The sequence below is a fragment of the Streptomyces sp. NBC_00878 genome, assembly GCF_026341515.1.
Lineage (GTDB): Bacteria > Actinomycetota > Actinomycetes > Streptomycetales > Streptomycetaceae > Streptomyces.
In genome coordinates, this window is sequence record NZ_JAPEOK010000001.1 from 2,007,593 (window position 1) to 2,468,965 (window position 461,373).

Consider the following 461,373-nt stretch of genomic DNA (forward strand, 5'->3'; position numbering starts at 1 on the left):
ATGTCCAGCAGGGCGCCGCCGCCGATGTCCGGGTGGTAGCGCATGTTCTCGTCGGGCAGCGGCGGAATCGTGAACACACTCGTGAAGTCCCTCAGCTCGCCGACCGCTCCGTCGGCGAGCAGGTGCCGGACACGGAGGTGCTGCGAGTGATGCGGGAACACAACGTTCTCCAGTAGCACCAGGCCCCGTGATTCGGCGAGCGCCAACAGCCCGTCCGCGCTCTTCGCATCCGCGGCCAGCGGCTTCTCGGCGAGCACATGCTTGCCCGCCCGCAGTGCCTTCGCGACCCAGTCGGCATGCATCATTACCGGCAGCGGTATGTAGACCGCGTCGATGTCGCGGGAGGCGAGAAGCTCCTCGTAGCCCAGTACCCGGGGATCGCCGAAGGCCGCCGCGAACCGCCTCGCCTTTGCCTCGTCGCGGCTGGCGACGGCGGCGACCTCGATGTCGGGGCAGGCGGCCATCGCCGGCAGAGTGCGGCGCCAGGCGATGTCGGCGCAGCCGAGAACGCCAACGCGTAAGGGACCTTGTGCTGCGGCCATACCAGTCCTCATCAGGCGGGGGTGGTCAGTCCGGGCGTCGCCGACCCGTCCACGGACCGCCGCTCCAGGATGGAATCCGCGATCTCGCCGCCGCGCACGGCGATATTCGACAGGAGGGACGACGTCAGTCCGTGGGTATGTTCGGTGCCGCCCTGGAGGTAGATGCCGCACGACACATCCGGTGTGGTGACAAGCCGGTAGTCACGGTCGACCCGGTGCCTTCCCGCACCGTCGCGCAGGCAGTAGCCGTCGAGGTCGCCGAGTATGCCGCTCGGGTCCATGGAGTCGTAGCCGGTGGCGAAGACGAGCGCATCCACATCGAGTTCCTGCGAACCGCCGTCGAGCAGCAACTCCATCGAGACGCGCGACTCGTTCCCGATCCGCTTGACATTCGTGACCCGGGCCATGTTGAGGATGTGCAGGCGCTTGGCCCCGCGCACTTCCTCCATGTACACACGCTGATACAGGTCCCGGATGACTTCGTCGTCGACCACCGAATAGTTCGTGTTCCTGTGGTAGCGCCAGAAGGCTTCCCGAGTGCGCTCCGTACCGAAATAGTAGTCATCGACCGCAGCGGAATCGAACACCTGGTTGGCGAACGGCGTATCGTCCGCAATTGAATATCCATAGGACGGGACAATCGCGTAGATCTGAGCATCCGGAAGGCTTTCGTGCAGAAACCTGGCGATCTCTGCCCCGCTCTGTCCGGCCCCTACGACCGCAACCTTCTTCAGGGTGTCGGGGCAGGTCTGCTGGAACCTCTCCAGGAATTCTGAGCTGTGCCAGATCCGTTCGTCGGATGCCATGCCATCCGGCAGCTGGGGGACGAGGCCTGTGGAGATCACGACATTGCGGGCGGCGACGAACCTGGTGTCGCCCGTTTCGTTGTCACGCACCCTGAGCTGAAGGTACTGGACAGTTGCGGAAGATGCTTCCAGGGGCAGTCGGATTCCCGTGACTTCCGATCCGTACGAGACCCGGTCGGCAAATGGCTCCTGAGCCCAGTCAAGGTATTGATGGTACTCCTCTCGGGTCGGGAAGAAAGTCTGGGTGTTGATGAACTTTTCAAGCCGGCCGGAGGCGTGAAGATAGGAGAGGAAACCGAACCGCGAGACTGGATTGCGCAGGGTGGCCAGATCCTTCAGGAACGACACCTGCATCGTCGCCAACGGCAGCAGCATGTTGCGATGCCAGCCGAACGAGGACTGCCGCTCGAAGAAAGCGGAGGCGACCGGGCCCGCGGAGGAGCCGGCTCCATTCTCTTCCAGAGCGATGGCGAACGCCAGGTTGGACGGCCCGAAACCAACGCCCACGACGTCGTATATCTCAGCTGAATTGACACCCATTGGCAACACTTCTTCCGCTAGCGTGGCTGCGAGGTGGCTGCTCAGGTCTCTGTGTGACCTGGGCGTGGCTCGTTCATTGATCTGTCCGTGGACCTCACCAGGCGTCGTCCGCCGTACGACGATCTTGCGCGCCTGATTCCCCGCCGATGCGGCCGCCTCGGTGCGGGCCCCGTTCGCCGAGCACGCCAAGGCCCTGCCGCGGATGGTGAAGGCACGGATAAAGATCTCCGACGGCCGGCGCACCGAAAACGGCATCAACCGCTGTCTGCTGATGCGCTCGTAACTCTCCACCGCCCGCAAACACAACCTCAACCCCCTCGGCGATCTCTTCGGCAAAAGCCTCCGGCACCCACCCGCTCACACGCAATCAATCTCCTGAGTGGTTACGCTGCGACGGGCTGTTCCACGTACGTCTTTCGTGTTTGACTGCGGCCCCGCATGCTTGCCTAATCACGTTGCATTGAAGACCTGCGGCGCGTCAAGGTTGATAGCGTTGAGGGCGTACGCAAGAAGCCCGGTCTGCCCATGTGTTGTCCTGTCGACGGGACAGGAATCCAACCATTCCGATGCCATGGCTACTCGACTTCGAGGGGTGACATTTCCGCATGTTCGTTCCCCGCCAATACCGCGAACCCGATGGTTCTTGGATGACCGATCTGATCCACGACAATCCGCTGGCACTGGCCGTGACCAACGGTGGCGACGACGGGCCGTTTGCCACCCACCTCCCGATTATCCCGGATCCCCACACGGTGATCGATTGGTCGGACAGCCCGAATGGGGCCATCCTGCTCGGGCACTTGAACCGGGCCAATCCCCACTGGCGCGCACTCCGCACCGGCGAGGCCATCCTCCTGGTGTTCACCGGTCCGCATGGGTACGTATCGCCTGCGGTGTACGAGATGACGCCGGCCTCGCCGACATGGAACTTCACTTCGGTGCATGTGCACGGTGTGATAGAGAAGGTTGACTCGATCGAGGAGACACTCGACGTCGTTCGAGCCACGGCACTGGCCTTCGAAACCCGCTTCGGTTTCGGATGGGATCAGTCAGAATCGGTCGACTACTTCCGCAGTATCGTTTCCGGTGTCGGGGCTTTCCGCGTCACCGTGACAAGCGCCGAGGGAATGTTCAAACTCAGCCAGGAGCAACCCCCTGAGATCCGCGAGCGCGTCAAGAAGTCATTCAGTCAACGCGCCTGCAGCCGACACCAGGCAACCGCGGAGTTCATGGAGCGGCTTCCCCAGAATGGGCTTCGGGCCACCGAGCGTTAGACGGTCCATCCGACGTTCGTGGCCCGTTCACGAAAGGCAACAAGGGCAGGTGGAGGAGCGAAATGACGCGTCCCACAAACCATAGTCCGCGGATATCAACGAGGGTTGCGGCGCTGCGGGGCAATAGCTTGGGGGAAATCTTCCTCATGGCACGCGAGCGCCGCGGAATCGATATGGCGCTCGGCACTCCCGGATACCCCGAGACCGCTGTCGACATCATCGAGGCAGCCAATGACGCGATACGTACGGGGAAGAATCAGTACGTCTTCCCCCCGGGTGATCTGCGGCTGCGGGAGCACATCGCCACCACCCTCCCGGTGCCGACCGACCCGGAGACCGAGCTGACCGTCACCGTCGGAGCCACCGAGGCCCTCTTCCTGGCCCTGCACGCGCTCATCGATCCCGGCGACGAGGTCGTCCTCCTCGATCCCGGCTACGAGCAGTTCAAGTCGGCGATCACCTTCGCGGGCGGCGTGCCCCGGTATGTCCCGCTGTACGCGCCCGATTGGCGGTTCGACCCCGCCGAACTGGCATCCGCCTTCAACTCCCGTACCCGCGTCGTCCTCCTGAACTCGCCCGGCAACCCCACGGGCCGAGTCCTGACCCGCCAGGAGCTCGACCTGATCGCCGAGTCGGCCGAGCGATGGGACGCGACGGTCATCTGCGACGAGGTGTACAGCGGCTTCCTCTTCGACGGCCGGGGCCAGACCTCGATCGCCGAGGTACCCGGCCTCGCGGAGCGCAGCGTGCTGGTCGGTTCGTTCTCCAAGAGCCACGCGATCAGCGGGTGGCGGCTCGGCTTCCTGCGTGCGGATGCCACGCGCACCACGGCGATGCGGCGCGTGCAGGAACTCACCACCAACGGCGCTCCGGGCCCGCTTCAGGCGGCCGTCGGCCTCGCGGCCGGCTCCGCCGACCTGCGGACGGCATCCGAGGAGATGGGCCGCCGCCGCGATTTCGCCCTGGAGATCTTTACGGGCATGGGCATGAAGATCTCACCCCCGGAAGGGGGGTGCTTCCTGCTGGCGGACATCGGCCCGCTCACCGGGGGACGCGCGGACGGCCGCGCCTTCACCCTCGAACTCCTCGACGCGACCGGGGTCGTGGTCGTTCCTGCGGCCCCCTCGTTCGCCGACCCCGACCGCGGTGCACAGTACGTGCGCATCGCTTTCAACCGGCCGTTCGAGCTGCTGCACGAGGTGGAGCGCCGAGTCCGCGGCTTCCGGCCGTCCGGCCAGTGACGAGGTGTCCTCGATGACCGAATCCACGATCGACCAGTTAGGTCCGCTGCCCGGCATCCTGCGTCCTGGTCCCGAGGATGTCGTGCGTGTCGTCACCGCCACAGGCGACCCGTTGTGGCTCGTGCGCGGCTACACGCTGGGACGGTCGGTCCTTGCGGACAAGAGGTTCAGCCGGGCCGCCGCGCTCCGGCCCGGCGCCCCGGCGTTCAATGACGCCCAGCCGGCGGCGGATTCCATGATGAGCATGGACGGCAGTCGGCACGCCCGGCTGCGGCGCCTGGTCAGCGGCGCGTTCTCCACCGGTCGGATGGCCAGGATGAGCGCCTTCGTGACAGACCTGACCGACCGTCGACTGGACGCGATCGCCGAGATCGGCAACGGTGCGGACCTGATCGAGAACCTGGCCCGGCCGCTGCCGCTGTCCGTACTCAGTTCCATGCTCGGCATTCCCGAGGAGGACACCCCCCGCTTCCGCGGGTGGGTGGACGTCCTCTTCGACCTGGAGGTCAGCAGCCCTCGCGAGAAGGCCCGGCGCCGCTTCGAACTCATCGAGTACATCACGGAGTTGCTGGACCGCAAGCGCCGCGATCCGAGCGATGACCTGCTCAGTGACCTGACCATCGCGCAGCACCAGGGCGAGCTGTCCATGAACGAGCTGCTCACCCTGGGGCTCACCCTGCTGATGGCGGGCTATGAGACCACCACCGGCCAGATCGGCCTCGCGCTGTTGTCGCTGCTGGCCGACCGCAGCGCCTACGACGAGCTCCTCGCACACCCCGAAAACGTCGGGAACGCGACGGAGGAGCTGATCCGGTTGACCCCTGCCACGCCGCTGACCTTTGTCCGTATCGCCACCGAACCGGTGCGGCTGGGCGAGGTCACCGTACAGGCGGGCGAGGGCGTCGTGGTGGCCCTGATCCACGGCAACCGCGACGCGAAGATGTTCGCCGAGCCGACGGCCATGTCCCTCGACTCCCGCCGCGATTCCCCACCTCTCACCTTTGGGCACGGCGTGCACCGCTGTCTGGGCGCACCACTCGCGAGACTCCAGCTGCGCATCGTCCTCGAACGGCTCCCGCGGCGCTTCCCGGCGCTGCGGCTCGCAGAGGTCCCGGAACCGGTTGTCTGGAAGGACGGCCTGGGCATACGCGGCCTGTCACGGCTACTGGTCGACTCCGAATGAGGGAAGGCATGTCAGTCACGGACACCAGCGGCGTCCCCGGACCGAACCCGATGAGCGACAAGCGGCGCGAACCGGTCGCGATCGTCGGGATGGCCTGCCGCTTTCCCGGAGGCGTGGCCTCTCCCGAGGACCTGTGGCAACTGGTCGCCGATGGCGTCGACGCCATCGGCCCGTTTCCGCGCGACCGCGGTTGGGATCTCGACAACCTCTTCCACCCCGACCCCGACCACCCTGGCACCTCCAGTACACGCGAGGGCGGATTCCTTTACGACGCCGCCGAGTTCGACCCCTCACTCTTCGGGATCAGCCCCCGTGAAGCCATCAGGATGGACCCCCAGCAGCGCCTGGTCCTCGAAACCTGCTGGGAGGCCATCGAGCGCGCCGGCATCGACCCCACCGTGCTGCGCGATACCCGAACCGGCACCTACTGCGGGCTGATGTACGCCGAGTACGGGACGCACAAGAAGGAGGCGTTCGCCATCACCGGCAGGCTGCCGAGCGTGCTGTCCGGCCGCGTCGCCCACGCCCTGGGTCTCGTGGGTCCTGCCATCACCATCGACACGGCCTGCTCCTCCTCGCTGGTCGCCGTCCACCTGGCCGCCCAGGCACTGCGCAACGGCGACTGCGACCTGGCCCTGTCCGGCGGTGCCACCGTCATGGCCAACGCCGCGCCCTTCGTGGAGTTCAGCCGTCAGCACGGCCTGGCCCCCGACGGCCGCTGCAAACCCTTCTCCGCCACCGCCGACGGCACCGCCTGGTCCGAAGGCGTCGGAATGCTCCTCCTCGAACGCCTCACCGACGCCCACCACCACAACCACCCCGTCCTCGCCGTCATCAAAGGAACAGCCCTCAACCACGACGGCGCCACCAGCAGCCTCACCGCACCCAACGGCCCCTCCCAACAAAACGTCATCCACGCCGCACTCACCGACGCCAACCTCACCCCCCACGACATCGACACCATCGAAGCCCACGGCACCGGCACCCCCCTCGGCGACCCCATCGAAGCCCACGCCCTCCTCAACACCTACGGCACCAACCGCAACCCCCAACACCCCCTCCACCTCGGAACCATCAAATCCAACATCGGCCACACCCAAGCAGCAGCCGGAGTCGCCGGCATCATCAAAATGACCATGGCCATCCACCACGCCCAACTCCCCAAAACCCTCCACACCCACCAACCCACACCCCGCATCAACTGGACCCAAGGAGGACTCACACTCCTCACCCACACCCAACCCTGGCCCAACCACCACCGCCCCCGCCGAGCCGCCATCTCCTCCTTCGGCCTCAGCGGCACCAACGCCCACCTCATCCTCGAACAACCACCCACACCACCCACCACCACCAACACCACCGACAACACCCACACCACCGACAAGGTCCCCGCCTTCCCCTGGCTGCTGTCCGGTCAGACCGAACAGGCGCTGCGCTCCCGAGCCGCTCAGCTGCACGCCCACCTCACCGCCCACCAGGACCTGGCCATCGCCGACATCGGCCACTCCTTGGCCACCACCCGCACCACCACACACACCCACCGCGCCGCCATCCTCGTCACCGGGCGCACCGAGGCCCTGCGCGACCTGGAAGCCCTGGCCCAGGGGGAAGCAGCACCACAGGTCATCACCCGTACGAGCACCGCGGCACCCGGCACGACCGCCTATCTCTTCCCCGGCCAGGGCAGCCAGCACCCGGGGTCCGGCCGCGGCCTCCACGACCGCTTCCCCGCCTTCGCCCACGCCCTCGATGCGGCCTGCGCCCATCTCGACCCCCACCTCGACCACGCCCTCAAGGACATCCTGTTCGCCGAGCCCGGCACCCCCGAAGCCGCTCTGCTCGACCAGACCGCCTACACCCAACCCGCCCTCTTCGCCCTCGAAGTCGCGCTCTTCCGGCTCCTGGAACACCACGGGGCCGCCCCCGACCTGCTGCTCGGCCACTCCATCGGCGAGATAGCGGCCGCCCATGTGGCGGGTGTCCTCGATCTGGCGGACGCCTGCACCCTCGTCGCCCACCGGGGCCGCCTGATGCAGAGCGCCCCGGCGGGCGGCCGCATGGTGGCCGTCGAAGCGACCGAGGAGGAGATCCGCCAGGCTCTCGCCCCCTACTCCGGCCGGCTGGATCTCGCCGCCGTCAACGGGCCGAGGGACGTGGTCGTCACGGGCGACGCCGAAGCCGCCGCGGAACTCTCGCAGGCATGGCGCTCCAGTGGCCGCAGAACCACCGAGCTGAAGGTCAGTCATGCCTTCCACTCCCCCCACATGGACGGCGTGCTGGCGGACTTCCGGGACGTCGCCGCCCGGTTGACCTACTCCGAACCCCGCATACAGGTCGTCTCCAATCTCACCGGTCGCCCCGCCACCGGGGCGATGCTGGCGGACCCGGACTACTGGGTGCGCCAACTGCGCGGCACCGTCCGCTTCCACGACGGCGTGCGCTTCCTCGAATCCCGAGGTGTCACCGAGTACCTCGAGATGGGCCAAGGTGTCCTGGCCATCCTGGCGCGCCGCGGCCAGGAGCCCGACTCCCCGGGCATCGTGACCCCCTTGCTGCGCCGCGGCCATGACCCCGTCGGCACCGTCACCACCGCCCTCGCGCGACTCGCCCTGAACGGCGCCCGCCTGGATCCGGGACAGTCCTTCCCGGGCGGCCGCCGGGTCCCGCTGCCCACCTATCCCTTCCAGCGTCAGCACTACTGGCTGAGCACACCGGCCGCGGGCGATGCCACCGGCCGGTCCCATCCCGTACTCGACGAGGGTGTGGAACCGGCCGACGGACGAGGGCTGGTGCTCACGGGCCGTCTCGACGCGGAGGACATGCCGTGGCTGGCCGACCACGCCGTCGCCGGGACCGCGGTGCTGCCCGCCGCGGGCATCGCGGAGCTCGCGCTGAGTGCCGCGCACCGGGCCGGTGCGGAGCGGGTGGCCGAACTCACCCTGGAACAGGTCCTGCCGGTCGCCCGGCCCACCGACATACAGCTGATCGTCGGCGCTCCCGACGAGGACGGCAACCGTTCGCTCGCGGTCTACTCCCGTCCGGCGGACACCCGCGGTGCCGCGTGGACCCGGCACGCCACCGGGACGCTGTCGGCCGCGGGCCCCGCGGAGGTGGCCGGACTCCCGTCATGGCCGCCGCGCGGAGCCTCACCGGTACCGATCGACGACCTGTACGACCACCTTGCGGAGCGCGGGTACGCCTACGGCTACACCTTCCGGGGATTGCGCGAACTCTGGCGCGACGGTACCGATCTCTATGCGGTGGTGGCGCCGCGTGCGAAGGCGAGCCGTGACGGCTTCCGGCTGCATCCCGCCGCCCTGGACTCGGCCCTGCACGCGCTGGCCGCCGCCGACAGGGACGAGTCCCGGCTCCTCGTACCCTTCGCATGGCGCGGCTTGACTCTCCACAGGCCCAGCAATGGCCCGCTCCGCGTCCGTCTACGGCGTCATGCGGACGACACCTGCTCCCTGCTCGTCGCCGACGACACGGGTGCCCCGGTACTCAGTGCGGACACACTCGTCCTGCGCGAGCTGAAGCCACCCGCCCGTTCACCGGAGAACGGCTCCGCGCTGCTCGCCCTGGACTGGACCGAACTCGCTCCCGGCACACCGGCCCTGAGTGGCACGTGGGCCGCGGTGGGCCCGGGCGCCAAGGAGATGGCCGACCTTGTGGGGGCGGCCGGAACAGCGTCACGCGTCCACACCGACCTCGACGGGCTGCTCCGCTCCGTCGACGACGGCGCCGCGGTTCCCGAGGTCGTCCTCGTGTTCGCTCCGACAGCCCCGCCCGGCGGTCCCGAGCCGGCCGAGACCACCGGGGCCGCCGCCCGGGAAGTCCTCGGTCTCCTCCAGCGGTGGCTGTCCGACAGTCGGTCGGCCGCCGGCAGGATCGCCCTGATCACCCGGGACGCGGTGGCCGCGCCCGGCGACACCCGTGCGGACCCGGCACACGCCGCGGTGTGGGGCCTGGTCCGCGCCGCGCAGTCGGAACACCCCGGGCGATTCACGCTGATCGACAGCGACGGCGCCCCGCAATCCGTCCGCGGCCTTCTCCGGGCCGCCGCCTCGGAGGAACCCCAACTCGCGGTCCGCGCCGGCCGGTTGCTCGCACCCCGCTTGCGCCCCCACCGGCCGAGCCCCTCCGGCCGCGCTCCGTTCGACAGACACAGCCGTGTCCTGGTCACCGGCGGCCTGGGCGCCTTGGGACGACTCGTCGCCCGTCATCTGGCGGACCGGCACGGAGTCCGGCGGCTGGTGCTCGTCGGGCGACGCGGCCTGCACACGCCCGGCGCGGCGGAGTTCGCCGCCGACCTCGAGACCGCCGGCGTCCGAGTGACGGTCGCGGCAGGTGATGCCGGGGACCGCGCCGCCCTGGCCGCCATCCTGGACGACCTCGACCAGCCGCCGACCGCGGTGGTGCACGCGGCCGGCGTCCTCGACGACACCGTCGTGCAGCGGCTCACCCCCGAACGCCTGGATGCCGTCCTGCGGCCGAAGGCCGACGCAGCCGTCCATCTTCACGAACTGACCCGGCACATGGACCTGTCCGCCTTCATCCTGTTCTCCTCCTTGTCCGGCACGCTCGGCCCGCCGGGTCAGGGCAACTACGCGGCGGCCAACGCCTACCTCGACGCACTGGCACTGAAGCGCCGTGCCGAAGGGCTGACGGCCACGTCACTCGCCTGGGGGCTGTGGGACTCCGGAGACGGTATCGGCGGCGGGCTGGGCACGACGGAGCTGCGGCGTCTGGCCCGCCAGGGAGGTGCCGCGCTGTCGGTCGAGGACGGCCTCGCCCTCTTCGACACCGCCGTCGCGGACACCGCGCCCGTCCTGCTGCCCGCCCGTATCGACACGCGTGGGCTGACGACGGAGTCGGCCCCGCCCCTCCTGCGCGCTCTCGTTCCCTCCACCGCGGAGACCGGCCGCTCGTCGCCCGCCCCGTCGGCCGGGGGCACGGCCACCGCGCTGCGCCGCCGACTGGCGGACGCACCCCGTACGGCGCGGCCGCACCTCGTCCTGGAGGCGGTACGCGCCGAAGTGGCCGCCGTCCTCGAGCTCTCCGCGCCGGATCAGGTCCCGGCCGCCGCACGCTTCCAGGACCTGGGCGTCGACTCGCTGACCGCGCTCGAACTGCACCACCGGATCACCTCGGTGACGGGTGTTCGACTGGCCTCCACAGCCGTCTTCGACCACAGCAGCCCCGCCGCCTTCACGGACCGCCTGATCGCGGAACTCGCCGCCGAGCACGGCGAGGCACACGGTCCGGCGGAGCCCGACGGCCTTGAACCGCCGTCCGGGGACACCGCACTGGACACGATGAGCGCCGAGGAGCTGGTCCGCCTGGCCTTGGGGACGGACCGCAGTGAACGCACCCCGACAGAGATCGACGGAGAGTCCCGATGACGGCATCCCATGACGAGCTGGTCGACGCACTGAGGGCGGCCCTGAAGGACAACGAGCGCCTTCGTGCCACAGCCGCGAGCGCGAAGCCCGATTCCGGCCCGATCGCCATCGTCGGGATGGCCTGCCGCTACCCCGGCGGGGTCAGGTCCCCGCAGGACCTGTGGCAGCTGGTGACGGATGAGCGCGACGCGATCGGGCCGTTCCCCGAGGACCGCGGCTGGGACCTGTCCTCGCTGTACGACCCGGACTCGGAACGGCCGGGGACGTCGTACGTCAAGGAGGGCGGATTCCTCGACGACGCCGCGGACTTCGATGCCGAGTTCTTCCATATCTCGCCGCGCGAGGCGCATGCGATGGACCCGCAGCATCGACTGCTGCTGGAAACCTCGTGGGAGGCGTTCGAGAACGCGGGACTCGCCCCGGCGGCACTGCACGGCAGCCGCACGGGCGTTTTCGTCGGCACCATGTACGACGACTACGGCTACCGTGTCCTGCCGTCACCGGTCGAGTACGAGGGCTATATGGCCCTCGGCAGCGCGAGTGGCTTCGCCTCCGGGCGCATCTCCCACAGCTTCGGGTTCGAAGGTCCTGCCATGACCGTGGACACGGCCTGCTCCTCCTCGCTGGTCGCCGTCCACCTGGCCGCCCAGGCACTGCGCCGGGGTGAATGCTCCCTGGCCCTGGCGGGAGGTGCCACGACCATGGCGACACCAGTGGCGTTCGTGGAGTTCAGCCGTCAGCACGGCCTGGCCCCCGACGGCCGCTGCAAACCCTTCTCCGCCACCGCCGACGGCACCGCCTGGTCCGAAGGCGTCGGAATGCTCCTCCTCGAACGCCTCACCGACGCCCACCACCACAACCACCCCGTCCTCGCCGTCATCCGAGGAACAGCCCTCAACCACGACGGCGCCACCAGCAGCCTCACCGCACCCAACGGCCCCTCCCAACAAAACGTCATCCACGCCGCACTCACCGACGCCAACCTCACCCCCCACGACATCGACACCATCGAAGCCCACGGCACCGGCACCCCCCTCGGCGACCCCATCGAAGCCCACGCCCTCCTCAACACCTACGGCACCAACCGCAACCCCCAACACCCCCTCCACCTCGGAACCATCAAATCCAACATCGGCCACACCCAAGCAGCAGCCGGAGTCGCCGGCATCATCAAAATGACCATGGCCATCCACCACGCCCAACTCCCCAAAACCCTCCACACCCACCAACCCACACCCCGCATCAACTGGACCCAAGGAGGACTCACACTCCTCACCCACACCCAACCCTGGCCCAACCACCACCGCCCCCGCCGAGCCGCCATCTCCTCCTTCGGCCTCAGCGGCACCAACGCCCACCTCATCCTCGAACAACCACCCACACCACCCACCACCAACACCACCACCACCACCACCGACAGGGACGCGGCACCGCTGCCCGTCGTCCCCGTCCTCCTGTCCGGGCACAGTCCGGCCGCGCTGCGGGCACAGGCCCGACGGGTCCTCGACTCGCTGACCACGGCGCCGACTGCCCCCGCGGACCTTCTCGACCTCGGCTTCTCCCTTGCCACCACCCGCAGCCACCTCGCGCACCGCGCGGTCCTGCTTCCCGGCGAGCGAGGCGGCCTGCTCGACGGCCTGCACGCCCTGGCTCAGGACCCGGACGCGGCCGCGGCGGTGCGCGGCCGGGCCGCCGAGGGGCGCACCGCCCTCCTGTTCGCCGGGCACGGCCTGCAGCGGCCCGACACGGGCCGGGAGCTGTACCGGACCTTCCCGGCCTTCGCCTCCGCTTTCGACGCCGTGTGCCGCGAGCTCGACGCCCACCTGGACCGGCCCCTGCGCGCGCTTCTCTTCGGGTCCGAGACCGCGCTGCTCGACCGCTCGGAATACTCCCAGCCCGCGCTCTTCGCCTACGAAGTCGCCCTGTTCCGCCTGCTCGAGTCCTGCGGAGTCGTGCCCGAGGCCGTCATCGGCCACTCCGTCGGCGCGGTCGCCGCCGTTCATGCCGCCGGTGTGCTTTCCCTCGCCGACGCGGCCGAACTGGCAGTGGCTCACGGCCGGTTGACAGAGGAACTTCCCGAGGGCTGGGACACGGCCGTCAAGAACCTGAGCTTCCGTGAGCCGGAACTCACCGTGGTTTCGGGCCTCACCGGACAGGCGATGAGGGAGAGCGAGTTCGCCGACCCCGACCACTGGGCCCGCCAGGCGGTGGAGACGTTCCGCTTCGAGGACGGCGTGCGCTCCCTGAGTGACCTGGGTTGCAACCGGCTGGTGGAGGTCGGCCCGTCGGGTGAACTCACCGATAGGGCCGCCGACTGCTTCGTCGGCCGGGCCGCACCGACGGCGATCGCCTCGCAGCGCCGCCGGCAGCCGGAGGCCACCACGCTGGTGACCGCGCTCGCCCGGCTGCACTCGGTCGGCGCCGACGTCGACTGGGCCGCCGTATTCGCAGATCGCGGCGCCCGTCGGATCCCGCTGCCGACCTATGCCTTCCAGCGGAGCCGCTACTGGATCGACGCGCCGCAACGCACCGCTGCCCGATCGGCCGGGATCACCGGCCTCGACCACCCGATCCTGGCCGCCGCCACGGAGGTACCGGCGCCGGACGGGGTCATGTTCAGCGGACGGATCTCGCACGCCACGCTCCCCTGGCTGGCCGACTACCGGGTCGCCGGCAGGACGCTGCTGCCCGGCACCGCCCTGCTCGACGCGGTGGTGGGCGCCGCCCGCGTGACGGGCTGCGACACAATCGAGGAACTCGTCCACGAGGAGCCCCTGGCCGTGCCGGACGGCGCGGAGTTCGACCTGCGGATCTTCCTCGCGGCTGCCGACTCCGACGGCAGGAGCGCCGTCACCGTGCACGCCCGCCGGGCGGGCAGCGCCGAGGAACCGGCCTGGACCCGGTACGCCCACGGCACCGTCGCCCGGCGCGGCCCGGAGCCCGGCACCGCGCCGCGGCGGAGCCTCCCCGAGGAGGCCGCGCCGCTCGACATGCCGCCACACGAGCTCTACCGTGCCCTTGCGGAACGGGAGTTGGCCTACGGACCGGCGTTCCGCGGCGTCAACGCGGTGTGGAGCTCCGGCCCGCAGACCGTCGCCGATGTGGCCCTCCCCGACGGAGTCCGGCCCGGCACACACGCCCTGCACCCCGCGCTCCTCGACGCCGCCCTGCACCCGCTCGCCGCCGAAGGTGCCGCGGGTCCCGGCATGCTCCCGCACATCTGGCGGGACGTGCGGATCGGGGCCACCGCCGCGGACCGGGTACGGGTCCACCTCACACCCGTGGGCCCCGACGCGGTCTCGGCCGATCTCACCGACCTCGACGGCACGCCGCTGGCCTCGATCGGCTCCCTCGTCCTGCGGCCGATCCCGGCCGCGGGCGCCGGTCCCTCCGGCGCTCAGGAAGCCGACGGCCTCTTGGTGCCGGAGTGGACACCGGTTTCCGAGCCTGCCGGCGCCGCGGCGGACGAGCCGTGGGACAAGCCGTGGGCAGACCTCGCCGAGGCGCTCACCGGAGGTGGAGCAGTCCCGCGAACGACCGTGCTGCCGTGCCGGATCGACACGGCCAGGACCCCGACGGCCGTCCGGGAGACCCTGCTGGAGGCGCTGAACGCGGCCCAAGGCTTCCTGGGCGACGAGCGGTTGGCGGACACCCGGCTGGTGCTGGTCACCCGGGGCGCCGTTGCCGTGGAGGACGGGCGGGACCCCGACACCAGGCCCGCCCACCGCGCCGTGTGGGGACTGATCCGGTCCGCGCAGGCCGAGCACCCGGGCCGGTTCGTCCTGCTCGACGAGGACGGCACCGCCGCCTCCCGCGAGGCGTTCACCGCCGCGCTGGCCACCGGCGAGACCCAGCTCGCGCTGCGCGGCGGGACCGCGTATCGGCCGACCCTCGGCAGCGGCGCCGACGCTCCGGTCCCCGGGGGTTCCTGGGACCCCGCGAGAGCGGTGCTGATCACCGGCGGTCTCGGGTGGCTCGGCCGGATCACTGCCCGGCATCTGGTGGAGCACCACGGTGTGCGGCAGCTGATCCTGATGGGGCGTGGTGCCCCCGGCGCCGACGCGGAGCGCGTCATCGCGGACCTGCGGGATCTCGGTGCCCGGGTCCGCACGGTGGCCTGCGACGCCGCCGACCGCGCGGCACTGGCCGGCGTGCTCGACGAGCTTGCGGGCGACGGCGTCCGCATCGGCGGTGTCGTCCATGCCGCGGGTTTCCTCGAAGGCGGTCTGCTGACCGAACTGACGGCCGACGACCTCGAACGGTCGCTGCGCCCCAAGGTCGACGCGGCGGTCCATCTGCACGAACTGACCGCCTGCCTGGGCCTGTCCGCGTTCGTCGTCTACTCCTCGGTCGCCAGCACGCTCAACTCGGCGGGGCAGGGTGCCTATGCCGCCGCGAACGCGTTCCTGGAGGGCCTGATGGAGCAGCGGCACGCCGCCGGCGAGCCCGGGGTGGCCATCGTGTGGGGCCAGTGGGACGTGTCGGGCGGCATGGGCAGCACCCTCACAGACGCCCAGATCAACCGCATGGCCCGAGCCGGCGTCCTGCTGATACCCGTCGAACAGGGCCTGCGCTTCCTCGACGCGGCGGTTCACGGGGATCGGCCGGTGGCCGTGGCGGGACGCTGGGATCGCGACGCCCTGGCCGCGCAGCACCGCGGCGGCGCCCTCCCGCGGCTCCTGGAGTCCCTCCTGCCCGCCGACGCCGGGAAGCCGGGGGGAGGGGAGTATCCGCCTTCGCCCACGCTGCCGCGCGACCACCAGGACACCCCGCCCGAGGAAAGCGGCGACACGGTGCTGGAGCGGCTCCTCACCGAGGTCGCCGCGGTGCTCGGCCACGCCTCCGCCGACGCGATCGACCCGGATGTCGCATTCGACCACGCCGGTATGGACTCGCTGGGAGCGGTGGAGCTCCGCAACCGGCTGATGGCCACCATAGGGCTCCGCCTTCCGGCCACCTTCGCCTTCGACTGGCCGACCCCGCGGCTCCTGGCCGACCTCATCGGCCAGGAGCCGCCGTCCGAGGGACAGACCACCACCGAGAACGGGAACGGAACCCCGACACCATGACCCAGCACACCCGAAGCGCCGCCCCGGCCGGACCGCAGAGCCCGTCCGACCTGGTCCGAGAGATATATCTGGCGGGCCCCGACGGCCGCGAAGGCCAACTCACCACCGATCTCACGGCGTTGGAGGACGCGGCCCGCGCGGTCCTCCCGCCCTCGGTGTTCGGCTTTGTGGCCGGCGGCTCCGGAACCGGAGCCACGGGACGCGCCAACCGGGACGCGTTCGACCGGTGGCGCCTCCTGCCTCGGGCCCTCCGCGGCTTCACGCGACGCGACCTGACGCTGGACCTCCTCGGCCAAACCCTCCCCGCACCGGTCCTGTTGGCACCGATCTCCGCGCAGACCGCCGTGCACCGCGAGGGTGAGATCGCCACCGTCCGGGGCGCGGCCGACGCCGGGCTGCCGTTCACCCTCTCCAGCTACTCCTCGCACAGCCTCGAAGAGGTCGCCGCGGCCGCCGGGCCGGGGCCCCGCTGGTTCCAGCTGTACTGGCCCTCGGACGACGAACTGGCCGTGTCCATGGTCCGGCGGGCCGAGGCGAGCGGATACACGGCACTGGTCCTCACCGTCGACAATCCCGCCGTCGGCTATCGGCCCGCGGACCTCGATCACGGCTACCTTCCGCTCGTACGCGGCACCGGGCTCGCCAACTACACGAGTGATCCCGTGTTCCGGGCGGCGCTGCCGCCGGATGCCGGCCCCGAGACGATCGTCAGGCACTGGGCACAGGTCAGCGGCAACCCGTCGCTGACCTGGGACCGGCTGAACCGGCTGCGCGAGTGGACCGGGCTTCCCCTTCTCGTCAAGGGGGTCCTGCACCCCGACGACGCACTCCTCGCAGTGGCCAACGGGGCGGACGGTGTGATCGTCTCCAATCACGGAGGACGCCAGCTGGACGGCTCGGTGGCTGCCCTCGACTGCCTGCCCGCGGTGCGCGCCGCGGTCGGCAGCACCATCCCTGTGCTGATGGACTCCGGTGTCCGCACCGGCACTGACGTCGCCAAGGCACTGGCCCTCGGCGCGGATGCCGTCCTTCTCGGCAGGCCCTATCTGTACGGACTGGCGCTCGGTGGACGTCTCGGCGTGCGGCACGTCCTGCGGTGCCTGCTCGCCGAACTCGACCTGGCGCTGACACAGATCGGCTGCGGCAGTGCCCAGGCCCTCGGCCCGGAGCTGCTCGCTCCGGCGGGACCCCTGGGCGTGCCGCAGCCGACAGCGGGTCAGGATCGGTAGCGGTCCACGATCCGCTCCAGTTCCCAGGCCATCTCCGCGGGCGACGGCTGCGCGGCCAGCTCCTCACCGAGCCGCCCGGCAGCCTCCCGGAACGACGGCTCCTCCAGCAGCCGCACCAGCTGTTCCCGCACCCGCGCCCCGTCCAGGTCCTCCGGCGTGTCGCCCGGGATCCACAGACCGGCCCCGGACCGCTCCAACCGCGGTCCGCGCTCCCCGATGTCCGTCATGGCGCGGCCGATCACCAGCTGTGGCACCCCATGGGCGATCGCCTCAAGGAACCCGGGCACGCCACCGTGGTGGATCACGGCCGCGCACGACGGAACGACCGCGTGCAGCGGAACGAACTCCACCAGCCTGGTATTGCCGGGAACCCTCTCCAGCTCCCGCTGGAACCGCTCGGGCAGCGTCAGCACCAGCTCGATATCCAGATCGGCCAGCGCGTCCAGCATCCCCTGCAACTGCTCCAGGGAGGAGGCGGCCGTCGCCGGATCCGTTGCCAGACTCAGTCCGAAGGTGGCCAGGACGCGCCGCTTGACCGGCTCGCGCCGGGCCCAATGCGGCACGACGGACGGCCCGTTGTACGGAACGTACCGCAGCGGAAGAGGTGACGACTCCGACTCCAGCCGCATCGAACCGACCATCTGCTCGATCACGAACTGACCGGTCACCATCTCCTCGGAGAACACGCCACCGAACTTCTCCGCCCACTCCCCCAGCCAGTCCCCCAGCGGATCCTCACGATCCTCGGGCACCTGCTCCTCCCGCACCCGCAGAAAATGCCGCCGGGCCCGGTCCTCAACGGCCAACTCGGTGCGCATGCGCCCGTGCGGCACTCCGGCCGCCGTGGCCGCGATGGCACCCGCGTGGCTCAGCCAGTCCCAGAGCACCAGGTCCGGCTTCCACCAGCGGCAGTACTCCACCAGCTCCTCGACCATCGCCTCGTTGGAGGCCCGGGAGGTGGCGGCCAGGAACCGGCTCCCCCACCGCAGGCGCTCCCAGGTGAGCATCTCCTCGCGGTCCTCGCACACGTCGACGAGGATGTCGTTCTGCTCGCCGTGGGCTTCGACGAGCTTCTGGTACACCTCCCCCTGCTCACGTGCGACCCTCTCGAAAACGGGCTCGTCGGAGCCGACGGGTACGGCCGGCAGACCCGAGGCGGTGATGGCGTCCGTCAGTTCCGGGCCGCTCGCGACGCGGACGTCGTGCCCCGCCGCCTGCAGTGCCCAGCCCAGGGGCACCATGTGCTGCAAGTGGGTTCGCCAGGGAAAAACTACGAACAGGACGCGCATGGCGCTTTCCTCCTTCGGAGCACACTCATCCATGGTTCGCACGCTGCTCCAGCGGCGGTCAGTCGGTGAGCATCTCGAGTTTCGACACTGCCAGCAGGTCGTCCAGCCCCAGGAATTCCGGCCGCTCGTCCGGGGCCGCCCGCAACTTGGGATACCGGTCCAGGAGCATCCGCACGCAGACGCTGCTTTCGAGGCGGGCGAGTGGCGCGCCGATGCAGAAGTGGATTCCGCGGCCGAACCCCAGGTGCGGGTTGGGGTCGCGGCCTGGATCGAACTCGTCGGGACGGTCGAATACCCGCTCGTCCCGGCTGCCGGCGCCCAGCCAGAGCCGTACGAGGCTCTTCTTCGGTATCTTGACGCCGGCCAGCTCGGTGTCCGCGACCGTCCCGCGGGCGGAGGCCGCGAGCGGACCGAGGAACCGCAGGGTTTCCTCAGCGGCCCCCGGGATGAGGCCCGGGTTCGCCCGGACCCGGGCGAACTGCTCCGGGTAAGCATCCAGGCACAGCAGCATGTTGGCGATCGTCGCGCTGGTGGTGAGGTGTCCCGCGACAAGGAGTTCCCTGGAGAAGTTCACCACCGCGGTATCACTCAGACGCTCGCCGTCGACCTCCGCCTCGACCAGCTTGGTGAGCAGATCCTCGCGCGGCTTGGTGCGCCGTTCGGCGGCGTGCGCGCGCAGATACTCCATCAGCTCGGGCACTTGCCCCATGGCTGCCGCGACATCCTCGTCCTCGCGCTGTCTGCCCGCGCTGTCCTTGCCCGCGTCCTCCAGGCTCACTTCGCCCGCGGCGGAGAGGATGGTGTCCACCCACTGCTTGAAGAGGTCACGGTCACTGCGCGGCACGCCGAGCATGTCGGCTATCACCATCACCGGCATCGGATACGCCAGGTCCCCGACCAGTTCAAGGCGTTCCTTCCCCGCCGCCTCGTCCAGGAGCTCATTGGTGACCTCGGCGATCCGCGGTTCGAGATCCGCCACCAGCTTCGGTGTGAACGCACGGCTGACGATCTTGCGTAGTTTCGTGTGCTTGGGCGGGTCGGCCGCGCTCAACGCCCCCTCGCTGAGGGCCTCGCCCTCGGCCGCCTCACCGAACAGCAGGGCCTCCATATTGGACGAGTACACCTGGTGGTCGCCGTACACCTCCAGGATCTCGGCGTGACCGTAGACATGGAACACCCCGTTCTCATCCACCGTGACGGGCTGCTCCGGTTGACGACCCCACATCCAGAAGAACGCCGGGTTCACTCCCCAGCGGTCGGCAAGCTGTGCCATTTCCACCCCTCCTGTTTTCTCGTTCCGCACGGGCGCAGGCCCCTACTCGCCCATGGCGTGGCGCAGGCTCTTGGGCCGTAGATCGGTCCAGTTCTCCTCGATGTGGGCAAGGCACTTCGGCCGGTCCTCCGGGCCCAGGTCGATCCGCCAGCCGTCCGGGACGTTCGCGAATGACGGCCAGAGGGAGTACTGCTCCTCGTCGTTCACCAGGACGTAGAACGTGCCGTTCTCGTCGTCGAAGGGATTTGTGGTCACGCGGTCTCCTCAGTCACGGAGGTAGCGGTTGACAATGGTGCAGATCTCGGCCGCGGGCTTGGGCTCGGTCAGGCCGAAATGCGTGGAATCGATATCGAAGGTGTGCAACTCGCCCTCGACATACGGCTCCCAGGGTTCGGGCCGCGCTTCGGGGCTCTGCGTCGCGCTGAAGAACAGCACGGTGCCGCGGTAGATGGGCTGAGTGAACTCCGCGACCATCCGCGAGTGCTCGACGATCACGGTGGCGCCGTTCTCGACGATGCTCCGGCGGTCCTCGTCACCGGCGTTGCCCGGCAAGTAGTCGTCCAGGAAGTCGCGCGCCTCCGACCGGGTGAGGTGGGCCTCCGACAGCTGCGCGAAGCCGCTGCTCGGAACGGCGTCGAGGAGCACCACCAGGGACACCTCGTAGCCACGCCGCTGAAGTTCGGCACCGACGGCGTGGGCCAGGGAGCCGCCCAGCGAGTGGCCGGCCAACTGGAACGGACCGTGCGGCTGCACGGCGAGAATCTGCTCCGCGTAGTCGGCGACCATGGCCGCGAAGCCGGTCGGCAGGGGCGCGCCGTCGAAGCCGCGCGCCTGGATGCCGTACACCGGGCGGTCCCCCACCTGGGTGGCCATGCCGAGGTAGGACCAGCACAGGCCGAATCCCGGGTGGAGGAGCCACAAGGGCGCTCCGCTCCCGCCGGTCCGCAACGGCAGCAGGGTGTCGAAGGGGCCGCCGTCGCCGGGATCCCGGAGGCCCCCGGTCAGGTTCGCCACCAGTTTCGCGACGGTCGGCGCCTGGAACACCGAGCGGATCGGGACCTCCGCGTTCAGCACCGTGCGGATGCGGCTGATGAGCCTGGTGGCGAGGAGCGAGTGGCCGCCGAGAGCGAAGAAGTCGTCGTCGATGCCGACCCGCTCCACGCCGAGAATCTGCGCGAACACGCTTGCCAGCAGCTCCTCCTGGGCGTTGCGGGGAGCCCGGTAGGCGGTGTGGCTGAGGAACTCGGGCGCGGGCAGCAGCCTGCGGTCGACCTTCCCGGTGACCGCCAGCGGCAGACTCGCCATGACCAGGACCGCCGAGGGCACCATGTGCTCCGGCAGCCGCTGCCCGGCGAAGGACCGCAAGGTGTCCGGGTCGGGCCGCTCCCCCTCGGTCGGCGTGACGTAGGCGACGAGGTGCCTGCCGATGCCCGGCTGATCCCGGGTGATCACGACGGCCTGCGCGACCTGCGGATGGTCGGCGAGCACCGCCTCCACCTCGCCGAGTTCGATCCGGAAACCCCGGACCTTGACCTGGTTGTCGACGCGGCCCCTGAACAGGAGACGGCCCTCCGGCGTCCATGCCGCCAGGTCGCCGGTCCGGTACATCCGCTCGCCCGGCCCGCCGAAGGGGCAGGCCACGAAGCGCTCCGCGGTGGTGCCGTACCGGTCCAGATAGCCGCGGGCCAGCCGTTCGCCGGCGACGTACAGCTCCCCCACCACCCCCACCGGCGCCGGTCGCAGCGCCGCGTCCAGCACATACAGGCGGGTGTTGTCCATCGGGCGCCCGATCGGTACGGCCCCGCCGAGGCCGTCCGTGCCGGTGATGACGTGCATGGTGGTGGCCGCGGTGGTCTCGGTCGGGCCGTACCCGTTCACGATGGTCAGGTCGGCGCAGGCGCGCAGCACCCGTTCCAGGGCGGCCGGGGTCACCACATCGCCGACCGTCCACACCTCGCGGGCGCCGCGGAACGCTTCGGGTGCCTCATCGGCGAAGGCCATGAACTGGCCCGCCGGCATGATGAGGCCGGTGACCCCCTGTTCGGCGATCATCCGCGTGAGCCCGGACGGATCCAGGCGGCCGGACGGAAGGATGACGACCGCGCCGCCGCGGAGCAGGGCGGCCCACAGCTCGTAGGTGAAGGTGTCGAACGCCTGTGTGTGGTGCATGAGAACGCGCTCCAGGCGGCTCTCGTCGTAGCCACGGTCCGCCGACAGGACCGCCAGCGACCGGTGGGAGATGCCCACCGCCTTGGGCCGGCCCGTGGAGCCGGAGGTGTACACCACATAGCAGAGCTGGTCCGGATGCCCGGCCGAGCCCGCACCGAGCGGCTCCACCGGTGCCGCCGCGATCTCCCGGGCGGCCCGGGGCCCGTCGACGACCAGGAGCGGGCAGTCGGTCTCGGGCAGCGCGCCCGAGGTCCGCGTATCGGTCACCAGGAGAACGGGGTTCGCATCGCTCAGCATGAAGGCGATCCGCTCGGCCGGGTAGGCCGGGTCGAGGGGCAGATACACGCCGCCCGCCTTCGCGATGGCCAGCACGGCGACGATGTACTCCGGCGAGCGCGGGAGGGCGAGCCCGACCGGCGACTCCTGACCCACACCGTGCGCCGCCAGAACCCGCGCGAGCCGGTTGGCCCGCTCGCCGAGTTCCCGGTAGGTGAGGGTGGTGTCACCGCACAGCACGGCGTCCGCGTCGGGACGGCGGGCGGCCCGCCGCTCGAACAGTTCGGCCACGGTGGCCGCGGGGACCTCGGAGGCGGTGTCGTTGAAACCGGTCAGCACGAGCTCGCGCTCGGCCGGTGCCACGGGATCGATCCCGCTCACCGGGGTGCCGGGGTCCGCCGCGATGTCGCCGAGGATCCGTGTCAGGCGGTGCGCGAGGCGCTGTACGGTCCCGGCGTCGAAGGCATGGTCACGGTAGCCCAGCATCAGCTGGAGATCCGGGTCGGCGGTGGCGAACAGGGCGAGCGGGTAGTGCACCGCCGCTTCCCAGTCCATGCCGGTGATCGCGATGCCCGCCGCGCCCAGCGTCGCGTCGAGGCTGTCCCCGCCGGCCGGGTAGGACTCGAAGACCACCACCGAGTCGAAGAGCGCGGACAGATCGACGGCCCGGTGGATCTCGGCGAGGCCGAGGTGGTGGTGGTCCGTCAGCGCGGCCTGCCGCTCCTGAAGGTCTACCAGCAGCTCGGCCACGCTCTGTCCGGCCGTCGTCCGCACCCGGACCGGGAGGGTGTTGATGAACAGGCCCACCATCTCGTCCATGCCCGCCACCTGCGGCGGCCGCCCCGAGACCGTGGCGCCGAACACCACGTCCTGGCGGCCCGTCTGGCTCGCGATGAGCAGTGCCCAGGCGCCCTGCACCAGGCTGTTGAGGGTGACGCCGAGTTCGGCGGCGCGCCGCGACAGCCGGCGCGCCGTGTCGCGGTCCAGCTCGACCGGCGTCCTGCGGTGGCCGCCTCCCGCCTGCTGCTGACTCCGTGGAGCCACCAGCGTCGGCTCGTCCAACCCGTCCAGCTCGGTCCGCCACGCCTGTGCCGCACCCTCCGTGTCCTGCTGCGACAGCCAGTCGAGGAAGTCGCGGTACGGGCGTACCCGGTTCAGTCGTCCGGCGTCCCCGGAGGTGGCGTACAGGCGTAGCAGGCTGTCCAGCACGAGTGGCGACGACCAGCCGTCGTACACGATGTGATGGACGGTCATCACCAGCTCGTGGTGTTCGGCCGCCCGCCGTACGAGGGTCAGGCGCAGCAGGGGCGGGGCAGCCGGGTCGAAGGGCGTGGCCCGGTCCCGGTCCCGCAGATCCCGCAGCTTCTCCTCCTGCTCCCGCTCGGACAGGCCGCTCCAGTCCATGGCCCGCCAGGGGAGCTCGACACGCTTGAGGAGTACCTGCACGGGTTCGCCGGCGGCTGTGGCCACGAATGCGGTGCGCAGGCTGTCGTAGCGGTCGAGCAGGGCCTGGCCGGCCGCCCTCATCCGCTCCGGGTCCACCCGTCCGGTCAGATGGAAGACCAACTGCACCTGGTAGGCGTCGAATTCGGCGCCGTCCAGCTGACTCTGGAACAGCAGACCGGACTGCAGCGAGGTCAACGGCCATACGTCGGCCACGTCCGGGTACCGCTCCTCCCAGACCTCCAGGTCCCGCTGGCGCACTCGGACCAGCGGCACGTCCGACGGCGTCAGGCCGCCCGCCCCCGGAGCGGTGGCATGCCGGGCCAGGCCCTCCAGGGCCGCGCGCCACAAGTCCGCGAGCTCCTGCACCTCTTCCCGGGTGAGCAGCCCCGTGGGGAAGGCGAAGTCGGCGGTCAGCCGCGGGCCCCGGGCGGTCTCGGCGGAGAAGGCGGTGATGTCCACCGCCGCCAGGGCCGGTGCGCTCGGTTCGGGCGCGAGGTCGTCCAGGTCGCCGGACATCGTCCAGCCCGCTCCACCGTCCTCCTGTGCCGAAGCGACCGAGCCGAGCCGGCCGAGGTAGTTGAAGGCGACCTGTCCGTCGCCGTATTCCTTGAGGATCTCGGCGGTCTTCGCATTGATGTGGCGCAGCAGGCCGTAGCCGATGCCCTTGTCCGGGATCGCGTGGAGCTGCTCCTTGATCGCCTTCACGGCGTATCCGGCGGTGCGGCCACCCGCGACGGCGTCCGCCAGATCGATGCCGCCGACGTCGAGCCGGACGGGATAGATGCTGGTGAACCAGCCCACTGTGCGGGTGAGGTCGGCGCCGGGTACCGCGCCCTCCTCGCGGCCGTGTCCTTCGAGGCGGATCAGCGCCGAGGGTTCATCGATGCCCCGTGCCTTGCGCCACCCGGCCAGGGCCAGTGCGAGTGCGGTGAGCAGGCCGTCGTCGACACCGCTGTGGAAGGCGGCGGGCAATGCGGTCAGGAGGGCTTCGGTGGTCCGGTGGTCCAGCGTGACCCGCACCGTTTCCACGGTCGCGCGCACGTCGACGGCCGGGTCGAGTGCCCGGGCGCCGAGCGGTGTCCCCGGCCGGTCCAGCACGTCCCGCCAGTGGACGAGTTCGGCGACCCGTTCGGGTGCCCCGGCCGCCTCCACCAGGCCGTACGACCAGCTGCGCATCGTGGTGGGCACGGCGGCCAACTGCGGCGAGCGGCCCTGTCGGACGGCGTCCCAGGCCTGAGCGAGGTCGGACAGCAGGATGTGCCAGGAGACACCATCGGTCACCAGGTGGTGCAGGACGACGATCAGCTGCCCCGCGGTGTCCGGGCCCGCGTCGCACCAGATGAAGCGGGCCATCCGGCCTGCTTCCGCGTCCAGTTCACGGGCGGCGGCAGCGACCTCGGCCCTTGTCTCCTGCCGCCAGGCGGGATCGCTCCAGTCGCCGGCGCAGGGCCTGCGGCGGATGAGGGACGCCACATCGACGGTGCCGGACGCGGCCGCGTCCAGGCCCGGCTCCCCGGCGTGGACGCGCAGGCGGGAGCGCAGCATGTCGTGCTGGTCGACGATCGCGGCAAGAGTGGCGACCAATCCGGTCTCGTCGATGCCCGTCGGCAGTTCCACGGCCGTCGACATCGTGAATCCGTCGTGGTTTCCGACGTATTCGCCGATCTGCCGCATCACGGGAAGCAGCGGCATCCAGCCGAGTCCGCTCCCGGCGGGCTCCCGGCGGTCCGCGCCCCGCTGCCCGCCGGCCGGGGCGGCCACGGCGAGGGCGGCCACGGTCCGGTGCTTGAACATCAGCCGCGGTGTGATCGCCACGCCCTGCTCGCGGGCTCGGGAGACGACCTGGATGGAGCGGATGCTGTCGCCGCCGATCACGAAGAAGTCGTCGTCGACGCCGACCCGGTCCCGCCCCAGGATCTCGGCGAAGATCGTGGCGAGCGTCGTCTCCGCATCGGTCTCGGGAGCCCGGTAGCTGCCCGCCGCCGCGGTCCCCGGTACGGGCAGGGCGGACTTGTCGAGCTTTCCGTTGGCCGTCAACGGCAGACTGTCGAGCAGCAGGAACACCGAAGGCACCATGAACTCCGGCAGCCGCTCGGACAGGAAGGCGCGCAGGTCGTCGGCGTCGGGGCTGCGGCTCTCCGCCGAGGCGGGGGTCCCGGCCGGTGCGGGCACCGCGTAGCCCACCAAGCGCTGTCGGCCGTCCTTGCCCCCATGGACGGTCACCACGGCCTGACCGACGCCCGGGTGCTGTTCCATGGCCGCGGAGATCTCGCGGGGTTCGATGCGCAGCCCGTTGATCTTGACCTGGTCGTCGCTGCGGCCGAGGTAGTCGAGCTGCCCGTCCGAGCCCTGGCGCACGATGTCCCCGGTCCGGTACATGCGGGTTCCGGCGGGTCCGAACGGGTCGGTGACGAAGCGCTCGGCGGTGAGCCCCGGGCGGTTCAGGTAGCCCCGGGCCAGGCTGGGCCCCGCGATGTACAGCTCGCCGGGGACGCCTGGTTCGACCGGGACGAGCCGATCGTCGAGCACCCGCAGCCGGTTTCCGTCCACCGCGGTGCCGATGGGTGTGCGGCCGGTGCCGAGTGGGGCGCTGACCGCGCCGCACACGGTGGTCTCGGTGGGACCGTAGGCGTTGACGAAACGGCGTCCCGGCGCCCAGGCGGCGGCCAGCGCCGGCGGGCACGCCTCGCCGCCGACGGTGACGGTGCGCAGCCCGGTCAGGGTGCGGGACGCGCCGGCCGGGAGCGCGCCGAGCACGCTGGGCGGAAGCATGACGTGGGTGATGTCGAGTTCGGCCAGGTTGCGAGCCAAGTCCTCACCGACGAGACGCTGTTCACGCGGGACGACGAGGGTGGCGCCGGTCGTGAGGGTCTGCACGTACTCCCAGAAGGCGGCGTCGAAGCTGGGCGCCGCGACCTGGATGACACGGGAGTCCGGGCTCAGCGCGAGGCGGTCCCGTGTGGTGCGGCTGAGGGCGGCGATACCGGCGTGGGTGACGACGACGCCCTTGGGCAGCCCGGTCGAGCCGGAGGTGAAGATGACGTACGCGGGATGCCCGGGGTCCAGGGCGACGTCCGGGTCCGTCGTCGGGCCGTCCCGCCAGGCCTTCGCCACGTCGGGTGCGTCGACGGCCACGGTATCGGTGCCCGGGCACACCGGCAGCTCCGCCGCGATGCCCGCCGTGGCCAGCAGGACGGCCGGGGCGGCGTCATCGAGCATGAACCGGATGCGGTCGGGCGGATAGTCGGGATCGACCGGCAGATAGGCCGCACCCGCCTTGAGGACACCCAGCACCACGGCGACCTGGTCGGCGCCGCGCGGCATGGCGACGCCGACCGACTGCTCGGGGCCGATACCCCGCGCGACCAGCCAATGCGCGACTCGGTTCGCCCGCGTATTCAGTTCCCGGTACGACCACACCTGGCCGCCGGAATCCACCGCCGGTGCCTGCGGTGCCGTCAGCAGCCGTTCCCGGAACAGGTCCGGGAAGGTGGCCGCCGCTGTCTCCCGCCCGGTCCGCGGCTCGGCCGCGAGCGGTGTGCCGCGCTCCTCGGCGGTGGGCTCGCCTGCCCTGCCGATGTGCTGTGCGGGGTCCAGGACAGCGGCGGCGAGGAGCCGTTCCCAGCGGGCGATCAGCGTCTCGATCGTCGAGGCGTCGAAGAGCGCCGTGGAGTACTCGACAGCGATGTGTATCCCGTTCGGTGCGGTTCGGTCGCGAAAGCTCTCGGTCAGGCTCAGCGTCGCGTCGTAGCGGGACGTCCCGGTGCCCGCGCCCTCGCTCGCGACCCGCACACCGGGCAGCTCGAAGTCCGCGTCCTCGGTGTTCTGCAGGATCAGGGCGACCTGGAAGAGCGGGTTGGCCGATACCGAGCGTTCCGGGTTGAGCTTCTCCACCAGGGCCTCGAAGGGAATGTCCTGATGGGTGTATGCGGCCAGGCTCGTCCGGCGCGTCCGGTCGAGCAGTTCGGCGAAGGTCGGGTCGCCCGCGGTGTCGATGCGCATGACCTGCACATTGACGAAGAGGCCGATCAAGTCGTCCAGGTTCTGGTCGATCCGGCCCGCGATGCCGCTGCCGAGCGCGATGTCGGTGCCTGCGCCGAGCCGGGTGAACAGCGCGGCCATGGTCGCCTGGAGCACCATGAAGGGGGTGGTGCCGGTGGCCCGGGCGAGCGACACGATGCCCTGGTGGAGCGTCGCGTCCAGGGTGAACTCGAGCAGATCGCCGCTGCGGTCGAGCTCCGCGGGGCGCGGTCGGTCCGTCGGGAAGGTGACCGTCTCGGGCAGCCCCTCCAACTGCCGGGACCAGTAGTGGCACTGCCTGCTGAACAGGCTGTCCGGGTCGTCGCCGCCCAGGAGCTCCCGCTGCCACAGGGTGTAGTGCGCGTACTGCAGCGGCAGCGGTGCCCACCGGGGAGCCTCGCCCCGGGTGCGGGCCGCGTAGGCGGTGGCCAGGTCCTTGGCCAGTGGTGTCGTGGACCACCCGTCGGCCGCGATGTGGTGGATCACGAGGACCAGGGCGAACTCGTCCGGGCCGGTGCCGAACAGCGCGGCCTTGATCGGAATCTCGGTGGCGATGTCGAAGGGGTGGCGGGCGACCGCGGCGATGGCCCCGGCCGGACCGTCCGCGTCCGCGACCGGGCGTACGGGAAGGGCGATGCGGGCCTCCTCCGGCCCGAGGATGTGCTGGTACGGCCGCCCGTCGACCTCGCGGTAGACGGTGCGCAGGATCTCGTGCCTGGTGACGATGTCATTGACCGTCTCCTCCAGGGCCCGCACGTTCAGCTCCCCGCTGAGCCTCAGGACGATCGGCATGTTGTAGGTCGCCGCGCGGCCCTCGAACTTGTGCAGGAACCACAGCCGTTGCTGGGAGAAGGACAGCGGGAGCCGCTCGGGCAGCTTCGCGGGAGGCGCCAGCGGTGCGCGGGCCGCCCCGGCCCGGTCCAGGCGCGGGGCGAGCTCGGCCACGGTCGGAGCGGCGAAGAGGGTACGCAGTTCCACTTCGGTGCGCAGCGCGGACCGGATGCGGTTGACGAGCTTGATGGCCATGATCGAGTGGCCGCCGAGGGCGAAGAAGTCATCGTCGACACCCACCCGGTCGACGTGCAGGACCTCGGCGAACAGCCCGCACAGCAGCTGCTCCTGAGGGGTGCGCGGGTCACCGCCCGCGGTCGCCGCGGCGAAGTGCGGTGCGGGCAGCGCCGCCCGGTCCAGCTTGCCGTTGACGGTCAGCGGAACCGAGTCGAGGGTGACGACGGCGGCGGGCACCAGGTGTGCGGGCAGCCGCTCGCGCAGATAGCCGCGCACGGCGCCGGCCAGGTCCGTGCCGTCGGCGCGCGGGGCGGCGGGCACGACGTAGGCGACGAGCTGCTGGTCCCCCGCCTCGGCAGTGCTCCGGGTGACCACCACAGACTGCGCGACATCCGGATGGGTGCCCAACGCGCGCTCGATCTCGGCGGGTTCCACGCGGACACCGCGGATCTTGACCTGGTTGTCGTCGCGGCCGACGTACTCGAGTTGTCCGTCGGCCGTCCAGCGGGCCAGGTCGCCGGTGCGGTACATCCGCGCACCCGCGGGGCCGTGGAGGTCGGCGACGAAGCGCTCGGCGGTCAGGGCCGCTCGGCCGATGTAGCCGCGCGCGATGTTCCCGGCGACATACAACTCACCCGTCACACCGGGCGGGACGGGCGCGAGACCGGGCCCGAGGACATAGGTGCGGAGGTTGCCGATCGGCGTTCCGATCGGGACGCTGCCGGTGTCCCACCGGGTCTGCTCCGCCGGGACGCTGAACGTCGTGGCATAGAACGACTCGGTCTGCCCGTAGGCGTTGACGATGCGCACCTCGGGCAGTTCCTGCCGGATGCGGTTCACCAGTCCGCTCGGCAGCTTCTCACCTGCGAAAACCAGGGTCGCCCGGTCCGGAAGGGCGGGTATCCGGCCGCCCAGCGCGGCGAAGACCGACGGCACCGTGCTGATCACGTTCGCCGTCACCGTCTCGCGCTCGGCGAGCACGAGGGCGTCCCCGGCGACCTCGACACGGCCACCGCGAGCCAGCGTGGTGACGGTCTCGAAGACGGACACGTCGAAGTTGATCGAGGCGCCCGCGAGCATGCGGGTGTCCGCGTCCAGCCCCACCCGCTCGGCGAGCCGTGTCACCCCGTTGACGACGTTGGCGTGGCTGACCACCACACCCTTGGGGACGCCCGTGGAGCCGGAGGTGAACATCACATAGGCGGCGTGCTGCGGTCGCAGTCCCTTCGTCCGCCCCATGACCGGGTCGGCGGTGGCGGAACCCACGTCGTCGAACAGCAAGGTCGGGACATCGGTGTCCGGAAGCCCGTCGGCGGTGCCGGACTCGGCGAGCAGCAGCTGGGGCCGGGCGACGCGCAGCATGTGGTCCACCCGGGAACCGGGGTTCTCCGGGTCGATGGGCAGATACGCGCCGCCGGCCTTCCAGATGCCGAGCATGGCGGTGATGAGGTCGGCCGAGCGGGACATCGCCAGGCCGACGACGGTCTCCGGTCCGACACCCCGTAGGGCCAGCACGCTCGCGAGGCGATCGGCGCGGGCGTTCAGCTCCGCATAGCTCAGCGTGACGTCGCCGCAGGTCACCGCGGGCCGGTCCGGTGTCTTCGCGGCCTGTCGCTCGAACAGGTCCGCAATGGTCGCTTCGGGAGTCTCGGCGGCGGTCCGGTTGACGTCGACGAGGACGCGGTCGCGCTCGGCGGGCTCCAGCAGGTCCACGCCGCTGAACGGCAGTTCCGGGTCCTCGGCCAGCAGGGCGAGGACGCGTCCCAGGCGCCGGGCGAGGGCGGCGGCCCGGTCCGGAGCCACCAGGTGGTGCTGGTACTGGAGGGCGACGGTCAGGTGCGGCTCGGCGGACGCCATCACCACCAGCGGGTAGTGGGTACTGCTGAGAGGGCTCAGCCCGGTCACCCGGATGCCGGCAGCCTCGTAGGCGTCGCTCAGTGCCGCGCTGTCGACGGGGTACGACTCGAAGACCACCAGGGTGTCGAAGAGCGAGCGCACGCCGGTGAGCTGGTGCATCTCCAGGAGGCCGAAGTGGTGGTGGTCCAGGAGCGCGCTCTGCCGCTCCTGGAGTCCGGTGAGGAGGGTGCGCAGGGAGTCGCCGGGGGCGCAGTCCATCCGGACCGCCAGGGTGTTGATGAACGTGCCGACCATGTCGGACACGTCCTCGACCTGCGGCGGACGCCCCGAGACCGTGGCGCCGAAGGTCACCTCCCGTTGTCCGGTCAGGCCGGACAGGAGCATGCCCCACGCGCCTTGGACCAGCGTGTTGAGGGTCAGGCCCAGCTCGCCGGCGCGGCGGGAGAGCCGATCGGCCCGCTCCGGAGTGAGCGGCACGTCCAGCTGGCCGACTCCGATGGATTCGCTCTCCCCGGCGGGAGCGTCGGGTACCAGCAGCGTGGGCCCGTCGACGCCTTCGAGCTCCCGCTGCCAGGCTCGGGCCGTCGCCGTACGGTCCCGGCGGGCGAGCCACGTCAAGAAGTCGCGGTAGGCGGGCGCCCTGCCCAGCTCGGAGCCGTCGCCGTGAGAACGGTACAGACGCAGGAGGTCCTGCATGAGCAGGGGAACCGACCAGCCGTCGAAGAGGACATGGTGTGCGGTGAGGACCAGGTCCCAGCTGTCGGCTCCCAACTTGACGAGCGAGAACCGCACCAGTGGCGCCCTGGCCGGGTCGAAGTGGGTGCCGTGCTCCGCGGCGAGGAAGCGCCTGCGGTGCTCCTCCCGTTGTGCTTCCGGCAGGGAGGCCAGGTCCAACTCCTGCCAGGGCAGTTCGATTCCTTCCTGGACGATCTGGACCCGGTCGCCCGCGCTGTCGGTGACGAACGCGGTCCGCAGGTTGGGATAGCGGTCGAGCAGCGCCTGTCCGGCCGCCCTCATCCTCCGCGGTTCGACCGCGCCCTCCAGATGGAAGGCGAACTCCATCTGGTAGACGTCGACGGCCGCGCCGACCAGTTCCGCGTGGAAGAGCAGCCCGTCCTGCATCGCGGTCACGGGCCATACGTCGACCATGCCCCAGTGCTGCTCCTGCCAGCGGTCCAGCTCGCCCTGGCCCACCCTGACCAGGGGGACGTCCGAAGGCGTGAGGCCACCCGCGTCCGACCGCTCGGCATGCCGGGCCAAGCCTGCCAGGGCGGTCCGCCACAGGTCGGCGAGCTCCCGGACCTCCGCCTCGGCCAGCAGCCCGGCCGGGTAGTCCAGACTCGCCTCCAGCCGCGGGCCCTGCTCGGTGTCGACGACATGCGCGTTGACGGAGAGGGAGGCGAGCGCGGACATGTCCCCGTCCAGCGGGGGCGTCAGCGTGACGGTGTCCTCGACCTGGGTGAAGCCCAGACCGTGCAGGTCCTGGGGCATATTGGCCGAACCCGCGTAACGGCCCAGGTAGTTGAAGACGATCTGCCCGGATCCGTACCGCTCCAGGACCGCCCCGGTCTCGGCGTTCAGGTAGCGCAGCATGCCGTAGCCGATGCCCTTGTCCGGGATGGCGAGCAGCTGCTCCTTGACGGCCTTGACCGCGGCTCCCGTCGCCGCACCGCCCGCGAGCGCCTCGTCCAGGTCGACCCCGGACACATCGAGGCGGACGGGATACATGCTGGTGAACCACCCCATCGTGCGCGAGAGGTCGGCACCGGGGACGACGTCCTCCTCGCGCCCGTGGCCCTCCAGGCGGATCAGCGTCGAGAGTTCGTCGACACCGTGCCGCCTGCGCCAGACGGCGACGGCGACGGCCAGCCCCGTCAGCAGGCCGTCGTTGACGCCGCCGCGGTAGGCGGCGGGCAGGGTGGTCAGCAGGATCCGGGTGGTCTCGATCGGCAGGTCCAGCCGGACCCGCTCGACCGTGGCGATGGTGTCGACGGCCGGGTCGAACGGCCTGGCGCCAAGACTCGGATCGGGCCCGGACACCAGTCGGCGCCACAGTCCGAGTTCCGCCGCCCGCTCCCCGGTCGCGTTCTCGGCGAGCGCATGCGCCCAGCGGCGGAACGAGGTGGCGGTCTCGGGCAGCCGCGGGGTGCCGCCATCGCGGACCTGCCGCCAGGCCGAGGCGAGGTCGGGCAGCAGGATGCGCCAGGACACGCCGTCCACGACCAGGTGGTGCAGCAGGATGGTGAGGCGTCCCGGGGTCCCGGTGCCCGCGTCGAACCACACGAACTGGGCCATCACTCCGCTCGCGGAGTCCAACCGGCTTGCTGCGGAACGGAGTTCGCTCTCCGCCCGTTGCCTCCAGGCGTCATCCCACGTGCCGTCGCCGGCCACCCTGTGGATGAGCGGGTGCACGTCGGTGGTTCCGGGCGCGGCCACCTCCAGCCCCGCCGCCCGGCCGGCGGCCCGCCGGGAGCGCAGGATGTCGTGCCGGTCGAAGGCCGCTGAGAGCGTCCTCGCCAAGCCGTCCCGGTCCATCCCGGTCGGGAGGTCCACCGTCATCGCCATGGTGAACCGGTCGGCGTTCCCGCCCAGCTCCTCCAGATAGTGGCCGACGGGCGCCAGCGGCACGAAGCCTGTGCCACCGCCCGGCAGCTCCGCCAGTTCCGGTTGCGTCCGGCCCCCGCTCGCGGCGACGCGGGCGAGTTCTGCCACGGTGCGGCACTCGAAGATCTGCCGGGGAGTGACCTCGACGCCCTGGGCCCTGGCCCGCGCGACGACTTGGATGGAACGGATACTGTCGCCGCCGAGCGCGAAGAAGTCGTCATCCACCCCGACCCGGTCCACGCCGATCACATCGGCGTAGACACCGGCGAGTATCTCTTCGCCCGACGTGCCGGGGGCGCGATAGGCGGAGCCGGTGAACTCCGGTTCCGGCAGCGCCTTGCGGTCCAGCTTGCCGTTGGGGGCCAGCGGCAGCCGGTCCAGCATGACGAAGACCGACGGCACCATGAACTCGGGGAGCCTGGCGGACACGAACCTGCGCAGGTCGCGAGGTGAGACGGTGGCCGTGAGGTCGATATCGAGGTCGCCCAGGCTCTCCACCGCCGAATGCCCCGAGTCCCTCCCGGCGGTCGGCACCACATAGCCCACCAGCTGGCCGCGGCCTTCGTGCTGACATGTGGTCACCAGGGCCTGCGCCACCGCGGGGTGGGCGGTCAGCGCCGACTCCACCTCACCCGGCTCGATGCGGAAGCCGCGCACCTTCACCTGCTCGTCGGCACGGCCGACGCACTCCAGTTGGCCGTCGGCCGCCCAGCGGGCGAGATCACCGGTGCGGTACATGCGCGCACCGGCCGGGCCGAAGGGATCGGCCATGAACCGTTCGGCGGTCAGCCGGGCCCTGCCGAGGTACCCGCGCGCCACGTTTCCCGCCACGTACAGCTCACCGACGACGCCGGGGGCGAGTGGCTGGAGGCCGGGGCCGAGAACATAGGCGCCCATATTGGCCAGTGGGGCGCCGATGGGTACCGCGGCCGCCGTTCCCGCCCACGCCTCGCCGGCGGTGAAGGCGGTGGCGTAGAACGACTCCGTCTGGCCGTAGGCGTTGACCACCCGCACGCCCGGAATGGCGTCCTGGACCCGCTTCACCAGCGAGGCGGGGAGGGCCTCGCCGGCGAATACCACCGTCTCGGCGCGGATCATCCCTCCTGCCTGGTCGAGGAGTTCGGTGAAGACCGAGGGAACGGTGCTGATGACGCCGCCGGACCAGCCGCCCCGCTCGCCGATGACAAGGACGTCGCGGACCACTTCGAGGATGCCGCCCCCCGCCAGGGTGGTCACGACTTCGAAGACGGACACGTCGAAGTTGACCGACGTACCGGCGAGGACGCGTGTGCCCGCACCGATACCGACGATGTCGGCGAGCCGCAGCACGCCGTTGACGATCTCCCGATGGGTGATCACCACACCCTTCGGCGTGCCGGTCGACCCCGAGGTGTACATCACGTACGCGGCATGCGCGGCCAGGACGGCGGCCGGTTCCGCTGCCGGGCCGGCCGCGTCGAAGTCCACCTCGTCGACACACAGGCGGGGGATGTCCGGTGCCGGGAGCGACTTCGCGTTGGCGGTGTCGGTCAGCACCAGGTCCGGGCCCGCGTCGGACAGGATGTGGCCCAGGCGTGCACCGGGGTATCGGGGGTCGATGGGCAGGTAGGCGGCACCGGCCTTCCAGATCGCGAGCATGCCCACGATCAGGGAGGCGGAGCGGGGCAGCGCCAGGCCCACCAGGTGCTCCGGTCCGACCCCGCGGCCGGTCAGCTCCCGGGCCAGCCGCTCGGCCCGCGCATCCAGTTCGGCGAAGGTCAGCTCCTCCGCGCCGTCGACCACGGCCGTCGCGTCCGGAGTCGCCGCAACCTGACGCTCGATCAGTTCAGCGGCGGTCAGCTCAGGGGTCCTGGCGGCCGTGCTCTCGAAGGCACGCAGAGCCAGCTCCCGTTCGCCCGCCGTCAGCACGTCCGTCAGCGCGACGGCGCGGGACGGCGAGTCGAGCAGATCGCCGGCCAGGCGCACCAGGCGATCCACGAAAGCCTGTGCCGTGGCCCGGTCGAAATGGTCTGTCGCGTACTCGAGACAGATGGACAGGCCCGGTGTGCCGGGCTCGTTGAAGAAGCTGAACTCCAGGTCGAACTTGGCCATCGACGTCCACAGCGGAGCGATGCGTGCCCGCACGCCACCCGGCAGGTCGAACTCCAGGCGGGCCCCGGTCGACCAGGTGAACATCACCTGGAACAGCGGGTGGTAGGCGCTGGAGCGCTCCGGGTTGAGGGCCTCCACCACGCGCTCGAACGGCGCGTCCTGGTTGTCGTACGCCGTCAGCGCCTTGTGCCGCACCTGCGCGAGGAGTTGCTCGAAGGTCGGCCGGCCCGACAGATCGGTGCGCAGGACCCAGGTGTTGGCGAAGAAGCCCACCAGGTCGGCCAGGTCCGGGTCCTGACGGCCGGCGACGGTGGAGCCGAGCGCGATGTCCTCACCCGCGCCCAGTTGGTGCAGAAGTACGGCGAGGGCGGCCTGGAACACCATCGGGACCGACGAACCGGTGCGCTTGGCCGCCGCCTCCGCCCTGGCCAGCAGCTCCTCGTCGACGGCGCCTTCGACGACATCGCCGCGGCGGCTCGGCACGGGGCCGCGCGGCCGGTCCATGGGCAGCCGCATCGGCTGCGGCAGACCCGACAACGCACCGCGCCAGTAGTCGAGTTGAGTGGCGAGGAGGCTGTCCGGGTCGCTCTCGTCACCGAGCAGTTCGTGCTGCCAGATCGTGTAGTCGGCGTACTGGACCGCCAGTTCGGGCCAGTGCGGGGCGCGGCCGTCGACGTGTGCGGTGTAGGCGGCGCTCAGGTCCCGGACAAGCGGGGCGACGGACTCGCCGTCGCAGGCCATGTGATGGATCAGCAGCAGCAGGTGGTGTTCCCGGGCGTCCGTGCGGAAGAGGACGGCGCGCACCGGGATCTCCTCGGACAGCGTGATCGGGACCGCGGAGGCCTCCCGCACCGCTCCGTCCAACTCGTCCGGAGCGACCTCGACCAGCCTGATGTCCAGTCGCACCTCCTCGGCCGGCACCACCTGCTGGGCGGGGACACCTTCGGCGCTCTCCACGATCAGGGTCCGCAGACTCTCGTGGCGGGCCACCACATCGCGCACCGCGCCGGTGAGCGCCGCGGCATCGACCTCCCCCGTGAGCCGGATGAGGAAGGGCACGTTGTATATCGCCGACGGCCCCTCGACCCTGTCGGTGAACCACAGGCGCCGCTGTGCGAAAGACAAGGGGATCATCACTCAGCACTCCTGTTTGTCTGCCCATGGGCAAGGTCGGTTCATCGCCGGTTGCGCATGCGAACATTCCCTGTGGCTGCTCAGGTCTCCGTGTGACCTGGGCGTGGCTCGTTCATCGGTTCGTCCGTGGACGTCACCGAGCGTCGTCCGCCGTACGACGATCTTGCGCGCCTGGTTGCCGAGCAGGCCCGACCCGGCGGCGCCGTTCACCACCGACCGGACCGAACAAGTCCTGCGGATGGTGAAGGCACGGATAAAGACCTCCGACGGCCGGCGCACCAAATGCCGGCGCCAACTGTTGTCTGCTGATGCGTTCGTACCTCTCCATCGCCCGCAAACACAACCTCAACCCCCTCACTGCCTTCCGCGGCCTCTTCGACAAAAGCTTCCGGCACCCACCCGCTCACACGCAATCAAGCTCCTGAGTGGTGAGCATTTCCGCAGGCCGGTTCCGCCAGGCGCTCGTTTGCGGGCCCATCGAACACGCATTAGGTAACCATGTCGACCTAATATCGTGTCAACCATGGCGGAGCCGACCGCCGGACGGCGAGGTGTCCCGCCAACAGGACACCGAAGAACGGTTTCCGGTGGCTCACCGCCCGGGGATGTGAGGTATGTTCGGGCAAATCCCACAGTGCATTCCGCCGCACTGCCCTCCATCAAACTTCATACTCCTTTCACCGTTCCAAAAAATAGGAGTTCACAGCATGCGGCTTGAGATTTTAGGACCGGTCCGCGTCACTGACGGAAATGACATCAAGGCTATAGGGGCGCAGAAGGTCGAGATTCTGCTGGCGACTCTCGCCATCCGCTCCGGTCAGGTTGTCGGCGTCGACCAGCTAATCGCCGAGATCTGGGGCGACGAACCCCCGCGCAGCGCCATGGGGGGCCTGTATGTGTATGTCTCCCAGGTCCGCAAACTTCTCCGCCGGCCCGGAGCCGCGGCAAGCCCCGTACTCACCAAACCCTCCGGGTACATGCTGACGCTGGGGTCGGACGAACTCGACCTCCACGACCTCACCCGCCTGGTGAAAGAGGGCCGGGTCCAGCTCAGGAACGGCGAGCACGAGGACGCGGTCCGCAGTTTCGAGGAGGCGCTCGCACTGTGCCGGGGGCCGCTTCCCACCACCGCGGTGCGCGGCCCGATCCTGCAGGGGTTCCAGGCCTGGTTCGGGGAGATCCAACTGGAGTGCCGGGAAGGCCAGATGGAGGCGCACATGGCCCTCGGGCACCACCGCGAGCTCGTCAGTGACCTCTATCTCCTCAGTACCGAGCACCCCCTGCGGGAGGTGTTCCACCGGCAACTCATGCTGGCGCTTCATCGAAGCGACTGCCGGGGCGACGCCCTGCTCGCCTACCACCGGGCCTGCCGGACCCTCCGGGACCAGCTGGGCGTCGAACCCGGACCGGCGCTGAAGGACATCCAGCGTGAGATCCTGATGGACAACGGCCGCTGACCGCCCCGGACGGCCATGCCGACTAGCACGAACCGAAGCGGTCCACGATCCGCTCCAGTTCCCGGGCCACCTCCGCGGGCGACGGCTGCGCGGCCAGCTCCTCACCGAGCCGCCCGGCAGCCTCCCGGAACGACGGCTCCTCCAGCAGCCGCACCAGCTGTTCCCGCACCCGCGCCCCGTCCAGGTCCTCCGGCGCGTCGCCCGGGATCCACAGACCGGCCCCAGACCGCTCCAACCGCGGTCCGCGCTCCCCGATATCGGGCACGGCGCGGCCGATCACCAGCTGTGGCACCCCATGGGCGATCGCCTCAAGGAACCCGGGCACGCCACCGTGGTGGATCACGGCCGCGCACGACGGAACGACCGCGTGCAGCGGAACGAACTCCACCAGCCTGGTATTGCCGGGAACCCGCTCCAGCTCCCGCTGGAACCGCTCGGGCAGCGTCAGCACCAGCTCGATATCCAGATCGGCCAGCGCGTCCAGCATCCCCTGCAACTGCTCCAGGGAGATGGCTTGATGCCTCGATGCCTTCTCCAGACTGAGTCCGAAGGTGGCCAGGACGCGCCGCTTGACCGGGTCACGCCGGGCCCAATGCGGCACGACGGACGGCCCGTTGTACGGAACGTACCGCAGCGGAAGAGGTGACGACTCCGACTCCAGCCGCATCGAACCGACCATCTGCTCGATCACGAACTGACCGGTCACCATCTCCTCGGAGAACACGCCACCGAACTTCTCCGCCCACTCCCCCAGCCAGTCCCCCAGCGGATCCTCACGATCCTCGGGCACCTGCTCCTCCCGCACCCGCAGAAAATGCCGCCGCATCCGGCCCACCACGTCGAGTTCGGTCAGCATGCGCCCGTGCGGGACTCCGGCCGCCGTGGCCGCGATGGCGCCCGCGTGGCTCAGCCAGTCCCAGAGCACCAGGTCCGGCTTCCACCAGCGGCAGTACTCCACCAGCTCCTCGACCATCGCGTCGTTCATGGCCGCCTGGGTCCGGCGTGTCATCTGGTATCCCCACCGCAGGCGCTCCCAGGTGAGTTCCTCCTCGCGGTTCTCCGACAGGTCGGTCAGAAGGTCGCCCCGCTCCGCGAGTTCCTGGACCTTCGCCATCACCTCCGGAACCAGCAGCGCATCGAGTTTCTCCATGACCGGCTCGTCGGAACCGACGGGGACGGCCGGCAGACCCGAGGCGGTGATGGCGTCCGTCAGCTCCGGGCCGCTCGCGACGCGGACCTCGTGCCCCGCCGACTGCAAGGCCCAGGCCAGCGGGACAAGAGCCTGGAAGTGGGACTGCCACGGAATACAGGTGAACAGGATTCTCAAGCCGATCAGCCCCTTCATGGACGCCGCACCCATCTGGACACGGGAAACCCTCACCCGGCCACCTTGGGCCGGTCTTGGCCCGCTCTTGATGTCCCGGATCCGGGCGGCACACGTCGGATTCACTACCTGCCGGCTGCCGGCTCTCGCGAGAAGGAGTGACGAACCCGGCCGCCAAGACGCGCATTAGACCGGCTTTGGACGGGGCCCCGAAGATACGAGCACACCAGCCAAGAGGGGGCGAAAGAACGAATGAAAGGCATCATTCTCGCGGGCGGCAACGGCACCCGCCTGCAACCCCTCACCTTCGCGGGTTCCAAACAACTGGCTCCGGTCTACGACAAGCCAATGATCTACTATCCGCTCTCCGTGCTCATGCTGGCGGGCGTCCGGGACATCCTCATCGTCACGCGTCCGAACGACCTCCCCGCCTTCCAAACCCTTTTGAGCGACGGTCGGCAACTGGGGCTGAACATCGACTACGCCACGCAGGACGAGCCGCGCGGTATCGCCGACGCCTTCCTCGTGGGGGCGGACCATATCCGCGGCGAGCAGTGCGCGCTGATCCTCGGCGACAATCTCTTCCACGGCGCCAACCTGCCCACTTTGCTGCGGCGCAGCGCGCTCAAGATGGGTGGCTGTGTGCTGTTCGGCCAAGAGGTGGCCGACCCGGAGCGGTACGGCGTCGCCGAGATCGATCCGCGGGGCGAACTCGTCTCCATCGAGGAGAAGCCTCGGCACCCGCGCTCGAACCTCGCCATCCCGGGGATCTACTTCTTCGACGCCCAGGTCTCGGACATCGCCAGAGACCTGGAGCCGTCCGCCCGGGGCGAACTGGAAATCACCGACGTGCTGCGCGTCTATCTGAAGATGGGCACCGCCGAGCTGGTGTGGCTGGGCAGGGGTGTCACCTGGCTGGACACCGGCACCCATGAGTCCCTGCTCGAAGCAGGGGCATTCGTGAGGGACACGCAGCGCCGACAGGGCATCCGGCTGGGCTGCATCGAGGAGATCGCCATGCACATGGGATACATCGAACCGGACGACTGCCGAGCGCTGGGTGCGGGCATGGGCAACTCGCCCTACGGCGAGTACGTCATGGAGCGGGCCCGCCTCTGCAGCGCGGGCGTGCTGCCCCCGCTTCCTTCGGAGGGCCTGTGAATCTGCTGGTCACCGGCGCCGCCGGATTCATTGGTTCCGCTTATGTCCGGATGCTGCTCGCGGACGGCGCGGCGCAGGGCTCCGGAGTCTCCCGGGTCACGGTGCTGGACAGCCTCACCTACGCCGGCAGCCTGGACAACCTCGATCTCAGTGATCCCCGGCTCACGTTCGTCCGGGGCGACATCTGCGATGCCCACGTCGTCGACAGGCTGATGGAACAAGCCGACCAGGTGGTGCACTTCGCTGCCGAGTCCCACGTGGACCGCTCGATCGCCTCCGCCGACGCTTTCGTCCGAACCAACGTCACGGGCACCCAGACCCTGTTGGACGCCGCGCTGCGGCACAGAGTCGGCCGCTTCGTGCACGTGTCCACGGACGAGGTCTACGGCTCGGTGGAAAGCGGCTCCCGCACCGAGCAGGACCCCCTGGACCCCAATTCGCCCTATGCCGCCTCCAAGGCGGCCTCGGACCTTCTGGCCCTGTCGTACCACCGCACCCACGGCCTGGACGTGCGGGTCACCCGGTGCAGCAACAACTACGGGCCGCGGCAGTTCCCCGAGAAGATCATCCCGCTGTTCCTCACGAGTCTGCTCGACGGTGATGACGTCCCGCTCTACGGCGACGGGCTGAACCGGCGCGACTGGCTGCACGTCGAGGACCACTGCGCGGCCGTCGAGCTGGTCCGCGCCGGCGGTGCTCCGGGCCGCGTCTACAACATCGGTGGCGGCACCGAACTGAGCAACCGTGAACTGACCGGTCGGCTGCTCGCGGCCTGCGGCGCGGACTGGACACGGGTGCGCCATGTTCCGGACCGCAAGGGTCACGACAGGCGCTACTCGATCGACGGCACCCGGATGCTGACCGAGCTGGGCTATCGCCCCCGCCACGACTTCGATTCCGGGCTGGCCGAAACCTTCGCCTGGTACCGCGACAACCGGAGCTGGTGGGAACCGCTCAAGCGTCGGCAGACCGCGTGAGAGCACGGGCAGGGGCAGACCGCGTGAGAGCACGGGAAAGGTAGGAGGGGGCGGCGGGCACGGGGCCTCTTGGCGATCGGCCCGCGTAGTCATCGACGATGACCACGAGCCCCGTGCCCGCTCGGGTGCGGCTTCAGTTCCTGTGCGGCCGGGAACGGTCCACCCGATCCCGGCCAGGAACGTGAAGCCGCACCGGCGTCTACCCCGCCAGGATCTCTTCGGCTGCGCTGTCGAGTGTGACGAGCACCCACTGTTCGAGGTCGATCCCCGCGTGCGACGCGGCACTGTGCCACCGCCGGATGCGGCCGATCGGAACGGCGAGCCGCTGGGTCGGCTCGATGTCCTGGTCCTCGCCCGCCGCCTCGTTCTCCTGCGCAAGACGCACGGCCTTGCGCAGTTGCTTGGTGCTCCACCCGTGTGCCTCGCACTGGTCGAGCCAGTGCTCCTGCTCCGCTATCGACAGCGAGGCCACCTCGGCATGGTGCTGAAAGCTGAGTGAGGCCCGTCGCCGGTCTATGGCGAAACGCCGGGATACCCAGGAGTAGTTGCGCAGTGTCTGATACCGGAGGCCAACAGCGCGAACTCCTCGCTCGTAGCGATCGCTGTAATGGTCCTTCCCATATATCAGCCAGTCGCCGAGCCACCAGGAAGAGGAATTAATAATTCCTGAAAGCCTTCGCCCGGCGTTCTCCCAGTTCTCGAAGGTGAGTCCGGCGGGGATCTGGAGGCCTACATTCGTCGTCAGCACCTCGCTGCGCTGCGGACCATCACCGGGTCTCCGCTGCTGCCCGACGGCCGTCTCGACATCATTCTGTCGACGTAACTGGGTTCGTGTATCGGATCGCGGTGTCGCCATGTTCTTCCCCCATCGACCATATCGGATTGTTACACAACCGCTTGTCAGCTCGTCGACATGCTCCATTCACATGAGGGGCCCGGCTCGCACGTGGCTTGCAAACTTTCGGCAAGCAATTGGCAGCCTGAACCAGGGTGCGGAGTTAGGCATCCAGGTGCTCGCTCAGTCTGCGCCGGAACGAGCTACTCAAGAGCGCGCCGACCCGGCGGGACGCCTTATAGACCGGACAAGTAGATCCCATAAGATGCGCACCGACAAGGGGGGTCGGGCTACGAGCTCACGTGCAGTGCGGAGTACAGGATCAATTGTAGAGCGACGTACGAAGTTGGCCCGGGCGAGGGCGTCAACCCTCGCCCCTGCCGCGTGGGGCAGAGATCAACTGGAGGCCCGCGACTGCGAGGTCGACGGCGATATGGGCCCTGCCGAGAGCGGGCGGGCGACGACCAGTTCACTCACGCGGTGTCCTCCGAGTCCTTCGAGTCCTGCGAGACCGGAACGATGCGGGGACGGGGTTCGGGACGGTGCCGACGATGTCGTCGTGGAACGACAAAGGCCGCTTGCCGATCGGGATTTGGGCCACCGAGGAGCGGGTGATCAGATCCTGCGGGGGACCGTCCGAGCCGTGTCCGGCCGACAACAAACGGCTGGTTCGGGGACTTGGCCGGTCGTGCGGCGGCCGGTAGCGTCAGGCAGGCCTTTGGCCACGTTCGGCCCGCAGCCCGATGACTTCGAAGTGGGCGCGAGCGACAGCCCCGGAGGCGGAACGACCGGTGGCGACGCCTTGAGGTACGTCTGCACGGTCCACCAGTTCAGCCCGGCCTCCAGGTCGATGGCGGAAATACCCCTTCCTGCCTCTGCACATCAATGTGTACGCGGACAAGGGGCACGACAGGAGACCCACCCGCACGATCAGTACCACCCGTCCCGGCCCGGACTGAGCGAAGGACGCGCCTCCACCGCCAATGGCGTGACTGTGCGTGTGGCTGTGTGTATGGCTGTCCAGTTGACAGGACAGTGGCTCATATTCGACCGATGCGGATCACGGAACTGACCCACGTGCCGACCTGGTCCCGCTGGGTGTACGCGGTGTTCGTCCTGGACGTGCAGTCACCGGATGACCGCCGGCCGGCGGGGCACCGGCCACATGCGCACCGACCTCCCGCTGGGTCGCGTGGTACAACGAGGAACGGCTCCGCTCCACCCTCGGCCACGTCCCACCCGCCGAGCACGAGGACAGCTACTGGCGAAGCCAGGAAGCCAAGCGCCTTGTGTCACCGGGTGGTTGACGCTCCCTTCAACGGCAAGGGACTTGGCCGCGTCCCGGGGCCGCCCATCTCTAGATCGGGCGACGATGAGAAGTACTCAATGGCCCGAATCCATCAACCGAAGAAGGAGGATGGAGTGACGAACACGCACCGCCGAGGCGCCGCCCGCGGCTGGATACGGCAGTACCACAACCCGAGGGGCGATGCCCCCACCCTCGTCTGCTTCCCGCACGCCGGGGGTTCCGCAACGTCGTTCTTCTCCCTGTCGGCCGCCCTTTCCGAAGGAGCCGAGGTGCTGATCGTGCAGTACCCCGGAAGGCAGGATCGCCTGGACGAGGCCGCTCTGAAGGATCTGGGCGAGTTGGCGGACGGGGCCGCCGCGGCTCTGGCGCCCTGGACGGACCGGCCATTGACGCTGTTCGGGCACAGCATGGGGTCCGTCGTGGCCTACGAGGTCGCACGACGACTGGAGCGGGGACCGGGCCCCGGTCCGGCCGGGCTCATCGTCTCGGGCAACACGGCACCGTCGGTCCAGCGAGACCAAGGTGTCCACCTGATGGACGACGAGGAGCTCATGACCTGGATGTCAGCGCTCGCAGGCACACCGCCGGCCGTGCTGGCGGACAAAGAGATCCTGGCCACCGTTGTCCCCGCCCTGCGTGGCGACTTCACAGCACTGGAGACATATCGCGACCCGGGGGGCAGCTCGGTCGAGTGCCCCATCAGCGGCTATGTGGGGGACCGCGATCCGCACGTGCCGCACGACGACTTCCTCAAGTGGGCGGAGCACACGACGGCGGAGTTCACGGTCCAGGTCTTCGAGGGTGACCACTTCTATCTCGAAAGCCAGGCGCAGGAAGTGGCCCGGAGCGTTCTGCGGGACCTGTCCGCCTTCGCCTCCCGGCGCCCGGCGCGACACCCCCTCGCCTGACGCGCGCCGGCCGTCGAAGGCCCGGAGGGTTTCGGCCAACCAAGATATATCTCGATGTTTGACACGCGCTATATCGCGTGCCACAGTCTGGGATCAGAGGCTCGGCGGCAGGTTCATGTCCAGCCTGTCCTGCCGAGTGGCCGCACATGTCCGCAATCCTTTGACCACGGGAGAGCTCTATGCCAGAGGCCATCCATGCCGAAGGCCTGGTGAAACACTTCGGCGACGTACGGGCGGTGGACGGCGTCGACCTGGATGTCACCCAAGGAACCGTGCTCGGCCTGCTCGGCCCCAACGGCGCCGGCAAAAGCACCATCGTGCGGATTCTGACCACCCTGCTCATGCCTGACGCCGGGCATGCGACCGTACTCGGAGCGGATGTCGTCAAGGACCCGGACACGGTGCGCCGCTCGCTCGGCATGGCGGGGCAGTTCGCCGCAGTCGACGAGCTCCTCACCGGGCGCGAGAACCTGCAGATAATGGGCCGGCTCTATCAGTTGAGGAAACGCGACGCGATAGCCCGCGCCGAGGAGCTGTTAGAGGCGTTCGACCTCACCGAAGCCGCCGACCGACCTGCCAAGAACTACTCCGGCGGCATGCGGCGCCGGCTCGACCTCGCGGCGGCAGTGCTCATGAGCCCGGCGGTGATGGTCCTCGACGAGCCGACCTCGGGCCTGGACCCCACCAGTCGCCGGGCGCTGTGGGACATCATCCGCGCGCTGGTCGCCGAAGGCACCACGCTGCTGCTGACCACGCAGTACCTGGAAGAGGCCGACCAACTCGCCGACTCGATCTGCGTCATCGACCACGGCCGCGTGCTCGCCTACGGCACTGGCGACGAACTCAAGGCACGCGTCGGCAACGAGCGGGTCGAGCTGGTCCTTCCCGAGGGCGAGGACCTCACCGGCGCCGGCCTGGTGATGGCGGCGGAGGGGCGGGGCGAGGTGTCCATCGAGGAGCACACCCGCAAGCTGATCGTGCCGGTTTCGTCCGGTTCCCGCTCACTCGGCGACATCATTCGCAGGCTGGACGAGCTTGGCATCCCCTTCGATGACATCGCCCTGCGCCGTCCGACCCTGGACGACGTATTCATCACCCTCACCGGTCGCGCCGCCGAGACCGGTGACACGAGTGAGGACCTCCGAGTGAAGGAGACGGCCAAGTGACCGTATTGCCACCGCCGCCCGCCGTCCGGCCGCCCACCGGGGGCGCCATCGGCCAATCCGTCCGCGACTCGTTCATCATCGCCAAGAGCGGGCTGATCAGGGTCCAGCGCGCCCCGGGCATGATCGTGTTCATGCTGATCCAACCGACCATCTTCATCGTGATGTTCACGTTCGTGTTCGCCGGCTCGGTCAACATCGGCGGCAGCACCGACCGCTCGGCATTTCGCGAGTTCAACGTGGTCGGCATCATGGCCCAGACCGTCATCTTCTCGGTCATCGCGACCGCCGCGGGCATCGCCGACGATATGCGCAAGGGACTTGTCGACCGGTTCCGCTCGCTGCCGATGGCACGCGGCGCGGTGCTCACCGGCCGCACTCTGTCCGACGCGGTGACGATTGCTCTCGTCCTGGTGGTGCTGGGCGGCGTCGGAGCCGCAGTCGGCTGGCGCTTCCACGAGGGCATTCCCAAGATGCTGGCCGGCTTCGCGCTGCTGTTCCTGCTGGGATACGCCTTCACCTGGGTCGGCGCTCTGACCGGACTGGCTTCACGCTCCCCGGAGGCGGCCTCGTCGGCTCCCATGCTGTGGATCTTCCCGGTGTCGTTCATCTCCAACGCCTTCGTGGACCCCACTCGGATGTCGACCCCGCTGCGGTACATGGCCGAATGGAACCCGTTCAGCGCCACCGTGCAGGCCGCCCGCACGTTGTTCGGCAACCCGGGTACCGGAGCGAGGGACACCTGGCCGATGCAGCACCCGATTGAGGCGTCGCTGATCTACTCGGTCGTCATCATCATCGTCTTTCGCACCTTGGCTGTACGGAAGTACCGGCGTACCGCCACATCCTGACGGGCGTTGCCCCGGAGGCGAGTGTCGACAAGACCAAGGCAAGGGGCGGGTCGCCGGACCCGCCCCTTGCCTCGCGTCGTTCGCGCGAAGCGATCCGGACGTCCAGGGCCGAGCCGGAGGAACGGCTCGGTCATTCGTCGTCGGCCGGCCCCTGCGTGTAGTACGGCAGATAGGTGTCCAGGATGCTGTCCAGATAGCTCGCCGCGCTCAGCAGCCCAGGGCGGAAGTCCGGAACGTACGCCTGGAGCCGGCGGATCGAGGCGCGGGTGACTACCACGTCGCCAGGAATGTACGTGCGAACCGCGCTCGTGCCCAGCCGCTTCTCGATGCCGTCCAGGATCGTCTCGACGTGCTGCGGCGCCCCGGATGCCACGTTGAAGACCTCGCCCCGCACACCTTGGCCGAGCAGTCGCCCGATGGCGTCGACGAGGTCGTTCACGTCCAGCAGGTCCCGGTGGGCGCCCTGCTGCACCCGCACGGCACCGGCCCGCACCTGTCGCGTCAGTCCGGGCAGCAGCTGGTGAGCACGTTGATGGCGGCCCACCAGATGACTCGGTCGCAGGATCAGGTAAGGGACTCCCGAACCGCGGATCGTCGACTCGAGCGCCAACTTGTGTCTGCCGTACACCGTTTGCGGAACCAGCGGGCCCCCTTCGGCGCACAGGGCGCCGGTGGACCCGTACACCGCGAACGAGGCCGAGGAGAAGAACAGCACCGTCCGATGCCGGTCCCTGCACTCGCGCAGCACCTCATGCACCAGCTCGGCTTCCCGGCCGAACTCCGCGGGCGCGGTGACCGAGTGACTGGAGACGCCGGCTGCGATCGCGGTGACCTCGGGAAACCGCTCCGTGAAGGCCTCCGAGAGATACCGGGCGAGAAAGCCGTGGCCGATGATCTGCACGTTGCTCCTCCTCTGCGGCTCCAGAACCCAGGAAGCGGATCAGCGCAGAAGCGCATGGCGGACGGTCAGTTTCCGCATACCGACGGTCCCGTGGATCCTGATCCGCAACCCGCCGGAACCGGAGGACCGCCGGGGCTTGTACGAGATGCCCTTCATCCCGGTGTTCATGTCCTCCAGGTCGACGACCGAGTCGCGCGGCACAATGATCCTGACGCGTCCGAGGCCGGCCAGGACCTCGAGATCGACGACCGGATGCTCGATGACCGCCCGGGACAAGTCCAGGTACACCGTCGCGAGTGCCGATGCGACCGTGAGGTTCGCGGGCACCTGCCATCGACCGCGCCGGTAGATCAAACCCTTCACCGCGGTGATCGTTGCCCGGTCGTCCGAGCTCTGTGTCTGGAGCCCGGCCACAGCCACATCGAGCTGGCCTCGCGTCTTGGCGTTCAGCACCTGTTCGAGGCACCGGTCCAACTCCTGGTGCGTGAGCTCTCCTTTTGCGTACACATCCTGCAACAGCTGTGTGGCCCGGTCTCGTTCATCCTCGCCGATGAGTGCATTGGGGTCCTTCGGCCGGAGGGCCATGTCCTCAACTCCCGTGTCATGTCAGTGAATTCCCCGCAACTTGCCCAGTGGCAGGCTCTCACTGCAGGAGAGTACCCAGACCGGCCCGGGCCCGGGTCGCGCGATCGGACGAATCAGGAATCGTCACCCCTGTCCCTCCTGCGCAACCGTGGCGAGCGGGCCTTCGGAGCGTTGTCGACGATGAGCGCCAGTGCCGCGACGTCGGGGGCGCCGTACACCTCGTTGATGAGCACCCGAACCCCCAGTTTCCTGCTGATCCGGCCGGTGAGAGCGGACGCCAGCAGTGAGTCGCCACCCAGGTCGAAGAAGTTGTCGCCGATACCTACTCGGTCGATGTGCAGGACATCCGCCATCAAGGCACACAGCTGCCGCTCCGCCCAGGTGCGCGGCGGCGTGGAGTCCCTGCGCGGGCGACCGGGTTCGGGCAGCGCCTCCCGGTCCAGCTTGCCGTTCTGATTGAGCGGCAGCGCTTCGAGCAGGGTGTAGGCGGACGGCTGCATGTACTCCGGGAGAACGTCCCGCAGACTGGTCCGCACGTCGTCGAGCAGGGCAGCCCGGCCGGACCACCGTGGCCGGGCCGGCGCCGCCGCGGTCCTGGGACCCCGGTCCGCACCGCGGCCGTCGTCGCGCCGGGCGTAGACGTTGTAGAGGGCCGTGTTGTGCAGCAGGCCGCTGTCCTGTTCGTACACGACCTCGAAGCCGTGGTCCTTGAGGAGCGCCTCGACCTCCGCCAACCTGCCGTCGACATCGTGGAGTTCGATGGCGAGCTGTCGGATCCTCGGCCAGTGCTCCGGGCGGATGCCCTTGAGCACCTCGTGTTCGGCGCCCTCCACGTCGATCTTCATCAGGTCGATCCGGTCGATGGCTTCCTGCTCGATGATCTCCGAGAAGGTGCGCACGCGGCAGGTGAACGTCCGGCTGTCGAGGCGGGACTCGACGACCTCGTCGATCAGTTCCTCCTCAGCGGCGCCGGGCCGCACGCCGTCGGCCGGCTTCGCCTTGTTGCGCAGGTAGGCACGTACCAGATCGTGAGCCTCGGGCGCGGTCGTGGCCCGGGAGGAGACGACGGTGTTGTGCGGGTAGAAGGTGAAGGTCTCCTCCTGCGACTTCGCCCCCAGACCGCAGTCGAACAGCGTGGCGTTGAGGCCGTGCAGCTCGACGTTGCGGCGCAGCGAGTCGTGCAGTGGAGGCATCGGTTCGAAGGCGTAGAGACGGCCGTCCGGGTTGCGGTTCGACGCGAACAGCGTGAACAGGCCGATGTTGGCACCCACGTCGACGACCGTGTCGCCGTTGTCGATGGTGATGCCGCCTCGCAGGTACTCCTCGCGTGTGAAGATCTCGTCGTAGACGAAGTCCGTCTCGCCCTTGTTGTGGTGGAACACCGCCATGCCGTTGGGCAGTTCGCGGATCGACTGATGAGCGCTCCGGTCGGCGCGTTCCAGGCGGAGCAGTTCGAGCACCGCCGGTGCACGGTCCGCCGCGGGGACGACGTAGGCCACCAGGCGCTTGTCCCCGTCGCCGTAGTCGCGCGCCACGACCCGTGCGTCCTGGACCGCCGGATGTTCGGTGAGCCGGGCCTCGATCTCCCCCGGCTCGATCCGGAACCCCCGGACCTTCACCTGATCGTCGTTGCGCCCCAGGTACTCGAGGGTTCGGTCGGACAGCCACCGGACCAGGTCCCCTGACCGGTACATCCGTGTGCCCGGCTCCCCGCCGAACGGGTCCGGAAGGAAGCGCTGGGCGGACATGCCCGGCCGGTTCAGGTAGCCGCGCGCCACGCCCGCGCCGCCGACGTACAGCTCGCCGGCGACGCCGACCGGCGTGGGCCGCAGGTATCGGTCGAGCACATAGGTGCGCAGGTCCGGCAGGCGCCGGCCGATCGGGCTGACGACCCGGTCCGTGTCGGCCCCGGTCAGGAGGTGGTAAGTGGTGTGCACCGAGGTCTCCGTGATGCCGTACATGTTCACCAGCCGGGTGCCCCGGTTGACCGCACGCCGCACCCATGGCTTGAGCAGCGTCGGATTCAGTGCCTCGCCACCGAACACCACCACCCGCAGGGCATGGGCCGCACCGTCCTCGCCCTGGGCCGCGATCAGCTGCCGGAAGGCTGTCGGCGTCTGGTTCAGCACCGTCACACGCGAGGAGCACAGCAGCCGGTACAGGTCCTTCGGGCTGCGGGCGACCTCCTGCGGCACCACGACCAGACTGCCGCCGTGCAGCAGCGCACCCCACATCTCCCATACCGAGAAGTCGAAGGCGAACGAGTGGAGCAGCGCCCACACGTCCCGCTCGTCGAAACCGAAGTGCTCCCGCGTGGACGTGAACAGCCGCACGACGTTTCGGTGTTCGACCTTGACGCCCTTCGGGGCACCCGTCGAACCCGAGGTGTAGATGGCGTAGGCCGCGTGGGCGGGCCGGACACCGGTGCCCGACAGGTTCTCGGCCGAGAGCCCACTCCACCGGTCGGCGTCCGCGCACACATCGACGACCGGGATCGGCGGTACGTCGGGACCCGGGTCCGGATCCGAAGGGGCGTCGGTGAGCAACAGGCGCGGCGCGCTGTCGCGCAGCACCAGGGCCACCCGGTCGGCGGGCGAGGCGGGGTCGATCGGCACATACGCGCCACCGGCCTTGAGCACGGCGAGTACGGCGACAACCAGGTGCTCGGTCCGGTCCAGGCGCAGCGCGACCAGGACTTCCGGCCCGACGCCCAGGGCCCGCAGATGGCGAGCCATACGGTTGGCGCGTGCGTTCAACTCCCGGTACGACAGGCAGCGGCCCCCGGCGGTGACAGCGACCGCGTCCGGGGTGGCGGCCGCCACTTCCTCGAACCATTCGTGGACGCACCGGTCCGGCGGTTCCGCTGCCGGCACCTCGTTCCACCCCGCCAGGACCTGGCGGCGTACCTCGTCGCTCAGGACGGGCAGTTCGAGAGCGGGGCGCTGCGCGGCCCGGTCGGAGTCGAGGGCATCGGCGAGTCGCGCCACCGAGGTCTCGAGGTGGTCGATGACGGACTCCGGGGCGAAGGGCAGGCCGGCCCGCGCCTCGACGGTGAAGCGCCCCCGGAGTTCGCTGATCGCCACCTCCACGGGTTCGGCGCGCGCGTCGTCCGCGGCACTCCCGTTCGTGTGCGGGCCCTGAAAATCGAGGATCGCGTGGAACCTCGGGGGCTGAGCGGGGTGGTCGGACCCGCGCAGCGCCCGGTCCATGGTGTGCACCAGGTCTCGCACGCTCATCCCGGTCAGCTCGACCCGAACGGGCCGGGCCTCGCCGGCCACCGTGCTGTGGAAGGACACGTCGGCACGCCCGCTGCACATCGACGCCACCAGGGCCCAGCCCGCGTGGAAAAGCGCGGCCGGGTCGACCCGGAACTCCTGCGCACACCTGCGGACCCGCTCGCCGAGGAGGGGGTCCAGCACTCGGCTCCGGACGGAGAGCCCGGTACCCCCGTCGGTCTTCAGCTCTCCTGCGGGCTCCTCGACGACCAGGTCACCCAGCGGCGCCCGCACATCTGCGGCGATCCTTTCGAGGACCCGCCCGTACAGTTCGGCGACCTCCTGCGCGTACTCCCGGTCGAGCAGCTGCCGCTGGTACTGCATGTTCAGGCGCAGCCGGTCACCGTCGGGATAGGCGAACACGGTCACCGGGAAATGGCTGAGGGAATGCAGGCCGATGTCGGTGACGGCGATGCCCGCCGCCTCGGCCGCCTCGGCAGCGGCCTCCCTGTCCAGAGGGAAGGACTCGAAGCCGATGACGGTGTCGAACAGTGTCGGCAGCCCCGCGGCACTCTGGATCTCGCCGAGTGAGCAGGGAGCGCGGCCCAACAGGGTCCCCTGCCGTTGCTGCAGATACTCCAGCAGCTGTGCCGCGGTCTCCTCCGGGTCGCAGTGCACCCATACCGGCACGGTGTTGATGAAGGTTCCGACCATGCGGTCCGCATCGGGCAGCTCGGCGGGCCGACCCGCCACCGCGGCGCCGAACACCACATCCCGGCGGCCGGTCAGATGGCTGAGGACAACGGCCCAGGCCCCCTGCACCAGGGTGTTGAGGGTGATCCCGATGTCGGCGGCACGGTGCGGCAGTGCCAGGGCGGCGGCGGTCGACAGCGGGACGTCGACACGGTCGATGCCCCCCGTCGAACCGGTGGTGGCGGTGCCGGCCGCGAGCAGCGACGGCTCCGTCAGGCCCGCCAGCTCCCCCGCCCATGCGCGGGCCGCCTCCTGCGTGTCCTGTCGGCCCAGCCAGGCTAGGTACTCGCGGTAGCTGGGGGCCGGTGGCAGCGCGGCGGCGCCCTGACCGGCGTAGAGCCACAGCAGGTCCTGTGCCAGCAGGGGCAGGCACCAGCCGTCCAGGGTGGCATGGTGGGCCGTCAGGATCAGCACATGACGGTCCTCGGCCAGGGTCAGCAGCGACATGCGCAGCACCGGGGGCGCCGCGAGGTCGAAGTGGATCGTCAGGTCGCTCGACAGGAACTGCCGGTACGCGCTGTCGCGCATGGCTTCGTCGAGGCTGCTGAGATCGAGATACTGCCAGGGCAACTCGACGCCGTCCACGACGAACTGGACGAGGGTGCCATCGGGTCCCGGCGCATAGGCGGCCCGCAGACCGGGGTGCCGGTCGACCAGGGCCTGTGCGGCGGTGCGCAGGCGAGCGGGGTCGACCGGCCCGGACAGGCGCAAGGTGTACTGGACCTGGTAGGTGTCGACCTCGGCGGATGTCTCGTGCTCCATCATCGAGTGCACCAACAGCCCCTGCGGGAGCGGCGCGACGGGCCAGACATCGGACAGGCCCGGGCAGCGCCGCTGCCAGTCGTCGAGTTCCTCCTGGGTGACGCCGGACAGGAGCACGTCCGACGGTGTCAGGCCGCCCGCGCCGGTCCGGACGGCATGCCGGGAGATCGCGTCGAGCGCCCGGCGCCACAGATCCAGCAGATCCTGCACCTCGGCGGTGGTGAGGACTGTCCCGGAGCCGGTGAACACGGCTTCGAGGCACCGGCCTTCGGAGGTGTCGACCAAGGCGGTCCGGACGGCGAGGTCGACATCCGCGGCAGCGTCCGGTGCCGCGGGCACGGTCCATCCCTCGACCGGAGTGAATCCCGCGCCGAGCAGGTCGGCAGCGGGCCCCGGGGCCGGGAATCCGCCCAGGTGGGCAAAGGAGATCCGGCCGCATCCGGACCGCTCCAGGACGGCAGCGGTCCCGGAGTTGAGGTGGCGCAGGAGGCCGTAGCCGATCCCCTGGTCGGGCAGGGCGCCCAGCTGCTCCTTGACGGCCTTGACAGCGGTGCCCGCGGCGGGTCCGCCCGCGAACGCCTCCGCCAGGTCGACTCCGGTCACATCCAGGCGTACCGGGGTGGCACCGGTCAACCGGCCGACGGTCCGGGACGGGTCGACCCCGGCCAGCTCGGCCGCCGCCCGGCCGTACTCGTCCAGGCGGATCAGCACTGACGACGCGTCGGCACCGCACGCCGCACGCCGACTCGCCAGGGCCAGCGCGAGCGCCGCCAGCAGACCGTCCTCGACCCCGCAGCGGAAGGCGGACGGGAGAGCGGTCAGGAGGGTCTCGGTGACGGGGGCCGGGAGCAGGAGCCGGGCGCCGACCGGTGCGGGGTCCGCGCCCTCGGCCGGGTTCCGGCGGCCCGCACCGACAGCCGGGTCGGGCCCGTCGACGCCGGCGAGCCACGTGTCCAGCTCGACCAGGCGTGCGGGCCGGTGCGCCTCCTCGGCCAGGGCGCGGGCGACGGACCGCAGCGGTGCGGTGACCGGGGGCAGTTCGAGGTCCCGGCTGTCCCGGAGCTGTTCCCCGGCCGTGGCCAGGTCGGAGAGGAGGATTCGCCAGGAGTGGGCGTCCACCAGGAGGTGGTGCAGGACCATCAGGAGCCGCCCCGGCCCGCGGCGGCCCGCGTCGAACCAGGTGAACCGCGCCACCGAGCCGGCCTCCGGGTCCAACCGGGCCGCGGCGGCCTCGAGTTCGGTCCGCAGCAGGTGGTCCCATGCGTCGGCCCGATCGGTGCCCGCTCCGGCCTCCCACGGAGCGTCCGCGGCGACCCGGCGGATCAGGGAGTCCGCGGCCACCGAGCCCGGCGGGGCCACGACGAGCCCGCCTCCGCCGGATTCCGTCACGCGGACACGGAGCATGTCGTGATGGTCGATCAGCGCGGCCAGGGTGGCGGCCAGCCCGGCCCGGTCCAGGCCTTGGGGAAGGTTCAGGAGTGTCGCCTGGCAGTATCGCGCGGAGCCGGGACCGAGATCGTGCAGGAGGCGAGTCGCCGGAAGGTGCGGCAGCCGCCCCGCGTCCCCACCGGTGAGTTCCGTGGCGGGGGCCGGTCCCGCCTCGCCGATCGCGTCGGCGAGGGCGGCCACCGTGCGGAGGTCGAAGATCTGCCGGAAGGAGACCTCCACTCCTCGTGCGCGTGCCCGTGAGGCGACCCGCATGGCCTGGATACTGTCTCCGCCCAGCGACACGAAGTCGTCGTCGATGCCGACCCGGCCGAGGCAGAGCACCTCGGCGAAGGAGTCGGAGAGCACCTCCTCGACCGGGGAGCCGGGCGGGCGGTAGTCGGCCCCGCGGAACTGCGGCCGGGGCAGCGCCGTCCTGTCCACCTTGCCGTTCGGCGTCAGTGGCATCTCGTCGACGACCACAATCGTTGCGGGCACCATGCCCTCCGGCAGCCGCCGGGCCAGGAACGCACGGAGTTCGGCCGCGCCGAGTCCCGGCCCCAGGGTGAGCTGCCCGGCCCCGCCGACAAGCTCGGCCCGGTGGGGCCCCTGGTCGGGCGCCGGCACCACGAAGCCGACCAGCTGCTTTCCCCGGGTGCCGCGCTCATGGACCACGACGGCGGCCTGACGCACCCTCGGATGCGTCGCGAGGACCGCCTCCACCTCGCCGAGTTCGATCCGCTGACCCCGCAGTTTCACCTGGTCGTCGCTGCGGCCCAGATACTCCAACTGCCCATCGGCGCCGACTCGGGCCACGTCGCCGGTGCGGTACATCCGCCCGCCCGCGGGGCCCAGCGGATCGGCCAGGAACCGCGTCGCGGTCAGGGACGGGCGCCCCAGGTATCCGCGGGCCAGCCCCGGACCGGCCAGGTACAGGTCGCCGGCCTGCCCCTCGGCGACCGGCGTGAGGTGCTCGTCGAGCAGGTACGCACGAGCGTCCGTCATCGCGGTGCCGATCGGCACCGCACCGTCGCGGAGCGGACCGCCGAACGTGGCCCACACGGTGGCCTCGGTCGGACCGTACGCATTGAACAGCCGTCGCCCGGCGCCCCATTCGGCCACCAGTGCGGGGGTGCTCGCCTCCCCTCCGACGACCAGGACCCGCAGCTGATCCAGGGATGCCGTGGCGCCTGCGGGCAGCGTGGCCAGTACGCTCGGCGGCAGCGTCGCATGCGTCACCTCGCGCTCCGCCAGGACCTCGGCGAGTTCCTCACCCGCCAGTTGCTCCTGTGCCGGGAGGACGAGCAGGGCACCCGTGGTCAGAGCCGTCACCAGGTCCCACACCGACATGTCGAAGCTGAGCGCCGCGTACTGAAGCACTCGGGCACCCGCACCGACACCGAGTTCGCCGGTACCGGCACCGAGTTCACCGGTACCGAGTTCGCCGACTCGCACGGCCTCGGCCCGCAGTGCGGCGAGCCCGACGTGCGTCACCGTCACGCCCTTGGGCCGGCCGGTGGAACCCGAGGTGTAGATGACATATGCGGCGTTGGCCACGCTCAGCGGCGCGACCCGGTCCGAGTCGACCGGGTCCGACTCGGACACATCACGCCGAGCCGCCGCGGTCTGCGGCGCATCCACGACCAGTACGTCCGCCGCGAGCCCCGCGGGCAGCCCCGCGGCGGCGGCCCGGGTGGTGAGCACGGCCGCCGGAGCGGCATCGGCCGCCATGTACGCGATGCGCTTCTCCGGATGGCCCAGGTCCCAGGGCAGGTAGGCCGCGCCGGCCTTCATGATGCCGAGCACCGCTGCGATCTGCTCGACCGAACGCGGCATCGCCACAGCCACCGTCTGCTCCGGGCCGACACCGCGGCCGATCAGCCAGTGCGCGAACCTGTTCGCCGACGCGTTCAACTCCCGGTACGTCCAGACCGTGCCGGCACACTCGACAGCCGGATTCAGCGGCACCTCCCGAACCCGTGCCTCGAACAGCTCGGTGAAGGTGGCCGGAGGAACGCCCTTCCCGGCGAACGGCACGTCAGCGGACGATCCTCGTGGGTCGTTCACGGATTCTCCAGAGTCTCGGGACGATAAAGGGGATCGAGGGCTATCCGGCTGAACTCAGGGAGACCGGCAGACTGCTGTATCCGTGCAGGAAGTTGGAGTGGATGGGCTTGGCCGGGCCATTCGGCACGGCCTGGGCGACGTGGGCGCGCAGGGCGGAGAGCATGGCGGCGATCTCTGCCCGGCCCAGGTAGGCGCCGGGGCAGAAATGGGGTCCGTAGCCGAATGACACATGCTTGTTGGGAGTCCGGCCCAGGTCGAAGGAACCGGGGTCGGCGAAGAGGTCCTCGTCGTGGTTGGCCGAACTGTTCCAGAGCGTGACGACGTCGCCGGCCCGAAGGAGCCGGCCCCCGATCTCGGTGTCGGCGAGGACCCGCCGGCCGAAGTGCATGGCGGGGCTGGCCCAGCGCAGCACCTCTTCCACGGCGGTCTCCACGGTGACTTCCCCGGACTTGAGCCGCCGCCACTGCTCCGGGTGCTCCATCAGCCCGCGCATGCCACTGATCATCGAAAGCCTGCTGGTCTCGTCGCCGCCGATGATGATGCTGTAGCAGTTGAAAATGATCTCCTGCTCAGTGAGCGGCTCGCCGTTGATCGTGCTGGTCGTGAGGACGCTCAGCACGTCGTCGCGCGGATCCTTGCGCCGCACCGCGGCCAACTCCGCGAAGTAGAAGAGCAGTTCGTTGCGGGCGACGAGCGCCTCGTCTGCGGGGCTGCCCTCCTCCTCGGTGCTGAGCGCCTCCTTCGTCAGGACCAGCAGATCGTCGCGGTCGGCGGCGGGCACCCCCAACAGGTCGGCGATGGTGGCCATCGGAATATGCTCCGCGACGTCCTTGGCGAAATCGCAGTCCCCGGCCTCGACAGCGCGCCGCACCAGCCGGTCCGTGCGCTCCCGCACTCCGGCGACGACCGGTTCGAGCACCCGGGGTGCGAACGCCTTCAGCATCAAGTTGCGTAGTTCACGGTGGCGTTGGCCGTCCGTGACGGCGAGCATCTTGCCTGCGGCCGAGTCGCCGCCCTTCAGCAGAGTCGCCAGCACATTGCCGTACTCGGAGGTGAAGCGCTTGTTGTCCCGATAGACCTCCATCACATCGGGGTAGCGCGAGAGCACCCAGAAGCCGGGCACGGCACCGCCGTTCACCTCGTGCCAGTGGACCGGACTCTCCGACCGGAAGCGGCTCCACATCTCCACGAGTTCGGCACGGGGCGCGAGGAAGGTATGCGGATCGGTAAGGTCGGCGCACTCGACAGTCAGGGTGGTCACGTTTGATCTCCCGCCTTTTCCGGGCACTGGGAACTCGTCATGGATTCCGAGGCTCGCCTACGATGCGCGACATCTACGCGGACTGTAAAGCAGTCGGAACGCGGACCCGGACCCCTCGGCCAAAATTCGCCCGACTCCCACGATGTCCGGTCGCCAGGACAGCCCTGTGTATCGATGAATTCCTCCGGGGCGTGCACAGCGGGCGGTAGCCTCAGCCTTGTTCGACAAGACCCTCAGTGGGATCATTGCCGAACGGTTCACCGCCCGATCAATGGGCAAGTAGTTTTCTCCGAACCGCCATTCCGAACCCCATGGAGCCTACGTGACCGAGAATCTGTCAACCCCTGTCGGGCAGGACAATGAAGTCGAATCCGGAAAGCTCGACGGCTATTACTGCGTCGCCGTGTTGCCCGAGCCGGGCGTCACGGCGACGAGTGAAGAAGCGTTCGACCGAGCCGAATCCCAGGGCCTCATGATTCCGCTTGCACAGGTGTACCAAGCGAAGTCCTGGGTTTCAACAGGCGCCAACACGCCGCTCCTGCGGCAGGATGTGGTCAACGGCATAGGCCGGGACAATCTGGAAGCCCTCGCCGAGGTTTCGGGAATTTCGGTAGACGAGGTCGTTGCCGAGGCGATCGAGAAGCTGCCGGCACTCGTGGACGGCGCTTCTCCCGAAGGAACACTGATCGTCGACTCCGAGAACCCGCCGACGGTCGATCTGGGAATCGGGAAGATCGTCCTCGCGAAGATCTCCGAGTAGCGCCGGACCACTTGCCCGCTACGCCTTGAGCGTGTTGCCCACTACGGCTTGAGCGTGTTCAGGCACATCAGCAGGGTACGGGCCTGTGCGCTGACGTAGTGGCTGTACCGGGTGAACGCGGCGAGCTGGTCACGGGAGACCCAGCGGAACCCGGGTGGTTCCCGCAACGGCGCCTCGCTCTCGGTGGCCTCGACGACGAGGTACCGGCTCACCGAGTTGAGGAAGCGGCCTCCCTCCTCCGAGTGCAGCGCCGAGTAGCGGACCCGCGACGGGGCAGCCGACCTCGCCAGGTCGAGAAAGCGCGGCTGCTCCGCTGCGGGCAGGTGCTCGTGGTTGCGCGGCACGCACTGCACGGTGGGACCCAGTTCGGCGTCGGAGAAGCCGGCCTCCGCGCGAGCGCTGACCAGGACGTGCGGCACGCCGTTGAAGGTGCGGGTCAGGAACGCGACGACGCCCTGGTCGTTCGGTTCGAAGAGTGGTTGGGTCCACTGGCCCACCTCGCGGTTGCCTGCCCGCACCGACACGGCCACGACGCTGAAGTACCGTTCCTCGTCATGGTGGATGGAGTACCTGTCGCGCGTCCAGCCCGGGAGGTCGCCGAGCGAGACCGGCACCCCGGTGATCGGGGTCGCCGACCGCCGCGCCGCGAGCCAGGACAGCAGTTCCGTGTCGGAGTGCAGTGCGGAGGAGGCGCCGGCCCCGTACAGGCCGGCCAGCGCCGAGCGGGCGTCGAAGTTCATCGTGTTGTCGCAGCCCAGCAGTTCATGGATCTGTCCCAGAGTGAGCCAGCGGAAGTCCTCATGGTCCGGGACCGGGTCCGTCACCTCCACGACCATGTTGCGGTTGCGCTTGCGACGGAACCACGAGCCGTGCTCACTCTGCAGCACGTCCGACAGGATGCGGCCGCGGGACCGGTCGGTGAAGTACTCCAGGTAGCGGACGTCCGCACCCTTGTGGATCTTGGTGTAGTTGCTGTAGGTGGCCTGCACGGTGGGCGAGATCTGCACCAGTCCGGGATTGCCCGGCTCCATCTTGGCCTGCATGAGAAAGTGCAGGACCCCGTCGAACTCCCGCGCGAGAACACCCAGGATGCCGACCTCGGGCTGGGCGATGATGGGCTGGTGCCAGTTCACGCGGTCGGGCTGCTCACCCACGCTGACGCGTAGCCCCTGAATAGTGAAGAACCTCCCGCTGCGGTGCACGAGGTTGCCCGTCTCGGGTGAGAAGGACCAGCCGTCGAGGTCCTCGAACGGGATGCGCTGAACCGTGAAGCCGACTTCCTTACGGCGCCGGTGTACCCAGGCGGTGATGTCCTCCACGGATTCGCCCCGCAGTGCGGCCGCGGACCGCGCGATGCGCTCGGGCAGCACGGGATCCTCGCGATCCGTGAGCCGCGGCCGAGCCTGATAGTCCTTCGCACCCTGCAACGCCGGCTCCTCACACGATCGATGGTGGCATCGGCATCGGTCTGCCCTGTGTCGAATGTGGTCGGCACGGCTTGGGTCGATCTAGGCCCGGCCTTGCGGAGCCGATCATCGACAGACCGTGGCGGCGGGGCCCCGGCGGGGGCAAGGGCGGGCCAAGACCGGCTTTAGACGGTCCACCGAGGGTTCTCGGCATCCCGCTGTCGATGGAGGAGTTGGTGCTGTGCGCGTCCTCATCGTGTCCTGGCCCTGGAGGACTCACTTCCAACCGATGGTCCCGTTGGGCTGGGCACTTCAGGCCGCGGGGCACGAGGTGCGTGTCTCCAGCAGCCCGGACCTGCTCGACTCCCTGACCGCGTCGGGCCTGATGACGGTTCCGGTCGGCCCCCCCGGCATCCTGCAGAAGATGTCCGAGCAATTCACCGAGGAACAGGTGGAGCTCGTACGGACCCTGGAGCAGCTCGGATCGCGGGACGACTTCTTCTTTGACTTCGCCCTGCGCACCGAAGAGGCGCTCACCTGGGACCGGCTGCGCCTGAGAACCCGGTACTTCACGGAGATCCTCAAGGGCGTGAACGACGCGATGGTCGAGGAGTTGGTCGACTACTGCCGCTGGTGGAAGCCGGACCTGGTCGTGTGGGAGTGGCTGAGCCACGCGGGCCAGATCGCGGCCCGCGCGACAGGCGTGGCCGGCGCGCGCATTCGCTCCGAGATCGATGTCGACGCCTGGTCCCGGCGCGCCTTCCTCCAGGTGCGCGAACAGCAGGCACCCGAGGAGCGAGAGGACGCGCTGGCGGATTGGCTGGGGCGCTGGGCGGAGAAGTTCGGGAAGTCGTACTCCGAGGAGATGGTGACCGGAAACTTCACCATCGAGCACATGCTGGGTTCCATGCGGCTGGATTCGGATGTGCCGCACATACCCCTGCGCTATGTCTCATACCACGGGCCCGCCGTCGTGCCCCAGTGGGCCCGCCGCGACCCGGCGAAGCGGCGCGTTCTGGCCACCTTCGGGGTCAGCCAGAAAGAGGGAAGGGTTTACCAAGCCGTTTCCGTCAAGCAGTTGCAGCAGATACTCGACTCTCTGGCCGATCTGGATATCGAACTGGTGGTAACGGCGCCGGAGAAAATTCGGAGAAACCTGAAACGGGTTCCCTCCAATACGATGCTGGCGGAGTTCGTCCCCTTGCACGCGGTTGTCCCCACGTGCTCAGCTGTGATCCATCACGGCGGGATTCCCGCATTCATGGAGTCGGTCGCCAACGGCGTTCCGCAGTTGATGGTCGGCCGGGTTGTCGGTGACATCGACTTGCGTGCCCCGCTGCTGGAGAAGGCCCAGGGAGGCCTGTACATATCGAGGCCGCAATTGTCCGGGGACCGGGTTCGGGAGTGCCTGGTGCGGCTGCTGGAGGAGCCCGCGTTCCGGGAGGGCGCCAGCAGGCTGCGTGCGGAGCAGGCCGCGCAGCCGACGCCCAGCGAACTGGTCCCCGAACTGGAAAAGCTCGCGGCCCGCTATCGCTCTCGCTGAACGGATCTCGTCCTGCTCTCGGAACCAAGGAGGAACATCACCATGCTGGCAGATCGAATGGCGGAGCTGCGGGACATGGCAGCGGACATATTCACCGTGGAACCCGAAGAAGTGGAACGGGCCACCACCTTCTCCGACGATCTGGGCGTCGACTCGCTGCTGGCCGTCGAGCTGCTGAGTCGGATCGAGCAGCGGTACAACATCATGATCGACGCAGACGACTTGCAGAAGATGACCGACCTCCGTTCCACGTACAAGGTCGTGGCCGACGCGGCGGGATGGTAGTCGCGGTGCACCGCGTGGTCATCACCGGTCTCGGGCCGGTGTCGAACATCGGCATCGGAGTGGACGGTTTCTGCACTGCCGTGCGGGCGGGGAAGAGCGGAATCTCGCGGATCTCCTCGTTCGACGCGTCGAGGTTCGAACACCAGATGGCAGGTGAGGTGGCGGACTTCGATTCCGCGGAACTGGTCACCCGGCTGGACGTCGCCGACTGGGGACGAGCCTCGCTCTTCGCCGCGGCCGCCGCTCGGCTGGCGGCGGACGACGCCGGTATCCAGGACTTCGGCGATGACGCCGCCGTTCTCATGGGAACGACGTCGGGCGAGATTCCGAACGTCGTGGCGATGACCGAGTCCTGGTACCGAGACGGTCCGGCGGCCCCTGACCGGACGCTGGCCGCACAACTGCCCACCGGCCGCCTGGCCCTGGCGGCCGCTCAGGAGATCGGTGCCACCGGCGAGACGATGACCTTCTCGGCCGCGTGCGCGGCGGCCAACTGCGCCATCGGCTACGCGTACGACCTTGTCAGCTCCGGAGAGACCACCGTCGCCATGGCCGGGGGCGCCGACGCGGTGAGCCGGTTCACCCATGCCGCGTTCCACCGGCTCGGCGCCCTAGCGAAGGACACCTGCCGGCCCTTCGACCGGGAACGGGACGGCATGCTGACGGCGGAGGGCGGTGCGGCGCTGGTTCTGGAGGCCCTGGACAGCGCGATCGAACGGGGCGCCCGCATCTACGCGGAGGTTCTGGGATACGCGGTCAGCTGCGATGCCTACCATCCCTCGGCGCCGGAGCCGGAGAGCATCGCGCGGACCATGGGCACCGCACTGCGGCGCTCCGGTGTGACGCCGGACGAGGTCGACTACATCTGCGCGCACGGTACGGGCACTCGACTCAACGACCGGGTGGAGGCCCAGGCCATCCGCGGTGTGTACGGCGAGACGGCACCCCCGGTCAGCTCCCTCAAGTCCATGCTCGGGCACACCATGGGGGCGGCCAGCGGCTTCGGCAGCATCGCCTGCGCACTGGCACTGAGCAGGGGCTTCATCCCGCCCACCATCAACCACCGGCACCCGGATCCGGAACTGGGCGGCATCGATCCCGTTGCGGGAACCGCGCGGGAGACGACCGTTCGAGTGGCCCAGAACAACGCCTTCGGTTTCGGCGGCAACAATGCCATCGTCCTCTTTGGGAGTGCTCCATGCACATCGTGATCTCGGGCCGGGGAACCGTCTGGCCGGATCCCGTCCCCCGGGCGCACACCCCGCCGTCCGGACCGGCCTTCACCGTCGGCGACTTCGACGGTGAGGCGCTGCTCGGCCGCAGAACCGCTCAGTACAACCACCGGAGTGCCCAACTGGCCATGGTGGCATGCGGCAGGGCGCTCGATGACGCGGGCCTGCGGGTGACCGATGAGAACCGTGATCGCATCGGCGTCACGCTGGGCACGGCAGCGGGCAGCGTCACCGGCATGGCCGAGTTCGGCATGGACACCTTCTCCCAACCGCGTCCGCACATGGTGGCCGCCGCCAAGTCCTCCCACTGCGTTCTCAGTTCGCCCGCGGGGGCAGCGGCCATCGCCTACGGCCTCCGGGGTGCCAACGCGACAGTGGCCTCCGGGCCGGCGACCGGTCTTGCCGTACTGCGCCATGCCATGGTCATGCTGAGAGCCGGGCACGCCGACGCGGTGCTCGCGGGCGCCTCGGAGGAGTTCGGCGGACCGACTTCATGGCTCGCCCGGGCGGCCCGCGGCCCCCAGGTCCAGGGCGAGGGCGCGGCCGTTTTCGTGCTGGAGGGCAGTGCCTCTGCCCGGGCCGCCGGCCGGAGGCCACTGGCGGCGGTCGCCGCCGTGGACGTGCGGGCGGTGCCCGACTTCTCCGCCGGCCGGTTCGCCGACACGATCGCCCGAACGCTGGAAAGAGCTGGCGTCGCCGCGCCGGATGTGTCGGCCGCGGCCACCCGTCACACGGGTGTCGACGAGGTGGACGAAGCTCAGCGCGGCGGAATCGCCCACGTGTTGCCCGAGGCAGCACACGTCACCGACGAGAAGCGAATCGGGGACTGCTACAGCGCCCACGCGCTGCTTCAGCTCGCACGGCTCCTCGATGAGGCGACGCTGCCCGCTGTCGTCGTCGCGGCGGATCCGGACGGCCTGTTGTCGGTCGCCGTACTGAAGGGTGTCCCGGAGTGAGCCGCACATCGCACGCATGGCACTCGGCGGGGAGTCACTGTGGACGATCGTGACCCCACGGCGGACAACCTCTGCCAGTTCCTGCTGGCTCCCGCCGCTCGCACGCCGGACAAGGCCGCCGTGGTGGAATCCGACGAGACCGGGCTGCTCACCGAGGTCTCGTACCGGCAACTCACCGTGCTCGTACAGGAGTTCACCCGCGCCCTGGAACCACTCGGCCTCGATGTCGGCGACCGGGTCGTTGTGGAAGCACACAGTTCCGCGGCGACGGTAGCGCTGCTGCTCGCCTGTTCCAAGCTGGGTCTGCCGTTCGTCCCGATCAGTCCGCAGACCCCCGACAACCGCCTCCTCACCATTCTGAGGTCGGTCGAACCGGCGCTCCACGCCCGGGCGGACGGCCTTGACCGGCGTGACCTGCCGTGGGCCGGTGGCACCGCGCGCTTCGGACGAAGCGGGCTGGCAGTGGAACACCGTCCGGCGCGCCGGACGCGGCGACGCCGACGCGTACTCGCCGTCGACACGGCCTACATCATCTTCACCTCCGGGTCGACCGGGCGCCCCAAGGGCGTGGTGATGAGCCATCGGGCGATCGTCACGTTCCTGCGCGCGGTGATCGGAGACGGACTGGTCGGCGACACCGACCGGGTCGCCAGCACCTCTCCGCTCCAGTTCGACTTCGCGCTCTTCGGGATCGGCGTCGCTCTGGGGAGCGGTGCGACCCTGGTGCCGGTCGGACGCGAGTGCATCGACTCGCCCCGGCGCATGGTCAACTTCCTTCGTGACACCGACGTCACCCAGGTCCATGGAGTGCCCTCGCTGTGGCGTCCGGTCCTGCGCCACGATCCGGAACTGCTGAAGCGGCTGGACAAGGTGCGCTCGGTGGTCTTCGCAGGCGAGGGCTTCCCCCTGTCCGAACTGCGTCGACTCCAGGAGATGCTGGTCGGCACCCGCCTGGTCAACGGCTACGGCGCCACCGAGTCGATGGCCGCCTCGTTCACCGATGTTCCCGACCCACTGCCCGCGGAGCAGCGGTCGCTGTCGATCGGGCGCGCCCACTCCGGGGCCGAGATGACTCTGGTGGACACAGCCGGGCGAGTGGTGACGCGGCCGGGGGTGGTCGGAGAGATCCACCTGCGGAGCCCCGCGCTGTTCAGCGGCTACTGGGACGATCCTCGGGCCACCGCCCAGGTGCTGGTTCCCGACCCGCTGGACCCGCGGCACGGGCAGGCGGTGCTCCGCACAGGCGATCTGGCCTACCTGGACGAGCGGAACGAGCTGTACTTCGTCGGCCGATCCGACTCCCAGGTGCAGATCCGGGGCAACAGGGTCGAACTGGGCGAGGTGGAGAGCGTGCTGGCCCGGCTGCCCGCCGTGACGGCGGCCGCGGCCGCCATCGTGCCGCACGGCGGCGACCACGTACTGATGGCGGGCGTCGTTCTGGACGACACAGCGGCGCCGTTCGACGAGGAGGCGGCGCTCGCCTTCTGCGCCGAGGAGTTGTCCGCCTATATGACGCCGCGCCGGATTCAGCCCTTGGCCGACCTTCCCCTGACCGAGAACGGCAAGGTCGACCGGCTGATGCTCGCGCGCCTTGTGACGACCGCTGTTCACGACAGGCGCACGACATCGAACCGACACTGAGGAGCCCTGTATGACGTACACCCTGTCCCTGGACCGCCGCGTACGGCTGGCGGACATCGAGTCGATCGCCGCCCCGGAGGGCCCTGAGGTGGCTCTGGACGGTGCGGCGCGAGAGCGGGTCGACGCCTCCCGGCGCACGCTGGAGAAGTTCGTGGCGGACGGCCGAATCATCTACGGCGTCACCACCAGCATGGGCGGGTTCGTCGACTGGCTCGTGCCCGTTTCCATGGCACGCCAGTTGCAGGAGAACCTGCTCAACGCGGTGGCGACCAACGTGGGGGAGCGCCTGGACGACGTCACCGTCCGCGCGATCATGGTGTCCCGCATCGCGTCGCTCTCCCGCGGCAACTCGGCCATTTCCCTGGCCAACTTGGACAAGCTCATCGCGGTGGTGAACTCGGGAGTCGTGCCCTGTGTCCCGGAGAAGGGGTCACTCGGTACCAGTGGCGACCTCGGCCCGCTCGCCGCCATCGCGCTGGTCTGCATAGGCCAGTGGAAGGCTCGGCTGGGCGGCGAGGTCCTGCCGGGCGCCGAGGCGCTGCGACGAGTCGGCATCGCTCCGATGGAGCTCAGCTACAAGGAAGGCCTCGCCCTGATCAACGGCACGTCGGGGATGGTCGGCCTGGGCTCACTCAATGTGCAGCGGGCCCGTCGGCTACTGCGGTCGTACCTGCTCATCTCGGCACTGTCCGTGGAGGCACTGGCGGGCAAGACCAAGCCGTTCGACCCACGGGTCCACCGGCTCAAGCCGCATCTCGGACAGCTGGAGGTCGCGGACTACCTGTGGCGGACGCTGGGCGACTCCCGACTCGCGGTCGACGAACTCGATACCGAGCACCTGCTCGCGGACGAGATCGGAGAAACCGCGAAGGCTGGGTCGCAGTCGATCGAGGACGCCTACTCCGTCCGGTGCACACCCCAGATCCTCGGACCGGTTCTGGACAGCTTGGGCACGATCGAGCGAACCGTCGAGGACGAGCTGAATTCCTCCAACGACAATCCGCTTGTCAACCCCGATGAGACGGAGGTCTTCCACAACGGGCACTTCCACGGACAGTACGTGTCCATGGCGATGGACCACCTGGTGATCGCCATGACGACCCTGATGAACCTCTCCAACCGCCGGATCGACCGATTCCTGGACAACAGCAACAGCAATGGGCTGCCTGCCTTCCTGTGCCGGGAGGATCCGGGCCTGCGGCTGGGTCTGATGGGTGGGCAGTTCATGACCGCATCGCTGACTGCGGAGACCCGGGCGATGGCGATGCCCATGTCCATCCAGTCCTTGAGCACCACCGCGGACTTCCAGGACATCGTCTCGTTCGGCTTCGTCGCGGCACGCCGTGCCCGGGAGGTGCTGGACAACGTGGCCCACGTGGTGGCGTTCGAGCTCCTGTGCGCCTGCCAGGCGGTGGACATCCGCGGTACCGACGGCCTGTCCTCGGCCACCCGCGTCCTGTACGAACAGACCCGGGAAGTGATCCCGTACCTCGACCACGACATCACGATCACCGAGTACGTGGAAGAGCTCGCCCAACGGCTGCTGACTCACCCGAGCCTGGGCTGAGGACTGCCGTGCCCTCCTCACCGCCGAAAGCGACCATGTCCGCCCTGCCCGTACCCCGGGCATGGAGCGAGCGGACAGCCGACGGCACACACGCCGTCCTGCGGCTTCCGGTGGATCTCGGCGCCGACTACATGGCCGGCCACTATCCGGGCTACCCGATTCTGCCCGGAGTGGTCGTCATGGACTGGGTACAGCAGGCGGTCGACAGCCTCCACGGCAGCGACCTGCGACTGTGCCGCATCGACAGAGCACGCTTCGTCCGGCCCCTCTTCCCGGGAGACGTACTGGAACTCGCCATCCAGGTGCGCCGCCGCGAATCGAACGGTGAGGCGATCTCCGCCAACGCCCGGATAGTGCGCTCGGACCGCCAACTGGCCGTCGAGCTCGACGCCACGTTCGGACCGGTGGGGCCCCATGCTTGACCATGCGCAGGTGCGCAGCCTGCTACGACAGCGTCCTCCGATGGTTCTGCTCGACACCGTCGGGGAGTACTCGCCGACCTCGCTCGTCGCCACGAAGGCGATCACCGGCTCCGAAAGCTGCTACCGGGACCTCGCGGACAGCACGCCCCTCGCGGGCTTCGCGTACCCGCAGGCGCTCATGGTGGAGTCGTTCGGTCAGGCGTGTTCTCTTCTCTGGACATTGGCCGGTCTCGGTCCGCCGGACCGCATCCCTTTGCTGGTCGGAGTGAGCGACCTGGTTTTCCACTCGCCGTCCCTCCCGGGGGACGTCCTGGAACATCAGGTCCGACTCGTGCACAGCTCCGAAACCGCTTGCGAGTTCACGGGCCGGTCCCACGTGAACGGCGACACCGTTCTCAGCGTCCGCTCCCTGCTGGTTGCTTCGCTGCCCGGCCCCTCCCCCACGTAAGACCGCACGCCACGCCCCGTGACCAACCCCGACCGAAGGACGGATCATGCAGGACATCGACCACCCGGCCGTACGAATCCGATCGATCGTCGCCGGCATTCTGGACCTGAGGCCGGACCACATCGACGACGACGAGGACTTCATCGACTCCTACCGGGCGGATTCCCTCAACCTGATCGAGATCGTCGCCCAGCTGGAGAAGCACTACCAGGTGGAGCTGCCCCCGGACGAGCTGCAACGCGCACGCTCCGTCAACGCCCTTCGAGACCTGCTCGTCCGGCTCCTGGACGAAACCCGGATCCCGGATTCGGCGGGTTAGCGTCCGGCAGGCCCCCGTGCGGCCTCTCCAGGGTGCCTCCCCCCGTCGCACCGGTGGAGGCACCCGCTCACAGTGCCACGCCGCCGTCGATGCGGAACACCTGGCCCGTGACATATGCGGCCTCGGGCGAGAGCAGATAGGAGACCAGCCCGGCCACCTCTTCGGGTGTGCCGAAACGGCCCAGCGGTATGCGGTCGAGGACAGCGCTCTTGGACACGGAGGCGACCATCTCGGTATCGATGAAGCCGGGGGCCACGGCATTGGCGCGCACGCCGAACCGCGCGAACTCCTTCGCCATTACCTGGGTGAGCGCGATGATCCCAGCCTTGGACGCGGAGTAGTTGGCCTGCCCGACGTTGCCGACGACTCCCGCGACCGACGACAGGGTGACAATCGCCCCCGCACTGCGCCGGGCCATCGAGCGGGCCACCGCGCGCAGCAGGTTGTAGGTGCCGTCGAGGTTGGTCCGCAGCACGGTGTCCCACTCGTCGTCGGACATCAGCGCGAGCGGTCGGTCCCGGGTGATCCCGGCGGATGCCACGACCGCTGCGACGGGCCCGAGCCCGGCCTCGACATCGGCGACGAAGCCGCGAACCCCGTCGCGGTCGGCGACGTCGACGCGCCGGACCAGCACCCGCCTCCCGGCATCGCGAACCTCCTTGCCGACCAATTCGGCTGCATCGGCGTCAGAGCGATAACACAACGCCACATCGAACCCGTCGCGCGCCAGCCGTACGGCGACCGCCCGTCCTATCCCCCGCGACCCGCCGGTCACCAGAGCCACCGGCCTGGCCTCCGCCACCGCACCGGCCTCGCTCGAATCGATGGACATACCCGCTCCTCTCCGGGAAAGACGGAACGAGCGTCGCCTCCCTGCCTATACGGCACCTAGCGGAGGACTTAAGAGGACGTTGAGTCCGTTTCTCGTACTGACCGCGTCCGCCGCTCGGCGGCGCGACCACGGCTGCCACGGGCGCGGCGTCTAACAGTGCATGGAAGCACACGTACAGGTCACACTGACAAAGGAATTGTGCACCCACCCCTGCTGCGAAGTGCCCACCCGCTGGACGTGCCACCATTGCGAACTCCCATTGCCGAAGTCACCAGTGGTCCAACAATGGTGAGCGATGGGAACGTTGTGCCACTGCCCGAACGACCCGCAGCCCAGATGAGGCCCATTGCGGTAGTTGACGTTGGTTCCAGAGATTGTTCCGGTGAACGTACTCCTGTCACTCCACGACTGGGGGCAACTCAATATCCCCGCGTCCGAGGCGGTGGCCGTCGCGGTGGCCGTGGTCAGGCCGCCTGCCCTCAGCATCGCCGTCACCAGAATCCTGACGGCCCGTGAACGGATGTACATGATTCCCCCTGTCTTCATCCTCACGGAGTCTTCATCCTCACGGATCTTCCTGAACCGTGCAGGTGCGCAAGCCGGCCCAGTAGTTCTCAGAACCCCCGAAATGGACCGCCGGCACCCAGCCCCAATTGCCGTTGCCGGCCAGGGTGATCGCCCAGTCGTTCGAGGTGTAGCCGTGGGCCGAATACGTGTCCTTGAAGGAGTTGCTGCGGCAGACGAACAGAAAGGAGTTCAGGCAACGTCGGGAGTGTGTTCCGGACAGCTCGATGACTATCCGGCCTGGTCACAATCGCATCCGGATTCCTGTCCGGATTCCTGTCCGGATTCTCGTACGGAATCCCGTACGGATCCTGTGCCGCGCAACCTGGCCCGGAGGCCGGCGCCGGTCACCCGTGGGTCCCACGTCCGGTCGTAACCCCGCCCACTGGCGGATCGCCAGGGCGTTCTGCCAGTGGGTGCGAGCGTGATCGTGATCGCCGAGTGCCTGGTAGGCGTGGGCCAGGCCGTCGTGGGCGCGGGCCAAAAGTCGGGGGGCGAGCCGGTGGGCGGCGTGCACCGCTAGTGCGTTGGCCACGAACGTTCGCCGGGTTTGATCAGGCGGCTTTGGGTCGTGGTCGGCCCCAGCGTTGCTGGCGTTCGCTGCGGACCTTGGCGCGTTCGCGGCGCTGGGCGGCCAGGACGTCGGGGTGACGGGCGTTGGCGTTGCGCCAGCGCAGGTAGTCCTGAAGCTTCCAGGACAGGACGGTGTGGTTGGGGTGGTTGGAGTTGCCCATGACGAAGTTGCGCAGGGGCCCGAACTGAGCCTCGATCGGGTTGGCCCACGACGCGCTCGTCGGCGTCAGGCACAACTCGACCTTGTTCTTCCTGGCCCAGGTCCGGATGGCCGGGGTCTTGTTCGCCGACAAATTGTCCATGATCACGTAGACGGGGGCGCCGTCGGGGCGGGCGGCCCGGATCGACTTCAGCGCCGAGAGGCTGTGGTCACCGCCTTTGCGGCGGCGGGTCACGCCCCACAACTGGTCATCGCCGAGGGAATAGCAGCCGTGGAAGTACCGGATACCGTGAGTGCGGTGATAGGTGGCCGGCAGCCGGTCCGGTTTCTTCTCCCCGGCCCAGCCGGAGCCGTGGCAGGGCCGGATCGACAGCGGACCGAACTGGTCGAACGCGAAGCACCGGTCCAGGAAACGGCTGGTCACGTGCTCGATGCGGTCGAGTTTGGCGTCCTTGTCGGGATCCCTGGACTCCTTCCAGGTGCGGGTCCGCTGAAACGAGATCCCGTGCTCGCGCAGGATCTGCCGCAGTCGTTCCCGGCCGACCTTCACCGTCCGGACCCGGTTGCGGGCCAGGTACTCGGTGAGCTTGCGAAGGCTCCAGTGCGTGAACGGGCGTCCCAGCGTGACTGGGCGGGTCCTGGCCGTCGCGATGATGAACTCGCGTTCGTCATCGCTGATCAGGCGGGGACGGCCTCCCGCCCACCGAGGGTCCAGCGCGGCCAGGCCCTTCTCGTTGAACGCATGGATCACGTCCCGGACGGTGTCCTCGTGCGCGGCGGCCAGCCGTGCGATCGCCGCCACGGGAGTGCCCGACGCCGACGCCATGATGATCAGTGCCCGACGGACCCGTACGGACTCATGGCGGCCCCGCCGGACGATCTGCTGCAGTCTCTGGCCCTCTTGATCAGTCAACCGCCGTGCTCTGACCGGCTCTGCCATGCATGACCTCACTCCCCACGACAACCACGTCGCTATCGAGAGTGAGACTGACAGACCCAGGCACCCCGGACATCGACCGGCGTATCACCAGACCCGGCGAACGTTCGTGGCCAACGCACTAGTAGGGCTTGGTCAGATTCGTATCGGTGTGGGCATGTTGCGGTGGCAGGTGGGGCAGGCACCGGTCCAGAGGGCGAGGAGTGTCTGTAGCTCGCGGACGACTTGGTAGAGGCTCAGGCCGGTGCTGGGTCTTTTGGGGCCCGGGCCAGTCGTTGCAGGGTGCAGAAGGCGTGCGCGACGGAGACGAGGGTGACGTGGTGGTGCCAGCCGCCCCAGGTCCGGCCCTCGAAGTGGGCAAGTCCCAGGGCCTGCTTCATCTCCCGGTAGTCGTGCTCGATGCGCCAGCGGAGTTTGGCGAGGCGGACCAGCGTGGTCAGAGGCATGCCGGAGGGCAGGTCGGACAGCCAGAACTGCACCGGCTCGTTCTCACCGGCGGGCCATTCGGCCAGCAGCCAGCACACGGGCAGTTCCGGGCCGTCGGTGGCCTGGCGGACCTCGCGTCCGGCAGGCCGGATGCGCAAGGCCACGAAGCGGGAGTACATCCGCTTACGGCCAAAGCGGCCGGTGCCGGGCCGGGAGCCCTCTCGCCACTGCACCGGCCGGGCAGCCTTCCGGCCCGCCGCGATGACCAGCTCCTTCACCGACCGCGGCTTGTCGGGATACTTGGCCAGCGGCGGGCGTCCCGTCCCGCAGTACGGCCCGGCCACCGGCACCGCGTCGGCGGGCTGGGCCGACAGTGTGGTGGAGATCCCCACCACGTAGTTCAGGCCGCGGGCCTGCAGTCCGTGCCGGAACGCGGCAGCGTCGCCGTATCCGGCGTCCGCGACGGCCAGCGGCACCTCGATCCCCCACGAGCGGGTCTCGTCGAGCATGTCCAGGGCCAGCTGCCACTTCTCCACATGCCCGACATCGTCCGGGATGCCGCAGGCGGTGCGGCGGGCGACCTTGTCCGCATCGGCCTCCGGTGAGGCGGGATCCCATGTCCGGGGCAGGAACAGCCGCCAGTTGACCGCCGCCGAGGCGTGGTCGGACGCGAGGTGGAGTGAGACGCCGACCTGGCAGTTGGTGACCTTGCCCGCGGTGCCGGTGTACTGCCGCGACACGCATGCCGAGGCCATCCCGTCCTTGAGGAACCCGGTGTCGTCGAAGATGAGGGCCTTGGGCCCGATCGTCTCCTCCATCCGCCAGGCGAGCTGGGCCCGGATGTGCGCCGGGTCCCAGGGGCTGGTGGTGATGAAGTTGGCCAGTGCCTGACGATTGCCGTCCTCCCCGAGCCGGGCGGCCATCGGCTCGACCGACTTACGCTGCCCGTCGGTCAGCAGCCCCCGCACATAAACCTGCCCCCACCGGCGCTGATCCTTGCGCGCGAACGGCTCGAACACCTCCGCCGCGAACGTCTCCAACTCACCACGCACCACAGCAATCTCGTCCGGAGTCACACACTCTCAACGCCACACCGGGCCCGCAGGACACGCACCACAACAACCGACCTGACCAAGCCCTACTAGGCCGGTCTTGCCGACTCCCGCCATCCCGTCGATCGCGGCGATCACCAGCGCCCCCGAGTCGTGGCCGGGGCTGAGGGAGAAAAGCATGTCGAGCACCGCCTGGCGGCCCGTGAACGCCGAGGGGCCTGCGGGAAGTTGAGCGGGGGTGGCAGGGAGGTCCGGAGGGTCGTACGGGTGCTGGTCATGCGGGTACGGGTCGAGGCGGGTGGTGCGGTGCGCGGCGCGGGCGTATCGGCCCGAGCCCGGACCGGGGAAGCTTCACGGCCCGCGCTGACCTGCCGACGCGCGGCCAGCCAGGCACCGCGTTCCTCCGCTGAGCAGCCGCAGGCGCGTACGAAGGCCGACACAAGCTCAGCACGCGACAACGACACACGGTTCAGCGCACCGGCCAAGGTGCTGTGCGACTGCACTTCCCCGCGCTCGGCCGCCCGCGCCTCCAGCTGCCGGTAGGTCAGTCCCGACGCTTCCTTCAACCGCCGCAACGAGGCGACGAATGCGGCAGCATCCCCTGCCTCGTGAGGCCCCAGTACCCCGTGGTCCCCCCGTGGTCCCCCATGGGGGTCATCGTGGCCAGGGTCAAGCCCTTTGGCAACACGCAGTTTCAGCACGGTCGGCCAGTCACCGGGCAGGTCCGGACACGAATCCAGACACGTCCGTGACCGGGCCGGACCAGCACCGCCGCGCTCGGACTTCTCAACCGCCGGCTTCCTCACGCACATCACGAAGTGGAGGGCGGCAACCAGCGGTGGCCCCGTTGAGGTCGGGGCCACCGCCGTGTGTCAGTCGGTGTCAGTTCACCGTCGGGTTGTCGTAGAAGCCGCTGCGGGAGCAGGAATCGGAGCCCGCGTCATCGACACACGCGTACACGCGAATGCCGGTGATGTGGTTGGAGGCCTCGAACTTGAGGTTCGAGTACGTCACGGTCGTGCCGCAGCCGCTGGAGTTGTGTGGCCAACCGCCTCTTCATCTTCATGGATCGCCCTTCCCTCCAGGGTCCACATGGCCGGTCTGCCATGCACGGCCAGTCTGGGAGCCGCGCACCGGACGGCGTACCTATAACTCTTCAGGGCAACCGTCAGACGCCCCCCACCAGCACGTCCACCGTCTTGGCACCCTTCTCGCTGAGCACCATTCGATGGCCGCGCACCGGCCATCGTCGGGTGCCATGGCTGGGGCCGCTGGGATGCCCGGAGGGCGTGCCGGAGTCTAGTTGGCCACTCGCGACCCCTGACAGATGTCAGGACCGGTAGGCACGCCCACTCCTTCACCCTGAAGCAGCTTCGGAATTGCTGGCTGACGGTGCGTCCGGACCCTAGCTCACCTCGCCCCGGACACCCTGCTCAAGACGGCATATCCAACTCTCATTTGACCAGGGGGAACTCATGCGCGTCTTCTTCCGTGCACTGGCGGTGCCGACCATCGCCGCAGCGTTGATCACCGGATCGCTCACCTCGGCGACGGCGGCGCCGGCCCGCTCCGACACAACCGATTCGGCTTTGATGGCCGACGTCTTCCGACTTGTCAATCGCGGCACCGGGCGCTGTCTCGACGCTTTCTGGTCCGGCGGCGGTGTCAACGGCAACGCCGTCGGGCTGTGGGACTGCAACGACGGCGTCTCCGAGCAGTGGCGGCTCGTCGCCTCGGGCAACCCCGGCTATCCCTACGCTCTCGTGAACCAGCGGTCGGGCAATCGCTGTCTGGACTACCCGGCCGAGTCGGGAGGCGCCATCGGCTGGCAGTTCAAGCTGTGGGACTGCAACGGTTCGGCGTCGCAGGATCTCAAACTCGTGCCTTTCGGCAACTTCTACAAGATCTACGTGGAGCGCAACGGGAACGCGCCGATGGACGCCTATTCCAGCAGCGGCGGCCTCAATGGCAACCCGGTCGGCATCTGGAACGACACGGGCAGCCCCCTGCAGCACTGGACGCTGGAGCCTTACTAGAAAGGGTCAGACACTGGCGCGGTGGCTGCCTCTCCCCTCTCGGTTCCCGTGACATTTCAGCGTGGCGTGACGTGTCAGCGCATGTTGAGGGGCGGTCTTCCGTAAGTACGGGTCAGCCGGTCTCGTCGGCTCTCGCGGGCGGCCTGGGGCGCCGGTTCCTGCGTGCCGGAGGAAGTGAACACGATCAGGTACGCCTCCAGGGCGGAGGCGCCCTCGGTATCCGCGCCCGGCGCGGCATCGTCGAACCGCTCGCGGGAGTCGGAGCGACCTTGGGCCCACACCTGCACGTCATACGTGTGAGACGGATCCAGATCGATGGTCGGCTCGCCTGGGTCGGCCAGCTGTCCGAACACTCTGACGGCTTCGTCGGCACTCCGTGCCGGTCCGTTCGTCGTGTCGAACGCAGCCATACGGCCCGCATAGACAGGCCGGTACGCCACGGAAGCAAGCAGTTCCCACCCGGCCCCCGGCGCCTCGCCACGCTGACCGCTGAGGGCCAGGACAACGGGCGCGGTGTGCTGCTGCACTCGTGATCTCACGACGATGTTGCCAGGGACGACGACGACCGCTTCGCTCGTCTTGAAGTCCGGTCTGCCGTCCCTTCGTTCGAAGCCTGGTTCCCACTGCTCCCCGACGGGAAAGTGGCTGTACTCGATGTTGACGGCCCCGGCGTGACTGATGTGCAGCATGCCCAGAGGCTTGCAGGAAATCGGTTCAGTGCACATCGGTTCAGTGCACGCGGCTCTGATGAAATCGTCGATCCAGTCACGGAACGTAGGAATCTCCGACCCGCTGGTCTTCGGTACAACCACGCTGCGATCGGCGAGATTTCTGTGGTTCCCCAAGGGGCGGTATGCGATGTGACAGAACTGGGTTACGGGTCGGGCAAGCGAGGTGAACGCGGTTTGCCGCCGCCCGGCTGTCTGCCGGACGGCGGCCATGTGTCCCGGCCCCGCGCACGTGGTACCGGGGACCGGCGTTCGGGGGTGCGGGGGTGCGGGGGTGCGGGGCACCGTCACACGTGGTGACAGTGCCCCGCGATACCGACGGGACGGTGCCGTCAGCAGCCGTCGCCGTCGAGGTAGGCCTCGTGGATCCAGACTCCGGTGGGCCCGCCCACCAGGTCTCCCATGACCCAGACGCCGTCTCGGTCACGGAAGATGAGCTCCTGCCCCCAGTTCACCTGGCCCAGGACCGGGTACTGGGTGCCGGGGCCGCCTCGGAAGTTGACCCCGTCGTCGTTGACGACGCAGACGTTGTCCTGCCGCACGACAGCGGACGGGGCGGCGGCCTCCGCCGCCTGCCCGGCCTGTGCGAGCGGCCCGGCGGTCAGCGCGAGCCCGCTGATCAGGAGGTACGCGGCCAGCATTCGCTTCTTCATGGGATTCCTCTTTTCCGTTCGTTGTCCGGTCCTCGGTGCGGGACCTGATGCACCGTTTGTAGCCGCTAATCTGTTGTTCAAGGCCGGTCGGCCGAGGCTGAACAAACGGATACCGAACAATCCGTGTGACCCATGGGGAAGGGTGCGCGCATGCCACGGGGAGAGCGTCCGCTGGACCCGGACGGCGGTCCGCTGTCCGAATTCGCGGCGCGTTTACGGAAACTGCGGGAACAGGCCGGCCGTCCCACCTACCGGGACCTCGCACGGAACGCGCATTACTCGATCGCGACGCTGTCCTCGGCCGCGGCGGGACGTCAACTGCCCAGCCTGGCCGTCACCCTGGCCTACGTCCGAGCCTGCGGCGGTGACGAGCGCGAATGGAAGCTGATCTGGCGACGGGCGGCTGACGCGTGTACCGCAGCGGGCACGTCGGTGGACGGTGACTCGGAGGACCGGGAGAAGAAAGGCGCCAGGCCGCCCTATGTCGGTCTGGCCGCGTTCGGGGAAGCCGACGCCGGTGTTTTCTTCGGCCGCGAGAAACTCACCGGCACACTCGTCGAACATTTGAAGGAAAAGCGGCTTCTTGTTTTGTTCGGGGCGTCGGGATCCGGTAAATCATCGGTGCTGCGCGCAGGCGTACTTCCCGCCTTTCCCGGTGTTTCCTCGCTGGCCTTCACGCCCGGCCCGCATCCGCTGGAGGAATGCGCCGTCCGACTGGCGGCCCGCGCCGACGCCGATCCCGGCCGGGTGCGCGCCGAACTCACGGCCGAGCCGCACACCTTCCACCGGATGGTGCGGCAGATCCTCGCCCGGCAGCAGGAGGCAGGCTCCGCGGCGGACGAACTGCTCGTCGTCGTGGACCAGTTCGAGGAGGTGTTCACCGTCTGCCGCGACGCACGGGAACGGGAGCGGTTCGTCGCCTCGCTCGTACACGCGGCGCAGGTCCCCGACAGCCGCACGCGGGTCGTCATCGCCGTGCGGTCCGACTTCTACACGCACTGCACGCGGCTGCCCGGCCTCGTCGACGCCCTGCCCCATGCCCACCATCCCGTCGGCCCGATGACCGCCGAGGAACTGAGGGCGGCGATCGTCCAGCCCGCCGCCCGCTCCCGGCTCACCGTCGAGAGCGCCCTGCTGACGACCCTCACGGCCGACGCCCACGGCCGGCCGGGGGCGCTGCCGCTGCTGTCGCACGCCCTGCTGGAGACGTGGAGCAGGCGGCGCGGCAACGCCCTCACGCTGGCCGGATACCGTGCGGCGGGCGGCTTCGAGGGCGCGCTCACCCAGACCGCCGAGGAGTTCCACCGCGCCCTGAGCGACAGCCGGCAGAGGGCAGCTCGGCGGCTGTTCCTGCGGCTCGTCGCGCTGGGCGAGGGCACCGAGGACACCAAACGCCGTGTGCCCCGTCAGGAACTCGATGGCGGTCCTGACACCGAGTTCGTCCTCGAACAGGCCACCCGGGCCAGGCTGCTGACCGCCGACGGCGACCACGTGGAGATCGCCCACGAGGCGTTGATCCGCTGCTGGTCCCGGCTCGGCGGCTGGCTGGACGAGGACCGCGGCCAGGAACGCCTGCAACGCGCACTCACCGAGGCCACCACCCTCTGGGAGTCCTTGGACCACGACCCCGACATCCTGTACCGCGGAGTACGCCTCGCCGCCGCGCAGGACCTTCCGCGGCAGGCGCTGACCGCACGGGAACGCGCCTTCCTCGACGCCGGTGTGTCGGCGGCGCGGGAGGAGGAGCGGCGCGACCGCCGCCGCCTGCGCCGGCTGCGCCGCATGGTCGGGGCCCTGGCCGTACTCCTCGTGTGTGCCGTGGCCGCCGTCGGCTTCGCCGTACAGGCACAGGACACCATCACCCGGCAGCGCAACGAGGCAGTGATCCTGCGGGCCGCCGACGAATCCGTGCGCCTGAGCCCGCAATATCCGTCACTGGCCGCCCAGATCGCGCTGGCCGCCTACCGCCAGGCCCCGCAGGAGCGCACGCGGGACACCCTGCTCAGTACCCTGTCCGTCGCGTCGGCCGGCCCGAGGCTGACCGGGCGTACACCGGCCGGGCACACACCGGCCGTGACCGCCGACGGCCGCATGCTGGCCATGGCCGACAGCGCGTACACCGTCCTGTGGGACATGGCGGATCCACGTCGGCCCCGTCGGCTCGCCACCATCGACGGCGACGGGGCCGGCCTGAACTTCGTCGAGTTCACCCCGGACGGCGGCACGCTGATCGGAGCCGGCGGCGACCACACGCTCCGGCTGTGGGACGTGTCCGATCCCATGCACCCGACGCTGCTGTCGAAGCGGCCCACAGGGCACTCGGACGCCGTCTACGCCGTCGCCGTGAGCCGGGACGGCCGCATGGCCGCCACCAGCAGCTACGACGACACCGTCCGTCTCTGGGACATGACGGACCCGGCACGCCCGCGCACCCTCGACACGTTGACCGGGCACCGGGGCAACGTCAAACCCGTGGCCTTCAGCGCCGACGGAACGACCCTGGCCTCGGGCTCCGACGACCGCACCATCCGCATCTGGGACATGACACACCCACAGCACGCCACCCTCGCCGTCCTCAAGGGGCACCGGCACTTCGTCGACGCCCTCGCCTACAGTCCGGACGGCCGGACCCTGCTGAGCGGGAGCGACGACCACACGGCGAAACTGTGGGACATCAGCGCCCTTCCCCGCCACCGCGAGCTGGGCGAACTGGCGAGGCACGCCGACATCGTCGCCGGTGTGGCCTTCGCTCCGCACGGCCGTACGGCAGTGACGGTCGGCGTGGACGGCACGGTGAACGCCTGGGACGTGACCGACCGCACGCGCCCCGCCCCGCTGGCCGTCCTCACCAACCCCGGCGGGTCGGTCAAGGAGGTGCGCTACCTCGCGGCGGACGGCACGATCCTCACCGTGACGGCCCACCGCAGCGTCCAGGTCTGGTACACCGACCTCGACCGGGTACTCGCCGACGCCTGCGACCGCGTCCGCGACCCCATCAGCCGCGCCCAGTGGTCCCGCCATTTCCCGCGCCTCGACTACGCCCCGCCCTGCCCACGCCACACGTGACCCGGCCCGGAGGAATCGGACCGGAGGAATCGGACCGGCGGGCCTGGATCAAGGCGCTGGGCATATCTGCCGATCCTGCTGACGGGCGTCGCAAGGACAAGGACGCCGACCGCAGGACGGGATGGAGACCGATGCACCGGGCGAGGCGGCTGCCGACGAGTACGAATCCGGGTGCCGTCGCAGCGATGAGTCCGCCGGTACCCATGGGTCTACCTCCCGACCGAGCCGACCACCGCACCGGGAGCAGGACATGGGTCTCATTCACATCGAGCTGTTCGCAAGCCTCGACCTCGTCGGGCAGTCGCCCGGTGGCCCCGACGAGGACCCGGTGGGGTTCCCGTTCGGCGGCTGGCAGGCGCCCCTGCTGGACGAGGTCGCCGGGGCGCAGATCGGTGCGGCGTACGAGGGCACGGACGCCCTCCTGCTCGGCCGACGGACGTACGACATCTTCGCCGCCTACTGGCCGCACCAGGAGAGCGGCGAGGACAACGAGATCGCCACGCTCTTCAACAGGGTCCCGAAGTACGTAGCCTCCCGCGGCGAACCCGATCTCTCGTGGGCCGGGTCCACGCAGCTCGGCCCGGATCTGGCCGGCGCCGTGCGCGAGATCCGTGACCGGCACGAGCACGTGAAGGTCGTCGGGAGTCTGAACCTGGTGCAGACCCTGCTGCGCGAGAAGCTCTTCGACCGTCTCGACCTCTGGGTGCACCCGATCGTGCTCGGCGTCGGGAAGAAGGTGTTCGACGGTGGCGCGGTGCCCACGAACGTCACGCTCCTCGAACCACCGGTAGCCAGCCCGAAGGGCACCGTGTATCTGCGCTACGGGCTGGCCGACGGCACGCCCAGGACGGGGGACATGACCGCACCCGATCGCGGTGTCGGGCACGACGACTGAATCCGCCCCGCGCCAGGTGGGTCCGTGTCGGCGCCGGAGAAGGGCGGCATCCCGGATCCCCTTCTTGGAGACGCTTCTTCAGGACACTCCTTGAAGACCTTCGTGTCCTCACCCGCCACAGCCACCGCCACCGCCACACTCGTGGAACCGGAGCTGGCGCCCTAGTACTCCAGCAGTACTTCGTGGCTTGACCTGGGGGAACGTCGAGCGGTGGGAGTGTAGCGGGCGGAATGCCGTCACGGATGGGTTCTGCCCGCCCGCCCCTCGAAGGAGTGCCCACGACGGCGGTAGTGGCAGCGGCGCGCCACCGCTTGACGTCGTCGGCGCCAGTGCGACCAGCTCAACGCGTGGGTGCGGGCACGGGGATCTAGGGGTGCGTGAGCTGCCAGGAGTCGCCGCACTTCTGCCACAGTGAGCGCGATAGCCTCGGCATCCTCACTGATGGATCCCCTTTTTCGACTGCTTGCGCGCTCATCGCGGCGAGGAAGGCGTGGGCGAGCATGGCGAGGGTGATGTGCCGGTACCAGCCGACGTAGCGGCGGACCTCGTACTGGTCCAGGCCGCACTCGTTCTTCGCCGCCTGGAAACACTCCTCGATCGCCCACCGGGTGCCGGCCACGCGCACGAGCTCGTCCACGCCGACATCCAGCGGCGCGTAGCCGAGGTAATAGGCGATCTCGTCCGGGCGGCTCAGGCTGCGCCGTGCCAGTGCCCACCGTCGCCGGATCAGCACACCGTCCTGGTGGTCGTACTCGGTAACCGGTCGCAACTGCACGGCCGCCCAGTCGTACGCGCGCTGCCCCTTCGCGCCCGCGCCGCAGGAACGGCGTTCCCACGCCTGGTCGGGGGCCTGCTCAAAGACCATGTCGATGCGCGGGCCGGCCAGGGAGAACTGGGACTTCGGGACGGCGAGGACGTAGCCGACGCCGGACGTTTCCAGCATCCGGCGGAAGCGGTTGTCCTGTCCGTAGGCGGCGTCCGCCGTCACCCAGGCGATCGGCAGCGGCGAGGCCAGAGCTCTGCGGACGATCGTTGCCGCGAGGGTGTTCTTGGTGGCGAACTCCCGCTCGTCGGGGATCTTGGCGGCGCGGCATCGGTCACGGTCATCCGTCCAGGACTTGGGCAGGTAGAGCTCCCGGTCCACCAGGGCGCGGCCGGCCGTGCTGGCGTAGGCGGCGAAGACGCCGATCTGGCAGTTCTCGGTGCGGCCAGCGGTGCCGGAGTACTGCCGTTGGACTCCGGCGGAGGTGGTGCCCTTCTTCAGGAAGCCGCTGTCGTCGACGATCAGTACCCCGTCGGGGCGCCCGAGTTGTTCGGCGATGTAGGTCTGCAGGTCATCGCGGATGTCGTCGGGGTTCCAGCGGGCGCGGGAGAGCAGGTGCTGCAGGCCGTCGGGGGTGGCGTGGCCGGCGTGTTCGGCGAGCTGCCAGCTGTTTTTGCGGGCTACCGGGGCGAGTAGTGCGCGCACGTAGTCCCGCATCCGGCGGCGGGGTTCGACGCGGCTGAAGTGGTGCCCGATGGCGGTGAAGAGGTGGTCCAGGTCGCGGTCCCAGGTCTCGGCTGCCTGTTCGGTGATCACGGCCTGAGGCTTTCCCGAACACGGGCGATATCTCCGTCGTGGGCACTCCTTCGAGGGGCGGGCGGGCAGAACCCATCCGTGACGGCATTCCGCCCGCTACACTCCCACCGCTCGACGTTCCCCCAGGTCAAGCCACGAAGTACTGCTGGAGTACTAGGACGTGGCCGTCGCCGGAAGGTCGGCCCGGACCGGCTGGACGCCGGACGCTGCCGGGACCGTGAGGACCATGGTGAGGCCGCCGCCGGGAGTGTCCTCCGCGGTGAGGGTGCCGCGCATCGCCTCGGCGAAGCCGCGGGCGACCGCGAGGCCGAGGCCCACGCCCGCACCGCGCGGAGCGTCCCCGTACCGCTGGAACGGCTCGAAGATGCGGTCCTTGGCCTCGTCCGGGACGCCCGGGCCACGGTCCACCACCCGGACCTCCACGCGGTCGGCCATGGCGCTCGCCGACACGACGACCCGCTCCTCGGCGGGGCTGTACTTCACCGCGTTCTCGACCAGGTTGGCGACCGACCGCTCCAGCAGGCCGGGGTCGACGGCGACCATCGGCAGGGTTTCCGGGATGTCCAGTTCCACGCTGTCCTCGGGTACGCCGCCGAGGGCCATCGGGACCACCTCGTCGAGGTCGATCTCGCGGATCAGCGGAGTGACCGTGCCGGTCTGGAGCCTGGACATGTCCAGCAGGTTGCCCACGAGGTTGTCGAGGCGGTCCGCGCCCTCTTCGATGCCTTCGAGCAGTTCCGCCCGGTCCTCCTCGGACCAGGCCACGTCCTCCGAACGGAGCGAGGAGACCGCGGCCTTGATGCCCGCGAGCGGGGTGCGCAGATCATGGCTGACAGCGGCGAGGAGAGCGGTACGGATACGGTTGCCCTCGGCCAGCGCACGTGACTGGTCGGCCTGGGACTGGAGCCGCTGGCGGTCCAGGACCACCGCGGCCTGCGCGGCGAACGCGGCGAGCACCCGCCGGTCCTCCGCCGGCAGCATCCGCCCCGACAGTGCGAGGGCCAAGTGGTCGCTGACCGGCATGTCGACGTCCGCGCCCTCGGGGCTCTGACAGGGCCGCGGGCCCACGCTGCCCGCGCACGTCCACGGCTCGACGTCGCTGACCCGCTCCAGCAGGGCGACCGACTCCATGCCGAAGGTCTCCCGGACCCGCTCCAACAGCGCCTCCAGGCTGGTCTCCCCGCGCAGCACGCTGCCCGCCAGGACCGAGAGGATCTCCGACTCGGCCCGCAGGCGCGCCGCCTGATGCGTACGCCGGGCCGCGAGGTCCACCACGGAGGCGACCGACACGGCGACGCCTACGAAGATGGCGATGGCGACGATGTTCTCGGGGTCGGCGATCGTCAGGGTGTGCACGGGCGGGGTGAAGAACCAGTTCAGCAACAGGGAGCCCACCACGGCCGAGGCCAGCGCCGGGTGGAGGCCGCCGAGCAGGGCCGCGGCCACCGTCATCGCCAGGAACAGCAGCATGTCGTTGGCCAGGCCGACCGACGGCGTGACGCCGGTGAGCAGCAGCGTCAGGAGGGCGGGGCCGGCCACACCCACCAGCCAGCCCCAGATGACCCGGGACCGGCCGAGCCGTGCACCCCGGGCGACGGGCAGACCCCGCCCCTTGCCCGCCTCGCCGTGGGTGATCAGGTGGACGTCCAGGTCGGGCCCCGACTCCCGGGCGACCGTGGCTCCGACGCCGAGGCCGAACAGCGTCCACGTCCATCTCGGTGAAGACCGTGCGCCGGTACTCCAGTTCCCTGCGAGGTATCTGCTCCAGACCGTGCCGCATCACCTCCGTACGCGGCCGGTTGTGGTGCTCCACGAAGGCGACCACGCAGTCCGTGCCCCGCTCTACACGGCGGTGCGCCTCGGACAGCATCGCGTACGTCTTCCCGACGCCCGGCGCCGCACCGAGGTAGATCCGAAGCTTGCCGCGTGCCATCTTCTCGTCTCTTCGTCTGGAAGTCGGTCGGTAAGCCTGTGTCGTTTCAGCCTTCGAAGCGGTAGCCCATGCCGGGTTCCGTGATGAGGCAGCGGGGGTGGGAGGGGTCCGTCTCCAGTTTTCGGCGCAGTTGCGCCATGTAGACCCGGAGGTAGTTGGTCTTGTTGCTGTGCGAGACGCCCCACACCTCCTGGAGCAGGTGCTTCTGCGTGATGAGGCGCCCGGGGCTGGTGACCAGGATCTCCAGCAGATGCCATTCGGTCGGCGTGAGGCGTATGTCGTGTCCGGCTCGGGTGGCCTTCTTGGCCAGCAGGTCGATGCTGAAGTCGTCCGTGACGACCAGCACCGTCTCCGGTGCGAGCGGGGCGGTCTCCGTACGGCGGACGGCGGCCCGCAGCCGGGCCATCAACTCGTCCATGCTGAACGGCTTGGTGATGTAGTCGTCGGCACCCGCGTCGAGGGCGGCGACCTTCTCGTCGGAGGCCCGTCGGGCGGACAGGACGAGGATCGGTAAGCGGGTCCAGCCGCGCAGTTCCTTGATGACGTCCACGCCGTCCATGTCGGGCAGGCCCAGGTCGAGGACGACCATGTCCGGCCGGCGTGCGGCGGCGAGACGGAGCGCGGTGGCGCCGTCGGGTGCGGCGTCGACTCCGTACTTCCGTGCCTGAAGGTTGAGGACGAGGGCCCGGACGAGCTGGGGATCGTCCTCCACCACCAGTACGCGCGTCACCGGCGTGCACCTTTCATGTCGTACGTGGGGTCATGAGGGCCGGAAGTGCGGTGACCGGCTTCATGGCTGCGGGAGTCGGCGGAACCGGGGGTTGTCCCCGGGCACCGACTCCCGCGCGCCGCGCGTAAGGCCATCAGCTCTTCGCCACGAGTTCCTTGAGCGCGATGTTGAGTTGGAGGACGTTGACGGTGGGCTCGCCGATGAAGCCGAGGGTGCGGCCGTCGGTGTGCTCGTCGACCAGCTTCTGCACCTGGTCGACGGACAGCCCGTTCTTCGCCGCGATCCGGTGGACCTGGATGTCCGCGTACTGCGGGGAGATGTCCGGGTCCAGGCCGGAGCCGGAGGAGGTGACCGCGTCGGGTGGCACGCTCGTGACGGTGTAGCCGTTCACGGAGTTGTCCTTGATGACGGCCTGCTTGGCGGCGACGACCCACTGGCAGAGGGTGGCTTCCTCCGCCTTGGCCGGGTCCGTCGGGCAGACGCCGTCGACCGCGCCGTTGTCGCCGGAGCGGTTGGTGGCGCCGGACAGGATCAGCTTGTACTGGGTGTTGACGCTGTTGGCGCCCAGCCCGTTCTGCGGACGTCCCTGGAACCACTTCAGGTCGGGCTCCGGGGTCTCCTGGCCCTTCTTCAGCGGCAGGTTGTACGCCTGGCCGATGAGTGAGGAGCCGACGACCTTGCCGTTCGACGTGATCTCCGAGCCGTTCGCCTTGTCGTCGAAGAGGCCCTGGGCGACGCCGGTGATGGCCAGCGGGTAGAGGACGCCCGTCACCACCGTGAGTACGAGGAGGGCACGCAGGCCGGCCCAGAGCAACCGGGCAGTGTTCGTAACCGAGTTGTTCATGGCGATCAGCACGCTTTCAAGAAATTACAGCCCGGGGATGAAGGAGATGAGCAGGTCGATGATCTTGATGCCGATGAACGGGGCGATCAGCCCGCCCAGCCCGTAGATGCCGAGGTTGCGCCGCAGCATCTTGTCGGCGCTGACCGGCCGGTACTGCACACCGCGCAGGGCGAGCGGCACCAGCGCGATGATGATCAGCGCGTTGAAGACGACCGCGGACAGGATCGCGGAGTCCGGCGAGGACAGGGCCATGATGTTGAGCTTGTCCAGGCCCGGGTAGACCGCCGCGAACAGCGCCGGGATGATCGCGAAGTATTTCGCGACGTCGTTGGCGATCGAGAACGTCGTCAACGCGCCCCGGGTGATGAGGAGTTGCTTGCCGATCTCGACGATCTCGATGAGCTTGGTCGGGTTGGAGTCCAGGTCCACCATGTTCCCGGCCTCCTTGGCGGCCGAGGTACCGGTGTTCATGGCCACGCCGACGTCGGCCTGGGCCAGCGCGGGGGCGTCGTTCGTACCGTCGCCGGTCATCGCGACGAGCTTGCCGCCCGCCTGCTCCCGCTTGATGAGCACCATCTTGTCCTCGGGAGTGGCCTCCGCGAGGAAGTCGTCGACACCGGCCTCGTCCGCGATCGCCTTGGCGGTCAGCGGGTTGTCACCGGTGATCATGACGGTCTTGATGCCCATGCGGCGCAGCTCGTCGAACCGCTCGCGCATGCCGTCCTTGACGACGTCCTTGAGGTGGATGACGCCCAACACCCGGGCGCCTTCCGTGTCTTCGACGGCCACCAGCAGCGGTGTGCCGCCCGCCTCGGAGATCCCGTTGGCCAGGGTGTCGGCGTCGTCGGAGACCGCACCGCCCCGCTCGCGGACCCAGGCGAGGACCGAACCGGCCGCTCCCTTGCGGATCTTCCTGCCGTCGACGTCCACACCCGACATCCGGGTCTGGGCGGTGAAGGCGATCCACTCGGCGCCGGACAGCTCGCCCTGGCTGCGCTCGCGCAGCGCGTACTTCTCCTTCGCCAGGACGACGATGGAACGGCCTTCGGGCGTCTCGTCGGCCAGCGAGGACAGCTGCGCCGCGTCGGCCAGCTCGGCCGCGGCCGTCCCGGTCACCGGTACGAACTCGGATGCCTGGCGGTTGCCGAGCGTGATGGTGCCGGTCTTGTCGAGGAGCAGGGTCGAGACGTCACCCGCCGCCTCGACCGCCCTGCCGGACATGGCCAGGACGTTGCGCTGCACGAGGCGGTCCATGCCCGCGATGCCGATCGCGGAGAGCAGCGCGCCGATCGTGGTCGGGATCAGACAGACCAGCAGGGCCACCAGCACGACCATGCTGAGGTGCGTGCCCGCGTAGTCCGCGAACGGCGGCAGGGTCGCGACGGCCAGCAGAAAGACGATCGTCAGCGAGGCCAGCAGGATGTTCAGCGCGATCTCGTTGGGCGTCTTCTGCCGGGCCGCGCCCTCGACCAGGGCGATCATGCGGTCGATGAAGGTCTCGCCCGGCTTCGTCGTGATCTTGATGACGATGCGGTCGGAGAGGACCTTCGTACCGCCGGTGACCGCGGACCGGTCGCCGCCGGACTCACGTATGACCGGCGCCGACTCACCGGTGATCGCCGACTCGTCGACGGACGCGACGCCCTCGACGACGTCACCGTCGCCGGGGATGATGTCGCCCGCCTCGCAGACAACCAGGTCACCGACGCGCAGGTCGTTGCCGGGCACCTGCTCCTCCACGGAGCCGTTGAGCCGCCGGGCCACCGTGTCGGTCTTGGCCTTGCGCAGCGTGTCCGCCTGCGCCTTGCCGCGGCCCTCGGCGACCGCCTCCGCCAGGTTGGCGAAGATCACGGTGAGCCAGAGCCAGGCGCTGATCGCCCAGCCGAACCAGTCGCCCGGATCCTTGAACGAGAACGCGGTCGTCAGGACCGAGCCGACCAGCACCACGAACATCACGGGGGACTTGACCATCACCCGCGGATCGAGCTTGCGGCAGGCGTCCGGCAGCGACCTGACCAGCTGCTTCGGGTCGAACAGACCCGCGCCGACACGTGCTTCGGCCTTGTGGCCGGTCGGCACATCGCTGTGCGGCGCCCGGGTCGGAGTAGTCGTGGACATCGAGTTCTCTTGCTTCTCTGAATCTGAATGGGACTTCTCTGTACGGGACTTCTTTGTACGGGACTTCTTTGTACGGGTGGTCATGACGCCAGCCCCTCGGCCAGCGGCCCCAGCGCGAGTGCCGGGAAGTAGGTCAGACCGGTGATGATCAGAATCGCGCCCACCAACAGCCCGGTGAACAGCGGCTTTTCGGTGCGCAGGGTGCCCGCGGTGGCCGGCACCGGCTTCTGCTCGGCGAGCGATCCGGCCAGGGCCAGCACGAACACCATCGGCAGGAAGCGGCCGAGCAGCATCGCCAGACCCAGCGTGCTGTTGAACCACTGCGTGTCCGCGTTCAGCCCCGCGAAGGCGGAACCGTTGTTGTTCGCGGCCGACGAGTACGCGTACAGGATCTCGGAGAATCCGTGCGCCCCGCTGTTGGTCATCGAGTTGCCCGGCGTCGGCAGGGCCATCGCCGCGGCGGTGAAGACCAGCACCAGCGCCGGGGTGATGAGGATGTAGCAGGCCGCGAACTTGATCTCGCGGGTGCCGATCTTCTTGCCCAGGTACTCGGGCGTACGGCCGACCATGAGGCCCGCGATGAACACCGCGATGATCGCCATGATCAGCATGCCGTAGAGACCGGAACCGGTACCACCGGGCGCGATCTCGCCCAACTGCATGCCCAGGATGGTGATGCCGCCGCCGAAGCCGGTGAACGAGGAGTGGAAGGAGTCCACCGCGCCGGTCGAGGTGAGGGTGGTCGACACCGCGAAGATCGACGAGGCGCCGACGCCGAAGCGCGTCTCCTTGCCCTCCAGCGCGCCGCCGGCGATGTCGAACGCCGGGCCGTGGTGCGCGAACTCGGTCCACCACATCAGGCAGATGAAGCCGATCCAGATGGTGGCCATCGTGGCGAGGATCGCGTAGCCCTGCCGCAGCGAGCCGACCATCCGGCCGAAGGTACGGGTCAGCGCGAAGGGGATGACCAGGAGCAGGAAGATCTCGAAGAGGTTGGAGAACGCACTCGGGTTCTCGAAAGGGTGGGCGCTGTTGGCGTTGAAGTAGCCGCCGCCGTTGGTGCCCAGCTCCTTGATCGCCTCCTGCGAGGCGACCGCGCCGCCGTTCCACTGCTGCGAGCCGCCGGTGAACTGGCCCACCTCGTGGATCCCGGCGAAGTTCTGGATCGCGCCGCACGCGACCAGGATGATCGCGGCGATCACCGAGAGCGGCAGCAGGATGCGGATGGTGCCGCGTACCAAGTCGGCCCAGAAGTTGCCGAGTTCACCGGTGCGCATGGGGGTCCCCCCGCTCGAGCGAAGCCGAGAGTGGGGGAGGGAGAAGCCGCGTACGAGCGCGACGGCCACCGCGATACCGACGGCCGCCGAGACGAAGTTCTGCACCGCCAGGCCGCCGGTCTGTACGACGTGGCCCATGGCCTGCTCGCCGTAGTACGACTGCCAGTTGGTGTTCGACACGAACGACGCCGCCGTGTTGAACGCCTGGTCCGGGTCGATCGAGGAGAAGCCCAGCGAGCCGGGCAGGCTGCCCTGGAGGCGCTGCAACAGGTACAGGAAGACCACGCCGACCGCGGAGAAGGCGAGGACGCCGCGCAGATAGGCGGGCCAGCGCATCTCGGTGTTCGGGTTGGCGCCGATGCTCCGGTAGATCCACTTCTCGACGCGCAGGTGCTTGCCCGAGGAGTAGACCCGGGCCATGTAGTCGCCGAGGGGACGGTAGGCGAGCGCCAGTGCCGCTATCAGCGCGAGCAACTGCAGCACACCGGCGAGGACGGGACTCATATCTCTCCTCAGAACCTCTCCGGGAACACAAGGGCGAGGACGAGATAGCCCAGCAGTGCGACGGCCACGATCAATCCGACAACGTTCTCGGCGGTCACAGCTTCGTCACCCCCTTGGCGACGAGAGCCACCAGCGCGAACACCGCGATCGTGATGACGACGAAGGCCACGTCGGCCATCGCATGCTCCTAGATGAGGTTCGAATCGAACGGACGGTTAGAGGAAAACGCCTCTCCGGCCGGATTCGACCGCCGTTGACGGCTCTCATACGCAGGTTCGTACGGCTTTGACGGACCTCTTACGGCGGGCTGATCCATCTGCCGGAACCAATCCCCCGGGTGCCTGAAGCACCCCGTACGCCGATCGGACGCGGAACCGCAGCCGGCAGATCACCGCGTCCGTGTCCCTGCGCACGGCGTGGGCGACCACGGCACCTCGCTGGTTCTGACGACCACCGCATCAGCGACCCGACCCGCCGACGGCTGCAACGATCCCTGGTACCTGGAGGAGACGCGGCTGACGGACGCCTAGGTCGTCGCGTCCAGTCGAGCGCGGACGAGGGTGTCGAGTCGCTGCCATGCCGGGGACGCGTCGTTGACCGTGCCCTGGATGAGGGCGGGGATCTCGGAGTCCCCGTCCAGCTCGGGCAGTTCGTCGGAGCCGTAGCGTTCCTGGGTCGCCCCGACCATCCGGCGGGCGAGGTCGTCGATGCGGGGATCGTCGGGTTCGAGGTCGTACGCGTTGTCGTAGTCGAGGAAGAGCTGTCGTAGCGCCGGGTCTGCCAGGATCTCGGCCTGGTCGTGGAACAGGGTGGTGGCCCGGTCCGGGTGGGTGGCGAACACGAGGATCCACAGGTCGCGTTGCAGGTCCACCCATCGAGGGGTGAACCCCCAGCGGGCCAGGTTCTCCAGATGGGCACCGACCTCGGGGGGCAGCGGTGCCAGATCCCCGGCGGCGAGCCGGCGCAGGCGCCCCTGCGTCGCCCGCAGGCCGCGGATGCGCGCGGTGAGCCCGCCGTCGATCTCGTGCAGCGCCCGCTGGAACTCCTCATCGGTCGCCGACCTCAGGTCCCGGATACGAGCCAGGGGGACGCCGGCTTCGGCGAGCGTCCGGATCTTGATCAGCTCGATGGCGTCGCTCGCGCCGTACCTCCGGTAACCGGACGCGTCGCGGTCGGGCTCGGGGAGCAGTCCCTTGTCGTGATAGACGCGGATGGTCTTGACCGACACTCCGACGTACCCGGCCAGCTGCCCGATGGTGATCACCCGGCCATCGTCCCACTTGACCCTGCCCCTGGGGCAGGGTTGCAGCATGGCGTCATGGCGAACACGAGTATCGACCGGGAGACCCTGCGCGAGCTGGCCGACGAGGGCAACGAGACCGCTCTGGACCGGCTGGCCGATCTCGCCGACACGGCCGGCGACCTCGAAGAGCTGAGCGAGCTGTTGGACGAGGGATCCATGCACGCCGGTTTCCTGCTCACACGACGCGCGGTGGCGGCCGGCGATGTGCGCGAGCTGCAACGGATCTCCGACGCCGGTTACGACGAGGCCGGGAGGGAGCTGGACCGGCTACTGAGGGCACCGGCCGAGGGGCAGAGCGGCTGAGGAGCAGAGCCACTGAGGCGACGAACACCGAGGTCGGTCGCTCGCTGACTGACGATCACCGTGGAAAAGCTCCGACGGAGTCAATCGCCGGCGGGCAGGGACGCGGGCCTGCGCAGCAGCCACTGTCCGAACGTCCGGCGCGGGGGCCGCACCACGACACGGCCAAAGCTCTTCGAGCCGACCAGCTCCACGCGGAGCTTGATCGGCACAGCGAGGTCCGACGCCTGATGGATCCTGACCTTGCTGTGTGCCAGTGACAGGCCGTCGGCGTCGACCACGATGCCCGGCCTGGTGATCAGCGTCAGGGTCTTGCCGGGCATATCCATGTCGATCCGCAAGGTGTCCTGCGTGATCACTGCCTGAGTGAAGTCGAGCGTCACATCGCACCACTGCACCGCGAGCTCCAGCCTCCGCGGCACCACCCAAGGCCCCCCGCGTTTGACCGTGCTGAACTTCCGGTCGATCCGGAGTACGTCCTTGACCTCTGTCACGGCCGCGCCGACCGAGGCCGACACGGGCGGCAGATCAGCGGTGAGCGGTGTCAGCTCGCCGACGGTCCGCGCCGACAGAGCGACCTCCAGTCGCTCGTCCAACTCGGCCGCGGTCAGCAGGCCGTCCCCCGCCGCGACACGCAGCACATCCACCACCCGGTCCCGGTCCGCATGAGAAGCCCGCAGCTCGGGCGACGAGCCGGACCCGGAGCGCTTCCCCGTGGGCAAGATCTCTCCTGACATGCTTCCGTCCTGGTCCTGTCGACATCGTCGCGCCATACGGTCACCGGCGCAGCTGAAGTACTGACGCTATATCGCGACATGAATCCCCGCCACCACCTGGTCGCCGGAGGCCACCAACTCGCCTGAGTGTCCATGCAGTTCAGCACGATGTCGAGGTCGGCGGCGCTGACGGCGCGCGGCGCGTCCCAGCCGGCAACCGCGTACGGGATGACGCTGGGTGCGCGCGCCCGACCCGTGCCCGACCCACGACCCGCGACCCGTTGACGCCCCTCGAACAGCCCTCGCCACGTCCCCGAAGCCAAGACGTCGTCTTCTTGTTGCCCCTCGGACGGCCGCGCCGTCCCTCTTAACGGAAGCTTGACGCCTACGGCGGCCTCATCCGTGGGCCTGTGCGTCACTCTCTGCATACGCTGGCACCGCCGTCCGCGTGATGGCCGGAAACCGCATGCTGAGCCGGACATCAGGAGCACGCCGATGGCCACCACCGAACACTCTCCTCCCAGTCGCCTGCGCGCCTGGATGCTGGAGGGGCTGTCCGACATGGGCAAGGGCCGGCAGGCGGCACCGCGGCCCGCCGCGCCGGAGCCCGTGCACAAGGGACAGCGCTGGTGGCGGGTGATGTGCCTGACCGGCGTCGACTACTTCTCCACGCTCGGTTACCAGCCGGGTATCGCGGCTCTCGCCGCCGGGCTGCTGTCGCCCGTGGCCACCATCGTGCTGGTCGTCGTCACGCTGGCGGGTGCGCTCCCGGTGTACCGGCGGGTCGCCGAGGAGAGCCCCCACGGCGAGGGCTCGATCGCCATGCTGGAGCGGCTGCTGACCTTCTGGAAGGGCAAGCTGTTCGTTCTGACCCTGCTCGGTTTCGCCGCCACCGACTTCCTGATCACCATCACCCTGTCGGCCGCCGACGCCTCCACCCACCTGGTGGAGAACCCTCATCTGGCCGACGCGCTGCACGACAGGCAATTGCTGATCACGCTGGTGCTCATCGCGCTCCTCGGCGCGGTCTTCCTCAAGGGCTTCCTGGAGGCGATCGGTGTCGCCGTGGCGCTGGTGGGCCTCTATCTGGCGCTCAACGTCGTGGTCGTGATGACCGGGCTCTGGCACGTGGCCACCGAGGGTCATGTGATCAGCGACTGGTCCACCGCCCTGACCGCCGAGCACGGAAACGTTTTTGCCATGGTGGGGGTGGCGCTACTGGTCTTCCCGAAGCTGGCGCTCGGCCTGTCCGGCTTCGAGACCGGCGTGGCGGTCATGCCGCACGTCGAGGGCGGCCCCGGCGACACCGAGGAGAACCCCAAGGGCCGTATCCGCGGCACGAAGAAGCTGCTGACCACGGCCGCGCTCATCATGAGCGTGTTCCTGATCGCCACCAGCTTCATCACCACGCTGCTCATCCCGGAGAAGGAGTTCGAGTCGGGCGGCGAGGCCAACGGCCGCGCGCTCGCGTATCTGGCGCACGAGTACCTGGGCAACGCCTTCGGCACGGTCTACGACGTGTCCACCATCGCGATCCTGTGGTTCGCCGGCGCCTCCGCCATGGCCGGGCTGCTCAACCTGATGCCCCGCTATCTGCCCCGCTACGGCATGGCCCCGCACTGGGCGCGCGCCGTCCGCCCGATGGTGATCGTCTTCACCCTGGTCGGGTTCCTGGTCACGTGGATCTTCGACGCGGACGTCGACGCCCAGGGCGGTGCGTACGCGACCGGCGTTCTGGTGCTGATCAGTTCGGCCGCCATCGCCGTGACCATCGCCGCGCGGAAGGCCGGTCAGCGCAACTGGACCATCGCCTTCGCCGTGATCTCGGCGGTCTTCCTCTATGTCACCGTCGCGAATGTCATCGAGCGTCCGGACGGCGTGAAGATCGGCGCCTGCTTCATCGCGGGCATCATCCTCGTCTCCCTCCTCTCGCGCCTCGCCCGTGCCTTCGAGCTGCGCGTCACCAGCGTGACCATGGACGACATGGCCGCGCGCTTCGTACGTGACATCGCCAGCCGCCGGATCCGCTTCATCGCGAACGAGCCCGACAACCGCGACCTCACCGAGTACCGCGAAAAGGTCGAGCAGATCCGCGCGGACAACGACGTCCCCGCCCAAGAGGACTTCGTCTTCGTCGAGGTCACGGTCCTGGACCCGTCGGAATTCGAGGCGGGCCTGACCGTACGCGGAGAGGTCCTCCACGGCCGCTACCGCGTCCTCACCCTGGAGTCGTCCTCCGTCCCCAACGCCCTGGCCGCCCTCGTCCTGCACGTACGGGACACCACCGGCTGCATACCGCACATCTACTTCGAATGGACCGAGGGCAACCCCTTCACCAACTTCCTGCGCTTCTTCCTCTTCGGCCAGGGCGAAGTCGCCCCCGTCACCCGAGAGGTCCTCCGCGAGGCCGAGCCGGACCGCGCACGGCGACCACGGGTACACGTCGGCTGAACCGGACCGCGACCGCAGCACTCGACACCCGGCCGAAACCCTCGGCACCCGACCGAAGCACTCGCCACCCGACCGAAGCACTCGCCACCCGGCCGAAGCACTCGGCACCCGACCGAAGCACTTGGTACCCGGCCGAAGCCCTCTCCGCACCCGGTCCGGACATCCGCGCGGGACGCGGAATCACGCGCAGCAGTCGCAGCCGGACCGACACCCACACGGGTCGGCCTTGGCCTCAACCGGCAGCAGGGCGGCGGAGGTCGGCGCACAGCAGCCCTTGCCCTGCCAGGCGTCGCGGCCCTCCTTGACCGCGACGGCCGCGATCACCAGGGCGGCGACCGGGTCGGCCCACGACCAGCCGAGCGTCGCGTTGGCGACCAGACCGACCAGCAGTACCGCCGACAAGTAGGTGCACAGCAAGGTCTGTTTGGAGTCGGCGACGGCCGTTGCCGATCCCAGTTCGCGCCCGGCCCGGCGCTGGGCGGCGGACAGGAACGGCATCACCGCGAGCGAGACGGCGGCCAGGGCGATACCGACGTACGAGCGGTCCGCGTCGCCGCCCCCGGCGAAGGCGTGTACGGACTGCGCGGTGACGTAGGCCGCCAGGGCGAAGAACGAGACCGCGATGATCCGCAGCGTCCGCCGCTCACGGGCCTCGCGGGCCGCATGGTCGGACGCGGAGAACTGCCAGGCGACGGCGGTCGCGGAGGACACCTCGATCACCGAGTCGAGGCCGAAGCCGATCAGCGCGCCGGAGGACGCCGCGGTTCCAGCGGCCAGGGCGATGCCCGCTTCGACGACGTTGTAGGCGATGGTCACCCCGACCAGCACGCGTATCCGCCGGGCGAGGGCGTCCCGGCGGGACGAGGAAGGCCCCACCGCGCCCAGGGACATCCCGGCGCTCATCAGCAGCAGCCCTTGTCGTCCGCGTCCGGGCAGGTACGGTCGCTCTCCACCGCCAGCACTGCCGTCCGCAGGTCACCCAGCGCGTGGCCGAGGCGCGGATCGGCGAGTTCGTAACGCGTACGGCGGCCGACCGGCACGGCGACGGCGAGTCCGCAGTCGCGCAGGCACGCCAGGTGGTTGGAGAGCCGGGTGCGGGAGATACCCAACTCCTCCGCCAGGTCGGAGGGATGGGCCGGCGCCTCGCGCAGTGCGAGCAGCAGACGGCAGCGGATCGGGTCGGCGAGGGCGCGGCCGAAGCGGGACAGCACCTCGATCTCGGAGGCAAGAGTCAACATACGACGACGGTACACGCAATCCTGAATTCAGGAAATCCTGTCGCCAGCTCATCGTCGGCTCGTCCGAAGGGGGCCAACTCCCCCTGGAGGGCCGGGGTGCCCCTATGGGTTTCGTCAACCCGTAGGGGCACCCCCCGACGCCTACCACCACTCAACTGTCGCTGCCCTACCGTTCCCGGCGCCTGCCGGGCGGGCAGCACGCTGACCCGCATGACTCGCAGAGCGGGCCAAGGAACGCAAGCGATGGCCGTTCTACGCCGCCGACGGCGGGCTGGCCGTGGCCGATTCCACCGCCCGCCACGAGGCCAAGCAGGCCGTGCGCAACTCACCGCGGGCGGCGGCACCTCGATCGGCGGCTGGCTGCGGCTCGCCGACCAGCCGCTCGCGACGGCCGACGTCCCGATACGCCATGGCATCCTGCTCAGGGACGGCCGCACTGAGCACGAGGCTCCCGGCGAGCTGTGGGCCGTACTTGACGCCTGCGCCGGACGTTTCATCTGTGACGCCCGAGGCGTCGGCACCGACTGGGAGGTCAAGGAAGTCACCGGGATAGCCTCGGCGCTGCTCGGTTCCGTGGACATCGTCGCCGACCCAGCCGGACTGGCCGACGGCTTCCGGCAGATGACGGAGAGTGTGATGGGCAAGGGTGTCGCCGATGTGGCGCTGCGTGTCTGGACCCCTCAGGGCTCCGAGATCAAGTGGGTCAAGCAGGTCGCCCCCACGGTCGAGGACCTGACCCTCCGCCGCAGCGAAGCCGGCCCCCGCGCCAACGACTACCCCACCGGTTCCTGGGGTGACGAGTCCCGCGACTACCACGTCCGCGTCCGGCTCCCCCGCGCGGAGGTCGGCGAGGAGATGCCGGCCACCCGGATCTCCCTCGTGGTCCCCCAGCCGGACCATACGACGCAGGTGGTCTCCCAAGGCTTCGTACGAGCCCTCTGGACCGACGACATGGCCGCCTCCACCCGCATCAACCCCCAGGTCGCCCACTACACCGGGCAGGCCGAACTCGCCGAGGCCATCCAGCAGGGCCTGGAAGCCCGCAGGCAGGGCGACTTCGCGTCCGCGACCGCCCAACTGGGCCGTGCCGTCCAACTGGCAGACTCCTCCGGCAACGACGACACCGCGAAGCTGCTGGCCAAGGTGGTGGATGTCGTCGACGCCGCGAGCGGGACCGTGCGGCTGAAGGCCAGGGTGGCCAACGCGGACGAGATGACACTGGAAACACGCTCGACGAAAACCGTGCGCGTCCAGAGATAGCGCACGCCACGCTCACAGGGGCAGAGAGAAAGAGCACCATGCCGAGTTGCCCGAAGGGTCACCAGTCCGCGACCGACGACTGGTGCGAGGTGTGCGGCCACCGCATGTCCTCCGCACCGCGCCCCTCCCCCGCCCCGGAGCGGCACGCGGCGCTCTCCGCCGCCGAGCCCTGCCCCTACTGCGGCGCGCCCCGCGACGGCCTCGCCCAGTTCTGCGAGGGGTGCCGCTACAACTTCGTCACTCGCTCCGGCATGGTCTCCGCCCCCAAGTCACCGCCGTCGCAGTCGCGGCCGTCGCAGTCACCGCTCTCGCAGTCGCCACCGTCGCAGTCACCGCCGTCGCAGTCACCGCAGTCACCGCAGTCACCGCTATCGCCGTCACAGCCGTCGCAGGCTCCGACCGGCGCGGGAGTTCCCGCGGCGGCGCCGACCTGGACCGTCACCGTCAGCGCCGACCGTGGCTACTTCACCGAGATGATGGCCAACGGCGGTCCCGAGGGCCTGGGATTCTCCTTCCCCGGCTACTTCGCCGACCTCCACGTCCCCCTCACCCAGGTCCTGGTCACCATCGGCCGTCGCCGCCAGTCCACCGGCGAGACCCCGGACATCGACCTCGCCGGTTCCCCGGAAGACCCCGGCGTCTCCCACGAACACGCCATGCTCATCCAGCAACCCGACTCCACCTGGTCCCTCATCGACAAGGGCTCCACCAACGGCACGACGGTGAACGGCACGGAGGACCCCATCACCCCCTACGTGCCGGTGCAGTTGAAGGACGGTGACCGCGTACACGTCGGCCTCTGGACGACGATCACGATCCGCCAGGACTGAACGCGTCCGCCATCGGCGTAGCATCGGCGATTCCGGAAACCAGCCCTTTGAGAGTTGGCCGATTCCGCAACTTCTCCACCATTGACATCCCGAGCGTGAGTACGCCATCACGCAACGCGTCCAATTGTTGATCATGAATACTATTGAGCAGTTGTTGAGCAGCGCCTTGGCTGTGGGCGGCCAGCGGGTTGCCCTTAGCTGGTATTCATCATCCGCACTACCCCGGGTTTCCGTAATGCTCTTTCAGCAGACTCTTTACGGGCCGACAGCTTCCGGGACGGCCGACTCAGGCTTGTCCGGCTCGGTCGACGCGGTCTTCTCGATGCAGCGCAGCGGAACAGTGGCACTGCTGCGTGACATGAGAAGCCAGCACGTCCTGCCGACGTTTCCTCAGCCGTGGGGATCGATCAGCTCCTACCTTTCCCTGCTGCGCCGACCACGCCCCCTGGCAATCCTGGATGTGCCGGACATCGGTCTGGTCCCGGAACTGGCGCAGAGGGTTCACGTACTGGGCAGACTGGCCGCGGTCGTTGTCCTGGTACCGGACGGCACCGACTCGGTCACTCTTCTGCGGGGCGGCGCCGCGAACGTACTGCCTCGTAGTACGCCTCCCAAGGAGCTGGCCAGCCGAATAGCCGCCGAGCGTCGCTGGCTGACCGTGCTTCCCCCGTTCCATGCCACGGACGACGCCCACGAACGCCTCAAACTCACCTTGAACCTGAGGCAGAGCTCTCAACAGATCCTTCTGGAGCTCGTCCAAGCCTCAAGGCATCCATGGTGTTGCCATGACCTCTGCCTCCTGCTCGGTGATGCGCGGAGTCCGCTCAGCCGACGCGCCCTGCAGGCCCGTATGGCACGCCTGGCCCGCCGCGCGGAGGAGTGCGGCATGTCACTCACCACCAGCCATCAGTGGGGTCGCACCAGCTTCATCAGGGTGAACGATCACTCGTAGGCGCTGCCGGCAGATACACGGCGGACGTCCCTTGGCTGCTCGGTCGCGGTCAAGGGACGTCTTCGTCACGAGCCGGTCGGCCGGTCCCGGTTGACGTTGACGGGTTCTCCGCTCAGCGCATGACTCCACAACAGTTCGCTGATGCGTTGCACGGCGGCCGTCAGATGCCGACGGTAGGTGCTGAAGGACATTCCGAGCCCCCTGGCCACCGACTCCTGGGTGGGGCCGGCCTTGCTGTACGTGGTCGAGACGACCTGATGGCGCTTCTCCCCGCCACGCTCGCCCACCAGCGACTCGATGGCACTCAGCAGGACGTCCTGGAGGCCCGGGCCGTTCTCCACGACCAGGCGGCTGCGGCTGAGGGGGTTCGTCGCGAGCTCGGCGGGCCACCACATCGCGCGCAGAGCGTCCCGTACGGCGGCGTCGAACTCCGGCCGGGACAGCGTGACATGTTCCCCGAGCTCCTGCGAAGCCGGGCCCGGAGGCGTGATGGCGGTCGCGTTCTCCTGCACGGATTCGTACTTCTCCATCACGAACCCCGAGCCGGACTGGTCGCTCCAGTCGTGGGCGAACAGGCGGTATCCATAGTCATCGACGACGAGTCGGGCATCGACCGGCATCATGTCGGAGCGCGCAAGGTAGGTGTCCCAGAATCCGTCGTCCCGCATCACGACGAACGACCAGGCCATCCGTTCGGCCCGGATGAACTCCGCCCCCACGCGCCACTGCATCAGGTTCAGTGAAGGCGACGGCCGTTGGTACGCCTGCGGATCCACGTAGAACCGCCCGATGCCCATGTGCTCGCCCGCTCGCAGTGGCCTGCCGACGCGCGCGTGGGCCCATGCGGCGGCCACCACCGGATCGACGTCCGCCCCCTCTCCCTCCCGCTCGCCGAGCCGCAGCCAGGCCGAACAGGCGACGATCTCGTCGGTCCGGCTCAAGCGATAGACACTGAACGCCTCGGGCTGCCGATCCAGCCAGTAGCGGGCGATCGCGGCGGACTCGGGTCCCTCCGCCTCCTTCACCAGCTCCACGACGCGGCTCTCGTCGGCGGGGGCACAGCGCATTTCCCGCACCACGCCCTCGCAATTCCACACGATGGCCTCGGACATGAGGTCGGAGGACCGCAGAAGGTACACCAGGGAGTACATCGCCTGGAGCACCTGCGCGGGGGGCACTTCGCGGACCCGGCCGAGCAGATACTGGTGCATCCGTCGGCGGAGCGCGTCGAATCCGTCCGGGTCACGCCAGTGGAGATCGGCTGCCAGCACCTCGCGCACCACATCGTGCGGAAAGATCCCGGCGGCGGTGGATTCGATGAAGGGCTGGGTGCGCAACCAGCCGAAGAGTTCGGCGGCACGCGGGCCCATCACCGCCCGCAGCAGGGCCTCGGAGGTGACATCGGCCAGGGCGCACACCTCCAGCGCCGTGCGGTGTGCCTGGCTCGGTGGCTCGCCCACGAGTTGGGACAGCAGCGTCGAGATCACATCCTGGCCGGGTGACCAGTGGGTCGCCCGGGTTGTCCCGTCCGCGTCCTGCCGCACGGCGACCGCCGCCGCCAGGGACAGGGCCAGCGGATTGCCTCCGGTGAAGGACAGCAGCGTTTGATGCGCTTCGGCGGGAACACCGCGTATCTGGAGGAACGACGCGGCGTCGTCCCGGGCCAGGTCACGCAGCGGGATCACCCGCAACAGGTCGGCCCAGCCGGGGTCCGCGACCCAGTGCGAGTCGGGGGCCGCGCGTCCGGCGATCACGGCGACCGTGCCGACCGGAAGCCGCGGCAGGAAGTGCTGCCACAACCAGTCTTCCAGGCCCTGGCAGTGCTCGAAGGTGTCGATCAGGAGCACCGCTCCCGGCTCGCCGATCGCCTTTCCCGCGGCCTGCTCGAAGTCCTCCGGCGTCGCGGGAACCGTCCGGCCGTCCACCTCGACCACCAGCCGCCCGGCCTCGCGCGACTCGAGGGCGAACCGCCTCAGCAACGCGGATTTGCCGATCCCGCCGGGACCGTACAGATAGAAAACGGATGAACCGCCGGGTTCGCCCGTCAGCGCGGACCGGAACAGGGCCCGCTCCACGACCCGCCCGACAAAGGCCCGGTCCCGCGCCGCGACCACAAGGTCACCGAACGAGCCGCCGTCCCCCAGGTTCATGAGCCCCTCACAACCGAACTGTGTATGGCCGAAACAGCCTACGTCTCACACGTCGGATCTTTAGCGGGGATTCAACGGCGCGTCGGTATGCGGTGCTTCACATCCCCACGGCAAACCGACTGGTCAGCATGGATGAGCGGGGGCGAACGCCGCACGACACCAACGCAGGCCACGAGCCCGACGCTCTCCAGACATCGCCTGTTTCCGGCCCGGCTCGTGCCCGCTTTCCGAGCAGACACTCGACTCACCGCCGCCGCTGAGCAGGCGTGTGAAGACGCCGGGGCGGCGGCGAGGCACGCTGTGGGTTTCCACGCAGCCGATCGCGAACTCGGCGATGTCTCCGAGCAGTTGGGTCTCCGCCTCGGCCAGCATCGCGTTCCGCGACTGAGGATCCAGTTCCTCGAAGGCGCATCGGCGGCTCGCGGCGTCGTACAACTGATCGGGCATCCGCGAATCGTAGCTCTGTCGGATATTTCACGGAGACAACCGCTGTGCCTCGGCCTGGACTTGAACCTGGAGGGCTCGCGGCTCAGAGTCCGCCCCATTCGGCTGCCGCCTCGATGAGCCGGTCGCGTACGACGGTGAGTGCGGGGTTGACCGGTGTGCCGCGTCGGGTGGCGACGTAGAGGGTGTTGAGCGGCGGGACCTCGGGGTGGTGGAGCTGCACGACGCGGCCCGCGGCCAGTGACGGCTCGGCAAGATAGCGCGGCAGAACGGAGATACCCGCACCCGCCTCGACCGCGGCCAGGACCGCTCGGAGGTCCGCCACGAGGAGGGCGACGGGGTTGGTGGGACGGTGGCCGAACTCGCTTCGCCAGTAGCGGCGCACGATGGGCAGCTCCTCCGCGTAGGCGACGAGCGGCAGTGCGGCGAGTGCCTCCGCCGGGGCGGTACGGAGCCGCTCGGCGTCCACGGTGTGGACACCGGACGGCGGGCCGACGAGCAGGAACTCCTCGTCCACGAGGGGTACGGCCAGGAGCGCCCGTTGGGTGGGGCGGACGGCGGACACGACCAGGTCGAGACGGCCTTCGTCCAGCTCGACGAGCAGGTCCTGGGCCAGGCCGAGCGTCACGCGGAGGACCAGCCCGCGGCCGGTGAGCGGGGCGAGCGCGGGCAGGACCCGAACGGTCATGGCCTCTGCCGCGCCGCCGATCCGCACCGTGCCACGCAGTGGCGGTTCGTTCGTCGTCGAGCCGACAGCTTCCCGGAGTCCGTCCACGTGCGGGCTCACCCGGGCCGCGAGGGCGGCGGCGCGTGGGGTGGGTGCGGCTCCGTGGCGGGAGCGGACGAACAGTTGCTCACCGATCTGCTCCTCCAGCCGGGCGAGCTGACCGGTGACGGCGGGCTGGGTCACGCCCAGCCGCTGAGCGGCGGCGGAGAGGGACCCTGTCCGGTAGATCTCCAGAAATGTCGCCAGCAGGTCCAGGCTCGGCACGCGCCCTTCCTTCCGTCTTCCGTCAGTGGCCCAGGGGCACCGGTGCACGGTACGTGCGGCACGGCAGCTCAGTGTAGGGAGCCCGCCGCTGGGAGAGTGCGTGTGCCGGGAGCGGGCGGGATGCGGTGGGAGTGGACAGGAGCAAGTGGGAGCGGGCGGGTCTCACCCACTCCTGCCCGCTCCCCCTCGCTCCCCGCTCCCCCGGCTCCCCGCTTCCCAACTGGCGCGACCCCTGGGTTCAGTTGGCGAGCGCCTTCAGGACGGCCTCGGCCGTGCCGGTGCTCGACTGCGGGTTCTGGCCGGTGATCAGGTTGCCGTCCACGACGACGGTGTTGCTCCAGGCCGCGCCGGTCCGCAGCACCGCGCCCTTCTCCCGCAGCCGGTCCTCGACGAAGAAGGGCGAGTTCTCGCCGAGCCCGCCCTGGTTCTCCTCCTCGTCGGTGAAGGCGGTCAGGTTCCGGCCGGCGAAGGTGAAGCCGCCGTCCTCCGTGGTGGCGCTGAGCAGGGCGGCGCCGCCATGGCAGAGGGCGGCGACCGTCGTGCCCCGCGCGTTGGCCGCGTTCAGCAGGCGGCCGAGGTCGGCGTCCTGGGCGAGGTCCGCCATCGGGGCGTGGCCGCCGGGGATGTAGATCGCGTCGTAGTCGCCGACGTTGACGTCCGACAGGGCGAGCGGCGTGGCGAGTTCATCGGCGATGCCGGCGAGGTAGGTCCGGAACTCCGCGGCGTCGGCCTCGGAGACGCCGCCCTGCTCACTGAGGCTGAGGGCGTCGACCGTGGGGCGGGCACCGGCCGGGGTGGCGATGTCCACGTCCGCGCCGGCGGCCTTGAGCACCTGGTGCGAGGCTGCGACCTCCTCGGCCCAGTAGCCGGTGGGGTGGGTGGAGCCGTCGGCCAGCTTCAGGCTGGTGGCGGCGGAGATGACCATCAGGATCTTGGACATGGGTATGCCTGGCCTTGTCGCTAGGGGTAGCGGGACTTGTCACGCGGTGGGCCGCGTGCCGCCGCCCCTTGCGGGGCGGCTGTGGGGGCAACACCAGAATCCATCACCGATCATCCGCCGGCATCCCACTTTCCATAAGCATTCTTATGGAGCGGTGCTTGCGCGGCATTGCCGAACAGTGCATGAGCGGCCGCCGGTTCGGAGCAGGTCGGCGCACCGCGCGCCGGGGTGAACTCACCCGCTCAAGGGCTCATTGTGTTGTCGCGTAGGCATGAAATGGCCCCATGCAACAATGCGCGACCGTAGGGCGGTCCGGGCGTGTGTGTCCTCCGCGCGGTACATGATCCGTTGATCCGTAACGAAGCGAAAGGTCCTCTATGAGTAGCGGCGGGGCCGGCTGGATAGGGGCTCGGGTGCAGGCGGCACGAGACCGTGTCTTCGTCGGCCGTGCGGGCGAACTGGACGTCTTTCGCTCCGCGTTGTCCGGTGACGCTCTGGACCTTGCCGTGCTCTACCTGCATGGACCCGGCGGTATCGGCAAGTCGATGCTGATGCGCCGCTTCGCCGCCGAGGCGCGGGCGGCCGGACGTGACGTGCTGGAGGTCGACGGGCGGATGACCGAGCCCACGCCCGAGGCCTTCGCCGAGGAGGCCGGTGCGGTACTCACCGGCGAGCGGGCCGTCCTGCTCATCGACACCTTCGAGCGCTGCCAAGGGCTCGAAGGCTGGCTGCGGGACAGGTTCCTGACCGACCTGCCGGCCGGGGCGCTGGTCGTCATCGCGGGGCGCCTGGCACCGGACGCCGAGTGGACCTCCGATCCCGGCTGGGCGAGTGTGATGCGGACCATGTCACTGCGCAACCTCACCCCGGGTGAGGCCGCCGACTTCCTGCACGCGCGCGGGGTGCCGGAGCGGACGCATGGCGCACTGCTGGCCTTCACCGGCGGCCATCCCCTCGGTCTCGCGCTCGCGGCCACGGTGGCGATCCAGGACGAGGAGAGTCCCGCGGGCTGGGAGCCGACCCAGAACGTGATCGAGACGCTGCTGCCGCAGCTGACGGGTGAGGTGCCCTCCCCGACGCACCGGCGGGCGCTGGAAGTGTGCGCCCACGCGCATGTGACCACGGAGGCACTGCTGCGTACCGTGCTCGGAGACGCCGCGGGGCCGACGTTCGCCTGGCTGCGCGAACTGCCCTTCGTCGAGTCGGCCAGGCACGGCCTGTTCCCGCACGACGTGGTCCGCGGGGCGCTGGAGGCGGACCTGCGCTGGCGTGACCCCGAGGGGTACGCGGACCTGCACGGCCGGCTCCGCCGTCACCTGTTCGACCGGATACGGACGGTGCCGGAGAGCGGGATGCTGCGTGCCGTGGGCGAGTTCCTCTACCTGTACCGCACCAACCGCTACATATCAGGCGTCACGAGCTGGCGTGACGGCGAGGTGGTGGTGCACCCCTGCGATCGGGCGGATCGCGCCTCGGTGGTCGAACTGACCGCCAGGGTGGAAGGGCCGGAGTCGGCCGGCCTGGCCCAGTTCTGGCTGGACCGGCAGCCGGAGGCCTTCCGGGTGTACCGGTCCACGCGGAGCGGTGAGATCCTCGGGTTCTCCGCCTGGCTGCGATTGACCGAGCCGTACGGCGAAGACGTCGACCCCGTGGTCGCGACGGCCTGGAAACACGCCCGCAGCACCGCCGTACTGCGGGACGGTGAGTACCTGGCAGTGTCCCGATTCCATGTGACCGGGGGGAACTACCCGAAGGTCTCGCCGATCGAGGACCTCCACCAGTGGCGGGCCGTGGCCGAGATCGCCCGCGCCGGGCCGCGACTGGGCTGGTCGTACATAGCCATCCGGGCCGTGGAGTTCTGGCACGACTACTTCACGAACTTCGGCTGCGTCCCGGTCGCCGATCGGCCTCGGGTCGGGGACGTCGCGTACATGCTGTTCGCCTACGACTGGCGGGCGCAGCCGCTCTCGATGTGGGCGGAACGGATGAGCCGTGTCGTGCTGACGAACGTGCCCGGCGCGTCGCGCGTGTCCAGCGCTCGCGATGAAGCGATGACCTTGGGCGCACCCCCCGAACTGACCGTACTGTCGCGGCCCGAATTCGACGCCGCCGTGCGCGACGCGCTGCGCACGCTGCGGGACCCGGAGAAACTCAGGGTGAACCCGCTGGCCCGCAGCAGACTGGTCGTCGAACACGGGGCGGTGCTGCGGGACGTGCTGATCGAGGCCGTAGAAGCACTGGCAGAGGAACTGGGCGGCGAGAAGTACCGGCGCGCGGTGGCGGCGACCTATGTCGGTGCCGCGACCACGCAGGAATCGGCCGCGGCGCGGCTGGGGCTGCCGTTCGGTACGTACCGCAGGCATCTGGGCGGCGGAGTCGACCGCGTCTGTGACGCACTGTGGCGCCAGGAGATATTCGGAACGGCCGGTGGCGAACACCGGTTGTCGTAACGGCCGGGAGCGAACACCGGTTGTCGTGGTCATCGGGTGAGCGATCGGGTGTGCCCCCGCGGGTCCCCGCCCGCGTTGCCGGTCGGGGACCCGCGGTGGGGCACGCGCGGGACACGGAGGTACGCGCGATACGGGACGCCGGCCGAGGCCGGTTCGTCAGACCGTGCCGTCCAGGACGCCGCGGGTTCTCAGGGCAGCCTTGAGGGCTCTGATCGCGTAGTAGGAACGGGATTTCACCGTGCCCGGAGGTACGCCCAGGTGTTCCGCGGCATCGGCCACGCTGTATCTGGAGTAGTGCATCAGCCGGATGACTTCCTCGTGCTGCGCGCTCAGTTCGCGCAGGGCGTTCCGCACCACCTGTGAGGTGAGCATCCGGTCTATGTGATCGGCGGTCGGGGTCTCCGGCCGTTCCGTCGCGGGCACCTCCGTCGGGCGTATCTGCCGCGACCGGTGGTGATCGATCACCAGGTTGCGTACGACGGTGAACAGCCAGGGGCGGGCCGCGTCCGCGTCCCGCAGGATGTCCAGGTGGTTCAACGCCCTCGCGGCGGCCTCCTGGACGACGTCCTCCGCCTGGTGCCAGTCGCCTCCGAGAAGCCGGGCCGCGTACCGCAGCAGATCCGCGCCGTGCTGTTCGTACAGTTCACGGACGAATGCCTCGCGGTCGGCGCCCTCGCTCGCCGATGCCGGAAGTGATGTGGGGGGCTCGGTGGAAGCGCCGACGGCATCCATGATGCGCCTCATGGCATGGAGTCCTTGTATGAGAAATGGTGCATATCGCGTGTCCACGCCTCGCGTGACATACCTACGTTCGTAGAAAGGGCTTGCCCGCAGCTTGTCATCGGATTGTCGCGGGAGCGGCAGGGGGGCGGGCGCCGGGCGGGGCAGCCCCGTCACCGCGTGGCTCGTCGAGCGCCGGTGCGGCGAAATCTGACGCACAGTGAACCGGCACGCCAGGCTCCTCGTTGAGCCAGCCGAAAGCGTCCGCGGCCCGCCGACGAGTGGGCCGCCCGCTCCGCGAGACACCGGCCGAGCCGTGTCCGTCTCCTACCGACCGGCATCCGGCCGTGGCTCTTCGGCACGCGGCGGCCAGAGGATCATCTCGCCGCATCCATCCATTTTCACGAGAAACCAGAGGCGTTGTGGCACATTTCAGGATGAAGCAACCCACCGGCAGGCGGTCACGGAAGCGCCGTGCGGTCACGGGAATCGCGGTCACCTCGGCGGCTCTGCTCACGCTGGGCGCATCGACCACGTCGACCGCGACGGCCGCCGGCGACGGACCCAACTACGTGGCGCTCGGCGACTCCTACGCCTCCGGGGCCGGACTTGCCGGAGTGAAGGACAAGGCCTGCGACCGTACGACCGGGAGCTACGCCAGCCTGGTCGCCCGGTCCCAAGCGGTGGCGGGGCTGAACCGCGCCTTCAAGGACGTCACTTGCAGCGGTGCCACCACCCGCAGTATCTGGAACCACCAGGGCGACGCGCCTCCCCAGGCCAACGCCCTCACTCCCCACACGAAGCTCGTCACGCTGACCTTGGGCGGCAATGACGTCGGCTTCGTCAACGTGCTCACCACCTGCGCGACCGTCGCCTCGTCCGATCGGAACGGCAGCCCCTGCAAGGGGTACTTCACGGCGGGCGGCAAGGACGTCCTGGGCGAGCGCATCAACACCATGGAGGGGCGCATCCGCGGTGTGCTCGCCGACGTCAGGCGACGCAGCCCGGACGCCAAGGTGGTCGTCGTCGGTTACCCCGCGGTCTTCCCCGACAACGGGGTCGGCTGCGCGGAAGTCCCCTTCGCCAAGGGTGACTTCGCCTTCCTGCGGGACACGACGAAGAAGCTGAACCGGGCGTTGCAGCGCCAGGCGGCGGCGGGCGGCGCGGGCATGTCCTTCGCGGACACCTACTCGGCGACGGTTGGCCACGACATGTGCCGGCCCCGCGACCGTCGGTGGATCGAGTCCCTGACGCCTGCCGCGAACACCCTGTCCGCGCACCCCAACAGCACCGGCCAGCTCGTCATGGCATTCGCCGCGCTGGACCGGATATTCAAGCCGTAGTACCGCGCCGACGCGTCGGTGCCGCTCCGGTGCCGACGCGTCGACCGTCACCGTCACCGTCGCCGTCGCCGTCAGGTGATTTCCCGGCCGGTTGTCGCGGCGGAGGCGGGCCCGCCCACCCTCTGCCGCGACGACCGGGCCGTCACGGTTCGCAGTCTTCGTGGCCTGGAGCGAACCGGAGGCGGAGAGTGCCCGTAGTGCCTTGTGCAGGCCCAGGCGGGCCATGGCAATTCACTTCTGTTCGTATCCGGGAACCATGAGGGCGTATGCAATCACATTCCGCGGCTGTCATCGCCGGGCGCACGGGCGGCGGGCTCTCCGACGCCGTGTTCGACAGAGCGGCCCAACGGCCCGGATTCGTTCAGTTGTCGCGAAGAGTGGGTGACCGCTGGATCGATATGACGGCGGGACAGTTCGCGGAAGCGGTGATGGATTTGTCCCGAGGGCTCCTGGCCCGTGACATCGCCACCGGGGACAGGGTGGGGATTCTGTCGGCGAACCGCTACGAGTGGACCCTTTTCGACTACGCGCTGTGGACCATCGGCGCCATACCCGTACCGCTGCACCACACGTCCTCCTCCGAACAGATCGAACGGGCGCTTTCCGAGACCCGGGCTGTGGCGTGCGTCATCGAGAATGAAGAGCACAAGGAAAAGGTCGACGCGGAAACGCATCTCCTTCCGGCGCTCCGTGACATCTGGCAACTCGACAAGGGAATCGTCGACCTGCTCGTGCACGAGGGCCGACGGGTGGACGCCCGGCAGGTGGAGGAGCGACGCGACTCGGTCGGGCCGAACACCCCGGCCACGATCGTGTACACCGCCGGGACGACCGGCGCACCCAAAGAATGCCTGATCACCCATGGAAACCTGGCAGCGCAGGCGGATGCCTTCATGCATCACACCCAGGCAACCATCCGGGCGTCACCGAGGGGCCGGACGGCGTCGACGCTCCTCTCCCTCCCCCTTTCCCAGGTGTACGGACGCACGGCCCAGATCTGCGCGGTCAGGCATGGAGTACAACTGGCCCACAGTTCGTCGATGAAGCCGTCGACCCTGCTGGACGACCTGCGGTCGTTCCGGCCCACGCTTCTGCTCGCGGTTCCCGAGTTTTACGAGGGCATTTTTCACGCGGCTCAACTGGCCGCCGCCGAGCGGAATCGAGAAAAATCCTTCCTGCGGGCGGTGAGGACCGCCAGAGAATACGCCCTCGCACACGAGGGGCACATCTTCGGCGACGGCCCGCGCCCCTCCGCCCGACTTCGACTGCGCCGCGCCTTCTACGATCTCCTGGTCTACCGAAAGATCCGTCGGTCGTTCGGTGGCCGGGTGCGCAACTCCATATCCGGGGGCTCATCCCTTCGGCGGGACATCGGCCTGTTCTTCTTCGGGTCGGGAATCGCCGTACACGAGGGATACGGTCTCACCGAGTCCTCCGCCGGTATTACGTGCAACCCGCCGGGCCGTATCAAATTCGGCACCGTCGGGCAGGCGATCGACGGCGTCGACATTCGCATCGCGCAGGACGGCGAGATCATGCTGCGGGGCCCGCAGATTTCCCCCGGAAGCCTGGTCGATTCCTCGCCGGAGCCGGGCGCCCGCGAGGACGGCTGGCTGCGTACCGGCGATCTGGGCCGCTCGGACGGAGACGGCTATCTCTACATCACCGGCCGCAAGAAGACGGTCATCGTGACGAGTGGTGCTGTGCGCGTCTCCCCCGAACCGCTCGAAGAGCGTGTGCGCGCCCACGCCTTCATCGCCCAGTGTCTCCTGGTCGGTCAGGGGCGCCCCTATCTCACGGCCCTCATCACCCTCGACTGGCAGGTTGTCGAGCACCTCTTCTCGTTCACCCGGCTCGAACGCTCGGATCTGGTGCGTACGCACGTCATCCGGCAGGAGATACAGCGCGCCGTGGACCGGGCGAACGCCACCGTTCCCGGATCCGAGGCCATCCAGGACTTCCGCATCCTGTCCGACACGTTCACCGTCCGCAACGGGACGCTCACCTCGGGCCAGAGGGTCAGGCGTGCCGAGGCGGAGGCCGAGTACCGCGGCGTCATCGACGCGATGTACGGCACCGCCGACGTCACCACGGGACGGGCGGTACGCACCCATGGCTGACGGGGCGGTTCCCGGACCGGGCGAGCCCGGATCGTCCGCGGCGACTCTCCCCGAAGGAGGACGCCGACGGCTTCTGCCGCCGTCCCGCGCGGTGCGCCGGCTCCCTGCCTGCGCACTCGCGCTGGGAGCCACCATCGCGTTGCCCCATGCCGACGAACCGGGCGAAGGCAGTCCTGTCAGGGTCGCGACCGGCCGAGTCTGTCTCTCCACGCTCACGTCCGAGCTGGAACTCTCCTGCGGGACCTACGGGTTCGGGGATCTCCGCCATGTCTGCCGGACGGACGCCACCAGCGTCCGGTGCGCGCGGACCAGCGCGGTGACCGTGCGCAACACCGGATACTCCGTCGTGTACGTCACCGCCATCAGCGGGCCCCGGCAGGGTGTCCGGGAGCAAGGGAAGGACCAGACGCTCGCTCCGAAACAGTCGGCCACCCTCAGCCCCGGAGCGGCAAGGATCCTCTTCGACATCACCATGCGCCGTACGGGAGATGCGCCCGGCCGCATTGAAGTGACCCACGTGAAGTGACCTGACCTGGCGACCTGGCGACCTGGCCCAGTGGAGTGACGGGGAAGGGCCGGAGACGGGCCGGGAAGGGCCGGGGACGAGGCTCTCAGGCGTGCCGTACCGGCAGGTGGACCACGTTCTTCCGGCCGGCAGCGGCCCCGCCCGGCTCCGCCCCGACGGCCACGCGCAGCACCGCTTCTCTCCCGCTGTCCGGTGCCCGTTCCGCGTCCGCACGGCTCGCGAGGGCACGGGAGAGCCACTCACCGGCCTTGTCCACCTCGTTCCGTTCGAGGCACGCGTATCCGGCTCTCAGGGCGGCGTGGGAGAGATCGTGCTCGTCGACGAGCGGCCCGGCGGCGACGGCATGCTCGGCGACGCATTCGACACTGCTGCCGGGGCGGGCAACCAGCTCCTGATACGCCGCCGCGTGCAACTCGCAGCTGCGCGCACGGCTCAGGCCCGCGTCCAGCACCGCCCGGACCAGCCCGCAGGAGAAGCGGTACGCGCCGGACGACCGTGGCGTACCGCCCGCGGACCACACCACAAGCCCGGACTCGGCGGCGACGTCCAGGCCGGAGAGTACGGCCTCCCTCGGGAGCGAGGCCATCGCCGCCAGCACCGGCACGTCCAGCTCGTCCCCGGTGACGGCGGCGATCTCCAGAAGCCGCCGCACCTCGGGAGCGAGGGCCCGCAGCCGGGCCTGGACGACTGACGTCACGGAGGCCGGGATCGTGTGATCCGGACCCGTCCGGTGGCCGGCGGACAGGCGCAGGAGTTCGGCGAGGAAGAACGCGTTGCCGCCCGTCAGTTGATGCAGCGCGGCCGCTTCCGACCGCAGATCGTCAACGGCGACGCCTGCACCGTCACCGAGCCCGCCACCGCCACCGGAACCGGCACCAGCACCAGCACCAGCACCAGCGTTCGAGCGAAGTACCCCGGCGATGTCCTCAAGGGTCAGCGGCTGGAGTTCGAAGCGTTCCGCCTCGCACCGGGCGAGAACCGCGAGAAGGTCCTCGGTGCCGGGTTCATCGCCGGCATCGACAGCGCACACGACCAGCAATGGCGCGTCCCGTACCACCGCGGCACACGTGGCAAGTTCGTTCATCACCGCCGGGGTGGCGCCCTGGACATCGTCGATGAGGCAGAGCACGGGCCGCTTGCCCCCGGCCTCGCTCGCGTCCGGCTCGTCCTGTCCGATCCCCAGCGGATTCCCGAGTTCACCCTCGTACGCGCCAAGTCCCCCCAGGGTCCTGTTGACCGCGGTTCCCCCGGCCAGGCGGACGGCCTGGGACTTCTTCGGATGGCGGACCCAGCGCACGCTGAACCCGTGCTGTTCGGCCTCGGCGCCGAGCACTTCCAGGAGACGGGTCTTGCCGGTACCCGCTCCTCCCGATACCACGGCCCACCGGGTACGGCCGACGCGTGCGGCGGACAGCAGTTCGGTCAGCCGGGACAGTTCGGCCTCGCGTCCGGCCAGCGCTGCCCGTCCCGGGAGAGGGGTCTCGCGCGTCACGTCGGGGGCCTGGGCCGGAGCGACAGGCGCGCTCGTCCGCGCGGCGGGATGCGACGCGGCGGGAAGCGACGCGGCGGGAAGCGACGCGGCGGGAAGCGACGCGGCGGGATGCAGCGCGGGAGTGTCATGGCGGAGGATCGCCCTGTGCACCCGTTGCAGTGCCAGCCCCGGGTCGGTGCCCAGATCCTCCGCGAGCAGGCGGCGGACGTCGTCGAAGCGGCGCAGCGCCTCACCCGCACGTCCTGTCAGGTAGAGGCCACGGAGCAGTACGGCCCAGGAAGCCTCGCGGAGTGGATTGCTGTTGACGATCTCCTCGGCGACCGCGATGGACCGCGTGACCTCGCCGTCCTCCAGCAGCAGACCGGCCTGAAGTTCCCTGGCCGACCATCGAAGTTCCGAGAGCCGGTTCGTCTCGCGCTCCGCGAAGAGTTTTCCGTCCGCGTCCTCGTACGGCCTGCCGCGCCACAGAGCGAGGGCCTGCTCCACCTCCGCACGGGCCTCGGCCCACTTCTTCTCCCTCACCAGTCCGTGCGCGTTCTGGACGGCGTCCTCGAACCGCCCGGCGTCGCGCTGCTCGCGCGTGGCGTGCAGCGCGTAGCCCCCCGAGGTGTGGGTGAGCATGCCGGTGCCGGCGTCCCGGGAGTCGCCCAGCGCGGAGCGAAGCCTGCTGACGTGAGCGCGCAAGGAGGACAGGGCCGCGCTCGGCGGCCGTCCGTTCCACAGGTCTTCGCAGAGCCGCTCGACCGATACCGGCCAGCCGTCCTCGGCGAGCAGACGCAGAAGAAGTACCCGCCGTTGCGGCGGTCCGAGGTCCACCGGGCCCGCGGGGCCGGTGACTTCCAGCGCGCCCAGCACGCCGAAGGACCATGCCCGGGAAGGCCGGGGAGGCGCGGCCGTCCCCTGCTCGGACACCTGCCGGCCGAATGCCCGCTGCCAACTACCCCCCGCAGCGGTACGTTCTTGCCCCCCCGGACAGCTCGTGGTCATCTGAAGTACTCCTGTCTCACGTGGCGCCTACCGCACACGCTGCCGCAGATGACTGCCCACCTAGAAGTCCAGTCGCATGCTCACTACTGCTCAACGTCTCTCCAATTAATCGTCGACAACCGTCGCTGAGCGGCGCTTTCACCGACGAGGCCCTCGTCCGCGGGCACTCCGCCGGGACCGAGCTGCGGCTTGTGACGCACAGCGATGAACTACACACGGACTTTGATCGTTATAAGCACGGCGGGCGGTGTGACTGAACGGCTGCACCGTGTCTGCCGTCTCTCATCCAGACCAGAGTCATGCCGGCCGCAGCCATGGAGTAACGCATCCGTGAATCTCACCTCATCCCTCCGCTCCGTTGTCGTCACCGGTGTCGGTGCGACCACCCCGCTGGGCGGGAACGCCGCGTCGACCTGGGAAGCGCTGCTCGCCGGCCGTTCCGGAGCAACCGTCCTGCAGCAGGACTGGGCTGCCGAGTTGGCCGTACGTATCGCCGCGCCCGCCGCCGTTGACCCCTCCGGCGTGCTTCCCGCGCATGTGGCGCGCCGGCTGGACCGGGCGGCGCAGTTCGCGCTGATAGCGGCACGGGAGGCATGGGCGGACGCGGGTTTCACCGGCAAGGCCGGCACATCCGTCGAATTCGATGAATCCAATGAATCTGACCGATCTGACGGATCTGACGGATCTGACGGATCCGGCGTGCCGTCCGGCGGCACGGCCCCCGCCGACCCCTATCGCGTCGGCGCGGTCGTCGGCACCGGCGTCGGTGGCGTGTCGACCCTGCTCAACCAGTACGACGTGTTGCACGAACGAGGGGCGCGCAAGGTGTCCCCCCTCACGGTGCCGATGCTCATGCCGAACAGTTCCGCCGCCCATGTCGGTATGGAGGTGGACGCGCGGGCCGGCGTCCACACGCTGGTCAGCGCCTGCGCTTCCGGTTCGGAGGCCATCGGCTACGCGATCGACATGATCAGGACCGGCCGCGCCGATGTGGTGGTCGCGGGTGGAACCGAAGCGGTCATCGTTCCCCTGAACCTCGCGGCGTTCGGCAACATGATGGCGATGTCGAAACGGAACGACGATCCGCAGGGCGCCTCACGCCCGTACGACAAGGGCCGTGACGGCTTCGTTCTCGGGGAGGGCGCCGGCATCGTGGTGCTGGAGTCGGCCGAGCATGCCGCCCGCCGGGGCGCGAGGGTGTACTGCGACGCGGTCGGGCAGGGGCTGTCCGCCGACAGTTACCACATCGCCCAGCCGGAGCCGACGGGCCGCGGTGTCGCGGCGGCGCTGGAGCAGTTGCTGGCCACGACCGACATCAGGCCCGCCGAGATCGCGCACCTCAATGCGCACGCCACGTCGACTCCGCAGGGCGACATCACCGAACTCAAGGCTCTGGAGAAGGTGTTGGGCGACGACATCGGTCATGTCGCGATATCCGCCACCAAGTCGATGACCGGTCATCTCCTGGGCGGCGCGGGCGGTATCGAGACCGTCGCCACGGTGCTGGCCCTGCACCACCGGACGGCGCCCCCGACCATCAACGTCACCGACCTCGACGACGAGGTCGACCCCTCCCTGATCTCCGCCAGCCCGCGCCCTCTCCCGGAGGGCCCCGTCGTCGCCCTCAACAACTCCTTCGGCTTCGGCGGCCACAACGTGGTCCTCGGCTTCCGCGTCAACGACTGACCCGAACGGTGAGACGAGCCCGCGCTTCGGGCCTGCGGGCGATGCCCTCAGCACGGCTCGCGCGGGCTCTTCCGCCTACCCCTTCGGGCGGGCACCGACGCGGGCGAGCACGCTGTCGGCCAGTTCCTGCGGGGTCAGTTCGCCGTCCAGGAACACGGTGTCGCCGGGCAGGGTGTCGACCGCGGCCGTGCACCGCTCGATCCTGTCCTTGCACCACTGCCGGACCCGCTCGTCCTTGGCGGGATCACCGGGGGTGAAGCTCCGTCCGTCGATCCGCCTCACCAGGACCTCCGGTGAGACCTTGAGGAAGAAGTGGTGGGCGACGACGCCCGCGTCCTTCAGCGCCCCGAAGATCTCGCCGACATACCCGGGGTTGACCAGCGTCATGGGGACCAGGACGGGGCGTTGGTACTCCTGCACCAGACCCACGGCCATTTCCGCGACCTGCCGCCGCCACAATCTCAGGTCCTGGAAGTCGCCGGTCGGTACCTCGACGATCTCGCGCAACACATACCCGACCATCTCCGGGTCGTAGACCAGCGCCTCGGGCCAACGCGGACGCAGTTCATCCACCAGCGTGCTCTTCCCGCTGCCGAACGCGCCGTTCACCCAGACGATCACACGCTTCTCCCACCTCATCGTCAGCGGCCCGCGTCCTGGGCTCACACTGCCAGTTCACCGCGGTGAGGGTCTCACGTCATGACCACCGGCAGGGTTCCATTGGCGTACTGCTCGCGAAGCGACCTCTTGTCGTACGTACCGGTCGGGGTCATGTCGATGGCAGGAAGGAAAACCCAGCGTTCAGGCACTTGCCAGCGCGTGACCCGGTCGCTCAGGAAGCCCTTCAGTTCCGACGCGTCGACCGGGCCCTCCGCGAAGACCACACAGGCCATGGGCCGTTCACCCCATTTGTCGTCGGGCACTGCGATGACGCATGCCGCGAGAACGGCGGGATGCTCGGTGAGGTAGTCCTCCAACTCGACCGAAGATATCCACTCGTCTCCGCACTTGATGATGTCCTGCACGCGGTCGTTCAGGGGGACTTGGTCGTTCAGGGGGACTTGGTCCTCCGAGGGGAGACAGTCGTCCAGGGAGAGACGGTCTTCCGGGGGGAGACGGTCTTCCGGGGAGATCCGTCCGACGTCCTCCGCGTCACCGACCTGGAGTTCGCCCACCGGCCCGCCGTCCCAAGGCAGTTCGTCCCCCTGCTCGTCGATCGACTCCGCCTCACTGCCGAGGAGCGCGGACTCGGTACTGCCGAGAGGTGAGGCCCCGGTCGTACCCCCGCCCCCGGTCAGCGTGATCCCGTGCCGCTCGGCGTAGGCGGTGATCATGGACTCCGGGGCCGCCGCTCCGCCGGTCACGATTTCGTTCACGCAGGAGATGTCGATCTCCGGATGGGCTTCCAGGTACCGGAACAGACTTCCCCACACAGAGGACACGCCCACGCCCTTGGTCGGGCGGACGTCCGCCATAAACGCGGCCAGCGGTTCCGGTGCGACAAAACGGTCCGGCATGGCCAGCGAAGCACCGGTCAGAAACGCGGCGTAGGGCAGGCTCCAGGCCAGTGCGTGGAACTGGGGTACGACGGCCAGCACCAGGTCCTGGCGCGACAGGGCGAGGGCGTCCGAGAGGGAAGCCGTCATGGCGTGCAAGCAGATCGAACGGTGGCTGTGAACAGCGCCCTGGGGTTCGCCAGTGGACCCTGAGGGCCCTGACGGCCCTGAGGTGTAACACATCGCCGCCGCGGACCGTTCGTCCACGTCGGGCCATGGGTAGCTGTCCGACCCGCCGTGGAGCAACTCCTCGTAGGAGTGCGGCTGGACTCCCACCGCCTCCAGGGCCGAGAGGTCGGCTGGGCCGTTGACCACGACGTGTCGCACCGACCGGAGCCCGGACAGCAGCGGCACGAAGGCGGGCAGGAGGGAGTGGTCGACGATGACGACCTGGTCCTCGGCATGGTTGGCGATGTATGCGACCTGCTCCGGAAAGAGCTGGATATTCAGCGGGTGGATCACCGCACCCATCGCCGGCACGGCCAGATACGCCTCCACATGGCGCTGGTTGTTCCACATGAAGGTGGCCACCCTGTCCCCCGCCCCCACCCCGATGGCCCGCAGGGCGCCGGCCAGCCGGGCGGCGTTGCGGCCAGTCTCCGCGTACGTGGTGATCGAGTGTCCCTCTTCCCCCGCCGTCACGATCGTGCTGGTCGCGAAGGCACGTGATCCGTGGTCCAGAAGCCGACGGATCTGAAGCCCTGTGTCCTGCGTGGTGGTGCTGCGCACTGGTCGCCCCATTCGAATGAACCCTGGATGGGTCCCTTGTGAGCAGCAACGACGGTGACGGCAGCCTGGTTCATAGGTGATCACCCGTACGGTTCTTCGCTCTGAACGAGCGGAAAGGGCCCGCCGACAAGCCGACCCGCCCACTCGATGGGGTTGACCCCGCCAGGTGTGAGTGGTTAAGTACTCACATGAAATCGGAAGCCCGACGACAGCTCTCCACCGCCGAGGAGCGCCGCGAGACGGTGCTGCACACCGCGATCGGAGCCTTCGCGGCACGCGGCTACTTCGGCACCACCACCATCGACGTGGCGAAGGCCGCCGGCATCTCCCAGGCCTACGTCTACCGGCTCTTCCCGAACAAGGAGTCCCTGTTCGTCGCGGTCGTCGAACACTGCTTCGTCCGGGTCCGGCAGAGCCTGGAGCAGGGCGCGGCGTCCGCGACCGGCTCCTCGCCGGAGGTGGCGCTCGCCGCGATGGGTGACGCGTACGCCCGGCTGATCAGCGACAACAACCTTCTGCTCGTACAGATCCACGCCCAGGCGGCGGCGGTTTCGGAGCCCTCGGTCCGGGATGCGGTGCGGACGGGGTACGCGCGTCTGGTGGAGTACGTACGCGGAGTCTCCGGCGGGAGCGAGCAGCAGATCCAGGAGTTCTTCAGGGTGGGCATGCTCTGCAATCTGGTGTCGTCCATCGGCGCCACCGAGGTGGACGCCCCATGGACGCGCACGCTCACCGCGGGCATCCGGCACTACTGACAACGGGCACGCCACCGCCCTGCGCGCCGCACACCCCACTCTCGCGATCCGCAGGCGTCCCAACGACTGTCCCGAGAGTGAGCAATTAACCACTCATTCACCCGCGCTTCGCGATGTCCCTGCGAGGCGGATTTCTCGGCCCATTCAATGAGTGGTCGACCACACATAAGAGTCCTGATGTCCGGCATCACGAAGGAGAGCACGCCGTGAACACCAACACCACCACCAGCGACAGCAGCAGCGACACCAGCGCCGCCGCCCCCGCACTCGCCCCGATCCAGGCCGTCGACGCCGAAGCCCCCATCACCGTCCGGCTGTCGATCACCGTGCGCGCCCCGCTCGCCGACGTGTGGGCGCTGCACACCGACATCGGCGCCTGGGCCGACTGGAACCCGGACATCGACCGGGCCTCGCTCGACGGCCCGCTCGTCCCCGGCACCCGGTTCCACTGGCTCACCCACGGCCTCGACATCACCTCGACCATCTACCAGGTCGTACCCGGCAGGCGCATCGTCTGGGGCGGCCCGGCGCAGGGCATCGACGGCGTCCACGCGTGGACGTTCGAGGAGTCCGACGGGGTCGTGACGATCCGGACCGACGAGTCCTGGAGCGGCCCTCCGGTCGACGCACAGCCCGAGGAGCTCCGCTCCGGGCTCACGCAGTCGCTTGAGCAGTGGCTGCTGCACCTGAAGAGGCGGGCCGAGCACCCGTAACCCCGACCCGAACGCGCCAGTCCAACCAAGACAAACGCATCACGCCACGTCCGTGGGGGCCGTCTCCCGGCCACCCCAGAAATCACCACAGCCACATCTACGGAGGTACACCATGTCCCACGCCGGCCCGACCGCCGCGACCAGCACGCAGCCGTCCACCTTGAGTGTCGTCCTCAACAACCGTCTGTCGTACCTGAGTTTCGGCTTCGCCTGGCTGATCGGGCACGGTGTGAACGCCATGACCCATGGCGACGACCCTGTCCTCGATCTGCCGTCCGCCGTGCCGGCGGCGCTGCTGGTCGTCGGCCTGGTCGCGGCCGTGGCCGTCACCAGTGTCGTCACCGCCAGGGCGCTGCGCGGGGTCCAAGGCCCCCAGGCGCTGGTCGGGAACCTGCTGGCTGCCTCCTGGCCGATCGGCTTCGGCGCGCTGTTCCTGGTCATCACCGCGCTGAGCGAGGCACTGGACGAGCAGGAGGTGCACACGCTCATGTGGCCGACCGCGTCCGGGCTCGTCGTGGGTCTCCTCTACCTCGCCGGCGGCGCCGCGTACCACGACCGTCTGCAGTACACGCTCGGCAGCTGGCTCGCCCTGACCTCGTCCGCCGCGCTCTTCCTCGACGGGGCGAACCTGTACTGGGCGCTCGCGCTTGCGGGCGGCGGCAGCTACTTCGTCGCGGCGGCCCTGGAACCCCGCCGCCGCGCGGACGCCCTGCTCGCCGGGTCGAGGAGGACCGGCACGGCTTGAGCGCCCTGCCGCTCCACCCTGCCTCCCGCGCGAGGGCAGCCCTCGCGCGGGAGGCAACGCCGTTACGTGCCCGGCCGACGGGGAGTGCGCCGGGACACCGCGGCCTCGTGGGCCGCGCGGGCCAGGGCGCGGCGGTCGTTGTGAGTACCCGGCGCGATGGGCGGCAGCACGGTGAGTTCGGCGGTCAGGCCGCGGACGGCGGCCACCCGGCGAAGCGAGGCGAGCAGGGTGTCCTTGCCGACGAACGCCGCCGCCTCGGCGAACCGCCGATCCTGGAGCCGGTAGCGGATGCTCACCGGTCGCACCGGGACCGACGCGTCGATCGCTGCCTGGAAGGCGGCGTGCCGGAACGGACCGTGCTCCCGGCCGCACCAGGTGGTGCCCTCGGGGAAGACGATCACCGACGAGCCCGCGCGCAGTGCCGCGGAGAGTTCGTCGACCTTTGCGGGCAGCGCCCGCAGCCGGTCGCGTTCGACGAACAACGTGCCGCCGTAGGCGGCGACTTGGCCGAGCACCGGGTAGGACGCGATCTCCTGTTTGGCCACCATCCGGCCGGGCAGCACGGCGGCGATCAACGGTATGTCCAGCCAGGAGGCATGGTTGGCGACGACCAGCATGCCTGTTGCCGGACGGGTCGGCCGTGCAGCCCGTTCCTGCCGTGCCATCTCTCCGCCCTCTCCTCCCTCTCCTCCCTCTCTTCCCTTTCCCTCCTCTCCGCCGCCCTCGGTGATCGTCGCCCGTACGCCGAAGGCCGCGAGAATGGTGCGGCACCAGCGCCTGATCAGCCGGTCGCGGAGGGGCCGGGACAGGCGCCGGATCAAGGGGATGAGCGAGACACCGAAGGCGATGACGGCGAGGCCCGTCACCAGGCGGGCCGCGCGCAGCGGCCGCGCGACGGACGGCCCCGGGTCGGAGACGCACAGGGCGGGGGTGCACGGGGCGCTGGGCAGCCAGAAGCTCGTCGGTACGGGGGCGTTGGCCGGAACCCTGTGGGACGAAGCACCGTGCGCGCTGTCGACGGGAACGCTCACCACGCGGATGCCAGGGCGAGAAGGCGGTTGAAGTGACGCGGGTCGGCGTGCCGCACGGACAGCAGTACGTAGAAGTCGGCCGCCCCGAAGTCGACGTCGTACGCCGGTTCTCCGCACACCCAGGCGCCCAGGCGCACATAGCCGCTCAGGAGCGGCGGGAGCGGAGCGCGCGCGGAGGAGGTGGCGGTGGCACGCCAGGGAAGGCGCGGGGTGACGCGGTATTCCGCGGGGGAAAGGTGCTTGGCGGACAGGGTCTCCCACACACGGCCGGCGAGTGCCCCGCCGTCCGCCAGCGGGACCGAACAGCAGCCGCCGAGCCAGCCGTGCCCGGCCCGGGTCAAGTAGCGCGCGACCCCGGCCCAGATGAAGGAGACGACCGCTTCTTCGTTGTGGTCGGGGTGGACGCAGAAGCGGCTCGCCTCGACGAGGTCGTGGCGGATCCCGGCCAGGCCGCCGAGCTGGAACTCGGCCGCCGCGTACAGGCTTCCGGCGGCGGAGGCGGGAACGGGCCGCAGCAGCCGGTACGTGCCGACGACCGCCCCTGTGGCTTCTTCGCGGACCAGCAGATGGTCGCAGCAGTCGTCGAAGGCGTCGACGTCCAGACCGGGTTCGGGTGTGGTGAGCGAGGCGCCCAGCCCGCCGGCGAAGACCTTGTGGCGCAGCCGTTGGGCAGCTCGTACGTCACGCTCGTCCCGCGCGAGGGAGACGGTATAGCGAGGAGGGGCGGTGTGGGGCAGGGAAGCGAGCGTTTTCGACGCGGCCATGTCTCTTTCTTTTCTTCTTCCGACGTCAAGCCGGGTGGTGCGTGTTGTTTCAGGCCGGTCACTGGAGGCCGACGTGCACCAGCGTCGGGGCCGCCGGTGCTCACTTCCCAGCCCGGACTGCTGTCCACCACTGATCAGTGCCATGGCAGGATCGACACCTGCGGCAGGCGCGGGTGTCCGGATGCCGCTCCTGCCGGGAGATACGCGAAAGACTCGGACGGCACCACAAGGGGCACCGCTGGACGCGGTGCCCGGAGGAAACCATGCGCAACAGAATCAAGCTCGCTGTCACCAGCGCGGCGGTGCTGCTGACAGGCGCGAGCGGTTACGGCGCGGTCGACGCTCTCGGACTGCTGAAGAAGACCGGACCGCTCTCCGCCGACGAAGTGCGCTCGACCGCACAGGACTTCCTCGATTCCTGGCAGGAGGGAGATCTGACGGCCGCGGCAGCGCTCACCGACGACGGCGACGCGGCACATCAGGCGCTGACTCAGTTTCGCCGAGGGGCCGGGACGGACGTCTCCTTCAAGACGGAACGGCAGGACGCCACCCGGGTGTCCTTCGCCACCACCCTCCGGTTCCGTGACGACGGTCGTACGTCGACCTGGACGTACGGTTCCTCCATAAAGCTGCTGAGGGACCCGGGTACGGGCGAGCCTCGCGTCGCCTGGCTGCCGTCCGTGGTGCATCCGAAGCTGCGGAAGGGCGACGCGATGACGGTCGCGGAGGCCGCCGCACCCGTGGTCGACGCCGTCGACAGGGACGGCAAGAAGCTGACGGCCAAGGAGTTTCCCTCCCTCGCCGGCGTACTCCCGTCGCTGGGCCGACGATACGGAGACAAGCTGGGCGGGACGCCCGAGGTGGAGGTCCGGCTCACCAGGGCCGGTGGCCGGTCGAGTGAGTCGCTCCACGTCATCTCGGCGGGCAAGCCGGTCAGACTGCGCACCACCCTGTCCGCGAAGGTCCAGCGGGCGGCCGAGCGAGCGGTCAAGAAGTTCCCGGAGTCCTCCACGGTCGCGGTGAAGCCCAGTAACGGCGAGATCCTCGCGGTGGCCAACAACCGTGGGGACGGATTCAACGCGGCCCTCCTCGGCCAGCTCGCTCCCGGATCCACCATGAAGATCATCACCGCGGCCGCGTTGCTGGAGAAGGGGCTCGTCACCGCGCCGGGCCCCGCACCCTGCCCGAAGGCCGCGCGCGTCGGCGGAACGACCTTCCACAACCTGGACGAGTTCGAGATGCCCGGCGCCACCTTCTCGGACGGCTTCAGCCGTTCCTGCAACACCACGTTCCTCGAGTTCGCGGACGACATCGACGCGGACACCCTGTCCCGGGAGGCGCGCGAGGTCTTCGGCGTGGGCCTCGACTGGCACAGCGGAGTCGCCACCTTCGACGGCAGCGTCCCCAAGGCGACCGGGGCGGAGAAGGCCGCGACGATGATCGGGCAGGGTCAGGTGCAGATGAACCCGCTGAACCTGGCCTCGGTCGCCGCGACCGCCTCGACCGGGAGGTTCAAGCAGCCGAACCTGGTGCCGCCGGATGTGGACGGCCGCCCGCTCGCCGAGGCACAGCGCTCTCTGCCGGACGACGTCGCGCGGCAACTGCGCACCATGCTGCACAGGACCGCGACGGAGGGAACGGCGGCCAAGGCGATGCAAGGGCTGCCGGGAGACATCGGCGCGAAGACCGGCTCGGCCGAGGTCGGCGGGAACGCCACGTCCGACAGTTGGTTCGCCGGCTACCGCGACGACGTCGCCGCGGCGGCCGTCGTGCAGAAGGGCGGCCACGGAGGCGACGCCGCGGGGCCGCTCGTGCGGGACGTACTCGAGACGCGGTAGCCGGGTCGTACCGAAGCCGAAGTGGCCACGTCGTCGTCGGGACGTGCGTGCGGGGCCGGTCGTGCGGCCCTGCGCGCGAATCGCAGGGCGAGCGGCGCTGATCGCACGGCGAGGAGCGCTGATCGTTCGGCCGGCGGCCAGTGGCGCATGCCGCTACCGCCGGGAGCGGTTTACCGCCGGGAGCGGAGGGCTGCTGCCGCGACGCGTACGGCGGTCGACGGGTGGAAGAGGTGCGTCGGCGGCTTCGTGAGGTGGACCACGGAGGTCAGGGTCCTGGCGACGGAGGGAGAGACCTGCGCGGCCATGGCGACCCTGCGGACGTAGTGGTTGACCAGGTCGGTTCCGCGTGGCTTGGGACCACGGGTCTGCGGGAACGCGAAGTCGCCCCCGGCCGCCAGGGTCCAGGGAACCTCGACCGCCTTGGCCGCCGCGGTGTAGTAGGCCGCTGCCGTCCCGGCCCCGTCGGGCCCGAACCGGTCCAGGGCCCCCTCCAGGGCGAGCGCCTGGAAGGCGGCACTGGTCATGCCCTGTCCGTAGACGGGGTTGAACGTACACAGCGCGTCCCCGACCGTGACGAGGCCGGCGGGTACGTCCGTCAGCCGCTCGAAGTGCCGTCGTCGGCTTGCCGGGAAGCGGTGGAGGAAGATGCCGCTGACCGGCTCGGCGCGGGCCACCAGTTCCGCGATCGACGGATCGGGCAGGCTCCTGGCGAAAGCCAGGAACGAGGAGTCGTCGTCGGGCAGGCCGCCCACGTGCAGCGCGAACAGGCCGATGAGCCAGCGATCGCCTTCGACGGGCAGCGCGTTGCCTCCCTGCGGACTTCCGGGCGGGGAGGCAAGGACGTAGGCGGCCTCTGCCCCGCCGACGCGTTCGCCCGGTAGCCGTTTCAACAACCGGCTGGAGTAGCCCGCGCCGATCTTCACCTGTGACACCTCGGGCCGCGGGACTCCCAGATCCGCCAGCCACCGGTCGGAACGTCCGGCCGAGCCCGAGCAGTCGGCCACCAGGTCCGCGGCGAGCAGCTCGCCGTCGGCGGTCCGTACCCCGGTCACCCGGTGTGTGTCGCCGGACAGGCCGATCGCCGCGCAGTCCGGCCGGATGGTGACGTTCGGCAGGTCCAGTACACGCCGGCGCAGCGACCATTCGAGAAGCGGCCTGGTGACCGTGAGGAAGTGGCACCCGGAGACGGCCTCCCGCAAGGGGTGCCCGTACTGGACCACCCGGCAGTCGGCGAGGTGGTCCAGACGTGGCCCGCCCGCTGCCACGAGTTCCGCCGTGACACCGGGGAACAGCTGCTCCAGGGCTCGTTGACCGGATTCGAGGATGCCGTGGGCGTGCCGCCCCTGGGGTACCACGGACCGGAACTCGGGCCCGGCGGGAAGGTCGCCACGGTCGACCACCACGACATGGCCGAATCTGTCCGCCAGCACCCGTGCGGTGCACAGTCCCGCGATGCTCGCGCCGATGACCACAGCGCGCCGCTGCTCGCTCACTCCGGAGCCTTCCTGTACGTCGTTCTCGCTAGGTCGTGTCCGCAAAGTCCCGCCTGCCCGGCGACGCCTGGCACGCCCTCTCGCCGCACCGGGCGAAGCCCCACGTACAACCAGTACGAGGGACTCCGCCCGGCACGCCGAGAGCACGCACCAGACGCCGCCGGGCCCGCCCTCCGGGCGGACGACGGGACTTTGCGGACACGACCTAGGGCGCAACCTGGCACGGAGACATTGCTTTTCGCGTGCCGTTCCGTTGTCGGGCCAAGCTTTCCGCCTTCTGGAACGGTGCTGGTCCGGACGGTGAACCGTTCCGGCCAAGTGCCCGTCGTACGGATCGACAGAGACCGCAGCACATTCCGCTGCCCGTCGACTCTCCGGACCTGATAGCCCCCTAACAGGGACGCGGAGACCGCGAACGGCTGTCACCGCACGTCGTGTGCGGTGACAGCCGCGAGTGGCACGGAGGTCCGGGCACCGTGCGCGGTGTCGCGCTGTGCGCGATCACGTACTCAATCAGTCCGCTCGTGGGGAGAAGAACGATGACCGGAGCCGCTTCCGTGCTGGCCCGATGTGTCGAGACCGCCACCGGCACTCAGCTGCCCGTGGCCATCAAGGCGTGGGACGGCAGCACGGCCGGGCCGGTGGACGGCCCCGCGTTCGTCCTGCGCAGCCCGCAAGCGCTGCGGCGGATGCTGTGGCGGCCGGGACAACTCGGACTCGCCCGTGCCTGGGTGGCCGGCGAGTTCGATGTCGATGGCGACCTGTACGAGGCGCTCGACCGGATATCGCGCCTGCTGTGGGATCGCGAAGGGGCGGAAAAGGCAGACGGCGACGACGGTGCGGCGCGCGGCCTGTCCGCGTTCCTGCGTGGTCCGAGCGGTGTCCGCGCTCTGTTCGAGACGGTTGCCCTGGCCCGTCCCGGGCTGCCGCCGGCCCCGCCCGCGGAGGAAGTGGGCGGTCGCCGAGGCCGTGCCCACACGCTGCGCAGCGACCGTGCGGCGATCAGCCACCACTACGACGTGGGCAACGACTTCTACCGGCTGGTCCTGGGACCCAGCCTGGTGTACTCGTGCGCCTACTGGCAGGGCCGCCCGGACGACGGGGCCACGCTGGAGGAGGCGCAGGAGGCCAAGCTCGAACTGATCTGCCGGAAGCTCGATCTGCGTGCCGGCGAGCGCCTGCTCGATGTCGGCTGCGGCTGGGGCTCGCTCGCCCTGCACGCCGCGCGGCGGCACGGCGTGCGGGTGGTGGGTGTGACGATCTCCGGAGAACAGGCCGTCCTGGCGCGCGAGCGCGTCGAGCGCGCCGGTCTGGCCGATCAGGTCGAGATCCGCGTACAGGACTACCGGGAGATCCCGGACGGCCCGTACGACGCCATCTCCTCCGTCGGAATGGCGGAGCACGTGGGGACGCGGGCGTTCCGTGGGTACGCGGAGATCCTGCACGGGCTGCTCAAGCCCGAAGGCCGCCTCCTCAACCATCAGATCGCGCGCCGTCCCGTCCGGGACGAGAAGTCGTACCGGATGAACTCCTTCATCGACCGCTATGTGTTCCCCGACGGCGAGTTGGCCCTGGTGGGCTCGACCGCGGCGCTGCTGGAGGAGGCCGGATTCGAGGTGCGTGACGTCGAGGCCCTGCGGGAGCACTACGCGCTGACGCTGCGGGAATGGGTCACCAACCTGGAGCGGAACTGGGACGAGGCGGTACGGCTCACCTCGCCCGAGCGGGCCAGGGTCTGGCGGCTGTACATGGCCGCCTCGGCGCTCGGGTTCGAACGGAACACGATGGGCGTGAACCAGGTGCTGGCCGTCCGGACCGCGCAGGACGGTTCCTCGGGCATGCCCTTGCTCAGAGGGGTGGGCCGGTGGGCGGAGCCGGCGCTGCCCGACGACCGCCGGACGGAATCGTCGGCGCTCGTGTCCGAAGCCACATCCAGCTGACCGCCCAGGAGCGAAAAATCATGATGAACATCCTCATGCTCGCAGGTGCGGTGTTCGGCGCCGGAATCGCCGCAAGCGGGGCCCTTCACGTAATCGGATACACCCGGTTCTGCACACCCGCCACCACGCTGGGGTTCTCCCCCGCCGCGGCCCGCGCGATCGGGGTGTACGAACTGATCGGGGGTGCGGCACTCTGCGCGGGCTTCTGGTTCCCGGTCGTGGCGACCACGGCGGCTGTCAGCCTCTTCCTTCTCACCGCGGCCGCCGTGCAGTACCACCACTGGAACGACGACAGACCCCGAAGACTCGTCCTGCCGGCGCTCACCTCGATGGTCATGCTCACCTACGCCGCGGTGACGATCATGACGTGACCTCGCGAATCCGTAGTACGGACCGGGCCCGCGGATCAAGGGGACCCCTGGGAGGTCAAGGTCACAGCGGGTGCCTCTGCTGCTCGCCTGTGCATCTGGCCTAGCATCCGAGCATGACGGTCCTGCCTGACGACGGGCTCTCGCTGGCCGCCGAGTTCCCTGACGCGACCCATGAGCAGTGGCAACGCCTCGTGGCGGGCGTACTGCGCAAGTCGGGCAAGGAAGTCTCGGACGACGCAGCCGAGGACGCTCTGTCCACCACGCTGGAGGACGGGCTCCGCGCCCGCCCTCTGTACAGCGCACACGACTCCGCACCCGATCCCGGCCTGCCCGGTTTCGCCCCCTTCGTACGGGGTGGCCGTGCCGAGGGCACCACCCTCGGCGGCTGGGACGCACGGCAAAGGCACACGGCCGCCGACGGCGACGCGGTCCTCGCGGACCTGGAGAACGGGGTCACCTCACTCTGGCTGGCCGTCGGCGCGGGCGGCTTCCCCGTGTCGTCGCTCGGCCGGGTCCTCGATGACGTCTACCTCGATCTGGCACCGGTTGTGCTGGAAGCGGGGCGTGAAGTCGAGCCCGCCGCACGGGAGTTGCTGCAGCTGTACGAGGAGCGGGGGGTCGCGCGCGACGCGGCTCGTGGCAACCTTGGCGCCGATCCCCTGGGCCATGAGGCCCGTACGGGGGACGACGGGTTCGACTTCGCGCCCGTCGCCGCTCTCGCGCGGCTGTGCGCCGAGGAGTACCCGGGGCTGCGGGCGATGACCGTGGACGCCTTGCCGTACCACGAGGCCGGCGGGTCGGCGGCCCAGGAGCTGGGCTGCTCGCTGGCGACCGGTGTCGCCTATCTGCGGGAGCTGACCGGGGCGGGCTTGACGGTCGAACAGGCCGTGGCCCAGCTGGAGTTCCGGTACGCGGCCACCGCCGACCAGTTCCTCACCATCGCCAAGCTGCGGGCGGCGCGCAGGCTGTGGGCGCGGGTCACCGAGGTGTGCGGCGCCCCGGGCGGGCAGCTTCAGCATGCCGTGACCTCGCCGGTGATGATGTCCCGCCGCGACCCGTGGGTGAACATGCTGCGCGCGACGATCGCGACGCTGGCGGCCGGGGTCGGCGGCGCCGAGGCGGTCACGGTGCTGCCCTTCGACCACGCGCTCGGCCTGCCGGACGCGTTCGCCCGCCGGATCGCCCGCAACACGTCGACGATCCTGGTCGAGGAGTCGCATCTGTCCCGGGTGATCGACCCGGCGGGCGGCTCTTGGTACGTGGAGCGGCTCACCGACGAACTCGCCCACGCGGGCTGGGAGTTCTTCCAGCGGATCGAGCAACAGGGCGGCCAGGCGGCGGCGTTGCGCTCGGGCCGCATCGGCAAGGACCTCGCCGCCACCTGGGCGACGCGCAGCGCGAAGCTCGCCAAGCGACGCGAACCCGTCACCGGCGTCAGCGAGTTCCCCAACCTCGCCGAACGGCTCGTGGAACGCGAGCCCGCCCCCGTGCCACCGCCCGGCGGGCTGCCGCGCGTGCGGCGCGACGAGGCGTACGAGGCACTGCGCGCCCGCTCCGACGCCCACCTCGCGGCGACCGGCACCCGGCCGCGGATCTTCCTGGCCGCGCTCGGCCCCGCCGCCGCCCACACCACCCGCCTCACCTTCGCCTCGAACCTGTTCCAGGCGGGCGGCATCGAGCCCGTCACCGAGGGCGCGTTCGAGGACAGCGGTGCCACCGAGGCCTGTCTGTGCTCCAGCGACGCGCTGTACGAGGAGCGGGCCGCCGAGGTCACCGCGTCCCTCAAGGCGGCGGGCGCCCGGCACGTGTTCCTCGCGGGCCGTCCCGGGCAGTACTCCGGTGTCGACGCCTACGTCTTCACGGGCTGCGACGCCGTAGCCGTGCTCTCCGCCACCCTCGACCGCATGGGAGTGTCCTGATGGAACCGACGGGACGAATCCCCGACTTCTCCGGGATCGAGCTGGGGGTTCCGAAGGCCGACGGCGGCACCGACGAGTGGCGCGGCGCCGTCAAGAAGGCCACCGGCGGCGACGACCTCCTCTGGGAGACCCCGGAGGGCATCGCGGTCAAACCGCTCTACACCGGGCAGGACCTGGAGGGCCTGGACTTCCTGGGTACGTACCCGGGCGTCGCCCCGTATCTGCGCGGCCCGTACCCGACGATGTACGTCAACCAGCCCTGGACGATCCGCCAGTACGCGGGCTTCTCCACGGCCGAGGAGTCCAACGCCTTCTACCGCCGCAATCTGGCGGCCGGCCAGAAGGGCCTGTCCGTCGCCTTCGACCTCCCCACCCACCGCGGTTACGACAGCGACCACCCACGGGTGACCGGTGACGTCGGCATGGCGGGCGTGGCGATCGACTCGATCTACGACATGCGGCAGCTCTTCGACGGCATCCCGCTGGACAAGATGACGGTGTCGATGACGATGAACGGTGCCGTGCTGCCCGTTCTCGCGCTCTACATCGTGGCGGCGGAGGAACAGGGCGTACCGCCCGAGAAGTTGGCCGGGACCATCCAGAACGACATCCTCAAAGAGTTCATGGTCCGCAACACCTATATCTATCCGCCGAAGCCGTCGATGCGGATCATCTCCGACATCTTCGCGTTCACCTCGCAGCGGATGCCGCGCTACAACTCCATCTCCATCTCCGGCTATCACATCCAGGAGGCGGGCGCGACGGCCGACCTGGAGCTGGCGTACACGCTCGCCGACGGGGTGGAGTACATCCGGGCCGGGCGCGAAGTCGGCCTGGACGTGGACGCGTTCGCGCCCCGGCTCTCCTTCTTCTGGGCTATCGGCATGAACTTCTTCATGGAGATCGCCAAGTTGCGGGCCGCGCGCCTGCTGTGGGCCAAGCTGGTCAAGCAGTTCGACCCGCAGAATCCCAAGTCGCTTTCCCTGCGCACCCATTCGCAGACCTCCGGCTGGTCGCTGACCGCGCAGGACGTCTTCAACAACGTCCCGCGTACGTGTGTGGAGGCGATGGCGGCCACCCAGGGCCACACCCAGTCCCTGCACACCAACGCCCTGGACGAGGCGCTCGCCCTGCCCACCGACTTCTCGGCGCGCATCGCCCGCAACACCCAGCTGCTGATCCAGCAGGAGTCCGGCACGACCCGGGTGATCGACCCGTGGGGCGGCAGCGCGTACGTCGAGAAGCTGACGTACGACCTCGCCCGCCGGGCCTGGCAGCACATCGAGGAGGTCGAGGCGGCGGGCGGTATGGCCAAGGCCATCGACGCGGGCATCCCCAAGCTGCGCATCGAGGAGGCCGCGGCCCGCACCCAGGCGCGCATCGACTCCGGGCGCCAGCCGGTGATCGGCGTGAACAAGTACCGCGTCGAGACCGACGAGCAGATCGACGTCCTCAAGGTCGACAACTCCTCCGTCCGCACCCAGCAGATCGAGAAGCTGCGGCGGCTGCGCGCGGAGCGCGACGAGCGGGCCTGCCAGGACTCGCTCGACGCCCTGACCCGGGCGGCCGGCGGCGAAGGCAACCTGCTGGAGCTGGCCGTGAACGCGGCCCGCGCGAAGGCCACCGTCGGGGAGATCTCCGACGCGCTGGAGAAGGTGTACGGGCGGCACGCGAGCCAGATCCGTACGATCTCGGGTGTGTACCGCACCGAAGCCGGCGAGTCGCCGTCCGTCGCGCGCACCCGCACGCTGGTGTCCTCCTTCGAGGAGGCCGAGGGGCGCCGGCCGCGCATCCTGGTCGCCAAGATGGGCCAGGACGGGCACGACCGCGGCCAGAAGGTGATCGCGACCGCGTTCGCCGACCTCGGCTTCGACGTGGACGTCGGCCCGCTGTTCCAGACGCCGGGCGAGGTGGCCCGCCAGGCCGTCGAGGCGGACGTGCACATCGTCGGAGTGTCCTCCCTGGCAGCGGGGCACCTGACCCTCGTACCGGCGCTCAGGGAGTCGCTCGCCGAGGAGGGCCGCGAGGACATCATGATCGTGGTCGGCGGGGTGATTCCGCCGCAGGACGTGCCCACGCTCGGTGAGATGGGCGCGGCTGCCGTCTTCCCGCCCGGCACGGTGATCCCGGACGCGGCGTACGACCTGGTCGAGCGCCTGGCCACCGACCTCGGACACGACCTCTGAGCCCCGTGGCGATCCAACTCGACACCTATGTGAAGGGCGTTCTCGACGGAAAGCGAGCGCTGGTGGCGCGCGCCATCACGCTCGTCGAGTCGACGAAGCCCCAACACCGCGCGCTGGCACAGGAGTTGCTGACCGAGCTGCTGCCGCACAGCGGGAAGGCGCGGCGGATCGGCATCAGCGGCGTGCCCGGCGTGGGCAAGTCGACGTTCATCGACGCGTTCGGGACCCTGCTCACCTCGCTCGGGTACCGGGTCGCGGTGCTCGCCGTCGACCCGTCGTCGAGCCGGACGGGCGGGTCCATCCTGGGCGACAAGACGCGCATGGAGCGCCTGGCCGTCGACCCTGCGGCCTTCATCCGCCCCTCCCCCACCGCCGGGACGCTCGGCGGGGTCGCGAAGGCGACCCGGGAGTCGATCGTGGTGATGGAGGCGGCCGGTTACGACGTGGTCCTCGTGGAGACGGTCGGCGTCGGCCAGTCCGAGACCGCGGTCGCGAACATGGTCGACTCCTTCCTGCTCCTGACCCTCGCCCGGACCGGCGACCAGTTGCAGGGCATCAAGAAGGGCGTCCTGGAACTGGCGGACGTCATCGCCGTCAACAAGGCGGACGGTCCGCACGAGCGTGACGCCCGGGGCGCGGCAAGGGAGTTGGCGGGCGCACTGCGGCTGATGCATCCGGCCGACGCGGCCTGGACCCCGCCGGTACTGAGTTGCAGCGCCCGGGAGGGCACCGGCCTGGACACGGTCTGGGAGCGCCTGGAACAGCACCGCACGCTCCTCGAATCCACCGGCCGCCTCGCCGCCAAGCGCCGCGACCAGCAGGTGGACTGGACGTGGACGATGGTCCGCGACGAACTCCTGGGCCGACTGCACGCAGATCCGACGGTCCGCGCACTGGCCCCGGACCTCGAACGCCAGGTAAGGGAAGGCGAGTTGACCGCAACCCTGGCGGCCGAGCGGATCCTGAGAGCCTTTGAAACCGGGCCGAGCTGACCCACCTCGGGGGCGCGGGGCTGTATCGATATGCGGCTCCTTCCTCACTCTCGGCTTCTCCCCCATCGTGGGCGCGACCAGCCCCCACCGGGCCCGCACCCAAAATCGACGCATCCGACCCATACCCCGTAGGCTGGCAAGCGCAGCTGGTTCGCCCCGTCCGCCAGGCGGGATGCGTCGCAAGAGGGAACCCGGTGGGAATCCGGGACTGCCCCGCAGCGGTGAGTGGGAACGACCGCCGTCATACGCACTGGGCCCCAAGAAGCGGGGCCTGGGAAGCGACGGCCAGTAGGTGTCCTCCGTACGGAGGACGCGCCCACGAGTCCGAAGACCTGCCATCTGCCCGTACGCGACCGATCGCGTACGGACATCCCGGTGACCTCGTGGGCGGGTCGGCGTACATATCCGGCGGACGACCGCGCTTGTCGCGCGAGGTACCTTGCCGGGTTCGTCACCCCTTCGCGTTCACGTCCGTCCCGGGATCTCAGGGAGACATCTCGCGAAGGAGAGTTCCGTGACAGCGAAGTCCGCAGCCGCGGCGGCACGGGCCACCGTGTACGGCTACCCCCGTCAGGGCAGGGGCCGGGAACTGAAGAAGGCGATCGAGGGGTACTGGAAGGGCCGCGTCGACGCCGACGCCCTCCGGGCCACCGCCGCCGAACTGCGCCGCACCAATTGGCGGCAACTGGCCGAGGCCGGCCTCCACGAAGTGCCGACCGGCGACTTCTCGTACTACGACCATGTCCTGGACACCAGCGTCATGGTCGGCGCGATCCCCGGGCGCCACCGCGCCGCGGTCGAGGCCGACGCGCTCGACGGCTACTTCGCGATGGCGCGCGGCACCCAGGACGTGGCGCCGCTGGAGATGACGAAGTGGTTCGACACCAACTACCACTATCTGGTACCGGAGTTGGGGCCGGACACCGTCTTCACCGCCGACTCCGCCAAGCAGGTGGGCGAACTCGGTGAGGCCCTCGCCCTGGGCCTCACCGCCCGCCCGGTCCTCGTCGGCCCCGTCACCTACCTCCTGCTCGCCAAGCCCGCGCCCGGCGTGCCCGCCGACTTCGACCCGCTGACCCTGCTGGACCGGCTGCTGCCCGTGTACGCCGAGGTCCTCGCCGATCTGCGGGCCGCGGGCGCGGACTGGGCGCAGCTCGACGAACCGGCCCTCGTCCAGGACCGCACACCCGCCGAACTCAACGCGGCCGCGCGCGCCTACCGCGACCTCGGCGCCCTCACCGACCGTCCCAAGCTGCTGGTCGCCTCGTACTTCGGCCGGCTCGGCGACGCACTGCCCGTGCTGGCCAAGGCTCCGGTGGAGGGTCTGGCGCTCGACTTCACCGAGGCCGCCGCGGCCAACCTGGACGCCCTGGCCAGGGTCGGCGGTCTGCCCGGCAAGCGCCTGGTCGCGGGCGTGGTCAACGGCCGCAACATCTGGGTGAACGACCTGTCGGCGTCCCTCGCCACGCTCGGCACACTGCTCGGGCTGGCCGACCGGGTCGACGTGGCCGCCTCCTGCTCACTGCTCCATGTCCCCCTCGACGCCACCACCGAACGCGACATCGAACCGCAGATCCTGCGCTGGCTCGCCTTCGCCCGCCAGAAGACCGCCGAGATCGTCACCCTCGCCAAGGGCCTCGCCCAGGGCACCGGCACGATCACCGGCGAACTCGCCGCCAACCGTGCCGACTTGGCCTCCCGCGCGGGCTCCCCCATCACCCGCGACCCGGCCGTACGGGCCCGCGCCACCGCGGTCACACAGGCCGACGCCCGCCGTTCCCAGCCGTACGCCGAGCGGGCCACGGCCCAGCGCGCCCACCTCGGGCTGCCCCTGCTGCCGACCACCACCATCGGCTCCTTCCCGCAGACCGCCGAACTGCGCACCGCTCGGGCCGACTTGCGTGTCGGCCGGCTCGACGCGGCCGGATACGGGGAGCGCATCAAGGCGGAGATCCAGGAGGTGATCGCCTTCCAGGAGAAGACCGGCATCGACGTCCTCGTGCACGGCGAGCCCGAACGCAACGACATGGTCCAGTACTTCGCCGAGCAGCTGACGGGCTACCTCGCCACGCAGCACGGCTGGGTCCAGTCCTACGGCACCCGCTATGTCCGCCCGCCGATCCTGGCCGGCGACATCTCCCGCCCGGAACCGATGACGGTGCGCTGGACGACGTACGCCCAGTCGCTCACCGACCGCCCGGTCAAGGGCATGCTCACCGGACCGGTCACCATGCTCGCCTGGTCCTTCGTCCGCGACGACCAGCCGCTCGGGGACACCGCCCGGCAGGTCGCCCTCGCCCTGCGCGACGAGGTGAACGACCTTGAGGCGGCCGGGACTTCGGTCATCCAGGTCGACGAACCCGCCCTGCGCGAAACCCTGCCGCTGCGCGCCGCCGACCACCCCGGCTATCTGGCGTGGGCCACCGAGGCGTTCCGCCTCACCACGGCCGGGGTCCGGCCGGACACCCAGATCCACACCCACATGTGCTACGCCGAGTTCGGCGACATCGTCCAGGCCATCGACGACCTCGACGCCGACGTCATCAGCCTGGAGGCCGCCCGCTCCCATATGCAGGTCGCCCGCGAACTGGCCGCGCACGGCTACCCGCGCGAGGCCGGGCCCGGCGTCTACGACATCCACTCACCGCGCGTCCCGAGCACGGACGAGGCAGCCGCCCTGCTGCGCAAGGGACTTGAGGCCATCCCGGCCGAACGGCTGTGGGTCAACCCCGACTGCGGCCTGAAGACCCGCGGCTGGCCCGAGACCCGGGCGTCCCTGGGGAACCTGGTCGCGGCCGCCCAGACGGTCCGCGCGGAGCTGCCCGCCAACTGAGCCGCCTGGCCGACTGATTCACCGATCCGATCAATCCAGCTGATCCGACCGGCCGAGGACTTGTGTGCCCCCGGCCGGTCCTCGGCACCGTGATCGGGCATCCGGCGCTCGTTCTCCCTGGTGCGTCAGGTGAGTTCCGTCGCCACCAGCTCGGCCGCCCTGGCGACCAGCGGGTTGTCCGAGGGGCCCTCGGGGGAGTGCGTGGTCGACAGGACGGCCAGCACCAGGGGCGGCCGTCCGGGAGGCCATACGACACCCACGTCGTTGGCGACCCCGTACGACGAGCCGCCCCCGGTCTTGTCCGCGAGGGTCCAGTCGCCGGGCAGGCCGGCGCGGAAACGCTCGGTGTTGGTGGTGTTGGCGATGAGCCACCCGGTCAGGCGTTCGCGGTCCTCGGACGGAAGCGCCCCGCCGATGACGAGCCGTGCGTAGGTCCGCCCGATGGCGCGAGGGCTGGTGATGTCGGTCGTGCGCCACGGTTCGGCCGAGTTCAGCTCGGGTTCCCACCGGTCGAGCCGGGTCGTCCGGTCGCCGACCGAGCGGCAGAACCGGGTGACCGCGGTCGGTCCGTCCAGCTCGCGCAGGAGGAGGTTCGCGGCCCCGTTGTCACTGTGGGAGACGGCGGCGGCGCACAGTTGCTCGACGGTCATGCCGCCCGCGACGTTCTCGTCGGTGCCCGTGATCGGGGCGTAGCCCGCGGCCGTGACGTACTCCTTGGTGTACCGGATGCGCCGGGCCAGGAACTCACCGTCGCGGTCGAGGTCCCGCAGGACGGCCGCGGCCGTGAGCGTCTTGAACACCGAGCACATGGGGAAGAGTTCGTCCGCGCGGTACGCGACGGTCCGGCCCGTGGCCGTGTCGTGGGCGAGGACACCGAGGCGCGCGGAGTGCTCCCGCTCCAGGTCGCTCAGCCGTCCGGAGAGTCCAGAGAGTCCGGAGAGGCCGACTCCGCCGGGAGCTGAGGCCTGTGCCACGGTCGGGGCGGCCGCCACCAGTGCTGTGCCGGCGCCGAGGGCCAGTACCGTACGGCGGTTCGGGCGGGAGCGGGAGCCGGGGCTTGAACGGGAGCCGGGGCCGGAGCCGGAGTTGGAGCGGGAGCTGGAGCTGGAGCCGGAGCTGGAACTGGATCCTGTGATCTCCAAGGCTGTACTTCCTGTTCGTGCGGTCGTGACGTTCCTTTCGATGATCAAGACGTCACGACGGGCCGAACAGTTTCCCTCGGGCCTGGTTCGGCACGGCGCGCACGGCCTCGGCTGCCTCCTCGGCGAAAGCCGACGGCCGCCTCGGTGACATCGCCGAGGCGGCCAGTCTGAGTCAGCCACTCAGCCGGTCAGATCCTGATGAAGTCCGGCCGCCTCCTCACGCGGGGCGTACCGACGCGGAGGCATCCGTACGTCGACCGCCGTCAGTGCCATCGCCAGCGGCCCCGGCACCAGGAACGCCAGCGGCAGCGGCAGCAGCATCCACGCGCACATCGCGGCCGCCACGACGGCGAGCAGGACCAGACCGCTGCCGCCCACATCCCGTACGGAGTCCCGGGCGGCCCCGCCCACCGCCGCCCGCCAGTCGGTGAGCGACTCGGGGCGCCCGCAGGCACGGAGGCCGACGACGGCCGCGTACGCGCCGATCACGGCGGCGACGATCGCGAACAGCGGGGCACCCGGCAGTCCCGCGCCGGCCAGGGCCAGGTCCGCCCAGAGCAGCAGGACCCCGGCCAGGAACAGCGCTCCGGCCGCGAGGTCCCCGGCGCGCAGGCGTTGCCGCAGCAGCGCCAAGTACCGTCCCGCCGTGGCTGGTTGGTCCTCGCGGGCGCCGCGCAGGACCGCGCACGCCGTGGACAGCGCCGCCGGCAGCGTGACGACCGGCAGCGACACGAGGGCCGTGCAGACGCCGACGCTCAGCACGTCCGCGAACAGCGTCATGCGCGGACCGAAGATCTCGCCCGTCTCGCGGGCCTGTCCGGCGCTCATCCCTTGATCCCGGAGTTCGCCATGCCCTCGACCAGGAACCGCTGGAAGGCGAGGAAGAACAGCACGATCGGGAGAAGGGCGATCACCGACATCGCGAACATCGGGCCGAACGCGGACTGGCTGGACGCGTCCACGAACGACCTGAGCGCCAGCGTGAGCGTGAACTTCTCCGGCGAGAAGAGATAGATCAGCTGGGTGAAGAAGTCGTTCCAGGTCCAGATGAAGGTGAAGATCGCGGTCGTGATCAGCGCGGGTCGCGTCAGCGGCAGGATCACCAGGAAGAAGCTCCGGAACGGGCCGCAGCCGTCAATGCGCGCCGCCTCCTCCAGCTCGCGCGGCAGCCCGCGCATGAACTGCACGATGAGGAAGACGAAGAACGCCTCCGTGGCAAGGAACTTGGGCAGGATCAGCGGCCAGTAGGTGTTCACCATGCCGAGCTGGTTGAAGATGATGTACTGCGGGATCAGCACGGCGTGGTGCGGCAGCATGATCGTCGCGATCATGAACGCGAAGAGCGGACCGCGGAAGCGGAAGCGCAGCCGGGCGAAGGCGTACGCGGCCAGTGAGCAGCTCAGTACGTTCCCGACGACCGCGCCGCCCGCGATGAACAGGGAGTTGCCGAGCAGCTGCCACACGGAGACGTCGTTCACGCCGTCGAGGGCTGTCTGGTAGTTGGACCACTCCAGGCTGCTGGGCAGCAGGTCGAGGCTGGCGATCACCTCGTTGGCGGGCTTGAGCGAGGTGGCGAGCAGCCATGCCAGCGGGTACAGCATCACGAGCAGCGCGGCCAGACAGCCGAGGTGCAGGGCGATGCGATGCCAGGCAACCGGCTTGCGTACGGCGACAGTTGAGGTGGTCATCGGTCCCCCTCGGACGCGTAGAAGACCCAGGAGCGCGAGGTGCGGAACAGTACGGCGGTGACGGCGCCGATGACGAGGAGCAGTACCCAGGCCATCGCGGAGGCGTAGCCCATGTGGGAGGCGACGAAGCCGCGGTCGTAGAGGTAGAGCGTGTAGAAGAGTGTCGAGTCGGCGGGGCCGCCCTTGCCCGCGCTCACCGCGAAGGCGGGGGTGAAGACCTGGAAGGCCTGGATGGTCTGGAGCACCAGGTTGAAGAAGATCACCGGGGAGAGCATGGGCACGGTGATGGACAGGAACTGCCGCCAGCGACTCGCCCCGTCCACCGACGCCGCCTCGTACAGCTCCGTGGGGATCTGCTGGAGTCCGGCGAGGAAGATGACCATGGGAGCGCCGAACTGCCACACCGTCAGCAGGGCGACGGCGAAGAGTGCCCAGCCGGGCTTGTTGACCCAGCCGCCGGTGCCGAGGAGGTTGTCGACCGTACCGCCGTCGTTGAAGATGGCCCGCCACACGAGGGCTATGGACATCGAGGTGCCGAGCAGGGAGGGCGCGTAGAAGGCGGAGCGGTAGAAGCCCTTGCCGCGCCTCATGTTCTTCAGGGCGAGCGCGACGACCAGCGCGAGGCCGAGTTGGAGGGGTACGGCGATGACGACGTACGTCAGGGTCGCGACGACCGAGCGCCAGTAGCGCGGATCCTCGGTGAACATCTGCGTGTAGTTGCGCAGGCCCACCCACTGGGGCGGGTTGAACAAGTCGTAGTCGGTGAAGGAGAGATAGAGCGAGACGGCCATGGGCAGCAGGGTCAGTACGGCGGCGCCGAGGACCCAGGGCGAGAGGAACACCCAGGCGGCGCCCTCGCGTTGGCGTCGCCGCGGCTTGCTCGGCGGGTCGACGTCCGGCGTGCGTACGGCTGTTGGTATCTGTGTGGTGGTCATGACCTCAGCTCCGCCTTCGCCTCGGTGACGTAGTTCTCGGCCGCCTCGCGGGGCGACAGCCGCTCGTACGACACCTGGTCGTAGTCGCGCTGGAAGGTGGTCTGCAGGGCGCTGTCTCCCGAAGGGGGCGCCTGGGGCGGGGCGTTGAGCTTGCCTTCGAAGGGGGCCTGGTACTCGTAGATGGTCTTGTCGAAGTCCTTGAGGTCCGTGGCGATCTCGTCGCGGATCGACTCGTTGACCGGGATGCCGCGGCTCGCGCCGACGATCTTCGCCGCCTCCCTGTCGTTGAGCATGAAGTCGACGAGCTGAGCGGATTCCTTGGGATGGCTCGTGTCGGCCGCGACGCCCATGAACATGGAGGGCTTGAAGTACTGGCCGGGCGTGCCGTCCTCGTTCGACGGCATGGGGGCGAGCGAGACCCCGTCCGGGACGAGGGCGAGGTAACCGCTCGCCGGGGCATCCCAGTTCATCTCGGAGAAGGCCGTGCCACGGCCCAGCGGAGTGTTCTCGACCGAGCCGTCGAGCTGTGTCGTCTGCTCGGCGGACGAGACCGCACCCTCGCGCCGCAGCTTGTCGGTGAAGGTCCACCACCGTGTGAGATCGTCGGCGGTGAAACCGAGTCGCTTGTCCTCCGTGTACAGGGACTTGCCCTGGCCGCGCAGCCAGACCTCGAAGGCGTCCTCGCTCTGCCCGGGGTCGGTGCCGCCGGGCTTGCCGGTCTTCTCGGCCAGCGCGCGCATGGCGTCGGCCCAGTCGGTCCAGGTCCAGCCCTGCTTGGGCAGTTCGACTCCGGCGGCCTTCCACCGCGTGGTGTCGTACACCATGGTCTCGGAGCCCCGGCCCTGCGGGATGGCGTACAGCTTTCCGTCCACCTTGCCGGTGGCGAGCAGCCCCGGCTCGAACTCCCCCGTCTTCAGGACGGATTCCTGTTCGCCGAGGTCGAGGAGCACGCCTCCTGTGGCGTACTGGTCGATCATCCGGTAGTCGAGCTGCATCACGTCGGGGGCGTCGCCGCCGGCGGCCTGGGTGGCGAGCTTCTGCTTGTACGGTTCGTATCCCGCGAACGAGGTCTGTACGTCGATGCCCGGGTGCTTCTTCTCGAAGAGCTCGACGGCCTCCTGCGTCCTGGCGGCCCGGTCCGGGTTGCCCCACCAGGTGTAGCGCAGTGAGACCGAGCCGCCCGCGCTGGTCGATTCGCCCGATCCTGAGCAGCCGACGAGCACTGAGCAGAACGCCAGCGTCGCCGTGGCCGCCGCGACGCGGAGCTTCCAGGACTCCCTTGTCCTGATTCCGGGCATGAGTGGTTCACCTCTTTCACTAGAAAGCGCTTCCACCCCCCGGCATGACCCTAAGGACGTCCTGATGTCAGAACAAGACCCTTGCACCGGATCCGCTTCGGCCACCGCGTCGTCCACCGCCTCCGCCGCGTCCACCGCGTCCACCGCCTCCGCCGCCTCCGCCGCCTCCGCCGCGTCCACCGCGTCTCCAGCGGCTGCCGTATTCGGTGCGGGAGAGCGTCGGCGCTGTGCCGTCGTGGGGCTCGGGGCTCGTGCCCGGATGTTCACCGAGGCATTGACCGGGCCGTACGCGGACCGGATCGAGTTGGTGGGCTTCTGTGACGTCAACGCCCATCGCATGGCCGTCCACAACGGCTGGATCGCGGCCGATCATCCTCGACGGGAGCCCGTGGCGGCGTACGCGGCCGAGGATTTCGAGGTGATGCTGCGCCGCGAGCGCGTGGATCTTGTTGTGGTGTGCAGTGTCGATCGCACCCACGACGACTATGTCGTGCGTGCGCTGGAGGCGGGCTGCGACGTGGTCACCGAGAAGCCGATGACGACCGACGCCGAGCGGGCCCGCCGCGTCCTGGATGCCCAGCGGCGGTCCGGTCGTGAGGTGCGGGTGGCGTTCAACTACCGCTACAACCCCGTGCATTCGGCTGTGCGGGAACTCATCGCGGCCGGGGAGATCGGCGAGGTCGGCTCTGTGCACTTCGAGTGGCTGCTCGATCTGCGGCACGGCGCGGACTACTTCCGGCGGTGGCACCGGGACAAGGCCAACTCCGGTGGGCTCATGGTGCACAAGGCCACGCACCACTTCGACCTGGTCAACTGGTGGCTGGGTACGGAGCCGGAGACCGTGTTCGCGCAGGGTGGGCTGTTCTTCTACGGCGAGGAAGCGGGGCGGCGGCGGGGGCTCGCGCGACCCTATGCCCGGGCGCACGGCTCCGCTGCCGCTCAGGGCGACCCGTTCGCCTTGCGTCTGGCGGACTCGGCCGTGCTCAGTTCGCTGTATCTCGACGCCGAGAGGGAGGACGGGTATCACCGGGACCAGAACGTGTTCGGGCCCGGGGTGACCATCGAGGACGACATGGCGGTGCTTGTGCGGTATGCGTCTGGGGCCTCTCTCACCTATCACTTGACCGCCTACTCGCCCTGGGAGGGGTATCGCGTCGCCTTCAACGGGAGTGAGGGGCGGTTGGAGCTGTTGGTGGAGGAGTCGACGTGGGTTCCGCCCGAGGAGCGCGTCGATGGGGCGAGTCCTGTCATGCATGGGTCGGGTGTCGGTGAAGAGGCTGGTCGTACGGAGTTGTTGGTGCGGCGGTTCTGGGAGCGGCCTCGTGTGGTGAAGGTCGGGGGCGGGGACGGGGACGAAGGCGGTGTGGCTGAGGGTGGGCACGGGGGTGGGGATGTGCGGATGCTTGCCGATCTGTTCGGGCCGCGGTGCGGTGAGGATGCCCTGGGGCGGGCGGCCGACGCCTTCGATGGGGCGAAGTCGTTGGTTACCGGGCTGGCCGCCAATGAGTCGTTCGAGACCGGGTTGCCAGTGCGGGTGCGGGATCTGTTGGACGTGTGAGCGCTTCCGGTCCGGTGGGTGGCGGGGGCGGGGCCGTGCCGGTACGTCCGTTCGCGACCTCCGGGCGTACTGCCCTGAGTTTCTGGGTGAGGTTTCCAGCGGGAACCGTACGTCGCGAACGTGACGCACCGGCACGGCCCCGCCCCCGCACGTGCGTTGGCGGGTGCGGCTCGGTGGGGTGCTTACGATTCTGGCGTGGTTGAGTTTTGTGTGCGGCGGGACAGTGCCCTCGACGTTGGTGAGGCGTGGCGGCGGCTCACGCTGTGGGAGCGGCATGGGGAGGTGGTGCCGTTGACCCGGGTCGCTGTTGTTGCCGGGGACGGGGGCGGGGAGGGCACCGTGATCGTGGCTCGGACCGGGGTGGGGCCGGTGGGGTTCGACGACCGCATGGAGCTTGTCGCCTGGCGACCGCCCCGGGGCGAGCGGGGCGGGTTCTGCCGACTGGTCAAGCTGGGCGGCTTTGTCGTCGGGTGGGCCGAGATCGAGGTGCGGTCGGGGGTGGGTGGCTCGCGGGTTGTGTGGCGAGAGGAGTTGGGGGTGCGGGGGGTGCCTCGGGTTTGCGATCCCCTGGTGGGGTGGGTGGCTCGGTGGATGTTCGGGCGGGTGGTGGATCGGCTTCTACGCGGCTCCTGACGGAGCGCTCAGCCAAAGGCCCTGACTCACGTCGTCCACCCGCGCCGAGATCGTCGCCTGTACGGTCGTCTTCATGAGCTGGTCGAAGAGCGCCGTGCGTGCCTGCCCTTCAATCGGCCCTCGGGCTGCCCGGATGCCGTCCGGAAGGATCAGCGGCATCTGCTTCATGGATCGCGATTCCAGAAAGGCCAGGCAGCCGGGCAAAGTGCCAAAGAGACGGCACGATCACATGCTTGACCTCGGCGTTCTTGACTGCCTCGACCAACGTGAAGAAGGCGGACTCGCCGTCAGTGCGGAGCCGTTCGATGAACAGCCGCTCCAGTTCGAAGCCTTCGCGGTAGGCATGCATCGCCAACTCCCGCTGGATTGACTCGGTTTCATCGCCGTCGTCACTTGCGGTGAGCCGCATATACCCGAACATGACAGGCCGCATCCGTTCCTCCTGAGGGACTGGAACGGCTGGCGAGCGGTGGCACGGAGGTCCAGGCCGCTCGCCAACCTGCAAGCCAGATAAGCGGTTTGACCTGTGCCAACACCACAGCAATCGTGCGGCACGGTTGCCGCATCCGTGCGAGATCGCCGGCGCTGGCCTGCACAGATGCCGTGTGCTCGCTACGGTGGCAACTCGCCCCCGCATGGGAGGTATGGGCGATGACAGCGAAACGCGTACGCCTCGCCCGACGCCGGAAGGCGACAGGCTTCACCCAGGAGGGGCTTGCCGAGTTTCTTGGCGTCGAGCGTTCAACGGTAGGTCGGTGGGAAAGCGCCGAGACCGAGCCGCAAGCGTGGTTGCGGCCAAAACTGGCCCGTGCGCTCAAGGTCTCAAGCGAGGAACTTCAAGCGCTCTTCGACGACGTGACTCTCACCCAGAGCCACCCCAGCGAGCGGATGACGTACGCCCTGGAAAACCCGGCCTCTGCCGACCTCATGGTGGTCGCCTATCTCCATGAGCAGCTGCGCAAGGTGGATGAGGCGTACGACCAAGAGGCGTCAACCGCCCTCCTTGGTCGGGCTGGTCAACTGCACGGCCAGGTGCGGTTCCTCCGTGAGAACGCAGTGAACCCTCGTGTCCGTCGCGCGTTGTACGAAGTCGAGGCCGACTCGGCAACGTTCATGGGGCAACTGGTCTGGGACGTCAGTCAGCGCCGCGACCACCGCGCGCCACTCGGGTACTTCAGGGAAGCGGTTGATGCGGCTCGACATGCGCGTGATCCGTCGACCGAGTCGTACGCCACGCTGCGGATGAGCTTCGTCGCGCTCTACGGCGAGAAGAATCCTGTCCTCGGGGTGACGCTCGCGGAGGAGGCAGCCGAGGTCGCCAAGCTGGTGAGCCCGTCGCTCACTGGGCTCAGCCTGCTTCATGTCGCCGAGGGCCATGCAATGACCGGGGCACTTAATGAGTGCGAGGACGCGCTGAGAAGGGCCGAAGCACAGTTCGACCGGGCACACCCGGATGATGTGGCCGCGCCGTACTACACCGTCAACGAATTCAACCGGCTCGCCGGGTCCTGTTACCTGTTCCTCGCCCTCCCGGAGCGGGCCGAACCCATCCTCCGCATGACCTCGCGGGCGCTCGCCTCCAAGAAGAAGAGTCAGGCCATCGTGCTGGGGAACCTGACGCTTGCGCTCATCCGCCAGGGGAAGCTGGATGAGGCAGCGGGCGTCATGCATCACACCATTGATGCCGTCGAGCTGACGCGCGGCGGAGGCGGTCTTAATCTGGCGTTCTCTGCCGGACGAGAACTGCGGCAGTGGCGCGACGAGCCGTGGGCGCAGGAGATCAACGACAGGTTGCTTGCGCTCATGGCCATATAGAACGGGTGGGGCGTGACGGAGATCGACCAAGCCAAGCAAGCCGTACGCGAGCGGGTGTGGCGACGGCTCATTGACGGCGGCGGCGCACCGGCCGACTCGTACGGCAAGATCCCCGGCTTCTACGGAACCGAGGGGACGGCCGAGCAACTGGCCGGGCTGGGGCAGTGGCGACGAGCTGCGACCGTCAAGGCCAACCCCGACTGGGCGCAGCTTCCCGTGCGTGTCCGTGCGCTGAAGGACGGCAAGCGCGTCTACATGGCCGTGCCGAGGATGGCGAGTCCCGAGCCCTTCTACTTGCTCGACCCCGAGACGCTCGACATCTCGCCCGAGGAGGCCGCCGAGAAGAAGGGCGCGGCCCAGGTTGCCCGGCGCGTCGGCGTTGAAGAGGTCGAGCCGATCGACATCGTCGTCTGCGGCAGCGTGGCCGTGAATCGGTCGGGGGCGCGCATCGGCAAGGGTGCCGGGTACTCCGACCTTGAAGTCGCGCTTCTTGTCGAGGCCGGCCTGGTCACCGAGAAGACCGTGATCGTGGCGCCCGTGCATCAGCTCCAGGTCATCGAGGACGACATCCCCGAGACCGAGCACGACTTCTCCGTGGACTACATCGTCACGCCCGACGAGGTGATCCCCTGCCCCAACCGCAGGCGTCCGCGGGGATTGGTGTGGGACGACCTGACGCCCGAGAAGATCGCGGCGATTCCGGTGCTGGCGCGGCGGAGGGCTGCGCGGTAGGCACAGCCCTTCAGCGCTTCAGGCGGCCCCTTCCCGATGGGTCGCTCGTCGTGCACGGGGGCTGCCTGCTTCGGCAAGGCGACCTGTTGCGGAACTTGTGCGCGAGGGGCGGCCCTTGCGGCTGCCGCTCGTGCCGCGGCGTCGTGAGGTCGTCCAGGTAGGTCAAAGTAGTGCTTCAGGGCGGATCGGCAGGTCCGTCAGGCGTTTGCCCGTTGCGTTGAACACCGCGTTGCCGATGGCGGGCGCCACGCCGACGATGGTGATCTCACCGAGTCCCTTCACGCCGATCGGATCGGCCTGTGGGTCCTCGGTGTTGATGAAGGCGGCGTCGAGGTCCGTGATGTCCGCGTTCACTGGCACCAGATAGTCGGCGAGGCTCGCGTTGATGATGCGGCCGTCGCGGTGGTCGGTGACGGTGCCTTCGAGGAGGGCCATTCCGATGCCGCCGACCATGCCGCCGATGGCCTGGCTGTGGGCGAGTTTGGGGCTGATCACCCGTCCTACGTCGTACGCCGCGAAGATTCGTCGTACGCGGACGAGGCCAAGGAGGGGGTCGACGGAGACTTCGGCGAAGACAGCTCCGTAGCCGTAGGTGGAGATCTTCGAATCGGCGTCGCCCGGGCCCCAGTTGCCGGTGATGTCGAGGCTGGGCAGACCGGCGCGGCGCAGGATGTCCCGGTAGCTGTCCCGGGCGCCGGATGTCTCCAGCCGGCCGTCGCGCACCTGGACATCCGCCGGATTCGCGCCGTGGAGAGGCGAGTCGGGGTCCGCCACCGCCCTGCGGATGAACTCCGCCTTCAGCGCGTTGCAGGTGGTGTGCGCGGCCGAGCCCACGCTCGCCATGGTGGTGGCCGCCGCGTGCAGGGGTGCGGTGGGGTAGCTGGAGTCGCCCAGTCTGAAAGTGACCGCCGAGGCGGGCAGCCCCAGGGCGTCCGCGGAGACCTGCATGACCGAGGTGGTGGTGCCGGGGCCCATGTCCGCGCTGGCCGCGAAGACTTCGGCCGTGCCGTCGGCATGGATGCGGGCCCGTGCGCTGCAGTCGCGTCGGTTGTTGTGGTAGCTGGCGGTGGCCATCCCCATGCCGATGAGCAGGTCGCCGTCCGTGCGCGAGCCCGGCTTGGCCTGCCTTCGGGACCAGCCGAAGCGGCGGGCGGCTGTCTCGTAGCACTCTCGCAACTTCCGCGTGGAGAAGGGGAGTTGGGAGACTTCGTCCTGGGTTGGTTCGTTGCGCAGCCTCAACTCGACGGGGTCTACGGCCAGTTCGTGCGCTAGCTGGTCCATCGCGGTTTCCAGGGCGAAGTTGCCGAGCACCACGCCCGGGCCTCGCATGGAGCACGGGGAGTGGACGTCGACGGGCGTGACCCGGTAGGCGGTACGGGTGTTGGGGACGCCGTAGAGGAACTGCGGAAGGTCGGTCAGGCCGTCCGTGTAGGTCTGGTAGCGCGCGTTCTCGATACGGGCCTCGTAGACGAGAGCGCTGACGCGCCCCGCCATGCTGCTGCCGAGGGCCATCCTGTGCCGGCTGGCCGGCCGGAACCCGGTGCCGTAATAGAACTGGCGCCTGGTCAGAACCACCTTGACGGGCCTGTCGACCTCGCGCGCGGTGAACGCGGCCAGGATGACATGGTCGTAGGTCTGGATTCCGCTGCCGAACCCTCCGCCCAGGAACTCGTTGTGCACGCGTACGTCGCCGACGGCGATGCCGAGCGCGCCGGCCACCGTGCGCGCGGCGCCCTGTGACCACTGGGACTTGTCCCAGAGCGTCAGCCGTCCGTCCTGCCACCGGGCGATGGTCGAGGGCAGTTCGATGGGGTTGTGGTTCTCCCGGGCGCTGGTGAGTTCCAGGTCCACCTTCACCTGCGCCGAAGCCAGTGCGCCCGCCGGGTCGCCGCGGCTGTAGTCGGGCTCGTCGGCGGGTGTCTGCGAGGGGATGTCAGGGGCGTCGAAGTCGGTTACCGCGTCCTGCCGTTCGTACGTCGCCTCGACCAGCGAGGCGCCATGGGTCGCCGCCTCCAGGGTCTCCGCGACGACGACCGCGATGGGCTGGCCGTAGAAGGCGATCCGATCGACCGGGTGGGCCAGTCGCAGGCCGCCGAAGTCGGTCAGGACGTGCAGGACGCCCGGGTGGCCGAGCGCCGCGTCCACCGAGATCCGGCTCACCGTGCCGCGGGCCACCGTGCCGTTGACGATCACGCCGTACAACAGGCCTTCGACGCGGTGCTCGGCCGAGTAGGTGGCCGTTCCGGTCACCTTGCGGCGGGCGTCTACGCGGGAGAGCGGCTGCCCGACGGCTGTCGTCGCCATCACTGTCCTCCGATCGTCATGAGCTGGCGGCGTACGGTCCGTTCGACCAGCTTCACCTTGAAGGCGTTCTCGGACAGCGGTACGGCGCCGTCGGCCGCGAGGGCCGCGGCATCCGTCCACGTCCGGCGCCCCGGCCGCTTGCCGACGAGCGCCTCCTCCACCCTGGGCAGCCGCCACGGCACGGTCCCCACACCGCCGACGGCCACCCTGGCGCCCCGCACCACGCCGCCCCTGATGTCCAGCGCCACCGCTGCGGACGCGAGGGCGAACTCGTACGACTGCCTGTCGCGGACCTTCAGGTAACCCGAGCGGCGCGTGTGCGCTCCCGTGGGGACGGTCAGGGAGGTGATGAGTTCGCCCGGCCGGAGCGAGTGCTCGCTCTGGGGCGTGTCCCCGGGGCGGAGGAAGAAGTCCTGGACCGGGATGGAGCGGGTGCCGTCGAGGCCCCGTACCTGGATCACGGCGTCCAGCGCCACGAGGGCAACTGCCAGGTCGGAGGGGTGAGTTGCCACGCAGTGGGTGCTCGTCCCCAGGATCGCCTGCATACGGTTGTCACCGCGGAGGGCATCGCAACCCGAGCCCGGATCACGGCGGTTGCACGCGGAGTGCACGTCCCGGAAGTACGGACAGCGGGGCCGCTGCATGATGTTGCCCCCGATGGAGGCCATGTTGCGCAGCTGGGCCGAGGCGCTGAGTTCGAGGGCCTGCGAGAGGACGGGGTACGTGGCGCGCACCTCCGGATGCGCGGCGAGCTCACTCATCCGGACCAGGGAACCGACGTGCAGCCCCTGTCGGGTGACGGTGATGTCCTTGTACGGCAGCCCGTTGATGTCGACCACGTGCGCGGGGCGCTCGACGGTCTCCCGCATGAGGTCGACCAGTGTGGTCCCGCCGGCGACGTAACGGCCGTCGCGGGCACCGGCGTTGAGCGCGGCGGTGACGGTGGAGACTCGGCTGAAGGCGAAGGGGTGCACGCGGTCATGCCTCCTTGGCTGTCTGCTCGATGGCGGAGACGATGTTCGTGTACGCCCCGCACCGGCACAGGTTGCCGCTCATCCACTCGCGGATCTCCTCCCGGGAGCCGGTGTGGCCCTCGGCGATACAGGCGACGCCCGACATGACCTGCCCCGGCGTGCAGTAGCCGCACTGAAGGCCGTCGTGGTCGATGAACGCCTGTTGCAGCGGGTGCAGTTGCTCGCCCCGGGCGAGCCCCTCGATCGTGGTGACGCGCGCGCCCTGGTGCATCACGGCGAGGGTGAGACAGGCGTTCACCCTCCGGTCGTCCACGAGCACCGTGCAGGCTCCGCAGGCGCCCTGGTCGCAGCCCTTCTTCGTGCCGGGGAGGTCCAGGTGCTCGCGGAGGAGGTCGAGGAGTGAGGTGCGGTTGTCGACCTGGGCGGTGCGCTGCTCGCCGTTGACCGTCAGACGGACGGTGGAGAGCCGGTCGGCCGGCGCGGGTGTGGTTGTGGATGTGGGCAGGCGATCCGAGGTCAGCAGGGGTAGACCGGCCGCCGCTGTCGACGCCGCGACGAAGGTTCGTCGTTTGAGCGTGGTTGCCTCGTCGAACGTTTCCGACATGCGTGATGCACCCTCCCGGTCGAACACGTGGCATGTGATGACACCTGGTGTCATCGTAACAGTGATGACACCAGGTGTCATGGGTGACGAGAGCGACAAGGAGAGGCGCGGCTGTACCGGTAGCTGTAGCCGTACCTGCGGCCGTACCTGCGGCTGTATCTGTGGCTTACGGGGCGAGCGGGGCCGCGACCGCGGCCCTGAGCTCCTCCACGGATTCACGCAGCAGGACGTACAGGTCCTGTGTCTCCGGACCCTCGATCCAGCATTCGCGCGCGGCTCTCCATGCGGCGGCACCCGCCGCGGCGGTCAGGAAGGCGGCCCGCGGCGCGACACCGCGCTCGCACAACGCCTCGGTCACGGCCGCACTGGTCGCGGCGAACTTGGCCTGCTCTCGTTCCCGAAGCTCCGGGTTGGCCACGATGACGGCCCGGCGACGCCGGGCGCGCGCATGCCCCGTGTTCACCATGTCCACAGCGGCGCCGTACCCCTCCAGGACGACGGCGAGCGGCGAGAGGTCGGCCGGTGCGGCGGCCATGGCGTCGACGATCACCTCATGAATCCGGGCCGAGAGCGGGAACAGCACCTCGCGCTTGTCGGGGAAGTGACGGAAGAACGTCCGCTTCGTCAGACCGGCCCGCTCGGCGATCTCGGCGACCGTGGTGTCCTCGAAGCCGCGCTCCTCGTACAACTCAAGCGCGGCTCGCGACAGTCGGCCCGCTGCGTCCGGCATCCATCGACCCATGTCACTCATCCTAGTGATGACACTCAATGTCATCGGATATACGGCGATGGCGCGTGGGCCTGTTGGCGCACTGCGGGTGGGGACGGCGGCTGGAGGTTCCCTCACAGCTCCGCGTACCTCGTGAAGGCCTCCCGGCTGTCCGAGACGAACGGCCAGCGGTGCAACGCCTCTCGGAAGTCGGTCTCCGGTAGCCAGTCGTGCCAGGCGATCTCCGTCGGGTCCGGTGTCGTGCCGCCGACTATCACGGCCTCGTGCACCGCCATCCAGTACGGGCTGATCTCTCCCCGGCAGAGGTACTTGAAGGCGAAGCGGACCGTGGTCGTTGTTCCTAGTTCCTCTCTCAGTTCGCGGGTCGCGGCCTCCTCGTAGGACTCCCCCACTTCGACGGCGCCGCCCAGCAGCCAGTTGTACCGGCCGGGGAAGCGTGCCGCACTTTCCGGTCTCCGGTGTACGAGGATGCGGCCCTGGGTGTCGCGGCATACGACCGTCGCCACTCGGTGCAGCCAGCCGCGGCGGATGGCTTCGCCCCGGTCGACGATGTCGAGTACTCGGTCGTGCTCGTCCACGCGTTCCACCGGCTCGCCCATGACAGTCATGGAGCTCACCATGTCAAAAGTCCGTGGAGTGTTTCCGTGCCGAGTTGCGAGACTGGGACTCATGAGCGACATGGAGAGATTCCGTCGGGCCGTCGTCGAGTGGGCGGCCGGCGGGGTGGGGGCCTCGGCGGCCGGTGAAGCCGCGCGGGAGCTGGCCGTCGGCGTCGGGCTGCGTACCGTCGTGCTCGTCGAAGGAGGCAGCGATCAGGTCGCGGTCGAGGCGTTGGCCTCGCGGCGTGGTCGGGATCTGGACAGTGAGGGTGTGTCGGTCGTGCCGCTCGGGGGTGCGACCAGCGTCGGCAGGTTCGTGGATCTGTGTGGGCCTCAGGGACTTGGCGTGCGGCTCGCCGGCCTGTGCGACGTCGGAGAGGAGCGGTTCTTCCGGCGGGCGTTGGAGCGGGCCGGGCTCGGGTCCGACATCCCGCCCGAGGGGCTGGAAGCGTTTGGTTTCTACGTGTGCGACGTGGATCTGGAGGATGAGTTGATCCGGGCCCTGGGCGCCGGCGTCGTGCAGCGAGTTGTGGTTGATCAGGGGGAGTCCCGGCCGTTCCGTACCTTCCAGAACCAGCCCGCTCAGCGGGAGCGGACCGTGGAGCAGCAGTTGCGGAGGTTCCTGGGGACGCACAGTGGTCGCAAGGCCCAGTACGCGCGCGAGATGGTCGAGAGTCTCGATCTGGAGCGGACGCCTCGGCCGTTGGATCGTCTTCTTGCCCACGTCTGACGCCCGTCGCCTCGACGACGACCGGCGGGCGCGTGCGCGCGTCAGGCCACCGAGCCGATTCGGGTCGTGGGTGTCGGTGTCGGTGTCGGTGTCGGCGGCATGTCGTGGTGGATTGGTGTGTGGGCGCCTGTCAGGGAGACGCCGGTGCCTCCTCGTCTGTTCGCGACGATCTCAGCGGCGATGGACAGGGCCGTCTCCTCGGGCGTACGGGCTCCCAGGTCGAGCCCGATCGGGGAGCGCAAGCGGGCCAACTCCGGCTCGGTGACGCCTACTTCGCGGAGGCGTTCGTTGCGGTCCAGGTGGGTGCGGCGGGAGCCCATCGCGCCCACGTATGCGACGGGGAGGCGCAGCGCCAGGTGGAGGAGGGGTACGTCGAACTTGGCGTCGTGGGTCAGGACGCACAGGACCGTGCGGGCGTCCACCTGGGTGCGCTCCAGGTAGCGGTGTGGCCAGTCGACCACGATCTCGTCGGCCTCCGGGAAGCGGGCCGATGTCGCGAAGACCGGGCGGGCGTCGCACACCGTGACGTGGTAGTTCAGGAACTTGCCGACGCGGACCAGGGCGGAGGCGAAGTCGATCGCGCCGAAGACGATCATCCGGGGTGGCGGGACCGACGACTCGACCAGAAGTGTGAGCGGTGCTCCGCAACGAGAGCCCTGCTCTCCGATTTCCAGGGTGCCCGTGCGGCCCGCGTCCAGGAAGGCGCGTGCCTCCGCTGTCACTGTGCGGTCCAGTTCGGGATGTGCGCCGAATCCGCCCTCGTACGAGCCGTCGGGGTGGGTCAGGAGGGCGCGGCCCAGGAGTTCCGTGGGTCCGGACACTATGCGGGCCAGCGCCGCCGCCTCCCCGCGTACGGCTACGGAGAGCGCTGCGGCGAAGACGTCCCGGGCGGGGTCCGTGGCGCGTACCGGCGTTACCAGGATGTCGATGATTCCGCCGCAGGTCAGGCCCACGGCGAACGCGTCCTCGTCGTTGTAGCCGAAGCGTTCGAGGACCGGTTTCCCGTCCGCCAACGCCTGTTGGCACAGCTCGTACACCGCGCCCTCCACACAGCCGCCGGAGACAGAGCCGATCGCTGTGCCGTCGGTGTCCACCGCGAGGGCGGCGCCCGGCTGGCGGGGCGCGCTGCCACCGACGGCCACCACGGTGGCCACGGCGAAGTCACGTCCCTGCTCGACCCACCGGTGCAGCTCTTCGGCGATGTCCAGCATGTCTCGTTCTCCTAACGGCCGATGTGCGGAGGGGCGTTGATGCTAAGCGTCTAGTGCACGCCCATCCAGTTCTCGATCGGGTTCAGGGCGAAGAAGACGAGGAAGATCGCCGTCAGGCCCCACATGAACGCCCCGATCTCCCGGGCCTTGCCCTGTGCGGCCTTGATGGCAACGTAGCTGATGACTCCGGCCGCCACGCCCGCGGTGATGGAGTACGTGAACGGCATGATCACGACCGTCAGGAAAACCGGGATCGCGGTGGCGCGGTCGGCCCAGTCCACGTGCCGGGCGTTCGTCATCATCATCGCGCCGATCACCACCAGGGCCGCGGCCGCGACCTCACCCGGCACGATCGCCGTCAGCGGGGTGAAGAACAGGCAGGCCGCGAAGAACAGGCCCGTGACGACGGAGGAGAGGCCGGTGCGGGCGCCTTCGCCGACTCCCGTGGCGGACTCCACGAACACCGTCTGGCCGGAGGCGCCCGAGACGCCGCCGATCGCGCCGCCCGCGCCGTCGATGAACAGTGCCTTGGACAGGCCGGGCATCCTGCCCTTGTCGTCGGCCAGTTCGGCCTCGGTGCCAACGCCGATGATGGTGGCCATCGCGTCGAAGAACCCGGCGAGGACCAGGGTGAAGACGATCATGCCTACCGTCATCGCGCCTACCTGGCCCCAGCCGCCGAACTCCACGTCTCCGAAGATCGAGAAGTCCGGCATGGACACCGCGCTGCCGTGCAGCTCGGGCGCGCCGCTGGCCCACTGCCTGGGGTCGATGACGTCGAAGGCGTTGAGGACGACCGCGAGGAGCGTGCCGCTGACGATGCCGAGGAGGATCGCGCCGGGGACGCCCCGGGCCTGGAGCATGAAGATCAGCAGGAGCGTCGCGGCGAAGAGCAGCACCGGCCAGCCGGCGAGTTCGCCGGTCGCACCGAGGGAGAGCGGTGTCGCCTTGCCCTGGTGGACGAAGCCCGCCTTCACCAGGCCGATCAGGGCGACGAACAGGCCGATGCCCATCGTGATCGCGTGCTTCAGTGCGAGGGGGATCGCGTTCATGATCATCTCGCGCAGGCCGGTGACCACCAGGAGCATGATCACTACGCCGTACATCACGCACATGCCCATGGCCTGCGGCCAGGTCATCTGGGGCGCGACCTGCGAGGAGAGGACGCCGGAGACGGAGAGTCCGGCGGCCAGGGCGAGCGGCACCTTGCCGAAGAAGCCCATCAGGAGTGTGCTGAAGGCCGCCGCGAACGCCGTAGCGGTGATCAGTGCCTGCTGGCCGAGCGTGTTCCCCGCCGCGTCCTTGCCGGACAGGATCAGCGGGTTGAGCAGCAGGATGTACGCCATCGCCATGAAGGTGGTGACGCCGCCGCGCACCTCGCGCGCGACCGAGCTTCCTCGCTGGGATATGTGAAAGTACCGGTCGAGCCAGGACCTGCCGGCCGGGATACGGGTTCCTTCGCCCGCGTCTTCGGCCGTGGTCCTGGGCTCCAGTGACTGCTGGGTCATGCTGCCGTCTCCCAAGGTTCATAGGGGCACCCGCGCCGTGCCTTCCGCTTGCGCGGGGTTTGGGATGTGCACGACCCGGGGGACGGCCCGAGGCGAACAAGGGGGGATCGGGGGACGAAGTCCCCCTGGAGGAACTCTTCTTCCAGCCTCCGGAGGGCTACGTTCCGGTGAGGTGCTCCGGACGTACCGGTGTGCGGTTGAGCTCCAGGCCCGTCGCGTTCCGAATTGCCGCTAGCACGGCCGGAGTCGACGACAGGGTCGGTGCCTCGCCGACGCCGCGGAGCCCGTACGGCGCGTGGTCGTCGGCGAGTTCGAGCACGTCGACGGGGATGGTCGGCGTGTCGAGGATCGTGGGGATGAGGTAGTCGGTGAAGGAGGGGTTCCTGACCTTCGCCGTCTTCGGGTCGACGATGATCTCCTCCATCACCGCGATGCCCAGGCCCTGGGTCGTACCGCCCTGGATCTGGCCGATGACGGACAGCGGGTTGAGTGCCTTGCCGACGTCCTGGGCGCAGGCCAGCTCGATGACCTTCACCAGGCCCAGTTCGGTGTCCACCTCGACGACCGCGCGGTGGGCGGCGAAGGAGTACTGGACGTGGCCGAAGCCCTGGCCGGTACGGAGGTCGAAGGCCTCGGTCGGCCGGTGCCGCCACTCCTCCTCGACCTCTACGGATTCGTTCTCCAGGACGTCCACCAAGTCGGCCAGTACCTCGCCGCCGTCGGTGACGACCTTGCCGCCCTCCAGGAGCAGCTCGGCGGTGGCCCAGGCGGGGTGGTACGTACCGAACTTGCGGCGGCCGATCTCCAGGACCTTCTCGCGGACCAGCTCGCAGGAGTTCTTGACGGCGCCGCCGGTGACGTACGTCTGGCGGGACGCGGAGGTCGAACCGGCCGAGCCCACCTGTGTGTCCGCGGGGTGGATCGTCACCTGGGCGACGCCCAGCTCGGTGCGGGCGATCTGCGCGTGGACGGTGACGCCGCCCTGGCCGACCTCCGCCATCGCGGTGTGGACGGTGGCCACCGGTTCGCCGCCGACGACTTCCATGCGGACCTTGGCCGTCGAGTAGTCGTCGAAGCCCTCGGAGAAGCCGACGTTCTTGATGCCGACCGCGTAGCCGACGCCGCGTACGACGCCTTCGCCGTGGGTGGTGTTGGAGAGGCCGCCCGGCAGCTGGCGGATGTCCGCCGCCTCGCCGGCCGCGAGCCACTGCTGCTCCGGCGGCATGGGCATCGCCTTGACGCGGCGCAGGAGTTCGGCGACCGGGGCCGGGGAGTCGACCCGCTGGCCGGTCGGCATGATCGTGCCCTGCGACATCGCGTTCAGCCGGCGGAACTCGACGCGGTCCATGCCCACCTTGTCGGCGAGCTTGTCCATCTGCGCCTCGTAGGCGAAGCACGCCTGGACCGCGCCGAAGCCGCGCATGGCGCCGCAGGGCGGGTTGTTGGAGTAGAGCGCCATCGCCTCGATGTCGACGTCTTCGAGTACGTACGGGCCGACCGACAGGGATGCCGCGTTGCCGACCACCGCCGGGGAGGCCGACGCGTACGCGCCGCCGTCCAGGACGATGCGGCACTTCATGTGCGTGAGCTTGCCGTCCTTGGTGGCCCCGTGCTCGTAGTAGAGCTTCGCGGGGTGGCGGTGGACGTGGCCGAAAAACGACTCGAAGCGGTTGTAGACGATCTTGACGGGCTTGCCCGTGCGCAGTGCCAGGAGACAGGCGTGGATCTGCATCGACAGGTCCTCGCGGCCGCCGAACGCGCCGCCGACGCCGGAGAGCGTCATCCGGACCTTGTCCTCGGGCAGGCCGAGGACCGGGGCGATCTGGCGGAGGTCCGAGTGCAGCCACTGGGTGGCGATGTAGAGGTCGACGCCGCCGTCCTCGGCCGGGACCGCGAGGCCCGACTCCGGGCCGAGGAACGCCTGGTCCTGCATGCCGAAGGTGTACTCGCCCTCGACGATGACGTCCGCGCGTTCCCGAGCGGATGCCACGTCTCCGCGAATGACCGGCTGGCGGTGCAGGATGTTCGGGTGCGGGACGTGGCCGAAGTGGTGGTCGTCGCGGCCCTCGTGGATGAGGATCGCGTCCGGCGCGGTCGCGGACAACTCATCGGTGATGACCGGGAGTTCACGGTACTCGACCTTGATCTTGGCGGCTGCGCGGCGCGCGGTCTCCGGGTGGTCGGCGGCGACGATCGCGACCGGCTCGCCGTGGTGGCGTACCTTGCCGTGCGCGAGGACCGGGGTGTCCTGGATCTCCAGGCCGTAGTTCTTCACGTCGGTCGGCAGGTCGTCGTACGTCATGACGGCGTAGACGCCGGGCGTCGCGAGGGCCTCACCGGTGTCGATGGAGACGATCTCGGCGTGCGCGACCGGGGACCGCAGGATCTGGCCCCACAGCATGTCCTCGTGCCACATGTCGGAGGAGTACGCGAACTCGCCGGTGACCTTGAGGATGCCGTCCGGGCGGTGGGTGGACTCGCCGATGCCGCCCTTGGTCCGGGAACCCTGGGTGACCTTGGTGGGAGTGCCTAGGGGAGCGCTTTTGCCGGGCATGGTCAGACCGCCTCTCCCTGCCGGGCGGCCGCCAGGCGGACCGCGTCCATGATCTTCTCGTAGCCGGTGCAGCGGCAGAGGTTGCCCGACAACGCCTCGCGGATGTCCCCGTCGCTCGGGGTCGGGTTGCGCTCCAGCATCTCGTCGGCGGCGACCAGCAGGCCGGGCGTGCAGAATCCGCACTGGACGGCGCCGGCGTCGATGAACGCCTGCTGGATCGGGGAGAGTTCGGCATCCCCGCCCGTCTGGGAGTCCGAAGGCCTGGCCTCCCATTGTTTCGCCGCGTCCAGGGGCGTACCGCAGGATCCGGAGCCTGTGGAGCCTCCGGAGGCGCAACTCCCGTGCTCCGCACGCTGTTTGGCGAAGTCGGCGAGGCCCTCGACCGTGACCACCTCGCGGCCCTCGACCTGGCCGGCCGCGACCAGACACGAACACACCGGTACGCCGTCGAGGCGGACCGTGCAGGAGCCGCACTCGCCCTGCTCGCAGGCGTTCTTGGAACCGGGCAGGCCCATGCGCTCGCGCAGGACGTAGAGCAGGCTCTCGCCCTCCCAGACGTCGTCGGCTTCCTGCGGACGGCCGTTGACCGTGAAATTGACGCGCATTACGCGACTCCCTCCGTGCGGGCGGCGGTGCCGCGGTACGACTCCCAGGTCCAGGTCAGCGTGCGGCGGGCCATGATGCCGACCGCGTGGCGGCGGTAGCTCGCCGTGCCCCGGACGTCGTCGATCGGGCTGCAGGCGGCCGAGCACAGCTCCGCGAACTGCTTGGCGACCGACGGGGTGATGATCCTGCCGTTGTCCCAGAAGCCGCCCTCTTCGAGCGCCGCGTTCAGGAACTCCTCGGCCGCCTTGGCCCGTACGGGTGTGGGCGCGGCCGAGCCGATGCCGGTGCGGACCGTGCGGGTGGCGGGGTGCAGGGCCAGGCCGAAGGCGCAGACCGCGATCACCATGGCGTTGCGGGTGCCGACCTTCGAGAACTGCTGCGGGCCGTCGGCCTTCTTGATGTGGACGGCCCTGATGAGCTCGTCGGGAGCGAGCGCGTTGCGCTTCACGCCGGTGTAGAACTCGTCGATCGGGATCAGCCGCGTGCCTCGTACGGACTGGGCCTCGACCTCGGCACCTGCCGCGAGGAGGGCGGGGTGGGCGTCACCTGCCGGGGAGGCGGTGCCGAGGTTGCCGCCGACGCCGCCACGGTTGCGGATCTGCGGGGAGGCCACCGTGTGGGAGGCCAGGGCCAGGCCGGGCAGCTCGCCGCGCAGCCGCTCCATGATCGCCGTGTACGGGACCGAGGCACCGAGCCGGACGGACTCCTCGCCGACCTCCCACTCGTCCAGCTCGCCGATGCGGTTCAGGTCCAGCAGGTACTCGGGCCTGCGGTGGTCGAAGTTGATCTCGACCATCACATCGGTGCCACCCGCAATCGGCACAGCGGTGGGGTGCTCGGCCTTCGCGGCGAGCGCCTCCTCCCAGCTGGCGGGGCGAAGGAAGTCCATGACCGGCTCTCTTCTTCGTCTCGTGGATGGTTCTGTTCAAGCCAGATCGGGTGCGGCGGGCCCGGCTCGTTCATGAGTTGTTCACGTGGGTTGACATCAGTACACAGTGCCGTCCGGCACACGGGTCAGTCACGGAAACCATGAAGGAGTTGGCTGGCCAGGGTGCGCATCTTGTAGATTCGTATGAACGGAGGTCATCAGTAACCCCGCCGTCTTCCTTTGGAAGCATTGAGCACAGCCCTCTGAAAGCATCGAACACCGTCCTCCGGACCCCTCGGGGCCTTCGGGCCTTTCGGACCCGCTCTGCCGAGCCCGGGGACCCCGTGTGGCGGGCCCCGCTCTCCGGCCCCGTCAGGGACCATCCAGATCCATCGTAGATTTCGAGACAGAACGGCGGCGACGAGAATGCGGCTGCGCGCACTGCTGGACACGGACGCGCTGGGCCTGCGGCTGCTCGGTGGCGAGGACGAGCTGGACCGCACGGTCCGTGGCGTGATGACCACGGACCTGCGGGACCCGAGCCGCTATCTCTCGGGCGGCGAGCTGGTCCTCACCGGGCTCGCCTGGCGCCGCGACGCCACCGACTCCGAGCCCTTCGTACGCATCCTCACGGGCGCCGGGGTGACCGCGCTGGCCGCGGGCGAGGCCGAGCTGGGCCGCGTGCCGGAGGACCTGGTGGCGGCGTGTGCGCGGCACCGGCTGCCGTTGTTCGCCGTCAACGAGTCGGTGGCCTTCGCGACGATCACCGAGCACGTCGTACGGCAGGTGTCGGGCGAGCGCGCCGGGGATCTGGCGGCCGTGGTGGACCGGCACCGCCGGATGATGACCTCGGGTCCCGCGGGCGGCGGCCCGGACGTGGTCCTCGACCTGCTCGGTTCCGACCTGGATCTGCGGGCCTGGGTGCTCTCCCCCGCCGGGCGCCTCATCGCGGGCTCGCACCTCGCCGAGCCGGGGCTGCCGTCCGGGGTGTGCGCGGCGCTGGCCGGCGAGCACCTGGCGGCGGTCCGTACCGGGCGGCGCGGTCCGCACCGGGTGGCGGTGGGCGGCACGACGTACTCGCTCTTCCCGGTCCGCAGCACCGTCCGGGGCACGGCGGGCGCGGCAGGCACCACGGGCACGGCAGGCGTGCGGGACGTCCGCGAGACCGTCCTGTCGGACTGGCTGCTCGCGGTCGAGGCCGACGCCGGGGACTGGCCGGCGGAGCGGCTCGACCTGCTGGAGGGCGTGACCCAGCTGATCTCCGTCGAGCGGGACCGGCGGGACGCGGCGCGCACCGTGCGGCGGCGGCTCGCGCAGGAGGTCCTGGAGCTGGTGCAGACCGGTGCCGCGCCCGGCGAGATCGCGGCCCGGCTGCGGGTCGCGGCGCCCGTACTGCTGCCGGGGCTCGGCGCGGCCCCGCACTGGCAGGTCGTGGTCGCCCGGGTCGAGTGGGACGGCGGGGAGATCGAGGGCGGCCCGGTGGCCCAGTCACTCCTGGAGGAGATCCTCGTCGACCCGCTGTCGGCGGGCCCCGAGCCGTCCGACCGCATCGCGGTAGCCCACACGGGTGACGAGGCCATCGCGCTCGTGCCGCTCCCCGCGGTTTCCTCGGAGCACGACGGCTCGGAAGCCGGGCTGCACGCGGACACACTGCTGGAGGCCGTACGCGATCCGCTGTCGGCGGGCCTCGACGACGACGGGCGGCTCACGCTCGGCGTCAGCGCCTGCGTGCACTCGGCGGAGGGGCTGCGCGGCGCCCTGGAAGAGGCCAGGCACGCGCGCCGGGTCGCCGCGGCGCGGCCCGGCCGGGTGTGCGCGGCCGGGCACCAGGAGCTGGCGTCCCACGTCCTGCTCCTGCCCTTCGTGCCCGACGACGTGCGTCGCGCCTTCACCGCGCGGCTCCTCGATCCCCTCCGCGAGTACGACCGGCGCCACCGGGCCGAGCTGATCCCGACCCTGGAGGCGTTCCTCGACTGCGACGGCTCCTGGACCCGCTGCGCGGCCCGTCTGCACCTGCACGTCAACACGCTGCGCTACCGGGTGGGACGCATCGAGCAGTTGACGAGTCGCGATCTTTCGCGGCTGGAGGACAAGCTGGACTTCTTCCTCGCATTGCGGATGAGCTGAGGTCACAAGGGTGCCGGGCGGGTGGCGCCAAGTGTCCACGCCGCCGCACCGCTTGTCCCACGACTTTGTGAAATCCTTCACCCACCCCCTTGGCCGGGCGAGCGGATTCGTGCTGAGATGCCGCCACCACTCAACAGCTCAATGGCGTGCTCGGGGAGGGCAACGTGGCGCATACCGCCATGTCTGGTTCCGGAACCACTGCAGGGGACGATCCACTCCAGACCGCGGTGTGGCGGCTTCGCTCACGGGCCTGCTGGGCCGACGCGGCCGCGCTCCTCGAACCGCGCACCGCGCCGGCCGCGCTCCAGCGGGCCTCGCTCCTCGTCGAGCGGTGCCTCTACACCGAGCAGGGGTGGGCGGAGGCGGAGGACGCGCTGCGTACGGCGGAGGCACTGGCCCAGTCCGACGACGAGCGGGGCGCCGCCGCCTGCGAGCGCGGGCAGCTCGCGTACGCGTCCACGCTGCTCGCCGTGCGCGACCGGGCCGACGAGGCACGGGCCGCGCTCGGCCGCGCCGCCGCGCTGATCGCACCCGGCGCTCCGGGCCGGGCCCTGCTCGACTTCCGGCGCGGGCTGCTCGCCGAGAACCTCGCCCGGTCCCCGCAGTCCGCGCGCGCCGCCTACCGCCGCGCCCACGCCGGTGCCACCGCCCAGGACGACTCCCTCCTGCTGTCGTTCACCTGGCGCCACCTCGCCGGACTCGCCCTGCGCGACGGCGAGTTGACGGAGGCCAGGCACGGCTTCGGCGAATCCCTGCGCATCCGGGAGGAGTTGGGCTACCTGGTGGGTACGGCTCCGGCGCTGGCGTCACTGGCCGACGCGGAGACCGAGCCGGAGGCCTCCCGCCTACGGGCCGAGGCGGGACGGCTGTTCCGCCTCCTGGGCGGCGTACCCACCTGGCTGGCGGACCAGCTGAACCCACCGGCGGCAACGGCCTAGGGACTTGAGTGACCTGAGCCCCGCGCCCCGAGTCGCAATGGGGCGCGGGGCTGTGACATGTGCGGCTCCGCCGCGTGGGCGCGACCAGCCCTCACGCACCCGCGCACGGAACACAATCCGGCGGCAGCCACAGGACACACCCCGGCGAGCGCTCACATACTGACGAAGTGCTCCCGCAACAGCGCTTCAACCGCCGAGTGGTCCTCGGCGGACAGCGCGTCCAGCAGGGCAATGTGCTGCGCCGCGTCCGCCATCAGTTCGAGGCGGTCGCGCGCGGTGGGGCTGCCGCCGAGGGGCCACTGCGCCCGCCGGTGGAGTTCGTCCGCGATGCGGACGAGCTGCTCGTTGCCCGCGAGGCCGAGGAGCGCCCGATGGAAGTCGCGATCGGCCTCGGCGTACGTCGCCCGGCAGCCGGCGGCCGCCGCCCGGGCCGTCTCCTCCGCGAGGGGGCGCATGTCGTCCCAGTGGTCGGCCGGCAGCGTGCGGGCCAGGCGCAACAGCACGGGCGCCTCGATCAGCCCGCGGATCTCGGCGAGTTCGGCCAGCTCGCGGGCGCCGCGCTGGACGACGCGGAAGCCCCGGTTCGGTACGACCTCCACGGCGCCCTCGACGGCGAGCTGCTGCATGGCCTCGCGCACGGGGGTCGCCGAGACGCCGAAGCTCTCGCCGAGCGCGGGGGCGGAGTAGACCTCACCGGGAGCGAGTTCGCCGCTCACGAGGGCGGCCCGCAGTGCGTCGAGGATCTGGCCGCGGACGGACGCCCGCTGGATCACGGGGCGGGTGGCCGGGGGCACGGCGGGCGTACGGGCCGCGGGGACGCCCCGATCGCCCCGGTCGCCCCGATCGCCGGGTGTGTCGAAGCCCCGGTGCGTGGCAGGGCCGGGGGCGGGGGCGGCACGGCCTCCGGAGCCACCTCGGGCCGCGGCTCCCGGCGCATCCGCCGAGGCCGGGAGCCCATCCCGCGTCACCCTCGGCTGCGGGATCGGGGTCTCACTGTGCGTGTGCTCCCCGCGAGCCGCGTGCTCGACGGGGGCGGGCGCAGGTGCGGATGCGGGTGCGGGTGCGGGACCGGGGGCGGAAGCAGGAGCTGAAGCCGCGCCGACAGGTGCGGCGGCATCCCGCGGGACGCCTTCGCCGTACGCCCGGCCCGCCACCCCGTTGGCCCGGCGCTCCCTGCCCTCCCGACCGTCCCTGTCCTCCCGGCCCTCCCGGCCCTCGTCCGCCGCTCGGGCCTGCGCCTGCGCGGGTACCCGTGGCGCCGCCGACCCAGGGTCGGTTTCCGAAGGGTCTCCTGCGGATGCGGAGCCGTACGCCTCGCGCGAACCGGCCTTCTCCACGGGAGCCTCCTCCAGAACGGGCGGTGGTGGTGAGTATTTCGGGCGGGGTACGGAGCGACCCCGACAGAACAGGGTAAACCTCGACCCTATCGGGTAAGGTAAGCCTAACCTGCAACTGAACACGGAACGGGGTCCCTTGCATGTCCGCTCCCGCCCCGGCCGAGACCCCGCCCGGCGCAGAGGTGCACCCGGTCGGCTCGGCCCTCACAGCGGCGTACGCGCGGATGACCGAGGTACTCCCGGCCCTGGGTGTCACAGAGCTCGCGCCGGACGAAGCGGCCCCGACGGGCGGCGGGAGGATCGCCGTCGCCGGGCTCGCGGAAGGCGGCGCCGACCTCGACGCGTTCCTCGCGTGGGACGACGCACAGGTGCTCAGGGACCACGGACGGCGGGCCCGCCCGGACGTCATCGCCACCTTCGGCCTGCACCGATACGCCTGGCCGGCCTGTCTGCTGATCACGGTGCCGTGGTTTCTGCTGCGCCGGGTCCCCCGCTTTCCCGTGGAGCACGTCACCTTCCAGCGCATGCCCGGCCGTATCGCCGTACGCGTCGGCGAGTTCGCCTGTCTGCCGGACGACCCGGCGGCCGCGCTGCCCGGCGCCCGTGTCGTCCGCGACGAGGAGGCCCTGCGCGCGGCGGCACGGTCCGCCGTGGCCGAGCACCTGGAACCGCTCCTCCGCGCGTTCGGGCCACGGACGCGCCGCCGGGGCCACGCCCTGTGGGGCATGGCGACGGACGAGGTCGTCGAGAGTCTCTGGTACGTCGCCGGTCTCCTGGGCGAGCAGCGGCGCGCGCGGGACGAGCTGGAGCGGCTGTTTCCCGGCACGACCATGCCGTACGTCGGCACGGCCGCGTTCCGCGAGGTGACCGGTCCGAACGGCGAGTGCCTGTCCACGCGCGACCGGGCGAGCTGCTGCTTCTACTACACGCTCGACGCCGAGGACACCTGCGCCAACTGCCCGCGCAACTCGGAGGCGGTCCGCATCGCGAAGCTGACGGCGGAGGCGTCCGCAGCGGCGGAGGCGGCAACGGGCTGAGGCTGCGACAGCGAGCTGACGCGGCGGCAAGCGAGCTGACGCGGAGACATCGGAATGACACCGTGACCATGGACCGAGTCGAACCGAGTCCGCGTCACATAAGATCAACTCGCCACAGCACCAGGCACCTTGGTCACGCCCCGGCAGCACCTTTGGTTACGGTCGATTCACAGAATCCTCACTTGCCGCAAGAACTTTCCGTGGAACCACCCGTAAGGGTAATCTAACTCGAACTCAACTCCCGCTCCTCACGCGGCAGTTCGAGCAGAATGCCGTCCTCGCGCATACCCTTGCACTCCCTTGGCGGCCTCTTGCCCCGAAACCCTCTGAGGACGCACGGGATTGGGCCACTATGACGGGCGTTACGCCCTATCCCAATGCAAGGGACCCCAGATGAGACTGACCGACATATCGCTGAACTGGCTGCTTCCCGGCGCCGTGCTGCTCCTGGGCCTGCTGGCGGCGGTTGCGGTGCTCGCGCGTGGAAAGCGCGCCGGGGAGAAGACCCACGCCGACGACTCGTGGGAGCGCACCGAAGAGCGCCGCAGGCGCAAGGAGGCCGTCTACGGCACCGCCTCCTACGTACTGCTCTTCTGCTGTGCCGCGGTCGCTGCCGCGCTCTCCTTCCACGGACTGGTCGGCTTCGGCGAGCAGAACCTGAACCTCTCCGGCGGCTGGCAGTACCTGGTGCCGTTCGGCCTGGACGGCGCGGCCATGTTCTGCTCCGTCCTCGCGGTGCGCGAGGCCAGCCACGGTGACGCGGCGCTCGGCTCCCGGATACTCGTGTGGACGTTCGCGGCCGCCGCCGCCTGGTTCAACTGGGTGCACGCCCCCAGGGGCCTCGACCACGCGGGTGCCCCCCACTTCTTCGCCGGCATGTCCCTGTCCGCCGCCGTCCTCTTCGACCGCGCGCTGAAGCAGACCCGCCGTGCCGCGCTGCGCGAGCAGGGCCTGGTGCCCCGGCCGCTGCCGCAGATCCGGATCGTACGGTGGCTGCGTGCCCCGCGTGAGACCTACGGCGCCTGGTCGCTGATGCTGCTCGAGAACGTGCGCAGCCTGGACGAGGCGGTCGAGGAAGTCCGTGAGGACAAGCGGGAGAAGGAGCAGAACCGCCTGCGTCGGCGCGACCAGGAGAAGCTGGACCGTGCCCGCATCAAGGCGATCACCCGCGGCCACCGCGGAATGATCGGCCGCGGTGGCCGTCAGGCGGAACTCCAGCCGGCCCAAGCGGCCACCCAGGTCGCCGCGGAGCCTGCCATATCAACGCCGGAACTACCCGCCCGCGCCGCCCGGCCCTCGTTGCAGCCCGTCCGCCGAGGGACTGAGTCCTCGACGGTCGATCTCACCGCGGAGGACGACACAATGGCGCTCCCCCGACTCGACTCCCTCGAGCGCAAGCTGAAGGACCTGGAGCAGCAGTTCGGCTGATCCGGACCGAGGCCGCCCGAGGCCTCAACTCTGGACGGGGGCACGGCAGTTCATGCCGTGCCCCCGTCCAGTTTCAGGTCGCCGCCCCGTCCAGTTCGAACCACACCGCCTTCCCCACCCCGTGCACCCGTACCCCCCACGCGTCCGCGAGGGACTGCACCAGGATCAGGCCTCTGCCGTGCGTACCGTCGTCGGCGTTCGGTACCCGCAGTCTCGGCCTGTGTGCCACGAAGTCCCGTACTTCCACCCGGAGTCCGCGCGGGCCGACCGTGGCAGTCAGCAGTGCGTCGTAGTTGGTGTGTATGAGGGCGTTGGTGACGAGTTCGCTGGTCAGCAGCTCCGCTATCTCGGATCGTCCGGGCCGCCCCCAGGGGGCGAGCAGGTCCCGCAGCGCCCTGCGGACCTGCGGCACCGCCCGTAGGTCGCAGCGCCCGAGCCTCAGCCTGAGCTGTGGAAAGCCGTGCTGGTCGGTCGCTCCGTCCGCCGCGCCCTCCGCCGTCTTGGTCGTCTTCACCGTCTTCGCCGAGAAGGCCCCGGATACCACGGGACCGCCTCCTCGTGCCTGCCTCTTCATGACCCCCGCCCGCGTGCCGATGTCGGTTCCCCTCCTGCTCGAACACGTTCACGGAATGCATGCCCCGGAATGGAACATGACAGTCATGTCGATTTCTCAACCACCCCTGAGACGCCCGCGGGTGCCCCGCCGCCGGCCGGGACGGCCACGGGACGAACCACCCCGCCCGAGCCTTCGGAGGAGCCGCCACACATGCCGGGCCGGACCCCGGTGGACGGACGCCTGGCATCCGCCGGGGCAGGAGATGCCGTACGACGCTTCGGGACGCTCCGGGTGGTCCCCGGCAAGGGCCCTACCCACGCGACAGCGTGGTCCACGCCTCCTCACACGCGATGAGACAGGCCCGTACATCCGCCCATGGGGTGACAGCCTGCCCGTCGGTGCGGCACGCTGTCGCGCCTACAGTCCCGGGTGCCGTGCCGACCACTCGCGATGGGCCCAACTGCCCATACCCCACTGCCGTTACGGCCGTACTCGGCGAAGCCGCGTGGCGGGTGGGCCGCGGCGGCGAAGCACGGCCGGTCGCGCGCGGCCCGGCGGCGGCGACGGGCCGCGGACCGGCGTGCGGCGCGTCTTCGGGGGCCGGGCGCCGTCACCCTGACACTCGTCAGGACCCGTCGCCCGTCTCTCTTCCTAGGGTTCGAGTTGCCTCACGGGCCGTGCCGCCGGGGGCCTCACCGACGAAGGGCAGAGACAGCTTCCATGCATCCGCTCCGTTCCATTCTCGCCTCCACGGCGGCCGACCGCGCGCCGGCCAACGGGATCACGCTCGCCGAACCCGTCCGGCCCGCGCAGGCCTCGGCCGACGAATGCACCCAGATCAACGGAGTCGACCGGTGGTAGACATGCAGGTTTCCCGGGGGGACACACGCAGCACGCACCGCACCGCTCGCCTGCGCGGAACGGTCGGGCACAAGGCAAGAACACTTCTCGCGTCCGCCGCCGCGCTGCTGGTCCTGAGCACCGGCGCGGCCACCCCGGCCGGCGCCGCCGCGCAGGCGCCCACCGCCCAAGCGCGCGCCGTCCAGGTACCCGACGGCGTCACCGCCGGGGTCGCCGTCTTCGACCGGCAGACGGGGACCTTCACCGAACAGCTCAACTCCGCAACGCAGTTCAGGTCCGCCTCGGTCGTCAAGCTGCTGCTGACCCTGGACTTCCTGTGGAACCGCGGGCCGTCCTACTCCATCCCGGCCGCCGACCGGGCCCGGCTGGAGCCCATGCTGCGCAGCAGCGACGACGACGCGGCCAGCTACTATTGGTCTACGTACGGCGGTTCGGCGATCATCAACCGGATGGCCCGCCTGCTCGACCTGACCGACACCGCCCCACCGCCTGCCGGTTCGGAGGGCTACTGGGGCTACACGGCCCTGTCGGCCCGCGACATCGTGAAGATCTACCGCTACCTCCTCGATACTGCGCCGGCGCCCGTGCGCGAGTTCGTCATGGGCAACCTGCGCCAGTCCACGCGTTGCGCCTCCACGGACGCCTTCGACCAGCACTTCGGCATCGTCGGCGCGTTCGACCGCCCCTGGGCCGTGAAGCAGGGCTGGGCGGGCTCCTCGTTCCCGGAGGGCACGTGCTCCTCGGAGAGCGCGGCGACGGCGAAGACGACCACCGCCCAGCGGGCCACCGCCGCGGAGAGCCGTGCCGCGGCGGACGTGAACCTCACCCTCCCGGCGCTGCACACCACCGGCACCGTCGGCGCGGGCGACCGCACCATCGTGGCCGTCCTGACGCTCCACCCGGCCGGCACGTCGTACGGCAAGGCGTACACCGACATCGGCCGGCTGACCCGCTCCCTGAACGTGCCCGGCGGGGTACGGCCCTCGGGGAAGTGGTACGGGACCTGGAGCGAGCACGTGAACGTCCGCAGGGACCCGTCCACCGCCAACCCCCGGATGACCCAACTGCCCGCCGGGGTCGAGGTGTTGGTGGGCTGCCAGAAGAAGGGCCAGACCGTCAGCGTGCCGCCCTACACCAACGAGTGGTGGGCGTATCTGCCCCAGTACGGCGGCTATATCTCCAACATCTACATCAACTCGCCCGACAACCGGCTGCCGGACGTACCGGACTGCGCCGGGTCGTAGTCGCCGCGATCAGGGAGAGAGTTCGGGAGTCGGGACCCTGCGGACGGCTGGGGCCCGGCTCACCTGTTCGTACTCGGCGAGATAGCTCATCACCTTCTCCACGTGGGGCAGCACGCGCTCGGGGACACCGCGCTCCTCGATGACCGTACGGTCACTCGTGCGGTAGCCGGCCACGACGAGCTTGACGAGGTCCTTCTCCGGCAGCCCGGCCTCCTTGAAACGCTGGTCGAGCCAGCACACGTACAGGCTCATGGTCGAGATCGCGTCCGGCGGCGACATGTAGTCCTTGTCGCCGTCGCCGTCCCCGTCCACGGCCCAGGCGCGGAACACCGAGGGCGTCCACATCGCGATGCCGAACTCCTCGGAGCCCGGGCGGGCCGCCTTCGCGTCGAACCCGCTCTCCGCCTTGAGCATGGCGGCGAGCACGATGGGGGTGATCTCCTTGTCGGTACAGCGGTGGGCGGCCTTCACGATGACCGGGCGCAGTGCCTCGGGCACGTCGGAGGCCAGTGGTATCTCGCCCGCGGCCACCGCCACCGGACTGGGGGTGCCCGTGGCTGCGGCCGTGGCCGTGGCCGTGGGGGATGCGCCGCGGCCACCCGCGTCGTCGGCACCGCCGTTCCCCCGCAGCAGGAGCGCGCCGGTCACGGCGGCGGCCACCGCCGTGACACCCGCGACGACCGGCACCAGCCGCCGGCGACGGCGGCGGGGCACACCGGAGAGCTCGTCGACGCGGGCCTTGAGGACGTCGGCGGTGTACTGGAGACGCGTGGTGTGGTCCGCCGACAGGCAGTCCGCGATCAGCCGGCGCCTGCTCTCTTCGATCCCTGCCTCCAGTCGCAGTGGTGCGCTCCCCCGTGCGTAGGCCTGGGCGGCGAGGGAGCGGGCCCTGGCGGTGGCCCCCGGGAACGGGTGCAGCCCGCCCGTGAGCACCTGGTGGGCGAGGACGCCGAACGCCCAGATGTCGGCGGTCGGGCGGACGACCGTGCCCCGGGAGTCGGTGCGCTGCGACCACCACTCGGGCGGCAGGTGGTCGAGGGTGCCGAGCGGAGGCATGTGGGCGTGGGTGCCATCCAGTTCGGCGGCGACCCCGAAGTCCGCGAGCCACACCTCGCCGTCCCCACTCAACAGGATGTTGGCCGGTTTCAGATCCCCGTGCACCCAGCCGGCGCCGTGCATGTGCGCGAGACCGGCGGCCACCGAGCGCAGGACACGATCCGCGTCGGGGATCGGGCGCCCGACCGAGGTGGCGTCCAGCACGTCCAGCAGGCTGCGCTCGGCACGGTCCATGACGAGGGCGATCGCCCCGTCCAGATCGGGGTGGTCCGGCGCCTCGACGGTGCACACGGCATGGGTCCGTACGAGGTTGGGGTGGTCCGCCTCCTGGCTGAACCGCACTTCGCGCTGGACGAGTTCACCGAGGGCGGTCCGCTGTCCGGGAGCCAGGGCGTCGGTGCGCAGCACCTTCACCGCGACCGGGGTGCCGTCGGCGACGGAGCGGGCCTCGTGGACGGTGCCCCAGGCGCCGGATCCGATGAGTGCGCCGAGTTCCCAGCCGTCGATACGAAAGCCGACGGGAAGGTGCGGCGAAGGGTCGGTGCGGGGGGTCATGCGGGGCCTTCTTCGAAGGGCGGAGACGGGAGGAAGCCAGCCGCGCTGGACGGTGGTGGACCGGGACGTCCGGGCGCGCCTAGGGGGCTTCTGATGGATCTCCGTGGGGAAGGAGCGGCGTTCGGTGCGTTCTCTCGGCGTGCCGGGCACAGACCCGCGTACTGGACGTACTTGGGTCTGTGCCCGGTGCGGCGAGAGGACGTGCCGGGCGTCGCGACGCCGCGGAGATCCATCAGAAGCCCCCTATGCCCTCGGCGCCGGACGGTGACATCACGCGCGCGCTCCCTGCGCCGGGCGGCGGTTCGCCCCCGCCCGGCTCGGGAGCAGGGCGAGGTGCTCCTCGCGTACGAGGCCGAACCGGAGCGCCGCCGCGACCAGTTGGGCGCGCTTGGCACCCGTACGGCCGTTCTGCTCCCCCTCCGTGTCCCCGTGGTCCAGGCGCAGTTTCGCGAACGCCAGGTAGTCGATGTGGTAGTTGACCGCCGAGCGGGACAGATCGCGGCAGGAGTCCAGCGGACGCAGCCGTTCCGCGATCTCTCCGGCGCCGGGGAGGGCCGTGTCCGAGGGTGCCCGCAGCCGTGGCTCGCACAGGGCCACCAGGACGAGGAAGTACTTCGACGTCGGGTCGAGCGCGAAGGGGTTGACGGTCTGGTCACCGGCGCCGGGCGCGGACCGCTCGTCGAGGTAGGCGTGCTGCGGAGCGAATACCTTGAAGTCGGCGGTTCCGTTCAGGGCGGGCAGCACGACCCGGGAGAACTCGAAGGGCACCGGCGCGGCGAGGCGGCCGGGAGCCACCGTGATGTACTCGCCGGCGCCTTCCAGGTTCTCCACCACATAGCCGGCGGTTTGGCTGAAGTTGGACAGCCGCCAGTAGTCCTCGGCCGCCTCCAGCCGTCCGGCGCGCCGGGAGACGCCCGGATCGGAGAGCACGACGGCCGGGCCCGCGTCACCGGGCCCGCCGCGCCCGAAGTCGGCCAGGTCTCCGGGCCCCAGGTGCAGCAGTCCGGGTCTGCGTCCGTCGTACTCGCCGTCCGCCCGCGACGGACCCGGCAATTGGACAATGATCGTTTCCACGCCCGCTCTCCCCCCGATCAGGTCGCGAGGATTGTAGTGGGCAGCTCAACCGGATCAACCAGGGACACGGCCGACGGCCGGATCTCATCTTGCCTCCGCACAGGGCTGGTTGCTCCCCGATGCCTCGCGCGGCGTAGGGCTAGTTGCTCCCCGATGCCTCGCGCGGCGTCTGGTGCCCTCTCGATGGCCTCTCGGTGGTCTCGGTGGCTCTCGTGCGAGGAGCCGCCCTCTCACACCCCCGTGGTGGGAGGGCGGCTCCGGCACTTTCCCCCCGGCGGCGGTCAGTGGAGCTTGTTGACCGCGGTCGTCGTGGTCTTCTTGAACGCCTTCACCGGCGCGTCGGAGAAGTCACCCAGCTGCCCCCAGCGCACGAGGGTGACGGCCCGCCCGTCCCGGCCCACCGAGAGGAGGCCGATGTCGGTGGCGCCGAAGGACGTCTCGGTGCGCAGGCCATAGACATGAGCGCCCTCCTCGACCGGCAGCGTGCCGTAGTCCTTCAGCCGGGCGTCGGTCGTCGGGTCGGACCGCTCGATCCGTGCCGCGCACGCCCGGATGTCCTTGTTCACCCGCGTGGCCAGGGCCTTGGCCTTGGCGTTGCTGCCGACGACGAAGGTGAGCTGCTGGGCGTTGGTTTCGAGGTCGGTCCGGTACTCGCGGTACCGGGAGTCGTAGCCCGGCAGAGTCTCCGCGACGCAGAACCCCAGCCCTTCGGGCACACCGTCCGTGACCTTGCCCGCCCTCCAGGAGGAGGTGGGGTGCGGCGGCAGGTCCTTGGCCGAGAGGAACGTGGGCCAAGTGCTCGTCCTCGCCTTCGCGTTCACCGAGGCGTTCGTGGAGGCATGCTGCAAGGCGCTCGCGTCCTTCGCGGAGGCGCCGGCCGGGCCGGCGAGCACCGCGAAGAGAGCCGCGCTCCCGGCGGCGAAGGTGGTGAGCGCGGCGGCTCGGCTGCGCTTGAGCATGGGTCCCCCTGCGTATGTGTGCATGATTGATCTGCGTAGCTGAGTACTGAGTGACGTGGGATGCGTGCAGAGGTGAGCCGCACGCATGGGTGTGAGGTGTGGGGGTGTCACCGCGAGACCCCGTCGAGGGCTGCCACCGGTTGGTCGGTCCGGCGGCGGTCGGTGCGACACCAGAAGCATCAGCCGTCACTCGGGGCCTGCGCAACAGACGGCGCCGGATCCGCCACGGTGGAACCATCCCAGGCCATCTGACGTGCAGGTATATGGAGTGCCTGGGATGCCCTCCCAGACGGGTCACACCCTCTGGGGCCGAGGACCAGGGCCACGGACCAGGGCCACGACGAGGAGTACGGGGGAACGGTGTCGACTCGGGACGACGACGTCGAGGAGTTCGCGGCACTGCTGAGGCGTCTGAAGGCGCGCACGGACCGCAGTTACGGTGCCCTCGCGCGCCGGGTGAACATGAACACCTCGACGCTGCACCGCTACTGCGCCGGTGACGCGGTGCCGCTCGACTTCGCGCCCGTGGAACGCTTCGCCGCACTGTGCGGAGCGACCCCGGAGGAGCGGCTCGAACTGCACCGCCTCTGGATCCGGGCGGTGGCGGCACGACAGCGACCGCGTACGGCTGATTCGCCGGAGGGTGCAGTTCCGGTTGCAGTTCCGGTTGAGGGTCCGGTTGAGGGTCCGCAACCGGATCCGACGACGGTTCCGGTTGCGGACCGGGGTGCGGATCCAGTCGCGGATCCGGTTGCCGACGAAGCCGCCGCCGAGCCGGAGGCACGAGCCGAACACGAGGGAGCCGAGCACGAGGGAGCCGGCCAGCCCGGGAGCGGCAACGCGCCCGGGGACGGGAGCGAGTGGGAGGGGGACAGCGAGCAGGAGTCGCGCTCTTCGGACGCGGAGACCGACCCCCTGTCGACCATGCCGACCGTCTCCGCCTTGGCTTTCGGCCCACGCCCGCGCCCTCACCCCCGCCCCCGCCGCGCCTGGTACCGGCGGCGGCGAGTCACGATCACCACCGCCGTGGCGACCGCGCTGTTGGTCACGCTGGGCGCTCTCTCCGCCCTGTCGGACGACCGTACGTCCGACGACGCGTCCCGAGTCGTCGGCCCGAGCGAGGGCCCGACCCCGAGGACGACCTCCGACGACACACGTGACCCACGGACCGAGAGCCCCTCCCCCAAGGCTTCCCGGCCGTCACCGTCCCCCTCGGCTTCCGGCAAGGGGAAGGGCAAGGGCAAGGGCAAGCCGTCCGAGCCCTCCGGCAAGGACGGCGGACCATCGGGGAACAACGGCGAGCCGAACGGCTCGGCCTCCACTGCCCTGCCGCTCACCTGGACCGCGAACTCGCAGGTCTGGGCGTACGGCTGCGGCCACGACTACGTCCTCGGCAAGAAGCCGGAGCAGGTTCCGCCGCCCCCGGCCGCGCAGGACGCCGGGGTCTGGGCGGGGACGCAGAACGCGGTGCACGGACGCGAGACGATGGTGGACATCTCGGTACAGGGCCGATCGTCCACCGCCGTCGTCCTGGAGGCACTCCGGGTACGCGTCGTAGGGCGCTCAACTCCTCTCCAGGGCAACGCCTTCGCCATGGACCGTGGCTGCGGAGGCTCGATCACCCCGCGCTCCTTCGCCGTCGACCTGGACAAGGACCGGCCCATCGCCCGCCCGGTCCCGGGCAATGACACGGGCACGCCGATCCCCGCGGTGCGCATGCCGTACCGGGTGTCCGCGCAGGACCCGGAGGTGCTGCTGGTCAGGGCCCAGACGGAGAGCTGCGACTGCCGCTGGTACCTGGAGCTCGACTGGTCCTCCCAGGGCCGCACCGGCACGGTCCGCATCGACGACCGCGGGCGTCCGTTCCGTACCAGCAGCATCAAGAACCTGCCGCGCTACTGGTACGGCACGGTCGGCTCGGACCGCCAGTGGGTCCCGTACAACGGCTGACTCCTTCGCCGCCGTACGCGGTTACGCCTCCCAAACTGCCGCCGCCGTCCGGTCGTCGGCGTAGCCCTTGACCCGTACCAGGGTGTCCGCGAGGAACGCCGCGAGGCCGGGCGGTTCGCCGTCCGACCAACGGGAGGCGAGGTGCTCGACCAGGCGGGGTTCGCCGCGCAGGGGTTCGGCGAAACCGCTGCTGCACAGCAGGAGGGTGTCGCCCGGGCGGGCGACGGAGGCGCGGAAGCGGAAGGGGTCGCGGGGCGGCGGTTCGAGGGCGGGTTCGTACGGGCTCGGGGGTGTGGTGATGCCGAGGTCCATGGTGAGGCGGTCGCCGTCGGGGGTCTCGTGCGGCAGCGAACCGAAGCCGACGACGGCCTCGCCGGTGGTGTCGGCGACGCGCGGCTCGATGTCCTGCCACTCGCCGTCGCGCAGCCGGAAGAGGCCGCCCGCTCCGACGCCGAAGAAGACGCGCGTACGGCACTCGGGGTCGGCGGGGAGGAGGAGGCAGCGCAGGCCGGCGGTGTACTCCTCGGGTTCGATGCCCTGTTCGGCGGCGGTGGCCCGCAGTTTGCCGAGGCTGCGGTCGGTGAGCCGGTGCAGTCCCGACTTCAGGTCGCCGCGCCGGGCGGCCCTGATGTCCTCGGCCAGCCGGGCGTGGCTGCGGCCGACGGCCCGCCCGATCCAGTGGCACGCCTCGGCGGCGGCCCGGTGCGCGCCGGGCGTGGCACGGGCCCCGGTCGCCATGGCGACCAGCACGAGGGCGCCGTCTCCGACGCCGAAGCGCGCGGTGAGCAGGGAGTCCCGGCGAGGCTCGCCCCGGTAGCGCGCCGAGTCCCCGCGCACGGACACGGCCCGAAGCGTGCACGTCCCGTACGACGCCCCGTCCAGCACGGTGTCCGCCACGAGGTCGTCGAGTTCGTCCGCGTCGGCGGGAGGCAGGGCGGTGGGTTCGGCGTCGTAGGTGGGCGGTCCGGAGCCCACGTAGTCGACGGGGATGGGGAGGTTGGGTGTCTGTAGGGGGGCTTCTACGGAGGCCTGGTCGGGGGAGCTGCCGGACGGGGCGTCGACGAGGGTGGCGGGCGGGGGGTACTGGGTGCTGCCCGCGGGGGTTTCGGTGGAGGGGGTGGGGGTGGGGGTGGGGGTGGGCGAGTCGGCCGAGTTGGAGGGGCCGGGCGGGTTGAACGGACTACGCGCCGAGGCATCGGCCTGGCCAGCTGCGGCCCGACCGCCGCCGTCGACACCGGACGAGCGACCTTCCGAGAGCCCTGGCTGCCTGCCGTACGGGCCGTCGGCGGAAGCGCCCGGCTCCCCGAGGGAGGGGCCGTCGGCGGTGGGCGGGCCGGCCGGTGGCTGCGGCCACCAGGGGGCGGCACCGGAAGGCTGCGGGTCGGCGGCCGGGCGCGGGGGCGGCGGTGAGTCGGCAGGACGGGCGGGAGGCGCCGCGGCGACAGGCCCTGTGGGCGGCGGCGGTGACGCGTCGGAGGGCGCGCGAGACGTGGGCGTGCGAGACGTGGGCGTCCGGGAGGTGGGCGCTCCGGCCCCGGGCGCCTCCGTGGACGTACCGCTGCCGACCCCTGACGCGGGGAACCCCGGTGGCTGGGGGCCCGGCGGGAAGGAGGCCGGGCCCGGAGGTTCGGCGGGCGGAGGTTCGGCGGGCGGAGGCTCCCAGGGCGCCCGCTGCCGCTGAAGCCCGCTGCGCCACAACGCGTCGCCCTCCGGCCCACCGGGCGGGAGTACGTCTCCACCGGCAGCCGGTCCGGCGGGCGCGGGCCCGCGCGGGGCACCTGCCCACGGCCACGGCCCGTGAGCCACAGGTCCGGCCGTGGACCCGGCGGCAGCCGGTCCGCCGACCGCAGGCCCACCAACTGCGGGGCCATCGGGCGCGGACCCGCCAGAGGCAGGGCCACTGGGGGCCGGGCCGCCGACCGCAGGTCCGCCGGGCCTCGGCTCACCAGACGCTGGGCCACCTACCGCAGGCCCGCCAGGAGACGGCGCGCCCGTGGCATCCGGTTGTCGTTCGGTGGCGCCCCAGCCGGCCACGGGCCAGCCGGTGCCGTGGCCGCCGACCGTGGGGCCGTCAGCCACGGACCCGCCACCGGCCGGGCCGTCGCTCTCCGGGGCGCCACGGCCCGTCCCGGCGCCGAGGCCGCGACGACGTTCGGACGGTGTTCGGGTGCGGGGAGGCGGGATGCCTGGTCCCGCGACGGGCGGCGGGGGCGCGTCGGCGGGGGTGTCGAGGGTGTTCGCCGCCGAGGCGAAGCGGTCGTCGAGGGAGTCGGCCGCGGCCGCGGGCCCGGTGTCCCCCGTGGAGTCGTCGTACAGCTGCCCCCACCAGTCGTCCTCATGACCGGTGGGCTTCTCCCCCTGCTGGCTCATGCCCCTAATTGTCCACCGCGGAGGCCGGATGAAAACGGTGCATCCGGAAAAACCGGCCACGAGGTTGGGCATCGAACGGCGAAACGAAGCCGCCGGGCGATCCCACCCCCCACGGGAGAACCGCCCGGCGGCGCCGGTGTGACCGCGGGGCCCGGCGCACGCCGTACGCCCGGGTCACGGTCTGAATGACAGGGTTCCCCAGATCTCCTGGGAGTCACCCGGTTCTGACCTGAGTGTGACCTGTTTCCCTGAGGGACAGCTGTGCCCGTGTACCCGGCGGTCGCGGCCCGTCCGCCGCACCGTCCGTCCGAACCACTCGTCCTGGCCCTCCCGGTCCGTGGCGGGTCCTCGCCACAGGCCGCACGTCATACAGCGGTAGCGCCACCTTGGCAGAAAGACAGAGGGTACGGCGATGATGTGCCGAGGCGGATTTACGCCGTGGCCGTTTCCCGCCACGGCCAGGGGTACGGGGAGGGGCGTCGCCGCATGCTGGAAGCGACAGGTCTGACAGCGATAGGGCTGGACGAGACACACGAGTCGGCGTACCGGGCACTGGTGTCCGTGGGCGCCGCCGACGTACCCGACCTCGCACGGCGACTCACGCTCGGCGAGCACGACACCGAGCACGCGCTGCGCCGGCTGGAGCGGCACGGTCTCGCGGCCCAGTCGTCGGCCCGGCCCGGCCGGTGGGTCGCGGCGCCGCCGGGCGTCGCCATCGGCGCGCTGCTAACCCAGCGGCGCCACGAGCTGGACCAGGCGGAACTGGCCGCCGCGCTGCTCGCCGAGGAGTACCGCGCGCGGGCCGTCGAGCCCGCCGCACACGACCTGGTCGAGGTGGTGACCGGCGCGGCCGCGGTCGCGCAGCGGTTTCTGCAGCTCCAGCTCGGCGCGACCGAGGAGGTGTGCGCGCTGGTCACCACGAATCCGGTCGCCGTCTCCGCCACCGACAACGACGCGGAGAAGCAGGCCGCCGACCGCGGTGTCCGCTACCGCGTGGTCGTCGAGCGGTCGGTGCTGCACCTGCCCGACGGCATCAACGAGCTGGCCGCCGCGCTCGGCCGCGACGAACAGGTACGCGTCGTGGACACCGTCCCGACCAAGCTCGTGGTCGCCGACCGGGCCCTCGCCATGGTCCCGCTGACCTCGCGGACCCTGGAGCCCGCGGCCCTCGTCGTCCACGCAAGCGGACTCCTCGAATCGCTGTCGGGCCTGTTCGAGTCGGTGTGGCGGGACGCACTTCCGCTGCGCCTCGGCGCGCCCGGCACCTTCACCGAGGAGGAGCGGGACGGGCCGGACGGCACCGACCTGGAGATCCTCTCCCTCCTCCTCGCCGGACTCACCGACGCGAGCGTCGCCAAACAGCTCGACCTCGGCCTCCGGACCGTGCAGCGCCGGGTGAAACGGCTGATGGAGCTGACGGGCGTGACAACCCGGCTCCAGCTCGGCTGGCACACGTACGAGAAGGGCTGGGTGGCCCGGGAACGACAGGACTGACCTGCGGTTTCGCCCGTTTTCCCGCACTCTGGACAGATGGGAGCGTGGGAACTCCTGCTGGTCGGGGTGGTGCTGCTGCTCGGCCTGATCGGAGTGCTGGTACCCGGCGCGCCGGGGTCGTGGCTCGTGTGGGCCGCGATCCTGTGGTGGGCCTTCGAGGACCCCGAGGGGCTCTCGTGGGCCGTGCTCGTGGGCGCCACCGCCGTCCTCTTCGTCTCCCAGGTGATCCGCTGGCAGCTGCCGCCGCGCCGGCTGCGCGCGAGCGGCGCCACCCCCCGCATGGCGGCGTACGCGGGCGTCGGAGCCCTGCTCGGCTTCTTCCTCCTGCCGGTGCTCGGCGCGATACCCGGCTACCTCGGCGGCGGCTACCTCGCCGAACGGCTACGGCTCGGCGGGCACCGGGAGGCGAAGGCGTCGGTCCGCGCGGTGATGCGGGCGGGCGGGACCAGCGTGCTGGTGGAGCTGTTCACCTGCCTGCTGATCACGGGGGCGTGGCTGGGGGCCGTGATCTGGGGGCCGTGAAGGGAGGGCCGCGAGGAGGCCGGTGGTGTGAGGGCCGTGGTGCTGGTCCGTGACCGGGCTATCCCTCCGCGGTCGCCAGAGCCGTCGAGGTCGCCAGAGCCGCCGGGGTCGCCGGGGTCGCCCCCGTCCCCGTCCCCGGAGGCGGCCCCGTCTCCGGAAGTGCCGCGGTCTCCGGAGGTGCCAGGGTCGCCAGATCGATGCTGTCGGCCAGGGCCCGCATGCCCGCGTCGTTGAAGTGGAGGTGGTCGCCGGGGTCGTAGGCGGCCAGCATGCGGTACGGCCGGGACGGGTCACGGACGACGGCGTCGAAGTCCACGACCGCGTCGAACAGACCACTGCCGCGGATGAGCCGGTTCACCTCCTGCCGTACGCGCTCACGTGCCTCCGTGTATCCGCCGTAGCCGCCGAACGGCGTGAGCGTGGCCCCGACGACCCGGATGCCGCGGGCGTGGGCGCGCCACACGATCTCGCGGTACGCGGCCCCGAGTGCGGCCGGGTCGGTCTGGTTCGGCGCGCTCTTGATGTCGTTGATGCCCTCCATCACGATCAGCGTGCGCACCCCGGTCCGGGAGAGGACGTCGGCGTCGAACCGGTCCAGGGCACTGGGCCCCCGGCCTTCGAGCAGCAGTCGGTTCCCGGCGACTCCCGCGTTCAGCACAGCCTGTTGCCGACGTGCGGGCAGGTCGCGCAGACGCTCCGCCAGCCGGTCGGGCCACCGCCGGTTGGCGCTCGGCGTCGAGCCGGACCCGTCGGTGAGGGAGTCCCCGAGCGCGACCACGCTCCCCGCGGCTTCCGGGCGGAGCACGTCGACACCGGTCACGTAGAACCAGGAGCCCGTGGTGACCGTGTACGCGCCGCCGCTCACATCCGCGACGCGATTGCCCTGAGGAGCAACGAAGTTGGTCTGCAACGCATCGCGGTGATACGTCGCCGGACCCGAGTCCCACGGCGTATGCACGGTGACCAGAAGGTTGGCGGCAGCAGGCACGGTCAGCGTGACGGAGTCACTGACGACGTCCATGCCCACCGGCACGGTGACCGTCCTCCGCCCGCCGAAGGTGAGCGTGCGCATCGTGCCGGGAAGGGCGTTCGGGCTCTTCGGGGCGTTCGGCACCTGCCGGGCGAGGGTGGCTCCGCCGAGGGCCAGCGGCAGGCTGCCGAGGCGGTTGGAGATCCGTACGCGGACGGCCGTGCCGCCGACACTCGTGTGGACGACGTTGCGGATCGAGGCGCCGGGAAGAGCGGCCGCGGTACCGGAGGCGGCGCCTTCCCAGGTGCCGGTCCAGGTGCCGGTCCAGTGGGCGGGGGCCGTCCGCGCGAGGGACTCCCGGCCTCCGTGAGCGGCCCCCGTGCCCATCAGCGTGAGCGCCAGCGCTCCGGCCACGGCAACCAGCGTCTGTCTGAGCATGCGTCACTGCCCTCCGCCGACGGAGCCCGACGAGATGCAGGTCTCCGGACCTAGGGCCAGGATCCGATGCGGGGGACGCGAAAACCGTGTTTGGCTGCAGTTATGACCGCATTCAGTGAAGCCGAACGGGTGTACCTAAAGTCCCAGCGGCTGGGCCGACTGGCCACCGTCGACGCCCACGGGCAGCCGCAGGCGAACCCCGTGGGCTTCTATCCGCAGGACGACGGGACGATCCTGATCGGCGGTTACGCCATGGGCTCCACCAAGAAGTGGCGCAACCTCCAGAAGAACCCCAAGGTCGCCCTCGTCGTCGACGACATCGTCAGCCTCCGCCCCTGGAAGGTGCGCGGCGTGGACATCCGGGGCGAGGCCGAACTCCTCACGGGCGCCCATGACTTGGGCCCGCACTTCAGCGAGGAGCTGATCCGTATCCACCCACGACGCATCCACAGCTGGGGCCTGGACGACTGACGGGTCGCTATCGCCCTTCCAGCTTCAGCAGGTGGAGCTTGCGCTCCAGTCCGCCCGCGTAGCCGGTGAGCGACCCGTCGGCGCCGATCACCCGATGGCACGGCCGCACGATCAACAGCGGGTTGGCGCCGATCGCCCCGCCGACGGCCCGCACGGCGGCGCGCGACGCGCCGATCCGCGCGGCGATCTCCCCGTACGTGGTGGTCGCCCCGTACGGAACGGAGTCGAGGGCGTCCCAGACCTTCTCCCGGAACTCGGTGCCGATTGCTCTCAACTCCAGCTGGAACTCCTTGAGTTCACCGGCGAAGTAGGCGGCGAGCTGCTGTCGGGCATCCTGAAAGAGCTCAGGCACGGGCCGCCACTCCGGCTGGACGGTACGACCGCCCTTCTGCCCGGGGACCGAGAGAGAGGTCAGTACCCCGAACTCGTCGGCGGTGAGCAGGAGTTGGCCGACAGGGCTGTCGAGCTCGGCATAGTGGACGTTCGTCATGATCAGTGCTCTTCCAGCTCGCTCGTGGTCACAGCTTCTGTCCAGCCGGCCACTCTCAAATGATGCAGGGCGTAGGAGCGCCAGGGGCGCCAGGCGTCGGGGACGTCCTCGTCCGGCGGTGCCACATCGGGGTCGCCCAGGGCACGGGTCCGGATGACAGCCGCGACGCGCGGATCCATGCCGGGCAGGGCGAGCAGCGCGGCCCGCGCCTCCTCGCGGTCGGCACCCGGGTCGAGCCGCAGGCTGCCGTCGGCGAGGGCGGTGGCGAGGGCGCCCAGCGTGCCGAGCGCCTCCGCGAGGACGGCCGGCTCGGGAAAGACATGCGTGAGTGTCCCGCAGGGCGCGTCCAGCAGTTTCCCGTACGCCCTCACGAGCCGCTCCGCCTCGTCCCGCCCGACAAGCGCGCGTACGGCCAGCTCCTCCGGATCGGCGGCTCCGGGCGAGCGCAGCCCGGGCCTGGCGGCCACCAGCGGAGCCAGCCGCTCGTCGGCGGCCAGCCGCTCGTCCACGGCGTACGGATCGGCATCCAGGTCGAGGAGCCGCCGCAGCCGCTGCACGGCGGTGGTGAGATCACGCAGGTCGGTGAGGTGCAGCCGGGCGTCGAGCCAGCCGCCGACCGGGGCGGACAACCGCTCGCCCACGGCGACGATGCCGGTGCCGTACGGCAGCCGCAGGGTACGCCGGTACGTACGGAATCCCGCGTCCCCGATGACCTCCTCGACACCGGCGACGGCCTCGGCGGCCAGCAGATCGAAGACCTCGCCGGCCTGGTACGGGCCGCGATAGGCGAAGCGCAGCGGGATCCCCGCGGTCGGCGTGGCCGTACGCCGGGCGGTGGCACCGCGGCGGGGTGCGGCGGCGCGCAGCTCGGTCGGCGTCGAGGCGTACACCGCCCGGATCGTGTCGTTGAACTGCCGCACGCTCGCGAACCCGGCCGCGAACGCGATCTCCGTGATCGGCAGTTCCGTGGTCTGCAGCAGCACCCTCGCCGTGTGGGCCCGCTGGGCCCGCGCCAGGGCCACCGGCCCGGCGCCCACCTCGGCGGTGAGCTGCCGCTGCACCTGTCGGGCGCTGTATCCGAGCCGCACGGCGAGCCCGGCGACGCCCTCGCGGTCCACGACGCCGTCACCGATCATCCGCATCGCGCGCCCCACGACGTCCGCGCGTACGTTCCACTCGGCGGACCCCGGCACGGCGTCCGGGCGGCACCTTCGGCAGGCCCGGAACCCGGAACTCTGCGCGGCGGCGGCCGTCGCGTAGAACCGCACGTTCTCCCGTTTCGGGGTTACCGCGGGGCAACTCGGCCGGCAGTAGATCCCCGTCGTCTCCACAGCGAAGAAGAACTCCCCGTCGAACCGGGCATCCCTGCTCCGCACGGCCCCGTACCTGGTCTCTTCGTCGATCACCCCTCCAGTCTGCGCTCCCGCCGAGCACCCGGCTAGCGGATTTCGGACATGACGCTCGCCACGGTGAGGGCCTCGCCTGTGGCCGGTGGGTGGGGGCGGGGCCGTGCCGGTATGTCACGTTCGCGACCACTGGGCGTACTGCCCTGAGTGCCATGGTGAACGTCTCCAGCGGGAGCCCTACGTCGCGAACGTTGACATACCGGCACGGCCCCGCCCCCGGGTACGTTGGCGACTGCGGCCCGGTGGGCGACCGTCGGCACGGCCCACCGCCGGGTGCGTTGGCGGCTGCGGCCCGGTGGGAGACGGCCGCCGGGTGGTGTGATGTCCGCGGCCCCGGTGGTGCGGGGACCGCCGCCGGGTGCGTTGGCGGCTACGGCCCGGTGGGCGACCGCCCCGGGTGGTGTGATTCCGCGGCCCCGGTGGGGGACGGCCGCCAGGTGGTGTGCCGTCTGCAGCCCGGTGGGGGACGGCCGCCAGGTGGTGTGCCGTCTGCAGCCTGGTGGGGGACGGCCGTCGGTCGCCGTACGGGCGGAGGGGACGTGGCGGGGTGTCCGCCCGCAGCGGATGGCGCGTCCGCACCGGGTGCCCTTCGAAACTGACGCGGTCGCGCCAGACCGAGGACGGATACCCCGCCGCGGCCCCGCCCCCACGATGACGGCCAGGCGCACGACCGCGGCTCGCAGACGACAGCCGGTCCCCACCCCCTCAGGGGCGCGGGGAACTGCGCGACCAGCCACGACGAACCCGCAGACGAAACTCAACCCCCACTCCCCAAGGGGCGCGGGGAACTGCGCGACCAGCCGCAACAAACCCGCAGACGAAACTCAACCCCGCCCCTGAATCCCCCGCTTCGCCTCCATCGCGGCCCGCCCCGCGGCCCCCCTCCGCTTCCACTCCTTCCGAAGCTCCGCCCGAACCCGCGCATCCGTCTTGGCCACAATCCGCTGGTTCTCCCGAAGCAGCTTCCGATAGCTCTCCAGCCGCCGCTCGGGCAACACCCCGGAGCCCGCGGCAGCGACCACCGCACAGCCCGGCTCGGCCTCATGCGCGCAGTCCTGGAACCGGCAGGACTCAGCGAGCTCCTCGATCTCCGAGAACACCTGCCCGACCCCACTCCCGGCGTCGAAGAGCCCGACCCCCCGCAGCCCCGGCGTGTCGATCAGCACACCCCCGCCGGGAAGGACGAGCAGATTCCGGGTCGTGGTCGTGTGCCGGCCCTTGCCGTCCACGTCACGCGCCGCATGGACGGCCATCACGTCCTCGCCGAGCAGCGCGTTCGCGAGGGTCGACTTCCCGGCACCCGACTGCCCGAGGAGTACGGACGTCCCCCCGGACACGACGGCGCCGAGGACATCGAGCCCGTCCCCGTCCATGGAACTGACGGCCAGCACCTGCACACCCGGCGCCGTCGTCTCGACGTCCTGCACCAGATACGCCAGGCCCACCGCATCCGGCACCAGGTCCGCCTTGGTGAGCACGACCAGCGGCTGTGCCCCGGACTCCCAGGCCAGGGCCAGGAAGCGTTCGATGCGGCCGAGGTCGAGCTCCACCGCCAAGGAGACGGCGATGATCACGAAGTCGACGTTGGCGGCGAGAATCTGCCCCTCGGACCGCTTGGAGGAGGTGGAGCGCACGAAAGCGGTACGGCGTGGCAGATACGTCCGTACGTAGCGCGGGTTGCCGCCGGGTTCGACGGCGACCCAGTCGCCGGTGCACACGACCCGCATCGGGTCGTGCGGGGTGACGAACGCGGTGTCGGCCCGGAGGATCCCGTCGGCGGTGACCACGTCGCACTGGCCGCGGTCGACCCGGATCACCCGCCCGGGCAGCAGTCCTTCGGTGTCGTACGGGGCGAACTCGTCCGCCCATGCCTCGTCCCAGCCGTAGGGAGCGAGCGCGGAGAATGCAGAGCTGAAAGCAGAACTGGACGTCAAGGGAGACCCTTCACAAGGGTGGCCCCGGCGCGCGCACTCGGGCGCGAAGGAAGAGGAAGGTCAGCCGGCGGCCACGGAGGTGGACTTGATGAACTGGATGCGGGCAGCGCTCGTCGCAGCGACAGCCATCGGTCAACACCTCCCCAGCCAAATCACGTCACCCACGGCAACCTCGGTCGCCGTTCGAACAGCATCGAGCCTAGGGGTCACCAGGCGACGACGCCACCGAATTGCGGCGACCCCTTCAGCAGCAACCTCTTCGGCGACAGGCCCGAAGCGCACGCGGCGCGTCGTTCACACAGTGAACATGACGGCTTCGAGGTAGCGCGTGTTCTCAAGAGCTCCGCCGAAGACGAGGTCGGGGCGCGGGTCGGCACAGTCCCGGCCGCCCCAGTCGGAGCCGGCGACCTTGACGATCTGGCAGACCTGGCCACTGCCGATGTTGATGGCGAAGCCCAACATGTTCGGGGCGCTCGACTTCGCGCTGCCGATGTAGTTGTTCTTGCCGTCGGCGACGATGGCCGTCCACTGCGGTTTCCACTTGCCTTCGCCGTTGGCCGAATCGGGGTTGTGGACGAAGGCGTTGGCGGCCGAGCCGCCGGTGCCGGACACCGCGATGTTGAGGGCTTTGATCGGACGCTTCTGACCCGTCGTACCTGCCATCGTGCCGTCGCACACGGGCTTCTGCCAGCCCTGTCCGGAGACGTACGCGCGGTAGCAGATGTGCCGCCCGGACGGGTCGTTCCTGGCGAGTCTGGTCACGGCGGTGGCGGCGGTGTCCTGTGGGGGCTTCGCGGTCACGGTGGCCCGTGGCGGCTTCGCGGTCACGGTGACGGTGCCCTGTCCGCCGCTCTTCGTCTTCTTCGGCGTCTTCTTCGGCTTGGGCGACGGCGAGGTGGCCGTTGTGCTGGGCCGGGGTGGCAGCGCGTTGGCGGACTCGGTCGGTGTCGGCTCCTCGGCCTGAGGGCTCCTGCTCGTCTTGCTGCTCGCGTTGCCTGCTTGGCTCTGCCGACCGCCGTCGTTCGATTCACCGCCGCCCACGATCACCAGCGGTACGACGATGAGGGCGGCCACGCCCAGGGCCACCGGGCCGACGACCAAGGGCTTGTGGAGCAGGCCCCGCGACACGTACTCGTCGTCCGACTGGCGTGATCCGGTCTTGCGGACGATCTTCGGGGTGAGGGTGGGGCTGGGGCCCGGGGACGGCGTGGGGCCGGAGGTCGGCGTGGAGCTGAGGCTCAGGCTCGGGCGCGGAATGGACGGCAGCGACGGCAGCGACGGCAGTCCAGCGGGCAGCCATCGGCGCTGCTGCTCCCCCTCGTACGCCTCGTCGTCTGAGCCGTCGTCCTCATCGGCGGCGGCCTCATCGGCAGCGTCTGCATCGACGTCAGCGTCGGCAGCGGCGTCGACGTCAGCGTCGGCAGCGGCGTCGACGTCAGCGTCCGCAGCGGCAGCGGCTTCGTCGTCGGCAGCGGCAGCGGCAGCGGCTTCGTCGTCGGCAGCGGCAGCGGCTTCGTCGTCGGCAGCGGCAGCGGCTTCGTCGTCGGCAGCGGCAGCGGCTTCGTCGTCGTCGTCGAGGCCGGCTTCGGAAGGTTCCGGCGGTATCGGCGGTATCGCGTGTTCGTCCTGCTCGGGTGGCTGCTCCTGTTGTTCGAGGAGGCTGCTCGAACCATCGGGGGCCACCTCGACGAACGCCACATAGCCCGCGGAGGGGTCGGAGATGGTCGCCGTCACGGTGGTGTTCCGGTCGCGTGCGTGTCCATGCAGCGTGTCGAGGATCGCGGCGTCGAGCGGTACGCCTTCCGTCGTCGGCACGGGTTCGCCGTCGATGGCGGCCGAGCCGTCGCCGGAGATGACCACCGCGAAGCGAGGGGGCGGTTCGGACGTCTCCCCGGCGGGTTCCCGTTTGCCGAGATCCACCGATTTCCCGGGCTCGGACGTGGGATCTTCCGCGGTCGGCTCGTCCGTCTCTTCGCTCCGGCTCATGGCGCTTCCTTCCTGACGTTCCCTGCTGCGTGGTCCCTGTCGGGATCGTCACGACTGTCTCCGTGTCGCAACGGGTGTCGCACGGAAGCGGTTCAATTCTTCGGGCAGGCGCCCTCGCGATGGGCGGTTTGTGGTGTTCGGGGCTGTTCTGACGCGCCCTCAATTACGTGACAAGCAACTGCAGTTCAGTACAGTCCGGCACGTGAACGCCTATGAAGATTCCGTGCGTTTCGCCGTGCTGGGGCCGATCCGGGCCTGGCTCGGCGAACAGGAACTGGACCTCGGTTCGCCACAGCAACGGGCTGTGCTGGCCGCGCTGTTGCTGCGGCGTGGACGGCCTGTCCCGCTCGCCGAACTCCTCGACGCCGTCTGGGGCGAAGAGCAGCCTGCCGCTTCCATATCCGTCCTTCGGACCTATGTCTCGCGCCTCCGCAAGGTGCTGGAGCCGGGGCGGGACGCGGCCGAGGCACCCCTGTTGGTCGTCTCGGTCGGTGACGGATATCTGGTCCGGCTGCCGGAGGACGCCCTGGACCTCACCGTGTTCGAGCAGCGGGTCACGGAGGCGAAGAGGCTGCGCGCCGCCGGGGAGCTGTCCGCCGCCGCGGACCTGCTGCACGCCGCGCTCGGCGGCTGGCAGGGAGCGGCACTGGCCGGACTACCCGGTCCCCTGGCCGAGTCCGAGGGCTCCCGGCTGAACGAGGAGCGGCTGACCGCGCTGGAGATCCGGCTGGACCTCGACGTCGAACTCGGGCGCCACGGCGAGGTCATCGCCGAACTGATCTCGCTGACCGGCAAGCACCCACTCCGGGAGCAGTTGTGCCGACTGCTCATGCTCGCGCTCTACCGCTCCGGGCGGCAGGCCGAGGCGCTGGAGGCCTACCGCAGAACGCGATCGACCCTGGTGGCCGAACTGGGCATCGAACCTGGCGCGCCGTTGCGGGACCTGCACGATCGCATCCTGGCGGCCGACGCGTCCCTCGCTCCCTCTTCGCCCCAGGAGGAGTCGGTTGACCCGCAGTCGGAGCCGCCGGCCGTCCCGCCGACCGCCACGCCTGCGGACCCGGTCCGGTCGGCCGCCCCGTCGGCGGACCCGGTTCGTCCCGCTGAGGCGCCCGCGGTGCGCCCGGCCCAACTGCCCGCCGATCTGCCCACGTTCACCGGCCGGGACGTGGAACTCGACGAGACCCGGGCCCTGTTACCCGAGGGCGGCAGCCTCCCGGCAACCGTGGTGATCAGCGCGATCGGCGGCATGGCCGGCATAGGCAAGACGACCCTGGCGGTGCACTGGGCCCACCGGATCGCCGACCGCTTCCCCGACGGACAGCTCTTCATCAACCTGCGCGGTTTCGATCCGACCGGCTCGATCGTGCCGCCGGAGGAGGCCATCCGTATCTTCATCGACGCGCTCGGTGTCCCCCCGCAGCGGATCCCCGCCGCGCCCGAGGCCCAGGCGGCGCTGTACCGAAGCATGTTGGCCCAGCGGCGGGTGCTGATCCTTCTGGACAACGCCCGCGACACGGACCAGGTCCGCCCGCTGCTGCCCGGCTCCCCCGGCTGCCTGGTCATCGTCACCAGCCGCAACCAGCTCACCGGCCTGGTCGCCGGCGACGGGGCGCATCCGCTGACTCTGAACCAGCTGACATCGGGCGAGGCACACGACTTCCTGGTGCGCCGGCTCGGCACCGGGCGGCCGTCGGCGGAACCGGAGGCGGCGGAGGAGATCGTCACGCGGTGTGCCCGGCTGCCGCTGGCGTTGGCCATCGTCGCCGCCCGGGCCGCCGCTCACCCCGGCTTCCCGCTCAGTGCCATCGCCGAGGAACTGCGCAGTTCTCAGGGCAGCCTCGACGCCTTCGCGGGGAGCGACATCACCATCGACGTACGGGCCGTGTTCTCCTCGTCGTACCAGGCCCTGTCGGCCCCGGCCGCTCGGCTGTTCCGGCTGCTGGGCCTGCACTGCGGCCCGGACATCTCCGCGCCCGGCGCGGCCGGTCTCGCCGGGCTCCCCCTCCGTGAGACCCGCGGCCTGCTCGCCGAGCTGACCCGCGCCCACCTGCTCATCGAGCACTTTCCCGGCCGCTACACCCTGCATGACCTACTGCGTGTCTACGCCGCCGAGCGCGTGCGCGCCGAGGAGACACCGCAGGAGCGGGACCTGGCCCTTGAGCGGATCCTGGGCTGGTATCTGCACACCGCGGACGCCGCCTACGCGCACATCACCCCGAACCGCCGCCGAGTCCCGCTCGAACCGCTGCCCTCCTGCTGCCTGCCACTGGCATTCACGACGTACGAGCAGGCCCTGGACTGGTGCGAGACCGAACGGGCCAACCTGGTCGCCGCGGTGCACACGGCCGCCGCGTCCGGGCAGCCGGGGGTCGCATGGCGGCTGCCCGCCGTCCTGTGGGGGTTCTTCTACCTGCGCAGTCATACGCGCGACTGGGACGACACCGCCCGGACGGGGCTGTCCGCCGCCCGCGCCGCCCACGACCGCGCGGGCGAGGGCCAGGGCCTCGTGGACGTGGCAGCCGCCGCGCGCCACTTGGGCCGGTTCGACGAGGCCATCGACCACCTTCGGCAGGCGATGGTCATCCACCGTGAGCTCGGAGCGACAGATGCCAGAGCGACGGCCGTGGCCAATCTGGGCGATGTCTATCTGCAAGCCGGCCAACTCGACAAGGCCGTCGAGTACATCCGCCGCGGGCTGGCCATGGACCGGGTCATCGGCAGCGCATGGGGCCAGGGCATCGCCCTGAGCAACCTGGGTGACGTCTATCAGCGGCTCGGCCGGTTCGACGAGGCCGTCGACTGCCTGGAGCAGGCGTTGACCGTCCTGCGCGCCAGCGGCAACCTCTGGGTCGAAGGCGTCACCCTCGACATCCTCGGCACGGTCCACCGTCGGCTCCACCGCTACGACGAAGCGGTCGAGCACTACCACGAAGCGCTCAAAACGCACCGGGACATCGGCAATCGGTGGGGAGAGGGCCACACGCTGGGCAACCTCGGCGACGCCCAACTGGCCGCCGACGAGCCGGAGGCCGCCCGCATCAGCTGGGGGCAGGCACTGGCCATCTTCGCGGAGTTCGACCATCCGGACGCCGAGAAGATCCGCGAGAGACTCGGCCGACTGGAGGACGACCCGGCCGGCGCCGCGGGGGCAGCGCCGGGGCGGACTGCCTGACCGCGGACCGCCTGACATGGATCTCCTTCGATCACGATCCGGCCGTGACCCCGGGGGGCGGGGGCACGGCCGGACTCACCCGAACAACGGGATGACAGGTGAGGATGGTTCAACTCCTGGGTCAGCTCGCGTCGTGGGGACGCAGCCACGTCGACGCTCAGGCCACGGTCGGCGGCTCCCTGCGTGAAGCGGTCCAGCCGGCCTCCGGCGACGTCGCCGCCGGAGGCGACACGATCAGTTGTCGCCGCGGCAGGTACGACGGATGGGCTGGGTGGATGGGCTCGGTGGATGGTTCACCTGGCGGCTGGATGTCCTTACCGTCGCCTCGATGGGGTGTTGTTTGGTCTCGGCGGGACAGGCGGAGCACCCGTCTGGCGTGCAGAGGAATCGCCGTGTGTGGCGGTCTCGGAGTTTCTGGGCGGGGTTCTCGGGGCGGGTCCGGGAGACAGCGGCGGATAGAGCCGCGACAGATCGGGCGGCGGGGGACTGTCCAGCAAATGTGCCCCCGCCTGGGCCGCGATCAGAGCATTGCTGTCATGGGCCTGGCTGTCGCGCTGGTTCAGGGAACTGGATGTGGATGCGGGCTCGGCCTGTAGCCGCTGGTCCTGCCCTCGTTCCCCTCGGCGAAGAGGGTCGTTCGACTCGGACTCCGGTGATTGCGACGGACGTTCCGAGTGTTGCGGAACTGCCTCGGGGGGCTTGTCCCGCAGCGCCTCCCTCAGGTGTGCGTTGACGGCGTACCTCGCGACGGTCGGCATGCTTTCGGGGGACTCTTCGAACGCCTTCCGCCACATCTCGTCGTTCCTGACCAGGTGCAGAACCTCGTCCTCGAAGGCCTCGCGTTCGCGTTTCGGCAGTCGGTCGACCTCCTCCGCGAGGCTTGCCACCCGCTCGCGCGCGGCCTCCTCCGAAGGGGACATCCGCTGCGGCTCGGCCATCGTCACCTGAGTCCGCCCGTCCGCGGTCGACGGATACGCGGCCTGGCCGGGTGGGCCGGGTTCCTGGCCGGCGGCAGATGAGGAGTCCATGCCGGCAGGCGCGGAGGGCGACCGCCCCCTGACGCGGTCCAGGATGCGACGCAGTGCGACCCACATCTGCTCCCAGATGCCCGCCACCGCCGCGCCCGCCCCGCCGGCGCGCCGCCCGTCCCTCAAGCCGTACTCGGTTGTGAGCAGGTCCTGCGCCAGCGGGGGTTCTTGGGGTTTGGTCAACCGGTTCCGGCTTCGGGGAGTTGCGTCTTCATTCGCCACGGTGCCCCTTTGTTCTCATGTCGGAGGTCATGTCGGAGGTACTGACACGAGCGACAACGGGCCGCCGGGGGCGGGCGGTTCAACGTCTGGCGGCCACCACAGCGAGGAGCAGCCGGGGCGGACTCGTCGTGGTCGACAGCTCGAATCCCGCCGGCAACGGCAGCAGGCCAGGGGGCAGCGGGGTCTCGGGAAGCCGCGGGGCGCTGCCGGCCGGTCGCGGCAGGTCGCCCTGGGCATACCAGTCGGCCACGTCCGGTGCGAAGTCCCGTGCGAACCGGCGCCGCCGCAGCAGGGCCTGCGAGGCGAACCGCCCGGCGCCAGTAGCGGTGGCGGTGCCGGGCCTGCCGCGATCCCGGTCCTGTGTGGTGGCCATGGCCGGATTCCGTTCGCGCATGTCCGCTCCTCCCCGATCCGCCGACCGGGCTCGGTCGGCTGGAGGCCGACGCCGGTTCACGGCGCACAACGGATCGCGCACACCGAGTGGTTCAACGCCGGGGGCCGGTACTGAACCGTTCCTCTCCCCCACTCCGTTGTGTCGCTCGACCGGGCAGGGCCGGAGTCGGCCCGCCGTGGGCGACGAGAGAGGCGACAGACCAATGGCGCAGAAACCCTGGCTGGTGTTCGGACTGGACGGCAGGACCGCGGACGATGTACAGGCCGCCGTACAGCTCGGGTACCGACGGTTCGACGCGGCGGAGAGCTACGGCGCGAGTACGGACGCGCTGGCGGAGGCGATCGGGAGCAGCCCGCAGCACCGGGACGATTTCGAGGTGCTCTACAAGTTCGATGTGAGGGCGGACGAGAACCGGGAACAGCTTCGGACCCGGCTGACCGAGGTGGCCGGGAAGTTCGGCGGCAAGCTGGACGCCGCGGTCATCCACAACCTCGACGGCGACCAGGCGCAGATCCGCAAAGCCTGGAATGTCATGCACTCGATGAAGCGGCAGGGGACGATCGGCAAGGCGGGCGTCGGCAACGTGCTCCCGCAGCACGCAGATCTGCTGCGGGAGCTGAAGAGCAAGGACAGCATCGACGTCGTCGAGCTCTCCCCGCACAATTCGCGCGAGGGCTCCCAGCAGGGGTCGCCCAGGGGCAACGACCGCCCGCTGGGTGACGCCTCGTCGGACAGGTCCTCACCGCTGCTCGGCGTGGTGGAGAACTCCGTCCGCGGTGTGCTCGCCGACCCCCAGCTGCGGGATCTGATGGCGGATCTGAGCGACCGGACCACGCTGTACTACTACAACGTGGTCCGCACGCTGGATGAGATCCAGAAGCACTACGACCGCACGGGCAACGGCGAGCGGCTGACCATGAAGTCGCCGGAGGGCATGACGGCGGTCGCCCAGCAGACCGGCTACCGGGTCCAGGGCGAGGCCCACATGATCCTCACCTCCGGCAACCCGGAGACGATGAAGCGCAACCTGAAGACCTACGAGACCGACGCGGCGAACATGGACTATCCGCCGGCGGAGTTCGCCGACGCGGTCTCCAAGTGGTCCGCCTACCACGAGGTGTGCCGGACGAACGACCCGACGCCACTGCCGGACGGTGTGCAGGGCAAGCTGCTGCCGCTCTTCGACAACCCGGAGGCCAAGCGCGGGCAGGTGGTGGCTTTCGCGGCGGAGACCGCCGGCGGGAAGGTGGACCGGGAGTCGGTGAGCGCGTGGCTCATGAAGGAACACAAGTTCACCCGTGAGGAACTCGAAGGAGTGACCGTCCCGGACCGGGTCGGTCTGCTGCCCGCCTACCAGAACATGAAGCTCGCCGATGTACTCGCGGGACACCTCGGCTCCCAGAACTGCAACCACAAGTGGGCGAACGACCTCGCCTACCCTCTGCTGCACGACGTCGACATGTGGAAGATCGTCGCACCGACGCTGACCAACATCGCTCAGCCGGACACCGTGCGGACACCGTCGCCGCTGTCGATGGCCGATGCGGCATCCCTGGCCAGCGGGAACGCGTCTCCCGCGCGGCGCGCGTCGAACGGGAGCCCCGGCGCCACCGGCCTGCCCCCGGCTCAGCCCACCCGCGCCCCCTCGCCCACACCCGGCCGCTGAGAGACACGTACCGGCTCCGGGCCCGGCTCAGCCCGGGTACGGATCCATCCCCGGCGCCTCCTTGGCACGGTGCGCGCCGGCCTTGCAGCCCGCGAAGGGGCCCGAGGGGTCCCGCAGCGAGGCCATGACGTGGGTGAGGTGGTCGCGGTGCCAGGTCGAGGGCCCGCTGGCACCGGACTCGGGGCCGGTCAGCTCCTGCCACGCCATCCACAGCCCGTACAGCTGCGCCACCGCCTCCTGGTGCTTCCACCAGCTGGTGCACCAGGGGGCGTTGGAGGTGACCTCCCTGCCGTACAGCGGCAGCAGCAGATGGCGCACCCACATGGTCAGCCGGTGCAGAGCGTCTTCGTACTCGGCACCGTCCATGTAGACGATGAAGGCGGGCTTCTTCTCCTGCTGTTCCACCGGTTCCGTTGGTTCCATCGGCTCTGTCGCGAGGGTGGTCATGTCGGGACTCCGTCCACTGGGTCGTGATCGTTCGTCACCAGCACGACGGGGCGGGACGGTCAGGGGGTTCAGCCGGATGCTGAACCCCCTGGCCCACTCGGTCCGTTGTGCGTCGCAGACGGCGGCGCCCGGTCGCCGAGCCAAGGAGGAGCGCACATGCCCCAACGGAATCCGGTCACCGACCCGGAGAGGGTCCAGTTCATCTGGTTCGGAGAGGAGATGAGCGACAACGCGAAGGCGGGGATGAAGGCACTGAGCGAGCGGTTCCCGAACTCGGCGAGGGAACTGTGGGTGATGCCGCGAAGCCGCCCGGGGCAGCCCGCGCGCACGACCGAGCTCATGGATGGGTACCGGCGCGAGGCGGAGGGGCTCGGCGTCGACGTGAAGAACATCCGTGAGCACACCACGAGGCTGGCCGGCGCCCTCGGGGACAAGTACAACGCGCAGACCATCAACGACATCTTCAACATGGAGATGGGCAACCACGGCAACATCGCCGCGAAGGACCTGGCCACGTACCTGCTGCGGGGCACCGAGACCGGCCTGAGCATGGACCTGTCGCACCACCGCATGAACCCCACGGAGTGGGTCGGGGTCCGGGGCCACGACGAGTTCTCCCACGACAGGGTGGCACCGTTCGACTTCTCCACCGCGGAGCTGAAGGTCGTCGACCTCTCGCACGGCGAAGACGCCATCAGCCGGAACATCCTGAACGCCGGCCCCTTCCCCATGACGGAACAGCACGGCACGGCGGAGATCGACCCCCAGAGGATGCCCCACCTCGACGTCTTCGCCATGTACACGCGGGAAGGCACCAAGGGGCAGGAGGTGGCCAAGACGGCCGCACAGCAGCACATCGGCTATCTCGCCCAGATATCCCAGGACGAGGTACGCAAGGGCAACGTCGTCTTCCATCCGAACGACAACGACAAGCGGTTCCGGCCCGTCAAGATCAACCTCTCGGACGACAACCTGCTGGCCGCCAAGTACAACCCTCAGGACCCGACCCGCGCCTACGTCATCGGCCACATGGCCATCGGCGCCCTCGCGGACGGCATCCACCTCCACTACGGCAAGCCCACAACGCCGCCCCTCAAGGCCCAGCCGGACCAGCCACCGCAGAAGGACATGCCGGCACTCCAGGTGGACTCGGACACCTGGAAAAAGATCACCATGCAAGCGTACGAGGTCGGCAACGTGCGCGTGCTGCCGCAGCTGAGCGTGGGCAAGGTCAACCAGGGAGCCTGGCGTACGGAGCCCACGGGAAGCGAGAACATCACCCTCGTCCAGGCCAGCAACCTCGGCGTCAGCACGGCGGCCGGCATTAGCCACCCAGGGGGGTTGAACAAGCCGGCTCCCATTCCCTACGAGGTGGTCCACTCCAAGTCGGCCGACAACTCCCCGCGTCGCACGCCCAGTCCGGGCTCCTCCTCGGACGAGAGCATCGGGCGGACCGCCCGCGAGGTGGCCTCTCTGAACATGCCCCGGACCCCGTCCCCGGAGAGTCCGGGTCTCGTCGCGGCCGCTGCCCAGAAGCCTGCGAGGCCCGGGGTGCAACGGTCGGCGACGGGTGGGCCGTCGGGGCGCTAGGACCGGCTCGCGAAGAGCGGGGCGACGGGATCAGGAGGTTCCGTCGCCCCGAGCAGCTCCACACCGGCTCCGAACAACGGAACGAGGGGCGGACCACACCGGTCCGCCCCTCGCCGCTGTCAGAGCTCCCAGAGCTCCCAGAGCACCACTGTCACAGGGCACCGCCGTCAGAACCCCGGCGTCACGCGTCCGGCCGCACCACCCCCAGAATCGGCATCGACGCGGCCGGTGACACATAGATGTCCCGCCCGGGGCGAGGCGCCGAGACGATCTTGCCGTCGCCCATGTAGAGGGCGACATGGCTGGCGTCGGAGAAGTAGATGATGAGGTCTCCCGGGCGCATGTCCTCGACGGGGATGCGCTTCAGGCGGCGCCACTGTTCCTCCGATGTACGGGGGATCGTGTGGCCCGCCGCCAGCCAGGCCTGGGAGGTGAGCCCGGAGCAGTCGAAGGAGTCCGGGCCCTCGGCGCCCCAGACGTAGGGCTTGCCGAGTTGGCGGGTGGCGTAGGCGATGGCCTGCTTGCCCGCGGCGGTTCCGTCGGTGCCGATCTTTTCGAGGATGCCCGTGCTTTCCCACGTCGCCTGGGCGTCGTCGGCTGCCTTCTTGTCCAGTGCGGCGAGTCGTCGGCGTTCCTTCGCCGCCAGTTGGGACTCCAACTTCCTTGCCGCGGCGATGTGTTGCTCGATCTTCTTGCGCCCTGTGTCCATCGCCCGGCGGCTTGCCCGCAGGCGCTTCAGTTCGGCCGCGGCGGCGTCGGTCCGGGTGCGCAGGTCCTCGCGGGTCGTCGTCAGGTCCGTCAGCAGGTTCTGCGTGGACTGCTGGGCCTGGAGGGCCAACCCGGCGTTGTCCAGGGCGCGTCCGGGATCGGTGGCGAGGGCGAACTGCACCTCGGCGGGCACGCCGCCGCTCCGGTACTGGGCCCGCGCGGTCGCCCCGGCAAGGGAGTTGAGGCGGGCCAGTTCCGCCTCGGTCGTGTGGACCCGGCCGTTGAGCGTGCCGACGCGTTTCTGCTGCGCGGTCACCTTCTCGTCGGCGGCGTTGTACTGGTCCGTGGCGACTTCGGCGTCGTGGTAGAGGCTCTGGAGCCGGGCGCGTACCTCGGTGAGGGTCGGCGGGTCGGCCTGGGCGGCCTGCTGCGTCGTTGCCGTCAGCACGCAGGCCAGGGCGGCAGCTGCCGCCGCCCGGTAGCCGTGTGTGCGCAGAGGCTGTCTCATCTGGGGCGAAGCTCCCTTCGTACGCGTCGATCAGGGTGGGGATTCAGGGTTGTGATACGGAGTCCGCGGAATCCGTCCGCACAACGGGAGCGCCCCGTCCGGCGGTTCAAGGGGGGGTGTGAACCAGTGGCGCCCCGGCATCCGTTGTGCGCGGGAGAGGCGTACGGCGGGTGAAGAGGCGTACGGCGGGTGAAGGTGAAGGTGGACTGAGTGGACGCGGGATTGATGCTGCTGGCCCTGTGTACGGGGCTGGGCTTCGGGCTTCTGCTGCTCGCCGTCCGGCAGTTGGTGGCCGTGGTGCGGCTGTGGGGGCGTGGCCTGCGCGTGATGGGTGTCGTGACGGCGCGTCCGGCGGCCGACCGGCTGCGCGGCGGGCTCGTGGTGTTCACCGATCACCTGGGGCGGACCGTCGTCTTCGATCCGAGGGCGTACGGACCGCTGTGCGGGCTGCCGCCCGTCGGCGGGAGTGTGCCGGTGGTCTTTCTGCGAAGCCGGCCCGGGGCGGCCCGGTTGTGGACCCTGCGGCATCTGCTGGCGCCGGCGTTCGGGTGGTTCCTGTCGTCGACCGTCGTGTTCGGTACCGCGGTCATGGTGACGCCGTGAGCCAGGGTGCGAGCGAGCCCGGCCGTGTCGGGCGGGTCCACGAGATCGATGTGCTGCGCGGGTTCGCCCTGTTCGGCATCCTGCTCGTCAACGCCCAGATGATGGCGGGGCCGTACGCCTCGTTCGGTGGTGGTCCGGGGGCCTCGCCCGTCGACCGGGTGGCCGCCTGGGGCGTGACCGCGACGACCACCGCCTATCAGCTGTTCTCCTTTCTGTTCGGCTACAGCTTCGTGCTCCAGATGCGCTCCGCGCCGCGGGTGGGTGGCGCGTTCGCGGTGCGCCATCTACGGCGTACCGCGGGGTTGTTCGGGCTCGGGGTCGTCCATGCCGTGCTGCTCTTCCCCGGCGACATCCTGATGACGTACGCCGTTCTGGCGCTGATCCTGTACGGTCTGCGCGGTCTCTCTCCGCGCGCCGCGCTGCGGACCGCGGCCTGCCTGGTCGCGGGTCTGTCCGTCCTGCTGCTCGGGTACGGGCTGCTGACCGTCGCCTTCGCCGAACCGCTCACTGAGGCCCAGTACGCCCCCCGCGTCGCGGACACCGTGGCCGCCTACCGCAGTGGTGTCCTGTCGGTGATCGGGGCCCACCTGCGCGAACTGCCGACGACGCTCGGCGCGAATCTGATGTACGCCCCCGACATGCTGGCGGCGTTCCTGGCGGGACTCGCGGCGGCCAAGGCGGGGCTGGTGGAGCGGCGCGGGCGGGACCGGCGGTGGCTGCGGCGGACGGTCGTACGGTGGGGGCCGGTCGGCCTGGCCGGTGGTGTGGTCACCGCGTGCTGTGCGAACTGGCCGCTGGACAGCCGGTGGTTCCTGGTCGGCCACGCGGTGTCGCTGCTGACCGCGCCGGCGCTCACGACGGCGTATGCGTGCGGACTGCTCCTGCTGCTCGACGCGCGCGGCCCGGCGGCGGCCGTACTCGCCGCCTCCGGGCGCATGGCGCTCACCCACTACCTCAGCCAGTCGCTGGTCCTCGCGTGCGTGTTCACCGGGTACGGCTTCGGGCTCTACGACCGGGTCGGCACCGCCGCCGTCCTCGCGGGCTGCGTGGTGCTGTACGGCCTCCAACTCGCCCTCGGCGCATGGCTGATGGGCCGGGTGCGGTACGGGCCTGCCGAGCTGTTGCTGCGTACGGCCACGTCGGCGCGGTGGCCCGGGGTCCGTCCGCCTGTCTCGTCGGCGGCGTAGCGGGGGGAACGGGGATCGTCGTTGGGCCAGCTCTCCTCGGGGGGTGTGGTGAAGCCGAGTGCGCGCGCAACTGGCTGGCCATAGCCGCGAAAGCAGCAACGAACTGCGCCGCCGTAACCCCGCCAGGCGCAGCAGTCGCGCTTGCGTGCACGATCACGAGGGCAGTACGGACAGACAGGGGCACTGCTCGGGTGATGCTGGGCGACGACGGGGTCGCTGGTGGGGGGTGAGTCTCAAGGAGCGCTCGACACAAGGTAGTTGGGGCGCCACCATGGTGCTCCGGCGATGGCCGGGACGGGAATACCGCAGAGCAGGGGGTGGGATGTGGGGTACGACTTACTGCCGCGCGCGTATCGGATGAGACGGTCCCGGAGGCTCTTGTTCTTATGGTTGATCTTCGCGGGCACGCTGAGCCTCCCGGGAGGGATGCTGGCCGATGATGACGTGCCCGCCGCGATTGCCATCCCCTTCACCATCGCGTGGGTGACGTTCATGGGGTGGCTCTTCTACGCCGCCCTGCGCTGTTCCACCGCGGCGGACATCAAAGCGATCCATGTGCGTGGCATGGTCAGGCGCCGACGGCTGGCCTGGGCGGACGTCCAGGACATCAAGGCGGAGACAAAGTATTCGGAGGGCAATTCGGCCAGCGTGGTCGTGTACGTCTACGGCCGGGATGGCAGCAGGGTGCTGCTGCCGTTCGTCGACGATCTGCACGTCGACGTCGGGTACGAACTCGCGGTGCTGATGGCGGCCTGGCAGGAGCTGCGCGGTGCGGACTGGTCGCCGGACCCGGCGGCCGCAGTTCTCATCGGTCGCCGCGGTGCGCGCCGACAAGCCCTCGGGATCGGCTTCGCCTCCGTGGCACTGGCGTCCATCCCGCTGCTGGTGCTGATAGTGCTGCGGTTCTCCGTGGACATGCCCGGGTGGTTGAAGTCGATGCTGCACCCGCTCGTGGTCTTGGGCGTGGTGCCTCTGATCTTCGCACTGACCGCGATCGCCTCGTACCGCAGGCAGCTGAGCAACGGCTGACAAGCGCCGTACGACGATCACCGGCTGACGGACGACACCGCCGCGCAGGACCCAACCCGCCATCAGCCACGCCCCAGCGGTGCTCTGTCACGTTCAGAAGCTGTGTCTGAGGACTGCATGCCAAGGTGAGCCGTGATTCGTGCAGTTCATGGGCTTGTCGCTTCGGGCGGATCCGCCCGAAGCGACGGCTGGGCGGAAGCCGTTGCCGGTCGTACGGTGGCGAACATGAGCAGGGACGGTGTTCCCCGGCTGAGGCCCGGCGTCGCCGTCGAGGACCGCGACGCCGGGCCGCCGGGCCGCGATTGTGCCTGGGGTGCGGGGCAGCTTCGGACCCGATCCGTCATCGGCGACGGCAACGAGCCCGAGCCCGAGCCGGGGCATCCTGTCCGTGCCATGCGGCCACCGTACGGCCGGCAGCCACAACTGCCCAGTCTGGGCAGCGCGGAGGGAACACCCGGCAGTGCATCGTTTCGTGCCAAGACGTGAAGCGAGGGAGGTGAGCGCTCGTGGGTCAGCGGATGTCGAAGGTGAGGGCGGAGGCGATGCCGAGCGAGCGCTCGGAGGCGCCGACGGCCTTTCCGTTGACGCGGGCCGTGATCACGATTCGGCGGACGTTGCCGTCAAGCTCCTCGCTCCCGGTGAACCTGAACCTGAACCTGAACTTTCGCGTGGAATCCGCGGGCAGCGCCCCGAACGGCATCGTCAGCGTCTCGGCGAGCAGCGAGCCGTCGTCCGGGGCGGTGACTTCCTTCCAGCCGGTGCCGTCGCGCCACTGGGTGCGTAGGGCCGTGGCCACGGGCTGGGCCGCCGAGTCGGGGCAGGCATCCGGGTCCCACGGGTCGTCCGAGTCCGCCGTGCAGGCGCTGTACTCCGCCTGAACCTGGGCCTTCGAGTACGTGCTGTGCGAGTGATTGGTGATCGTGTACACCACCTCGGTCCAGCGCCCTTTGCGCAGGACCACAGGTTCCTTGGGGGAGACGATATCGAGCGACAAGGTGGCCAATCGCGCGGTCTCGTGCTCCCGCGCGAGCGTGCGTGAACCGTCCGTCATCGTGACGCCCACCGGAAGACCATCACCTTCGCCCCTGGGGCTGACGCGCGGAGTGATACGCAGAAACGCGAGCGAGCTGCCCCGCGGCAGGTCCATACGGAAGGTGCCGGTCGAGCCCCGCTTGTCCGCGGCAAGTTCAACCTTCTTCCAGCTGCCGTCGAGCTTGCGCTCCAGGTCCGGCAGTGGATCGCCGGTGTGGCCGAGCCCGATGCGCACCCGCACGGCGACGTCGGGCCGGGGGCGCCCCTCGTTGGAGAGGTCGAGCGCCATCCCGAGCTGGGTGTCCCCGCGGGTGCCGGTGGTGTTCATGGAGAGCGACACCGGCGATGAAGCCGACGCACTCGGCTTTGGATCAGGCGTGTTGCCGCCGCACGCCGCCATAACGGTGAGCAGGGCAACGAGGCCCGCGAGCCGTACGCACCTCAACTGTCCCCCAGAACCGTAGATCGCAGGGATTCTAGGGGTTCGCGGCCACTGCTGGTTCGTCAGGGTCGGTGCCTACGGCCACGTTCGTCTTCGTTCGCCTGGCGGTGGCTATTGGGCGTCTTGTTGCTCGTAGACGAGGACTGGTATCCCAGGAGCGAATGCGTCGACGGCGGCCTGAAGGCCCTGGAGGTCGAGGCGCCAGCGGTTGATGGGGCGGCTGGCGAGGAAGAGCTCATGCTCGACGTGAGGGGCGAGTTTGGCCGTCTGGTCCGGCCGGAGTTTGGCGTTCATGCCCGGCAGGGGCGGTGCTCCCGCCCGTCGCTGGACACCGATGTAGTCCATCGACGAGCCAGCCATGCGCTGCTGCCACACCACGACCGATGTGATGTCCCCCCACGGCACAAACGCCGTCTGCGCCGCGTATCTGGCCGGAGCACCGCCGAGCAGCACACCCTCGCCGTCGACGCGGAATGCGACCAGACGCTTCCACCCTGCCCCCGACAGCAATTGGAAGAGGGAGCGGGTGAAGTGCGCCTCGCACACGGCGTGATTCGAATCAAGCATGGCCAGAGGCTATCGGGACGACAGCGCCTGTACGGATTGGAGGCGCTGTCAGAACAAATCCCTGAGCCCAGAGGCGTACGCCGTGACTTACGGCCTGCCGATGGCTTTGAGGGTCTCGGGGCGTTTGACGGTCTTGCCCACGTCGTAGCGGGGTGCGGGACGGCGGTTCTTGGTCCCGGGCGGCCGTCCGGGACCGGTGCCACGAGGTTGGGGAACACGGGCCGGGCAGAGCAGGTGGGCTCGGATGTTTCTGAACCCCCGGCGGACCCGGGCCGGGGTGAGGCGTTCGGGTTTGGTCGGCTTCTTCCAGGGCCGGCGGAGGTCGACGGCCAGCGGCCGGGCGGGCCTGAGCTGGGTGTGCGCGATGACCAGGAGCCAGGTCCAGCGGTCCGGGTCCGCCGGGGTGGCTCCGGTCTTCGAGGACCACAGCCATACCGGCGGCGCCTCCCGCTCCTTGGAGAGGTGCTCGACTTTGAGGCGGACCAAGGTGCCCTCGACGATGGGGAGTTCACCGTCGTGCTCCAGCCGGGCCGAACGGTGGGTCAGTCGGCGGGCCCGAGCCGGGCCACGGCCACGATCCCGGTCCACTACGTGGCACCGGGCTCCAGGACAGCGTGTTTGGCTACTTCGGCCAGTTCGGCTAGTTCGGCCAGTTCGGCTAGTTCGGCTAGTTCGGCTTGGACAGGGTCACGCCCGGCAGGAGACGACTTGCCGCCCGTTCGGTGATGGCCGCCGTCTCCGCCTTCGCCGCCGCCGAGATGACACCGGCGCCGGGCTCCTTGTACCAGGGGCGCAGCCGGATCAGGGCCGGCTTGACTCCGGTGGCCAGGAGGAGGGCGGTGCCCTTGGGGAGGGCGCGGATCTTGTCGGGGGGCAGGACGGCCTCCTGGCGGTAGGAGTAGGAGCGTGAAGTGCCGTCCTTGCTGCGGGAGATGCTCGGCGTCTTCACATCGTGCTGGCCCACCAGGGTCGAGATCTTCTGGACGAAGTCGGCGTCGTCCAGGCCCGCGCCGAGGAGTTTGATGGTCGCCGCGCTCCACAGCGCGTCCATGCCGACCTCGCCCCACACCCGGGCTCCCTGGCGGTAACTCTGCAGCAGGGTCACGACGTTGATGCCGCGCGAGCCGAAGTGCGAGTAGAGGTCGGGCAGGTCGGAGATGCGGCACACGTTGGCGGCCTCGTCGAGGACCGCGGTCAGCGGCGGGTCGAGGCGGCCGCCCATGCGTTCGGCCGCCACGACGCCCGCGCGCATCGTCGCGTCGGCGAGGCCCGCGATGACGCCCGCCGCCGAGCCACCGCCGTCCTTGGACAGGAGGTAGAGGGTGTCGTTGCCGAGGACGTGCTGGTCGGGGCGGAATTCCGGGAGCTCGGGGTCGGGCGTGACCCAGGCGAGGATCTCGGGGTCCAGGAGGCAGGAGGCGGTCTGGCGGGCGGTCTCGTAGATGCCGTCCCGGGTCTCCACCGCGCCGCGCACCGTGCCCTGCAACTGCTCGGCCATCGCGACGAGTCCGACCTCGCGGAGGAGGTCGATCGGGGTGCGGTCGGCCGGGTCGGCCAGCCAGGCCAGGAGTTCGGTCAGCGGGGCCTTGCCGCGGGCTGCGGCCAGGAAGAGGGCGGTGAGGGTGTTCTGGGCGGCCGAGATCCAGAAGTCCTTCTTCGCGGTGTCGTCGTTGACGGACGCGACGAAGTGGCCGGCCATCCGGCGGGCGCCCTCGATGGTGTGGCACTCGCCGAGGATGTTCCACCACATGGCACGCGGGGTGTGGGCGATGCCCTGCGGGTCGAACGTCCATACCGTGCCCGCCTTTTCGCGTTCGGCGCGGGTGACGGCGTACACGTCCGACTTGTTGGAGGTGAGCAGGACGGCGCCCTGGGCGCGCAGCACCCGGGGAACGGCGATGCCGGTGGACTTGCCGGCCCGGGGCGCCATGAGGTCGAGTTCCACGTCCTCGTAACTGCTGCGCAGCTCGGGGCCCTTGGGGTCGAGGTCGCCGAGGAGGTTGCCGGTCTCGTCCGGGTGCAGTTCCTCGCGGCCCTTGAGGGTGGGGCGCAGGTCGCGGGCGCGGGCCTCGATGCCCTTGGGGCACATGGCGGCGAGTTCGCGCCGGCCGGCGAGGCCCTTGGTGCCGGAGGCGCGGTCCATGAGGAGGTTGACGGCGACGACGACGGGAACCGTGATGAGCGCCAGCACCCCGAGGATGCCCACGTAGACGACGACGGCCGGTGCCGCGGGCCACAGCGCGGCCGGTCCGGCCGATACCAGGCGGCCGATGGTGGACGCGGCGAAGGGCGGGGCGTCCCAGCCGTGGCCGGAGATTCCGGCGCCGAGGGTGCCGCCCGACCAGACGATGGTGAACGCGAAGAGGCCGATGCCCGCGATCGCGGCGATGGCCCAGGGCAGTTGCTCGTGCAGATCGCCCCCGGGGCGCGGGCCGCTCATGCGGTCCACCGCCCGTCCGCCGCCTCGACGCCGGAGGGGCCGGAGGTGCCGGGGAATCCGTGCACCCCTTCCTGGGCGGCCCGGGCGACCTGCGCGGCGGCGTGGGCCGCGGCCTGTTCGACGGCTTCCTCGGCGGCCTCCTCGTTGGTCCTCCAGCGGGTGTTGGTGTTGTGCAGTCGGCGTTCCGCGTCGGTGATGGCGACCTTGATGGGGATGCCGGGGCGGCCGCCGACCTTGATGAGGAAGCGGCCGCGGCCCGGCGGTTCCTCGTTGTCGCCGTTGACGCCCCAGCCGGGGGGCGAGGACCAGGACGAGACGAGTTCGATCTCGCGCCGGGACAGTCCGACCACCTTGCCCAGATCCTCCATCTCGGTCTTCGGCAGTCCGGCGCACACAACCATTCCGGCCCGCTCGACGAAGCCGCGGGCCTTCGCGCGGTCGGCGTCGGTACCGAGTGCCTCGGCGTCCTTGAGCGTGTGGGTGATCTTGGCGTCGCCGAGGCCGAGCGAGCGGTTGAGGCGGGTGAGCGCGTCGATGCGGTCGACGATGCCGGAGGCGGCGCGCAGCGGGCGCCACAGCTCGTCGAGCACGGTGAAGAACCAGCGCCGGGGGGCGAGTCCGGCGTCCGCGAGGGCGTGTGAGGCGGCCACCGTGCCGAGTCCGTCGGACCAGGCGGCGAGCATCGCGGCGGCGGTCAGCTGGGTGTCGGCCTCGCCGATGCCGGAGATGTCGATGCACACGGCGGGCGCGTCGGGGTTGATCCGGGTGGACGTCTCGGAGGCGAAGGTGTCGCCGAGGGGGCCGTCGAGGATGCCGAGCAGGGAGCGGTGCAGCGGGTCGACGGCGTCCCGGTAGCGGGCGTCGTCGCCCCGGTCGAGCGTGACCGCGCGCACCCGTGGCGGGCCCTCGGTGAGGACCCGCAGCACGTCGGGCAGCAGCACGGTGTGCCCGGCGGGGGTGCGTTCGCGCAGGTGGTGGAGGACGGCGGAGAGTACGGACTGCTCGTGGTCGTCCATCGGGCGACCGCGCACGATGGTGATGAGGGCGGCGACCATGTTCAGGACGCGGCCGTGGGCCTCGGCCTTCAGTACCTCTCCGGCCTCGCCGCCGATCGTCGCGGCGGCGGCGCCCATGGCGCCCGGGTCGAGGACGTTGATGCCGCCCCGGCCGCGGCCGATGGAGATGACCTGGCCGCCGAGCGCGCGGACGGTGTCGGCGTAGTCGGGCTTGAGGTCGCCGAGGACCAGCGGTACGACACCGGTCGCGGCGAGCCCGATCAGCATGCGGTTGACGAGGGTGGACTTGCCCAGGCCCGGCATGCCGAGCATGAACAGCGACGGGTTGGAGATGTAGCGGGCGCGGGTGAACCAGTTCAGGGGGTCGCCGCAGACCGTGGCGCCGGTGAACAGGTGCTGCCCGAGCGGTACTCCGGTCATCGGGGAGCCCGAACCGGCGGCGAACGGCCACATGCCGCAGGCCTGCACGGTGGTGGCACGCCACATGGTGGGCGGGTCCATGTAGCCGACGCGTCCACCGCCCGGGCCGTACCAGCCGCGCGGCGGGATGAACAGTTCCCTGGGCTTGGCGGGGCCTTTCTCCTTGGCGGGGCCCTTCTGCTTTGCGGGGCCCTTCTGCTTTGCGGGGCCCTTCTCCTTGCCGCCGCGCCGCGCACCGGAGTTCGCCTCGCCGGAATGTCCCTCGCCGGGATTCGCTCCGCCGAAGTTCGCCCCGCCGGAATTCGGCCCGCCCGAGTTCGCCTTGCGGGGCTTCTTCCGCCCGGAGGGCTCCTCCGTCCAGGGCTCTTCGTGCCCCGGCCGCCCCGCGGCCGGCTCTCTGAGCGACTGCTCCTCGGCCAGTCGGTCGGCGCGCTCGGCCTGCTTCTGCTCGCTCCGGCGGCTCACAGCGCCTCCTGCAGTTCGTGCGGGACGAGGGTCTGTTCCCAGGGAAGGATTCCGGCGGGCAGGGTGCAGCTGAACGCGGCCGCCTGCATCCGGTCGGCCGGCCGCATCAGCACCCGGGAGGCCGCGGACATGTTGCGTACGGTGACGCTCGCGTCGGCCAGCTCCTCCGCGTTGTCGACGGTGACCGTCAGCATCAGCGAGAACTCCACGAGTCCGGCGCCCGACGCCTCCTCCGCGGCGGTCTGCTCCGCCGCCCGCATCTCGGAGGCGGCGCGCGCCTGCACCATGCCCTTGCCGGAGGTCGCCATGAACTGGGCGCTGCGGCGGTCGGCCTCGACGATCCGGGCCGAGGTGGCCGGGTCGATGGGCCGGTAGATCAGGGCGACCCGCTTGCGGCGGGTGCCGGGGGCCGCCTCCAGCATGCCGCGGAGCACCGAGGAGCGGACGGTGCCGCGCGGTGCCAGGGTCAGCAGCCAGGTCCGGGACACGCCGGAGTCGTGCTGGTAGCTGTTCACGGTCTCGACGGCGGCGGCCGGGCCGGCGTCCCCCCACTCCAGGCCCGTTCCGCCTTGCTGGGCACGGGCGTTGAGGACGTCGGCGGCGACGGCGGGGTCGTAGGCGACGCGGACGACCTCGGCGATCCGCTCCGCCGACAGCGGGTACGCGGCGCCGCCGCCGGCCGCGACGAGCCCGCTGAGCAGGCCCGGGACGCGGATGGCGAGGTCGGTGATCACGTCCTCCTTCTTGCGCTTCTGGCCCGCCGGGACGCCGTAGGTGAGGGTGACGTAGGTGTGCATCTCGGAGGAGGCGCTCGGGTAGCGCTCGACGACCTCTTCCATGACGGCGCGGGCGGCGGGCGGCGCGTCGGGGTGGATGCGGGGCAGTACCTCGTTGGCGAGGCGGGTGCCCGGGTCGGGGGCGGTCTCCACGATCACGGAGGCACCGCGCAGCCCGGGTTCGTGGTCCAGCCGGGCCAGCCACTCGCCCCACAGCGCGACCCACACGTCGACCTGGTCCGGGTCGATGAGCGAGCCGCCGTCGGGGTCGCAGCCGAGGACGATCGTGTACAGGTTGCGGGCCGGGTGGTGCAGGATGCCGAAGGGGCGGTCGTAGGCGTCCCGGCCCTCGGTCGCGGTGACCTTGTTGAGCAGCCCCGGCGGGCGGAAGTGGCCGCCGGGCCGGGCGGACAGCGGGCCGGATACGTAGAGGTGCGCGCCCTTGGCCTTCCGGCGCCACCAGCCGACGCGCAGCGTCATCAGCTGGTAGACGTTGCGTCCGTCCTGGGTGCGGATGGCGAGCGGGATCAGGAACAGGACGACCGGCACCAGCACGATCATCGCGGCGTACAGCGAGATCAGCGACGCCAGCAGGGTGAGGATGAGTCCGCCGAAGACCACGAAGGTGCCGACGAGCCCGAGTGGTCCAAGTCCGGGGCGCCTCGGCCTGCGCCAGTTCCCGTAGGTCGGATGGACAACGGCTTCCGTGGACATGAGTCCGGTTTCCCTTCGTGGAGTGTTGGGGGTACGGCGGGAGGGCGGGGAGGTGGGGAGACCGCCGGGCTCTCGGGGGGACGGGAGCCCGGCGGCCGTTCAGGAGGGGAGGCGGCGTCGGAACGTACGGGCGTACGGTCCGGGTGTCGTCGCTCCCTGGTGATCACCTGGTGATCACTTGTTGTGGCCCAGTTCGCCGTCGGCGCCCTCGACGGCGCCGGAGACCGTCGAGCCGGCGACCTGTGCCGCGTTCACCGCCGCGAGGACGGCGATACCGGCAGGTCCGCCGGCCGCGGCCGCGGCTCCCGAACCGCCGCCGCCCGCGCCGGCTCCGGAAGCGGCGGTACGGCCGCCGCTCGCGGCGGCGCCGTTGGCACCACCCGATCCGGGCGCGCCCTGATCGCCGCTCGCTCCGCTGGAGCCGCCCGTACCGGACGAACCGCCGGAGCCGCCCGATCCGGTCGCTCCCGACGCGCCGCTCGGACCCACCTGGGCGCCGCCGCCGGAACTGCCTCCGCGGCCGCCGAGCTGGACGGCGCCGCTGGCCAGGTTGCTGCCCGCCTGGCCGACGCTGGACATGGGGTTGCCCGAGCCCAGGGCGGCGGTGGCGGGCACGACGAGTTTCAGCAACGCGGGCAGCGCGACGGCGGACAGCAGCATCACGCCGATACCGGCGATGCGTGTGTTGACGGTGTTGCTGTCCTCGCTGCCGCTGTTCCCGCCCGCGTTGATCATCGCCATGCCCGCGTTCAGTACGAGGGCGACCGCGGGTTTGTAGAGCAGCCAGGCGATCATCCAGCCGATGTGCTTGCGCCACCAGCCGGCGCCCCAGTCCGTCATCGAGGCCGCGGCGGCCAGCGGGAGGGTGCCCAGCAGAAGCATCATGACGCCGAGCCGGATGTACATCAGGACCGTGTGGACGATCCCGGAGATCAGCAGCAGGAAGGCGAGGACCAGCAGCAGGAAGGACTGGATCCCGCTGCCGCTCGAACAGGCGCCGACGCTGTTCAGCGAGTTCTTCACGGCGTCGTTGAACAAATAGTTGGAGTAGTCGTCCGAAACCCTGGCGGCGGCCAGGACGACGGTGGTGGCGGCGCCCGAGACGAGGACGACCCGCATGATGCCCTTCAGGGCGGTCACGCCCGCGGTGCCCTTGCGCTCGATGGCCATGCGGGCGGCGGCGAAGAGCAGCGAACCGACCGCGAGGTAGACCACGATCCACTGGGTCTCGCTGCTGATGTCCTTGGACTGCTGCGTGCCGCCCAGGGTCGGGACATGGGTGGCCAGCGCCGCGAACACCGCGACCGCGCCGGCCAGGATCGTCTTCGCGATCAGTTCGACGATGGTCCCGATGGGGTCGCCGAGAAAGCTGAAGAAGCCCTTCACCAGGTCGATGACCGGATTGCCGGTCGTGCAGTTCACGTCAAACCCCCCAGAGGGTGAAGCCGTTGGTGCTCTGCGCGGTCGACACCGGCGAGTGCAGGGCACCGCTGTCGTCGGGCAGGACCTTCCAGTCACCGCCGCTCCAGCGCAGGACGATGGTGGTCGTCGCATAGCCCTGGTCGCCCTTGAGGAGCAGCCGGACGGTCGCCGCGGTGCTCTTGTACGAGGTCACCGAGTAGCCCACGTACGAGGCGACGGGCGTGCCGTCGGCCGCGGCGTCGTCGACGTCCTGGACGGTGGCGCGCTGGAACTCCCACATCTCGCGTCCCTGTCCGGCGACCACCTGCTGCTCGGTGACGGTGCGCCAGTGGGATCCGCTCATCTGCGACGGGATGATGTTGGCGGCCAGCACGGCGCCGGTGGGCGTGTGCGCGAAGCACCACCACAGCGCGCTCTCCATCCGGGTGGGCCCGGCCGAGGTGGAGACGGGCACACGCGCGACACCGAGCGTGCGCCAGCTGATGTCCCCGGGCGCCGCCGTGGGCACCGCGTCGCCCGCGCTGTCGTCGGTACGGCAGCCCTGGGGCCGGCCGTCCTTCGCGACGGAGGTGCCGGTCAGCGGGCCGTCGGACGCCGCCGCGGCGGCGGCACGGTCGGCCTCGGTGTCCCCGCCGGACGTCAGCGCGACGATCCCGCCCAGCACGAACACGAGGCCGAGGAACCCCGCCGACAGCTGCCAGCTGCGCTGCTTCCAGTACGGTCCTGGCTCCTCGTACCGCCGCTCCCTGCGCCTGAACATGCCGGCCGCCCTCCCGCTCACTGGAAGACGAACGTGACCAGCGGGCCCGCGGTGGCCACCAGGACACACCCGCCGAGCACCATGCCGAGGCGGCTCATGTGCTCCGAGCTCTCGCCCCGCTTGACGGAGATGGCCATCATCGCGCCGGTGATCAGCACGCCGGTGACACCGGCGGCGGTGCCCGCCCAGGCGAGTATGCCGAGGACCGTGTTGACCTTGCCGGTGAGTGCGCCGGGGGCGTTGCTCTGCGGTTGGGGAACGCCTGCGGCGAGGAGGTTGGAGGCTTCGTACAGCAGTGCGGACATGAGGATCTCCGAGAGGTCGGCGCCCGGTGTGAGGGGTGGGCGCGAGAGTGACGGGCAGTGGTGGGTCCGCGCCTTGTGCGGCGCGAGGTGCGCATGGCGCATGGCGTGGCGAGGCTGGGGCGCCTCCTGGCCGAAGGCTGGGGGTACCTCCCGGTCGAAGACTGGAGGGCACCTCCCGATCGGAGGCTGGAGGGCACCTCCCGATCGGAGGCTGGGGAGGGAATGGGCGGACAGGCCCTAAGGCCCGAGGAGTTGTAGTTCTCCGAGGGCCGCGACGACCGGTCCGGCCGTCGTGGCGACCAGGCAGGCGAGGCCGACGAAGAAGACACCGCGGAAGTGCTCGCCGCCCTCGCCCGGATCGCCGCGACGCAGTTGGAGCGCCATCTGCATGCCGACGATGATCAGTCCGCCGACTCCGCAGGCCGAGGCGCACCAGGCGAGGATGCCGAGGATCTGGCCGGCCTCCGCGGGCGGACTGTAGGCGGCCAGAAACCGGACGCCGGACAGGGCTTGGGTCACGAGGCGGCTCCCTCGCCGTAGATCTCGCCGCCCACCAGCTTGGCCAGCGTGGTGAGTTGCCTGGGGACGGTCTTCGGACGGCCGCCCGTGCGCCATGCCGGTATCCACGGCACCCGGTGCACCCGGGCGACGGAGCGCAGCACCCGGATACGGCGCAGCAGACCGAGCGGCAGCCGGCCGGGGGCGTCGGCGACGAGGACCACGCACAGCAGGTCGAGGCCCTGCGGGGCGTTGCCCTCCTTGAGCGCGCCCAACGCCTGGGAGACGGACCGCAGTCCGCTCGCGCTGGTCCGGCCGACCAGTACGACCCGGCGCGGCTCGCCCCGGGCGGGGTCGGGCCAGCGGGCTCCCACGTCCACGCCGCCGAGGGTCTCGGCCAGCGAGGTCGCACCGGATCCGCCGTGCGCCTTGACCCACCCGATCTCGTCGCGCGACCTGCCGCGCGCCGGCCCGGACCGCTTCGGCCGGCCCCAGCCCGCCGTCTCGGAGGCACGAGCCTGGGCGGCTCGGCGCGGCGGGGCGGGCTGGGGCTGGACGGGGTTCGTGGATCGGGGGGCTGTCTGATGTGTGACAGGGGCCGAGGGGCGCGGGGTGGCCTGCACGGTGGTGTGCGCCTGGGGCGCTACTGCTGCCGACGGCTCCACCGCTGTCGGCGGCACGGCTGCTGCCTGCTGCACCGGCGCTGTCGACTGCCCGCCGAGGACCGGAGCCGGAGCGTACGCCGACTGTCCGCCGGGACCGACGGGGTGGACCGGCTGCCCACCGGGGGCCGGTTGTCCAACGGGCGCTGGGTGCCCGACGGGCGCTGGGTGCCCGACGGGGGCCGAGTATCCGACGGGTGCCGCGGGGGCGACCGTGCCCGCACCCGCCACCCCCGGCCCCGCGCCCGCCACCCCCGGCGCCGCCCCCGCCGTCGGACCGGTCGCGTGGTCGTCAGGAGCGGGTCGCGTCTCCTGGGGTGCCGACTGTGGGGACTGTGGGGACTTCGGTCCCCGTACCCATGACTGCGGGCCCGACGGCGTTGCCGAAGGAGTGCCCATGTGCGCCCCGCCCCCCTCTTGACTCGTACTTCCGCTGTTCTGACTCATCTGGTTTCCACCGTTTTGAACTTCTTTGCTCCGGGGCCCGTTTGGAACTGTCGAGCCCGTTGGACAGCACAACGGGCCGTGTGGCCACAGCGGTTCAAGCGGAAACGAAGAAGGCGAGCGCCCATGGGAGAGAACGGGGAAGGCGGCAGCTCCACCGCCGTCAGGAACACCGCCGTCGCCGGCGCGGGCTGCGGCTGCCTGGTACTGCCGCTGGCCATGACCGTCACGGTGATCGTCACGATCGTCTACGGCGGGTTCGGGGTCCTGCTGGCCCCGCTCATCGCGCTGATCCTGCTCTTCTCGGGCGGAGGCGGGAGCGACAGCGCCAACGAGGACACCGCGAACGAGACCCTGACCATCCTGCAGGGCGACGGCAAGGGCGAGTTGGACACCTCGACCGTTCCCGAGGACCTGCTGGACCCCGTCCAGGAGGCCGGGAAACTGTGCGACGCCATCGGCCCGATCGTGATCGTCTCGCAGATCGAGAAGGAGTCCGGCTTCAACGCGAACCTGGTCGGCCTGAACGGCGAGCAGGGTCTCTCGCAGCTGCCGCCCGACATCTTCAAGCAGTTCGGCGAGGACGACGACGACAACGACAAGGTCTCCGCCCTCGACGCCAAGGACTCGATCATGGCGCAGGGCCGGTACATGTGCGATCTGGCCAAGCAGGCCCAGCAGTTGCTCGACAGCGGCGAGATCACGCAGACGACCGACGGCAACGGGACCACCAACACCGTCCTGGACCTCGCCCTGGCCGGCTACGAGGTCGGCATGGACGCCGTCCGTGCGGCCAAGGGCGTACCCCAGACGAACGAGGCCCTGGGCTACGTCCTCGCCATCCGCGCCCAGTTCGCCAAGTACCAGGGCATCGGCGCTCCGCCTTCGGGCGCCACCCCCGGCGTCACCCCCACTTCTGCCGCATGAGGAGGACAACCATGGCCCGCTTCCAGGTCTACATCTCCGACGAGGGGCTCGCCGAGATCGACTCGGACCCCGTCGTCGCCGCTCCGGGCCGGTCCGTGCACGAGGCTGTACTGGACCGGTTGCAGCGGTACGCGCAGGAGCGCGACGCCGACGTCGAGGCGACGGTGAACGACAGCCTCGGCGCAGCCCACTTCGTCCTTCAGGTGTCGCCGGACGGTTCCAGCCGCATCATCGCGGCCGGGGAAGGCAGGGATACCGGGGAAGCCGGGGAAGGCAGGGATACCGGGGAAGCCGGGGAAGTACCACCGGTCGAGTCCGAGGCGGCCCCCGCGACCACGGTCCCTCCCCCGGCCTCCGCCCTCAGCACCGCGGTCGCCCGCGCCAGTGCCGCAGCGCGTACCCACACCCCGGCCCCAACCGGTGTCGCCGAACCCACCGAACTCGCCGAACACATCGGCCGTATCAACGCGTTGGCGGCCACCGGCCGGCTCGACGAGGCGTTCGCCGACGCGACCGCGCTGCGCGAGAGCCTGACCGGCTCGGTGGGCGCCGGGCATCCGCACTCGGTGGAGGCGCGGGGCCTGGAGGCGTACCTCGCGCACCTGCGCGGCGACCACCGCGAGGCCGTCGTGCTGGCCCTGGCCGTGGCCCGGATCCGGTGCGGTGCCGGGGACGAACAGGCGTCGGTGGACGTGGCGCGGGCGACGGCGGCCTGGCAGCACCTGGTCGACGACCTGGCCGTGGTCACCCATGGACACGAACTGCTGCACATGTGGGACATGTTGAGCCGTCGCGGCCCGTTGCCGCCCGGCCACGCGGAACTCGCCGGGCAGGTCCGCAGACATGTGGAGGGGCTGGAGGGCGCCTACGTCTGAGATTCGCGGGCCCGCAACCCCGTACACAGCTTCCGCGCAACGTCCACACGTCCCCTGCGCACCGCCGCTGACCAGCGCGTCCATCGCCTCGTACACAGGGCGTCAAACGAACATGGACCGCGTCTGGCAACACTCCGTTCCTCAGGAGGCCCGGCTCCGGCCCGCGATCGGCCGGGGCCGGCCAACCCGAGGAGTAGGAGCACATGCATGAACGTGTCTGCCATCGGATCGGCGTGCGCGGTCTCGACCGAGGAACGGGCGCTGCGCGACCTGTACCTGGAACACGGCCCGGCGCTCTACTCGTACGTGATGCGCATGCTGGACGGGGACGCGCACCGTGCGGAGGACATCGTCCAGGAGACGCTGCTGCGCTGCTGGAAGAACAAGAACCTGACCGACGGCGAGGGGATGGCTGTACGCCCCTGGATGTTCCGGGTCGCCCGCAACCTCGTCATCGACGCGCACCGGACCCGGATGGCGCGCCCGCTGGAGATCGGCGGCACCGGCTGGCTGAGCGACATGTGCGCCGAGGTGGACGACATCGAACGGATGCTGTCGTCCTTGGTGTTGCACGACGCCCTGCGGGTTCTGACGCCCGCGCACCGCGAGGCGCTGGAGGCGACCTTCTTCGCGGACCGCACCACCCAGCAGGCCGCGGAGGACCTGGGTATCCCGCGGGGCACCGTGAAGTCCCGGGTGTACTACGCCCTGCGCAGCCTGAAGCTGGCCCTGCGGGAGCGGGGCGTGGCGGTGGACTACTGATCGCGCTGGTCCCGCGCGAGGGAGTCCAGTTCGCGCAGTGCCCGCCGGACGTCGTCCGTCTCCGTGTGGCCGCCCTCCTCCAGCAGGGCGAGCGCCGCGGCCCAGGCCGCGCGGGCCGATCCGTGGTCGTGGGCGGCGCGGTGCGCGTCCCCGAGGTGTCGCAGGGTGTCGGCCTCCATGTAGCGGTTGTCGAGCTGCCGGTACAGTTCCACGGCCCGCTCGAAGTGCTCGACGGCCGGACCGTACTGGCCGAGGTGGTGGTGGGCGTAGCCGACACTGTCGAGTGCCGAGGCCTCGCCGTTGAGGTCGCCGACCTCCTGTTGCAGGGCGACCGCCTTCTCGCAGTACTCCAGCGCGTTCGCCGCGTCGCCGCGCAGGATGTACGTCCAGCCGACCTCGTTCAGGACACTGGCCTCGCCGCTGATGTGGCCGAGGGACCGGTACAACTCGGCGGCCTGCTCGTAGTGTTCGAGCGCGACGTCGTGCCGTCCCAGCCGGTTGGCCTGGAAGGCGAGGCCGCGGCGGGTGCGGGCCTGGCCGAAGGCGTCGCCGGTCTTGCGGAACAGTTCCAGCGCGCCGCCGAGCAGCCGCGACGCCTCGTCCGCGTGGTCGAAGCGGGTGTGGCAGAACCCCAGCCCGCGCAGGGAGTGCGCCTGGCCGACGGGGTCGCCGAGGTCCTGGGCCGCGCGCAGGGCGGCCTTGTTGATCTCCATCAGGTCGTGCCGGTATCCGAGGCGGTCGCAGAACAGGTCCAGGGCGTAGGCGGTGCGCCAGGCGTGGTCGGGGTAGCCGCGGTCGGCCGCGTGCTCGACGATCGCGCGCAGGACATGGCGCTCGGTGCGCAGCCAGGTCGTCGCCTGCTTGGCGTCGTTGAACCGCAGCGGCCCGCTGCCCGTTCTGCTCGGTGGAACGGGCACGGTCTCGCGGAACGGGCCGAGGACGGCGGAGGCGTGATGGGCGGTGTGGAGGTAGTGGTCGTGCATCCTCAGCAGCGCGGCGTCCCGTTCGCTCGCGCTGTCGTGCCGGGTGGTGAGTTCGCAGCCGTAGGCGCGCAGCAGGTCGTGGAAGACGAACCGGCCGGGGGCGCGTTCGATGACGAGGCTGGCCCCGGTGAGTTCGGCCAGCAGGGCGCGGCCCTCCCGCGAGGGAACGCCGGCCAGCGCGGTGGCCGCGGCGGCGCTGATGTCGGGGCCGGGGTGCAGGGTGAGCCGGCGGAAGAGTCCGGCCGCCTCGGGCGACAGGGCGTGGTACGACCAGGAGAAGACGGCGCGGATGTCGGTGCCGGCGTCGTCGCCGACGGAGAACGCGTCGAGGCTGCCGTGGTCGTCCCGGAGTCCTTCGACGATGTCGGCGAGCCGGAAAGCGGGGTGGTGGGCGGCCCGGGCCGCGACGATGGCCAGGGCCAGCGGCAGCCGGGCGCACAGGTCGACGATCGCGTTCGCGGCCTCCGGTTCGGCGCCGACGCGGGCGGCGCCCAGCCGCCGGGTCAGCAGTTCCAGCGATTCCTCGGCGGTCAGCAGGTCGAGCGTGAGCAGTTGCGCGCCGTGTCCGGCGATCAGGCCGCTGAGCCGGCTGCGGCTGGTGACGATGACGAGGCTGCCGGGCGTGCCGGGCAGCAGCGGACGTACCTGTTCGGTGTCCCTGGCGTTGTCCAGCACGATCAGGACGCGCCGGTCGGCGAGGACGCTTCGGTAGAGAGCGGCCTGTGCGTCGAGACTTTCGGGGACGGACTGCGGGGCCACGCCGAGGGCGTCGAGGAACATCTCGATCGCGTCCCCGGGTGCCAGCCAGGAGCCTGCGGGGTCGAAGCCGCGGAGGTTGACGTAGAGGCAGCCGTCGGGGAAGCGGTGGGCGATGCGGTGGGCCCAGTGCACGGCGATGGTGGTCTTGCCGGTTCCGGCCATGCCGTCGACGACGCCGATGACCGCCGTGTCGGGAGGGCCGTCGCCGTCGGGCAACAGATCCTTGGCGCAGTGGAGTTGGGCGCGGCGACCGGCGAAGAGGGGCGGATCGGCGGGGAGTTGGAAGGGGCGTACGGCTCCGGTGCCGCGGACCGGAGCCGGATTGTCTGGTTCCGGCCGGGGTTCGGGGCCGGAACCGGCCGGTGCGGCTCTGCCGCCCACCGGGCCACCGGCCGGGCCGCTCGGCGTCGGCCGGCCGAGCGCGGGGTCACCGGCCAGGATCCGTTCGTGCACGGCACGCAGGGACGGGCCCGGTTCGATGCCCAGTTCCTCGACCAGGATTCGGCGGGTCCGTGTGTAGACCGCCAGTGCCTCGGCCTGCCGCCCGCACCGGTACAGGGCGATCAGCAGCAGTTCGCTCATGGCCTCGCGCAGCGGATGCGCGTCACGCAGTGTCAGCAGTTCCGGCACCAGCGCTTCGTGCCGGCCCACCTCCAGTTCGATGCGCAGCGCCAACTCCAGGGCGCTCAGCCGCCGTTCGGCCAGATCGTCGCGCGCGGCCTCGGCGTACGGGCCGGGTACTCCGGCCAGGGCCGTGCCCTCCCCGGCGGCCAGCACGGTGCGCAGCAACCGGACCGCGGACTGGCCGTCGCCGGTGGCCCGGCGGCGCTCGGCCTGTGCCACCGCCTCGCCGAAGTCGTCCAGGTCGCTGGAGAGCGTGCCGGTGCGCAGGGCGTATCCGTCTCCGATGGACACCAGAAGATCGGAGGGCTGCCCCGACGGCCGCTCGGGTTCCAGCAGCTTGCGGAGGCGGGAGATGTACGTGCGCAGCACCGGGACCGCGCCCTCCGGCGGCTGCGCGCCCCAGATTCCGTCGACGAAATCGGCCACGCCGACCGCCTGTCCCCGGCGCAGCAGCAGCATCGCGAGCACGGCTCGCTGCTGCGGTGAGCCCAGCTCCAGTTCGTCCGTGCCCCGCCAGGCGCGCAACGGGCCGAGCAGGGAGAACCGGAGAGCGGCCATTCCACTTGTTTCCACGGTTCCGGACAGTAGCGGCCGAATATTTGAACGCCGGATCGAAGAAATGTTTCCGGCCAGACGTTCTCGGCGAAGTTACGTTCCGGAAATCCGGGCCCTCGCATCGGACAGGATTCGGACAGGATCCAGCCCGTTCCGCCGCCCGAGCCCTGCCCGGCCGCGGCCGAACCGGAACCGGGCCAAGGCCCGACCCGGTCCGACCGGACGCGGCTCAGCTGTGCGTACAGCTCCGACCATTCAGCGTGAAATTGTCCGGCGCCGCGTTGCCGTTGCCGGCATCCCACGAGCCGATGAAGCCCACCGCGAACGACCCGCCCGCGGCGACCGCCTTGTTGTAGTCGGCGGCGTTCGCGGTCACCCGTGCGCCGACCTGGTCGAACTTCCCGTCCCACATCTGGGTCACCCGCTGGCCGTCGGGGAAGGTCCAGCTGACGCTCCAACTACTCAGTGCGTAGTCGGACTTGACGGTGACGGTGGCCTGGAAGCCGTTGGGCCACTCGCCCGACAGCTCGTACCGGGCGTGGCAGACGGCGGGTTCGCTGGGGTTCGGGTCGACGTCACCCTGCCCGGGCGCGGACGTGGCCGTGGACGTGGAGTCTCCCTGCGGCTCCTTGTCCGACGCGGAGCCCGTACCGGCGTTGACACCGGTACCCCTACCGGTACCGGCGTCCGACCCGGTTCCCCGCGGGGACGAGGTGGCCGACGGGGTCGAACCGTCCGCCGGTCCCGACGGCACGGGATCGAACGAGGGGTCCATCTCCCCCACGGGCTCGCGCCCCGCCGTCCCTTCCAGGGTGCCGGAACCGTCGCCCGTGCCGAACGGCACCAGCGTGACCGCCAGTGCCAGCAGCGAGACACCGGCGGCGGCGACGAGCAGCCCGGCCCGTCCGATCCGGGCCCGGCGTCCTTCCGCCGTGTCACCTTCGTGCCCGTCGAGGTCGTCGGCCACGCCGCGGCTGAGCCCCGACTCGACGGCCCTGCGCCGCCGTTCGAGATAGGCGAGCCCGCCCCAGCCGATCACTCCGCCCGCGAGCGCGGCGGGCAGTCCTCCGCCGCCGAGCCGCAGACAGGCGGCGGCCTCCGCGCACTCGACGCAGCGCGCGAGGTGCCACGACAGGTCGTCCGGTACGTCGGCGGCGGGTGAGCGGGTGACCGCGTCGAGGAGCCGGGCGTAGCTGCGGCACTCCTCGGAGAGCGGTGTGTCGATGTGATTGCGGTGGCAGCGGTCGCGGAACACCCCGCGCACCTGGTGCAGTTCCTCGGCCGCGCCTTGCGGGTCGAGGCCGAGCCGACGGGCCACGGCGGTGGCCGGCAGTGCCTCGACCTCGGCCAGCCACAGCAGCGCGGCATCCGGTTCCTGCATGTCCCGCAGCCCGCGCAGGGCGAGCGGCCGGTACAGGGGCGGCCCCGAAAAGCGGGCGGCCTTCTCGGAGTTGAGCCACAGTCGAAGCTCGGGGTCGAGGCGATCGCCCAGGCCCCTCGCTTCCCACATGGCGGTCGTCTGGCGAACGGCGGTCAGGAGCAGGGGTATTCGGGGCAGCCGGGGTGTGCGGGCCCGGCGCCCGTAGCTCTTGACGTCATAGTCGGCCTCCGCGGCACGCGCTTCGCGTATACCGAGCGAGAACGCCTCGGAGGCCAGTTGGCGGGCATGGGCAGATGCGCCGGTACAGAGCTCGGCATACGAAAGGACCGCGTCCCAGCACTCCGAGAACAGTGTTGCCTCGGCGGCGTCCTGAGGGGTCGGCAGGTCTGGCATGGGTGGGGACTTCACCTGCATCCACAAGTGGGGTCAACTCACCTGGCGAATCCGGGAGTTGGAAGGGGACGTCTCGCGACAGGAGCAGAGTTTTTCACGGTTCCTGCACAACTGACAAGCGGCACCCGCACATCCGGTTACCGCGGGTCGCAAGTCCCACTGGACCCTTCGGCCTCAGCTGTGCCTCGGCACTACGTCGGTCGTACGTCAGTTGTACGTACCCGCAGCCCCAAATGACTCAACCGACTTCCCCTGGAAAACCATCTTCCCCTGGAGCTGCCGTACGCCCTCACCCGCCCCCCTTCCCTCAGAGCGCGGGCACCTCTTCCGCTGCCTCTCCCGGCGCCTCTCCCGCCACCTCGTTCGCGGGCAGGCTGTCCATGAACGAGCTCACCGAGAAGACCGCGTTGCCCGGCCCGGGCGGGCCGTATCCGGGCGGCGAGGAGAGCCCGAAGTCGTCCATCGTGGCGCGGTAGGCCTCCAGCAGCCGGATGTGGTACTCCAGCGGCGCGCCCTGCGGATTGGCCTTGCCCAGCGGTGTCGTCGGCTCCGGGCACCAGGTGGTGAACCGGGGCGTGATGCCGTGCGACATGAAGAACCGCAGCCCCTCCGTCGTGGACGCGATCGCCTCGTCGACCGTCGTGAAGCCGGAGGGCTCGGCCATCTCCACGCCCGCGACGAAGTTGGGGATGACATTGCGCGCGCCGAAGACCTCCGTGGAGTCGAGGATCCGCTTGTGCCACTCGTCGCGGCCGACGTAGCGCTCCTTGCCGGGGCAGTACAGCTCGAAGAGACGGCGGTCCCACACCTCGTAGTTGGGGTGGTAGATCTGCACGCCGTAGTCCTTGAACCGCTGTACGTCGTCGCGTGGCAGCGCCTGGGCGACGACCTTGCCGATCCACCGTCCCGGGAAGTGCTCCTCGATGGCCTTGGCGTACATCCCGTAGAAGTCGGCCTCGTCGCGGCCCTGGAGCTTGGAGGTGATCGCGCCGCCGGTCAGCGTGTACGCGGTGGACGTCTTCGCCGTGTCGTACCGGTCGATGATCTCCAGCGCTTCGAGGACCTCGTCGACGTCCTTCACACCGGTGTACGGCCGGCCCGCCGCCTTGTGCTGGCGCCAGTTGTGGTTGATGTCGCAGTACTGGCACTCCTCCTTGGCGCCGAAGTACTGGCAGACGCGGAAGACGGTGAGGTAGATGAGGTAGCCCCACTGGATCGTCGGGGCCACCTCCATCACGGACTTCCCGTTGGAGAGGGTGTGCCGGTAGTACTCCGGCATCGGCGGCACTCCGACGTCCGAGATCCGCTTCCCGTCGAGGTAGAGCCCGAGCACCCCGTCCTCGCCGGCGGCCACGCGGTACGGCGACGACGGGTTGACCCGTACGGACACCACGGTCCGGCGCAGGTCGTACGGGCCGCCGGTGAGGATGATCTCCTCCGGCGGGCGGCGCAGCGCGGCCTCGCCCAGCTCGGGCAGGGTGCCGTGGTCGAAGGAGAAGATGAAGTACGACTTCGGCTTCACCTCACCCCCCTCGTTGTCACTGAGCGCGGACGGGTCGAAGGCCACACCGCCGCGCAGCAGGTCCTCTTTGAAGACGGCCTCCCGCGGCACATGCGGAAAGCGCTCCATCAGATCCTCGACCAGCGCGGTCCGGCTGCCCATCCCGTACTCCTCGCTCCCGGCTGCCATGCTCGACTCCTCACGGTATGCCCCTCCTCCCTGGCCTGCCGTGCCGGGTCCCCTTCCGGGAAGCTCAGACCGACCGGCCACCCCCCATTTGCCGGTCGGTCTCAGTGCCCCGGTCGCCGCGTCGAATCCCGCAGGACGATGTGGGTGCCGAGCACCAGATGCTGGCTACCGGGGAGCTCGTCGCGGTGCAGGGCCAGCCGGACGGCCGCGCGGCCCAGCTCCTCGTGCGGGACGTTGACGGTGGTGAGGGCCGGGAAGAGGTCCAGGGCCAGCGGCACGTCGTCATAGCCGGCCACGGACACCTCGTCGGGGACGCTCACGCGCGCTTCGCGCAGCGCCTGCAGCGCGCCCGCCGCGACCATGTCGGTGGCCGCGAACAGTGCCGTGAACCGGGCACCGGACGCGAGGAGCTCGCGGGCACCCTGATATCCGTGCGAGCGGCTGAACGTACCGTCCAGGATCAGGTCCGGGTCCGGGGCGAGCCCGAGCAGTTCGTGGGCGCGCCGGAAGCCGCTGAGGCGCTGGCCGCTGGTGGACAGGCCGGGCACCCGGCCGAGGTAGGCGACGCGCTGGTGGCCCGAGGTGAGCAGATGAGTGGTCATCGCGAAGGCGCCGCCCTCGTTGTCGTACTCGACGACCGTGGCGGGCACGCCCGGGCCGAGCGGCGGCCTGCCGACGAGCACGAGCCGTGAACCCACCCGGTCCAGGGCGTGCGCGAAGTGCGTCATACGGTCCTGGTAGGCCTTGTCCTCCCAGGCACCGCCGACGACGATCACGGCGTCGGCGCGCTGTTCGCGCATGGTCTCGACGACGGCGAGGACGCGCTGCGGATCGCCGTGCGTGGTGCACAGCATGCAGAGCCTGCCCTCGGCGGACGCCTGCTCCTCCACACCGCGTGCGATGTGGGCGTAGAAGGGGCCGGTGACGTCGTCGACGACGAACGCCACCGTCTTGTTGGTGGAGCCGCCGAGCGCGCGGGCGTGCGCGTTGACCACGTAGTCGAGCTCGCGCATCGCCTTGAGCACGCGGGTACGGGTGCTCGCGGCGACCGGGTAGGTGCCGCCAAGGACCCGGGAGACGGTTGAGGCGGAGACACCGGCCCGCGCGGCCACGTCCCGGACCGTGGAGGCGTCCTTGCCCGTCAAGGGTTCACCGGCCAGGGCGCGAGCGGGCTCGGTGTCATGCGGTGCGCTCCAGTACCGCGTGATCGATCCGGTGGGCCAACTCCCGTCCGGACAACAGCCGTTCGGCCTCCTCCGTGACGGCGAGACCGAGCCGGGCCACCTCGTTGCCCTGCGAGCCCGCGAGATGCGGGGTGATGAACGCGTTCGGCAGGTCGAAGAGCGGCGAGTCGACGGGCAGCGGCTCCGGATCCGTCACGTCGAGGATCGCGCTGAGCCGGTTCGCACGCAGTTCGTCGACGAGGGCGTCGTGGTCGAGGAGGGCACCGCGGGCGGTGTTGATCAGCACGGATCCCGTGGGCATCAGGGCGAGTTCGCGGCGGCCGATCAGATGGTGGGTCTCCGGGGTCTGCGGGGCGTGGACGGTGACGATGTCACTGGTGCGCAGCAGGTCGTCGAGCGGCAGCAGGGGTACGCCGAGGGCGGCGGCCTCCGCCGCGTCGACGTACGGGTCGGCGAGGCCGGCCGTCAGGTCGAAGGGCCGCAGCAGTTCGATGAGGCGCCGGCCGATCCGGGACGCTCCGACGACGCCCACGCGGCGGCCGAAGTTGCCGATGCCGGGCACGATCTCCCCGTAGGGGAAGGCGCGTTGGGTGCGGAAGCGGTCGCGGTGGGCGAAGAGGTCCTTGCCCGCCAGGAGGATCATCGCGAGCGTGTACTCGGCCACGGGGAGCGCGTTCGCGCCTGCCGCGGAGGAGACGGTGATGCCGCGCTCCCAGACCGCGGGCGAGATGAGGCCCTTGACGGAGCCCGCCGCGTGCAGGATCGCGCGCAGTCTGGGCGCGGCGTCCAGGACCGCCTCGTCGATACGGGGGCAGCCCCAGCCGGTGATCAGGATCTCGGCCTCGGCGAGCACGGGCCGTACGCGTGGATCCGCGAAGTTCTCGACCGGCAGAGTGGGATCGATTTCTACCGTGTGGCCCAAGCGGGTCAGTACGTCCGACGGGAAGATCTGGGGCACGTTCTCGGGCGTCATGGCGAAAAGTGCGGTGGGGCGTGGGCGCAAGGTGGGCGACCTTCCGGAGGGGTTACTCGCTGTCGGGGACTCGTTTATAGCAACCGGTCTCTACGGTAGCCCCGCGCGGCTGGGTGGGACAGGGCCAGGTAGGTTTCAACGGTGGCCGTTTCGCCGGTCGACTCAAAACCTTCCGGGGAGGACCACCGATGGCAGAGGCCCTGACCAACTGGGCGGGGAACGTCACGTACTCCGCCAAGGAGGTGCAGCAGCCGCGGTCGCTCGACGCGTTGCGGTCCCTCGTCTCGCGGGCCGGCCGCGTGCGCGTGCTCGGCAGCGGGCACTCGTTCAACGAGATCGCCGACCCGGGCAGTGCGGGGGTGCTGCTCTCGCTGACCGCGCTGCCGCCGTCGGTCGAGGCGGACGCCGCGGCCCGTACGGTCCGGGTGGCGGGCGGGGTGCGGTACGCGGAGCTGGCGCGGGCGGTGCACGAGCGGGGGTTCGCGCTGCCGAACATGGCCTCGTTGCCGCACATCTCGGTGGCGGGTTCGGTGGCGACCGGCACGCACGGCTCGGGGAACGCGAACGGCTCGCTGGCCTCGGCCGTACGGGAGGTCGAGCTGGTCCTCGCCGACGGTTCGGACCTCACCATCGGCCGGGGTGACGCCCGTTTCAGCGGGGCCGTGACCTCGCTGGGCGCCCTCGGTGTCGTCACCGCGCTCACGCTCGATCTGGAGCCGGACTTCGAGGTCGCCCAGCATGTGTTCGGCAAGCTGCCGCTCGCGGAACTGGACTTCGAGACGGTGTCGGCGTCGGCGTACAGCGTGAGTCTGTTCACCGGCTGGCGGCGGTCGGGGATCGACCAGGCGTGGGTCAAGCGGCGTACGGATGTGCCGTGGGACGGGTTTCCGTGGGCCGAGCCGGCCACCGAGGCGATGCACCCGGTGCCGGGGATGCCCGCCGGGAACTGCACCCAGCAGTTCGGGGTCCCCGGTCCCTGGCACGAGCGGCTGCCGCACTTCCGTCCCGAGTTCACGCCGAGCAGCGGCGCGGAGCTCCAGTCGGAGTATCTGCTGCCGCGCCCGCACGCCACGGGTGCCCTGCGCGCGCTCGACGCGATCCGGGAGAAGATCGCGCCGGTGTTGCAGATCTGCGAGGTGCGTACGGTCGCCGCCGACCGCCAGTGGCTGAGTCCGGCGTACGGGCGGGACACCGTGGCCGTCCACTTCACCTGGGTCGCGGACACGGCGGCCGTGCTGCCCGTGGTGCGGCGGGTGGAGGAGGTACTGACGCCGTTCGACCCGCGTCCGCACTGGGGCAAGGTGTTCACGATGGCGGCACCGGTGCTGCGCGAACGCTATCCGCGTATGGCGGAGTTCAGGAGTCTGGTCGGGGAGCTGGACCCGGCAGGGACGTTCCGCAACGCGTTCGTCGGTGAGGTGCTGGATGGGTGAGGCGCTGAGTGAGTGAGGTGCCGGGTGGGTGAGGGGCGAGTGAGTGACGGGCGGGTGAGTGACGGCGGCTCGATCCGCACTCTGTCCGCCATGGGCTGCGCGGACTTTCCACAGCCCCTTTCCTAACCCCTTGTCGAACATCCCCGGGCGGTCATAGCCTTGCGCCGCGCCGGGGCCGTCGGGGACCGCCATGGCCCGGAGGGGACGAGGGGGACCATTCCGATGAAGCGCACATCACGCGACATCCGCACCGCGAACCGCTATGGGGTGCTGCGCCAGATCATCGCCCACTCGCCGACGTCCCGCCAGGAGCTGGCCGCCGCCACGGGGCTGAGCCTCGCCACGATCGCCACGCTGGTCGGCGAGCTGCTCGACCTGGGGATGCTGACGGAGGTCGGGTTCGAGGACTCCGCCGGTGGCCGCCCGCGGGGCCTCGTGGCCGTCAACGCGTCGGGGGGCGCGCTGATCGGCGTCGACATCGCGGAGACGTACGTACGGGTCGAGCTGTTCGACCTGGCGCTGAACGTGCTGGCCCGTGCCGACGAGGACATGCGCCCCGGTGAGATCCGGCCGGAGCAGGTCGTCGGGCATGTCGCCTCGGCCGTCGGCTCGGTGGTCGCGCAAGCCGGTGTCGAGGGCGCCCGCGTCCTCGGGGTGGGGGTGAGCGCGCCGGGCCAGGTGGACCGGGAGGCCGGTGTCGCGGAGTACGCGCCGAACTGGGACTGGCACGACGTGCCGCTGCTCGACCTGCTCGCCGAGCACATCGCTTTCCCGCTGTACCTCGACAATCCGCTGCGTGCCTGTGCGGTCGCCGAGTTGTGGTTCGGGGCCGCGCGCGGACGGGGGGACGCCGTGGTGGTGAACCTCGGGACGGGTGTCGGGGCCGGGCTCGCGCTGGGCGGCGGGCTGCACCGGGGCGTCAGCAACAGCGCGGGCGAGTGGGGGCACACCACGCTCGTGCTGGACGGGCGGCCGTGCCACTGCGGCAACCACGGGTGCGTGGAGACGTATGTCGGGGCGCCCGGAATCATGCTGAACCTGCGGGAGTCGAGCCCCGACAGCCCGCTTCTGCACGCCGAGGACCAGACCGCGACGATCAACGCGCTCGCCCGCGGGGTCGCCGAGCGGGACCCGGTGGCGATCCGGACGGTCCGGGACACCGCGCGCTATCTCGGCGCCGCCATCGCCGACCTGGTGAACCTCCTGAACCCCGAGGTGATCGTGCTCAGCAGCTGGGTCGCGGCCACGCTCGGCGAACCGCTGCTGCACGAGGTGCGCGAGGCCGTGGCCCGGCACGCGCTGAAACGCCCGCTGGCCGGCACCGAGATCGTCCTCTCTCCCATTCCGACCGACCCCGTGTGCCTGGGCGCGGCGACGTTCGCGCTGGAAGGGGCCCTGATCTCGGTGGGCCCGAAACCCACGGGCGGCAGGGCCGCCGCGCCACGTCGCGTCGCCCCCGCGAGGAGCCGTACGGCACCGCCTGTGTGACGTCGACAAACCCTCACGTCCGGTATCCCGGACGCTCCGCAACGCTTCGAACAGGCTTCGTCCAACCCCTTGCCGAAGCATTGGCCGAAGGTTAACGTCCCGCACCGCACAGCGATTTCGAGCCGCAGCCGTACTCGAGACAAGGACGTCAGAATGTCGGCACTGAGCAACAGCAACTGGGACCGTCGATCCGTACTGCGAGCGGCGGCGGGGCTGGCCGCGCTGGGTCCGCTGGCCGCCTGCGGCGGCAACACCGGCCGCGAGGGCGGCGGCAGTTCGGGCAAGGGCCTGGTGCAGTACTTCCACGCGTACGGCGAGGCCGGGACTCAGGAAGCCATCAAGCGGTACGCGAAGGCCTACGACGAGGCCCGCGTGACGACCCAGTGGATCACCGGCACCAACTTCGAGAGCAAGCTGTTCTCGTCTCTGCTGACCGACAACGCACCGGACGTCTTCGAGTTCCACCCTCAGCTGCAGTTGATCAAGAGCGGTCAGGTGGCGCCGCTGGACGACATCATCAACCCGGTCAAGGACGACTTCAATCCGGCCGACATCGCGTCGCACACGGTCGACGGCAAGGTCTACGGCGTCCGGATGATCGACGACCCGCAGTTCTTCTTCTACCGCAAGTCGATGCTGGAGAAGGCCGGCGTGGAGGTACCGCAGACCCTCGAAGAGCTTGCGGAGGCCGCGGCCAAGCTCACCACCGACAAGGTCAAGGGTCTGTTCATCGGCAACAACATGGTGTCGACCAACTACGCCCTGGTCTGGGCAGCCGGCGCCGACCAGCTCAACGACAAGAACGAGATCGCGTACCACACCGACGAGGTGGCCGAGGCGCTGAAGGTCTACCGCAAGATGTTCACCAGCGGCCATCTGCTGCTGGACGCCCCCGCCGACTACTGGGACCCCTCGGCCCTGGTCCAGGGCCTCACCGCGATCCAGTGGTGCGGTATGTGGGCCATGCCCGTGATGCAGAAGGCCCTCGGCGACGACCTCGGCATATTCCCCTTCCCTTCGGCCGCCTCCGGTGCCAAGCCCGCGGTCTACAACGGCGGCTGGTCCATGTTCGTCAACGCCAAGGGCAAGAACGTCGACCTGGCCAAGGAGTACGTGAAGTGGCTCTGGATCGACGAGAAGAAGTACCAGGAGGACTGGGCGCTCAGCTACGGCTTCCACATCCCGCCGCGCACATCCATCGCCGAGTCCGCGACCAAGCTGAAGTCCGGCCTGCCCGCTGAGGGCGTCAAGCTCTTCACCGACTACGGGCGCTTCGACAACATCTCCTGGACCCAGGCGATGATCACCGCCTTCGAGGAAGTGATCGCCAACTCGGTCCGCAAGGGCACGAACCCGGAGAAGGCTCTCGACGCCGCGGACACGAAGGTCAACCGCGAGCTCAAGAAGCTCTTCGGATAGGCCGACGGACAGGTAGCGACATGTCGACGACCACGACGCGCGACGCCACGCGCCCCGGCCCGGCCAAGGTCTCCAAGGCCAGGCCGCGGCGGGGCCTGCGGGGCAGCACGTTCAACTTCTGGCTCTTCACCGGCCCGTTCCTCATCGGCCTGGTGATCTTCGTCTACATCCCCATCGGGTGGAGCGCCTGGCTCAGCTTCTTCGAGGCGCGCTACACCGTCACACCCGACAAGTTCGTCGGCTTCGAGAACTACAAGCTGATGCTGACGAACGGCGACTTCACCGGCTCGCTCGTCACCTTCACCGTCTTCGCCGTGATCATCGTGCCGGTCACCTGGGCGCTGTCGCTCGGTCTGGCGCTGATGGTGCACCGGCTGCGCTTCATGAAGGCGTTCTTCCGGTCCGTCTTCTTCCTGCCGACGGCGTGCAGCTTCGTCGCCGCCTCGCTCATCTGGAAGATGTCCATCTTCAGCGGTGTCCGCTTCGGCATGATGAACACCGTCATCGGCTGGTTCGGGTTCGAGAACGTCGCCTGGCTGGCCAACCCGAATCCGCCCTGGTACTGGCTGGTCATCGTCACCGTACGGCTGTGGCTCCAGGCGGGCTTCTACATGATCCTTTTCCTGGCGGCCCTGCAGAACATCCCGCCGGAGCTGTACGAGGCCGCCGCCATCGACGGTGCCAAGCCGGGCTGGCAGACCTTCCGCCACATCACGCTGCCCCAGCTGCGGGCCACGTCGACGGCCGTGATCCTCCTGCTGCTCGTGGCCGCGTACCAGGCGTTCGACGAGTTCTTCAACCTCCTCGCCAAGTCGACCTGGGGCCGCCCGCCCCTGGTCGAGCTGTACTACACAGCCCTCGGCGACGACCAGGACTACGGCGCCGGCAGTGCGGGCGCGGTCATCCTGACCCTGCTGATCTGCACGGTGACACTGCTCCAGGGCAGGTTCATGGGCTTCGGCAGGGGGGAGGAGGCCAAGTGACGACCACCACCGACGTACGCGACACGGTCGAGGCAGGCGCCGCACGCAAGACGCGTGACCCGCGCAGGAAGCGGGGCCGCGGCGTGTTCAGCAGCGCCGGGCTCTACTTCGCCACCGCCGTCTGCGCACTGCTCTTCCTCGTCCCCTTCTATCTGATCGTCCGCAACGCCCTGTCCACGGACGCCGAGATCACCGGCGAGAACTGGAAGTGGTTCCCGACCGACATCCAGTGGGGCAACGTCTCCGAGCTGTTCGACGACCCGACGGTCCCGTTCGCCCAGTCCCTGTGGAACTCGACGGTCGTCGGCGTCCTGCACACCATCGGCACGCTGCTGGTCTGCTCGCTCGCCGGCTACGGCCTCGCCCGCATCCCGTACAAGCACGCCAACAAGATCTTCTACGCGGTCCTGGTGACCCTGATGGTCCCGGCCGCCGTCACCTTCGTACCGAGCTTCGTGCTGGTCTCGTCGCTCGGCTGGGTATCGAGTATGCAAGGTCTCATCGTTCCGGGGCTCTTCAGTGGTTTCACCTGCTTCCTGTTCCGGCAGTACTTCCTGGGGTTCCCCAAAGAGCTGGAGGAGGCGGCGCGTGTGGACGGGCTCGGCTACTGGGGTGCGTACTGGCGCATCGTCGTGCCCAACTCGCTGAACTTCTTCGCCGCGATCGCGACGATCACCTTCATCAGCGGCTGGAACGCCTTCCTGTGGCCGCTGGTCATCGGCCAGGACCAGGAGGCATGGACCGTGCAGGTCGCGCTCTCCTCGTACATGACCAACCAGACGGTCAATTTCCACCTGATCTTCATGGCCACCGCCATCTCGATCCTGCCCCTGGTGCTCGTCTTCCTGTTCCTCCAGCGCTGGCTGGTGCAGGGGGTCGCGCAGACCGGCATCAAGGGCTGAGCTAGGAGAACGATGTCTTTCCGCACCACCCATTCCGTCGGCATCGACATCGACTACGTCGAGGACGTCTCACCCGGGAGCGGCGCGCTGCCGCCCCGGGCGTGGTACGCCTCCTCGGACGCCGAGTCCCTCTCTCTGAACGGCAGTTGGCGTTTCCGGCTCGCCGCGACGGCCGACGCCGAGGACGAATCGTTCGCGGCGGAGGGATTCGACGCCGGGGACTGGCCCGAGGTGCGGGTCCCCGGGCACTGGGTCCTCCAGGGCGACGAGGGCTTCGGAGCGCCGATCTACACCAACCACCTCTATCCGTTCCCGGTCGATCCGCCGCGGGTGCCGACGGAGAACCCGACCGGCGACCATCTGCGGGTCTTCGACCTGCCGGACGGCTGGCCCGCGGACGGTGGGGCCGTGCTCCGTTTCGACGGGGTGGAGTCGTGTGCCCGGGTGTGGCTGAACGGGACGGACATCGGTAACTTCAAAGGGTCCCGGCTGGCGCACGAGTTCGCGGTCGGGCACCTCCTCAAGCCGTCCGGGAACGTGCTCGCCGTCCGGGTGCACCAGTGGTCGGCGGGCTCGTACCTGGAGGACCAGGACCAGTGGTGGCTGCCCGGCATATTCCGTGACGTCACCCTGCTGCACCGGCCGGCGGGCAGCGTGCTCGACTTCTTCGTGCACGCCTCGTACGACCATCTCGAAGGGCTCGGGACCCTGCGTGTCGACTCCGACGTCGACGGGCGCGTGAGCGTTCCCGAGCTCGACATCGATGTCGCGACCGGCGAGTCCGTGACCGTGCCGGTCCGGCCGTGGACCGCGGAGACGCCCCGGCTGTACGACGGGACGCTGGTCACCGAGGGCGAGCGGGTGCCGCTCAGGATCGGTTTCCGTACGGTCGTGCTGGCGGACGGCCTGATCAAGGTGAACGGCACGGCGGTCCTGTTCAAGGGCGTCAACCGGCACGAGTGGCACCCCGAGCACGGCCGCGCCCTGGACCTGGAGACCATGCGCGAGGACGTGCTGCTGATGAAGCGGCACAACATCAACGCCGTGCGCACCTCCCACTATCCGCCGCACCCGGCCTTCCTCGACCTGTGCGACGAGTACGGGCTGTGGGTCATCGACGAGTGCGACCTGGAGACCCACGGCTTCACCGAGCAGGCCTGGCGGGACAACCCGGTGGACGACGACCGCTGGACACCGGCGCTCCTCGATCGGGCGTCCCGCATGGTCGAGCGCGACAAGAACCACCCGTCGATCGTCATCTGGTCGCTGGGCAACGAGGCGGGCACCGGGCGCGGGCTGACCGCGATGGCCGAGTGGATCCGTGGCCGTGACCGCTCACGGCTCATCCACTACGAGGGTGACTGGAACTGCCGCGACACGGACATGTACTCGCGGATGTACGCGGACCACGCCGAGGTCGAGCGGATCGGCAAGGGCCTGGACGGCGGCCCGCTCAAGCGGCGCCAACTGCCCTTCATCCAGTGCGAGTACGGGCACGCGATGGGCAACGGGCCGGGCGGGCTCGCCGACTACCAGCGGATCTTCGAGGCGCACGACCGCATCCAGGGCGGTTTCATCTGGGAGTGGATCGACCACGGCGTCAAGGACGAGCGGTACGGCTTCGCGTACGGCGGCGACTTCGGCGAGGAGCTGCACGACGGGAACTTCGTCTGCGACGGGCTGCTCTTCCCGGACCGCACGCCCTCGCCGGGGCTCGTCGAGTACAAGAAGGTGACGGAGCCGGTCCGTATCGAGGGCGTCGGCACGGACGGCACGGACAGCACAGACAGCACGGTCCGGATCACCAACCGGTACGACTTCGCGGACCTGTCGGCGCTGGCCTTCGAGTGGTCGTACGAGGTCGACGGCGAGGCCACCGAAACGGGCACGCTGTCGGTGCCCGCGCTGGCGCCGGGTGGGTCGGCGGAGGTGAAGCTGCCCGCGCCGCCGTCGGACGCGCGTGAGCCGAAGGGGCGCGCCGGAGGCGAGACGGCGAACGCGCGGAGGCCCGAAGGGTCGAGCACGATCGCCGTCTCGACACCGGCTGTAGCGCCCCGGAGGCGAACCGAACCAGACAAGAGGGGCGCCGAGACCCGGTGGACGATCCGGGCGACACTCGCCGACGAGACGGCGTGGGCGCCGAAGGGGCACCTGGTGGCCTGGGGTCAACTGCCGGTCGTGGAGCGCCCGTTGGTGACCGTTTCTGCCACTGAGCGGCCCGTCCTGGAGGAGGACGGGAGCATCAGGCTCGGGCCCGCCGTCTTCGGCGCGCGGACCGGTGAGCTGGCGACGATCAACGGTATCGACGTCATCGATCTGAAGCTGGACGTGTGGCGGGCGCCGACCGACAACGACATGGGCGCGGCCTGGCAGCCGGACATCCGCTACGGCGTACTCTGGCGGAAGCTCGGCCTCCACCGGATGCAACACCGCCTGGACGCCGTCGAGTTGGCGGACGACGCGTTGACCGTACGCACCCGGGTGGCGCCGGCGGCCACGGAGGTGGGCCTGCGCACGGTGTACCGGTGGACGTCCGACGGGACGCGGCTGCGGCTGACGGTGTCCGTGGCACCCGAGGGCGACTGGAAGGTGCCGCTGCCGAGGCTCGGCATCCGTCTCGGGCTGTTGGCCGGTGACCAGGTGAAGTGGCACGGCGGCGGTCCCGGCGAGGGCTACCCGGACACGAAGTCCGCCTCGATGCTCGGGCGTTGGGAGTCCACGGTGGACGACCTGCAGACTCCGTACGTGCGTCCGCAGGAGAACGGTGCGCGTGCCGACGTCCGCTGGGCGGAGATCGGCTGGGGGGAGGTCGGTCGGGAGAGGGACTCCGACGCGCTGCGCGTCGAGGGACAGCCGGAGTTCTGGTTCACGGCCCGCCGCTGGACGAGCGAGCAGCTGGACGCGGCCGAGCATCTGACCGATCTGACACCCGCCGACACCGTGTGGGTCAATCTCGACCACGGCCAGCAGGGAATCGGTTCACAGTCGTGCGGTCCGGGCACGCTGCCGGAGTACCAGCTGCGGGTCCGGCCGACCGAATTCTCCTTTGTCTTCTCGGCGGTCGATGGCTGACAATGTTACCGGTCACATTGGCCGTCCGGCACTCCAGCCGGACGGCCGTGTCCGTGTGTCCCCGGCTCCCCGGAGGTTCCCCGCGTGAGTGGCTCCATCGAGGTCAGCGGGCTGTCCCGCACCTTCCACACCACCGTCCGCCGCCCCGGGTTCGCGGGCGCGCTCAGATCCCTCGTCAATCCGGAGCGGGTCGCCAAGGACGCCGTCTCCGACATCACCTTCGACGTCGCCCCCGGTGAACTCCTCGCCCTGCTCGGGCCGAACGGCGCGGGCAAGTCCACCACGATCAAGATGCTCACCGGCATCCTCACCCCCACGTCCGGCGAGGCACGGGTCGCGGGCGTGGTCCCGTACCTGGAGCGGGAGCGCAACGCGCGCAACATCGGGGCCGTGTTCGGGCAGCGCACCCAGCTGTGGTGGGACCTTCCGGTGCGGGAGTCCTTCGCGATCCTGCGCGACATCTACGACGTCCCCGAGGCCGAACACCGTACGAGACTGCGGGAGTTCGACGAGCTGCTCGACCTGTCGTCGTTCTGGGACACCCGGGTACGGCATCTCTCGCTCGGCCAGCGCGTGCGCTCCGACCTGGCCGCCGCGCTGCTGCACGATCCGCCGGTGGTGTTCCTCGACGAGCCCACGATCGGCATGGACGTGGTGGTCAAGGAGCAGGTCCGCGAGTTCCTCCGGTACCAGGTGGAGGAGCGCTCGCGGACGGTGCTGCTCACCACGCACGACATGACGGAGGTGGAGCGGCTCGCCGAGCGGGTCGTCCTGATCAACCACGGGCGGCTCGTCCTGGACGGCACCCTGGACGAGATCCGGCGGAAGTTCGGCTCGACCTGGCAGGTGCGGGTGACGCTGGCCGACCCGCACGCGCCCGTCGAGGCGTTGCCGGGGATGGTCCTGGTGCGGCGCGAGGGCCCCCAGGTGGTGTTCGGCCCCGACGGGCCCGCGGCACCGGCCATGCACCAGGCGCTGAAGCGGGTCATCGAGCGGTACGAGGTGACCGACATCGCCCTGGACGAGGCCGACCTGGAGGACGTGATGCGCGCCGCGTACGTCCAGTCGGGGAGCGAGTGACCATGGCAACCGTCCTCCAGGGCTGGCGGGCCGCCCGCGTCACCCCGCTCGGCGAACTCCACACCCCGCCACGGATGACCGCCGCACTGCTCCGCCTGACGGTGCAGGTGGTACTGGTCGCGTCCCTGTGGCACGGCCTGTACGCGGCCACGGGTACGACGGCCGGTCTGACCAAGGACCAGGCCGTCACGTATGCCGTACTGGCCGTACTGGCCACCCGAATACGGGAGTTGGACCAGTACGCGGGCCGGGACACCGTGCTCCAGCACATGCACTTCGGCACGATCATCTACTGGTATCTGCGCCCGCTCCCACCCCAGCGCTACTACGCGTTGCGGGCGCTCGGCGAGCAGCTGTACGGGCTTGTGTGGGTGCTCGCCGGATACGTGATCTGTCTGGCGGCCGGGGTCGTGGAGCCGCCCAGGTCGGCTGCCGTGGCAGGGGTGTTCGCGGTCAGCGCGTTCCTGGGGCAGTGGGTGCTGTACTACGTGATGCTCGCCATCGACCAGCTCTGCTTCTGGACGCTCCGCAACGGCGCGGCGATGCTGATCCTGATCTTCGCGCAGAACCTGCTGTCCGGGGTGTACGCGCCGCTGTGGTTCTTCCCGGACTGGTTCATCACCATGAGCGGCTTCCTGCCGTTCCAGGCGACGCTGAGTGTGCCGCTGTCGCTGTACGTCGGCCGCGTCGAACTGTCCGACGCGGGCCCGCAGTTGGCCGTACAGGCCGCCTGGGTGGTGGCCCTCGCCCTGCTCACCCGGCTGCTGTGGCGGCGGGCGGCCCGGCGCGTGATCTCGCAGGGAGGCTGACATGTCGACCAAGGCTCTTCGCGTCGTCTGGCGCATCACCCGGCTCAACTTCCGTGCCCAGCTGGAGTATCGCTCCGAGTTCCTGATGATGATCGCGATCGGCGCGGTCTGGCAGGTGTCGGTGATCGTGTTCGCGACCGTACTGCTCACCAGGTTCAGCGGGATGGGCGGCTGGGACAGCTCGGACGTGCTGCTGATCCCGGCGACGCGGATGCTGGCGCACGGACTGTTCGTGCTGTTTCTGGGGCGGGTGCACGGGCTGGCCCGGCACATCCAGGAGGGGGTGATCGACACGTATCTGGTCCGCCCGATGCCGGTCCACCGCCAGCTCCAGCTGTCCTTCTTCCCCACCAACGCGATCGGTGACCTGACCGTGGCGGCGGGCCTGATGGCGGGCGCCCTGAGCCGCAGCGACCTGGACTGGACGGCGACCCGGATCACCTATCTGATCGTCTGCGTCCTCGGCGGAATGCTCCTGGAGGCGGCCCTGTTCACGGTGGTCGCGTGCGCGTCGCTGCGCTACCCGGCCGCCGACTACTGGGGCCGCTGGCTGGAGGAGCTGCTCGGCACGTTCGGCAGCTATCCGCTGAACGTGCTGCCGAAGGCGGTCGGCGGCTTCCTCACGTTCGGGCTGCCGCTGGCGTTCGTCGCGTACTTCCCGGCGGCGGTACTGACCGGGCACGACGCCGGTGTCCCGTACTGGCTGGCCGCGGTGTCGCCGCTCCTCGGCGCGGCGGCCTATCTGGGCTCGCGGCTGCTGTGGCGGTGGAGCCTTCGGCACTACACGGGAGTGAACGGGTAACCGCGCCCGGCCCGTACTCCCCGTTACGCTCCCAGGGCGTGGCGGCGGACATCCGCCCGGAGGGTCGACCGGCGGTCGTCCCGTCGACCCAACAGGGCGTCACGGGCAAGGAGTTGAGGATGGGCGCACAGGACACGCAGGCCGCGCAAGGGATCCGGGACACGGAAGACATGCGGGACGCGCAGGACACGCAGGACACGCGGGACGCGCAGGACACGCGGGACACGGCCGAGAGGCTGCGGGCGATTCGCGACGAGTTGTCGGACCGTTTCTACGAGCGGGCCGACGTGGTGCGGACGTTGGTGGTGACGCTGCTGGCCGGACAGCACTCGCTGGTGCTCGGCCCGCCCGGAACGGCGAAGTCCGAGCTGGCCAGGGAGCTCACGGGCCGGGTCGAGGGGGCGTCCTACTGGGAGATCCTCCTGTCGAAGTTCACCGCGCCGACAAGGATGTTCGGCCCGATCGACGTCGCCGCGCTGGCCCGGGGTGAGTACCGCCAGGTCTACGACGGCCGGGCCACGACCGCGCATGTCGCGTTCATCGACGAGATCTTCAAGTGTTCCACGGCGGCGCTGAACGAGACGCTCGGCTACCTCAACGAGCGGATCTACCACCCCGAGAGCGGCGGCGAGCCGATCCGCTGCCCTCTGATCGGGGCCATCACGGCGAGCAACGAACTGCCCGGCGGAGAGGACACGGCCGCCATCTACGACCGGCTGCTGGTGCGGATCGAGGTCGGGTACCTGGCGGACCCGTCGAACTTCGCCGCGCTGGTCCGCTCCGCCGTCAACCGCCCCGTGGCCCCGACCCGGACCACCATCGAGCTGGCCGCGTTACAGCACGCCGTGACCGAAGCCGTCCCGGCCGTGGAGGTCCCCGACATGATCGTGGACGCGGTGTGCACGCTGCGGGCCGCCCTGCGCCGCAAGGAACTCGTCGCCTCCGACCGCCGCTGGCGGCAGGCGGTGGGCCTGCTCCAGGCGTCCGCGTACCTCGACGGCCGCCCGGCGGTCGCCGAGACCGACCTGTCGGTACTGACCCACGTGCTGTGGGACTCCCCCGCCGAGCGCCCGACCGTCGAGCGCGAGGTGCTGCAACTGGTCAACCCCGACGCCAAGGAGGCGCTCGATCTGGCCGACGCCATCGAGGAGTTGGAGGCCCAGCTCGACGCCATGGCCGGGCAGTCCCGCGAGGCGCTGAGCGACTGGGTCATCAAGAAGGCGCACAACAAGCTCGCCATGGCGGGCAAACGGCTGGAGAAACTGCGCGAGGAGGCGGCGAGCGCCGGCCGCTCGACCGCCGCCATCGACCGGGTCACCGGCCGCCAGCGCGCGGTCCGCGCCCGCGTCCTCACGGAGGCCCTGGGCATGGACGCGAGCATGGTGCAGGCGCAGCTCTGAGTACGGGGAGCACTGGGGACGCCAGACGTGCTGTTGGCGCCGGGGCAGGTATCAGGACCGTGGACGAGACACCGGGCACGCTCGACGAGTTGGCGGGCCGGGCCGAGAGGTGGCGGAGCGTGTCCGCCACGGCTCCCGAGGGGCAGCAGCAGCCGCAGCGGCACACGGCGGTGGTGGTCGCGGACCGGTTCGACCGGATCACCTGGCGCGACACCTACGAGCAGTCGGCCGGACTGCGCGAACTGGCAGGGGAGTTGAACGAGCGCGACGTCCACACCACCAAGGGCACGACCGGCCCCGACGGCACCACCGACCTCCTGACCGATGCGTTCCTGGCCGCCTACAAGGTGAGGCCGCGGTTGCGCGAGCGCACGGAGATGGACCCCTCCCGGCTGGTCAACCACCAGGTCATCACGTCACTGATGGAGTCGGTGGAGTTCGCCGAGCTGCACCGGGAGACGGCCGGCGACCCCTACGCCGCCGCCATGGCCGTACTCGCCCAGGCCGCCGCGCTGCGCCGGATGCTGGAGCACTCCCGCGACGCGACGGAACAGGCCGAGCGTGCGAAGAGGGCACAACAGGCCGCCGAGAGCGCGGCGACCGCAGTGGGCGAGGCGCTCCAGCGGGCAGCCGCCGAAGCCGATGGGAACGAAGGGGCGGACGAGGACGGCACCGTGTCACCCCCGACCCCGGCCGCAGCCAACGCCGTACGACAGGCGATCGAGGCGGCCGAAGCGGCCGAGGCCGCTGCGCGGCGGGCCGCCCAGGCCGCCGGGCAGGCCCTCGCGGCGGCGACCCCCGGCATCCGTGTCGCCGCGCGGAGCGCGGCGGCGAAGGCCGCCGAGGCGGTGCGGGAGGAGGCGGCGCTGATGCGGGCCTGGGGCGTCGGCCCCGGCGAGCTGGAGCGGATGCCGTTCGAGCAGCGCGCCCGGCTCGCGGAGCGGCTGCGCAGGAGCCGGCTCGCGGAGTGGGCCGAACTGATCGGCCGTTTCCGGCAGATGGCGGGCGGCGAGCGCGCCCGCAAGGTGGAGAACGCCGCCGGGGAGCTGGTCGGCGTCACGCTCGGCGATGACCTCTCCCGCGTGATCCCCTCCGAGCTGGCCAACCTGGGCCTGCCCGAGCTGCGCGCGGTGTTCGCCGCGCGCTACGCCGCCGGGGAGCTGATGCTGTACGACAGCCAGGGCGAGCAGGCCACCGGCCGGGGCGCGGTCATCGCGTGCGTGGACACCTCGCACTCCATGTACGAGGCGGGGCCGGGCGGAGTCACCCGGGAGGCGTGGGCCAAGGCGTGCGCGCTGGCGCTCCTTGATCAGGCTCGGGACGCGGGGCGGGACTTCGTCGGCATCCTGTTCTCCGCGGCCGACAAGCTCCAGGTGCACCGCTTCCCGGCCGACCGGCCCGCCGACATCGCCCAGGTCCTCGACTTCGCGGAGACGTTCCTCGGTGGCGGCACGAGCTACCAGCGGCCTCTGTCGGCGGCCGGCGCTCTGCTGGAGGAGGAGTTCAACGACGCCGCCCGCATGCGCGGCGACATCGTGATGCTCACCGACGACGACTGCGGCGTCACCGAGGAATGGATGCGCGACTGGAACGAAGCGAAGCACCGACTCGGCTTCCGGGTCTTCGGCGTGGCGATCGGCGCCCCGCGCGTAGCCGAGGCCGACTCGGTCCTGGACGCCCTGTGCGACAACCTCCGCGCCATCGAGGACCTGACCGACGTCCACGCGGCAGCCGACCTGTTCCGGGTGATCTGACCCGGCAGCCTCAGAAAGGAAGCGTTCCTCCAGCCGAGTCGCCGACAACAACCGTCGCCGAGTCTCCGATAACCACCGTCCAATACTCCAGCCGCAGATCGTTGTGTGCCCGGGTCTTACTGCCGCGCGAGTATCGGATGAGACGGTCCCGGAGGCTCTTGTTCTTATGGTTGATCTTCGCGGGCACGCTGAGCCTCCCGGGAGGGATGCTGGCCGATGATGACCTGTCCGCCGCGATTGCCATCCCCTTCACCATCGCGTGGGTGACGTTCATGGGGTGGCTCTTCTACGCCGCCCTGAGACAAAGTATTCGGAGGGCAATTCGGCCAGCGTGGTCGTGTACGCCTACGGCCGGGACGGCAGCAGGGTGCTGCTGCCGTTCGTCGACGATCTGCACGTCGACGTCGGGTACGAACTCGCCGTGCTGATGGCGGCCTGGCAGGAGCTGCGCGGTGCGGACTGGTCGCCGGACCCGGCGGCCGCAGTTCTCATCGGACGCCGCGGCCCCACGTACGTGGCCAACTGCGGGACTCGTTGGGAGGCAGGCATGTGGCTACCACCTCAGGCACCGTGACGACGATCCGCGCGAGGTCCTCGCGCCCTCAGCGCGTCGCCGGCAGGTTCGCCGCAGCCGCGTCGGCGAGTCGGGTGGCCAGGCGGCGGAGCTCGTCCGCAGACCAATCCCGGTCCCCTCTGACGGTGACGTCCAGCGTCTCGGACAGGGTGCGTTGCGAGCCGTCTGAGTACGTCCGCTGCACCACCCTCACCCGGACCATGTTCTCGCCGTCCACCTCCGGCTGGACGAACGCGCGGCGGCCCCGGATCCGGGTGGGCGTGCCGTCGGCGGCCGTGGGCGACTGACCGCGGTCGAAGCGCAGACCGACCTGGAGGTGACTGGTGGTGCTCCAGAACTTGCACAGCCAGTTCCCGAAGCCCGGCGTCGGTGCGTTCGCGTCGACGCCGGGCACCGCTTCGAGCGCCTTGGCGTCCAGCAGCGCGCATGCGTCGCTGTGGAAGAGCGAGTCCTCGGGGAACGTCGTCGTACGCCGGGGAAGCTCCCCCTTGTTGAGAACGGCGACCGCGTTGTCGGCGGCGACGTCGGCGATCTCGCACAGCGGCGCCGACGCGTTGTCGTCTGTCTTCGCCACGACCGCCACGGTGACGTCGTCGTCGGCAGGCAGCAGCAGCCGGACGCACTTGTTGCTCTCCGCCGGCTGCTTCACCACCTTGACCCGGCCCTCGGTCTTCGTGGCAGCCGTCGTCGCCTCCTGACCGTTGTCGAGGTCGACCATGACATCGACCTCGTCACCGCCCGCGCGCTCAACGAGGACATCACACCGGTCAAAATTCCCATATGCGACGTCTTGTGCAGTGTGTCCGAATCGCCCCAGGGCGGCGGGCACGGTCAGAGCACAGGGGTCGGCGCTGCGGTGGTCCCCGAAACGGGACCCGGTCTCCGGTGTGTTCAAGGGCCATAGGAATGCCAGGGCGGCGATGGACACGACCAGGGCGGCAGTGACCGTCCACCGCCACCGCGCCCCGAGTGACGGCGGCTTCTGCCGCGGCGGACGCGGCGGCACCCAGGGACCGGGGTGGCCAGTGTCCGGCGTCGCGTCGACCGCGCGATTGCGTACGAGGGCGATCTTGTGGCCGAGGCCAGTGGCCCGGTCCTGTGGATCCGGCCGGTTCTTGGCGCGCAGGGCGTCCCGCATCTGAGTGAAGACGTCCGCCATGGGCACCGGGTCCGGGGCGCCCGGCACGCCGTCCTCCAGTGTCCTGATCAGATCGCCGGTAAACGCCGGGTACGTCTCGTCGGGCGGGGCGTAGGACGCCTCCCCCTTCGCGCACGCCGTCATCAGGTACGTACGGTCGATCACCGTGCGGTTCGCGAGCTCCGCCGCGGGTCCCATGTACCCGGTGACGGCGGCTCCCGAGTGGCAGCAGTCGAGGACCATGACCTGGTTCTCCGCCCGGCGGTCGCTCAGCAGGACCTCCCGGAGATCGCGGTACCTCACCACGCCGTAGAGCCCGTCCGGGGGAGCCTTCGGCAGCATGAGGCACAGGTCGCCGTCGCCGGCCACGCAGCCGTGACCGGCGAAGTAGACGAGGAGCGTGTCGGTCGCGGCCCGCGCGGCCGCCTGTACGGCCTCCAGGACCTGATCCGATGTGGCCGGGTTGGACAGGACGACACAGTGCTCAGCGGGCAGCCCCCACAGGGCGGGATCCGTGAGTAGCCGCTTGAGCTTCCGTACCCCCGTGGCCACCGTCGGCAGCGGGGGCATCTCCTCGTACTTGCCCACGCCGATAAGGACCGCGCGGGACGCGAGGGGATTGGCCTGGTGCACTACGCGGACTCCAGGTCGTTCTCGGACCGGGAGGGCTCGTCCGCCGGGGCACTGAGCAGCTCCACGATCCGGCGGATCGTCGCGTCGTCGCACCGGCCCTCCACTGTGATCGACCTCCCGTGCACGGTGATGGTCACGGACGGAGCGGAGCGGCGTGTCGCGCGCCACGCGGCGTAGGAGAGCGCGAGGTTCAGTGCGGCGATCCCCTGACCGATCACGAGGTTGACGACGTCGAAGGCCCCCATGGTCGGAAGGTCGGGCCGCGAGGACCCCAGGCTCACCTCGGCATGCCGCCGAATCCGCGGGTCCTGGCGCAGCCAGCGGTACAGCTCCGCCGCCGCGAGCCCGCCCCCGTCACCCACACGCATCTCGACAAGCATGGCCCTCCCCTGCCATTCGGTTCCCAGGGCACCACACCGTAGGGCTCACCGGCCCCGCCGCTCACAGGAGTTGGCACCCGTCGCCCGAACGGGCCAGGCAGCCTCACCAGGCTGCCGAACTCCGGTACGAGTCGGCGGCCGCGCAGACCAGGCGCGATGATGGCCGCTCCAGCCCGGCAGCCGCGCCGTGACCTGCGCTGTTGTCATGCCGACCCGCCATCCTCGCCGGTTGCCAGGCGTGCCTTCGCATCAACCTATGTAGGGTTGTTGCTAACCAGAGCTTGAAGGTGCTCCGCTGCTCCTGACCTTCAAAGCGTGGTGTCGCGGGGGCTGACAGTTGATGATCCCGGCGGTATGTCGTCTGTGTGAGGTACGCGCAGGGGGGCAGGCTGACCGCCTGAGCGCCGGACGTCTCGTCAGCGGCTGCGGCGAGAGGCGGCCGAGTGTTTCGCCCGGGGAGACGACACCACTGTCGTCTCCACGTGACCTCCGGGTCACCGTTCGTTCAGTGCAACGCTGGTGGAAGGCGTGGGCGGCAGGAGGTACGCGAGCACTGGCGGCGAAGGGCCCGGCCTCGCTGCCTCTGCTGAGCGGCGCACTGTTCGGGGTATTGGAACGGGAGTTGGACAAGAGCCCTCTCGCATTTGGCTGGCCGGACCAGACCTGGACTCTGTCGCGAATCAAGACCCTCTTCGGACGCCGGTTCCGCAAGACCTACACGATTCAGGGCGTCGCGGCCGCGCTCAAGCGACACGGCTGGACCTGCCGGTCCCCGCGCGCCAGGTCGTCGAGCGAGATGAGGAAGCCGTGGCCGGCTGGGTGCAGGAGACCAGGCCGCACGTGGAATGACCGTGGCGGCGCTCGACGCCTGGCTCGTGTTCGAGGACGAGGCCGGATTCTCGATGACGCCGCCAACCACCGCCCCTGATCCCGGCGCGGCACAGAAAAAGAGTGGTGCTTATCGGGAAAGGATTCCGTTTTGCCACAACGCACTCACGCGATCGGGCACCCGGCTCAGACCAGCGACTCCAGGCGGCGGGTTCTTTTCACGGATTCCAGTGCATCGACTCAGATACTCGCTCGAAGCGCCGGGCGGCCAGCTCCTGCCTCCGGATCGCCCAGTGAAGTGAAAAGCCTTCCCTGCCCTCGATGCTGGGATTCCAGTCCGCCAACAGCACCCAGTCGTCGAGATCCCAGGTCTCATCCGAGGACAGCGCAGCCGACTCTACGGGGTCACGTCCATGCATTCCTCCAGGGCGTACCCGCCCACTTGCACCCACCCGCCGCGGGGGAAGTCACGGCCGTCCACGACGTTCCACAAATCCGAGTGGATGCTCGCGTAGGGAGCCCAGGGAAGGTCCTCGCCCCGCCAACCATGGTCCGTGGCCTTCGCCTTCGAGCTGTGGAACGGCAGGGACACATCGGCGGCCATGCGCAGTTCACCCTGCGGATATTGCTTTGATATCTCCAGACAATCCGGATCCTCATCGTAGTACTCGAAGGTAATCACCCGTTCTTCGACGGCCGCCCCTTCGGGGACGTACATCACTTGACCGCCACCGTCCAGGTCGGGGAACGCGAATAGCAGCAGACGACCGTCGGGCGGCAGTGGAAGTCCCGTCACCTTTCCGGGCAGATCTGCACAATTGAGTGAGGCGACAAACGGAAACTCGGGGTCTGGGGCGCCGGGGGGAAGCAGCAGGGGTCCGCCATAGCGGCCCACGACGGGCCCGCCCCCGTCCAGCGTCAGGGTCGCACAAGGGAGGGCGGCACCTATCCACTGTTCCACGACGCCGGAGGGGATATTCCGCCTCACCATCTCCGCACGGTACCGGTCCAGTTTGTCCAACATCTCAGGCATCATGCGGGAACTATAGTGTGTCAGCTCGTGCCATACACGCGGTGCGCAAACCCTGCGATCAGCGACGACCTGGCCAAAACAGCACACGCCCAGATACGCGCGCTCCACCTCGAACACCCCGACAACGCCCTCATACTGAGCGCCAATTGCTGCGACGCTCGCTTCCTATGCGCGATGTCGACAACGCCTGCCGTTATAGGCACGAACGCCAGATTGCTCTCGCACTCCAACAAGGTTCGCTGCCGTCGGCACGACTTGAATTGCGTAGGCCCCGCCGGACCACGGTGATGAGGTCCTCAGGGTCGGCGAACGCGCATCTGCCAGCGGGCGATCAGCACGCTCACGGGGATGCCGGCGAGAGCAAGGACGCCGCAATGCCAGAAAGGTTCATGCCAGACGATGATGTCGGAGCCAGTAAAGCGTGTTGCTCTGTCGTCCGGACTCGGTACGGACCCGACCCCCTGACATCTGTCAGGGACCGTGGGAGCCGGCGGCCTTCTAGCGTCACGGTGAGCACCATCTCTGTCGGCCCGGACCCTGGGAGTGGCCATGTCGAACAAGTACGCACGACCGTATCCGGCTTGTTCGTGGCCCGGGCGGCTGTGCGCGCGGTAGCGGCGCCGCTCACCGGCGGAGACCAGACCGAGACCGTCGCCTGCTGCGGCCCGATACCGGCCTGAACGGGCACTTGCGTCACCACAAGGAGGTACCTGCCATTTTCAGTAAATTGGCGAGGCTGGCGGTTTCGGCCGTCGCGGTAGCGGGGTCAGTCGTGGCCGCTACTGCCGGGCCCGCGTCCGCGAGTTCCAACGAGCCCTCATACGGATGCCCTTACGGAGCCGTGTGCATCTACAACAACGCCGACCCGAACTCGGGTATCCAAAGCGGCGGTGTCTACTGGGCTTATGGTCCACATAACCTCAGCAATCAGTTCGGCAACCACTTCGTGATGAACAATCAGTACGATGGCGCCTGGGTGGAGCTGTGCACCGGCTACAACGGCACGGGCAAAGGCGAGTCGATCATCTCCGCGGGGTACGGGTTCGTCGAAGATCTGAGCCCGATCAATTCCATTGCGTTGGGCACCGGCAACAACTACCCCTGCAGCCCTCCGTGATCCGCACGTAGCCTGCGCGTTTCGCCTCCAGGGGAACAGCCTGGAACCCGCAGGCATACCGGCGGCGCCGGTGACGAGACCGGCTCGGGCCTTCCGAGGGTGCGTATCAACTGCCCAACGAAGCCCGCGCGGCACGCTTCATCGGCGCCGCCCCGCCGGCCGGGCACGGCCCGCACCGGTACGTCATCGTCGTGCACGCCCTCGGCAGCGCGAGGTTCCCCGAGGTGGTGGCCCAGGCTTCGAAACAATCTCTTGCCCTCGGAATGCCCCGCCAAAGATCCTTCGGAGTGGCAGGTGCGACTCGACCAGGGCTTACGAGGGAGAACTGCATGGAGCCGTTGGAACTCCGCCGCGCGGTTGAGGCAGGACGGGCGACCGCTCTGGAGCTGGGTCTTGAGGTCGACGATGTGGTCGTCGTCCAGAACTCGGACCGCGTCGCGCTGCGCCTGGTCCCTTGCGAGGTTCTGGCTCGGGTCGCGCCTTCGGGACATCTGGTCGGCTCCGAGTTCGAAGTAGAGGTCGCTCGCCGTCTCACCGACGTCGGCGCTCCGGTGGCCGAGCTCGACCCTCGGGTCGACCCCCGGGTCCAGGTACGTGACGCCTTCGTCATCTCGCTCTGGACCTACTACGAACCTGTGGGATCGGAGATCGCCCCGGCCGACTACGCGGACGCGCTCCTGCGGCACCATGCCGCCCTGCGCCAGATCGATCTGGACGCACCGCACTTCACCGATCGAGTCGCCGGAGCGCTCAGTGCGGTGATTGACCGGGAACAGTCCCCCGAACTGCCCGATGCCGACCGGGAATTCCTCGGCGACACGCTCAGTGGACTGAGCGCAGTGTTCGGTGTCGAGAGGGCCGGCGACCAACTGCTGCACGGCGAGCCGCATCCGGGCAACCTCCTCAACACGAGGAGAGGGCCGCTCTTCATCGACCTCGCCACGTGCTGCCGCGGGCCGATCGAGTTCGACCTCGCCCATGCGCCCGAGGAAGTGGCACAGCACTATGCGGGGGCCGACCACGACCTGATTCGCCGGTGTCGCGCCGCGAACTGGGCGCTGTTCTCGGCCTGGCGCTGGCGCCGAGACGACCATCTGCCTGACCGGGGCCACTGGAGAGTGGAGTGGCTCAACCGGGTTCGTGCCGCACTCGATCGCTGCGGACTGGGCTGAACCAGAGCCTGTTCTGAGTGGTGATCAGGGAGTTAGTCGTCAATCAAGCCCCTCGGCGCGTAGCGTCGCACGACGCCGGTGTCCCGTACTGGCTCGCGGCGGTGTCGCCGCTCCTCGGCGCGGCGGCCTATCTGGGCTCGCGGCTGTTGTGGCGGTGGAGCCTTCGGCACTACACGGGAGTGAACGGGTGACGGCGACCCACTGGCCCGGCCCTGCGGGGGCGGGACGCAGGATGCGTATGAGTGAGATTGCCTAGGACGAAACTCGATCCGCAGGCAGAAGGGAACGCCAGTCATGTCGCTCGCCCGTGTCCACAACTTCTCCATCTCCCTCGACGGCTTCGGCACCGGCGAGGGCCTGAGCCGTGACGCGCCGTTCGGCCACGCCGGCGAACGGCTGCACGAGTGGATGTTCACCACCCGGTTCTGGCACGAGATGACCGACCGGCCCGGCGGAACCGGCGGCCTCGACGACGCCTTCGCCCGGCAGTTCAACCCCGGGATCGGCGCCGAGATCATGGGCGCCGGGAAGTTCGGCTACCCCGGATGGCACAAGGACCCGGACTGGAAGGGGTGGTGGGGGCCCAACCCGCCCTTCCACACACCGACCTTCATCCTCACCCATCACCCGCGCCCGTCGATCGAGATGGAGGGCGGCACGACGTTCCACTTCCTCGACGCGTCGCCCGCCGAGGCCCTCGGCACGGCCCGCGAGGCCGCGGGCGGCCAGGACGTACGCATCGGCGGCGGCCCCACCGTGGTCCGCGACTTCCTCGCCGCCGGACTCATCGACCGCCTGCACGTCGTGCTGGTCCCGATCCTGCTCGGCCGGGGCGTACGCCTCTGGGACGGCCTGGAGGGCCCCGAAAAGGACTACGAGATCGAGGCCACCTCCTCGCCCAGCGGAGTCACACATGTGACGTTCACCCGCGCGGGGCTCTGAACCGCCTCGTGATCCGGGCCGCCGGGGTGTCACCCCGGCGGCCCGGATCGTAGGAGCGGCAACATGGGAGGGCTGGGCCGGGCCGATCCCCGGTGGGTGGAGATCGCCCTGGAGATCATGGCCGAGCACGGGAAGGACTCGAAGCCGACCCGCGGGAAGGTGATCCGCTCCGCCGGCCCGCGCCTGGAGGCCCGCTATTCGGCCCGCGCGTCGGCCCGCGCCTGCTGGAGGCCCTCTATGGCGAAGGCGAGGTCAAGCTGCCCGGTCGCGCGACGGCATACCGGTGGCTCGAGGAACTGGAGCGGCGGCTGCCGACCTTCCGGCTGAGTACGAAGCGCAACCGCGACATCGCCACCCGGCCGCCGGGCGCGTACGGGAAGCTGCGTCCCACGAGGCCGGGCGAGTACCTGCTGTCGGTTGTCGGAACGCAGATGCCCCGGCACCGTCGTGAGACGGGCTGGGGCATCTGGGCTGGGTCGGGGACTGCTACACGTATTCGAGGAGCCAGCCGACCGGGTTGTCGTCCACCACGTCGCTGCTGCTCTTCTTCACTCGCCCGACATGGATCTTCTGGATCCCCTTGGGGAGCTTTTCAGCGCGGCGACCATCGGCCTGGTTGATGTCCCAGTCCGTGGCGGGGAGCCAGGTCGTACCGTCGTGCATCTGAACCTTCAGGCGCACGTCCGCCCAGCTGGACCCCAGGCTCAAGAAGGCGTCGCCCCACGGGCCTCCGGTCTGGTTGGGCTGGGGGATGGCCAGGAGGAGCCCGTACCTGTAGTGGATGAGCCCGCCAGTCTCGTTGAATACGAACCCGGTGGGGACTTCACCAAGCTGAAAGACGGCCATGCGTACCCCTTACGCTGAGGAGGAAGTCCGGAGTTCCTCTGTTGCAGCCGGGTCCGCGTTTCGAGCGGGGTGAGGTACCCGGAGCTCGGAGTGCCTGCGGAGCCGGGCGGTGTTGCACTGCTGCGGCTTCTCTGCAAGGCGTCCCGGTCCTCCCCCGCGCCCAGTTGATGCCGCGGAGGGTCAGACGCGTGCGGACGGGTGCCCGCTCTCTGTTCATATGGTGGTCAGCGGCGCAGAACGTTGACGCGGTCGCCGCCAAGGATGGGGGCGTTCTCGCAGCCGGCCGGGACGACGAGATACGGGCCGCGCCAGATCTTCTGATGCTCTTCCTAGAACCCGGGGCTCACCCAGTGCGCCATGACTCCCGTGCGTCCGTCGCTGTTGCTGAGGACGTGGGCGGGGTTCGCCCCGATGCGGTAGGCGTGGAGCGTGATGACGTCATTGACGTCGAACTTCTCCAGGATCGTCTGCCCGGCGGTGGTCTGCATGACCGTGTGCCCCCCGGTCAGTGCTTCAGTGCCGGGGATGAGCTGGCTGTTCTTGAACAGTGCAGTGCGGACGAACTCAACCGCCGCTGTGGTCCCGCCGGTGTACGAGCGGGCCTGGTAGGAGATCTCCCACACCCCGGGGAAGGGGATCTTGAGTTCCTCGACCTCGGAGATCAGCTCATCGGCGCGGTCGGCGCCGGTGATGTCGTGGCTGAAGTCGACCGGGCTGGTCTGGAGCCACGTCGAGCCCTTCCGGTAATTCGCTGGAGTCGTCATGCCATTTAGTTCCTTTGCCGCGCAGGGATACACACTGACCGTGCCGGGCATACATGCCGCCGGCACCGGCCCCATGAGAGCGGCGGCACGGGTGCGGGCGATAGGCGACAGGAGGGCACATAGGACAACTCGGCATTATGGGTTTATCTGGCCCTTTCGCCCTGCGGCAAGGGGTGCGCCGCACGCAGAAACCCTTCTCCGCACGATCGTTCACGACTTCGCGGCACTGCACAACGACGGGAAATCGCTGCCGGTCGCCTCCACACCGCCACCCTCGCGAGTGAGTTCTGTGACGTCGCATTGACGCCCCTGTGTCACCGGTACAGACCGGCTGGGTGATGGTCGGGCCGCGGGGCTGGGACAAGTACGGGATCATTTCCAGCTACTACGTCGAGAACAACAGCAACTGGATCGACGGCGTACCCGGCCCGAACGGCTGCGCGATCTACTTCCCGAGTCACCGCTCCCGTCGCAGGTCTCGGGCCGTCGTGCCGTACTGGGACTTCAGGGCGCGGGACAGGTGGCGTGGGTCGTGGAAGCCCCAGCGGGCGGCCACGGCTGCGGCGGTGCGGCCGTCCTGGCCGGGGTCCAGGAGGTCGCGGCGGATCCGTTCGAGGCGTTCGCCGCGCAGCCAGGCCGCGAAGGGGACGCCGGTGCGGCGGAACAGGCGGTGGAGCTGGCGGGCCGAGATGCCGTGGGCCGCCGCGACCGAGTCGACGCACAGGGACGGGTTGGAGATGTTCGCCAGCGCGTAGACGCGGATGCGGTCGACCAGCTCGGTGGCCGTGTCCGTCCGGCCCGGTTCGGTCTCCGCGAAGGCCGCGAGGAGCAGGGACACCAGGGCGTCTCCCACTTGCGCCTGAGCCGGTCCCACCAGTTCGTCGAGGTGGCGGCCGAGGCCCTGGAGGAACGCGGCGAGCACCGCCTGCGCACCGGTGTCGGCCGGCAGCCGACGGGCCGCCCGGGCGGCCACGGCGTCGGCGTGCCGCCCCAGTTCGGTGCGCGAGATGCCGACGGCCATGACGTCGCAGCCGTCGGGGACGGCTAATCGGTACGGGCGTGTCATGTCGAAGACCACGAAGTCGCCGCTGTGCGGCCGGGATTGGGTGCCGCCCTGGTCCGCGGCGGCGGGCTCGGGCGACCGGTGCAGCGTGATCTTCAGCAACTCGGGGTCGGTGGACGTGATCGCCCGCGCCGACCGCCGGACCAGATGCCCGGAACCCCGGAACCGCGCCACCGCCGCGCGCCCGACGGCCGCCGCGTCGATGTCGGCCCGGAACGCGTTCGCCTCAGCTTCCGCCCCAACTCCCGCTCCTGCCCCGGCTTTTGGTGCCGTCACCGAGAGCGGCGCGAGTACCGTGGACGCGGCCGTCTGTAACTCGTCGATCGTGGCCTGGTGTACGTGCAAGGCGCCGCCGCCCATGGAGTCGCTCCCTCAATCGCCGGGTATTTATCGGTATATCGATTGGCGCACTTGAGGGTTACCTGGTTTTCGGTCGCGAATCGGAGACGGGCCGGGCGGGATGTGGAGACTCGCCGCGCCGCCGCTTGCGTACCTTCTTCCAGGGGGAGCGCTGTCGGCTGGGACTGTCACCACGGTTCCGGCCGACAGGCCCGCCCGAGGCGTCACCCGCACGGCACGCGGACCTCCGCCCACACGACCTTGTACGTCCCGCCCAGGCACAGGTCCGTTCCCCACCGCTCGGCCAGCGCGGCCACGATCAGCAGCCCGCGCCCGCCCTCGCCCGACGGCTCCTGGAGCACCGGTCTCCGCTCGGTCCGCGCGTCGGCCACCTCCACGCGTACGACGTCCTCGTCGGCCCGCCGCACCAGCCGTACGCGGAAGTCGCGGCCCCTCACCCGCCCGTGACGCACGGCGTTCGACGCGAGCTCGGCGACGACCAGCGCCACGGACTCGCTCGCCTCGCTGTCGTACGCGAACCCCCACACGTCCATCCGGTTCGCGACCAGCCGCCGCGCGAGCCGGGCCCCTCGCGGGGTGCAGCTGAAGAGCTGCGTGAACGTACGTACGGTGTCGGGCACTTGGACCCGGATGTCTCCTCGCATGGGTCAACGGTCCCGGGGCGAGGGGCCGTCGACCAGCTTCGCCACTCGTACGCTGCGCGCTGTACGAGTTCACGCTGTGGACAGTACGGGTGACGGTCAGTGACCATGTCTGGATGACCAACAGCACGACGAACGAGCCGGAGCCGTCGGACAGTCTGAAGACGTTCGGGCTCATTCACAAGGCGTTCCGCAAGCGGGCGGGTCTGACACAGGAGGAGTTCGCAGGGCTGGTGCGGTACCACCCGTCAACGGTGGCGTCGATCGAGCAGGGGCGCCGCTTCCCCACGCGGGAGTATGTCGAGCGGGCGGAGGCGGTGTTAGACGCGTTCGGTGTGCTGCGGGCGGCGGCGAAGTACGCCACTCGGGACCCGGGGTTGGCTTCCTGGTTCCGCAAATGGGCGGACCTGGAAGAGCAGGCGATCAGTCTCTACACGTACGAATGCCGGGTACTTCCAGGCTTGTTGCAGACGGACGCGTACGCACGAGCGGTGATCTGGAGCGTGCCGCAACGGCCGACCGACGAGCAGGTCGAGCAGCGTGTGGCCGCTCGTTTCGCACGACAGGAGCTGCTCAGCACGAGCCGGGGGCGGCCCACGACATTCAGCTTCATCGTCGAACAGTCCGTCCTGGAACGGCACACGGGCGGCGAGGACGTAACACGGGGGCTGATCGACCACCTGCTTGGCTTGAATGACCGGCACTGGAACGTCGAGATCCAGCTGATGCCGCTCCGGCAGCCCGTTCACGCGGGTCTCGACGGCCCCATGCACCTGCTGGAGACCCCTGAGAACGAATGGCTCGCCTACGCAGAAGGCCAGAAGACCGGCCACCTCATCAGTGACCGACAAGCGATCAGCGTGCTCCAGCAGCGTTATGCCAAGATGCGCTCACAGGCTCTCACGCCAGACGACACTATGAGCCTGCTCCAGCAGATGCGAGGGGCGCTATGAGCACGAGCATGACCGAACTGGCCTGGTTCAAGAGCAGTTACAGCGGCTCAGAGGGCGACGACTGCCTCGAAGTGGCCCTGGACTGGCACAAGTCAACGTACAGCAGTGGGAGCGAGGGTGACTGCGTCGAAGTCGCCACCTCCCCCACCACCATCCACGTCCGCGACTCCAAGAACACCCGCGGCCCCCGGCTCGCCCTCTCCCCCACCGCCTGGGCAGGCTTCGTGGAGTTGGCCAAGTCGTCGTAGGTCAGTGATCCGCGCAGCACGGCGTAGGGTCCGGGACCTCGAACGGGACCAGTACCCCTCCCACCGCTGGCATGAGGGTGAGGACCAGTTCGCCGTCCTGCCACTGCGGGCGGACGTGATCCCTCGTCACCACCCTTTGGTCCGGCGGGGGTTCACCCGCCGACCCCAGCACGGTGACGCGGTCGATCGCGGAGCCGGACAGCAGCTCCTCGACCGTCACCGTGCCGGTCAGGGCGGCCGACCCGGGGTACACGACGGCCCGGCCCACCTCGTCGGGCGCGCCGGTCGTCACCTCGTACCCCTTGGCCGTGAGCAGTCGCACGGCCTCCTCGGACGCCGTCGCGAAGGACAGCACCACGCGCGGCCGGTCCCCGCGTACCAGGTGCGTGCAGCCGAACTCGCCCTCACCGAGGGCTAGTTCGGCGGCCAGCGCCAGCAGCAGGTGGTCGGCCGCGCGCAGGTCGCGTACGTCGGTGTCGACCGTGATGACGTGCTGGTTCACGCGGGCAGGACCCACACGGGGTTCGAGTAGAACCACAGGTCGTTCCACGGGTCGGCGTCGCCGACGACGTCGATCGCGGGACCGGCGGGGTCGACGGCCGCACCCCGCGAGCCGACGGCGGACCGCTTGCCGTCGGAGCCGCGCAGGCGGACGTAGAGCGGGCGGTCGACGCGGCCGAGGGAGTACGTGATCCGAGCCGTGCCGGTGGACTTGTTGACCTCGTACGACTTGACGACCTTGGCGGTCGGCGCGGTGAAGGTGTCCTTGTCGGCGACCGGGCCGGTGACGTCACCCTGGATGACGTCCACGCGGGCCAACTTCGGGACAAAGCCTGCCCAGTTGGGGCCGTCGGCAAGGGCGATGTCCACGGTCAGCGTGACGTTCGTGCCCTTCCTGACGTGCAGCGCGCCGCCGAGGGTGGCCCAGCGGCTGCCGCCGGAGAGGCGGACGTCGAGGCCGCTGAGGAGCTGGCCGTGGTCGACCCAGACGCGGCCGGCGCGTATGCCGTCCATGACGGCGGCGTACGAGAAGTCCTCGGAGCCGACGTGGGTGCGGCTGTACTGGCCGGGCCAGTAGTCGCCCTGGGTGATGTCGATCTTCCCACCGTAGACCGGGTCGTCGTAACGGCCGTTGGCGTTGAAGTCGCCGCCGCCTCGCGCGGCGGTGTCCGCGTAGACCTGGTGCGAGTCGGAATTGGCGCTGATCCACCAGGCCTTGCCCTCGGCGAGCAGGCTGTCCCACAGGCCGCCGACGGTGGCGGTCATCCAGTCGAAGCCGCCCCAGGTGCGGTAGCTCTCCGGCGGGTAAGCGGCGAAGGAGTTGGCGCTCGGGTTGTTGTCGTAGATGCCACGGGCCCGGCCCATGCCGAGCGGGGCGGGGATACCGGCGGCCTGGTGGCCCGGCGCGCCCTCGAAGCCGACGGCGACCTGGTGGCTCGCGGGGGTCGCGTCGCGCCAGGCGCGGATCTCGTGCGGGGAGTCGACACCGCGCCGCGCCGGGTGGTTGGCGAGCATCAGCGCGTCCTTGACCTTGCGCTGCCGTACCTGCTCGCCGAGGAAGGCGAGGCCCGCGACGGCGAGCGCCTCGTTGGCGGGCGTCGAGTCGGAGGCGTTCTTGACGCTGCCGTCGTAGTCGGTCTCGAACTGCTTGAGGACGGAGACCTCGTTCTTGCCGGGGTGCACGAAGACCGTGCCGTGCTCGGCGCCCGGGATGTTCCACTCCAGGCCCTGGAAGACGAGGGTGTCCTCGTACGCGTCGCGGGCGGCCTTGATGTCCGGGTTGACCTTGTCGACGCCGATCTTGGCGTGCGTGGTGCTGCCGTGGTCCGTGATGACCAGCCAGTCCATGCCGTGCTTGGCGCCCTGGCGGACCTGGTCGACGACGCGGTACTTGCCGTCGCTGCTGTACTGCGTGTGGATGTGGTGGTCACCGGCCAGCCACAGGAAGCCCTTCTTTCTCCGGCCGCCGGCCGCCGGCTGGGCGGCGGCAGTCCCGCTCGCCGCACCGCCGAGCACTCCGGCGGTCGCCAGACCCGCGCCGAGCAGACCCGCGCGGCGCAGCATGGAGCGGCGCGACCGCTGGTCGGGTGTCAGGGCCTCGTCGGGTACGGCGGTGTCGAAGGCGGCCGGAAGGCTCGAAACGCCCTCGTCAGCGTGGTCGTGGTCGTGATGGTGGTGCCCGTGTCCGTGCCCGTGGCTGTGCCCCATGTCGGCCTCCTGTGTCCGGCGCCGCCGGTGCGGACGCGCGTATGGAGACTCGATGCGAAACATGAACTTTGGACAACGCCAGGGTGATCACAGGACGACTCTGACGCGGCGGCTCGCCTCGTCTCTCACAGTTCCCCCAACTACCCTTGTACGTCACACTAGTTGAACTCGAACCTGAGCAGCGTTCTGCTTCCTCCGCTCTCCCCCACGGTTCTTCACCACCGCTCGTCACCGCTCGTCACCGCTCTTCCCCACCGTTTCCTCCGACTGGAGACACCCTCATCATGAGAAGACTCATCGGCACGCTGATGGCCGGCGCGTTGGCCATCGCAGGGCTCACGGCAGCCGCCACGGCGCCCGCCACGGCCGCCGCCCCCTCCTCCGGTACCTTCAACGTCCTCACGTACAACGTCGCGGGCCTCCCGGATGTGCTGAGTTCCGGGAACCCGGAAGTGAACACCCCGCTGATCTCCCCGCGGCTCGGGGCGTACGACATCGTGAACGTGCAGGAGGACTTCAACTACCACGCGGCGCTGTACGCGGGCGACAACCACCCGTACCGCACGGCGACCAGTGGCGGTGTGCCCTTCGGCGACGGGCTCAACACCCTCTCGGACTACGAGTTCGACGACTTCGAGCGGGTGCAGTGGAATGACTGCACGGGCACCAACTGCCTTACGCCCAAGGGCTTTTCGCTCGCGCGGGTCCGGCTGGCGGAAGGCGTCTTCGTCGACCTCTACAACGTGCACACGAACGCGGACGACACGGACGAGGCCCACGCCGCCCGCCGCGCGAACGTCGAGCAGCTCTCGGCCTTCATCACCGCGAACTCCTCGGGCAACGCGGTGATCGTCATGGGCGACACCAACACCCGCTACACCCGCGCGGGCGACAACATCCGCCTGCTGGGGAGCGCGAACGGTCTCACCGACGCATGGGTCCAGCTGGTGCGCGGCGGCAACGCCCCGGCCCAGGGCAGCGACGCGATCGTCTGCCCGACGACCGCGCCGACGAACGACTGCGAGGTCGTGGACAAGGTCCTCTACCGGGGCAGCGACCTGGTGAACCTCTCCGCCACCCGCTACAACAACGACTGGGCGAAATTCCTGGACTCGGCCGGTGGCAACCTCTCCGACCACTTCCCGCACACGGTCGACTTCTCATGGACGCTGCCCGCCAACCTCCGGGCGAGCGACACGTTCGGCGGCCCGCACGGCACCGCCTTCAACGACGCGGACAACCTCCCGGCCACGCCCTCGCCCCGCACGCTCACGCTGCGCGGCGGCTCCCGCCTGGACGCGGTGTCGCTCACGCTCGACGGCGGTACGTCCCTGACCCACGGCGGTACGGGCGGTACGGCCGCCTCCCTCACCCTCGCCTCGGGTGAACACCTCACGTCCGTGAAGCTCACCCGGGGGCAGAAGGACGGCCGCACACGCGTCTTCTCGGCCGCCTTCACGACCGACAAGTCCCGTACGGTGACGGCCGGTTCGGCCACGACCGACACCGTGACGTACACGGCCCCGGCAGGCTGGCAGATCGTCGGCTTCACGGGCCGCTCGGGCGACGAGATCGACAAGCTGGGCGTGGTGTACGCACCTATCGCCTGACCAAGCCCTGGTAAGACCCCAGGTCCCGGACGGGGCGGGCAACCCGCCCGGCTCCGCCGGGACTTGGACAGGCGCGGCAGGCGACGGTCCGCTGCACTATGGAGACATGGCTACGCGTGCGGTCGTCTGGGCCATGGCGCTCTCCAGCGCCGCCGCGAACGGTTTCGCGCTGTGGGTGATGACGCTGCCGCACGCGTACCCGCGGGCGGCGGCGTCGGAGCCCGCCTATGTCATCTCCCTGGCCGTGGTGAGCGTCGCCGAGATCGCCGTCGGGTCGGTGCTGATCCTGCTGCGGCCGAGGAACCCGATCGGCCGTGTCCCTCCCCGCCATTCCTACGCATGCTAACTTTTTGCCTAGAGGCTCTAGGTCGGCGGCTGTGTACGGGGGTGATCGTTCATGGTCCGAGCAGGGCTCACCACGGAACGTGTCGTGATGGCGGCGGCAGACCTCGCGGACGAGGTCGGCTTCGAGAACGTCACGCTGTCCGCCCTGGCCCGGCGCTTCGGGGTGAAGGACGCGAGCCTGTACTCGCACGTCAGGAACCTGAACGACCTGCGGACCCGGGTCGCGCTCCTCGCGGGGGGCGAGATGATCGACCGAATCGCCGCGGCGGTGGCCGGGCGCGCAGGCAAGGACGCCCTGGCCGCCTTCGCCGACGCCTACCGGGAGTACGCGCTGGAGCGGCCGGGGCGGTACGCGGCCACCCAGATCCGTATCGACCAGACCCTCGTCATCGACCAGACCCTCGTCGCCGAGTTCCCCGCCTTCCGGAGGACCGCCGAGATCACGTACGGCATGCTGCGCGCGTACGGCCTCGACGAACCTGATCTCACCGATGCCGTACGCCTGTTGCGCAGCACCTTCCACGGTTACTGCGCCCTGGAGGCCACAGGCGCTTTCTGCGCCCCCCGTGACGTACGGACGTCCTGGAACCGGACCGTCGAAGCCCTCCATGGCCTGTTGGAGCACTGGCCGCGTTCTGTTGGAACACTGACCGCGCGTGGGAAACAGGATGAGTGACCGCCACGACGTCCACGGCAGGCCGGCCCTCGTTGCGACACTGTCTCCCCTCTCCGCCCCAGGCGTCCCGAAGGCCGACGGAACGTTCGACGTAGCTTCGGGCCCTCACGGGCTCCACCGGCCCTCACCCTCAGACCGCTGTCAGGAGAAACCGATGCGTGTGCTCATGCCCCTCCCCGACCACGACTTCGACGTCACGGAGGTCGCCGTGCCGTGGCGGCTGCTGACGGACGCGGGTCACCGGGTCACGTTCGCCACGGAGGTCGCCGGGACCGTCCCGGCCGCCGATCCGCTGCTGCTCACCGGCGTACTTTTCGGCCAACTCGGCGCGGAACCCGAGCCCAAGGAGTTCTACCGGCAGCTCTCCGAAAGCCCCGAGTTCCGCGAGACGATCGCATGGGACGCCATCGGGCCTGGCGACTACGACGGGTTGCTGCTGCCCGGCGGCCACGCGCCCGGAATGCGGCAGTACTTGGGGTCTCCGGCACTGCGCGAGAAGGTCGCCGCGTTCTGGGCGCTGTCCCGCCCGGTGGCCGCCATCTGCCACGGCGTCCTGGTCCTGGCCCGTACCGAGGACCAGGAAACCGGGCGCAGCTTGCTGCACGGCCGTCGTACGACGTGCCTGCCCAAGTACATGGAACGCAGCGCGTACGCCCTGACCTCCTGGAAGCTCGGCCGCTACTACCGTACGTATCCGGCGTATGTGGAGGACGAGGTCCGCTCGGCGCTCGCTTCCCCCGAGCAGTTCGTCCGGGGCCCACGGGAGTTGAGCCGACGTGGCACGGCGACGGACGACAGCCACGCCTTCGTCGTGGAGGACGGCAGCTATCTGTCGGCCCGTTGGCCCGGCGACGCGTATCTGTTCGCCCGGCGCTTCGACGCGATACTGCGGGCGGCTCAGTCCCCGAAGGCCTGATCAGCCGGGGTCCTGCTCCGGGTCCCAATCGGGCTCGGGACCGGGATCCCAGTCGGGTTCGTGATCAGGTTCGGGGCCAGGATCGTGGCCGGGGGCTGACGAATGCCCCGCGTCGCCGTCCGGACCCTGGGGGTGTCGTTGACACGCACCTCAACGAGACCCCTACCTGCGCGACCGGCGACTCGCGCCAACGAGCAGTGGCGGCGAGGATGTCCAGCAGTCTCACCCCACGACCACGACAACCCGCGCCAGTCTCGCCACACTCCCTCTCCTCGCGTCAACCCCCGAAGGACTTCGAGCGTTGACCACTTAGACTGGAAGCTTCGCCGGTGCCACGTGCCGCCCTGGGGGATGGAGCGCGCCTTGTCCCAACAGCAGCTCCGACGCGGCCCGTTGAGACCGGATCCCGAACCGCATGTGCCGCACGGCCCACGGCCCGCACGGTTGGTGCGCTGGCTCGGCGGGTTCGGCTGCGTGGCCGCCGGCTACACGGTGTTCCAGTCCCTGGTCGGGGTGCTGCCGGACAGCGTCGACGGGGAGTCCGCGCGGTACACGATCGCGGTGGTGAGCGGACTCGGCACGGCCGTGGCGGCCTGGCTGTCGGCGGCACTGATCCGGACCCGGTACGCGGACACGGACAACACCCCCGTACCACCAGGCCAGTTGACGCCGACCACTCCGTCCTTGTCGGGGCCCGGACCGCTCCCCGAGCTCTTCTCCACCGCGTACGACACGCTCGCCGAACAGGTCTGCGTGGTCGACGACCCGGTCCGCGGGCAGCTCACGGGATGGTCGCACTCCCTCGGCGAGAGCGGCCCCGGCCGACCCACCTCCGTGGGTACGGCGTACGGCCTGCACATCATGCTCGACCTCGGGATGCCCGAGGGCCGGATCGGCGCGGGCGACCTGGTGGACACGCTGTGGCGGCTGCGGCTGCCCGACGGCGGCTGGTCGGCGCGGTCGCAGGGTTCCGAGGCCCGCCCGGAGGTGACCGCCCTGGTGCTGGGCGCGCTGGCCCGGGCGGGGGCCTCCCGGGAGCGGCTGGCGGCGGAGGTGGCGCACTGCGAGGCGGGCTTCACCCATGAACTCGACCGCGCGGGGCGGTCGTTGACGCATGTCGTGACGACCGTGCTGCGCGGTCTGCTGCGCGCCGCGCCCCGCTCGGACACGCTGCCGCTGCTGCGGGACGCCCTCGTCGAGGGTGCGGTCACCGATCCGCGTCGCCAGCACCGCCGTTGCTGGGGCTACCGGCTCGCGCCGTTGCACGGCCCGCCGTCGCCGCTGCACACCGCGCAGGCCGTGGTCGCCCTGGACCGCGCGGCCCGCGTCCTGGGCGGCGAGAGCGCCAACGGCCGCGCGGCCCGTGAGGACGGCGTGCGCTGGCTGCTGGCCTGTCCGGACGCCCCGCACGACGCCTGCCTCGACCTGTCCAACCTCCGCGAGGAGGTGCGCAGACCCCGCACCGACGACCCGTCCCGCCACGAGGTCCTGAACGTACGGCACTTCACGGCCTCCTGGATCGTCCGCGCCCTGCTCACTCCCGGCGCCCGCGACATCGCCCGCGAGGACGGCCTGGAGGAGGAGTGGCGTGAGCGTCTGAACGGCGCGGTGAGCGCGGTGTGGGCGGGGCAGACGGACGGTATCTGGACCTGGGTCCGCGACGACAGCAGCGAGCTGCGCCGCCCCATGTGGATGACCTACCAAGGCCTTTCGGCGCTACGGGCGCATGCCGTATGGGTATACCAACCGAATGGCTGAGACGGGAGAAACGTGCATGGGTGGTCGGCAGGTCCTGGCGGCACGGCGGCTGCTCGCCGAGGCACTGGACGGCGAACTGCCCGAGCACGAAAGGGTGTTGGCGGCCCGCGCGGTCGTCGCCGAACTGGGCTCCCCCGACCGCCTGTTGGAGCTGACCGCCGAACTCGCCTCCGGCGAGGGCGATCCGGACGCCTGCGCCCGGCTCTCGTACCGCCATGTTCTCGGCTTCGACAAGCTCCTGCTCATCGACGGCGGCCCGCACCACAAGCTGCGCGCCCATCTGTGGCATCCCGGACGCGGGGCGATCGGCGAGGAGGACATCCACAACCACCGTTCCCCACTCGCCTCTTATGTCGTACGGGGGCGGCTGGCGATGGAGTTGTACGCGCCCCGGGAGACGCCCCGAGAGGACGGCGGCATCGAGGCGGACCGCTATCTGGAGTCCCTGACGGGCGAGTCGGCCGACTGGCGGCTGGAGGCGACGGGCCCGGCCCGGCTGCACCTCACTCAGGTCGCGGAGTACACGGCGGGCAGTACTTACGCGCTTCCCGCGCACACCCTGCACCGCGCGTGGTGCGACACGGCCGAGCCGACGGTGACGCTCTTCCTGGAGACGGGGAGCGGACGGCGGCGGCACACCGACGTGTTCACGGCGGCGGGCCCGCATCCGGGGGCGGTACCGAAGGTGCCACTCGACGTGGCCGACTATCTGGCCGAGCTCAACGCGCTGGCGGAGCTGCTCAGGAGCTCGTGAGGGTCAGAAGCTCGTGAGAGGGCCTTTTCCCCGGTGAGGGGCGCATGCCACACCCTGACATCTGTCAGGGACGCGACGTCACTGACACGATCTACAGTTCGAGGCGCTGGCTCGGGGGACCTCTTGGCCGCTACGTAGCCGTTGTGACGACATGACGAAGGTCCCGGCAGGCGGGCATTGCGGCAACGAGCCGATCCGCGAGATCCGTCCGCCCTTGGGCCAGGGAGAAGACATGCACAGCATCCGAAGGAGTGCCATGCATCTGCGCATTCGTACCGCCGCCACGCTTGCCGTGGCCGCCTCGTTCATCGGTCTCGTCGGACTGGCGCCGCCGGTGTCCGCCTCGCAGACCCCGCAGACACCGGAGGGCAAGTACTGCACCATCGTCGTGGAGCCGGTGAAGCCGGGCGAGAAGACCTCCCGGGTGAAGAGCCGGACCTGCACCGACGACCGGGCGACGGCAGCAGCGGCGCGCAACAGCGCCCGGACACCGCTCATGTCCTGGTACGAGCACGCCAACTACGGCGGCGACTCGACCATGGTGTTCGGCGACTTCGGCCCCTGTGACCTGTCGGGCTACAAGCTGAACACCGGCCTGTGGAGCAGGTCGATCTCGTCGTTCAGGACGTACAGCAGCTGCAACTTCCAGTCGGCGTACCGCTATGACGGCGATTGCTGCGCAACCTACTGGGGCTATGACACGCCCTACGTGGGCGACTGGGCGAACGACCGCATCGGCTCCTTTCAGATCAACAACATCTAGCCTGCGCTTTCCCCTTGCCACAGTGTCCGGATCTTGAGCGGAAACGCGAAAGTGCCTTCCGAGCTGGGACGATGAGGCTTGTCGTGCGGGTCACGGTAGGGCAGCGCAGCAGGTCCGTGGTCTCCTGCTGGGCGACGGTGTCGTCCCTGGTCAGCTCCGTGACGACCCGCACCCGTTCGGCCGGGTGACGTGCTCGGTGACCGCCGGCCGCTTCAGCAGATCGGTCGCGACCTGTGCTGCGACCTCGTCGTCCCGGGTCAGGTCAACCACGGCCTGGACCTTCTCATCCGCCGTGACCGGCCGGTCGACCCGCTGGCCGACGACCCGTTTCGCCCCGCACCTCAGATCATCCTGGCGCACGCACCTCACGGCCAGGGATCAAAAACACCTGCTGAGGGCCTGTCGGACGATGTCCAGGTTGTACGCGTCGATCTCCACGCTGTGCAGGTCGGCGGGGCTCAGCCAGACGTACGCCTGGTCCGGCTTCGGCAGGGTGATGTGCCGGGAGAGGGGCTTGACGAGGAAGTTGTCCTGCCAGTTCTTGATCTCGTGTCCCTGGTACTCACTCACGAACGACGATTCGCCGACCTTCCGGACGACCTCGCCGAGCAGCCCGGTCTCTTCCTTGAGCTCCCGCAGCACACCGTCCTCGGGACTCTCGCCGGGCTCCAGCTTGCCGCAGGGCACGCCCCACACGAGGGGCAGGAACCGCTCGGTCTCACTGCGACGCACCAACAGCACACGGCCTTTGTGCATCACGACGGCGGCGGCCAGTCGCTTGTCGCCGGGGATGTCCATGTCCATGGTTCCTCGGTCCCTCGCCGGTCGGAGTCCAGGGGGTTCTATACCCACGAAAACGTCAACCGTACCAGGGCCGGCCCCGGCGCGTCCGGCTTCGGAGGCCCGGCTGAAGCGGCTCCCTCCGTGCAACCTGTTCCTCGGCTCGCGCGTCTCAAGCAGCGCCAGGACCAGTGCGCGCGTGGAACGGGGGGGCGGTGCGATGGCCGACAAGGGGAGGTATGGGTTCGTCCAGAGCGTGCGGCGGTTCTTCTGGCTGCCGCGGGACATGCCACGCCGTCCCGCTCCGGTGATGCCTCTGGTGCGGGTGTGGCTGTTCGGTCTGGCCGTGGGGGCCTTCTTCGCGGTGTTCACCCCGGACGACGAGGCCTTGACTCCGTGGGCCATGACAGTCGTCGTGGGGGTGGCCGCGCTCGACGACGTCATCAAGGGGGTGCGGCACCGCTGGCCGGCCTTCTTGACCGCCTGGGTGGTCTGCTGGGGTCTCGCCTGGCTCCTGTCCGCGGTGGTACCGGGTCTCGACGATGCCCACTGGGACGAGTTCGCCGCCTTCGCTCCGGCGACGGCGGCGTCCGTGGCGACGTTCGTCGGGATCACGCGACTGCCGCAGCAACCGCGCCTGTGACCCGCGCGCTCAGGCGCCCGGCCGCGCGGTCCTGACCGCGACCGCCCCGTCCGCCAGCCGGGCCCGCACCTCGCGCCCGCCGCTCCAGCGGACGTGGATCTCGTTCGTCCCGTCCACGGTGGTCACAGCCACCGAGTCCTCCAGCGGGGCCGGGTCCGGCTCGGCGGTGAGGCGGGCGAACGCGACGAAGACGGTGTCGGCGGCGGCCGTGACACCCGTGAGTCCCTCGGCTGTGTCCAACAGGCCGTGGGCGGGCCTGAGTTCGGCCCGCAGGCCGCCGCCCCCTGCCTGCACACCACCGTCTCCCACCGCCCATCCCGTGATCCGTACGGACGTCCCCTCGGGCGCGCCGGACACACGGAACGCCCGTACCTCCACCGCGCCTTCGGCCAGCACGAGGCTCGTGACGCGGGCGCCGGAGGCCGTCGTGTGCCGGGAGGCCGCCCAGCCCTCGCCCACGCCTAGCGGCTCGATGCCGGTACGGCTCGGATCGTCGCCCACGGACACGGTGTTGTCGTACGCGTACGCCGCTGAGGGCACCGTGACCGTCGAGTACGCCAGCCGCGTATAGAAGGGGTCGTAGCGTACGTCCTCGCTTCCGTGATTGTGGAGGCGGACCAGGCCGTCCGAACTCGTCGACTGGAGCAGCCAGTTGGGCGGGCCGATCGGGTGGGTCCCGTCCTCGCGGTCCGCCGGTCGGGGCCGCTCGGGCGCCGTCCACACCTCGTGGTCCGGTGGCAGCAGCAGGCCGAGGAAGCCCTTGCTCGCCCAGTACGGGGACGCCGGGCCCGAATAGCCTTGCAGGACGGCCGAGTTGGGGCCGTGCCAGCCCAGGGTCAGCAGGCCCCGGTCGTCCACGGCGCCCCGGTCGAGGAAGTACCTCAGCGCGCCGGACGCCAGCCGTCGCGTCTCCCCCGGCGCCAGGGGCGTACGGCCGGTGAGCGCGCCCAGCCACAGCGGGGCCGTCGTCGCGAAGCGGTAGGTCAGCGAGCGGCCCTGGTGCATCGGCGCGCCGTCACCCCCGAACAGGCGGGCGTAGTCGGCGAGATGAGCCGACAGCCGCCCTCCGTAAAGGTCGAGGAGACGGGGGTCGTCGGCCAGCCAGGCATGCAGCACCGGGTACAAGTGCATCGCCCAGCCGTTGTAGTAGTCGAAGGCGCGCCCGTCGCCGTCGGTGTACCAGCCGTCGCCGACGTACCACTGCTCGATACGGTCCAGGCCCCGCTCGATCGCGGCCCGGGACAGCGAGGGCTCGTACCCGATCTCTTCCAGGAAGCCGCCGACCGTCACCGGGAACAACTCCCAGTTGCAGGGCCAGGGTTCGGCCGTCAGGGCGTCGCCGAGCCAGGCCGCGGCCCGCTGCCGTACGCCGTCGTCGAGCCGGTCCCAGAGGAGGGGCCGGGTGAGGCGCAGGGCGAGGGCGATGGAGGCGGCCTCGACAAGGGGCTGGCTGCGGTCCTCGATGCGCGGCCAGCTGCCGGCCGTCCCGGCGGCGAGTCCTTCGGCGTACCGCTCCAGGGCCTTCTCGTCGCGGCGGAAGGCCGCCAGCATCAGCGTACGGGCGTATCCCTCCAGGCCGTCGGAGAGGCGGCCCGACCAGCTCGGGTGCTCGCCGGGCAGGTGGTAGAGGGCGCGGTCCCCGGTCGCGTACGGTTCCACGGCGGCGAGCAGCGAGTCGGCGGCTGCCTCCCAGTGGGCGCGCGTGTAGCCGGTGTACGGGCTGAGGGTGCGGTCCTCGGCCGCGTACGGCTCCACGGCGGGAACTCCTGCGGGAACGCCGGCGGGGGCTGCGGACATCGGTCGGGCTCCTGTCTCGCTCGGATGTGCGACCTGGGATGTGTGACCTGGGACGCCCCGGTTCCGGTCGGGACGCCCCAGGAGTCCAGCTCACCTCACCAGGCGCTCGGGCACCAGGTGTTGGGCGACCAGTTCGTCGCGGACGAGTTCCGCGTACACCGTCGCACCGTGCGCGGAGGTGTGGGTGTTGTCCCGCTTCTCGTTGTAGAGGTAGAGCGCCTTGGAGCCCTCGACGCCCAGTGCCTCGACCAAGGCCTTTGTCCTGGTCGTGAGGTCGATGAGGGGCACGTCGTGCGCGGCGGCGACCGAGCGGGTGACGGCCGGGTGGTCCACGCCGAGGCCGTTCACCAGGAGGGCCGTGTTGTTGTTGAGGGTGCCGTCAGTGTTGAACCAGCGGCGGACGATGGGAGTGACCAGAACCGGACGGCCACCCTTGTCCCGTACGCCCGCGACGAGTGTTTCGAGGTTCGCGCGGTACGTCGCCTCGTCGGTCTGCTTGTCGTTGTGGGCGAGCTGGACGAGGACGAGATCACCCCTGCGGATCAGCGGCTGGACGGTCGCGAAGAGCCGCGGGTCGGCGAGGTAGGTGACCGTACTCTCCCCGGAATCCCCGTAGTTGGCGACCGAGGCGCCCTCGCGGAGGTACTGCGGGAGTTGCTGGCCCCAGCCGGAGTAGGGGTCGCCCGGCTGGTCGCAGACCGTGGAGTCGCCGACGAGGAAGATCTGTCGGGTGTGCCGGGCGGCGGCCGGAGTGACCCGGATGTCGGCGAGCGCGGGCGCCGCGCCCCCGATGACCAGGTCGAGACCGGGCGTGCCCGCGGCTCCGGTGGGCTCGCCCTCGGGCGTGCGGACGTTCACGGTGAAGGCGCGCGTCACCGGCTCGCCCGCCTCGGTGGGCGTCTCGGCGAGCAGGGTGCGTCGCGTCTCACCGGTGACACCGGTGCTCGCCGCGGTGTCACCGCCGAGCCGCACGCGGACGTCGTACGTGCCGGGCGCGACGTCGAAGTGGCAGGCCGCCGCGGTGCAGTTCTCCATCCCCATCCCCATCCCCATCCCCGTACCCGTCCCCATGCCACGGGTATGGGCCTGGGCCGGGACTGCGGACAAGGCCGCGGCGATGGTCAGCGCGGCCAGCAGGGTGATCGTCGTCCGTCTCAACGCGACTCCTTAATTCCCTCACGTCCCTCACGTCCCTCAAAGTCCTCAAGTTCCTCGGGTCCACTGCTGGTTGGTCGCCCCGCTGCACGTGTACGTGATGATCGCGGCGGAGTCGGCGGTGGACGCGCCGTTCACGTCGAGGCACTCGCCACTGGCGCGAGACGTGATGGTCACGTAGGAGCCGGTCGTGGTGAGGGACCACTGCTGGCTGGTCGCCGAGGAGTTGCAGTTCTCCTGGGTGACCGTGCCGGCGTTCTCCTGCACGCACAGGGAACTGTTGCGGACGTTCAGCTGGTAGTAGCCGCTGCCCACGGACTTGAACCAGTACTTCTGGTTGTTGCCGCCGTTGCAGGTGTACTGCTTGATCTGGGCTCCCGACCAGAGCGACTGACTTGTCACGTCGGCGCACTTGGCGGAGTGGCGGGCGATCAGCGTGTTGTAGGTGGCGCTCGTGCCGGTGACGGTCCCGGCGGTCGTGTCGAGGGTGACCTCCGGGGACCAGGACATGGACATCGTGGTCGAGCTCGGGAAGGTCAACGGCAGCCACACATAACGGGAGTCGTTGACCGTGCCGCCGAAGGAGTTGCCCCAGCGGTCGCCCATGTAGAGGTACGAGGTGCCCGAACTCCCTTGCACGGGAAGGACGTACGCGGCCTGCGAACCGTAGGTCGTCGAGTCGCCGACGTTCGTCATGGCCGTCCACGGACCGGCGATGCTGGTGGCGGTGGCGTACTGCTGCTGGTTGGGGCTCCAGCCCGTGGCGGCTGAAGTCACCATGAAGTAGACGCCGCCCCGCTTGAAGAGCGCCGGGGCCTCGCGGTGGCCGCCGTGCCAGGGGTCCGCGACCAGGCTCGCGATGCCCGTGTAGTCGGCCGTCAGGCGGTAGATCTGGAGGTCGTAGTTCTCGCGGGCCGCCGAGATCATGTATCCGGCGCCGTCGGTGTCCACGAACACCGTGATGTCACGGGACATGTGGGTGCCGAGCGGCCGGAAACTGCCCTGCCAGGTGTAGTTGCCGTCGACCGTGTCCGACACGGCGACCGCCGCGCGGGCCTCGCCGTAGTCGACGCCGTTCTCCTTGTGCATCCACATCACGAACTTGCCGGTGGACGCGTTGTACATGACCTTCGGCCGCTCGATGTTCGCGGTCGCCAGCTCCGGGTTGCTCGCCTCGGTGAGGACGTGGTTGCGGAACTCCCAGTTCTTCAGGTCCGTCGAACGGTAGGCGTCCACGTACCGGAAGGTGTTGTCGGTGTTCCGGTTCTCGCCGAACCAGTAGTAGTACGAGCCGACCTTGATGACCCCGCCGCCGTGTGCGTGCAGGGGGTTGCCGCTGGTGTCGGTGAACTGCGTGCCGTTGGTGACGGTCTGGGGTGCCGCCTGGGCCGGACCGGCGGTGCCGAGTGCACCGGCCAGCGCCAGACAGAGGGCGAGGAGTACCGCGTACGCACGTCTCATCTCACACACTCTCCTTGGGGACACACAGAGTTGGGGCACAAAAGGAAACAGAAGCGTTCGGCATTTCGCACAAGATCTGCCATTCCGAACGCCGAAAAGGTAAGGGCGTGTTACGGGGAGGTCAACGGTCGGGACCGAACCGAGGAAACAAACATCGGAGCGAAGTTTTTGTTATCCGCCCCCGCCCGTGCCCGTCTCCGTCGATGTGAACAAGAACATCGGCGCACGGGCGGCAGGGATTGGCGTACGGACGGCACGGATTCGTGAACGCGCGGCGGGAGCGGGCGCGGCGCTCGCTGTCGTAGCGACAGGAGTCATGGCACCGGCCGCAGTTGCGGCGCCCGCCGGGGCGAAGGACGTCACGGCGGCGGTGCTGGCCGACCGGGACGTCACGCTGAGCGGCGACACGGTGGTGACCGTGCCGGCCGGGGAGACGACGTACGACGGGGTGTTCCGGGGCGAGGGCACGCTCACCGTGCGCGGCTCCGGCACCCTGGTCCTGGCCAAGGACAGTGACTTCACCCTGCCCAAGTCCCGGCAGCGCCAGCAGGTCAACACCGAGGGCGGCAACCACCCGTACACCACCGTGACCAACCCGGACCCGCCCGCGATCACCGTCGAGCGCGGGGCGACCCTCCAGTACGGCACGGGCGGCGGTACGGGTCTGGTCGGGCACTTCCCGTACAACACCCCGGGCTACCAGCTGAACCAGCTCAACATCAAGGTCGACGGGACACTGCGCCTGTCGCTCGTACGGACCTTCAACCTCGGCACGATCAGCGGTTCGGGGCTCGTCAGCCAGCCGCGGTTCATGTGGGGCAAGCTCGACCTCGCGGGGACCCACCCGTTCACGGGGGTGATCGACAACGGCACCGGTATGGACGCGGGCAAGTCCGAGTACCCGGTGTCCCTGCCGAACGCGCGGGCCATCCTCAACCAGGGCACCTGGACCGTGGACACCCCGCTCGGCCAGACGATCACCCTGCGGCAGAACTTCTACCAGCGGGAGTACGGCAGCGATATCAACGTCCAGTCGCGCCCCGGCAGCAAGGTGGTGCTGGCGGGCCAGTACAGCTGGTCGAACCAGGGCGGCGACACCAACCCCTCGCTCAGTGACCCGGCCCTGAACTGGCGGCCCGCGACGAAGAACGTCAACAAGCGCGGTACCAACATCAAGGGCGCCAACGTCCAGTGGGGCGACGGGACCACGAACAAGATCTTCATGCCGGGGACAGCCGACACCGTCTACATCAACCTGCTTGCCGCCAGGTCCCGTTCACTGCTCACCTTCGACTACAACGGGCCGGTGACACTGGGCGCACCCATCGGCGGCGGCCGGTTCCACGACACACTCTCCGCACCCGGCGCCGGTGACATCGTCATCAAGGGAACGAAGGGCAACGACGTCACCTTCGCCGCCGTCCAGTACTACAACGGCTCCACGACCGTCCAGAAGGGCGCGGTCCTGCGGCTGGGCAGCGGAAAGGCGGGCGGTGACGGCGGGCTGCACACCAAGGGCGACCTCTACAAGGTGGTCAACGACGGGTCGCTGGTACTCCGCAACACCTCCAAGCCACTGACGCTCTCCCGGATCAGCGGCAGCGGCTCGCTCACACAGTCGGGCGCGGCGACGACGACACTGACGGGCACGTCGGTGACGTACACCGGGGCGACGACGGTCACGAAGGGCACGCTCGCGCTCGACGGAACGAGCCTGGCCCGCAGCAGGGCGATCCGCCTCACGACGCCCGCCGCACTGCTGGACGTCCGTAAGGCACCGGGTGCCGCGCTGACCCTGACCACGTCCCTCTCCGGCAAGGGCAAGGTCGTCGGCACGGTGACGAGTACGGGCAAGGTCTCGGGCGGTGTGACGGTGACAGGGGACTACGCGCAGCGCGCGGGCGGTCAACTCGTCGTAGGGGCCGAGGCGTTGAAGGTCGGCGGCAAGGTGACGCTGGCGGGGAAACTGGACGCCAAGTCGGTCAGTTCCTCGAAGGCGAAGACTGACGCGAAGACAAAGACGGTCACGCTCATCGACCACGCGGGCAAGGCGAAGACGACCGGTACGTTCACCGGGCTCAAGGAGGGCGCCACGGTCAAGGCGGGCGGGACCGAATACCGGATCAGCTACCGCGGCGGCGACGGCAACGACGTCGTCCTGACCACCGCCACCACCGCGAGCCCCTCGGCGACCGCCCGCGCCGCCGCCGCAGCAGCAGCGGAGTCAGCCACACCGAAGGTGACCCGTACGCAGAACGCGGCCAACGAGAGCGCCCTGACGCGTGCTTGGTGGCCGATCGCAGCCGCACTGGGCCTGCTGGTGTTGCTGGTGATCCCGGTGACAAAGCGTCGGCGAGGACGGCGGAGGGGCGGGCGGCATGCGTCCGCGGGGTGACGGGTCACTCGGCAGCGGGATGACGGGTCACTCGGCAGCGGGAAAAACCCCGCGCGCACTCCCCCACCCCCTTGCTACCTTCACCGTCATGAAGCGCGCCCAGATGACGACGACGCCGGAGAGTGTCCCGGCGCGCTGACCGATGAGCCAGTCCGAAGCCCCGGGGCCGAGTGCCCCGGGGCTTCGGCGTACCCGGTCACTCGCCCGGAACTTCCCGCCCGCGAGGAGACCACGACCGTGAACGACAACAGCAACGACAACAACAACGAACACGGCAACGAGCACGGCAACGAGCACGGCAATCGTCACGACCATCGCAGGCTCGGCCGTGAGCTGGACCTGTTCGACACCGACCCGCTGATCGGCGCGGGGCTGCCGTACTGGCTGCCCGACGGCGCGACCGTACGGCACACCCTGGAGGAGTACATCCGCGGCGAGGAGCGGCGGGCGGGCTACCGGCACGTGTACTCGCCGGTGCTCGGCAAGCGGGAGCTGTACGAGATCTCGGGGCACTGGTCGCACTACAGCGAGGACATGTTCCCGCCGATGGAACTGGGCTCGGAGCAGGTCGTGCTGCGCCCCAGCCTGTGTCCCCACCACGCGGTCATCTACCGCTCCCGCTCCCACAGTTACCGCGAACTCCCGCTCAGAATGGCGGAGTTGGGTGGCATGTACCGCTCCGAGCTGTCCGGCGTACTCGGCGGCCTCACCCGCGTACGCGCGATCCAGCTCAACGACGCGCACATCTTCTGCACCCTGGACCAGGTGGCCGACGAGGCGGGCGCGGCGTTGGCGATGATCCGCCGGGCGTACGAGGCGCTCGGGATCAGCCCGGCCCGCTACCGGCTCTCCCTGCCGGGCCCGGGCGGCAAGTACGTGGCCGCGCCCGAGCTGTGGCGGCGGTCGACCGCGCTGCTGACCGAGGTCCTGGACGGCTCGGGGCTGCCGTACGAGGCGGCCGAGGGCGAGGCCGCGTTCTACGGTCCGAAGATCGACGTCCAGGTCGCCGACGGCGCGGGCCGGGAGTCGACCCTCTCCACCGTGCAGGTCGACTTCCACCAGCCCGAGCGGTTCGACCTGCACTACATCGGTGCGGACGGCGCCAAGCACCGGCCGGTCATGGTCCACCGCAGCGTCATCGGCAGCGTGGAACGGGCCGTGGCCCACCTCGTCGAGCAGCACGGCGGCGCCTTCCCGGCCTGGCTCGCCCCGACCCAGCTGGCGATCCTGCCGATCTCGGACGCGCAGCTCCCGAACGCCGCCGCCCTCGCCCACCGCTGCGCCGAGCGGGACCTGCGTGCCGAGATCATCGGCCCGGACCGCGGCACCCTGGGCGCCCGTGTCCGGGAGACCCGCCTGGCCCCGTACCAGGCGGTGATCGGCCCGAAGGAGGCCGCCGACGACCGGGTGGCGCTACGACTGCGCGACGGCCGCCGCCTCGATCCGCGCCCGGCCGAGGAGGTCATCGACCGGATCGCGTCACTGGCCGGGGCCCACAGCACCGAACTGTGGGACGGGTCGGCCTGAGGGTTTCTCCCCTCACTGTGCGCCCGCGGAACCTACCGTGTCCGTCGTGAATGCCGGTTCCTGCGTCGGCGCAGAGTAAAGGCGCAGGCCAGGATGCCGAGGCCCCAGGCGATCAGAAGGGCACCCCACATCGGCATGGTCACCAGTGGGATGAGAAGGCGGATCTCGATACTCGTGCTGTTCTGAAAGATGAAAATCAGCGCGATCGCGGTGATCAGAACGAACGGAATGAGGCGGCGGACGCCGGGGCGCGAAAGGAACGGCGTGTGTGCCTTGTGGTCTGTGCTGCTCTGAGCCATGGGGTGCCTCTCCCTCACGTGCCCCTGCATCCAGCGTCCTCTTTCACCGCGCGGCACGCCACCGAGGGGCCCGCGCGTACCGCGGCTCACCGTGGGCGGAGGCCCGCGGGTCCCGCGGGTCCCGCAGATCCGGCTGGTGACGCCGCCTCCCGCATGTTGGACATTCTGTTCGAGCACTGGACCCACACAGGCATCCGCCACCCCCTCGACTAGCGTCGAGACATGACCAGCGACTCCGCCCGCGGCTCCTCTCACGCCTCCCCGCGCACCCTCGCCGAGGCGCTCGCGCTCGACACCGGCACCGTCGTCCTCGACGGTGGCATGGCCAATCAGCTCGAATCGGCCGGGTACGACCTGAGTGACGAGCTGTGGTCGGCGCGGCTGCTCGTCGAGCGGCCCGAGGCGATCACCGCGGCGCATCTGGCCTACTTCGAAGTGGGCGCCAACGTCGCGATCACCGCCAGCTACCAGGCGACCTTCGAGGGCTTCGCGCGGCGCGGCATCTCCCACGAGCGGGCGGCCGAACTGCTCGGCCTCAGTGTCGGACTCGCCCGCGAGGCGGCCCGGCAGGCCGAGGAGAAGGAGAAGGAGAAGGGGAAGCGGCAGGGCGTGCGCTCGCCGCTTTGGGTGGCGGCATCGGTCGGGCCGTACGGGGCCATGCTCGCCGACGGTTCGGAGTACCGGGGGCGGTACGGGCTGAGCGTCGCCGAGCTTGAGCGGTTTCACCGGCCCCGGGTGGAGGCACTGGCCGAGGCGCGCCCCGACGTCCTGGCCCTTGAGACCGTGCCCGACGCCGACGAGGCACGGGCCCTGCTGCGGGCGGTGCGCGGACTCGGCGTACCGGCGTGGCTGTCGTACAGCGTCGCCGGGGGCCGGACGCGGGCCGGGCAGCCGCTGGAGGAGGCCTTCGCGCTCGCCGCCGACGCCGACGAGGTGATCGCGGTCGGCGTCAACTGCTGCGCCCCCGACGACGTGGCCGACGCGGTGGAGACCGCCGTACGCGTCACCGGCAAGCCCGTGGTCGTCTACCCGAACAGCGGCGAGACCTGGGACGCCGAGGCACGCGCGTGGACCGGCGGCTCCACCTTCACGACCGACCAGGTCACCGGCTGGGAGCGGGCCGGGGCACGGCTGATCGGCGGGTGCTGCCGGGTCGGGCCGACGGCGATCACCGCAATCGCGGGGATCACGAAGACCGGGGGCGTCTGGGGGGTCACGAAGACCGGGGGCATCGGGGGCATCGCGGAGGCACTCGGCCCGCTCGACTCCGTGTGACGGCGGGCGCGGTCAGCGGGACGCCGTGCTCGCGCGTACCACCAGCCGCGTGGACAGCTCCGTACGCGTCCCCTCCGGTTGCTCCCCGGCCATCATGCGCACCAGCAGGCGCAGTGCCGTCGCGGCCATCTCCGAGAGCGGCTGGCGGATGGTGGTCAGGGCCGGTGAGGCCCAGTGGGCCTCGGGCAGGTCGTCGAAGCCCACCACGCTGACGTCGTCCGGGACGGACAGGCCCCGCTCGGCGAGGGCCCGGTACGCGCCCAGGGCCATACGGTCCGAGCAGACGAAGACGGCCGTGGGCGGTTCCGGCAGATCGAGGAGTTCCAGCATCCGGCGGTGTGCGGCGGTCTCGTCGAAGCTGCCGTAGCGCAGGTACTCGGGGCGGTGGCGCAGTCCGGCCGCCGCGAGCGCCGAGCGGTACCCGGCGACGCGCGCGCTGCTGCACATCTTGCGGCGGTAGCCGGCGATGACGGCGATGCGTTCGTGGCCGAGGGAGAGCAGATGCTCGGTGGCGGTCACCCCGCCGTGCCAGTTGGCCGCGCCCACCGAGACGACCCCGGGCGGTGGTTCGAGCACCGGGTCGATCAGCACGAACGGGATGCGGTGCTGGTCGAGCCAGGCGTACTGGGACGCGGTCAGCTCGGCGAGGTTGAACAGCACGCCGGAGGAGCCACGTGTGGACAGCTTGTCCAGCCAGCCGCGCTCCGGCCGGCCGCCCCGGGTCCGGGTCAGACCCGCCGAGACCACCACCTCCAGGCCCGCGTCGTGCGCCGCCTCCTCCACACCGTGCAGGATCGCGCCCGACCAGGAGCTCTCCAGCGAGTGGACGACGAGGTCTACCAGGCCGGGCGACTTCACCGCGTCGAACCGGGGTCTGCGGACATAGCCGAGCCGGTCCAGCGCCTCCGTCACCCGGCGGCGGGTGTCCGGCGCCACGTCCTCCCGGCCGTTGACGACCTTGGAGGCCGTCGGCACGGACACGCCCGCCTCGCGTGCGACGACCGCGAGGGTCGGCCCGGCCACGCTCCCGGTACGCACCATGGAAGCCCACCTCTCCTGGCCCCGTCCCGAGGGCCGCGAAAGTTTCGGGTAGAAAGCGCTTCCTACAGTAGGGCCGCTGTACTGCGCCGTGGAAGAGCCGGTATTCAGCGGAATTCCATGGAGACGAAAGAATTTCGCGGAGACGAAACTTTCGAAATGCCGAACAAGCGGGTAATGGGCGGCCACACGGCGGATTTCGACCTTTTGGTGCTGTGTGACACGGGCGATTTGTGATGCCCTGGGGGGTAGCGCTCGCGGTTCGTCCCGCTGTGGTGAGGAGATGGTGGAATGACCGAGGGTCCCGTGGTCAGCACGCCCTACGGTGCCGTACGAGGCCGTTACGAGAACGGCCTCGCCGTCTTCCGCGGCATCCCCTATGCCGCCCCGCCCTTCGGCCCCCACCGCTTCCGGCCGCCCGTCCCTCCCGAGCCGTGGGACGGCGTACGCGACGCGGGCGCGTTCGGGCCCACGCCGCCCAAGCCGCCGTACTCCGAAGCCTTCGCGAAGCTGCTCTCCGACCCGGTCGTGCCGGGCGACGACATCCTCAACCTGAACGTGTGGACGCCCGAGCCCGGCCCCGGCGCCCGTCTTCCCGTCATGGTGTGGATCCACGGCGGGGCGCTGACCCGCGGCTCGTCGGCGGTACCGGTGTACGACGGCCGGACCTTCGCCCGTGACGGGCTGGTGTTCGTCTCCCTCAACTACCGCCTGGGCGTGGAGGGTTACGGCCTCTTCCCGGATACCCCCGCCAACCTGGGCCTGCGCGACCAGCTCGCGGCGCTGGAGTGGGTGCGCGACGCGATCGCGGAGTTCGGCGGCGATCCGGACCGCGTGACCGTCTTCGGCGAGTCCGCCGGCGCGATCAGCATCGGGGCACTGCTGGCGAGCCCGCGCGCCCAGGGCCTGTTCCGGCGGGCCGCGCTGCAGAGCGGGCCGCCCGAGGCGACGGAACGGGACAAGGTGCGGCGCCTGGTGCGGCGGATGGCCGCCCGGCTGAAGATCCCCGCGACCGCCGAGGCGTTCGCGGCCGTCGACCGGGCCGCTCTGGCCGAGGCGCAGGCCGAGGCCGGCCGCCGTGCGAGCCCGGTCCTCGGGGGTCCCGCCTTCGGCATCGTGGTCGACGGCGACCTCGTGCCGCGCGACCCGCTCGACGTGCTGCTGGAGGGCGGTACGGCCCGGGATGTCGACCTGCTGCTGGGCTGGACCAGCGAGGAGTACCGGCTGTGGCTCGCGCCCACCGGGCTCGTCGAGCGCATCGACCGGCTGGGCCCGGTCGCCCTGGCCGGCGCGATGGCCCGCTGCCACTGCGGCCCCGAGGTCCCGCGCGGCTACCGGCTGGCGCATCCCGACGCGGGCACCGCCGACCTGGTCGGCCAGCTGGTCACCGACCATCTGCTCCGCGTGCCGCTGCACCGCCTGGCGGACGCCCACCCGGCAGCCTCGTACGTCTACGAGTTCGCCTGGCCCTCCAACGTCCCCGGCCTCGGCGCCTGTCACGCCCTGGAGCTCGGCTTCGTCTTCGACACCGCCGACGTGCCCGAGGCCGTGAAGCTCGCGGGGCCCGGGGCGCCGCAGGCTCTCGCCGACGAGATGCACGCGGCGTGGGTGCGGTTCGCCGTCGAGGGGGATCCCGGGTGGCCGGTGTGGGATGCCAGTCATCCGGTACGGGTCTTCGGGGCCGGGGAACCCGCGGTCGTGCACGGGCCTCGGGATCGGGAACTCGCCCTGTGGGAGGCCGAGTTCACCACCTCGGAGGATGGTGCGGCCACCCCTGCCGATCAGAAGCCGCAGACGCCGCAGAAGCCGCATAAGCCGGGTGCGGCACCGTTGTCGGTCGTGCGGCGGCTTCGGCGGTCAGGGGGTACGCGGCGGGTGTGACGGCCGCGAGGTCCGCCCGCCCTCACAGGGCGCGGCTCCTCACAGGGAGCGGCCGGTTGTGCGGGGGCGGGCCGGTGGGAGCTGGTCGCGCAGTTCCCCGCGCCCCTGAAAGGCGGGGCTGCGCCCCCGCCTTTCGTCTTTGGGAGCGTGGGGAACTGCGCGACCGGCCCCCACGCGCCCGCAGGCGAACTCCGGCCGCGGCTCTCACCGCGCGATACCTCAGGCGCAGCCTCCTACCTGCCCGCCCAAGCCCGGGGACGGGTTTCCAACCCGCGCGATGCAGCAGAGTTGACCTTGTCCCGCCCTCGCGGTCGGGACCGGCGGGGAACACTGGAACCATGACTGAGACCGCCGGATTTGAGAATCCCGAATTCTGGAATTCCATGTACGACGACGAAACCGCGCCGTGGCTCATCGGTGAACCGCAGCCGGCGATCGCCGCGCTGGAACGCGAGGGGTGGATTCGCGGCCGGGTGCTCGAACCGGGATGCGGCTCCGGGGAACATACGATCCTTTTCACCAAGCTCGGTTACGAAGCGGTCGGTGTCGACCTCTCTCCCGGCGCGGTGACCTACGCCCGCCGCACAGCCGCCGAGAAGGGGGTGCCCAACGCCAGGTTCGAGGTCGCGAACATGCTCCGCCCGGACGATCACCCCGTGCTCACACCCGCGTTCGACACGATCGTGGACTGCGCGTTGTTCCATGGATTCGGCGCATACGGCCGGGACATCGGGGCCCATTTGGCCTATGCGAACGTTCTGCACAAGCTCTGCAATCCCGGCGGCCGGGTCCATATCCTGGCGCACGCCGATACCGAACCGGGTCTCAGTTCACAGATCGGCGACTCCGTGATCCGTGAATCCTTCGGTGACGGCTGGGAATTGGAAGATCTGCAGCCGGCCCGTTACCAGGGCCACATCACCGAGCAGATTTCCGAGGTGGCCGTAAAGGCCGGTCTGCCGGCCGGCGGACCGGTCGACCTCGCGGCGTGGCTTGTCCGAGTCCGCCGCCTCTGACGCCGAAGGAACAGCAGCGCGTGAACGTACTCGAAGACATCATTCACGGCGTGCTGGAGGACCTGGAGGCGCGCCGTGCCCACGTGTCCATCGACGCGCTGCAGGATCGCGCCGCCGCCATGGCACCGGCCCTCGACGCCCGTGACCTACGGACCCTGACGGTCGACCGCGCCGCGTTCACGAGGCTGGCCGGACGGATCCCGGACGGCGTGGTGCGTGTCGCCGAGTCGGGCATCAGGTCGGCCTCGGACGTCGCCGACTGCGCGGCGGCGGGCGCGGACGCCGTGCTGGTGGGCACCCTCCTGGTGACCGCGGATCAACCGGCTTCCGCGGTACGGGAGTTGACCTCGCCGAGGCCGGGCGGGCGGTCCTTCACCCACCGTCCGCGAGCTTGACGGTGAGCGCCGCCCAGGTGTCCAGCACTGCCGCCGCCGATCCGGAGTCGATGGCCTGCGCGCAGAGGTCCAGGTTCGCCGCGAGCCGTTCGCGTACGGGCTGGCGGCTCGGCTCCAGTGCCGCGAGCGCGGCGGCGGCCGACAGGAGTACGGCATCACGTACGGGTCCGTGTTCCCCCGCCAACACGGCGCGTGCCACGCCCGCGTTGTGCTCCGCGTCCCCGCCGCGCAGCTCGTCAGGGTGTGCGCGGCCGATGCCGAGGTCGAGCGGGTCGAGGGATTCCTGTGTCACCACGCCCTCGTGCACCGACCAGACAGTGGAGGTGGTGGTGACGGTCAGCTCATCGAGCCCGTCGTCCCCGTGGAAGACCAACGCGCTGCATCCCCTGCGCGCCAGCACCCCCGCGACCAGCGGGCCGGTTCGCGGATCGGCCACGCCCACCGCCTGTGCCGTCGGGAGCGCCGGATTGGTCAGTGGGCCCAGGATGTTGAACACGGTGGGCACACCCAACTCCCGGCGGGACGGCGCGATATGGCGCATGGTGGGGTGGAAGTTCGGTGCGAAGCAGAAGGTGATGCCGATCTGCTCGGCGATCTCCGCGATCTGCTTCGGCGGGAGTTCCAGGACGATGCCGAGCCGTTCGAGGACGTCGGCGGAGCCGCACGCCGACGAGGCCGAGCGGTTGCCGTGCTTGACGACCCGGGCTCCGGCGCCCGCCGCGACGATCGCGGCCATGGTGGAGATGTTGACGGTGTGCGCGCCGTCCCCGCCCGTACCGACGATGTCCACGGTGGGGCCCGCCACCTCCAGCGGCACGGCGTGCGCGTACATCGCCCGCACCAGCCCCGCGACCTCCTCCGCCGTCTCCCCCTTCGCCCGCAGGGCGACGACGAGCCCTGCCAGGCGGGCCGGACCGATCTCGCCGCGCATCATCAGGTCCATGGCCCACGAGGTGTCTTCCTCCGACAGGTTCTGGCTGTTGATCACCTTGGTCAGCACACCGGGCCAGTCCCGCTGCGTCGCCTGTCCAGTCATGGGAATCCCCTCAGGAGTCACCCCGCCACGGCCTGCCGGTCCGCGGCGATCGTGCACTCCAGTCTTGGACCGGCGGTGCGGCCGGAGCCAGACCAGTGGCGCTCGTCACCAGCGGTCCACTTCCGCACTCCTCGGCGGACGATGACGCATGGCACTGCAGCTGGCTTCCGTCGATGTCTCACGCGCCTCCCCACAGCCCCTGACCAGCCAGATCCAGGAAGCGATCAAACGGGAAATCACCCAGGGCGTCCTGCATCCCGGCACCCGGTTACCGTCCAGCCGCAGCCTGGCGGACGACCTGAGGGTCTCGCGCAGTGTGGTGGTGGAGGCGTACGGGCAGCTCATCGCCGAGGGCTACCTCGAAGCACTTCAGGGTTCGGGGACGCGGGTCGCCCATCACCTGGCCCCGGCGCCCGTGGTGTCCACCCTGCTGAACGAGGGGCTGGTGCCCACGGTCCGCTGGGATCTGCGTCCCGCGGGCACGGTGTCCGCCCACTTTCCGCACCGCGAATGGGCGGCCGCCTACCAGCGGGCCGTGCGGTCGGCGGGCCACAACGAGCTCGACTACCCGCCGTTGTCCGGCGTGGTGGCGCTGCGCGAGGAACTGGCCCGCTATCTCGGCCGGGTACGCGGGGTGCGCACCGCCGCCAGGGACATCATGGTGGTGCAGGGGTTCGCCCAGGGACTCGGGCTGCTGTGCGGCGCACTGGTGCAGACGGGCGTCGGGAGTATCGCCGTAGAAGTTCCGGGGCATCCACGACAGCGCCGGTTCATCGAGAAGACCGGCCTGACGCCGGTACCGATCCCCGTCGACTCCGAGGGCATCGAGGTGGGCGCGCTGACGCACAGCGGGGTGCGGGCGGTACTGGTGACACCCTTCCACCAGTACCCCACGGGAGTGACTCTGTCACCGCGCCGTCGGCAGGCCCTGGCCGACTGGGCCCGGCGGACCGGGGGCCTGGTCATCGAGGACGACTACGACGGGGACTTCTGGCTGGAGCGGCAGCCGCCTCCGCTCGCCTTCCAGCGCCTGGCGCCGGCCCAGGTCGCCTACGCGGGCACCGTGAGCAAGTCCTTGGTACCGGCGCTACGGCTCGGCTGGCTGGCGGTGCCGCCCTCGCTGCTGACCGCGTTGGAGCGCGTCCGCGCGGAACGGGACCTCGGCTCCGACGTACTGACTCAGCTGTCCTTCGCCGAACTGCTGCGCAGCGGCGCCTTCGACCGGCATCTGCGGCGGATGCGGGTCCGCTACCGGGAGCGCAGACTGGCTCTCGCGGAGGCCGTCGGCCGTCATCTTCCTGGCTCCTCGACCGTCGGTTCGGCGGCCGGCCTGCACGCCTTTGTGCGGCTTCCGCCGGGCACCGACGAAGCTCGGTTCGTGGCCGCCGCTCTCCGCCGTTCGGTCCTGGTGCGCGGGGCGGCCGAGTTCGGCACCCGTGATCGCAGGTGGTGCCCAGGTCTCGTGGTGGGCTACACCTCGCTCACGCCCACCGGGCTGCACGACGCGATGACCGAACTCGGCCGGTGCCTGCATCCGGACGGTGTGTCCGCAAGGCAACGTCATCGGGGCGTACTTGGGCCAGTGGCCTGGTGACTGTCAGTCAGCAGTGCGCCGTGTCAAGGAAGTTGCTGAACAGATCCAGTCCACCGGAAGTCGTGATGCTCTCCGGGTGGAACTGCACGCTCTCGACCGGCAGGGTGCGATGCCTCAGCCCCATCACATAGCCGTCGTCGAGGGAGCGGGCGGTCACCTCCAGTTCGGCGGGCAGCGGCTCGGACACCACCAGTGAGTGATAGCGGGTGACCGTCATGGACTGCGGCGCTCCGACGAAGATGCCCGCCCCGTCATGGTCCACCGTGCTGGTCCGGCCATGCATCAGATGGTCGGCGACCGCGATCCGGCCGCCGTACGCGAGGGCGATGGCCTGGTGGCCCAAGCACACCCCCAGCAGCGGCACTTCGCCCGCGAACCGGCCGACCAGTTCCACATGGCCGGAAGCGGCGGGGTGGCCGGGGCCCGGCCCGAGGATGACGGCGTCCGGCTGTCCCGCGGCGAGTTCGTCCAGCGTCCTGGTGCCCGAGCGCACCACCTGTGAGTCCACACCGAGTGAGCGCACGTATCGGTCGATGATGTACACGAAGCTGTCGTACGCGTCGATGATCAGTACGTTCACGCCGTCAGCTCCTCGCCCGTGAGGGCCCAGTAGGCGGCCCCCAGTTTCGCCAAGGTCTCGTCCCATTCGGCTTCCGGCTGTGATTCCGCCACGATTCCGGCCGAGCTCTGGGCCGAGTACCGCCGTCCGTCGTACGCGATCGTCCTGATGCACAGGGCGAGTTCACTCCATCCCCGTACGTCGATCAGGCCCACGGCACCCGCGTAGCTGCCCCGCGGCTCCCGCTCCAGTCCGGCGATGATCTCCATGGCTCGCACCTTGGGGGCTCCGCTCATGGTGCCGGCCGGGAAGGTGGCGCGCATGGTGTCCCAGACCGAGGCTTCGGGGGCCAGCCGGCCCGTCACCGTCGAGACGAGATGGAAGACGTGCGAGAAGCTCTCGACGGCCATCAGCTGGTCCACCGGCAGTGTTCCCGGCAGGCTCACCCTGCCGATGTCATTGCGGCACAGGTCGACCAGCATGATGTGCTCGGCCTGCTCCTTGGAGCTGGTCTGCATGGCCTTGATCCGGCGTAGGTTCTCCTCGTCGTCGGTGCCCCGGCGGGTGGTTCCGGCGATGGGGCGCATGGTGATCTCGCCGTTCCGTGTCCGGAAGAAGAGCTCTGGGCTGGCGCCGATCAACGTGGAGCCGGCGTACGGCACGAGATACATGTACGGAGACGGGTTCCGGTGGCTGAGCCGCCGGTAGACGTCCAAGGGCCGCAGATCGGATTCCACGTCGATCCGGTGACCGATCTGGATCTGATAGATGTCACCGGACCGGATGTGCGCCAGGCACTGCCGCGCCCAGGTCAGGAAGGTCTCGCGCGGTACGGAGTCCTCCACCGCTCGCGGCCTGGGCGCCGGGGGCAGCGGCGGGGGCCCGGCCATCCGGCCCGCCTGTCGGGCGAATTCCACCACGTCGACCGAGGAACGCCGCGGGAAGGCCTCGCCTTCGCCTTCGAGGTCGGCCCGCAACAGTCGGACCGCCCCGGACTCGGAATCGTACGAGACCGTGTCGCGGAAGAGGGTGAGTGTGAGGTCGGGGGTTCCGGTTCCCCCGGCTCGGGGTGGCAGTTTCTCCATGTGCCAGGCGGCTTCGTAGCCGAGCACGGCGAGGAAGCCGAAGGCGTACGACGAGGTCGGGACTTCGGTCCGCACATCGAAGAGGAGATTCGCGGACTCGAGCAACTGCCAGACCTGGCCGGAGTCGTCGATGGCGAAGCATACGGTGGACTCGCTGTCCGCGGCGGCCCCGGTTTCCCCGATTTCCCCGGTTTCCCCGGTTTCTGTGAGGCCGACGGCTCGCGCCCTGGTCACCAGGGATTTCAGGACAGTGGCGCAGCCATCGATGTCGATGTGGTCGGCGTATACGCGGATCTCGGCGAGCCTGCCCAGACCGACCACGGCCGGGCCGCGCTGTTCCTTGGGGCCACCGAGACCCTCCAGTACGAATACACCGTCCGCGCCCAACGCTTGGCGCAGCAGGGTGTAGAGGTCGAGCGGGGCATGGCGGGGAAGACCGACTTCGGTGAGCCGCACACGGATGGTGTCCGGGGCCGACGGGCCGACAGGGCGCGCACAGGCGGGCACAGAAACTCCTCAACGGATTTCGGCGGTCGGTGAGTCGAGCACGATTAGCCAAGCAGCGGGACTTGGCCGGTTCCAGACCACTTGCGCCTGACTGTTGCGGTCCACTGGGATTAGCCTTGCCTCGCGTTACGCCACCGGGATCTACTGTTCGATGATCCAGCTCTCCGTAGAACGTCAGGTTTGGCTCGAAGCTTTCCCAGCTCCGGAAAGAGACTGTTTTGAACGCCACGAACACACCGTCACATCAGCAACCGGAATGGCGCGACACGGTCACACTGAATTCTGTTCTCAAGGACCTGTCCGTGGCTACGCCGCTCGTTTTCGCTGCCGAATGCGACCGGTTGCGCGGCCATCTCGGGGAAGTGGCCAGAGGGAATGCTTTCCTGCTCCAGGGCGGCGACTGCGCCGAGACGTTCGCCGGTGTCACCGCCGACTCGATCCGAGCCAAGCTGGAAACGCTGTTACAAATGGCGCTCGTCCTCACCTACGCCGCCGCGATGCCCGTGGTCAAGGTCGGACGCATGGCCGGCCAGTACGCCAAGCCCCGGTCCAGTCCGGTGGAGTCCCGGGACGGGGTGACTCTTCCCGCGTACCGGGGTGACGCGGTGAACGGGGCCGGCTTCACCGCGGCGGCGCGCACTCCCGACCCGGAGCGGCTGCGCACGATGTACGAGAAGTCGGCGGTCACGCTCAACCTGGTGCGGGCGTTCGCCGAGGGCGGCGGCGCCGATCTCCGCCAAGCGCACGCGTGGAACCAGGGATTCGTGCGGATGTCGCCCTCGGGCTTCCGCTATGAGGTGCTGGCCAGGGAAATCGACCGGGCACTGTCCTTCATGGACGTCTGCGGTGTCGACGCCCGGGAGATGCACCGCACCGAGATCTTCACCAGCCATGAGGGGCTGTTGCTGGACTATGAGGCGGCGCTCACCCGGCCGGATCCGCCGACCGGCCGCACCTACGCCACCAGCGGCCATCTGCTGTGGCTGGGCGAACGAACGCGGCAACTCGACGGCCCGCACCTGGAGTTCTTCTCCCGGATCGCCAACCCGGTGGCCGTGAAGCTGGGCCCGTCGGCCACCCCCGACGAGGTCATCGGCTACGCCGAAGCCCTCGACCCGGACCGTGAACCGGGCCGCCTCACCTTCGTGGTCCGGATGGGAGCGTCACGAGTCCGTGATCTGCTGCCGGCCCTGGTGGAGAAGACCCTGGCCGAGGGACTTGAGGTCGGCTGGGTGTGCGACCCCATGCACGGCAACACCTTCACCGCTCCCGACGGGTACAAGACCCGCACCCTCGACACCGTCTTCGACGAGGTATGCGGCTTCTTCGAGGTGCACCGCTCGCTGGGGACGCACCCGGGCGGCATCCATGTCGAGCTCACGGGGGACGACGTCACCGAATGTGTGGGGGCCGATGTCGCCGTCGACCAGCTCGTGGAGCGGTACGAGACGGCGTGCGATCCGCGGCTCAATCGTTCCCAGTCCCTGTCCCTCGCGTTCCTCGTCGCCGAGATGTTCCGGGGCAGCGTGTCCGATCAGCGCGGCGGAGCTTGAGGGAATCGGCGTCAACACCACGCGAACGGGTGGCGTTTGCCGCACCGCAGCATTGAACGGCCGCCCTCCACCGCCTGGTTGGCAAGTCCGTCACAGGTCGTCGACCATTCGGGACGTGATCGGCCAGGCGATCCCCGACCCGCCGCGACCGGATACGCGGGGACGGGTGCCGCTCGCCCCCTGGGACCGATGCCGGAGCCCACGCGTCCGCGTGGTTTGCCCGCCGACCCGGCCGTCGGCATCCGAAGGTAACTAGCCTTCCGTGAAGTGATGGCGTTTATCCCCCGGAGGCTTGGATGTTGCAAAACATTGTTGTCGTAGGCGGCGGCACGAGTGGATGGATGACGGCATCCTATCTGAGCGCCGCATTCGGCGATCGCGTATCGATAACGCTGGTGGAATCGGCGCGGGTCGGCACGATCGGTGTCGGCGAGGCGACGTTCAGCACGGTGCGGCACTTCTTCGATTACCTGGGACTGCCGGAAGACAAGTGGATGCCCGCCTGCAACGCCACCTACAAACTCGGCATCCGGTTCGAGAACTGGCGGGAGCAGGGGCATCACTTCTACCATCCCTTCGAACGGCAGCGGGTGGTCGACGGATTCAACCTCACCGACTGGTGGCTGCGCGACCCCAGGTCCGAGCGTTTCGACAAGGACTGCTTCCTCATCGGCACGCTGTGCGACAACGAGAAGTCGCCCCGCCACCTCGACGGCTCACTGTTCGAGAAGGCGATATCCGAGAAGCGGCTCTACCGCACCACGCTGTCGGAACAGAACACCCAGTTCCCGTACGCCTACCACTTCGACGCCAGCCTGCTGGCCGACTTCCTGCGCGACTACGGCGTGGAGCGCGGGGTCAAGCACGTGGTGGACGACGTCGTCCATGTCGCTCAGGACGACCGCGGCTGGATCACCCACATCACCACCCGCAATCACGGTGACCTGGCCGGCGAGCTGTTCGTCGACTGCACGGGCTTCCGGAGTCTGCTGATGGGCGAGGCTCTGGACGAGCCGTTCGACTCCTACAAGGACACTCTGCCCAATGACCGTGCCGTGGCCCTGCGCGTACCGGTGGACACCGAGCGCACCGGGCTCCGGCCGTGCACCACGGCCACCGCTCAGGAGGCGGGCTGGATCTGGACCATCCCGCTGCTCGACCGCATCGGCACCGGCTATGTGTACGCCAGCGACTACACCAGCCCGGAGGAGGCCGAGAGTACGCTCCGTGAGTTCGTAGGGCCGGCGGCGGAGGACCTGGAGGCCAACCACATTCGTATGCGCATCGGCCGCAGTCGTCGGTCCTGGGTGCACAACTGCGTTGCCGTCGGCCTTTCCAGCGGTTTCGTCGAGCCGCTGGAGTCCACGGGCATCTTCTTCATTCAGCACGCGGTCGAACAACTGGTGAAGCACTTTCCGGCGTCCGACTGGGACGAGGGTCTGCGCAACTCCTACAACCAGGCCGTCAATCGCTGCATGGACGGCGTCCGGGAGTTCCTCGTACTCCACTACTACGCCGCGGCACGCGAGGACAACGACTACTGGCGGGACACGAAAACACGCAAGATCCCGGATGCGCTCGCCGAGCGGATCGAGCAGTGGCAGACGAAAATGCCCGCCACCGAGTCGATCTACCCGCATTACCACGGGTTCGAGCCCTACTCGTACGTGTGCATGCTCCTGGGACTGGGAGGCATCCCGCTCAAGCCGCTGCCCGCCCTGGAACTGCTGGACCCGTCCTCGGCCCATCGTGAATTCGACCTGGTCGCCGAGGAGGCCAGGCAGCTGGAGAGCACCTTGCCGAGCCAGTACGAGTACTTCTCACGGTTCCGCTGAGAGCGGCATCAAAAGAGGGCGACGCGCGAAGCGTCGCTGGTGACGCAGGGAGGTGTGCCGTGAACATCACCAGCCACGTCAATTCGAGAAGTTTCCGTTCCCTGATGGCCGGTTTCCCCACCGGCATCGCCGTCATCAGCACCACCGACACGGACGGCCGGCCCTGGGGCATGACCTGCTCGTCCGTGTGCGCCGTCTCGGTGGAACCGCCGACGCTGCTGGTCTGCGTCCGGGACGGGAGCCCGACCCTGGACGCCATGGTGCGGCGGGGCGCCTTCGCGGTGAACCTGCTGCACGGTGGCGCTCGCCCGACGGCGGAGTTGTTCGCCTCCGGCGCCCCCGACCGCTTCAACAGGGTTCGCTGGCAGCACGACGCACAGCGGGGTGGTCCGCACCTGGTCGAGGACGCTCACACCGTGGCCGACTGCCGCATCAGCCAGCGCCACCACGTCGGGGATCACACCGTGGTCTTCGGGGAGGTCTTCCAGGTCACCGACCACTGCGATCCCCATCCTCTGCTGTACGGGATGCGCCAGTACGCGGCCTGGCCTACGGGCTGACGCCCTCACCGAGAATCCAGGCGACGGCCGCCTCGGCGGCGGGTGCGTGCCATGCCCCGCCCTGCTCGGCGTCGAGCTCGACCAGCCGGTGATCGCAGGTCAGCGCCTTGTCCGCGGCACGAGAGGATTCCACGGAGACAGCTGACGGGCCCGCGCCGTGCACGATCAGTGTCGGCGCCGCGATGACGTCGAGCACCCCCTGCGGCTGCAGCCAGAACACTTCGTTGAGCAGGGCTCGGCCCAGCACGAAGGACGGCGTGTAGGGGAGCCGTCCCGTGGCCAGCAGTTCGCGCCCGGCCGACTCGTCGAGATAGTCACGCGACCATGTGGGCCGCGCGTCGACGAAGTGTTCCTTGTAGTCGATCAGTGGGTTGAACAGCACCAGCCGGGAGACCTCATCGCCGCGGCGGGCCGCGTAGCCTGCCGCGACGCCGCCGGTGAGGCCGGTGGCCACCAGAGTCAGCCGGGTGGCACCTACGTGCTCCCGCAGGTGATCCAGGCCCGAACTGATCACGTTGAGCAGCAGGGAGAGGCTCAAGTCCTCCTGCCTGCCCTCGCTTTCACCGTGGCCCGGCAGGTCGAAGCGAAGGCTCGCCACTCCCTCGGCGGCCAGTTCCCCGGACAGCAGCGTGAAGAACCCGTCCTGCTCACGGGTGGCGCCCTCGCCGTGGAGGAGGAGAACGGCGTGCTCGGGCTCGGCCCGAGGCGTGAGCAACGTACCCGCCAGGCGCAGCCCGTCGTGGGCTCGGACGGTGGTGCTCACCGCCGTAGTCGAAGGCGAGGTCGTCGAGGTCGAGGCCGTCGAAGGCGGGTTCTGGGAGGCCGGAGTCGTGGAGGGCGAGGCCGTCGAGGGCGGGGCCAAGGGGGTGGGCTCAGGCATGGCGAACTCCTGCTCGTTGCCGACTGGTGGGCGGCAAGTATTGCCGCGGCACTCGCGCCGCCGATTCGCGTACGCACGTTTCCGTTGTCTCGTGCGGTGTGAGGGTCCGCCAGGGACGGGGGCGGCGGCGTGTTGGCCGGACAACCCATTCATCGCCGGTGCGGCCTGGGGATGTGTGCGCATGGCCCCACTCGCCACGATGGGCGCCGGCCCGTTGAACGGACCCGAACATCCCCCATCGGTGAAGGAGTCCGGGTGTACGCACAGGATTTGCCAGGAGCCCGTCACTGGTCCGGTCAGGGGGCGAAGAGGATCACCGTCATCGGCGCCGGCCTCGCCGGGCTGGTCGCGGCCCATGAACTGGAACGGCTGGGGCACAGCGTGCAGGTGCTGGAGGCCCGGCTGGCGGTGGGCGGCAGGGTCCGTACGCATGTCTTCTCCGGACGGGCGAACGGGCCTCTCGTCGAGTTGGGTGCGATGCGCATCCCCGCCTCGCACCACCGCACCATGCAGTGGATCGACATCCTCGGCCTCAGTGACCGGGTCCGGCAGTTCCGCACACTGTTCTCCGACGATGCCAGCTACTTGGAGTCCCGGACCGGGCACCTGCGGGTTCGCGACGCTTCACCGACGCTGGTCAAGGCCTTCAGCGAGGGGCTGCCACCGGGCAGCGACTATCACGCGGAGACCGTCCTGTGCGCGGCGTGGCTGACCGCCAGCGTCAACGCGGTCGCGCCCGGAGCCTTCCGGCGTGATCTCCACACCGGCCTCAACGTCGAGTTGCTGGACCTGCTGGAGAACATCGACGTCCGCCCGTACATCGTGGCCAGCGGCGCCAACGAGCGGGTCGATCTCAACCGCTTCTTCGCCAACAACCCTGACTTCGCGCGGACCAGCGGGCTCAGGAACTTCTTCGACGACGTCATCGTCGAGACCTCTTCGGCGCTGTTCCGCCTGGACGGCGGGATGGACCAGATCGCGCAGCGACTGGCCGAGCGGCTGCGCGGACCCATCCTCCGTGGCCGCCGGGTGGTGGGCCTCCACGTACAGCGCGACGGAGTCCTGGTGGAAGTGCAGCGCGGACTGGCCACCGCTCCCCGGCGTTCCGACTACGTGCTGTGCACGGTGCCGTTCTCGGTGCTGCGCCGGATGCGGCTGAGCGGCATCGGCGACGACAAGGTCGCGATGATCCACGACATGCAGTACTGGCCGGCCACCAAGATCGCGGTGCACTGCCAGGAGGCGTTCTGGGAGCGCGACGGGATCAGCGGTGGGGGCTCGTTCACCGGAGGGCTGGTACGCCAGACCTACTACCCGCCGGTCGAGAGTGATCCTCGGCTGGGGGCCGCGCTGCTGGCCAGCTACACGCTCGGTCCGGACGCCGACGCGCTCGGCCGGGAACACCCGGACCGGCGGGTGGCGGTGGTGCTCGACGAACTCAGCGCCATTCACCCGGAGTTGAACAGCCCGGGCATGGTGCTGGACGTGGTGAGCCAGGCATGGGGCGAGGACCCGACCAGCATGGGTGCCGCGGCGGTGCGCTGGAGCAAGGACGCCGCCACGGCGGAGGAGGAGCGTGTGCTGGCGGCCAGGCCCGAGCGCACCCTGTTCTTCGCGGGCGATCACTGCTCGCCTCACCCGGCGTGGATCGAGGGCGCGATCGAATCCGGCATCGCGGCCGCGCAGGACGTCCACGCGGCCCTGCCCGTCGACCACCGCGTGCTGGCCACGGGATACCAGGGGCTGCCGGGCGGTTCCGCCTGAGTCCATCGGCCTTCCGGCTGAGTCCATCGGCCCTTCGGCCCCCGCGGCTGTTCAGTCCCTTGGCCGTATCGCTTTCTGACGCTCACTGAGGGGAGCATCATGACCTCTTTTCCACAGACCGATGTGCTGATCGTCGGCGGTGGCCCCATCGGCATGGCCATGGCCCTCGAACTCCGCTCGCGCGGTGTCGACTTCGTACTGATCGAGGCAGGCGACGGAGAGGTCTCGCATCCAAAGGTCAGCAGTATCGGCCCGCGCTCGATGGAGCTGTTCAGGCGTTGGGGCATGGCCACCCGGATTCGCGAGTCCGGGTGGCCGGGAGATCACACGCTGGACTGTGTCTGGGTCACCCGTGTCGGCGGCCACGAGTTGTTCCGGCTGCCGCGGCACACCATGGACACGCGTCCGCAGTACCGGCACACCCCGGAGCCGGACGCGGTCTGCCCCCAGCACTGGCTGGCGCCCCTGCTCTCTGCCGAGCTGGGCGTTCACCCCGACGGTCCGGTCCGGATGCGAACGAGGCTGGAGCGCTTCGACCAGGACGAGGACGGGGTGACCGCGACGGTCACCGACCTGGCCACCGGCGAAAGCGCGCGCCTTCGCGCGAAGTACCTCATCGCCTGCGACGGCACCTCGTCGCCCATCCGCAAGAGCTGTGGCATCGACGCTCCGGCACGCCATGAGACGCAGGTGTTTCGCAACATCCTCTTCCACGCGCCGCGACTGCAGGCGGAGTTGGGCGAGAGCAGCGCGCAGTTCTACTACTTGATGATCTCCTCCTCACTGCGGTTCCCGCTGCGCGCGCTGGACGGCAAGGGGCTCTACCGGATGACCGTCGGGCTCCAGGGCGACCCCGACTCGTTGGCCGAGCCGGAAGCCTTGGTGCGCAAGGCGATCGCCGTGGACACTCCGGTACGCGTGCTGTCGGACAACAAGTGGCATCTCGTGCATCGAGTGGCGGACACCTTCCGGCACGGCCGGGTGTTCCTCGTGGGCGACTCGGCACACTCGCTCTCCCCCTCGGGCGGCTTCGGTATGAACACCGGCATCTGCGGCGCGGCCGACCTGGGATGGAAGCTCGCGGCTCAGCTCGCCGGGTGGGCCGGTGCCAGGCTGCTGGACACCTACACGAGCGAGCGGCGGCCGGTCGCTCTGGAGGGCCTGGAGGAGGCCAACCGCAATCTGGTGCGCGCCATGAGCCGGCAGGTGCCCGGTGAACTCCATGACGACACACCCGCCGGCGAAGAAGCCCGGCGAAAGATCAGCGAGCAGGTCGCTCGCAGCGGGGCCGCCAAGGAGTTCGACGCACCGGAGATCCATCTGGGCTTCACCTACGCCGACTCGCCCGTCGTGGTGCCCGACCCGACGGTGTCGGCGGAGCAGCGGCTGAACCGGCGGCCGAACACCCGGCCGGGCTCACGCGCACCGCACGCCTGGGTCAAGCCCGGCATGTCCACTCTGGACCTCTTCGGGGACGGGTTCGTGCTGGTGAACTGCACGGGTTCCGGCGACGCCACGGCCTTTGAGCGCGCCTTCGCCGAGCGCGGCGTACCGCTGTCCGTCGTCGCGTGCGACGTGCCCGAGGTCGTCGAGGCGTACGAGCGGCGATTCGTACTGGTCCGGCCGGACGGGCATGTGGCCTGGCGCGGCCACGAACTGCCCGACTCCCCTGGCCTGCTCGCCGATCGGGTGCGCGGCGCCGCCCCCGCTCTCTGAAGGAACCGAGGACCGCTCATGACGTACACAGCCTCCGGCGTGACACTGCCCCCCTTCGACCTGAAGGGCTGGACCGCCGAGCAGGTGGCCGACCCCTACCCGATCTTCCGGCGCTACCGTGAGGCCTCTCCGGTGCACCGCGGGGCCGCGGGCGCGGCCGGGCCCGAGACCTTCTACGTGTTCGGCCATGACGAGGTGGCCGCCGTTCTGTCCAGTCAGGCGTACGGGCGCAGCGCGCGCGTGGCCAACGAGGGCCGGGCACGGCCGCCCGAGCTGGTTCCCTCGGGACATGTCGCTCTGCGCACCATGGTGGAGAACTGGCTGGTGTTCCTCGACCCGCCCCGCCACACCGAGCTGCGTTCGGTCCTGAACCGTGAGTTCTCCCCCAATGTGGTGTCGCGACTGCGCGGCCGGATCGCCGCTCTGGCCACCACGCTGCTCGACACCGTCGCGGAGTCAAGGGAGTTCGACCTGGTCGAGTCCTTTTCGGCGCCGCTGCCGATTCTGGTCATCTCCGAGTTGTTGGGGGTGCCGGCCGAGCACTGGGACTGGCTGCGGAGTCAGGCGGTGGCCTTGCAGGAGGCCAGCAGCAGTCGCGCCGCCGTACGCAAGGACGCCCACCAGGTCGCTGACGCCGCGGCGCGGGAACTCGGCGCGTACTTCGCGGAGTTGGCGACGCGTCGACGGACGGAGCCCGGCGACGACCTGGTGTCGTTACTGGTGACGTCGGAGGCAGGCGCCGGGTCGCTGACCGAGGAAGAGATCGTGTCGACCTGCGTGCACCTGATGACAGCGGGCCATGAGACCACCACGAACGTCCTGAGCAAGTCCTTGCTGGCACTGGCCGTGCGGCCGGTCTCCTTGGCTCGGCTGCGGGCCGCGGGACAGATCCCGGCCACGGCGGTGGAGGAGCTGGTCCGCTTCGACTCACCGGTTCAGTCGGTCAGCCGGTGGGCCTACCGGGACGAGCGGCTGGCCGGGCACGACATACCGCGTGGCAGCAAGATCGTCGCCATGCTCGGCGCGGCCAACCGGGATCCGGGCCGCTTCGACGACCCGGACGCCCTGGTGCTGGACCGGCCCTTGGGCCGCAACGTCGGTTTCGGCCTGGGCATTCACTACTGCCTGGGCGCGACCCTGGCGCGGGCCGAGATCGAGATCGGACTCGGGGCCCTCCTCCGCTCCCTGGGGGATTTCGCCGTCACCGGTGTGGACTATCCCGACGACATGGTCTTCCACGGTCCGTCGCGGCTCACGCTGCGTCGGAGCTGACGCTCGACGTCCGCGCCCGCACCAGCACGTCGTCGAGGTGACTGTGCAGCCGCTGGATGGCGTCCTGATCGCCCGCGTCGGCGACGGCCGCGATATGGCCGTCGGGGCGGATCAGTACGGCCCTGGCGCCGTCCACGCGGTAGGCCCGGTAGGCCGCCGTCTCGCTCGGCGGGATCGTATGGGTGGCCACCGGAGCCGCGTACCGGCCGACGAGCCTCGCGGCCAGTTCCGCCACGTCCGCGGACGCGGAGGAGTGCTCCCGGTTGTCGAACAGCAGGATGTGATAGCCGCTGCCATGGCCCAGGTCGAGCACGCTGGACGCGCCTTCGCCCGTCTTGGCCATGGGTGCGTAGGGCGCGCGGTCGCCGGGTCGTGGCCCGCTCTTGCCGGAGTGTGCCGCCGACACCGCGCGGCTGCCCCGGTAGTTCACCCACAGCTGGGAGAACAGATGGAAGAACATGCGCCGGACCGGGGCGAGGCGGCTGACCACTCCCACGATCCTGGTCGCCACGTGCGTGCGCATCCATACGGCGACGGCGTTGTTGCCGGTTTCCAGTTTGAAGCCGAGATCGGTGCGCTTGAGTACCGTCCTGGCGATCGGGCGCCGCTCGGATTCGTACGTCTCCAGCAGCCACGCGGGGCTTTCGTTGTTGACCACTTGCGCGAGTTTCCACGCGATGTTCACCGCGTCGCCGATGCCCAGGTTCAGGCCCTGGCCGCCGGCCGGGTTGTGGATGTGCGCGGCGTCGCCGATCAGGAAGGAATTGCCGACGCGGAACTTCGCGGCGATGCGGCTGTGGAAGCGGAACATCGACGCCCATTCGATCTTCTGAAGGCGGGCGTCGACGCGGAAATAGGACTCGAACCAGCGTTGCAGGTCGCCGTGGTCCAAAGCCGCATAGGCCTGGTGCGAGGCTTCTCCGTTGTCCGTGGGCGCCCGGTGGAGGTCGGGCGGCACCACACCGAAGAGGCGGCAGCGGCCACTGGCGAGCGGCAGGATGCCGACGAAGCCGCCCCGGGTGAGGTTCAGCCGCATCCCCTTGACTCCGAGGTCCACGTCGAGGGTCACATCTGCCAGCATGCCGCTCTGCGCGTACGTCTCGCCGTCGAAGTCCTGGCCGAGGAAGCGGCGTACGGTGCTGCTCGCGCCGTCCGCGCCGACCAGCCAGCGCGCGCTGATGGTCGACGACACCTCGCCCTTCCGCACCCGGACCCGTACGGCGTCTCCGGTGTCGACCAGTTCGTCCACGGTGGACTGCCACTCCACGTCCACGGCATGCTCGGCCAGCGCGGCGACCAGCAGCCGTTCGGTCTCGGACTGCTCCAGGGCCAGGGCGAAGGGGAACCGCGTACGGTCCGCGGTGCCCTCGCCGGCCAAGGGCATCTTCCCGGCGTGGCGGCCGTTCTCGTGGATGGCCACGTGAGTGATCCGCAGCCCACGGGCCACGGCTTCGTCGGCGACTCCGAGTTGATCCAGGTGTTCGAGAGTGCGCGCGTGCACGATGGCGGCGCGTGCCTGTTCCACCGGGCCGGGCTTGCTGTCGACGATCCGTACCCGGACCCCCTTCTGCGCCATGAGTAACGCGGCGGTCAGTCCGCTCGGACCTGCTCCTACCACGAGGACCTCGCAATCGTGTGGATCGCGCATGAAGCCTCCTGCCTGGCGTGAGTACTAGAGGACGGGCCTGATTCGCCCCGATGCGCCGAGTATCGCGACCCTGCGGATGCGCGCACATCGTGCACGGGGAACGCCGACGCATGGTTTCTGGCCGCTGTACTCGGGACTGATTCGTCCCACGTGCAAGATCACACCCGCGAGGCGGGCGGCACCCCACGCGAGTTCGCAGGTTCTTGTGGCCGTCGCTCAACACGCGCGGTCCGTGCAGAAGGATCGGTTCCGGACCGGTTGCCCGCGTGGCAGCCACCGCGATTCGACCACCGCGATTCGACCACTGTGATTCGACCCCGCCGAGAAATGCCGAGGACGCGTTTATGACCGAAGCTGCGCAGCCCGTGGCGACCGATCCAGAACCCTACTTCGACGAACTCGCCGACCTGTACGAAAGGTTCACGAGCGTCCGCGACGCCGCTACCAGCCCCATTCGCTCCTGGCTGGTCGAGCATCTTGTTCCTGGCAAGCGAGCCATCGACATCGGCTGCGGTGGCGGCAACAACTGCTTGATGCTGGCCGACCGCTACGACGAGGTCGTCGGGGTGGACATCTCGCAGCGCATGCTCGACATAGCCGCGACCAAGCCGTCCCGTGTTCCGGTGCGCTACGAGTGCCGCGGCGCCCTGGATCTCAGCCCGGACACGGACGGCACCTTCGACCTGGTGATGTCGGTCAACGCCGTCTTCCACATCGGTCCGGCCGACACCGTACTGAAGCGACTGCGTGAACTGGTTGCCCCCGGTGGGAGGTTGCTGATCATCGATGTCACCCAGCCGGATGCAGCGGGTGCGCAGCCCAGTGAGCAGAGCGCCTACGCCTTCGAAACAGCGAAGATCGTCTATGAGATATCCGGCGATGTGGAGGCCGCCGCCGACTCGATGCGGATGATGCTGCACCCGCGCTGGCTGGAGATGAGCGCACAGCACGCGCCGCTGACGGATACGGAGTTCACTCGCGCCTACACGGCGGCGTTGCCCGGAGTCCAGATCACCAAAGACCTGGTTCCCACCATGAGCGCCGCTCTCTGGAACGCGCCGTGAGCGTCTTCGACCTTCCGAGGCTGCATTTCGCCGGGCTCGCTGTCACCAGGCTGCCGACGGGGCCCCGTGACGGCCTGCTGGACCTGACGACCAATCAAGTGCTCACGGACGACGGGCCGTTCCCTCCGGAGCGGCCGGTGCAGGAGTACTACGACTTCCTGCACAACCGGGGCGAGCGTTACGAGCCCGACGGCGAGATCACTCCGCAGGGCCGGTTCGGGACCACCAAGGGCTGGAACTTCGGCGGCAACGGGCACTTCTGGATCGACGCGAAGGTGGTCGGCCACGAAGGCGAGGCCGGACGCGTCGAGACGACGGACCCGCTGGTCGGACGCCAGCTGGACCTGTGGGGCCACTACTGCGAATACACCGCGGGCACCGCCAACCGCGCACGCGTCTTCGATGTGGATCCCTCGTCGAACTGGACCACCACCGTCATGGTGGGCCATCTCGCACTGGGTCGATCGGGCCGCTCCCACGAGGTCGGCTATCTGATGACCGGCGACGTCAACGGCATGTGCCCACCGCGCTGGCAGAACTCCGCACACATCCTCGACGTCGGAGAGCATCCGCTGTCCGCGCAGTTCCGCCGCTCCGTGGTGCACCAGTTCGTGGTGGACGCGCAGGAGGGCCTCTACTGGCTGGACGGAGCGGAAGCCTCCCCCGCGCTGACCGCCCTGCGCGCGCTCATGGACAGCGGCGCGGCCGACGGCCTCGTGGTGCAGATGGCCCTGTTCAACATGGCCACCCCCACAGCCAATGACGAGCCCGACGTGTGGAACCTGCGCGGCACGATCGCCCCGTGGCACAGCCAGGAGCTGCGCACCTACCCCGCCGGCCGGCTGCTCACCGGGCGCAGGCGCCGCTCGGCCGGCCGGTCGGCCCCGCTGCACAACCTGACCGTTCGAGTCGACGACACTCATGTGACGGCCAACCTGATCACCGCTCTGCCCGTGGAACACCGTGCGCCCCGGAGCGGTCCCGGCCCCGCCCACCGTCTCGGAGCCTTCGCCGACCTCGGAGACCTGGAACTGCGCACCGCCTCCGGCACGTTGCTGGCGACCATCCCCGGCAGTGCCTACCTCGACGGGAACTACTCCCTGACCAGCGGCGTGCTCACCGTGCCCCGCGTGGACGGCGGCACCGGCAATCCGAGCGAGGCACTGCGCGTGACCTCCACGGAGGGCACCACACTCCTCGACGAGGAGGAGACGGTCGTCCAGTCGGACGAGGCGTGTCTGTTCCTGGAGCACCCCAACGCGCGGACCGGCGAGGACTTCGCCGTGGAGATTCCGCTGCGCTCGTATGTGCGCGGCGAGCCCGCCAGGGTGGACGCCATCCAGGTCCGGCAGTTCTTCAACCCGCGTGGCCTGCCGCTGGACGAGGCCGCCCGGTCCCCCGACGCCCGTCCGGACGACGTCCACATCGTGTCCTTCCTGCGGCCCGGCAGGCAGGACTGCGCCACCCGATGCGTCACCTCGACCGACGAGCACGGCCACGGCAAGGTCACCGTCAAGGGAGCGCGCGGCGGCGCCACCAGGGTGCTGCTGCTGCCCGAGGGCGAGCAGTTGCCGGCGGACCCCGACCTGCCCGGGTCGGCGGCACCGGCCTACGACAACGACGACGAGCTGGGGTACTGGTCGGGGGTGGGGTCACTCGCCATCCGGGTGCTGCCCGACCACTGGTATCTCGACGAGTTGCCGGACAGCGAGATCACGTTCCAGACGGTCTACAACGAACTGCTCGCCTACTACGAACTGAAGTACTCGTTCATGCGCTCGGAAGTGCTGAGTCTGGCCGACGAGTTCAAGGTCGAGCCCTACGCGCGGCTGATCTGGCACGTCAGCGACTCCAAGCACAAGGACAAGACCTTCTACATGCCGCCCACGCGCGATATGAGCGCACCTCAGACCAGGCTGCTGTTGCGGTACCTGCTGGCCGACGAGGCAAAGCGGCAGACACCGCCGAGGCTGGTGCCGCACGAACCCAAGTCCGGCCTGATCACCACCCGGGACGAGCTCCTGGACGCGCTGCACCATGCGGCACGCATCGAGCTGGCCACCATGATCCAGTACCTGTACGCGGCCTACTCCATCCCCATCCATGGTGCCGCCCGGCACTACGTGGCCAGCGGCGAATGGACCGAGGAGCAGCTCCAAATCGCCTGCGGCGAGGGCACCCACACCCTGCGAGGCGGCATCCGGGGCAGTCTGATGAACGTGGCCAGGGAGGAGATGATGCACTTCCTGGCGATCAACAACATCATCATGGCCATGGGCAGGCCGTTCTTCGTGCCACCGCTGGACTTCGGTGAGTTCAACCGGCAGACCTCCGTACCGCTGGAGTTCTCGCTGGAGCCCTTCAGCCTTGCCAGTGTGCAGCGGTTCGTGGCGCTGGAGCAGCCGCACGATCTCGCGCCGGAGGTGGCGGGCAACGACCACGCGGCCCGCACACCCGACGGCGAGCCCTACCCGTACAGCTCGCTGAGCGAGTTGTACGCGGCGATCCGCGAGGGCATCCCGCGGGTGCCCGGGGCGTTCCTCGTCAAGAAGGGACGGGGTGGCGGAGCGCACCATCTGTTCATGCGTGAGTCCGTCAACGCCGTGCATCCGGACTATCAGCTGGAAGTCGACGATGTCGCCAGCGCGGTATTCGCCATCGACTTCGTCACCGAGCACGGCGAGGGCGGCTCCATCCCCTCGGTGCTGCCCGAAGAGGAATCCCATTTCGACACGTTCCTGCGTATCTCCGAACTGCTGGTGAACGAACGGGCCTTGGGGCCGACAGGGCGGCGCATTCCCTGGAACCCGGCCTATCCGGTGGTGCGCAATCCCACGCTCGCATCCCACAGTCCGGGAAATACTCTCGTCACCCATGAACCCGCGCGGCTGGCCATGACGGTGTTCAACCGCTCGTACTTCATCGCCATGCAGCTGATGGTGCAGCACTTCGGCTACAGCCCGGACAAGAACCTGCGCCGGTCCCGGCTGATGAACTGGGCGTTGGACGTTATGACCGGAGTGCTGCGACCGGTCGGTGAACTGATCGTGACCCTGCCCGCGGGCCGCCCGGGCCGAACGGCCGGCCCCTCCTTCGAATTGGGCAAGGCACCCGAATACATCTCCCGGCCCGATGTGGCCACGGAGTGGATGGCACGCGAGTTGCACGAGATCGCCCAACTGGCCCGTAAGTGCACCGGCCTGACCCCGACCGTGGCGGATTTGCTCGCATTCATCGGCGACCAGCTCCGCGCGACAGACCCCCAGGATCTGTGATGGCTTCGGAAACACTGGACACAACGGTGTGCGTGGTCGGCGGCGGGCCCGCCGGCGCGATGCTGGGTCTGCTGCTCGCCCGCAGCGGGGTGGACGTGGTGGTCCTGGAGAAACACGCGGATTTCCACCGCGACTTCCGGGGCGACACGGTGCACCCGGCGACGCTTCAGATACTCGACGAGGTCGGCCTGGTGGAGAAGTTCCACGAGCTGCCGCATCAAAAGGTTTCCACGATCGGTGTGGTGCAGGACGGCAAACGCATCAACATCGCGGATTTCAGCAAGTTGAAGGTGCCCTACCCGTATATGGCGTTCGTGCCGCAGTGGGACTTCCTCGATCTCATCACCGCGGAGGCGGCAGCCCGTTACCCCTCTTTCCGGCTCCTCATGTGCTCCGAGGCGCTGGGCGTGATACGCGAGAACGGCAGGGTCGCCGGAGTCAGGGTGCGCCGGGAGGAAGGCGAGTTGGAGGTGCGCAGCACGTTGGTGGTGGCCGCCGACGGCAGGCACTCCGCCATCCGCGAGGACATCGGTGCGAAGCCGCGGTTGATCGGCGCCTCCCTCGATGTGATCTTCTTCCGGATCTCCCGCCGGGAAAGTGATCCGGACGAAGGCATTTGTGTCCGGATCGGCAATGGAAAGATCTTCGGGGCGACCGACCGCAGGACCTACTGGCAGATGTCCTATGAGACCGGCAAAGGCGGTCTGGAGGACATCCGCAGAAGAGGGCTTGCCGCCTTCCGCGCCGATCTCGCCGCGCTCGTACCGTTCCTGGCCGACCGCGTGCACGAGGTGGCTTCGATGGACGACCTGAGTCTGCTGGAGGCGCGGATCGACCGGCTGGAGCAGTGGCACGCTCCGGGCCTGCTGTTCATCGGCGACGCCGCACACGCGATGTCACCGGTCGCCGGATTCGGGGTGAACCTCGCCGTCCAGGACGCCGTGGCCACCTCCAACGCGCTGACCGGCGCCCTGCTGCACAGCCAAGGCACGGGTGCGGCCTTCGACGACACGCTCCTGGCCAAGGTGCGCCGACGTCGGCGGCTGACCACCGCGCTCTCCCAGGGACTGCAGCGCGGAACACAGAAGTTCGGCATCGACAGCGCCCTGAAGGGTTCGGGTCAGCCGCCGGCACCGAAGATCTTCGAGCGCTTCGGCCCCGCGCAGAAGCTGATGAGCCGTGTCATCGGACTCGGCTTTCGGCAGGAGCACGTCCGCACCCCGGAAGCCGACCGGCAGCGGCCGCCTTCCCCACCGTGGTCCGCGTTCACCCCGCAGGCCAAGCCCGATGAGGAGCACCAGTCATGACATCCGACGTCACCGCCGGGGAACCGTCCGAGGCCCAGCAGCAGGCCATGCAGAGCACCGCCCAGATGATGTCCATGATCACTGGGTACTGGGTCACCCAGATCCTGCGCACGGCGGCGGAGCTGGGCGTGGCCGACCATCTCGCTCAACGTCCGCTGACCGCCGCGGAGTTGGCCGAAATCGTGGGCAGCGATCCCGAGGCGACCTTCCGGTTCCTCCGGGCCTGCGCCGCACTCGGCCTGGCAACACCGGACGACGAGCTCCGTTTCACCAGCACGCCGCTACTGGACACGCTCCGCACGGGCGTGCCGCACTCGCTGCGCGACATCGCGCTGGTGCATGGCTCGCCGGGGCACTGGCTGCCCTGGGCGCATCTCCCGGAGGCTGTGCGCGCGGGAAAGCCACAGACCGAGATCGCGCTCGGCATGGACATCTGGGATCACTTCGCGGCCAACCCGACGGAGGGCGACCGCTTCTTCTCGTCGATGACGGAACTGACGGCCGGGTTGTCCACGGAGGTGGCTCAGCTGATCGACACCAGTGACGTCACGGTGGCGGTGGACGTCGGAGGCGCCAACGGCTCCTTGCTGCATGCCCTGATGGGCGCCGACGACGCGTTACGAGGGGTGGTTCTGGACCTGCCCGGCATCGAGGAGTCCGCCCGTGCCGAGGCGGAGAAGGTCGGTCTGAGTGACCGGATCACGGTGGTGGGCGGTTCCTTCTTCGACTCCGTACCGCAGGGCGATCTGCTGCTGCTCAAGGCCGTACTGCACAACTGGGACGACGAGGCCTGCGTGAACATCCTGCGCAAGTGCCGGGAAGCCCTCAATCCCGGTGGCCGGGTCGTCGTGGTGGAGATGCCGCTCGGCCCGGTCGGAGCGCCGGGGTTCGCTCCACTGCTGGACCTCAACATGCTGGCCGTGCTACCCGGCCGGGAACGCGAACTCAGCCACTACGAGGCCCTGTTCACCGCCGCCGGTCTGCGTGGCACGAAGGTGACGCCCACCAGTTCGCCGCAATGCCTGATCGAGGCCGTCGTCGGCCCGTGACGTCGGCAACCCGGTCTACCTACCAGCCCGTTCTGCTGCGCACCCGACGTCATGGGCCGAAGCGCGACGGGCGGAGAGACGGACTGTATGACGACGGACCAAACCATCTCGCTCCTCACAGGTCTCGCCATCATGGTGCTCCTGGCACGGCTGCTCGGTGCGCTGGCCCGACGCCTGGGCCAGCCCGCGGTGATCGGCGAAGTCCTCGCCGGTATCGCGCTGGGGCCGACCCTCTTGCACGGCGCGATCTCGGACGCTCTCTTCCCCGCCGCCACGCGCCCCCTGCTCAGTGCCCTGGCCGCGATCGGCGTCATCATCTTCATGTTCCTCGTCGGACTCGAGTGGGACGCGTCCTTGATTCAGGGGAGCGGTGCCATCGCCCCCAGCGTCTCGTTCGGCTCGATCCTGCTGCCCTTCGGCCTCGGCGCGGTGCTGGCCTTGTATCTCATGGACGACCACGGCACCGGCAACAAGACGGCGTTCATGCTCTTCATGGGCATCGCCATGTCGATCACCGCGTTCCCGGTGCTGGCCCGGATTCTCGCCGACCGGGGCATGACCCGTACTCCGCTGGGCGCGGTGGCGCTGGCCTGTGCGTCGATCGACGACGTCCTCGCCTGGTCCCTGCTCGCCGCGGTGGTGGCCCTCAACGATGCGGCGGGCCCCGACCAGTGGCGGATCCTGCTCGCCGTCCCGTACGTCCTCGGCATGCTGTTCGTCCTGCGTCCCGCATTACGGCGGATGGCGGACCGTCACGTATCGCTTCGGCTCACCCCGACCGTGTTCGCGTGCATTTTCGCCGGTCTGCTGCTGTCCGCCGCCGCCACCGAATGGCTGGGCCTGCACTACATCTTCGGTGCTTTCCTCTTCGGCGTCGTCCTGCCGCGCTCCGGCACCCAGCGGCTCCGCGGTGAAGTGCACGACCGCCTCGGCCAGATGAGCGGCACGCTGCTGTTGCCGGTGTTCTTCCTGGTCGCCGGTTTGCAGGTCAATCTGTCCGGACTCGACGCCCGCGGGCTCGGTGACCTGGGGCTCATTCTGCTGGCCGCGGTGAGCGGCAAGTTCATCGGCGCCTTCGCCGCCGCCCGGCTGAACCGGATGCCCGTCCGGCAGTCCGCCGCGCTGGCCACGCTGATGAACACGCGCGGTCTCACCGAACTCATCGTCCTGAACGTGGGTCTGCAACTGGGCTTCATCCAGCAGGAGCTCTATTCGCTCATGGTGGTCATGGCCGTGGTGACGACCGCGATGGCGGGTCCGCTGCTGACCTGGATACTGGGACGACCGACCGGCAACGACCCCACAGATCCGGACGCCGACGGTGCCAAGGACGCCACCGACACCGCCGAGGCCGCCAACGCCTCCGAACGTGTGGCAGGCCGTCACCCCAAGTAGAGGCGATCGCATCTCGGAAGTGCCTTGCGGGTAGCAAGGCACTTCTCCGTCGGCGCGGCGGCCCGGCAGACCACATGTGTGGTGCGTTCCGCTCCGCCGGCCGCCCAGGTCAGCGAGTGAAGGCTATGCGAGCCAGGTCCACCCGGGACTGAATCGTGAGCTTGCGATAGATCTGCCGCAGGTGAAAGCCCACGGTGTGCGGCGAGACGAACAGCTCGCTGGCGACCTGTCTGTTGGTCAGTCCCCGGGCCACCAGCAGCGCCACCTTTTCCTCGGTACGCGTCAGGCTGTCCCAGCCCGTCTGCGGCTGATGGGGCACATGCTTCCAGTGCCGCCGTCGTACACCCAGGCGCCGCAGCCGCTTGCGTACGCGTGCCTCGTCCCAGATCGCGCCCAGATCGCGGTAGGCCGTCATCGCGGTGTTGAGCGCCCTGATGGCCTCCTCCCGGTCGTCGGTGTGCAGGAGTACGCCCAGGTCCTCGGTCGCGGAGGCTGCCGCCCATGGGTCGCCATAGTGCTCGGCCACGCCCTCCAAGGACTTGATGTCGCCGGTGAGCAGTGCCCGGCTGTGGGCAGCGGCGGCGGTGACGGCGGGGTACGCGTGAGCGACCGAGCTGATCCTCGCGGCGGTGGAAGCGATCAGCGCGGCCGTCTCCTTGTCGTCCGCCGCCAACGCGGTACGCACGCACCACGCGGTGGCCGACGGGTCCTCCAGCAGCAGCTGAGGGAGCTTGTCCGGATCGTCGATGAAGGGGCGCAGCACCTCCAGTGCCTCCCGCTCCCTGCGTTGTGCGGCCCGCACCTGTGCGGTGACCAGGTAACACATCACCGACCACGGCTGCTCGTACTGAGCACGAGCGCTGTCCAGCTGGGCCAGCCCGTCGTCCGCCGTGGCCAGTTCACCGCGCCGAAGGGCGGCGGCCACCAGGACGCCGTACAGATGCGGCTCCCACAACGGCATCTGCACCTGTTGGGACGCCCGGATCCCGGCCTCGGCATCGGCCTCGGCCGTGGCCAGGTCGCCGCGGGCGAAGTGCACCCAGGCACTCAGCGCCAGCGGCAGTGCGGCGAGGACTCTGTTGTGCTCCGAGTCGATGGTGTGCTGGATGGTCGCCACCGTCGCCATGGCCTCGTCGAGTCTGCGGACCCTGGTCAGCATCCAGGCCTTGGTCCACAGCGGCCCGGCCTGCCAGAAGCTGGTCAGCGGAAGGTGCAGGGCGATGGCCTGGTTCAACGTGTCGAACGCGTCCTCGATGCGTCCCTCGCGCCACCGTGCCATCGCGCAGAGGTTCAGCGCTGCCGCGCGCGTGTCGTTGTTGTGGGTGCCCTCTGTGGTGATGACGTGTTCCGCGACTTTCGCGGCGGCGCTGATCTCGCCGGTGTGGGACAGCACGTCCAGTTGCAGCAGAACCGGTGAGGGTTCCCCCTCCTGCAAGGCCGCGGTGCTGCCCCAGAGTGCGGACGCGTCCTGCACGATCTCGGACGCGGTCCGGGCGTCTCCACGCAGCAGGAGCGCGGTTGCCAGCCAGGTGTACAGGGGACGGATGAACCCGTCCTCCGCGGAGTTCCGGCTGCAGGCCAGCACGGATTCGGCGACGTCGATCGCCTGTTGCAGGTTGCCGTGACGGAGCAGTCCGATCGTCGCGGTGATGGCCAGCCGGATGTGCTCAGGCCGTCCGCGATCGGCGGCCTCCAGGCCGCGCAGGGCCAGCGCCGCGGCATCCCCCGGGGAGGCCGGAAGCAGTTTCTCGGCTGCCGCGCGGATCGTGCTGACAGCCCGTGAGTCTCCGGCTTGTCTGCAGTGCACGAGGTGCAGAGCCGCGGCGTCGGTCGAACCACCCTTGCGGGCCAGGATCATGTCCGCCGCCTGCTGGTGCAGCAACGACCGCATCAGCGGTGGCACCGTGCCCACGACAGCGCGCCAGATCGGCTCGTTGCGGAAGGCGAACTCCTCGGCCCCGTACGTCAGCAGTCCGGCGTCAAGGGCTTCCTTGAGTGGGGTCAGGAGTGCGGCCGGGCTCTTGTCGAGCATCTCCGCCAGGTCGCACGGGGCGAAGGACGCACCGAGTACGGCTGCCACCTGAAGGCTCTGCTGGGTGCCCGGTGCCAGCCGCGCCAGGCGCTCGTGAACCAGCCGGAGGAAGGGGCGGGGCAGGTGCGCGTCCGGTTCGGAGGCGACGGCTGAGGCGATCCCCGAGGTCAGCGGCCCGTTCGCCAGACCCGCCGTGTCGTCGGTGATGCGCAGGCAGTTCTCCTCGACCAGCCCGCGCACCAGGTCCACCACCGTTTGCGGCGTGCCGCCCAGCCATTCCCCGAGGGCCCGTACGTCGTCGTCCGGTTTCGCGGTGAGCAGGTCGCCGATGAGCCCGGCGACCGCGTCGTCGTCGAGGGGCTCCAGCGCGGGCAGCCACACGGTGGTGCGGCTGCGGGCCAGCTCCTGCACCAGCATGTTGTTGGGGCAGTCCGCCTCCTGAGGCTGCAGCGCGAACACCCACAGCACGGGGAGGTCCCCCAACTTACGGACCAGGGCGCTGAGGGCGCGGAGCACCAGCAGGTCCACGCGGTGCGTGTCGTCCAGCACCACCAGAAGGGGGCCATGCCGTACGTGCCCGTGCAGGCGCGCCTCGATCTGTCCGGTCAGCCGGGTGAGCCTGTCCGCGTCCGGGGCACTGGCGCGGTTCTGCCGGTCGGCCGCGGAGGGCGCCGGTGTGATCGAGGTCGAGCCGTGAACCTGCCCCTGTCCGTCGACGAAGCGGTCCACTACCGCGAAACCCAGCCGTTTCGCGACGGTGGCGGTCTCCAACAGGAGCCGGGTCTTGCCGCTGCCGGCAGGTGACTGCAGCAGCATCAGAGTGCTTTGCCCGCTCTCATCGACGGCGCGTAACGCGGCTTCGATCCGCTCAAGGTGAATCTCGCGGCCGTATAATCGCGGGGTCACTGTCGGAGACGATCGAAAATCGGCTAACTTTTTCAGCCCGTCGGAAATCTTCCGTTTCATAGTCTATCCCTAACGCTGGCATGGGGAGAAGAGACAGGTGCCGTCATTGGGGCAGTTATGGATGTGGTGTCTACGAAGCACAACGGCCACCAACGCGGGGCAGCTCGCCGATGACGCCGATTCCTTTGGGCGCCATGAAATCGTCAGGGACTAACGCCTGTACCGCAGATGGCTGATGCGGGGGAGGTATCAGCTCGGGTGTACTGAGCGGGAGGACATCGGGGAGGGATTGATTTTCCTGAACCTTTAACAGCGGCAATGGGCCGAGAGGATTCTTCGGCGAGTTCCATTATGCAATTCCTTGGCGGCGGCTTGGCAGTCCACAAACTGGTCACCGGTTGGCCAGACTGTGCCCATCCTTTCCCGTGACGCCACGTCACACACACCGGACGAGGCCGTGGCGATCGCCGTAGAGCCACTCAGCGATCCGTCCCATGGCCTATACCCCAATGATGCGGACCCATACGAGTCAGTACAGGTTGGGTGGATGCGCCCCGAGTTCGCCGAAGACTCCGGTTTGTGGATGTGACCTGGGGTTTCCGGGTCGTCCAGTAGTCGCCGGCATCGTATTCGGCGAGTGGGACGTGGCCTATCTCACCGTTCAGACAGCGGAAGTTGCACCCATCGATCTTTCCGGCGGTGACCAACTCGACCTCGGCCAGGGCCTTTCAGGCCGCCGGGGCTTGAAAAGTTCGGTCTCCGGATCCTCGTGCACCGCGTGCCACGCGGTCACCTCAGAACGTGGTGAGGGCGATGACCTTGTTGTCATGCAGGAGGAAGATGCGGTTTCCGTCCGCGGTCAGGCGGTAATCGTCGGTTCTGGGGAATTCGTACCGCCATTTCCGACTCCCGTCGGACGCCTGCGCGGCGTCGATCTCCATGGGGTCGGTTTGCTTGATGGGCCTGTCGAACGTCCAGACCGCGTTCCCCTGTGGCAGAACCCGGCCCGCGTAGACGGCCGTCGTCGCGGAGGGATAGCCGGACCACGCCTGGCTGCCGTCGCGCCTGTCGAGGCGCACGGGGTAGAGGCCCTCCGTGGCGTAGAGCGCGCCCCCGGAGACCGTCGCCGGCCCCCACCACTCGCGATCGGTGCCTCCGTCGGGTCTCGCGCTCCAGATCCTCTCCCCGTCGCTGAGCCGCAGCGCGTCCAGGGTCCTGCCGTTGAGGTACACGGTGTCGCCTTGGACGGCCGGGCGGCGTGGATTCACCTCGTCGACGCGCTCGACCCGGCTCCAGGCCGTACGGCCGCTGCTCGTGTCCACCGCCAGGCAGTTGCCGTCGGATGTCGCCACGACCAGCCTGCCCCGGCCGGTGGCGCCGCGGGGGACCAGCTTCTCGCGGAAGTCGGCCGGGACCGTCACCGTCCACCGGACCTTCGCGTCCGAGCGGCCGACGCTGCGCAGCCGGTCGTCCTTCGTGACGAAGTACACCGCCTCCGTGTCGGCGGCGAGAAACAACGCCGCCTCGGCCCCCGGGCAGGTCCACTTGGGTTCACCGGTGGACGGGACGTACGTACGCAACGCGCCCTGGCTGTCCGTGCCCACGACCAGCCGGTCCGAGAGCGACAGATAGCCGCTCTTCGCCACGATGCGGGGCGCGTTCCAGCGTCGGGTGCCGTCCTTGACGTCAAAGGCCCCGAGGCCGCCGCTCGCGGCGCCGAACACGAGGACGTCGCGCACCGGCAGCAGATACGGCGAGTAGATGTCCGCCGCGTTCTCCAGTGTCCAGAGGGTGGTCGGCCGGCCCACGGAGCCGGACACCCGGTCGACTCCGCCGTCCAGTTTCGCCATGGGGGTGCGCACCGCCGACGGAACGGCGAACGGGTCGTTCGTCGCGTCGGCGCGCGTGCCGAGCCACCACGCCGTCGTGCCGCCCCCGGCGGCGACCACCACACCCGCGGTGGAGAGCCCGGTGAGCAGCCGCCGCCGCGTCAACGGCCGTCTCCCGCCCGTCAGTTGCGCGGTGACCTCGGTGGTGAGCCGGTGGGCGCCGGTCTCCCGCTCCCTGATCGCGTCGGCGAGCCGCCCCCGGCTCCAGACCCGGACGGCACGCCTGGACACGGCCGCGGCCCGCGCGATCTGGGCGGGTACGGGACGCGCCGCCGGATCCTTCGCCAGACAGGGCTCGATGAGATCCCTCAACTGCGGCTCGACGCCGTCCAGTTGTGGCTCCCCGTGGACGACCTCGTACTGCACCACGGCCACATGGGAACCCTCGAACGTACGCTTTCCGGTGGCCGCGTACGCGAGCACCGCGCCCAGCGAGAACACGTCCGCGGCCGGGGTGACGCGCCGTCCGAGCGCCTGCTCCGGTGCGCCGTAGCCCGGAGTGAAGAGCGCCTGGCCGGTGGTGGTGAGGGTCAGCCCGTGTTCGGGACGGGCGATGCCGAAGTCGATGACGCGTGGCCCGTCCGAGGTGAGCACGATGTTCGGCGGCTTGAGATCACGGTGGACGAAGCCCGCCGCGTGGATGTCGGCGAGGGTGTGGGCGAGGGACGCGGCCAGGGCGCGCAGCGCGGGCTCGGTGAGCGGGCCGTACGCCTCGACCGCCTCGTCCAGGGTGAGACCGGCCAGGAACTCGCTGGCGATCCACGGGCGGGTGCCCTCGGTCCGCGCCTCCAGTACGGCCGCGACTCCCCCGCTGCGCACGGCCTGTGCGGCCCGCGCCTCGCGCACGAAGCGCCTGCCGAGATCGATGTCGTGGGCGAGTTCGGGCCGCAGCACCTTGACCGCCGCCAGGGTGCCGTCGCCGCCCTGGCCGATGTAGACCTTGCCCATCCCGCCTTCGCCGAGGACGCCGAGGAGCCGGTAGGGGCCGAGGCGGACCGGGTCCCCGGTGCCGAGAGGGTTCATCGGAGGTGTCCTTATCCGGGAGGGCGAGGCGGTCACCTGAGCGGGTAGGCGGCCAGCTGGTCCTTGTCCACAGCGAGGATCAGCCGCGCCTGCGCGAACTCGTAGAACTGCGTACCTGTCGTTCTGTACGTGAGTACGGGCGCGTGGTCCGCCAGACTCACCGCCCGCAGTTGCAGCCCGTTCTTGTAGTACGCGTGGCGGGTGCCGAGGACCGGTCGCCAGATGGTGTAGGCCTCGTCCGCCTCGTTTGTCGTCTCGGTCCACAGGACCTTGCCCCGTTCCGCGTCGACGGCCGTGAGCCCGATGCCCGACCCGACGGTGTACAGCACACCCTTGCTCAGCGTCGGCGGGCCGTAGATCTGCCCGAGCTCGGTGGCCCACGCCTGTGTTCCGTCACTCAGTCTCCGTGCCTGGAGCTGGGAACCACCGAGGTAGAGGTACTTGTCGTCCATGGCCAACTCGCTCCGGAGCGCCTCGGGGACGTTGACGTTGTACGGCATGTCCCACAGGGCCTCTCCGCTGCGGGTGTCACGTACGACGACGTCCGTCTGCTGCTCGGCGAGCACCTGGAAGGTCACCAGGTGGTCGCCGACGGCCTTCGCGGCGGGGAAGTTGAGCCGTCGGCTGTCGCTTGCCCGCCGCGGCAGCGGCTGCGTCCAGCGCGTCTTTCCGGTCCTGAGGTCGGCGGCGCGCAGGGTCCAGGTCTGTGAGGGCAGAAAGCCGTCGTCCCGCGCGACCTCTCCGTAGCCCGCCGCCACGTACGCGACACCGTCGGAGATGCGCAGGAGCTGGTTCGCCTTGATGGGGAACGTGGCGTCCGCGAGGCTGGTCGAGGTCGGCCCCGCGCGGTCCTGGCCCTCGTTCCAGACATCGATCGACATCGACTCCCCCTTCGCGGCGAAGTCATGGTCGAGCAGGTACAACCGCCCGTCCCGCACCGCCGCCTGCCACCAGTTGACCGAGGTGCGCACCTCCCGCTGCACCCGCCCGGTGGTCGGATCGAGGCGTTTGGCGGTCGTGTTCAACGGTAGCCAGATCGATCCGTCGGCCTGGTGGGGCTCGACCAGACCCCAGCCCAGCACGTCGAGGTCGTCGCCGTCGTGCTGCCACAGCGGATCGAGGTTGCGTGTCTGCTGGGTGACCTCGCTGACCGTGGCGGTGGCACGCCCTCGCTGCCACCACATGCCACCCGCGGCCGCGGTCACCGCGAGGGCCCCGACCGCGGTCAGGAGCCCGCGCCGCGAGGGGCCCGGCCCGGGCAGTGCGGTGACCGCGGAGGCGCTCGCCTCGACCGCCGGTGCGGCCAGCCGTTCGGGCACGATCCGCCACACGTCGGCGGCTCGCCGCCCGATCTGCGCGAGCAGGGCGTCGGGCAGGTGCTCGGCGAACTCGCCCGTCCCGTCGTGCAGTTGGGCCGTCAGTTCCGCGAGGCCCGGCCGCTTCTCCGGCTCCTTGGCCAGGCACCGGGCGAGCACGGGCACGAGCGGGGCCGGTACGCCGCGGAGGTCCGCGTCCGCGTACCGCACCCGGTACAGCAGATCCGCCGGCTGCCCGTGCCCGAACGGCGGGCGTGCGGTGGCCGCGTACACGAGCACCCCGGCGAGCGCGAAGACGTCACCGGCCGCGTCGTGCGCCTTCCCGGTCGCCTGCTCCGGGGACATGAACGCCGGTGTGCCGACCGAGGCACCGGTACGGGTGAGCCGGTCGTCGCCGATGGCCCGCGCGATCCCGAAGTCGATGACCTTCGGGCCGTAGGCGGTGACGAGGATGTTGGACGGCTTGAGGTCGCGGTGCACGACGTCCGACCGGTGCAGCTGGTCGAGCGCCGAACACAGGGCGGCGCCCAGCGCCCGCACCGACCTCTCGGGCAGCGGTCCCCCGCTCCGCACGGCCTCGTCGAGGGCCGGCCCGAGCACGAACTCGGTTGCCATCCACGGCGTTTCACCGAGCGGATCGGCCTCCATGACCCGGGCTCCGAACCGGTCTCCGATGACCCGGGCCGCGTCCACTTCGAGCCGGAACCGGGTACGGGCCGCCGGATCGGTGGCGATCCCGGCGTGCATGGTCTTGAGCGCGACCGTCCGGCCACCGGCGGTACGCGCCATGTACACGGTGCCCATGCCGCCGCTCCCGAGCCGGGCGACGAGCCGGTACGGGCCGAGGGTTGTCGGGTCGTCATGGGTGAGAGGAGTCGGCATCGGGCTCTTGTCGTCCGGGGCTGTGGAGGACCGCGGCCGGATACGGCGTTCCCGGCCGTGCCTACGCTGGCAACTGCACCTCGGCCGCCAGCACGGAGGCCGACTGATGAGCGACGGCGGCGACGATCCGGGCGGGCAACCAGCCGACGCCGAGCAACGAGTCGGCCCGCGAGCCGACCCCCGCCCCCGCGGGAACGGCCGTGGGGACATCGGGCGCCAACAACGCGATGATGTCAGAGAGTTGCGGGCGATGGGCCGGTTCGCGGGCCAAACACCATGTCACGAGCGAGCGCAGCAGGGCCGGTATCTCCTCCCGCTCCGGCGTCGTGGAGCCCGTGGCGGCGTACGCGAGCGTCGCACCCAGCGCGTACACGTCGCCCAGCGGAGACGGCTGTCCACCGGCGGCCTGCTCGGGCGCGAGGCTCCCGGCGTCGAGCCCCGGCACGTCCTGACGTGGGGCGCCGTCCGGCGCGGCGGCCCGGACCGCCCCGAAACAGCCGAGCCGGGGGCCGTCGGCGGCGAGCAGCACGGCGGCCGGGCAGAGCCCCGCGTGCGTCAGCTCCTGCCCGTGCAGCACGGCGAGTGTCTCGGCCAGCGCCACGGCGAGCGCTCGTACCGTCCGCTCGGGCAGGGGACCGCCGTTCACGGCGAGGGCGACGGGGAGCGGCAGCGCGGGCACATAGGGCCCGGCATGCCACGCCTCGCCGCCAGGGGCGGCGACTTCGGTTGCCGGAAGCACCCAGGGACCGAGGAGAAAGCGCGAGGCGTCGGCCTCGCGCATGAAACGCCGCGGGTCGGCCTTCGGCAGGGGTGTGCTCAGCAGTACGGTGCGGTCGCCGTCGGCGCTGCGGGCGATGAAGCGGCGCTCCGGGACGGGTGTGGGCCCGGAGGCTGTGGACCCGGAGGCGTCGGCGTCGAGGCGGGTGACGACCGTGTAGGGGCCGATCCGCCGTGTCGTGGTCATACGTCGGCCGCCTTCGCCTTCCGGGTGAGTACCGCCCGACTTCCAAGTAAGTGCCGCCCGACGTGTACACGACGTGACCGGTGCCGGTCAACGCCGTACGGATGCCGTTGGCTTCCGACCGGCTCTCGCGGCACGGCCACACGTCACCGGAAGCGCTGTCCGATTCGTTCAAGACCCCCGTCCGCCGCCCTCCCTACGGTTGCCCCATGACTCCACGATTCGACCTCATCGGCCTCGTCGTCTCCGACATGGCCGCCTCCCTGACCTTCTACCGCCGCCTGGGGCTCGAGTTTCCCGAGGGCTCCGAGAAGCAGCCGCACGTCGAGGCGGCCCTGCCCGGCGGCCTGCGCTTCGCCCTCGACACGGAGGACACGATCCGCTCCTTCCACCCCGACTGGCAGCCGCCGACGGGCGCGGGGAGGGTCGGACTGGCCTTCGTGTGCGACAGCCCCGCGGATGTCGACGCCACGTACGAGGACCTGGTGGCCGCCGGCTACGACTCCGAACTCAAGCCCTGGAACGCCGACTGGGGCATGCGCTACGCGGTGGTGAGGGACCCGGACGGCAACGGCGTGGACCTGTTCGCACCGCTGGGCGGCACGACGTAGGAAACGGGTGGGCCCTCAACGCCGCAGCAACTCCCCCAGCGGCGCCCCCGCCAACTCCCGTACGTCACGCGCCAAGTGGGCCTGGTCGGCGAAGCCGGCCCGCGCGGCGGTGTCCGCCGGCGGCACCCCGTCCCGCGCCAGCCCCAGGGCCCGTTGCAGCCGAAGCACCCGAGCCAGCGTCTTCGGCCCGTAGCCGAAGGCGTCCCGGGCCCGCCGGTGCAGCTGCCGTTCGCTCCACCCCACCGCGTCCGCGACCGAGGCGACGGAGTGTCCCGCGGACAGGCCCGCCACAGCGCTCCGCACCCACGGGTCCGGCGGGTCGACGTCGCCCGCCCGCGCCAGGGCCACCGCCTCCAGCGCGGCGGCGGGATCGGTGGCCGCGTCGACCCGCTCGGTCAGCCGCCGGACGTCCTCCGCGCTCCACAGATCCGCGAGGTCGACCCGCTGGTCGCGCAGTTCGTGCGCCGGCACGCCCAGGTAGGCGGGCGCGGTCCCCGGGAAGAACCGGACGCCCGCGAACCGGGTAACGGCGGACGCGTCGCTCACGTACGCACGGGTGTCGGGCCCCGCGACGAAGAGCCGCCCCTCGGTCCACAGCAGGTCCATGCACCCGTCGGGCAGCACCGGCGCCGAGTCGCCCGGCACGGCGGTACGGGTCCACACGACCGCACCCGTGAGCCGCGACGCCCATTCCCTGTAACGGGTCGGCGACACGTCCTCCACGTACGACCCAGCAGATCCAACAGATCCAACAGATCCAACAGGCCCAGCAGGCCCAGCAGGCCCAGTCACGGACAAAACGCTACGCCGCCCTCGTCCGGTGTTCCTGCGGGCTGACCCCGTAGACCCGCTTGAAGGCGCTGGACAGGGCGAACGCGCTGCCGTAGCCGACCTGGCGGGCGATCGCCTCCAGGGTGTCCCCGGTGCCGCGCAGCCGGTCGGCGGCGAGGGCGAGGCGCCAGCCGGTCAGGTATGTCATCGGGGGCTCGCCCACGAGTTCGCTGAAGCGGCGGGCGAGCGCGGCCCGTGAGACGCCGGCCTTCGCGGCGAGGGAGGCGACCGTCCAGGGGTGCGCCGGATCGTCCTGGAGGAGCCGCAGGACCCGGCCCACGACGGGGTCGGCGAGCGCCAGGTACCAGGCGGGCGCCGCGGCCTCCGGGCGGGAGAACCAGGCCCGCAGCGCGGCGATGACCAGCAGGTCGAGCAGCCGGTCGAGGACGACCTCCTGGCCGGGTTCGTCGCGCACGATCTCTTCCATGATCAGTGGGGTCAGCGGGCACGCCCACACGTCGGAGGTCAGGGTCAGGAGCGGCGGCAGGGCGTCCAGCAGCCGGCCGCTGATCTCGCCGTTCATCGGGTAGGTCCCGATCAGCATCACCATCGAGCCGTCGAGCCGCGCTCCCCAGGTGCGGACGCCCAGGTCCATCCTGCCCCGCAGCGAGCGTCCGTCGGGGTACGTGCACACCTGGCCGGGCAGGATCACCGCCTGGGGCGCGGTCGACGGATCGTCGGCGCAGGTGTACGGGGCGGGGCCGCGCGCGATGGCGAGGTCGCCGGCCCGCAGCAGTGCCGGCTCCCCCTCCTCGGGCGTGATCCAGGCATGCCCGCGCACCAGGAGCATGACGGTGAGCGGGGCACGGTCCTCGATGCGGAGGGACCAGGGTGGCTCGAAACACGCTCGGATCATGAAGGCGCCACGCGCGCGTGGACCTTCCAGAAGGCCTGCGAGTGCGTCCATGACTTCAGCGTAGACGCGCCCTTATGGGAACGAGAGCTTCAGCGATGTCCCCTCGCGACGCGGCGCCGTTGACTGGGCTCATGACGGAAAACACGCGGAACGAGACGGTGTTGGTGACGGGGGCCTCGGGCAAGACGGGGCGCCGGGTGGCGGAGGCCGCGAAGGCCGCCGGGTTCGGTGTACGGGCCGCTTCGCGCGGTGGCGAGGTGCGTTTCGACTGGTTCGACCGCTCGACCTGGGACGGGGCGTTGCGGGGCGCGGACGCGGCGTATCTGGCGTACACGCCGGACGTCGGCGCGCCGGGTGCCGCGGAGAACATCGACGCCATCGCGCGGCGGGCCCAGGAGCTCGGCGTCCGTCGTCTGGTGATGCTGTCGGCGCGCGGTGAACGGCAGGCGGAGCCGACCGAGCGGGCGCTGCGCGAGTCGGGTGCCCAGTGGACGGTCGTGCGGGCCGACTGGTTCTTCCAGAACTTCAGCGAGGGCCTGCTGCTGGAGGACGTACGGAGCGGTGAGTTCGTGTTCCCGGCGGGTGAGGTGAAGGTGCCGTTCATCGACACGCGGGACCTCGCGGACGTCGTCGTGAAGGCGCTGACGGACTCCTCGTACGCGGGACGGACCCTGGAGATCACGGGGGCGCGGCTGCTGTCCTTCCGGGAGGCCATGGCGGAGATCTCCGCGGCGGCGGGCCGGGACATCCGCTATCTGCCGGTGCCGACGAAGGAGTACGGGGCGATCCTGGCCGGGTTCGGGCTGCCGCCCGAGGAGGTCGCGTTCATGGAGGAGGTATTCGACGGGCTGCTCGACGGCAGCAACGCGCAGTCGACTGAGACCGTCCAGCAGGTTCTGGGGCGCGCGCCGCGCGATTTCACGGACTTCGCGCGGGAGCTCGCGGCGACCGGCGTGTGGAAGGTCTGACGGCCACCGGCGTACCCCCGAAAGTTCAAGAAGCGCCCCCTGGCGCCCCCGTCGCGGTCACAGCGGCGGGGGCTCGTCGCCGTTCTTGGGGGTGGTCTTCGCGTGGGTGCGCAGCCGGGCGGTCACGTCCTCCGGGGGCAGGAAGCGGGACCAGCGCTCCGGGAACTCGGAGGGCATGTCCGGGTCGTCGGGGTCGTCGTCGAGGTGGGCCCGGACGGCGGCCGCGCGGGCCACGACGTCGGCGGCCTGTTCCGCGCGCAGTCGCTCGTTGACGGCGCGTGCGGCAGCGGTGGCGGCGGCCGGCCAGACCCGGTCGATGGCCGCGTTGACGGCGGCGCCCACCAGCACCGCGAAGGCGGAGACGCCGATCCACAGCAGTACGGCGACGGGGGCGGCCAGGGAGCCGTAGATGCTGGGGCCCTCGACCGTGTTGGTGAGGTAGATGCGCAGCAGGAAGCTGCCCAGGACCCACATGGCGAGGGCCACCAGGGCGCCCGGCACGTCCTCGACCCAGGGGGAGCGCACCGGTACCGACACGTGGTACAGCGTCGTCAGGAAGGCGATGGACAGCACCATGACGACAGGCCAGTAGAGCCCCTGTACGACGGTCGCCGACCAGGGAACGATGTCCACCACGGCGTCCGGGCCCGCGACCACCAGCGGCATCACGATGGAACCGATGAGCAGTGCCGCGAGGAACAGCGCGAAGGCCACGAGCCGGGTCTTGACGATGCCGCGCACCCCGTCGAGGCCGTACATCACGGTGATGGTGTCTATGAAGACGTTCACCGCGCGCGAGCCCGACCACAGGGCGAAGAGGAAGCCGAGGGAGATGACGTCCGGGCGTCCGCCCTCCATGACGTCGTGGAGGACGGGCTCGGCGATCTGTGTGACGCCCTTGTCGGTGAGGATCGTGCGGGACGCCTCCAGGAGGTTGCTCTCCAGGCTGGCGATGGTGTCGGCGCCGGTCCAGTCGTCGACGTAGACCAGCAGTCCGAGCATGCTGAGCAGCAGCGGCGGCACGGACAGCAGGGTGAAGAACGCCGCCTCCGCCGCGAGTCCGAGGATCCGGTACTCGATGCAGGAGTTGACGGTGTCCTTGAGCAGCAGCCAGGTGGTCCTGCGCTTGGAGACGTTCCGGTAGAGGGCTCGGGCCCGATGGAGACGGCCGGAGGTCCTCTGAGGGGGTTCACTTGCGGGCTGCACGCCCTAAAGGTATCCGCCGCGGGAGGTTGCACTCATCCCCCGGTCCATGGGCCTCGGCAGCCGTGACCGGCGGCGGCAAGCGTCCCTTCCGGTTCCGTCATGCGGGGGAAAAGCGGAAGCAACCCGACAGAAATCGTAAAGATAAATCGAACCCGTTTTCTGTCATGCACCCGTTGGCTGAATTCCCTACCTTCCGGAAGCGGAACAGGCAACGACACATACACCGCCCATAAGGTGAGTTCCCCGGTCGCGCGGACGGACGGCAGGATCCAGGAACGCAATCGACGGAGCGGTGAGCGGCGAGAAAGAGCCATTGGCCGAAACGCCCTTGACCCGTTCATGAGCACGCGGAAACAATTCGGATTGCATTCCGCTGGGCACGTGGGGACGGCTCAGTAGCACCACGACACGGGGGACTAAGAAAGGCCTGGACCAGGGCCTGACACAGCCGCGATACCCGTGATCCGCGTGGGAACCACGCGGGTCATGCCGTGCTGCACTGCACCTTTCACGCGGCCACTTCACACACTTCCTGAAACAACCTCTTCTCGGGTGACCTTCCTTTCCACGAGCGCCATTCTTCCTTCCGGGCACGATTACCTCTTCCGGAACAAGCCTTTCTTCCGGCGCACCGGAATCACATCGGAATCACCCTGATTCACCCACGCATCACGCGTAGCCAATTCGGCCGTGGAATGAAACTGCGGGCGTGATTCCTTCGTATCCCCCACCGGAGCACGAATCGCTCCGAACGATACACAAGCAGCAGAAATGACCAGCAAGGAGATCAAGTGGTGGGAAATCCCGGAGAGGTCACGACCATCGATCCGGCCGGCTCCCCGGCCGGCCGCGACCCGGTGAGCGGCACCGAAAGCGTCCTCGCGGAGGTGCTCGCCGGTGTCGTCAAGGTCGAGCAGGTCCCCGTCGACAGTCACTTCTTCGACGACCTCGGGGCCAACTCCCTGGTGATGGCGCACTTCTGTGCCCGGGTCAGGAAGCACCCCGATCTGCCGGCCGTGTCGATGCGGGACGTCTACGGCCACCCGACGATACGCGACCTGGCGGCGGCGCTCGCCGAGGTCCCGGACGAGCCGTCGGCGCCCGCGCCCGCACCGGCCGAAGCGCCCCCACCGGGCAGCACCGCACGGTATGTCCTGTGCGGAACACTGCAGTTCCTCGTCTTCGCGGCGTACTGCCTCCTGTCCGGGCTCATCACCACGCGGGGGTACGAGTGGGTCTCGGCCGGGGACGGCGTGCTGGACATCTATCTGCGGTCGGCCGTCTTCGGCGGTGCCGTCTTCGTCGGTGTGTGCACGGTCCCGGTGGTGGCCAAGTGGGTGCTGATCGGCCGCTGGAAGGAGACCGAGTTCCCCGTCTGGAGCCTCGCGTACCTGCGCTTCTGGACCGTCAAGGCACTGCTGCACGCCAACCCGATGGTCATGTTCGCCGGCAACCCGCTCTACGTTCTCTATCTGCGGGCGCTCGGCGCGCGCATCGGCAAGAACGTCACGATCCTCTCCCACTCGGTCCCGGTCTGCACCGACCTGTTCACCGTCGGCGCGGGCACGGTGATCCGCAAGGACTCGTACTTCCTGTGCTACCAGGCGCACGCCGGGCGGATCCGCACCGGCCCGGTGACCCTGGGCCGGGACGTCTTCGTCGGCGAGAAGACCGTGCTCGACATCGGCACCTCCATGGGCGACGGTTCCCAGCTCGGCCACGCGTCCGCGCTGTACGGCGGCGCCGCGGTGCCGGACGGACAGCACTGGCACGGCTCACCGGCCCAGCGCACGGACGTGGACTACGTACGGGTCGCGCCGGCGGACTGCGGCACCGCGCGCCGGGTGGGCTACGGCCTGGCCACCGTGCTCCAGACACTGTTCCTCTACGTGCCGCTCCTCGTCGGGGGTACGTACATGCTGCTCACGGTGGCTCCCGCGCTCGACGTGCTGCTCGACCGGAACACGCGGCACATCACGTCGGCACGGTTCTACGCAGAGGCGCTCGGGCTGTCGCTCGCGCTCTTCCTGTGCTTCATCCTGATCGGCTTCGCCACCGTGTCCGTGGTGCCGCGGCTGCTGAACCGGCTCCTCGAACCGGACCGGGTCTATCCGCTCTACGGCTTCCACTACTCGGTGCAGCGTGCCGTCGCGCGCCTGACCAACGTGAAGTTCTTCAAGTGGCTGTGCGGGGACAGCTCGTACATCGTCCACTACCTGCGGGCCCTCGGCTACGACCTCTCGCACGTCGAGCAGACCGGCTCCAACTTCGGTACGGAGGTGGCGCACGAGACGCCGTATCTGGCCTCCGTCGGCAGCGGCACGATGGTCGCGGACGGGCTGTCGATCATGAACGCCGAGTTCTCCGGCACGTCGTTCCGCGTCTCGCGCGCGACGATCGGGCCGCGGAACTTCCTCGGGAACCACATCGCCTACCCCGCCGGGGGCCGCACCGGCGAGAACTGTCTGCTCGCGACGAAGGTCATGGTCCCGCTCGACGGCGAGATACGCGAGGGTGTCGGCCTGCTGGGCTCGCCGCCCTTCGAGATACCGCGGACCGTGGAGCGCGACACCCGCTTCGACCACCTCCGTGAGGGCGACGAACTGCGCCGCCGTCTCGCCGCGAAGAACCGCCACAACCTGCGCACCATGGGCCTGTTCCTGTTCATCCGGTGGCTGGACTGGTTCGCCATCACACTCCTCGGCTTCGCCGCCTTCGACCTGTACGGGGATCAAGGCGCCCTCGGCGGCCTGCTGGTCGGCGCGTCCCTGATCGTCGGCCTCGTGTTCACCACCGGCTACTACGTGCTGGTGGAGCGGCTGATCTGCCGGTTCCGTCCGCTGGAGCCGCGGCTGCACTCCATCTACGACCCGCTCTTCTGGAAGCAGGAGCGGCTGTGGAAGATCCCCGACCGGCACATCAGCGTCTACAACGGCACCCCGTTCAAGAACCTGGTCTGGCGGCTGCTCGGGGTCCGGATGGGACGCAGGGTCTTCGACGACGGCTGCTCCATCACCGAGCGGACGCTCACCGCCATCGGAAGCGACAGCACGCTCGGCGCGCACAGCAAGGTGCAGTCGCACTCGCAGGAGGACGGCACCTTCAAGTCCGACCACATCGAGATCGGCGACGGCGTCACGCTCGGCGTCGGCGCACTCGTCCACTACGGCGCGTCAATGGGGGATGCCGCCGTACTCGCTCCCGACTCCTTCCTGATGAAGGGCGAGGAAGTGCCGGCGGGGGCCCGCTGGGGCGGGAATCCGGCAGTCGCTCCGCGACACGCCTGAGGCTCCACGGCACAGAGGAAGAAAGACAACAGGGGGGAAGAAAGACCATGGACACGATCCCGAAGTGGACGTTCGATCCGGTGCCCGGCAACGCGGAGTACGAAGTGCCGCTGCCCGAGGGCCTGTTGAGGGAGCCCAGCGCTCTCCTGGCCGCACACGCCAGGGTCCTCGCCGCACTGTCCGGCGAGCGCGAGGTGACCGTCGGGTACGTGGCGGCGAAGGGCGAGCGGCCGAGGCCGTGCCCGCTGACCGTCGGTACCGGCTCCTGGCGTGACCTGCTGGAGCTCGCGCGTGCGGCCGAGGCGGACCTGGCCGCGGATGAGGCGGGGGACAAACGGGCCGCGGACGGGGCGGGGGACGAACCAGCCGGGTACGGGGCGGGGAGCGAACCGGCCGCGGACGGGGCAGGGAGCGAACCGGCCGCGGACGGGGCAGGGAACGAACCGGCCGCGTTCGAGACGGTGCTGGATCCGCACGGCGGCCGGGGCCCCGAGGACACCGTGCTGCACGTGTCGTTCGAGGACCGCACACTGCGCCTGCGCTACCGCACCGACGTCCTCGACGCCGACGCAGCCGCCCGAATCGCGGGCTACCACCTCACCGCGCTCTCCCTGCTCACCGCCGATCCGGACGCCGCACCCGGCCGGCAGAGTCTGCTGTCCGACGACGAACTCCTCTTCCAGCTCGACGGGCTGGCCGGACCGGACCGCGAGCTGCCGGACCGCCGGGTCCACGAGCTGTTCGAGGCAAGGGTGTCGGCGCATCCCGACGCCGTCGCGGCCGTGCGCGGCGACGAACGGTGGACGTACCGCGAGCTCAACTCCCGCGCGAACCAGCTCGGCCGGGCCCTGCTGACCCGCGGGCTGCGCCGCGAGGACGTCGTCGCCGTGGTCATGGAACGCGATCTGGACTGGATGGCCGCCGTCCTCGCCGTCCTCAAGGCGGGCGGCGTGTATCTGCCGATCGAGCCGCACTTCCCCGCCGAGCGCATCGCGGCCACCCTCGCGCGCGCCGGCTGCGAACTCGTCCTGACGGAACACGGCAGCACCACCACCCTGGACGAGGCGGCCACGGGCACCCGCACCCTGCACGTCGACACGGCCTACGCGGAGAACCACCCCGACAGCGACCTCGGCATCCCGGTCGCCGCCGGCCAACTCGCCTACATCTACTTCACCTCCGGCTCCACCGGCGAGCCCAAGGGCGCGATGTGCGAGCACGCGGGCTTCCTCAACCACGTCCACGCCAAGCTCGACGACCTGGGCGTCGGCGAGGGCCAGGTGGTCGCCCAGACCGCGCCCCAGTGCTTCGACATCTCGCTGTGGCAGCTGGTCTCCGCGCTCCTGGTCGGCGGCCGGACCCTGCTGGTCGAACAGGAGGTCATCCTGGACGTCCCCCGGTTCGTGGACACCATCACGCAGGGCCGGGTCAACGTGCTCCAGGTGGTCCCGTCGTACCTCGAAGCCGTGCTCGCCGAGTTGGAGCAGCGCCCACGCGAACTGCCGGACCTGCGCTGTGTGTCGGTGACCGGGGAGGCGGTGAAGAAGGAGCTCGTCGAGCGCTGGTTCGCGACCGAGCCCGGGATCCGGCTGGTCAACGCGTACGGGCTGACCGAGACCTCGGACGACACCAACCACGAGGTCATGGAGCGGGTGCCGGACCAGGACCGGGTCCCGCTCGGGCGGCCGGTCGCCAACGTACGCGTGTACGTCGTCGACGAGGACCTGTGCCCGGTCCCCCTCGGCGCGCCCGGCGAGATCGTCTTCTCCGGGGTCTGCGTCGGCCGCGGGTACGTCAACGACCCCGAGCGGACCAGGGCGGCGTTCACGTCCGATCCGTACCGGCCGGGCGAGCGGCTGTACCGCAGCGGTGACCACGGCCGCTGGCTGCCCGACGGCAAGCTGGAGTTCCTCGGCCGCCGGGACAACCAGGTCAAGATCCGCGGCTTCCGTATCGAGATCGGCGAGATCGAGAACGCGCTGCTGCGGGTGCCCGGCGTCCGGGACGGTGCCGTGGTGGTCGTGGGGGGCACGCGGCTGGTGGCGTTCTGCGCCGGGTCCGGCCCGCTCGGCTCCGGATCCGACCGGCCCGGCGCGGGGGCCGTGCGGGAGCGGCTGGCCGTGTCGCTGCCCGCGTACATGGTCCCGTCGGCCGTCCACTGGCGGGAGAGCCTGCCGCTGACCGCCAACGGCAAGACCGACCGCAAGACGCTGACCGCGCTCGCCGGGGAGCTCGACTCCGCCGGGATCGGTTCGCGCGCCGGTCAGGGCCCGCGCGCGCCCGGCACCGCGAACGAGCGCCGGGTGGCGGCGGCCTGGGCCGAGGTGCTCGGCATCCCCACGGACCGGATCGGCCGCCGGGACCACTTCTTCGACCGCGGCGGCACCTCGCTCGCGGCGGTGAAGCTGGCGATCGCCCTGGACCGGGCGATCACCCTCAAGGACGTCACCCGCCACCCGGTCCTCGCGGACCTGGCGGGACTCCTGGAACCGCCCGCCCCCTCCTGAACCACGGCCGACCACACGAGAAGCGACGAAAAGTCGCAACGGAAAAGTCGCAAGAGACGGACGAGACGGAACCGAAGGCAGCTACGACACCCATGACCGGAACACCGCACACCCGCACGACCGAACACCGCAAGGCCGAAAGGAAGCACCTGATGTCGTCTTCATCTCCGACGTTGCTCCCGGACGTCGACCTGCGCCCCGGCAGCCCTCCGATCCTGCGTGCCGACGCCGCGGGCAACACGGCGGGCTGGGCCGCCGAACACCGCGACGCGCTGCGGGCCGTCGTCGCCGAGCACGGCTGCGTCCTGGTCCGTGGCCTGGAGCTGCGCGACCCCGCCACGACCGCGACCGTCTTCCGCCGGCTGGCCGCCGGCCTGATGCCCGACCGGGAGTCCTTCGCGCCCCGGCGGACGTACGAGGACGGCGTGTACTCCTCGTCCAAGTGGCCGCCGAACCAGCAGATGTGCATGCACCACGAGCTGAGTTACGCCCTGGAGTTCCCCTCGCTGATGCTGTACGCCTGCCTCGACGCGCCCGACCAGGGCGGGGCCACCGCGGTCGCCGACGCACCGTCCGTGCTCGCCGCGCTGCCCGCCTCCCTCACGGAACGCTTCGAGCGCGAGGGCTGGCTGCTCACCCGCACGTACAACGACGAGATCGGGGCGACCCTCACCGAGGCCTTCGGCACCGAGGACCGCGCGGCCGTCGAGCACTACTGCCGTACCCACGCGATCGAGTTCGCCTGGCAGTACGACGGCTCCCTGCGCACCCGGCAGCACCGCAGCGCCGTGGTCCGCCACCCCGTCACCCGGCGGCGCTGCTGGTTCAACCAGATCGCGTTCCTCAACGAGTGGACGATGGACCCCGAGGTGCACGAGTACCTGGTGGACGTCTACGGCTCCGACGGTCTCCCCTTCAACACCCGCTACGGGAACGGCGATCCGATCGGCGAGGACGTCGCAGGGACCATCAACGAGGTGTACGAGGCGCACACCGCGCGCGAGCCGTGGCGCTCCGGCGATCTGCTGCTCGTCGACAACATCCGTACCGCACACAGCAGGGAGCCGTTCGAGGGCCCGCGCGAGGTGCTCGCCGCGCTCGCCGACCCGGTCCGGCTGACCGACTGCGCACCGACCACCGAAGTGAGGGCCGCATGACCACCACGGACGAGAACGGCACGACCACCACGGAACCCGGGACGCTCATGCCTCCCCCGTTCTCCGTCATCTCCGGCGCCCAGGTCCACGAGGCCCTGCACGGGCGGGAGTCCGAGATCGTCGACCTGGTCGAGACCGTGTACCGCGTGCACGGCGCGGGCGACTCGGTGAACCCGCCGTCGTACTTCCTGAAGTTCCCGGACCGGCCGTCGTCCCGGATCATCGCGCTGCCCGCGTCGATCGGCGGGCCGGTGGGGGTGGACGGCCTGAAGTGGGTCTCCAGCTTCCCCGGCAACACGGCGAGCGGTCTGCCGCGCGCCTCGGCGGTGCTGATCCTCAACGACCACGACACGGGCTACCCGTTCGCGTGTCTGGAGAGCTCGATCATCAGTGCCACCCGGACGGCGGCCTCGGCGGCCCTCGCGGCCGACCGGCTCAGCCGCGACCGCGCCCGGCCCACCCGGGTCGGGTTCATCGGTACCGGGCTGATCGCCCGCTACATCCACACCCATCTGGCCGCCACCGGCTGGTCGTTCGAGGAGACCGGGGTGTACGACCTGTCGGCGGACAGCGCGGCCGGCTTCAGCGGCTACCTGGAGCGGTCGGGCACCAAGGGCAGGATCGCCGTGCACGACAGCGCCGAGTCGCTGATCCGCTCCAGTGACCTGCTGGTCTTCGCCACCGTCGCGGCGAAGCCGCACGTCCACGACCCGGCGTGGTTCTCCCACGCCCCGCTGGTGCTGCATGTGTCGCTGCGCGACCTCGCGCCCGAGATCCTGCTCGACTCGGCCAACTTCGTGGACGACGTCGAGCACTGTCTGAAGGCCGAGACCTCGCCGCACCTGGCCGAACAACTCACCGGAAGCCGCGACTTCATCGACGGCACGCTGGACGACGTGCTCTGCGGGCGGGTGACCGTACCGGCGGACCGGACGGTGGTGTTCTCGCCCTTCGGCCTCGGGGTCCTCGACCTCGCGGTCGGCAAGTTCGTCCACGACGAGGTGGCCCGCAGGGGCGAGCCGCACGTCGTCGACGGCTTCTTCCACGAACTGCGCCGGTACGGCTGACCGGCGGGCACCGCGCCGCGCGAGGAGCGGGGCGCGGTGCCGCATGAAGGAGGGGGACATCATGCCCGTCATTTCCGAACCAACACAGTTCAACGAGGACGAGCTCTACGTTGACCTGCGAGCGGCACTGGGGCTGCCGCTCTTCCTGAAGTGCGAGGGATTCAACTTCGCGGGCTCGATCAAGCTCAAGGCCGCCACCGAGATGGTGAACGCCGCCGAGCGCGACGGCGTGCTGCGGCCGGGATCCGTCCTGGTCGAGTCGTCGTCCGGGAACCTCGGCGTGGCGCTGAGCATGATCGCGGCGAGCCGTGGCTACGGGTTCCTGTGCGTCACCGACTCACGCTGCAATCCGGCGACCCGGCGGATGATGGAGGCACTGGGCAGCGTGGTCCACGTGATCGACGAGCCCGACCTGCACGGCGGCTTCCTGGGCGCGCGGATCGCGTACGTCAGCGCAGTGTGCGCCTCGGACGACCGGTACGTGTGGCTCAACCAGTACGCCAACGAGGGCAACTGGCGCGCGCACTACCGCACCACGGCACCGGCCATCGCCCGCCGTTTCCCGCACCTGGACGTGCTGTTCGTCGGGGCCGGCACCACCGGCACCCTGATGGGCTGCGCGCGCTGGTTCTGGCAGCAGCGGCGCCGCGTGCGGATCGTGGCCGTGGACACGGTCGGATCGGTGACCTTCGGGGGGCCGCCAGCCCCCCGGATGATCCCCGGCCTGGGCATGGCCGTCCGTCCGCCGCTGCTCGACGAGTCGTACGTGGACGACGTGGTGCACGTCCCGGAGCCGGACACGCTGCGTGCCTGCCGTCGACTGGCCGCCCGGGGCTTCCTGTTCGGCGGCTCCACCGGCACGGTGGTCAGCGGCGCGTCCGAATGGCTGGCCCGGTACGGGCGGCGGGAGCTCACGGCGGTGGCGATCGCCCCGGACCTCGGCGAGCGCTACCTCGACACGGTCCACCGCCCGGGCTGGGGGGTGAACGTCCACGGCGAGGACACGCTCGGCGGCTCCGGCGAGCTGGCCGCCCTGTCGCACCCCGCCTGACCGGCACGGCGTGGCGGAGTGAGGCACGGCCCGGTGCGGCGGGAGTTCGGTGACGACCGCCGTACCGAGGGGTAGGTTCGCAGGCATGGCAGCCAGCACCCACACCGTGACCAACCAGGCCCCGCCGCTGGTCGCGTACGACGTCTTCAACGCCGACCGGGCCCTGGTGGAGGCGGTCGACCGGCACCTCGACCCACAACTGGCCGACGAGCCACAGCTGCTCGACGAGGCGCGCGACGACCTGTCGGCGCTCGGGCGTACGTCCGGATCGGCGCAGGTCCAGTCCTGGGGGGCACTGGCCAACGAGAACCCGCCGAAGCTGCGCACCCACGACCGCTACGGCAACCGGATCGACGAGGTCGACTTCCATCCGTCCTGGCACCGGCTGCTCGGCAAGGGTGTCTCGGCGGGCCTGACGGCGGCGTGGACGCGGCCCGGCGGGCATGTGCGGCGCGCGGCCGCCTTCGTGGTCTGGACGCAGGTCGAGGCGGGGAACTGCTGCCCGCTGTCGATGACGCACGCGGCGGTGCCCGCACTGCGCACCGACCCGGCTCTCGCCGCCGAGTGGGAGCCACGCCTCACGTCCACGGTGTACGACCAGGACATGCGGCCCGCGGCACGGAAGGCCGGCGTGCTCCTCGGGATGGGCATGACGGAGAAGCAGGGCGGCAGCGACGTACGGGCGAACACGACGACCGCGCGAGCACTGGCCGAGGACGGGACGTACGAGCTGTCCGGTCACAAGTGGTTCTGCTCGGCGCCGATGTCGGACGGCTTCCTGGTGCTGGCGCAGGCACCGGACGGGCTGACGTGCTTCCTGGTGCCGCGGGTCCTGGAAGACGGCACACGCAACGTGTTCATGATCCAGCGACTCAAGGACAAGCTGGGCAACCGGTCGAACGCGTCGGCCGAGGTCGAGTTCGACGGGACGTGGGCGCGCCGGGTCGGGGACGAGGGACGCGGGGTGCCCGCCATCATCGGGATGGTCGCGGCGACCCGCCTCGACTGTGTGCTCGGCTCGGCGGGACTGATGCGCCAGGCCGTCTCCCAGGCCGTCCACCACTCCACGTACCGCGAGGCGTTCGGCGGCAGGCTGATCGACAAGCCGCTGATGCGGAACGTCCTGGCGGACCTGGCCCTGGAGTCGGAGGCCGCGACGACGCTCGGGCTGCGTCTGGCCGCCGCGTACGACGACGGGAGCGAGCAGGAGCGGGCGTTCCTGCGGCTCGCGGTCCCGGCCGCGAAGTACTGGGTGACGAAGCGGTGCACGCCGGTCGTGGCGGAGGCCCTGGAGTGCCTGGGCGGCAACGGCTACGTGGAGGAGTCGGGCCTGCCGCGGCTGCTGCGCGAGTCGCCGCTCAACTCCGTCTGGGAGGGCGCGGGCAACGTCCAGGCGCTGGACGTCCTGCGCGCCCTGCAACGCGAGCCGGGGGCCCTGAACGCCTACCTCCAGGAGGTCGGCAAGGCGCGCGGCGCCGACCACCGCCTGGACGGCGCGATCAAGAACATGCTGACCGAACTCGCCGACCTGGAGGGCATCGAGGGACGCGCCCGGCGGGTGGTCGAGCGGATCGCGGTGGTGCTCCAGGGCTCGCTGCTGGTCCGGTTCGCGCCGCCGGAGGTCGCCGACGCGTTCTGCGCCTCACGCCTCGGCGGGGACTGGGGAACGACGTTCGGGACCCTGCCGCACACCCTGGACCTCGGCTCGGTGGTGGAGCGGGCGCGGCCCGTCTCCTGAGACACCGTCTCCAGACACCCCGTCTCCTGAGACACCGTCAACACGCGTACGGCACGGGGGTGGTGCTGCGCCGACACGGCACCACCCCCGTTCTGTGGCCCCGTTGAGCGGAGCACGCACACCGCGCGAGGCGGCGTTACGCCAATTTTTGGACATACGGCGGAAGTTCACCAGGGTTGCAGAGGGTTGCAAGCTCTCCCCACCCCGCGCGAAACCTCCGCGCCACGTCCGGAGTGTCGCCGTCCACGACGGACAGGCGGCACTATGAGACGTGCAGTCAGTACGGGCCCTGGGTCCCACGGCCGGAAAGACTGGGACCAGTTGTCCGCTCAGACTCTCCGGGAGGACCCAGTGGCGCACTCGCCGATGGACATGACGCGGCTCACCGCCCTGGACGCGGCGCAGGCGGCACGGGTGCTCGACGAGGTGCGCAACGCGACCCTGGCCGGCGAGCGCGCCCGGCTCGATCCGCGGCCGGTCATCGGGGAGTCCTGGGGGCGGATGCTGCGCTGCGGCGTCGACCCCGACCACGACTTCCGCGCCGGAGTGCTCGGCCCCGACGAGGTCGAGCGGCGCCGCCGCGACTCCCCGCTTCGGCACATCCTCCCCGTACTGCGGGAGGGGCTGCTGTCGGTCGCGGACACCGCCCACCACATCATGGTCGTGGCGGACCCGGAGGGCCGCGTGCTGTGGCGCGAGGGCAGCCGGCCGGTGCTGCGCAAGGCCGACGGGTTCGGCTTCGAGATCGGCGCGGACTGGGGCGAGGAGGTCGTCGGGACGAACGGTGTCGGCACCCCCGCCGTGGTCCGCCGCCCCGTCCAGGTCTTCGCCGCCGAGCACTTCGTACGCACCCACGCCACCTGGACCTGCACGGGAGCGCCGATCACCGATCCGCGCGACGGCGAGCTGATCGGGGTCGTGGACCTCAGCGGGCCCTGGGAGACCATGCACCCGGCGACGCTCGCGTGGGTCGACTCGGTGGCCAAGCTCGCCGAGGCGCGGCTGCGGGAGCGGCATCTGACCGCGCTGGACCGGCTGCGCGCGGTGGCCGCGCCGGTGCTCGCCCGGATCACCGGCCGCGCGCTCGCGGTCGACAAGGACGGCTGGACCGCGGCGATCACCGGCATGCCGTACGTGGACAGGCTCGCGCTGCCCAGGACGATCGGCGCGGACCGGATCTGGGTACCGTCGCTCGGCCTGTGCTCGGTGGAACCGCTGCCGGGCGGCTGGCTGGTGCGTGCCTCGGACAAACCGGTGCCCCGCGCCGCCACCCGGATCGCGCTCGACCTGACGCGGTCGCGCCGCTGGTCGGTGACCGTGACGGGCGGCGCCGGCACCTGGACCCACGAACTGAGCCCCCGCCACGCGGAGTTACTCTGCCTCCTGGCCCTGCACCGCACGGGCCGCAGCGCCGCGGCCCTGGCGGACGACATGTTCGGCGACCCGGCCCGCACGGTAACGGTACGAGCCGAAATGTCCCGCGTGCGACGCTATCTGGGCGGGGCCCTGGAACACCGGCCGTATCGTTTCTGCGAGGACGCGGAAGTCGAACTCCTCCTGCCGGACAACCGCTTGAACCTACTCCCCCACTCAACGGCACCGGGAATTCTCAGGGCAAGGAAAACCGCCTGATAAGGGGCGCGGGGAACTGCGCGACAAGCCCCCACACACCCGCAGCCAACACACAACGCCCCCCGCTCAACCCGCGGAGCGACCCGCGACCGATTCCGGCATATTCGACCGAGCCACCCGCCCTCTGACGTACCATCCTTCCCACGGCCCCCCACATCCGCCCCCTCCGGCGCTCAACCGCCGGATCACAGGAGGCAGTTGGCCGACGACGGGAGGACCTATGACGTCCAGAGGCAGACACCGCCGCCGAAAGAAGGGGCGTGTCCTGCGGGGCGCGCTGTCCGGAACCGCCCTCGCCCTCACCGCCGCCGCGACCATCATCAGCACCTCGCAGGCCGCGGGGAGCGACAATCCCGGCCCGCTGACGTCGATCACCTCCTCGTCCGAGGTCAACAAGCTCCAGCTGCACGAGAACCTGGTCAACGAGACCACGCTCGACACGCTCCAGAGCGGGATGGGCGGGAACGTCGGGGTCGACACCGTCCTCGACAGCGCCAACCACCCGATGCGCAACAAGGCCGACTGCGACGCCACCGAGTCGGCGGCCCTGCCCGTCGAGCCGGCCGCCACCCGCGCGTACTGCTGGGACGACGGGGACGCGAAGACACAGAAGTGGCTGCCGCAGTCCGTCACCACCTCCGGGGACGCCGACAACGACGGCAAGTGGGGCGACGACCGCGTCATCCTCGCGGGCTGGACGCACAACGACGACAAGGCGGGCGAACCGGCCGACGACAAGGGCCTCGCCCGGGTCGCCGTCATCGACGCGAACGACCCGGACAACCTCACGTACCGCTGGGTTCTGCTGGTCGCCCCGGTCTCCGGCGGCCAGGACTTCGAAGCCGTCCGCTCCCGCCTCGGCGGCATGGTCTGGTACCAGGACAAGCTGATCGTCACCGCGAAGAACGGCGCCGATCACGACAGCGCCCTGTACGTCTTCGACATGAACCGCATCCTCCAGGCCGACGTCGACAGTCCCGAGGTCGGCAAGGTGGACGGCGGCTGGTCGGCACGCGGCTACCAGTACGTGATGCCCGCCATCGGCTCGTACAGCCTCACCGGCGGAGCCTGCGACGCGAGCAACGACAACGGGGTCCCCTGTTTCGGCTCCATCTCCCTGGACCGGACATCGACCCCGGACAGCCTGGTCGCGAACGAGTGGTTCAGCTCCGGCGGCACCGAGCCTGCCCGCGTCTGGCGCTACGACTTCAGCACCGCGAGCGACCGCGCGGGGCTGCTCGGCAGCGACGCCCGTGACAACGTGAACGCCGACGACGCGTACGAGACCAAGGCCGTCGGGCTCCAGGGCGTCCTCTCCCACAAACCGAGCGGCGCGAGCGAGGCCGACTGGTACACGGGGTACGACCCGGGCAGCCGCGACCGGCACGGCACGCTCTGGCGGCAGAGCGAGGGCACCGCCAAGGCCGCGAAGTGCGGGTCCGGTGTGGCGTACGCCTGCTGGGGCCGGCACACCGAGTCCCTGTCGTACTGGCAGGAGACCGGCGAGCTGTGGACCCTCACCGAGTCGGCGGCGAACCCGGAGCGGGTCCTGTACGCGGTACCGCTGTCGGCGGTCGCCGCCTCAGTGGAGTGATCTGCTCGGTGAAGTGATCTGTCCGGTGAAGTGATCTGCTCGGTGGAGTGATGCGGGCGATCCGTGTGCCGTCCGCGACGTGATCGGAGTGGCCCCCGACGGCTGACCTCGGGCGTCGACGAAGAGCCCGCGGCGGCCGTCAACATGGGCGTCCTGGAGGCGGGGCCCGCTTTGGAGCGGGCCCCGCCTTCGTGGTTCGCTGGCCCGCATGAGCATCGCTGTGACCACCTGGTCCCTGGAGCAGACCTCCCCGGCCGACCAGCTGCCCGCCGCCGCCCCCGACGGCGACGTCCGGATCGTCCGCGCCGAGGTGCCCTCCCCCGAGTTCAGCCGCTACCTGTACACCGCGGTCGGCGGCGACATCCGCTGGACGGACCGGCTCGGCTGGACGTACGCGCAGTGGCAGGAGGACCTGGACCGGTCGGGTGCGGAGACCTGGGTCGCGTACGACCGCGGGACGCCGGCCGGGTACGTGCACCTGGACGCGCAGGACGACGGCGTCGTGGAGATCGTCCACTTCGGGCTGATCCCCGCCTTCCGGGGCCGGCGCATCGGCGGGCACCTCCTCTCGCGCGGCGTGGCACGGGCCTGGGACCTGGCCGACCGCTGGCCCGGGCGGGCGCAGACCAAGCGCGTCTGGTTGCATACATGCAGCAAGGACGGGGAGCACGCGATGGACAACTACCTGCGCCGCGGCTTCAAGCTCTTCGACACCAAGGTCGAGGAGGAGCCGGATGTGACGGCCCCCGGGCCCTGGCCGGGGGCGCACGTCGACTGACCTGGCACGACACGGTCCGCTCCGGTCCGTGTGACTGACACCACCCTTGTCTCACACCTCGGGACAAGGGTGTCCGAATCGTGGACGAAGCTGGACTGTGTCCAGATCGCCGTGACACGCTTCCGTCATGTCTGGAACTGGGATTGCCTTGGTGAGTCGGCGGCACGTCGACCTCGGCCGCATGTCCAGCGCCATCTGTCCGGCGAGCTGACCGCCCCGGCACGGCCGGTATTTCCCCGTTTACTTCCCCCCTGCGCGATGAAGCGCACGCGTTTTCGTGTGCGCTCGTTTCCGCAGGTATGAGCCGCTCTCCTTCCTGTCCCGCAGTCCCGAAGGACGTATCAACCATGGCCGCCACCCCGCAGAATCCCGCCGCCGCGCCCCGCCGCAAGGTGAGCCGTCACCGCGGTGAGGGTCAGTGGGCCGTGGGTCACTTCACCCCGCTCAACGGCAACGAACAGTTCAAAAAGGACGACGACGGTCTCAACGTGCGGACACGCATTGAGACGATCTACTCCAAGCGGGGCTTCGACTCGATCGACCCCAACGACCTGCGCGGCCGGATGCGCTGGTGGGGCCTCTACACCCAGCGCAAGCCCGGGATCGACGGCGGCAAGACCGCGATCCTGGAGCCGGAGGAGCTCGACGACAAGTACTTCATGCTGCGGGTGCGGATCGACGGCGGACGCCTCACCACCCAGCAGCTGCGGGTCATCGGCGAGATCTCGCAGGAGTTCGCCCGGGGCACCGCGGACCTCACCGACCGGCAGAACGTCCAGTACCACTGGATCCGCATCGAGGACGTCCCGGAGATCTGGGAGCGCCTCGAAGCCGTCGGGCTTTCCACCACCGAGGCCTGCGGTGACACGCCCCGCGTCATCCTCGGTTCACCCGTCGCCGGGATCGCCGAGGACGAGATCATCGACGGCACGCCCGCGATCGACGTGATCCACCGCCGGATCATCGGCAACAAGGACTTCTCGAACCTGCCCCGCAAGTTCAAGTCCGCCATCTCCGGCTCACCGCTGCTCGACGTGGCGCACGAGATCAACGACATCGCCTTCGTCGGCGTGAACCACCCGGAGCACGGCCCCGGCTTCGACGTCTGGGTCGGCGGCGGTCTCTCCACCAACCCGAAGATCGGCCAGCGCCTCGGCGCCTGGGTCCCGCTGGACGAGGTCCCGGACGTCTACGAGGGCGTCATCTCGATCTTCCGCGACTACGGCTACCGGCGCCTGCGTACGCGCGCCCGGCTGAAGTTCCTCGTCGCCGACTGGGGTGTCGAGAAGTTCCGTCAGGTGCTGGAGGACGAGTACCTGAAGCGCACGCTCATCGACGGCCCGGCGCCCGACCAGCCGGTCGCCCGCTGGCGCGACCACGTCGGCGTGCACCGGCAGCAGGACGGCCGGTACTACGTGGGCTTCGCCCCGCGCGTGGGCCGCGTGGACGGCGCGACCCTCACGAAGATCGCCGAGCTGGCCGAGGCGCACGGCTCCGGCCGCCTGCGCACCACCGTCGAGCAGAAGATGATCGTGCTCGACGTCGAGCAGGAGCGGATCGACTCGCTGGTGGAGGGCCTGGAGGCGCTCGACCTGACGGTCCGGCCGTCGCCCTTCCGGCGCGGCACGATGGCCTGCACCGGCATCGAGTACTGCAAGCTCGCCATCGTCGAGACCAAGGCGCGCGGTGCCTCGCTGATCGACGAACTGGAGCGCCGCATCCCCGAGTTCGACGAGCCCATCACCATCAACATCAACGGCTGCCCGAACGCCTGCGCCCGTATCCAGGTCGCGGACATCGGCCTCAAGGGCCAGTTGATGCTGAACGACCAGGGCGAGCAGGTCGAGGGCTACCAGGTGCACCTCGGCGGCGCGCTCGGCCTGGAGGCCGGCTTCGGCCGCAAGGTCCGCGGTCTGAAGGTCACTTCGGAGGAACTGCCCGACTACGTCGAGCGCGTGCTCAAGCGCTTCGAGGAGGAGCGCGAGGACGGCGAGCGCTTCGCCACGTGGGCCACGCGGGCCAGCGAGGAGTCGTTGTCATGAGCGAGCGTGCGGCGCCCTTCTACTGCCCCTACTGCGGTGACGAGGACCTGCGTCCCAGCGAGCAGGGGCACGGCGCGTGGGAATGCGCGGCATGCAGTCGAGCCTTCCAACTGAAGTTCCTCGGGCTGCTTGCCCGGGGGGTTCAGCGCACCGACGGTGGAGGGGACGAGATATGACGACCGTTCGGATCGATGCCGATACCCATACCGATACCGACACCCATACCGATACCCGTACCGAGAATCAGGCCGACCCTGAGCTCGGCCGGGACGCCGAGCTCAAGGCGCTCGCCGAGCAGGCCGGCCGCGACCTGGAGGACGCCTCCGCACTGGAGATCCTCCAGTGGGCGGCGGACACCTTCGGCAAGCAGTTCTGTGTGACCTCCTCGATGGAGGACGCGGTGGTCGCCCACCTCGCCTCCCGCGCGAGGCCCGGCGTGGACGTCGTCTTCCTCGACACCGGCTACCACTTCGAGGAGACCATCGGCACCCGGGACGCGGTCGAGGCCGTGATGGACGTCAACGTCATCACGCTCACCCCGCGCCAGACCGTGGCCGAGCAGGACTCCGAGTACGGACCGAAGCTGCACGACCGCAACCCCGACCTGTGCTGCGCGCTGCGGAAGGTCAAGCCCCTGGAAGAGGGGCTCACCAAGTACCGCGCGTGGGCGACGGGTCTGCGCCGCGACGAGTCCCCGACCCGGGCGAACACCCCGGTCGTCGGCTGGGACGAGAAGCGCCGCAAGGTCAAGGTCTCGCCGATCGCCCGCTGGACGCAGGACGACGTCGACGCGTACGTCACCGAGCACGGCGTACTCACCAACCCCCTGCTGATGGACGGCTACGCCTCCGTCGGCTGCGCCCCCTGCACCCGCCGGGTCCTTGAGGGCGAGGACGCTCGCGCCGGCCGCTGGGCGGGCCGCGCGAAGACCGAGTGCGGACTGCACGGCTGATCATGGCTGCTACTTCGATGAATTCGTCGCCTTCGATGAACCAGGAGATTCAAGTGACCGGAGCCACCATCTGGCTCACGGGTCTGCCGAGCGCCGGCAAGACCACCATCGCGTACGAACTGGCCGGACGGCTGCGCGAGGAGGGCCACCGTGTCGAGGTGCTCGACGGCGACGAGATCCGTACGTTCCTGACGGCGGGCCTCGGCTTCAGCCGCGAGGACCGGCACACGAACGTACAGCGCATCGGTTTCCTCGCCGACCTGCTGGCCCGCAACGGCGTCAAGACGCTCGTGCCGGTCATCGCCCCGTACGCGGACAGCCGCGAGGCGGTGCGGGGGCGCCACCAGGCGAGCGGGGCCGCGTACCTGGAGGTGCATGTCGCCACTCCGGTCGAGGTGTGCAGCGAGCGGGACGTGAAGGGCCTGTACGCCAAGCAGGCGGCGGGCGAGATCTCGGGTCTCACCGGGGTCGACGACCCGTACGAGGAGCCCGAGTCGCCGGATCTGCGCATCGAGTCGCACACCCAGTCCGTGCAGGAGTCCGCGGCGGCGCTGCACGCGCTGCTCGCCGAGAGGGGTCTCGCATGACGACGACCGTTGCCGATGTCTCCGAGGAGGGGACCGACAGCCCGTACGCGCTGAGCCACCTGGACGCTCTGGAGTCCGAGGCGGTGCACATCTTCCGTGAGGTGGCGGGCGAGTTCGAGCGGCCGGTGGTCCTCTTCTCCGGCGGCAAGGACTCCATCGTCATGCTGCATCTGGCGCTGAAGGCGTTCGCGCCCGCCGCGGTGCCGTTCTCGCTGCTGCACGTGGACACCGGGCACAACTTCCCGGAGGTCCTGGAGTACCGCGACCGTACGGTGAAGAAGCACGGGCTGCGGCTGCACGTCGCCTCCGTGCAGGACTACATCGACCGCGGCGTCCTCAAGGAGCGCCCGGACGGGACGCGTAACCCCCTGCAGACCCTGCCGCTGACGGAGAAGATCCAGGCCGAGCGGTTCGACGCGGTGTTCGGCGGCGGACGCCGGGACGAGGAGAAGGCCCGCGCCAAGGAGCGGGTGTTCTCACTGCGGGACGAGTTCTCCCAGTGGGACCCGCGCCGCCAGCGTCCCGAGCTGTGGAACCTCTACAACGGACGGCACGCGCCCGGCGAGCACGTCCGCGTTTTTCCGTTGAGCAACTGGACCGAGCTGGACGTCTGGCAGTACATCGCCCGCGAGGGCATCGAGCTGCCGGAGATCTACTTCGCGCACGAGCGGGAGGTGTTCCAGCGGGCCGGCATGTGGCTGACGGCGGGCGGCTGGGGCGGCCCGAAGGGCGGCGAGAGTGTCGAGAAGCGGCAGGTCCGCTACCGGACCGTGGGCGACATGTCCTGCACGGGTGCCGTCGACTCGGACGCCACCACGCTGGACGCCGTGATCGCCGAGATCGCCGCCTCCCGGCTCACCGAGCGGGGCGCCACCCGCGCCGACGACAAGATGTCCGAGGCCGCGATGGAAGACCGCAAGCGCGAGGGGTACTTCTAACCATGACCAGCACCGCCGAACCCACCGTGCCGCTCTCGGTCGAGCAGCTCTCCGAGACGACCCTGCTGCGCTTCGCGACCGCCGGGTCCGTCGACGACGGCAAGTCCACCCTCGTCGGCCGCCTGCTGCACGACTCCAAGTCGGTCCTCACCGACCAGTTGGAGGCCGTGGAGCACGCCTCGCGCAACCGCGGCCAGGACACGCCCGACCTCGCGCTGCTCACCGACGGTCTGCGGGCCGAGCGGGAGCAGGGCATCACGATCGACGTGGCGTACCGTTACTTCGCCACGGCCCGGCGCCGGTTCATCCTCGCCGACACGCCCGGACACGTGCAGTACACCCGCAACATGGTGACGGGTGCCTCCACGGCCGAGCTGACGGTGGTCCTCGTGGACGCCCGCAACGGTGTCGTCGAGCAGACCCGGCGCCACGCGGCGATCGCCGCGCTGCTGCGCGTCCCGCACGTCGTGCTGGCGGTCAACAAGATGGACCTCATCGAGTACAAGGAGTCCGTCTTCGCGGCGATCGCCGAGGAGTTCACGGCGTACGCCTCCGAGCTGGGCGTCCCCGAGATCACCGCGATCCCGATCTCCGCGCTCGTCGGCGACAACGTGGTGGACCCGTCGGCCAACATGGACTGGTACGGCGGCCCGACCTTCCTGGAGCACCTGGAGACGGTCCCGGTCAGCCACGACCTCACGACCTGCCACGCGCGTCTGCCCGTGCAGTACGTGATCCGTCCGCAGACCGCCGAACACCCCGACTACCGGGGGTACGCGGGCCAGATCGCGGCCGGCGCCTTCCGCGTCGGCGAGGCGGTCACCGTGCTGCCCTCCGGCCGTACGTCGCGGATCTCCGGGATCGACCTGCTCGGCGAGCCGGTCGACGTGGCCTGGACGACACAGTCGGTGACGGTCCTCCTGGAGGACGACGTCGACATCTCGCGCGGCGACCTGCTCGTACCGACCAAGGACGCACCCGCGACCACGCAGGACGTCGAGGCGACCGTCTGCCACGTCGCCGACGCGCCGCTGACGATCGGCCACCGCGTGCTGCTCAAGCACGGCACCCGCACGGTCAAGGCGATCGTCAAGGACATCCCGTCCCGGCTGACCCTCGACGACCTGTCGCTGCACCCGCACCCGGGCCACCTGGTCGCCAACGACATCGGCCGCGTCAAGATCCGTACGGCCGAGCCGCTGCCGGTCGACTCGTACGCCGACTCCCGGCGCACCGGTTCCTTCATCCTGATCGACCCCTCCGACGGCACCACGCTCACCGCGGGCATGGTCGGCGAGTCCTTCGCCTCTCCGGAGCCGGTCAAGGCCGAGGCGGACGACGACGGTTGGGACTTCTGACATGACTTCCCACGACTTCTACTCCACGTTCGCGAAGGAGGGCGGCCGCGTCGGCAGCGGCGCCCTCGGCAGCGGGCACGGCGGGGTGGCGCGATGTGCGTGCTGACGTACGCGCACTGCCTGCGCGCCCCGTCCCCCCGCCCGCCGTCGCGGATACGACGAAGACCTGCCGACCTCCCGGCCACGACCTGAAGAACGTGACCGCCGGGCCAACGAGAGGAACCCCTCCCGTGCCTGCCAACCGCTCCCGAGCCTTCCGGCGCACTGCCGCGGCCATAGCCGCGCTCCCCCTCCTCACCCTCGCCGCCTGCGGCTACGGCTCCGAGTCCAAGGACGACGGCACCTCGAAGGTCGCCGCCGAGGGCAAGAAGCTCTCCACCGACACCGTCCGGATCGGCTACTTCCCGAACCTGACGCACGCCACCGCACTCGTGGGCGACCAGGAGGGGCTGCTGCAGAAGGAGCTGGGGGGCACGAAGGCCTCGTACGCCCAGTTCAACGCGGGTCCTTCGGAGATCGAGGCGCTCAACTCCGGTTCGATCGACATCGGCTGGATCGGCCCCTCGCCCGCCATCAATGGCTACAGCACCACCGACGGCAAGGGCCTTCGGATCATCGGCGGCTCCGCGTCCGGCGGTGTGAAGCTGGTGGTCAACCCGGACAAGGTCAAGTCCCTGAAGGACATCAAGGGCAAGAAGATCGCGACCCCGCAGCTGGGCAACACGCAGGACGTGGCGTTCCTCAACTGGATCGCGGAGCAGGGCTGGAAGGTCGACGCCGAGAGCGGCAAGGGCGATGTGTCCGTGGTCCGCACGGACAACAAGATCACCCCGGACGCCTACAAGTCGGGCTCCATCGACGGTGCGTGGGTGCCGGAGCCGACCGCGTCCAAGCTGGTCGCCGAGGGCGGCAAGGTGCTGCTCGACGAGGCCGGCCTGTGGCCGGACAAGAAGTTCGTGATCACGAACATCATCGTGTCGCAGAAGTTCCTCAAGGAGCACCCGGACGTCGTCGAGGCGGTGCTGCGTGGCTCGGTGAAGACCAACACGTGGATCAACGCCAACCCGGACAAGGCGAAGGCCGCCGCCAACACCAAGCTGGAGGAGCTGTCCGGCAAGGCGCTGCCCGCCAACGTGATCGACCCGGCGTGGAAGTCGATCCAGTTCACCGACGATCCGCTAGCCTCGACCCTCAACACCGAGGCGGAGCACGCGGTGAAGGCGGGTCTGCTGGAGCAGCCGAAGCTCGACGGCATCTACGATCTCGCGCCGCTGAACAAGGTCCTCAAGGCTGAAGGCAAGAGCACGGTCGAGGACGCCGGTCTCGGCGTCAAGTAAGCCCGGACACTCATGAGTTCCCAGGAGGTGACGACCATGGCAACCGCCCTCGCCAAGACCGTCGACGCCAGTACGTCGGTGGAGTACGCCGCGCGGATCGAGCACGTCTCGAAGTCCTTCGCCGGACCCGCCGGGCAGCAGCTCGTCCTGGACGACATCACGCTCGATGTCGCGCCGGGCGAGTTCGTCACCCTCCTGGGAGCCTCCGGGTGTGGCAAGTCGACGCTGCTGAATCTGGTCGCCGGGCTCGACAAGCCGTCCGCGGGCGGCATCAGCACCGACGGCCGCCCGGCCCTGATGTTCCAGGAGCACGCCCTTTTCCCGTGGCTGACCGCGGGCAAGAACATCGAACTCGCCCTGAGGCTGCGGGGCGTGCCGAAGTCCGAGCGCCGTGAGAAGGCGGAGGAGCTGCTCGAACTCGTCCGCCTGAAGGGCGCGTACGGCAAGCGGGTGCACGAGCTGTCGGGCGGTATGCGGCAGCGGGTCGCCCTGTCCCGCGCGCTCGCGCAGGACAGCAAGCTGCTGCTGATGGACGAGCCGTTCGCGGCACTCGACGCGATCACGCGGGACGTGCTGCACGACGAACTGACGCGTATCTGGCGCGAGACGAACGTGTCGGTGCTGTTCGTGACGCACAACGTGCGCGAGGCGGTACGGCTCGCCGAGCGTGTGGTGCTGCTCTCCTCGCGCCCGGGGCGTGTCGCGCGGGAGTGGACGGTCGACATCCCGCAGCCGCGCCGTATCGAGGACTCCGCCGTGGCGGAACTGTCCGTCGAGATCACCGAACAACTGCGTGGGGAGATCCGCCGTCATGGCCAGCACTGAGACGAGCACCGTCAAGGACGGCAGCGTCACGAACAGTGGCGTCACGAACGGCGGCGGCAAGGAAGGCAACGACCTCGCCGGACTCGAAGCGGGCCTCGACGCGCTGGAGACGGTCCAGACCAGCCGCACTCCGTTCCGCAAGACCTTCGTGGAGAAGATCTTTCCCCCGATCGTCGCCGTGGCACTGGTGCTGGTGGTCTGGCAGGTCCTGGTGTGGGCGAAGGTCACCGACAGCTACAAGCTGCCTGCGCCGTCCGCGGTCTGGGACGAGGTCACCGAGGCCTGGCTCCAGGGCACGCTCCTCGAATACATCTGGACGAGCGTCTCGCGCGGCCTGCTCGGCTTCCTCATGGCCCTCGCCATCGGTACGCCCCTGGGTCTGCTGGTCGCCCGGGTGAAGTTCATCCGCGCGGCGATCGGCCCGATCCTGTCCGGGCTCCAGTCGCTGCCCTCGGTGGCGTGGGTGCCGCCGGCGGTGCTCTGGCTCGGGCTGAACGACTCGATGATGTACGCGGTCATCCTGCTCGGCGCGGTCCCGTCCATCGCGAACGGGCTCGTCTCGGGTGTCGACCAGGTGCCGCCGCTGTTCCTGCGGGCGGGCCGCACGATGGGCGCGACGGGGCTGCGCGGTACGTGGCACGTCGTGGTGCCGGCCGCGCTGCCCGGCTATCTCGCGGGTCTGAAGCAGGGCTGGGCGTTCTCGTGGCGTTCGCTGATGGCCGCGGAGATCATCGCGTCCTCGCCCGACCTGGGCATCGGCCTCGGCCAGCTGCTGGAGAACGGCCGAACCGCCAACAGCATGTCCATGGTGTTCCTCGCCATCCTCCTCATCCTGATCGTCGGTATCGCCATCGACCTGCTGATCTTCAGTCCGCTGGAGCGGTGGGTGCTGCGCACCCGCGGCCTCCTCGTGAAGAGCTGAACTCCCATGCCCGCACCGGTACTTCTCGTCATCGCCCACGGCAGCCGCGACCCGCGCCATGCCGCGACGGTGCACGCCCTGGTGCGGCGCGTCCGGGCCCTGCGCCCGGGCGTACGCGTGGAGACCGGCTTCCTGGACTTCACCATCCCTTCGGTCCCGGGGGTGTTGGAGTCGCTGGCGGCGGAGGGGGTGAGGGATGTGGTGGCCCTTCCTCTCCTCCTCACCCGGGCCTTCCACGCGAAGGCGGACATCCCGGCGGTGCTGAGTGAGGCTCCCGCCCGGCTGCGGATCCGGCAGGCCGAGGTGCTCGGTCCGTCGCCGCTGCTGACCGCCGCACTCGAACGGCGGTTGTACGAGGCGGGGTTGGCGCCCGTCGACAAGTCCTCGACCGGGGTCGTGCTGGCCTCGGCGGGGTCCACGGACCCGGAGGCGATCGCGGTGATCGCGGATATCGCGGAGGAGTGGCGGCGGACCGGTTGGCGCGCCGTGCGGCCCGCGTTCGCGTCCGCGTCGTTGCCGCGTACGGAGGATGCGGTGCGGGAGTTGCGCGCTCTCGGCTGCGCGCGAGTGGCTGTCGCCCCGTACGTACTGGCTCCCGGCTTCCTGCCGGACCGGATCGCGCGGGGGGCGGCCGAGGCGGACATCCTGTCGGACGTCCTGGGCCCGGCACCGGAGGTGGCCCGCGTGCTCCTGCACCGCTACGACGCGGCGCGGATTCCTGCGCTGGCGGCGATCGGCGCCTGAGCCGGGGGCTTTCTTCGCCCCCGCCGCCCCTACCCGTCCCGTCCCTGGGGGCTCCGCCCCGTACAGTTTCTTCTCACGCGCGAGCGCTGATTGATCGGCCATGAATAAGGCCCCGGTATTCCCTCGCATCTGCGGGGCGGATACCGGGCCTTATCTGTGTTTCTAGGCTTCGATGGCCTTCAAGCCCTCGTACACCTCGCGCAAGTCGGGCGCCTCCGGAAGTTGTCGAGCCTCTACCGCTTTGACGACTTCCAGCGCTCGCCAGTGATTTGATGGGACTACGCGCCCACTGAGTATGGCTTTCTGGGCGGAGTCGCAGGCTTCGTCAAGGCGGTTGTCCGCGAGGAGAACTAGCGCCAAGTCAATGTTGGCGGAGGCCACTCGGCGCGGCCATTTGGTGATGTCATTGGAAGGGCTCAGACGCGCGATAACCTCACGCGCGTAAGGTTCTGCCGCAGCGTCGCCCAACCATGCGAGGGTAGTTGCCGTGTAGGCGAGCGCTTTTGCAGGGTCGTACTGATAATGATGCTCTTTCGGGCGCTCAGTAATTCCCAGCTTGGCAGCCATCTTCTGTACCCGCTCGATAGCCGTGTATGTCTCTGTCGCGTGGCCAAGCCTCGCGTGTGCGCGCCCTTCCTGGGCGGTTGCCTGAATCAGTGCCGACGTTCCCGGAGGCGCGACATTTTGAGCGGCTAGGGACAGTTCAAGTGCCCGCGCGTAGTCGCCATCTGTTAGCACGCGCCACGCGTCGGTTTCGTAGCACCATGCTTCGATTTCCGGGTGTTCCACTTGCCGGGCGAGCGTGACAGCCGCTTGCAGTCTGGCCGTTGCTGCATGGATCTGTTTGAGGTCGATGTGGAGCGTTGCGCCGAGGAGGGACAGCCAACCACCGACTACCAGCAAACGTCTGTGTTCCGCGAGCGTCTTGCGCGCGTCAAGCAACTGCACGACATACGCGGAGTGCTGCCGTACCCGTTCCAAGAGTTCAGCCGGAGGAGTTACCGGATAGGCGGTGGCCAATTCATCGAAGGCGCGCTCTAGTCGCGCAAGCGTTTCCGGTCCGACGTCGCTTTCCTGCACTCGGCGAGCCAATTCCCAGGCGGCCATTTCATCGTTGTTGGCAGGCTCAGCGACTGTAATCCATCCGTTCACCGGACCGGAGGGCAGAACGTCGGAGGCAAGCAATTCGTCCAGCTCTCTGGACGTAACTTGCAACAGCTTTGCCATCTTCGGCCGCTGATGCGGTTGGGGGTCTACTTCTCCCCGTTCCCAGCGTTGCACCGTGGTGCGATCGACTTTCAGGGCATCTGCGAACTGCTCTTGGGTGTACCCGCTCGCCTTCCGGCGCTGTGCTAGACGCTGCCGCTTGCCTGCCATGCCCGTACTCCGTCCGGGTGCCGTCTTCCCTGGTCAGGGTAGCCCGTGCAGCCAACGTGCCGCCTAAATGCGGCAGTTCTGCCGTGGTGCGGCCTCCGTGCAGCGCGGCAGCGTGGACAGACGCAAGGACCCCCGCGACCGCGCGACCGGTCCGGGGGCGTGGACCACCTGAAGGAAGCAGGCAGCCACCCATGTACGTATCACGTCTACTCGATCGAGTGAGAGCGGCCCTGGGCCGACGCGCCCCCGGCAGACACGCCCGCCCCGCAACACCTCCTGTAGCGCCGCCTGCGCCCCGCAGGCGCCCCAGCCCGAACGTGCTGGGCGCGAGGCTGGTCGACGTGCGCAGGCAACGTAGGGGCAGGCACGCCCAGGGTGAGGCATGGCAGCCGCAGCCGCATGTGCGCTCAGAGTGGTTCCCGCCTGCCGACTGGGAGCGCACAGGCGCCATGGTCCGGCCCTACGTGGCCAACCTGGGCGAGGCGCCCAGGAGCGCGCGCACAGGCGCCCAGGGCGCCCCGTGGGGGCACGTCCAGTGATGACGATTGAGGTCTACCGGATCAATCCGGAGACAGGCGCCCGTACTCCCGTTCGCAGCAAGCACACCGTGAAACCGGCGCGCGTGCCGGACTACTCAAGCTCATATCCGCCTTGCTCGTGCCCGCGCTGTAAGGGCAAGGGCAGTAGAGGCAGGCTGAGTGCCCAGGTGGCCGAAGCGAACCGGCGTAGCAGGGGGGAACTGTGACGCGCTCGATCATCAAAGCCGCTGAATGGACGCTCGGGCCGGAAACCGCCGAGGGTGCCCCGCAGGGCATCTACTCCGCCGAGTGCATGATGTGCGGGGTGCAGACTCAGCCAACTGACGATGAACGCTTGCCAGTTGAGGTATGGGCGTTGAAGCACACGGGCTTGAACCCGACGCATCGTCAGTTCAAGGCAACGGCGGAAACCTTCTGGCGCGTCACGCCGACAGGAGACAACCCCTACCGCGAGAGCGACGCCGAGGTGTCCGCACAGGGCGCCCAGGCGTCCTTTTCTCTCGGATCACTCTCACGGGCCTGCGATAGGTTGCCCGCGATGACTGAACTCGGACGCGTCGCCTGGCCGCCTGCCCCGATCAAGACTGAGCGGCTCGTGCTCCGTGAGTCCGAGGCCCGCGACCGTGCGGCGTTCATCGAGCTGCTGGCGTCACCAGAGGTGCACACGTACCTCGGCGGCCCCCGTCCGCGTGACGAGCTTGAGCGAGAGATGCCCGGGGTGCCCGAGCAGTGGCCCGGGAGTTTTGTCGTTGATCTCGACGGGGCGATGATCGGCCAGATCCTGCTCAGAAGAGCACCGGAGCACCACCGCCCGGCTGCCGCGGGGAAAGCCGATCTCGGCTACCTGTTCCTGCCCCGGGCGTGGGGGTTCGGGTACGCCGCCGAGGCGTGCGCGGCGGCACTCGACTGGTTCGACGGCGTCCTTCCCGGCGAGCCGGTGGTGCTCGCCACCCAGACCGCAAACGTCGTTTCGATGCGCCTCGCGGCAAAGCTGGGGTTCACCGAGGTAGAGCGGTTCCATGCCTGGGACGCCGAGCAGTGGCTCGGCCTACGGTCCCCGGTCACGCCGTCCGATTGAGCTCGGCCGTTCGGCTGCAAAGGGTCTACCCTGCGGTGGCTAGTTACCCTGTCCACACCCGCCCTGACCTGCCGCTATTTACGCGTCAGAGCCACCCACCCTTTAAGAAGGCGCTCCGCCCCCAGACCCCCGTATCGCGCTGAACGCGCTCGTCCTCAAACGCCGGACAGGCTGGTAGTCAGCCCCTCCGGCGTTTGAGGAGCGGGGTTCGGGGGCAGCGCCCCCGAGTGGTGACAATGGGGGTCCCCCCGCTCGACCGAAACCGAGAGTGGGGGAGGGTCGGGGCGGCGGGGGCGAAACAGGTCTGTTCAGGTGCCCGCACGGGCCAGGCGTGGGTCCCGGCCGCTCAGGCCCAGCGCCCGGGCGAAGACCGGGGCGTCGTCGGCCACCGGCACAGCGGCCGCGAAGCCGTCGTACTGGCGGTACACGTCGCCGTGCGTGACGACGACATCGAGGACGACACGGGCCGCCGCATCCGAGATCCGGTACTCCTGACCGGTGGCAACCGCCACATCCCACCCATGCACCGCCATCTCCTTCACGATCATCGAGGCAAGCTCGGGAGCCGCCATCGACCCCATCCCGAAATCCACCTCCCCCTCCCACACCACCGGATCCGCCCACGCGGCAACCGCCCGGTCGAGCTGGGCGGCATACGCCGACGCCCACTCCGGCCCCGCGGCGAAGTCCCGCCCGGTCAGCTCCTCGGAGAGCGGCTCGCGCAGCGCCCGATGCTCCAGACCGTGCGAGGTGTACAGCACCCAGTGGTTCACCAGAGCCCGGACATCCCAGTCCGGACAGTGCGTGGCCCCGGCGAGCTGCGCCACCGCAACCCCGCGCGCGACACGAGCGGCCTCGGCGGCACATTCGACCATGACGGGATGCAGGCTCTCCATCGTGTAGAGCACACAGGGAGGGTTCCCCTCGCCCAACTTCTTGTCCGCGTTCTTGTCCATGCGCCCCACGCTAGGGACGCGACCCCGCACCCTCTTGAACAAACGCGACAGCTTCATCGGCCAGCCGCACCAGCTCGTCCACCGGCATCGAACCGGCCGGCCGCCGCTCACGCGCGAAGTCGTTCGCGAGCCGTTGCAGCAGGTCGTTGAGCGGCGTCGGTACGCCGTGCAACCGCCCCAGCAGGGCGATCTCCCCGTTGAGATAGTCCGCCTCGATCGTCCCCGTGCCCCGGTTCAGCGACTGCCACGACGACCCGGCACCCCGCTCGGACCCGTCGAAGGGCTCGAAACGGATCTTGTCGGCGCGGGCCTCCTTCTGTTCCTCCTCCGAGGCGTAGGCAAGGCCCGCCGCGGTCAGCGCGGCCTCACCCTCGGCACGCACCCGGGCGTAGAGCGCGATGCCCTCCTCGCTGGTGAGCAGGCCGCTGACCGCCTCGATCGAGTTGGCGAGGTTGCCGAGGAGCTTGGCGTACTGCCACCGCGTCACGTCGGCCACGACCGGCGCCTCGAAGCGGGACGCGGACAGGTCGGCGCCGATACGCCGCGCCGTCTCGTCCGTGCCGTGCGGATACCGTCCGAGGTGCAGGATCCCGGTCAGCGGCGCACAGGCGGCGGACACCACCCCCGGCTCGACGAACGTCGCGGGCAGCCATACGCACACCCCGTACACCCGCCGGAAGCGGCGCAGCGCGAGCCGCTGGCTCTCCACCCCGTTCTGCGCGCAGACCAGCGGCAGCCGCTCGGCGGCCGTGCCGCCGCCCGCCACGGGCACCGGTCCCCACGCCTCCAGGGCCGCCTCGCTGTCCTGCGTCTTGACGGCGAGCACGAGCACGTCCTCCGCGCCCAGTTCGCCGAGCGCGTGCGGCCCGTCCACGACGGGCGGCCGATGGGTACGCGGACCGTCGGGCGTCACCAGGCGCAGCCCCCGCTCGCGCAGCGCCTCGTACTGCGCGCCCCGCGCGACCAGCACCACGTCGTGCCCCGACTCGGCGAGGCGACCGCCGATGGCCCCGCCGACAGCCCCTGCTCCAATGACGATGTAGCGCATACGTCCGAGCCTGCCACAAACATATGTACGCTCCATCAATGATTCCGGAAACCTTCGAGCTCGCGGGCCGGTTGCCCGTACGCCGTCTCGGTTACGGCACCGCTCAGTTGACCGGACCCGGGTACTGGGGGCCGCGCGGCGACGCCCGGGACGCGGTGGGCCTGCTGCGGCGGGCCGTGGAGCGCGGGGTCACGCTGATCGACACGGCGGACAACTACGGTCCGTCGATCGCCGAGGCGCTCGTCGCCGAGGCCCTGTACCCGTATCCGCCCGGCCTGGTGATCGCCACGAAGGGCGGTGTCGTACGCACCGGTCCGGACGCCTGGCACATCGAGGGGCGGCCCGAGCGGCTACGGGCGATGTGCGAGGCGAGCCTACGGCGGCTGCGCCTCGACACGATCGACCTGTACCAGCTGCACCGGCTGGACCCGGACGTGCCGATGGCCGAACAGCTGGGCGCGCTCGACGAGTTGCGCCGCGAGGGCAAGATCCGGCACATCGGCCTGGACACGGTCACGGCCGAACAGCTCACAGCGGCAAGGCAGTTGACGGACGGCATCGCGTCCGTGCAGAACCGGTACAACCTCACCGACCGCGCCTCGGAGCCACTGCTGAAGCTGTGCGAGGCACACGGCCTCGCGTTCCTGCCCTGGTTCCCGCTGGGCAACGGCTCGTTGACGACGTCCCCGAAAGCGGCGGGCCGAGCAACGGCGACGCGGGTCTGCGCGGACATCGCCGCCGCACGCGGTACCTCACCCGGCCGGATCGCCCTGGCCTGGCTGCTGCACCACTCCCCCGCACTCTGCCCGACCCCCGGCACGAGCTCCCCCGCCCATCTGGAGGAGAACCTCGACGCGGCCACCGTACGGCTCGACGCGGACGACATGTCCCGCCTCGACGCCCTGGGGTGACCTTGCCGGTGCGACATTTCTTGACAATGTGCAGGGGGCAGACCCCAGGATCCTGGGCATGGACTCCGACGGCTTCCACTCCCCCTTCCGCTTCTATCTCAAGCAGAGCCCGTACAGCGACCCCGGCAGCGCCCTACCGGCCGACCTGCCCGCCGACCCTCGCGAACTCGCCGTCCTCGTACGCAACTTGCTCATCCATCGGGAGGAGGGTGAGCACTTCGGGTACGCGATGCCCGAGGAGCGCCGTCACCAGGACGCCGAGGCCCGGTACGTGAGCGAGATCCTGCGGATCCTGCGTGAGCGCGGGCGGGCGCCGCTCACCGAACACCGGGAGTTCGGCGCGCGGTTCGCCGGGACGTGCCGGGACTTCGCCCTGCTGCTGTGCGCGCTACTGAGGGCGACGGGCACGCCCGCACGCGTCCGGTGCGGCTTCGCCACGTACTTCGAGGACGGCTCCTCCCCCGTGACCCACTCGGACCATTGGGTCACCGAACACCGTCTGCGGGACGGCAGTTGGCGACTCGCCGACGCCCAGGTGGCCGACGGGGCGCACGACGTGTCCTTCGACCCGCTGGACGTCCCACCGGACCAGTTCCTCGTCGCCGGAGCCGCCTGGCAGGCGTGCCGGGCGGGCGACGCGGACCCCGACGCCTTCGGGATCCCCCTCCCTACGGGCGACCTGCGGGGCCTGTGGTTCGTGCGCTGCAACGTCGTACGGGATCTCGCGGCCCTCAGCGGGGTGGAGGTGCTGCCGTGGGACATGTGGGCGCTGGCCACGAAGGACGAGCCGGAGGTGACGGCGGACGATCTCGCGCTGCTCGACGCGGCAGCCACGGCCACCACCAAGACCACGACCACGACCACGACCACGACCACGACCACGACCGAGTCTGCCCTCTCGGCAGAGGAGATCCGGCGGCTCTACGCCGACCCTCGCCTCGCCGTCCCGGACGAGATCGTCTCGTATACGACCTACCTCGGTGTCCGGAAGGTCAGGCTTCCCGAGGGGTTTCGGGGCTGAACGGGGTTCCCTGGTGGAAGTAAAGCTGCCATCCTTCCGCCGTCCGCCGCCACAGCGAACTGCGGTGCGCGTGGCGCCCGTTGTTCTCGGTGTCGAAGGTGAGGTGGACCAGGTCCGGGCCGAGCTCGACGCCCTTCATGCGGGAGGTGACGCTCGGGCTGGATCCCGACTCCGTCGTCGCCAGGCTGGCGATGATCGAGACCCGGTCCCAGTGCCGCCCGGAGACGCCGAACTCGTGGAAGCCGGGGTGCAGCAGCGCCCCGAGGAGTTCGGGTGAGCGGCGGATCGCCGGGTCGAGGAGGCTCAGTTCGCCCTCGATGGCCGCCTCGACGGCGGGGCTGTGGTCAGCCACTGGTCAGCTCCGCGAGTTTGGTGACGGTGTTCCAGTTCCGCGTGGTGGCGACGATGCCCTTCGTCATCCGGGGCTTCGACAGGGTCTCCGCCAGTTTGGAGCGGCCGAGGCCGTCGGGGGCGTAGAGGTAGAGGACGCGGTCGCCCAGGCGGAACTCCTCGGGCAGGAAGGCCTGTTGGTCGATCGACGCGAAGCGTTCCGGGCCGACCGGCTCGGAGAAGTACGTGGCGTGCAGTTGCCTGGCCTCCAGGTCGGCGGCCGGGAACGGGCAGGCGTCGAGGACGGCCCGCAGATACGCGTGGTCACGCACCAGGACGTCGACCGTGAAGCCGAAGCGCTTCTCCAGCGCCCCCGACAGCTCCGCGGCGAGCGAGTCCTCGTCGCCGTGGCCGCTGGCGAAGACGGCGTTCCCGCTCTGGAGATACGTGCCGACGTCCCCGTACCCGAGGCCTTCCATGAGGGTGCGCAGTTCGGCCATGGGGACCTTCTTGGCGCCGCCCACGTTGATGCCGCGCAGCAGGGCCGCGTATGTCGTCATACCCACAGTCATCCGCACACCATAAAGCGGCCGTCGTGCCCCGTGGGGGTGGGCACGACGGCCGCGGTTCGCGGGCGCCCGGACAACGCAAGTTACCGTCCGGTTGGTACGACCCTGGCCGATGGGCGCGCTCAGAGCAACACCCATGCACAGTTGTGACTTGTTCAACAAGCTTTCGTAACATTCAAAAGGGATCTTCCCCGCAGGTCGGGCGGCAACCGGCGGCGTACCGGACACACCGGTGGGGCGCACCGGACACCCTGATCACGACCCCCGAGGCGCCGCTTTGCATGTAAGGGGCTCCCATCCTCCTCAGTGCTGAGGCTGTGGGGTCCGAGCGGAGGAGTCGGGCTCCCGGTACCTCACCGAGCAGCACGACGAGAGATCCTTATCCGCCCCATACCTTCGAAGTCAGAGGTGTCGACAGGAGGTCGGCGCCGCACACGAGGAGGCAAGCCCGTCATGGGGAACGGAGACACGCGGGTTCGGGGCATAGCGGCCCGGGCCGGCGGCTGGAGTGCCCGGCACCGCTGGGCGGCCGTCGGGATCTGGCTGCTGTTCGTCGTCCTGGCCATGGGGCTCGGCTCCGCGGCGGGCACGGTCGAACTCAAGGACAGCGACCAGCTCAGCGGCGAGACAGGACGGGCCGCGGCCATCGCGGAGGCCGCGGGCATCGAGGAGCCGGCCGGGGAGACCGTCCTCATCCAGGGGAAGGGCGCGGGTGTCAAGGCGACGGACGCCGAGTTCCGCGCCGCCGTCGACGCCGTGATGAAGGCGGTCGAGGGCACCGGCAAGGTGACCGATGTGGCCTCGCCGTACGACACGGACACGATCTCGAAGGACGGCCGCAGCGCGCTGGTGCAGTTCGACATGCGCGGCGACGCGGACACGGCGGGCGAGCGGGTGGAGCCCGTCCTGAAGGCCGTCGACACCGTGCAGAAGGACCATGAGGCGGTGCTGATCGAGGAGATCGGCGGCGCCAGCATGAACAAGACGTTCGACGACGCGTTCGGCAACGACTTCAAGCAGGCCGAGTACTCCGCCGTACCCGTCGCCCTCGGCATTCTGCTGATCGCGTTCGGCGCGCTGGTGGCGGCGCTGGTGCCGGTACTGCTAGCGATCACCGCGATCATGGCGACGATCGGTCTGATGGGGCTCGTCAGCCATCTGCAGCCGATGGACGACGCCTCCAGCTCCGTGATGCTGCTCGTCGGTCTGGCGGTCGGCGTCGACTACTGCCTGTTCTATCTGCGGCGCGAGCGCGAGGAGCGCTCGGCGGGCCGGGACCCCGAGACCGCGCTGCGGATCGCCGCGGCGACCAGTGGCCGCGCCATCATCGTCTCCGGTGTTACGGTGTGCGTGGCGATGGCGGGCATGCTGTTCACCGGAATCGCCACCTTCAAGGCGATGGGACTGGCTTCCCTGATGGTCGTGGCGGTTGCCATGGTCGGCTCGGTGACGGTCCTGCCCGCGGTCCTCTCGCTGCTCGGTACGCGGGTCGAGAAGGGGCGGATTCCGTTCCTGCACCCGGACAAGCGGCGCAAGTCCAACGGCGGTTCAGCCAACGGCGGTTCGGCCAACGGTGGAAGCCGGTTCTGGACGAGCGTGCTGCGGGTGGTGCTGGCCAAGCCGGCGATCTCGCTGGTCGTCGCGACGGGCGCGCTGCTGGCCATCGCGGCCCCCGCGCTCGGTATGAAGACTCAGAACCTCACGCTGGACCAGGAGTTCGGCGACTCGCTGCCGATCGTGAAGACGTACGAGAGGGTCAACGAGGCCTTCCCCGGCGGTTCCGACCCGGCCGAGGTGGTCGTCAAGGCCGACGACATCAACTCCGCCGAGGTGAAGTCCGCGATCGCCGACTTCCGTGCGCGGGCGGTCAGTTCGGGTGCCTCGCGCGGTCCGGTCGAGGTCAAGGTGCACGACGCGCAGAACCTCGCCTTCGTCTACGTGCCGCTGGTGGGCGGCTCGGACCTGGACGAGGCCGAGAAGAGCCTGGAGACCATCCGCGACGAGGTCCGTCCGGCGACGCTCGGCAAGGTCGACGGGGTCGAGGCTCCGGTGACCGGACAGGTCGCGGGCTCGAAGGACTTCAACGACCAACTCGTGAGCGCGGTGGCCCCGGTCTTCGCCTTCGTCGTGGTCTTCGCCTTCCTGCTGATGCTCCTGTCGTTCCGCTCGCTGACGATCGCGATCACCTCGATCGTCCTCAACCTCCTCTCGGTCGGGGCGGCCTACGGCATCCTGGTCGCCGTCTTCCAGCACGGCTGGGGCGCGTCGCTGGTGGGCGCGGAGGGCGTGGGCGCCATCATCACCTGGCTGCCGCTGTTCCTCTTCGTGATCCTCTTCGGGCTCTCGATGGACTACCACGTGTTCGTGGTCTCGCGGATCCGTGAGGCGCGGATGCGGGGGCTGACGACCCGGGACGCCATCCAGCACGGGGTCGTCACGACGGCCGGAGTCATCACCAGCGCCGCCGTCATCATGGTCGCCGTCTTCGCGATCTTCGGCACGCTGTCCATGCAGTCCATGAAGCAGATGGGCGTGGGTCTCGCGGCCGCGGTCCTGATCGACGCGACGATCATCCGCGGTGTGCTGCTCCCGGCGGTGATGGCCCTCCTCGGGGAACGCAACTGGTACTTCCCGAAGTGGCTGAACCGCCTGCCGGACCTCAGCCACGACGAGTCCCCCGAGGCCGCGTCCTCGCCGCCGCCTCCGGCGGTCGAAGGGGAGAAGGTCGGGGTCTGACAACCTGAACCGCGACACAGCGGCAGTACAGCGGCAGCGTGGCCGGGGCAAGTGCCCCGGCCACGCCGTCGTGTTGTGCGGGATACGCCGGGTCAGGCCGCGGTGGTCACCTCGTCCCGCTCGAAGGAGTCGATGGTGCGGGTGAAGTCGCGGGTCGAGAGCAACAGCTTGTAGATGATGGCGAGTTCGAAGACGAGAAGCAGGGCGCCGGAGACCAGCGTCGCCTCGATGACCGCGTCGAGGAGCGGGCCGACGATGAAGACACCCATCTGGAACTCGATGCCGCTCACCAGGTGCGCACGAATGCGACGGCGCAGGAGGAAGGACCGCAGCCGGAGATAGACCGGGAAGCGGTGGCGGAACTCCTTCTGGAGGTCGATGATTTGGGCGCCCCGAGGCTTCTGAGGAACGCCGGAGGTTCCTTCGGAACCCGGTTCGGACACGGTCTCGGAACCCGATTCCGACACGGTCGCGGAACCCGGTCCCGACACGGTCGCGGAACCCGGTCCCGACACGGTCTCAGAATCCGGTCCCGACACGGTCGCGGAACCCGGTCCCGACACGGTCTCAGAATCCGGTTCCGACACGGTCGCGGAACCCGATACGGACAGAGGCTCGGTACCGGTTGCGGACACGGTCTCGGTATCCGTTGCGGACATGGCCGACGTCCTGCGGATGTCGTGTTCGATGTCCGCCTCGGGGTTGTTGCGCAACAGGTCTTCCATGAAGGCGAGTTCGGCGGAGTTGTCCGAGCGCCGGGCCTCCCGCACCCGCGCCTTGATCTGTTTGCGCATGGAGTAGCGGATCTTGAAGATCTCCAGGGAGTTGATGTAGCGCAGCATGTCGAGGCCGACGACGGCGAGCGCCAGCCAGATGTAGATGGTGTCACCGGTGCGGTCGTACTGCCCGGCCATCAGCGCGACCCCGCACACCGCCACCCGGATACGGTCGAAGACGAAGTCCAGCCAGGCCCCGAAGACGGAGCCCTGGCCGGTCAGCCGCGCCACCTTCCCGTCCATGCAGTCGAGGATGAAACTCAGGTGGTAGACGAGGGCTCCGGCGATCAGCCACCGCCAGTCGCCGAAGGCGAAGCACGCCGCCGACACCAGCCCGAGCAGGAACGCCCCCCAGGTGATCTGGTTCGGCGTGATCCTCGTGCGCATCGCGGTGAGCCTCACCAGCGGCGTGGCCACCGGGTCGACGAGCAGCACGGTCCACCACGCGTCACGCTTCTTCTCCGTGATGCGGCGTACCTCTGCGAGGGGCGGTATGTCTCGGCGCATGGGTCAACTTCCTGCGTTCGTAGTGAGTTCACCTCACGCTAAGAAGCTGTTCAGGCAACGAACAAGGAGTTCACTGCGCAACCTTCGACAGGGGGTAACGGTCGTACTCAGCAACCCGATCGATGCCTCGATCGGGCGGATACCGCGTTATCCGAGCGTTACCGAATGACCGTCCCGTTATCCAAAGGGCGCCAGGGCTTCACCGTTGGCGTACAACCGTGACCCATGGGAATTCCGGGCTCGCGGACGGTCACCCGATCACGCCCTTTCGGGCCTCACGACACCGACTCTTCGGTCATGCCGAGGCCCCCGAGGACCCCGAGCCGCTCTTTCGGATTTCCTCCTCGATCAGATCCGCCGCACGTGCGGTGCCGCCCTCGGTCGCCATGTCCGCCTGGATCTCCTTGAGCCGCCGCGCGACGTCCGGATCACCGGTGACCGCGAGAACGGCCTCGCGCAGGGTCTCGGCCGTCGCCTCCTCCATCGGCAGGTGCCGGGCGACGCCGAGCGCCTGCAGCATGTCCGCGTTGCCGAACTGGTCGACGGCCTGGGGCACGCAGACCATCGGCGTGGTGGTCGCCAGCCCTTCCTGGCTGCCGCCTGCGCCCGCGTGCGTGATGAAGACGTCGGCCTGCTTGAGGATCGCCAACTGCGGTACCCAGTCCCGGACTTCGACGTTCCCCGGGACGTGCCCCAGCTCGCCCGGATCGACGTGCTTGCCGATCTGCAGCACCACGTGCCAGCCGGGCCGGCCCCCGAAGGCCTTCACGCACGCGCGATAGAACTCGGGCTGCTTGGTGAAGGCGGAGCCCAGGGACACGAGGAGGACGCGCTCGGCGTCAGCGGGGCGCCGCCACTCCCCCTGGGCGGCGCGGTCGCCCTGGCAGGCGCCGACGAACGTGTACACCGACTCGTCGACCCGGTCGGCGTTCGGCTGGAGGGCCTTCGGGATCAGGACGAGGGAGCGGGCGGGGCGACCGCCGAACGAGTCGGGGTCCTGGGCGACCCCGTTCTCGTCCAGCCACGCCTGGAAGCGCGCGTAGTACGCCCTGCCCCGCTCGGTCTTCTTCGGCTCCGCCCACATGGGCTCGGCGACCTCCTCCTCGTACCCCTCCCAGGCGACGAGGTTCGGCGAGAGGGAGACGGCCGGGACGCCCCAGCGGTGCGCGAGGACACGGGCTGGGTACGAGGTGATGTCGTGCAGTACGAGGTCCGGCTCGTCGCCTTCGTACGCCTCGACGAGCTGCGGGAGTGCCTGGATCGCGTCGGCCAGGAAGGGCTCCACGTTGTCCAGGAGTGTGGTCCCCCATGCCTCGGGGTCGTCGTCGGGGGACGGCAGGGTCGACTTCCAGAGCCTCGGCTCGGCACCGGTCTCCGCGACCTTGTCGGCGAAGACGGGCGGAATCGCGTACGTGACCCGGTGCCCGCGGGCGACGAGCTCCCGGATCACCTCAAGGCTCGGGTTCACGTGCCCGTGGGCGGCGATGGAGAACATGGCGATGTGGGCGGGGTGTGAGGTGGTCATGAGCCCGACCATAAGCGAGACGATACGTCTCGTACAATGCAATTGCGGCCTCCCGTCCTACGCGACTCACCGCGACGCCAGCACGTGGTGGAGCCCCAGCCACTGCTCGGGCGACACCTCCCCGACGAGGGCACGCGGGTCGAGACACGCGGCCCTGAACGCGGCATCCACCCGGCGCCGTGGGTGGGCCCGGCGCAGCGAGGCGTGCAGAGAGCCGCCGACCCCCGAGAAACCGAGCTCGACCAGGTGCCGCCAGGCGTCGTACGAGGTCCGGTCGAGCAGGGGCGTGCGGCGTCGCTCGATGCGTACGATTCCGGCGTCGACCCGGGGCACGGGCCGGAACCGGGTCCTGGTGACCCGGCCGAGGAACCGCCACTCGAAGCGCGGCCAGGTGCGGACGGTCAGCAGAGTCCAACTCCCGTAGTCCCCGGTGCGTTTGCGGGCGTATTCGAGCTGGGTGAGGAGGGTGGCGTCCGTGAGACCGGGCGCGCGCAGACACCAGTCGACGACGTCCGCGGTACGCGAGAAGGGCACGTTCCCGGCGACGGAGAAGGCGGTGCCAGGCGGCCGGGCGGCGAGGAAGTCGTCGCCGATCACCCGCACTTGGGGCGTCCCGGAGAAGCGGGCGCGCAGGGCGGGTACGAGCCGTGGGTCGATCTCGTAGGCGAGCAGCTCCCGGCAGCGGGGTGCGAGCACCTCGGTCAACGCGCCTTTGCCCGCGCCCACTTCGAGTACGAGGGGCGGGTGGTGCGGGTGCGGTACGGCGAGCCGGGCGAAGCGGTCGGCGGTGGCGCGGTCGGTGAGGAAGTTCTGCGAGAGCGCGCGCGAAACGTGGGTGGGGCGGGCCATGGCCTGCGGTCCTTGTCTTCCGTGACGACGAAACGGGCAGACGAAGGCCCCGACCGGAAGGGAAGAGAAGACACGCGCAGCAGGCGGGCACGCGTCAGCCGCGTGCCTGCTCCAAGGCGTACGTGAGAGGGGTTGCCCCTGCGGCGACTGCCGTCAGCGGGCGAAACTCCCCGGTCCGGTCAGGGCACCGGGGGCACGCCGCATCCGAATGGAATACGTGCAGCCCCGGCCAAGACCGGAGAAGTAAATCGAGTTGATACCCACGCCGGGCACGCTAGGCGAGCCAGACCGGAACGGACAACCGATTTTCACCCCGCGCCTTCCACCAGGGGTAGGAGAACCGCCTGCTTTTAAGGGGCGCGGGGAACTGCGCGACCAGCCCCCACCGGCCGGCACCCGACGAACCACCCGCGTCCCCCAAGGCCCGGGCCAGCGAACCCGTCACCTCTGATACCGCGCCAACACCAGATTCCCGTCCCCCACAAGCCGCTCACGCAACTCACCCAGCCCAATAGCCCCGCTGTAGTACTCCTGAAACGCAGGCGTAGCCACCTTGTCCTTCCACTCCGGATAGCCCCGCACGGCCTGCGCCGGCGCCGACCGCAGATACCGCGCAAGCTCCGCACCGACCGCCCACCCGTCCTCCTCCACCCGCAGCGCCGGATCCCGGAGCGCCTCCGTCCCGGTCGGCAGCATCCAGTCGCCGAGCGCGAGCCGCACCATGTTCCGCGGCTGGAGCAGGAAGTCGATGAACGCGGCGGCCTCCTCCTTGTGCGGACTGTCCTCCGCGACGGACAAGGTCTGTGGACTCACCCCCTGAGTGAGCCCATCCGCTCCGGCCGGCGCGGGCAGCACCTGCCAGTCGAAGCCCTCCGGCGCCTGTTGCACGATCTGCTGCCGGTACGAGAACCCGAGCGGAACCATCGCGTACTTGCCGCCGAAGAAGCCGGGCAGTGTGTCGGATCCGCCGCTGCCGAGCGTCGAACTCGACGCGCTGCCATCGGTGTTGACCTGATCGTGAACAGTCCGAGGCACCACCTCGTCGGCCGCCCCGAACCGAATCCGCACCTTGCCGTCCGAGCCCCGATGGAACAACTGCCCGCCGGTCGAGAGCGACAGGTCGAGGGTCGCCGACACGGGTTCCTTGAGCGGCCAGGCCACACCGTACTTCCCTTCCCCATCGCCCAGTTCATCGGTGATCGCCCTGAACTCGTCCCAGGTCCACGGCTGTTCGGGCGTCGGAATCCGTACGCCGGACTCCCGCAACCACGTGGCGTTGGCGATCAGGACACGCGGCTCCTGGAGGAACGGCACGCCGTAGACCCCGTCCCCGAAGGTCACGGTCTCCCAACTCCGCTGCGGAATATCGGACTTGAGCCGCTCCGGCAGGAGACCACGCAGATCCGCGAGATACCCGCCGTACGCGAAGTCCGCGAGGTCGTCCGAGGCGTCATGGATGATGTCCGGCGCCTCACCGCCCTCGAAGGAGGTGAGCAGCTGGTCGTGAACGCTGTCCCAACTCCCCTGTACGTACTCGACCTTGACATCCGGATGTGCATCGTTCCATTCCTCCACCAGCTCCCTGTTGGCGTCGACGGACTCCTGCTGCCAGGCGAGGGACTGGAAGCGGAGGGTGACCCTGCCGTCCCGCGAGCCGCCGCCGTCGCCGTCGCCGCCGGTGCAGGCCGTACAGCTCGTGAGCAGCAGCGCCACCACCATCGCGACGAGCCGTTTCGTCCGCATCAGCTCTTCACCGCCCCGGCGAGCATCCCGCCCGTGATCCGTTTCTGGATGACCGCGAAGACGACCAGCGAGGGCAGGGTCGCCAGGAACGCGGCCGCCGCGAGGGGCCCGAGGTCCGCCACGCCCTCCGCGCCGAGGAAGTGCGTGAGGACGACCGGAAGGGTCTGTTTCTCCGGGGTCTTGAGGAGCACCAGCGCGAAGAAGAACTCGTTCCACGCGCTGATGAACGCGAACAGCGCCGTGGCCACGATCCCCGGCGCGAGCAGCGGGGCGGTGATCGAGACCAGCGTCCGCACCTTGCCGGCTCCGTCCACCGCCGCGGCCTCCTCCAGCTCGGTCGGCACGGCCCGTACGTACCCCACGAGCATCCACAGCGCGAACGGCAGCGCCCACACCACGTACACCATGATCAGACCCGCTACGGAGTTGATCAGCCGCAGGTTCTTCAGGACCAGGAACAGCGGGATGATCACCAGGGCGAACGGGAACGCCTGGCTGACCACGACCCAGCCGGTCGCCGCCTTCGCGAGCCGCGTGCGGTGCCGGGCCATGACGTACGCCATCGGGGTCGCGATCAGTACGGCGATCACCGCCGCGCCGACCGCCGCGATCAGCGAGTTCAACGCGGCGTCCAGCAGCGGCTGTTCGTCGAAGGCCTGCCGGAAGTTGGCGAGGGTCGGGTCCTTGGGGATCCAGGTCGGATGCAGACTCCCCAGCTCGCGCGGCGGTTTGAAGGCGGTGGAGATCAGCCAGAGGAAGGGGAATGCGAGGAAGACGAGATACCCGAGGAGGGCGAGGTACTGGCTCGCGCGAGCCGATTTCCGTGTCCTCACGCGTCCTCGCCTCCCCTCAGCCGGCCGACCAGGTAGAGGGCGAGGATCACCGAGATCACCGCGACCATCACGCATCCCATCGCCGCCGCGTAGCCGAACTGCCCGTAGCGGAAGGCCTCTTCGTACGCGAACAGCATCGGCAGCCGGGTGCGACCGCCCGGCCCGCCGTTGGTCAGGACGTACACCAGGGCGAATGAATTGAAGTTCCAGATGAAACTGAGCGCGGTGATGGCGAGCGCTACCGGTTTGAGGGCGGGCCAGGTCACCGTGCGGAAGCGGCGCCAGGCGCCCGCGCCGTCCATCGCCGCGGCCTCGTGCAGTTCGTGCGGGGTGTTCTGCAGTCCGGCGAGCAGGGCGACCGTCGTCTGGGGCATGCCCGCCCAGACGCCGACCACGATTACCGCGGGCAGGGCGGTGGCCAGACCGCTCAGCCAGTCGCGGCCCTCGCCCAGGCCCAGGTCGCGGATGGTCTCGTTGAGGATGCCCGCGTCCGGGTTGTAGACGAGCCGCCACATGATGCCGACCACCACCTCGGGCATCGCCCACGGGATGATCGCGAGCGACCGCGCCAGCCAGCGGAAGCGGAGGTTCTCGTTGAGCAGCAGGGCGAGGCCGAGGGCGAGGAGGAACTGCGGGATCGTCACCCCCACCGCCCACAGCAGACCGATCCGGAACGAGTCCCAGAACAGGGTGTCGTGCAGCAGGTCCTGGAAGTTGAGGGTCCCGATCCACTGCGTGGGCTCGGTGCGGCCCGACTGGGAGTCGGTGAACGCCAGCGCGATGCCGTAGAGGAGCGGTCCGACGCTGAGCACCAGGATCGGGATCAGCGCGGGCAGCACCAGGAACCAGGCGCCGTGGTCGACGAGGCGGCCACCACCCGGGCCATCGCCTCCGCCCGGCGCACCCCTCGCCGACCGTTTCACCGACCGCTTCACCGACCGCTTACCTGACCGCTTTCGCACGGTCGCCAATGTCACGAAACCATCCCCTCTGGGCTGCTCGTGTCGGTCTGGCCGTCCCGGCGGCCCTCGTCATCGTGCTGACGTACTGACACGCCGTCAAGGCAGCGCGCACACCCTCCCGAGGGCTCCCACCAGTGCGAATGCGACACTGGGCGGCGCATGGCGGGATCTCGACCGCCGACACGACGAAACCACGAGAAACACGGACTCCACGAGCGAGAGGCGAGTGATGGACGAGGCACAGGCGCGGGACGTGCTCGCCGAAGCGGGGTTCGACCGGGGCGCGGAGCTGCTCGCGCTGGGCGAGAACGCCGTGTTCGCGGCCGGTGACCTGGTGGTCAAGGTGGGGCGCGACGCCGAACTCCTGGACCGGGCGCGGCGGGAACTGGCCATCGCCGCCTGGCTCGCGGAGGCGGGCGTCCCCGCGGTGCGGGCCGCCGAATCCGAGGCACGGTCCGTCGCCGGTCACCCGGTGACGGTGTGGCATCGGCTGCCCAGTTCCGTACGCCCCGCCGAACCCGGCGATCTGGCCGAGCTGCTGCGACTGGTGCACGCCCTGCCCGCCCCTTCCTTCACGCTGCCGCGCCGCGAGTTGCTGGGCGGGGTCGAGCGGTGGCTGCGGCTCGCGGGTGACGCGATCGACCCGGCGGACGCCGCGTTCCTGCGGGACCGGCGCGACGGCTTCGCCACGGCCGCCGCCGCGCTCACCCCGCATCTGCAGCCGGGCCCGATCCACGGTGACGCGCTGCCCCGCAACGTCCACGTCGGCCCCGACGGGCCGGTCCTGGTCGACCTGGAGACCTTCTCCACCGACCTGCGTGAACACGACCTCGTGGTGATGGCGCTGTCCCGCGACCGGTACGGGCTGCCCGCCGAGGCATACGACGCGTTCACCGGGACGTACGGCTGGGACGTACGCGAGTGGGCCGGGTGCGGGGTGCTGCGCGGGGCCCGCGAGACGGCCAGCTGCGCCTGGGTCGCCCAGCACGCACCGACCAATCCGAAGGCGCTGGCGGAGTTCGTGCGCCGGGTGGCGTCACTGCGGGACGGCGACGAAACGGTTCGCTGGTATCCCTTCTGAGGCCGCTCCCCGGGGCTGCTCCCTTCAAGAGTGAGTGCTGGGGCTGGATGCGGTTGTCCGCTGTGTGCCGGGAGGGTCTCCTCGGTCATGGGTGTGTTGTGGGCTGCCGTTCTCCGGGAGGGGAACGGAGGTTCTTGGGTCGAATGGGTGACCTTTGCGGGGGTGCTCGTTGACTGCGGTGACGGGTTCTTCGGCCGGGCGGGGGTGAACGGGTGGGTGGGCTGCGGGAGTTGGCGGTGTCGTTCGTGGTGCCCGGTCCCGCCGGGGTAGCTGTCCGGGACCGGCTGCGGGTGAGCGAGTCGGATGCGGCGGTGCTGGCCGAGGTCGGTGTCTTCCTCGGGTCGCTGGCGTCTGGTGATCTCGCGGAGCGGTCCCGGCAGGGGCTGACGCATGATGCGGCTGGGTGGGCGGTGCGCAAGCGGGAGCTGACGGGGAAGTCGTCGGCGCGTTGGGCGGGCAGTATCACCAGGGCCACGCATGATCAGTGGTCGCTGGCGAGGCGCGGGCAGGCCGCGTATCTGGGCTGGTTGCGGGGGCAGGTCGTCTCGGTCGAGGCGCGGCTGGCCAGGCCGCTGGGTGCCAAGGGGAACAAGCGCGAGGGGCTGGCGCGCGGCTATGGCTCCCGGAGTGAGTGGCATGCCAAGTCCCGCCGCCTGCAAACCCTCAAGGACCGGTTGGCGGTGGTGGAGCGTGACTGGGCGGCGGGCCGGGTGCGTGTGGTGCGGGGCGGCAAGCGGCTCGCCAACGCCCGCCACCACCTGGCGGCGGCCGGGCTGAGTGAGCAGGAGTGGCGGGAGCGGTGGCAGGCGGAGCGGATGTTCCTGGCCGCTGACGGGGAGTCCGGCAAACGCTTCGGGAACGAGACCATCCGCGTCACCGACACCGGCCGGCTCTCGATCAAGCTCCCTGCCCCGCTGGCGCACCTGGCCAACGCACCGCACGGCCGGTACGTGCTCGAAGCGACCGTGCGGTTCCGGCACCGGGGTGCGGAGTGGCGTGACCGGATCACGGCGAACCGGGCGGTGGCCTACCGCATCCACCACGACACGGCACGCGGACGCTGGTATGTGACCGCCGCTTGGCAGCGCGCTGCCGTTCCCGCCATGCCGCTGGAGGCGGCGCTGGCCCGGGGTGTGGTCGGGGTGGACATGAACGACGACCACCTCGCCGCCTGGCACCTCGACGTGCACGGCAACCCGGTCGGCGCACCGCAGCGCTTCTCCTACGACCTCACCGGCAACGCGGAGCACCGGGATGCGCAGATCCGGCACGCGCTGACCCGTCTGCTGCACCACACCCGCCGCTGCGGGGCCGCCGCGATCGCCATCGAGGACCTCGACTTCACCGACGGCACAAGCCGGGAGCGGCACGGCCGCAACAAACGCTTCCGCCGCCTGCTCTCCCGCTTCCCCACCGCCAAACTCCGCGCCCGGCTCGTCTCGATGGCAGCCGAGCAGGACATCGCCGTCGTCGCGGTCGACCCGGCCTACACCTCCCGCTGGGGTGCCCAGCACTGGCAGAAACCCCTCACCACACCGACTCGCAAGATTTCCCGGCACGATGCGGCAAGCATCGCGATCGGGCGACGCGCCCTCGGACACCCGATCAAGCGACGGACGGCACCGCCCCCACACCACCAGAGTGATGGTGCGGGGCATCGGACCGCCCAGGCCCGACCGGACACCCGACAGCGCGAGGAAACCCGCCCCCACCCACCCGGACCACGCACCAGATGCGCGCCGCCGGACCGTGGAGCGAACGCGGGAGACCAGCGTGCCCAACACCGTTCGGGGCACACGGCCGAGCAGCAGTCCTGGCAACAGGACTCAATCCCGCTCAGTCTCTAGGAACGGTTCCAGCTATCTGTCCGCCCAGACGGCCACCGCCGTACTGCCCGTTCTGGTGGTGCTCTTCGCGCGGTACGCCCTGTCCGCGCTCGCCTGTCTCGGTCTGGTCGCCGCCGACCGGAGGTCCGGCGGATGGACCCGAGACGAGCTCCGGATCGGCGTGCCGCTGGGCGTCACCCAGGCGGCCGTCCTGGTCGTGGAGACGTACGGCGTCGCCCGCACGAGTGCGGCCAACGCGGGGCTGATCATCAGCCTGACCATCGTGATCACTCCCCTCCTCGACCGCACGGGCCACCGCGGCGGCCTCCCCCTGTCCTTCTACGCGGCCGCCGGCGTCTGCCTGCTGGCCGTCGGTCTCCTGATGTCGGGCAACGGCTTCCACGCGCCCCGTCTCGGCGACCTGCTGATGCTCGCCGCCGCGCTGATCCGGGCGGTGCATGTCGCACTCGTCGGCCGGCTCACCGTGAACCGTGCGATCCGCCCGCTGCGGCTGACCACCGTGCAGACCCTCGTCGGCTCGGCGCTGTTCCTGCTGCCGGCGTCCGGCGAACTGTCCACGCTCGCCCACATCGGCTTGGCGGGCTGGGCCCAGCTGCTCTATCTCGCCCTGTTCTGCAGTGTGTTCGCCTTTCTCGCACAGACCTGGGCCGTCCAGCGCACCTCCGCGAGCCGGGCCAGCCTCCTGCTGGGCACCGAGCCGATCTGGGCCGCAGCCGTGGGAATCACCCTGGCCGGCGACCACTTCACCCCGCTCACGGGTCTCGGCGCGGCGATGATGGTCGCCGGAACGTACTGGGGCCAGTCCATCGAACGCGCCCACCGCGCCGCCACCTCCGAGGGGGCTCGGCCGCCGTCGACGGCGTCGGCCCCTTCAGAGACCCGCACCGTTCAGGGGCGCGGGGCTGTGACATCTGCGGCTCCGCCGCGTGGGCGCGACAAGCCACAACCAACCCGCAGGTGACGAACGACCCCCGTCAACGTCCGCTCCCCGCGGAGCGTTGCTCCGCGTCCGACAGGTCCCGCAGCGGCCACACCCCGTCCACCACCGCCGTCTCGTCCCCCTTGCTGCGCAGGAAGCTCTGGAAGTCGGCCGCCCATTCCGCGTACCACTCGATCTGGCGGCGGTGCAGCTCCGCCGGGCCGAGGGCCGCGACCTTGGGGTGGCGGGCGGCTATCGCGCCGGCGAGACGGGCCGCCGCCAGGGCGTCCGCCGAGGCGTCGTGGGCGGAGTCGAGCGTGATCCCGTACTCCACGCAGACCGCTTCGAGATTCCGCTTGCCGCGGCGGTAGCGGTCCACGGAGCGGTCGATCGTGTACGGGTCGATGACCGGCGCGGGATCGACTCCGCCGAGCCGGTCGCGCAGTGACGGCAGTCCGTACCTCCGCAGTTCGGCGGAGAGCAGGGTCAGGTCGAAGGCCGCGTTGTACGCCACGACCGGGACGCCCGACTGCCAGTACGAGACGAGGACCGAGGCGATCGCGTCGGCCACCTGGTCGGCGGGCCTGCCCTCGGCCGTCGCCCTTTCGTTGCTGATCCCGTGCACCGCCACCGCGTCCGCCGGGATCTCGACTCCCGGGTCGGCGAGCCATTCGCGGTGCCCTACCGGCTCTGTCCCCCTGACCTCGATCACGGCCCCGGTGACGATGCGCGCCTCGCGCGGATCCGTCCCGGTCGTCTCCAGGTCGAAGCCGACCAGCAGCTCCCCGTGCCAACCCATGCCGGCCCCCTTCTTCGTGGTGCGATCCCCCATGACCTCCACGATCCCATGGGCCACTGACAATCCGAGGACCGCATTCCGCTTGACGCCTGTCAGGACACAGGCCGCGAATCGGCCCAAGCCACCTCGAACTCCTCGCGATACGTCCCGAAAAGCCCCTCTTCACCGGCCTCGTCCGGCTTCAACACCCGCCCCCCGCCGCGCAGTACGAGCACCGGCGCCTCCATCCCGCGCGTCCGGCGCAGATACGACTGCACGACCGCTATGCCGTCCGAGCCGTCCCCGTCGACGAGGTACGCCGTGAAGCGGGGCGTCTCGTCGTAGACCTGGATCTCGAAGGCGCCGGGATCGCGCAGCCGGGCCCGGACCCGGCGCATGTGCAGGATGTTCATCTCGACGGAGCGGCTCAACTCACCCCGCTTGATGCCGAGTTCGCGCTCGCGGCGCTTCACCGCACTGGACGCGGGGTTCAGGAACAGCAGCCGCACCCGGCAGCCGGACTCGGCCAGCCTGACGAGCCGCCGGCCCGAGAAGTTCTGTACGAGGAGGTTGAGGCCGATACCGATGGCGTCGAGGCGGCGGGCACCGCCGAAGATGTCCTCGGCGGGGAACTGCCGCATCAGCCGCACCCGGTCCGAGTGCACGCCCACCACGTCCGCGTACCGGTCGCCGACCAGTTCCTCGACCGCGTCGACCGGCAGCCGGCGCGCGGACGGTACGTCACTGCCCGCGCCGAGTATTTCCAGGAGCTTCGCGGAGGCGCGCTCGGCCTGGGCGAGGACGGCCTCGGACAGGGCCCGGTTCCGCGAGACGACGTTGCGGGTGACTTCCAGTTCGTCCAGGGCGAGTTCGACGTCCCGGCGCTCCTCGAAGTACGGCTCGAAGCACGGCCAGTGCTGCACCATCAGCTCGCGCAGCTGGGGCAGCGTGAGGAAGCTGAGGACGTTGTCGTCGGCCGGGTCGAGCAAGTAGCCCTTGCGGCGGCTGACTTCGCGGACGGCGACGGCCCGCTGCACCCACTCCTGCCCGGCGGGTCCGGCGGCGGCGACCACCCAGTCGTCCTCGCCGTGGACGGGCTCGTAGATCGGGCGGAGAACAGCGGCCACGACCGCGCGCAGCCGCTGTTCGACGAGGTTCAGCCAGATGTAGGCCCGGCCGGCCCGCTGGGCGCGCGTACGCACCTCACGCCAGGCGTCGGCGCCCCAGTCCAGCTCCGCTCCGATCTCCATCGGTCGCGCCAGGGACACCGCGCCCGGTGGGGCATCCGTGGAGCTCCCCTCGTGACCGCCGTCACCAGGGGGCAACTCCAGCCCTCCGGACCCCACCCGCGCACCGCCTTCCGCTCCCCCGAGCACTCCCCCAGCCAACGATCAAGGAAGGGTACTCCGGGAGCGGCGGACGGTGCAGCCGGATGGACAGGTCGTTTCTCAACTACCGTTGTCCGGGCGGCCGTTCTGATTGGCAAGCTCCGGCGGAGTGAGCGGATTCATAGCGGTGACATCGCGCGGGGCAATGGAGAAGCCCTGCCAGTGGACCGGCATGGGCTGCTGGTCCTCGTCCCGGGCGACGTGGTGGAAGCCGATGTTCACCCAGGCCACGGGGTTCGTGATGGTCTCTCCGTTGACCCACTTGTCGACGGACTTACCAGCTCCGGTACCGCAATTGGGCAGGTTGTTGCTGGCGAACTGCTCGCACTTCTTGTACTGGGTGAAATAGACGTCGTGCTTGGTGAAGCTGCGGCCCGGGTACTTGGAGGTGGCGCCCGGGACGAACTCGTACGAACGGGCGTGTTCGTCCTTGTTCTTGCCGGTGGTGCTGACCACGCGCCACCAGCGCATGTTCTTGGCGTCGCCCGCGAGTTCCTTGTTGACCGGCGTACGGGTGGTCTTGTTCCTCGGGGCCGCGCCGCCGGCGGCGGGCGGGCTGACCACGGAGTCGTACTGCTCGACCTTGTTCTTGGAGTTGCCGTCGAGGCCGAAGTTGAGCCGCCAGAAGACGTTGTGGCTGTGGCTGGTGGCGTACGCCTTGGCGCCCTTGCCGATCGGCCAGCCGCGGCCGTCACCGGCGTCGTAGTCACCGGGCGAGAGGCTGCCGGTGGCGCCGACGTTCATGTTGATCGTGCCGTCGTCCGAGAAACGCCACTCGGTCATGTACTCGTACCAGCCGACCTGGTTGACGGTGTAGACGAGCAGGTCCTTGCCCTGCTGCTGGAAGACCTTGTTCGCCGTGTCGCCCTGCATGCGGTAGGCGTGGCCGCGCGAACGGGTCGTGGTGCACAGGCCCTTGACGTTCGGGTGCGCCGGGTCCGCGCCCGGGACCTTGACCGTCTTGATCGTGCCGCCGGGGCACTCCCCGGGGGCCATGTCCTTCAAGCCCGATCCGAAGCCGTAGCCCGTGAGGTCGTCGTACTCGACCGAGCCGTCGTCGTAGGGGACGTGTATCTGGGCGAGCTTCGCACTTGTCAGGACGCGTATGGGGCGGGCTTCCCCCTTGGGCTGGTACGAGATGTTCTCCAGGACCAGCCCGGACTCACCCTCGTAGCGCCAGCACATCGTCCAGGTGGTGCCGGTGGAGAGTTTCTGCTCGATCTTGTAGGCCGCGCTGCAGGCGGCGGCCGCCGCGGGGGCGGCCTTGGGCTGGGCGACGGCCGGCCCCGCGGCCGTGGAGGCGCCGACGGTCAGGGCGGCCACCGAGAGGCCCACCACCGTCCGTCCGCGGGCGCGGGTGATGCTGTTCACGCGCATGAAAAGGTGACTCCCTTGCACAAGCAGGAAAGTGGGAAATGGGAAAAATGAACGAAGGTCGCTGAACCGCTGCCGGTGAACGGCAAGGGGCGGTCAGCCGACCTTGGCGACCTTCCGGGTGCTCAGATCGATCACCAGGTCACGGGTGTCGATCCAGGGACCGTTCTTGGCCTTCACGAAGAGCGTCACGCAGCGGTGCTTGCCGCAGTCGGCGAGGGCCGCGGGCGTGCCCGGGTTCGCCCGGTACACCATGCTGCTGAGCAGCAGCTGGTCAGGAGTGGTCAGCTCCTTGTCCGTGGCGTCCTTGAAGTCGGCCTTCAGGCCGGCGCCGAGCGGGTCGGCGAGCAGCAGCTGCGCCGCCTCGATGTTCTCGGTGCGGTTGAGCGGCGGCTGAACGCCCTGCTGGGTGTCGGTCTCCTCGACCTTGCCGGTGTCGAGGTTGACGGTCTTGGTGACGAGCTTGTCGTTCTTGTAGTCGTAGAACGACACGTCGGCGCGGCGCGGCGCGTCCGGGTCGTCCAGTTCGCTCGTCTTGGGATCGGCGAGGTCGACGGCGAGCGACTGCGGACCCTGCTCGCCCTCGACGTTCTCGCCGGTGCGGCGCAACTGCTGGTCCAGGGCGAGCTTCTCGACACGCTCGGTCTCGTCCTCGGTGAGCGGGTCGCGTCCCTCGCCGGTGTCGCCCTCCGCCGGAGCCTGCTCGACGACGCCGGGAGCCACGGCGCCCTGGCCCTGGCCGGCCTGCTGGGAGGTCTGGCCCGCCCCCTTGCCGTCGGAGTCGTCGGCGCCTGCCGAGCCCGGCAGGGTGATCCCGATCATCACGGCGGTCCCGGCGACCGCGATGGCCGTACCCGCCACCACCTTGCCCAGATGGCGGTGCACTATCGTGCGCACATTTCCCCCTACTCCCCCTGTGTCTCTAGGAGGCGCTCGAGTCCCACTGGTTGGCATACCGCGTATGCACTGGTCATTCGGTAAGAGGGACGTAAGTCATAGGTGGTTCCATCACTTTCGGGGAGACTCGGGCGGGAGTCGCCCCCGGGGGCGTCGCACAACTGGAAGAGTTGCATCCATGCAGGTCTGGCCTGGACAGGCGTACCCACTCGGTGCCACGTACGACGGCGCCGGCACGAACTTCGCGGTCTTCTCGGAGGCCGCGGACCGGATCGAGCTGTGTCTGCTGCACGACGACGGCTCCGAGACGGCGATAGAGCTGCGCGAGACCGACGCGTTCGTACGGCACGCGTACCTGCCCGGCGTCATGCCGGGCCAGCGGTACGGCTTCCGTGTGCACGGTCCGTACGCGCCGGAGCGCGGGCAGCGCTGCAACTCAGCGAAGCTGCTGCTCGACCCCTACGCGAAGGCCATAAGCGGCGGCATCGAATGGGGCGAGGAGGTGTACGGCTACCACTTCGGGTCGCCGGGCAAGCGCAACGACCTGGACTCGGCACCCCGCACCATGAGCTCCGTGGTGGTCAACCCGTACTTCGACTGGGGCGACGACCGGCGCCCGCGCACCGAGTACCACCACACGCTCCTGTACGAGGCCCATGTGAAGGGCCTGACGATGCGGCACCCGGGACTGCCGGACGAACTGCGCGGCACGTACGCGGCACTCGCCCACCCCGCCATCATCGAACACCTGACCGCACTGGGCGTCACCGCCCTGGAACTGATGCCCGTACACCAGTTCGTGAACGACCACCGCCTGGTCGACATGGGCCTCAACAACTACTGGGGCTACAACACCATCGGCTTCTTCGCCCCGCACAACGCGTACGCCTCCTGGGGCGACCGCGGGCAGCAGGTCCTGGAGTTCAAGTCGGCCGTACGGGCGCTGCACGAGGCCGGTATCGAGGTCATCCTCGACGTGGTCTACAACCACACCGCCGAGGGCAACCACCTCGGCCCGACGCTCTCCTTCAGGGGCCTGGACAACGCCTCGTACTACCGGCTGACGGACGATCCCCGCTACTACATGGACACCACGGGGACGGGCAACTCACTGCTCATGCGCTCCCCGCACGTCCTCCAGCTGATCATGGACTCGCTGCGCTACTGGGTCACCGAGATGCACGTCGACGGGTTCCGCTTCGACCTGGCGGCGACGCTGGCCCGGCAGTTCCACGAGGTGGACCGGCTGTCGTCGTTCTTCGACCTGGTGCAGCAGGATCCGGTGGTCTCCCAGGTGAAGCTGATCGCCGAGCCCTGGGACGTCGGCGAGGGCGGCTACCAGGTGGGCAACTTCCCGCCCCTGTGGACCGAGTGGAACGGAAAGTACCGCGACACCGTACGGGACATGTGGCGGGGCGAGCCGCGGACGCTCGCGGAGTTCGCGTCCCGGCTGACGGGCTCGTCGGACCTCTACCAGGATGACGGGCGGCGCCCCCTCGCCTCCATCAACTTCGTCACCTGCCACGACGGCTTCACGCTGCACGACCTGGTGTCGTACAACGAGAAGCACAACGCGGCGAACGGCGAGGACAACCGCGACGGCGAGAGCCACAACCGGTCGTGGAACTGCGGGGCCGAGGGCGACACCGACGACCCGGAGGTCCTGGAGCTGCGGGCGCGGCAGATGCGGAACTTCACCGCGACGCTGATGCTCTCCCAGGGCGTGCCGATGCTGAGTCACGGCGACGAGTTCGGGCGCACACAGGGCGGCAACAACAACGCGTACTGCCAGGACAACGAGCTGTCCTGGGTGCCGTGGCCCGAGCACACCGAGAACCCCGAGAACACGGCCGAGCTGCTGGAGTTCACACGCGCGATGGTGTGGCTGCGCCGCGACCATCCGGTGTTCCGGCGGCGCCGGTTCTTCCACGGCCGGCCCGTGGAGGGCACCCACGACGAGCTGTCGGACATCGCGTGGTTCACCCCGGCGGGGGACGAGATGACCCAGCGCGACTGGGACTCCACACAGGCGCGGGCGCTGTCGGTGTTCCTCAACGGCAACGCGATCTCGGAACCGGGACCGCGCGGTGAGCACATCGGCGACGACTCGTTCCTGCTGATGTTCAACGCCTCTCCGAAGACGACGGAGTTCGTGGTACCGGTCAACCACGGCCGCCAGTGGCAGGTGGTGGTCGACACGGCCCGCCCGTCCGGCCTGGAACCCGGCACAGGCGCGAAGGTCCAGGCGGGCGACCGCCTGTCCTTGGTGGACCGAAGCATGATGGTGCTGCAGCGCCCGGCGTAGGTGGACAGGCAAGCTCCGGTGGCACCCCGCGCCCCGTCAGGGGCGCGGGGCTGTGTCCATATGCGGCTCCGCCGCGTGGGCGCGACAAGCCACAGCGAACCCGCAGCTTCAAACGGCGCTCCCCGCGGAGCGAGACGCGGAGCGCAAGCGTGTCGATGGCACAAACAGCCGCCAGGCGGGTACGTAGGTTCCCATGACACCTGAGCGTCCCGCCCCGGTCGCCCCCGTCGCGCCGACCGCCACATACCGGCTCCAGCTGCAACCGGAGTTCCCCTTCGGGGCGGCCGAGGCGGCCGTCCCGTATCTGGCCTCGCTCGGCGTCTCGCATCTGCATCTGTCGCCGGTCCTGGAGGCGGTTCCGGGTTCGGAGCACGGTTACGACGTCGTGGACCACGCGCGCGTGCGGGACGAACTCGGCGGCGAGACGGGGCTGCGGTCCCTGTCGCGCACCGCGCGGGAGCACGGTCTGGGGCTCGTGGTGGACATCGTGCCGAACCACATGGCGATGGCCCCGCGCCACAACCACGCCCTGTGGGAGGTGCTGCGCGAGGGCCCGGACTCGCCGTACGCGCGCTGGTTCGACATCGACTGGCGGGCCCAGGACGGGCGGGTGCTGCTGCCGGTGCTGGGGCAGGCCCTCGGCGCGGAGATCGGCGCCCTGGAGGTCGACGGGGACGTCCTGCGCTACTACGACCACGCGTTCCCGCTGCGGGCCGGCACGGAGAAGCTGCCGCTGCCCCGGCTGCTGGACGCGCAGTGGTACCGGCTGGCGTGGTGGCGGCTGGCCCGCACCGAGCTCAACTACCGGCGGTTCTTCAGCATCTCGGAGCTCATCGGGGTGCGGGTCGAGGACCCGGAGGTGTTCGCGGCCACGCACGGGAAGATCCTGGAGCTGCTGGACGAGGGCGTGGTGGACGGGCTGCGGATCGACCACCCGGACGGCCTCGCCGACCCCGACGCGTATCTCCGCCGTCTCCACGAGGCGACGGGCGGGCGCTGGACGGTCGTCGAGAAGATCCTCGCGGACGGCGAACCGCTGCCCGCCGCGTGGCCGGTCGCGGGCACCACCGGATACGACGCGCTGCGGCACGTGGACGGCCTTTTCACGGACCCGGCGGGCGCGGGGGAACTCCTCGGCCAGTACCGGCGGTTCGCGGCCCCTCAGGCCGACCGTGGGGGCGTCTGGGAGGCCACGGTGCGGCGGGCCGCGTACAAGGTGGTCCATCACGAGCTGGCCGCCGAGGTCGACCGGCTCACGCGCGAGGCGGACCGCCTGTGCCGCGCCTCGCCGGACCCCGCGACGCGCGACCGCGCACCCTGGGCCCTGCGCACCGCGCTGCGGGAGCTCCTGGTCCGTATGGAGGTCTACCGGCCGTACACCTCAGGGGACGCCGCGTCGGTCGTCACCGAGGAGGCCGCGGACGAGGCACGCCAGGCCTTCCAGGTACCCGAGGAGGCCCAGGCGGTCGATCTCGTACGGGACCTCGTGCTGGGCCGGGTCGGCGACGGGCCCGAACACGAGGCGTTCCGGGCGCGGTTCGCGCAGACCGCGTCGGCGCTGCGGGCCAAGTCCGTGGAGGACACGGCGTTCTACCGGTACGTTCCGCTGCTGTCGGCGACCGAGGTGGGCGGCGAACCGGGGTCCCCGGCCGTGTCCCCGGAGGTCTTCCACGCGTACTGCGCGCGCGTGCAGCGCGACTGGCCCGCCACCGGCACCGCCCTGTCCACGCACGACACGAAGCGCAGCGCCGACGTACGGGCGGCGATCTCGGTGCTCACACAGGTCCCGTCGCGCTGGGCCGACCTGCTGGCCGAGGTGACCGGGTGGACGGCGGCCGAAGGGGTGGGCGCGCCGGACCCGCAGGTGGCGTGGGCCGCCTGGCAGACCGTGGTCGGGCTCGGCCCCGCGCCCGGGGAGCGGCTCCAGGGCGCACTGCTGAAGCACGTCCGGGAAGCCGGCCTCGGCACCTCGTGGACCGAACAGGATCCCGCGTACGAGGCCGCCGTGGCGGCGTTCCTGAAGGCGGGGCCGTGCGGGACACCCGGCCAACTCGTGGCCGGGTTCCGGAACTCCGTCGAGCCTCATGTGCGCACGAACGTCCTGGGGGCCGCGCTGGTCCATCTGACGATGCCGGGCGTGCCGGACCTCTACCAGGGCACGGAGGTCGAGTACCGGGCTCTGGTGGACCCGGACAACCGGCGCCCCGCGGACTTCCCGCCGGTCGACCCGGACGGTCTGTCCGCCGAGAAGGCCGCGCTCACCGCGGGCGCGCTGCGGCTGCGCCGCCGGCGGCCCGCCGTCTTCGGCGAGGCGGCGGCCTACACGCCGCTCCTCGCGGAGGGCCCGGGCGCCGCGCACTGTGTGGCGTTCGTACGCTCCGGAGAGGTCGTCACGGCCGTCACCCGGCTGTCGCTGCGCCTGGAGGAAGCGGGCGGCTGGCGCGACACGGTGCTGCCGCTGCCCGCGGGGCGGTGGGCCGATCCGCTCGCTCCGGGACGGGAGTTCACGGGGCACGCGCGCGTGGAGGAGCTTTTCGAAGCGCTGCCCGTGGTGCTGCTGGAGCGGGTCGGCGACGACGCGGGCTCCGGCCCGAGCACCAACTCGGGCTCCGACTTCAGCGACGGCGCCGGCGACGGCGCGGACTCCGACCCTGACTCCAGCGACGGCTCCGGTTCCGGTTCCGGTTCCGGCTCCGGCTCCGGCTCCGGCTCCGGCTCCGGCTCCGGCTCCGGGGAGATTGGCTGATTGTGGCTGACCGGCGGCGCCCCGCGGCGGGGCTCGGGCCGCACCGGGCGTGCGGGGGCGAAATGCCCCCGGCTACCGGTAATGCTGCCGGGCGCTCCCCGGAGCCGCCCCTTCACATCCTTGACAGTTCACCCGGTCCGTGGAGTACTGCGGATTGCGACGTCGGGCGGACCTAATCGGGGGTGAGTCTCCTGCCGGAGCTGCGCTACCCCAGTGTGACCGAACTCGTCTCTTCGGCCCGGGCGCTGGCGGCCCATCGGCCGGGCCTGAGTTCCCTCAGACAGATCGGCTCCTCACGCGCCGGCCGGCCCCTGCAACTGCTCTCCCTGGGCCACGCCGCGCGCTCGGTGCTGGTCGTCGCGGGCGCCCACGCCAACGAACCCACGGGCGGCTCCACTCTCCTGTCGCTGGCCGAACGGGTGCTGCGCGACCGGCGGTTGCGGGCCGACACCTCCTGGCACTTCCTGCTCTGCGCGGACCCGGACGGCGCCAGCCTCCATGTGACACCGGCGCCGCGCACGCTGCTCGACTACCACCTCGGCTTCTTCCGCCCGGCGGGCCCCGAACAGCCCGAGTGGTCGCCGTCCGTGCTGCCGCCCGACCGGCTGCCGCCCGAGACACGCGCCCTCACCGGAGTCATCGACGAACTCCGCCCCTACCTCCAGGCGACCCTCCACGGGACGGATCTGGGCGGCAGCTGGGTGCAGTTGACGAAGGACATACCGGGCCTCGCCGAACCGTTCGCCAAGTCCGCGGCGGAGCTGAACATCCCGGTGGAGACGGGCGCTTCGGACGCCGCCGGCTGGCCTGCCTCCGGGCCGGGTGTGCATGTGATGCCCGACCGGGGCTCGGACCTGGCGTACCCGAGCATGCCGGACGACGCCCGGCACAGCACCTGGTACCACGCCCACCGGTACGGCGGTCTGACCGCGGTCGTCGAGGTACCGATGTGGGCGAGCGACCTGGTCGACGACCCCGCGCCGCATCCGGCCCCCGCGGCGGCGATGCGACGACTCGCGCGTCGCCTCCTTCAGGACGCGGTCCAGGTCGAGAAGGTTCTCGCCGAGGCGCTGCCGCGCCTTCGCGGGCCGGACGGTCCGCTGCTGCGCGCCGCCAAGTGGGCGCTGGCGCTGGTGCCGGGACTGGCGGACGACTGGGCGCAGACGCCGCCCGCGGACACGACGATGGCGTACGTCGGCAGCGTCGACGCGTTCGGCCGACGGCTCCCGCTGCGGGCCGCGGCAATGCTCCTGCGGGTCCTCCAGGAGGCCGACGACCGCGCCGCGCCCCATCTGGAGTACCTGGTCGCATCCTGGAGCGAGGCCTTCGCCGAGCGCTTCCGGGCACGCTGGGTGCCGTTGGAGCACCAGGTCGAGCATCAGAGCCGCACGGTGGTGGCGGCGGCACGGCACGCCAGGGACCGGGCGGCTTGAGGCACGCGCGCGTGGGGGCCGTTTCTGTTCCTGTCGGCACGCGCGCGTGCCCGGCCGCTCACTTCATGCGGCTCAGTTCGACAGGGCGAAAACCGCCCCTGTCCGCGCCGCCAGCACACAGGAGTTGGCGTACGTCTCCGTGTGCGTGACCGCGCGGCCACCCCATTCGCCGCGCGCGGAGGCGGTCACCGGCGCGTAGATCATCGGGCAGTGGACGCCCGTGGGCGGGATGCGGCCGATGGCACCGCCCGCGGCCCGGAGTTCCCCGCAGGCCCGTACCGCGTGCGCGTGGCCCTGGGGCGGGTCGCACAACAGCAGCGCGCCGCGCGTGTCACCGGAGCCGGTGTCGCTGTCGGTGTCGCCGGCGCGGATGTCGCCGCGGGTGACCGTGACGTAGAGCCAGTTGCCCGCGAGCGACTCCGGGGGCGCCGCCGCCCGGGCCGGTACCGAACCCGCCACGAGGAGAGCACAGGCGGCGAGCAGACAGGTCCGTACGGCCGCCGTGGCTTTGTGAGTGTTCGTCATGGCCTGTGCATCGGCACACGAGGCCCCGAGGCCCACCCCGACTCACTCGAACGGTACTTCGGCCCTCATCGGGGAGGGGCCGAGCGGACGCGCGCCGGGCGACGGCAGGGGTGCCTGACACCGCGCCAGGTCGAACGCGGCGAGCACCACCCGCGCCTGGTACTCGACCTGCCGCGCGACCGGGATCCAGCGTGCCCCGTGGCCGTCGTGGTAGTCCGCGCACCACTCGTCGATGAGCCGGTCGAGGTCCGCCGTCGCACCGGACGGGTCGTGCCCGGCGGCGGTCACCAGCTGGTGCAGCAGCCCCGCCGTGCGCAGCGCTATCCGCCGCGCGGAGATGCGCAGCGCGGTCAGCCGGGCCGTGTTGAGCGGCGGCAGCGGGCGCGCGCCGCCCTCCGCGTCGGTGTCCGGACCGGTGTCGGGGTCCCAGGAGGCGGCGAGGCCGGGGCCGACCAGTAAATAGTCGTCGACCGGAGCGAGGAGCCGGTCCGTGTCCGGAGCCGTGTCCAGACAGGGGCGGATCCGGGCCAGCAGCCCCTCCAGAAGGGCCGTCTCGCGCCGCAGCGTGCGGCTGACGGCCCGCAGGGCCCCGTCGGTGTCCGCGGGCACCGAGCCGTCCCCCACGGCCGCCACGCCCCACATGGGCGCCTCGACGACCGCGGTCACCGTGCCGTAGGGGTGCGGGTGGAACCAGGTCGACTCGACCGCCGCCTCCGTGATGGCCGCGGCCAGGTCGCCGCGGCGCGGGGGCGGGATGCGGTAGACGGCGGGCCCGAGGGTGGGCCAGTACAGCGTGTCGTACGGCCCGAGTTCCAGCGGGATGCCCAGGCGACCCGCGATGTGCGCGAGGCGGGGCGCGAGTCCGGGCAGGTCGCGTGTCAGCTCGACGAAGCCGCCGCCCACGTCGACGCCGTGCAGGGAGCACTGGAAAAAGGGCCGCAGTTCGTCCTGGAGGGCGAGCAGGGTACGGGTCTCCGGCAGGACGGCCCCCTCGGCGCCGTCGGGCAGCCACTCGGGCTGTTCGAGGAAGCCGGGCCGGAAGAAGTTCCGGAAGTAGTGGCCGAGTGTGTACGGGCCGGGCAGCCAGCCCTCGTTACGGCGGGAGCCGTCGGGGTCGAGGCACAGCAGCAGGTTCCAGGTCACGTCGGCGCCGTCGCACAACCGGGGGTCGGCCAGGGCCCGTTCGGCCAGCCGCAGCACGGTGGCGCCGCCCACCGGCTCGTTGGCGTGGGGGCCCGCGACGACGAGGGCCTGGCGGCTGCCGTGTCCGACGGACAGCAGCGACATGGGCAGTCCGGCCCGCGACGTGCCCACTTGGCGCAGCCGGGCGTCCCGCGGACAGCGGTCGACGAGCGCGGCCGCCCGGACGCCCAGCTCGTCGACGGACAGGTAGCGGAGGAGTTGCGGCAGGGTCTTTACCTCCGCTGAGAAGGGCCGTTGTTTCACTTGCTGTGCAGGTGTACGCACAGTGAGTCACGACTGCGGGGGTACGTCAACACCGCTGCACCCGGCAGGACGTTCACATCCCGAATGGCCGTCCGCGGAGGCTGCGGTTCCGTCCGTACGGCGCGGGCGCACGAGCGGGGCGCGAAGGCGGACGGGCCGACGCGAAGGCGGAAAGGCGGGCGCGCGGGCGGGCGGGCGGGCGGGCGGGCGGCTGTGCGTACGCGGCTCGCGCGTGCCCTAGGCCGCCGCGAGCCGGAACGTCATGCGCCCGAAGCTGACCTGGTCGCCGACCTGGACGACGGCGGCGCTGATCACGCGCCGCCCGTTCACGGACGTGCCGTTGGTGGAACCGAGGTCGCGCAGCACCCACATGCCGCCCTGGCGGGTGAGTTCGGCGTGCACCCGGGACACCGTCTCGTGGCTGAGCCTCAGACCGCTGGCCGGGTCACGGCCTATGCGCAGCGGATACGGGCTGTCCGGCCGGGGCAGCAGCAGCTTGGGAAGCCGCTCGGCCTGCCACGCCCTGCGCAGCCGTACGGTGAAGCCGGAGACCGCCTCGACCGTACCGAAGAGCAGCTGAGCCCAACGGCTCTCCGTGTGCAGGTCGGCGATGAGCGCGGCGAGCTCGTCCGAGGTGCGGGCGGCGAACGCGAGTTCCATCCGCTGCACGAACGTGTCGTGCGAGAGCCTGCCCTGGGCGGCGCCCTCCCGCAGCACCCTCAGCGCCCTGTCCCGCTCGGCGTCCGACAACCGCGCGGGAGCGGGATAGGTGTGGAACTCCGAGGACGACGTCACGGAGCCGATTGTCTGGCAGCACGGCCGGAGTGTCCAGAAAACGCAGCACTCCAGCAGCACTCCAGAGGAGTGCCTACGTCAGGTTCGGTCCTTTCGAGTCGTTCGATCGGGAGGATTCGAAGGTGAATTGATCTCGTTTGACGCACCATGGGACCGGCGACGTCACGGTGGGCAGACGAAGGAGAACCGTCCGTGCAGTTCGAGGTGTGGGCACCAGAGGCCGATCGCATGACACTCCACTGCGCGGACACCACGCGCGCGTTGGAGCCCGATCCGGAGCGCGTGGGGTGGTGGAAGGGGGAGGCCGAGGCACAGGACGGCACCCGGTACGGGTTCGCGGTGGACGACGGCCCGGTGCTGCCCGACCCGCGCTCACGCCGACAGCCGGACGGGCCCGACGGGCTGAGCGCGGTCGTCGACCACGAGCGGTACGCGTGGCGCGCCGAGTGGCCCGGACGCGGGCTGCCGGGCGCCGTGCTGTACGAGCTGCACGTGGGCACGTACACCCGCGAGGGCACCCTGGACGCGGCGGCCGAGCGGCTCGGGCATCTGGTGGAACTGGGCGTGACCCACGTCGAGTTGATGCCGCTGTGCCCGTTCCCGGGGCGGCACGGCTGGGGGTACGAGGGCGTGTCGCTGTGGGCCGTGCACGAGCCGTACGGCGGTCCCCAGGCCCTGAAGCGCTTCGTCGACCGGGCGCACGAGCTGGGGCTCGGTGTCGTCCTGGACGTCGTGCACAACCACCTGGGGCCGTCCGGCAACTATCTGCCCGCCTTCGGGCCGTACTTCACCCAGACGCACCACACCCCCTGGGGCGCGGCCGTGAACCTGGACGCACCCGGTTCGGACGAGGTGCGTGCCTTCCTGCTGGGCAGCGCACTGGCATGGCTGCGCGACTACCGGTTCGACGGACTGCGGCTGGACGCCGTGCACGCGCTGCGCGACACGCGCGCGTGCCACTTCCTGGAGGAGCTGTCGGCCGCCGTGGACGCACTCGCCGGCGAACTGGACCGGCCGCTGTTCCTCGTCGCCGAGTCGGACCTGGCCGACCCCCGGCTCATCACGCCCCGCAAGGAGCACGGGCTCGGACTGCACGCCCAGTGGAACGACGACTTCCACCACGCGCTGCACACCGCGCTGACCGGTGAGGCGCAGGGCTACTACGCGGACTTCGCCCGGGCCCCGCTCGCGTCCGTCGCCAAGACGCTGACGGCGGGCTTCTTCCACGACGGCACGTACTCCAGCTTCCGCGGCCGCCGTCACGGCCGCCCGCTGGACCTCACGCGGATCTCCGCACACCGCCTCCTGGGCTACGCGCAGACCCACGACCAGATCGGCAACCGCGCCCAGGGCGACCGGCTCTCGGCCGCCCTCTCCCCCGGCCTGCTGGCCTGCGCGGCCGCGCTGACGCTGACCGGACCGTTCACGCCGATGCTGTTCATGGGCGAGGAGTGGGCGGCGGGCACGCCCTGGCAGTTCTTCACGGACCACACGGATCCCGAGCTCGCGGAGGCCGTACGCCGGGGCAGGCGGCGGGAGTTCGCGGCGCACGGGTGGGCCGAGGAGGACGTCCCCGACCCGCAGGACCCCGCCACCCGTGACCGCTCCTGCCTGGACTGGTCCGAGCCGGAGAACGGGCTCCACGCGCGCGTGCTCGACTGGTACCGCGAACTGATCGCCCTCCGGCACGCCCAGCCGGACCTCTCCGACCCCGACCTCGCGGACGTCAAGGTCGCCTACGACGAGGCCGCCCGCTGGCTCGCCTTCCGCCGCGGCGACGTCCGGGTGGCCGTGAACCTCGGCAAGGAGCCCGCGGAGATCCCCCTCGGCACCCGTCCCGCGCGCGTGCTGGCGGCGTGGGAGCCGGTGGAGGTGCCGGGGGCGGACGGGGTGCTGAGCCTGCCGGGCGAGTCGTGTGTGGTGCTTCTGCAGGGGTGACGGGTGGGCGTAAACGCTTGCGTAAACGTTTACGCCCACCCGTCACCCCCGGCCCACCGTCCACCCGCCGTCCTACAGCGGCTCGTCCGTCTCGTCCCGTAGTTCCGTGACCCGTTCCAGCAGGATCGCCTCCCAGGAGCGCCGGAGTTGGGAACGGAGCAGCGGCAAGAGGCTGTTGTCGTGGTGCTGGAGGCGGTCGGCGAGGCGCGTCAGGGTGTCACAGCGGGCCAGCCACAGGCCGCGCAGACAGGGGCGGGCGCCGTAGCCGGCGAGGGTGGCCGCGCGGACGGCCGCGGGGGCGCCGACGGCGAGGGCGAGGCCCGCGATGTCCTCGGCGGGGTCACCGATCACGGCGTCGGTCCAGTCGAGGACTCCGCGTACCCGCCCGTCGGCGCTGACCACGAGGTGCTCGCCCTTGAGGTCGTGGTGGACGAGGAAGGCGGTGCCGGGCTGCGCGGCGAGCTGGACGGCCGCGGGCGCGGTCAGCTGGTGGAGCCGGACGGGGTCGAACTCGTCGTCGGCGGCGAGCCGTTCGGCGGCCCGCTCGGCGGCGGTCCGGAGCGATTCGAGGGACCGGGGCGCGGCCCGGGGTACGCCGAGGACCTCGGCCTGGCGCACCGGCACCTCGCGCAGTCCCGTGAGCAGTCCCGCCAGGTCGGCCTCGCCCACGGCGGAGACGTCCTGCCGCTCGCCGGAGCCGCCCGGGATCAGCGTGTCGAGCGTGTACGCCAGACCGCTCGCCCACTCGCCGTGCGCGATGCTCACCGGGACGGCGACCCCGATGTGGGGGCGCACCAGGTCGCGCAGCCGCAGTTCGCGCCGCTGCCGCTGGGAGGCCTCACGGTCCGGGGCGAGTCGCAGTACGTGGCGTGTGCCCACGAACCACGTCGAGTGCTCGCCGCCGTCGGCGACGGGCGTGATCCGGGGCCCGTCGCTGTCCGGGAGCAGGGAACGGACAAGACGTCGCACGGTGTCCGCGGTGGGTGTCGCTGCCTGGGTCATGGTCGCGCCGTCTGCCGTTCGGGTCCGGGGTCTCCTGAGGGGTGGTCAGTGCACGACGGCCATCTCTCGGGAGGTGTTGTTGAGGCGGCGTCCGCCGTCCTCGGTGACCGTCACGATGTCCTCTATGCGTACGCCGAAACGGCCCGGCAGATAGATTCCGGGCTCTACGGAGAAGCACATCCCGGGCACGAGCGGCTGTTCCTCGCCCTCGATCATGTAGGGCGGCTCGTGAGTGGTGACGCCGATGCCGTGCCCGGTGCGATGGATGAAGCGGTCGCCGTACCCGGCCTCGGTGATGTGCGCGCGGGCCACCCGGTCGACGTCCTGACAGGCGATACCGGGCCGGACGGCCTGGACCGCCGCCTCCTGGGCCTCGCGGACGACGTCGTGGACCCGTAGTTCCTCGGCACTCGGCTCGCCGACGTGCACCGTACGGGAGGTGTCGGAGCCGTAGCCGTGCCTCAGTCCGCCGAAGTCGAGGACGATCGTGTCGCCGTGCTCGATGACGCGTTCGCCCGCCTCGTGGTGCGGGCTGGCGCCGTTCGGCCCCGAGCCGACGACCGTGAAATCGACCTGGGAGTGCCCGAACCGCCGCAGCAGGTCGGCGAGGTCGCCGGCGATCTCCGACTCGCGGCGACCGGCGAAGGACACCTTGAGGATCTCCTCGTACGTCGCGTCCGCGGCCTCTCCCGCCGCCGCCAGCCGCTCCAGTTCCGCCGCGTCCTTGACGGCCCGAAGCATCGGCAGTCCCTCGGTGAGGGAGACGTACGAGGTGCCGGGCAGCGCCTTCTGGAGGCCCAGCAGATGCAACGCCCAGGCGTTGTCGCTGACCCCGATGGGGGCACTTCCCACGCCGTTGAGGCTGTGAGGGAGGCCTGAAGTGTCGAGGAGCGGGGCCGTCGTCGCGTACGGGTCCTTGCCGTCGGTCCAGTCGCGAAGGGTCAGCGCGGGCGCGCCCGCCGCCTTCTCGGCGTCCGGGGCCTCCAGGGTGGGCACGACGAGTACGGGGTCCTGTCCGGCGGCGAGCACCAGCAGGGTGAGCCGCTCGGTGGCCGCGGGCGGCGCGTAGCCGGTGAGCCATACGAGGTCGGGTCCGGGCGCGATCAGTACCCCGGCCAGCCCCGCGTCGGCGGCGGCCCGCGCGGCGCGCTCCATCCGGGCCCGGTAGTCGTCGGCGGTGAAGGGCGCGGGCGTGGCGGTCATCCGGGCCTCCGTGGGTCAAAAGGGGCTACGGGCAGCATCCTGCCCGGACAGCGGGGGCGGCGCGAGCCGGTCACCGCGACTTTTCGGCCAGGCGTCGCGACATCGCGTCGCGACATCAGCCCTCCAGGGCGAGGCGTGCGCCGAGGAGTAGCAGTACGCCTCCGGAGACCTGCTCCAGCCTGCGCCGCACGCCGACCCGGGACAGCACGGTCCTCATACGGCCGACGAACCAGACGTACAGGCTGTAGTAGCCGCACTCGTAGACCGCCCAGAGGGCGGCGAGGCTCAGCATGGTGGGCAGGTGCGGGGCGCCCTCCGGCACGAACTGCGGGAGGAAGGACATCGCGAAGATCGCCGCCTTGGGGTTGGCGAGGTTGATCAGCAGCCCGGTCCGGTAGGAGGCCCAGCCGCTCTTCACGACGGTGTCCTGGCCCACGCCGTCGTCCGCGGCGCCCCTGGCGCGGCGGGCCTGCCACAGCGCCTGCACTCCGAAGACCACAAGCACGACGGCTCCCACGTAGCGCATCACGTCGTACGCCACCTCGGAGGCGGCGAGCAGTCCGGTCAGGCCGAACGCGGCGACGGCGCCCCACACGAAGACACCGGTCTCGTTGCCCAGGACCGTGAGGAGTCCGGAGCGCCTGCTGTGCAGCGACCGCTTGATGATCAGCACGGTGCTCGGCCCGGGCGAGGCGGCGATCAGTGTGCAGGCGCCGAGGAAGGCGAGAAGGGTGCTCAACATGAGGCCATCGTGGCCCGTAGGAGGGGGCGCGGCCAAGACATTTGTCAGGTGATGACGCCAGGGGTCACGGAAAGCTGCTGGTAGCCGCCGCTCGCGTGCCGCAGCGTGAGCGTGACCGCGGTGCCGGGGCGCGCGGCGGCGACGGCCCGAGCGAGATCGGCTGCCGAGTCGACACGGTTCCTGCCGAAGACGAGCAGGACGTCACCCCGTACGAGACCGGCGGTGTACCCGGGGCCGGGGACGTGCACGCCGACGAGGAGCGCGCCCGGGCCGTTGGCGGCGTCGACGGCCTCCACCCCCAGGGTGGGCCGGTCATCGTGCGAGCCGTTCCGCGGCGCCCCGGACGGATCCTTCGGGGAGGCGGGACTCCCCGCGCCCGGGGCCGAGTCGGAGCCGCCCGACGACGACTTGGAGCTGCCGGAGGCCTGCTTGGAGCTGCCCGAGGACGGCTTGGAGCTGCCCCAGGCCTGCTTGGATCTGTCCGAGGCCGACTCGGCACCGCCCGGTGCCTGTGCCGACCCCCGCCCCGGGCCGGACGCCCTCGGCGAGCCACCCGATTCCGTCGCCTGGTTCCGCAGGTCGGCGAGCTTGCTCAGCCCGATCACCGTGGCGCCCACGGTGCCGAGGCCGATCCCCGACAGCACGAGGACCGCCCCGACGAACAGGCTGAACAACAGGGTCATGAGCCGTCGCCCGCGCCGCCGTGCGGCGTGCGGGCGACGGACCGTTCCGGATGTTCCGGATGTTCCGGATGTTCCGGACGGGTGGCCGTCACTCGGCCCCCGGCCCGGCATCGGCTTGGGACGCAACGCGGTCTGTTCCATGGATCGCCTCCGGCCAGAGCTCTACCCTCCGCAGCGGCGCCCGACGATCCTCGAACGGGTGATGCGTTTCCTTCCCGCTCGACGGGCCCGTCCGACCCTGTCTGTCAGAGGGCGCCGATCGACGCCCGCTGCCGACTGGTGACGACCGGCAGGCCCGGGAGCTGCCCCGGTACGAAGCCGTGGGCGCGGCGGGCCAGGTCGGCGGCCCCGTAACGGTGGCAGTCCTGATGCCACTTCAGGATGCCGGCCATCCAGTTCTGCAGCTCGACCACATAGCCGTCCATGATCTCGCGCGCCTCGTCGGAGAGCTGGAAGTCCTCGTAGAGGACAGGGAACTCGTTGGCGGCTACATGCTGGAACTGCTTCATGCGCTGGGTCATCAGGTCGTGGACGACGCCGAGTGCCCTCGGGTAGTCGCAGCCGAAGAAGTTCTGCACAACGAGGATCAAGTTGTGCACCTCCCCCTCGTACTCGATCTCCTTCTGGTAGGAGAAGACGTCGTTGATGAGCATCCCGTAGTCGATCGCGGCGTTCTCCAGCGAGCGGACGGCACCGCTGCGGTAGACCTCGGGAGGCACCTTCGGGCCGTGGCCCAGGCGGCACAGACTCTTGGTGAGGTCGGAGCCGAAGGTGGCGCGGCGCATCTCCAGGTAGTCGACGGGGTCGGGGATGCGGTTCTGAGACTGGTTGACCAGCTCCCACACCCAGCTCTCGGTCATCACGTCCACCGAGGCCCGGAAGGTGCGGCGCGCCTCCGGCGTCATCGCGACCGTCGTACGCCGCCACAGGTCGGCGAGGGCCCGCTCCATCGCGTTGGCCGGCGGCGGGATCTCATCGCCCTCGATGGGCATACAGGCGGACAGCCGCTCGGTGCACAGCTTCGCCGCGGCCACGTCACGCCGGTGCCCGAACACCATCGGGTAGTAGTCGTCGCCGTACGTCCCCCACACGAGCCACTGCGCGCTGAGGTCCAGGGCCTCCGGCGTACCGTCGGGATCGAGGCCCGCCGAGCACAGCGGCAGGTCGTAGGCGACGAGCTTGTCCTCGTCCCAGACGCCCTCCGACAGGATGCCCATGCTGTGCGACCACGGAATGATGCGCCGCCGTGCCCCGTCCAGATCGGCGTTGAGCCGGACCTGGAACGGCATGTAGAAATCGGGGAGTTGGGACGGTCCCACCTTCTGGTACGGCACATGGGTGTACGCGCGCAGCCGCTCGGCACCGGCGGCGGCGAGCAGTGCCCCGACGTCGGCGGCGGAGGTGCCGGGACCGGTGAGGCCGCTCAGGGGTGAGGTCGCGCGAGCCCCCTCGTTCATGTAGCGGCTCGACCGCAGGTGCCATTCGTGGCCGCCCGACTGCCAGTCCTGGAGCCCCTGGGTGTACGCGGCGACGGCGCGGACCTCGTCCGGGGTGAGGCCCTTGTCCAGGGCCAGCGCGGGCACTTCGGTGAGCGCCGTGTGCTCGAACTGGTGCAGCCGTGAGGTGAGGACGTCGTTGACCGTGTCGGCGGCCTGCTGGGTGGTGCAGCCGAAGAAGGTCTCCAGGACGAGCACGCCGTTGCTCAGCTCGCCCTCGTCCTCGACCTCACGCTGGTAGGAGAAGAGGTCGTTGCGCAGGTGCACCGCGTCGGAGAACGTCTCCATGAGCACGCGCAGCGGCCGGGTACCGGCGACGGGTTCGGGGACCTCGGCGGTCGCGTACTCCACGAGCCCCGACGACCAGGGGGCGCCGCCGACCTTGCGGCGCATCTCGATGTACTCGACGGGGTTGGCGATCCGCCCCTCGTTGATGTTGGACAGCTCCCACATCGACTCGTTGAGCAGATGCTCGGTGGACTCGGCGAACCGCTTGCGCCAGCCCAGGGACATCGAGGGAACCGTGCGCGCCCACAGGTCGGCGAGTCCGGCCTCGACGGGATTCCGCGGCTCCGGCACGGGAGTTGAGAGATCGAGCGGCATGAAGAGCGGGAGACGGTCCAGGTAGGCCTTGCCGCCGGAGCGGTCCTGGCTGCGCTTGAAGGTCTCCAGGAAGTGGTCGTCGAAGAAGAAGACCCACACGTACCAGTCGGTGATGAGGGAGAGCGCGGGCCCGTCGCATTCCGGATGCGTGTACGCGCACAGCAGGCCGTAGTCGTGCGCGTCGAGGTCGGCCTGCTCCCAGATGCCCGAGCCTTCCAGCATGCCCATCCCGCGCGCCCACTCGGTCGAGTGGGCGCGCGCCTCGTCGAGATGCGGGTTCAGCCGCGCGGGGTACGGCATGTAGAAGTGCGGGAGTTCGAACGGCTGCGTCATGGCCCGGCCCTACCCGCGCCTCTCCACGGGCATCCGTACGGCCGCACATGATCGCACCATCGCGTGAACCGATGAGTCAGGGTGCTGACTTCGGGGAAAGGTGTGCTGTCTCGCGGATGCGCGTCCCGGCCGAGGATTCCGGATGCACGTCCCGGCTGAGGATTCCGGCGGCGAGGCATCCCGGCGGCCCCTGCACACGGGCGGCCCTTCCGTACCGGCGTACCGGGCGGCGCCCTTGCCTACCGGCGCCCCCGCCTACCAGCGCCCCTGCGTACCGGCGCCCTTGCGTACTGACGCGTACACCCTGGTGTCGGCCGTCCGACAGCCCCGCTTCACCGCCGTCCGCGAGTCCTCGGATGGCTGGCAACGTCATGCCGGAGGGGTACTACAGCGCGGAGGCGAGGGCGATCCTGCGGCTGTCCTCGAAGAGCCACTGGGACCTGCCGGTCCGCCTCGGCCACGGCTCGTCCTCCACCGTGCACTTCCTCGTCTCGCATCCCACTCCGCCCACCTTCGACGGGCCCGAGGACCGCAACGGACGCCGCAACCACGACGAGATCCGGCTGTGGGCCGACTACATCGGCGGGCGGCGTCGTGGTGCGTACCTGTACGACGACCGGGGTGTACGGGGTGGGCTGCGGCCCGGGGCCCGGTTCGTGATCGCGGGTGACCTGAACGCGGATCCGTTCGACGGGGACAGTTACGACAACGCGGTGCGGCAGTTGCTCGACCACCCGGCTGTGCGGGAGCCTGCCGTGCCGCCATCCTCTCGCGGAGGCGTGGAGGCGTCCCGGCTTCAGGGGGGTGCCAATGCCTCGCATGTCGGGAACCCGGCGTACGACACGGCGGACTTCGGTGACACCGCGCCGGGCAATCTCCGGGTCGACCATGTCATTCCGTCCCGGAGGCTGATCCCTGCGGGCAACGGTGTCTTCTGGCCGACGCCCGAGGATCCGTTGTACCGGCTTGTCGGCAACGGGACGGTGGTGCCGACGTCGGACCATCGGATGGTGTGGCAGGACGTGCGGCTGGGCTGAGCCGGGCCTTTCGCCCCCGCCGGGCCTTTTTCGCCCCCGCCGCCCCTACCCTCCCCCACTCTCGGCTTGGAGACGCAGTCAAAGGGGAACCTAGCTGTGACCAGCGGAAACGGCTGCTTCCGGGCACTCCATGGGGCCAGAAACCGTGACCGGACCGTGACTGTTCGGCGTGATCAACGCAGGCAACAAGACGCCCCCAACTAGCCGCGCGCGCAGCGTAGTTGGGGGCGTTGCCCGTACCTGACTGGGGGATCGGTACGGGGGTCATGCGTGCTGCCCTTGCCCCTCGCAGGGCCCCGGAGCGGCAGCCTTCGGGGGTGGTGCTAGGCGCCCTGGGCGTCGAGTTCCCGGTACGGGTTGCCTTCGGCGGGCGTGACGCGCCAGAAGGTTTCCACCATGGCCTTGAACTGACGATGCGTCGGATTCAGGCCCGTGTGTTTCAACGCCCAGACCTCAACAGGCAACCGCTCATTGTCAGTTGGCTGCGCTTGGGCACCGCATGTGATGCACTCGGCGGAGTAGATGCCCTGCGGGGCGCCCTCGCCGGTTTCCGCCCCGAGTGTCCACTCAGCGGCCCTGATGATCGAACGGGTCACAGTTCCCCCCTGCTACGGCGGTTTACGTCGGCCAGCAGAGCGCGGAGCCTGTTCGCGCGCTCGTCACTGCCCTTGTGGCGCGGGCACGCGCACGGCGGGTATCCGCTGGAGAGATCCGGCACGTTCGACGGCGTCACGGTGTGCTCAGCGCGTACGAGGGTCCGGGCACCTGTCTGGGGGTCGATCCGGTACACAGCGATGGTCATCACTGGGCATTCCCCCAAGGGGCGCCCTGGGCGCCTGTCCGGGCAGTCCTGGGCGCTTCGCCCAGCGCTGCCACATAGGGGCGGACGAGTGCGCCCGTGTGTTCCCACGGTGCGCACGGTTGCACAGGTGGGGTGTGCCGTTCCCTGCGCGTCCTGCGCGCCACGACGAGCCGCGCGCCGTGGACGTCCGGGGAGAACCGGTCACGGGGAGCTGCGGGCGGCGTAGCCGGTCGGCTGTGCCTGCCTGGGCTGCGCGGTCCGAACAGGGCCGCTCTCACCCATTCGAGTGCGTGTGATAGGTAGTTCATTGGCTGCCTGCTCCTCAGGTGGTCCATGCCCCCGGACCGGTCGCACGGTTGCGGGGGTCTTGCGTCTGTCCACTCAACTGATTTGGTGAGCCGGTTGGGGAGTTGACCTGTGTTGACTAGGTGTTGACGGATACGCTGGACGCGAGGAACGCCGAGTCAACACCCCTGCCCAGGGAACGCCGATGGATGATTTCCGCCAACGCGTGCGCGAGCTACTCGCGGAACGCAGTTTGAGCATGCGCGCTGCTGCGAAAGCCGCGCGTTACGACATCGCTTACCTAAGCCGAGTACTGAACGGAAAGCAGTCGCCATCCGTTCAACTGGCTAAAGCCCTGGACGATTTACTAGGCGCCAAAGGTGAACTGGTCACTCTAGCGAGTGGAAACCCGCTCGACACTCCTGCCGTCGAAACGGTCAACCGGGCCAGCATTACCGATTTCCTGCCGGATAACGACCCGTTGGCGCCATTGAAAGTCAGGCACGGGCGGCGCATTGGCGCGGGTGATGTGACCGACCTAGCCGGGCGCGTTCACGGGCTGCGCCTCGCCGATGACGTTCTAGCCGGTGGCGACCTTATCCGCCCCGCAAAGAGAGAGCTGAAATCTGCCGTAAAGCTGTACCGCGAGGGAAGCCACACGGAGGAAATCGGGCGCGCACTGCTCTCCCAGATTGGCGAATTGGCGCAGATCGCGGGATGGATTGCCAGTGATGCGGGGCTCCATGAGGAAGCGGAACGCATTTACAGACTGGGCATAAGTGCTGCCCAACAGGCAGGAGATAGAGCCCTAGTTGGCCATCTGGCCGGATCACTTGCCTACCAATACAGCAATACGGGCCATACAGGGGACGGCGTTCTACTCGCCCAGGCAGCCCTAGAAACGGCAGGCAAGGATGCGCCCAGGAAAGCGCGGGCGCTCTATCTTGACCGTGTCGCCTGGGCGCACACAAAGGCCAATGAGGCACAGCCTGCAATGCGTGCCCTGAGTGAGGCGTCCGCAGCCCTTGCCGAAGATAGCGAGGCGACAGGATCGCCCCAGTATCTCTATTGGGTCAATGCAGGCGAGTTGGACGTCATGGAATCGCGCGTCTATACGGAGCTGAAACGCCCCCTGCGCGCGGTGCCGTTGTTGCGGGAAGTCCTAGCCCAATACGACGCTACGCACACGAGAGAGCTTGCTCTGTACCTCTCGTGGCTTGCCGTAGCTCTGGCAGACGCCAATGAGCCTGAGGAAGCGGCAGCAACGGCAAAGCGCGTCATCAGCCTTTCCGCAGACGTCGCGAGCGAGCGCACGGCGGAGCGCGTAAAGGTAGTTCTACACAGGCTTGAGGAATACCGCGACGTCCCAGAAGTGCGTGAAATCCTAGACGACGCAGCCTAGAAATGCAGAATAGGCCCCGGTATCCGCCCCGCAGAAGCGAGGAGATACCGGGGCCTATTCATGGCCGAACAGGCCTAGAACGTCGGTGTCACCAACCCCGTTCCGCCCACCTTTGCCATGGCGCCGGACGGGTACCGCTGGAATGTGTAGCCGAAGTACGCATAGGCCACGAGCAGCACGCCGAGGGATGCGGCGGCAGGCTGTTCCGCGCGAATGAACATGGGCGCGGCAGGATCTTCCCAGAGATGGCATTCATTGCGCGGCACCACGTAAATCTCATCCTCGGTGCCCCCACCGAGGTTCGTGGCAATGTTGTTGTCGATCACTACGAGAATGCCGGAAGAAAGCTTGGCACGAACCACCGGCCCGTATTCATTGGTGAGCGTCAGACCACCGGAGTTGACCGGCATTCCGCTCGTGGACACGAACGGCCAGGTGGAGCCGACCTGTGACGAAAGCCAATTCCAGCGGCGGGAATGCATCACCGCATGCGTGGCGTACCCCATGTTCAACAGCGTGGCTTCGACAGTGGAAGCGGCACCCTGAATCTTCGGCCACAGCTCGGCAGCCGTAGGCGATGCGTCGGTATAGGCCGTGGCCGAAGCAACGTTCGTCAGACCCGTCGATGCCTGATTCAGGAGCGTCGAATCCAGCGTTGTTGCCACCCGGTTGAAAAGATCTTGCATGGTGACGTCATCGATACCGGAGCCCCGCTCGATTGCCTGCCGAGAAACCGTCTGCTGGCCGGCCGCAGTCTGCACGGGAATCGAAAGCGGCGTGTCGTCCATGTCCTGTTCCGAAACCGCTGTGTTCTGTGATGTCTGGATTGCTGCGCTCGACGACGTGGTGATGCGGGAAAGCTCGATGGTCATACCCTGCGCGGGCAGCGGGTGAAGATTGCAGGCAGCGTCCGCGAACGGCCGTAGAGAGGTCGTGGCGGGGGCAAACTGTTCGGTCAGGTACTGCGGAACGGTAAGACCCGTGAACGCGCCCGTACCGACCGCACGGCTCAGGTACTGCCCGCGTTCGGTCTGCTCTTCCGCCATGTGCCGGGCGAGGCGTTCTTGCGCCCCAGGATCACCGAAGAGGAACTGTCGAGAAATGTCACTCAGAAATGCTCGGCCGTTCGGGTCGTGGTCGGGCCGGTAGGTGCGCTCTTCCCGCCCGACACGCATTATCTGGTCATAGGCGAGCCTGCGCACGTTCGTGGGCGTGATCTGATTCGCCCTCTTGCCATACTCGATCTCTTCGATTTGCACGGCACGCAGCTGTTCAAGGTCGCGCCCAGCGTTACGGGCCTCGATCACCGAGGCATCTTTCGCTTCCATCAAACGCGTGACTTCCCGGTCCTCCTCCTGTGTGAGGTCGGAGCGGCCAGCACGCTGCGCGGAGTCGAGAATGGCATTGATCTGCTGCTGTGCAATGTCCTTGCTGCGACGCGCATTATCGCGCGCTGTTTCGACCTGGCTAATTCGGTCGGCAAGTGTGCGCGTAGTCATGGGAACCCCCAGGTTCAGTACACGCGGAAAGGGACGCGTGCCCGCTGCAAGGGGTCGGCCGTCGGAGCATCTGCCCGACAAGCCTGGACTCACCACCCACCCGAAAGTCATCCGTTCCGGCGAGGGGCGCCCGTGGCACTTGGGAATCCGGCTGGACTGCGCTCCCCGGGGATATCTGCCCGGAAAGCACAGTCCATGTCTGGAACCGTATTCAGGGTATATCAAAGGCCGGACATTTGTCTCTGCACCTCCGCCAGTGCCGCATCCCAATTCTCCACTGACCCGTTCTTGGTGGAGATCCCGTACTCATTCGCCCATGCCGCCAAGGCGAATATCAGCGGTAGCGGGTCGGAGTTGTCCACGATCACTGCGGCGCCTGCCTCGTCTCCGGTGAGGCAGGCACGGAGCAGAGCGGGGACGGTTGCGGGCTCAGGGGTCTTGTCCATGGCAACTCCTTCAAGATCGCGCCCAGGGATCTGGGCTCGGGGACTATTTTTCGAGTTGGACGTGGGGCTGGAAAGGGCGCGCCTGCTAAAAAACGGCGGCGTTGCAAGCCGCGCGCTCGATGTTCCGCCCGTCCATGCTCGGTGGTCGCCCAGTGATTCAGGCGCATGTCTTTGCGATGCACCTTGTGCCTGCCTTGTGTCTGTCGCCTTGCGTAGCTATGCGGGGGTACTACGTACACCCCCGCAGCTATAGCTACACGATCAAGGTTTGCGATCAAGGAATAGCTACGAAAGCATTACGTGCCTGGTCAGAGGTAGTTACGAAAGCACTACGGGATAGCTACGGTAGTTACGGCCGATAGCTACGAAAGCATTACATGATCTTGTTTCGTAGCTACCTGGTCGTTACGGGATCAAGGCTCCTCTATGGATAGCTGGGCGGCGATTTCTTCTCTCGCCGATGCCGCAGCGTTCGCGGCCAGAGCGTCCGCCTGCTGCTGTCCCTCGTACGTCACCTGATAGCGACCGGTATTAGGGACCTTCACGATAAGGGCCTTACTTATGAGTCCCTTCATGTGTGTGGCCATTTTGGCGCGCTCATCTTTCTTGCCCAGGTGCTCGGCGACTCCCGTAGGAGAGGCGCCTATCTCTCCGAACTCAGCGATGGCGCAAAGAGCCTCAGCTTGCTTACCGGTCACGATTATCTGCACTCTGACAGTCTCGGCCGTAAACGCGCCCTGCGTTCGCAGCGCCAAAGAGTCGCCAGTCTTTACAGCTTCTAGGGCGAGGTCTGGCGCTTCCACCATGTCTCTCTGGGCGAGGCTTTTAACGACGACTCCGCCGGCGCGTCGATCCCGCTTCACCTCAAACTCTGAGTCGATAGCTGCGAGGATTGCCGTTGCGCCCCTACCTCGCCCACCCTCGTTGCCAGAGTGGTGTACGAGCATGACGGCTGCCTTCGTCCATTCCCTCAGCTTGTCCAGCCGGGCAACGATCTTTCCCATTTCACTGTTGCTGTTTTCCTCGTGTCCGACTGTGCAGCGCGCTTGCGTGTCGAAGATGACCAGGCCGTGTTCGCCTTGCCTCGCGTACGCGATGAGTTCGCGCATCTGGTCGTCGTCGCCGATCTGCACGGCTCTCGGATAGAACGTGACCCCTGTCATCTTCCGGTCGTTCATTTGCTCCCAGGCCCGCACGCGTGGCCTTACGCCTCGCGCCCCCTCGGCGACGACATAGAGGACGGGCATCTCAGTGGTCCGATAACCGAACCATCGCTCACCCGTCCCTATAGCGGCAGCCATGGACAGTGCTATGAATGACTTGAGGCTTTTAGGTGGCCCGAATATGCGAGACACGGTGTCCCGGTTGATAAACTCAGCAATCAAAGGCTCATGGGCATCGATGTTGTCAAGACTGTCTGCGCTTAGTGCGTCCGCTGCAAAGCGTGCGGCAAGTGAGGTTCTGCCTTCCTCCGATTCGAGGGCCGCCGAAAATTCCTCCTCCTTAATCTTGGCCGCTCGTTCTTTCGCACGGTCATAGCTCGCTATCTCCTTTGCTTTGTCGTATTCGGCGGCATCCCGCCTGTGTGCCTCGATAATGGCCAGCGTCTTAGCGTCGACATCCGGGTCCGGGAGTTTGGTAGAGAGGGCGGCCACAATGCGCTGAGCATCATCGCTGAGACTCTCTAGCGGCACAGTCCCCGGATTGAGTAGCCACCACAGTGCGAGGCGCGCGTTAGGTTCTATCGTCACTCGGCATCCTCGCTGCGGGCCTCTGCCGCTATCGCTGCCCTGATCGAATCGTGCCGAGAGCTGATCACTCCTCGGAGTACGGGGCATCCATTGTCGTGGCTGACGGTCATGTGCCAGACGCCTGATCCGTCGCGTGTCACTCCGCCAACGCGCGAATGGCAGTGACCGCATTTATAGCTTGCCGCGAATTGCTTCAGCTGTCGGGGCGCTACTGGGCGTTGCGTCCTACGCTTTCGGGGTTTCGGGTTTCCGGGCATACGTCATCACTCCATAGGTAGTTTTCTGATAATTGCGTCTCCGCTACCTGCGCCCAACGCTCTTCCCCATACGGGGGTTCATCGCGTCGCCATGTCCTAGCGGATGTACCGGTGACAATCTGGCCGCGCGCCTTCCGGCATTGCGCGACGGTTCTTCCAAACCCGGCCTGAACTATTGGGTTGTTGAGCGCAGGGGATTACTCGACAGGGGGCAACAGGGCGCGAAGGCGCTCGACTTGGTCGGGAGTGAGGGGCGGGGCGCTTTCGATGTCGCGCCTGATGCGCTCTGCAAGGGCAAGTGCCCTCAACTCGCGTTGTTCTTCGGTGACATCAGCGTCAGGGTTCTGTCGCCTGCGCCCAGCGATGCGGGCGCGCAGCCTGGCAGCGTCAGGGGAAATAGGCATAGGAGGACTCCGGGTAGGTGTCCGGGCGGTTCCCGGACTGTTTAGGAGTCCTCACGCTGCTGAATCGGAGTGGTCTCTCTCCGTGGCCCCGTAGGGTGAGCAACCGGGGCAAGCTCAAGCTTTACCCCGCAGGGCATCTCAAGGCAAGAAAGCACATTCGTGTAATTCGCTTGTACGGTCCCAGGAACGCCGAAGCGCCCCCGTCCCAGGGAAGGGACAGGGGCGCCGGTGGTGGGCCGTTACGCGGCCGCACAGCCCTTGCAGTCGGCCTTGTGCATGTGGGCGCGGTCGGCAGGGTCTACGCGGCTCCCCGGACCAACCGGCATGATCCGCACCTCGCCCAGCACCGAGGGAGCGAGCACCATGCGCGCGACGGCACGCCGTGCCGCCACGGGGGCAGCGGCCCAACGCTTCGCCACGTCCTTACCGGGCGTGATCATGTCGGCGAGTTGCGCGGGCGCCCTCAGCTTCTGTTCCTCGGCTTGCAGGCGCGCGATGTCCTCGCTGAGAGAGTCGACCAGTCGGCCCATGGCGAGCGCCTCGCCCACCGTGGCCGTCTTCGTGCCCTCCGCCTCGCGTCGCTCGCCCTCCAGCCGCTCTCTCTCGGTGCGGATCTCCTCGGCGCGCGCCTCATCCTCCGGGGCAGCCGTAAACGCCTCATACACCCGGCTCTCGTCGGCCAGGAACGCCAGGATCACGCCCGGCTGCTCCTCGGTGCCGATCAGGAACTCATCAATGCGCGCACGGGGCACGCGGACGCATCCGTGTTCCCGGCACTCGTAGCAGGGGGCGCCCTTGACCTGTGCGGCGCGCATGGGGCCGCCGCACTTGCCGCACCGGATGATCCGGGTCAGGTCGTGCTGTGCGCGGCCGTCCGGGCGCCGCTTCTGTGCCTGCGTCCGGGTGTTGAGCATGCGCACAACCGCCCGGTAGTCGGCCTCTGACACAAGCCCCTTCCATGTGCCGGGGCGCTCCGTCCCGTGGTGCGAGCGGATACCGGCATACGCAGGCTTGACGACCATGCTCCGCAGGTGCTGCGGCACGAACGGGCGCCCCGAGCCGTTGACGATCCCGCGCGCCTTGAAGTCACGTGCGATGGCGCCCATGGCGTGCCCCGCCTTGATCCGCCGGAACAGTTCGCGGATCACGTCGGCCTTGCTCAGTCCCGGAATGGCTTCGGTGGTGTCGGCCACCCAGTCCGCGAGCTTGCCCGTGCGGGTGTCGTGTACGGGCACGTAGCCGTAGGGGGCGCGGCCGGTCGGACGGCCGTCGGCGGCGTTCGAGGCGGCATTGCGTGCGGTGCGGGTGTGCACCTTGTACGACTCGTACTGAGAGTCCACGGCGTCTTCCTGCAAGGTGCGGACATCGCGGCCGTTGCGGGGGTCGTAGGTGCGTCCATGGCTGGTCACATGGATGAGCTTGCCCTGTTCCTCGCACAGCTCGATGAGGGACGCCCATTCCGAGACCTTGCGGCTTCCACGCGACGACTCCCAGATGATCAGAACGTCGTCGGTGAAGGCGCCGGTCTTCAGGTCCTTGACCAGCCTCACGAAGTCACCGCGCTTCTTCCGGCCGTACTTGCTGGCCGATATGCCGTCGTCGATGTACGGGGCAGCGCTGATCACGATGCGGTGCGTCTCAGCGCTGCGGATGTTGTCGGCGTGCTGCTCGTCGCAGCTCTGCCCCTTCTTCTTGCTGACCCGGAGGTATTCGCGGCCGGTGATCTGCTGTGATGTCGTCATGTCTCACAGCATGCGCCGCAGAGGTCCCCTTAAGGAAGTGTCCCCTTCGCTCGAGCGGGGGGACCCCCATCGTCCCTGCCTCGGGGGCCAGCCCCCGAACCCCCGCTCCCCAAACGCCGGAGGGGCTGAATTTCAGCCCCTCCGGCCAAGTCCCTCATCCCCTGTGACTCCAGAGGTACCGCTTGACGAGCCGTTGACCTGCAACTTAGGTTTGCCTTACCTAAGTGGTTTTCGCCTCCGAAAGGCCAACTGCCCATGAGATCCGCCGTGTTCGCCCGTGCCACCCGAATCATCGCTGTCGGCGCCACCGCCGCCGCGCTGACGGTCGGGCTCGCCACCTCCGCCTCGGCCGCCACCGCCACGCGGTCCGTGACGGTGAGCGGAACGACGTACAACCTGTCGCTGACGGCCCCCGACAACCTGTCGGCCGCCGGACAGAACATCACCGTCTCCGGCAGCGGCTACAACACCATCCAGGGCGTCTACGTCGGCCTGTGCGTCATCCCCGACGGCGTCGTGCCCGGGGACCCGTCGACGTACACCTCCCGGCCGACCCCCTGCCTGGGCGGCGCGGACCAGGCCGGCACGACCGGCGCCTCGCACTGGGTGTCCAACTTCGGCGGCGGCACGGTCGCGAACAGCTCCACCTACGGCTCCGGCGGTTCCTTCAACGTCAGCGTGCACGTGAACCCGAACATCGCCACCGGCCAGGTCTGCGGCACGGACGTCGACTGCGCCATCGTGACGCGCGCCGACCACACCGGCAGCGGCAACCGCTCGTACGACGTCTACATCCCGGTCACCTTCTCGTGACCGCGCCTCTCAGAACCCGGGGGCGGAGCGATGTGCTCCGCCCCCGGGCGACGGGCGTCCTGGCAGGAATCACGGCGGTGGTCCTCACCGCCGTCGTCGTCAGCACGCCCGCCGTCGGCGCCGACGACCCGCCCGGGACCGACGGATACGAGCAGACGGCCCGCCTCACGACCGTCGGCAAACCGCTCGACCTACTGCTGCACCCCCAGTCGGGGAAGCTGTACGTCGGGTCCGACACCGTCGCCGGTACGACGGGCGGCAGCCTGGCCGGCGTCTACGTCGTCGACCCGGCCTCCGGCGACGTCCTGAACTGGGTGAAGACCTCGCCCGGCAGCACGGGCGCGCCCGCCCAGCTCCCGGGCAAACGGCTCGCCGGGCCGCTGCCGGGCGACGGCGTGCACTACCTGGTCGGGCTGCGCGGGATCGCGGCCGTGAAGGACGGGGACGCGGCGGGACACGGGGGCTGGCTCACCACTACGACGATCACGCAGGCCAAGGCCGGTGCGAAGGCGGGCACGGTCGTGGTCGTCCGCGGGACGAAACTGGAGGAGGTCGCCGTCGGCGAGACGTCGGTGACCGTGGAGCGCTCGCTGACCCTGCCGACCGCCGGTGGCCCGCTCGCCGTGGACACCGCCGCCGGGCAGATCTGGGTCACCGACAACACCAACAGCGTGCTGCGCAGGGTCGGTTCGGCCGACTTCGCGCCGGACGGCAAGGAGGTCCCGCTCGGCGCCGGGGCCGCGGTGTCTTTCCTGGAGTGGGACACCGAGCACGGGGTGCTGTGGGCGGGGCGCGGCACCGTACTGGAGGCGTACGACATCGCCTCCGGCAAACTCGCCGCCGCCTTCCCGGCGAAGCCCGGGGACACGATCGCGGACGTCGCCGTCGACCCGGGCTCCGACCAGGCGTTCGCGGTGTGGCAGGACTACGGCAATCCGCCGGAGGAGGGGGACGGGGTCGGTCGGCTCGCGGTGTACGACACGGCGACGCTGAAGGACGTCGGCAAGGGCGCCGAACTGCCGGGCAACAACGGCCAGTTGGGCAGCTCGTCCGTCGCGGTGACGCCGGGTGGCGACTCGGTGTTCGTCGCGAGCCCGTCCGACGCCTCGCTCACCGTGTTCCGGGCGCCGGTGCCGCCGTCGCCCTCCAACTCGCCGTCACCGTCCGACTCGACGTCGCCGTCACCCTCGACGTCGGCCTCGCCCAGCCCTTCGGACAGTACGTCCGAGCCGTCGCCCAGCGACTCCGGCCCGGCCGCCGATCCGAGCGGCACCGGCACCGGCACCACGGTGCCCGTCGACGGTCCGACCGCCGACGGGGGCAGCACGGGTGGTACGGGAAGCGGCGGTGCGGGGACCACGACCGGTGGCGGCTCGCTCGACACCAGCGGCGACGGGTCGCTCGCCTCGACCGGCACCGACGTACTCCTTCCCGCCGCGGCCGGCACCGCGGCACTGCTCGCCACCGGCACCGCCGCCGTGCTGTGGCGCCGTCGACGCGCCACGACGTAGGCGAATCGGCGGCGAATCGGCGAATCCGTACGGATACCCCGGAAGGTCCAACAGCCACGAGCAGGTCCGACTCGGGCCCGTATCAGTGCTGTTGGGCCTTCTGCGGTGTCGCCTCGCTCGGCCGTACGACGACGAATCCCTCACCCTGGAGCACCAACTGCACCGCCTCTCCGGAGCCGCCGCGGATCATCGAGCCTATCGACTGCGAACGGTGCAGTGAGGTCTGGAGGTTGGCCGTCCAGCCGACGATCGCGTCGGTGTCGACGTACACCGGCCACTGCGGCGAGACCGGGATGACCAGCGGGTTGCCCTCGCAGACGAGACCGAGCCTGCCCTGTCCGGTGAAGACGCTGTTGAACAGCCCACCGCCGCTCATGCCCGCCCCCTTCACCGTCTTTATCTCGTACTTCAGCGAGGCGTCGAAGCACAGCACGTTGCGGCCGTTGACGGTGAAGACGTCACCGGGGTCGATGTCGACGATGAAGCAGTTCTGCGCCTCGTGCGCGAACCAGGCCTCCCCCTGTCCGCGCACCGCCATGAGCGGCAGGCCCTCGCCGGTCACGGCCCGTTTCAGCATGCCGCCGACGCCCTGGCCCTTGCGCTCGAACTGCAGACTGCCCCGGTAGGCGATCATCGCGCCCTGCCGGGCGAGCATCTCACCGTTGACGGCGTACTTGATCGACTTGGCGTTCTCGACGCTCATGCCCGCCGCAGTGGCCGGCTGCACCATGTACTCGCTGGAAAACAGATCACCCTTCATGCGGGCATCCTGTCCCGGAAGCGCCGTTTCCACCATCCAACGACCGGATAAAAGGCGTGCGACGAATGTGTACGTGCGCGGAACGAAAGGCATTCGACGAAGGTGTACGCCCGCGCAACGACAGGCGGGGCGGCCGACGCCCGCTCGCGTCGACCGCCCCTGCGGGGCCTTTCGGCCCCATCCTGTGGGGGGTTGGTCAGAAGGTCAGCTTCCAGCCGTTGATCTTGCCGGTGTCCGCCGCGGCCACGTCCTGGACGCGCAGCTTCCAGGTGCCGTTGGCGGTCTCGCTGGACGCGTCCACGGTGTAGGTCGTGTTGACGTTGTCGGCCGAGTCCGAGCCCGAGGACTTCAGCCGGTACGCCGTACCGTCCGGGGCCACCAGGTCGATCACCAGGTCACCGCGGTAGGTGTGGGTGATGTCGACGCCGACCTGGAGGGCCGACGGCGCGTTGCCGCTGCGGCCGCTGACCGCGAGCGACGACTCGACGGCCGAGCCCGCGTCCGGGATCGAGACGGCGGTGGTGCTGGTGAAGGTGGTGCCCCCCGTGGAGCCTCCCGACCCGCTCACCGCCTGCACGGTCTTGGTCGCGTCCGCGAGACCCGCGCCGCAGCCGCCCGAGCACGCGCCCGGCAGGGCACGCGAGTTGGTCTTGATCGCCGATTCGATCTGGGCCGGGGTCAGCGCGGAGTTCGCCGACTTGGCGAGCGCGGCGAGGCCCGCGATGTGCGGGGCGGCCATGCTGGTGCCCTGGTAGTAGGCGTACGACTCCGAACCGGGGCCCTGCGTACCGGAGTTCAGCGTGGACAGGATGCCGTTGGCGGTGCCGGTGCTGGTCTGGCCACCGGGTGCCGCGATGTCGACGACCGAACCGTAGTTGGAGTAACTCGCCTTGGCGCCGGAGCGGTTGAGTGCGGCGACCGAGATGACGTTGCTGCAGCTGGCCGGCGAGTAGTTGGCCGCGTTGGCGTTGCTGTTGCCCGCCGCGACGACGACCGTGGTGCCCCGGCCGACCGCGTTGTTGATCGCGGTCTGGGTGGCCGTGGTGCAGGCACCGCCGCCGCCCAGGCTCATGTTGATGACCTTGGCGACGTTGGTGTTGGCCGGGACGCCGGAGACGGTGCCGCCGGACGCCCAGGTGATGGCGTCGATGATGTCGGAGTCGTAGCCACCGCACTTGCCGAGGACGCGCAGCGGGGAGATCTTCGCGTTGTACGCGATGCCCGCGACGCCCTTGCTGTTGTTGGTGACGGCCGCGATGGTGCCCGCGACGTGCGTGCCGTGCCAGGAGGAGGAGCTGCCCGTGGTCTGCTCGCACTCGCCGGCGGAGTACCAGTCGCCCGGGTCGGCCGGGTTGCTGTCACGGCCGTTGCCGTCCACGGAGACCGCGGTGTCGGAGATGAAGTCGTAGCCCGCGACGATGTTGGCGGCGACGTCGGAGTGGGTGACGTAGCCGGTGTCGATGACGGCGACGGTCACACCGCTGCCGGTCGCGGTGGACCAGGCGCCGGGCACACGCATGCCCGCGGTGGTCTCGAAGAGGTCCCACTGCTTGCTGTACTCGGTGTCGTTCGGGTCGGCCTGCGGCTTGTTGAGGCGGTCCGGCACGACGTACGCGACCTGCGGGTCTGCCTGGTACTCGGCGACGACGTCGGCGACATCGGCCTTGCTCAGCCGCTCGCCCAGGTCGACCAGCGCGGCACCGGTGCCGAGGCGGCGCTGGAAGTCGAGGTCCTCGCCGGCCTCCTTGCCCTTGGCCTCGGCGTCGGCGGAGGCGGCCGTGTTCGACCTGGCCTCGGTGGCGCCCGACTTGTAGCCGACGATCAGACGCTCGGCGGGGGCGGCCACGGCAGCGGCGGCGGACTTGGCGGCCTGCTCGGTGGGGACCTTGGCGGTGGCCGGACCTGCCAGGGCGAGGGACGTGGCCGTCCCGGCCAGCAGTGTCGCGGAGATCGCGGCGACGGATATCAGCTTCCGTCTCGTGGGGCGTGGAGTACGCAAGTGAGTGCCTTTCATGGCCCGCTCCGGGCAGCGCGGAGCAGCGGTGCGATGCGGTGCATGCGGTGCGGTGCGGAGCAGCGGTTCGATTCGCTTCGTCGTCGAAGCGGCGGGGGGTGCAATCGAAAAGGCGCGAGGGCCGGCCGTGCGCGAGCCACCAGTCAGGGGTTACCTGTGGTTCGGCTGTGCTCGAACAATAGGTGGCGCATTCGTCCGCCGATACGGGGAAAACCCTCGATCCATGGCCGGGAACCCCCTATGGGGAGTGGCCGGTTGGCGAGAAAGCACCCTTTCCGGAGTTTCGATCCGGTTCGGTCCTGTTCGGTTCGGTCCGCTCCGGTCTCACCGGCGTCGGCGGGCTCAGGCGTCGGCGGGCTCGTCCGCCGTCAGGCCGTCGTCGGTGGCCGCGAGGAACTGCGTGGCGGCGAGCTCGGCGTACAGCGGATCGCCCGCCACGAGTTCGCGGTGGGTGCCCACCGCCCGTACCCGTCCCGCGTCCATGACGACGATCCGGTCGGCCATCGTCACGGTGGACAGCCGGTGGGCGACGACCAGGACCGTGGTGGTACGGGCGACATCGGCGACCGTGTCGCGCAGCGCGGCTTCGTTGACCGCGTCGAGCTGGCTGGTGGCCTCGTCGAGCAGCAGCAGCCGGGGCCGCCTGAGCAGGGCGCGGGCGATGGCGACGCGCTGCCGCTCGCCACCGGAGAGCTTGGTGCCGCGGTGGCCCACGAGGGAGTCGAGCCCCTTCGGCAGCCGGCCGACGAGGGAGTCGAGGCGGGTGGTCTTCAGCGCGCGGAGCAACTCGCCCTCGTCGGCGTCGGGATTGCCGAGCAGGAGGTTGTCGCGGAGGCTGCCGGAGAGGACGGGCGCGTCCTGCTCCACATAGCCGATGGCGGACCGGAGCCCGGAGACATCCCAGTCGTCGAGGTCGCGGCCGTCCAGCGCGATGGTCCCCTCTTCAGGGTCGTAGAACCTCTCGATGAGCGAGAACACCGTGGTCTTCCCGGCGCCGGACGGCCCGACGAAGGCGGTCATGCCGCGCGGCGGGACGGCGAACGTCACGCCGTGGTGCACGTACGGCAGGTCGTCGTCGTAGCGGAAGCGGACGTTCTCGAAGGCGAGCGCGGCGGGTTCGGCGCCGGGCAGGGGCAACGGCGCGGGCTCGGCCGCCGATTCGGCGGGCAGCAGCCTGGCCTCCTCGATCCTGGCCAGGGCGGCCGCGCCCGACTGGTACTGGGCGACGGCTCCGACGACCTGCTGGATCGGCGCCATCAAGTAGAAGACGTACAGCAGGAACGCGACGAGGGTGCCGATGTCGACGGCACCGGTCGCGACCCGCGCGCCGCCCACGGCGAGCACCGTGATGAAGGCGACCTGCATCGAGAGGCCGGCCGTGTTCCCGGCCAGCGCCGCCCACTTGGCGGCCCGGACGCTCTGCCGCCACGACTCCTCGGCCGCCGCGTGCACGGCCCGCTCCTCGCGGTGCTCGGCACCGGACGCCTTGATGGTCCGGAGCGCGCCGAGGGTGCGCTCCAGCGAGACCCCCATCGCCCCGACCGCGTCCTGTGCAAGCCTGCTGGCGCGGTTGATCCGCGGCACGATCACGCCGATCACCGTGCCCGCGGCCAGGACCACGCCCAGGGTGACGCCCGTCAGCACCGGATCGACGAACCCCATCATGGCGAGCGTGGCCACCAGGGTGAGCCCGCCGGTGCCGAGCCCGACCAGCGAATCGGTGGTGACCTCCCTGAGCAGTGTGGTGTCGGAGGTGATCCGGGCCATCAGATCCCCGGGCTCACTGCGGTCGACGGCGGCTATTCGCAGCCGCAGCAGATGCGACACCAGGCCCCGCCGGGCCCCGAGCACGACGGACTCGGCGGTGTACCGCAGCACGTACGCGCCCAGCGCCCCGATCGCCGCGTTGGCGACGACCAGCCCCGACATGGCCAACAGCGCGCCGGTGATCGCCCGGTCGTGCCCCAGGTCGTCGATCAGCGACCGGGCGACCAGCGGCAGCGCGAGCCCCGCGGCCCCGGTCAGCAGCGACAGCACGGCCCCGAGGAGCAGCGTCCAGCGATACGGGCGTACGTACCCGAGCAGGAGCCGCCACGGTGGCGTGGACGGTGATGCGGACGCCGATTCGGACGGCGATGCGGACGGGTCGGGCTGCGGCACGGTGCTCCCCTCGATCGGCTCCCCCCACTCCCGGCCGGAGTACCGATTCGGAGTCTCGTCCGGAGCGAGGGGGATCAATGGAAGTATCGCCGACGCCACTGACAGTGCCGCGCCCTCACCCCTCCACGGGCGGGCGCGGGGACAGGCGCAGCACGCTTCCCTCGCCGTTCGCCGAGACGAGGAGGGAGCCGTCCGGGGCAACGGCGAGGCCCGCGAACGGGCGTGGCGAGCCGGGCATGCCCGCCGCGAACAGGGCGGGTTCGGTGCGGGTGATCCCCGGGGGCAGGCCGACCGCGAGGTGCTCGGCGTCGATCCGGCTCTCTCCCGTCGTGAGGGACACCGCCCGCAGACACCGGTGCTCGGTGTCCACCGTGAACAGTTCGTCCCCGCGCACAGCCAGCCCCTGCGGCGCGCCGAGGCCCTCCGCGACGGCCACCGCCTCGCCCGCCCGGCCGTCTCCGCCGTCGTCGATCCGGAACACCGCCCCGAGTTCGTCGTCGCTGACATAGCAGCGTCCCTCGGCGTCGAAGGCTACGTCGACGGGGTGCTGGAGCCCTTCCACGAGCACGGTGACGGTGTCGTCGTCCGTGTCGTCCGTGTCGTCCGTGTCGTCGATCCGTACGACGCGTCCGGCACCCGTCTCGGCGACGACCAGGGCTCCGTCGGGCGCGAGCGCGATGCCGGTGGGCCCGTCGAGCCCCTTCGCCCGTACCCGCGTGGCCCTCCCGACCGGATCGTACGTACGGACGTCGCCGTACTCGGAGGCGAAGTGGAGGAGCCCGTCGTCGGCGGTGATGCCGTGGATGAACGTCTGCAGTTCATGGGTGATCACGCCGCTGGAGTCGTGCTCCCCGGAGTCGCCCGGGCCCGCCAGGCGGTAGTGGTCCGCCGCGAACACCGTGCCCCGGAGGTCGACCGTCACTCCGAAGGGTCCGCTGAACCCGCGGGGAACGATCTCCCGGGTCCGGCCGTCCTCGCGCATCTCCGTGACGCCGCCGCTGCCGAAGCTGGAGACGAACATGCGGTTCTCCGCGTCGAAGGCCGCGTTGTCCAGCCCGAGGACACCGCTGACGACCACCGACCGCGCCCCGGTGGCGAGATCGATTCGGGTCACGATGCCGGCCGGGCCCCGCGACAGGACGACCAGGACGCCGCCCTTGTCGAAGCGGACCGCGACCGGGTCGTCCACCTCCTCGGCGAACAGTTCGGGTGTGCCGCCGTCCGGCGGGATCCGCCAGACCTGGTTGCCGATCATGTGCGGGTAGTACAGGAAGCCGTCCGGGCCGAGTTGCATCGCGTTGCCCAGGGCCAGCCCGTCGGTCAGCACCACCGGGTCGCCGCCGTCCGGGAACAGCTCCAGCAGACGGCCGTTCATCGTCATCTCGTTGACGAAGAGCCGGTCTCCGACACAGGTGATGCCGTTGGGCACCCGCACCTGGTCGGAGACGAGGCTGTACGTGCCCTCGGGGCTGCGCCGCCACACCCGGCCCGGCGTCAGGTCGGCGATGTACATCGAACCGTCCGCCCCGAAGGCGAGGTCGTCGGGTGCCTGGACCGGACCGTCCAGCGGCACCACCACGTCGACGTCCCCCGTGGCCGTGTCGACGGCGCTGATCTGCCCGGCGAGGAACTGCGCCACGTACAGCCGCCCGTCGGGTCCGAAGGTGACGCCGTTCGAACCCCACAGCCGGTTCGGGGGGTTCAGTCTCCGCAGGTCCCAACGGCTGCTTGTGGCAGGCGTGTTGCCGGTGTTGCCGATGTCGTCGTATCGGCTGGGTCGCATCGTCGTTCCCCGTCCCTGGTCCCTGGGTTCGGTGCTGGTCACTCGGACGGCCGGGGCGCCGGTATCCCCCGAGTCGGCGCCCCGGCGGATCAGCCGACGATGACGTCGTTCATGCCGCCGTCCGTACGCCAGTTCCTGAGCAGTTCGTGGAACGCGATGGGTCCGTCGCCGTACGACTCGCTGCGCTTTCTGGGCATGCCCTCGTTGTTGTAGTAGCCGGGGGTGCACTCGGCCTGGAACTTGTAGAGGTCCGCGGCCTTCTGACGGATCGTCGCGACCCAGGCGTCCTGGGCCTCGGGGCTCGGCTCCACGTACCGGGCCCGGCGGCCCCGTGCCTCGGCGACCACTTCGGCGACATGGCCGGCCTGTTCGTCGAGGATGTGGACGTAATTCACCGAGCTGGCGTTCTGCAGCGGGCCGAGCTGGAAGAGGTTCGGGAAGCCGTGGCTGTAGAAGCCGTGGAGCGTCTTCGGGCCGTCCTTCCAGGCCCCGGGCAGGGTGGCGCCTTCCCTGCCGTACACGGGGAGTTGGCCGGAGAGGATGCCCGAGACGCCCACCTCGAAGCCGGTCGCGAAGATGACGCAGTCGACCTTGTACTCGGCCCCGCCGACCACGACGCCGTCCTCGGTGACGCGCTCGACGCCGCCGTGGTCGGCGGTGTCCACCAGCGTCACGTTGGGGCGGTTGAACGTCTCCAGGTAGTGGTCGCTGAACGTGGGCCGCTTGCACATGTACCGGTACCAGGGCTTGAGCGCCTCAGCCGTCGAGGGGTCCGCGACGAGGGTGTTCACCCGGGCGCGGATCTCGTTCATCTTCTGGAAGTCGGCGAGTTCGTTCACTCGGTCGCGTTCCTCCGGCGGGAGGTCCGCGAAGGTGTTGGTGGGGATGAGGTTCTGCAGCAGCCGGGCGCTGCTGGTCCAGCCGTCGTTCACCAGGTCCTCGTCGGCGGGGGCGCCGGTGACGGTCCTCAGGAAGTTGTCCCTGCGGCGCCGCTGCCAGCCCGGTTCCAGTGACTCGGCCCATCGCGGGTCGGTGGGGCGCTGGCCGCGTACGTCGACCGAGGAGGGCGTGCGCTGGAACACGTACAGCCGCTCGGCGTCGCGGCCGAGGTGCGGCACGATCTGGATGGCGGTCGCTCCGGTGCCGATCACGGCGACGTGCTTGTCGGCGAGCCGGTCCAGGTTCCCGTTCGCGTCGCCCCCGGTGTACGCGTAGTCCCAGCGGCTGGTGTGGAAGGTGTGTCCCTTGAAGGTCTCGATGCCGGGGATGCCGGGGAGCTTCGCCTGGCTGAGCGTTCCGCTGGAGACCACCACATAGCGTGCCCGCATGCGGTCGCCGCGGTCGGTGGTGACGAGCCACTCCAACTCCGTGTCGTCCCAGCGGAGTTCGGTCGCCCGGGTGCGGAAGCAGGCGTCCTCGTACAGTCCGAAGTGCCGTCCGATCGCCCGCGCGTGCTGCCGGATCTCCTCGCCGGGCGCGTACTTCCACTTCGGGACGTAGCCGATCTCTTCGAGCAGCGGCAGGTAGACGTACGACTCGATGTCGCAGTGGATTCCCGGGTACCGGTTCCAGTACCAGGTCCCGCCGAAGTCCCCGCCCTGCTCGATGATCCGGATGTCCCGCACGCCCGCCTGCCGCAGGCGCGCTCCGGCCAGCAGGCCGCCGAACCCGCCGCCGACGACCACGACTTCCACCCGGTCGTTCAGCGGCTCCCTGGTGAACTCCGGTTCGGCCACGTACGGATCGGCGGCGTAGTAGCCGAACTCACCGGCGGCACGGTGGTATTGGGCGTTGCCGTCGGGCCGGATCCGGCGGTCTCGCTCGGCCCGGTAGCGGGCACGCAGGGCGTCCGGGTCGAACCCGAGCTCCGCCGGGTCGAAGTCGGGGGCGACGGACGGGGTGTGGGGGGACGGGGTGTGGGGGGTGGTCATGCTTGTTCCTTCTTGTCCTTCTGCTGCTGGGACGGGGGCTCGGCGTGGTCGCTACCGCGGACGGAAGTGGCAGCGGAGCCAGGCGGCCTGTCCCCCGTCGACGAGGAGATCGGTCCCGGTGATGTACGACGATTCCGGGCCGGTCAGGAACGCCACCGCGTCGGCGATCTCCCCGGGCGTCCCGGTACGGCCCGATCCGCTCGCCTCCAGCATCTCCATCATGTGCGCGCCGGACGGGGAGGCGGCCTCCGCCTTGGACATCGCGGTCGCGATGACACCCGGGCTGAGGCTGTTCACCCGGGCGCCCCGCAGATTCCAGGCGAGCGCGGCGGCCTGCACCCGTACGTGGTTGGCCCGCTTGGTCACGATGTACGCGGTCTGCGCGTCGTCGCCGATGGCGGTGACGACGTCGAGGCCGAGGAGGTCCTCGGTGGGTGTCGTCGCGAGGGCGGCCTCCTGCTCCCGGCTCAGGGACGCGACATGGCCGGCCATGCTGGAGATCACCACCAGGGACGTACCGCGGGTGGCGACGGTCTCGAAGGCGTCGATCACGTGGGCCGTGCCGAGCAGGTTGACCTCGATGATCGCCTTCGCCGGCCCGGTCGCGGGCGAGACGCCGGCGGTGTGCACGACGGCGGCCACCCTGCCCTCCCCGGCCGCCGACTCCGCGAGCTTGCGCACCGCCTCGCGGTCGGTCACGTCGGTCACCATGCCGCGTACCGCGTAGCCCTCGTCGGCGAGCGCGGTGACGGCCCGGTCGAGCCCGGGGCCGGACGCGTCGGCGAGGAGCAGGCTCCGGCCGTTGCCCAGTCGGCGTGCGACCGCGATGCCCATCCCTCCCGCCCCCGTGACCACGACCACGTCACGACGCTCCTCGTCAGGACGGACTTTCATGAACAACCTCCGTGATGGGGTGAACTGCCATGCTCCCGGGCCCGGTTACGTCCGAGCCCGGGTCGTGCGCGGGGGCTACGGGGCGCCGGTGGCCGGTACGGCCTCGTGCCATGTGGCGCGCGCCGCGACGGACTGCCGCCAGCCGCGGATCGCCTTCGGCGGCATTCCGACCGCGAGCACCCCGGTCAGGTGGTCGCCCCCGCGGTAGGCGACGATGAACCGGCGCTCGGCCAAGTCCCCCTCCACGACGGCCACTTCGTCGTGCCCGCGCAGATAGCCGAAGGCCTGGACCTTCATGTCGTACTGGTCCGACCAGAAGTACGGCACGGGCGCGAACGGCTTGCGCGCCTGCGGGTGCAGGAGGTTCCGGGCGGCGGCCATGCCCTGCTCGGCGGCGTTCGTCCGGTGCTCGATGCGCATCGGCACCCCGAACAGCGGGTTGTACCAGCGGGCGACGTCACCGGCCGCGTACACAGCCCCGGTCTTCGGGCCGGGAGACTCCTGAGTCACTTCGCAGTACTCGTCGCAGACCAGCCCGTCGCCCACCGCGAGGCCGCTGTCCGCCAGCCACTCGGTGTTCGGCAGCGAGCCGACGGCCACCAACACCGCGTCGCCCTCGACGAGTTCACCGTCGGCCAGCCGCACGCCGGCGTCGGTCACCGCGGCCACCGTGACCCCGGTGCGCAGGTCCACCCCGTTCTCCAGGTGGGCGGCCGACAGGACGCGCCCGACCTCGTTGCCGACGGCGTGGCCGAGCGGTACGGGCGCCGGTTCCAGGAGGGTGACCTCGGCGCCGAGCCCCCGGGCCACGGCGGCGGCCTCGGCGCCCAGGAACCCGGCGCCGACCACGACCAGCCGCCGCCCCTGCGCCAGCCGGTCCCGCAGCGCGAGCGCGTCGTCCAGGGTGCGCAGCACATGCGTGTCACCCTCGCCGGGCAGCCGCCGCGGACGCGCCCCGGTGGCCACGATCAGTCCCTCGTACGGCACCCGCGTCCCGTCGGCCAGCAGGACCGTACGCCCGTCGAGGTCGAGACCCGTCGCGGTGGTGCCGAGCCTCAAGTCCAGGTCCAGCGCGTCCAGTTCGGTCGGCGAGCGCAGGGTGAGCCGGTCATGTTCCCACTCGGCCGCCAGGATCTGCTTGGACAACGGCGGCCGGTCGTACGGCGCGTGCGGTTCTTCACCGAGCAGGGTGAGCGTGCCCTCGTACCCTTCCCTGCGCAGTGTCTCGACGGCCGCGAGCCCCGCCGCCGAGGCGCCCACGACGACGATCCGCCTCATTGGTCGACCAGCCGGATCGCCGCCGCCGGACAGATCGCCACGGCTTCGCGCACCTCGTCGAGGAGTTCGTCGCCGGGCCGCTCCTCCAGCACGATCGCCACCCCGTCGTCGTCACGCTGGTCGAAGACGTCCGGGGCGGCGATCACGCACTGCCCCGATGCCACGCACTTCGGTTCGTCCAGTTCCACACGCATGGTTTTCTTCCCTGCCCCTTCAGTACGTTCGCCAACTGCGTTCACCGTAAAGGCCGGTCACCAGGTGACGGGCAGCGACGCGACGCCGTACGTGGTGCCGTCGTGGTCGAAGTCGAGCTCCTCCACCTGGGCGGCCAGACGCAGCGTGGGGACACGCCGGTAGAGGGTGCCGAAGACGACCTGGAGCTCCAGCCGGGCCAGGGACTGCCCCAGGCACTGGTGAGGTCCGTAGCCGAACGCGTTGTGCTGGCGCGCGGGCCGGGTGACGTCCACCTGGTCGGCGCCGGGGAACGTCTCGCGATCCCAGTTGGCGGCGTGCAGATCCATGATCAGGCCGTCGCCCGCGCGGATGACCTGGCCGCCGATCTCGATGTCCTCGGTGGCGACGCGGCGCAGACCGACCTGGACGATGCTCAGATAGCGCAGCAGTTCCTCCACCGCGCCGGCGACGGTCTTCGGGTCCTCGGAGTCGCGCACCAGGGCGAGTTGCTCCGGGTTCTCCAACAGGGCCAGGGTGCCGAGGCTGATCATCGTCGCGGTGGTCTCGTGGCCGGCGATGAGCATCGCGACGCCCATGTGGACGGCCTCGGTCCGGCTCATCTCGCCGTTCTCGACCCGCCCGGCCATCTCGGACAGCACGTCCTCGCCCGGCTCGACGAGCTTCTTGCCGAGCAGGTCGTCGAGGTAGGCGGCGAGCGCGGTGCTCGCAGCCCGCGAGTCCTCGGGCGCGGCGGCCCGGTCGAGCGCGAGGCTGCTGTTCCTCTGGAAGAACTCGTGGTCCTCGTACGGCACTCCGAGCAGTTCGCTGATCACCAGCGAGGGCACGGGCAGCGCCAGCGCCGTCAGGAGGTCGGCCGGGTTGGGTCCGGCCAGCATGTCGTCGATCAGCCCGTCGACGATCTTCTGGATCGGGGCCCGCATGGCCTCGATCCGCTTGACGAGGAACGGCCCGTTGACCATCCGGCGCAACCGCGTGTGCTCGGGAGCGTCCGTGTTGACGATGAGCTCCGGGGTGTACTTGGCGATCTCCTGCCGGTACGCCGTCACGAACGGGAAGCTGCCGGGGCTCTTGTCGTTGGCGCTGACGCGGGGGTCGGTCAGCAGGGCCCTCTGCAGGGCGTGGCCGGTGATCATCCAGGGCGTACTGCCGTCCCAGATGCGGACCTTGCTGATCGGATTGCGCTCGCGCAGCTCCTCCACCGCCGGCGGCGGGGCGAACGGGCAGCCGGCCGCCCTCGGCATCGGGAACTCGGGCATCGTCTCGGCCGTGCCGGGCTCGTCGGACGCGGCGTCGGCCAGTGTCTCAGCCATCTGACTCCTCGGTGGGGCTCCGCCGGAGCGGAGAACGGGGATGGGGTGGAGACCTCTGAGGTCACATGCAACCGGAGCGGACTGACGGTGTCCGGTCAGTTACCTGACATCTAGCTGACGTGACCCGGATCACAGCAGAGAACAGACCGGATCGCGGCAGAGAACAGAGCAGCGAACAGAAGGGAACCGGGTCCGTACGAAGCCGTCGCAGAGGCGTGTTTTCGCGGCGCCGCTCACCGCGGACACGACGAGGCGGCCGGTGCGTGAGCCGCACGGCCGCCGGGGGAAGGAGCCACAGGGATGAGGGCGCGGGAGGGGTATCGGGAGGGGTCAGCGTCCGAGCCGGTAGCCGAAGCCCCGGCGCGTGTGGATCAGCGGGGGTTGCTCCTGGTCCACCTTGCGGCGGAGCCGGGAGACGAGTTTCTCTATCGCGTTGCCCGCCCGGGTCTCGCCCCAGACGTGCCGGCAGATCTGCTCCTTCGACAGCACCCGTTCCGAGTTGACGAGCAGATGACGCAGCAGCCGGTACTCCGCCGGGGTGAGGTCGAGGGCCCGTCGGCCGCGCCAGGCCTGACAGGTGGCGTCGTTGAGGACGAGGTCGCCGTAGCGCGGCCCTTGGCGCACCGGGGTACGGCCACGCAGTAACACGTGTGCCCTGGCGAGGACTTCGGAGATCCGGAACGGCATGGTGACGTAGTCCGACTCACCCAGGCCGAGTTCGGACACGAGGAGGCCCAGCCGCTGGTACGCGGCCAGGAAGAGCACCGGGGGCCGGTCGGCCGGGCGGAAGCGGCGCCCCTCACCCAGGTCGTCGATGTCCGGGACCGACACATCCAGGACCACGAGGTCGAAGCGGTGCTCGGCGAGCCGTGCCATACCCTGGGCACCGGAGCGCACGGCGGTCACCCGGTAGCCCGCCAGATCCAGTGTGGTCGTGAGCAGTTCGGCGATCGCGGAGTCGTGGACGATGACCAGGACGTGCTGCCCGTCCCCACGGGCGGGTACGGACGCTTCGGCACCGGTCTCGTAGACCCCGCCGACGCCGTCCATGCCGTGCACCCGGTCCACCTCGCCCATCTCGTTCATCACATCCATCGCATGCACCTCGTTCATGAGTAGGAGACGGGCGGCGACGCGGGCGCGAACCGGGCACGGAACACGGGCCGTTGACGCCGGAGACTACGGGGCCCGGCGCGGCTCGGAATCCTCGCCCTCGAACTTGCCCTCGGTGTGCAGGAAGTCGTCCACCATCCGATGGAACAGCGTGGACAGCTGGTGCAGTTCCTCCGGGGACCAGTGGGCCAGCGCGAGCTCCATGCCCCGGCAACTGGCCACGCGAATACGGTCGATCGCCTCCTGGCCGACGGCCGTGAGCTGGATGCGCTGGGCGCGGCGGTCGTCCGGGTCCGGGACCCGGGTCACGTACCCGCCCTTCTCCAGCTGCTGCACCTGCCGCGTGACGTGCGACGCCTCCACGGCCAGCCGCCCGGCCAGCTCGCCGGGGCGCAGCGGTTCCGAATCGGCGATCTGCCGCAGCAGCGCCACCGCGGCCCGGTCCAGCGAGACCCCGGCCAGCGCCATGAGGCGGTCGTGCTGTCTCACCCGACCGGTCAGATAGACGATGCGATTGAGGGCTCGCTCGATCTCGACCACCTCGTCCGAGGCGGAGGAGGACGCGACCGCGGACAGCGGGTCGGGGGTGGGTGCGGGCGATGGGGTGGACATGCGTTCCACTTTATCAGCTACTTGCCTAAGTCAAGTAAATCGCCGGAAGGGAGCATCACCATGGCCACCATGAAGTCCGTCCGCACCGGTCCCGTCGGCCGGATCCGACATCGTCGACATCGAGCGGCCCTCCCCGGGCCCCAAGGACGCCCTGGAGAAGGCCGTCGTCACCTTCGGCGACCAGGACCGAGTCCGGCGCCCAACACGGCGGGCTTTCCGGCGCGTTGGGCATTTCCAGCACGGCGGATTTTCCGGCGCGTCAGCCAGAACCCGCACTTCCCGCAGGCTCTATGCATCATACACATTACGTGTGTGGTGCATATTTGATGTCATGGCATCTGCTCTGACCTCAGGCCAAGGCTCGGGGCGAGAGTCCAGTTCTGGGGAAGGACCGGCGGCATGGACAAGCCCACGCACCTGATCGAGTTCGAGGCGATGCTGCTCGGGCGGCATCTCTACCTGAACTCGCCGCGGGCCCGGACGGGCGGCCGCCTGGAGCGCAGCGCGTACATCCTGCTCAGCCGTATCCGGATGGAGGGCCCGATGTCCATCGGGCAGCTCAGCGACGCCTTCGGTCTGGACGCCTCCACGCTCAACCGGCAGACCGCCGCCATGCTGCGCGGCGGTCTCGTCGAGCGCATCCCGGATCCCGACGGGGGCATGGCCCGCAAGTTCCGCATCACCGCCGAGGGCGAGCGCCGCCTCGACACGCACCGCGCGGAGGCCGTCAGCGGGCTGGAGAAGGTGATGGCCGACTGGGATCCCGAGGAGGTCGCCGCCTTCGCCGCGTACCTCAAGCGGTTCAACACGGACATCGAGAACCTCGACGAGCGTCCCTGGCCCCGCCCCTGAGCCCGCCCCGGACCCCCTGGGCCTGATCCGGCCCGTGGGACGAGTGCGGTCCCACGGGCCGGATGCGGGTCAGCTTCCGGCGGCGGAGGCGCGGCGCTTGGTCAGCCACCACCCTCCGGCTCCGAGGACCAGCACCGCCGCGACCACCCCGCCGACGACGAGGCCCGTGGACGATCCGCCGTCGTCGTTCTTCGTGTCGGCCGCGGCCTCCGTGGCCGCGGGCTCGGACGGCGTGACGGTGTCCGACGGAGTCGGGCTGGGTGTCGGGCTCGCGGTCGGGCTGGGACTGACGGGTGTGGCGCCCGGCGCCGCCGCCTTCAACTTCAGGAGCGGGGCGGGCTGTTCGGGCTCCTCACCGCCCTTGGGCAGCTCGATCCAGCGCGAGACCTCGCCGTCGCTGTAGGTGTCGATGGTCTTGAACGCCACCTCCTTGGCGTCCGGGAGCTGGCGGATCTTGACCTTGTACTCGGCGTCGACGCCGGTCTTGAGGGCGGGACCGCCCACGACGTATCCGTCGTCGGTGGCCTTCAGCTGCCAGCCCTTGGGGGCCTCGTCGAGCGTGACGTCGGCCGGTGCGATCCCCTCCGGCAGCACGACGCGCACCTCGCGGAAGCCCGCGGAGGCGGACTCCGCCTCGCAGACGAAGGTGAGGGTGACGTTCTCGGCGAGGGCCTGCGCCTTGTCGGCCTCGACCTCCGTGTGCGCCGAGGCCGGACCGGCCAGTGCGAGGACAGCCGTCAGTGCGGCGGCGCCGGTCAGTGCGATACGACGCCCATGCGTGGACAGCGACACAGTGGAACTCCTTGCTGGTGGGACCGGGCGGGCCGAAGCCGGGCCCGGGTGAGAGGGACGACGGGGACGGGCATCCGTCCCGGCGGTCCCCTGCGCACCAGCGCGTGTTCCAGGGTCTGTGTCCGTGCTCCTGCCGGGAGGTCGAAGGAGCCGGCGAGCGGTACGAGCCGCGGCCGGTACCCCGTGGGGACGGCCGCGCCCGGCAGGACCCAGGCGATGACCGCCGCCGCCAGGGCGCGCAGCGTACGGCCGGTGGCCAGCGCCGCCGTGACCGCCGTGTCGGCCCGGTGGAGCAGCCAGGCGACGACCAGGGCGGCGACGACATGGGCGGTCGTCATGGCCGCCCCGGAGGCGTGCTGCCAGGGGTGTCCGCCGGCTCCCGCCGCCATCGCGTCGTGACCGGCGTGGGCCAGGTGTCCCGTACCGGCGCGGTGGCCACCGGCCGTCGTCAGCGCGAGGTGCATCGCGGCCTGGGCCGCCAGGACGCACGCGCCGACCGCGAGCAGCCCGGGCCCGCGGCGGGTGAAGGGCCGTACGGCGACGAACTGCGCGACGGCGAGAACCGTCACGAGCCGCCACGGCACCTGCCCGCCCTCGACCGCGTGATGGCCGACGGCGGCGAGCACACTGCCGACGAGGGCGAACGTGACGGCCCGGACCCGGGCGCCCGCGCGGCTCGGCCGCGGGCTCCGGCCCCGGCCGTCGCGCTGCGTCACATGGTCACCTGGCACGGTCGCCCATCACCCTCCACCGAGTTCACCTTGTCGCATACGTCTACGTCACAGGTGATGGGGCCGTTCACCCGGGGTCGCACGAGGAGGAACCCGCCGACGCCCGGGGGTGCCGGAACGGTTCAGTCCGCCGCGCCGAGGGACCAGCGCGGGACGCTGCCGGTGAGGCGGCACGTGAGGAAGTACAGGGGTATCGGCGGGGTGTAGGGCGAGCCGCCCGCGGGGCTGTGGATCAGCCGGGGCCGGTCGGCCCAGAGGCCGCGGCGGACCCGCGTCCAGGACGGGTCGGCCAGGTGCGCGCCGACGGTGTACGTCGTACAGGACGGCCAGGTGACGCCTATGTGGGACCCGGACGGGACGATCCACCACCAGCGCTCGTCGCCGTCGGAGTCGTCGGCGAAGACGCAGCCCACGCGGGGCAGCGAGCGCATGATGCGTTCGCCGTGCTGCCGGGACGTGCCCACGGCGTCGCATCCCAGGCCGGCGCGCAGCTGGGCGGGGATGACCAGGCGGCCGGGGTGCCTGGACGGGAGTGTCGCGGGGGTGCGGGGCCGCGGGATGTACGCGCGCGGCCGCGGTTCAGGGGCGTGCTGCAGTTCCATGATGCAGGTGTCCTTCGGCCGAGTGGGGGGTGGGCCGGGTGAGATACGTGCTGCGCCCGGTGGAAGCGGGTTCTCGGGACTCCGACGACGTGGGCTCCGACGGCGTCGGCTTCGTCGGCATCGGCTGTGCGGGCGTCGGCTTCGTCGGCATCGGCTTCGGCTTCGGCTTCGACGCCACCGACCGCAACGGCTGGGACGGCACCGGATGGGGCGGCACCGGCTCGGACGTCAGGACTGCCCAGACGACGCGTCCGGAACCGTCCACCGAGTCCCTGACGCCCCAGTCGCTGCTGAGCATGCCGACGAGCATGAGCCCGCGGCCGCCCTGGTCGTCGGGCCCCGGTCTGCGCAGTGCCGGGAGGGTCAGGCCGCGGCTCTGGTCCTCGACCTCTATGTGGAGCCGGTCGCCCGCGGTGCGCAGTCTGCAGACGATCCACTCGCTCGCCGTATGGGTGAGCGCGTTGGTGACCAGTTCGGAGGCAACCAGGACAGCGTTGTCACACGTATCGGTGCACGTGCCCCACTCACTCAGCAGTTCGCGCACGTTCCTGCGGGCCACACCCACCGAGGCGGGGGCGGGAGACAGTCCGAACACGCCTGCCCTGTGGGGGTGTTCATCCTCGGGCAGTCGGCCCAATGGCTTGGGGTGAGAGGGCGGAGCCATCGCCGTTCGCCTTTCTTCTGCCTTCGCACCGGAGGTCGCGCCAGTGCCGGTACCACGTGGCCCGGTTCCACTTCGAGCCACGTGACAGCTCGTTGCGCACAGTGACGAACGCGGCCGAGCCTCCCCCAACTCGGTCGCGCCGTCCCGCCGTTCACCGGACCGGTCGCTACGCACCACTGTGACATCTGCCCTCAACAGCTCGCAACCGACAAGTTGAAATTTGCAATTCGACGGGTGCATGCTTCCCCCGTCGAACGGATGATCGTGACAGACTGCGACCTCGAAGCCCGCTGTGAGGGGGTAAGGCGTGACCTCGGAAACCGACTGGGGCGGCGCGCCCTCTGTCCTGCGCATGATCCTGGGCAGGCAGCTGGAGGAGTTGCGCAACCGTGCTGGACTGACGTTCGAGCAGGCCGGTGAGGCGATCGGGGTCAGTCACTCCACGATCCGCAGGATGGAAGCCGCCAAGGTGGCCCGGCTCAGGCTCCCGGACGCCGAGAAGCTGCTCCAGGTCTACGGAGTCACGGACCAGCAGGAGATCGACACCTTCCTGAAATCCGTCCGCGAGGCCAACAAGCGTGGTTGGTGGCACACATACCGTGACGTGCTGCCGGACTGGTTCGCCGCCTATCTGAGCCTGGAGCAGGCGGCGCTGCAGATTCGTGCGTACGAGCCACAGTTCGTGCACGGCCTGCTACAGACCGAGAAGTACGCCCGTGCCCTGCTGGGTGCCGGGAATCCGCACGCCCCGACCGAGGCCACGGAGCGCAGGGTCGCGCTGCGTATGCGGCGCCAGGAGCTGCTGACCCGTCCCTCGCCGCCGCGCGCGTGGATCGTGATGGACGAGACCGTACTGCGGTGGCCGGTCGGCGGTCCCGAGGTGATGCGGGCCCAGATCGACCATCTGATCGAGGTCAACTCGCTACCCCAGGTAACCCTGCAGATCATGCCGTTCAAGAACGGCCCGCACCCTGCCATGCGGGCCGGCGCTTTCCATCTCTTCCGGTTCCGGGCACGCGAACTGCCGGACATCGTCTACCTGAATGGTCTGGTGGGCGCTGTCTATCTGGACAAGGACGACGACGTCGTGGTCTATCGCGAGGCCCTGGACCGGCTGGGCGCCCAGTCGGCGCCCGCCAGAAAGACCGAGGCTCTCCTCGGTGAGATTCGCAAGGAGCTCTGACGTGCACCACCACATACGTGACGGACACATACACAACGGCATGCCGTCCCGGGAACTCGGCACACGCGGCTGGTACAAGCCGTGGAGCGACGACGCGGGCGGCGCCTGCGTCGAGGCGAAGAAGCTCGGCGACGGCCGGGTCGCGCTGCGCCAGTCCACCGACCCCGACGGCCCCGCCCTGGTTTTCACCCCTCGTGAGATGACGAGTTTCCTGTCGGGCGTGAAGGCAGGTGTCGCCGACTTCCTCCTCTGAGGCACCCCCCTTGTTCGCCTCCCGGACTCCCCTGGTTTCCTGAACACCTGATCTCCTCAACACCCTTGAATTTCCTACGCTTTGACTCTGAACCCAACGACTTGACAGGAGGGGCGGCTTTGCCCGACAACGGATGGCCGGCCGACCGCATCGACACCGAGAACGCGCACTCGGCGCGCATCTACGACTACATCCTCGGCGGTAAGGACTACTACCCGTCCGACAAGGAGGCGGGCGACGCCATGGCGCGGGAGTGGCCCGCCCTGCCGATCCACATGAAGGCCAACCGCGACTGGATGAACCGCGCGGTGGCCTGGCTGGCGAAGGAAGCGGGGATTCGCCAGTTCCTGGACATCGGCACCGGCATCCCCACCTCTCCGAACCTGCACGAGATCGCGCAGTCGGTGGCGCCCGAGTCACGGGTCGTCTACGTCGACAACGACCCGATCGTCCTCACCCTCTCCCAGGGGCTGCTGGCCAGCACGCCCGAGGGGAAGACGGCGTACATCGAGGCCGACTTCCAGCAGCCGGAGAACGTGCTCGACTCCCCGGAGTTCCGCGAGACGCTCGACCTGGACAAGCCGGTCGCGCTGACCGTGATCGCGATCGTCCACTTCGTCCTGGACGAGGACGACGCGGTCGGCATCGTCCGCCGCCTCCTGGAGCCCCTGCCCTCCGGCAGCTACCTCGCGATGTCCATCGGCACCGCCGAGTTCGCTCCCGAGGACGTGGGCCGGGTCGCGCGCGAGTACGAGGCCCGGAACATGCCGATGCGGCTGCGCACGATCGATGAGGCCCACGAGTTCTTCGAGGGTCTGGAGCTCGTCGAGCCGGGCATTGTCCAGGTCCACAAGTGGCACCCGGACGCCACGAGTGGTGAGGGTATTCGGGACGAGGACATCGCCATGTACGGGGCTGTTGCCCGCAAGCCGTAGCGCTCCGCTGGTCGGCCGTTTATACCTGCGGGTCCGTTGTGGCTGGTCGCGCAGTTCCCCGCGCCCCTATCGGGGCGCGGGTCGCTCGTTCGACGGGGGGATGATCCGGGCCGTCAGGTCCGGGTCGGGCATCGTCCTGTCGAACGGGTACATCGGGCGGTGGATGCGGTGGTGGCCCAGGCGGAGGAGGTTCTGGTCCACGCCGCCCGGGGTGAGCGCCATCTTCCAGTCGGCCGCCATGGCGAAGAGTTCGGGCTCCAGATAGCCGATCTTGACCATGACGACGTCGGCCTCGCGGGGCGACAACTCCAGGTCGGTGAAGTCGTGTTCGTGGTGGTACGGCTTGCGCAGCGCGGTGAGGATCACGTGCACGCCGCCCACCCGTAGCACCACCTCCGCCCGCGCGTGCGGGTCGCCGTGGCGGATCGCGTGGACCACGCCGGTCAGGGTGAGCGGACCGGCATGCCGGTCGTCGACCTCCGCGCCCGCCGTGACGGTGACGGTCGCGCCGACGCCCGCCCGGACCGCCGTCTCCACCGCGGCCGGGCCGGGGAGCGAGGCGTAGATGACCGTCGGGCCCGACGGGTCCTTGAACTCCGGCCGGGACAGCACCCGTTCGAGCCCCCATGTGACGTCGCCCGCGCCGCCCGCCGTCGGGTTGTCGCCGGTGTCGCTGATGAAGTAGGGCCTGTTCTGCGCGGGGGTGGCCAGTGCGTCGTCCAGGCAGTCGTCCAGCGTGCCTGTCGGGGCGACGAAGGCGAAGTCGTGCCGGGCCTCCCAGAAGCCGCGTGCGAGGCGTTCGGCGCCCGCCGTGACCGCTGTCTCCGACGGGCCCGTGACCACCACCGCCGCCTGGTTGCGGGGCTCGTCCGCCCAGGCATAGCCGACCCAGATCGCGGCGTCCGTGACGCCCTCCGTGGCCTCCACCTCGTCGACGGCCGCGTACACGCTCTTCGCGGGTTCGATACGGGTCGAGGTCTGCTCGCCGGCCAGGAGTACGGGCACCGGGATCCAGGCCTTGACCGGGCGGGGGGCGCCGGTCGTGAGGAGTTCCACCAGGTTGCGGGCCGCCCGCTCCTTGGTCTCCATGACGTCCTCGTGCGGGGCCGTGCGGTAGCAGGTGATCAGGTCGCTCAGGTGGGCGAGTTCGCGCGAGACGTTGCCGTGCAGGTCCATCGAGGTGGACACGATCACGTCCGGGCCGACCGTCTCCCGGACACGGGCGAGCAGGACCGCCTCGGCGTCGTCCATCCCCTCCACGGTCATGGCGCCGTGGATGTCGAACCAGAGTCCGTCCAGGTGTCCCGACTCGCCGAGCCGGGCGAGGAGTTCGCCGGAGAGCTCGGCGTACGCCGCCGCCGTCACCGTACCGCCGGGCAGCGCCTTGCCGACCAGTGCGCCGCGCCACTCGGCGACGTCCCCCAACGGCGTTCCGGGCGCCAGGAACTGATAGCGCGTCAGGATCTCTTCGGCGCGCTGGGGATGGAAGGCGGGAGCCTCGGTCCGGGCCGGGGAGAACGTCGACGACTCGATGGCGAGCCCGGCGATCGCGATGACGGGACGGGCGACGGGGGTACGGGCTGGTGGCATGGCTCCTCGCACGGTGAGGGCGGTCAGGGACGGTCAGGGGTGGGTTGCGGGGGCGACGCCGCCGGTGACGGCCTGGAGGGCGTTCGCCAGGGCCCGTTGGAGCGCGAACTGGCCCGCGCCGACGAGTCCCGCGTCCGCGCCGAGGCTCGTCCGCTCGATGACCAGGTGCTGGGTGACCAGCGGATGGCATCCCTCGTACAACTGGCTGCGGACGGCGGCGACGAACGGTTCGAGCGTCGAGAGGAGGCCGCCGAGGTAGACGGCGTCGGGGTTGAAGAAGTTGACGTTCGCGGACAGGACCATGCCGAGGTAGCGGCCGGCCTGGCGGACGGCGCGGGTGGCCTCCGGGTCGGCGTCGGAGGCGAGGCGTACGACGTCCTCGGTCGACTCGACCGCAAGGCCCCGCTCGCGCAGGATGCGGACCAGCGCGGCTCCCGAGGCGACGGTCTCCAGGCAGCCGGTGTTGCCGCAGGAGCACGGGGTGTCGCCGGCCTCGACGCGTACGTGGGTGATCTCGCCGGCCGCGCCGGTGCCGCCCCGGTACAGCCGTCCGTCGGCGATGACGCCGGCGCCGATGCCGGAGCCGGTCTTCACCGTGATCGACTGGCGGCGCTCGGCGGGCTGGACGCTGTGTTCGCCCACGGCCATGCAGTTGGCGTCGTTCTCGATCGCCGCCGGAACGCCGAACTGGTCCTCCAGCCAGGCCCGGACGGGGAACCTGTTCCAGCCGGGCATCCGGGCCGGGAGCGTCACGAGGCCCGACATGACGTCGACCGGACCCGGCAGGCAGAGGCCGACGCCCCGCAGCAGTTCCCGGCCGTGCTGTTCGGCGAGGGCCTCCAGCGTCCGGGCAAGGCCCGGCAGCGCCGCCTCGGGCCCGTCGGCCGTCGCGACCGGCACGGTCGACACGTCGGTGAGCCCGCCACCGGGCAGTACGACGCCGACGTGGGCGTGTCTGCCGCCGAGTTCGGCCGCGACGGCGAACCCGTCGCTGCCACCGAGCCGCAGCACCTTGCGCGGACGTCCGCCGGTCGAGGACCGCGTGCCGTGCTCCGCGACCAGTCCGTGAGCCACGAGTTGACCGACCGTCAGCGAGACGGTCGACGGCGCGGCGCCGAGCAGACCGGCGAGTTCGGTGCGCGTGGTGGCCTGCCCGGAGGCGAGCAGTTCGAGGACCCGCTCGGCCAGCGAGGAGACACCCCCCGTGGGGCTTCGGCGGTGCGGCACGCTTTTTTCCACCATGGACGAAGTAACTTCCGGCGTCGGGGTCTTGTCGGGGGTCTGCTGGGGTTCTGTTGAGGTTCCGGGCGACGAGCGTATGACCCCAGAGCCCCCTTCGCGCTTTTTGCAGAACGGCAGAAACAATCTTTTTACAGCGGTGCGCCTGTTTCTTCGAACAGTCGGGTCGTTGACTGGCTCCGCCCCACCCCGCCCCGCCCCGCTGTTCCCTCCGGAGGAGAGCCATGTCCCCTGCTCGCACGACGCTCGTCGCCTGTGCCGTCGTCTCGGCGGGCACACTGCTGCTCGCGGGCTGCTCCGGGACGACCGACACGTCGTCCCCGTCCCCCGACTCCATCAACTACGCGCTGCCCGCGAACTTCACGCCGAACTGGATCCTGCCGATCGGCACGGCCGCGCACCTCAACACCAACAACAGGTCCATCGCCGACAGTCTGTGGGAGCGGCTCGTCGCGTACGACGGTTCCACCGGCAAGATCGCCTGGAACAAGAAGGCGTCCATCGCCACGGCCGCCGACTTCGCGTCCGACGGCAAGAGCGTCAAGATCACGCTGGGCGACCGCAGTTGGAGCGACGGCAAGCCGATCACCTCACGGGACGTCGAGTTCTGGTTCAACCTCATCAAGGCGAACAAGGCGGAGTGGGCGGGCTACAACCCGGGCAAGGCGCCGGACAACTGGACCTCGTTCAAGACCGTCGACGACCGCCACTTCACGATCACCTTCGACAAGGCCTACAACTCCCAGTGGATGCTGGCCAACCAGTTCAGCGAGATCACTCCGCTGCCGCAGCACGTGTGGGACAGGACCGACGCGTCCGCGCAGGTCGCCGACGCCGACCGGACCGCCGCCGGCGCGAAGAAAGTCTGGACGTATCTGAACTCGGCCGCGAAGAACATCTCCCGCTACGACAAGGACGCGCTGTGGAAGACCCTCAGCGGCCCGTACGCGGTCAAGTCGTTCGCCACGTCCGGCAAGGTCGTACTGGCCGCCAACAAGAAGTACGACGGCGGTGAGAAGGCGAACATCGCGACGGTGAACCTGCTCCCCTTCACCACGGCGGACGCCGAGAAGAACGCGCTGCGCTCCGGCAGCGTCGACTACGGCTACATCGAGGCCACCGACCTCGACCAGAAGGACCGGTTCACCGCGCAGGGCTACACGGTCAAGCCGTGGTCCGGCTGGGCGATCACCTACATGCCGTACAACTTCAACAACCCGGCCATGGGCGCGGTGTTCAAGCAGCTGTACGCGCGTCAGGCGGTCCAGCGGTCGATCGACCAGGCGAGCCTGGCGAAGGTCATCTTCAACGGCACGGCCGTGCCGGGCTACGGTCCGGTCCCGCAGGCGCAGGCCTCCGACTTCGTCTCGCAGGTGCAGAAGGACAACCCCTACCCGTTCTCGACGTCGGCGGCCAAGTCCCTGCTGACCGGCCATGGTTGGGAGGAGAAGGGCGGGGTCATGGTCTGTACGGACCCGGGGACCGGTGCCTCGCAGTGCGGTGAGGGCGTCGCCGAGGGAACGAAGTTCGAGATGCAGGTGCTGTCGCAGTCCGGGTCCACCGTGACCGACAACATGATGAGCTCGATCCAGTCCTCGCTGGAGAAGACCGGCATCACGTTCTCGATCAAGACCGCGCCCGTCAACTCGGTGCTTTCGCAGACCCCGCAGTGCACGTCCGGCCAGCCGATCTGCAAGTGGCAGCTGTCGTTCTTCGGCACCGCGGGCAGCTGGTACTTCAACGCGTTCCCGACCGGCGACTCGCTGTTCCAGACCAAGGGCGGCTCGAACTTCGGCAACTACTCGAACCCCGACGTCGACAAGCTGATCACTGCTTCCACGACGTCGACCTCGTCGGAGGCCGTCCAGGACTACAGCGCGGCCCTCGCCAAGGACCTGCCGGTCATCTGGCTCCCTGCGCCGGACTACCAGATTTCCGTCGTCAAGAGCGGCCTCGGCGGCTTCTCGCAGGACTCGCTCGCCAACTTCCACCCGGCACAGTGGAAGTGGACCAAGTGAGGACCGGGACCGGCTGAGGACCTGGGACCCAACTCATGGATACCTTCGCTTACTTGACCCGGCGGGTCCTCCAGGCCCTCGTGGTGATCCTCATTGTCACGGTCGTGGTCTTCTGCCTGCTGCACGCGCTGCCCGGGGGTCCCGCACGCGGGATCCTCGGCCCGCAGGCGACGGCCCAGCAGATCGCGGCCTTCAACCACGAGCAGGGCCTGGACCGTTCGCTCCCCGTCCAGTACGCCTACTACCTGCGCACGCTGGTCCAGGGCGACCTCGGCACCTCGTACACGCTCAACGAGGGGGTCTTCCAGCTCATCGAGCAGCGGCTGCCCAAGACGCTCGTCCTGACCGTGCTGTCCGCGCTCGTCGGGCTGCTGGCGGCGATCCCGCTCGGCATGTGGCAGGCGGTGCGGCGCAACAAGCCGGTGGACTACGTCATCACCACGCTGAGCTTCGTGGCGTACTCGACTCCCGTGTACTTCCTGGGACTTGTGCTCGTGCTCGTGTTCACCCAGTGGCTGCGCTGGTTCCCCTCGCAGGCGCCCCAGGGCGAGACGCTCGCGGACGTGTTCGCGCAGCCCGATGCGCTGGTCCTGCCGGTGGTCGCGGGGGCCGCGTCGATGGTCGCCGTGTTCAGCCGCTACATGCGCGCGGCGACGCTGGAGAACCTCCAGGAGGACTACGTACGGACCGCGCGGGCGGGCGGTTCGCGACCGCGCGCGATCCTCTGGCGGCATGTCTTCCGCAACTCCCTGACGCCCGTCGTCGCGATGCTCGGCTACTACGTGCCCGTGCTCTTCGGCGGTGCGCTCGTCGTCGAGCAGCTCTTCAACTACCCGGGGATGGGGCTGCTGTTCTGGAGTGCCGCGCAGTCCTCGGACTATCCGGTGCTGCTCGGCTGTGTGCTCGTCATCTCCGTCGCGACCGTCGTCGGCACCCTGCTGGCCGACGTCGTCCAGCGGATCATCGACCCTCGTGTGAAGGCGGGCCGGACATGAGTGCCGTACTCCAAACCAAGGCGCCCACACCGGAGTTGGCGACCGGGTACCGCCTCTCCGTCCGGCGGTTCGCGCGCAACAGGCTGGCGGTGGCAGGTCTGTTGGTGGTCGTCCTCTTCCTGCTCTTCTGCTTCGTGGGCCCGTGGCTGTACTCGACCGACCAGACCCACACCCACCTCACCCAGGTGAACCTCGCGCCGAGCGGCGCGCACTGGCTCGGCACCGACGCGGTCGGGCACGACGAGCTGGGGCGGCTGATGTTCGGCGGGAAGGTGTCGCTGCTCGTCGGGCTCGCGGCCGGTCTCCTCGCGACGGTCATCGGGACCCTGTGGGGCGCGGTCGCCGGGTACGCGGGCGGCTGGGTCGACGCGGTCATGATGCGCGTCGTGGACGCCGGGATCGCCATCCCGGCGCTCTTCATCCTGCTCGTCGTCTCGGCGATCACGACCCCGGACTCGCTCGGGCTGATCCTCATCCTGGGGTTCGTGTCCTGGCTCGTCCCGTCCCGGCTCGTACGGGCGGAGACACTCACGCTGAAGAGCCGCGACTACGTGCTGACGCTCCGCGCGATCGGCGGGACGCACGGCCGGGCGATCTTCCGGCACATTCTGCCGAACTCCGTCTCGACCATCGTGGTCGCGGCGACGTTCCAGGTCGCCGACGCGATCCTGCTCGTCGCGTACGTCTCGTATCTCGGACTCGGTGTCCAGCCGCCCTCGACCGACTGGGGCGGCATGCTGTCGGCCGGGCTGACGGCCGCGTACTCCGGGCGCTGGTGGCTGATCGTGCCGCCGGGCCTCGCGATCATCCTCGTCGTCTGCGCGTTCAACGCCGTCGGGGACGGGCTGCGGGACGCGTTCGACGTGAGGGGGCGGGCATGAGGACGACGACGGGGACGAGCGACATGAGCGGTGTGGGCAGTACGGGCGGCATCCTGGAGGTCGAGGACCTCGGGGTGACCTTCTCCACGGAGACGGGTGACGTGCCCGCGGTGCGCGGGGTGTCGCTGCACGTACGGCCCGGGGAGACGCTGGCGCTGGTCGGCGAGTCCGGGTCCGGGAAGTCGACGGTCGCGCTCGCCGCGATGGGGCTGCTGCCGGGGAACGCGCGGGTGTCGGGCCGGGCCTCGGTCGACGGCACGGACGTCGTGGGCGCCGCCGAGACCGCTCTCGCGGGTTTGCGCGGGCGCACGGTCTCGATGGTGTTCCAGGAACCCGCGACCGCCCTCGATCCGCTGACCCGGATCGGGGCGCAGATCGCGGAGGTCGTACGGAACCACCGCCCGGTCTCCGCGCGCGAAGCCGCCGGAGAGGCGGTCGGGCTGCTGCGCCGGGTGGGCATCCCGGAACCCGCGAAGCGGGCGTCCGCGTACCCCTTCCAGCTCTCCGGCGGACAGCGGCAGCGCGTGGTGATCGCCATGGCGATCGCGAACTCGCCGAGCCTGCTGATCGCCGACGAGCCGACCACCGCGCTCGACGTCACGGTCCAGGCCGAGATCCTCGACCTGCTCCGGGGACTCGCGGCGGACTCCGGCACCGGCGTCCTGCTCGTCACCCACAACATGGGCGTCGTCGCGGACTTCGCCGACCGGGTCGCGGTGATGCTGGAGGGGGAGATCGTGGAAACCGGCCCGGTGGAGGAGGTACTGCTGCGCCCGACGCACGAGTACACGCAGCGACTGCTGGCGGCCGTGCCGCGGTTGGCTGTGGCGGGGGTGGGCGGCGCGGTGCCCCGACTCCCCGCCGCCCAGCCCGTAGCCCCCGCGTCCCACCGCCGCGCCCCGGAAATCACCGCCGACCCCCGCACCCCCGCCGACGCCCCTGTCGACGCCCCTGTCGACGTCCCCGTCGTCGAACTGCGTGACGTCTCCGTCCGGTTCGGGCGTGGAGCGCGGGCCGTGCAGGCACTCCACGGTGTCTCGCTCAGCGTGCGGCCCGGTGAAACCCTCGGGCTCGTCGGGGAGTCCGGGTCCGGCAAGTCGACGGCGGCCCGGGTCGCGCTCGGGCTCGTGGCGCCCTCCGCCGGCTCGGTGTCGCTGTTCGGTGCCGATCTCCGGCGGGCCAGGGGGCGCGGGCGCCGGGCCCTGCTCTCCGGTGTCGGTGTGGTGTTGCAGGACCCGGTGGCCTCCCTGGACGCGCGGATGAGCGTGGCCGAGTGCGTCGCCGAACCCTTGCGGGTGCACCGCCGGAGGATGCCGGCGGCCGAGCGCCGGGACCGGGTCGCGGAGGTACTCGAACGCGTGCGACTGCCCAGGGAGTTGGCGGGCCGTGGACCGCGCGAGCTGTCCGGCGGGCAACGGCAGCGGGTGAGTCTGGCCCGGGCGCTGGTGCTCGGGCCCCGGCTGCTGGTCGCCGACGAGCCGACGAGTGCGCTCGACGTCAGCGTGCAGCGGACCGTCCTGGACGTGATCGCCGAACTCCAGGCCGAACTCGGCTTCGCCTGCCTCTTCGTCTCCCACGACCTCGCGGTCGTCCAGCGGTTCGCGCGGCGCGTCGTCGTCATGCGGGCGGGCCGGGTCGAGGAGGAGGGCGCCACCGCGACCACCCTCACCCACCCGGAGACGGACTACACCCGCCGGCTCATCGCCGCCGTACCCGTACCCGATCCGGTGCTCCAACGCGTGCGCCGTACGGAACGACAGGCCGCGCTCGCCGCCGCAGGGACGGAGGACCGGGCGTGACCGCACCGCAGCCGCGCCCACCCGCTCCCTCCCCCTCCCCCTCCCCCGCCCCCTCCCTCACTCCAACTCCCGCTCCCGAGGCCGCCCCCGAGGTGTTCGCCGGTGTCGACATCGGCGGCACGACCACCCTGGTCGCGCTCTGCACGCCCGAACTCGCCGTCGTGGACTGCCAGGAGGTGCCCACCCCGGCGGCCGAGGGCGGCACGGCGATGGTCGGGGCCGCGCTCGACACCCTGGGCGTGCTCCTGGCGCGCGTACCGGCCCGGCTGCGCGCGGTCGGCGTGGGCGCAGCCGGATTGGTCGACGCCCGCGCCGGACGCGTCCTCGTGGCCAGCGACTCCTTCCGCGCCTGGGCCGGCTTCGAGGTCACGGCGACCATGGAGGCCGCGCTCGGCGTACCGGTCTTCCTGGACAACGACGTCAACGCGTTCCTGCGCGGCGAGACGTCCAAGGGCGCCGTCGTGGGCGAGCCGCACGTCCTCGGCATGACGCTCGGCACCGGAGTCGGCGGCGCGCTGTGGCTGGACGGCGCACTGTACGAGGGGCCGCACGGCGCGGCGGGCGAGGCGGGCCACATCCCGGGCTTCGGGGACCTCCCGTGCACCTGCGGTGGCCGCGGCCACCTGGAGACCCTGGCCTCCGGCCGGTCCATCGGCGCGCGGTACGGCGAACGGACCGGGCGCAGCCTGAGTGCCCGCGCCGTCGCCGAGGCTGCGGGGCGCGGCGACCCGGACGCGCTCGCCGTGTACGAGGCCGCGGGCGCGGCGGTCGCCCGCGGGATCCTGATCACCGCGGGGCTGCTGGACGTCACGACCTTCGTGATCGGCGGCGGTGTCAGCGGTGCCTGGACTCTCCTGGAGCCGTCGATCCGGGCCGCGCTCGCCGCCGAGCCGCCCGTCAGCGGCCACCCGGTCCGGGTCGTACGGACCGGTCTCGGCGGCGCGGCCGTCGCGATCGGCGCCGCGTCCCGCGCCCGTTCGGAATCACAGGAACGTCTCGCTCCGTTCCAGCCCCTCCCCCGAGGGACCAACACGGCTACTTTCAAGAGTGGTTGACCGCTTCCCACTCCACTCAAGATCAGCAAAGACAACTCAGGCCATCTGGGCGCTCACTTGACTACCGGGCGTCACACACGATTGGCTCCGGCCAGCGAAAGTCAGACAGTCGGCACACATGAACCGCCGCCGACGACACCGGCTTCACCGCTCCCCATCCGCTTGCCCGGCCGCACAGCGAGGTGCCTTACCCCCATGAACATCACTCCCGCCCGTCACGTCTTCGACAGATCCGCCCGCGGCACCGCCCTGGCCTCCGCCATCGCGGCCGTCTGTCTCTTCGCGTCCGGCTGCTCCAGCTTCGGCGGATCGGACTCCGGCGCGGACACCGACACGGCGGGCAAAGCGGGCGCCGCCGGAATCAAGGTCGCCCTGATCACCCACGCCGCCCCCAATGACGCGTTCTGGGAGCTCGTGCAGAAGGGCGCGCAGGCGGCGGCCGCCAAGGACGGCATCGCGCTGACGTACGAGAGCGACCCCGACGCCAAGGGTCAGGCGGACCTGGTGCGGGAGGCGATCGCCGACGGGGTCGACGGCATCGCGCTGACGCTGGCCAAGCCCGAGGCGATGAAGAGCGCGGTCGCCGCGGCCAAGGCGGCGGGCATTCCGGTGGTCGGCCTCAACTCCGGTATCGACGCCTGGAAGCCTCTGGGCCTGCTGCAGTACTTCGGCCAGAACGAGAGCGTCGCGGGCCAGGCCGTCGGCGACCAACTGGACACCCTCCGCGCCAAGCACGCCCTGTGCGTCATCCACGAGCGGGGCAACGTCGCCGTGGAGGCCCGCTGCGCCGGGGTGAAGAAGACGTTCGGCGGCCAGACCGACCTGCGCTACGTGGACGGCACCGACATGGACGCGGTGACCGACTCCGTCGAGGCGGCCCTGCGGCAGGACCCGAGCATCGACGAAGTCGTCACGAACGGCGCGGGGTTCGCGCTCGCGGCGGTGAAGTCGGTGAAGGACGCGGACAGCAAGGCCAAGGTCGCCACCTTCGACCTCAACAAGGACCTGGTGAAGGCGGTCCAGAGCGGAGACGTACAGTTCGCGGTGGATCAACAGCCCTACCTTCAGGGCTATCTCGCCGTGGACTCGTTCTGGCTCTACAAGACCAACGGCAACGTCAGCGGCGGCGGAGAGGCCCCCGTGCTCACCGGACCGGCGTTCGTCACCAAGCAGAACGTCACGGCGGTGGCGAAGTTCGCGGCCAACGGAACCCGTTGAACCGCGGTGGCGGTCGCACCGGCCCGGTGTCGTCAGGTAACGGCGACGACAAGGTTTGGGGTACTCACGGTGCGTACGGTCACTTGTACGGATAGCATCCTGCGCATCCCCTGTGCTGTTCTGGACACGTGGCCACCAGCCGCCCTCGTCCGGCCTCTCACCCCCTCTGACCACCCGTCTTCCCTCAACCTCCCTTCCGCTCACCGCTGATCGCCCTAGGACGACGATGTCTCCACGGACAGGTTCCCGCCGCCGTCTCGGTTCCATCCGGCTCTCGCTGATCCTGCTGGCTCTGGTGCCCAGTGTCACCCTCGCCGCCATGTGGGGCGTGACGACGATCCAGATGTTCTCCGAGGGTCTGCGGCTGCGGGACCAGACGGAGCTCAGCAAGTCGACCGGGGCCATGGGCACCGAGACCACGCTCGCGTTGCAGCAGGAGCGCAGTCTGTCGGCCGTACTGCTGGCCTCGCCCGGCAGTTCGCGTACCGCCCTGGACGAGCAGCGGGAGCGTACCGACGAGGCGGTCGCGAAGCTCGTCAGCCAGTCCGACGCCGTCCAGCGGGCTCCCGAGCGGATCAGCGACCGGATGTACTCGGTCATCGCGTCGGTGGGCAGCCTGGAGTACTACCGGAGTCAGGTGGACCACCCCACCGACATCACCCCCACACAGGCGCTGGACCAGTACACCTCGATCATCGACGACCAGATCCACGCCTTCCAGGAGCTCTCCCAGGTCGACGACGGGGACCTGACCTCACAGGCCGGCCCGCTCGTCGCGCTGGCGCACTCGGCCGAGCTGGTCTCCCAGGAGGACGCCCAGCTGCACCTGTACTGGCCGTCGCGGAAGATCGACGCGAACTCCTGGACCCACTACGTGCAGTTGGTCAACACCCGGCGCTGGCTCGTCGAGGACCAGCTCGTACCCTCGCTGCGCGGCTCGGTGAAGACCCAGACCGAGCAGATCCTCCAGGGACCGGAGTGGAAGACCCTGCAGACCGTCGAGAACCAGGTGCTCGCGGCCCGCGCGACAGGCTCCACCACCAACAGCACGAAGATCGCCCTGCCGGACACGCAGAAGCGATGGAACAGCGCGTTCGCCAAACTCGGGGACCAGTACACCGGCCTGATCCGCCAGGAGACGGCGGGACTGCTGGAGCGCAGCAACGACAAGGCGGAGGCACTGCTGATCAAGGCGGCCGCGCTGAGTGCCGGCGGGCTCGTCGCCCTGCTGGTGTGCGTCCTGATGTCCTGGCGCATCACCCGCTCCCTCTCCCAGCGGCTGCGCGGACTGCGGATCGCCACCCTCAGCCTGGCCGAGGAGCGGCTGCCCGACGTGGTGGCCCGGCTCGACCGCGGCGAGACGGTCGACGTGGAGTCCGCCACGCCCCCGCTGGACTACGGCACCGACGAACTCGGGCAGGTGGCCCAGGCGTTCAACACCGCACAGCGCACCGCGGTCCACACCGCGGTGGAACTCGCCGACACCCGGCGCGGTTTCCAGAAGGTCATCCTGGGCATCGCCAGGCAGAGCCAGAACCTGGTCAACCTGCAGCTCAGCAAGCTCGACACCCTGGAGCGCCAGCACCAGGACCCGACCATCCTCAAGGGCCTGTACGAACTCGACTCCACCGCCAGCCAGTTGCGCCGCTACGAGGAGAACCTCGTCATCATCGCCGGCGAGCAGCCGCGGCGCAGCTGGACCGAGCCGGTCGCGCTGATCGACATCCTGCGCAGCGCCGTCGGTGAGGTCGCCGAATACCAGCGGGTGGAGGTGAACACCGACGAGGAGGTGTTCCTCAGCCCGCCGGCGGTGGCGGACGTCATCCATCTGCTGGCCGAACTCATCGACAACGCGACCGCGTACTCCCCCGCGCCCAGCCCGGTCGGGGTGCGGGCCGGGATGGTCGCCAAGGGCCTGGCCGTCGAGGTGGAGGACCGCGGTCTCGGCATGTCCGAGGAGGACTACGCGTCGTTCAACGCCCAGTTGGCGGTGCCCCCGCAGTTCGACGTGGTGGCGCTCGCGGACGACCTGCGGCTCGGCATGTTCGTGATCGCCCGGCTCGCCACCCGGCACGGCATCGCGGTCACGCTGCGGTCCTCGCCGTACGGGGGAACCACGGCGATCGTGCTGATCCCGCACGAGATCGTGGTGCACGACCCCCTCGAAATCACCTCCACGGACGGGAAGAACGCCGACGGGGCCGTGTCGGCGAACCGGGAGACGGTTGGAGAGACGAGCGGGAAGAGCGGAGAGACGAGCGGGGAGACGGTTGGCGAAACGGTTGGGGAGCAAGTCGGCGAACCGGTCGGGGCGACGGACGGGGCGACGGACGCGGAGCCGGTCGGCGCCGCCGCGAGGAACTCGGCCGCGAAGAGTCCGGCCGACAGGGCTTCGGGCCCGGACCGGCCGACCCACGAGCGCTCGCGGGAGGCAGAGCCCGTCGCCCGGGTCCGGACGACGCACCAGGTGCCCGCGGCGCGGGGCGCCACCGACGGGTCCCGCCCCGACTCGGGCGCGGCGGGGCAGGGCGGTATCGCCCCGCTGCCGCGCCGGGTTCCGCAGACCAGCCTGGCCGCCGAGCTGCGGGAGGACACGGCACCCACCGCGTCCGCCGAGGCCGACGACGCCTTGGCGGACTTCACAGCGGAGCGCGCGGCCTCCTCACTCTCCGGTTTCCAGCGCGGAACACTCCAGGCGCGTGACAACGACACGGATACGGCGTACGACCAAGGGGAAGTAACAGCACCCGAAGGCGCATCCGTCACCTCGACTCCGCCCGCAGACCGCTCATGAAGGACAGAGAAATGACACGCCCCATCCCCGCCACGCACAGCCAGCTCGACCAGCTGCTCACCGGACTGGTGGACCGGGTCGCCGAGGTGAACCACGCCGTGGTGCTCTCCGAGGACGGACTGGTCGTCAGCAGGTCCACGGGCTTCCTGCGCGACGACGCCGAGCGGCTGGCGGCGACCGCGTCCGGACTGATGAGTCTCAGCAAGGGCGTCAGTATGGACTTCCGCGGCGGCCCCGTACGCCAGGCACTCATCGAGATGGCCAACAGTTTCCTGATACTCAGTACCGCCGGGCCGGGCGCCCATCTTGCCGTGCTCACCAGCCAGGGTGCGGACGTCGGCGTGGTCGCGTACCAGATGAACATGCTGGTGAAGAAGATCGGCGAGCACCTCAGCGCGGCACCGCGGGCGGGCATCGCCGTCACCGACCGCGGCGAGTGAGGTGAACGGAGGCGATGCGGACGGCCGCCTGGTAAGGCCGTTCACACTCACCGGCGGCCGTACCCGGCCCAGCCGGACCGACTTCACCCTCATCACGTCGGTGACCACGGTGGACCCGCAGCCCGACCGGGCCGCCCGGCCACAGCCGGAACACGCGCGGATCCTGCGGCTGTGCGCGAAGCCGGTCGTGGTCGCGGAGCTGGCAGCCCAACTCGACCTGCCGGTCAGCGTGGTCTGTATCTTGCTCTGCGATCTGCTGGAGGCGGGCCGGATCACCGCCCATGCCCCACGCCAGATCTCCCGAACCTCGGACATGGACCTGCTGCAGAAAGTGAGGGACGGCCTTGGCCGGCTCTGACCCCGTCATCCAGGGGACCTCAGCACCCGACACGGTCAAGATCCTGATCGCCGGGGGATTCGGCGTCGGCAAGACGACCATGGTCGGCTCGGTCAGCGAGATCGTGCCGCTGCGCACCGAGGAATCGCTGACCTCGGCCGGCCTGGGCGTCGACGACCTCAACGGCATCCCGGAGAAGCACGCCACGACCGTGGCACTGGACTTCGGCCGGATCACGCTCAGCCAGGAACTCGTGCTGTATCTCTTCGGCACGCCGGGGCAGCAGCGGTTCTGGTTCATGTGGAACGACCTGGCCATCGGTGCCCTGGGCGCGGTGGTCCTCGTCGACGTCCGCCGCCCGGAGTCCAGCTTCGCCGCCATCGACTTCTTCGAGCGGCGCGACATCCCGTTCGTCGTCGGCGTCAACGGCTTCCACGGCGCACATCCGTACGCCCCCGAGGAGATCCGGGACGCCCTGGCCCTGCCGGAGAACACCCACGTACTGCTCTGCGACGCCCGGGACCGGGAGTCGTGCCGGGACGTACTGATAGCGCTGATAGACCAGTTGATCGCCATGTCGGCCCAGAAGAACGGGCGGGGACCGGGGCGGCCGAGCGGGAGGGTCTGAGCACCCTCGGCCAGAACGGACGGAAGGGACGGAACGGGCCGGCGGGCCGCGGGCCGGCGTGTGCAGCCCACTCCGCCCACTCCGCCCGCGCCATCCATGCCACCCGCGTCGCCCACCCGTCCGCACCCCTTCCGCTCCCGGACACCGCCACGTCACACCCAGCGGGAACGCTTCGGCCGTCCCCTGCTGCCTCGCCGTTGTATCCGTCCGCCCCGCGCCAGCGCGGGGCAGGACGCGGAAGGACGACGTGCACCGTGTCCCTGCTCCCGCTCGACACCGCTCCCCGGGCGCTCCCCACGCCCGACGCGCCCCTTTCCCCCTCCCCCTCCCCCTCCTCCCCTTCTCCCTCAAACTCTCCCTCTGCCTCCCCCTCCCCCTCCCCGTCCCGCTCCCGCTTCCCCTCCGTCGCAAGCCTGACCCGCTGGACGCTGAGCCTGCTCCCGCTGCTCCTCATCGGGGTGTGGGCGGTGGTCGACGGGGGTGCCGTCCGTGACGGAGCCGCCCGGCTGGCCGCGGCCGACCCCTGGTGGCTGCTGGCCGCGTCCGTGTTCACCTGCCTGGGCTGGGTGGCCGCCGCGTGTGTACGGCAGGGCGCCATACCGGACCGGCTCCCGCCGGGACTACTGCTCGCCTCGCAGGTCGCCGCGGGTACCGCGAACCACGTACTGCCGGCGAGCATCGGCGCCCACGCCGTCACCCTGCGCTTCCTGCAGGGCCGCGGCATCCCCCTCGCCAGGGCCACCGCCTCGCTCGCCCTCTACTCACTGGTCAAGCCGATCGCGAAGACACTGGTGCTCCTGGTCTTCCTGGTGGCCTTCCCCGAGCTGCTGCACCTCGGTGAACTGGTCCCGGACGAACAGACGATGCTCCTGGTCGCCGGAGCCGTGACCCTCGGGTTCGGCACGGCCGCCCTGCTCGTGACCGCCGTACGTCCGTTGCGCCGCCCGGCGCTCGACTGCGTCCGCACCGCCCTGACCGACGTACGGCTGCTGCACACCCGACCCTCCCGCGTCCTCGCCCTCTGGGGCGGATCGGCCGCAACTCCGCTGCTCCAGGGGAGCGTGATCGCCACGGTCGGGTTCTCGCTCGGGCTCCCGCTGTCCTGGGCGCAGGTGATCCTCGCGCTGCTCCTCGCCAGTACGGCGGTCGGGGCGGTGCCCGCGCCCGGAGGCATCGGGCCCGTGGACGCGGCCCTGGTGTTCACCATGGTCGCGTTCGGCGCGCCGATGGGCCTCGCCACGGCGACCGTCATCGGCTTCCGCGTCCTTACGGTCTGGGTACCCCTGCTACCGGGCGCGCTGGTCCTCTCGCTCCTGGTCCACCGCAAGGTGCTGTGAGCCACGCCTGGACCGGGCAACGACGCCGGGTCCGGGCACGGCTACACAGCCGCACAGCCGCACAGCTGCACAGCTTCACAGCCAGGGCTACGAAACGGTCCTGCCGAGATCGAGTCGCCCGACGCGGGCCACGTTCCCCCGGTCCTCGGCGTCCTCACTGGCCTCGGCGGCGAACCAGGCGTCGAGGATCTCCTTGAGCAGCGGCTCGGACGTCAGTCGCAGGCTGAGGGCCAGCACATTGGCGTCGTTCCACTGCCGTGCACCCTGAGCCGTGTACGCGTCCGCGCACAGCGCGGCCCGCACCCCAGGCACCTTGTTCGCGGTGATCGACGCACCCGTGCCGGTCCAGCAGCACACGACGGCCTGATCCGCCGTCCCGGCAGCGACCTCCCGGGCCGCCGCCTCCGAGCACACCGCCCACTGCGGATCGTCCCCGGGGCTCAACGCCCCGTGCACCAGCACCTCGTGCCCACGCCCACGCAGCTCTTCGACCAGCGCACGGGCCACGGGTTCGTCCATGTCTGAGGAGACGGAGATCCGCATGCCTCGGAGCCTACTCAAGGAAGACCGGTCACGTGGAGACCGGTCATGTGGAGAGCGGTCAGGGCGAGGGAGGGTTGATCGAGACGATGTACTCGACCGGATCGGGCGACGCGTTCAGGTAGCGGTGCGGCTGTCGGGAGTCGAAGGTGATCGACTCCCCGGCGGCAACCTGGTGAACCTGTCCGGTGATCTCCACGGTCAGCGCCCCTGCGACGACGAAGGCGCACTCGACGGACGGGTGCGCCCAGGGCTCCGCGCTGGTGGCGGCGCCGGGTGGCAGTACCGCGCGCAGCACCTCCAGCTGCCCGTTGCCCGGGGTCAGACGCTCGTAGCCGACCAGCCCGCGTGGGCCGCTGAGTATGGTGCGTTCGCCCGGTCGGCTCACCCAGACGGCGGGCGCGGTGGCGTCGTCGAACAAGGACGCCACGGATTCGCCGAATACGGCGGCGAGCCGGCGCAGGGTGGACAGGCTGGGTTCGGTCACGCCACGTTCCACCTGGCTCAGCAGCGTCGGTGACAGCCCCGTCTCGGCGGCGAGCGCGCGCAGGCTCAGGCCCTGCTTCGTCCGAAGCATACGCAGCTGACTCCCGATCATGATCCTCCTTGTACGACCTCACTGCACAAACCGAGCACGCCGTCGAACGCATTGGGTAGGTAAATTCGCCGCACCAGCCTTGACGGGTATTTCAAGCCACCCTATCGTCGCAGCACCTTGTGCACCCGTACTGCACATCGTAGTGATGTCCCCGGCTGTGCCCCAACTCTGGGAGAGACCATGGCATCGACACGACGCCGCAGACAACGGTCCAGCGGCAGATCCCGTCCCTACTACTGGCTCCTCATCCTGCCCTTCGTCTGGCAGGTCGCCTTCGTTCCCCTGGTCAACGATGTGAGCGCCGCGCCGCTCGACATCCCGTTCCCCATGGTGTGGCAGATGGCCGGAGTGCTGGTCGCCTCGGCTGTCATCGGCGTCGTCTACCTCCTCGACGAACGGGCGGGTGTAGCGGCGGAGGAGGCCGCATTCATCGCAGCCACCGCGGCCACCCCCGAGGCCGCCGCCGAGGCCATGGGCACCGCCGAGGCCGGGCAACCCGGCGCCAACAAGCCCGGTGGTGACCGGTCATGACCCTACTCATCGCCATCGTCATCGTCCTGGGCACCACCCTCGGTGCCATCGGCTTCGGGCGACGCTCGGGGACCGCCTCCGCGGCGACCGTGTCCAACTGGGCGGTCGGCGGCCGCCGCTTCGGCGTCGTGCTGTTCTGGTTCATGAACGCCGGAGAGATCTACACCACCTTCGCCGTCCTGGGCATCTCCGGATACGCCTGGGCCCTGGGGGCCCCGGCCTACCTGGCCTTCACCTCCGTCTCGCTCAGCTACGCCATCGGCTACTGGCTGATGCCGAAGATCTGGCGGGCAGGCCGCAAGCACGGGCTGATCACCCAGGCGGACTTCTTCACCGCCCGTTTCGACGCACCCTGGCTGGGCGCGGTGACGGCCCTGGTGGGTATCGCGGCGCTCATCGTGTACGTACAGATCCAGCTCGTCAGCCTCAGCCTGATCGTGCGGCTGACGATCGGAAGCGCGGTCTCCCCGGACGTCGCCGTCGTGGTCGGCGCCCTGCTGATGCTGGCCTTCGTGTTCCTGGCGGGGCTGCGTTCGGCCGCCTTCTCGGCCGGCGTCAAGGACGTCCTCATGATCGTCGTCATGGTGCTGCTGACCGTCACCGTGGCGGGCAAGGTCGGAGCGTCGTCGTTCCTCGACATCTTCCACCTCGCCGAGCAGCAGCATCCAGGCATCGGAAGCTTCCCCGGGATCGATCCGGAGTCCCCGACGACGACCGTGTGGCTGATGACCTCGGCACTCAACGTGGCGCTGGGCAACTGGGTGTTCCCGCACCTCTTCCAGGTGTCCTACTCGGCGGCCTCGGGCAGCGCGATCCGGCGCAACGCGATCTGGCAGCCGCTGTACTCGCTCGCGTACTTCTTCATCATCCTGCTGGGCTTCGCGGCCCTCGTTGCCGGCACGAAACCCGAGGGCGGCAACCTCAACGCGGCGCTCCTGCAGTTCGTCTCCGACGAGTACCCGAGCTGGGTGATAGGCCTCGTCGCGGGTACGGGCTTCCTGCTCGCCCTGGCACCCGGATCCGTCCTTCTCCTGACCAGCGGATCGCTGTTCGCCCGCAACGTCGTCGGACTGGCCCGGCCGGATCTGTCCGACCGCACCACGCTGTGGATCTGCCGCCTGTCCATGACCGTGTTCGCCGCGGTAGCGGTATGGCTGACGCTCGGGCAGAGCACATCGCTGGTGGACATCCTGCTCTACGCCTACTCGGCGATCGGCATGCTGGCGCCGGGCGTCTTCTTCTCCTTCGTATGGCGCAGGACATCGGCCGCGGGAGTACTGCTGGGCATCATCACCGGGTTCGTCGCCCTGCTCGCACCGTTCGCCAAGGACTTCTGGGCCGAGCAACTGCCCACATGGGAACCCGGTCTGATCGCCATGGCGATCAACGCGGCGGTGCTGGTGCTGGTGAGCGTACTCACGCCCGCACCCAAGGCCAAGGCCACCGCGGTGGGCCTGGACCTCACGGCCCCGACGGCCGCCCCCGCCGCCGAAGTCGTACGGCCCGCCCACTAGGGAAGGAAGGAAGCCCATGAAGGACTTGACCGAGCTCTACGACCTGAGAGTCACCGTGGACCGCATCGAGGGCCGGTCGGTCTGCGGGATGTCGGTCGGCGACTACTTCGACCTGGTCAACAGCGCGGAGTTGCGGATACCCGAGGGACGGCACTTCTGCCTCTACGCCCTCCAGGCGGTGCTGCCCCTGTTGCCCGCCAAGCAGCGAGCGCTGCCCGAGAGCGACTGGCTGGAGCGAGACACCCTGGTGTGCTGCCCGGATCCCGAAGAAAGGCTGATCATGCGCATCGACCGCACGGGCCGGTGCAGTCTCAACACAGAGGATCTGACGTGACCAGGACCGAGATCGGGCTGGGGTTCCAGAGCGACAAGCACCCTGCGGACTACGCCCGCCTCGCCTCGAAGGCCGAGGAGTACGGCTTCGACGTACTGTCGGTCTTCGGGGATCTGATGTACCAGCCGCCGGTCTTCCCCCTCCTGGAGATGGCCCGAGCCACCCGCCGGGTCCGAATCGGCGCCGCGTGCTGGAATCCGTACTCGCAGCACCCGTACGAGATAGCGGGACAGGTCGCGGCACTGGACCTGGCCTCGTCCGGCCGGGCATACCTGGGACTGGCCCGGGGCTCCTGGCTCGGGGACGTGGGCATCAGCCAGCCACGGCCGCTGGCCCATCTACGGGACGCCGCCGGACTGATCCGGACACTGCTGTCGGGCTCACCGGACGGCTTCCAGGGGGAGGTGTTCCAGCTCACCCCGGGAACGCGCCTGGCATACGAGACCTTTCGCCCGCGGATTCCCTTGCTGATCGGCACCTGGGGACCTCGGACGGCGGCGCTGGCCGGGCGGATCGCCCAGGAGGTCAAGATCGGTGGAACGGCGAATCCCGCGATGGTGGAGGTGATGCGCGGCCGCATCTCCGCGGGCGTGAGCGGGACCGACAGCCCGGACCACGATGCCGGGACCGGGGAGCCCGGCATCGTGGTGGGGGCGGTGACCGTGGTCGACGAAGACGGGTCGCTCGCCCGGAGCAGGGCCCGCACGGAAGTCGCCATGTACCTGGCTGTGGTGGCTGAACTCGACCCCACCATCGACGTGCCGGAGGACCTGCTGGCCCGTGTGAAGGACCTGCTGGCCCGCGGAAGGGCGTCCGAAGCGGGCGCGCTCATCCCCGACGACCTACTCGACCTGTTCGCCTTCTCCGGCACCCCGGAGCAGGTCGCGGCCCAGGCTCAGCGACTGATCGACGCCGGGGCGAGCAGGGTGGAGTTCGGCACTCCCCACGGCCTGAACGACGACCGCGGAGTCGACCTGCTCGGAACCCGGGTGCTCCCACTGCTCGACACCGAATCCGAACCCGAACCCGAACTCCTCAACGCCGCTACGCCGCCCCACCAGCGTCAGGCGCAAGCCTCAGCGAAACGCTGTTGATGCAGTACCGCTGATCCGTCGGGGTCGGATACCCCTCCCCCTCGAATACGTGACCGAGGTGCGAGCCGCAGCGGGCGCAGCGCACCTCCGTCCGCGCCATCCCGTGGGACCGGTCCTCGATCAGTTCGACGGCGTCGGAGTCCTTCGGGTCGTAGAAGGACGGCCAACCGTGAATCGTTGTACCCCAGGAGCCACAGGAGTTCACTTCCGCCACGTTCACACCGGGAAGACGTGAACGTCCGGCGGCTGCAGCACCTCCAGGAACGCGTGGATGTCATCCGGGTCACTGGTGAAGATCACCGCGCTGCCGTGCCGGGCAGCAGCCAACGCTACCCACGCGTCCACCGCGTCCGGCCGCTTCTTCGCCGGCAGCGCCGCCTGCCCGAGCGCCGTCCCGATGCGCCGCCAATCGGTAACATCCAAGCCGGTCGCACAGGCCAGACACTCCGGCCGACCCGCCTTCGTCTCCCGCATCGCGGGCTCGGCCGACCGGGCCTGCGGAACCGTGCACCCCTTCAATGCCCCGGCCAGAGCGTGCACCAGGGCCGGGTCGGGACGCCAGACCTGCGCCAGAACAGGACCGAGCACCAGCGCACGGTGCTCGGAGGTGCGCAGCCCTTCGTGCAGAGCTACCGCTTTGGCCTTTCGGTCGGCGAGAGCGATCAGCATGCCGGAGTCGTACACCGGCACCCGCCCACTCACGCGGCGTGCCCCGACGTCCGGCTCCCCCGCCGATCCTCACCTCGCACCAGCGCCAGCGCCTCCTCGACCTCGCGGCGCTCCTGCTCGGTCAGCTCTCCCGCCAGAGCCGTCGGCTCCGCCGCAGTCGCACCGGCCTCTTCTTCCGCCCGCGCGATCAGCGCGTCCACCCCCGCGAACTGCTCCTCTATGGCATCGCTCTCCGCCATCTGCCGCGTCGCCGCGTGCACCAGGTACGCCGAGACGTCCATACCCGCCCGCTCCGCGTGCTGCCTGATCCGCTCGGCCTGTGCCTTCTCCAGACTGATACTGATCCGCGTCTTCGCCATACCCGGTAGCGTATGACGCGTATTACGAAGGTTCAAGTGGCTGCCGGACCAACCCGGAGTGGACTTCCCGGCAGCCGGTCCCTCGGGCGACTCGACGGCGGGCCGTTCAGCGGGGCTGACTCATGATCTGCCTCGCCCGCCGACATGATCCGGCGCTGCTGGAGCCTGGCTCGGCACCGGCCGCCGACTGGCATTCGAGGCACTCGACGAGCAGACCGTCGTCGTCCCGGGCACCGGCACCCTCGACATCGTGATCCCCTCCCTGGCCCGCTCGCTCGGCGCCGTCCACGAACAACGCCGGGCAACACAAGCCCAGATCGAGGCCCTGCTGGAGGAGCACCCTCTTTCGAAGGTCCTGACGTCCCTGCCCGGCGTCGGCGTCAGGACCGCCGCCACGCTGCTGGTCACCGTCGGCGACGGCACCAGCTTCCCCGCCCCCGCCCACCTGGCCTCCTACGCCGGCCTCGCCCCGACCACGAAGTCGTCGAGGCCCTCGATCCACGGCGAACACGCGCCCAGAGGCGGCAACCGCCAGCTCAAACGGGCAATGTTCCTGTCCGCGTTCGCCGCCCTGCACGACCCCGCCTCCCGCACCTACCGCGACCGATGCCGAGCCCGCGGGAAAACCCACACGCAGGCTCTTCTCCGCCTGGCCCGACAACGGATCAACGTGCTGTTCGCAATGCTCCGCGACGGCACCTTCTACGAACCCAGAAACCCCATGCCCCGCTTGACGATGGACATAGAGGCCCCCCAGAGCAATCACCCGCCGTCCACGATCAGGGGAACTTCAGGGGTCGGCCGGACGGCGAGGTTGTACGGCAGGCACTCCCACTGGATCCCGGTGTGCATCACGTACAAGACGCCCGGTTCGAGCACGGTGGAAAAGTCGCTGAGCCGACCTGGACCGGTTCACCCTTGGTGAGTTCGGACTTCTTCTCCGATGAGACGAACGACGGGCATGGCATGCGTCTCACGGAGTCTGGCGTAGCCGCACACGAGTCCCTGCACGTGTCTTGGCGCAAGTGCGGATGACCAGTATTGGCTGAGCGGGGCGCACGCCACCCCTCGTGCCGCCAACCTGGAGACAAGCTGTGCCTCATCCACTTGATCCCAAGCAAGCACTGTATGCAGTCCTGCGTTGATACCCAGGAGTCGGACGTCTGGCAGCAGCTCTTGCACAGCCCGCGTGAACCGATCTCGGCGGGCGCGATACGTACGCATCGCACGAACGGTGTGTCGGGTCACCGCACCGGAACGAAGGAGCTCGGTCAAGGCCCATGCCGACAACGCGCTGACAGAGTCTCCATCGTCCAGCAGCGCCTGCTGAATCGGTCCGCGAAGGTGAGGCGGTGTCACTGCCCAGGCGACGCGCAGATCGCGGGTGAGGATTTTTGATGCGGTGCCCAGATAAATCACATGGCGTTCCCCGGTTGACATTGCCCGGAGGGGCGGCATCGGTGGGAGATCGTAACGGAACTCTCCGTCGTAGTCGTCCTCGAAGACATAGCCGCCATGGGCCGCTGCCCAACTGAGCAGCTGAGCTCGTCTCGTCACCGAGAGCCGCGAGCCGAGGGGAAACTGATGAGCGGGTGTGACGTACGTAGCGGCCGCTTCCGGGGGAATCTGGTCAACCCGTATCCCGTCGGCGTCAACAGCGACGCCGTGAATGCATGCCCCAGCGTTCGTGAGGGCGGTGCGCGCACTGCGGTAACCCGGGTCCTCCATCGCGACGGTGCGGCCCCGGAGGTCGAGCACGGACGTAAGGGTGCGAAGCGCACTGGTCACGCTGGGGAAGAAAAACACGTCCTGTGGGTCACACAGGAGGTGCCTGCGGGTTCGAATGTGCTCAGCGACCTGTTCCTGCAGGTCAGGAAGAAAGCGATGAACTCGCACATCGCCTGGTTGATGACTGATGGCCCTGTCCCAGAGTGCCTGCTGCGAGGCTGCCTTGAAAGCTCGGCGCCAATCAAGGGCGTCGATCAGCTCCGTGTCCGGGTACCCGGGCAGGAGGTCGAGGGACGCACTCTCCGAAAGACGTGTGTCCGGGGTGGGATCGGATCCTGTGGCCAGAGAATTGATCACGATGTCCCGGGCGGCAACTTCCTCTTGTCGGGCATCCAACGCCGCGGCCTGTTTCGCACCGACGGCCACACGGGTGGAGCTGCCTGCTCGTGCCGTAAGGAAACCGGATGCGACGAGCTCCTCGTAGGCGGAGACGACCACTGAACGCGAGTACCCGAGCTGCCTCGCGAGCACCCTCGTCGACGGGAGCTCCTCGCCTTCCTTCAGTTCCTGCCGCGCAATCGATGCCACCAGGGCCGCGGCCAATCTCCGAGGCAGGGTACCCGGTCCCGATACAACCTCCAGACGGACCTCACTGGGAATCGGGTACCTTGGCATTGCTCTACCTCAGGTTTGGGGTACTGAATCTGCCGGTGTGGGCTCGCGATCTGATATCTGCATTTCCGGTGGTTCCCTTGTGAAGCCTCTTGTGAGAACCGTCAGATACACGATCCCGACTGCCAGCCATCCTACCCCGATCCAGATGGCTCTTGCGTCCAGCAGGGTAACGAGATAGAGGCATACGAGCACCCCCAGGCTCGGCAGCACGACAAAACCGAGGATTGAGAGGCGGCGGTGTCGGCGGTTGCGCATGTAGTAGGCGATCACGCACAGGTTGACCGAGGCGTACGCGAGGAGAGCGCCGAAGTTGATGAAGGAGGCGGCCTGTTCGATTGTGCTCCACAAGGAGATCAGAGAGGTGAGACCAACCAGTATCAGGTTGAAGACCGGCGTGCGAAAACGTCTATTGAAGTTTCCGAAGACCTTTCGCGGGAAGACCCCGTCGCGACCCATGACGAAAAGGAGTCGCGCAGTGGCGGATTGGATTGCCATACATGAGGCGAAGCCACCCACGATATACATCGTGTTGATTATGTTCGCGAAGTCCCGGCCGCCGATGAGTCTGGCGATGTCGTAGTACGCCGCTTCTCCGTGATCCGCTCCCGGAACTGCCAGCTGCACGATATAAGAAACCACGACGAAGAACACGCCGCCGAGGGAAACGGCGAGCACTATGGCGCGAGGAATGCTCCGCTCCGGCTCACGGGTTTCCCCGGACAAGGTACTGATGGCCTCGAATCCCAGGAACGCGTACGCGGCGACGGCTGCGGCCGAGGTGACATGAGAGAACGAAGTCGTACTATTCCACCATGGAGCGGAGAAGCTGGGGTCGCCGTGCTGGAACGCATACCGAGTGCACCAGATGCTGAACAGCACGACCATGAGTATGGCGACTGCCAGTAGGAGGCGGTTGACCCAGTCGGCCAGCACAACTCCCAGCACGTTGATAGCCGTCGTAGCCGCTGCGGTGATCAGCAACCATGCCCAAACCGGCAGCACGGAGAACTGGGCGTGGAAGAAAGTGCCCATGAAGAGCCATGCAAGCGAGGGCAGGAAGAGGTAGTCCAGCAGTATGGCCCAACCGACCAGGAAGCCGATCCGCGAGTCGAGCAGTCGCCGCGCATACGTGTAGGCCGATCCGGAGGACGGGATGATGCGTGCCAGCTTTGCGTAGCTCAGGGCGGTGAAAGTCAGTGAAATCGCGGCGATGGCGAACGCGGTCGGCGCCGCACCACCGCTCGTGGCCGCTATCGCTCCGAATATGGAGAGAACGACACCAGGGGCCATGTAGGATAGACCAAAGGCCAGGGCGCCGGCCATCGACAGTTTTCTCTTGATGCCGACAGAACCTTGTGTGGTCACGATGGCTCTCCCTTATCTGTTTCAACCGAGGTTGTGCGGGTCGATACCGATCGCCACTTTTCTGGGTCGATCTGTCCGTTGTAGAAAGGGAGTTGAACAGGCGTGTCCGAGCCCTGGAAGTGGTCCCATGGGCGTGTGACGCCCGCTGTCCCGCGCTTGCGCACCGATGTCACGGTGTCGAGATCGATGACATCGACCAAGGTCACTGGCTCCGCCGTGATGCTCTGGGTGCGGATCCGGCCTTCCGGATCGACGAGCAGGCTCTTTCCCATCCCGAGAGGGCCCGCGCCGTTGACGCTGGCGACGAAATTTTGGTTCACAATCGCATTGGCCTGTGCCAGTACGACTTCTTGTGTCCGGTCGTTTGTACTGGTCGCGACGACGTTGACGACCAACTCCGCTCCCATCCACGCCAGATGACGGCTCACCTCGGGGAACCAGGCGTCGTAGCAGACGGACAGGCCGACCCTGCCGAACCCGGCCATTTCGAAAACCGTAAACCCAGAGCCTGGTGCTACGGTTTCCACGGGCCTGAATGGAAAGGTCTTGCGATAAGAAGCAGCGAGTTGCCCTTCGGGAGAATAGACGAGTGCGGTGTTGTACAACGCGCCGTCATCCCCGCGTTCGATGACGCTGCCCGGGATGAGCCAGGTCTTGAGATCCCCCGCCAGTTGGGAGAACGTGTCGCCGCGAGGGCCGTTCAGTGGCTCCGCTTCGGACTCGGCGAACTCGGCGAAGGATTCCTCGAGTCCGGTTGTATCCTCTCTCACCACGTGATACTCGGGATAGACGAGAAGATCACACGAAGTCGAGCGGAGACGTCTCTCGACACCGGATGCGAACGCCTTCAGGTCCTCATGTGGGCTCTGCACCATGGCAAGAGTCAGTAGACGCGTCACGATTCCTCCCTCTGAGAACTGGCGAGAAACCTCTGAATGGATGGCGACAGGGGAGTGCCTTCGGGAAGACCCTCGGCCGGTATCGGTTCGCCGAATACAGTGGAGATGGGAATCACGCCACGCCAGAGCTCCGGATCGTAGCGCTCTCCGGGCTCGGGCGGTGTGGGTCCGCCATCACGGACTTTGACAGTCCAGTCGGCGTCGGTGATATCCATGAACAAGACCATGGTCGCAGCCAAATGCTTGCGTGTATGAGGGGGGACTTCATGAGACCTCCCTGGTGTGATTCCTTCAGTCAAAGCAGTGAGAGCTTCAGCCCTTTCTTCGTCTGGCAGGGGGCGCATCACTCCACGAATGACTGCCGAACGGAACCGGGCACTTTGGTTGAACATTGTGTGCGCGTAGATGAGGCCATCCATATGGGTAACGCCAAACGCCACCGGGCTGCCGTCGGCCATGTGGCGCAGGGCTCCGGCAGCGGTCGAGCCGTGGAACAGCACCCGATCGCCGTCGCGTGCGTAGAGCATGGGTACCATCCAGGGCTCGCCGTCAAAGACGGTGGCAAGGGTGCCGACCCGGTGCCCGGCATCCAGGACTGCGTACAGATCACGCACATCGTGGCGAGAACGTTCCGGGAGACGGTTTACTCGGTGCAATCGAGGATTCATGAGGCCCAAGAGTAGAAACAGGCGGTATGGGTTTCTAGTCCAGTTAACGGCGATACGCGCAGACCAGTATCTGGGTGGGCCGGCTCGATCGTTGCCGAGCAGCCCTGTACGGGCTGCGAGTGGATGCCCATGAACTGGGCCGCCCGATCCGGCGTGTCCGCGGACCCGGACGGCCTCGCGTATGCGGGCGTTCACGGACTCGGTCGTGTTCGTCGAGCAGACTTCCGGTCCCAGGCTTCCTGAACTCCCGAACCGCTCCGTCGCGGCGTCTTCACTGGGTGCGGTGTGGGCGGGCTTGAGATCGCGGTTCGTACGGCCCGTGGGTGAGGCCCTTCGCGTGCGAGTGCCGTTGCGGCTGCGCCTGAATGGGGCCGGCGACGGCTGGCCAGCAGCACAGCTGCCACGAGCGACACCCGGGCCCACCGATCTTGTTTGCCTGATGCAAGCCTCGGCGCGCCGGAAGGACGGCTTACACCACACCTGCTTGTTGTCCTACATTTCGCTACCCATGTCTTGTGATGCAGGATTATCTACGGCTACCGTGCAGCCATCGCGCAAGTCGCGGAGGAGGATCTGCAACCGCTTCGGGCGTGACGGTCCGAGGACGAGGACGGCTGGCGGGCGAGCGCCTGCGACGTACTCACCCTCCGGACCAGCGAAGTGGACACGTCGGGAACCTGGGAGGATCAATCGTGAGCATTTGGCGCAACAATCGGGAGCAACGGCATTCTGTGGGCATCGAATGCCCGACGAATCCCGGGGGCAAGAGCGTGCCTTCGGCTGCGGGCAGCAAGCACCGACAGCTTTCGAAGCGTTCGATCGTGACATCGGGAATTTGCTTGTCGATTCTGGGGACGGCAGTGCTGGTAATGCCGGCCGAGGGCGCGACCCGGGACTCCGGCGGAGCACCGCTCGGCCTTCCCGTGGGGACCTGGAATCAGATCGTGCATCTGCCCCATGCCGATGAGCAGACCATGGTCTCCTTCCACGCTGACGGCACCGTTTCAGGGATCGCGCCGGCTGCCAGCCTTCCGTGCCCATCGGGCACGGGTACCTGCACCCTGGGCAGCGCCAGCTTGGGTAGGTGGAGGAGTACGGGCGGCAACACGCTCCAGTTCGTGCTCAAAGAGTACGTCTACGACACCAACGGTAATTTGGTGAATTTCATCATTCCCAAAGTGCAGGTCACCCTGTCAGATGGCGGCAATAGCTACCACGGAAAATCGACAACTGGATTCTGGACCACTGGCGACCAGCTTCTGTTCACAGCTGGGTCCACTGCGGATGCGACTCGGATGCCATTCCCGTCTTACTGACGAACCCCTTGCGGTCATCAAGAGTGGACTACGAAACAGGGTCTTCAAAGTTGGGCGGCGCGGAGGTGGCCCACGGGGCCGGGTGGTCGCGGAGCCTTTCACCCGTGACGCGAAGACCCCGCAGACCGGGCGGGCCCGACAGAAGCATCCCGCCGTGGCCAGGTAGACCCGGCGCCCACCGTCCACGCACCGCTCGACCCGCATGACGGACACCCCGTCGAGGCCGAGCAGCAACGGCTTGTCGTTGGCCACGCCCGTGGCTCCCAGCGACCCTTCTGGGTAGAGAACAGAAAAGATCACCCAGGACTCTGGGCAGCCTGCCTCCAGGGCCGACAACCACCCCACCCATCACAGACTGCAACGGCCGGTCAGCGCGTACCGACGATGCACGGCTCAAGTTCGAAGAGCTGTCAAAGTGACCACTTCGATCAGTTCCGCCTCCAAGTAGTGCTCCGCCCGACCGCTCCACGTCCTGTCGCCGACCGTGGAGCGGTCGTGCAACTCGTCCACCGTCTCGAGCAGCACCCGTTTCTGGATTGCCCACGGGACTTCGGACGGCGGTCGTGACAACAGATCGGTCTCGGCCTCGGTCAGACCCACCGCCGCGGTCACATACCGGTGGTGGCTCCACTGGTGGGCGGCGGCGCAGTTCCACCCGCTGCACAGAATGACCATCTCCCGGTGCCGCGCCTGGAGCCGACCGTCGATCACATCGCGGGCGATCGGCAGGGTCTCGGCGTACAGCTTGAGGTTGTGGGCGAGAGTGGTGTGGATGTTCGCCAGGTTCGCCGAGTGGAGGTCGAAGACGGCGTCGTCCCCGATGGCCCTGGGTTGAGCAGTGCCGGCGCCCCCGGCGTCCGGTCCACGAGCGGCGCGATGCGCGGTCCGGGGCACAGCCCCGCGCCGATCTCCGCGGCGAGCTGCATGACATCCCGGGCGAGGACCGCAGCTCGGGCATTGACCAACGGCAGACGAGGGCGAACCCGGCCCTGCGGGTGAGGAGCACGAGCTTCCCGGTGCGCTCCACGAGGTACTGCATCAACGGGCGGGCCAGATCGACAGGCTCACACCCTTGCGGGCGAGGCGTGCCAGCTCCAGGGTCTGGGGCCGAGCCGGAATCCGGAGCCTTCGCTCTCCTCCCAGGAAGCCGTTGGAGGTGAGGCTCTGCAGGTACCGATAGGCGGTGGAGAGCGGGCCACCCCGCGGGGCTCGGCGACCTCGGTGACGGCCAGCACCAGTTGGCCATGGTCGAACATCAGCAAGATGTCCGGAGTCCGGTCCGCTGATGACCTTGCCGCCAACCTTCAACGTCCCGTTTTACAGGACATCTATCCTGCATTGCGCGACAAGCGTACGATCGGTTGCGGTATCCGGTCAACGAAGGAAGAGGTGCATCACGATGCGACTGGCCACTCTCAGGACAGGCGAGGGAACGCGTGTGGGACGGCTCGACGGCGACTACTACACGCTGCTCCCACAATCCGACCTGGGGGAACTGCTCAACTCCGGCGTCGACTGGCCGCAGGCCGCGCAGCGGGGCGGCGGGATGCGGATCGCGGTTCACGAGGCCCGCTTCGCACCGCTCGTGCCGCATCCCAACAAGATCGTGTGCCTCGGGCTGAACTACGCCACGCACATCAAGGAGATGGGGCGCGACACCCCCCAGTACCCAACGCTGTTCGCGAAGTACGACGGCTCCCTCATCGGTGCATACGACCCGATCATTCTGCCGTCCGTCAGTAAGCGGGTGGACTGGGAGGCCGAGCTTGGCGTCGTGATCGGACGGGCGGGCCGGCACGTCCCGAAGGCAAGGGCGCTGGAATTCGTTGCGGGTTATACCGTGGTCAATGATGTGACGGTGCGTGACTATCAGCGCCGCACACGGGAGTTCCTCTCCGGAAAGACCTTCGAGGCAACGACGCCGCTCGGGCCGGTCCTGGTGACCGCGGACGAGTTCGGTGGCCAGGAGCCGGACTTGGAGATCCGCTGCGAGGTCGACGGGGAGGTGATGCAGCAATCCCGCACGTCGGACCTGCTGTTCGGCGTCGCGGACATCGTGTCGTACGTGAGTGACATCATCACTCTGCTGCCCGGAGACGTCATCTGTACCGGCACCCCCGGGGGCGTCGGCGACGGCCGCGACCCCAAGGTGTACCTCAAGGAGGGGCAGGTGTTGCGGACGGTGATCGAGGGAATCGGCGAGACCAGCAACGTCTGCGTGGCCGAGTCGGCTTCCTGACACCTCCTGCGCGGGGTGAGGCATCACGACCTGCAGCCCCACCCCGCGGCCCCGAGGGTTCAGGCCCCGGGCTTGAGAACGACACGTCCGACGACGTCGCTGCCTCGTTCCATGAACTCGTGTGCCTCGGCGGCCTTGGCCAACGGAAAGCGCGCGGCGATGGGCGAGTGCAGCTTCCCTGCGGCAAGCAGCGCCATCACTCGCAGCGCATCGTCGTGCCGTGCTCCGCGGGCGCCGACGATGTCCGCTTCCAGGCGGGTGAGGTCGAACACGGTGAACGGCATCGGGCCGGGAGGGTTCTGTTCTCCGGCAGCCGGGCAGAGCCGGCCGCCCAGCCGCAACGCGTCCAGGGCCAGGCGCAGCAGATCGCGGCTGGTGGAGTAGTCGACAGCATGGTCGACGCCCTGCCCGTGGGTGAGGTCCCGTATGGCTTCGGCAGCCGCTTCGAGGTCATCCGTGACGACGACGTCGTCTCCGCATGCGGCCCGCAGCGCGTCGGCTCGCGCGGCGTGGCGCGTGGTGGCGATGGGGCGGAGCCCGAAGAGGTGGGCCAGTTGGATGGTGGCCCAGCCCATCGGCCCCGCAGCCCCGGTCACCAGGAGAAAGTCCCCGGCGGTGACCCGCAACCGGTCGCGCAGGATCCGGTGGCTGGTGCCGTACGAGGCCAGGGTGACCGCCGCCTGTTCCAGGTCGACGTGGTCGGGCACCGGCAGGAAGAGTTGTTGATCGCGTGCCAGGTAGGCGGCGTAGGAGCCGGGTGCCTGGTGGCCGGGGAGGGCAACGCCGGTGGAGAGGTTGCCCAGGCCGCGGTACGTCTCCCGGGCGTGCGGGTTCTCCGGATGGGCGGCGAGGACGACCCGGTCTCCTGGCCTCAGCTGCCGCGCGTCGGATCCGGTGGCGATAACGGTTCCCGAGCCTTCCCGTCCCAGTTGGTGAGGCAGGGGGAAGGGGGCACGGCCGGGCAGCTGAGTGCCGGGCTGGAGCCCCCGGCGATACTTCAGGTCCCACCCGGAGACGGCCGCGGTGTCGACTTCCACCAGGACATCGGTGGGCCCCAGAGGCGGCAAGGGCAGTTCCTCGTGGACGAGTTGCCCGGGACCGCCGTGTGCGTGAACCCTGACGGCGGCGGTGCTGGTCGGAAGAACGGTCACGTGGTCTCCTGTTGCAGGGCCGCGGCCACGGGCAGGATGTCGTCGGGGCCCATGACGGCGGCGATATAGCGGTCGGGTTTGACCAGGACAAAGCGGTTGCGGGCGGCTGCGAGTACCTCGCCCAGACGGCCGTCGGCGTCGGCGACGGCCTCGCGCGGCCCGCGTACGGGGGGCAGCCGATCACCGAGCAGCACGTCGATCCGCTTGATGCGCACTCGGTCGTCGGGCCAATGGGGGCCGTCGAAGCGGCGCCAGGCCGCGGCGGGCACGTCGATGCCCAGCAGCGCGTACGCGTCACCGAGTACCTCGTCGAGCAGGTGTGGGCGCAGGCTCGGTGGCACCAGGACGCGCGGTTGCGGGAGCTGCGTTCCTGTCAGGGGGTGGCCGCCGATGACGAGGCCGGCGTCATGCCGAGCGCGCGGCCGGAAGCGCATTTCGGTGAGGTAGCGCCGCCCCGCAGGGGTCTGCAGGAGGGTGCGGGCTGTGAGGTCCCGCACCAGAGCGCGTCGCGGGTCGGTGGTCATGACGATGTCGCCAAGGCGTTGGGAGTAGCGGACCATCGCGGAGGCGTGGGGACGGCGCTCGGCCTCGTAGGTGTCGACGAGTTGTTGTCCGGCCCGGCCGTGCCACACGTCGTCGATCTTCCAGCAGAGGTTCGCGGCGTCCCGTATCCCCGAGTTGAGGCCCTGGCCAGCGAACGGCGGCATCATGTGTGCGGCGTCGCCGAGCAGCAGGGCGTGCCCGTCGCGCCACCGGTCGGCGATGACAGCGTTGAAGGTATAGGCGGTAACCCGTTCGATCTGACTCTCGGTCAGGGACCGGTAGGGCTCCACAAGCCGGCGCACCGTCTCGAAGGAGGGCCGCGTGCCCTTTTCGCATTCGCCGGAATGCAGAAGGAACTCGTATCGGCAGCGTCCGTCACGGCCGGGCACGATGACGGTGGGTCTGTCCGGGGTGCCGCGGTGCATGCCGTAGCGCTCGTCGTGCGGGTCGCCAGTGGTGTCGGCGACCAGCCACACCTGAGTGTGACTGCTGCCGGTCATGGGGATACCGCGCAGCTCTCGTACGGTGGAGCGGCCTCCGTCGCACGCCAACAGCCAACTGGCACGAACGACTTCCGGTGCCGTGGCGCCGGCCGTCCGGATCGCCGCGGTGACGCCGGTGCCGTCGGGGTTCTCCTCCACGCCGACCAGCTCGGTGGAGAATCGGATATCGGCCTCGGGGCGGGATTTCAGGGCGTCGAGGAGAACCTTCTCCAGTTCGGGCTGGGCGAACTGGTTCTTGAAGGGATAGCCCAGCTGGTAGGGCCCCGGCCCACGGGCGTGGAAGAGGGGGCGGCCCTTACGGTCGTAGTAGCGAGTGCCGGTACCGGGGACGACGATGTCCAGCACCTGTTCGGCGAGGCCGGCCGCTTGCAGGGTACGCAGGGATTCGTCGTCCAGACTGATGGCTTTCGCTTCGTCGCTGGTGGAGGTGTTGCGCTCGACCAGAACGAGCGGGATGCCGCGAGCGGCCAGCAGGTTGGCAACGGTGAGCCCCACCGGGCCGCCGCCCACCACCAGTACCGGGTCGCGGTCGGAGCCGGTCATGGGTTGATTACCGCCATCCAGATCGGCTCGGCGCGGCTCTGCATCGCGGCCACCGCCTCGCCGACGTCGGCAAGCGGGTAGCGGTGGGTGATGAGGTCCTGCGCGTCGAGGGCTCCGCTGTCGAGGAGAGCGAGCACGTCCTTGGCGTCGGTGCGGGTGCAGGCCCGGGTGCCGACGACCCGCCAGCAGTTCGCCATGATCGCGATCATGGGGAGCGTCAAAGGCGCCTGGTTGGCACCCATGTGCACGAGGGTGCCGCCGGTGGCGAGCGCGGCCAGGGACTGGGAGGTGGCGGGGCCTTCCGGAATGAAGTCGAGTACGGCGTCGGCGCCCTGGGGTACCAGCTTGCGCAGGGCTCTGGTCAGTCCCTGGCCGGTGCCCCAGTCCGCGGGCAGGTCCTCGATCGCGACCATGTCGCAGGCGACGTCTCCGGCCAGCCGTCGCACCGCGCTCAGGCGCTCGGCGCTGCGTCCGACGAGGATCAGCCGTCCCACACCGAAGTGCCGGGCCAGCTTCACGGACGCGGTACCCATGGTGCCGGTGGCAGCGGTGACCACGAGGGTGCCGCCGAGGGGCAGTTGGGCCAGTTTGAGGGCGCGAACGGCATTGGCGAGATCGTGGACTTTGGCGCCCACGTCGAAGCTCACCGAGTCGGGCAGGGGGTCTACGAGCCAGTGCGGCACGCGAATGTATTCGGCGAGGCCACCGTCGTGATAGCGCTCGTACAACGGCATGGGGACCTCGCCGAACGCGGCGTGCCCGAGCATGGCTTGCTGGGGGCACATCATGTCCCGGTCCGAGCGACAATAGGTGCAGCTGCGGCAGTTGAGGTTGGCGTGCACGCGGACGCGAGTGCCGGTCACCATGCCGGTGACATCGGCGCCGACGGCTGCGACAGTGCCCGCGACCTCGTGCCCGAGGGTCGTCGGCAGGTGCTTGAAAGCCCCCATTGCCAGCAGCCTCATCATGCCGGGGGCGAGCCCGGCGGAGGCCACCTTGACCAGGACGTCCATGGGTCCCGGTTCGGGTATGGAAATCTCTTGCAGGTGCAGCTCGGCAGAGCCCTTTTCGGCGCGCGCCGCCAGCATGGTGTTCGTGTTCATGAGGTACGGCTCCTCGGTCGTGTCAGGCGCCCACAGCGGCGAGGCGTTCTGGGGTGTAGGGCACGGCGGTCCTGGCCGTCTCGGCGACCTGCGGCAGTTCGCGGTCGCTGTACAGGGAGATGTGTCGGCTCTCCTCGGTGCACACGCTCGCGTGCGCGAGGCCGAGGGGAATGCGGACGAAGTCCCCGGGGCGGAGGTCGACGATGCCGCGCTGACTGACGAGGGTGCGCCGTCCGCGGATCTGGTACTGGACCTCGTCGGCGTCGAGGGTGCGCCAGTAGGCGCGCGGGCTGTCCGGTGTCAGAAGTACGCTGCCCAGCCGGAACCCGGCGGAGCGGTACAGCCAACTCACCCCTGGCCGGTCCGCCCCGGTGAGCACCTGCAGCCGGGCCTTCTCCGCATGTACCTGTTCCAGGAGCCGGCGTTCGTCGACAGGAGCGACGGTGATGTCGTGTCCCGGAGTACCCAAGCACTGGGTGACGGCCTCGTTGACCGGGCTCGGTTCCCAGCCGGGGAAGGCCGGGAACACAGGCTCGGACTGCCGTACCGCAGCACGCTCTTCGCGGGCCGGGGAGGGCGTGTAGAAGAGCAGATGGCTTTCGCGGCGCCCGTAGTTGTCGTGGGCGACTCCGCGCGGCAGCCGGGAGAACTCGCCCGGCCGGTGCTCGACCACGCCGAGCTCGGTCATGAGGGTTCGCTCACCGGCGATCTGGTACGAGATCTCGTCGACATCGCAGTTGCGGTGATAGAAGGGCTGGCGATTGTCCATCGTCTGCCATTCGACGCGGATCCGAGCGCTTTCGTAGACGTCCCGAGGCGGAGCGAACGGCACCGCCTCGTACTGCTGGGAGAAGTGGACGACGGTGAGCGGCTCGTGGTCCCGCCACAGCTTCATCGGCAAGGGACTGGGGTGCGGGGGCGAGAGCAGGAGATGCTCTTCGCGCTCGACGACACGCGACGGTTCGTCGGAGAAGACGACCGCGATGGATTCGGTGACGGTACCCATGAAACTTCCTTGTTTCGTCGGGGTGCTGGCAGTGTCGGGGTGCTGGCAGTACTGCCCCGGACGTCAGACGCCCGGGGGAAGGTGGATGTCGAGGAAGGCGTGCGTGCGCTGCCAGGCGGTGTGTGCGCTGTTCGCGTCGTACATGTTGGGGCGGGCATCACAGGCGAAGGCGTGCCCGGCGCCCGTATAGACGTGGCTCTCGAAGTCGACTCCCGCGGTCGTCAGGGCGGTTTCGATCGCCTCGACCTGTTCGGCGGGGATGGTGGGGTCCTCGGCCCCGACGTGCAGCAGCATGGGGGCATCGATGTTCTTGGCCCGGTCCACGACCGCGTGCGGGCCGGCGGCGATGCCGGGGCCGTAGAAAACGACGGTAGCTGCGAGTCCGCCGATGCCAGTGGCTGCCGTGAAGGCGGCTCGGCCGCCGAAGCAGAACCCGTTGACGGCCGTGCGGGAAACCTCGATGGCCTCCTGGTCGCCGAGGTGGGCCAGGACGGCTTCGATGTCGGTCACGATCGCGTCCGGCCCGATCGCGCCGATCAGGGGCATCGCTTCAGCGTGCTGGTCGTAGGTGAGGGTGCCGACGCCGTTGCGGTGGAACAGGTCGGGGGCGAGGGCAAGGATGCCGCGGGCGGCATAGCGGCGTGCAATGTCCTGGATGTGTTCGTTGACGCCGAATGCCTCCTGCAGGACGATCACCGCCCGGTCCGTTCGGCCGGCGGGGCGGGCCGCATACACGCGCATGAGACCGTCAGCGGTGCGGACGGTGAGCCACTCGGTCGTCTCACGGGTGGGGGCGGTCTGGTCGTTCATGGCACAGGGTCCTTCACTGGGACGGGGACGAGGAGTGATCGTTCGATGCGGGAGCGGGCCGGGCGGTGCCTGACACCGAAGCGCGGGCGACGCGGCGCAGGAGGTAGTGCCATCCGGCCTCCAACTGGCTGTCCGGCCAGCACTCGGCGCGCTTGGCTCGTGCCTCGGCAAGGTCGGAGTGGACGCGGACCGCACCGGCCGCTGTGGCGGTGAGCTGGACGGCGCAGGCCCGATCGAGCAGAACGGCGTGCATGACGGCAGCCGGCACTGTGCGGCCGGCGGAAACCAGGCCGTGGCTGGGCATCAGGGCTGCGGGGGCCTCGCCCAGGGTCGCGGCAAGCGCTCTGCCCAGTGCCGGGGTGGAGACGAGTCCGCCGGTGGCCTTGAAGCGCGGCGCGTCCTCGCCGGCAAAGAGGGCGCCCTCGTGGGAGAGGGGGAGCAGTTCCTGCCCGAGGGCCGCGAATGCGACCGCGCTGGGGGCGTGGGTGTGCACGGTGCACGTCAGGTCGGGTGACGCTGCAAGGATCTCCAAATGGATGTGGCACTCCTTGTGCGGGGCGCCGTCACCTTGCAGCACTTGGCCGTCGAAGGAGACGAGTTGGAGGCGGTCCTCGCGCACCTCTTCCAGGCCCCAGCCCGGTGCTTTGATCCAGATGCCGTCGCCGCGCGGGTCGCGCACGGCGACATGACCCCAGACCATGTCGCCCTGCCCGGCCGCGGCCAGGGCGTGGGAGGCCTCGACGGCGAACCGGCGGGCCTGGTCCGGTGTCATGACGCTGCGGGCAGCGCGTCGAAATAGCGCCGTGCTCCCGGGTGCAGCGGGATGGGTGTCCTACCCATGGTGACCGGGTCGAGGGGGTAGGTGATCGGGCTTCTCTCCGGGGCGAGATGGCGGTACTGCGCTTCGATCTGGTGTCGCGTCTCGCCAAGCACCCATGCGATGGCGTAGGCGAGGTCATCAGGGAGGTCGGATCGGGTCAGCACGAGGAAGTCGGAGAAGTCGAGGGTGCGGAATGCGGAACGCCCGGGGAAGTAGCCGTCCTCGACGTCGGCGGCGGGCCAGCCGTAGTCGTCCCGGAGACCGGCGAGGACTTCCTCCTCGACCTCGAGGAAGTTCAGGTCCCGGCCGATGTCCTGCCAGTCAGGCAGCATGACCGCCTCCTGGACTATGGCGTTCGCCCGGCCTTGCTTGACGTGCTCAAGCGCTTCGAAAGGTCGCTCGTCCTGGAGTAGTCGGCCGCCCCAGCCGGTGACATCGACACCCGACCGGGTCAGAACCTCGTGGGCGGCCAGCCCGACGTGGTTGACGTCGTCGTGGACCGCGGTGGCCAGGCGTAGCGCGGGCTTGTGCCGGCGCAGCTCGGCGAAGGTAGTGATGCCCAGGTCCCGGTGGACAGCGACGACCAGGCGGTCGCGCTGCGGAACGACACCAAGGGCCCGCAGGTCCGGATAGTGCTCGCCCGTGTAGACGCCCCTCCCGTCGAGGGCAGCGGCCGCGAAGGCGGCCGGCGTGGTCAGCGCCACCTGGACCTCACCGCGGCCGACCGCGTGGACGGCATCGCTGAAACCTCGGCTGTTCCAGGTCGCAATGCGCGTGTGCGGGCCGCAGCGGTCGGCCAGCTCCTGGGCGATCCAGCCGCAGACCCGGTGGAGGTTGGCGCCGCCCCAGTCGCCACGCAGATGCAGCGTGAGGGATCGCTCTATGCGGGGTTCATCCGGTCGCCCGTGCGGGGCGGGTGTCGGACTCATCATGGCTCCAGTCCTGATTTAGAGGACGCATGTCCTGCTTTTTGGTCAGCATAGATCCAGTCACCCGGAGAAGCGAGAGCTGTGCGAAGTGGATCCAGTGATCACCTCTGGGGCTGAACCCATACGGAACAAGAGGCCAAGGGGTGCCGTTACGGCAGGGCCGTCGCCTGGCGCGTATTCACGTACCGCCGGACACGAAGGGGGGCGGCAGTCACGCGGTCGTCAAGATTACCTCTCGCAGCTTCGGGCTGGCGAAAAGTTCTGATACGTAGGACACTAGTCTTCTTATTCGAGACTCTACGGACTCGAAGATGGTCCCCTCAGGCGCTCTCGCCACTGCCGGCGCCCGGGGGGTCGCATTCCGCGACACAGCGCAAGAGGGCTGCCGCATCCCGCTTGTCCAGGGCGTCGACAAGGTCGGCGTGCAACCGGTGCCGGGCCCGGAGGTACTCGGCGGGCGAGCCGTGAGGAGGCAGCACTTCGACGGCGTGGCCTTCGACAAGATCCTGCAGATTGACGTAGAGCGACCGTAGGAGGGCGTTCGGTGTGATGTCGGCGACACACTTGTGCAGTTGCCGGTGGGACCGGGCAAACGCGTCCATGTCTCCGGCCTGGCCCGCCCCGTCCATCTCTTTCAGCAGAACGCGCAGGTCTCGGACGTCAGCGGGCGAGGCGTGCCACAGCGCGTCCTGCCACAGCAGTGGTTCCAGGGCATCGCGGATCCGCAGGGCGTCGTCGGCATCCGCCTGCAAGCCGTCCAGCGCGAGGATGGAGTGGCCGAGCCGGACCATGGGGGTCTGCTCGATCGCGAAGAGGCCTCCGCCCGGCCCTGGCCGGACCGTGACGAGCCCGCGCGACAGGAGCAGCCGCAGTGCCTCGTTGAACGTTCCGACCGACACGCCGCAGTGGGCCCGGAGCTCCTCCTTCGTTCCGAGCCGGGTGCCAGGCGCGACGCCCGAGGCGATCCGTGCCACGGCCCGCGCGGCCGCGTCCGCCCGCGAATTCGCCGGGGTTTGCCCCCAGTCCCCCCGCTGCAGCGCCGGAGGGTCGACGCTCCCGGCTGTCGCGCCCGGCCTGCCGCCCTGCGTCCCGCCCGCCTCCCGCGTCCCCACTGAGTCTCCCCTCACTACGAACACCTCTTCAGATTCATTGTGATGAATAGATTCGCACCTCTTGACGTCAGGCGAAACAGGGATACAGCATCAAACGTAATCATCATGATGATTGGAGACCGCACATGATCCCCGTCCTTGGTGAGCAGGAGTTCCGTGACCTCATGGCGGCTGTCTGTGCCCCCGTCACGATCGTCACCGCCTCGGTGGGAGAGATCCCGTACGGCACCACCGTCAGCGCCTTCGCCTCGCTGTCGCTCAAGCCGCCCATGGTCACCGTCGCCCTTGACCGCAGATCCGGACTCCTGCCTCACATCACCGCCAGCCGGCGCTTCGGCGTCAACGTTCTGGGCCAGGGGCAGGACGACCTCGCCCTGGGTTTCGCCCGGCGCACGCCCGACCGCTTCGCCGGTGTCGGCTGGCACTTCGACCACGGTCTGCCGCGCCTTGAGGCGGCTCCGGGGTGGCTGGCCTGCGACCTGACCGACGCGGTGGACGGCGGCGACCACCTGCTCCTGCTGGGCACCGTCACGCACGCCAGGTCCACGCCCGCGGCCCCGCTCATCTACGGATACCGGACCTTCGGCACGCACTCGCACTTCGCGCTGCGTCCACGCCACCCCATCGGCGATCACGTGGCCGCGTGCGCCCGCTGACCCTCCCGCCTCCTTCCGCCGGCCCGCTTCGCGGGCACGGATGTCCGACCCGCCACCCGACGAGAAAGAACGCACCACGATGACGACTCACGATGAACTGCTCGCCCGGGCCGTGGCCCTCCAGCCCCTGCTGCGTGAGCACACCGCCGACATCGAGACCGCCCGCAGGATCCCGGATCCGGTGATCGACGCGATCGCGGAAGCCGGACTGTTCAAGCTCGCCACCCCTCGGCGCTATGGCGGTCATCAGACGTCCATGCGCATGATGCTCGACGTATCGGCGACCCTGGCCGAGGGCGACGGTTCGGCGTCCTGGGTGGTCACCCTCGTCAACGTGTGCAACTGGCTGACCAGTCTCTTCCCGTCCAAGGCACAGGACGACGTGTTCGGCGGCAACCCGGACGCCCGCGTCACCGGTGTCCTCGCCCCCACCTCCTCCACCACCAAGGTCGACGGCGGATGGCAGGTCACGGGCCGCTGGTACTACAACTCCGGTTCCTCGCACGCCGACTGGGCCGTACTGGGTGCGCCGCTGACCGACACGGACGGGAAGGTTGTCGACCAGGCGCTCGTTCTTGTGCCGCGATCAGACTTCTCCATCGAGGACACCTGGTTCGTGGCCGGAATGAAGGGCACCGCAAGCAACTGCCTGATCGTCGAGGACGTCTTCGTGCCCGACCACCGGGTGCTGTCCGTGCCTGCCGCCATCGAGGGCCGGTACCCCACCGAGCACTTGGACGAGGCGATGGCCCGGTCCGCGTTCGTGCCGGTCCTCGCCCTCGTCCTCGCCGGCCCTCAGCTGGGCCTGGGCCGGGCGGCGCTGAAATACGCCGCGGACAAGGCCGCCCGCAAGCCCATCTCGTACACCTTCTACGAGACGCAGGCTGAGTCGGTGGCCGTGCAGATGCAGCTCGCCGAGGCGGCCCAGCGGATCGACACCGCCGTGCTGCACGCGGAGCGCGCCGCCGCCGACATCGATGAGGCTGCCCGGCGCGGCGTGTACCCGGACTTCACCCAGCGCGCCCGGGTACGGGCCGATGCCGGCTGGGCCGTCCAGAACGTGCTTGAGGCGATCAACACGATCATCAATGTCCATGGCGCCGGGTCCTTCGCCGACGTCAACCCCCTGCAGCGCATCTGGCGTGACGCGAACACCGCGGGCCGCCATGCGGTGGTCGCACCCACCGTGGCGCTCGAGGTGTACGGCAAGGCCCTGCTCGGAGTCGACGACAGCATCACACCACTCGTCTGAACCGCGCTTCCTTCACCCCGTTCCGCAAAGGAGAAGCATGTGCGTACAGCCAATCTTGCAGGGCGTCTGGTCCTTGTCACGGACGACGGCCTGGCCGTGGATGTCGAGGAGGCCAGCAATGGTCGCTTCGGCTCCGACCCACAGGAGATCTACCAGCAGTGGAGGGCCTTCCGCACCTGGCAGGCCGACACCGTTCTGCCGCCCGGGCGCCCGTTCGTCTCAGCAGACCTCGGCTCGCCCACCCCGCGGCCACGGCAGGTTCTGGCCGTCGGACTCAACTACCGGGCCCACGCCGATGAGTCCGGCTTCGCCGCCCCTGACACACTCCCACCCGTCTTCCCGAAGTACGTCTCCAGCATCACCGGCCCCGTTTCTGAAGTCCGGCTGCCTGCGGGCGGACACACGGACTGGGAAGTCGAACTCGTCGCCGTCATCGGTGAAGAGGCATACCAGGTGGACGAGGAAGCGGCCTGGCTGCATATCGCCGGGCTCACCGCGGGACAGGATCTCTCCGAACGCATCACACAACTGAGCGGACCCGCCCCACAGTTCGGCCTCGGCAAGTCGTACCCGGGCTTCACACCGATGGGCCCCTGTCTGGTCACGCCCGATGCCCTGGCCGACCCCGATGACCTGGAGCTCGGCTGCACTCTCAACGGTGAGGAAGTACAGAAGGCGCGCACCCGAGACCTCCTCTTCTCCATACCCGCACTGATCGCACGGCTGTCGGCAATCCTGCCGCTGCTTCCCGGAGACGTCGTCTTCACCGGCACCCCCGCAGGCGTCGGCCTGGGCCGCACGCCCCAGCGCTGGATCGCGGCCGGCGACGTACTCGTCAGCCGCATCAAGGGCATCGGGGAACTCCGCCAAACCTTCCGCGCCTGAACACCCGTCCGCCCAGGGAGTGCCGCATGGCCCTGCACCGTCTGTCCTCGATCGTCATGGGCGTCCCCGACCCCGCCCGGACCATCTCCTACTACACCGAATTCGGCCTCTCCGCTGAACCTGACGGCTGGTTGAGCACACGCGACGGTGGCCGCCAGCTCCGCGTCGTCCCTGCGCCGACACGACGCCTACTGGAGGTGTCCATCGGTGTCGACAGCCCCGACGACCTCGCCTCAGTCCTTGTGCGCCTGGACCGGCTCGGCATTCCTGCCGACCTGGACTCGGACGCACTCATCGCATACGAGCAGACCACCCGCGTCCGCGCCGTCCTGCGGGTCGAACCCCGGATCACGCAGACGTTGGCCCCTCCCACCCCCTACAACGGGCCGGGCCGCACCGAGCGCACGACCAGCCGCGCCCCCGGGATCGTGCGCAGCTCTCCCGTAAGGCCCCGCAAGCTGGGCCACGCGGTTCTGGGCACAACCAACTTCGCGGCCACCACCAGCTTTTTCGCCGACGGCCTCGGTTTCAAGGTGTCCGACCTGATGGGCGAAGTCGGCGCCTTCCTGCGCTGCTCCACCGACCACCACAACCTCCTCGTCCTCGCCGCACCCGTCGTATTCCTGCACCACACCTCCTGGCAGGTCGACGACATCGACGACGTCGGCCGAGGCGCCGCCGCGATGCTGGAGAACCATCCCGAACGGCACGTGTGGGGTCTGGGACGCCACCACGCCGGCTCCAACTTCTTCTGGTACCTCAAGGACCCCGCCGGGAACTTCTGCGAGTACTACTCCGACATGGACTGCATCCTCGACGACCAGCTGTGGAAACCGGAGGTCTTCGACGGCGCCAAGGGCCTTTTCAACTGGGGCCCGCCACCGCCGCCTTCGTTCATCAAGCCCGACGACCTGGCCGATCTGATGACCGGCTCACACAGCAACTGATAGCCCTCCGCGCTCAAGGAGTCTCAGTGGCGAAGTCAGGCCGCCTGCGCGACCGGTGGGGCGGAGGTGAATGCCCGGTTGTCGCGCAGCAGTGCCCATAGGACGCCGGCTCGCCGACGGGCCAGGGCGACGACGGCCTGGACGTGCTTGAGCCCTTCGCCGCGTTTCCCGAGGCAGAAGTCCCGGCTCGGTCCCTCGCGGATGATGCTGGTCTGCGCAGACATGTGGAACACCCGTCGCAGGCGGCGGCTGTAGCGCTTGGGCCGGTGCAGATTGCCGGTCCGGCGGCCCGAGTCGCGGGGAACGGGCACCAGCCCGGCCGCGGAGGCGAGATGGCCTGCGTCGGCGTAGGCCGGCAGGTCACCGGCCGCCACAACGAACTCCGCCCCGAGCATCGGCCCGATGCCGGGCAGTGACTCGATCATCTCCGCTCGCGGATGGCTGCGGAAGGCGTCACGGATCTGCCGGTCGGTGCTCTTGAGGCGGTTGTCCAGGGCGAGGATCTGAGCGCCCAGGTCGGCGACGATCTCAGCGCCGACGTCCTCCCCGGGCAACGCGGTCTGCTGGTCCTGGACGGCTTGCGGGGCTATGGCCGCGACATTGTCGGCAGCCATAGCCCCGAGAGCCGGACGGCCACTCCTTGGGAGCCGCTGAGGGCAAGCCGCATAAGCCGCATCCGGTCCTCCCTGGCCGCCCAACAACTACGGAGCTTGCATTGATCGAGCTGAAGGAACTCGACCCCGCCGCGGTGTTCCAGAGCCAACTGCTGGGCCCCGACAACGGACGGCCCATGAAGCTCGTCAACACCTTCGTCGCTCCTGCCGGGGATACCGCGGGATGAACACGCCCCACCTCCACCACCGACGAGATGCCAGCCACCGGAACCAGCCGATGCGCTCCGCACCCCTGCCCGCCAGTGCGTCTTTGCTGCCCGCACACAACCACCCCGGCAGGAGAGCATTGCTTTCCTCGCCATTGCCCTGCTATACAGGTCATAGGTTCTATTTTACGGGACATCTTGACGGTCGCGGCACGCCCATTGCCGAAGCGCTTTGTGACGCGGCTCAGAGGCAGCAGGCCCAGGAGGCTGCTCGGCGCTGAGCTTCCTCGACCCACTCACCCATAGAGAACCGGAGCCCGGCCCACATCATCGGCTCGCCCCGACAGTTGGAGGCACCATGTGGCATCTCACTCTGCACCGTTGGACCGGCGACAGAGAGGCGACGGTCCAACATGCGCTCGAACACCTTGATGACCACCTGGCATGGATGCGCGAGCAGCAGCTCGCGGGCAAAGTCCTGATAGCCGGCCCGACCCCGGACAAGGAGCTCGGGATCATGCTCTTCGGGCACATGTCGAAGCAGGACGTCCACGAGCTGTGCCGCACGGATCCCTTCATCTCCGCCGGCCTCCGGGAGTACGAAGTCATCCCGTGGGAGGTGCACCACCTGCTGGGCATCGGCGCTTTCGACACCAGGACGGTGAACGCAATGAACCAGGCCAAGGCACACCAGACCTGACCCACGACCTCGTGCAGGCGCGAACCACGCTGGGCGCCCCGCCGGACGAACGCCCCGGAACGCCCGGCCCTGCCGCCGGCAGTTCCCACCTCAACGACTGCGCCTGCTGTGAACGCCGCTCCCGCACGGGATGCGGCACATCGCAAGCCGGAAGGAACCAGCTTCATCCGGCCAGGCACCACCATCGCCGCCATCGAGAATTCTTTGACCTCGGCGCGCGGGTCACACGACGGGCGCGACCCGTCTCCCCCGACCCATCGGCGAGCCCGCGCTCCAACCATCCTGAACCTTCCAAGAGGAGAGACCATGACCACGCCAGTAACCACGATCACCGTCACGGCCAACACCGACCAGGTCACCTTGGTGAACGTGTTCACCGTCGCCCCCGAGCGGCAGATGGCGCTGGTGGAAGCGCTGGACGAGGCCACCCGACAGATCTTCACGACGGTGCCCGGCTTCATCTCCGCCAACCTGCACACCAGCCTGGACGGCACCCGCGTGATCAACTATGCACAGTGGGCAAGCGAGAAGCACTACAAGGACGCGCTCCAGCGCGCTGACGTCCGCGAGCACATAACCAAGGCCGCTGCCGGTGCGGACAAGTGGGACCCAACCCTCGCGCAGGTGCAGTCGATCCACCACCCAGGCCGGGCGTGAGCCTTGCCCGAGCAGTCGGCAGCACTCCGACCGAACCTGGCCGGCCGAACGACACCGCCGTCCGTCCCGAGGCGTCCCGCCGCGTGACGCCTCGTCGTCGGCAAGGGAGGACACCATGACCGCACCGCGTCCCTTCACCATCCTGCGCGGCCGGATCCCACGGCCTCCGGTCGCCCCGAAGAGCCCGGCCCCCGGTGTCCTGCTACACCATCGACAATGGGTTGCCCGGTACTGATCCCTCCCAACTCCCCTCCTGGGCTGCCACTTGAGCTCGGCGAAGCGCTGTACCTCGAGGACCTGACGATCACGCCCTGCGAGCACTACTGCCGCATCGGCGCCGATCCGGCCCCCAGCACCCGGGCGCGAGGGACAGACGGGCCGCCAGGGGTGGATCACCCTCACCACGGCCGGCGGGCAGCAACGGCAGCTCGCCGAATACAACATCACAGAGACCGCCTCGGCCATCCGGCACTTCCCCGGATTCCGTTCCGCGACCTCCTACCTCCAGCAGGACAGTCCTGTGCTGTACGGGCACGTCGCGTGGGAACCCGAACAGCATCTCGCCGCCGCGCGGCAACAGCCCGAGTTCACCCGTAACCTGCGTGATGGGGCTCGTTGGAAATCCCCACCCCCTGCTCAGGAGTTCCCCAGACCGGCTCGCCTTGTCTCCCCACCTACAGGCGGTCCCGTTCTCGATCACCGCCCGGACGTGGCCTGGGCCCGCCACCGGGGGGAGGGACACGACACCGGGACCGACCGGTGATCGTTTAGCTTTGCGGCGGCACACGGCGCCCGCTCATCGAGCTCAGACCGGTTCACCCACCGAGTGTTTCCGTCATGCGGTCCAGGTCGGCGAGAAGGGTGGCGAGGCGTTTCGGCGGGACGGCGTCGGTCATCTGCTGGTCGATGGTGTAGACGGCAGAGCGTGCCGCGGCGAGGCGACGGTGGCCCTCCTCGGTGAGGTGGGTGGGCAGAGCACGGCCATGGTCTGTAGAGGTCGCGCGGATGATCAGGCCGGCATCCTTCAGTCCACGCAGGACGACGTTCATGGACTGCCGGGTGACGAAGGTGCCGCGGGCCAGCTCGGCGTTGGACAGCCCGGGTTGCTGGTCGAGCAGTTCGAGACAGGCATACTGCGGCACGGTCAGGCCGTACTCGCGCAGGGCCCTGTCCATCGCGCCGCGCAGCGCGGCCGCCGCGCGTTTGAGGCGGTAGCCCAGTCGCTCGGTCACGTCGGCGGCCGGGATCGGGTCGGTGGTTGTCCCATCACTCATGTCAGGAGTTTGACATAGCCGAGGCGAGGCGCCTACCGTCACTCATGTCAAAGTCCTGACATCGAGCATGTTTGAGGAGCACCTTGTGACCACCGCCGTTTCCGTCACCGGGCCCGACTTCATCGCACTGCAGGTGCGTGACGTCGACACGGCCGCCGCCTTCTTCGAGACACAGCTCGGGCTGCGCCGGGCCCCCGCCTCACCCCCCGGCGCCGTGGTGTTCATCACCGAGCCCGTCGCGTTCGCCGTCCGCGAGCCCCTGCCGGGCGTGGACCTCGACAGTGTGGAGCAGCCCGGCCTCGGCGTCGCCCTGTGGTTCAGGACCAGCGACGCCCAGGCCCTCCATGACCACCTCCAGGCCGCCGGGACCCCCATCGTCAAGGCACCGGAGGACGGCCCGTTCGGCAGGATGTTCACCTTCCTCGGCCCCGAGGGCTACGCCATCACCGCGCACGGGAACTGACCGTGCACGCCTTCACCATCACCCCGCAAGGGCCCTTCTCCCTCGCAGCCGGTCTCAGCTTCCTGAAGGGCTTCACTCCTGCCGGATATCACGACACCGCACAAGACCAGACGCTGCGCCTGGCATTCCCCGCCGACGACGGCCACTCGACCGTCGGCGTCGAAGTGAGACAGGCAGACGGCCCTCAGGGCATCGTGGAGGCGGAGGCCATCGTGCACACCGGCCGGCCCTGCGAGGGGCGGGCCCGGACGGCCACAGAAACCGAGCCCGACCCGTCTTCCCCCGGGATGGATGTGGTGCGGCAGCAACTGGCGCGCGTCCTCTCGCTCGACGTCGACGGCAGCGGGTTTTCCCAGCTCGCCAAGGGCGATCCCGTCATGGCCGAGCTCATCTCGGCATACCCGGGACTGCGGCCGGTGTGCTTCCACTCCCCGTACGAAGCAGCGGCCTGGGCAGTCATCGGCCACCGCATCCGCATGGTCCAGGCCGCCGCGATCAAAGCCCGCGTCGCCGAACACCACGGACAGCACGTCACCGTCGCTGGCCGCACCTTGCACGCCTTTCCCACCCCGCTGGTCCTGCGCCGGCTCGACCGCATCCCCGGGCTGCCCGACACCAAGGTCGAACGCCTGCGCCACCTCGCGGACGCAGCTCTCGCCGGCCACCTGAACGCCAGCCAACTGCGGGCGATGCCTGCCAAGGATGCCCTTGCCCATCTTCAGGCATTGCCCGGCATTGGCCCGTTCTCCGCCGAGCTGATCCTCATCCGCGGCTCCGGGCACCCCGACGTCTTCCCACGGCACGAACCCCGACTGCACGCCGCGATGGCGCGCGCCTACGGTCTGAGCGATCCGGACGCCTCAGACACGAACCGCCTCGCCGACATCAGCAACCGCTGGGCGCCCTACCGCAGCTGGGCCGCCCTCCTGTTGCGCACGCACAGCGGGACGTGATGGTGCGTCGTCTGAAATCGCCCGACCTCCTGAATCCCCTTCGCAACCGATGCGTCACCCTGTTCAAAACAGCCACCCCGACTCGGACAGGCCCCGGGGGCATCTGTTGATTACTCAACCGAGCGTGGACGGAGAGCAGGACTGGTGATTTTCACGAATCCGCATCATCCGTCGTTTCCGAGGTCGCGACAACAACATGGAGTCCGCTGGACCCGATGCCCCGCAGCACCTGAACCGTTCCGGTACCGACGCGACTACGCGCTCCGCGGGATCCCGCGGAGCGCGTAGTCGGCCTGGAGGTGCACGTCCCGCTCTTCCCCTCCTGAAGGGCCCCGCAGCACAGACGATCCCATGTCCGAGCAAGATCAAGGCGGGGGCAGTCCGGGTCTGTGGCCTCACCGGCAGGCGGGAGCGCGGTCCTCGGCATCTTGGATCGCAGCTCGCGTTCTCGACGCCTGGACTGCGGTCAAGCGTCGAGAACGGCGAGCTGTTCGCTGATGCGCCCGGCTGCCTCGCGCACAGCGGTGGCAAGTGCCGGGACTCGTTCGTGGGGCACCCGGTACGACAACGCCGCAATACTCACTGCCGCGGTCACCTCTCCTCTGGCGTCCCGGATGGGGGCGGCGATGCCCATCACGTCCTCGTCGAGTTCGCCGCTGGAAATGGCGATGTTCTCGCTGCGGATCGTCTGAAGCCGTCGGCGCAGCGTGGCCGGGTCCGTCACGGTGGCGCCGGTGAATCGCGGAAGGCCGCCGTTCTGCGTGAGCACCCGTTCCACCTCCTCATCCGGCGCCCAAGCCAGAAGCACGAGGGCGGCGGCACCGGCGTTGACAGGCAGGACGTGGCCGCGCTCGTAGGACAGGCGCACAGGTTGGTCGGCCTCCTCCCGTTCCAGACAGACCACCACCGTGCCCGAACGACGGGTGAGCAGCACGGTCTCCGATGCTTCGGCGGCCAGCTCGCGCATGACAGGCCGCGCCACCTCGGACAGGCCGAGCCCCTTGCGGGCCAGTCGGGCCAGCTCGAACACGCGCGGCCCGAGCCGATATCCGGTGGGCTGCTGCTCCTCAATGAAGCCGGAGCCGACCAGGCTCTGCAGATAGCGGTAGGCAGTCGACCGTGCCACACCGAGCCGGGTGGCGACCTCCTGTCCGCTGATGACCAAGCGGTTGTCGTCGAAGAGGAGCAGGATGTCCAGTGCCCGGTCGGCGGTGGAGTTGCGTTCGCGATACGAGGTGGTCGATCCGCCGGTGGCCTCTTCGCTTTTCTGCTCTACTCGAGCCTTACGTCCCGTCATGCAGGACATTGTATGCGGAGAGTAGTTCGAATCATTAATCTGCTGGCGAAACACGGCACGGGGTGACGAGGGCCCCCACTCGTTGCTACGCAGGCGCCAGCGGGTGGGAAACCACGAAACTTCAGCGCTTCTTGCGAAGACTGTCCCGGCGTTCACGCCGGGGAGGGAATCGCATCCGGACGTCGCGAGGTCCGCCTCATGCACCCCGCGCACACCCCATGGACTGCGCATCATGCGGAGCGAGAATCAGGCACACACTTCCTCTGTCTGAACGCACCTGCACCTGCACCACATGTGGAGCCGCACCCCCGAGTTCCTTTCCGTCGCGGCGCAGGCACTGGCGGATCTCGATGATTTGATCGAACCGCGCAGCGCACTTCCCGACTTCGTGCGCAGCGGATCCCTGAAGGCGAAGCGTCGTAGTGACGCCCCTGCGACCGGGCCGGGCATTCTGGACCCTGAGGCGCCCCCGCTCCCGCAGCGAACGAGGCGCGGCGTCAACAGATCGACCCGCGACGTGTCACGGCTGACAGCCGGGGCCTACAAACCAGCGAGGCCGGACCAGGCGAGGTCGGTACGGGCAGGAGGCCGACCACCGAGCTGCCCACCGGCGCTCACCGCGTTGCGAGGAGTGGTCAGGACAACAGTCCAAAGCCGACTCAGCCGGCGAGGCGGAGCAGAACGCGGCGGCTCTCAAGACCCGGACGGGAGACCGGGAGTGTGCTGCGCAGACCGCACTGGAGACGGGCTGCCCGAGTGCCGCCCACAGGGGGCAGCACGGCCGGCCGCACAGCGCGTCCAACCCCGTTCTTCGTTGACCGCCGATGACTCACGACCGTAAGATGATTCGAAATATAGGATGCATGTCCTGTAAAGCGAGACATGAGGAGTGTCATGGCGATCACCGGACTCGGGCACACCGGGTTGTGGGTCTACGACCTGCCGAAGATGCGGGACTTCTACGGGCGCCTCCTGGGGCTGACGGTGACCGATGAGGACGAGGAACTCCAGATCGTCTTCTTCAGTGCGCGACCCGACGAGGAGCATCACGAGTTCGTGCTCCAGACGGGGCGTACAGCGGCTGTGGGCGACAAGCAGCAGCACCAGATCTCTTGGCGAGTGGAGTCACTGGAGGATTTGCGGGCCTTCCACAAGCGATTCGCAGAAGAAGGCGTGAAGGTCCAACAGGAGGTGACACATGGCAACGCCCTCGGCATCTACTTTTTCGACCCTGAAGGCAACCGCAACGAGGTCTACCTGCGCGTAGAGAAGGACGTGCGCCAACCCTTCCGCAAAACAATCGACTTCGGCATGGCGCCGGAGGAGATCTACGCCGAGGTCGAGCGACTGCTCGCCGACGGCGGCACGGCGTATCAGCCCGTGGAATAGGGCGAGGGAGTCGCCGAAGGCTGCGCTTCCTCCCACACGACATACTGCCTCAGCGGATGGCGTCCCGCGTGGTGGTGTAGGCGATCAAGGTGTGGGAGTGCGCAGGCGTCTGCCCTCGGCGTCCACCTGCACCGGATGGTCCGTGAGCAGGAAGGACGCACCGCCGAGCCCACCGCCTGCGTCATCGACGCCCAAAGCGTCAAGACCGCCCCCAGCGTCCCCACCGACACCCAGGGAACCGACGACGGCAAGAAGATCGTGGGCCGCAAACGCAGCATCGTCGTCGACACCTCGGCCTATTACTCCTGGTCATGATGACTGCCGCCAGCATCTCCGACAATGAGGCCGGCAAACAGCTCCTCACCCAGATCGCCGCCGACCACCCCACGATCACCAAGGTCTGGGTCGACACCGGCTACAAGACCCAGGCCATCGAACACGGCGCCACTCTCGGCATCGACGTCGACGTCGTCCCGAGGAACACCCAGGTCAAGGGGTTCTCAGTGGTCCCGAGGCGGTGGGTCGTGGAACGAAGTTTCGGTTGGATCATGATGCACCGCCGACTCGCCTGCGACTACGAGGCCAAACCCGCCCACTCGGAGAGCATGATCCGACTCGCGATGATCTCGAACCTCGCAAAACGAGCAACCGGCGAAACACCCATAACTTGGCATAACCCATGAACTATCACTCAATCAATCGGGACGTCCCCTGAGTGGTCCGATTCGTCACCCAAGCCTGCACCACCGCTGCTCGGGCCGTCGACACCTCCTGCCGGACAACCTGGCCACGGCACTTCGGGGCCTCCGCCGCCACCCGTGCAGCCACAAGCACCCAACCATCTGCCACCCCAAGACCAATGCACACCCAGCACACAACGTCGCAGGAACTCCCGGGAACACCCCAGGTCAACGGGGAACATCCCATCGACTGCAAAACGGCCCTGCCCCGGATAAAATCCCAGGTCAGGGCCGTAAAAGCAGACGAGTCGGGCTGTACGCCGGGATCAGTCCGACTCCGGCTCCAGCCGCAGCGAAATACTGTTGATGCAGTACCTCTGATCCGTCGGCGTCGGATACCCCTCGCCCTCAAACACGTGCCCCAGGTGCGACCCGCACCGCGCGCACCGCACCTCGGTCCGCACCATCCCGTGCGACGTATCGGACACAAGTTCTACCGCGTCTGAGTTGCGTGCATCAAAGAAGCTCGGCCAGCCGCAGTGCGACTCGAACTTCTCCGTGGAGGTGAAGAGTTCGGCGCCGCAGGCGCGGCAGGAGTACACGCCCTTCGTCTTGGTGTCGGTGTACTCGCCGGTGAACGCCGGCTCCGTGCCTGCCTGGCGCAGGACCGCGTATTCCGCCGGGTTCAGCTCCGCGCGCCACTGCTCGTCCGGCTTTTCGATGTCGTACGACATGAAGCTCAACCCCTCACAACAAGTACGGCTAGTTCGACAGGCGGGTCAGGATCTCGGGTCCGAGGTCCGTCACGTCACCCGCGCCCATGGTGAGAACGAGATCACCCGGCTTCGCCATTCCCGCCACCACCGCGGGCACCTCCGCCTTGTCGTGCACCGGCGTCACGTCCGCGCCCGCCGCCCGGGCCGCCTCGATGATCAGCTCGCTCGTCACGCCCGGGATCGGGTCCTCGCGGGCCGGGTAGATGTCCAGCACGACCGAGGCGTCCGCCAGGGACAGGGACTCGCCCATCTCCTTGCCCAGCTCCTGGGTGCGGGAGAACAGGTGTGGCTGGAAGACGACCAGGATGCGGGCGTCACCGGCGGCCGCCCGCATCGCCTCCA

The 461,373-nt window shown here is 69.7% G+C and carries 359 protein-coding genes, 13 pseudogenes and 1 riboswitch (2 of these 373 only partly in view); of the genes and pseudogenes, 186 read left to right on the forward strand and 186 right to left on the reverse strand.

What is annotated here, in order from left to right:
* Together OHA11_RS08200 and OHA11_RS08205 are read right to left on the reverse strand one after the other, a co-directional pair.
* A protein-coding gene (locus tag OHA11_RS08200) for a Gfo/Idh/MocA family protein (RefSeq protein WP_266493531.1) crosses the window boundary here: on the reverse strand, nt 1-542 show its 5' portion. 451 nt of this gene lie to the left of the window's left edge; the window shows 542 of its 993 coding nt (coding positions 1-542); the start codon lies at nt 540-542; its stop codon lies off the left edge, out of view.
* 11 nt (nt 543-553) lie between these two features.
* Nucleotides 554-2,179, reverse strand: a complete 1,626-nt coding sequence (locus OHA11_RS08205; RefSeq protein WP_323186538.1) for a SidA/IucD/PvdA family monooxygenase — start codon at nt 2,177-2,179, stop codon at nt 554-556.
* A gap of 314 nt (nt 2,180-2,493) precedes the next feature.
* Between OHA11_RS08205 and OHA11_RS08210 the strand changes: the two genes are divergently transcribed.
* The 6 genes from OHA11_RS08210 (at nt 2,494) to OHA11_RS08235 (ending at nt 17,286) form a co-directional block, all read left to right on the forward strand.
* Nucleotides 2,494-3,162, forward strand: coding sequence for an FMN-binding negative transcriptional regulator (locus OHA11_RS08210; protein ID WP_266493534.1), 669 nt, complete (start codon nt 2,494-2,496; stop codon nt 3,160-3,162).
* A 146-nt stretch (nt 3,163-3,308) separates the two neighbouring features.
* The gene (locus OHA11_RS08215; RefSeq protein WP_266493537.1) at nt 3,309-4,403 is read left to right on the forward strand and encodes a pyridoxal phosphate-dependent aminotransferase; all 1,095 of its coding nucleotides are present in this window, start codon (nt 3,309-3,311) and stop codon (nt 4,401-4,403) included.
* 13 nt (nt 4,404-4,416) lie between these two features.
* Entirely contained in the window at nt 4,417-5,586 is a 1,170-nt protein-coding gene (locus OHA11_RS08220) for a cytochrome P450 (protein WP_266493538.1), read from the forward strand.
* 8 nt (nt 5,587-5,594) lie between these two features.
* On the forward strand, nt 5,595-10,988 hold the full coding sequence (locus tag OHA11_RS08225; RefSeq protein WP_266493541.1) for a type I polyketide synthase: 5,394 nt from the start codon (nt 5,595-5,597) through the stop codon (nt 10,986-10,988).
* Nucleotides 10,985-16,057, forward strand: a complete 5,073-nt coding sequence (locus tag OHA11_RS08230) for a type I polyketide synthase (protein ID WP_266493544.1) — start codon at nt 10,985-10,987, stop codon at nt 16,055-16,057. Before OHA11_RS08225 ends, OHA11_RS08230 begins: the two co-directional genes overlap by 4 nt.
* The gene (locus OHA11_RS08235; RefSeq protein WP_266493546.1) at nt 16,054-17,286 is read left to right on the forward strand and encodes an alpha-hydroxy-acid oxidizing protein; all 1,233 of its coding nucleotides are present in this window, start codon (nt 16,054-16,056) and stop codon (nt 17,284-17,286) included. The genes OHA11_RS08230 and OHA11_RS08235 overlap by 4 nt, the downstream gene beginning before the upstream one ends.
* Here the strand turns inward: OHA11_RS08235 and OHA11_RS08240 are convergent.
* Genes OHA11_RS08240 through OHA11_RS08255 form a run of 4 tightly spaced genes read right to left on the reverse strand, consistent with a single transcriptional unit; the run spans nt 17,274 to nt 36,453 of the window.
* The gene (locus tag OHA11_RS08240; protein WP_266493549.1) at nt 17,274-18,575 is read right to left on the reverse strand and encodes an activator-dependent family glycosyltransferase; all 1,302 of its coding nucleotides are present in this window, start codon (nt 18,573-18,575) and stop codon (nt 17,274-17,276) included. The two genes, OHA11_RS08235 and OHA11_RS08240, sit on opposite strands and share 13 nt — an antisense overlap.
* A 58-nt stretch (nt 18,576-18,633) precedes the next feature.
* Entirely contained in the window at nt 18,634-19,848 is a 1,215-nt protein-coding gene (locus OHA11_RS08245) for a cytochrome P450 (RefSeq protein WP_266493551.1), read from the reverse strand.
* Between the two features lie 42 nt (nt 19,849-19,890).
* A complete protein-coding gene (locus OHA11_RS08250) occupies nt 19,891-20,103 on the reverse strand; it encodes an MbtH family protein (RefSeq protein WP_266493553.1) in 213 nt (70 codons plus the stop codon).
* Nucleotides 20,104-20,112: 9 nt separating this feature from the next.
* Nucleotides 20,113-36,453, reverse strand: coding sequence for a non-ribosomal peptide synthetase (locus OHA11_RS08255; protein ID WP_266493555.1), 16,341 nt, complete (start codon nt 36,451-36,453; stop codon nt 20,113-20,115).
* A gap of 707 nt (nt 36,454-37,160) precedes the next feature.
* On the opposite strand from OHA11_RS08255, the gene OHA11_RS08260 reads away from it, so the two are divergent.
* Nucleotides 37,161-37,910 (forward strand): AfsR/SARP family transcriptional regulator, encoded by a 750-nt coding sequence (locus OHA11_RS08260; RefSeq protein ID WP_266493556.1) that lies wholly within the window; start codon nt 37,161-37,163, stop codon nt 37,908-37,910.
* Nucleotides 37,911-37,932: 22 nt separating this feature from the next.
* On the opposite strand, the gene OHA11_RS08265 is transcribed toward OHA11_RS08260, so the two are convergent.
* Nucleotides 37,933-39,291: an activator-dependent family glycosyltransferase gene (locus tag OHA11_RS08265; protein WP_266493557.1), complete on the reverse strand. Its 1,359-nt coding sequence runs from the start codon at nt 39,289-39,291 to the stop codon at nt 37,933-37,935.
* 195 nt (nt 39,292-39,486) lie between these two features.
* Here OHA11_RS08265 and rfbA point away from each other — a divergent pair, with 195 nt between their 5' ends.
* On the forward strand, nt 39,487-40,395 hold the full coding sequence (gene rfbA / locus OHA11_RS08270) for a glucose-1-phosphate thymidylyltransferase RfbA (protein ID WP_266493559.1): 909 nt from the start codon (nt 39,487-39,489) through the stop codon (nt 40,393-40,395).
* A complete protein-coding gene (gene rfbB, locus OHA11_RS08275; RefSeq protein WP_266493568.1) occupies nt 40,392-41,372 on the forward strand; it encodes a dTDP-glucose 4,6-dehydratase in 981 nt (326 codons plus the stop codon). The genes rfbA and rfbB overlap by 4 nt, the downstream gene beginning before the upstream one ends.
* Before the next feature lie 199 nt (nt 41,373-41,571).
* On the opposite strand, the gene OHA11_RS08280 is transcribed toward rfbB, so the two are convergent.
* On the reverse strand, nt 41,572-42,294 hold the full coding sequence (locus OHA11_RS08280) for an LmbU family transcriptional regulator (RefSeq protein WP_323186540.1): 723 nt from the start codon (nt 42,292-42,294) through the stop codon (nt 41,572-41,574).
* A 1,335-nt stretch (nt 42,295-43,629) separates the two neighbouring features.
* Here OHA11_RS08280 and OHA11_RS08285 point away from each other — a divergent pair.
* The 3 genes from OHA11_RS08285 (at nt 43,630) to OHA11_RS08295 (ending at nt 46,438) form a co-directional block, all read left to right on the forward strand.
* Entirely contained in the window at nt 43,630-44,424 is a 795-nt protein-coding gene (locus OHA11_RS08285) for a thioesterase II family protein (RefSeq protein ID WP_266493576.1), read from the forward strand.
* A gap of 179 nt (nt 44,425-44,603) precedes the next feature.
* Complete coding sequence (locus tag OHA11_RS08290; RefSeq protein WP_266493579.1) at nt 44,604-45,590, forward strand: ATP-binding cassette domain-containing protein; 987 nt, start codon at nt 44,604-44,606, stop codon at nt 45,588-45,590.
* Complete coding sequence (locus tag OHA11_RS08295; protein WP_266493582.1) at nt 45,587-46,438, forward strand: ABC transporter permease; 852 nt, start codon at nt 45,587-45,589, stop codon at nt 46,436-46,438. Before OHA11_RS08290 ends, OHA11_RS08295 begins: the two co-directional genes overlap by 4 nt.
* A 130-nt stretch (nt 46,439-46,568) precedes the next feature.
* Here OHA11_RS08295 and OHA11_RS08300 read toward each other — a convergent pair whose 3' ends face one another.
* From OHA11_RS08300 to OHA11_RS08315, 4 genes are all read right to left on the reverse strand, one after another.
* On the reverse strand, nt 46,569-47,339 hold the full coding sequence (locus tag OHA11_RS08300; protein WP_266493585.1) for an NAD(P)-dependent oxidoreductase: 771 nt from the start codon (nt 47,337-47,339) through the stop codon (nt 46,569-46,571).
* A gap of 39 nt (nt 47,340-47,378) precedes the next feature.
* Nucleotides 47,379-47,924: a DUF1707 domain-containing protein gene (locus tag OHA11_RS08305; protein WP_266493587.1), complete on the reverse strand. Its 546-nt coding sequence runs from the start codon at nt 47,922-47,924 to the stop codon at nt 47,379-47,381.
* A gap of 113 nt (nt 47,925-48,037) precedes the next feature.
* Nucleotides 48,038-56,146: a non-ribosomal peptide synthetase gene (locus OHA11_RS08310; protein ID WP_266493588.1), complete on the reverse strand. Its 8,109-nt coding sequence runs from the start codon at nt 56,144-56,146 to the stop codon at nt 48,038-48,040.
* A 40-nt stretch (nt 56,147-56,186) separates the two neighbouring features.
* A complete protein-coding gene (locus OHA11_RS08315; RefSeq protein ID WP_266493590.1) occupies nt 56,187-57,407 on the reverse strand; it encodes a cytochrome P450 in 1,221 nt (406 codons plus the stop codon).
* 322 nt (nt 57,408-57,729) lie between these two features.
* On the opposite strand from OHA11_RS08315, the gene OHA11_RS08320 reads away from it, so the two are divergent.
* A complete protein-coding gene (locus tag OHA11_RS08320) occupies nt 57,730-58,167 on the forward strand; it encodes a YidB family protein (RefSeq protein WP_266493592.1) in 438 nt (145 codons plus the stop codon).
* A 41-nt stretch (nt 58,168-58,208) separates the two neighbouring features.
* On the opposite strand, the gene OHA11_RS08325 is transcribed toward OHA11_RS08320, so the two are convergent.
* A complete protein-coding gene (locus tag OHA11_RS08325) occupies nt 58,209-59,594 on the reverse strand; it encodes an NDP-hexose 2,3-dehydratase family protein (RefSeq protein ID WP_266493594.1) in 1,386 nt (461 codons plus the stop codon).
* A gap of 220 nt (nt 59,595-59,814) precedes the next feature.
* Between OHA11_RS08325 and OHA11_RS08330 the strand changes: the two genes are divergently transcribed.
* From OHA11_RS08330 to OHA11_RS08370, 9 genes are read left to right on the forward strand one after another with little or no spacing between them, the layout of a single operon-like run.
* Nucleotides 59,815-61,116: an activator-dependent family glycosyltransferase gene (locus OHA11_RS08330; RefSeq protein ID WP_266493596.1), complete on the forward strand. Its 1,302-nt coding sequence runs from the start codon at nt 59,815-59,817 to the stop codon at nt 61,114-61,116.
* Between the two features lie 42 nt (nt 61,117-61,158).
* Complete coding sequence (locus OHA11_RS08335; protein WP_266493598.1) at nt 61,159-61,401, forward strand: acyl carrier protein; 243 nt, start codon at nt 61,159-61,161, stop codon at nt 61,399-61,401.
* A 5-nt stretch (nt 61,402-61,406) separates the two neighbouring features.
* The gene (locus tag OHA11_RS08340) at nt 61,407-62,612 is read left to right on the forward strand and encodes a beta-ketoacyl synthase (RefSeq protein WP_266493600.1); all 1,206 of its coding nucleotides are present in this window, start codon (nt 61,407-61,409) and stop codon (nt 62,610-62,612) included.
* Entirely contained in the window at nt 62,600-63,589 is a 990-nt protein-coding gene (locus OHA11_RS08345; protein WP_266493603.1) for a beta-ketoacyl synthase N-terminal-like domain-containing protein, read from the forward strand. Before OHA11_RS08340 ends, OHA11_RS08345 begins: the two co-directional genes overlap by 13 nt.
* Before the next feature lie 39 nt (nt 63,590-63,628).
* Nucleotides 63,629-65,230, forward strand: coding sequence for an AMP-binding protein (locus OHA11_RS08350; RefSeq protein WP_266493606.1), 1,602 nt, complete (start codon nt 63,629-63,631; stop codon nt 65,228-65,230).
* Nucleotides 65,231-65,240: 10 nt separating this feature from the next.
* The gene (locus tag OHA11_RS08355; RefSeq protein WP_266493609.1) at nt 65,241-66,797 is read left to right on the forward strand and encodes a phenylalanine aminomutase (D-beta-phenylalanine forming); all 1,557 of its coding nucleotides are present in this window, start codon (nt 65,241-65,243) and stop codon (nt 66,795-66,797) included.
* Nucleotides 66,798-66,805: 8 nt separating this feature from the next.
* The gene (locus OHA11_RS08360; protein WP_266493611.1) at nt 66,806-67,219 is read left to right on the forward strand and encodes a 3-hydroxyacyl-ACP dehydratase FabZ family protein; all 414 of its coding nucleotides are present in this window, start codon (nt 66,806-66,808) and stop codon (nt 67,217-67,219) included.
* A 40-nt stretch (nt 67,220-67,259) separates the two neighbouring features.
* Nucleotides 67,260-67,667 (forward strand): 3-hydroxyacyl-ACP dehydratase FabZ family protein, encoded by a 408-nt coding sequence (locus tag OHA11_RS08365; protein WP_266493612.1) that lies wholly within the window; start codon nt 67,260-67,262, stop codon nt 67,665-67,667.
* 46 nt (nt 67,668-67,713) lie between these two features.
* Nucleotides 67,714-67,986 carry an acyl carrier protein gene (locus OHA11_RS08370; protein ID WP_266493614.1) on the forward strand — a complete coding sequence of 91 codons (273 nt, stop codon included), beginning with the start codon at nt 67,714-67,716 and terminating at the stop codon, nt 67,984-67,986.
* Between the two features lie 67 nt (nt 67,987-68,053).
* Here the strand turns inward: OHA11_RS08370 and fabG are convergent, their stop codons facing one another.
* The 4 genes from fabG to OHA11_RS08390 all read right to left on the reverse strand — a co-directional run bounded on the left by fabG (nt 68,054) and on the right by OHA11_RS08390 (nt 73,544).
* A complete protein-coding gene (gene fabG / locus OHA11_RS08375; protein WP_266493615.1) occupies nt 68,054-68,818 on the reverse strand; it encodes a 3-oxoacyl-ACP reductase FabG in 765 nt (254 codons plus the stop codon).
* A 1,118-nt stretch (nt 68,819-69,936) separates the two neighbouring features.
* Nucleotides 69,937-71,055 carry an IS630 family transposase gene (locus OHA11_RS08380; protein WP_266493617.1) on the reverse strand — a complete coding sequence of 373 codons (1,119 nt, stop codon included), beginning with the start codon at nt 71,053-71,055 and terminating at the stop codon, nt 69,937-69,939.
* 233 nt (nt 71,056-71,288) lie between these two features.
* Nucleotides 71,289-72,554: an IS701 family transposase gene (locus tag OHA11_RS08385; RefSeq protein WP_266493618.1), complete on the reverse strand. Its 1,266-nt coding sequence runs from the start codon at nt 72,552-72,554 to the stop codon at nt 71,289-71,291.
* Nucleotides 72,555-73,412: 858 nt separating this feature from the next.
* Nucleotides 73,413-73,544 carry a hypothetical protein gene (locus OHA11_RS08390; RefSeq protein ID WP_266493620.1) on the reverse strand — a complete coding sequence of 44 codons (132 nt, stop codon included), beginning with the start codon at nt 73,542-73,544 and terminating at the stop codon, nt 73,413-73,415.
* Between the two features lie 461 nt (nt 73,545-74,005).
* Between OHA11_RS08390 and OHA11_RS08395 the strand changes: the two genes are divergently transcribed.
* Nucleotides 74,006-74,566: an RICIN domain-containing protein gene (locus tag OHA11_RS08395; RefSeq protein ID WP_266493622.1), complete on the forward strand. Its 561-nt coding sequence runs from the start codon at nt 74,006-74,008 to the stop codon at nt 74,564-74,566.
* A gap of 74 nt (nt 74,567-74,640) precedes the next feature.
* On the opposite strand, the gene OHA11_RS08400 is transcribed toward OHA11_RS08395, so the two are convergent.
* Both OHA11_RS08400 and OHA11_RS08405 read right to left on the reverse strand, forming a co-directional pair.
* Nucleotides 74,641-75,507, reverse strand: a complete 867-nt coding sequence (locus OHA11_RS08400) for a hypothetical protein (RefSeq protein ID WP_266493625.1) — start codon at nt 75,505-75,507, stop codon at nt 74,641-74,643.
* 119 nt (nt 75,508-75,626) lie between these two features.
* The gene (locus tag OHA11_RS08405; RefSeq protein ID WP_266493628.1) at nt 75,627-75,947 is read right to left on the reverse strand and encodes an SH3 domain-containing protein; all 321 of its coding nucleotides are present in this window, start codon (nt 75,945-75,947) and stop codon (nt 75,627-75,629) included.
* Between the two features lie 150 nt (nt 75,948-76,097).
* Between OHA11_RS08405 and OHA11_RS08410 the strand changes: the two genes are divergently transcribed.
* Together OHA11_RS08410 and OHA11_RS08415 are read left to right on the forward strand one after the other, a co-directional pair.
* The gene (locus OHA11_RS08410) at nt 76,098-79,013 is read left to right on the forward strand and encodes a hypothetical protein (RefSeq protein WP_266493631.1); all 2,916 of its coding nucleotides are present in this window, start codon (nt 76,098-76,100) and stop codon (nt 79,011-79,013) included.
* A 250-nt stretch (nt 79,014-79,263) separates the two neighbouring features.
* Nucleotides 79,264-79,908: a dihydrofolate reductase family protein gene (locus tag OHA11_RS08415; RefSeq protein WP_266493634.1), complete on the forward strand. Its 645-nt coding sequence runs from the start codon at nt 79,264-79,266 to the stop codon at nt 79,906-79,908.
* A gap of 367 nt (nt 79,909-80,275) precedes the next feature.
* Here OHA11_RS08415 and OHA11_RS08420 read toward each other — a convergent pair whose 3' ends face one another.
* The 8 genes and pseudogenes from OHA11_RS08420 to OHA11_RS08455 all read right to left on the reverse strand — a co-directional run bounded on the left by OHA11_RS08420 (nt 80,276) and on the right by OHA11_RS08455 (nt 90,157).
* Entirely contained in the window at nt 80,276-81,448 is a 1,173-nt protein-coding gene (locus tag OHA11_RS08420; RefSeq protein ID WP_266507037.1) for an IS701 family transposase, read from the reverse strand.
* Between the two features lie 192 nt (nt 81,449-81,640).
* Nucleotides 81,641-83,420, reverse strand: a pseudogene (locus tag OHA11_RS08425) (DUF4118 domain-containing protein).
* Nucleotides 83,421-83,466: 46 nt separating this feature from the next.
* Nucleotides 83,467-84,150 (reverse strand): response regulator, encoded by a 684-nt coding sequence (locus OHA11_RS08430; protein WP_266493637.1) that lies wholly within the window; start codon nt 84,148-84,150, stop codon nt 83,467-83,469.
* 133 nt (nt 84,151-84,283) lie between these two features.
* Nucleotides 84,284-84,994: a potassium-transporting ATPase subunit C gene (locus OHA11_RS08435; protein WP_266493639.1), complete on the reverse strand. Its 711-nt coding sequence runs from the start codon at nt 84,992-84,994 to the stop codon at nt 84,284-84,286.
* 24 nt (nt 84,995-85,018) lie between these two features.
* A complete protein-coding gene (gene kdpB, locus OHA11_RS08440) occupies nt 85,019-87,112 on the reverse strand; it encodes a potassium-transporting ATPase subunit KdpB (RefSeq protein WP_266493642.1) in 2,094 nt (697 codons plus the stop codon).
* A gap of 80 nt (nt 87,113-87,192) precedes the next feature.
* The gene (kdpA, locus tag OHA11_RS08445; protein ID WP_266493644.1) at nt 87,193-88,893 is read right to left on the reverse strand and encodes a potassium-transporting ATPase subunit KdpA; all 1,701 of its coding nucleotides are present in this window, start codon (nt 88,891-88,893) and stop codon (nt 87,193-87,195) included.
* A gap of 8 nt (nt 88,894-88,901) precedes the next feature.
* Nucleotides 88,902-88,991 carry a K(+)-transporting ATPase subunit F gene (kdpF, locus tag OHA11_RS08450; RefSeq protein WP_037896654.1) on the reverse strand — a complete coding sequence of 30 codons (90 nt, stop codon included), beginning with the start codon at nt 88,989-88,991 and terminating at the stop codon, nt 88,902-88,904.
* A 428-nt stretch (nt 88,992-89,419) separates the two neighbouring features.
* A complete protein-coding gene (locus OHA11_RS08455) occupies nt 89,420-90,157 on the reverse strand; it encodes a MerR family transcriptional regulator (RefSeq protein ID WP_266493651.1) in 738 nt (245 codons plus the stop codon).
* A 54-nt stretch (nt 90,158-90,211) separates the two neighbouring features.
* Here OHA11_RS08455 and OHA11_RS08460 point away from each other — a divergent pair, with 54 nt between their 5' ends.
* Complete coding sequence (locus tag OHA11_RS08460) at nt 90,212-90,499, forward strand: hypothetical protein (protein ID WP_266493652.1); 288 nt, start codon at nt 90,212-90,214, stop codon at nt 90,497-90,499.
* An 80-nt stretch (nt 90,500-90,579) separates the two neighbouring features.
* On the opposite strand, the gene OHA11_RS08465 is transcribed toward OHA11_RS08460, so the two are convergent.
* Nucleotides 90,580-91,233: a DUF1707 domain-containing protein gene (locus OHA11_RS08465; RefSeq protein WP_266493654.1), complete on the reverse strand. Its 654-nt coding sequence runs from the start codon at nt 91,231-91,233 to the stop codon at nt 90,580-90,582.
* Nucleotides 91,234-91,707: 474 nt separating this feature from the next.
* Between OHA11_RS08465 and OHA11_RS08470 the strand changes: the two genes are divergently transcribed.
* A complete protein-coding gene (locus OHA11_RS08470; RefSeq protein WP_266493656.1) occupies nt 91,708-93,663 on the forward strand; it encodes an amino acid transporter in 1,956 nt (651 codons plus the stop codon).
* A 180-nt stretch (nt 93,664-93,843) separates the two neighbouring features.
* On the opposite strand, the gene OHA11_RS08475 is transcribed toward OHA11_RS08470, so the two are convergent.
* Together OHA11_RS08475 and OHA11_RS08480 are read right to left on the reverse strand one after the other, a co-directional pair.
* The gene (locus OHA11_RS08475; RefSeq protein WP_266493657.1) at nt 93,844-94,566 is read right to left on the reverse strand and encodes a cation transporter; all 723 of its coding nucleotides are present in this window, start codon (nt 94,564-94,566) and stop codon (nt 93,844-93,846) included.
* On the reverse strand, nt 94,566-94,901 hold the full coding sequence (locus OHA11_RS08480) for a helix-turn-helix transcriptional regulator (protein ID WP_266493659.1): 336 nt from the start codon (nt 94,899-94,901) through the stop codon (nt 94,566-94,568). The genes OHA11_RS08475 and OHA11_RS08480 overlap by 1 nt, the downstream gene beginning before the upstream one ends.
* Nucleotides 94,902-95,166: 265 nt before the next feature.
* Between OHA11_RS08480 and OHA11_RS08485 the strand changes: the two are divergent.
* The 3 genes and pseudogenes from OHA11_RS08485 to OHA11_RS08495 form a co-directional block, all read left to right on the forward strand.
* Nucleotides 95,167-96,161, forward strand: a pseudogene (locus OHA11_RS08485) (hypothetical protein); the annotation flags it as partial.
* Nucleotides 96,162-96,199: 38 nt separating this feature from the next.
* Complete coding sequence (locus OHA11_RS08490; protein ID WP_266493662.1) at nt 96,200-96,991, forward strand: FHA domain-containing protein; 792 nt, start codon at nt 96,200-96,202, stop codon at nt 96,989-96,991.
* A 358-nt stretch (nt 96,992-97,349) separates the two neighbouring features.
* Nucleotides 97,350-97,943 (forward strand): hypothetical protein, encoded by a 594-nt coding sequence (locus OHA11_RS08495; RefSeq protein ID WP_266493665.1) that lies wholly within the window; start codon nt 97,350-97,352, stop codon nt 97,941-97,943.
* 65 nt (nt 97,944-98,008) lie between these two features.
* Here the strand turns inward: OHA11_RS08495 and OHA11_RS08500 are convergent, their stop codons facing one another.
* The 4 genes from OHA11_RS08500 to OHA11_RS08515 form a co-directional block, all read right to left on the reverse strand.
* On the reverse strand, nt 98,009-100,093 hold the full coding sequence (locus tag OHA11_RS08500; RefSeq protein ID WP_266493667.1) for an ATP-binding protein: 2,085 nt from the start codon (nt 100,091-100,093) through the stop codon (nt 98,009-98,011).
* A 123-nt stretch (nt 100,094-100,216) separates the two neighbouring features.
* Nucleotides 100,217-100,540 (reverse strand): hypothetical protein, encoded by a 324-nt coding sequence (locus tag OHA11_RS08505; protein WP_266493668.1) that lies wholly within the window; start codon nt 100,538-100,540, stop codon nt 100,217-100,219.
* 82 nt (nt 100,541-100,622) lie between these two features.
* Nucleotides 100,623-101,528 (reverse strand): LysR family transcriptional regulator, encoded by a 906-nt coding sequence (locus tag OHA11_RS08510; protein WP_266493670.1) that lies wholly within the window; start codon nt 101,526-101,528, stop codon nt 100,623-100,625.
* 238 nt (nt 101,529-101,766) lie between these two features.
* The gene (locus OHA11_RS08515) at nt 101,767-102,468 is read right to left on the reverse strand and encodes a type 1 glutamine amidotransferase domain-containing protein (protein ID WP_266493672.1); all 702 of its coding nucleotides are present in this window, start codon (nt 102,466-102,468) and stop codon (nt 101,767-101,769) included.
* Between the two features lie 413 nt (nt 102,469-102,881).
* Between OHA11_RS08515 and OHA11_RS08520 the strand changes: the two genes are divergently transcribed.
* Nucleotides 102,882-104,918 (forward strand): ATP-binding protein, encoded by a 2,037-nt coding sequence (locus OHA11_RS08520; RefSeq protein ID WP_266493675.1) that lies wholly within the window; start codon nt 102,882-102,884, stop codon nt 104,916-104,918.
* A 156-nt stretch (nt 104,919-105,074) separates the two neighbouring features.
* Here the strand turns inward: OHA11_RS08520 and OHA11_RS08525 are convergent, their stop codons facing one another.
* Nucleotides 105,075-105,662, reverse strand: coding sequence for a sigma-70 family RNA polymerase sigma factor (locus OHA11_RS08525; protein ID WP_266493677.1), 588 nt, complete (start codon nt 105,660-105,662; stop codon nt 105,075-105,077).
* A gap of 413 nt (nt 105,663-106,075) precedes the next feature.
* Here OHA11_RS08525 and OHA11_RS08530 point away from each other — a divergent pair, with 413 nt between their 5' ends.
* The 3 genes from OHA11_RS08530 (at nt 106,076) to OHA11_RS08540 (ending at nt 109,627) form a co-directional block, all read left to right on the forward strand.
* On the forward strand, nt 106,076-106,981 hold the full coding sequence (locus OHA11_RS08530) for an SGNH/GDSL hydrolase family protein (protein ID WP_266493680.1): 906 nt from the start codon (nt 106,076-106,078) through the stop codon (nt 106,979-106,981).
* 266 nt (nt 106,982-107,247) lie between these two features.
* Entirely contained in the window at nt 107,248-109,101 is a 1,854-nt protein-coding gene (locus tag OHA11_RS08535; protein ID WP_266493683.1) for a long-chain fatty acid--CoA ligase, read from the forward strand.
* Nucleotides 109,094-109,627 (forward strand): hypothetical protein, encoded by a 534-nt coding sequence (locus OHA11_RS08540; RefSeq protein ID WP_266493685.1) that lies wholly within the window; start codon nt 109,094-109,096, stop codon nt 109,625-109,627. The genes OHA11_RS08535 and OHA11_RS08540 overlap by 8 nt, the downstream gene beginning before the upstream one ends.
* Nucleotides 109,628-109,712: 85 nt before the next feature.
* Here OHA11_RS08540 and OHA11_RS08545 read toward each other — a convergent pair whose 3' ends face one another.
* On the reverse strand, nt 109,713-112,031 hold the full coding sequence (locus OHA11_RS08545) for a BTAD domain-containing putative transcriptional regulator (protein WP_266493687.1): 2,319 nt from the start codon (nt 112,029-112,031) through the stop codon (nt 109,713-109,715).
* Nucleotides 112,032-112,436: 405 nt separating this feature from the next.
* Between OHA11_RS08545 and OHA11_RS08550 the strand changes: the two genes are divergently transcribed.
* Nucleotides 112,437-113,792 (forward strand): beta-ketoacyl synthase, encoded by a 1,356-nt coding sequence (locus tag OHA11_RS08550; protein WP_266493690.1) that lies wholly within the window; start codon nt 112,437-112,439, stop codon nt 113,790-113,792.
* Nucleotides 113,793-113,867: 75 nt separating this feature from the next.
* Here the strand turns inward: OHA11_RS08550 and OHA11_RS08555 are convergent, their stop codons facing one another.
* Nucleotides 113,868-114,413 carry an AAA family ATPase gene (locus OHA11_RS08555; RefSeq protein WP_266493692.1) on the reverse strand — a complete coding sequence of 182 codons (546 nt, stop codon included), beginning with the start codon at nt 114,411-114,413 and terminating at the stop codon, nt 113,868-113,870.
* A 71-nt stretch (nt 114,414-114,484) separates the two neighbouring features.
* Complete coding sequence (locus tag OHA11_RS08560) at nt 114,485-116,077, reverse strand: AMP-binding protein (RefSeq protein ID WP_266493695.1); 1,593 nt, start codon at nt 116,075-116,077, stop codon at nt 114,485-114,487.
* 188 nt (nt 116,078-116,265) lie between these two features.
* On the opposite strand from OHA11_RS08560, the gene OHA11_RS08565 reads away from it, so the two are divergent.
* From OHA11_RS08565 to OHA11_RS08575, 3 genes are all read left to right on the forward strand, one after another.
* Nucleotides 116,266-116,832 (forward strand): TetR/AcrR family transcriptional regulator, encoded by a 567-nt coding sequence (locus OHA11_RS08565; protein ID WP_266493698.1) that lies wholly within the window; start codon nt 116,266-116,268, stop codon nt 116,830-116,832.
* A 206-nt stretch (nt 116,833-117,038) separates the two neighbouring features.
* Entirely contained in the window at nt 117,039-117,545 is a 507-nt protein-coding gene (locus OHA11_RS08570) for an SRPBCC family protein (RefSeq protein WP_266493700.1), read from the forward strand.
* Nucleotides 117,546-117,657: 112 nt separating this feature from the next.
* The gene (locus OHA11_RS08575) at nt 117,658-118,290 is read left to right on the forward strand and encodes an ABC transporter permease (protein ID WP_266493702.1); all 633 of its coding nucleotides are present in this window, start codon (nt 117,658-117,660) and stop codon (nt 118,288-118,290) included.
* Nucleotides 118,291-118,352: 62 nt separating this feature from the next.
* On the opposite strand, the gene OHA11_RS08580 is transcribed toward OHA11_RS08575, so the two are convergent.
* A complete protein-coding gene (locus OHA11_RS08580; RefSeq protein ID WP_266493703.1) occupies nt 118,353-119,321 on the reverse strand; it encodes a 1-acyl-sn-glycerol-3-phosphate acyltransferase in 969 nt (322 codons plus the stop codon).
* On the reverse strand, nt 119,318-120,085 hold the full coding sequence (locus OHA11_RS08585; RefSeq protein ID WP_266493704.1) for a GNAT family N-acetyltransferase: 768 nt from the start codon (nt 120,083-120,085) through the stop codon (nt 119,318-119,320). Before OHA11_RS08585 ends, OHA11_RS08580 begins: the two co-directional genes overlap by 4 nt.
* A gap of 263 nt (nt 120,086-120,348) precedes the next feature.
* Here OHA11_RS08585 and OHA11_RS08590 point away from each other — a divergent pair, with 263 nt between their 5' ends.
* Nucleotides 120,349-121,923 carry a penicillin-binding transpeptidase domain-containing protein gene (locus tag OHA11_RS08590; protein WP_266493706.1) on the forward strand — a complete coding sequence of 525 codons (1,575 nt, stop codon included), beginning with the start codon at nt 120,349-120,351 and terminating at the stop codon, nt 121,921-121,923.
* A gap of 170 nt (nt 121,924-122,093) precedes the next feature.
* Here the strand turns inward: OHA11_RS08590 and OHA11_RS08595 are convergent, their stop codons facing one another.
* The gene (locus OHA11_RS08595) at nt 122,094-123,416 is read right to left on the reverse strand and encodes an NAD(P)/FAD-dependent oxidoreductase (RefSeq protein WP_266493708.1); all 1,323 of its coding nucleotides are present in this window, start codon (nt 123,414-123,416) and stop codon (nt 122,094-122,096) included.
* 539 nt (nt 123,417-123,955) lie between these two features.
* Here OHA11_RS08595 and OHA11_RS08600 point away from each other — a divergent pair.
* From OHA11_RS08600 to metE, 6 genes are all read left to right on the forward strand, one after another.
* The gene (locus OHA11_RS08600; RefSeq protein ID WP_266493710.1) at nt 123,956-125,356 is read left to right on the forward strand and encodes a cyclopropane-fatty-acyl-phospholipid synthase family protein; all 1,401 of its coding nucleotides are present in this window, start codon (nt 123,956-123,958) and stop codon (nt 125,354-125,356) included.
* Between the two features lie 20 nt (nt 125,357-125,376).
* The gene (locus OHA11_RS08605; protein WP_266493712.1) at nt 125,377-125,727 is read left to right on the forward strand and encodes a DoxX family protein; all 351 of its coding nucleotides are present in this window, start codon (nt 125,377-125,379) and stop codon (nt 125,725-125,727) included.
* A gap of 113 nt (nt 125,728-125,840) precedes the next feature.
* On the forward strand, nt 125,841-127,646 hold the full coding sequence (locus tag OHA11_RS08610) for a methylmalonyl-CoA mutase family protein (protein ID WP_266493714.1): 1,806 nt from the start codon (nt 125,841-125,843) through the stop codon (nt 127,644-127,646).
* Complete coding sequence (gene scpA, locus OHA11_RS08615) at nt 127,646-129,832, forward strand: methylmalonyl-CoA mutase (protein ID WP_266493717.1); 2,187 nt, start codon at nt 127,646-127,648, stop codon at nt 129,830-129,832. Before OHA11_RS08610 ends, scpA begins: the two co-directional genes overlap by 1 nt.
* 5 nt (nt 129,833-129,837) lie before the next feature.
* A complete protein-coding gene (gene meaB / locus OHA11_RS08620; protein ID WP_266493719.1) occupies nt 129,838-130,824 on the forward strand; it encodes a methylmalonyl Co-A mutase-associated GTPase MeaB in 987 nt (328 codons plus the stop codon).
* A gap of 130 nt (nt 130,825-130,954) precedes the next feature.
* A riboswitch (cobalamin riboswitch) is annotated at nt 130,955-131,179 on the forward strand.
* A gap of 159 nt (nt 131,180-131,338) precedes the next feature.
* Nucleotides 131,339-133,657 carry a 5-methyltetrahydropteroyltriglutamate--homocysteine S-methyltransferase gene (metE, locus tag OHA11_RS08625; protein ID WP_266493720.1) on the forward strand — a complete coding sequence of 773 codons (2,319 nt, stop codon included), beginning with the start codon at nt 131,339-131,341 and terminating at the stop codon, nt 133,655-133,657.
* A gap of 125 nt (nt 133,658-133,782) precedes the next feature.
* Here metE and bla read toward each other — a convergent pair whose 3' ends face one another.
* From bla to OHA11_RS08650, 5 genes are all read right to left on the reverse strand, one after another.
* Nucleotides 133,783-134,676: a class A beta-lactamase gene (bla, locus tag OHA11_RS08630; protein ID WP_266507039.1), complete on the reverse strand. Its 894-nt coding sequence runs from the start codon at nt 134,674-134,676 to the stop codon at nt 133,783-133,785.
* Nucleotides 134,677-134,979: 303 nt separating this feature from the next.
* Entirely contained in the window at nt 134,980-135,627 is a 648-nt protein-coding gene (locus tag OHA11_RS08635; RefSeq protein WP_266493722.1) for a hypothetical protein, read from the reverse strand.
* Complete coding sequence (locus tag OHA11_RS08640) at nt 135,624-136,487, reverse strand: carbohydrate ABC transporter permease (RefSeq protein ID WP_266493725.1); 864 nt, start codon at nt 136,485-136,487, stop codon at nt 135,624-135,626. The genes OHA11_RS08635 and OHA11_RS08640 overlap by 4 nt, the downstream gene beginning before the upstream one ends.
* Nucleotides 136,484-137,422, reverse strand: a complete 939-nt coding sequence (locus OHA11_RS08645; protein WP_266493728.1) for a carbohydrate ABC transporter permease — start codon at nt 137,420-137,422, stop codon at nt 136,484-136,486. Before OHA11_RS08645 ends, OHA11_RS08640 begins: the two co-directional genes overlap by 4 nt.
* A complete protein-coding gene (locus OHA11_RS08650; RefSeq protein WP_266493731.1) occupies nt 137,419-138,720 on the reverse strand; it encodes an ABC transporter substrate-binding protein in 1,302 nt (433 codons plus the stop codon). Before OHA11_RS08650 ends, OHA11_RS08645 begins: the two co-directional genes overlap by 4 nt.
* A gap of 64 nt (nt 138,721-138,784) precedes the next feature.
* Between OHA11_RS08650 and OHA11_RS08655 the strand changes: the two genes are divergently transcribed.
* On the forward strand, nt 138,785-140,278 hold the full coding sequence (locus OHA11_RS08655) for a Gfo/Idh/MocA family protein (protein ID WP_266493732.1): 1,494 nt from the start codon (nt 138,785-138,787) through the stop codon (nt 140,276-140,278).
* A gap of 742 nt (nt 140,279-141,020) precedes the next feature.
* Here the strand turns inward: OHA11_RS08655 and OHA11_RS08665 are convergent.
* The gene (locus tag OHA11_RS08665; protein WP_266493737.1) at nt 141,021-141,320 is read right to left on the reverse strand and encodes a hypothetical protein; all 300 of its coding nucleotides are present in this window, start codon (nt 141,318-141,320) and stop codon (nt 141,021-141,023) included.
* Between the two features lie 242 nt (nt 141,321-141,562).
* Between OHA11_RS08665 and OHA11_RS08670 the strand changes: the two genes are divergently transcribed.
* Together OHA11_RS08670 and OHA11_RS08675 are read left to right on the forward strand one after the other, a co-directional pair.
* Nucleotides 141,563-142,726 (forward strand): helix-turn-helix transcriptional regulator, encoded by a 1,164-nt coding sequence (locus tag OHA11_RS08670; protein ID WP_266493738.1) that lies wholly within the window; start codon nt 141,563-141,565, stop codon nt 142,724-142,726.
* Between the two features lie 12 nt (nt 142,727-142,738).
* On the forward strand, nt 142,739-143,458 hold the full coding sequence (locus OHA11_RS08675) for a 5-formyltetrahydrofolate cyclo-ligase (RefSeq protein ID WP_266493743.1): 720 nt from the start codon (nt 142,739-142,741) through the stop codon (nt 143,456-143,458).
* A 162-nt stretch (nt 143,459-143,620) separates the two neighbouring features.
* Here OHA11_RS08675 and OHA11_RS08680 read toward each other — a convergent pair whose 3' ends face one another.
* From OHA11_RS08680 to OHA11_RS08700, 5 genes are all read right to left on the reverse strand, one after another.
* The gene (locus OHA11_RS08680; RefSeq protein ID WP_266493744.1) at nt 143,621-145,762 is read right to left on the reverse strand and encodes a xanthine dehydrogenase family protein molybdopterin-binding subunit; all 2,142 of its coding nucleotides are present in this window, start codon (nt 145,760-145,762) and stop codon (nt 143,621-143,623) included.
* Nucleotides 145,762-146,736 carry a xanthine dehydrogenase family protein subunit M gene (locus OHA11_RS08685; RefSeq protein WP_266493746.1) on the reverse strand — a complete coding sequence of 325 codons (975 nt, stop codon included), beginning with the start codon at nt 146,734-146,736 and terminating at the stop codon, nt 145,762-145,764. Before OHA11_RS08685 ends, OHA11_RS08680 begins: the two co-directional genes overlap by 1 nt.
* A 4-nt stretch (nt 146,737-146,740) precedes the next feature.
* Nucleotides 146,741-147,340: a (2Fe-2S)-binding protein gene (locus tag OHA11_RS08690; RefSeq protein WP_266493749.1), complete on the reverse strand. Its 600-nt coding sequence runs from the start codon at nt 147,338-147,340 to the stop codon at nt 146,741-146,743.
* A gap of 166 nt (nt 147,341-147,506) precedes the next feature.
* On the reverse strand, nt 147,507-148,082 hold the full coding sequence (locus OHA11_RS08695) for a TetR/AcrR family transcriptional regulator (protein WP_266493751.1): 576 nt from the start codon (nt 148,080-148,082) through the stop codon (nt 147,507-147,509).
* 101 nt (nt 148,083-148,183) lie between these two features.
* Entirely contained in the window at nt 148,184-148,669 is a 486-nt protein-coding gene (locus OHA11_RS08700) for an NUDIX hydrolase (RefSeq protein WP_266507041.1), read from the reverse strand.
* 70 nt (nt 148,670-148,739) lie between these two features.
* On the opposite strand from OHA11_RS08700, the gene OHA11_RS08705 reads away from it, so the two are divergent.
* The gene (locus OHA11_RS08705; protein WP_266493753.1) at nt 148,740-149,399 is read left to right on the forward strand and encodes a TOPRIM nucleotidyl transferase/hydrolase domain-containing protein; all 660 of its coding nucleotides are present in this window, start codon (nt 148,740-148,742) and stop codon (nt 149,397-149,399) included.
* Between the two features lie 41 nt (nt 149,400-149,440).
* Here OHA11_RS08705 and OHA11_RS08710 read toward each other — a convergent pair whose 3' ends face one another.
* The 5 genes from OHA11_RS08710 to OHA11_RS08730 all read right to left on the reverse strand — a co-directional run bounded on the left by OHA11_RS08710 (nt 149,441) and on the right by OHA11_RS08730 (nt 156,167).
* Nucleotides 149,441-150,610, reverse strand: a complete 1,170-nt coding sequence (locus OHA11_RS08710; protein WP_266493761.1) for an XdhC family protein — start codon at nt 150,608-150,610, stop codon at nt 149,441-149,443.
* A 50-nt stretch (nt 150,611-150,660) separates the two neighbouring features.
* Nucleotides 150,661-152,118, reverse strand: a complete 1,458-nt coding sequence (locus tag OHA11_RS08715) for an NCS2 family permease (protein ID WP_266493763.1) — start codon at nt 152,116-152,118, stop codon at nt 150,661-150,663.
* A gap of 157 nt (nt 152,119-152,275) precedes the next feature.
* On the reverse strand, nt 152,276-154,672 hold the full coding sequence (locus OHA11_RS08720) for a xanthine dehydrogenase family protein molybdopterin-binding subunit (protein WP_266493766.1): 2,397 nt from the start codon (nt 154,670-154,672) through the stop codon (nt 152,276-152,278).
* A 2-nt stretch (nt 154,673-154,674) separates the two neighbouring features.
* Nucleotides 154,675-155,277: a (2Fe-2S)-binding protein gene (locus tag OHA11_RS08725; RefSeq protein WP_266493768.1), complete on the reverse strand. Its 603-nt coding sequence runs from the start codon at nt 155,275-155,277 to the stop codon at nt 154,675-154,677.
* On the reverse strand, nt 155,277-156,167 hold the full coding sequence (locus tag OHA11_RS08730; protein ID WP_266493770.1) for a xanthine dehydrogenase family protein subunit M: 891 nt from the start codon (nt 156,165-156,167) through the stop codon (nt 155,277-155,279). Before OHA11_RS08730 ends, OHA11_RS08725 begins: the two co-directional genes overlap by 1 nt.
* Nucleotides 156,168-156,572: 405 nt before the next feature.
* Between OHA11_RS08730 and OHA11_RS08735 the strand changes: the two genes are divergently transcribed.
* Together OHA11_RS08735 and OHA11_RS08740 are read left to right on the forward strand one after the other, a co-directional pair.
* Nucleotides 156,573-158,273, forward strand: coding sequence for a PucR family transcriptional regulator (locus tag OHA11_RS08735; protein ID WP_266493771.1), 1,701 nt, complete (start codon nt 156,573-156,575; stop codon nt 158,271-158,273).
* A 164-nt stretch (nt 158,274-158,437) separates the two neighbouring features.
* Complete coding sequence (locus OHA11_RS08740) at nt 158,438-159,211, forward strand: hypothetical protein (RefSeq protein WP_266493773.1); 774 nt, start codon at nt 158,438-158,440, stop codon at nt 159,209-159,211.
* Between the two features lie 152 nt (nt 159,212-159,363).
* On the opposite strand, the gene OHA11_RS08745 is transcribed toward OHA11_RS08740, so the two are convergent.
* The gene (locus OHA11_RS08745; RefSeq protein WP_266507043.1) at nt 159,364-160,194 is read right to left on the reverse strand and encodes a GntR family transcriptional regulator; all 831 of its coding nucleotides are present in this window, start codon (nt 160,192-160,194) and stop codon (nt 159,364-159,366) included.
* Nucleotides 160,195-160,688: 494 nt separating this feature from the next.
* Here OHA11_RS08745 and OHA11_RS08750 point away from each other — a divergent pair, with 494 nt between their 5' ends.
* Nucleotides 160,689-161,585: a (2Fe-2S)-binding protein gene (locus OHA11_RS08750; RefSeq protein WP_266493776.1), complete on the forward strand. Its 897-nt coding sequence runs from the start codon at nt 160,689-160,691 to the stop codon at nt 161,583-161,585.
* Between the two features lie 393 nt (nt 161,586-161,978).
* Nucleotides 161,979-163,013, forward strand: coding sequence for a DUF2637 domain-containing protein (locus OHA11_RS08755; RefSeq protein ID WP_266493777.1), 1,035 nt, complete (start codon nt 161,979-161,981; stop codon nt 163,011-163,013).
* A gap of 73 nt (nt 163,014-163,086) precedes the next feature.
* Here the strand turns inward: OHA11_RS08755 and OHA11_RS08760 are convergent, their stop codons facing one another.
* On the reverse strand, nt 163,087-163,587 hold the full coding sequence (locus OHA11_RS08760; RefSeq protein WP_266493780.1) for an ATP-binding protein: 501 nt from the start codon (nt 163,585-163,587) through the stop codon (nt 163,087-163,089).
* A 702-nt stretch (nt 163,588-164,289) separates the two neighbouring features.
* Here OHA11_RS08760 and OHA11_RS08765 point away from each other — a divergent pair.
* Together OHA11_RS08765 and OHA11_RS08770 are read left to right on the forward strand one after the other, a co-directional pair.
* Nucleotides 164,290-164,430 (forward strand): hypothetical protein, encoded by a 141-nt coding sequence (locus OHA11_RS08765; RefSeq protein WP_266493782.1) that lies wholly within the window; start codon nt 164,290-164,292, stop codon nt 164,428-164,430.
* A gap of 2 nt (nt 164,431-164,432) precedes the next feature.
* Nucleotides 164,433-165,674: a hypothetical protein gene (locus OHA11_RS08770; protein WP_266493785.1), complete on the forward strand. Its 1,242-nt coding sequence runs from the start codon at nt 164,433-164,435 to the stop codon at nt 165,672-165,674.
* A gap of 9 nt (nt 165,675-165,683) precedes the next feature.
* On the opposite strand, the gene OHA11_RS08775 is transcribed toward OHA11_RS08770, so the two are convergent.
* The 3 genes from OHA11_RS08775 to OHA11_RS08785 all read right to left on the reverse strand — a co-directional run bounded on the left by OHA11_RS08775 (nt 165,684) and on the right by OHA11_RS08785 (nt 169,318).
* On the reverse strand, nt 165,684-167,285 hold the full coding sequence (locus tag OHA11_RS08775) for a serine/threonine-protein kinase (protein ID WP_266493788.1): 1,602 nt from the start codon (nt 167,283-167,285) through the stop codon (nt 165,684-165,686).
* Between the two features lie 270 nt (nt 167,286-167,555).
* Nucleotides 167,556-168,359: a serine/threonine protein kinase gene (locus tag OHA11_RS08780; RefSeq protein ID WP_266493790.1), complete on the reverse strand. Its 804-nt coding sequence runs from the start codon at nt 168,357-168,359 to the stop codon at nt 167,556-167,558.
* Between the two features lie 281 nt (nt 168,360-168,640).
* A complete protein-coding gene (locus tag OHA11_RS08785) occupies nt 168,641-169,318 on the reverse strand; it encodes a hypothetical protein (RefSeq protein WP_266493793.1) in 678 nt (225 codons plus the stop codon).
* 360 nt (nt 169,319-169,678) lie between these two features.
* Here OHA11_RS08785 and OHA11_RS08790 point away from each other — a divergent pair, with 360 nt between their 5' ends.
* The gene (locus OHA11_RS08790) at nt 169,679-171,268 is read left to right on the forward strand and encodes a helix-turn-helix transcriptional regulator (RefSeq protein WP_266493796.1); all 1,590 of its coding nucleotides are present in this window, start codon (nt 169,679-169,681) and stop codon (nt 171,266-171,268) included.
* Nucleotides 171,269-171,289: 21 nt separating this feature from the next.
* On the opposite strand, the gene OHA11_RS08795 is transcribed toward OHA11_RS08790, so the two are convergent.
* Nucleotides 171,290-173,638: a protein phosphatase 2C domain-containing protein gene (locus tag OHA11_RS08795; protein ID WP_266493798.1), complete on the reverse strand. Its 2,349-nt coding sequence runs from the start codon at nt 173,636-173,638 to the stop codon at nt 171,290-171,292.
* 486 nt (nt 173,639-174,124) lie between these two features.
* Between OHA11_RS08795 and OHA11_RS08800 the strand changes: the two genes are divergently transcribed.
* Nucleotides 174,125-175,132, forward strand: coding sequence for a LuxR family transcriptional regulator (locus OHA11_RS08800; RefSeq protein ID WP_266493805.1), 1,008 nt, complete (start codon nt 174,125-174,127; stop codon nt 175,130-175,132).
* A gap of 36 nt (nt 175,133-175,168) precedes the next feature.
* Nucleotides 175,169-175,654 carry a DUF456 domain-containing protein gene (locus tag OHA11_RS08805; RefSeq protein ID WP_266493808.1) on the forward strand — a complete coding sequence of 162 codons (486 nt, stop codon included), beginning with the start codon at nt 175,169-175,171 and terminating at the stop codon, nt 175,652-175,654.
* A 58-nt stretch (nt 175,655-175,712) separates the two neighbouring features.
* Here OHA11_RS08805 and OHA11_RS08810 read toward each other — a convergent pair whose 3' ends face one another.
* Nucleotides 175,713-177,062 carry an SGNH/GDSL hydrolase family protein gene (locus tag OHA11_RS08810; RefSeq protein WP_266493810.1) on the reverse strand — a complete coding sequence of 450 codons (1,350 nt, stop codon included), beginning with the start codon at nt 177,060-177,062 and terminating at the stop codon, nt 175,713-175,715.
* Nucleotides 177,063-177,164: 102 nt separating this feature from the next.
* On the opposite strand from OHA11_RS08810, the gene OHA11_RS08815 reads away from it, so the two are divergent.
* Nucleotides 177,165-177,533, forward strand: coding sequence for a PPOX class F420-dependent oxidoreductase (locus OHA11_RS08815; protein WP_266493813.1), 369 nt, complete (start codon nt 177,165-177,167; stop codon nt 177,531-177,533).
* Nucleotides 177,534-177,540: 7 nt separating this feature from the next.
* Here OHA11_RS08815 and OHA11_RS08820 read toward each other — a convergent pair whose 3' ends face one another.
* From OHA11_RS08820 to OHA11_RS08835, 4 genes are all read right to left on the reverse strand, one after another.
* Nucleotides 177,541-178,023, reverse strand: a complete 483-nt coding sequence (locus OHA11_RS08820) for a methylated-DNA--[protein]-cysteine S-methyltransferase (RefSeq protein ID WP_266493815.1) — start codon at nt 178,021-178,023, stop codon at nt 177,541-177,543.
* 2 nt (nt 178,024-178,025) lie between these two features.
* A complete protein-coding gene (locus OHA11_RS08825) occupies nt 178,026-179,426 on the reverse strand; it encodes an AlkA N-terminal domain-containing protein (RefSeq protein WP_323186761.1) in 1,401 nt (466 codons plus the stop codon).
* A gap of 827 nt (nt 179,427-180,253) precedes the next feature.
* Nucleotides 180,254-181,363: a ribosome small subunit-dependent GTPase A gene (gene rsgA, locus OHA11_RS08830; RefSeq protein WP_266493820.1), complete on the reverse strand. Its 1,110-nt coding sequence runs from the start codon at nt 181,361-181,363 to the stop codon at nt 180,254-180,256.
* Nucleotides 181,364-181,657: 294 nt separating this feature from the next.
* Complete coding sequence (locus OHA11_RS08835) at nt 181,658-183,349, reverse strand: hypothetical protein (protein WP_266493821.1); 1,692 nt, start codon at nt 183,347-183,349, stop codon at nt 181,658-181,660.
* A 202-nt stretch (nt 183,350-183,551) separates the two neighbouring features.
* Between OHA11_RS08835 and OHA11_RS08840 the strand changes: the two genes are divergently transcribed.
* Nucleotides 183,552-186,524 (forward strand): BTAD domain-containing putative transcriptional regulator, encoded by a 2,973-nt coding sequence (locus OHA11_RS08840; protein ID WP_266493823.1) that lies wholly within the window; start codon nt 183,552-183,554, stop codon nt 186,522-186,524.
* A gap of 314 nt (nt 186,525-186,838) precedes the next feature.
* Here OHA11_RS08840 and OHA11_RS08845 read toward each other — a convergent pair whose 3' ends face one another.
* Entirely contained in the window at nt 186,839-187,735 is an 897-nt protein-coding gene (locus OHA11_RS08845; protein ID WP_266493824.1) for a hypothetical protein, read from the reverse strand.
* Nucleotides 187,736-187,853: 118 nt separating this feature from the next.
* Nucleotides 187,854-188,168 carry a hypothetical protein gene (locus OHA11_RS08850; protein WP_266493825.1) on the reverse strand — a complete coding sequence of 105 codons (315 nt, stop codon included), beginning with the start codon at nt 188,166-188,168 and terminating at the stop codon, nt 187,854-187,856.
* A gap of 202 nt (nt 188,169-188,370) precedes the next feature.
* Here OHA11_RS08850 and OHA11_RS08855 point away from each other — a divergent pair, with 202 nt between their 5' ends.
* On the forward strand, nt 188,371-189,834 hold the full coding sequence (locus OHA11_RS08855; RefSeq protein ID WP_266493828.1) for an aldo/keto reductase: 1,464 nt from the start codon (nt 188,371-188,373) through the stop codon (nt 189,832-189,834).
* 27 nt (nt 189,835-189,861) lie between these two features.
* On the opposite strand, the gene OHA11_RS08860 is transcribed toward OHA11_RS08855, so the two are convergent.
* A complete protein-coding gene (locus OHA11_RS08860) occupies nt 189,862-190,281 on the reverse strand; it encodes a DUF4913 domain-containing protein (RefSeq protein ID WP_266493831.1) in 420 nt (139 codons plus the stop codon).
* 156 nt (nt 190,282-190,437) lie between these two features.
* On the opposite strand from OHA11_RS08860, the gene OHA11_RS08865 reads away from it, so the two are divergent.
* The gene (locus tag OHA11_RS08865) at nt 190,438-191,871 is read left to right on the forward strand and encodes a hypothetical protein (RefSeq protein WP_266493832.1); all 1,434 of its coding nucleotides are present in this window, start codon (nt 190,438-190,440) and stop codon (nt 191,869-191,871) included.
* Nucleotides 191,872-192,052: 181 nt separating this feature from the next.
* On the opposite strand, the gene OHA11_RS08870 is transcribed toward OHA11_RS08865, so the two are convergent.
* Nucleotides 192,053-193,087 carry a C40 family peptidase gene (locus tag OHA11_RS08870; protein WP_266493833.1) on the reverse strand — a complete coding sequence of 345 codons (1,035 nt, stop codon included), beginning with the start codon at nt 193,085-193,087 and terminating at the stop codon, nt 192,053-192,055.
* 210 nt (nt 193,088-193,297) lie between these two features.
* Between OHA11_RS08870 and OHA11_RS08875 the strand changes: the two genes are divergently transcribed.
* The 3 genes from OHA11_RS08875 to OHA11_RS08885 all read left to right on the forward strand — a co-directional run bounded on the left by OHA11_RS08875 (nt 193,298) and on the right by OHA11_RS08885 (nt 195,906).
* Nucleotides 193,298-193,690: a hypothetical protein gene (locus tag OHA11_RS08875; RefSeq protein WP_266493835.1), complete on the forward strand. Its 393-nt coding sequence runs from the start codon at nt 193,298-193,300 to the stop codon at nt 193,688-193,690.
* Nucleotides 193,687-194,877 carry a DUF418 domain-containing protein gene (locus OHA11_RS08880; protein ID WP_266493837.1) on the forward strand — a complete coding sequence of 397 codons (1,191 nt, stop codon included), beginning with the start codon at nt 193,687-193,689 and terminating at the stop codon, nt 194,875-194,877. Before OHA11_RS08875 ends, OHA11_RS08880 begins: the two co-directional genes overlap by 4 nt.
* A gap of 426 nt (nt 194,878-195,303) precedes the next feature.
* Nucleotides 195,304-195,906 carry a PH domain-containing protein gene (locus OHA11_RS08885; protein ID WP_266493839.1) on the forward strand — a complete coding sequence of 201 codons (603 nt, stop codon included), beginning with the start codon at nt 195,304-195,306 and terminating at the stop codon, nt 195,904-195,906.
* Between the two features lie 511 nt (nt 195,907-196,417).
* Here OHA11_RS08885 and OHA11_RS08890 read toward each other — a convergent pair.
* The 11 genes and pseudogenes from OHA11_RS08890 to OHA11_RS08940 form a co-directional block, all read right to left on the reverse strand.
* Nucleotides 196,418-197,266, reverse strand: a complete 849-nt coding sequence (locus OHA11_RS08890) for a hypothetical protein (RefSeq protein ID WP_266493841.1) — start codon at nt 197,264-197,266, stop codon at nt 196,418-196,420.
* A gap of 225 nt (nt 197,267-197,491) precedes the next feature.
* Entirely contained in the window at nt 197,492-197,947 is a 456-nt protein-coding gene (locus tag OHA11_RS08895) for a hypothetical protein (protein ID WP_266493843.1), read from the reverse strand.
* A gap of 87 nt (nt 197,948-198,034) precedes the next feature.
* Nucleotides 198,035-198,496: pseudogene (locus OHA11_RS08900) on the reverse strand (transposase); the annotation flags it as partial.
* A gap of 118 nt (nt 198,497-198,614) precedes the next feature.
* Nucleotides 198,615-200,387, reverse strand: a complete 1,773-nt coding sequence (locus OHA11_RS08905; RefSeq protein WP_266493845.1) for a type IV secretory system conjugative DNA transfer family protein — start codon at nt 200,385-200,387, stop codon at nt 198,615-198,617.
* Nucleotides 200,384-201,904, reverse strand: a complete 1,521-nt coding sequence (locus OHA11_RS08910) for an ATP/GTP-binding protein (protein ID WP_266507044.1) — start codon at nt 201,902-201,904, stop codon at nt 200,384-200,386. The genes OHA11_RS08905 and OHA11_RS08910 overlap by 4 nt, the downstream gene beginning before the upstream one ends.
* 380 nt (nt 201,905-202,284) lie before the next feature.
* Complete coding sequence (locus OHA11_RS08915; protein WP_266493847.1) at nt 202,285-203,778, reverse strand: SCO6880 family protein; 1,494 nt, start codon at nt 203,776-203,778, stop codon at nt 202,285-202,287.
* Between the two features lie 174 nt (nt 203,779-203,952).
* Nucleotides 203,953-205,200: a hypothetical protein gene (locus OHA11_RS08920; RefSeq protein WP_266493848.1), complete on the reverse strand. Its 1,248-nt coding sequence runs from the start codon at nt 205,198-205,200 to the stop codon at nt 203,953-203,955.
* Nucleotide 205,201: 1 nt separating this feature from the next.
* Nucleotides 205,202-205,960, reverse strand: coding sequence for a hypothetical protein (locus tag OHA11_RS08925; protein WP_266493849.1), 759 nt, complete (start codon nt 205,958-205,960; stop codon nt 205,202-205,204).
* Nucleotides 205,961-205,977: 17 nt separating this feature from the next.
* A complete protein-coding gene (locus tag OHA11_RS08930) occupies nt 205,978-206,265 on the reverse strand; it encodes a hypothetical protein (RefSeq protein ID WP_266507045.1) in 288 nt (95 codons plus the stop codon).
* A gap of 237 nt (nt 206,266-206,502) precedes the next feature.
* Nucleotides 206,503-206,784, reverse strand: coding sequence for a hypothetical protein (locus tag OHA11_RS08935; protein WP_266493850.1), 282 nt, complete (start codon nt 206,782-206,784; stop codon nt 206,503-206,505).
* A complete protein-coding gene (locus OHA11_RS08940; RefSeq protein WP_266493852.1) occupies nt 206,781-207,461 on the reverse strand; it encodes a DUF6668 family protein in 681 nt (226 codons plus the stop codon). The genes OHA11_RS08935 and OHA11_RS08940 overlap by 4 nt, the downstream gene beginning before the upstream one ends.
* A gap of 534 nt (nt 207,462-207,995) precedes the next feature.
* Here OHA11_RS08940 and OHA11_RS08945 point away from each other — a divergent pair.
* The 3 genes from OHA11_RS08945 (at nt 207,996) to OHA11_RS08955 (ending at nt 210,433) form a co-directional block, all read left to right on the forward strand.
* Nucleotides 207,996-208,796: a lytic transglycosylase domain-containing protein gene (locus tag OHA11_RS08945; protein WP_266493854.1), complete on the forward strand. Its 801-nt coding sequence runs from the start codon at nt 207,996-207,998 to the stop codon at nt 208,794-208,796.
* A gap of 11 nt (nt 208,797-208,807) precedes the next feature.
* Nucleotides 208,808-209,671 carry a hypothetical protein gene (locus tag OHA11_RS08950; RefSeq protein ID WP_266493855.1) on the forward strand — a complete coding sequence of 288 codons (864 nt, stop codon included), beginning with the start codon at nt 208,808-208,810 and terminating at the stop codon, nt 209,669-209,671.
* 207 nt (nt 209,672-209,878) lie between these two features.
* A complete protein-coding gene (locus OHA11_RS08955) occupies nt 209,879-210,433 on the forward strand; it encodes a sigma-70 family RNA polymerase sigma factor (RefSeq protein WP_266493857.1) in 555 nt (184 codons plus the stop codon).
* Here the strand turns inward: OHA11_RS08955 and OHA11_RS08960 are convergent.
* From OHA11_RS08960 to OHA11_RS08980, 5 genes are all read right to left on the reverse strand, one after another.
* Nucleotides 210,427-213,357, reverse strand: a complete 2,931-nt coding sequence (locus tag OHA11_RS08960) for a BTAD domain-containing putative transcriptional regulator (RefSeq protein WP_266493860.1) — start codon at nt 213,355-213,357, stop codon at nt 210,427-210,429. The two genes, OHA11_RS08955 and OHA11_RS08960, sit on opposite strands and share 7 nt — an antisense overlap.
* Nucleotides 213,358-213,583: 226 nt before the next feature.
* The gene (locus tag OHA11_RS08965; RefSeq protein ID WP_266493862.1) at nt 213,584-215,128 is read right to left on the reverse strand and encodes a cellulose-binding domain-containing protein; all 1,545 of its coding nucleotides are present in this window, start codon (nt 215,126-215,128) and stop codon (nt 213,584-213,586) included.
* Nucleotides 215,129-215,435: 307 nt separating this feature from the next.
* Nucleotides 215,436-216,791 carry a radical SAM protein gene (locus OHA11_RS08970; protein ID WP_266507046.1) on the reverse strand — a complete coding sequence of 452 codons (1,356 nt, stop codon included), beginning with the start codon at nt 216,789-216,791 and terminating at the stop codon, nt 215,436-215,438.
* A gap of 128 nt (nt 216,792-216,919) precedes the next feature.
* Complete coding sequence (locus tag OHA11_RS08975; protein ID WP_266493865.1) at nt 216,920-217,963, reverse strand: LacI family DNA-binding transcriptional regulator; 1,044 nt, start codon at nt 217,961-217,963, stop codon at nt 216,920-216,922.
* Nucleotides 217,964-217,997: 34 nt separating this feature from the next.
* Nucleotides 217,998-219,005, reverse strand: coding sequence for a hydroxyacid dehydrogenase (locus tag OHA11_RS08980; protein WP_266493866.1), 1,008 nt, complete (start codon nt 219,003-219,005; stop codon nt 217,998-218,000).
* A 158-nt stretch (nt 219,006-219,163) separates the two neighbouring features.
* On the opposite strand from OHA11_RS08980, the gene OHA11_RS08985 reads away from it, so the two are divergent.
* The 11 genes from OHA11_RS08985 to OHA11_RS09035 all read left to right on the forward strand — a co-directional run bounded on the left by OHA11_RS08985 (nt 219,164) and on the right by OHA11_RS09035 (nt 234,117).
* Nucleotides 219,164-220,408, forward strand: a complete 1,245-nt coding sequence (locus OHA11_RS08985; protein ID WP_266493869.1) for a D-arabinono-1,4-lactone oxidase — start codon at nt 219,164-219,166, stop codon at nt 220,406-220,408.
* Nucleotides 220,409-220,630: 222 nt separating this feature from the next.
* Nucleotides 220,631-221,896, forward strand: coding sequence for an ROK family transcriptional regulator (locus tag OHA11_RS08990; RefSeq protein ID WP_266493871.1), 1,266 nt, complete (start codon nt 220,631-220,633; stop codon nt 221,894-221,896).
* Between the two features lie 153 nt (nt 221,897-222,049).
* The gene (locus OHA11_RS08995; RefSeq protein WP_266493873.1) at nt 222,050-223,315 is read left to right on the forward strand and encodes an ABC transporter substrate-binding protein; all 1,266 of its coding nucleotides are present in this window, start codon (nt 222,050-222,052) and stop codon (nt 223,313-223,315) included.
* A 20-nt stretch (nt 223,316-223,335) separates the two neighbouring features.
* Nucleotides 223,336-224,298, forward strand: coding sequence for a carbohydrate ABC transporter permease (locus OHA11_RS09000; protein WP_266493874.1), 963 nt, complete (start codon nt 223,336-223,338; stop codon nt 224,296-224,298).
* An 83-nt stretch (nt 224,299-224,381) separates the two neighbouring features.
* Nucleotides 224,382-225,200, forward strand: a complete 819-nt coding sequence (locus OHA11_RS09005) for a carbohydrate ABC transporter permease (protein WP_266507047.1) — start codon at nt 224,382-224,384, stop codon at nt 225,198-225,200.
* A gap of 12 nt (nt 225,201-225,212) precedes the next feature.
* Nucleotides 225,213-228,272 carry a glycoside hydrolase family 2 TIM barrel-domain containing protein gene (locus OHA11_RS09010; RefSeq protein WP_266493875.1) on the forward strand — a complete coding sequence of 1,020 codons (3,060 nt, stop codon included), beginning with the start codon at nt 225,213-225,215 and terminating at the stop codon, nt 228,270-228,272.
* An 84-nt stretch (nt 228,273-228,356) separates the two neighbouring features.
* Nucleotides 228,357-229,352 carry an ATP-binding cassette domain-containing protein gene (locus OHA11_RS09015; RefSeq protein WP_266493876.1) on the forward strand — a complete coding sequence of 332 codons (996 nt, stop codon included), beginning with the start codon at nt 228,357-228,359 and terminating at the stop codon, nt 229,350-229,352.
* Between the two features lie 2 nt (nt 229,353-229,354).
* Nucleotides 229,355-230,161, forward strand: coding sequence for an ABC-2 family transporter protein (locus tag OHA11_RS09020; RefSeq protein WP_266493878.1), 807 nt, complete (start codon nt 229,355-229,357; stop codon nt 230,159-230,161).
* A 1-nt stretch (nt 230,162) separates the two neighbouring features.
* Nucleotides 230,163-230,963 (forward strand): ABC transporter permease, encoded by an 801-nt coding sequence (locus tag OHA11_RS09025; RefSeq protein WP_266493880.1) that lies wholly within the window; start codon nt 230,163-230,165, stop codon nt 230,961-230,963.
* Nucleotides 230,964-231,133: 170 nt separating this feature from the next.
* Nucleotides 231,134-232,363 (forward strand): AAA family ATPase, encoded by a 1,230-nt coding sequence (locus tag OHA11_RS09030; protein WP_266507048.1) that lies wholly within the window; start codon nt 231,134-231,136, stop codon nt 232,361-232,363.
* Nucleotides 232,364-232,422: 59 nt separating this feature from the next.
* The gene (locus tag OHA11_RS09035) at nt 232,423-234,117 is read left to right on the forward strand and encodes a VWA domain-containing protein (RefSeq protein WP_266493881.1); all 1,695 of its coding nucleotides are present in this window, start codon (nt 232,423-232,425) and stop codon (nt 234,115-234,117) included.
* A gap of 10 nt (nt 234,118-234,127) precedes the next feature.
* On the opposite strand, the gene OHA11_RS09040 is transcribed toward OHA11_RS09035, so the two are convergent.
* Nucleotides 234,128-234,391 carry a hypothetical protein gene (locus OHA11_RS09040; RefSeq protein WP_266493883.1) on the reverse strand — a complete coding sequence of 88 codons (264 nt, stop codon included), beginning with the start codon at nt 234,389-234,391 and terminating at the stop codon, nt 234,128-234,130.
* Nucleotides 234,392-234,448: 57 nt separating this feature from the next.
* Between OHA11_RS09040 and OHA11_RS09045 the strand changes: the two genes are divergently transcribed.
* A complete protein-coding gene (locus OHA11_RS09045; protein WP_266493885.1) occupies nt 234,449-234,691 on the forward strand; it encodes a hypothetical protein in 243 nt (80 codons plus the stop codon).
* Between the two features lie 28 nt (nt 234,692-234,719).
* Here OHA11_RS09045 and OHA11_RS09050 read toward each other — a convergent pair whose 3' ends face one another.
* The gene (locus tag OHA11_RS09050) at nt 234,720-236,462 is read right to left on the reverse strand and encodes a caspase family protein (RefSeq protein WP_266493887.1); all 1,743 of its coding nucleotides are present in this window, start codon (nt 236,460-236,462) and stop codon (nt 234,720-234,722) included.
* On the reverse strand, nt 236,462-236,842 hold the full coding sequence (locus OHA11_RS09055) for a hypothetical protein (protein ID WP_266493889.1): 381 nt from the start codon (nt 236,840-236,842) through the stop codon (nt 236,462-236,464). Before OHA11_RS09055 ends, OHA11_RS09050 begins: the two co-directional genes overlap by 1 nt.
* Nucleotides 236,843-237,182: 340 nt before the next feature.
* Between OHA11_RS09055 and OHA11_RS09060 the strand changes: the two genes are divergently transcribed.
* Nucleotides 237,183-237,770 carry a winged helix-turn-helix domain-containing protein gene (locus tag OHA11_RS09060; protein WP_266493890.1) on the forward strand — a complete coding sequence of 196 codons (588 nt, stop codon included), beginning with the start codon at nt 237,183-237,185 and terminating at the stop codon, nt 237,768-237,770.
* A 297-nt stretch (nt 237,771-238,067) separates the two neighbouring features.
* On the opposite strand, the gene OHA11_RS09065 is transcribed toward OHA11_RS09060, so the two are convergent.
* Complete coding sequence (locus OHA11_RS09065) at nt 238,068-238,706, reverse strand: hypothetical protein (RefSeq protein ID WP_266493892.1); 639 nt, start codon at nt 238,704-238,706, stop codon at nt 238,068-238,070.
* A gap of 838 nt (nt 238,707-239,544) precedes the next feature.
* Between OHA11_RS09065 and OHA11_RS09070 the strand changes: the two genes are divergently transcribed.
* The 6 genes and pseudogenes from OHA11_RS09070 to OHA11_RS09095 all read left to right on the forward strand — a co-directional run.
* Entirely contained in the window at nt 239,545-239,820 is a 276-nt protein-coding gene (locus tag OHA11_RS09070; RefSeq protein WP_266493894.1) for a hypothetical protein, read from the forward strand.
* A 63-nt stretch (nt 239,821-239,883) separates the two neighbouring features.
* Nucleotides 239,884-240,023, forward strand: a pseudogene (locus tag OHA11_RS09075) (YbhB/YbcL family Raf kinase inhibitor-like protein); the annotation flags it as partial.
* Nucleotides 240,024-240,149: 126 nt separating this feature from the next.
* Nucleotides 240,150-240,992 carry a phosphotransferase gene (locus OHA11_RS09080; RefSeq protein ID WP_266493896.1) on the forward strand — a complete coding sequence of 281 codons (843 nt, stop codon included), beginning with the start codon at nt 240,150-240,152 and terminating at the stop codon, nt 240,990-240,992.
* A gap of 68 nt (nt 240,993-241,060) precedes the next feature.
* Nucleotides 241,061-241,183 (forward strand): annotated as a pseudogene (locus OHA11_RS09085) (ABC transporter); the annotation flags it as partial.
* A 103-nt stretch (nt 241,184-241,286) separates the two neighbouring features.
* Complete coding sequence (locus OHA11_RS09090) at nt 241,287-241,934, forward strand: dihydrofolate reductase family protein (RefSeq protein WP_266493898.1); 648 nt, start codon at nt 241,287-241,289, stop codon at nt 241,932-241,934.
* A gap of 57 nt (nt 241,935-241,991) precedes the next feature.
* Nucleotides 241,992-242,368: pseudogene (locus OHA11_RS09095) on the forward strand (hypothetical protein); the annotation flags it as partial.
* A 52-nt stretch (nt 242,369-242,420) separates the two neighbouring features.
* On the opposite strand, the gene OHA11_RS09100 reads toward OHA11_RS09095, so the two are convergent.
* The 4 genes from OHA11_RS09100 to OHA11_RS09115 all read right to left on the reverse strand — a co-directional run bounded on the left by OHA11_RS09100 (nt 242,421) and on the right by OHA11_RS09115 (nt 245,611).
* Nucleotides 242,421-242,780 carry a hypothetical protein gene (locus OHA11_RS09100; RefSeq protein ID WP_266493901.1) on the reverse strand — a complete coding sequence of 120 codons (360 nt, stop codon included), beginning with the start codon at nt 242,778-242,780 and terminating at the stop codon, nt 242,421-242,423.
* 329 nt (nt 242,781-243,109) lie between these two features.
* On the reverse strand, nt 243,110-243,544 hold the full coding sequence (locus OHA11_RS09105; RefSeq protein WP_266493903.1) for a hypothetical protein: 435 nt from the start codon (nt 243,542-243,544) through the stop codon (nt 243,110-243,112).
* A 457-nt stretch (nt 243,545-244,001) separates the two neighbouring features.
* Nucleotides 244,002-244,967 (reverse strand): AraC family transcriptional regulator, encoded by a 966-nt coding sequence (locus OHA11_RS09110; RefSeq protein WP_266493905.1) that lies wholly within the window; start codon nt 244,965-244,967, stop codon nt 244,002-244,004.
* Between the two features lie 203 nt (nt 244,968-245,170).
* Entirely contained in the window at nt 245,171-245,611 is a 441-nt protein-coding gene (locus tag OHA11_RS09115) for an ATP-binding protein (RefSeq protein WP_266493907.1), read from the reverse strand.
* Nucleotides 245,612-245,724: 113 nt separating this feature from the next.
* Between OHA11_RS09115 and OHA11_RS09120 the strand changes: the two genes are divergently transcribed.
* Together OHA11_RS09120 and OHA11_RS09125 are read left to right on the forward strand one after the other, a co-directional pair.
* Nucleotides 245,725-246,561, forward strand: coding sequence for a helix-turn-helix transcriptional regulator (locus tag OHA11_RS09120; RefSeq protein WP_266493908.1), 837 nt, complete (start codon nt 245,725-245,727; stop codon nt 246,559-246,561).
* Complete coding sequence (locus tag OHA11_RS09125; protein WP_266493910.1) at nt 246,558-246,809, forward strand: DUF397 domain-containing protein; 252 nt, start codon at nt 246,558-246,560, stop codon at nt 246,807-246,809. The genes OHA11_RS09120 and OHA11_RS09125 overlap by 4 nt, the downstream gene beginning before the upstream one ends.
* Nucleotide 246,810: 1 nt before the next feature.
* Here OHA11_RS09125 and OHA11_RS09130 read toward each other — a convergent pair whose 3' ends face one another.
* Nucleotides 246,811-247,311, reverse strand: coding sequence for a hypothetical protein (locus OHA11_RS09130; protein ID WP_266493912.1), 501 nt, complete (start codon nt 247,309-247,311; stop codon nt 246,811-246,813).
* A complete protein-coding gene (locus tag OHA11_RS09135) occupies nt 247,308-249,017 on the reverse strand; it encodes a PHP domain-containing protein (RefSeq protein ID WP_266493913.1) in 1,710 nt (569 codons plus the stop codon). The genes OHA11_RS09130 and OHA11_RS09135 overlap by 4 nt, the downstream gene beginning before the upstream one ends.
* A gap of 284 nt (nt 249,018-249,301) precedes the next feature.
* Between OHA11_RS09135 and OHA11_RS09140 the strand changes: the two genes are divergently transcribed.
* The 7 genes from OHA11_RS09140 (at nt 249,302) to OHA11_RS09170 (ending at nt 255,839) form a co-directional block, all read left to right on the forward strand.
* Nucleotides 249,302-250,627: a jacalin-like lectin gene (locus OHA11_RS09140; RefSeq protein WP_266493915.1), complete on the forward strand. Its 1,326-nt coding sequence runs from the start codon at nt 249,302-249,304 to the stop codon at nt 250,625-250,627.
* Between the two features lie 106 nt (nt 250,628-250,733).
* Nucleotides 250,734-250,973 carry a hypothetical protein gene (locus OHA11_RS09145; RefSeq protein ID WP_266493916.1) on the forward strand — a complete coding sequence of 80 codons (240 nt, stop codon included), beginning with the start codon at nt 250,734-250,736 and terminating at the stop codon, nt 250,971-250,973.
* Nucleotides 250,974-251,024: 51 nt separating this feature from the next.
* The gene (locus tag OHA11_RS09150) at nt 251,025-251,648 is read left to right on the forward strand and encodes a TetR/AcrR family transcriptional regulator (protein ID WP_266493917.1); all 624 of its coding nucleotides are present in this window, start codon (nt 251,025-251,027) and stop codon (nt 251,646-251,648) included.
* A 154-nt stretch (nt 251,649-251,802) separates the two neighbouring features.
* Nucleotides 251,803-252,564 carry a type 1 glutamine amidotransferase domain-containing protein gene (locus OHA11_RS09155; RefSeq protein WP_266493918.1) on the forward strand — a complete coding sequence of 254 codons (762 nt, stop codon included), beginning with the start codon at nt 251,803-251,805 and terminating at the stop codon, nt 252,562-252,564.
* Nucleotides 252,565-252,927: 363 nt separating this feature from the next.
* The gene (locus tag OHA11_RS09160) at nt 252,928-254,322 is read left to right on the forward strand and encodes a hypothetical protein (protein ID WP_266493920.1); all 1,395 of its coding nucleotides are present in this window, start codon (nt 252,928-252,930) and stop codon (nt 254,320-254,322) included.
* 16 nt (nt 254,323-254,338) lie between these two features.
* Nucleotides 254,339-255,076, forward strand: a complete 738-nt coding sequence (locus tag OHA11_RS09165; RefSeq protein ID WP_266493921.1) for a hypothetical protein — start codon at nt 254,339-254,341, stop codon at nt 255,074-255,076.
* A gap of 256 nt (nt 255,077-255,332) precedes the next feature.
* Nucleotides 255,333-255,839 carry a hypothetical protein gene (locus OHA11_RS09170; RefSeq protein ID WP_266493923.1) on the forward strand — a complete coding sequence of 169 codons (507 nt, stop codon included), beginning with the start codon at nt 255,333-255,335 and terminating at the stop codon, nt 255,837-255,839.
* On the opposite strand, the pseudogene OHA11_RS48500 reads toward OHA11_RS09170, so the two are convergent.
* Together OHA11_RS48500 and OHA11_RS09185 are read right to left on the reverse strand one after the other, a co-directional pair.
* Nucleotides 255,826-256,208 (reverse strand): annotated as a pseudogene (locus OHA11_RS48500) (DUF6192 family protein). The gene OHA11_RS09170 and the pseudogene OHA11_RS48500 sit on opposite strands and share 14 nt — an antisense overlap.
* Before the next feature lie 9 nt (nt 256,209-256,217).
* The gene (locus OHA11_RS09185) at nt 256,218-256,637 is read right to left on the reverse strand and encodes an NUDIX hydrolase (protein ID WP_266507049.1); all 420 of its coding nucleotides are present in this window, start codon (nt 256,635-256,637) and stop codon (nt 256,218-256,220) included.
* 202 nt (nt 256,638-256,839) lie between these two features.
* Between OHA11_RS09185 and OHA11_RS09190 the strand changes: the two genes are divergently transcribed.
* Nucleotides 256,840-257,262, forward strand: coding sequence for a hypothetical protein (locus OHA11_RS09190; RefSeq protein WP_266493928.1), 423 nt, complete (start codon nt 256,840-256,842; stop codon nt 257,260-257,262).
* 9 nt (nt 257,263-257,271) lie between these two features.
* Here the strand turns inward: OHA11_RS09190 and OHA11_RS09195 are convergent, their stop codons facing one another.
* The 3 genes from OHA11_RS09195 to OHA11_RS09205 all read right to left on the reverse strand — a co-directional run bounded on the left by OHA11_RS09195 (nt 257,272) and on the right by OHA11_RS09205 (nt 261,675).
* Nucleotides 257,272-259,059 (reverse strand): DUF2264 domain-containing protein, encoded by a 1,788-nt coding sequence (locus tag OHA11_RS09195; RefSeq protein ID WP_266493931.1) that lies wholly within the window; start codon nt 259,057-259,059, stop codon nt 257,272-257,274.
* A gap of 90 nt (nt 259,060-259,149) precedes the next feature.
* A complete protein-coding gene (locus OHA11_RS09200; protein WP_266493933.1) occupies nt 259,150-260,217 on the reverse strand; it encodes a rhamnogalacturonan acetylesterase in 1,068 nt (355 codons plus the stop codon).
* A 45-nt stretch (nt 260,218-260,262) separates the two neighbouring features.
* Nucleotides 260,263-261,675, reverse strand: a complete 1,413-nt coding sequence (locus OHA11_RS09205) for an RICIN domain-containing protein (RefSeq protein ID WP_266493936.1) — start codon at nt 261,673-261,675, stop codon at nt 260,263-260,265.
* A gap of 316 nt (nt 261,676-261,991) precedes the next feature.
* Here OHA11_RS09205 and OHA11_RS09210 point away from each other — a divergent pair, with 316 nt between their 5' ends.
* Nucleotides 261,992-264,070, forward strand: coding sequence for an autotransporter (locus OHA11_RS09210; RefSeq protein WP_266493939.1), 2,079 nt, complete (start codon nt 261,992-261,994; stop codon nt 264,068-264,070).
* Nucleotides 264,071-264,307: 237 nt separating this feature from the next.
* Nucleotides 264,308-265,597: a threonine--tRNA ligase gene (thrS, locus tag OHA11_RS09215; RefSeq protein WP_266493941.1), complete on the forward strand. Its 1,290-nt coding sequence runs from the start codon at nt 264,308-264,310 to the stop codon at nt 265,595-265,597.
* Between the two features lie 32 nt (nt 265,598-265,629).
* Here thrS and OHA11_RS09220 read toward each other — a convergent pair whose 3' ends face one another.
* Nucleotides 265,630-265,896: a hypothetical protein gene (locus tag OHA11_RS09220; RefSeq protein ID WP_266493944.1), complete on the reverse strand. Its 267-nt coding sequence runs from the start codon at nt 265,894-265,896 to the stop codon at nt 265,630-265,632.
* A 222-nt stretch (nt 265,897-266,118) separates the two neighbouring features.
* Here OHA11_RS09220 and mmuM point away from each other — a divergent pair, with 222 nt between their 5' ends.
* Nucleotides 266,119-267,171, forward strand: a complete 1,053-nt coding sequence (gene mmuM / locus OHA11_RS09225; RefSeq protein ID WP_266493947.1) for a homocysteine S-methyltransferase — start codon at nt 266,119-266,121, stop codon at nt 267,169-267,171.
* Nucleotides 267,172-267,183: 12 nt separating this feature from the next.
* Here the strand turns inward: mmuM and OHA11_RS09230 are convergent, their stop codons facing one another.
* Nucleotides 267,184-268,212, reverse strand: a complete 1,029-nt coding sequence (locus OHA11_RS09230; protein WP_266493949.1) for a LacI family DNA-binding transcriptional regulator — start codon at nt 268,210-268,212, stop codon at nt 267,184-267,186.
* A 288-nt stretch (nt 268,213-268,500) separates the two neighbouring features.
* Here OHA11_RS09230 and OHA11_RS09235 point away from each other — a divergent pair, with 288 nt between their 5' ends.
* From OHA11_RS09235 to OHA11_RS09245, 3 genes are all read left to right on the forward strand, one after another.
* Complete coding sequence (locus OHA11_RS09235) at nt 268,501-270,090, forward strand: carboxylesterase/lipase family protein (protein ID WP_266493950.1); 1,590 nt, start codon at nt 268,501-268,503, stop codon at nt 270,088-270,090.
* A gap of 338 nt (nt 270,091-270,428) precedes the next feature.
* Nucleotides 270,429-271,106, forward strand: coding sequence for a class I SAM-dependent methyltransferase (locus tag OHA11_RS09240; RefSeq protein WP_266493953.1), 678 nt, complete (start codon nt 270,429-270,431; stop codon nt 271,104-271,106).
* A 20-nt stretch (nt 271,107-271,126) separates the two neighbouring features.
* Nucleotides 271,127-271,501: a hypothetical protein gene (locus tag OHA11_RS09245; RefSeq protein ID WP_266493955.1), complete on the forward strand. Its 375-nt coding sequence runs from the start codon at nt 271,127-271,129 to the stop codon at nt 271,499-271,501.
* Here OHA11_RS09245 and trpD read toward each other — a convergent pair.
* Nucleotides 271,479-272,537: an anthranilate phosphoribosyltransferase gene (trpD, locus tag OHA11_RS09250; protein WP_266493957.1), complete on the reverse strand. Its 1,059-nt coding sequence runs from the start codon at nt 272,535-272,537 to the stop codon at nt 271,479-271,481. The genes OHA11_RS09245 and trpD overlap by 23 nt on opposite strands.
* Before the next feature lie 148 nt (nt 272,538-272,685).
* Here trpD and OHA11_RS09255 point away from each other — a divergent pair, with 148 nt between their 5' ends.
* Nucleotides 272,686-274,131, forward strand: a complete 1,446-nt coding sequence (locus OHA11_RS09255; RefSeq protein ID WP_266493959.1) for a PLP-dependent aminotransferase family protein — start codon at nt 272,686-272,688, stop codon at nt 274,129-274,131.
* A 7-nt stretch (nt 274,132-274,138) separates the two neighbouring features.
* On the opposite strand, the gene OHA11_RS09260 is transcribed toward OHA11_RS09255, so the two are convergent.
* Entirely contained in the window at nt 274,139-274,711 is a 573-nt protein-coding gene (locus tag OHA11_RS09260; RefSeq protein WP_266493961.1) for an aminodeoxychorismate/anthranilate synthase component II, read from the reverse strand.
* Nucleotides 274,708-276,231 (reverse strand): anthranilate synthase component I family protein, encoded by a 1,524-nt coding sequence (locus OHA11_RS09265; RefSeq protein WP_266493962.1) that lies wholly within the window; start codon nt 276,229-276,231, stop codon nt 274,708-274,710. The genes OHA11_RS09260 and OHA11_RS09265 overlap by 4 nt, the downstream gene beginning before the upstream one ends.
* Nucleotides 276,232-276,500: 269 nt before the next feature.
* On the opposite strand from OHA11_RS09265, the gene OHA11_RS09270 reads away from it, so the two are divergent.
* The 3 genes from OHA11_RS09270 to OHA11_RS09280 all read left to right on the forward strand — a co-directional run bounded on the left by OHA11_RS09270 (nt 276,501) and on the right by OHA11_RS09280 (nt 280,230).
* Complete coding sequence (locus tag OHA11_RS09270) at nt 276,501-277,835, forward strand: class II 3-deoxy-7-phosphoheptulonate synthase (RefSeq protein ID WP_266493964.1); 1,335 nt, start codon at nt 276,501-276,503, stop codon at nt 277,833-277,835.
* Between the two features lie 296 nt (nt 277,836-278,131).
* Nucleotides 278,132-279,670 carry a tryptophan halogenase family protein gene (locus tag OHA11_RS09275; protein ID WP_266493966.1) on the forward strand — a complete coding sequence of 513 codons (1,539 nt, stop codon included), beginning with the start codon at nt 278,132-278,134 and terminating at the stop codon, nt 279,668-279,670.
* Nucleotides 279,671-279,729: 59 nt separating this feature from the next.
* Entirely contained in the window at nt 279,730-280,230 is a 501-nt protein-coding gene (locus OHA11_RS09280; RefSeq protein WP_266493968.1) for a flavin reductase family protein, read from the forward strand.
* On the opposite strand, the gene OHA11_RS09285 is transcribed toward OHA11_RS09280, so the two are convergent.
* The gene (locus tag OHA11_RS09285) at nt 280,220-281,110 is read right to left on the reverse strand and encodes an alpha/beta hydrolase (RefSeq protein WP_266493970.1); all 891 of its coding nucleotides are present in this window, start codon (nt 281,108-281,110) and stop codon (nt 280,220-280,222) included. The genes OHA11_RS09280 and OHA11_RS09285 overlap by 11 nt on opposite strands.
* Before the next feature lie 255 nt (nt 281,111-281,365).
* On the opposite strand from OHA11_RS09285, the gene OHA11_RS09290 reads away from it, so the two are divergent.
* From OHA11_RS09290 to OHA11_RS09300, 3 genes are all read left to right on the forward strand, one after another.
* Entirely contained in the window at nt 281,366-282,874 is a 1,509-nt protein-coding gene (locus tag OHA11_RS09290; RefSeq protein ID WP_266493971.1) for an NAD(P)/FAD-dependent oxidoreductase, read from the forward strand.
* Between the two features lie 99 nt (nt 282,875-282,973).
* Nucleotides 282,974-284,590: an FAD-dependent monooxygenase gene (locus OHA11_RS09295; protein ID WP_266493973.1), complete on the forward strand. Its 1,617-nt coding sequence runs from the start codon at nt 282,974-282,976 to the stop codon at nt 284,588-284,590.
* A gap of 18 nt (nt 284,591-284,608) precedes the next feature.
* Complete coding sequence (locus OHA11_RS09300) at nt 284,609-285,862, forward strand: cytochrome P450 (RefSeq protein WP_266493975.1); 1,254 nt, start codon at nt 284,609-284,611, stop codon at nt 285,860-285,862.
* Here OHA11_RS09300 and OHA11_RS09305 read toward each other — a convergent pair.
* On the reverse strand, nt 285,843-287,510 hold the full coding sequence (locus OHA11_RS09305) for an FAD-dependent monooxygenase (protein WP_266493977.1): 1,668 nt from the start codon (nt 287,508-287,510) through the stop codon (nt 285,843-285,845). The genes OHA11_RS09300 and OHA11_RS09305 overlap by 20 nt on opposite strands.
* A 344-nt stretch (nt 287,511-287,854) precedes the next feature.
* Between OHA11_RS09305 and OHA11_RS09310 the strand changes: the two genes are divergently transcribed.
* From OHA11_RS09310 to OHA11_RS09330, 5 genes are all read left to right on the forward strand, one after another.
* Nucleotides 287,855-288,574 (forward strand): bifunctional 2-polyprenyl-6-hydroxyphenol methylase/3-demethylubiquinol 3-O-methyltransferase UbiG, encoded by a 720-nt coding sequence (locus OHA11_RS09310; RefSeq protein ID WP_266493980.1) that lies wholly within the window; start codon nt 287,855-287,857, stop codon nt 288,572-288,574.
* Entirely contained in the window at nt 288,571-291,849 is a 3,279-nt protein-coding gene (locus OHA11_RS09315) for a ferritin-like domain-containing protein (RefSeq protein ID WP_266493981.1), read from the forward strand. Before OHA11_RS09310 ends, OHA11_RS09315 begins: the two co-directional genes overlap by 4 nt.
* On the forward strand, nt 291,849-293,156 hold the full coding sequence (locus OHA11_RS09320; RefSeq protein ID WP_266493983.1) for an FAD-dependent oxidoreductase: 1,308 nt from the start codon (nt 291,849-291,851) through the stop codon (nt 293,154-293,156). The genes OHA11_RS09315 and OHA11_RS09320 overlap by 1 nt, the downstream gene beginning before the upstream one ends.
* Nucleotides 293,153-294,205: a methyltransferase gene (locus tag OHA11_RS09325; protein ID WP_266493984.1), complete on the forward strand. Its 1,053-nt coding sequence runs from the start codon at nt 293,153-293,155 to the stop codon at nt 294,203-294,205. Before OHA11_RS09320 ends, OHA11_RS09325 begins: the two co-directional genes overlap by 4 nt.
* A gap of 87 nt (nt 294,206-294,292) precedes the next feature.
* Entirely contained in the window at nt 294,293-295,600 is a 1,308-nt protein-coding gene (locus OHA11_RS09330) for a cation:proton antiporter (protein ID WP_266493987.1), read from the forward strand.
* A gap of 109 nt (nt 295,601-295,709) precedes the next feature.
* Here OHA11_RS09330 and OHA11_RS09335 read toward each other — a convergent pair whose 3' ends face one another.
* The 4 genes from OHA11_RS09335 to OHA11_RS09350 all read right to left on the reverse strand — a co-directional run bounded on the left by OHA11_RS09335 (nt 295,710) and on the right by OHA11_RS09350 (nt 304,612).
* Nucleotides 295,710-298,598 (reverse strand): LuxR C-terminal-related transcriptional regulator, encoded by a 2,889-nt coding sequence (locus tag OHA11_RS09335; RefSeq protein WP_266493989.1) that lies wholly within the window; start codon nt 298,596-298,598, stop codon nt 295,710-295,712.
* Between the two features lie 734 nt (nt 298,599-299,332).
* Nucleotides 299,333-301,450, reverse strand: a complete 2,118-nt coding sequence (locus OHA11_RS09340) for a serine/threonine-protein kinase (RefSeq protein WP_266493992.1) — start codon at nt 301,448-301,450, stop codon at nt 299,333-299,335.
* A gap of 32 nt (nt 301,451-301,482) precedes the next feature.
* A complete protein-coding gene (locus tag OHA11_RS09345; protein ID WP_266493993.1) occupies nt 301,483-303,648 on the reverse strand; it encodes a protein kinase in 2,166 nt (721 codons plus the stop codon).
* A gap of 61 nt (nt 303,649-303,709) precedes the next feature.
* Nucleotides 303,710-304,612 (reverse strand): serine/threonine protein kinase, encoded by a 903-nt coding sequence (locus OHA11_RS09350; protein WP_266493995.1) that lies wholly within the window; start codon nt 304,610-304,612, stop codon nt 303,710-303,712.
* 206 nt (nt 304,613-304,818) lie between these two features.
* Between OHA11_RS09350 and OHA11_RS09355 the strand changes: the two genes are divergently transcribed.
* Nucleotides 304,819-305,220, forward strand: a complete 402-nt coding sequence (locus OHA11_RS09355; protein WP_266493996.1) for a VOC family protein — start codon at nt 304,819-304,821, stop codon at nt 305,218-305,220.
* 15 nt (nt 305,221-305,235) lie between these two features.
* Here the strand turns inward: OHA11_RS09355 and OHA11_RS09360 are convergent, their stop codons facing one another.
* Nucleotides 305,236-305,883: a helix-turn-helix transcriptional regulator gene (locus OHA11_RS09360; protein WP_323186543.1), complete on the reverse strand. Its 648-nt coding sequence runs from the start codon at nt 305,881-305,883 to the stop codon at nt 305,236-305,238.
* A gap of 139 nt (nt 305,884-306,022) precedes the next feature.
* Nucleotides 306,023-306,958 carry an AraC family transcriptional regulator gene (locus OHA11_RS09365; protein ID WP_266493999.1) on the reverse strand — a complete coding sequence of 312 codons (936 nt, stop codon included), beginning with the start codon at nt 306,956-306,958 and terminating at the stop codon, nt 306,023-306,025.
* 80 nt (nt 306,959-307,038) lie between these two features.
* On the opposite strand from OHA11_RS09365, the gene OHA11_RS09370 reads away from it, so the two are divergent.
* Nucleotides 307,039-307,875 carry an NAD(P)H-binding protein gene (locus OHA11_RS09370; RefSeq protein ID WP_266494000.1) on the forward strand — a complete coding sequence of 279 codons (837 nt, stop codon included), beginning with the start codon at nt 307,039-307,041 and terminating at the stop codon, nt 307,873-307,875.
* Between the two features lie 57 nt (nt 307,876-307,932).
* Here OHA11_RS09370 and OHA11_RS09375 read toward each other — a convergent pair whose 3' ends face one another.
* Complete coding sequence (locus OHA11_RS09375) at nt 307,933-309,081, reverse strand: YihY/virulence factor BrkB family protein (protein WP_266494002.1); 1,149 nt, start codon at nt 309,079-309,081, stop codon at nt 307,933-307,935.
* A gap of 821 nt (nt 309,082-309,902) precedes the next feature.
* On the opposite strand from OHA11_RS09375, the gene OHA11_RS09380 reads away from it, so the two are divergent.
* The 20 genes from OHA11_RS09380 to OHA11_RS09470 all read left to right on the forward strand — a co-directional run bounded on the left by OHA11_RS09380 (nt 309,903) and on the right by OHA11_RS09470 (nt 333,597).
* On the forward strand, nt 309,903-312,368 hold the full coding sequence (locus OHA11_RS09380; RefSeq protein WP_266507050.1) for a Pls/PosA family non-ribosomal peptide synthetase: 2,466 nt from the start codon (nt 309,903-309,905) through the stop codon (nt 312,366-312,368).
* A gap of 47 nt (nt 312,369-312,415) precedes the next feature.
* Nucleotides 312,416-314,875, forward strand: a complete 2,460-nt coding sequence (locus tag OHA11_RS09385) for a non-ribosomal peptide synthetase (RefSeq protein WP_266494005.1) — start codon at nt 312,416-312,418, stop codon at nt 314,873-314,875.
* A gap of 152 nt (nt 314,876-315,027) precedes the next feature.
* The gene (locus OHA11_RS09390; protein ID WP_266494007.1) at nt 315,028-316,032 is read left to right on the forward strand and encodes a TauD/TfdA family dioxygenase; all 1,005 of its coding nucleotides are present in this window, start codon (nt 315,028-315,030) and stop codon (nt 316,030-316,032) included.
* The gene (gene sbnB, locus OHA11_RS09395; protein WP_266494008.1) at nt 316,029-317,099 is read left to right on the forward strand and encodes a 2,3-diaminopropionate biosynthesis protein SbnB; all 1,071 of its coding nucleotides are present in this window, start codon (nt 316,029-316,031) and stop codon (nt 317,097-317,099) included. Before OHA11_RS09390 ends, sbnB begins: the two co-directional genes overlap by 4 nt.
* A 61-nt stretch (nt 317,100-317,160) precedes the next feature.
* Nucleotides 317,161-318,150 carry a 2,3-diaminopropionate biosynthesis protein SbnA gene (gene sbnA / locus OHA11_RS09400; protein ID WP_266494011.1) on the forward strand — a complete coding sequence of 330 codons (990 nt, stop codon included), beginning with the start codon at nt 317,161-317,163 and terminating at the stop codon, nt 318,148-318,150.
* 85 nt (nt 318,151-318,235) lie between these two features.
* Nucleotides 318,236-319,888, forward strand: a complete 1,653-nt coding sequence (locus OHA11_RS09405) for an acyl-CoA dehydrogenase family protein (protein ID WP_266494014.1) — start codon at nt 318,236-318,238, stop codon at nt 319,886-319,888.
* Between the two features lie 351 nt (nt 319,889-320,239).
* The gene (locus tag OHA11_RS09410) at nt 320,240-321,520 is read left to right on the forward strand and encodes a GAF domain-containing protein (RefSeq protein ID WP_266494017.1); all 1,281 of its coding nucleotides are present in this window, start codon (nt 320,240-320,242) and stop codon (nt 321,518-321,520) included.
* 220 nt (nt 321,521-321,740) lie between these two features.
* Nucleotides 321,741-323,114 carry a hypothetical protein gene (locus tag OHA11_RS09415; RefSeq protein WP_266494019.1) on the forward strand — a complete coding sequence of 458 codons (1,374 nt, stop codon included), beginning with the start codon at nt 321,741-321,743 and terminating at the stop codon, nt 323,112-323,114.
* Nucleotides 323,115-323,322: 208 nt separating this feature from the next.
* Complete coding sequence (locus OHA11_RS09420; protein ID WP_266494022.1) at nt 323,323-323,892, forward strand: GNAT family N-acetyltransferase; 570 nt, start codon at nt 323,323-323,325, stop codon at nt 323,890-323,892.
* A gap of 127 nt (nt 323,893-324,019) precedes the next feature.
* The gene (locus tag OHA11_RS48315; RefSeq protein ID WP_309486338.1) at nt 324,020-324,103 is read left to right on the forward strand and encodes a putative leader peptide; all 84 of its coding nucleotides are present in this window, start codon (nt 324,020-324,022) and stop codon (nt 324,101-324,103) included.
* Between the two features lie 136 nt (nt 324,104-324,239).
* Nucleotides 324,240-325,934, forward strand: coding sequence for a nitrite/sulfite reductase (locus OHA11_RS09425; protein ID WP_266494024.1), 1,695 nt, complete (start codon nt 324,240-324,242; stop codon nt 325,932-325,934).
* Entirely contained in the window at nt 325,931-326,110 is a 180-nt protein-coding gene (locus OHA11_RS09430) for a hypothetical protein (RefSeq protein ID WP_266494026.1), read from the forward strand. Before OHA11_RS09425 ends, OHA11_RS09430 begins: the two co-directional genes overlap by 4 nt.
* Nucleotides 326,107-326,886 (forward strand): phosphoadenylyl-sulfate reductase, encoded by a 780-nt coding sequence (locus OHA11_RS09435; protein ID WP_266494028.1) that lies wholly within the window; start codon nt 326,107-326,109, stop codon nt 326,884-326,886. The genes OHA11_RS09430 and OHA11_RS09435 overlap by 4 nt, the downstream gene beginning before the upstream one ends.
* 35 nt (nt 326,887-326,921) lie before the next feature.
* A complete protein-coding gene (gene cysC / locus OHA11_RS09440) occupies nt 326,922-327,473 on the forward strand; it encodes an adenylyl-sulfate kinase (protein WP_266494030.1) in 552 nt (183 codons plus the stop codon).
* Nucleotides 327,470-328,411: a sulfate adenylyltransferase subunit CysD gene (gene cysD / locus OHA11_RS09445; protein ID WP_266494032.1), complete on the forward strand. Its 942-nt coding sequence runs from the start codon at nt 327,470-327,472 to the stop codon at nt 328,409-328,411. Before cysC ends, cysD begins: the two co-directional genes overlap by 4 nt.
* A gap of 2 nt (nt 328,412-328,413) precedes the next feature.
* Nucleotides 328,414-329,769, forward strand: a complete 1,356-nt coding sequence (locus tag OHA11_RS09450; protein WP_266494034.1) for a sulfate adenylyltransferase subunit 1 — start codon at nt 328,414-328,416, stop codon at nt 329,767-329,769.
* A 230-nt stretch (nt 329,770-329,999) separates the two neighbouring features.
* On the forward strand, nt 330,000-331,106 hold the full coding sequence (locus OHA11_RS09455) for an ABC transporter substrate-binding protein (RefSeq protein ID WP_266494037.1): 1,107 nt from the start codon (nt 330,000-330,002) through the stop codon (nt 331,104-331,106).
* 36 nt (nt 331,107-331,142) lie between these two features.
* Nucleotides 331,143-331,931, forward strand: coding sequence for an ABC transporter ATP-binding protein (locus tag OHA11_RS09460; protein WP_266494038.1), 789 nt, complete (start codon nt 331,143-331,145; stop codon nt 331,929-331,931).
* On the forward strand, nt 331,918-332,853 hold the full coding sequence (locus tag OHA11_RS09465) for an ABC transporter permease (protein ID WP_266494040.1): 936 nt from the start codon (nt 331,918-331,920) through the stop codon (nt 332,851-332,853). The genes OHA11_RS09460 and OHA11_RS09465 overlap by 14 nt, the downstream gene beginning before the upstream one ends.
* 6 nt (nt 332,854-332,859) lie before the next feature.
* The gene (locus tag OHA11_RS09470) at nt 332,860-333,597 is read left to right on the forward strand and encodes a sirohydrochlorin chelatase (RefSeq protein ID WP_266494043.1); all 738 of its coding nucleotides are present in this window, start codon (nt 332,860-332,862) and stop codon (nt 333,595-333,597) included.
* Nucleotides 333,598-333,759: 162 nt separating this feature from the next.
* Here OHA11_RS09470 and OHA11_RS09475 read toward each other — a convergent pair whose 3' ends face one another.
* On the reverse strand, nt 333,760-334,974 hold the full coding sequence (locus OHA11_RS09475) for a helix-turn-helix transcriptional regulator (protein ID WP_266494045.1): 1,215 nt from the start codon (nt 334,972-334,974) through the stop codon (nt 333,760-333,762).
* Nucleotides 334,975-336,051: 1,077 nt separating this feature from the next.
* Between OHA11_RS09475 and OHA11_RS09480 the strand changes: the two genes are divergently transcribed.
* Nucleotides 336,052-336,591, forward strand: a complete 540-nt coding sequence (locus OHA11_RS09480; protein ID WP_266507051.1) for a GNAT family N-acetyltransferase — start codon at nt 336,052-336,054, stop codon at nt 336,589-336,591.
* A 308-nt stretch (nt 336,592-336,899) separates the two neighbouring features.
* Here OHA11_RS09480 and OHA11_RS09485 read toward each other — a convergent pair whose 3' ends face one another.
* The gene (locus OHA11_RS09485; RefSeq protein WP_266507052.1) at nt 336,900-337,487 is read right to left on the reverse strand and encodes a TIGR03086 family metal-binding protein; all 588 of its coding nucleotides are present in this window, start codon (nt 337,485-337,487) and stop codon (nt 336,900-336,902) included.
* Between the two features lie 70 nt (nt 337,488-337,557).
* Nucleotides 337,558-338,595 carry a ketopantoate reductase family protein gene (locus tag OHA11_RS09490; RefSeq protein WP_266494047.1) on the reverse strand — a complete coding sequence of 346 codons (1,038 nt, stop codon included), beginning with the start codon at nt 338,593-338,595 and terminating at the stop codon, nt 337,558-337,560.
* Between the two features lie 38 nt (nt 338,596-338,633).
* Here OHA11_RS09490 and OHA11_RS09495 point away from each other — a divergent pair, with 38 nt between their 5' ends.
* Nucleotides 338,634-339,506 carry an aldo/keto reductase gene (locus tag OHA11_RS09495; RefSeq protein ID WP_266494049.1) on the forward strand — a complete coding sequence of 291 codons (873 nt, stop codon included), beginning with the start codon at nt 338,634-338,636 and terminating at the stop codon, nt 339,504-339,506.
* Between the two features lie 58 nt (nt 339,507-339,564).
* The gene (locus OHA11_RS09500) at nt 339,565-340,527 is read left to right on the forward strand and encodes a transglutaminase domain-containing protein (RefSeq protein WP_266494052.1); all 963 of its coding nucleotides are present in this window, start codon (nt 339,565-339,567) and stop codon (nt 340,525-340,527) included.
* On the opposite strand, the gene OHA11_RS09505 is transcribed toward OHA11_RS09500, so the two are convergent.
* The gene (locus tag OHA11_RS09505) at nt 340,499-340,879 is read right to left on the reverse strand and encodes a DUF4440 domain-containing protein (protein WP_266494054.1); all 381 of its coding nucleotides are present in this window, start codon (nt 340,877-340,879) and stop codon (nt 340,499-340,501) included. The two genes, OHA11_RS09500 and OHA11_RS09505, sit on opposite strands and share 29 nt — an antisense overlap.
* The gene (locus tag OHA11_RS09510; RefSeq protein WP_266494057.1) at nt 340,872-341,429 is read right to left on the reverse strand and encodes a DUF1697 domain-containing protein; all 558 of its coding nucleotides are present in this window, start codon (nt 341,427-341,429) and stop codon (nt 340,872-340,874) included. Before OHA11_RS09510 ends, OHA11_RS09505 begins: the two co-directional genes overlap by 8 nt.
* 450 nt (nt 341,430-341,879) lie before the next feature.
* Here OHA11_RS09510 and OHA11_RS09515 point away from each other — a divergent pair, with 450 nt between their 5' ends.
* A complete protein-coding gene (locus tag OHA11_RS09515) occupies nt 341,880-344,162 on the forward strand; it encodes an MMPL family transporter (protein WP_266494060.1) in 2,283 nt (760 codons plus the stop codon).
* A gap of 92 nt (nt 344,163-344,254) precedes the next feature.
* On the opposite strand, the gene OHA11_RS09520 is transcribed toward OHA11_RS09515, so the two are convergent.
* The 6 genes from OHA11_RS09520 to OHA11_RS09545 all read right to left on the reverse strand — a co-directional run bounded on the left by OHA11_RS09520 (nt 344,255) and on the right by OHA11_RS09545 (nt 351,318).
* Nucleotides 344,255-345,445, reverse strand: a complete 1,191-nt coding sequence (locus tag OHA11_RS09520; RefSeq protein WP_266494062.1) for a CDP-alcohol phosphatidyltransferase family protein — start codon at nt 345,443-345,445, stop codon at nt 344,255-344,257.
* A gap of 295 nt (nt 345,446-345,740) precedes the next feature.
* A complete protein-coding gene (mgt, locus tag OHA11_RS09525; protein ID WP_266494065.1) occupies nt 345,741-346,982 on the reverse strand; it encodes a macrolide-inactivating glycosyltransferase in 1,242 nt (413 codons plus the stop codon).
* 54 nt (nt 346,983-347,036) lie between these two features.
* Nucleotides 347,037-347,819, reverse strand: a complete 783-nt coding sequence (gene erm / locus OHA11_RS09530; protein ID WP_266494067.1) for an ErmE/ErmH/ErmO/ErmR family 23S rRNA (adenine(2058)-N(6))-methyltransferase — start codon at nt 347,817-347,819, stop codon at nt 347,037-347,039.
* Nucleotides 347,820-348,260: 441 nt separating this feature from the next.
* Entirely contained in the window at nt 348,261-349,562 is a 1,302-nt protein-coding gene (locus OHA11_RS09535) for an ABC transporter substrate-binding protein (protein ID WP_266494070.1), read from the reverse strand.
* On the reverse strand, nt 349,562-350,395 hold the full coding sequence (locus tag OHA11_RS09540) for a carbohydrate ABC transporter permease (protein ID WP_266494072.1): 834 nt from the start codon (nt 350,393-350,395) through the stop codon (nt 349,562-349,564). Before OHA11_RS09540 ends, OHA11_RS09535 begins: the two co-directional genes overlap by 1 nt.
* A complete protein-coding gene (locus OHA11_RS09545) occupies nt 350,392-351,318 on the reverse strand; it encodes a sugar ABC transporter permease (RefSeq protein WP_323186762.1) in 927 nt (308 codons plus the stop codon). Before OHA11_RS09545 ends, OHA11_RS09540 begins: the two co-directional genes overlap by 4 nt.
* A gap of 268 nt (nt 351,319-351,586) precedes the next feature.
* Between OHA11_RS09545 and OHA11_RS09550 the strand changes: the two genes are divergently transcribed.
* The 3 genes from OHA11_RS09550 to OHA11_RS09560 all read left to right on the forward strand — a co-directional run bounded on the left by OHA11_RS09550 (nt 351,587) and on the right by OHA11_RS09560 (nt 355,246).
* Nucleotides 351,587-352,438, forward strand: coding sequence for a phosphotransferase enzyme family protein (locus OHA11_RS09550; protein WP_266494075.1), 852 nt, complete (start codon nt 351,587-351,589; stop codon nt 352,436-352,438).
* A gap of 212 nt (nt 352,439-352,650) precedes the next feature.
* A complete protein-coding gene (locus tag OHA11_RS09555) occupies nt 352,651-354,285 on the forward strand; it encodes a transposase (protein ID WP_266494078.1) in 1,635 nt (544 codons plus the stop codon).
* A 16-nt stretch (nt 354,286-354,301) separates the two neighbouring features.
* On the forward strand, nt 354,302-355,246 hold the full coding sequence (locus OHA11_RS09560) for a DMT family transporter (RefSeq protein WP_266507054.1): 945 nt from the start codon (nt 354,302-354,304) through the stop codon (nt 355,244-355,246).
* A gap of 13 nt (nt 355,247-355,259) precedes the next feature.
* Here the strand turns inward: OHA11_RS09560 and OHA11_RS09565 are convergent, their stop codons facing one another.
* The 4 genes from OHA11_RS09565 to OHA11_RS09580 form a co-directional block, all read right to left on the reverse strand.
* Entirely contained in the window at nt 355,260-356,003 is a 744-nt protein-coding gene (locus tag OHA11_RS09565) for a 3'-5' exonuclease (RefSeq protein WP_266507055.1), read from the reverse strand.
* A 92-nt stretch (nt 356,004-356,095) separates the two neighbouring features.
* Complete coding sequence (locus OHA11_RS09570) at nt 356,096-357,328, reverse strand: SAV2148 family HEPN domain-containing protein (RefSeq protein WP_266494083.1); 1,233 nt, start codon at nt 357,326-357,328, stop codon at nt 356,096-356,098.
* A 102-nt stretch (nt 357,329-357,430) separates the two neighbouring features.
* Entirely contained in the window at nt 357,431-358,747 is a 1,317-nt protein-coding gene (locus tag OHA11_RS09575) for a copper amine oxidase (RefSeq protein ID WP_266494087.1), read from the reverse strand.
* 93 nt (nt 358,748-358,840) lie between these two features.
* Nucleotides 358,841-359,641, reverse strand: coding sequence for a Tat pathway signal sequence domain protein (locus OHA11_RS09580; RefSeq protein ID WP_266494088.1), 801 nt, complete (start codon nt 359,639-359,641; stop codon nt 358,841-358,843).
* Between the two features lie 178 nt (nt 359,642-359,819).
* On the opposite strand from OHA11_RS09580, the gene glgX reads away from it, so the two are divergent.
* The 3 genes from glgX to OHA11_RS09595 all read left to right on the forward strand — a co-directional run bounded on the left by glgX (nt 359,820) and on the right by OHA11_RS09595 (nt 366,125).
* The gene (gene glgX / locus OHA11_RS09585) at nt 359,820-361,946 is read left to right on the forward strand and encodes a glycogen debranching protein GlgX (protein ID WP_266494089.1); all 2,127 of its coding nucleotides are present in this window, start codon (nt 359,820-359,822) and stop codon (nt 361,944-361,946) included.
* A gap of 193 nt (nt 361,947-362,139) precedes the next feature.
* A complete protein-coding gene (treY, locus tag OHA11_RS09590) occupies nt 362,140-364,692 on the forward strand; it encodes a malto-oligosyltrehalose synthase (protein WP_266494091.1) in 2,553 nt (850 codons plus the stop codon).
* A gap of 182 nt (nt 364,693-364,874) precedes the next feature.
* Nucleotides 364,875-366,125, forward strand: coding sequence for a M14 family zinc carboxypeptidase (locus OHA11_RS09595; protein WP_266494094.1), 1,251 nt, complete (start codon nt 364,875-364,877; stop codon nt 366,123-366,125).
* Nucleotides 366,126-366,197: 72 nt separating this feature from the next.
* On the opposite strand, the gene OHA11_RS09600 is transcribed toward OHA11_RS09595, so the two are convergent.
* The 3 genes and pseudogenes from OHA11_RS09600 to OHA11_RS09610 form a co-directional block, all read right to left on the reverse strand.
* Nucleotides 366,198-366,650: an SSI family serine proteinase inhibitor gene (locus OHA11_RS09600; protein ID WP_266494096.1), complete on the reverse strand. Its 453-nt coding sequence runs from the start codon at nt 366,648-366,650 to the stop codon at nt 366,198-366,200.
* Nucleotides 366,647-368,060, reverse strand: a pseudogene (locus OHA11_RS09605) (M14 family zinc carboxypeptidase). The gene OHA11_RS09600 and the pseudogene OHA11_RS09605 overlap by 4 nt, the downstream one beginning before the upstream one ends.
* Nucleotides 368,061-368,333: 273 nt before the next feature.
* Entirely contained in the window at nt 368,334-368,891 is a 558-nt protein-coding gene (locus tag OHA11_RS09610) for a DUF1707 and FHA domain-containing protein (protein WP_266494098.1), read from the reverse strand.
* 192 nt (nt 368,892-369,083) lie between these two features.
* On the opposite strand from OHA11_RS09610, the gene treZ reads away from it, so the two are divergent.
* Nucleotides 369,084-370,829 carry a malto-oligosyltrehalose trehalohydrolase gene (gene treZ / locus OHA11_RS09615; protein WP_266494100.1) on the forward strand — a complete coding sequence of 582 codons (1,746 nt, stop codon included), beginning with the start codon at nt 369,084-369,086 and terminating at the stop codon, nt 370,827-370,829.
* A 72-nt stretch (nt 370,830-370,901) separates the two neighbouring features.
* On the opposite strand, the gene OHA11_RS09620 is transcribed toward treZ, so the two are convergent.
* The 5 genes from OHA11_RS09620 to cyc2 all read right to left on the reverse strand — a co-directional run bounded on the left by OHA11_RS09620 (nt 370,902) and on the right by cyc2 (nt 376,891).
* On the reverse strand, nt 370,902-371,831 hold the full coding sequence (locus tag OHA11_RS09620; RefSeq protein ID WP_266494102.1) for an aminoglycoside phosphotransferase family protein: 930 nt from the start codon (nt 371,829-371,831) through the stop codon (nt 370,902-370,904).
* Nucleotides 371,832-371,876: 45 nt separating this feature from the next.
* The gene (locus tag OHA11_RS09625) at nt 371,877-373,034 is read right to left on the reverse strand and encodes an aminopeptidase P family protein (protein ID WP_266494104.1); all 1,158 of its coding nucleotides are present in this window, start codon (nt 373,032-373,034) and stop codon (nt 371,877-371,879) included.
* Between the two features lie 115 nt (nt 373,035-373,149).
* Nucleotides 373,150-373,776 (reverse strand): LysE family translocator, encoded by a 627-nt coding sequence (locus OHA11_RS09630; RefSeq protein ID WP_266494105.1) that lies wholly within the window; start codon nt 373,774-373,776, stop codon nt 373,150-373,152.
* Between the two features lie 44 nt (nt 373,777-373,820).
* Nucleotides 373,821-374,600 carry a PDZ domain-containing protein gene (locus OHA11_RS09635; RefSeq protein ID WP_266494107.1) on the reverse strand — a complete coding sequence of 260 codons (780 nt, stop codon included), beginning with the start codon at nt 374,598-374,600 and terminating at the stop codon, nt 373,821-373,823.
* 104 nt (nt 374,601-374,704) lie between these two features.
* Nucleotides 374,705-376,891 carry a germacradienol/geosmin synthase Cyc2 gene (gene cyc2, locus OHA11_RS09640; RefSeq protein WP_266494110.1) on the reverse strand — a complete coding sequence of 729 codons (2,187 nt, stop codon included), beginning with the start codon at nt 376,889-376,891 and terminating at the stop codon, nt 374,705-374,707.
* Between the two features lie 356 nt (nt 376,892-377,247).
* On the opposite strand from cyc2, the gene OHA11_RS09645 reads away from it, so the two are divergent.
* A complete protein-coding gene (locus OHA11_RS09645) occupies nt 377,248-377,928 on the forward strand; it encodes an endonuclease/exonuclease/phosphatase family protein (RefSeq protein ID WP_266494113.1) in 681 nt (226 codons plus the stop codon).
* 323 nt (nt 377,929-378,251) lie between these two features.
* Here the strand turns inward: OHA11_RS09645 and OHA11_RS09650 are convergent, their stop codons facing one another.
* Both OHA11_RS09650 and OHA11_RS09655 read right to left on the reverse strand, forming a co-directional pair.
* Nucleotides 378,252-378,524, reverse strand: a complete 273-nt coding sequence (locus OHA11_RS09650) for a hypothetical protein (protein WP_266494114.1) — start codon at nt 378,522-378,524, stop codon at nt 378,252-378,254.
* A complete protein-coding gene (locus tag OHA11_RS09655; protein WP_266494117.1) occupies nt 378,521-378,730 on the reverse strand; it encodes a hypothetical protein in 210 nt (69 codons plus the stop codon). The genes OHA11_RS09650 and OHA11_RS09655 overlap by 4 nt, the downstream gene beginning before the upstream one ends.
* Nucleotides 378,731-379,220: 490 nt before the next feature.
* On the opposite strand from OHA11_RS09655, the gene OHA11_RS09660 reads away from it, so the two are divergent.
* Nucleotides 379,221-380,417 (forward strand): helix-turn-helix transcriptional regulator, encoded by a 1,197-nt coding sequence (locus OHA11_RS09660; RefSeq protein ID WP_266494120.1) that lies wholly within the window; start codon nt 379,221-379,223, stop codon nt 380,415-380,417.
* 74 nt (nt 380,418-380,491) lie between these two features.
* On the opposite strand, the gene OHA11_RS09665 is transcribed toward OHA11_RS09660, so the two are convergent.
* From OHA11_RS09665 to OHA11_RS09680, 4 genes are all read right to left on the reverse strand, one after another.
* The gene (locus OHA11_RS09665) at nt 380,492-381,916 is read right to left on the reverse strand and encodes a hypothetical protein (protein WP_266494122.1); all 1,425 of its coding nucleotides are present in this window, start codon (nt 381,914-381,916) and stop codon (nt 380,492-380,494) included.
* 221 nt (nt 381,917-382,137) lie between these two features.
* Nucleotides 382,138-382,362 (reverse strand): hypothetical protein, encoded by a 225-nt coding sequence (locus OHA11_RS09670; RefSeq protein ID WP_266494124.1) that lies wholly within the window; start codon nt 382,360-382,362, stop codon nt 382,138-382,140.
* A gap of 413 nt (nt 382,363-382,775) precedes the next feature.
* Nucleotides 382,776-384,113, reverse strand: coding sequence for an AAA family ATPase (locus OHA11_RS09675; protein WP_266494126.1), 1,338 nt, complete (start codon nt 384,111-384,113; stop codon nt 382,776-382,778).
* 900 nt (nt 384,114-385,013) lie between these two features.
* Entirely contained in the window at nt 385,014-386,516 is a 1,503-nt protein-coding gene (locus OHA11_RS09680) for a recombinase family protein (protein ID WP_266494128.1), read from the reverse strand.
* A gap of 255 nt (nt 386,517-386,771) precedes the next feature.
* Here OHA11_RS09680 and OHA11_RS09685 point away from each other — a divergent pair, with 255 nt between their 5' ends.
* Both OHA11_RS09685 and OHA11_RS09690 read left to right on the forward strand, forming a co-directional pair.
* Nucleotides 386,772-387,329, forward strand: coding sequence for a hypothetical protein (locus OHA11_RS09685; protein WP_266494130.1), 558 nt, complete (start codon nt 386,772-386,774; stop codon nt 387,327-387,329).
* 32 nt (nt 387,330-387,361) lie between these two features.
* On the forward strand, nt 387,362-388,840 hold the full coding sequence (locus OHA11_RS09690) for a hypothetical protein (RefSeq protein ID WP_266494132.1): 1,479 nt from the start codon (nt 387,362-387,364) through the stop codon (nt 388,838-388,840).
* Nucleotides 388,841-388,922: 82 nt separating this feature from the next.
* Here the strand turns inward: OHA11_RS09690 and OHA11_RS09695 are convergent, their stop codons facing one another.
* The 11 genes from OHA11_RS09695 to OHA11_RS09745 form a co-directional block, all read right to left on the reverse strand.
* The gene (locus OHA11_RS09695) at nt 388,923-389,600 is read right to left on the reverse strand and encodes an AIM24 family protein (RefSeq protein ID WP_266494134.1); all 678 of its coding nucleotides are present in this window, start codon (nt 389,598-389,600) and stop codon (nt 388,923-388,925) included.
* Nucleotides 389,601-389,796: 196 nt separating this feature from the next.
* Complete coding sequence (locus OHA11_RS09700; RefSeq protein ID WP_266494136.1) at nt 389,797-391,614, reverse strand: S8 family serine peptidase; 1,818 nt, start codon at nt 391,612-391,614, stop codon at nt 389,797-389,799.
* 342 nt (nt 391,615-391,956) lie between these two features.
* Nucleotides 391,957-393,699, reverse strand: coding sequence for an ABC transporter ATP-binding protein (locus tag OHA11_RS09705; RefSeq protein ID WP_266507056.1), 1,743 nt, complete (start codon nt 393,697-393,699; stop codon nt 391,957-391,959).
* 190 nt (nt 393,700-393,889) lie between these two features.
* Nucleotides 393,890-395,557 (reverse strand): hypothetical protein, encoded by a 1,668-nt coding sequence (locus OHA11_RS09710; RefSeq protein ID WP_266494138.1) that lies wholly within the window; start codon nt 395,555-395,557, stop codon nt 393,890-393,892.
* A gap of 89 nt (nt 395,558-395,646) precedes the next feature.
* Nucleotides 395,647-397,488, reverse strand: coding sequence for an NAD(P)/FAD-dependent oxidoreductase (locus tag OHA11_RS09715; protein WP_266494140.1), 1,842 nt, complete (start codon nt 397,486-397,488; stop codon nt 395,647-395,649).
* Between the two features lie 51 nt (nt 397,489-397,539).
* Nucleotides 397,540-398,382 (reverse strand): SDR family oxidoreductase, encoded by an 843-nt coding sequence (locus OHA11_RS09720; RefSeq protein WP_266494142.1) that lies wholly within the window; start codon nt 398,380-398,382, stop codon nt 397,540-397,542.
* Nucleotides 398,383-398,457: 75 nt separating this feature from the next.
* Nucleotides 398,458-399,660, reverse strand: coding sequence for an NAD(P)/FAD-dependent oxidoreductase (locus OHA11_RS09725; RefSeq protein ID WP_266494143.1), 1,203 nt, complete (start codon nt 399,658-399,660; stop codon nt 398,458-398,460).
* A complete protein-coding gene (locus OHA11_RS09730) occupies nt 399,657-399,854 on the reverse strand; it encodes a ferredoxin (RefSeq protein WP_266494144.1) in 198 nt (65 codons plus the stop codon). Before OHA11_RS09730 ends, OHA11_RS09725 begins: the two co-directional genes overlap by 4 nt.
* A gap of 57 nt (nt 399,855-399,911) precedes the next feature.
* A complete protein-coding gene (locus tag OHA11_RS09735; RefSeq protein ID WP_266494145.1) occupies nt 399,912-401,165 on the reverse strand; it encodes a cytochrome P450 in 1,254 nt (417 codons plus the stop codon).
* A gap of 330 nt (nt 401,166-401,495) precedes the next feature.
* Nucleotides 401,496-402,215: a response regulator transcription factor gene (locus tag OHA11_RS09740; protein ID WP_266507057.1), complete on the reverse strand. Its 720-nt coding sequence runs from the start codon at nt 402,213-402,215 to the stop codon at nt 401,496-401,498.
* A 129-nt stretch (nt 402,216-402,344) separates the two neighbouring features.
* On the reverse strand, nt 402,345-402,890 hold the full coding sequence (locus tag OHA11_RS09745) for a MarR family winged helix-turn-helix transcriptional regulator (protein WP_266494148.1): 546 nt from the start codon (nt 402,888-402,890) through the stop codon (nt 402,345-402,347).
* A gap of 399 nt (nt 402,891-403,289) precedes the next feature.
* Here OHA11_RS09745 and OHA11_RS09750 point away from each other — a divergent pair, with 399 nt between their 5' ends.
* Nucleotides 403,290-403,742: a MarR family winged helix-turn-helix transcriptional regulator gene (locus tag OHA11_RS09750; protein ID WP_266494151.1), complete on the forward strand. Its 453-nt coding sequence runs from the start codon at nt 403,290-403,292 to the stop codon at nt 403,740-403,742.
* A gap of 69 nt (nt 403,743-403,811) precedes the next feature.
* Here OHA11_RS09750 and OHA11_RS09755 read toward each other — a convergent pair whose 3' ends face one another.
* From OHA11_RS09755 to OHA11_RS09770, 4 genes are all read right to left on the reverse strand, one after another.
* On the reverse strand, nt 403,812-404,534 hold the full coding sequence (locus tag OHA11_RS09755; protein WP_266494154.1) for a DUF1775 domain-containing protein: 723 nt from the start codon (nt 404,532-404,534) through the stop codon (nt 403,812-403,814).
* Complete coding sequence (locus OHA11_RS09760) at nt 404,498-405,250, reverse strand: hypothetical protein (protein ID WP_266494156.1); 753 nt, start codon at nt 405,248-405,250, stop codon at nt 404,498-404,500. Before OHA11_RS09760 ends, OHA11_RS09755 begins: the two co-directional genes overlap by 37 nt.
* Before the next feature lie 137 nt (nt 405,251-405,387).
* Nucleotides 405,388-405,867, reverse strand: coding sequence for a hypothetical protein (locus OHA11_RS09765; RefSeq protein ID WP_266494159.1), 480 nt, complete (start codon nt 405,865-405,867; stop codon nt 405,388-405,390).
* On the reverse strand, nt 405,845-406,462 hold the full coding sequence (locus tag OHA11_RS09770; protein WP_266494162.1) for an ATP-binding protein: 618 nt from the start codon (nt 406,460-406,462) through the stop codon (nt 405,845-405,847). Before OHA11_RS09770 ends, OHA11_RS09765 begins: the two co-directional genes overlap by 23 nt.
* A gap of 376 nt (nt 406,463-406,838) precedes the next feature.
* On the opposite strand from OHA11_RS09770, the gene OHA11_RS09775 reads away from it, so the two are divergent.
* From OHA11_RS09775 to OHA11_RS09785, 3 genes are all read left to right on the forward strand, one after another.
* Nucleotides 406,839-407,714, forward strand: coding sequence for a helix-turn-helix transcriptional regulator (locus tag OHA11_RS09775; protein WP_266494164.1), 876 nt, complete (start codon nt 406,839-406,841; stop codon nt 407,712-407,714).
* A gap of 40 nt (nt 407,715-407,754) precedes the next feature.
* Nucleotides 407,755-407,967 (forward strand): DUF397 domain-containing protein, encoded by a 213-nt coding sequence (locus OHA11_RS09780; protein WP_266507059.1) that lies wholly within the window; start codon nt 407,755-407,757, stop codon nt 407,965-407,967.
* Between the two features lie 119 nt (nt 407,968-408,086).
* Nucleotides 408,087-408,902, forward strand: a complete 816-nt coding sequence (locus OHA11_RS09785; RefSeq protein WP_266494166.1) for an SAM-dependent methyltransferase — start codon at nt 408,087-408,089, stop codon at nt 408,900-408,902.
* A 66-nt stretch (nt 408,903-408,968) separates the two neighbouring features.
* Here the strand turns inward: OHA11_RS09785 and OHA11_RS09790 are convergent, their stop codons facing one another.
* Complete coding sequence (locus tag OHA11_RS09790; RefSeq protein WP_266494168.1) at nt 408,969-410,492, reverse strand: M81 family metallopeptidase; 1,524 nt, start codon at nt 410,490-410,492, stop codon at nt 408,969-408,971.
* Nucleotides 410,493-410,525: 33 nt separating this feature from the next.
* Nucleotides 410,526-411,734 (reverse strand): ROK family transcriptional regulator, encoded by a 1,209-nt coding sequence (locus OHA11_RS09795; protein WP_266494169.1) that lies wholly within the window; start codon nt 411,732-411,734, stop codon nt 410,526-410,528.
* 221 nt (nt 411,735-411,955) lie between these two features.
* On the opposite strand from OHA11_RS09795, the gene OHA11_RS09800 reads away from it, so the two are divergent.
* From OHA11_RS09800 to OHA11_RS09850, 11 genes are all read left to right on the forward strand, one after another.
* Nucleotides 411,956-413,749 carry a peptide ABC transporter substrate-binding protein gene (locus tag OHA11_RS09800; protein WP_266494171.1) on the forward strand — a complete coding sequence of 598 codons (1,794 nt, stop codon included), beginning with the start codon at nt 411,956-411,958 and terminating at the stop codon, nt 413,747-413,749.
* Between the two features lie 35 nt (nt 413,750-413,784).
* The gene (locus OHA11_RS09805) at nt 413,785-414,744 is read left to right on the forward strand and encodes an ABC transporter permease (protein WP_266494173.1); all 960 of its coding nucleotides are present in this window, start codon (nt 413,785-413,787) and stop codon (nt 414,742-414,744) included.
* Nucleotides 414,741-415,625 (forward strand): ABC transporter permease, encoded by an 885-nt coding sequence (locus tag OHA11_RS09810; protein WP_266494176.1) that lies wholly within the window; start codon nt 414,741-414,743, stop codon nt 415,623-415,625. The genes OHA11_RS09805 and OHA11_RS09810 overlap by 4 nt, the downstream gene beginning before the upstream one ends.
* Nucleotides 415,622-417,424 (forward strand): ABC transporter ATP-binding protein, encoded by a 1,803-nt coding sequence (locus OHA11_RS09815; RefSeq protein WP_266494178.1) that lies wholly within the window; start codon nt 415,622-415,624, stop codon nt 417,422-417,424. The genes OHA11_RS09810 and OHA11_RS09815 overlap by 4 nt, the downstream gene beginning before the upstream one ends.
* A 92-nt stretch (nt 417,425-417,516) precedes the next feature.
* The gene (locus OHA11_RS09820; RefSeq protein WP_266507060.1) at nt 417,517-418,479 is read left to right on the forward strand and encodes an ROK family protein; all 963 of its coding nucleotides are present in this window, start codon (nt 417,517-417,519) and stop codon (nt 418,477-418,479) included.
* A 195-nt stretch (nt 418,480-418,674) separates the two neighbouring features.
* Nucleotides 418,675-419,697, forward strand: a complete 1,023-nt coding sequence (locus tag OHA11_RS09825; protein WP_266494180.1) for a substrate-binding domain-containing protein — start codon at nt 418,675-418,677, stop codon at nt 419,695-419,697.
* A gap of 226 nt (nt 419,698-419,923) precedes the next feature.
* On the forward strand, nt 419,924-422,491 hold the full coding sequence (locus OHA11_RS09830) for a nitrate- and nitrite sensing domain-containing protein (RefSeq protein ID WP_266494182.1): 2,568 nt from the start codon (nt 419,924-419,926) through the stop codon (nt 422,489-422,491).
* Nucleotides 422,492-422,502: 11 nt separating this feature from the next.
* Nucleotides 422,503-422,931: a roadblock/LC7 domain-containing protein gene (locus OHA11_RS09835; RefSeq protein WP_266494185.1), complete on the forward strand. Its 429-nt coding sequence runs from the start codon at nt 422,503-422,505 to the stop codon at nt 422,929-422,931.
* 1 nt (nt 422,932) lies between these two features.
* On the forward strand, nt 422,933-423,289 hold the full coding sequence (locus OHA11_RS09840; protein WP_266494187.1) for a DUF742 domain-containing protein: 357 nt from the start codon (nt 422,933-422,935) through the stop codon (nt 423,287-423,289).
* Entirely contained in the window at nt 423,276-423,896 is a 621-nt protein-coding gene (locus OHA11_RS09845; protein WP_266494190.1) for an ATP/GTP-binding protein, read from the forward strand. Before OHA11_RS09840 ends, OHA11_RS09845 begins: the two co-directional genes overlap by 14 nt.
* 413 nt (nt 423,897-424,309) lie before the next feature.
* On the forward strand, nt 424,310-425,233 hold the full coding sequence (locus OHA11_RS09850) for a lysylphosphatidylglycerol synthase transmembrane domain-containing protein (protein ID WP_266507062.1): 924 nt from the start codon (nt 424,310-424,312) through the stop codon (nt 425,231-425,233).
* Between the two features lie 87 nt (nt 425,234-425,320).
* Here the strand turns inward: OHA11_RS09850 and OHA11_RS09855 are convergent, their stop codons facing one another.
* Together OHA11_RS09855 and OHA11_RS09860 are read right to left on the reverse strand one after the other, a co-directional pair.
* The gene (locus OHA11_RS09855) at nt 425,321-425,776 is read right to left on the reverse strand and encodes an RpiB/LacA/LacB family sugar-phosphate isomerase (protein WP_266494193.1); all 456 of its coding nucleotides are present in this window, start codon (nt 425,774-425,776) and stop codon (nt 425,321-425,323) included.
* A 58-nt stretch (nt 425,777-425,834) separates the two neighbouring features.
* A complete protein-coding gene (locus OHA11_RS09860) occupies nt 425,835-426,371 on the reverse strand; it encodes a helix-turn-helix domain-containing protein (protein WP_266494194.1) in 537 nt (178 codons plus the stop codon).
* 180 nt (nt 426,372-426,551) lie between these two features.
* On the opposite strand from OHA11_RS09860, the gene OHA11_RS09865 reads away from it, so the two are divergent.
* The 4 genes from OHA11_RS09865 to OHA11_RS09880 are packed head-to-tail and all read left to right on the forward strand — an operon-like array spanning nt 426,552 to nt 429,844.
* Nucleotides 426,552-426,902: a DUF3311 domain-containing protein gene (locus tag OHA11_RS09865; protein WP_266494197.1), complete on the forward strand. Its 351-nt coding sequence runs from the start codon at nt 426,552-426,554 to the stop codon at nt 426,900-426,902.
* The gene (locus OHA11_RS09870; RefSeq protein WP_266494199.1) at nt 426,899-428,416 is read left to right on the forward strand and encodes a sodium:solute symporter; all 1,518 of its coding nucleotides are present in this window, start codon (nt 426,899-426,901) and stop codon (nt 428,414-428,416) included. The genes OHA11_RS09865 and OHA11_RS09870 overlap by 4 nt, the downstream gene beginning before the upstream one ends.
* Nucleotides 428,417-428,432: 16 nt before the next feature.
* Nucleotides 428,433-428,750 carry a TIGR04076 family protein gene (locus tag OHA11_RS09875; RefSeq protein ID WP_266494202.1) on the forward strand — a complete coding sequence of 106 codons (318 nt, stop codon included), beginning with the start codon at nt 428,433-428,435 and terminating at the stop codon, nt 428,748-428,750.
* Complete coding sequence (locus OHA11_RS09880) at nt 428,747-429,844, forward strand: LLM class flavin-dependent oxidoreductase (RefSeq protein ID WP_266494204.1); 1,098 nt, start codon at nt 428,747-428,749, stop codon at nt 429,842-429,844. The genes OHA11_RS09875 and OHA11_RS09880 overlap by 4 nt, the downstream gene beginning before the upstream one ends.
* On the opposite strand, the pseudogene OHA11_RS09885 reads toward OHA11_RS09880, so the two are convergent.
* From OHA11_RS09885 to OHA11_RS09895, 3 genes and pseudogenes are all read right to left on the reverse strand, one after another.
* Nucleotides 429,795-430,013, reverse strand: a pseudogene (locus OHA11_RS09885) (peptide-methionine (R)-S-oxide reductase); the annotation flags it as partial. The gene OHA11_RS09880 and the pseudogene OHA11_RS09885 overlap by 50 nt on opposite strands.
* Before the next feature lie 47 nt (nt 430,014-430,060).
* A complete protein-coding gene (locus OHA11_RS09890) occupies nt 430,061-430,513 on the reverse strand; it encodes a hypothetical protein (RefSeq protein WP_266494206.1) in 453 nt (150 codons plus the stop codon).
* A gap of 29 nt (nt 430,514-430,542) precedes the next feature.
* Nucleotides 430,543-430,872 (reverse strand): hypothetical protein, encoded by a 330-nt coding sequence (locus OHA11_RS09895; RefSeq protein ID WP_266494208.1) that lies wholly within the window; start codon nt 430,870-430,872, stop codon nt 430,543-430,545.
* 193 nt (nt 430,873-431,065) lie between these two features.
* Between OHA11_RS09895 and OHA11_RS09900 the strand changes: the two are divergent.
* Nucleotides 431,066-431,797: pseudogene (locus OHA11_RS09900) on the forward strand (transposase); the annotation flags it as partial.
* Here OHA11_RS09900 and OHA11_RS09905 read toward each other — a convergent pair.
* The 4 genes from OHA11_RS09905 to OHA11_RS09920 all read right to left on the reverse strand — a co-directional run bounded on the left by OHA11_RS09905 (nt 431,785) and on the right by OHA11_RS09920 (nt 436,153).
* On the reverse strand, nt 431,785-433,203 hold the full coding sequence (locus OHA11_RS09905) for a PLP-dependent aminotransferase family protein (protein WP_266494210.1): 1,419 nt from the start codon (nt 433,201-433,203) through the stop codon (nt 431,785-431,787). The pseudogene OHA11_RS09900 and the gene OHA11_RS09905 overlap by 13 nt on opposite strands.
* An 81-nt stretch (nt 433,204-433,284) precedes the next feature.
* A complete protein-coding gene (locus OHA11_RS09910; protein ID WP_266494212.1) occupies nt 433,285-434,640 on the reverse strand; it encodes an APC family permease in 1,356 nt (451 codons plus the stop codon).
* Complete coding sequence (locus OHA11_RS09915) at nt 434,637-435,539, reverse strand: carbon-nitrogen hydrolase family protein (protein WP_266494213.1); 903 nt, start codon at nt 435,537-435,539, stop codon at nt 434,637-434,639. The genes OHA11_RS09910 and OHA11_RS09915 overlap by 4 nt, the downstream gene beginning before the upstream one ends.
* Nucleotides 435,536-436,153: a pyridoxamine 5'-phosphate oxidase family protein gene (locus tag OHA11_RS09920; protein ID WP_266494214.1), complete on the reverse strand. Its 618-nt coding sequence runs from the start codon at nt 436,151-436,153 to the stop codon at nt 435,536-435,538. Before OHA11_RS09920 ends, OHA11_RS09915 begins: the two co-directional genes overlap by 4 nt.
* A gap of 746 nt (nt 436,154-436,899) precedes the next feature.
* On the opposite strand from OHA11_RS09920, the gene OHA11_RS09925 reads away from it, so the two are divergent.
* Nucleotides 436,900-437,523, forward strand: coding sequence for a hypothetical protein (locus OHA11_RS09925; protein ID WP_266494215.1), 624 nt, complete (start codon nt 436,900-436,902; stop codon nt 437,521-437,523).
* A 393-nt stretch (nt 437,524-437,916) separates the two neighbouring features.
* Here OHA11_RS09925 and OHA11_RS09930 read toward each other — a convergent pair whose 3' ends face one another.
* Entirely contained in the window at nt 437,917-438,417 is a 501-nt protein-coding gene (locus OHA11_RS09930; protein WP_266494217.1) for a hypothetical protein, read from the reverse strand.
* Nucleotides 438,418-438,922: 505 nt separating this feature from the next.
* Between OHA11_RS09930 and OHA11_RS09935 the strand changes: the two genes are divergently transcribed.
* Nucleotides 438,923-439,762: a fumarylacetoacetate hydrolase family protein gene (locus OHA11_RS09935; protein WP_266494218.1), complete on the forward strand. Its 840-nt coding sequence runs from the start codon at nt 438,923-438,925 to the stop codon at nt 439,760-439,762.
* Nucleotides 439,763-439,821: 59 nt separating this feature from the next.
* On the opposite strand, the gene OHA11_RS09940 is transcribed toward OHA11_RS09935, so the two are convergent.
* The 8 genes from OHA11_RS09940 to OHA11_RS09975 form a co-directional block, all read right to left on the reverse strand.
* A complete protein-coding gene (locus OHA11_RS09940) occupies nt 439,822-440,913 on the reverse strand; it encodes a zinc-binding alcohol dehydrogenase family protein (RefSeq protein WP_266494220.1) in 1,092 nt (363 codons plus the stop codon).
* Nucleotides 440,910-442,502 (reverse strand): bifunctional 3-(3-hydroxy-phenyl)propionate/3-hydroxycinnamic acid hydroxylase, encoded by a 1,593-nt coding sequence (locus OHA11_RS09945; protein WP_266494222.1) that lies wholly within the window; start codon nt 442,500-442,502, stop codon nt 440,910-440,912. Before OHA11_RS09945 ends, OHA11_RS09940 begins: the two co-directional genes overlap by 4 nt.
* On the reverse strand, nt 442,499-443,605 hold the full coding sequence (locus OHA11_RS09950) for an alcohol dehydrogenase catalytic domain-containing protein (RefSeq protein ID WP_266494224.1): 1,107 nt from the start codon (nt 443,603-443,605) through the stop codon (nt 442,499-442,501). Before OHA11_RS09950 ends, OHA11_RS09945 begins: the two co-directional genes overlap by 4 nt.
* 22 nt (nt 443,606-443,627) lie before the next feature.
* Complete coding sequence (locus OHA11_RS09955) at nt 443,628-444,611, reverse strand: hypothetical protein (protein WP_266494225.1); 984 nt, start codon at nt 444,609-444,611, stop codon at nt 443,628-443,630.
* Nucleotides 444,612-444,674: 63 nt separating this feature from the next.
* Nucleotides 444,675-445,421: a dienelactone hydrolase family protein gene (locus tag OHA11_RS09960; protein ID WP_266494228.1), complete on the reverse strand. Its 747-nt coding sequence runs from the start codon at nt 445,419-445,421 to the stop codon at nt 444,675-444,677.
* Nucleotides 445,422-445,434: 13 nt separating this feature from the next.
* On the reverse strand, nt 445,435-446,193 hold the full coding sequence (locus OHA11_RS09965) for a class II aldolase/adducin family protein (RefSeq protein ID WP_266494230.1): 759 nt from the start codon (nt 446,191-446,193) through the stop codon (nt 445,435-445,437).
* Nucleotides 446,190-447,173 (reverse strand): TAXI family TRAP transporter solute-binding subunit, encoded by a 984-nt coding sequence (locus OHA11_RS09970; protein WP_266494235.1) that lies wholly within the window; start codon nt 447,171-447,173, stop codon nt 446,190-446,192. The genes OHA11_RS09965 and OHA11_RS09970 overlap by 4 nt, the downstream gene beginning before the upstream one ends.
* 317 nt (nt 447,174-447,490) lie before the next feature.
* Entirely contained in the window at nt 447,491-448,282 is a 792-nt protein-coding gene (locus tag OHA11_RS09975) for a FadR/GntR family transcriptional regulator (RefSeq protein WP_266494240.1), read from the reverse strand.
* 125 nt (nt 448,283-448,407) lie between these two features.
* Here OHA11_RS09975 and OHA11_RS09980 point away from each other — a divergent pair, with 125 nt between their 5' ends.
* The 4 genes from OHA11_RS09980 (at nt 448,408) to OHA11_RS09995 (ending at nt 452,022) form a co-directional block, all read left to right on the forward strand.
* Nucleotides 448,408-448,938, forward strand: coding sequence for a flavin reductase family protein (locus tag OHA11_RS09980; protein ID WP_266494242.1), 531 nt, complete (start codon nt 448,408-448,410; stop codon nt 448,936-448,938).
* A 79-nt stretch (nt 448,939-449,017) separates the two neighbouring features.
* A complete protein-coding gene (locus OHA11_RS09985; protein WP_266494244.1) occupies nt 449,018-450,190 on the forward strand; it encodes an acyl-CoA dehydrogenase family protein in 1,173 nt (390 codons plus the stop codon).
* A gap of 39 nt (nt 450,191-450,229) precedes the next feature.
* A complete protein-coding gene (locus OHA11_RS09990; RefSeq protein WP_266494245.1) occupies nt 450,230-451,075 on the forward strand; it encodes a fumarylacetoacetate hydrolase family protein in 846 nt (281 codons plus the stop codon).
* Nucleotides 451,076-451,101: 26 nt separating this feature from the next.
* Complete coding sequence (locus OHA11_RS09995; RefSeq protein WP_266494248.1) at nt 451,102-452,022, forward strand: VOC family protein; 921 nt, start codon at nt 451,102-451,104, stop codon at nt 452,020-452,022.
* A gap of 35 nt (nt 452,023-452,057) precedes the next feature.
* On the opposite strand, the pseudogene OHA11_RS10000 reads toward OHA11_RS09995, so the two are convergent.
* Nucleotides 452,058-452,630, reverse strand: a pseudogene (locus tag OHA11_RS10000) (transposase); the annotation flags it as partial.
* A gap of 107 nt (nt 452,631-452,737) precedes the next feature.
* On the opposite strand from OHA11_RS10000, the gene OHA11_RS10005 reads away from it, so the two are divergent.
* The 3 genes from OHA11_RS10005 to OHA11_RS10015 all read left to right on the forward strand — a co-directional run bounded on the left by OHA11_RS10005 (nt 452,738) and on the right by OHA11_RS10015 (nt 454,199).
* The gene (locus tag OHA11_RS10005; protein ID WP_266494251.1) at nt 452,738-452,863 is read left to right on the forward strand and encodes a hypothetical protein; all 126 of its coding nucleotides are present in this window, start codon (nt 452,738-452,740) and stop codon (nt 452,861-452,863) included.
* 337 nt (nt 452,864-453,200) lie between these two features.
* On the forward strand, nt 453,201-453,542 hold the full coding sequence (locus OHA11_RS10010) for a YciI family protein (RefSeq protein ID WP_266494253.1): 342 nt from the start codon (nt 453,201-453,203) through the stop codon (nt 453,540-453,542).
* Between the two features lie 306 nt (nt 453,543-453,848).
* Complete coding sequence (locus OHA11_RS10015; protein ID WP_266494256.1) at nt 453,849-454,199, forward strand: antibiotic biosynthesis monooxygenase; 351 nt, start codon at nt 453,849-453,851, stop codon at nt 454,197-454,199.
* 815 nt (nt 454,200-455,014) lie between these two features.
* Here the strand turns inward: OHA11_RS10015 and OHA11_RS10020 are convergent.
* Entirely contained in the window at nt 455,015-455,473 is a 459-nt protein-coding gene (locus OHA11_RS10020) for a MarR family winged helix-turn-helix transcriptional regulator (RefSeq protein ID WP_266494259.1), read from the reverse strand.
* Between the two features lie 67 nt (nt 455,474-455,540).
* On the opposite strand from OHA11_RS10020, the gene OHA11_RS10025 reads away from it, so the two are divergent.
* Both OHA11_RS10025 and OHA11_RS10030 read left to right on the forward strand, forming a co-directional pair.
* Complete coding sequence (locus tag OHA11_RS10025) at nt 455,541-455,936, forward strand: VOC family protein (RefSeq protein WP_266494262.1); 396 nt, start codon at nt 455,541-455,543, stop codon at nt 455,934-455,936.
* 2 nt (nt 455,937-455,938) lie between these two features.
* Entirely contained in the window at nt 455,939-456,889 is a 951-nt protein-coding gene (locus tag OHA11_RS10030; protein WP_266494265.1) for a DNA-3-methyladenine glycosylase, read from the forward strand.
* Nucleotides 456,890-457,355: 466 nt separating this feature from the next.
* On the opposite strand, the gene OHA11_RS10035 is transcribed toward OHA11_RS10030, so the two are convergent.
* A complete protein-coding gene (locus tag OHA11_RS10035; RefSeq protein WP_266494268.1) occupies nt 457,356-458,186 on the reverse strand; it encodes an IclR family transcriptional regulator in 831 nt (276 codons plus the stop codon).
* Between the two features lie 183 nt (nt 458,187-458,369).
* Here OHA11_RS10035 and OHA11_RS10040 point away from each other — a divergent pair.
* From OHA11_RS10040 to OHA11_RS10050, 3 genes and pseudogenes are all read left to right on the forward strand, one after another.
* Nucleotides 458,370-458,488: pseudogene (locus OHA11_RS10040) on the forward strand (RNA-guided endonuclease TnpB family protein); the annotation flags it as partial.
* A 592-nt stretch (nt 458,489-459,080) separates the two neighbouring features.
* Nucleotides 459,081-459,575: a VOC family protein gene (locus OHA11_RS10045; RefSeq protein ID WP_266494271.1), complete on the forward strand. Its 495-nt coding sequence runs from the start codon at nt 459,081-459,083 to the stop codon at nt 459,573-459,575.
* Nucleotides 459,576-459,710: 135 nt separating this feature from the next.
* Nucleotides 459,711-460,258: pseudogene (locus OHA11_RS10050) on the forward strand (transposase); the annotation flags it as partial.
* 323 nt (nt 460,259-460,581) lie between these two features.
* Here OHA11_RS10050 and msrB read toward each other — a convergent pair.
* Entirely contained in the window at nt 460,582-460,989 is a 408-nt protein-coding gene (gene msrB, locus OHA11_RS10055; protein ID WP_266494273.1) for a peptide-methionine (R)-S-oxide reductase MsrB, read from the reverse strand.
* A gap of 28 nt (nt 460,990-461,017) precedes the next feature.
* Nucleotides 461,018-461,373 carry the 3' end of a UDP-N-acetylmuramate--L-alanine ligase gene (gene murC, locus OHA11_RS10060; RefSeq protein ID WP_266494276.1) on the reverse strand. It continues 1,033 nt past the right edge of the window, so 356 of the gene's 1,389 nt are visible here — the last part of the coding sequence; the start codon falls outside the window, past its right edge; the stop codon is at nt 461,018-461,020.

What these genes read in the sequence shown, in the direction of transcription:
- OHA11_RS08210 (WP_266493534.1), top strand. Translation starts at nt 2,494, where the DNA reads ATGTTCGTTCCCCGCCAATACCGCGAACCCGATGGTTCTTGGATGACC.
- OHA11_RS08215 (WP_266493537.1), top strand. Translation starts at nt 3,309, where the DNA reads ATGGCACGCGAGCGCCGCGGAATCGATATGGCGCTCGGCACTCCCGGA.
- OHA11_RS08220 (WP_266493538.1), top strand. Translation starts at nt 4,417, where the DNA reads ATGACCGAATCCACGATCGACCAGTTAGGTCCGCTGCCCGGCATCCTG.
- OHA11_RS08225 (WP_266493541.1), top strand. Translation starts at nt 5,595, where the DNA reads ATGTCAGTCACGGACACCAGCGGCGTCCCCGGACCGAACCCGATGAGC.
- OHA11_RS08230 (WP_266493544.1), top strand. Translation starts at nt 10,985, where the DNA reads ATGACGGCATCCCATGACGAGCTGGTCGACGCACTGAGGGCGGCCCTG.
- OHA11_RS08235 (WP_266493546.1), top strand. Translation starts at nt 16,054, where the DNA reads ATGACCCAGCACACCCGAAGCGCCGCCCCGGCCGGACCGCAGAGCCCG.
- OHA11_RS08240 (WP_266493549.1), bottom strand. Translation starts at nt 18,575, where the DNA reads ATGCGCGTCCTGTTCGTAGTTTTTCCCTGGCGAACCCACTTGCAGCAC.
- OHA11_RS08245 (WP_266493551.1), bottom strand. Translation starts at nt 19,848, where the DNA reads ATGGCACAGCTTGCCGACCGCTGGGGAGTGAACCCGGCGTTCTTCTGG.
- OHA11_RS08255 (WP_266493555.1), bottom strand. Translation starts at nt 36,453, where the DNA reads ATGATCCCCTTGTCTTTCGCACAGCGGCGCCTGTGGTTCACCGACAGG.
- OHA11_RS08260 (WP_266493556.1), top strand. Translation starts at nt 37,161, where the DNA reads ATGCGGCTTGAGATTTTAGGACCGGTCCGCGTCACTGACGGAAATGAC.
- rfbA (WP_266493559.1), top strand. Translation starts at nt 39,487, where the DNA reads ATGAAAGGCATCATTCTCGCGGGCGGCAACGGCACCCGCCTGCAACCC.
- OHA11_RS08280 (WP_323186540.1), bottom strand. Translation starts at nt 42,294, where the DNA reads ATGGAGCATGTCGACGAGCTGACAAGCGGTTGTGTAACAATCCGATAT.
- OHA11_RS08290 (WP_266493579.1), top strand. Translation starts at nt 44,604, where the DNA reads ATGCCAGAGGCCATCCATGCCGAAGGCCTGGTGAAACACTTCGGCGAC.
- OHA11_RS08305 (WP_266493587.1), bottom strand. Translation starts at nt 47,924, where the DNA reads ATGGCCCTCCGGCCGAAGGACCCCAATGCACTCATCGGCGAGGATGAA.
- OHA11_RS08335 (WP_266493598.1), top strand. Translation starts at nt 61,159, where the DNA reads ATGCTGGCAGATCGAATGGCGGAGCTGCGGGACATGGCAGCGGACATA.
- OHA11_RS08345 (WP_266493603.1), top strand. Translation starts at nt 62,600, where the DNA reads ATGCACATCGTGATCTCGGGCCGGGGAACCGTCTGGCCGGATCCCGTC.
- OHA11_RS08355 (WP_266493609.1), top strand. Translation starts at nt 65,241, where the DNA reads ATGACGTACACCCTGTCCCTGGACCGCCGCGTACGGCTGGCGGACATC.
- OHA11_RS08365 (WP_266493612.1), top strand. Translation starts at nt 67,260, where the DNA reads ATGGTTCTGCTCGACACCGTCGGGGAGTACTCGCCGACCTCGCTCGTC.
- OHA11_RS08370 (WP_266493614.1), top strand. Translation starts at nt 67,714, where the DNA reads ATGCAGGACATCGACCACCCGGCCGTACGAATCCGATCGATCGTCGCC.
- fabG (WP_266493615.1), bottom strand. Translation starts at nt 68,818, where the DNA reads ATGTCCATCGATTCGAGCGAGGCCGGTGCGGTGGCGGAGGCCAGGCCG.
- OHA11_RS08380 (WP_266493617.1), bottom strand. Translation starts at nt 71,055, where the DNA reads ATGGCAGAGCCGGTCAGAGCACGGCGGTTGACTGATCAAGAGGGCCAG.
- OHA11_RS08395 (WP_266493622.1), top strand. Translation starts at nt 74,006, where the DNA reads ATGCGCGTCTTCTTCCGTGCACTGGCGGTGCCGACCATCGCCGCAGCG.
- OHA11_RS08400 (WP_266493625.1), bottom strand. Translation starts at nt 75,507, where the DNA reads ATGGCCGCCGTCCGGCAGACAGCCGGGCGGCGGCAAACCGCGTTCACC.
- OHA11_RS08405 (WP_266493628.1), bottom strand. Translation starts at nt 75,947, where the DNA reads ATGAAGAAGCGAATGCTGGCCGCGTACCTCCTGATCAGCGGGCTCGCG.
- OHA11_RS08410 (WP_266493631.1), top strand. Translation starts at nt 76,098, where the DNA reads ATGCCACGGGGAGAGCGTCCGCTGGACCCGGACGGCGGTCCGCTGTCC.
- OHA11_RS08415 (WP_266493634.1), top strand. Translation starts at nt 79,264, where the DNA reads ATGGGTCTCATTCACATCGAGCTGTTCGCAAGCCTCGACCTCGTCGGG.
- OHA11_RS08435 (WP_266493639.1), bottom strand. Translation starts at nt 84,994, where the DNA reads ATGAACAACTCGGTTACGAACACTGCCCGGTTGCTCTGGGCCGGCCTG.
- kdpB (WP_266493642.1), bottom strand. Translation starts at nt 87,112, where the DNA reads ATGTCCACGACTACTCCGACCCGGGCGCCGCACAGCGATGTGCCGACC.
- kdpA (WP_266493644.1), bottom strand. Translation starts at nt 88,893, where the DNA reads ATGAGTCCCGTCCTCGCCGGTGTGCTGCAGTTGCTCGCGCTGATAGCG.
- OHA11_RS08460 (WP_266493652.1), top strand. Translation starts at nt 90,212, where the DNA reads ATGGCGAACACGAGTATCGACCGGGAGACCCTGCGCGAGCTGGCCGAC.
- OHA11_RS08465 (WP_266493654.1), bottom strand. Translation starts at nt 91,233, where the DNA reads ATGTCAGGAGAGATCTTGCCCACGGGGAAGCGCTCCGGGTCCGGCTCG.
- OHA11_RS08470 (WP_266493656.1), top strand. Translation starts at nt 91,708, where the DNA reads ATGGCCACCACCGAACACTCTCCTCCCAGTCGCCTGCGCGCCTGGATG.
- OHA11_RS08475 (WP_266493657.1), bottom strand. Translation starts at nt 94,566, where the DNA reads ATGAGCGCCGGGATGTCCCTGGGCGCGGTGGGGCCTTCCTCGTCCCGC.
- OHA11_RS08480 (WP_266493659.1), bottom strand. Translation starts at nt 94,901, where the DNA reads ATGTTGACTCTTGCCTCCGAGATCGAGGTGCTGTCCCGCTTCGGCCGC.
- OHA11_RS08490 (WP_266493662.1), top strand. Translation starts at nt 96,200, where the DNA reads ATGCCGAGTTGCCCGAAGGGTCACCAGTCCGCGACCGACGACTGGTGC.
- OHA11_RS08495 (WP_266493665.1), top strand. Translation starts at nt 97,350, where the DNA reads ATGAGAAGCCAGCACGTCCTGCCGACGTTTCCTCAGCCGTGGGGATCG.
- OHA11_RS08500 (WP_266493667.1), bottom strand. Translation starts at nt 100,093, where the DNA reads ATGAACCTGGGGGACGGCGGCTCGTTCGGTGACCTTGTGGTCGCGGCG.
- OHA11_RS08505 (WP_266493668.1), bottom strand. Translation starts at nt 100,540, where the DNA reads ATGCCCGATCAGTTGTACGACGCCGCGAGCCGCCGATGCGCCTTCGAG.
- OHA11_RS08515 (WP_266493672.1), bottom strand. Translation starts at nt 102,468, where the DNA reads ATGTCCAAGATCCTGATGGTCATCTCCGCCGCCACCAGCCTGAAGCTG.
- OHA11_RS08525 (WP_266493677.1), bottom strand. Translation starts at nt 105,662, where the DNA reads ATGAGGCGCATCATGGATGCCGTCGGCGCTTCCACCGAGCCCCCCACA.
- OHA11_RS08530 (WP_266493680.1), top strand. Translation starts at nt 106,076, where the DNA reads ATGAAGCAACCCACCGGCAGGCGGTCACGGAAGCGCCGTGCGGTCACG.
- OHA11_RS08535 (WP_266493683.1), top strand. Translation starts at nt 107,248, where the DNA reads ATGCAATCACATTCCGCGGCTGTCATCGCCGGGCGCACGGGCGGCGGG.
- OHA11_RS08540 (WP_266493685.1), top strand. Translation starts at nt 109,094, where the DNA reads ATGGCTGACGGGGCGGTTCCCGGACCGGGCGAGCCCGGATCGTCCGCG.
- OHA11_RS08565 (WP_266493698.1), top strand. Translation starts at nt 116,266, where the DNA reads ATGAAATCGGAAGCCCGACGACAGCTCTCCACCGCCGAGGAGCGCCGC.
- OHA11_RS08575 (WP_266493702.1), top strand. Translation starts at nt 117,658, where the DNA reads ATGTCCCACGCCGGCCCGACCGCCGCGACCAGCACGCAGCCGTCCACC.
- OHA11_RS08585 (WP_266493704.1), bottom strand. Translation starts at nt 120,085, where the DNA reads ATGGCCGCGTCGAAAACGCTCGCTTCCCTGCCCCACACCGCCCCTCCT.
- OHA11_RS08590 (WP_266493706.1), top strand. Translation starts at nt 120,349, where the DNA reads ATGCGCAACAGAATCAAGCTCGCTGTCACCAGCGCGGCGGTGCTGCTG.
- OHA11_RS08600 (WP_266493710.1), top strand. Translation starts at nt 123,956, where the DNA reads ATGACCGGAGCCGCTTCCGTGCTGGCCCGATGTGTCGAGACCGCCACC.
- OHA11_RS08605 (WP_266493712.1), top strand. Translation starts at nt 125,377, where the DNA reads ATGATGAACATCCTCATGCTCGCAGGTGCGGTGTTCGGCGCCGGAATC.
- OHA11_RS08610 (WP_266493714.1), top strand. Translation starts at nt 125,841, where the DNA reads ATGACGGTCCTGCCTGACGACGGGCTCTCGCTGGCCGCCGAGTTCCCT.
- scpA (WP_266493717.1), top strand. Translation starts at nt 127,646, where the DNA reads ATGGAACCGACGGGACGAATCCCCGACTTCTCCGGGATCGAGCTGGGG.
- OHA11_RS08635 (WP_266493722.1), bottom strand. Translation starts at nt 135,627, where the DNA reads ATGAGCGCCGGACAGGCCCGCGAGACGGGCGAGATCTTCGGTCCGCGC.
- OHA11_RS08640 (WP_266493725.1), bottom strand. Translation starts at nt 136,487, where the DNA reads ATGACCACCTCAACTGTCGCCGTACGCAAGCCGGTTGCCTGGCATCGC.
- OHA11_RS08645 (WP_266493728.1), bottom strand. Translation starts at nt 137,422, where the DNA reads ATGACCACCACACAGATACCAACAGCCGTACGCACGCCGGACGTCGAC.
- OHA11_RS08650 (WP_266493731.1), bottom strand. Translation starts at nt 138,720, where the DNA reads ATGCCCGGAATCAGGACAAGGGAGTCCTGGAAGCTCCGCGTCGCGGCG.
- OHA11_RS08655 (WP_266493732.1), top strand. Translation starts at nt 138,785, where the DNA reads ATGTCAGAACAAGACCCTTGCACCGGATCCGCTTCGGCCACCGCGTCG.
- OHA11_RS08665 (WP_266493737.1), bottom strand. Translation starts at nt 141,320, where the DNA reads ATGCGGCTCACCGCAAGTGACGACGGCGATGAAACCGAGTCAATCCAG.
- OHA11_RS08670 (WP_266493738.1), top strand. Translation starts at nt 141,563, where the DNA reads ATGACAGCGAAACGCGTACGCCTCGCCCGACGCCGGAAGGCGACAGGC.
- OHA11_RS08680 (WP_266493744.1), bottom strand. Translation starts at nt 145,762, where the DNA reads ATGGCGACGACAGCCGTCGGGCAGCCGCTCTCCCGCGTAGACGCCCGC.
- OHA11_RS08690 (WP_266493749.1), bottom strand. Translation starts at nt 147,340, where the DNA reads ATGTCGGAAACGTTCGACGAGGCAACCACGCTCAAACGACGAACCTTC.
- OHA11_RS08695 (WP_266493751.1), bottom strand. Translation starts at nt 148,082, where the DNA reads ATGGGTCGATGGATGCCGGACGCAGCGGGCCGACTGTCGCGAGCCGCG.
- OHA11_RS08700 (WP_266507041.1), bottom strand. Translation starts at nt 148,669, where the DNA reads ATGGGCGAGCCGGTGGAACGCGTGGACGAGCACGACCGAGTACTCGAC.
- OHA11_RS08705 (WP_266493753.1), top strand. Translation starts at nt 148,740, where the DNA reads ATGAGCGACATGGAGAGATTCCGTCGGGCCGTCGTCGAGTGGGCGGCC.
- OHA11_RS08710 (WP_266493761.1), bottom strand. Translation starts at nt 150,610, where the DNA reads ATGCTGGACATCGCCGAAGAGCTGCACCGGTGGGTCGAGCAGGGACGT.
- OHA11_RS08715 (WP_266493763.1), bottom strand. Translation starts at nt 152,118, where the DNA reads ATGACCCAGCAGTCACTGGAGCCCAGGACCACGGCCGAAGACGCGGGC.
- OHA11_RS08720 (WP_266493766.1), bottom strand. Translation starts at nt 154,672, where the DNA reads ATGCCCGGCAAAAGCGCTCCCCTAGGCACTCCCACCAAGGTCACCCAG.
- OHA11_RS08725 (WP_266493768.1), bottom strand. Translation starts at nt 155,277, where the DNA reads ATGCGCGTCAATTTCACGGTCAACGGCCGTCCGCAGGAAGCCGACGAC.
- OHA11_RS08730 (WP_266493770.1), bottom strand. Translation starts at nt 156,167, where the DNA reads ATGGACTTCCTTCGCCCCGCCAGCTGGGAGGAGGCGCTCGCCGCGAAG.
- OHA11_RS08735 (WP_266493771.1), top strand. Translation starts at nt 156,573, where the DNA reads ATGCGGCTGCGCGCACTGCTGGACACGGACGCGCTGGGCCTGCGGCTG.
- OHA11_RS08750 (WP_266493776.1), top strand. Translation starts at nt 160,689, where the DNA reads ATGTCCGCTCCCGCCCCGGCCGAGACCCCGCCCGGCGCAGAGGTGCAC.
- OHA11_RS08755 (WP_266493777.1), top strand. Translation starts at nt 161,979, where the DNA reads ATGAGACTGACCGACATATCGCTGAACTGGCTGCTTCCCGGCGCCGTG.
- OHA11_RS08760 (WP_266493780.1), bottom strand. Translation starts at nt 163,587, where the DNA reads ATGAAGAGGCAGGCACGAGGAGGCGGTCCCGTGGTATCCGGGGCCTTC.
- OHA11_RS08765 (WP_266493782.1), top strand. Translation starts at nt 164,290, where the DNA reads ATGCATCCGCTCCGTTCCATTCTCGCCTCCACGGCGGCCGACCGCGCG.
- OHA11_RS08770 (WP_266493785.1), top strand. Translation starts at nt 164,433, where the DNA reads ATGCAGGTTTCCCGGGGGGACACACGCAGCACGCACCGCACCGCTCGC.
- OHA11_RS08775 (WP_266493788.1), bottom strand. Translation starts at nt 167,285, where the DNA reads ATGACCCCCCGCACCGACCCTTCGCCGCACCTTCCCGTCGGCTTTCGT.
- OHA11_RS08785 (WP_266493793.1), bottom strand. Translation starts at nt 169,318, where the DNA reads ATGCTCAAGCGCAGCCGAGCCGCCGCGCTCACCACCTTCGCCGCCGGG.
- OHA11_RS08795 (WP_266493798.1), bottom strand. Translation starts at nt 173,638, where the DNA reads ATGAGCCAGCAGGGGGAGAAGCCCACCGGTCATGAGGACGACTGGTGG.
- OHA11_RS08800 (WP_266493805.1), top strand. Translation starts at nt 174,125, where the DNA reads ATGCTGGAAGCGACAGGTCTGACAGCGATAGGGCTGGACGAGACACAC.
- OHA11_RS08805 (WP_266493808.1), top strand. Translation starts at nt 175,169, where the DNA reads ATGGGAGCGTGGGAACTCCTGCTGGTCGGGGTGGTGCTGCTGCTCGGC.
- OHA11_RS08810 (WP_266493810.1), bottom strand. Translation starts at nt 177,062, where the DNA reads ATGCTCAGACAGACGCTGGTTGCCGTGGCCGGAGCGCTGGCGCTCACG.
- OHA11_RS08815 (WP_266493813.1), top strand. Translation starts at nt 177,165, where the DNA reads ATGACCGCATTCAGTGAAGCCGAACGGGTGTACCTAAAGTCCCAGCGG.
- OHA11_RS08820 (WP_266493815.1), bottom strand. Translation starts at nt 178,023, where the DNA reads ATGACGAACGTCCACTATGCCGAGCTCGACAGCCCTGTCGGCCAACTC.
- OHA11_RS08835 (WP_266493821.1), bottom strand. Translation starts at nt 183,349, where the DNA reads ATGAGCCGGAGCGAAGAGACGGACGAGCCGACCGCGGAAGATCCCACG.
- OHA11_RS08850 (WP_266493825.1), bottom strand. Translation starts at nt 188,168, where the DNA reads ATGCGCGAACGGAATCCGGCCATGGCCACCACACAGGACCGGGATCGC.
- OHA11_RS08855 (WP_266493828.1), top strand. Translation starts at nt 188,371, where the DNA reads ATGGCGCAGAAACCCTGGCTGGTGTTCGGACTGGACGGCAGGACCGCG.
- OHA11_RS08860 (WP_266493831.1), bottom strand. Translation starts at nt 190,281, where the DNA reads ATGACCACCCTCGCGACAGAGCCGATGGAACCAACGGAACCGGTGGAA.
- OHA11_RS08865 (WP_266493832.1), top strand. Translation starts at nt 190,438, where the DNA reads ATGCCCCAACGGAATCCGGTCACCGACCCGGAGAGGGTCCAGTTCATC.
- OHA11_RS08870 (WP_266493833.1), bottom strand. Translation starts at nt 193,087, where the DNA reads ATGAGACAGCCTCTGCGCACACACGGCTACCGGGCGGCGGCAGCTGCC.
- OHA11_RS08885 (WP_266493839.1), top strand. Translation starts at nt 195,304, where the DNA reads ATGCTGGCCGATGATGACGTGCCCGCCGCGATTGCCATCCCCTTCACC.
- OHA11_RS08890 (WP_266493841.1), bottom strand. Translation starts at nt 197,266, where the DNA reads ATGAACACCACCGGCACCCGCGGGGACACCCAGCTCGGGATGGCGCTC.
- OHA11_RS08895 (WP_266493843.1), bottom strand. Translation starts at nt 197,947, where the DNA reads ATGCTTGATTCGAATCACGCCGTGTGCGAGGCGCACTTCACCCGCTCC.
- OHA11_RS08905 (WP_266493845.1), bottom strand. Translation starts at nt 200,387, where the DNA reads ATGAGCGGCCCGCGCCCCGGGGGCGATCTGCACGAGCAACTGCCCTGG.
- OHA11_RS08910 (WP_266507044.1), bottom strand. Translation starts at nt 201,904, where the DNA reads ATGGACCCGCCCACCATGTGGCGTGCCACCACCGTGCAGGCCTGCGGC.
- OHA11_RS08915 (WP_266493847.1), bottom strand. Translation starts at nt 203,778, where the DNA reads ATGTCCACGGAAGCCGTTGTCCATCCGACCTACGGGAACTGGCGCAGG.
- OHA11_RS08925 (WP_266493849.1), bottom strand. Translation starts at nt 205,960, where the DNA reads ATGTTCAGGCGCAGGGAGCGGCGGTACGAGGAGCCAGGACCGTACTGG.
- OHA11_RS08930 (WP_266507045.1), bottom strand. Translation starts at nt 206,265, where the DNA reads ATGTCCGCACTGCTGTACGAAGCCTCCAACCTCCTCGCCGCAGGCGTT.
- OHA11_RS08945 (WP_266493854.1), top strand. Translation starts at nt 207,996, where the DNA reads ATGGGAGAGAACGGGGAAGGCGGCAGCTCCACCGCCGTCAGGAACACC.
- OHA11_RS08950 (WP_266493855.1), top strand. Translation starts at nt 208,808, where the DNA reads ATGGCCCGCTTCCAGGTCTACATCTCCGACGAGGGGCTCGCCGAGATC.
- OHA11_RS08955 (WP_266493857.1), top strand. Translation starts at nt 209,879, where the DNA reads ATGAACGTGTCTGCCATCGGATCGGCGTGCGCGGTCTCGACCGAGGAA.
- OHA11_RS08960 (WP_266493860.1), bottom strand. Translation starts at nt 213,357, where the DNA reads ATGGCCGCTCTCCGGTTCTCCCTGCTCGGCCCGTTGCGCGCCTGGCGG.
- OHA11_RS08965 (WP_266493862.1), bottom strand. Translation starts at nt 215,128, where the DNA reads ATGCCAGACCTGCCGACCCCTCAGGACGCCGCCGAGGCAACACTGTTC.
- OHA11_RS08970 (WP_266507046.1), bottom strand. Translation starts at nt 216,791, where the DNA reads ATGGGCAGCCGGACCGCGCTGGTCGAGGATCTGATGGAGCGCTTTCCG.
- OHA11_RS08985 (WP_266493869.1), top strand. Translation starts at nt 219,164, where the DNA reads ATGGCAGAGGCCCTGACCAACTGGGCGGGGAACGTCACGTACTCCGCC.
- OHA11_RS08990 (WP_266493871.1), top strand. Translation starts at nt 220,631, where the DNA reads ATGAAGCGCACATCACGCGACATCCGCACCGCGAACCGCTATGGGGTG.
- OHA11_RS08995 (WP_266493873.1), top strand. Translation starts at nt 222,050, where the DNA reads ATGTCGGCACTGAGCAACAGCAACTGGGACCGTCGATCCGTACTGCGA.
- OHA11_RS09000 (WP_266493874.1), top strand. Translation starts at nt 223,336, where the DNA reads ATGTCGACGACCACGACGCGCGACGCCACGCGCCCCGGCCCGGCCAAG.
- OHA11_RS09010 (WP_266493875.1), top strand. Translation starts at nt 225,213, where the DNA reads ATGTCTTTCCGCACCACCCATTCCGTCGGCATCGACATCGACTACGTC.
- OHA11_RS09020 (WP_266493878.1), top strand. Translation starts at nt 229,355, where the DNA reads ATGGCAACCGTCCTCCAGGGCTGGCGGGCCGCCCGCGTCACCCCGCTC.
- OHA11_RS09025 (WP_266493880.1), top strand. Translation starts at nt 230,163, where the DNA reads ATGTCGACCAAGGCTCTTCGCGTCGTCTGGCGCATCACCCGGCTCAAC.
- OHA11_RS09030 (WP_266507048.1), top strand. Translation starts at nt 231,134, where the DNA reads ATGCGGGACGCGCAGGACACGCAGGACACGCGGGACGCGCAGGACACG.
- OHA11_RS09040 (WP_266493883.1), bottom strand. Translation starts at nt 234,391, where the DNA reads ATGAACGTCACCCACGCGATGGTGAAGGGGATGGCAATCGCGGCGGAC.
- OHA11_RS09055 (WP_266493889.1), bottom strand. Translation starts at nt 236,842, where the DNA reads ATGCTTGTCGAGATGCGTGTGGGTGACGGGGGCGGGCTCGCGGCGGCG.
- OHA11_RS09060 (WP_266493890.1), top strand. Translation starts at nt 237,183, where the DNA reads ATGATCCCGGCGGTATGTCGTCTGTGTGAGGTACGCGCAGGGGGGCAG.
- OHA11_RS09065 (WP_266493892.1), bottom strand. Translation starts at nt 238,706, where the DNA reads ATGATGCCTGAGATGTTGGACAAACTGGACCGGTACCGTGCGGAGATG.
- OHA11_RS09080 (WP_266493896.1), top strand. Translation starts at nt 240,150, where the DNA reads ATGGAGCCGTTGGAACTCCGCCGCGCGGTTGAGGCAGGACGGGCGACC.
- OHA11_RS09090 (WP_266493898.1), top strand. Translation starts at nt 241,287, where the DNA reads ATGTCGCTCGCCCGTGTCCACAACTTCTCCATCTCCCTCGACGGCTTC.
- OHA11_RS09100 (WP_266493901.1), bottom strand. Translation starts at nt 242,780, where the DNA reads ATGGCCGTCTTTCAGCTTGGTGAAGTCCCCACCGGGTTCGTATTCAAC.
- OHA11_RS09105 (WP_266493903.1), bottom strand. Translation starts at nt 243,544, where the DNA reads ATGACGACTCCAGCGAATTACCGGAAGGGCTCGACGTGGCTCCAGACC.
- OHA11_RS09110 (WP_266493905.1), bottom strand. Translation starts at nt 244,967, where the DNA reads ATGGGCGGCGGCGCCTTGCACGTACACCAGGCCACGATCGACGAGTTA.
- OHA11_RS09115 (WP_266493907.1), bottom strand. Translation starts at nt 245,611, where the DNA reads ATGCGAGGAGACATCCGGGTCCAAGTGCCCGACACCGTACGTACGTTC.
- OHA11_RS09120 (WP_266493908.1), top strand. Translation starts at nt 245,725, where the DNA reads ATGACCAACAGCACGACGAACGAGCCGGAGCCGTCGGACAGTCTGAAG.
- OHA11_RS09125 (WP_266493910.1), top strand. Translation starts at nt 246,558, where the DNA reads ATGAGCACGAGCATGACCGAACTGGCCTGGTTCAAGAGCAGTTACAGC.
- OHA11_RS09135 (WP_266493913.1), bottom strand. Translation starts at nt 249,017, where the DNA reads ATGGGGCACAGCCACGGGCACGGACACGGGCACCACCATCACGACCAC.
- OHA11_RS09140 (WP_266493915.1), top strand. Translation starts at nt 249,302, where the DNA reads ATGAGAAGACTCATCGGCACGCTGATGGCCGGCGCGTTGGCCATCGCA.
- OHA11_RS09145 (WP_266493916.1), top strand. Translation starts at nt 250,734, where the DNA reads ATGGCTACGCGTGCGGTCGTCTGGGCCATGGCGCTCTCCAGCGCCGCC.
- OHA11_RS09150 (WP_266493917.1), top strand. Translation starts at nt 251,025, where the DNA reads ATGGTCCGAGCAGGGCTCACCACGGAACGTGTCGTGATGGCGGCGGCA.
- OHA11_RS09155 (WP_266493918.1), top strand. Translation starts at nt 251,803, where the DNA reads ATGCGTGTGCTCATGCCCCTCCCCGACCACGACTTCGACGTCACGGAG.
- OHA11_RS09165 (WP_266493921.1), top strand. Translation starts at nt 254,339, where the DNA reads ATGGGTGGTCGGCAGGTCCTGGCGGCACGGCGGCTGCTCGCCGAGGCA.
- OHA11_RS09170 (WP_266493923.1), top strand. Translation starts at nt 255,333, where the DNA reads ATGCATCTGCGCATTCGTACCGCCGCCACGCTTGCCGTGGCCGCCTCG.
- OHA11_RS09185 (WP_266507049.1), bottom strand. Translation starts at nt 256,637, where the DNA reads ATGGACATCCCCGGCGACAAGCGACTGGCCGCCGCCGTCGTGATGCAC.
- OHA11_RS09190 (WP_266493928.1), top strand. Translation starts at nt 256,840, where the DNA reads ATGGCCGACAAGGGGAGGTATGGGTTCGTCCAGAGCGTGCGGCGGTTC.
- OHA11_RS09195 (WP_266493931.1), bottom strand. Translation starts at nt 259,059, where the DNA reads ATGTCCGCAGCCCCCGCCGGCGTTCCCGCAGGAGTTCCCGCCGTGGAG.
- OHA11_RS09205 (WP_266493936.1), bottom strand. Translation starts at nt 261,675, where the DNA reads ATGAGACGTGCGTACGCGGTACTCCTCGCCCTCTGTCTGGCGCTGGCC.
- OHA11_RS09210 (WP_266493939.1), top strand. Translation starts at nt 261,992, where the DNA reads ATGGCACCGGCCGCAGTTGCGGCGCCCGCCGGGGCGAAGGACGTCACG.
- OHA11_RS09220 (WP_266493944.1), bottom strand. Translation starts at nt 265,896, where the DNA reads ATGGCTCAGAGCAGCACAGACCACAAGGCACACACGCCGTTCCTTTCG.
- mmuM (WP_266493947.1), top strand. Translation starts at nt 266,119, where the DNA reads ATGACCAGCGACTCCGCCCGCGGCTCCTCTCACGCCTCCCCGCGCACC.
- OHA11_RS09230 (WP_266493949.1), bottom strand. Translation starts at nt 268,212, where the DNA reads ATGGTGCGTACCGGGAGCGTGGCCGGGCCGACCCTCGCGGTCGTCGCA.
- OHA11_RS09235 (WP_266493950.1), top strand. Translation starts at nt 268,501, where the DNA reads ATGACCGAGGGTCCCGTGGTCAGCACGCCCTACGGTGCCGTACGAGGC.
- OHA11_RS09240 (WP_266493953.1), top strand. Translation starts at nt 270,429, where the DNA reads ATGACTGAGACCGCCGGATTTGAGAATCCCGAATTCTGGAATTCCATG.
- trpD (WP_266493957.1), bottom strand. Translation starts at nt 272,537, where the DNA reads ATGACTGGACAGGCGACGCAGCGGGACTGGCCCGGTGTGCTGACCAAG.
- OHA11_RS09255 (WP_266493959.1), top strand. Translation starts at nt 272,686, where the DNA reads ATGGCACTGCAGCTGGCTTCCGTCGATGTCTCACGCGCCTCCCCACAG.
- OHA11_RS09275 (WP_266493966.1), top strand. Translation starts at nt 278,132, where the DNA reads ATGTTGCAAAACATTGTTGTCGTAGGCGGCGGCACGAGTGGATGGATG.
- OHA11_RS09285 (WP_266493970.1), bottom strand. Translation starts at nt 281,110, where the DNA reads ATGCCTGAGCCCACCCCCTTGGCCCCGCCCTCGACGGCCTCGCCCTCC.
- OHA11_RS09295 (WP_266493973.1), top strand. Translation starts at nt 282,974, where the DNA reads ATGACCTCTTTTCCACAGACCGATGTGCTGATCGTCGGCGGTGGCCCC.
- OHA11_RS09300 (WP_266493975.1), top strand. Translation starts at nt 284,609, where the DNA reads ATGACGTACACAGCCTCCGGCGTGACACTGCCCCCCTTCGACCTGAAG.
- OHA11_RS09305 (WP_266493977.1), bottom strand. Translation starts at nt 287,510, where the DNA reads ATGCGCGATCCACACGATTGCGAGGTCCTCGTGGTAGGAGCAGGTCCG.
- OHA11_RS09310 (WP_266493980.1), top strand. Translation starts at nt 287,855, where the DNA reads ATGACCGAAGCTGCGCAGCCCGTGGCGACCGATCCAGAACCCTACTTC.
- OHA11_RS09320 (WP_266493983.1), top strand. Translation starts at nt 291,849, where the DNA reads ATGGCTTCGGAAACACTGGACACAACGGTGTGCGTGGTCGGCGGCGGG.
- OHA11_RS09325 (WP_266493984.1), top strand. Translation starts at nt 293,153, where the DNA reads ATGACATCCGACGTCACCGCCGGGGAACCGTCCGAGGCCCAGCAGCAG.
- OHA11_RS09330 (WP_266493987.1), top strand. Translation starts at nt 294,293, where the DNA reads ATGACGACGGACCAAACCATCTCGCTCCTCACAGGTCTCGCCATCATG.
- OHA11_RS09335 (WP_266493989.1), bottom strand. Translation starts at nt 298,598, where the DNA reads ATGAAACGGAAGATTTCCGACGGGCTGAAAAAGTTAGCCGATTTTCGA.
- OHA11_RS09340 (WP_266493992.1), bottom strand. Translation starts at nt 301,450, where the DNA reads ATGAACCCTCTCGGCACCGGGGACCCGGTCCGCCTCGGCCCCTACCGG.
- OHA11_RS09345 (WP_266493993.1), bottom strand. Translation starts at nt 303,648, where the DNA reads ATGCCGACTCCTCTCACCCATGACGACCCGACAACCCTCGGCCCGTAC.
- OHA11_RS09350 (WP_266493995.1), bottom strand. Translation starts at nt 304,612, where the DNA reads ATGACCACGACACGGCGGATCGGCCCCTACACGGTCGTCACCCGCCTC.
- OHA11_RS09355 (WP_266493996.1), top strand. Translation starts at nt 304,819, where the DNA reads ATGACTCCACGATTCGACCTCATCGGCCTCGTCGTCTCCGACATGGCC.
- OHA11_RS09365 (WP_266493999.1), bottom strand. Translation starts at nt 306,958, where the DNA reads ATGGACGCACTCGCAGGCCTTCTGGAAGGTCCACGCGCGCGTGGCGCC.
- OHA11_RS09370 (WP_266494000.1), top strand. Translation starts at nt 307,039, where the DNA reads ATGACGGAAAACACGCGGAACGAGACGGTGTTGGTGACGGGGGCCTCG.
- OHA11_RS09385 (WP_266494005.1), top strand. Translation starts at nt 312,416, where the DNA reads ATGGACACGATCCCGAAGTGGACGTTCGATCCGGTGCCCGGCAACGCG.
- OHA11_RS09390 (WP_266494007.1), top strand. Translation starts at nt 315,028, where the DNA reads ATGTCGTCTTCATCTCCGACGTTGCTCCCGGACGTCGACCTGCGCCCC.
- sbnB (WP_266494008.1), top strand. Translation starts at nt 316,029, where the DNA reads ATGACCACCACGGACGAGAACGGCACGACCACCACGGAACCCGGGACG.
- sbnA (WP_266494011.1), top strand. Translation starts at nt 317,161, where the DNA reads ATGCCCGTCATTTCCGAACCAACACAGTTCAACGAGGACGAGCTCTAC.
- OHA11_RS09405 (WP_266494014.1), top strand. Translation starts at nt 318,236, where the DNA reads ATGGCAGCCAGCACCCACACCGTGACCAACCAGGCCCCGCCGCTGGTC.
- OHA11_RS09415 (WP_266494019.1), top strand. Translation starts at nt 321,741, where the DNA reads ATGACGTCCAGAGGCAGACACCGCCGCCGAAAGAAGGGGCGTGTCCTG.
- OHA11_RS09420 (WP_266494022.1), top strand. Translation starts at nt 323,323, where the DNA reads ATGAGCATCGCTGTGACCACCTGGTCCCTGGAGCAGACCTCCCCGGCC.
- OHA11_RS48315 (WP_309486338.1), top strand. Translation starts at nt 324,020, where the DNA reads ATGTCTGGAACTGGGATTGCCTTGGTGAGTCGGCGGCACGTCGACCTC.
- OHA11_RS09425 (WP_266494024.1), top strand. Translation starts at nt 324,240, where the DNA reads ATGGCCGCCACCCCGCAGAATCCCGCCGCCGCGCCCCGCCGCAAGGTG.
- OHA11_RS09430 (WP_266494026.1), top strand. Translation starts at nt 325,931, where the DNA reads ATGAGCGAGCGTGCGGCGCCCTTCTACTGCCCCTACTGCGGTGACGAG.
- OHA11_RS09435 (WP_266494028.1), top strand. Translation starts at nt 326,107, where the DNA reads ATGACGACCGTTCGGATCGATGCCGATACCCATACCGATACCGACACC.
- cysC (WP_266494030.1), top strand. Translation starts at nt 326,922, where the DNA reads ATGAACCAGGAGATTCAAGTGACCGGAGCCACCATCTGGCTCACGGGT.
- cysD (WP_266494032.1), top strand. Translation starts at nt 327,470, where the DNA reads ATGACGACGACCGTTGCCGATGTCTCCGAGGAGGGGACCGACAGCCCG.
- OHA11_RS09450 (WP_266494034.1), top strand. Translation starts at nt 328,414, where the DNA reads ATGACCAGCACCGCCGAACCCACCGTGCCGCTCTCGGTCGAGCAGCTC.
- OHA11_RS09460 (WP_266494038.1), top strand. Translation starts at nt 331,143, where the DNA reads ATGGCAACCGCCCTCGCCAAGACCGTCGACGCCAGTACGTCGGTGGAG.
- OHA11_RS09465 (WP_266494040.1), top strand. Translation starts at nt 331,918, where the DNA reads ATGGCCAGCACTGAGACGAGCACCGTCAAGGACGGCAGCGTCACGAAC.
- OHA11_RS09470 (WP_266494043.1), top strand. Translation starts at nt 332,860, where the DNA reads ATGCCCGCACCGGTACTTCTCGTCATCGCCCACGGCAGCCGCGACCCG.
- OHA11_RS09475 (WP_266494045.1), bottom strand. Translation starts at nt 334,974, where the DNA reads ATGGCAGGCAAGCGGCAGCGTCTAGCACAGCGCCGGAAGGCGAGCGGG.
- OHA11_RS09480 (WP_266507051.1), top strand. Translation starts at nt 336,052, where the DNA reads ATGACTGAACTCGGACGCGTCGCCTGGCCGCCTGCCCCGATCAAGACT.
- OHA11_RS09485 (WP_266507052.1), bottom strand. Translation starts at nt 337,487, where the DNA reads ATGGAGAGCCTGCATCCCGTCATGGTCGAATGTGCCGCCGAGGCCGCT.
- OHA11_RS09490 (WP_266494047.1), bottom strand. Translation starts at nt 338,595, where the DNA reads ATGCGCTACATCGTCATTGGAGCAGGGGCTGTCGGCGGGGCCATCGGC.
- OHA11_RS09495 (WP_266494049.1), top strand. Translation starts at nt 338,634, where the DNA reads ATGATTCCGGAAACCTTCGAGCTCGCGGGCCGGTTGCCCGTACGCCGT.
- OHA11_RS09500 (WP_266494052.1), top strand. Translation starts at nt 339,565, where the DNA reads ATGGACTCCGACGGCTTCCACTCCCCCTTCCGCTTCTATCTCAAGCAG.
- OHA11_RS09510 (WP_266494057.1), bottom strand. Translation starts at nt 341,429, where the DNA reads ATGACTGTGGGTATGACGACATACGCGGCCCTGCTGCGCGGCATCAAC.
- OHA11_RS09515 (WP_266494060.1), top strand. Translation starts at nt 341,880, where the DNA reads ATGGGGAACGGAGACACGCGGGTTCGGGGCATAGCGGCCCGGGCCGGC.
- OHA11_RS09520 (WP_266494062.1), bottom strand. Translation starts at nt 345,445, where the DNA reads ATGCGCCGAGACATACCGCCCCTCGCAGAGGTACGCCGCATCACGGAG.
- mgt (WP_266494065.1), bottom strand. Translation starts at nt 346,982, where the DNA reads ATGGTCGGGCTCATGACCACCTCACACCCCGCCCACATCGCCATGTTC.
- erm (WP_266494067.1), bottom strand. Translation starts at nt 347,819, where the DNA reads ATGGCCCGCCCCACCCACGTTTCGCGCGCGCTCTCGCAGAACTTCCTC.
- OHA11_RS09535 (WP_266494070.1), bottom strand. Translation starts at nt 349,562, where the DNA reads ATGCGGACGAAACGGCTCGTCGCGATGGTGGTGGCGCTGCTGCTCACG.
- OHA11_RS09550 (WP_266494075.1), top strand. Translation starts at nt 351,587, where the DNA reads ATGGACGAGGCACAGGCGCGGGACGTGCTCGCCGAAGCGGGGTTCGAC.
- OHA11_RS09565 (WP_266507055.1), bottom strand. Translation starts at nt 356,003, where the DNA reads ATGGGTTGGCACGGGGAGCTGCTGGTCGGCTTCGACCTGGAGACGACC.
- OHA11_RS09575 (WP_266494087.1), bottom strand. Translation starts at nt 358,747, where the DNA reads ATGCGCGTGAACAGCATCACCCGCGCCCGCGGACGGACGGTGGTGGGC.
- glgX (WP_266494089.1), top strand. Translation starts at nt 359,820, where the DNA reads ATGCAGGTCTGGCCTGGACAGGCGTACCCACTCGGTGCCACGTACGAC.
- treY (WP_266494091.1), top strand. Translation starts at nt 362,140, where the DNA reads ATGACACCTGAGCGTCCCGCCCCGGTCGCCCCCGTCGCGCCGACCGCC.
- OHA11_RS09600 (WP_266494096.1), bottom strand. Translation starts at nt 366,650, where the DNA reads ATGACGAACACTCACAAAGCCACGGCGGCCGTACGGACCTGTCTGCTC.
- OHA11_RS09620 (WP_266494102.1), bottom strand. Translation starts at nt 371,831, where the DNA reads ATGACCCAGGCAGCGACACCCACCGCGGACACCGTGCGACGTCTTGTC.
- OHA11_RS09625 (WP_266494104.1), bottom strand. Translation starts at nt 373,034, where the DNA reads ATGACCGCCACGCCCGCGCCCTTCACCGCCGACGACTACCGGGCCCGG.
- OHA11_RS09630 (WP_266494105.1), bottom strand. Translation starts at nt 373,776, where the DNA reads ATGTTGAGCACCCTTCTCGCCTTCCTCGGCGCCTGCACACTGATCGCC.
- OHA11_RS09635 (WP_266494107.1), bottom strand. Translation starts at nt 374,600, where the DNA reads ATGGAACAGACCGCGTTGCGTCCCAAGCCGATGCCGGGCCGGGGGCCG.
- cyc2 (WP_266494110.1), bottom strand. Translation starts at nt 376,891, where the DNA reads ATGACGCAGCCGTTCGAACTCCCGCACTTCTACATGCCGTACCCCGCG.
- OHA11_RS09645 (WP_266494113.1), top strand. Translation starts at nt 377,248, where the DNA reads ATGGCTGGCAACGTCATGCCGGAGGGGTACTACAGCGCGGAGGCGAGG.
- OHA11_RS09655 (WP_266494117.1), bottom strand. Translation starts at nt 378,730, where the DNA reads ATGACCATCGCTGTGTACCGGATCGACCCCCAGACAGGTGCCCGGACC.
- OHA11_RS09660 (WP_266494120.1), top strand. Translation starts at nt 379,221, where the DNA reads ATGGATGATTTCCGCCAACGCGTGCGCGAGCTACTCGCGGAACGCAGT.
- OHA11_RS09665 (WP_266494122.1), bottom strand. Translation starts at nt 381,916, where the DNA reads ATGACTACGCGCACACTTGCCGACCGAATTAGCCAGGTCGAAACAGCG.
- OHA11_RS09670 (WP_266494124.1), bottom strand. Translation starts at nt 382,362, where the DNA reads ATGGACAAGACCCCTGAGCCCGCAACCGTCCCCGCTCTGCTCCGTGCC.
- OHA11_RS09680 (WP_266494128.1), bottom strand. Translation starts at nt 386,516, where the DNA reads ATGACGACATCACAGCAGATCACCGGCCGCGAATACCTCCGGGTCAGC.
- OHA11_RS09685 (WP_266494130.1), top strand. Translation starts at nt 386,772, where the DNA reads ATGAGATCCGCCGTGTTCGCCCGTGCCACCCGAATCATCGCTGTCGGC.
- OHA11_RS09695 (WP_266494134.1), bottom strand. Translation starts at nt 389,600, where the DNA reads ATGAAGGGTGATCTGTTTTCCAGCGAGTACATGGTGCAGCCGGCCACT.
- OHA11_RS09700 (WP_266494136.1), bottom strand. Translation starts at nt 391,614, where the DNA reads ATGAAAGGCACTCACTTGCGTACTCCACGCCCCACGAGACGGAAGCTG.
- OHA11_RS09710 (WP_266494138.1), bottom strand. Translation starts at nt 395,557, where the DNA reads ATGCGACCCAGCCGATACGACGACATCGGCAACACCGGCAACACGCCT.
- OHA11_RS09715 (WP_266494140.1), bottom strand. Translation starts at nt 397,488, where the DNA reads ATGACCACCCCCCACACCCCGTCCCCCCACACCCCGTCCGTCGCCCCC.
- OHA11_RS09720 (WP_266494142.1), bottom strand. Translation starts at nt 398,382, where the DNA reads ATGAAAGTCCGTCCTGACGAGGAGCGTCGTGACGTGGTCGTGGTCACG.
- OHA11_RS09725 (WP_266494143.1), bottom strand. Translation starts at nt 399,660, where the DNA reads ATGAGGCGGATCGTCGTCGTGGGCGCCTCGGCGGCGGGGCTCGCGGCC.
- OHA11_RS09730 (WP_266494144.1), bottom strand. Translation starts at nt 399,854, where the DNA reads ATGCGTGTGGAACTGGACGAACCGAAGTGCGTGGCATCGGGGCAGTGC.
- OHA11_RS09735 (WP_266494145.1), bottom strand. Translation starts at nt 401,165, where the DNA reads ATGGCTGAGACACTGGCCGACGCCGCGTCCGACGAGCCCGGCACGGCC.
- OHA11_RS09740 (WP_266507057.1), bottom strand. Translation starts at nt 402,215, where the DNA reads ATGGACGGCGTCGGCGGGGTCTACGAGACCGGTGCCGAAGCGTCCGTA.
- OHA11_RS09745 (WP_266494148.1), bottom strand. Translation starts at nt 402,890, where the DNA reads ATGTCCACCCCATCGCCCGCACCCACCCCCGACCCGCTGTCCGCGGTC.
- OHA11_RS09750 (WP_266494151.1), top strand. Translation starts at nt 403,290, where the DNA reads ATGGACAAGCCCACGCACCTGATCGAGTTCGAGGCGATGCTGCTCGGG.
- OHA11_RS09765 (WP_266494159.1), bottom strand. Translation starts at nt 405,867, where the DNA reads ATGGAACTGCAGCACGCCCCTGAACCGCGGCCGCGCGCGTACATCCCG.
- OHA11_RS09780 (WP_266507059.1), top strand. Translation starts at nt 407,755, where the DNA reads ATGCCGTCCCGGGAACTCGGCACACGCGGCTGGTACAAGCCGTGGAGC.
- OHA11_RS09790 (WP_266494168.1), bottom strand. Translation starts at nt 410,492, where the DNA reads ATGCCACCAGCCCGTACCCCCGTCGCCCGTCCCGTCATCGCGATCGCC.
- OHA11_RS09795 (WP_266494169.1), bottom strand. Translation starts at nt 411,734, where the DNA reads ATGGTGGAAAAAAGCGTGCCGCACCGCCGAAGCCCCACGGGGGGTGTC.
- OHA11_RS09800 (WP_266494171.1), top strand. Translation starts at nt 411,956, where the DNA reads ATGTCCCCTGCTCGCACGACGCTCGTCGCCTGTGCCGTCGTCTCGGCG.
- OHA11_RS09805 (WP_266494173.1), top strand. Translation starts at nt 413,785, where the DNA reads ATGGATACCTTCGCTTACTTGACCCGGCGGGTCCTCCAGGCCCTCGTG.
- OHA11_RS09810 (WP_266494176.1), top strand. Translation starts at nt 414,741, where the DNA reads ATGAGTGCCGTACTCCAAACCAAGGCGCCCACACCGGAGTTGGCGACC.
- OHA11_RS09815 (WP_266494178.1), top strand. Translation starts at nt 415,622, where the DNA reads ATGAGGACGACGACGGGGACGAGCGACATGAGCGGTGTGGGCAGTACG.
- OHA11_RS09825 (WP_266494180.1), top strand. Translation starts at nt 418,675, where the DNA reads ATGAACATCACTCCCGCCCGTCACGTCTTCGACAGATCCGCCCGCGGC.
- OHA11_RS09830 (WP_266494182.1), top strand. Translation starts at nt 419,924, where the DNA reads ATGTCTCCACGGACAGGTTCCCGCCGCCGTCTCGGTTCCATCCGGCTC.
- OHA11_RS09835 (WP_266494185.1), top strand. Translation starts at nt 422,503, where the DNA reads ATGACACGCCCCATCCCCGCCACGCACAGCCAGCTCGACCAGCTGCTC.
- OHA11_RS09855 (WP_266494193.1), bottom strand. Translation starts at nt 425,776, where the DNA reads ATGCGGATCTCCGTCTCCTCAGACATGGACGAACCCGTGGCCCGTGCG.
- OHA11_RS09860 (WP_266494194.1), bottom strand. Translation starts at nt 426,371, where the DNA reads ATGATCGGGAGTCAGCTGCGTATGCTTCGGACGAAGCAGGGCCTGAGC.
- OHA11_RS09865 (WP_266494197.1), top strand. Translation starts at nt 426,552, where the DNA reads ATGGCATCGACACGACGCCGCAGACAACGGTCCAGCGGCAGATCCCGT.
- OHA11_RS09870 (WP_266494199.1), top strand. Translation starts at nt 426,899, where the DNA reads ATGACCCTACTCATCGCCATCGTCATCGTCCTGGGCACCACCCTCGGT.
- OHA11_RS09875 (WP_266494202.1), top strand. Translation starts at nt 428,433, where the DNA reads ATGAAGGACTTGACCGAGCTCTACGACCTGAGAGTCACCGTGGACCGC.
- OHA11_RS09890 (WP_266494206.1), bottom strand. Translation starts at nt 430,513, where the DNA reads ATGCTGATCGCTCTCGCCGACCGAAAGGCCAAAGCGGTAGCTCTGCAC.
- OHA11_RS09895 (WP_266494208.1), bottom strand. Translation starts at nt 430,872, where the DNA reads ATGGCGAAGACGCGGATCAGTATCAGTCTGGAGAAGGCACAGGCCGAG.
- OHA11_RS09935 (WP_266494218.1), top strand. Translation starts at nt 438,923, where the DNA reads ATGCGACTGGCCACTCTCAGGACAGGCGAGGGAACGCGTGTGGGACGG.
- OHA11_RS09945 (WP_266494222.1), bottom strand. Translation starts at nt 442,502, where the DNA reads ATGACCGGCTCCGACCGCGACCCGGTACTGGTGGTGGGCGGCGGCCCG.
- OHA11_RS09950 (WP_266494224.1), bottom strand. Translation starts at nt 443,605, where the DNA reads ATGAACACGAACACCATGCTGGCGGCGCGCGCCGAAAAGGGCTCTGCC.
- OHA11_RS09955 (WP_266494225.1), bottom strand. Translation starts at nt 444,611, where the DNA reads ATGGGTACCGTCACCGAATCCATCGCGGTCGTCTTCTCCGACGAACCG.
- OHA11_RS09960 (WP_266494228.1), bottom strand. Translation starts at nt 445,421, where the DNA reads ATGAACGACCAGACCGCCCCCACCCGTGAGACGACCGAGTGGCTCACC.
- OHA11_RS09965 (WP_266494230.1), bottom strand. Translation starts at nt 446,193, where the DNA reads ATGACACCGGACCAGGCCCGCCGGTTCGCCGTCGAGGCCTCCCACGCC.
- OHA11_RS09970 (WP_266494235.1), bottom strand. Translation starts at nt 447,173, where the DNA reads ATGATGAGTCCGACACCCGCCCCGCACGGGCGACCGGATGAACCCCGC.
- OHA11_RS09980 (WP_266494242.1), top strand. Translation starts at nt 448,408, where the DNA reads ATGATCCCCGTCCTTGGTGAGCAGGAGTTCCGTGACCTCATGGCGGCT.
- OHA11_RS09985 (WP_266494244.1), top strand. Translation starts at nt 449,018, where the DNA reads ATGACGACTCACGATGAACTGCTCGCCCGGGCCGTGGCCCTCCAGCCC.
- OHA11_RS09995 (WP_266494248.1), top strand. Translation starts at nt 451,102, where the DNA reads ATGGCCCTGCACCGTCTGTCCTCGATCGTCATGGGCGTCCCCGACCCC.
- OHA11_RS10010 (WP_266494253.1), top strand. Translation starts at nt 453,201, where the DNA reads ATGTGGCATCTCACTCTGCACCGTTGGACCGGCGACAGAGAGGCGACG.
- OHA11_RS10015 (WP_266494256.1), top strand. Translation starts at nt 453,849, where the DNA reads ATGACCACGCCAGTAACCACGATCACCGTCACGGCCAACACCGACCAG.
- OHA11_RS10020 (WP_266494259.1), bottom strand. Translation starts at nt 455,473, where the DNA reads ATGAGTGATGGGACAACCACCGACCCGATCCCGGCCGCCGACGTGACC.
- OHA11_RS10025 (WP_266494262.1), top strand. Translation starts at nt 455,541, where the DNA reads ATGTTTGAGGAGCACCTTGTGACCACCGCCGTTTCCGTCACCGGGCCC.
- OHA11_RS10035 (WP_266494268.1), bottom strand. Translation starts at nt 458,186, where the DNA reads ATGACGGGACGTAAGGCTCGAGTAGAGCAGAAAAGCGAAGAGGCCACC.
- OHA11_RS10045 (WP_266494271.1), top strand. Translation starts at nt 459,081, where the DNA reads ATGGCGATCACCGGACTCGGGCACACCGGGTTGTGGGTCTACGACCTG.
- msrB (WP_266494273.1), bottom strand. Translation starts at nt 460,989, where the DNA reads ATGTCGTACGACATCGAAAAGCCGGACGAGCAGTGGCGCGCGGAGCTG.